The 403,727-nt window shown below is 36.0% G+C and carries 409 protein-coding genes, 13 pseudogenes, 6 riboswitches and 2 other annotated features; of the genes and pseudogenes, 327 read left to right on the top strand and 95 right to left on the bottom strand.

Going from position 1 to position 403,727, the window contains the following annotated elements; all coding sequences use genetic code 11:
- Nucleotides 1-105: 105 nt before the first annotated feature.
- Nucleotides 106-345, top strand: a complete 240-nt coding sequence (locus tag ACXY7N_RS09800; protein WP_016135324.1) for a DUF3894 domain-containing protein — start codon at nt 106-108, stop codon at nt 343-345.
- Nucleotides 346-422: 77 nt separating this feature from the next.
- On the opposite strand, the gene prli42 is transcribed toward ACXY7N_RS09800, so the two are convergent.
- Entirely contained in the window at nt 423-515 is a 93-nt protein-coding gene (gene prli42, locus ACXY7N_RS09795) for a stressosome-associated protein Prli42 (RefSeq protein ID WP_000549038.1), read from the bottom strand.
- Nucleotides 516-704: 189 nt separating this feature from the next.
- Here prli42 and ACXY7N_RS09790 point away from each other — a divergent pair, with 189 nt between their 5' ends.
- The 3 genes from ACXY7N_RS09790 to ACXY7N_RS09780 all read left to right on the top strand — a co-directional run bounded on the left by ACXY7N_RS09790 (nt 705) and on the right by ACXY7N_RS09780 (nt 3,927).
- Nucleotides 705-1,250 (top strand): GNAT family N-acetyltransferase, encoded by a 546-nt coding sequence (locus tag ACXY7N_RS09790; RefSeq protein WP_016086366.1) that lies wholly within the window; start codon nt 705-707, stop codon nt 1,248-1,250.
- A gap of 127 nt (nt 1,251-1,377) precedes the next feature.
- Nucleotides 1,378-2,496: a tripeptidase T gene (locus ACXY7N_RS09785; protein ID WP_016086367.1), complete on the top strand. Its 1,119-nt coding sequence runs from the start codon at nt 1,378-1,380 to the stop codon at nt 2,494-2,496.
- Nucleotides 2,497-2,688: 192 nt separating this feature from the next.
- Nucleotides 2,689-3,927, top strand: coding sequence for a DNA polymerase IV (locus tag ACXY7N_RS09780; protein ID WP_016135323.1), 1,239 nt, complete (start codon nt 2,689-2,691; stop codon nt 3,925-3,927).
- Between the two features lie 41 nt (nt 3,928-3,968).
- On the opposite strand, the gene ACXY7N_RS09775 is transcribed toward ACXY7N_RS09780, so the two are convergent.
- From ACXY7N_RS09775 to ACXY7N_RS09765, 3 genes are all read right to left on the bottom strand, one after another.
- A complete protein-coding gene (locus ACXY7N_RS09775; RefSeq protein ID WP_016086369.1) occupies nt 3,969-4,670 on the bottom strand; it encodes an MgtC/SapB family protein in 702 nt (233 codons plus the stop codon).
- Nucleotides 4,671-4,781: 111 nt separating this feature from the next.
- A complete protein-coding gene (gene mgtA / locus ACXY7N_RS09770; RefSeq protein ID WP_116349047.1) occupies nt 4,782-7,487 on the bottom strand; it encodes a magnesium-translocating P-type ATPase in 2,706 nt (901 codons plus the stop codon).
- A 334-nt stretch (nt 7,488-7,821) separates the two neighbouring features.
- A riboswitch (M-box (ykoK) riboswitch) is annotated at nt 7,822-7,989 on the bottom strand.
- Between the two features lie 167 nt (nt 7,990-8,156).
- Nucleotides 8,157-8,408 carry a DUF3932 family protein gene (locus ACXY7N_RS09765; protein WP_016086371.1) on the bottom strand — a complete coding sequence of 84 codons (252 nt, stop codon included), beginning with the start codon at nt 8,406-8,408 and terminating at the stop codon, nt 8,157-8,159.
- 189 nt (nt 8,409-8,597) lie between these two features.
- Here ACXY7N_RS09765 and rnz point away from each other — a divergent pair, with 189 nt between their 5' ends.
- The 4 genes from rnz to sdaAA all read left to right on the top strand — a co-directional run bounded on the left by rnz (nt 8,598) and on the right by sdaAA (nt 11,823).
- Nucleotides 8,598-9,521, top strand: a complete 924-nt coding sequence (gene rnz / locus ACXY7N_RS09760) for a ribonuclease Z (protein WP_016086372.1) — start codon at nt 8,598-8,600, stop codon at nt 9,519-9,521.
- A 562-nt stretch (nt 9,522-10,083) separates the two neighbouring features.
- Nucleotides 10,084-10,221, top strand: a complete 138-nt coding sequence (locus tag ACXY7N_RS09755; RefSeq protein ID WP_223261017.1) for a hypothetical protein — start codon at nt 10,084-10,086, stop codon at nt 10,219-10,221.
- Nucleotides 10,222-10,266: 45 nt separating this feature from the next.
- The gene (gene sdaAB / locus ACXY7N_RS09750; RefSeq protein ID WP_016086373.1) at nt 10,267-10,926 is read left to right on the top strand and encodes an L-serine ammonia-lyase, iron-sulfur-dependent subunit beta; all 660 of its coding nucleotides are present in this window, start codon (nt 10,267-10,269) and stop codon (nt 10,924-10,926) included.
- An 18-nt stretch (nt 10,927-10,944) separates the two neighbouring features.
- Nucleotides 10,945-11,823 carry an L-serine ammonia-lyase, iron-sulfur-dependent, subunit alpha gene (sdaAA, locus tag ACXY7N_RS09745; RefSeq protein WP_016086374.1) on the top strand — a complete coding sequence of 293 codons (879 nt, stop codon included), beginning with the start codon at nt 10,945-10,947 and terminating at the stop codon, nt 11,821-11,823.
- A 53-nt stretch (nt 11,824-11,876) separates the two neighbouring features.
- On the opposite strand, the gene proI is transcribed toward sdaAA, so the two are convergent.
- Nucleotides 11,877-12,716, bottom strand: coding sequence for a pyrroline-5-carboxylate reductase ProI (gene proI, locus ACXY7N_RS09740; protein ID WP_016086375.1), 840 nt, complete (start codon nt 12,714-12,716; stop codon nt 11,877-11,879).
- A 165-nt stretch (nt 12,717-12,881) separates the two neighbouring features.
- Here proI and ACXY7N_RS09735 point away from each other — a divergent pair, with 165 nt between their 5' ends.
- Complete coding sequence (locus ACXY7N_RS09735; protein ID WP_016086376.1) at nt 12,882-13,835, top strand: MBL fold metallo-hydrolase; 954 nt, start codon at nt 12,882-12,884, stop codon at nt 13,833-13,835.
- Between the two features lie 9 nt (nt 13,836-13,844).
- Nucleotides 13,845-14,639 (top strand): SDR family oxidoreductase, encoded by a 795-nt coding sequence (locus ACXY7N_RS09730; protein ID WP_488592373.1) that lies wholly within the window; start codon nt 13,845-13,847, stop codon nt 14,637-14,639.
- A 30-nt stretch (nt 14,640-14,669) separates the two neighbouring features.
- On the opposite strand, the gene ACXY7N_RS09725 is transcribed toward ACXY7N_RS09730, so the two are convergent.
- On the bottom strand, nt 14,670-14,855 hold the full coding sequence (locus tag ACXY7N_RS09725) for a YqzH family protein (protein ID WP_016086378.1): 186 nt from the start codon (nt 14,853-14,855) through the stop codon (nt 14,670-14,672).
- 375 nt (nt 14,856-15,230) lie between these two features.
- Between ACXY7N_RS09725 and argC the strand changes: the two genes are divergently transcribed.
- The 12 genes and pseudogenes from argC to ACXY7N_RS09665 all read left to right on the top strand — a co-directional run bounded on the left by argC (nt 15,231) and on the right by ACXY7N_RS09665 (nt 24,279).
- The gene (gene argC, locus ACXY7N_RS09720; protein WP_488592372.1) at nt 15,231-16,268 is read left to right on the top strand and encodes an N-acetyl-gamma-glutamyl-phosphate reductase; all 1,038 of its coding nucleotides are present in this window, start codon (nt 15,231-15,233) and stop codon (nt 16,266-16,268) included.
- 10 nt (nt 16,269-16,278) lie between these two features.
- A complete protein-coding gene (gene argJ, locus ACXY7N_RS09715; RefSeq protein WP_016086380.1) occupies nt 16,279-17,502 on the top strand; it encodes a bifunctional glutamate N-acetyltransferase/amino-acid acetyltransferase ArgJ in 1,224 nt (407 codons plus the stop codon).
- Between the two features lie 11 nt (nt 17,503-17,513).
- The gene (gene argB, locus ACXY7N_RS09710) at nt 17,514-18,281 is read left to right on the top strand and encodes an acetylglutamate kinase (protein WP_016086381.1); all 768 of its coding nucleotides are present in this window, start codon (nt 17,514-17,516) and stop codon (nt 18,279-18,281) included.
- Entirely contained in the window at nt 18,278-19,438 is a 1,161-nt protein-coding gene (argD, locus tag ACXY7N_RS09705) for an acetylornithine transaminase (protein WP_033660116.1), read from the top strand. The genes argB and argD overlap by 4 nt, the downstream gene beginning before the upstream one ends.
- A 12-nt stretch (nt 19,439-19,450) precedes the next feature.
- Nucleotides 19,451-20,401 carry an ornithine carbamoyltransferase gene (gene argF / locus ACXY7N_RS09700; RefSeq protein ID WP_016086383.1) on the top strand — a complete coding sequence of 317 codons (951 nt, stop codon included), beginning with the start codon at nt 19,451-19,453 and terminating at the stop codon, nt 20,399-20,401.
- 473 nt (nt 20,402-20,874) lie between these two features.
- Nucleotides 20,875-21,276 carry a PH domain-containing protein gene (locus tag ACXY7N_RS09695; protein WP_016086385.1) on the top strand — a complete coding sequence of 134 codons (402 nt, stop codon included), beginning with the start codon at nt 20,875-20,877 and terminating at the stop codon, nt 21,274-21,276.
- Nucleotides 21,277-21,597: 321 nt separating this feature from the next.
- Nucleotides 21,598-21,729, top strand: a complete 132-nt coding sequence (locus tag ACXY7N_RS09690; protein WP_016086386.1) for a hypothetical protein — start codon at nt 21,598-21,600, stop codon at nt 21,727-21,729.
- Between the two features lie 13 nt (nt 21,730-21,742).
- Complete coding sequence (locus ACXY7N_RS09685; RefSeq protein ID WP_016086387.1) at nt 21,743-22,156, top strand: hypothetical protein; 414 nt, start codon at nt 21,743-21,745, stop codon at nt 22,154-22,156.
- 169 nt (nt 22,157-22,325) lie between these two features.
- The gene (locus ACXY7N_RS09680; RefSeq protein ID WP_016086388.1) at nt 22,326-22,844 is read left to right on the top strand and encodes a hypothetical protein; all 519 of its coding nucleotides are present in this window, start codon (nt 22,326-22,328) and stop codon (nt 22,842-22,844) included.
- 99 nt (nt 22,845-22,943) lie between these two features.
- Nucleotides 22,944-23,147 (top strand): annotated as a pseudogene (locus ACXY7N_RS09675) (Imm30 family immunity protein); the annotation flags it as partial.
- Nucleotides 23,148-23,453: 306 nt separating this feature from the next.
- Nucleotides 23,454-24,014, top strand: a complete 561-nt coding sequence (locus ACXY7N_RS09670) for a DUF2062 domain-containing protein (RefSeq protein WP_080117867.1) — start codon at nt 23,454-23,456, stop codon at nt 24,012-24,014.
- 58 nt (nt 24,015-24,072) lie between these two features.
- Nucleotides 24,073-24,279, top strand: coding sequence for a hypothetical protein (locus tag ACXY7N_RS09665; protein ID WP_016086391.1), 207 nt, complete (start codon nt 24,073-24,075; stop codon nt 24,277-24,279).
- A gap of 24 nt (nt 24,280-24,303) precedes the next feature.
- Here ACXY7N_RS09665 and ACXY7N_RS09660 read toward each other — a convergent pair whose 3' ends face one another.
- The gene (locus tag ACXY7N_RS09660) at nt 24,304-24,750 is read right to left on the bottom strand and encodes a MarR family winged helix-turn-helix transcriptional regulator (protein ID WP_000445819.1); all 447 of its coding nucleotides are present in this window, start codon (nt 24,748-24,750) and stop codon (nt 24,304-24,306) included.
- A 72-nt stretch (nt 24,751-24,822) separates the two neighbouring features.
- Nucleotides 24,823-25,602, bottom strand: a complete 780-nt coding sequence (locus ACXY7N_RS09655; protein WP_016086392.1) for a GDSL-type esterase/lipase family protein — start codon at nt 25,600-25,602, stop codon at nt 24,823-24,825.
- Nucleotides 25,603-25,968: 366 nt separating this feature from the next.
- Here ACXY7N_RS09655 and cpdB point away from each other — a divergent pair, with 366 nt between their 5' ends.
- Nucleotides 25,969-28,269, top strand: coding sequence for a bifunctional 2',3'-cyclic-nucleotide 2'-phosphodiesterase/3'-nucleotidase (cpdB, locus tag ACXY7N_RS09650; protein ID WP_016086393.1), 2,301 nt, complete (start codon nt 25,969-25,971; stop codon nt 28,267-28,269).
- A gap of 49 nt (nt 28,270-28,318) precedes the next feature.
- On the opposite strand, the gene nhaC is transcribed toward cpdB, so the two are convergent.
- A complete protein-coding gene (gene nhaC / locus ACXY7N_RS09645) occupies nt 28,319-29,692 on the bottom strand; it encodes a Na+/H+ antiporter NhaC (protein ID WP_098986691.1) in 1,374 nt (457 codons plus the stop codon).
- Nucleotides 29,693-29,969: 277 nt separating this feature from the next.
- Nucleotides 29,970-30,190, bottom strand: a binding site (T-box leader).
- A gap of 142 nt (nt 30,191-30,332) precedes the next feature.
- Here nhaC and ACXY7N_RS09640 point away from each other — a divergent pair.
- The 8 genes from ACXY7N_RS09640 to ACXY7N_RS09605 all read left to right on the top strand — a co-directional run bounded on the left by ACXY7N_RS09640 (nt 30,333) and on the right by ACXY7N_RS09605 (nt 37,095).
- On the top strand, nt 30,333-30,689 hold the full coding sequence (locus ACXY7N_RS09640; RefSeq protein WP_116349046.1) for a hypothetical protein: 357 nt from the start codon (nt 30,333-30,335) through the stop codon (nt 30,687-30,689).
- Nucleotides 30,690-30,811: 122 nt separating this feature from the next.
- On the top strand, nt 30,812-32,200 hold the full coding sequence (bioA, locus tag ACXY7N_RS09635) for an adenosylmethionine--8-amino-7-oxononanoate transaminase (protein ID WP_016086396.1): 1,389 nt from the start codon (nt 30,812-30,814) through the stop codon (nt 32,198-32,200).
- Nucleotides 32,200-32,928, top strand: a complete 729-nt coding sequence (gene bioD, locus ACXY7N_RS09630; protein ID WP_016086397.1) for an ATP-dependent dethiobiotin synthetase BioD — start codon at nt 32,200-32,202, stop codon at nt 32,926-32,928. The genes bioA and bioD overlap by 1 nt, the downstream gene beginning before the upstream one ends.
- Nucleotides 32,894-34,081: an 8-amino-7-oxononanoate synthase gene (gene bioF, locus ACXY7N_RS09625; RefSeq protein WP_016135311.1), complete on the top strand. Its 1,188-nt coding sequence runs from the start codon at nt 32,894-32,896 to the stop codon at nt 34,079-34,081. Before bioD ends, bioF begins: the two co-directional genes overlap by 35 nt.
- Nucleotides 34,078-34,818 carry an alpha/beta fold hydrolase gene (locus ACXY7N_RS09620; RefSeq protein ID WP_088084328.1) on the top strand — a complete coding sequence of 247 codons (741 nt, stop codon included), beginning with the start codon at nt 34,078-34,080 and terminating at the stop codon, nt 34,816-34,818. Before bioF ends, ACXY7N_RS09620 begins: the two co-directional genes overlap by 4 nt.
- Nucleotides 34,784-35,593, top strand: a complete 810-nt coding sequence (gene bioC / locus ACXY7N_RS09615) for a malonyl-ACP O-methyltransferase BioC (protein WP_088084327.1) — start codon at nt 34,784-34,786, stop codon at nt 35,591-35,593. The genes ACXY7N_RS09620 and bioC overlap by 35 nt, the downstream gene beginning before the upstream one ends.
- Nucleotide 35,594: 1 nt before the next feature.
- Nucleotides 35,595-36,593 carry a biotin synthase gene (gene bioB / locus ACXY7N_RS09610; RefSeq protein WP_016086401.1) on the top strand — a complete coding sequence of 333 codons (999 nt, stop codon included), beginning with the start codon at nt 35,595-35,597 and terminating at the stop codon, nt 36,591-36,593.
- 181 nt (nt 36,594-36,774) lie between these two features.
- Nucleotides 36,775-37,095: a hypothetical protein gene (locus ACXY7N_RS09605; protein WP_000549786.1), complete on the top strand. Its 321-nt coding sequence runs from the start codon at nt 36,775-36,777 to the stop codon at nt 37,093-37,095.
- A gap of 29 nt (nt 37,096-37,124) precedes the next feature.
- Here ACXY7N_RS09605 and ribH read toward each other — a convergent pair whose 3' ends face one another.
- The 5 genes from ribH to ACXY7N_RS09580 all read right to left on the bottom strand — a co-directional run bounded on the left by ribH (nt 37,125) and on the right by ACXY7N_RS09580 (nt 41,397).
- Nucleotides 37,125-37,586, bottom strand: coding sequence for a 6,7-dimethyl-8-ribityllumazine synthase (gene ribH, locus ACXY7N_RS09600; protein WP_000230900.1), 462 nt, complete (start codon nt 37,584-37,586; stop codon nt 37,125-37,127).
- 18 nt (nt 37,587-37,604) lie between these two features.
- Nucleotides 37,605-38,798 carry a bifunctional 3,4-dihydroxy-2-butanone 4-phosphate synthase/GTP cyclohydrolase II gene (ribBA, locus tag ACXY7N_RS09595; RefSeq protein WP_016086404.1) on the bottom strand — a complete coding sequence of 398 codons (1,194 nt, stop codon included), beginning with the start codon at nt 38,796-38,798 and terminating at the stop codon, nt 37,605-37,607.
- A gap of 12 nt (nt 38,799-38,810) precedes the next feature.
- A complete protein-coding gene (ribE, locus tag ACXY7N_RS09590; RefSeq protein WP_016086405.1) occupies nt 38,811-39,455 on the bottom strand; it encodes a riboflavin synthase subunit alpha in 645 nt (214 codons plus the stop codon).
- Nucleotides 39,437-40,549, bottom strand: coding sequence for a bifunctional diaminohydroxyphosphoribosylaminopyrimidine deaminase/5-amino-6-(5-phosphoribosylamino)uracil reductase RibD (ribD, locus tag ACXY7N_RS09585; RefSeq protein WP_016086406.1), 1,113 nt, complete (start codon nt 40,547-40,549; stop codon nt 39,437-39,439). The genes ribE and ribD overlap by 19 nt, the downstream gene beginning before the upstream one ends.
- A gap of 307 nt (nt 40,550-40,856) precedes the next feature.
- Nucleotides 40,857-41,000, bottom strand: a riboswitch (FMN riboswitch).
- A 190-nt stretch (nt 41,001-41,190) separates the two neighbouring features.
- Nucleotides 41,191-41,397: a CDGSH iron-sulfur domain-containing protein gene (locus ACXY7N_RS09580; RefSeq protein WP_001151582.1), complete on the bottom strand. Its 207-nt coding sequence runs from the start codon at nt 41,395-41,397 to the stop codon at nt 41,191-41,193.
- A 288-nt stretch (nt 41,398-41,685) separates the two neighbouring features.
- Here ACXY7N_RS09580 and ACXY7N_RS09575 point away from each other — a divergent pair, with 288 nt between their 5' ends.
- Nucleotides 41,686-41,931 (top strand): DUF2552 family protein, encoded by a 246-nt coding sequence (locus tag ACXY7N_RS09575; protein WP_016086407.1) that lies wholly within the window; start codon nt 41,686-41,688, stop codon nt 41,929-41,931.
- Between the two features lie 11 nt (nt 41,932-41,942).
- Here the strand turns inward: ACXY7N_RS09575 and ACXY7N_RS09570 are convergent, their stop codons facing one another.
- Entirely contained in the window at nt 41,943-42,866 is a 924-nt protein-coding gene (locus tag ACXY7N_RS09570) for an alpha/beta hydrolase (protein ID WP_016086408.1), read from the bottom strand.
- Nucleotides 42,867-42,947: 81 nt separating this feature from the next.
- Here ACXY7N_RS09570 and ACXY7N_RS09565 point away from each other — a divergent pair, with 81 nt between their 5' ends.
- Together ACXY7N_RS09565 and ACXY7N_RS09560 are read left to right on the top strand one after the other, a co-directional pair.
- Nucleotides 42,948-43,430 carry a GNAT family N-acetyltransferase gene (locus ACXY7N_RS09565; RefSeq protein ID WP_016135305.1) on the top strand — a complete coding sequence of 161 codons (483 nt, stop codon included), beginning with the start codon at nt 42,948-42,950 and terminating at the stop codon, nt 43,428-43,430.
- Nucleotides 43,431-43,529: 99 nt separating this feature from the next.
- Entirely contained in the window at nt 43,530-44,393 is an 864-nt protein-coding gene (locus tag ACXY7N_RS09560; RefSeq protein ID WP_088084324.1) for a LacI family DNA-binding transcriptional regulator, read from the top strand.
- A gap of 23 nt (nt 44,394-44,416) precedes the next feature.
- Here the strand turns inward: ACXY7N_RS09560 and ACXY7N_RS09555 are convergent, their stop codons facing one another.
- Both ACXY7N_RS09555 and ACXY7N_RS09550 read right to left on the bottom strand, forming a co-directional pair.
- The gene (locus ACXY7N_RS09555) at nt 44,417-45,736 is read right to left on the bottom strand and encodes a Na+/H+ antiporter family protein (RefSeq protein ID WP_016086411.1); all 1,320 of its coding nucleotides are present in this window, start codon (nt 45,734-45,736) and stop codon (nt 44,417-44,419) included.
- A gap of 128 nt (nt 45,737-45,864) precedes the next feature.
- Nucleotides 45,865-46,866, bottom strand: a complete 1,002-nt coding sequence (locus ACXY7N_RS09550) for an alpha/beta fold hydrolase (RefSeq protein WP_016086412.1) — start codon at nt 46,864-46,866, stop codon at nt 45,865-45,867.
- 122 nt (nt 46,867-46,988) lie between these two features.
- Between ACXY7N_RS09550 and ACXY7N_RS09545 the strand changes: the two genes are divergently transcribed.
- Nucleotides 46,989-47,465, top strand: a complete 477-nt coding sequence (locus ACXY7N_RS09545; RefSeq protein ID WP_016086413.1) for a ribbon-helix-helix domain-containing protein — start codon at nt 46,989-46,991, stop codon at nt 47,463-47,465.
- 128 nt (nt 47,466-47,593) lie between these two features.
- On the opposite strand, the gene ACXY7N_RS09540 is transcribed toward ACXY7N_RS09545, so the two are convergent.
- Nucleotides 47,594-49,183, bottom strand: a complete 1,590-nt coding sequence (locus ACXY7N_RS09540) for a bifunctional metallophosphatase/5'-nucleotidase (protein WP_016086414.1) — start codon at nt 49,181-49,183, stop codon at nt 47,594-47,596.
- Nucleotides 49,184-49,386: 203 nt separating this feature from the next.
- Here ACXY7N_RS09540 and ACXY7N_RS09535 point away from each other — a divergent pair, with 203 nt between their 5' ends.
- From ACXY7N_RS09535 to ACXY7N_RS09525, 3 genes are all read left to right on the top strand, one after another.
- Complete coding sequence (locus tag ACXY7N_RS09535) at nt 49,387-49,650, top strand: YqkE family protein (protein ID WP_016086415.1); 264 nt, start codon at nt 49,387-49,389, stop codon at nt 49,648-49,650.
- Nucleotides 49,651-49,718: 68 nt separating this feature from the next.
- Nucleotides 49,719-50,243 (top strand): GrpB family protein, encoded by a 525-nt coding sequence (locus tag ACXY7N_RS09530; RefSeq protein WP_016135301.1) that lies wholly within the window; start codon nt 49,719-49,721, stop codon nt 50,241-50,243.
- Nucleotides 50,244-50,524: 281 nt separating this feature from the next.
- Nucleotides 50,525-51,352, top strand: coding sequence for an aldo/keto reductase (locus tag ACXY7N_RS09525; RefSeq protein WP_016135300.1), 828 nt, complete (start codon nt 50,525-50,527; stop codon nt 51,350-51,352).
- A gap of 29 nt (nt 51,353-51,381) precedes the next feature.
- Here the strand turns inward: ACXY7N_RS09525 and lolS are convergent, their stop codons facing one another.
- Complete coding sequence (lolS, locus tag ACXY7N_RS09520; RefSeq protein WP_088084322.1) at nt 51,382-52,296, bottom strand: aldo/keto reductase; 915 nt, start codon at nt 52,294-52,296, stop codon at nt 51,382-51,384.
- Nucleotides 52,297-52,429: 133 nt separating this feature from the next.
- Entirely contained in the window at nt 52,430-52,564 is a 135-nt protein-coding gene (mciZ, locus tag ACXY7N_RS09515) for a Z-ring formation inhibitor MciZ (protein ID WP_000870296.1), read from the bottom strand.
- 74 nt (nt 52,565-52,638) lie between these two features.
- On the opposite strand from mciZ, the gene ACXY7N_RS09510 reads away from it, so the two are divergent.
- A complete protein-coding gene (locus ACXY7N_RS09510) occupies nt 52,639-53,178 on the top strand; it encodes an NUDIX domain-containing protein (protein ID WP_016086419.1) in 540 nt (179 codons plus the stop codon).
- 24 nt (nt 53,179-53,202) lie between these two features.
- Here the strand turns inward: ACXY7N_RS09510 and ACXY7N_RS09505 are convergent, their stop codons facing one another.
- Nucleotides 53,203-53,754, bottom strand: coding sequence for a GNAT family N-acetyltransferase (locus ACXY7N_RS09505; RefSeq protein ID WP_000803488.1), 552 nt, complete (start codon nt 53,752-53,754; stop codon nt 53,203-53,205).
- A gap of 155 nt (nt 53,755-53,909) precedes the next feature.
- Here ACXY7N_RS09505 and spoIIM point away from each other — a divergent pair, with 155 nt between their 5' ends.
- From spoIIM to corA, 9 genes are all read left to right on the top strand, one after another.
- Nucleotides 53,910-54,527 (top strand): stage II sporulation protein M, encoded by a 618-nt coding sequence (gene spoIIM, locus ACXY7N_RS09500; RefSeq protein WP_223261012.1) that lies wholly within the window; start codon nt 53,910-53,912, stop codon nt 54,525-54,527.
- Nucleotides 54,528-54,633: 106 nt separating this feature from the next.
- On the top strand, nt 54,634-55,089 hold the full coding sequence (fur, locus tag ACXY7N_RS09495) for a ferric iron uptake transcriptional regulator (protein ID WP_000392657.1): 456 nt from the start codon (nt 54,634-54,636) through the stop codon (nt 55,087-55,089).
- Between the two features lie 103 nt (nt 55,090-55,192).
- A complete protein-coding gene (locus ACXY7N_RS09490) occupies nt 55,193-55,423 on the top strand; it encodes a YqzK family protein (protein WP_001250432.1) in 231 nt (76 codons plus the stop codon).
- 6 nt (nt 55,424-55,429) lie between these two features.
- Nucleotides 55,430-56,320 carry a site-specific tyrosine recombinase XerD gene (gene xerD, locus ACXY7N_RS09485; RefSeq protein WP_016086422.1) on the top strand — a complete coding sequence of 297 codons (891 nt, stop codon included), beginning with the start codon at nt 55,430-55,432 and terminating at the stop codon, nt 56,318-56,320.
- 146 nt (nt 56,321-56,466) lie between these two features.
- A complete protein-coding gene (locus ACXY7N_RS09480; protein WP_080117870.1) occupies nt 56,467-57,207 on the top strand; it encodes a FixH family protein in 741 nt (246 codons plus the stop codon).
- 400 nt (nt 57,208-57,607) lie between these two features.
- A complete protein-coding gene (gene deoB / locus ACXY7N_RS09475; RefSeq protein ID WP_016086424.1) occupies nt 57,608-58,792 on the top strand; it encodes a phosphopentomutase in 1,185 nt (394 codons plus the stop codon).
- A gap of 12 nt (nt 58,793-58,804) precedes the next feature.
- Complete coding sequence (locus ACXY7N_RS09470) at nt 58,805-59,626, top strand: purine-nucleoside phosphorylase (RefSeq protein ID WP_016086425.1); 822 nt, start codon at nt 58,805-58,807, stop codon at nt 59,624-59,626.
- A gap of 7 nt (nt 59,627-59,633) precedes the next feature.
- On the top strand, nt 59,634-60,938 hold the full coding sequence (locus ACXY7N_RS09465; RefSeq protein ID WP_016086426.1) for a pyrimidine-nucleoside phosphorylase: 1,305 nt from the start codon (nt 59,634-59,636) through the stop codon (nt 60,936-60,938).
- 62 nt (nt 60,939-61,000) lie between these two features.
- Nucleotides 61,001-61,963: a magnesium/cobalt transporter CorA gene (gene corA / locus ACXY7N_RS09460; protein ID WP_016086427.1), complete on the top strand. Its 963-nt coding sequence runs from the start codon at nt 61,001-61,003 to the stop codon at nt 61,961-61,963.
- A gap of 36 nt (nt 61,964-61,999) precedes the next feature.
- On the opposite strand, the gene ACXY7N_RS09455 is transcribed toward corA, so the two are convergent.
- Nucleotides 62,000-63,289 (bottom strand): NCS2 family permease, encoded by a 1,290-nt coding sequence (locus ACXY7N_RS09455; RefSeq protein ID WP_016086428.1) that lies wholly within the window; start codon nt 63,287-63,289, stop codon nt 62,000-62,002.
- A gap of 134 nt (nt 63,290-63,423) precedes the next feature.
- Nucleotides 63,424-64,095 carry an SIMPL domain-containing protein gene (locus ACXY7N_RS09450; RefSeq protein WP_016086429.1) on the bottom strand — a complete coding sequence of 224 codons (672 nt, stop codon included), beginning with the start codon at nt 64,093-64,095 and terminating at the stop codon, nt 63,424-63,426.
- Between the two features lie 159 nt (nt 64,096-64,254).
- Here ACXY7N_RS09450 and ACXY7N_RS09445 point away from each other — a divergent pair, with 159 nt between their 5' ends.
- Together ACXY7N_RS09445 and ACXY7N_RS09440 are read left to right on the top strand one after the other, a co-directional pair.
- Nucleotides 64,255-64,674: a MarR family winged helix-turn-helix transcriptional regulator gene (locus ACXY7N_RS09445; protein WP_016086430.1), complete on the top strand. Its 420-nt coding sequence runs from the start codon at nt 64,255-64,257 to the stop codon at nt 64,672-64,674.
- Between the two features lie 102 nt (nt 64,675-64,776).
- Nucleotides 64,777-65,322, top strand: coding sequence for a hypothetical protein (locus tag ACXY7N_RS09440; RefSeq protein WP_016086431.1), 546 nt, complete (start codon nt 64,777-64,779; stop codon nt 65,320-65,322).
- 24 nt (nt 65,323-65,346) lie between these two features.
- Here the strand turns inward: ACXY7N_RS09440 and ACXY7N_RS09435 are convergent, their stop codons facing one another.
- The 4 genes from ACXY7N_RS09435 to ACXY7N_RS09420 are packed head-to-tail and all read right to left on the bottom strand — an operon-like array spanning nt 65,347 to nt 68,744.
- Complete coding sequence (locus tag ACXY7N_RS09435; protein WP_016086432.1) at nt 65,347-66,411, bottom strand: ABC-2 transporter permease; 1,065 nt, start codon at nt 66,409-66,411, stop codon at nt 65,347-65,349.
- Between the two features lie 12 nt (nt 66,412-66,423).
- Complete coding sequence (locus ACXY7N_RS09430) at nt 66,424-67,488, bottom strand: ABC transporter permease subunit (protein ID WP_016086433.1); 1,065 nt, start codon at nt 67,486-67,488, stop codon at nt 66,424-66,426.
- Nucleotides 67,478-68,359, bottom strand: a complete 882-nt coding sequence (locus tag ACXY7N_RS09425; protein ID WP_488592371.1) for an ABC transporter ATP-binding protein — start codon at nt 68,357-68,359, stop codon at nt 67,478-67,480. The genes ACXY7N_RS09430 and ACXY7N_RS09425 overlap by 11 nt, the downstream gene beginning before the upstream one ends.
- Nucleotides 68,325-68,744: a GntR family transcriptional regulator gene (locus tag ACXY7N_RS09420; RefSeq protein WP_000548032.1), complete on the bottom strand. Its 420-nt coding sequence runs from the start codon at nt 68,742-68,744 to the stop codon at nt 68,325-68,327. Before ACXY7N_RS09420 ends, ACXY7N_RS09425 begins: the two co-directional genes overlap by 35 nt.
- Nucleotides 68,745-68,910: 166 nt before the next feature.
- Between ACXY7N_RS09420 and dacF the strand changes: the two genes are divergently transcribed.
- The 14 genes from dacF to ACXY7N_RS09350 all read left to right on the top strand — a co-directional run bounded on the left by dacF (nt 68,911) and on the right by ACXY7N_RS09350 (nt 79,535).
- Complete coding sequence (gene dacF / locus ACXY7N_RS09415; protein ID WP_016135297.1) at nt 68,911-70,101, top strand: serine-type D-Ala-D-Ala carboxypeptidase DacF; 1,191 nt, start codon at nt 68,911-68,913, stop codon at nt 70,099-70,101.
- Between the two features lie 170 nt (nt 70,102-70,271).
- Nucleotides 70,272-70,622: an anti-sigma F factor antagonist gene (gene spoIIAA, locus ACXY7N_RS09410; RefSeq protein ID WP_000059133.1), complete on the top strand. Its 351-nt coding sequence runs from the start codon at nt 70,272-70,274 to the stop codon at nt 70,620-70,622.
- A complete protein-coding gene (spoIIAB, locus tag ACXY7N_RS09405; protein ID WP_001243399.1) occupies nt 70,623-71,063 on the top strand; it encodes an anti-sigma F factor in 441 nt (146 codons plus the stop codon).
- Between the two features lie 12 nt (nt 71,064-71,075).
- Nucleotides 71,076-71,834: an RNA polymerase sporulation sigma factor SigF gene (sigF, locus tag ACXY7N_RS09400; protein ID WP_016086436.1), complete on the top strand. Its 759-nt coding sequence runs from the start codon at nt 71,076-71,078 to the stop codon at nt 71,832-71,834.
- Between the two features lie 136 nt (nt 71,835-71,970).
- On the top strand, nt 71,971-73,497 hold the full coding sequence (locus ACXY7N_RS09395; protein WP_016086437.1) for a sodium-dependent transporter: 1,527 nt from the start codon (nt 71,971-71,973) through the stop codon (nt 73,495-73,497).
- Nucleotides 73,497-73,595 (top strand): methionine/alanine import family NSS transporter small subunit, encoded by a 99-nt coding sequence (locus tag ACXY7N_RS09390; RefSeq protein WP_000016826.1) that lies wholly within the window; start codon nt 73,497-73,499, stop codon nt 73,593-73,595. The genes ACXY7N_RS09395 and ACXY7N_RS09390 overlap by 1 nt, the downstream gene beginning before the upstream one ends.
- Before the next feature lie 117 nt (nt 73,596-73,712).
- Complete coding sequence (gene spoVAA, locus ACXY7N_RS09385; RefSeq protein WP_488592370.1) at nt 73,713-74,333, top strand: stage V sporulation protein SpoVAA; 621 nt, start codon at nt 73,713-73,715, stop codon at nt 74,331-74,333.
- On the top strand, nt 74,326-74,742 hold the full coding sequence (gene spoVAB / locus ACXY7N_RS09380) for a stage V sporulation protein SpoVAB (RefSeq protein WP_033659766.1): 417 nt from the start codon (nt 74,326-74,328) through the stop codon (nt 74,740-74,742). Before spoVAA ends, spoVAB begins: the two co-directional genes overlap by 8 nt.
- Before the next feature lie 14 nt (nt 74,743-74,756).
- A complete protein-coding gene (gene spoVAC / locus ACXY7N_RS09375; protein ID WP_016135296.1) occupies nt 74,757-75,215 on the top strand; it encodes a stage V sporulation protein AC in 459 nt (152 codons plus the stop codon).
- 13 nt (nt 75,216-75,228) lie between these two features.
- Complete coding sequence (gene spoVAD / locus ACXY7N_RS09370) at nt 75,229-76,245, top strand: stage V sporulation protein AD (RefSeq protein ID WP_016086441.1); 1,017 nt, start codon at nt 75,229-75,231, stop codon at nt 76,243-76,245.
- A gap of 3 nt (nt 76,246-76,248) precedes the next feature.
- Nucleotides 76,249-76,599: a stage V sporulation protein AE gene (gene spoVAE / locus ACXY7N_RS09365; RefSeq protein ID WP_000345909.1), complete on the top strand. Its 351-nt coding sequence runs from the start codon at nt 76,249-76,251 to the stop codon at nt 76,597-76,599.
- Nucleotides 76,600-76,604: 5 nt separating this feature from the next.
- Complete coding sequence (gene spoVAEA, locus ACXY7N_RS09360; RefSeq protein ID WP_488592369.1) at nt 76,605-77,174, top strand: stage V sporulation protein SpoVABEA; 570 nt, start codon at nt 76,605-76,607, stop codon at nt 77,172-77,174.
- Nucleotides 77,161-78,633, top strand: coding sequence for a spore germination protein SpoVAF (gene spoVAF, locus ACXY7N_RS09355; protein WP_488592368.1), 1,473 nt, complete (start codon nt 77,161-77,163; stop codon nt 78,631-78,633). The genes spoVAEA and spoVAF overlap by 14 nt, the downstream gene beginning before the upstream one ends.
- A 98-nt stretch (nt 78,634-78,731) precedes the next feature.
- Nucleotides 78,732-79,535 carry a Cof-type HAD-IIB family hydrolase gene (locus tag ACXY7N_RS09350; RefSeq protein ID WP_016086443.1) on the top strand — a complete coding sequence of 268 codons (804 nt, stop codon included), beginning with the start codon at nt 78,732-78,734 and terminating at the stop codon, nt 79,533-79,535.
- A 33-nt stretch (nt 79,536-79,568) separates the two neighbouring features.
- Here the strand turns inward: ACXY7N_RS09350 and ACXY7N_RS09345 are convergent, their stop codons facing one another.
- A complete protein-coding gene (locus ACXY7N_RS09345) occupies nt 79,569-80,435 on the bottom strand; it encodes a DUF1002 domain-containing protein (protein ID WP_000850509.1) in 867 nt (288 codons plus the stop codon).
- A 187-nt stretch (nt 80,436-80,622) separates the two neighbouring features.
- Between ACXY7N_RS09345 and ACXY7N_RS09340 the strand changes: the two genes are divergently transcribed.
- Together ACXY7N_RS09340 and ribT are read left to right on the top strand one after the other, a co-directional pair.
- Nucleotides 80,623-81,060: a peptidylprolyl isomerase gene (locus ACXY7N_RS09340; RefSeq protein ID WP_000853785.1), complete on the top strand. Its 438-nt coding sequence runs from the start codon at nt 80,623-80,625 to the stop codon at nt 81,058-81,060.
- 469 nt (nt 81,061-81,529) lie between these two features.
- Entirely contained in the window at nt 81,530-81,898 is a 369-nt protein-coding gene (ribT, locus tag ACXY7N_RS09335) for a GNAT family N-acetyltransferase RibT (protein WP_000908397.1), read from the top strand.
- Nucleotides 81,899-81,918: 20 nt separating this feature from the next.
- Here ribT and ACXY7N_RS09330 read toward each other — a convergent pair whose 3' ends face one another.
- Both ACXY7N_RS09330 and ACXY7N_RS09325 read right to left on the bottom strand, forming a co-directional pair.
- Nucleotides 81,919-82,437 carry a DUF309 domain-containing protein gene (locus tag ACXY7N_RS09330; protein ID WP_016135295.1) on the bottom strand — a complete coding sequence of 173 codons (519 nt, stop codon included), beginning with the start codon at nt 82,435-82,437 and terminating at the stop codon, nt 81,919-81,921.
- Between the two features lie 97 nt (nt 82,438-82,534).
- Nucleotides 82,535-82,630: a YjcZ family sporulation protein gene (locus ACXY7N_RS09325; RefSeq protein ID WP_000510194.1), complete on the bottom strand. Its 96-nt coding sequence runs from the start codon at nt 82,628-82,630 to the stop codon at nt 82,535-82,537.
- Between the two features lie 169 nt (nt 82,631-82,799).
- Here ACXY7N_RS09325 and ACXY7N_RS09320 point away from each other — a divergent pair, with 169 nt between their 5' ends.
- The 6 genes from ACXY7N_RS09320 (at nt 82,800) to phnF (ending at nt 88,060) form a co-directional block, all read left to right on the top strand.
- Nucleotides 82,800-83,543: a segregation/condensation protein A gene (locus tag ACXY7N_RS09320; RefSeq protein ID WP_001199757.1), complete on the top strand. Its 744-nt coding sequence runs from the start codon at nt 82,800-82,802 to the stop codon at nt 83,541-83,543.
- A 158-nt stretch (nt 83,544-83,701) separates the two neighbouring features.
- Nucleotides 83,702-84,274, top strand: coding sequence for a segregation/condensation protein ScpB (gene scpB, locus ACXY7N_RS09315; RefSeq protein WP_016086446.1), 573 nt, complete (start codon nt 83,702-83,704; stop codon nt 84,272-84,274).
- Nucleotides 84,275-84,353: 79 nt separating this feature from the next.
- Nucleotides 84,354-85,256, top strand: coding sequence for a ComEC/Rec2 family competence protein (locus ACXY7N_RS09310; protein WP_016086447.1), 903 nt, complete (start codon nt 84,354-84,356; stop codon nt 85,254-85,256).
- A 207-nt stretch (nt 85,257-85,463) separates the two neighbouring features.
- On the top strand, nt 85,464-86,606 hold the full coding sequence (gene nagA, locus ACXY7N_RS09305) for an N-acetylglucosamine-6-phosphate deacetylase (RefSeq protein WP_016086448.1): 1,143 nt from the start codon (nt 85,464-85,466) through the stop codon (nt 86,604-86,606).
- Nucleotides 86,607-86,610: 4 nt separating this feature from the next.
- The gene (gene nagB / locus ACXY7N_RS09300; protein WP_001024205.1) at nt 86,611-87,399 is read left to right on the top strand and encodes a glucosamine-6-phosphate deaminase; all 789 of its coding nucleotides are present in this window, start codon (nt 86,611-86,613) and stop codon (nt 87,397-87,399) included.
- Nucleotides 87,329-88,060, top strand: coding sequence for a phosphonate metabolism transcriptional regulator PhnF (gene phnF / locus ACXY7N_RS09295; RefSeq protein ID WP_080117875.1), 732 nt, complete (start codon nt 87,329-87,331; stop codon nt 88,058-88,060). Before nagB ends, phnF begins: the two co-directional genes overlap by 71 nt.
- A gap of 70 nt (nt 88,061-88,130) precedes the next feature.
- Here the strand turns inward: phnF and ACXY7N_RS09290 are convergent, their stop codons facing one another.
- Nucleotides 88,131-88,937, bottom strand: coding sequence for a Cof-type HAD-IIB family hydrolase (locus tag ACXY7N_RS09290; protein ID WP_016135294.1), 807 nt, complete (start codon nt 88,935-88,937; stop codon nt 88,131-88,133).
- Nucleotides 88,938-89,102: 165 nt separating this feature from the next.
- Here ACXY7N_RS09290 and glcT point away from each other — a divergent pair, with 165 nt between their 5' ends.
- From glcT to ptsP, 4 genes are all read left to right on the top strand, one after another.
- Complete coding sequence (gene glcT / locus ACXY7N_RS09285) at nt 89,103-89,951, top strand: glucose PTS transporter transcription antiterminator GlcT (protein WP_000073864.1); 849 nt, start codon at nt 89,103-89,105, stop codon at nt 89,949-89,951.
- A 339-nt stretch (nt 89,952-90,290) separates the two neighbouring features.
- Nucleotides 90,291-92,354, top strand: coding sequence for a PTS glucose transporter subunit IIABC (gene ptsG, locus ACXY7N_RS09280; RefSeq protein WP_016086452.1), 2,064 nt, complete (start codon nt 90,291-90,293; stop codon nt 92,352-92,354).
- Between the two features lie 135 nt (nt 92,355-92,489).
- Nucleotides 92,490-92,753, top strand: coding sequence for a phosphocarrier protein HPr (ptsH, locus tag ACXY7N_RS09275; RefSeq protein ID WP_000411080.1), 264 nt, complete (start codon nt 92,490-92,492; stop codon nt 92,751-92,753).
- Entirely contained in the window at nt 92,753-94,465 is a 1,713-nt protein-coding gene (gene ptsP, locus ACXY7N_RS09270) for a phosphoenolpyruvate--protein phosphotransferase (protein WP_000174214.1), read from the top strand. Before ptsH ends, ptsP begins: the two co-directional genes overlap by 1 nt.
- Nucleotides 94,466-94,562: 97 nt before the next feature.
- Here the strand turns inward: ptsP and ACXY7N_RS09265 are convergent, their stop codons facing one another.
- The 3 genes from ACXY7N_RS09265 to ACXY7N_RS09255 form a co-directional block, all read right to left on the bottom strand.
- On the bottom strand, nt 94,563-94,922 hold the full coding sequence (locus tag ACXY7N_RS09265) for a DUF3915 domain-containing protein (RefSeq protein WP_000468028.1): 360 nt from the start codon (nt 94,920-94,922) through the stop codon (nt 94,563-94,565).
- Nucleotides 94,923-95,118: 196 nt separating this feature from the next.
- Nucleotides 95,119-95,337 (bottom strand): hypothetical protein, encoded by a 219-nt coding sequence (locus ACXY7N_RS09260; RefSeq protein WP_000100487.1) that lies wholly within the window; start codon nt 95,335-95,337, stop codon nt 95,119-95,121.
- Between the two features lie 315 nt (nt 95,338-95,652).
- Nucleotides 95,653-96,270: a nitroreductase family protein gene (locus ACXY7N_RS09255; RefSeq protein WP_000180385.1), complete on the bottom strand. Its 618-nt coding sequence runs from the start codon at nt 96,268-96,270 to the stop codon at nt 95,653-95,655.
- Between the two features lie 331 nt (nt 96,271-96,601).
- Here ACXY7N_RS09255 and ACXY7N_RS09250 point away from each other — a divergent pair, with 331 nt between their 5' ends.
- The 4 genes from ACXY7N_RS09250 (at nt 96,602) to ACXY7N_RS09235 (ending at nt 100,341) form a co-directional block, all read left to right on the top strand.
- The gene (locus tag ACXY7N_RS09250; RefSeq protein WP_016086455.1) at nt 96,602-97,894 is read left to right on the top strand and encodes a GGDEF domain-containing protein; all 1,293 of its coding nucleotides are present in this window, start codon (nt 96,602-96,604) and stop codon (nt 97,892-97,894) included.
- 77 nt (nt 97,895-97,971) lie between these two features.
- Nucleotides 97,972-99,120 (top strand): serine hydrolase domain-containing protein, encoded by a 1,149-nt coding sequence (locus tag ACXY7N_RS09245; protein WP_488592376.1) that lies wholly within the window; start codon nt 97,972-97,974, stop codon nt 99,118-99,120.
- 4 nt (nt 99,121-99,124) lie between these two features.
- Complete coding sequence (locus ACXY7N_RS09240) at nt 99,125-100,003, top strand: NAD(P)-dependent oxidoreductase (RefSeq protein ID WP_016086457.1); 879 nt, start codon at nt 99,125-99,127, stop codon at nt 100,001-100,003.
- A 5-nt stretch (nt 100,004-100,008) separates the two neighbouring features.
- Nucleotides 100,009-100,341, top strand: a complete 333-nt coding sequence (locus ACXY7N_RS09235; protein WP_016086458.1) for a DUF3909 family protein — start codon at nt 100,009-100,011, stop codon at nt 100,339-100,341.
- Between the two features lie 51 nt (nt 100,342-100,392).
- On the opposite strand, the gene ACXY7N_RS09230 is transcribed toward ACXY7N_RS09235, so the two are convergent.
- From ACXY7N_RS09230 to ACXY7N_RS09205, 6 genes are all read right to left on the bottom strand, one after another.
- The gene (locus tag ACXY7N_RS09230; protein WP_016086459.1) at nt 100,393-100,668 is read right to left on the bottom strand and encodes a hypothetical protein; all 276 of its coding nucleotides are present in this window, start codon (nt 100,666-100,668) and stop codon (nt 100,393-100,395) included.
- 307 nt (nt 100,669-100,975) lie between these two features.
- On the bottom strand, nt 100,976-101,488 hold the full coding sequence (locus ACXY7N_RS09225; RefSeq protein WP_016086460.1) for a 1,2-dihydroxy-3-keto-5-methylthiopentene dioxygenase: 513 nt from the start codon (nt 101,486-101,488) through the stop codon (nt 100,976-100,978).
- Complete coding sequence (locus ACXY7N_RS09220) at nt 101,466-102,104, bottom strand: methylthioribulose 1-phosphate dehydratase (protein WP_016086461.1); 639 nt, start codon at nt 102,102-102,104, stop codon at nt 101,466-101,468. Before ACXY7N_RS09220 ends, ACXY7N_RS09225 begins: the two co-directional genes overlap by 23 nt.
- Complete coding sequence (gene mtnX / locus ACXY7N_RS09215; RefSeq protein ID WP_016086462.1) at nt 102,101-102,760, bottom strand: 2-hydroxy-3-keto-5-methylthiopentenyl-1-phosphate phosphatase; 660 nt, start codon at nt 102,758-102,760, stop codon at nt 102,101-102,103. The genes ACXY7N_RS09220 and mtnX overlap by 4 nt, the downstream gene beginning before the upstream one ends.
- Nucleotides 102,757-104,001, bottom strand: coding sequence for a 2,3-diketo-5-methylthiopentyl-1-phosphate enolase (gene mtnW, locus ACXY7N_RS09210; RefSeq protein WP_116363316.1), 1,245 nt, complete (start codon nt 103,999-104,001; stop codon nt 102,757-102,759). Before mtnW ends, mtnX begins: the two co-directional genes overlap by 4 nt.
- A 64-nt stretch (nt 104,002-104,065) precedes the next feature.
- A riboswitch (SAM riboswitch) is annotated at nt 104,066-104,173 on the bottom strand.
- A 64-nt stretch (nt 104,174-104,237) separates the two neighbouring features.
- Nucleotides 104,238-105,416, bottom strand: a complete 1,179-nt coding sequence (locus ACXY7N_RS09205; RefSeq protein ID WP_016086464.1) for a pyridoxal phosphate-dependent aminotransferase — start codon at nt 105,414-105,416, stop codon at nt 104,238-104,240.
- A gap of 14 nt (nt 105,417-105,430) precedes the next feature.
- Here ACXY7N_RS09205 and ACXY7N_RS09200 point away from each other — a divergent pair, with 14 nt between their 5' ends.
- The 4 genes from ACXY7N_RS09200 to ACXY7N_RS09185 all read left to right on the top strand — a co-directional run bounded on the left by ACXY7N_RS09200 (nt 105,431) and on the right by ACXY7N_RS09185 (nt 109,066).
- A complete protein-coding gene (locus ACXY7N_RS09200; RefSeq protein ID WP_016086465.1) occupies nt 105,431-106,294 on the top strand; it encodes a carbon-nitrogen family hydrolase in 864 nt (287 codons plus the stop codon).
- Nucleotides 106,295-106,365: 71 nt separating this feature from the next.
- Nucleotides 106,366-106,507: riboswitch (SAM riboswitch) on the top strand.
- Nucleotides 106,508-106,596: 89 nt separating this feature from the next.
- The gene (mtnK, locus tag ACXY7N_RS09195; RefSeq protein WP_116363314.1) at nt 106,597-107,778 is read left to right on the top strand and encodes an S-methyl-5-thioribose kinase; all 1,182 of its coding nucleotides are present in this window, start codon (nt 106,597-106,599) and stop codon (nt 107,776-107,778) included.
- Nucleotides 107,775-108,830, top strand: coding sequence for an S-methyl-5-thioribose-1-phosphate isomerase (gene mtnA / locus ACXY7N_RS09190; RefSeq protein ID WP_488592367.1), 1,056 nt, complete (start codon nt 107,775-107,777; stop codon nt 108,828-108,830). The genes mtnK and mtnA overlap by 4 nt, the downstream gene beginning before the upstream one ends.
- Nucleotides 108,831-108,904: 74 nt before the next feature.
- On the top strand, nt 108,905-109,066 hold the full coding sequence (locus ACXY7N_RS09185; RefSeq protein WP_016135288.1) for a YvrJ family protein: 162 nt from the start codon (nt 108,905-108,907) through the stop codon (nt 109,064-109,066).
- Between the two features lie 132 nt (nt 109,067-109,198).
- Here the strand turns inward: ACXY7N_RS09185 and ACXY7N_RS09180 are convergent, their stop codons facing one another.
- A complete protein-coding gene (locus ACXY7N_RS09180; RefSeq protein WP_116363312.1) occupies nt 109,199-109,975 on the bottom strand; it encodes a 3-hydroxybutyrate dehydrogenase in 777 nt (258 codons plus the stop codon).
- A 195-nt stretch (nt 109,976-110,170) separates the two neighbouring features.
- On the opposite strand from ACXY7N_RS09180, the gene ACXY7N_RS09175 reads away from it, so the two are divergent.
- The 4 genes and pseudogenes from ACXY7N_RS09175 (at nt 110,171) to ACXY7N_RS09160 (ending at nt 112,395) form a co-directional block, all read left to right on the top strand.
- Nucleotides 110,171-110,503, top strand: coding sequence for a PadR family transcriptional regulator (locus ACXY7N_RS09175; RefSeq protein WP_116363311.1), 333 nt, complete (start codon nt 110,171-110,173; stop codon nt 110,501-110,503).
- Nucleotides 110,503-111,267, top strand: a complete 765-nt coding sequence (locus tag ACXY7N_RS09170; RefSeq protein WP_016086469.1) for a DUF1129 domain-containing protein — start codon at nt 110,503-110,505, stop codon at nt 111,265-111,267. Before ACXY7N_RS09175 ends, ACXY7N_RS09170 begins: the two co-directional genes overlap by 1 nt.
- A 16-nt stretch (nt 111,268-111,283) precedes the next feature.
- The gene (locus ACXY7N_RS09165) at nt 111,284-112,045 is read left to right on the top strand and encodes a DUF1129 domain-containing protein (protein WP_016135285.1); all 762 of its coding nucleotides are present in this window, start codon (nt 111,284-111,286) and stop codon (nt 112,043-112,045) included.
- A 51-nt stretch (nt 112,046-112,096) separates the two neighbouring features.
- Nucleotides 112,097-112,395, top strand: a pseudogene (locus ACXY7N_RS09160) (DNA-binding protein).
- 15 nt (nt 112,396-112,410) lie between these two features.
- On the opposite strand, the gene ACXY7N_RS09155 reads toward ACXY7N_RS09160, so the two are convergent.
- Entirely contained in the window at nt 112,411-113,028 is a 618-nt protein-coding gene (locus ACXY7N_RS09155) for an ImmA/IrrE family metallo-endopeptidase (RefSeq protein ID WP_016086471.1), read from the bottom strand.
- Nucleotides 113,029-113,205: 177 nt separating this feature from the next.
- Here ACXY7N_RS09155 and ACXY7N_RS09150 point away from each other — a divergent pair, with 177 nt between their 5' ends.
- From ACXY7N_RS09150 to ACXY7N_RS09140, 3 genes are all read left to right on the top strand, one after another.
- The gene (locus tag ACXY7N_RS09150; RefSeq protein ID WP_000288327.1) at nt 113,206-113,499 is read left to right on the top strand and encodes a DUF3928 family protein; all 294 of its coding nucleotides are present in this window, start codon (nt 113,206-113,208) and stop codon (nt 113,497-113,499) included.
- A gap of 108 nt (nt 113,500-113,607) precedes the next feature.
- Nucleotides 113,608-114,057 (top strand): NUDIX hydrolase, encoded by a 450-nt coding sequence (locus tag ACXY7N_RS09145; protein WP_033659765.1) that lies wholly within the window; start codon nt 113,608-113,610, stop codon nt 114,055-114,057.
- Nucleotides 114,058-114,196: 139 nt separating this feature from the next.
- Entirely contained in the window at nt 114,197-115,372 is a 1,176-nt protein-coding gene (locus ACXY7N_RS09140; protein WP_016086473.1) for an acetyl-CoA C-acetyltransferase, read from the top strand.
- A 29-nt stretch (nt 115,373-115,401) separates the two neighbouring features.
- On the opposite strand, the gene ACXY7N_RS09135 is transcribed toward ACXY7N_RS09140, so the two are convergent.
- Both ACXY7N_RS09135 and ACXY7N_RS09130 read right to left on the bottom strand, forming a co-directional pair.
- Nucleotides 115,402-116,127: an AAA family ATPase gene (locus ACXY7N_RS09135; protein WP_088084319.1), complete on the bottom strand. Its 726-nt coding sequence runs from the start codon at nt 116,125-116,127 to the stop codon at nt 115,402-115,404.
- A gap of 10 nt (nt 116,128-116,137) precedes the next feature.
- Complete coding sequence (locus ACXY7N_RS09130; RefSeq protein WP_116363359.1) at nt 116,138-116,407, bottom strand: hypothetical protein; 270 nt, start codon at nt 116,405-116,407, stop codon at nt 116,138-116,140.
- Between the two features lie 148 nt (nt 116,408-116,555).
- Between ACXY7N_RS09130 and ACXY7N_RS09125 the strand changes: the two genes are divergently transcribed.
- Nucleotides 116,556-117,284, top strand: coding sequence for a DUF4184 family protein (locus ACXY7N_RS09125; protein WP_016086476.1), 729 nt, complete (start codon nt 116,556-116,558; stop codon nt 117,282-117,284).
- Between the two features lie 36 nt (nt 117,285-117,320).
- Nucleotides 117,321-118,085 (top strand): hypothetical protein, encoded by a 765-nt coding sequence (locus ACXY7N_RS09120; protein ID WP_098986066.1) that lies wholly within the window; start codon nt 117,321-117,323, stop codon nt 118,083-118,085.
- A 46-nt stretch (nt 118,086-118,131) separates the two neighbouring features.
- On the opposite strand, the gene ACXY7N_RS09115 is transcribed toward ACXY7N_RS09120, so the two are convergent.
- Complete coding sequence (locus ACXY7N_RS09115; protein ID WP_016086478.1) at nt 118,132-118,563, bottom strand: DUF3997 domain-containing protein; 432 nt, start codon at nt 118,561-118,563, stop codon at nt 118,132-118,134.
- A gap of 131 nt (nt 118,564-118,694) precedes the next feature.
- On the opposite strand from ACXY7N_RS09115, the gene ACXY7N_RS09110 reads away from it, so the two are divergent.
- The 3 genes from ACXY7N_RS09110 to ACXY7N_RS09100 all read left to right on the top strand — a co-directional run bounded on the left by ACXY7N_RS09110 (nt 118,695) and on the right by ACXY7N_RS09100 (nt 120,072).
- Nucleotides 118,695-119,150, top strand: a complete 456-nt coding sequence (locus ACXY7N_RS09110) for an RDD family protein (protein WP_016086479.1) — start codon at nt 118,695-118,697, stop codon at nt 119,148-119,150.
- Between the two features lie 250 nt (nt 119,151-119,400).
- Nucleotides 119,401-119,499, top strand: a complete 99-nt coding sequence (locus ACXY7N_RS09105) for a hypothetical protein (RefSeq protein ID WP_000145657.1) — start codon at nt 119,401-119,403, stop codon at nt 119,497-119,499.
- Nucleotides 119,500-119,595: 96 nt separating this feature from the next.
- Nucleotides 119,596-120,072: an SDR family NAD(P)-dependent oxidoreductase gene (locus ACXY7N_RS09100; RefSeq protein ID WP_016086480.1), complete on the top strand. Its 477-nt coding sequence runs from the start codon at nt 119,596-119,598 to the stop codon at nt 120,070-120,072.
- A gap of 63 nt (nt 120,073-120,135) precedes the next feature.
- On the opposite strand, the gene ACXY7N_RS09095 is transcribed toward ACXY7N_RS09100, so the two are convergent.
- Nucleotides 120,136-121,236 carry an ABC transporter ATP-binding protein gene (locus tag ACXY7N_RS09095; protein WP_016086481.1) on the bottom strand — a complete coding sequence of 367 codons (1,101 nt, stop codon included), beginning with the start codon at nt 121,234-121,236 and terminating at the stop codon, nt 120,136-120,138.
- 261 nt (nt 121,237-121,497) lie between these two features.
- Between ACXY7N_RS09095 and malL the strand changes: the two genes are divergently transcribed.
- The gene (gene malL, locus ACXY7N_RS09090) at nt 121,498-123,174 is read left to right on the top strand and encodes an oligo-1,6-glucosidase (RefSeq protein ID WP_033659764.1); all 1,677 of its coding nucleotides are present in this window, start codon (nt 121,498-121,500) and stop codon (nt 123,172-123,174) included.
- Nucleotides 123,175-123,213: 39 nt separating this feature from the next.
- Here malL and ACXY7N_RS09085 read toward each other — a convergent pair whose 3' ends face one another.
- The gene (locus ACXY7N_RS09085) at nt 123,214-124,974 is read right to left on the bottom strand and encodes an alpha-glycosidase (RefSeq protein WP_016135283.1); all 1,761 of its coding nucleotides are present in this window, start codon (nt 124,972-124,974) and stop codon (nt 123,214-123,216) included.
- 323 nt (nt 124,975-125,297) lie between these two features.
- Here ACXY7N_RS09085 and ACXY7N_RS09080 point away from each other — a divergent pair, with 323 nt between their 5' ends.
- From ACXY7N_RS09080 to malR, 4 genes are all read left to right on the top strand, one after another.
- A complete protein-coding gene (locus ACXY7N_RS09080; RefSeq protein ID WP_016086484.1) occupies nt 125,298-126,557 on the top strand; it encodes an extracellular solute-binding protein in 1,260 nt (419 codons plus the stop codon).
- Nucleotides 126,558-126,621: 64 nt separating this feature from the next.
- Nucleotides 126,622-127,923 (top strand): maltosaccharide ABC transporter permease MalC, encoded by a 1,302-nt coding sequence (gene malC, locus ACXY7N_RS09075; RefSeq protein WP_016086485.1) that lies wholly within the window; start codon nt 126,622-126,624, stop codon nt 127,921-127,923.
- Nucleotides 127,924-128,766 (top strand): maltosaccharide ABC transporter permease MalD, encoded by an 843-nt coding sequence (gene malD, locus ACXY7N_RS09070; RefSeq protein ID WP_001022595.1) that lies wholly within the window; start codon nt 127,924-127,926, stop codon nt 128,764-128,766.
- Between the two features lie 280 nt (nt 128,767-129,046).
- Complete coding sequence (gene malR, locus ACXY7N_RS09065; RefSeq protein WP_016086486.1) at nt 129,047-130,069, top strand: maltose operon transcriptional repressor MalR; 1,023 nt, start codon at nt 129,047-129,049, stop codon at nt 130,067-130,069.
- Nucleotides 130,070-130,083: 14 nt separating this feature from the next.
- On the opposite strand, the gene ACXY7N_RS09060 is transcribed toward malR, so the two are convergent.
- Together ACXY7N_RS09060 and ACXY7N_RS09055 are read right to left on the bottom strand one after the other, a co-directional pair.
- On the bottom strand, nt 130,084-131,247 hold the full coding sequence (locus ACXY7N_RS09060; RefSeq protein ID WP_016086487.1) for an aminotransferase A: 1,164 nt from the start codon (nt 131,245-131,247) through the stop codon (nt 130,084-130,086).
- A 123-nt stretch (nt 131,248-131,370) separates the two neighbouring features.
- Nucleotides 131,371-131,571 (bottom strand): hypothetical protein, encoded by a 201-nt coding sequence (locus tag ACXY7N_RS09055; RefSeq protein WP_000929285.1) that lies wholly within the window; start codon nt 131,569-131,571, stop codon nt 131,371-131,373.
- A 309-nt stretch (nt 131,572-131,880) separates the two neighbouring features.
- On the opposite strand from ACXY7N_RS09055, the gene kinB reads away from it, so the two are divergent.
- Nucleotides 131,881-133,155 (top strand): sporulation sensor histidine kinase KinB, encoded by a 1,275-nt coding sequence (gene kinB / locus ACXY7N_RS09050; protein WP_016135282.1) that lies wholly within the window; start codon nt 131,881-131,883, stop codon nt 133,153-133,155.
- 38 nt (nt 133,156-133,193) lie between these two features.
- Here kinB and ACXY7N_RS09045 read toward each other — a convergent pair whose 3' ends face one another.
- Nucleotides 133,194-133,943, bottom strand: a complete 750-nt coding sequence (locus ACXY7N_RS09045; RefSeq protein WP_016086489.1) for a DUF3967 domain-containing protein — start codon at nt 133,941-133,943, stop codon at nt 133,194-133,196.
- Between the two features lie 237 nt (nt 133,944-134,180).
- Between ACXY7N_RS09045 and nucA the strand changes: the two genes are divergently transcribed.
- Nucleotides 134,181-134,615: a DNA-entry nuclease gene (nucA, locus tag ACXY7N_RS09040; protein WP_000811502.1), complete on the top strand. Its 435-nt coding sequence runs from the start codon at nt 134,181-134,183 to the stop codon at nt 134,613-134,615.
- Nucleotides 134,616-134,650: 35 nt separating this feature from the next.
- Nucleotides 134,651-135,040 (top strand): competence protein ComJ, encoded by a 390-nt coding sequence (gene comJ / locus ACXY7N_RS09035; protein ID WP_000424013.1) that lies wholly within the window; start codon nt 134,651-134,653, stop codon nt 135,038-135,040.
- 37 nt (nt 135,041-135,077) lie between these two features.
- On the opposite strand, the gene metE is transcribed toward comJ, so the two are convergent.
- The gene (metE, locus tag ACXY7N_RS09030) at nt 135,078-137,366 is read right to left on the bottom strand and encodes a 5-methyltetrahydropteroyltriglutamate--homocysteine S-methyltransferase (protein WP_016135281.1); all 2,289 of its coding nucleotides are present in this window, start codon (nt 137,364-137,366) and stop codon (nt 135,078-135,080) included.
- A gap of 128 nt (nt 137,367-137,494) precedes the next feature.
- Nucleotides 137,495-137,683: riboswitch (cobalamin riboswitch) on the bottom strand.
- A 332-nt stretch (nt 137,684-138,015) separates the two neighbouring features.
- Between metE and ACXY7N_RS09025 the strand changes: the two genes are divergently transcribed.
- Complete coding sequence (locus tag ACXY7N_RS09025; protein WP_016135280.1) at nt 138,016-138,447, top strand: NUDIX hydrolase; 432 nt, start codon at nt 138,016-138,018, stop codon at nt 138,445-138,447.
- A 180-nt stretch (nt 138,448-138,627) separates the two neighbouring features.
- Here ACXY7N_RS09025 and ACXY7N_RS09020 read toward each other — a convergent pair whose 3' ends face one another.
- Nucleotides 138,628-139,209 carry a PadR family transcriptional regulator gene (locus ACXY7N_RS09020; protein WP_016135279.1) on the bottom strand — a complete coding sequence of 194 codons (582 nt, stop codon included), beginning with the start codon at nt 139,207-139,209 and terminating at the stop codon, nt 138,628-138,630.
- A gap of 151 nt (nt 139,210-139,360) precedes the next feature.
- Nucleotides 139,361-140,902: an MDR family MFS transporter gene (locus ACXY7N_RS09015; RefSeq protein WP_098412999.1), complete on the bottom strand. Its 1,542-nt coding sequence runs from the start codon at nt 140,900-140,902 to the stop codon at nt 139,361-139,363.
- 427 nt (nt 140,903-141,329) lie between these two features.
- On the opposite strand from ACXY7N_RS09015, the gene ACXY7N_RS09010 reads away from it, so the two are divergent.
- Nucleotides 141,330-141,830, top strand: a complete 501-nt coding sequence (locus ACXY7N_RS09010) for a hypothetical protein (protein WP_016086493.1) — start codon at nt 141,330-141,332, stop codon at nt 141,828-141,830.
- Between the two features lie 31 nt (nt 141,831-141,861).
- Here ACXY7N_RS09010 and ACXY7N_RS09005 read toward each other — a convergent pair whose 3' ends face one another.
- A complete protein-coding gene (locus tag ACXY7N_RS09005) occupies nt 141,862-142,095 on the bottom strand; it encodes an SPP1 phage holin family protein (RefSeq protein ID WP_016135277.1) in 234 nt (77 codons plus the stop codon).
- 164 nt (nt 142,096-142,259) lie between these two features.
- Between ACXY7N_RS09005 and ACXY7N_RS09000 the strand changes: the two genes are divergently transcribed.
- Nucleotides 142,260-142,901, top strand: a complete 642-nt coding sequence (locus tag ACXY7N_RS09000; RefSeq protein WP_016135276.1) for a diguanylate cyclase domain-containing protein — start codon at nt 142,260-142,262, stop codon at nt 142,899-142,901.
- A gap of 653 nt (nt 142,902-143,554) precedes the next feature.
- Nucleotides 143,555-144,217: a YkyA family protein gene (locus ACXY7N_RS08995; RefSeq protein WP_016135275.1), complete on the top strand. Its 663-nt coding sequence runs from the start codon at nt 143,555-143,557 to the stop codon at nt 144,215-144,217.
- Nucleotides 144,218-144,248: 31 nt separating this feature from the next.
- Here the strand turns inward: ACXY7N_RS08995 and ACXY7N_RS08990 are convergent, their stop codons facing one another.
- Entirely contained in the window at nt 144,249-144,707 is a 459-nt protein-coding gene (locus ACXY7N_RS08990) for a YkyB family protein (RefSeq protein WP_000804864.1), read from the bottom strand.
- A gap of 177 nt (nt 144,708-144,884) precedes the next feature.
- Between ACXY7N_RS08990 and ppx the strand changes: the two genes are divergently transcribed.
- Both ppx and ACXY7N_RS08980 read left to right on the top strand, forming a co-directional pair.
- Nucleotides 144,885-146,423 (top strand): exopolyphosphatase, encoded by a 1,539-nt coding sequence (gene ppx / locus ACXY7N_RS08985; protein ID WP_033659762.1) that lies wholly within the window; start codon nt 144,885-144,887, stop codon nt 146,421-146,423.
- Between the two features lie 107 nt (nt 146,424-146,530).
- The gene (locus tag ACXY7N_RS08980) at nt 146,531-148,639 is read left to right on the top strand and encodes a polyphosphate kinase (protein ID WP_033659761.1); all 2,109 of its coding nucleotides are present in this window, start codon (nt 146,531-146,533) and stop codon (nt 148,637-148,639) included.
- Between the two features lie 174 nt (nt 148,640-148,813).
- Here ACXY7N_RS08980 and ACXY7N_RS08975 read toward each other — a convergent pair whose 3' ends face one another.
- Together ACXY7N_RS08975 and ACXY7N_RS08970 are read right to left on the bottom strand one after the other, a co-directional pair.
- Complete coding sequence (locus ACXY7N_RS08975; protein ID WP_016135272.1) at nt 148,814-149,041, bottom strand: hypothetical protein; 228 nt, start codon at nt 149,039-149,041, stop codon at nt 148,814-148,816.
- 97 nt (nt 149,042-149,138) lie between these two features.
- Entirely contained in the window at nt 149,139-149,996 is an 858-nt protein-coding gene (locus ACXY7N_RS08970) for a metallophosphoesterase (protein WP_016135271.1), read from the bottom strand.
- Between the two features lie 244 nt (nt 149,997-150,240).
- Here ACXY7N_RS08970 and fadH point away from each other — a divergent pair, with 244 nt between their 5' ends.
- The 3 genes from fadH to ACXY7N_RS08955 all read left to right on the top strand — a co-directional run bounded on the left by fadH (nt 150,241) and on the right by ACXY7N_RS08955 (nt 153,149).
- Nucleotides 150,241-151,005, top strand: a complete 765-nt coding sequence (gene fadH / locus ACXY7N_RS08965) for a 2,4-dienoyl-CoA reductase (RefSeq protein WP_016086502.1) — start codon at nt 150,241-150,243, stop codon at nt 151,003-151,005.
- A gap of 255 nt (nt 151,006-151,260) precedes the next feature.
- A complete protein-coding gene (locus tag ACXY7N_RS08960; RefSeq protein WP_000564300.1) occupies nt 151,261-152,478 on the top strand; it encodes an EAL domain-containing protein in 1,218 nt (405 codons plus the stop codon).
- Nucleotides 152,479-152,660: 182 nt separating this feature from the next.
- Nucleotides 152,661-153,149: a DUF3993 domain-containing protein gene (locus ACXY7N_RS08955; RefSeq protein ID WP_016135270.1), complete on the top strand. Its 489-nt coding sequence runs from the start codon at nt 152,661-152,663 to the stop codon at nt 153,147-153,149.
- A 93-nt stretch (nt 153,150-153,242) separates the two neighbouring features.
- Here ACXY7N_RS08955 and ACXY7N_RS08950 read toward each other — a convergent pair whose 3' ends face one another.
- The gene (locus tag ACXY7N_RS08950; protein ID WP_016135269.1) at nt 153,243-153,479 is read right to left on the bottom strand and encodes a glutaredoxin family protein; all 237 of its coding nucleotides are present in this window, start codon (nt 153,477-153,479) and stop codon (nt 153,243-153,245) included.
- 233 nt (nt 153,480-153,712) lie between these two features.
- On the opposite strand from ACXY7N_RS08950, the gene ACXY7N_RS08945 reads away from it, so the two are divergent.
- The 10 genes from ACXY7N_RS08945 to ACXY7N_RS08900 all read left to right on the top strand — a co-directional run bounded on the left by ACXY7N_RS08945 (nt 153,713) and on the right by ACXY7N_RS08900 (nt 160,704).
- A complete protein-coding gene (locus tag ACXY7N_RS08945) occupies nt 153,713-153,949 on the top strand; it encodes a YkuJ family protein (protein WP_000055151.1) in 237 nt (78 codons plus the stop codon).
- 215 nt (nt 153,950-154,164) lie between these two features.
- Nucleotides 154,165-154,314 (top strand): hypothetical protein, encoded by a 150-nt coding sequence (locus ACXY7N_RS08940; protein ID WP_016086506.1) that lies wholly within the window; start codon nt 154,165-154,167, stop codon nt 154,312-154,314.
- A 74-nt stretch (nt 154,315-154,388) separates the two neighbouring features.
- Entirely contained in the window at nt 154,389-154,907 is a 519-nt protein-coding gene (locus ACXY7N_RS08935; RefSeq protein WP_000896654.1) for a ribonuclease H-like YkuK family protein, read from the top strand.
- 108 nt (nt 154,908-155,015) lie between these two features.
- The gene (gene abbA, locus ACXY7N_RS08930; protein WP_016086508.1) at nt 155,016-155,207 is read left to right on the top strand and encodes an antirepressor AbbA; all 192 of its coding nucleotides are present in this window, start codon (nt 155,016-155,018) and stop codon (nt 155,205-155,207) included.
- A 170-nt stretch (nt 155,208-155,377) separates the two neighbouring features.
- Nucleotides 155,378-155,821 carry a cyclic-di-AMP-binding protein CbpB gene (cbpB, locus tag ACXY7N_RS08925; protein WP_016086509.1) on the top strand — a complete coding sequence of 148 codons (444 nt, stop codon included), beginning with the start codon at nt 155,378-155,380 and terminating at the stop codon, nt 155,819-155,821.
- 143 nt (nt 155,822-155,964) lie between these two features.
- The gene (gene ccpC, locus ACXY7N_RS08920) at nt 155,965-156,849 is read left to right on the top strand and encodes a transcriptional regulator CcpC (protein ID WP_016086510.1); all 885 of its coding nucleotides are present in this window, start codon (nt 155,965-155,967) and stop codon (nt 156,847-156,849) included.
- 71 nt (nt 156,850-156,920) lie between these two features.
- The gene (gene dapD / locus ACXY7N_RS08915; RefSeq protein WP_016086511.1) at nt 156,921-157,643 is read left to right on the top strand and encodes a 2,3,4,5-tetrahydropyridine-2,6-dicarboxylate N-acetyltransferase; all 723 of its coding nucleotides are present in this window, start codon (nt 156,921-156,923) and stop codon (nt 157,641-157,643) included.
- Nucleotides 157,644-157,703: 60 nt separating this feature from the next.
- Nucleotides 157,704-158,834, top strand: coding sequence for an N-acetyldiaminopimelate deacetylase (locus tag ACXY7N_RS08910; protein WP_016086512.1), 1,131 nt, complete (start codon nt 157,704-157,706; stop codon nt 158,832-158,834).
- Between the two features lie 254 nt (nt 158,835-159,088).
- The gene (locus tag ACXY7N_RS08905) at nt 159,089-159,955 is read left to right on the top strand and encodes a cytochrome d ubiquinol oxidase subunit II (RefSeq protein WP_016086513.1); all 867 of its coding nucleotides are present in this window, start codon (nt 159,089-159,091) and stop codon (nt 159,953-159,955) included.
- Between the two features lie 83 nt (nt 159,956-160,038).
- Nucleotides 160,039-160,704: a potassium channel family protein gene (locus ACXY7N_RS08900; RefSeq protein WP_000504032.1), complete on the top strand. Its 666-nt coding sequence runs from the start codon at nt 160,039-160,041 to the stop codon at nt 160,702-160,704.
- A 38-nt stretch (nt 160,705-160,742) separates the two neighbouring features.
- Here the strand turns inward: ACXY7N_RS08900 and rnjA are convergent, their stop codons facing one another.
- Together rnjA and ACXY7N_RS08890 are read right to left on the bottom strand one after the other, a co-directional pair.
- Nucleotides 160,743-162,410: a ribonuclease J1 gene (gene rnjA / locus ACXY7N_RS08895; RefSeq protein WP_000670370.1), complete on the bottom strand. Its 1,668-nt coding sequence runs from the start codon at nt 162,408-162,410 to the stop codon at nt 160,743-160,745.
- Nucleotides 162,411-162,414: 4 nt separating this feature from the next.
- Nucleotides 162,415-162,627: a DNA-dependent RNA polymerase subunit epsilon gene (locus ACXY7N_RS08890; protein ID WP_016086514.1), complete on the bottom strand. Its 213-nt coding sequence runs from the start codon at nt 162,625-162,627 to the stop codon at nt 162,415-162,417.
- 546 nt (nt 162,628-163,173) lie between these two features.
- Here ACXY7N_RS08890 and ACXY7N_RS08885 point away from each other — a divergent pair.
- Nucleotides 163,174-163,947 (top strand): Cof-type HAD-IIB family hydrolase, encoded by a 774-nt coding sequence (locus tag ACXY7N_RS08885; RefSeq protein WP_016086515.1) that lies wholly within the window; start codon nt 163,174-163,176, stop codon nt 163,945-163,947.
- A gap of 58 nt (nt 163,948-164,005) precedes the next feature.
- Here the strand turns inward: ACXY7N_RS08885 and def (ACXY7N_RS08880) are convergent, their stop codons facing one another.
- Nucleotides 164,006-164,560: a peptide deformylase gene (gene def, locus ACXY7N_RS08880; protein ID WP_016086516.1), complete on the bottom strand. Its 555-nt coding sequence runs from the start codon at nt 164,558-164,560 to the stop codon at nt 164,006-164,008.
- Between the two features lie 166 nt (nt 164,561-164,726).
- Nucleotides 164,727-164,873, bottom strand: a complete 147-nt coding sequence (locus tag ACXY7N_RS08875; RefSeq protein WP_000274562.1) for a YjcZ family sporulation protein — start codon at nt 164,871-164,873, stop codon at nt 164,727-164,729.
- A gap of 513 nt (nt 164,874-165,386) precedes the next feature.
- Between ACXY7N_RS08875 and pdhA the strand changes: the two genes are divergently transcribed.
- From pdhA to ACXY7N_RS08850, 5 genes are all read left to right on the top strand, one after another.
- Nucleotides 165,387-166,502 (top strand): pyruvate dehydrogenase E1 component subunit alpha, encoded by a 1,116-nt coding sequence (gene pdhA, locus ACXY7N_RS08870; protein WP_000536893.1) that lies wholly within the window; start codon nt 165,387-165,389, stop codon nt 166,500-166,502.
- Between the two features lie 3 nt (nt 166,503-166,505).
- Nucleotides 166,506-167,483 (top strand): pyruvate dehydrogenase complex E1 component subunit beta, encoded by a 978-nt coding sequence (pdhB, locus tag ACXY7N_RS08865; protein ID WP_000068162.1) that lies wholly within the window; start codon nt 166,506-166,508, stop codon nt 167,481-167,483.
- A 93-nt stretch (nt 167,484-167,576) separates the two neighbouring features.
- Nucleotides 167,577-168,866: a pyruvate dehydrogenase complex dihydrolipoyllysine-residue acetyltransferase gene (pdhC, locus tag ACXY7N_RS08860; RefSeq protein ID WP_016086517.1), complete on the top strand. Its 1,290-nt coding sequence runs from the start codon at nt 167,577-167,579 to the stop codon at nt 168,864-168,866.
- Nucleotides 168,867-168,871: 5 nt separating this feature from the next.
- Nucleotides 168,872-170,284 (top strand): dihydrolipoyl dehydrogenase, encoded by a 1,413-nt coding sequence (gene lpdA / locus ACXY7N_RS08855; RefSeq protein WP_000260106.1) that lies wholly within the window; start codon nt 168,872-168,874, stop codon nt 170,282-170,284.
- Nucleotides 170,285-170,519: 235 nt separating this feature from the next.
- Entirely contained in the window at nt 170,520-170,747 is a 228-nt protein-coding gene (locus tag ACXY7N_RS08850) for a hypothetical protein (protein ID WP_488592366.1), read from the top strand.
- Nucleotide 170,748: 1 nt separating this feature from the next.
- Here ACXY7N_RS08850 and ACXY7N_RS08845 read toward each other — a convergent pair whose 3' ends face one another.
- Complete coding sequence (locus ACXY7N_RS08845; RefSeq protein WP_016086519.1) at nt 170,749-171,141, bottom strand: DUF1885 family protein; 393 nt, start codon at nt 171,139-171,141, stop codon at nt 170,749-170,751.
- 127 nt (nt 171,142-171,268) lie between these two features.
- Between ACXY7N_RS08845 and ACXY7N_RS08840 the strand changes: the two genes are divergently transcribed.
- The 4 genes from ACXY7N_RS08840 to ACXY7N_RS08825 all read left to right on the top strand — a co-directional run bounded on the left by ACXY7N_RS08840 (nt 171,269) and on the right by ACXY7N_RS08825 (nt 172,250).
- Nucleotides 171,269-171,565, top strand: a complete 297-nt coding sequence (locus tag ACXY7N_RS08840; RefSeq protein WP_033659890.1) for a DUF3055 domain-containing protein — start codon at nt 171,269-171,271, stop codon at nt 171,563-171,565.
- Nucleotides 171,566-171,759: 194 nt separating this feature from the next.
- Complete coding sequence (locus ACXY7N_RS08835) at nt 171,760-171,888, top strand: GapA-binding peptide SR1P (RefSeq protein WP_000536778.1); 129 nt, start codon at nt 171,760-171,762, stop codon at nt 171,886-171,888.
- Between the two features lie 59 nt (nt 171,889-171,947).
- Nucleotides 171,948-172,076, top strand: a complete 129-nt coding sequence (locus tag ACXY7N_RS08830; protein WP_016086521.1) for a GapA-binding peptide SR1P — start codon at nt 171,948-171,950, stop codon at nt 172,074-172,076.
- Between the two features lie 45 nt (nt 172,077-172,121).
- The gene (locus ACXY7N_RS08825) at nt 172,122-172,250 is read left to right on the top strand and encodes a GapA-binding peptide SR1P (RefSeq protein ID WP_000536796.1); all 129 of its coding nucleotides are present in this window, start codon (nt 172,122-172,124) and stop codon (nt 172,248-172,250) included.
- A gap of 34 nt (nt 172,251-172,284) precedes the next feature.
- On the opposite strand, the gene ACXY7N_RS08820 is transcribed toward ACXY7N_RS08825, so the two are convergent.
- A complete protein-coding gene (locus tag ACXY7N_RS08820; RefSeq protein WP_016086523.1) occupies nt 172,285-173,115 on the bottom strand; it encodes a protein-glutamine gamma-glutamyltransferase in 831 nt (276 codons plus the stop codon).
- Nucleotides 173,116-173,190: 75 nt separating this feature from the next.
- Entirely contained in the window at nt 173,191-174,663 is a 1,473-nt protein-coding gene (speA, locus tag ACXY7N_RS08815) for an arginine decarboxylase (RefSeq protein ID WP_016086524.1), read from the bottom strand.
- A 366-nt stretch (nt 174,664-175,029) separates the two neighbouring features.
- On the opposite strand from speA, the gene ACXY7N_RS08810 reads away from it, so the two are divergent.
- A complete protein-coding gene (locus ACXY7N_RS08810) occupies nt 175,030-175,299 on the top strand; it encodes a UPF0223 family protein (protein WP_016086525.1) in 270 nt (89 codons plus the stop codon).
- Nucleotides 175,300-175,380: 81 nt separating this feature from the next.
- On the opposite strand, the gene ACXY7N_RS08805 is transcribed toward ACXY7N_RS08810, so the two are convergent.
- Nucleotides 175,381-176,007, bottom strand: coding sequence for a YktB family protein (locus ACXY7N_RS08805; RefSeq protein WP_000175087.1), 627 nt, complete (start codon nt 176,005-176,007; stop codon nt 175,381-175,383).
- Nucleotides 176,008-176,213: 206 nt separating this feature from the next.
- Here ACXY7N_RS08805 and ACXY7N_RS08800 point away from each other — a divergent pair, with 206 nt between their 5' ends.
- Together ACXY7N_RS08800 and ACXY7N_RS08795 are read left to right on the top strand one after the other, a co-directional pair.
- Nucleotides 176,214-176,402 carry a hypothetical protein gene (locus ACXY7N_RS08800; protein ID WP_001250166.1) on the top strand — a complete coding sequence of 63 codons (189 nt, stop codon included), beginning with the start codon at nt 176,214-176,216 and terminating at the stop codon, nt 176,400-176,402.
- An 88-nt stretch (nt 176,403-176,490) separates the two neighbouring features.
- The gene (locus ACXY7N_RS08795; RefSeq protein ID WP_488592364.1) at nt 176,491-177,282 is read left to right on the top strand and encodes an inositol monophosphatase family protein; all 792 of its coding nucleotides are present in this window, start codon (nt 176,491-176,493) and stop codon (nt 177,280-177,282) included.
- 44 nt (nt 177,283-177,326) lie between these two features.
- Here ACXY7N_RS08795 and ACXY7N_RS08790 read toward each other — a convergent pair whose 3' ends face one another.
- Nucleotides 177,327-177,506, bottom strand: coding sequence for a DUF5325 family protein (locus tag ACXY7N_RS08790; protein ID WP_000400129.1), 180 nt, complete (start codon nt 177,504-177,506; stop codon nt 177,327-177,329).
- A 140-nt stretch (nt 177,507-177,646) separates the two neighbouring features.
- On the opposite strand from ACXY7N_RS08790, the gene typA reads away from it, so the two are divergent.
- The 3 genes from typA (at nt 177,647) to ACXY7N_RS08775 (ending at nt 180,239) form a co-directional block, all read left to right on the top strand.
- Nucleotides 177,647-179,491: a translational GTPase TypA gene (gene typA / locus ACXY7N_RS08785; protein ID WP_000914755.1), complete on the top strand. Its 1,845-nt coding sequence runs from the start codon at nt 177,647-177,649 to the stop codon at nt 179,489-179,491.
- Nucleotides 179,492-179,647: 156 nt separating this feature from the next.
- Nucleotides 179,648-179,950 (top strand): YlaH-like family protein, encoded by a 303-nt coding sequence (locus ACXY7N_RS08780; protein ID WP_016135268.1) that lies wholly within the window; start codon nt 179,648-179,650, stop codon nt 179,948-179,950.
- A 13-nt stretch (nt 179,951-179,963) separates the two neighbouring features.
- Complete coding sequence (locus tag ACXY7N_RS08775; protein ID WP_001258133.1) at nt 179,964-180,239, top strand: hypothetical protein; 276 nt, start codon at nt 179,964-179,966, stop codon at nt 180,237-180,239.
- Between the two features lie 35 nt (nt 180,240-180,274).
- On the opposite strand, the gene ACXY7N_RS08770 is transcribed toward ACXY7N_RS08775, so the two are convergent.
- Nucleotides 180,275-180,475, bottom strand: coding sequence for a YlaI family protein (locus ACXY7N_RS08770; protein WP_001995040.1), 201 nt, complete (start codon nt 180,473-180,475; stop codon nt 180,275-180,277).
- Between the two features lie 145 nt (nt 180,476-180,620).
- Between ACXY7N_RS08770 and ACXY7N_RS08765 the strand changes: the two genes are divergently transcribed.
- Together ACXY7N_RS08765 and ACXY7N_RS08760 are read left to right on the top strand one after the other, a co-directional pair.
- A complete protein-coding gene (locus ACXY7N_RS08765; RefSeq protein ID WP_016086528.1) occupies nt 180,621-181,076 on the top strand; it encodes a pyridoxamine 5'-phosphate oxidase family protein in 456 nt (151 codons plus the stop codon).
- A gap of 246 nt (nt 181,077-181,322) precedes the next feature.
- A complete protein-coding gene (locus ACXY7N_RS08760) occupies nt 181,323-182,651 on the top strand; it encodes a PhoH family protein (protein ID WP_000358079.1) in 1,329 nt (442 codons plus the stop codon).
- Between the two features lie 45 nt (nt 182,652-182,696).
- On the opposite strand, the gene ACXY7N_RS08755 is transcribed toward ACXY7N_RS08760, so the two are convergent.
- The gene (locus ACXY7N_RS08755; RefSeq protein WP_016086529.1) at nt 182,697-183,194 is read right to left on the bottom strand and encodes a molybdopterin-binding protein; all 498 of its coding nucleotides are present in this window, start codon (nt 183,192-183,194) and stop codon (nt 182,697-182,699) included.
- A gap of 150 nt (nt 183,195-183,344) precedes the next feature.
- Between ACXY7N_RS08755 and ACXY7N_RS08750 the strand changes: the two genes are divergently transcribed.
- From ACXY7N_RS08750 to pyc, 3 genes are all read left to right on the top strand, one after another.
- A complete protein-coding gene (locus ACXY7N_RS08750; RefSeq protein WP_000135695.1) occupies nt 183,345-183,632 on the top strand; it encodes an Fpa/YlaN family protein in 288 nt (95 codons plus the stop codon).
- Between the two features lie 125 nt (nt 183,633-183,757).
- Entirely contained in the window at nt 183,758-184,939 is a 1,182-nt protein-coding gene (ftsW, locus tag ACXY7N_RS08745; RefSeq protein ID WP_016086530.1) for a putative lipid II flippase FtsW, read from the top strand.
- Nucleotides 184,940-185,262: 323 nt separating this feature from the next.
- Entirely contained in the window at nt 185,263-188,709 is a 3,447-nt protein-coding gene (pyc, locus tag ACXY7N_RS08740; RefSeq protein ID WP_016086531.1) for a pyruvate carboxylase, read from the top strand.
- Nucleotides 188,710-188,794: 85 nt separating this feature from the next.
- Here the strand turns inward: pyc and ctaA are convergent, their stop codons facing one another.
- A complete protein-coding gene (ctaA, locus tag ACXY7N_RS08735; RefSeq protein ID WP_016135266.1) occupies nt 188,795-189,730 on the bottom strand; it encodes a heme A synthase in 936 nt (311 codons plus the stop codon).
- A 497-nt stretch (nt 189,731-190,227) separates the two neighbouring features.
- Here ctaA and ctaB point away from each other — a divergent pair, with 497 nt between their 5' ends.
- The 6 genes from ctaB to ctaG all read left to right on the top strand — a co-directional run bounded on the left by ctaB (nt 190,228) and on the right by ctaG (nt 196,140).
- Nucleotides 190,228-191,151, top strand: coding sequence for a protoheme IX farnesyltransferase (gene ctaB / locus ACXY7N_RS08730; RefSeq protein WP_001015062.1), 924 nt, complete (start codon nt 190,228-190,230; stop codon nt 191,149-191,151).
- Nucleotides 191,152-191,244: 93 nt separating this feature from the next.
- Nucleotides 191,245-192,294 (top strand): cytochrome c oxidase subunit II, encoded by a 1,050-nt coding sequence (gene coxB, locus ACXY7N_RS08725; RefSeq protein ID WP_000745268.1) that lies wholly within the window; start codon nt 191,245-191,247, stop codon nt 192,292-192,294.
- Between the two features lie 60 nt (nt 192,295-192,354).
- The gene (gene ctaD, locus ACXY7N_RS08720; RefSeq protein ID WP_170959983.1) at nt 192,355-194,190 is read left to right on the top strand and encodes a cytochrome c oxidase subunit I; all 1,836 of its coding nucleotides are present in this window, start codon (nt 192,355-192,357) and stop codon (nt 194,188-194,190) included.
- Nucleotides 194,190-194,813 carry a cytochrome c oxidase subunit III gene (ctaE, locus tag ACXY7N_RS08715; RefSeq protein ID WP_000557861.1) on the top strand — a complete coding sequence of 208 codons (624 nt, stop codon included), beginning with the start codon at nt 194,190-194,192 and terminating at the stop codon, nt 194,811-194,813. Before ctaD ends, ctaE begins: the two co-directional genes overlap by 1 nt.
- 3 nt (nt 194,814-194,816) lie before the next feature.
- Nucleotides 194,817-195,149 carry a cytochrome c oxidase subunit IVB gene (ctaF, locus tag ACXY7N_RS08710; protein WP_000985703.1) on the top strand — a complete coding sequence of 111 codons (333 nt, stop codon included), beginning with the start codon at nt 194,817-194,819 and terminating at the stop codon, nt 195,147-195,149.
- 85 nt (nt 195,150-195,234) lie between these two features.
- A complete protein-coding gene (gene ctaG, locus ACXY7N_RS08705; protein WP_016086534.1) occupies nt 195,235-196,140 on the top strand; it encodes a cytochrome c oxidase assembly factor CtaG in 906 nt (301 codons plus the stop codon).
- Nucleotides 196,141-196,176: 36 nt separating this feature from the next.
- Here ctaG and ACXY7N_RS08700 read toward each other — a convergent pair whose 3' ends face one another.
- Nucleotides 196,177-196,542 carry a YugN family protein gene (locus ACXY7N_RS08700; protein ID WP_016086535.1) on the bottom strand — a complete coding sequence of 122 codons (366 nt, stop codon included), beginning with the start codon at nt 196,540-196,542 and terminating at the stop codon, nt 196,177-196,179.
- A gap of 206 nt (nt 196,543-196,748) precedes the next feature.
- Between ACXY7N_RS08700 and ACXY7N_RS08695 the strand changes: the two genes are divergently transcribed.
- The 6 genes from ACXY7N_RS08695 (at nt 196,749) to ACXY7N_RS08670 (ending at nt 200,284) form a co-directional block, all read left to right on the top strand.
- A complete protein-coding gene (locus ACXY7N_RS08695) occupies nt 196,749-197,783 on the top strand; it encodes a CAP domain-containing protein (protein WP_016086536.1) in 1,035 nt (344 codons plus the stop codon).
- Nucleotides 197,784-197,968: 185 nt separating this feature from the next.
- Nucleotides 197,969-198,412, top strand: a complete 444-nt coding sequence (gene ylbD / locus ACXY7N_RS08690; RefSeq protein WP_016135265.1) for a YlbD family protein — start codon at nt 197,969-197,971, stop codon at nt 198,410-198,412.
- A 12-nt stretch (nt 198,413-198,424) separates the two neighbouring features.
- Nucleotides 198,425-198,670, top strand: coding sequence for a YlbE-like family protein (locus tag ACXY7N_RS08685; protein ID WP_001200991.1), 246 nt, complete (start codon nt 198,425-198,427; stop codon nt 198,668-198,670).
- Between the two features lie 82 nt (nt 198,671-198,752).
- A complete protein-coding gene (locus ACXY7N_RS08680) occupies nt 198,753-199,325 on the top strand; it encodes a histidine phosphatase family protein (RefSeq protein WP_033657734.1) in 573 nt (190 codons plus the stop codon).
- Nucleotides 199,326-199,441: 116 nt separating this feature from the next.
- On the top strand, nt 199,442-199,891 hold the full coding sequence (locus tag ACXY7N_RS08675; RefSeq protein WP_000634355.1) for a YlbF/YmcA family competence regulator: 450 nt from the start codon (nt 199,442-199,444) through the stop codon (nt 199,889-199,891).
- Nucleotides 199,892-200,017: 126 nt separating this feature from the next.
- The gene (locus tag ACXY7N_RS08670) at nt 200,018-200,284 is read left to right on the top strand and encodes a YlbG family protein (RefSeq protein ID WP_002080814.1); all 267 of its coding nucleotides are present in this window, start codon (nt 200,018-200,020) and stop codon (nt 200,282-200,284) included.
- Nucleotides 200,285-200,339: 55 nt separating this feature from the next.
- Here the strand turns inward: ACXY7N_RS08670 and ACXY7N_RS08665 are convergent, their stop codons facing one another.
- Nucleotides 200,340-200,729, bottom strand: a complete 390-nt coding sequence (locus ACXY7N_RS08665) for a DUF7147 family protein (RefSeq protein WP_000616012.1) — start codon at nt 200,727-200,729, stop codon at nt 200,340-200,342.
- 600 nt (nt 200,730-201,329) lie between these two features.
- Between ACXY7N_RS08665 and rsmD the strand changes: the two genes are divergently transcribed.
- A complete protein-coding gene (gene rsmD / locus ACXY7N_RS08660) occupies nt 201,330-201,896 on the top strand; it encodes a 16S rRNA (guanine(966)-N(2))-methyltransferase RsmD (protein ID WP_016086538.1) in 567 nt (188 codons plus the stop codon).
- The gene (gene coaD / locus ACXY7N_RS08655) at nt 201,893-202,384 is read left to right on the top strand and encodes a pantetheine-phosphate adenylyltransferase (RefSeq protein ID WP_016086539.1); all 492 of its coding nucleotides are present in this window, start codon (nt 201,893-201,895) and stop codon (nt 202,382-202,384) included. Before rsmD ends, coaD begins: the two co-directional genes overlap by 4 nt.
- Here the strand turns inward: coaD and ylbJ are convergent.
- Nucleotides 202,376-203,605: a sporulation integral membrane protein YlbJ gene (gene ylbJ / locus ACXY7N_RS08650; RefSeq protein WP_016086540.1), complete on the bottom strand. Its 1,230-nt coding sequence runs from the start codon at nt 203,603-203,605 to the stop codon at nt 202,376-202,378. The genes coaD and ylbJ overlap by 9 nt on opposite strands.
- A gap of 112 nt (nt 203,606-203,717) precedes the next feature.
- Between ylbJ and ACXY7N_RS08645 the strand changes: the two genes are divergently transcribed.
- Nucleotides 203,718-204,509, top strand: a complete 792-nt coding sequence (locus tag ACXY7N_RS08645; RefSeq protein ID WP_016086541.1) for a patatin-like phospholipase family protein — start codon at nt 203,718-203,720, stop codon at nt 204,507-204,509.
- Nucleotides 204,502-205,527: a SepM family pheromone-processing serine protease gene (locus ACXY7N_RS08640; RefSeq protein WP_016086542.1), complete on the top strand. Its 1,026-nt coding sequence runs from the start codon at nt 204,502-204,504 to the stop codon at nt 205,525-205,527. Before ACXY7N_RS08645 ends, ACXY7N_RS08640 begins: the two co-directional genes overlap by 8 nt.
- A 24-nt stretch (nt 205,528-205,551) precedes the next feature.
- On the opposite strand, the gene ACXY7N_RS08635 is transcribed toward ACXY7N_RS08640, so the two are convergent.
- The gene (locus tag ACXY7N_RS08635) at nt 205,552-206,793 is read right to left on the bottom strand and encodes a nucleotidyltransferase (RefSeq protein ID WP_367888057.1); all 1,242 of its coding nucleotides are present in this window, start codon (nt 206,791-206,793) and stop codon (nt 205,552-205,554) included.
- 153 nt (nt 206,794-206,946) lie between these two features.
- Here ACXY7N_RS08635 and ACXY7N_RS08630 point away from each other — a divergent pair, with 153 nt between their 5' ends.
- The 3 genes from ACXY7N_RS08630 to ACXY7N_RS08620 all read left to right on the top strand — a co-directional run bounded on the left by ACXY7N_RS08630 (nt 206,947) and on the right by ACXY7N_RS08620 (nt 208,318).
- Entirely contained in the window at nt 206,947-207,447 is a 501-nt protein-coding gene (locus tag ACXY7N_RS08630; protein ID WP_000872144.1) for a YceD family protein, read from the top strand.
- Between the two features lie 61 nt (nt 207,448-207,508).
- Nucleotides 207,509-207,682: a 50S ribosomal protein L32 gene (gene rpmF / locus ACXY7N_RS08625; protein WP_001984764.1), complete on the top strand. Its 174-nt coding sequence runs from the start codon at nt 207,509-207,511 to the stop codon at nt 207,680-207,682.
- Between the two features lie 129 nt (nt 207,683-207,811).
- Nucleotides 207,812-208,318, top strand: a complete 507-nt coding sequence (locus tag ACXY7N_RS08620) for an RsfA family transcriptional regulator (protein ID WP_016086544.1) — start codon at nt 207,812-207,814, stop codon at nt 208,316-208,318.
- A gap of 35 nt (nt 208,319-208,353) precedes the next feature.
- Here ACXY7N_RS08620 and ACXY7N_RS08615 read toward each other — a convergent pair whose 3' ends face one another.
- Nucleotides 208,354-208,827 (bottom strand): N-acetyltransferase, encoded by a 474-nt coding sequence (locus ACXY7N_RS08615; RefSeq protein WP_016086545.1) that lies wholly within the window; start codon nt 208,825-208,827, stop codon nt 208,354-208,356.
- Nucleotides 208,828-209,190: 363 nt separating this feature from the next.
- Between ACXY7N_RS08615 and panE the strand changes: the two genes are divergently transcribed.
- The 39 genes from panE (at nt 209,191) to pyrE (ending at nt 252,844) form a co-directional block, all read left to right on the top strand.
- Nucleotides 209,191-210,081 carry a 2-dehydropantoate 2-reductase gene (gene panE, locus ACXY7N_RS08610; RefSeq protein WP_016086546.1) on the top strand — a complete coding sequence of 297 codons (891 nt, stop codon included), beginning with the start codon at nt 209,191-209,193 and terminating at the stop codon, nt 210,079-210,081.
- Nucleotides 210,082-210,160: 79 nt separating this feature from the next.
- On the top strand, nt 210,161-211,777 hold the full coding sequence (gene bshC, locus ACXY7N_RS08605) for a bacillithiol biosynthesis cysteine-adding enzyme BshC (RefSeq protein ID WP_016135263.1): 1,617 nt from the start codon (nt 210,161-210,163) through the stop codon (nt 211,775-211,777).
- 370 nt (nt 211,778-212,147) lie between these two features.
- On the top strand, nt 212,148-213,080 hold the full coding sequence (gene rsmH, locus ACXY7N_RS08600; protein WP_016086548.1) for a 16S rRNA (cytosine(1402)-N(4))-methyltransferase RsmH: 933 nt from the start codon (nt 212,148-212,150) through the stop codon (nt 213,078-213,080).
- Between the two features lie 15 nt (nt 213,081-213,095).
- Nucleotides 213,096-213,458, top strand: coding sequence for a cell division protein FtsL (gene ftsL / locus ACXY7N_RS08595; RefSeq protein WP_016086549.1), 363 nt, complete (start codon nt 213,096-213,098; stop codon nt 213,456-213,458).
- Between the two features lie 21 nt (nt 213,459-213,479).
- Nucleotides 213,480-215,630: a penicillin-binding protein gene (locus ACXY7N_RS08590; RefSeq protein WP_082181445.1), complete on the top strand. Its 2,151-nt coding sequence runs from the start codon at nt 213,480-213,482 to the stop codon at nt 215,628-215,630.
- Between the two features lie 81 nt (nt 215,631-215,711).
- The gene (locus ACXY7N_RS08585) at nt 215,712-217,628 is read left to right on the top strand and encodes a stage V sporulation protein D (RefSeq protein WP_016086551.1); all 1,917 of its coding nucleotides are present in this window, start codon (nt 215,712-215,714) and stop codon (nt 217,626-217,628) included.
- 207 nt (nt 217,629-217,835) lie between these two features.
- Nucleotides 217,836-219,311 carry a UDP-N-acetylmuramoyl-L-alanyl-D-glutamate--2,6-diaminopimelate ligase gene (gene murE / locus ACXY7N_RS08580; protein ID WP_016086552.1) on the top strand — a complete coding sequence of 492 codons (1,476 nt, stop codon included), beginning with the start codon at nt 217,836-217,838 and terminating at the stop codon, nt 219,309-219,311.
- A 22-nt stretch (nt 219,312-219,333) separates the two neighbouring features.
- Nucleotides 219,334-220,308 carry a phospho-N-acetylmuramoyl-pentapeptide-transferase gene (gene mraY / locus ACXY7N_RS08575; RefSeq protein WP_000893058.1) on the top strand — a complete coding sequence of 325 codons (975 nt, stop codon included), beginning with the start codon at nt 219,334-219,336 and terminating at the stop codon, nt 220,306-220,308.
- Nucleotides 220,309-221,661, top strand: a complete 1,353-nt coding sequence (murD, locus tag ACXY7N_RS08570) for a UDP-N-acetylmuramoyl-L-alanine--D-glutamate ligase (protein ID WP_016086553.1) — start codon at nt 220,309-220,311, stop codon at nt 221,659-221,661.
- A gap of 90 nt (nt 221,662-221,751) precedes the next feature.
- Nucleotides 221,752-222,843, top strand: coding sequence for a stage V sporulation protein E (spoVE, locus tag ACXY7N_RS08565; RefSeq protein WP_000753516.1), 1,092 nt, complete (start codon nt 221,752-221,754; stop codon nt 222,841-222,843).
- A 104-nt stretch (nt 222,844-222,947) separates the two neighbouring features.
- Nucleotides 222,948-224,042, top strand: coding sequence for an undecaprenyldiphospho-muramoylpentapeptide beta-N-acetylglucosaminyltransferase (murG, locus tag ACXY7N_RS08560; RefSeq protein ID WP_016086554.1), 1,095 nt, complete (start codon nt 222,948-222,950; stop codon nt 224,040-224,042).
- Nucleotides 224,043-224,103: 61 nt separating this feature from the next.
- Nucleotides 224,104-225,009, top strand: coding sequence for a UDP-N-acetylmuramate dehydrogenase (gene murB, locus ACXY7N_RS08555; RefSeq protein WP_016086555.1), 906 nt, complete (start codon nt 224,104-224,106; stop codon nt 225,007-225,009).
- A gap of 98 nt (nt 225,010-225,107) precedes the next feature.
- Nucleotides 225,108-225,878 carry a cell division protein DivIB gene (gene divIB, locus ACXY7N_RS08550; protein WP_016086556.1) on the top strand — a complete coding sequence of 257 codons (771 nt, stop codon included), beginning with the start codon at nt 225,108-225,110 and terminating at the stop codon, nt 225,876-225,878.
- Nucleotides 225,879-226,278: 400 nt separating this feature from the next.
- Nucleotides 226,279-227,586 (top strand): cell division protein FtsA, encoded by a 1,308-nt coding sequence (ftsA, locus tag ACXY7N_RS08545; RefSeq protein ID WP_016086557.1) that lies wholly within the window; start codon nt 226,279-226,281, stop codon nt 227,584-227,586.
- Between the two features lie 39 nt (nt 227,587-227,625).
- On the top strand, nt 227,626-228,780 hold the full coding sequence (gene ftsZ / locus ACXY7N_RS08540) for a cell division protein FtsZ (RefSeq protein WP_488592363.1): 1,155 nt from the start codon (nt 227,626-227,628) through the stop codon (nt 228,778-228,780).
- 337 nt (nt 228,781-229,117) lie between these two features.
- Nucleotides 229,118-230,035: a sigma-E processing peptidase SpoIIGA gene (gene spoIIGA / locus ACXY7N_RS08535; protein WP_016086558.1), complete on the top strand. Its 918-nt coding sequence runs from the start codon at nt 229,118-229,120 to the stop codon at nt 230,033-230,035.
- Nucleotides 230,036-230,054: 19 nt separating this feature from the next.
- On the top strand, nt 230,055-230,774 hold the full coding sequence (gene sigE, locus ACXY7N_RS08530) for an RNA polymerase sporulation sigma factor SigE (protein WP_000976948.1): 720 nt from the start codon (nt 230,055-230,057) through the stop codon (nt 230,772-230,774).
- A 157-nt stretch (nt 230,775-230,931) separates the two neighbouring features.
- Nucleotides 230,932-231,711 carry an RNA polymerase sporulation sigma factor SigG gene (gene sigG / locus ACXY7N_RS08525; RefSeq protein WP_000197753.1) on the top strand — a complete coding sequence of 260 codons (780 nt, stop codon included), beginning with the start codon at nt 230,932-230,934 and terminating at the stop codon, nt 231,709-231,711.
- A gap of 166 nt (nt 231,712-231,877) precedes the next feature.
- Nucleotides 231,878-232,162 (top strand): YlmC/YmxH family sporulation protein, encoded by a 285-nt coding sequence (locus ACXY7N_RS08520; RefSeq protein WP_033659759.1) that lies wholly within the window; start codon nt 231,878-231,880, stop codon nt 232,160-232,162.
- A gap of 120 nt (nt 232,163-232,282) precedes the next feature.
- Entirely contained in the window at nt 232,283-233,101 is an 819-nt protein-coding gene (gene pgeF, locus ACXY7N_RS08515) for a peptidoglycan editing factor PgeF (protein WP_016086560.1), read from the top strand.
- Nucleotides 233,098-233,772 carry a YggS family pyridoxal phosphate-dependent enzyme gene (locus tag ACXY7N_RS08510; protein WP_016086561.1) on the top strand — a complete coding sequence of 225 codons (675 nt, stop codon included), beginning with the start codon at nt 233,098-233,100 and terminating at the stop codon, nt 233,770-233,772. The genes pgeF and ACXY7N_RS08510 overlap by 4 nt, the downstream gene beginning before the upstream one ends.
- 19 nt (nt 233,773-233,791) lie before the next feature.
- Nucleotides 233,792-234,262, top strand: coding sequence for a cell division protein SepF (locus ACXY7N_RS08505; protein WP_016086562.1), 471 nt, complete (start codon nt 233,792-233,794; stop codon nt 234,260-234,262).
- Nucleotides 234,263-234,268: 6 nt separating this feature from the next.
- Nucleotides 234,269-234,532 (top strand): YggT family protein, encoded by a 264-nt coding sequence (locus tag ACXY7N_RS08500; RefSeq protein WP_016086563.1) that lies wholly within the window; start codon nt 234,269-234,271, stop codon nt 234,530-234,532.
- Nucleotides 234,533-234,547: 15 nt separating this feature from the next.
- Nucleotides 234,548-235,315, top strand: coding sequence for a YlmH family RNA-binding protein (locus ACXY7N_RS08495; protein WP_016135257.1), 768 nt, complete (start codon nt 234,548-234,550; stop codon nt 235,313-235,315).
- A gap of 89 nt (nt 235,316-235,404) precedes the next feature.
- On the top strand, nt 235,405-235,911 hold the full coding sequence (divIVA, locus tag ACXY7N_RS08490; protein WP_001131611.1) for a septum site-determining protein DivIVA: 507 nt from the start codon (nt 235,405-235,407) through the stop codon (nt 235,909-235,911).
- Between the two features lie 51 nt (nt 235,912-235,962).
- Nucleotides 235,963-236,186, top strand: a binding site (T-box leader).
- 71 nt (nt 236,187-236,257) lie between these two features.
- Nucleotides 236,258-239,023: an isoleucine--tRNA ligase gene (ileS2, locus tag ACXY7N_RS08485; RefSeq protein ID WP_016086565.1), complete on the top strand. Its 2,766-nt coding sequence runs from the start codon at nt 236,258-236,260 to the stop codon at nt 239,021-239,023.
- Nucleotides 239,024-239,180: 157 nt separating this feature from the next.
- Nucleotides 239,181-239,510 (top strand): TraR/DksA family transcriptional regulator, encoded by a 330-nt coding sequence (locus tag ACXY7N_RS08480; protein ID WP_016086566.1) that lies wholly within the window; start codon nt 239,181-239,183, stop codon nt 239,508-239,510.
- A 124-nt stretch (nt 239,511-239,634) separates the two neighbouring features.
- A complete protein-coding gene (gene lspA / locus ACXY7N_RS08475) occupies nt 239,635-240,093 on the top strand; it encodes a lipoprotein signal peptidase LspA (protein ID WP_000642186.1) in 459 nt (152 codons plus the stop codon).
- A gap of 4 nt (nt 240,094-240,097) precedes the next feature.
- Complete coding sequence (locus ACXY7N_RS08470) at nt 240,098-241,006, top strand: RluA family pseudouridine synthase (RefSeq protein WP_488592362.1); 909 nt, start codon at nt 240,098-240,100, stop codon at nt 241,004-241,006.
- Between the two features lie 203 nt (nt 241,007-241,209).
- Nucleotides 241,210-241,752: a bifunctional pyrimidine operon transcriptional regulator/uracil phosphoribosyltransferase gene (gene pyrR, locus ACXY7N_RS08465; protein ID WP_001156490.1), complete on the top strand. Its 543-nt coding sequence runs from the start codon at nt 241,210-241,212 to the stop codon at nt 241,750-241,752.
- A 146-nt stretch (nt 241,753-241,898) separates the two neighbouring features.
- The gene (uraA, locus tag ACXY7N_RS08460; protein WP_016086568.1) at nt 241,899-243,182 is read left to right on the top strand and encodes a uracil permease; all 1,284 of its coding nucleotides are present in this window, start codon (nt 241,899-241,901) and stop codon (nt 243,180-243,182) included.
- A 148-nt stretch (nt 243,183-243,330) separates the two neighbouring features.
- Nucleotides 243,331-244,245 (top strand): aspartate carbamoyltransferase, encoded by a 915-nt coding sequence (pyrB, locus tag ACXY7N_RS08455; RefSeq protein ID WP_016086569.1) that lies wholly within the window; start codon nt 243,331-243,333, stop codon nt 244,243-244,245.
- Nucleotides 244,229-245,515 (top strand): dihydroorotase, encoded by a 1,287-nt coding sequence (gene pyrC / locus ACXY7N_RS08450; protein WP_016086570.1) that lies wholly within the window; start codon nt 244,229-244,231, stop codon nt 245,513-245,515. The genes pyrB and pyrC overlap by 17 nt, the downstream gene beginning before the upstream one ends.
- Entirely contained in the window at nt 245,512-246,609 is a 1,098-nt protein-coding gene (locus ACXY7N_RS08445) for a carbamoyl phosphate synthase small subunit (RefSeq protein ID WP_000828669.1), read from the top strand. Before pyrC ends, ACXY7N_RS08445 begins: the two co-directional genes overlap by 4 nt.
- Nucleotides 246,594-249,812, top strand: a complete 3,219-nt coding sequence (gene carB, locus ACXY7N_RS08440) for a carbamoyl-phosphate synthase large subunit (protein ID WP_016086571.1) — start codon at nt 246,594-246,596, stop codon at nt 249,810-249,812. Before ACXY7N_RS08445 ends, carB begins: the two co-directional genes overlap by 16 nt.
- A complete protein-coding gene (gene pyrK / locus ACXY7N_RS08435; protein ID WP_016086572.1) occupies nt 249,809-250,588 on the top strand; it encodes a dihydroorotate oxidase B electron transfer subunit in 780 nt (259 codons plus the stop codon). The genes carB and pyrK overlap by 4 nt, the downstream gene beginning before the upstream one ends.
- Nucleotides 250,585-251,514, top strand: coding sequence for a dihydroorotate oxidase B catalytic subunit (gene pyrD, locus ACXY7N_RS08430; RefSeq protein WP_001081053.1), 930 nt, complete (start codon nt 250,585-250,587; stop codon nt 251,512-251,514). The genes pyrK and pyrD overlap by 4 nt, the downstream gene beginning before the upstream one ends.
- Nucleotides 251,499-252,215 carry an orotidine-5'-phosphate decarboxylase gene (pyrF, locus tag ACXY7N_RS08425; RefSeq protein ID WP_016135256.1) on the top strand — a complete coding sequence of 239 codons (717 nt, stop codon included), beginning with the start codon at nt 251,499-251,501 and terminating at the stop codon, nt 252,213-252,215. The genes pyrD and pyrF overlap by 16 nt, the downstream gene beginning before the upstream one ends.
- Nucleotides 252,212-252,844, top strand: a complete 633-nt coding sequence (gene pyrE, locus ACXY7N_RS08420; RefSeq protein WP_016086574.1) for an orotate phosphoribosyltransferase — start codon at nt 252,212-252,214, stop codon at nt 252,842-252,844. The genes pyrF and pyrE overlap by 4 nt, the downstream gene beginning before the upstream one ends.
- Before the next feature lie 38 nt (nt 252,845-252,882).
- Here pyrE and ACXY7N_RS08415 read toward each other — a convergent pair whose 3' ends face one another.
- From ACXY7N_RS08415 to ACXY7N_RS08405, 3 genes are all read right to left on the bottom strand, one after another.
- Nucleotides 252,883-253,560: an HAD family hydrolase gene (locus ACXY7N_RS08415; protein WP_488592361.1), complete on the bottom strand. Its 678-nt coding sequence runs from the start codon at nt 253,558-253,560 to the stop codon at nt 252,883-252,885.
- Between the two features lie 22 nt (nt 253,561-253,582).
- A complete protein-coding gene (locus tag ACXY7N_RS08410; RefSeq protein WP_016135255.1) occupies nt 253,583-253,837 on the bottom strand; it encodes a YbeF family protein in 255 nt (84 codons plus the stop codon).
- Nucleotides 253,838-254,004: 167 nt separating this feature from the next.
- Entirely contained in the window at nt 254,005-255,390 is a 1,386-nt protein-coding gene (locus ACXY7N_RS08405) for a hypothetical protein (protein ID WP_016135254.1), read from the bottom strand.
- Between the two features lie 167 nt (nt 255,391-255,557).
- Between ACXY7N_RS08405 and ACXY7N_RS08400 the strand changes: the two genes are divergently transcribed.
- Together ACXY7N_RS08400 and ACXY7N_RS08395 are read left to right on the top strand one after the other, a co-directional pair.
- Entirely contained in the window at nt 255,558-255,920 is a 363-nt protein-coding gene (locus tag ACXY7N_RS08400; protein ID WP_016086576.1) for a YoqO family protein, read from the top strand.
- A 16-nt stretch (nt 255,921-255,936) separates the two neighbouring features.
- Entirely contained in the window at nt 255,937-256,305 is a 369-nt protein-coding gene (locus ACXY7N_RS08395; RefSeq protein WP_016086577.1) for a YoqO family protein, read from the top strand.
- Between the two features lie 32 nt (nt 256,306-256,337).
- Here the strand turns inward: ACXY7N_RS08395 and ACXY7N_RS08390 are convergent, their stop codons facing one another.
- The 3 genes from ACXY7N_RS08390 to ACXY7N_RS08380 form a co-directional block, all read right to left on the bottom strand.
- The gene (locus tag ACXY7N_RS08390) at nt 256,338-256,862 is read right to left on the bottom strand and encodes a DinB family protein (protein ID WP_016086578.1); all 525 of its coding nucleotides are present in this window, start codon (nt 256,860-256,862) and stop codon (nt 256,338-256,340) included.
- Between the two features lie 83 nt (nt 256,863-256,945).
- Nucleotides 256,946-258,016, bottom strand: a complete 1,071-nt coding sequence (locus ACXY7N_RS08385) for a M24 family metallopeptidase (RefSeq protein WP_016086579.1) — start codon at nt 258,014-258,016, stop codon at nt 256,946-256,948.
- Nucleotides 258,017-258,345: 329 nt separating this feature from the next.
- Nucleotides 258,346-260,055 (bottom strand): Rqc2 family fibronectin-binding protein, encoded by a 1,710-nt coding sequence (locus ACXY7N_RS08380; protein WP_016086580.1) that lies wholly within the window; start codon nt 260,053-260,055, stop codon nt 258,346-258,348.
- A gap of 105 nt (nt 260,056-260,160) precedes the next feature.
- Between ACXY7N_RS08380 and ACXY7N_RS08375 the strand changes: the two genes are divergently transcribed.
- From ACXY7N_RS08375 to spoVM, 17 genes are all read left to right on the top strand, one after another.
- A complete protein-coding gene (locus ACXY7N_RS08375; protein ID WP_016086581.1) occupies nt 260,161-262,884 on the top strand; it encodes a calcium-translocating P-type ATPase, SERCA-type in 2,724 nt (907 codons plus the stop codon).
- A gap of 99 nt (nt 262,885-262,983) precedes the next feature.
- Nucleotides 262,984-263,859, top strand: a complete 876-nt coding sequence (locus ACXY7N_RS08370; RefSeq protein ID WP_016086582.1) for a YicC/YloC family endoribonuclease — start codon at nt 262,984-262,986, stop codon at nt 263,857-263,859.
- Nucleotides 263,860-263,926: 67 nt separating this feature from the next.
- The gene (remA, locus tag ACXY7N_RS08365) at nt 263,927-264,190 is read left to right on the top strand and encodes an extracellular matrix/biofilm regulator RemA (protein WP_001251456.1); all 264 of its coding nucleotides are present in this window, start codon (nt 263,927-263,929) and stop codon (nt 264,188-264,190) included.
- 13 nt (nt 264,191-264,203) lie between these two features.
- Entirely contained in the window at nt 264,204-264,821 is a 618-nt protein-coding gene (gmk, locus tag ACXY7N_RS08360) for a guanylate kinase (protein WP_001257740.1), read from the top strand.
- A 2-nt stretch (nt 264,822-264,823) separates the two neighbouring features.
- On the top strand, nt 264,824-265,036 hold the full coding sequence (gene rpoZ / locus ACXY7N_RS08355; RefSeq protein WP_000933964.1) for a DNA-directed RNA polymerase subunit omega: 213 nt from the start codon (nt 264,824-264,826) through the stop codon (nt 265,034-265,036).
- A gap of 172 nt (nt 265,037-265,208) precedes the next feature.
- Nucleotides 265,209-266,414 (top strand): bifunctional phosphopantothenoylcysteine decarboxylase/phosphopantothenate--cysteine ligase CoaBC, encoded by a 1,206-nt coding sequence (gene coaBC / locus ACXY7N_RS08350; protein WP_016086583.1) that lies wholly within the window; start codon nt 265,209-265,211, stop codon nt 266,412-266,414.
- Nucleotides 266,411-268,816 carry a primosomal protein N' gene (gene priA, locus ACXY7N_RS08345; protein WP_016135250.1) on the top strand — a complete coding sequence of 802 codons (2,406 nt, stop codon included), beginning with the start codon at nt 266,411-266,413 and terminating at the stop codon, nt 268,814-268,816. The genes coaBC and priA overlap by 4 nt, the downstream gene beginning before the upstream one ends.
- A gap of 11 nt (nt 268,817-268,827) precedes the next feature.
- A complete protein-coding gene (gene def / locus ACXY7N_RS08340; protein ID WP_000279468.1) occupies nt 268,828-269,298 on the top strand; it encodes a peptide deformylase in 471 nt (156 codons plus the stop codon).
- A gap of 23 nt (nt 269,299-269,321) precedes the next feature.
- Nucleotides 269,322-270,266: a methionyl-tRNA formyltransferase gene (fmt, locus tag ACXY7N_RS08335; protein WP_016086585.1), complete on the top strand. Its 945-nt coding sequence runs from the start codon at nt 269,322-269,324 to the stop codon at nt 270,264-270,266.
- The gene (gene rsmB / locus ACXY7N_RS08330; RefSeq protein WP_016086586.1) at nt 270,263-271,597 is read left to right on the top strand and encodes a 16S rRNA (cytosine(967)-C(5))-methyltransferase RsmB; all 1,335 of its coding nucleotides are present in this window, start codon (nt 270,263-270,265) and stop codon (nt 271,595-271,597) included. The genes fmt and rsmB overlap by 4 nt, the downstream gene beginning before the upstream one ends.
- Nucleotides 271,598-271,601: 4 nt before the next feature.
- Nucleotides 271,602-272,690 (top strand): dual-specificity RNA methyltransferase RlmN, encoded by a 1,089-nt coding sequence (gene rlmN / locus ACXY7N_RS08325; RefSeq protein ID WP_016086587.1) that lies wholly within the window; start codon nt 271,602-271,604, stop codon nt 272,688-272,690.
- A 4-nt stretch (nt 272,691-272,694) separates the two neighbouring features.
- Nucleotides 272,695-273,447 (top strand): Stp1/IreP family PP2C-type Ser/Thr phosphatase, encoded by a 753-nt coding sequence (locus ACXY7N_RS08320; RefSeq protein ID WP_016086588.1) that lies wholly within the window; start codon nt 272,695-272,697, stop codon nt 273,445-273,447.
- 8 nt (nt 273,448-273,455) lie between these two features.
- Nucleotides 273,456-275,429, top strand: a complete 1,974-nt coding sequence (gene prkC / locus ACXY7N_RS08315) for a serine/threonine protein kinase PrkC (RefSeq protein ID WP_016086589.1) — start codon at nt 273,456-273,458, stop codon at nt 275,427-275,429.
- A 268-nt stretch (nt 275,430-275,697) separates the two neighbouring features.
- On the top strand, nt 275,698-276,579 hold the full coding sequence (rsgA, locus tag ACXY7N_RS08310; RefSeq protein ID WP_016086590.1) for a ribosome small subunit-dependent GTPase A: 882 nt from the start codon (nt 275,698-275,700) through the stop codon (nt 276,577-276,579).
- Between the two features lie 2 nt (nt 276,580-276,581).
- A complete protein-coding gene (gene rpe / locus ACXY7N_RS08305; protein ID WP_016086591.1) occupies nt 276,582-277,226 on the top strand; it encodes a ribulose-phosphate 3-epimerase in 645 nt (214 codons plus the stop codon).
- A gap of 99 nt (nt 277,227-277,325) precedes the next feature.
- Nucleotides 277,326-278,006 (top strand): thiamine diphosphokinase, encoded by a 681-nt coding sequence (locus ACXY7N_RS08300; RefSeq protein ID WP_016086592.1) that lies wholly within the window; start codon nt 277,326-277,328, stop codon nt 278,004-278,006.
- A gap of 66 nt (nt 278,007-278,072) precedes the next feature.
- Nucleotides 278,073-278,153, top strand: a complete 81-nt coding sequence (spoVM, locus tag ACXY7N_RS08295; RefSeq protein WP_001213599.1) for a stage V sporulation protein SpoVM — start codon at nt 278,073-278,075, stop codon at nt 278,151-278,153.
- 73 nt (nt 278,154-278,226) lie between these two features.
- Here the strand turns inward: spoVM and rpmB are convergent, their stop codons facing one another.
- On the bottom strand, nt 278,227-278,415 hold the full coding sequence (gene rpmB, locus ACXY7N_RS08290; RefSeq protein ID WP_000124776.1) for a 50S ribosomal protein L28: 189 nt from the start codon (nt 278,413-278,415) through the stop codon (nt 278,227-278,229).
- A gap of 375 nt (nt 278,416-278,790) precedes the next feature.
- On the opposite strand from rpmB, the gene ACXY7N_RS08285 reads away from it, so the two are divergent.
- The 59 genes and pseudogenes from ACXY7N_RS08285 to dpaB form a co-directional block, all read left to right on the top strand.
- Nucleotides 278,791-279,153, top strand: coding sequence for an Asp23/Gls24 family envelope stress response protein (locus ACXY7N_RS08285; RefSeq protein WP_000021109.1), 363 nt, complete (start codon nt 278,791-278,793; stop codon nt 279,151-279,153).
- A gap of 22 nt (nt 279,154-279,175) precedes the next feature.
- Nucleotides 279,176-280,852: a DAK2 domain-containing protein gene (locus tag ACXY7N_RS08280; protein WP_016086593.1), complete on the top strand. Its 1,677-nt coding sequence runs from the start codon at nt 279,176-279,178 to the stop codon at nt 280,850-280,852.
- Nucleotides 280,853-281,142: 290 nt separating this feature from the next.
- Complete coding sequence (gene recG / locus ACXY7N_RS08275) at nt 281,143-283,191, top strand: ATP-dependent DNA helicase RecG (RefSeq protein ID WP_016086594.1); 2,049 nt, start codon at nt 281,143-281,145, stop codon at nt 283,189-283,191.
- Nucleotides 283,192-283,280: 89 nt separating this feature from the next.
- On the top strand, nt 283,281-283,874 hold the full coding sequence (gene fapR, locus ACXY7N_RS08270; protein WP_000747352.1) for a transcription factor FapR: 594 nt from the start codon (nt 283,281-283,283) through the stop codon (nt 283,872-283,874).
- Nucleotides 283,871-284,863, top strand: a complete 993-nt coding sequence (plsX, locus tag ACXY7N_RS08265; protein ID WP_016086595.1) for a phosphate acyltransferase PlsX — start codon at nt 283,871-283,873, stop codon at nt 284,861-284,863. Before fapR ends, plsX begins: the two co-directional genes overlap by 4 nt.
- 14 nt (nt 284,864-284,877) lie before the next feature.
- A complete protein-coding gene (fabD, locus tag ACXY7N_RS08260) occupies nt 284,878-285,822 on the top strand; it encodes an ACP S-malonyltransferase (RefSeq protein WP_016086596.1) in 945 nt (314 codons plus the stop codon).
- Nucleotides 285,822-286,562 (top strand): 3-oxoacyl-[acyl-carrier-protein] reductase, encoded by a 741-nt coding sequence (gene fabG, locus ACXY7N_RS08255; protein ID WP_016086597.1) that lies wholly within the window; start codon nt 285,822-285,824, stop codon nt 286,560-286,562. The genes fabD and fabG overlap by 1 nt, the downstream gene beginning before the upstream one ends.
- Nucleotides 286,563-286,631: 69 nt before the next feature.
- Nucleotides 286,632-286,865 (top strand): acyl carrier protein, encoded by a 234-nt coding sequence (acpP, locus tag ACXY7N_RS08250; protein WP_000786062.1) that lies wholly within the window; start codon nt 286,632-286,634, stop codon nt 286,863-286,865.
- A 58-nt stretch (nt 286,866-286,923) separates the two neighbouring features.
- Nucleotides 286,924-287,661, top strand: a complete 738-nt coding sequence (gene rncS, locus ACXY7N_RS08245) for a ribonuclease III (protein WP_016086598.1) — start codon at nt 286,924-286,926, stop codon at nt 287,659-287,661.
- 148 nt (nt 287,662-287,809) lie between these two features.
- A complete protein-coding gene (gene smc, locus ACXY7N_RS08240; RefSeq protein WP_488592360.1) occupies nt 287,810-291,379 on the top strand; it encodes a chromosome segregation protein SMC in 3,570 nt (1,189 codons plus the stop codon).
- A 15-nt stretch (nt 291,380-291,394) separates the two neighbouring features.
- Entirely contained in the window at nt 291,395-292,384 is a 990-nt protein-coding gene (gene ftsY / locus ACXY7N_RS08235; protein WP_016086600.1) for a signal recognition particle-docking protein FtsY, read from the top strand.
- Nucleotides 292,385-292,517: 133 nt separating this feature from the next.
- Nucleotides 292,518-292,850 (top strand): putative DNA-binding protein, encoded by a 333-nt coding sequence (locus tag ACXY7N_RS08230; protein ID WP_000891061.1) that lies wholly within the window; start codon nt 292,518-292,520, stop codon nt 292,848-292,850.
- Nucleotides 292,851-292,862: 12 nt separating this feature from the next.
- Nucleotides 292,863-294,212, top strand: a complete 1,350-nt coding sequence (gene ffh, locus ACXY7N_RS08225) for a signal recognition particle protein (RefSeq protein WP_000863460.1) — start codon at nt 292,863-292,865, stop codon at nt 294,210-294,212.
- Nucleotides 294,213-294,312: 100 nt separating this feature from the next.
- A complete protein-coding gene (gene rpsP / locus ACXY7N_RS08220; protein WP_000268750.1) occupies nt 294,313-294,585 on the top strand; it encodes a 30S ribosomal protein S16 in 273 nt (90 codons plus the stop codon).
- Nucleotides 294,586-294,599: 14 nt separating this feature from the next.
- A complete protein-coding gene (locus ACXY7N_RS08215; RefSeq protein ID WP_000737397.1) occupies nt 294,600-294,827 on the top strand; it encodes a KH domain-containing protein in 228 nt (75 codons plus the stop codon).
- Between the two features lie 121 nt (nt 294,828-294,948).
- Nucleotides 294,949-295,464, top strand: coding sequence for a ribosome maturation factor RimM (gene rimM / locus ACXY7N_RS08210; RefSeq protein WP_000170282.1), 516 nt, complete (start codon nt 294,949-294,951; stop codon nt 295,462-295,464).
- Nucleotides 295,464-296,198 carry a tRNA (guanosine(37)-N1)-methyltransferase TrmD gene (gene trmD, locus ACXY7N_RS08205; protein WP_016086601.1) on the top strand — a complete coding sequence of 245 codons (735 nt, stop codon included), beginning with the start codon at nt 295,464-295,466 and terminating at the stop codon, nt 296,196-296,198. Before rimM ends, trmD begins: the two co-directional genes overlap by 1 nt.
- Before the next feature lie 146 nt (nt 296,199-296,344).
- On the top strand, nt 296,345-296,689 hold the full coding sequence (rplS, locus tag ACXY7N_RS08200) for a 50S ribosomal protein L19 (RefSeq protein ID WP_001186516.1): 345 nt from the start codon (nt 296,345-296,347) through the stop codon (nt 296,687-296,689).
- 101 nt (nt 296,690-296,790) lie between these two features.
- A complete protein-coding gene (gene lepB, locus ACXY7N_RS08195; protein WP_000711857.1) occupies nt 296,791-297,342 on the top strand; it encodes a signal peptidase I in 552 nt (183 codons plus the stop codon).
- A 20-nt stretch (nt 297,343-297,362) separates the two neighbouring features.
- Nucleotides 297,363-298,253, top strand: a complete 891-nt coding sequence (gene ylqF / locus ACXY7N_RS08190) for a ribosome biogenesis GTPase YlqF (RefSeq protein ID WP_016135245.1) — start codon at nt 297,363-297,365, stop codon at nt 298,251-298,253.
- 51 nt (nt 298,254-298,304) lie between these two features.
- Nucleotides 298,305-299,078 (top strand): ribonuclease HII, encoded by a 774-nt coding sequence (rnhB, locus tag ACXY7N_RS08185; RefSeq protein WP_016086603.1) that lies wholly within the window; start codon nt 298,305-298,307, stop codon nt 299,076-299,078.
- A gap of 193 nt (nt 299,079-299,271) precedes the next feature.
- A complete protein-coding gene (gene sucC, locus ACXY7N_RS08180) occupies nt 299,272-300,432 on the top strand; it encodes an ADP-forming succinate--CoA ligase subunit beta (protein WP_016086604.1) in 1,161 nt (386 codons plus the stop codon).
- A gap of 19 nt (nt 300,433-300,451) precedes the next feature.
- Nucleotides 300,452-301,354, top strand: a complete 903-nt coding sequence (gene sucD, locus ACXY7N_RS08175; protein ID WP_000115178.1) for a succinate--CoA ligase subunit alpha — start codon at nt 300,452-300,454, stop codon at nt 301,352-301,354.
- Nucleotides 301,355-301,441: 87 nt separating this feature from the next.
- On the top strand, nt 301,442-302,311 hold the full coding sequence (dprA, locus tag ACXY7N_RS08170) for a DNA-processing protein DprA (protein WP_488592359.1): 870 nt from the start codon (nt 301,442-301,444) through the stop codon (nt 302,309-302,311).
- A 144-nt stretch (nt 302,312-302,455) separates the two neighbouring features.
- Nucleotides 302,456-304,534 (top strand): type I DNA topoisomerase, encoded by a 2,079-nt coding sequence (gene topA, locus ACXY7N_RS08165; protein ID WP_016086606.1) that lies wholly within the window; start codon nt 302,456-302,458, stop codon nt 304,532-304,534.
- Nucleotides 304,535-304,582: 48 nt separating this feature from the next.
- The gene (trmFO, locus tag ACXY7N_RS08160) at nt 304,583-305,887 is read left to right on the top strand and encodes an FADH(2)-oxidizing methylenetetrahydrofolate--tRNA-(uracil(54)-C(5))-methyltransferase TrmFO (RefSeq protein ID WP_000211997.1); all 1,305 of its coding nucleotides are present in this window, start codon (nt 304,583-304,585) and stop codon (nt 305,885-305,887) included.
- Nucleotides 305,888-305,952: 65 nt separating this feature from the next.
- A complete protein-coding gene (xerC, locus tag ACXY7N_RS08155; protein WP_001101238.1) occupies nt 305,953-306,852 on the top strand; it encodes a tyrosine recombinase XerC in 900 nt (299 codons plus the stop codon).
- Nucleotides 306,853-306,894: 42 nt separating this feature from the next.
- Entirely contained in the window at nt 306,895-307,437 is a 543-nt protein-coding gene (gene hslV, locus ACXY7N_RS08150; RefSeq protein ID WP_000526271.1) for an ATP-dependent protease proteolytic subunit HslV, read from the top strand.
- A gap of 22 nt (nt 307,438-307,459) precedes the next feature.
- The gene (hslU, locus tag ACXY7N_RS08145) at nt 307,460-308,851 is read left to right on the top strand and encodes an ATP-dependent protease ATPase subunit HslU (protein ID WP_016086607.1); all 1,392 of its coding nucleotides are present in this window, start codon (nt 307,460-307,462) and stop codon (nt 308,849-308,851) included.
- A gap of 77 nt (nt 308,852-308,928) precedes the next feature.
- Complete coding sequence (gene codY, locus ACXY7N_RS08140; RefSeq protein ID WP_000421290.1) at nt 308,929-309,708, top strand: GTP-sensing pleiotropic transcriptional regulator CodY; 780 nt, start codon at nt 308,929-308,931, stop codon at nt 309,706-309,708.
- A 352-nt stretch (nt 309,709-310,060) separates the two neighbouring features.
- Nucleotides 310,061-310,762 carry a 30S ribosomal protein S2 gene (rpsB, locus tag ACXY7N_RS08135; RefSeq protein ID WP_000111485.1) on the top strand — a complete coding sequence of 234 codons (702 nt, stop codon included), beginning with the start codon at nt 310,061-310,063 and terminating at the stop codon, nt 310,760-310,762.
- Nucleotides 310,763-310,866: 104 nt separating this feature from the next.
- Nucleotides 310,867-311,754 (top strand): translation elongation factor Ts, encoded by an 888-nt coding sequence (gene tsf, locus ACXY7N_RS08130; protein ID WP_001018584.1) that lies wholly within the window; start codon nt 310,867-310,869, stop codon nt 311,752-311,754.
- Between the two features lie 66 nt (nt 311,755-311,820).
- Entirely contained in the window at nt 311,821-312,543 is a 723-nt protein-coding gene (pyrH, locus tag ACXY7N_RS08125) for a UMP kinase (RefSeq protein WP_000042667.1), read from the top strand.
- A 2-nt stretch (nt 312,544-312,545) separates the two neighbouring features.
- On the top strand, nt 312,546-313,103 hold the full coding sequence (gene frr, locus ACXY7N_RS08120) for a ribosome recycling factor (protein ID WP_000531504.1): 558 nt from the start codon (nt 312,546-312,548) through the stop codon (nt 313,101-313,103).
- A gap of 85 nt (nt 313,104-313,188) precedes the next feature.
- Nucleotides 313,189-313,965 carry an undecaprenyl pyrophosphate synthase gene (gene uppS, locus ACXY7N_RS08115; protein WP_000971311.1) on the top strand — a complete coding sequence of 259 codons (777 nt, stop codon included), beginning with the start codon at nt 313,189-313,191 and terminating at the stop codon, nt 313,963-313,965.
- A 17-nt stretch (nt 313,966-313,982) separates the two neighbouring features.
- Complete coding sequence (gene cdsA, locus ACXY7N_RS08110; protein ID WP_016086608.1) at nt 313,983-314,774, top strand: phosphatidate cytidylyltransferase; 792 nt, start codon at nt 313,983-313,985, stop codon at nt 314,772-314,774.
- Nucleotides 314,775-314,797: 23 nt separating this feature from the next.
- Nucleotides 314,798-315,940, top strand: coding sequence for a 1-deoxy-D-xylulose-5-phosphate reductoisomerase (gene dxr / locus ACXY7N_RS08105; protein ID WP_016086609.1), 1,143 nt, complete (start codon nt 314,798-314,800; stop codon nt 315,938-315,940).
- 17 nt (nt 315,941-315,957) lie between these two features.
- Nucleotides 315,958-317,214 carry an RIP metalloprotease RseP gene (gene rseP / locus ACXY7N_RS08100; RefSeq protein ID WP_016086610.1) on the top strand — a complete coding sequence of 419 codons (1,257 nt, stop codon included), beginning with the start codon at nt 315,958-315,960 and terminating at the stop codon, nt 317,212-317,214.
- A gap of 109 nt (nt 317,215-317,323) precedes the next feature.
- Entirely contained in the window at nt 317,324-319,024 is a 1,701-nt protein-coding gene (locus ACXY7N_RS08095; protein WP_016086611.1) for a proline--tRNA ligase, read from the top strand.
- Between the two features lie 124 nt (nt 319,025-319,148).
- A pseudogene (locus ACXY7N_RS08090) lies at nt 319,149-322,046 on the top strand (PolC-type DNA polymerase III); the annotation flags it as partial.
- Between the two features lie 354 nt (nt 322,047-322,400).
- Nucleotides 322,401-322,613 carry a hypothetical protein gene (locus ACXY7N_RS08085; protein WP_223267285.1) on the top strand — a complete coding sequence of 71 codons (213 nt, stop codon included), beginning with the start codon at nt 322,401-322,403 and terminating at the stop codon, nt 322,611-322,613.
- Nucleotides 322,614-322,789: 176 nt separating this feature from the next.
- The gene (gene ltrA / locus ACXY7N_RS08080) at nt 322,790-324,604 is read left to right on the top strand and encodes a group II intron reverse transcriptase/maturase (protein ID WP_488592374.1); all 1,815 of its coding nucleotides are present in this window, start codon (nt 322,790-322,792) and stop codon (nt 324,602-324,604) included.
- Between the two features lie 97 nt (nt 324,605-324,701).
- A pseudogene (locus tag ACXY7N_RS08075) lies at nt 324,702-326,117 on the top strand (PolC-type DNA polymerase III); the annotation flags it as partial.
- A 333-nt stretch (nt 326,118-326,450) separates the two neighbouring features.
- Nucleotides 326,451-326,921 (top strand): ribosome maturation factor RimP, encoded by a 471-nt coding sequence (gene rimP / locus ACXY7N_RS08070; protein ID WP_000359095.1) that lies wholly within the window; start codon nt 326,451-326,453, stop codon nt 326,919-326,921.
- 17 nt (nt 326,922-326,938) lie between these two features.
- Complete coding sequence (gene nusA / locus ACXY7N_RS08065; protein ID WP_016086615.1) at nt 326,939-328,045, top strand: transcription termination factor NusA; 1,107 nt, start codon at nt 326,939-326,941, stop codon at nt 328,043-328,045.
- Between the two features lie 11 nt (nt 328,046-328,056).
- Complete coding sequence (rnpM, locus tag ACXY7N_RS08060; protein WP_000071127.1) at nt 328,057-328,329, top strand: RNase P modulator RnpM; 273 nt, start codon at nt 328,057-328,059, stop codon at nt 328,327-328,329.
- Nucleotides 328,330-328,641 (top strand): YlxQ family RNA-binding protein, encoded by a 312-nt coding sequence (locus ACXY7N_RS08055; protein WP_016086616.1) that lies wholly within the window; start codon nt 328,330-328,332, stop codon nt 328,639-328,641.
- A gap of 4 nt (nt 328,642-328,645) precedes the next feature.
- A complete protein-coding gene (gene infB / locus ACXY7N_RS08050) occupies nt 328,646-330,706 on the top strand; it encodes a translation initiation factor IF-2 (RefSeq protein ID WP_016086617.1) in 2,061 nt (686 codons plus the stop codon).
- Complete coding sequence (locus ACXY7N_RS08045) at nt 330,703-330,984, top strand: DUF503 domain-containing protein (RefSeq protein WP_000582364.1); 282 nt, start codon at nt 330,703-330,705, stop codon at nt 330,982-330,984. The genes infB and ACXY7N_RS08045 overlap by 4 nt, the downstream gene beginning before the upstream one ends.
- A gap of 15 nt (nt 330,985-330,999) precedes the next feature.
- The gene (gene rbfA / locus ACXY7N_RS08040) at nt 331,000-331,356 is read left to right on the top strand and encodes a 30S ribosome-binding factor RbfA (RefSeq protein ID WP_016086618.1); all 357 of its coding nucleotides are present in this window, start codon (nt 331,000-331,002) and stop codon (nt 331,354-331,356) included.
- An 86-nt stretch (nt 331,357-331,442) separates the two neighbouring features.
- Nucleotides 331,443-332,366 (top strand): tRNA pseudouridine(55) synthase TruB, encoded by a 924-nt coding sequence (gene truB / locus ACXY7N_RS08035; protein WP_488592358.1) that lies wholly within the window; start codon nt 331,443-331,445, stop codon nt 332,364-332,366.
- A 43-nt stretch (nt 332,367-332,409) separates the two neighbouring features.
- Nucleotides 332,410-333,381 (top strand): bifunctional riboflavin kinase/FAD synthetase, encoded by a 972-nt coding sequence (ribF, locus tag ACXY7N_RS08030; RefSeq protein ID WP_016086620.1) that lies wholly within the window; start codon nt 332,410-332,412, stop codon nt 333,379-333,381.
- Between the two features lie 100 nt (nt 333,382-333,481).
- Nucleotides 333,482-333,751 carry a 30S ribosomal protein S15 gene (rpsO, locus tag ACXY7N_RS08025; protein ID WP_001229392.1) on the top strand — a complete coding sequence of 90 codons (270 nt, stop codon included), beginning with the start codon at nt 333,482-333,484 and terminating at the stop codon, nt 333,749-333,751.
- A 160-nt stretch (nt 333,752-333,911) separates the two neighbouring features.
- Entirely contained in the window at nt 333,912-336,050 is a 2,139-nt protein-coding gene (gene pnp, locus ACXY7N_RS08020; RefSeq protein ID WP_016086621.1) for a polyribonucleotide nucleotidyltransferase, read from the top strand.
- A gap of 152 nt (nt 336,051-336,202) precedes the next feature.
- Nucleotides 336,203-337,102, top strand: a complete 900-nt coding sequence (locus ACXY7N_RS08015) for a polysaccharide deacetylase family protein (protein ID WP_016086622.1) — start codon at nt 336,203-336,205, stop codon at nt 337,100-337,102.
- Nucleotides 337,103-337,188: 86 nt separating this feature from the next.
- The gene (locus ACXY7N_RS08010; protein ID WP_000593006.1) at nt 337,189-338,430 is read left to right on the top strand and encodes a M16 family metallopeptidase; all 1,242 of its coding nucleotides are present in this window, start codon (nt 337,189-337,191) and stop codon (nt 338,428-338,430) included.
- A 130-nt stretch (nt 338,431-338,560) separates the two neighbouring features.
- Nucleotides 338,561-338,812, top strand: a complete 252-nt coding sequence (locus ACXY7N_RS08005; RefSeq protein ID WP_016086623.1) for a YlmC/YmxH family sporulation protein — start codon at nt 338,561-338,563, stop codon at nt 338,810-338,812.
- Between the two features lie 170 nt (nt 338,813-338,982).
- On the top strand, nt 338,983-339,885 hold the full coding sequence (dpaA, locus tag ACXY7N_RS08000) for a dipicolinic acid synthetase subunit A (RefSeq protein ID WP_000954736.1): 903 nt from the start codon (nt 338,983-338,985) through the stop codon (nt 339,883-339,885).
- Nucleotides 339,882-340,307: pseudogene (gene dpaB, locus ACXY7N_RS07995) on the top strand (dipicolinate synthase subunit B); the annotation flags it as partial. The gene dpaA and the pseudogene dpaB, both read left to right, overlap by 4 nt.
- 32 nt (nt 340,308-340,339) lie before the next feature.
- On the opposite strand, the gene ACXY7N_RS07990 reads toward dpaB, so the two are convergent.
- The gene (locus ACXY7N_RS07990) at nt 340,340-341,887 is read right to left on the bottom strand and encodes a recombinase family protein (protein ID WP_016086624.1); all 1,548 of its coding nucleotides are present in this window, start codon (nt 341,885-341,887) and stop codon (nt 340,340-340,342) included.
- A gap of 184 nt (nt 341,888-342,071) precedes the next feature.
- On the opposite strand from ACXY7N_RS07990, the gene ACXY7N_RS07985 reads away from it, so the two are divergent.
- Both ACXY7N_RS07985 and ACXY7N_RS07980 read left to right on the top strand, forming a co-directional pair.
- Nucleotides 342,072-342,305 (top strand): hypothetical protein, encoded by a 234-nt coding sequence (locus tag ACXY7N_RS07985; RefSeq protein WP_071742778.1) that lies wholly within the window; start codon nt 342,072-342,074, stop codon nt 342,303-342,305.
- Nucleotides 342,306-342,420: 115 nt separating this feature from the next.
- Nucleotides 342,421-342,656 (top strand): annotated as a pseudogene (locus tag ACXY7N_RS07980) (N-acetylmuramoyl-L-alanine amidase).
- 172 nt (nt 342,657-342,828) lie between these two features.
- On the opposite strand, the gene ACXY7N_RS07975 reads toward ACXY7N_RS07980, so the two are convergent.
- The 3 genes from ACXY7N_RS07975 to ACXY7N_RS07965 all read right to left on the bottom strand — a co-directional run bounded on the left by ACXY7N_RS07975 (nt 342,829) and on the right by ACXY7N_RS07965 (nt 344,794).
- Nucleotides 342,829-343,173, bottom strand: coding sequence for a hypothetical protein (locus ACXY7N_RS07975; protein ID WP_353811073.1), 345 nt, complete (start codon nt 343,171-343,173; stop codon nt 342,829-342,831).
- A gap of 192 nt (nt 343,174-343,365) precedes the next feature.
- Nucleotides 343,366-343,818, bottom strand: coding sequence for a YrhA family protein (locus ACXY7N_RS07970; protein ID WP_016086626.1), 453 nt, complete (start codon nt 343,816-343,818; stop codon nt 343,366-343,368).
- A gap of 487 nt (nt 343,819-344,305) precedes the next feature.
- Nucleotides 344,306-344,794 carry a hypothetical protein gene (locus ACXY7N_RS07965; RefSeq protein ID WP_016086627.1) on the bottom strand — a complete coding sequence of 163 codons (489 nt, stop codon included), beginning with the start codon at nt 344,792-344,794 and terminating at the stop codon, nt 344,306-344,308.
- A 13-nt stretch (nt 344,795-344,807) separates the two neighbouring features.
- On the opposite strand from ACXY7N_RS07965, the pseudogene ACXY7N_RS07960 reads away from it, so the two are divergent.
- Nucleotides 344,808-344,984, top strand: a pseudogene (locus ACXY7N_RS07960) (N-acetylmuramoyl-L-alanine amidase); the annotation flags it as partial.
- A 232-nt stretch (nt 344,985-345,216) separates the two neighbouring features.
- On the opposite strand, the gene ACXY7N_RS07955 reads toward ACXY7N_RS07960, so the two are convergent.
- Both ACXY7N_RS07955 and ACXY7N_RS07950 read right to left on the bottom strand, forming a co-directional pair.
- Nucleotides 345,217-345,627, bottom strand: coding sequence for a hypothetical protein (locus ACXY7N_RS07955; protein WP_000272777.1), 411 nt, complete (start codon nt 345,625-345,627; stop codon nt 345,217-345,219).
- 20 nt (nt 345,628-345,647) lie between these two features.
- Nucleotides 345,648-346,010, bottom strand: a pseudogene (locus ACXY7N_RS07950) (EndoU domain-containing protein); the annotation flags it as partial.
- A gap of 241 nt (nt 346,011-346,251) precedes the next feature.
- Here ACXY7N_RS07950 and ACXY7N_RS07945 point away from each other — a divergent pair.
- Nucleotides 346,252-346,581: pseudogene (locus tag ACXY7N_RS07945) on the top strand (N-acetylmuramoyl-L-alanine amidase); the annotation flags it as partial.
- 151 nt (nt 346,582-346,732) lie between these two features.
- Here ACXY7N_RS07945 and ACXY7N_RS07940 read toward each other — a convergent pair.
- Complete coding sequence (locus tag ACXY7N_RS07940; RefSeq protein WP_016135240.1) at nt 346,733-347,242, bottom strand: hypothetical protein; 510 nt, start codon at nt 347,240-347,242, stop codon at nt 346,733-346,735.
- 365 nt (nt 347,243-347,607) lie between these two features.
- Here ACXY7N_RS07940 and ACXY7N_RS07935 point away from each other — a divergent pair.
- Nucleotides 347,608-347,937: pseudogene (locus ACXY7N_RS07935) on the top strand (N-acetylmuramoyl-L-alanine amidase); the annotation flags it as partial.
- 215 nt (nt 347,938-348,152) lie between these two features.
- Here the strand turns inward: ACXY7N_RS07935 and ACXY7N_RS07930 are convergent.
- The 4 genes from ACXY7N_RS07930 to ACXY7N_RS07915 are packed head-to-tail and all read right to left on the bottom strand — an operon-like array spanning nt 348,153 to nt 350,761.
- Nucleotides 348,153-348,521: a hypothetical protein gene (locus tag ACXY7N_RS07930; protein WP_016135238.1), complete on the bottom strand. Its 369-nt coding sequence runs from the start codon at nt 348,519-348,521 to the stop codon at nt 348,153-348,155.
- A 10-nt stretch (nt 348,522-348,531) separates the two neighbouring features.
- Nucleotides 348,532-350,085, bottom strand: coding sequence for a T7SS effector LXG polymorphic toxin (locus ACXY7N_RS07925; RefSeq protein WP_088084174.1), 1,554 nt, complete (start codon nt 350,083-350,085; stop codon nt 348,532-348,534).
- A complete protein-coding gene (locus tag ACXY7N_RS07920; RefSeq protein ID WP_016135236.1) occupies nt 350,082-350,444 on the bottom strand; it encodes a DUF3958 family protein in 363 nt (120 codons plus the stop codon). The genes ACXY7N_RS07925 and ACXY7N_RS07920 overlap by 4 nt, the downstream gene beginning before the upstream one ends.
- 41 nt (nt 350,445-350,485) lie before the next feature.
- On the bottom strand, nt 350,486-350,761 hold the full coding sequence (locus tag ACXY7N_RS07915) for a TIGR04197 family type VII secretion effector (protein WP_016135235.1): 276 nt from the start codon (nt 350,759-350,761) through the stop codon (nt 350,486-350,488).
- Nucleotides 350,762-351,125: 364 nt separating this feature from the next.
- On the opposite strand from ACXY7N_RS07915, the pseudogene spoVFB reads away from it, so the two are divergent.
- The 41 genes and pseudogenes from spoVFB to ACXY7N_RS07710 all read left to right on the top strand — a co-directional run.
- Nucleotides 351,126-351,314, top strand: a pseudogene (spoVFB, locus tag ACXY7N_RS07910) (dipicolinate synthase subunit B); the annotation flags it as partial.
- Between the two features lie 150 nt (nt 351,315-351,464).
- Nucleotides 351,465-352,511, top strand: coding sequence for an aspartate-semialdehyde dehydrogenase (asd, locus tag ACXY7N_RS07905; protein ID WP_000414854.1), 1,047 nt, complete (start codon nt 351,465-351,467; stop codon nt 352,509-352,511).
- 23 nt (nt 352,512-352,534) lie between these two features.
- Nucleotides 352,535-353,767 carry an aspartate kinase gene (gene dapG, locus ACXY7N_RS07900; RefSeq protein ID WP_000692480.1) on the top strand — a complete coding sequence of 411 codons (1,233 nt, stop codon included), beginning with the start codon at nt 352,535-352,537 and terminating at the stop codon, nt 353,765-353,767.
- An 11-nt stretch (nt 353,768-353,778) separates the two neighbouring features.
- Nucleotides 353,779-354,657 carry a 4-hydroxy-tetrahydrodipicolinate synthase gene (gene dapA / locus ACXY7N_RS07895; protein ID WP_000564777.1) on the top strand — a complete coding sequence of 293 codons (879 nt, stop codon included), beginning with the start codon at nt 353,779-353,781 and terminating at the stop codon, nt 354,655-354,657.
- A 750-nt stretch (nt 354,658-355,407) separates the two neighbouring features.
- Nucleotides 355,408-357,078 (top strand): ribonuclease J, encoded by a 1,671-nt coding sequence (locus tag ACXY7N_RS07890; protein WP_000823084.1) that lies wholly within the window; start codon nt 355,408-355,410, stop codon nt 357,076-357,078.
- A 103-nt stretch (nt 357,079-357,181) separates the two neighbouring features.
- Nucleotides 357,182-357,931, top strand: a complete 750-nt coding sequence (gene tepA / locus ACXY7N_RS07885) for a translocation-enhancing protein TepA (protein ID WP_016135234.1) — start codon at nt 357,182-357,184, stop codon at nt 357,929-357,931.
- Entirely contained in the window at nt 357,928-358,131 is a 204-nt protein-coding gene (locus ACXY7N_RS07880; RefSeq protein WP_000605020.1) for a YlzJ-like family protein, read from the top strand. Before tepA ends, ACXY7N_RS07880 begins: the two co-directional genes overlap by 4 nt.
- A gap of 213 nt (nt 358,132-358,344) precedes the next feature.
- On the top strand, nt 358,345-360,729 hold the full coding sequence (locus ACXY7N_RS07875) for a DNA translocase FtsK (protein ID WP_016086637.1): 2,385 nt from the start codon (nt 358,345-358,347) through the stop codon (nt 360,727-360,729).
- A gap of 203 nt (nt 360,730-360,932) precedes the next feature.
- A riboswitch (purine riboswitch) is annotated at nt 360,933-361,034 on the top strand.
- Between the two features lie 232 nt (nt 361,035-361,266).
- A complete protein-coding gene (locus ACXY7N_RS07870; protein WP_000114176.1) occupies nt 361,267-361,992 on the top strand; it encodes a GntR family transcriptional regulator in 726 nt (241 codons plus the stop codon).
- Nucleotides 361,993-362,084: 92 nt separating this feature from the next.
- A complete protein-coding gene (locus tag ACXY7N_RS07865; protein ID WP_000725769.1) occupies nt 362,085-363,170 on the top strand; it encodes a BMP family lipoprotein in 1,086 nt (361 codons plus the stop codon).
- 118 nt (nt 363,171-363,288) lie between these two features.
- The gene (locus ACXY7N_RS07860; RefSeq protein WP_000456926.1) at nt 363,289-364,821 is read left to right on the top strand and encodes an ABC transporter ATP-binding protein; all 1,533 of its coding nucleotides are present in this window, start codon (nt 363,289-363,291) and stop codon (nt 364,819-364,821) included.
- Complete coding sequence (locus tag ACXY7N_RS07855; RefSeq protein WP_001085254.1) at nt 364,814-365,872, top strand: ABC transporter permease; 1,059 nt, start codon at nt 364,814-364,816, stop codon at nt 365,870-365,872. Before ACXY7N_RS07860 ends, ACXY7N_RS07855 begins: the two co-directional genes overlap by 8 nt.
- Nucleotides 365,873-366,832, top strand: coding sequence for an ABC transporter permease (locus tag ACXY7N_RS07850; protein WP_000008857.1), 960 nt, complete (start codon nt 365,873-365,875; stop codon nt 366,830-366,832).
- A gap of 198 nt (nt 366,833-367,030) precedes the next feature.
- Nucleotides 367,031-368,305 carry an EF-P 5-aminopentanol modification-associated protein YfmF gene (gene yfmF, locus ACXY7N_RS07845; RefSeq protein ID WP_016135232.1) on the top strand — a complete coding sequence of 425 codons (1,275 nt, stop codon included), beginning with the start codon at nt 367,031-367,033 and terminating at the stop codon, nt 368,303-368,305.
- Complete coding sequence (gene yfmH / locus ACXY7N_RS07840; protein ID WP_016135231.1) at nt 368,306-369,592, top strand: EF-P 5-aminopentanol modification-associated protein YfmH; 1,287 nt, start codon at nt 368,306-368,308, stop codon at nt 369,590-369,592.
- Nucleotides 369,593-369,695: 103 nt separating this feature from the next.
- On the top strand, nt 369,696-370,409 hold the full coding sequence (ymfI, locus tag ACXY7N_RS07835) for an elongation factor P 5-aminopentanone reductase (protein WP_016086640.1): 714 nt from the start codon (nt 369,696-369,698) through the stop codon (nt 370,407-370,409).
- A gap of 75 nt (nt 370,410-370,484) precedes the next feature.
- Nucleotides 370,485-370,733, top strand: a complete 249-nt coding sequence (locus ACXY7N_RS07830) for a DUF3243 domain-containing protein (protein ID WP_000114455.1) — start codon at nt 370,485-370,487, stop codon at nt 370,731-370,733.
- 140 nt (nt 370,734-370,873) lie between these two features.
- Entirely contained in the window at nt 370,874-371,659 is a 786-nt protein-coding gene (locus ACXY7N_RS07825) for a DUF3388 domain-containing protein (RefSeq protein ID WP_000574107.1), read from the top strand.
- A 21-nt stretch (nt 371,660-371,680) separates the two neighbouring features.
- Nucleotides 371,681-372,598 (top strand): helix-turn-helix domain-containing protein, encoded by a 918-nt coding sequence (locus tag ACXY7N_RS07820; protein ID WP_016086641.1) that lies wholly within the window; start codon nt 371,681-371,683, stop codon nt 372,596-372,598.
- 63 nt (nt 372,599-372,661) lie between these two features.
- Complete coding sequence (pgsA, locus tag ACXY7N_RS07815; protein WP_001052973.1) at nt 372,662-373,240, top strand: CDP-diacylglycerol--glycerol-3-phosphate 3-phosphatidyltransferase; 579 nt, start codon at nt 372,662-372,664, stop codon at nt 373,238-373,240.
- A gap of 20 nt (nt 373,241-373,260) precedes the next feature.
- On the top strand, nt 373,261-374,499 hold the full coding sequence (gene cinA / locus ACXY7N_RS07810; RefSeq protein ID WP_016135230.1) for a competence/damage-inducible protein CinA: 1,239 nt from the start codon (nt 373,261-373,263) through the stop codon (nt 374,497-374,499).
- A gap of 144 nt (nt 374,500-374,643) precedes the next feature.
- A pseudogene (recA, locus tag ACXY7N_RS07805) lies at nt 374,644-375,252 on the top strand (recombinase RecA); the annotation flags it as partial.
- A 97-nt stretch (nt 375,253-375,349) separates the two neighbouring features.
- On the top strand, nt 375,350-375,973 hold the full coding sequence (locus ACXY7N_RS07800; RefSeq protein WP_000301531.1) for a PDDEXK family nuclease: 624 nt from the start codon (nt 375,350-375,352) through the stop codon (nt 375,971-375,973).
- 268 nt (nt 375,974-376,241) lie between these two features.
- Nucleotides 376,242-376,664, top strand: a pseudogene (locus ACXY7N_RS07795) (recombinase RecA family protein); the annotation flags it as partial.
- Between the two features lie 482 nt (nt 376,665-377,146).
- Nucleotides 377,147-378,712 carry a ribonuclease Y gene (gene rny, locus ACXY7N_RS07790; protein WP_016086643.1) on the top strand — a complete coding sequence of 522 codons (1,566 nt, stop codon included), beginning with the start codon at nt 377,147-377,149 and terminating at the stop codon, nt 378,710-378,712.
- A gap of 154 nt (nt 378,713-378,866) precedes the next feature.
- Nucleotides 378,867-379,661, top strand: coding sequence for a TIGR00282 family metallophosphoesterase (locus ACXY7N_RS07785; protein ID WP_016086644.1), 795 nt, complete (start codon nt 378,867-378,869; stop codon nt 379,659-379,661).
- Between the two features lie 149 nt (nt 379,662-379,810).
- Nucleotides 379,811-380,071, top strand: a complete 261-nt coding sequence (spoVS, locus tag ACXY7N_RS07780) for a stage V sporulation protein SpoVS (protein ID WP_000404341.1) — start codon at nt 379,811-379,813, stop codon at nt 380,069-380,071.
- 58 nt (nt 380,072-380,129) lie between these two features.
- Entirely contained in the window at nt 380,130-381,053 is a 924-nt protein-coding gene (locus ACXY7N_RS07775) for a dipeptidase (RefSeq protein WP_088084172.1), read from the top strand.
- Nucleotides 381,054-381,280: 227 nt separating this feature from the next.
- Nucleotides 381,281-383,038 (top strand): 2-oxoacid:acceptor oxidoreductase subunit alpha, encoded by a 1,758-nt coding sequence (locus ACXY7N_RS07770; protein WP_000625413.1) that lies wholly within the window; start codon nt 381,281-381,283, stop codon nt 383,036-383,038.
- Nucleotides 383,025-383,891: a 2-oxoacid:ferredoxin oxidoreductase subunit beta gene (locus ACXY7N_RS07765; protein WP_000190154.1), complete on the top strand. Its 867-nt coding sequence runs from the start codon at nt 383,025-383,027 to the stop codon at nt 383,889-383,891. Before ACXY7N_RS07770 ends, ACXY7N_RS07765 begins: the two co-directional genes overlap by 14 nt.
- Before the next feature lie 433 nt (nt 383,892-384,324).
- Nucleotides 384,325-385,857 carry a tRNA (N6-isopentenyl adenosine(37)-C2)-methylthiotransferase MiaB gene (gene miaB, locus ACXY7N_RS07760; RefSeq protein ID WP_088084170.1) on the top strand — a complete coding sequence of 511 codons (1,533 nt, stop codon included), beginning with the start codon at nt 384,325-384,327 and terminating at the stop codon, nt 385,855-385,857.
- Nucleotides 385,858-386,289 carry a YlbF/YmcA family competence regulator gene (locus ACXY7N_RS07755; protein WP_016086647.1) on the top strand — a complete coding sequence of 144 codons (432 nt, stop codon included), beginning with the start codon at nt 385,858-385,860 and terminating at the stop codon, nt 386,287-386,289. It begins immediately after the preceding gene.
- A gap of 125 nt (nt 386,290-386,414) precedes the next feature.
- Nucleotides 386,415-386,957, top strand: coding sequence for an outer spore coat protein CotE (cotE, locus tag ACXY7N_RS07750; protein ID WP_001288800.1), 543 nt, complete (start codon nt 386,415-386,417; stop codon nt 386,955-386,957).
- Nucleotides 386,958-387,138: 181 nt separating this feature from the next.
- The gene (gene mutS / locus ACXY7N_RS07745; RefSeq protein WP_016135229.1) at nt 387,139-389,817 is read left to right on the top strand and encodes a DNA mismatch repair protein MutS; all 2,679 of its coding nucleotides are present in this window, start codon (nt 387,139-387,141) and stop codon (nt 389,815-389,817) included.
- Nucleotides 389,818-389,825: 8 nt separating this feature from the next.
- Nucleotides 389,826-391,769 carry a DNA mismatch repair endonuclease MutL gene (mutL, locus tag ACXY7N_RS07740; RefSeq protein ID WP_016135228.1) on the top strand — a complete coding sequence of 648 codons (1,944 nt, stop codon included), beginning with the start codon at nt 389,826-389,828 and terminating at the stop codon, nt 391,767-391,769.
- Between the two features lie 266 nt (nt 391,770-392,035).
- Nucleotides 392,036-392,740 carry a lantibiotic protection ABC transporter ATP-binding protein gene (locus ACXY7N_RS07735; protein WP_016135227.1) on the top strand — a complete coding sequence of 235 codons (705 nt, stop codon included), beginning with the start codon at nt 392,036-392,038 and terminating at the stop codon, nt 392,738-392,740.
- Between the two features lie 3 nt (nt 392,741-392,743).
- On the top strand, nt 392,744-393,496 hold the full coding sequence (locus ACXY7N_RS07730) for a lantibiotic immunity ABC transporter MutE/EpiE family permease subunit (RefSeq protein ID WP_016135226.1): 753 nt from the start codon (nt 392,744-392,746) through the stop codon (nt 393,494-393,496).
- Nucleotide 393,497: 1 nt separating this feature from the next.
- Nucleotides 393,498-394,256: a lantibiotic immunity ABC transporter MutG family permease subunit gene (locus tag ACXY7N_RS07725; protein WP_016135225.1), complete on the top strand. Its 759-nt coding sequence runs from the start codon at nt 393,498-393,500 to the stop codon at nt 394,254-394,256.
- A gap of 40 nt (nt 394,257-394,296) precedes the next feature.
- Nucleotides 394,297-394,959, top strand: a complete 663-nt coding sequence (locus ACXY7N_RS07720) for a response regulator transcription factor (protein WP_016135224.1) — start codon at nt 394,297-394,299, stop codon at nt 394,957-394,959.
- Nucleotides 394,947-396,308 carry a sensor histidine kinase gene (locus ACXY7N_RS07715; RefSeq protein ID WP_016135223.1) on the top strand — a complete coding sequence of 454 codons (1,362 nt, stop codon included), beginning with the start codon at nt 394,947-394,949 and terminating at the stop codon, nt 396,306-396,308. The genes ACXY7N_RS07720 and ACXY7N_RS07715 overlap by 13 nt, the downstream gene beginning before the upstream one ends.
- Before the next feature lie 188 nt (nt 396,309-396,496).
- A complete protein-coding gene (locus tag ACXY7N_RS07710) occupies nt 396,497-397,483 on the top strand; it encodes a choloylglycine hydrolase family protein (RefSeq protein ID WP_016135222.1) in 987 nt (328 codons plus the stop codon).
- Nucleotides 397,484-397,848: 365 nt separating this feature from the next.
- Here the strand turns inward: ACXY7N_RS07710 and ACXY7N_RS07705 are convergent, their stop codons facing one another.
- Nucleotides 397,849-398,034, bottom strand: a complete 186-nt coding sequence (locus ACXY7N_RS07705; protein ID WP_016086655.1) for a hypothetical protein — start codon at nt 398,032-398,034, stop codon at nt 397,849-397,851.
- Nucleotides 398,035-398,488: 454 nt separating this feature from the next.
- Here ACXY7N_RS07705 and ACXY7N_RS07700 point away from each other — a divergent pair, with 454 nt between their 5' ends.
- Nucleotides 398,489-401,302: a dynamin family protein gene (locus ACXY7N_RS07700; RefSeq protein WP_116349041.1), complete on the top strand. Its 2,814-nt coding sequence runs from the start codon at nt 398,489-398,491 to the stop codon at nt 401,300-401,302.
- A gap of 99 nt (nt 401,303-401,401) precedes the next feature.
- Here the strand turns inward: ACXY7N_RS07700 and ACXY7N_RS07695 are convergent, their stop codons facing one another.
- Nucleotides 401,402-403,321 carry an LTA synthase family protein gene (locus tag ACXY7N_RS07695; protein ID WP_016135220.1) on the bottom strand — a complete coding sequence of 640 codons (1,920 nt, stop codon included), beginning with the start codon at nt 403,319-403,321 and terminating at the stop codon, nt 401,402-401,404.
- Nucleotides 403,322-403,727 lie beyond the last annotated feature (406 nt).

Here is a 403,727-nt window from a genome sequence, read left to right as displayed (position 1 = left end):
GAAAAGGTTGGCTTTTTCATATGCAATAAGTTGTCTTGACATGTGTACATAACCATGAGTTAATGAGAGTATAGAAAGATAAAATTAGATAAAGGGGTTGCTCATATGTACTTGAATCCAAAAATTTCGTATATGCAGTTTTTTATGGGATTTCTATTTGTTATTACATTCATATTGGCAACTTTTAATATATGTTCTTATCTTGTAGCAATTGTATGTATGGCATTACTCAATCTTACTTTTGTTATTGGAGCATTTCAGCAGAAACAATATACAAGTTTTATAATAGCACTTGTAATGTCATTTTCCTTTAGTATTGTAGCGATTGTGCTTTATATAAAATAAACCATCTCGATATCGAGATGGTTTATTTTATTATGTTATGTGTAAAAAGTAAAAAAAGGACGAACACATCGTCCTTTTTACCAAAACATACTTGCGCCAGCAAGTAATGTTGTTACAAGCATAGAAATTAGCATTACATAAATCATAACTTTTTGAGCTTTTTTATGCATCGTTATACCTCCTTGCAAATCAGTACAATATCATTGTAACGAGAAATGATATTGTGGACAAGGGGAGAGAAATGACAAAATTCGAGAAGTGCGTGTAAAGTATAACAGGAAATTTATATGTATGTAGAGAATATATATAATGATAGAGTATAAGTTTTTTTGTTATGCAGGCTGAAGAATGGAGATACGATGATGAAAATATATGAAACAGATCGTTTACATTTAAGGGAAATTGATGAGTCGTATGCTGAAAAAGTTCTTCAATATTACGACAGAAATCGTGAATTTTTAAAGGCTTGGGAAGAGTATAGACCGGATGATTTTTTTACGTTAGATTATCAAAAGAAAAAGTTACAAAAGGATAGAAAAGAGTTCGCAGAAGGTAAAATCATCAGATTATGGATTTTTAAAAAGGGTGATGATACGAAAATAATTGGGTGTATTTCATTTAATTTAATTGTTCGTGGAATTTATCAATCTTGTGTACTCGGTTATAAATTAGATAAGAAAGAGTTAAACAAAGGTTATACGACAGAAGCGCTTAGAAAAGCTATTCAAGTAGCTTTTGGGGAATTTCAATTACACCGTATAGAAGCACCGATTATGCCACGAAATTTAGCATCTATACAAGTAGTGACGAAGATAGGCTTTCAATATGAGGGTGTGTCTAGAAAGATGTTAATGGTCAATGGAGTGTGGGAAGATCATATGCGCTGGGTATTGTTAAATGAGTAATAGAAAGCAGATGGTTATCTAGACATATAAACCGTCTGTTTTTTGTCTTGTATTTCGAAACTTTTGTGAAATTCTGTTATAATTAATAGTGTTACATACATAATGGTAGTGCAGGAGGCGCAGTCTTATGATTAATCAAGAACGTTTAGTAAATGAATTCATGGAATTAGTACAAGTAGATTCTGAAACTAAATTTGAAGCAGAGATTTGCAAAGTATTAACAAAGAAATTTAAAGATTTAGGTGTAGAAGTATTTGAAGATGACACAATGTCTGTTACTGGGCATGGTGCAGGTAACTTAATTTGTACATTACCAGCAACAAAAGATGGTGTTGATACAATTTACTTTACTTCTCATATGGATACAGTAGTTCCTGGTAATGGAATTAAGCCTTCTATTAAAGATGGATATATCGTATCAGATGGTACTACGATTTTAGGTGCGGATGATAAAGCAGGATTAGCATCAATGTTTGAAGCAATCCGTGTTTTAAAAGAAAAAAATATCCCTCATGGTACAATTGAATTTATTATTACAGTTGGAGAAGAATCTGGTCTTGTTGGTGCAAAAGCATTAGATCGTGAGCGCATTACAGCGAAATACGGTTACGCATTAGATAGCAATGGAAAAGTTGGTGAAATCGTTGTTGCAGCTCCAACACAAGCGAAGGTGAATGCGATTATTCGCGGGAAAACAGCTCACGCTGGTGTAGCACCAGAAAAAGGTGTATCTGCAATTACTATCGCAGCGAAAGCAATTGCGAAGATGCCACTTGGTCGTATTGATTCTGAAACAACTGCAAATATTGGACGTTTTGAAGGTGGTACACAAACGAATATCGTTTGCGATCATGTACAAATCTTTGCAGAAGCGCGTTCTTTAATTAATGAAAAAATGGAAGTACAAGTTGCTAAAATGAAAGAAGTATTTGAAACAACTGCAAAAGAAATGGGCGGTCAAGCAGACGTTGAAGTAAACGTTATGTATCCAGGATTTAAATTTGCTGATGGCGATCACGTTGTAGAAGTTGCAAAACGTGCAGCTGAAACAATTGGTCGTACACCTTCTCTTCACCAAAGTGGTGGCGGAAGTGATGCAAACGTAATTGCAGGACACGGTATTCCAACAGTTAACTTAGCAGTTGGTTATGAAGAAATTCATACAACAAATGAAAAGATACCTGTTGAAGAATTAGCGAAAACAGCAGAATTAGTTGTAGCAATTATTGAAGAAGTAGCGAAGTAATATAATAGAAAAAGCGTGTAAATCACAATTGATTTACACGCTTTTTATTTTGATTCGATTGCTTTTCCCTTTATGTATTTTATGTAAATTATATAAAATACATAAAGGGAAAAGAACAAGTTATTTATTATAAATATTGTCCGAAATTTGATATAATGAAGGAACAAATGTTCTTTGGAGGGAGTGAGTACTATGCGAGAAATGTATCCGAAAAATGGTCGTGTTATTTTGCATGTAGATATGAATTGTTTTTTCGCATCTGTTGAAATTGCTCACGACCCATCATTACAAGGGAAGCCGTTAGCAGTTGCTGGGAATGAAAAAGAAAGAAAAGGAATTATCATAACATGTAGTTATGAGGCAAGAGGCTATGGAATACGTACAACGATGCCTCTTTGGGAAGCAAAAAGGTTATGCCCGCAATTAGTTGTAATGCGTCCTAATTTTACATTATATCGTGAAGCTTCCTTTCAAATGTTTCAAATTCTTTCCCGTTTTACGGAAAAAATACAACCAGTCTCTATAGATGAGGGGTATTTAGATATTACAGATTGCTACGCGCTCGGTTCGCCTCTTGAAATAGCAAAGATGATTCAGCAGGCGTTATTAACAGAGTTACAACTTCCATGTAGCATCGGAATTGCTCCAAATCTTTTCCTAGCAAAAACAGCTTCTGATATGAAAAAGCCTCTCGGTATTACGGTGCTTCGAAAACGAGATATTCCAGAAATGATTTGGCCACTTCCGGTTGGAGCGATGCATGGAATTGGAGAAAAAACAGCAGAAAAATTAAATGATATTCATATACAAACCATTGAGCAGTTAGCAAAAGGAAACGAACATATCATTCGCGCTAAAATTGGAAAGCATGGTGTTGATTTACAACAACGGGCAAAAGGTATGGATGATAGGGAAGTTGATCCGAGTCAAATGGGACAACATAAAAGCGTTGGTAACTCGATGACTTTTTCAAAGGATATGGATGAAGAGAAAGAATTGCTTGATATGTTAGAACGCTTATCAAAATCAGTGAGTAAAAGATTACAAAAGCGAACTCTTGTCAGCTATAATATTCAAATTATGATTAAATATCATGATAGGCGGACAGTAACGCGGAGTAAGCAATTGAAAAATGCTATTTGGGAAGAACGAGATATTTTTCAGGCAGCATCTCGTTTATGGAAGCAACATTGGGACGGTGATTCCGTTCGTTTACTAGGTGTTACAGCTACTGAAATAGAGTGGAAGACAGAATCAGTGAAACAATTAGATTTGTTTTCATTTGAAGAAGATGCGAAAGAAGAGCCGCTACTTGCTGTCATTGATCAGATTAACGATAAGTATGGAATGCCACTTTTACAACGTGGTAGTCAATTATTGCGTAAGCAGGAAAAGTCTTTTCAGCAAAAATTAGAAAATAAGTTTATGTAGAAGGTGTCATGAAGCTATAAATATCATGACACCTTTTATTTTTAAATTGCTTCTAAATCTAATGAAGTTTTCCACCCTGCTGCAGTAACGCCAGCTTCTAATAGCATTCTACTCACTATTTTTTCAATTAAGACTGCTGCATTTGTACTGCAATGTAATGTAGCTTGTATACACACTTTTTGCTTAGAATCTACGTCTTCACTATACAATTCTTTTAAACCGATGCCTTCAGAACTTACCATATGCATAAGTAAAAAACGAATATGGGCTTCATGTTCTTCTGAACAAGTAAGAGAAAGGAAGTAGTTCGTTTGTTCAGGTGATTCTTCTTTTGATTTCTGATTCATAAAGAGAGCGATTGGGCGAAGTAGTATATTTGCTAGTAAAACGCCAGTTGCACCTAATATAGCTGCAACGAGGAAACCAGCGCCTGTAAGAGTACCGACAGCAGCTGCGCACCATAGAGTAGCCGCAGTATTAAGCCCTCTAATACTAAAACCATCGCGGATAATAACACCGCCGCCTAAAAAACCAATCCCACTAACGACTTGAGCGGCAATACGTGAGGGGCTAGCATCATGATCCAGCATGACGGATAATAAAACAAATATACAGGCACCAAGTGATACGAGAGCATTTGTCCGCAAGCCAGCCATCCTGTGTCTCCATTGCCGTTCCATTCCGATGCAAGCACCTACAATAATTGCGATAAATAATCTTAATACAATGTCATACCATACCATCATGGTCACCTCCATACATATAAGTCCATGTTATGTTTTTGAGAATGAGTGGGGAGTACCCGCTCATTCTCATTTTTATCCCGCTATTTGCAGGCTGGTTAAAGTTTCACTTTATAACCAGCTATGAAACTTTTTAATATAAACTTTTTTTAGGAACTGTGTTAAGAAAGCATAGCCTAATAGTATTCCTACTAACCAAGGGAAATAGCTAAGTGGTAATGCTTGTAATCCAACGGCTGCTCCGAGTGGTGAGAATGGAATATAAATTCCAATTGCCATAATACAAGCGGTTAATAAAAGAACCGGTGCTGATGCAGTACTTTGAATAAATGGAATCTTCTGTGTTCTTATCATGTGAACAATTAAAGTTTGTGTTAGTAATCCAACAACAAACCAACCAGATTGGAATAATGATTGTTCGCTAGCTGTATTTGCGCCGAAGACGTTCCACATGACTACATATGTGATGATATCAAATATGGAACTGATTGGACCGATGCAAATAATGAAGTTCCGTAAGTTGGCAGTATCCCATTTTCTTGGTTTTTCTAAAAACTCTTTATCCATTTTGTCCCATGGAATAGATAGTTGTGAAATATCATAAAGCAAGTTTTGAATTAAAAGGTGAATGGCAAGCATCGGCAAGAAGGGGATGAAAGCACTTGCTACTAACACACTAAATACATTTCCAAAGTTAGAACTTGCTGTCATTTTAATATATTTTAAAATATTACCAAATATAGTGCGTCCTTCTAGAATACCTGCTTCTAATATCGTTAAACTTTTTTCAAGTAGAATAATATCGGAAGACTCTTTTGCAATATCAGTTGCAGTATCAACAGATATGCCAACGTCAGCTTCACGTAACGCTACAGCATCGTTAATACCATCTCCCATATAGCCTACAGTGTGACCATTCCCTTGTAATACTCGTATAATGCGTGATTTTTGCATTGGATTTAGTTTAGCAAATACAGTTGTTTCTTCGGCTAATTTTGCTAATGCTTTATCAGGTAAAGCATCGATTTCGTAACCAAGGACAGGCTCACCGATGTTTAATCCAACTTCTTTGCAAACTTTTCTTGTCACGATTTCGTTATCGCCAGTTAAAATTTTCACTTGTACACCATGTTTCTGTAATGCTTGAATGGCAGTAGCTGCAGATGGTTTTGGTGGATCTAAAAAGCCAATATATCCAGCGAGAATCATATCATTCTCATCTTTTATCACGTACTCTTTATCATGTAATGGTCTATCTTTTTTATAAGCTACAGCAATAACACGCATACCTTCACTATTCAACGTCTCACTTAGTTGTTTTACATTTGAGCGCATATCATCAGTAAGAAAAACAACTTTGCTATCAACTTCAGTGTAGTTACAAATAGATAAAATTTCTTCTACGGCACCTTTACAAACCATTGTATGTTCCCCTGAGCTATCTTTCACGATGACAGACATACGCCGGCGAGCAAAATCAAATGGAATTTCATCTAGTTTTTGAAAAATGGATGGATCAAACTTCTGGTTTTCTTCTGTATGTTTCATAACAGCTTTATCTATTAAATTTTTCAATCCTGTTTGATAGAAGCTATTTAAATAGGCATAGTGTAATACACGATCACATGTATTACCGTTAGGATCTAAGTGCCGAACAAGTACAACTTCATCTTCTGTTAAAGTTCCCGTTTTATCGGTACAAAGAATGTTCATAGCACCTAAGTTTTGAATAGAATTCAGTTGTTTTACTATTACTTTCTGTTTAGACATGTTAACAGCACCTTTAGCTAAATTAGCAGTTACAATCATTGGTAACATTTCAGGTGTAAGACCAACAGCAATAGCGATAGCGAAGAAGAAAGCCTCTTGCCAATCACCTTTTGTGAATCCGTTAATGAGAAGAACGATAGGTGCCATAATAAGCATGAATGTAATTAAGAGCCAGCTTACTTTGTTTACACCTTTATCAAAGCTTGTTTCTACGCGCTTGCCAATTACCTTATTTGCTAAAGAGCCGAAATACGTATCGGTACTTGTGGAGATGACAACAGCTTTTGCGCTACCACTTACAATATTTGTACCCATAAAACAAAGGTTTTCCATATCGAGTGGATTGTAATTTTTTTTCATGTTTTTCGGTAAAATATGTTTATTCTCTGTATGGTAGCAGTTTTCGTACTTTTCCACAGGAAGTGCTTCCCCAGTTAAAGAAGACTGATTCACAAATAAATCTTTAGCTGATAAAATACGCACATCAGCCGGAACGATATCACCGGCCGAAAGTGAAATAATATCGCCAGGTACAAGTTCTTCAATTGGAATTTCCGTTGGATCATTTTGCTTTAAATTCATTACGTTTTTTGTTTCGTGTACAAATCCATCTATTCTAAAGACGCTTGCCGTTGTTCGAACCATAGCTTTTAACTGATCCGCAGCTTTTTGAGAACGAAACTCTTGTAAAAAGCGGATCGTTGCACTTAGCATTACCATTACAGATACGACAATGGTTCCTTGTATATCATCTGTGAAAAAAGAGAGTGCGCCGAGAGCTAATAAAACAAAAATAAATGGATTTTTAAATGCCAGTAGAAATTGAATGTACCACGGCGATGTTTTATTATGAGCTATTTCATTTGGGCCATATAAAGAAAATCTATGAGACGCTTCTATTTTAGAGAGGCCATTTTGTGTTGTTTCTAAAAGTCGTAACGCATTGTTTACATCTTGTATTGCGACTTCCACCAGTAATCCGTTATTTGTTTTCATATGATTTTGATCGTATGAATGCTTTGTTTCTTGTTTTTGTAAATTTAACATTGGTAGTTCCTCCTTTTTCATGAAGGAGGAAACAATCTGTTACTCAACTATTTAAAATTAGGAGGAACAGCTTCTTTCCTACCTACATGATGAAATATTAACGTAAAACATATTATGGGTATCTGGGCCGAATCATCAATTGCCAACTGTTCCTCACCTCCGTACAATTTAGTAGTTTCTGAATATGCTATGTTTGTTTCATAGTAAGGTGCGTATATACGTAAAAAGACCTTTACTCAAAACGAGTAAAGGTCTGAATTCGCAGTTAAAAGAGTCCACAACAAAGACTGTTAGTAAACATAGATAAAAACAGTTTTTGTGTATGACAAAATACATGCACCTCTCCCTCGTTGAGTTTTAGCACTGTATAGCATAGGTACTGAAACCAGCTACGTTAAGAAAGGCCTTCATTCCGACCTTTCCTGTTGACCCATTGGCGTCTCTCGACATTTTTGGGCAGCAGCGTTTCTCTATACAGGAGCCTCACCTAACAGAGACCATATTCAATTACATGTTGAATGTTAGCACTGTAATTTTGTAGTGTCAATACATTTTTTTGAAAACTCAAATAGATTTATGCTGGCTATATAGTAGGAAATAAGAGGGTTTTTTTGAAATAAGGTGGGGAAATAAATAAAAAGCACTGATTACAGTGCTTTTTATTACAGATTATGAGATTGTAGTATTTTCAAAAATAACAATTTCTGAACTATTTGTTGTTGAAACGCGTTGTGCGTAATATGTTAAAGCTGAAGAAATATATGTTGGTAACGAATCATTTGTATGTGTTGTTGTATATTCATGGATTAATTCTTTCAAAGTCGTCCATTCTAATTGTGCTGGGTGATCAGACACGAAAGAACTTACCCAGCGATCAAATGAAGATGAAAAATCAGTTTGTAAACGAAATGCTTCTTTCATAATAAAACGCTCCCTTAAAATGTAGTATAATCATTTTAACATAAAATACGAACGATTACTAAGTTTTTTAAGTATAATGTTCGTGTTATATAGTTGTCTAGATGATTGGTTATGTAAATTCGATTTGCCATTTGAAATAACATTCCGTAAGATGAAAGGTAGATTATATAAAGAGCTGGAGGAAAGAAAGTGGAATTTGTATTTTTAGGAACTGGTGCAGGTGTTCCTTCGAAAGGAAGGAATGTTTCGGCAATTGCTTTGCAATTGTTAGAAGAACGAGGGCAGACTTGGTTATTTGATTGTGGCGAGGCGACGCAACATCAAATATTACATACATCTGTACGCCCACGCCGCATTGAAAAAATATTTATTACGCATTTACATGGTGATCATATTTTTGGGTTGCCTGGTTTATTAGGAAGCCGTTCGTTTCAAGGAGGGACTACACCTTTAACAGTGTATGGACCAAAAGGAATTAAACAATTTATTGAAGTGGCATTGTCAGTAAGTACGACACATGTAAAATACCCACTTGAAATTGTTGAGATAACAGAAGAAGGTACTGTGTTTGAAGATAATGAATTTCGTGTGGAAACGAAAAGATTGTCACATGGTATTGAATGTTTTGGGTATCGTATTATAGAGAAAGATATACAAGGTGCTCTTTTAGTAGATAAATTACTGGAGATGGGTGTGAAACCCGGTCCACTTTTTAAACGTTTAAAAGATGGAGAAGTAGTTGAATTAGAAAATGGCACGATACTAAATGGAAAAGATTTTATCGGTCCACCTCAAAAAGGAAGAATTATTACCATTTTAGGTGATACAAGATATTGTGAAGCGAGTAGAGAGCTAGCACAAGACGCTGACGTACTTGTTCATGAAGCAACTTTTGCGGCAGAAGATGAACAACAAGCGTATGATTATTTTCATTCCACATCTAAGCAAGCTGCGAGTATTGCACTTCAGGCAAATGCAAAACGATTAATATTGACTCATATTAGTTCTCGTTATCAAGGGGATACATATAAGGAATTATGGAAAGAGGCAAGAGAGCTATTTTCTAATACAGAAATAGCTACGGATTTAAAATCATTTCCAGTGGAAAGATAATAATGTTGTGAAAAAATGGTGACGAAAGGTTGCCATTTTTTTTATTTCTAAAAAAATTTAAAATAAAACTGTTATCATTTTATGTTTATATTGGATGAAACAGAAATTTTTAATGATGTGAAGATATAGGATAAAAATACATAGTACTGATTATTTAGAAAAACTGTTATATAAGTCAGATGACATACGAGTGGTACAAATAGCAAAAATGGATCGTTATTCAGAACTTTTAAAATTCATTAAAAGTAAGCGTTTTATTAAAAACAAGCTATAATGAAGGCAGAATATAATTTATTGTAGGCCACATGCGTTTTAGCCATTTGTCGTAACAAGTGAAGTTGACTAAATCGTGAGAGAGGAATATGAAAATTATAAATACGAAGGATATTACTATTATTTGTACTAAGTCTTTTTTCACCTTTTAGCTTTAAAGCACCAAAAGGTATGAAAGCAATGGGAGTTTCACTTGTTTATGCTATCCTTGTAAGGGGTTCTGTGTTAAACTTTGGATTGCTACAAGACTTTATTGTGGAGTATCTTATATTATTAGTAAATGAAGGTAATGCTAAGTTTCGTATTTATTATGATAACTGGTATTATTTCAGGATATATTGTTTCACTGTTATTCAAAAGCGATCCAATTTGTATAGCAGAACAAATACGTCGTACAACTGGAAAAGTAACCGATTCGGTAGCTTAATAGAATAGTAAAAAATTTTTTCATAGAGGTTTAGGGGGAGTTATGATGAAGTATCGCTCAGTATTTGATATTATTGGCCCAGTTATGATTGGTCCATCAAGTTCACATACAGCAGGCGCAGCAAGAATGGGGCAAGTTGCTCGCCAGCTGTTTCGTCATGAACCAGAAAGAGTAAGCATTTCATTATATGGATCATTTGCAAAGACGTATCGAGGGCATGGTACGGATGTAGCATTGATCGGTGGAATATTAGGGTTTGAAACAGATGACTTACGTATTCCAGAGGCGCTAGACATAGCAAAAGAGCGCAAAATCGAAGTAGAATTCATTGAAGAAGATGCAAATGCACCTCATCCAAATACAGCGAGAATTCGTTTGTATAAAGGTGAAGAAGAAATTGAAGTTGTTGCTTGCTCAATTGGTGGCGGTAAAATTGAAGTTGTAGAATTAAATGGATTCGATCTTCAATTAACAGGCACGAGTCCAGCACTACTTATTGTAAATAACGATCGCTTCGGTGCTATTGCAGCAGTAGCTTCAATCCTTGCGAAACATGAAATTAACATTAGTACAATGAGTGTTTCTCGTAAAGAAAAAGGAAGAAGAGCGCTTATGGTTATCGAAACAGATGAATTATTAGCAGATGAAGTAATTGAAGAAATAAACGCGCAAGAAAATATTTGTCAAGTAACTATTATGGAATAATTGCAGGGGGGACACACCATGTTTCGGAACGCAGCGGAACTAGTGGCGCAAGCTAAAGAACAAAATGTAAAAATCGCAGAAATTATGATTCAATGTGAAATGAAAACTAGAAGTATTTCACGTGAAGAAGTAATTGCTGGTATGGAAAAGAACTTAGTCGTGATGGAGCAAGCAGTAGAACGTGGTATTCGCGGAGTGAAATCACCAACTGGTTTAACTGGCGGAGATGCTGTAAAAGTTCAGGCGTATATGAAGAGCGGAAAAGGCTTATCTGGAGATACGATTTTGGACGCAGTGAGTAAAGCAGTTGCAACAAATGAAGTAAACGCAGCGATGGGAATCATTTGTGCAACACCAACAGCAGGGTCTGCTGGAACAGTGCCAGGTGTACTTTTTGCACTGCAAGAAAAATTACAGCCGACACGCGAAGAAATGATTGAATTTTTATTTACAGCAGGAGCTTTCGGTATGGTTGTTGCGAATAATGCTTGTATTTCCGGCGCGGCAGGAGGTTGCCAAGCTGAAGTAGGTTCAGCAAGTGGAATGGCAGCAGCAGCTGCAGTTGAAATGGCTGGTGGAACACAAGATCAAGCGGCTACAGCGATGGCGATTTCATTAAAGAACATGCTTGGTTTAGTATGTGATCCTGTTGCAGGACTTGTAGAAGTACCGTGTGTAAAACGTAATGCAGCAGGAGCTGCAAATGCGATGATTTCAGCTGATTTAGCATTAGCTGGTGTAACGAGTACAATTCCATGTGATGAAGTAATTGAGGCAATGTTTAGAATCGGACAAACGATGCCAGTAGCACTTCGTGAAACAGCTGAAGGCGGACTTGCAGCAACACCGACTGGTCGCCGTCTGCAAGAAGAGATTTTTGGGAAGAATAATAAATAAAAAATATATGTTTATAAAAAATGGAGCTCAAGTAAGATTGAGCTCCATTTTTTTTATTTTTCTTTTGCTATTTTTTCTAATGTTTTTCCAAGATCGTGTGATCGTTTCGTTGCTTGTGTAATACAGGAAATTAACGCTTGTTGAAAATTATGCTCCTGTAATACTTCAATACCTGCCTCGGTCGTCCCGCCAGGAGAAGTAATTTCCTTTCGCAGAATAGAAGGGTGTTTTTCACTTGCTTTTAGCATTTCAGCAGCACCAATCATCGTCTGAAGAATAAGTGACTTTGCAACATCTTCTTTTAAACCAATTGTTTTTGCGGCTTCTTCCATCGCTTCCACTACGTAATAAATATAAGCAGGCCCACTTCCAGATAATGCAGTGACAGCATGCATATCTTCTTCCTCTACAACAGAGACGAGACCGATCGTTTCAAATAAAGCGATGGCAGTCTGAATATGATCCGCTGTTGCATGTTTTGAAGGCGAGATAGCGGTAGCTGATTTTAAAATAGCGGCGGATGTATTTGGCATCGCACGAATAATCGGAACATCTTTTTGAAGTAGGTTTCTAATCGAGTGAGTAGAAACACCTGCTAATAACGAAATAATAAGCAGGTTATTATGTATATATTCTTTAAAAGGAGTAAGCGCTTCTGCAACATCCTTTGGTTTCATTGCTAGAAAAAGAATATTTGTATCAGTAAGTAGCTCTTTTTTATTATGCGTACCTTTGACGCCGTATTTTTTATGTAGCTCCTGCAACCTTGTCTCGTTAGAACGATTACTTACGGTAATTTGTTCGCTTTTCACAACATTTGCATGTAACAAGCCACCAATAATAGCTTCAGCAATAGAGCCTGCACCGAGAAAGGAAATATTTTGAATAGACATGATGTTCCTCCTTTAAATTTGGTTAGAAATTCTTATAAATGTACATACATTCGTTTTTTTATAGGAAACACCTCTTTTTATCTGAAAATAATGACAAATATATGGAGAAGTTGTAAACTGAAGAAGTATTCATTTTTGAACCGGAAAGAGACAGGGGGGCTAAGCATGACGGCGATTCACCGAATGGAGATTCCTGTGCCATTTGCAGTTGAAACTGTAAATGTGTTTTTAGTTGAGGGGGAGACATTAACATTAATTGATACAGGGACGAATACAGAAGGGGCAAGAAATGCGTTAGAAAGTCAATTAGGTGCATTAGGATATGCGATAGAAGATATTGAAACAGTAGTCATTACGCATCATCATGCGGATCATTGTGGGCTTTTAAATATATTTTCTGAGAAAACGAACATTATTGGACATCCTTGGAATGAACCTTGGATCACGCAAAATCCAGAATTTTTAAAGCGGTATCATGAGTTTTTTAGAGAGACAGCTTTGCAATTTGGTGTTCCAGCAGCATTTTTGAAAGATGAAGCATTATTGACGACAAGAACACTTAAATATTCTTGTAATAGATCGTTAACACATACTGTGAGAGAGGGAGATTGCATTGATTCTTTACCTGGGTTTACAGTAATTGAAACACCGGGTCATGCCTCCACTCATATTTCATTATATAGAGAATCTGATGGAATATTAATTGGCGGGGATGCTCTCATTAGTCATATTTCTTCAAATCCCATATTAGAACCACCATATGAGGGACAAACAGAAAGGGCACGCCCGTTATTACAATATAATCAAACGTTAAAGCGTTTAAGTGAAATGAATATTTCGCGCATTTTATCAGGACATGGAGAAGATGTTCTAAATGTGAAACAACTTATTGAAACGAGATTACAAAAGCAAGAAACACGTGCGTTTAAAGTGCTTGAGTTATTAAAGGAAAAACCAATGACAGCATTTGAAGTATGTGTAAAACTATTTCCGGTATTATACAAAGAACAATTGCCACTTACTATTTCAGAAACTGTTGGACAATTAGACTTTTTAGCATATAATCAACAAGTGATGATTGATGAATCTTCGCAACAATCGATTTATTATGCAAAGTAGGTGACAGCAATGACGGGACGTTTACAAGATAAAGTAATCGTCATTACAGGTGCTTCTAGTGGAATTGGAGAGCAAGTTGCAATGCAAGTTGCAGAGCAGGGGGCGACTCCAGTATTAATGGCTAGAACAGAAGAGAAATTAAAAACGTTAGTAGACAAAATTAAAGAAACTTATAATACGCCTTGCTATTATTATGTATTAGATGTAAGTGAAGAGACGGAAGTACAATCTGTTTTTTCAAAGGTATTACAAGAAGTGGGACGTATTGATATATTAGTAAACAATGCGGGATTTGGTATTTTTAAAACATTTGAAGATGCGTCAATGGATGAAGTGAAAGATATGTTCCAAGTAAATGTGTTTGGATTAGTAGCTTGTACGAAAGCGGTAATACCCTATATGGTAAAAAGGAACGAAGGACATATTATTAATATTGCTTCACTTGCCGGGAAAATTGCAACTCCGAAATCGAGTGCGTATGCAGCGACGAAACATGCAGTATTAGGATTTACGAATAGTTTACGCATGGAGTTGTCTAGTACAAATGTTTTCGTAACAGCGATTAATCCAGGTCCGATAGATACGAACTTTTTTGAAATAGCTGATCAATCGGGTACATATGTAAAAAATATGGGACGGTACATGTTAAAGCCGACATATGTAGCAGAGCAAATCGTACAATCGATGCAAACGAAAAAGCGTGAAGTAAACTTACCGAAGTGGATGGGCATTGGTCCGAAACTTTATGCGTTATTCCCAGGTTTATTTGAGCGTGTTGCAGGCAAATCATTAAGTAAAAAATAGGAGATTTCCATATGGAAATCTCCTATTTTTTTATTTTCCAGTCACATAATCGTAAACGATATCCTCAACTGCCTCGTATACATCAATTTTAGTATTTGAATGAATTATCGTTTGAATATGTTTAATAAGCATTTCCTGATCCTCATTTGACATAGGATTACATTGATATTGCTGAAAACTTTTTATAATCATTTTCTCAATTAATTTTTCATTCATGTTTTCCCCGCCTGTATGTACGTATGTATTGTTTTATCCCGCTATTTGCGGGCAGTAAAACTCCCACCTTAAAATTCGGCTGGAGCAAAGAAGTTAGGTGGGAGATCAACTGCCCGTAAACGCCCGATTGGTGTGGGCTAATAATCAGTGGGGATGAACAAAACCCCACTGATTATAGTTTCACTTTATTGTACTTGAAGTGAAATAAAAAAACTACTATGCACTATTTATGTATGAAAATCCGATTGTGTATATTGTTTTTCTAATAAAATTAAGTTTTTTAAGTTTATAAAATTTATAAATATTTAATTGACTCTATAAATATACAATATTATAATCATACTTAATTTAAAGAATCGATATGAGGAGGAGCATATGAAAGTCGCGATTATTGGAGCAACTGGGTATGGAGGTATTGAGTTAATTCGGTTATTAGAGCAACATCCATATTTTTCGATAGCATCTCTCCATTCTTTTTCGCAAGTTGGCGAGTGTATAACAAATGTATATCCTCATTTTCAAAATGCTCTTGTTCATACGTTACAAGAAATTGATGCGGAGGAAATAAAGAAGAAAGCAGAAATTGTGTTTTTAGCAACCCCAGCAGGAGTATCAGCAGAGTTAACTCCAAAATTATTAGCAGTAGGTTTAAAAGTAATTGACCTATCTGGAGACTTTCGTATGAAAGACCCTTCGACATATGAACAGTGGTATAAAAGAGCAGCTGCAAAAGAAGAAGTTCTTAGGGAAGCTGTATATGGGTTAAGCGAATGGAAAAGGTCCGAGATTCAAAATGCAAATTTAATTGCAAACCCAGGATGTTTTGCTACAGCTGCATTATTAGCGATATTGCCGTTAGTCCGTAGCGGCATGATTGAAGAAGATTCGATTATTATTGATGCGAAATCAGGGGTATCTGGAGCGGGCAAAACGCCAACAACAATGACTCACTTTCCTGAGTTATACGATAATTTGCGTATTTATAAAGTAAATGAGCATCAACACGTTCCTGAGATTGAGCAAATGCTTGCAGAGTGGAATAGGGAAACGAAGCCAATCACGTTTAGTACACATTTAATACCGATATCACGAGGGATTATGATTACACTTTATGCGAAAGTAAAACGAGAAATGGAAATAGAACAACTTCAAAAATTATATGAAGAAACGTATGAACAATCGCCTTTCATTCGAATTCGCACGCAAGGAGAGTTTCCAAGTCCGAAAGAAGTGAGGGGCTCAAATTATTGTGATATGGGTATAGCTTACGATGAAAGAACAGGAAGAGTGACAGTCGTTTCTGTTATAGACAATATGATGAAAGGGGCGGCTGGGCAAGCAATTCAAAATGCAAATATAGTAGCGGGGCTAGAAGAAACAACAGGTTTACAGCATATGCCGCTTTATCTATAAGGGGGACATGATGATTAAAGTAGAGTCTATTATCAAACTAGAAAATGGTTCAATTGTAACGCCAAAAGGCTTTTCGGCAATCGGTACAGCAAATGGTTTGAAAAAAGAAAAAAAGGATTTAGGTGTAATCATTTGTGAAGTACCAGCATCATGCGCCGCCGTCTATACAACGAATCAAATACAAGCAGCCCCGCTGCAAGTAACGAAAGAAAGTATAACGGCTGAGGGGAAATTACAAGCTATTATCGTCAATAGTGGAAATGCAAATGCTTGTACAGGAATGAAAGGCTTACAAGATGCTTACGAGATGCGTACATTAGGTGCGGAACATTTTGGAGTGAAAGAAACTTATGTTGCAGTCGCTTCAACAGGTGTAATTGGTGTTCCTTTACCGATGGATATAATCCGAAAGGGAGTTGCAACTCTTATCCCGACGAAGGAAGTAAGTGAAGCACGTTCTTTTTCTGAAGCGATTTTAACGACGGATCTTATAACGAAAGAAACTTGCTATGAGATGATTATTGATGGGAAGAAAGTGGCGATTGCTGGTGTTGCTAAAGGTTCGGGGATGATTCATCCAAATATGGCAACAATGCTGAGCTTTATTACAACAGACGCTCATATAGAGCATGACGTATTGCAAACAGCATTATCACAAATAACGAATCATACATTTAATCAAATTACGGTGGATGGAGATACTTCTACGAATGATATGGTCATCGCTATGGCAAGTGGATTATCAGAAACGAAACCAATCAATATGGAACATACAGATTGGGAAACTTTCGTATTTGCTTTACAGAAGGTATGTGAAGATTTAGCCAAAAAAATTGCACAAGATGGTGAAGGTGCTACGAAGTTAATAGAAGTAAATGTACTAGGAGCTCGAACGAATGAAGAGGCAAAGAAAATCGCAAAGCAAATAGTCGGTTCGAGTCTTGTGAAAACAGCAATACATGGTGAAGACCCAAACTGGGGGCGAATTATTAGCAGTATTGGACAAAGTGAAGTAGCTATTAGTCCAAATACAATTGATATTACTCTTCAAACTATCACTGTGTTAAAAAATAGTGAACCTCAAATGTTTTCTGAAGAGGAAATGAAAATGAAATTAAAAGAACATGAAATTATGATTGATGTGTATTTACATTTAGGAGAAGAGACGGGATCAGCATGGGGCTGTGACTTAAGCTATGAATATGTGAAAATAAACGCTTGTTATCGTACATAAGGAGAGGGAAGATGAGCGATTATATTGTAGTGAAATGTGGCGGTAGTATGTTGGATCAATTAAATGATGTGTATTTTGATTGTATAAAGAAATTGCAGCAGAAGTATAAGATAGTGATTGTCCATGGTGGTGGTCCAGAAATTGATGCCAAATTAAAAGATTGTAACATCAACGTAGAAAAAAGAGATGGATTACGAGTAACACCAAAAGAGGTTATGGATGTTGTTCAAATGGTGCTATGCGGAAGTACGAATAAAAAACTCGTAATGAATTTACAAAAGCATAATTTACTTGCGGTAGGTTGTTCAGGGTGTGACGGAAATTTACTTCAAGTTCAACCTGTCAGCGAGGAGATAGGATATGTGGGAGAAGTAAGTTATGTCGAAACGGCCTTACTAAAAGGATTAATAAATATGAATTATATTCCTGTTATTGCTCCGGTCGGGATACATGATAATGAGATATATAACATAAATGCGGATACCGCTGCAGCTGGAATTGCGGCCGCATTATCTGCAAAAGAACTCATTTTCATTACAGATGTAGATGGAGTATTACATGAAGGGAAATTAGTAAAGAAAACTGACGAATTCGAGATTGTTACTTTTATAGAAAAAGGTGTTATTACAGGCGGGATGATTCCGAAAGTACAGGCAGCACTAGCATCATTAAAAATGGGAGTGCAAAAGGTTAGTATCGTAAATGGGACGAAGGATTTTACCGAGGTTACAGGTGAGTGTATCGGAACGACGGTAACGAGGGGCGTGAGTATTGTATGACAAGTCATCTTTTTCAAACGTATGGAAGAAGAACTATTGAGTTTGTAAAGGGAGAGGGCACGAAAGTTATTGATAATAACGGTAAGCAATATTTAGATTTCACATCAGGAATTGGCGTATGTAATTTAGGACATTGTCATCCTACTGTTATGAAAGGTGTACAAGAGCAACTTCATGATATATGGCATATATCTAACCTGTTTACAAACAGCTTACAAGAAGAAGTCGCGTCATTATTAACAGAAAATATAGCATTAGATTATGTGTTTTTCTGTAATAGCGGGGCAGAGGCGAATGAAGCTGCTTTGAAGTTAGCCCGTAAGCATACTGAAAAATCTCTCGTCGTAACATGTGAGCAGTCTTTTCACGGTAGAACATTTGGAACGATGAGTGCAACAGGGCAAGATAAAGTGAAAGAAGGATTTGGTCCGCTCCTTCCGTCTTTTTTACATATCCCTTTTAACGATATAAAGGCGTTAGAGAAAGTAATGAATGAAGAAGTTGCGGCAGTAATGGTAGAAGTTGTTCAAGGAGAGGGAGGAGTCATACCTGCTGATCTATCTTTTTTGAAAGCGATTGAAACAGTATGTAATAAGTTCGGTTCTTTATTTATTATAGACGAAGTACAAACAGGGATCGGAAGAACAGGGACACTATTCGCTTACGAACAAATGGGAATAGATCCTCATATCGTTACTACCGCTAAGGCTCTTGGAAATGGCATTCCTGTTGGAGCGATGATTGGCCGAAAAGAACTTGGAATATCGTTTACTGCAGGATCACACGGTTCAACTTTCGGCGGGAATTATATTGCGATGGCTGCAGCGAAAAAAGTATTGCAAGTAAGTAAGAAACCATCGTTTTTAAAAGAAGTACAGGAAAAGGGCGAGTACGTATTAGAGAAATTGCAAGAGGAATTACAACATGTCGAATGTATTCAAAATATTCGTGGTAAGGGGCTTATGATTGGAATTGAGTGTAAGCATGAAGTTGCAAGTTTTATAGAACAACTAGAAGAAGAGGGACTTCTCGTATTACAAGCAGGGCCTAATGTTATAAGACTGTTACCACCACTTATTGTGACGAATGAAGAGTTAGAACAGGCAGTATATATAATAAAAAAAGTAATTTGTACAAAAAACGTATCAATCATATAAGGGGGAAGTTTCATGTCAACTGTACAAGTACCGAAATTAAATACGAAAGATCTTTTAACACTAGAAGAATTGACGCAAGAAGAAATTATTTCTTTAATTGAGTTCGCTATATATTTAAAAAAGAAAAAGCAGGAGCCTTTATTACAAGGAAAAATATTAGGCCTTATCTTTGATAAACATTCAACTCGTACTCGCGTATCTTTTGAAGCAGGAATGGTACAGCTCGGAGGACATGGCATGTTTTTAAGTGGGAAAGAGATGCAGATTGGGAGAGGAGAAACTGTTTCAGATACTGCGAAAGTATTATCTCATTATATTGATGGGATCATGATACGTACATTTTCACATGCGGATGTAGAAGAGCTTGCAAAAGAATCGAGCATACCTGTAATTAACGGTTTAACGGATGATCATCATCCTTGTCAAGCATTGGCAGATTTAATGACGATATACGAAGAAGTGAATACATTTAAAGGAATTAAATTGGCTTACGTAGGTGACGGGAATAATGTATGTCACTCATTATTGTTAGCGAGTGCAAAAGTCGGAATGAATATGACTGTGGCAACGCCTGTAGGATATGAACCGAGTAAGGAAATTGTAAAAAAAGCGTTAGCGATTGCTGAAGAAACAGGAGCTGAAATTGAAATTTTGCATAATCCTGAATTAGCGGTAAATAAAGCAGATTTTATTTATACTGACGTTTGGATGAGCATGGGGCAAGAAGGAGAAGAAGAGAAATACACTTTATTTCAACCTTACCAAATTAATAAAGAACTTGTTAAGCATGCGAAGCAAACATATTGTTTCTTACACTGTTTACCTGCCCATCGTGAAGAAGAAGTAACAGGAGAAATTATAGATGGACCACAGTCTATCGTATTTGAGCAAGCTGGTAATCGATTGCATGCGCAAAAAGCATTATTAGTAAGTTTATTTAAAAATGTAGAAGAGCCTTCCTAAGTGATGTACATCTCCAGTTGTTAGACACGAATAACAATTGGAGGTGTATTTTTTTATGTCTAAATTCTTACTAGAAGAAAAGGTAAATGAAAAAAGGTACTCCCTTCAGTATAAACTAAAAGTGCTTAATTATATGGATAGAAGAGGGACATCTAATAGAGAAACAGCTATTTAATTTTTTGTTTAACCTTTTGTTTCAAGGGTTTTAAGTTGATTTTAAAAATAGAGAAATTCCGAAATTCTCTTATAAAATTTTTAGGGATTTTAGTTTGTTTTTAAAGTGTGGATTTGAAATAAAGTTTAGTCGTTTTGAAAGAAGATTAACTTTTTATAAAAAAGGTAAATTAAAATATTGGTTTATTATGGAAATGTGAGTTTGCAGATGATATGTTTATAATTGTGACAGAAAAGAAGGGTTCCTATGAAATACTTTTAATGTAATGGTTAGGCTCAAATAAGAGAGGGGGGATAAGATGTTAACAAACAAGTACTTAGACGATTTATTCGAAGAATTAAAAATAGAAGGTGAAACTTACTTTTACTATTTCTACTCCTATGTAACACCATCATCATCAGAGTATTTTAAATACGGTCTTGGAGCATTGGCAGACCTTGAGCATTTAATCATATGTTTTACTGATGAAAGACTTATGGTATTAGAAATATCAATGAGTGGTAAGTTCACTGGGAATATAAAGTGTATAGGCATGAAAGATATAGAAAGTGTGAAAGTTAAGAAAGGTTTGTTTAGAACTAAGATAACCGTCACTTCAACAGGTAACAGAGGGAATATTGTAATTAAAGCAAATAGTTTTACAATAGGTTTATCAAATCAGAAGAAAAACCTAATAAAATTGGAAAAGCAGTATAGTTAAAGATACGAGACAACTAGGTTTTTATTTGAAGAAGGATTACAAAGAAATCAATCTTCTTTATAAAAGAATAATTCGATTAAATACTAAAAGAGCATGTTTTGATTAATCCTTTTTTCAAAACATGCTCTTTTCTTTCGCTTTTTTATCACGGTTAATAGCATTAAATAGTACGAAAGATATCAACTATACGACTCAATTTCTTGATAGGAAATTGGCTAAAATAAAATAGTACAATATTTCCAGGAAGTTAGAATGATACAAAGATTTTAGGTAGTATAACTGATGTAGGTAACTCTTCCCAGTTAAGTATTAGAGGAAGAGATGGAGCGACTTTTCATAGGGGAATTTATTGACGGCGTAGAAATTGATGCAATAAAAATAGGTGACAGTGTGGTTAGTGGATATCCAACAGGTCAAATTAATACACGATTACCAGGTGGATTTACCAAATAGAGGAGGGACATAAATGTATGAAAAAGTAGATGCAGTATTAGCTGAAAATAGCTCAGATAACTACTTCTATGATGATGAATTTATGTATGTACAGAAGTTGATAAGTGAATTTACTGAAAATGATTGGGATAAATTATTTCAAAATTTAAAGGACAGAGATGATAAATATAAAATTAGATTAGTATATTGTATAGATGAAGATACTGGGATGAATGGATTCAATTTATTACTAGATTTACTCAATACGAATGATGAATTAGCTGAATATGTAATAGACTCTTTACGTTCTTTTAACAATAAAGAATATAAAAAAATAATCGCTTCCAACAAGCAAATAATGGATAAGGCAGAGAATCTACTGAAAAAATCGAGTCTGCCAGTTAAGAGAATTTTAGAAGCATTTTTACAACAAAATACACAGTCTTAGTATTTATATCTTTAGAAACAGAATTGTTTAAACTAAATAAAAACGAACTCTATTATTCGAATGGCGTCAAATAATAGTTGATTGACTAGTAAGAATCACCTGTCACCATTAGTTGGTAGAGTATGGCCAAAATGCTAAACTTATCAAGTAAGAGAGGAGAACTAATTAAATGATTAAGCCTTTATATGCAGAAAATATTATAGTAGGTGTAAAATATAAAAATAGGTTCAATTGGTATATAACTGAACCGGATTTATGGTATTTAGATTATAATCAAGCTGGATACGCTCCTAGTGAATATCCAGAAGAAAGAAAAGGCATTCTTATTTTAAATGAGACTACAATAGCTGATTTTTTAGAAAGAATAGAAAAATATGAAAGATTTACAGAAGATATTAGGTTAGAATTTTTAAGGGAACTAAGAACTAATAGAGAAGAAGCCTATTATAATTATAACCCATGTTTCTTGATAGATTTTGATCGTTTAATTTTTTATTCTAATTATCCGGAATCAATATCTTTTGAAGAATATATTCCGAATAACTGGGAAGGTTATTTACAGCGATTTGATGAACAAGTACTCTATGAGTATAGATACTGGGAAGATAAGAATAAAAACTATGTAGTTCGAGATGGTGTAATAGAGAACTTGATTCATTTTTTTCAAAAGAAGAAAAATCGCAAATAGAAAAGAAATTGGGTTAATTATTAGAAAAATTATATAATTCGTGGTATTCTCAATGACACTTAGATTTAACTTCTAAAGATAGCACAGGATGTTCAATAGATGATTAACTCAGCTAAAGAATGGGTAGAAATTTTACATTATAGAATTTTTAATCATCTTCAAGTAAGATTAGCATATGGAAAAGTACTTTCGGGATTTGATCAATCAATTATGATTAGTATTAAAGAATTATTGATTGATATAAAAAATGAAGACCCTGATATGTTTAGTGAATCTGTTAATGAGGTAAGTAGGGACATCTAACCATCTAATGTTTAAAGTTGAAACGATATAAAAGCACATAAAGCAAGTAAGTGCTTTTTTCGTCTTAATATAAAAATAAATGACATGGGACAAACATTAGGAGGATAAATAAGAAAAAAGCCGCCCAACTAAAGTGCACCTCAAATTGTTAGACATGAATAACAATTTGAGGTGCACTTTTTTATATTGAAATGTCATATGTATATTTAGTTAACCGTTTTGATATCATTTATAATAAAAGAGGAAATGAAATTTGTTTTTCAGAGTGTGTAAGGACATACTAGGTATAAAAATATAGTTAAAGAGATGATGAGGATGAAAACAACTAAGAAAACATATTCGTTTTTTCAGCGGATGTGGAGAATATTAAAGTTTCAATATTATAAGTTGCTTCGATCGCCAGAAGGAGCGAAGAAAGTATCATTAGGCTTTGCGATTGGTTTTGGTTTAGAGATGTTGGTCATATATACGGCATCGCTCGTATATATAATATTTTATCCGATTGTTCGAATAGTAAAGGGATCTTTTCCTGCTGCGGTTATTGGCAATATTATTGGAAAAATATCGTTTCTACCGGTATTTTTATTTCCGTTTGCTTATGCACTAGGAAAAATGATATATCCATTTCATGTACAAAAAATACATCATGAACCATTTACGATATCTGATTTGTTTTCGAGTCATATTTTTACGATATTAAAGGGTTTATTGCAGAGTGAAGTGTATGTATTAATTGGAATGACGATTTTAGGAGTTGTGTTTGGTGTAGTTTCATATTTCGTTGTGCATTATTTATATGAAAAGAACCGTAAGTTACGTTTAAAGAACAGAAAGAAACGAGTGAGAGAACCACTCGTGCAAATATAAAGAGTGTCACATTCATTTTCTCCTTTGAATATGTTTAAGAAAAAGGGGGAGAGAATGAATGTATTATTATTACGTACCTCAAGTATACCCATATGTAAATTATTATCCGGTTTATGATATGAGTAGACAATACGAATTATATCGACAACAACAATTACAGCAATTATCACAAATACCACAACAACAGCCTTCGCAAGAACAAAAACCATATTTAACGACATGGCCATATTCAAATGTGTACTATGGTAATTATTACGAATCATAAAGCTGCTTCTATTTAGAAGCAGCTTTATACGTTTGTTTTCAAAATTAAATTTTGAATGGTTTGAAGAGAGTGAATGAGCTTTTCGCGCTCTTCCTCAGATAATGTTTGGAAATTTTCTTTTAATTTGTCTAAAATGAATTGTTGATATTGATTTACTAACAATTTCCCTTCAGCTGTTAGGGAAATTAAAATGACCCGTCGATCTTTTTCGCTATAATGACGCTCTATTAGTTCTTCTTGAATCAGTTTGTTTAATAGAGGTGTCATGTTAGGCCGTGAAATCGCTAGCCGCTTGCCGATTTCGGAAACTGCTAATGTGCCGTTTTCATGCAACAGCAGCAATACTTGTGTATGTGATGGCGGCATATGTCTTTGAGAAGAAAATTCTCCAGGAAGCATAAATTTGCGATAAAAAAGAGGCACTAGCGAAAGAAGATGATCAACAATACGTTCCCACTCGCGTGATTCCATATAAAGGCCCCCTTCCACTCTCATTGTAACAAAAAAGACATGTTATAAAAATAGAATTGTTTCATGGAAACTTTAATATTTGTAGGCTAACACTTTTTTTGTAAATGAATCGGCAATAATCGTATAGCCTTTATCATTTGGGTGTACTTGGTCAAAGAGTAATTCTTTTTTATCATTCGATATTAATTTACGAATTGGTAAAACGATAGATGGTTGATTTGCTTTTGAAATGGAATAAACAGATTCATTCCAGCCATCTAAAAACATATCTGCATAACTTGCGATGGAATCATCAAGTTGTAACGGGTTATAGAGTTCAGAAAGAATGAGTAAAGCATCCGGATTTTGGTCTCGAACTGTCTTTACAATATTTTTTACATCCGCTTCAAAATGCGCTTTTTCTTTATTTAACATTTTAATACCATCTATAACACCGACATCACGATTTAAGCGAAATAAATTATTTCCCCCAATATTAATTGTAATGATATTTGCTGCTCTAATTTTTTGCTTTACATCTTCTGATTGAACTTTTTTAGCGAGACGATCTGTTGTAAGACCGTTTATCCCAAGGTTTTCTACAGTAATTGGTTTATGAATTTGCGCTTCTATTTGTCTGGAGGCTAATTCAGCAAATCCACCTTGTGTTGATCCATAACCTTTAGCGAGTGAATCGCCTAATACGAGATGATAAAAGGAATCGTTTGTTTGCTTATCAATCCAACTTGGAGTAGATGTTTTTTCTGTTTTTTCTTCGGGTTCATTTTGTTTTGTCTCATCGTTCTTTTCAAAATAAGAATAAGAAATGATTAGAAGGAGGAGACAAACAATTGTTAAGATGACTTTTTTCATAAATTCATCCTCCTTGTAATTGGTAATTGTATCATATTCAGCAGTATTAACAATGTAAGGGCATATTATATGTTTATGAAAAGTTTATAATAACTTTACAGAAAATTTGTAGAAGTATGTCAAAAAATATTGACGATATGAAAGAACATTATATATGATAATGTCAGATAAGGTAAAATTCTACATAGTGGGAGCTTTATCTCCCGTTAATTGCTAGTCTTCATCAATTGATCGTTTAAGGGGACTATTCGTTAGCGCAGGATGAAATGAAAATCGTGTATCTAATAGAAGAAAAAAGGTATGTGGTTAGAGACTGATAGAAATTCATTTCATTATTCTTTGGTAATTGTATAAGGGGGATTTTTTGTGAAAAAGTCAAAAAAAATGCTAGCTGGAGCAACTCTTGCTATAGGTGTAATAGCGCCGCAAGTATTGCCAACAACAGCTCATGCGGATGAGAACAACGGGGAGAGTACGGTTAACTTACGAATTCTAGAAACATCAGATATTCACGTTAACTTAATGAATTACGATTATTATCAAACGAAAACAGATAATAAAGTAGGTCTCGTGCAAACTGCAACACTTGTTAACAAAGCACGTGAAGAAGCGAAGAACTCTGTCCTATTTGATGATGGGGATGCATTACAAGGGACACCGCTTGGAGATTATGTAGCGAATAAAATAAATGATCCGAAGAAGCCTGTGGATCCTAGTTATACACATCCATTATATCGTTTAATGAATTTAATGAAGTATGACGTCATCTCTCTTGGGAATCATGAATTTAACTACGGTTTAGACTATTTAAACAAAGTGATTAGTAAAACAGAGTTCCCGGTTATTAACTCGAACGTCTATAAAGATGATAAAGATAATAATGAAGAGAATGACCAAAATTACTTTAAACCATATCATGTTTTTGAAAAAGAAGTAGAAGATGAATCAGGACAAAAACAGAAGGTGAAAATTGGAGTAATGGGATTTGTTCCACCTCAAGTTATGAACTGGGATAAAGCAAATTTAGAAGGAAAAGTTAAAGCAAAAGATATAGTTGAAACAGCGAAGAAAATGGTGCCAAAAATGAAAGCAGAAGGTGCAGATGTTATCGTTGCACTAGCGCATTCCGGTGTTGATAAGAGTGGATACAACGTTGGCATGGAAAACGCGTCGTATTATTTAACAGAAGTTCCTGGTGTAGATGCAGTATTAATGGGGCATTCACATACTGAAGTGAAAGATGTATTTAATGGTATTCCAGTTGTAATGCCTGGTGTCTTTGGAAGTAACCTAGGTATTATTGATATGCAATTGAAAAAGGTAAACGGAAAATGGGAAGTACAAAAAGAGCAATCGAAGCCGCAACTTCGTCCGATTGCTGATAGTAAAGGGAACCCACTAGTAAAATCCGATGAAAAATTAGTTAATGAAATTAAAGATGATCATCAAGCGACAATTGATTATGTGAATACAGCTGTAGGAAAAACGACAGCGCCAATTAATAGTTATTTCTCATTAGTACAAGATGATCCTTCTGTACAACTTGTGACAAATGCACAAAAATGGTATGTAGAAAAGTTATTTGCTGAAAATGGACAATATAGCAAATATAAAGGAATTCCAGTTTTATCTGCAGGTGCACCATTTAAAGCAGGTGGTCGAAACGGTGCTACATATTATACAGATATTCCAGCTGGAACGTTAGCAATTAAAAACGTTGCAGATTTATATGTATATCCAAATACGTTATATGCTGTAAAAGTAAATGGGGCACAAGTGAAAGAATGGCTTGAAATGTCTGCAGGTCAGTTTAATCAAATCGATCCAAAGAAAACAGAAGAACAGCCGTTAGTAAATATAGGCTATCCTACATATAACTTCGATATTTTAGATGGCTTAAAATACGAAATTGATGTAACACAACCGGCGAAATACGATAAAGATGGAAAAGTTGTAAATGCAAATACGAATCGTATTATAAATATGACATATGAAGGTAAGCCAGTAGCTGACAATCAAGAGTTTATCGTCGCTACAAATAACTATCGTGGAAGTAGCCAAACGTTCCCAGGTGTAAGTAAAGGGGAAGTTGTATACCAATCACAAGATGAAACACGTCAAATCATTGTGAAGTATATGCAAGAAACACCAGTTATTGATCCAGCAGCTGATAAAAATTGGACGTTTAAACCAATTGTTGCAGATAAATTAAATACAACATTCGATTCTTCACCAAACGCACAAAAGTATATAAAGAAAGATGGGAAAATATCGTACGTTGGACCATCTGAAAATGAATTTGCTAAATATGCAATTGATATAACGAAGAAGAACGATGATGATAAGGAAACTGGTGGAGAGAATCCAACAACACCGCCAACAGGTGAAGGAAATAATGGAGGAAATCCAACAACGCCACCAACAGGTGAAGGAAATAATGGAGAAAATCCAACGACACCATCAACAGATGAAGGTAAAAATGCAGGATCTGGACAAACTACAACGGATAATCAAAACTCAAAAGAAACAACAACTGTGAGTGAAAATAAAGAAGAACGTGATTTACCGAAAACAGGTACAAGTGTTGTTTCTACAATTGGAGCAGGTTTGGCGTTTGTTGGAGCGGGATTACTTCTGTTATTTAGAAGAAAGAAAGCGAATAGATAGCCGAGAAATATAAAAAGGATTACCGATTCAGGTAATCCTTTTTATTATATTATGAAATTGTTACTGCTTTTTCTTTCTTCCATGAAAGGCCAAATCCAGTAAAGCCGACGATAATGGTTACGACTGGACAAGCTAAACAGAAGATTGCGTATGGAAGGTAATCAAATGTTGGAACACTAAGGACGTTTGTTAAGAATACGCCACTTACACCCCATGGTACGAGCGGGTTAATCACTGTACCTGCATCTTCTAATACGCGTGATAAATTACGACGTTCTAAACCGACTTCATCGTATTTATTAGCGAATGCTTGTCCTGTTAAAACGATGGATAAGTACTGCTCACCGAGTAAGAAGTTTACACCAATTGCAGTTGAAGCAGTAGAAATAATTAAGCGTGTACTATTTTTTACGAAGCTAGAGATGATATTCATTAGCTGCGTGATAATACCCATTCCTTGTAATAATCCTCCCATACAAAGAGCTAGGAAAATAAGCGCAATCGACATCATCATACTTTGTAGACCACCGCGAGATAGTAAGCTATCAATGTCTTTAATACCAGTTTTAGAAACGTAGCCGTCTTGCATAATTTTCATTAAATCAGCTAAAGAAGTGCTAGGTTTGAAAATAAAGAGAATGATGATTCCTACTACGATTCCAGCAAGTAATGTTGGAACTGCTGGAACTTTTTTGAATGCGAATAGGAACAGTAATAAAATTGGAATAAGTGTAACGATAGAAATCGTTGCGTTTTTTTCTAATGTGCTAATAAAGTTTGTGAAGTCAACGTCTCCACTAGTGCCGCTTCCCAAAATGAAAAATGCGATAAAAGCAATAATGAAAGCTGGAACTGTTGTCCAAAGCATGTTACGGATATGCTCAAATAAATCTACACCCGTTACAGCAGGAGCTAAGTTTGTTGTATCAGATAAAGGAGACATTTTATCTCCAAAGAATGCACCAGAAATAATTGCACCAGCGATCAGAGCTGAATCGTATCCGAGAGCACTACCCATTCCCATAAAGGCAAGTCCTACAGTTGCGGCAGTTGTAAAGGCACTACCGATACTTGTTCCAACAATTGCACAAACAACAAAAACAGTTGGAACGAAAATTTTAGGAGATACAAGCTGGAAGCCGTATACCATTAAAGTTGGAATTGTTCCAGCAGCGATCCAAACACTAATTAATACGCCTACAAGTAAGAAAATAAAAATAGATGGAATACCAGCTGAAATACTACTGATCATCCCTTTTTCCATAGTAGACCAAGAGATTTTTTTCATAAATCCAAATGTTAATAAAAGAACGATACCAAATAAAATTGGGATGTGTGGTGAAACTTCTAATTGGATAACACTAAAGCCGATACAGAAAAAGATAAATAATGTTAAAAGAACAGATTCAATTTTTGAAACCATTGTTTTTCCCTCCTAAGTAATCTAAAATAGCTCTTTTTTATATAAAATTCGCCAATATTGTATATTTCCTTCTAAATTTTAGAATTTTGTGACAAATTACCGGTAATTGTTAATCCTTCAATATGATACGGAAATGATTGGATAAAAAAACGTCCCTGCATATAATTATGCAGGGACGAAGAAATCGCGGTACCACCCTAGCTTGTGAAATGAATGTATCACAAAATAAAGGATCGTATGATATGCGTTTATAAAATAAAAACGCCCCTGCAATATATGCAGGGACGAAAAATTCGCGGTACCACCCTAAATTGTGAAACAGTGTCGTTTCACCACTCTTTAGATATAACGGTCTATAACCGTCTTTCACTACTCCGTACGTTTCGCAAAAGAAGCTCCAGGGGGTAATTCATAATTCGCTCTGTACTGGTTCACACCGACCACCAGCTCTCTGAAATCAGAAATCGAAATACTACTAAATCCTATCAATGCCGATTCATATGATGTTAGTTAAATTTTTATCACATTTTCATCTAATATGTCAATAAAAATATTCGATATTTTTTTAGGGGGATAAAGATTAAATATTTTCAATGTTCTAAAATTGTGCGTTATAATGAATTTGAAAGGGGAGGAAAGAGTGAAGAAAAAAATAATTCTTTTTATCACCTTACTAGTCATTGGCGGAAGTGCTGGAATTTACACAGCTTTTGCAGCTGAATCAGAGCAGGCGAAGCAAAAGCAAATACAGCAATCAGAAGTGAAAAAAGTGAAAGAAGCTGAAGAGAAGAAGTCGATGGAAAAAGCAGCTACGAAACTAGGAGTTTCTACTGAAGGGAAAACAAAAGAAGAGGTTACGAAAGAAGTAGATAAAGCTAGGTTTGAGCAGCGCCATGATTTATTAATTGAGCATGCTAAGCAACTTGGAATTGATACAGAAGGAAAAAAAGATGAAGAGATTATTTTAGAAATCGGAAAGATACAACACGGAAAGTAGAACAACTTATCATACGATAAGTTGTTCTTTTTTAAGAACTATTTGATTTAAAAATAATTGACAGTCATTTAGATTTAATGTTAACTATATTTATAAACTAGTTAACATTAGGGGTGACAATTGTGACTGTTAATAGTAATACGACTGAAAAATCATCTTATACATATGAAGAACTATCGGCGAAAAATAAAGCTTATGTATGGCACCCATTTACACAAATGAAGGATTATTTAGAAGAAGATCCTGTCATTATTGAACGTGGAGAGGGAAGAAAGCTATATGATGTAAATGGAAATGAATATTGGGACGGTGTTTCGTCTATTTGGTTAAATGTTCATGGACATCAAGTACCAGAATTAGATGAGGCAATTCGTGAGCAATTAAATAAAATTGCTCATTCTACTATGCTAGGACTTGCTAACGTTCCATCTATTTTATTAGCAGAAAAAATAATTGAAGTTGTACCAGAAGGATTGAAGAAAGTATTCTATTCAGACTCCGGTTCTAGCGCCGTTGAAATTGCAATTAAGATGGCATTTCAATATTGGCAGCATAAAGGAAAACCGAAGAAACAAAGATTTGTTACATTAAAAGAAGCGTATCACGGTGATACAATTGGAGCTGTTTCAGTAGGAGCAATAGACTTGTTTCACCAAGTGTATAGTTCACTTTTATTTGAGGCAATTAAAATGCCTTATCCATATACATATCGTTCTCCTTATGGAAATAATAAGGAGGGAATTGTAAGAAAACATTTAGAAGAAATGGAAGAGCTGCTGAAAGACAAACATGAAGAAATTGCAGCTATTATTGTAGAACCTTTAATGCAAGGTGCTGGAGGCATGATTACAATGCCAAAAGGATACTTAAGAGGGCTACGGGATTTATGTACAAAATATAATGTGTTATTTATTACAGATGAGGTAGCGACTGGATTTGGGCGTACCGGGAAAATGTTTGCATGTGAACATGAAAATGTAACGCCGGATATTTTAACAGCTGGAAAAGGTTTAACGGGCGGATATTTACCAGTTGCAATCACCGTAACGACAGATGAAATTTATAATGCCTTTTTAGGCGAATATGAAGAACAAAAAACGTTTTTCCACGGTCATAGTTATACAGGGAATCCGTTAGGGTGTGCGGTAGCAATTGCGAATCTAGAACTATACGAGAAAACAAATTTAATAGAAGAAGTAGCACGTAAGACGGAATATGTGGCGACGCAATTGGAAGAGCTCTTTGCATATAAACATGTAGGGGATATTCGTCAGTGCGGGTTAATGGTTGGAATTGAACTTGTGAAGAATAAGGAAACGAAAGAAGCGTTTGAATGGACAGAGAGAGTCGGTGTTCAGGTGTGTAAACGCTCAAGAGAGCTGGGCATGATTATACGACCGCTCGGTAATACGATTGTATTTATGCCTCCTCTTGCTTCTACAATGGATGAGATTGATGATATGTTACGTATTTTGTATAAAGCAATCTCGGATGTTACGGAGGGAGAATAATGAGTGGTTTTTTCATAACAGCAACGGATACTGAAGTGGGGAAAACTGTAGTTGCAGGTGCATTAGCAGGTGTATTTAGAGAATTGGGATATAACGTAGGGGTATATAAACCGTTGCAAAGTGGACATGTTGCATCAAATCCAGAGGGAGATGCAGCAAGGTTAAAAGTATTATCAGGTGTACCGACAAAAGAAGATGAAATTTGCCCTTACTCTATTGAAGAACCGCTTGCTCCAAGACTTGCCATGAAGAGAGCTGGAAGAGTAGTACATTTAAAAGACATTATTGATCATTATAATGAACGATTGAAAGAGTGTAATAGTCTATTTGTAGAAGGTGCAGGTGGACTGGCTGTTCCATATACAGAAGACGCTTTAGTAATTGATTTCGCGAAAGAATTACAGCTTCCTCTTATTGTAGTAGCACGCCCTACATTAGGAACAGTAAATCATACAGTTTTAACGATTGCTTATGCAAAGGCACATGGCTTAACAGTAGCAGGTGTAATTTTATCCGGCTGCAAAGAATGTGAAATGGAAAGAGTACAAGAAAATAAAGAAATGATTGAAGAGCTAAGTGGAGTACCGGTTTTAGGTTTATTACCATTCTTTGAAGGTGCGTTTACAAAAGAAGAAGTCTTAGAATCTGCGAAAGAGTATATTATGATTTCAAAATTAGAGGAGTTCATCCGAAATGAATCAACCGTGGCGCACATATCTTCAAACTAAATTACAACAATTACATGAGCAAGGGCAGTATCGCAATTTGCATGTAACAGAACAGGCAGAAGAGACATGGCTTATTCGAGATGAGAAAAGGATGCTAAATTTAGCGTCAAATAATTACTTAGGGTTAGCTGGAGATGAAAGGTTAAAAGAAGCTGCTATTGCATGCACAAGAAAATATGGAACTGGGGCGACAGCATCAAGGCTCGTTGTAGGAAACTATTCACTGTATGAAGAGGTTGAGAAAAGTATATGCGATTGGAAAGGCACCGAAAAAGCCTTAGTTGTAAATAGCGGATATACCGCAAATGTTGGAGTGATTTCTTCATTAGCCTGTCGTCACGATATTGTGTTTAGTGACAAATTAAATCACGCAAGCATCGTTGATGGAATTATATTAAGCGGGGCAGAACATAAAAGGTATCGTCATAATGATTTGGATCATTTAGAGAAGCTGTTGAAAACAGCTTCTCCTGAAAAGCGGAAATTAATCGTAACTGATACTGTTTTTAGTATGGATGGTGATACTGCGTATTTGAGGGAGTTAGTGCAGCTGAAAGAGAAATACGGGGCAATCATTATAGTTGATGAAGCACATGCGAGTGGAATATATGGAATCGGCGGAGCTGGATTATCTCATATAGAAAAAGATCTTGCTCAAAAAATTGATATACATATGGGGACGTTTAGCAAGGCTTTAGGGTGTTATGGTGCGTATTTGACAGGTGATGCAATTTATATAGAATATTTACAAAATATGATGAGAAGCTTTATTTTTACTACAGCTTTACCACCGGGAACATTAGGAGCGGTACAAAAGGCAATTGAAATTGTAAAAAAAGATAATGAGAGAAGAGAGAGACTTATAGAGAATGGGGCATATTTTAGGACACATTTGCTAGAAGCTGGTTTTGATATTGGGAATAGCTCGACACATATAGTACCGATTGTAGTCGGCTCAAATGAAACAGCGTTATGGTTTAGTAAAAGGTTACAAGAGGTAGGTATTGCAGCAATTGCAATTCGTCCACCGACAGTGCCAGTTAATAGTTCACGGATCCGTTTTGCAGTTACGTCTCAACATACAATAGCTGATTTGAAATGGGCTATTCAGCATATTATACGCATTGGTAAAGAAGAGGGGTTTTTCGTATGAAAGAGCTAAAGATTATTTTTATTCCTGGGTGGGGAATGGAAGAAGGTGTTTGGACTTTAGTTCTGCCGTATTTTAAAGGATATTCTGTTCACTGTATCAATTGGCGTAATGTGAAAGAACAAAGTGAATTTGCGGGGCGAATAATAGATGTAGCAAAGGATGAAAATGTAATTTTAGTTGGATGGTCACTAGGGGCGTTAGCAGCAGTTCAAGCTCATAAAAAGATTAAGGCGAAAGGTATCGTTTTAATTGGTGGTACTGCTAAATTTACAAATACGAGCGACTATACAAGTGGATGGAATGCTTTGCATGTAGAACGGCTGAAAAAGAATGTAGCGAGAAAGAAAGAAGATACGCTCAAGCGGTTTTATGAAAATATGTTTACAAAAAATGAGCTGAAAGAGAATAAAAGGTTTGAAGATATGATAAAAGGCTTTAAAGGTGATTCTATTCAGTCTTTGCAAGTAGGTTTGGAGTATTTAATAGAAACAGATATGAGAGAAGAACTGAAAGAAATGAAAGTCCCTATACTACTAATTCATGGAGAGCAGGATGTAATATGCTCATTATCTGCAGCGCGTAGTATGGCGCAGAATGAGAATAGCATGCTCAAGGTAGTAAGGGAGGCTGGACACGCATTGTGTGTGACGAATTTCGAATATTGTGGAAATGAGATAATTCAATTTGTAGAGGGGATACGACATGATCAACAAAACGTTACTACAAAAACGGTTTAACATGGCAGCGGTATCCTACGATCAATATGCAAATGTACAAAAAAAGATGGCACATTCATTACTTTCTACATTGAATCGGCGATATAGTGCAAATTCATCGATACGTATTTTAGAACTTGGATGCGGGACAGGATATGTTACAGAACAATTATCAAACTTATTTCCGAAAGCACATATTACAGCTATTGATTTTGCTCAAAGTATGATTGCGGTTGCGGAAACTAGACGAAATGTGAAAAATGTAACATTTTACTGCGAGGATATTGAAAGATTACGACTAGAAGAAACATATGATGTCATTATTTCGAATGCCACATTTCAATGGCTAAATGATTTAAAACAAGTGATAAGAAATTTATTTCATCATTTGGCTATAGATGGGATATTACTTTTTTCAACGTTTGGGCATGAAACATTTCAAGAATTGCATGCTTCGTTCCAGCGGGCGAAAGAAGAAAAAAATATACAAAATGAAACATCAATTGGGCAACGTTTTTATTCGAAAGGTCAGTTGCGCCATATATGTGAGATAGAAACAGGGGATGTGCATGTTTCTGAAACATGTTACATAGAGAGATTTACAGAAGTTAGGGAGTTTCTGCACTCTATTCGAAAAGTAGGAGCGACCAATAGTAATGAAGAATCATATTGCCAAAGTCCCTCACTCTTTCGTGCGATGCTTCGCATATATGAAAGAGACTTCACGGAAAATGAAGGGATAATGGCGACGTATCACGCTTTATTTATGCATATAACAAAAGAGGGGAAGAGATGAAATGAAACAAGTACAAACAAAAAGGGATTGGAAAAAAATTGCATACGACGTAGTAGAAGAGAAAATGATTACGAAAGAGGATGCAATAGCGATATTAGAAGCTGATGATACAGAAGTTTTAGAAATTATGAATGCAGCTTACATCATTCGCCATCATCACTTTGGTAAGAAAGTAAAATTAAATATGATTATTAATACGAAATCTGGATTATGTCCTGAAGATTGCGGATATTGTTCACAGTCTATTATTTCAGAGGCACCGATTGATAAATATGCATGGCTAACGCAGGAAAAGATTGTAGAAGGAGCACACGAAGCAATTCGCCGTAAAGCGGGTACATATTGTATTGTAGCATCTGGCCGTCGTCCGACAGATAAAGAGGTGAATCACGTAATTGGAGCAGTTAAGGAGATTCGTGAAACGACAGATTTGAAGATTTGTTGTTGTTTAGGTTTCTTAAACGAAGATCAAGCCAGACGTTTAGCAGACGCGGGAGTGCATCGTTATAACCACAATTTAAATACACATGCAAATAATTACGAAAGCATTTGCTCCACTCATACGTATGACGATCGTGTTGATACAGTTCAAAAAGCGAAACAAGCGGGCATTTCACCATGCTCTGGGGCGATTTTTGGAATGGGAGAGACAATAGAAGAGCGTGCTGAAATTGCATTTGAATTACAACGTATAGATGCAGATTCAATTCCATGTAATTTCCTTGTTGCTGTAAAGGGTACGCCGCTTGAAGGACAAAAAGAGTTAACACCAGTAGAATGTTTAAAAGTGCTGGCGATGATGCGTTTTGTAAACCCAACGAAAGAAATTCGCATTTCAGGAGGACGTGAAATCAATTTACGTTCTGTACAGCCAATCGGTTTATTTGCAGCAAACTCTATTTTTGTTGGAGATTACTTAACGACAGCTGGACAAGAACCGACTGCAGACTGGGGTATGATTGAGGATTTAGGGTTTGAGATTGAAGAATGTGCATTATAAGATAGATAAAAAAGCAAACTTGTAAAAGAGTTTGCTTTTTTTGTAAATAAAATGTAATAAATAGTTGTGAACGTTTGATACTATTGGTTTTTGAGCGGAAAAAGAGTTTTGGTGGACGAATTTTCCAAGCCCCAATTGTACATAGTAAATATGTAATTTATATTGGGTTGGAGGATTTTACATGCACAAATATATATTAGCGATTATGACTTGTCTAATTTTACTAAAAGCAATAAGTGCTGATCCAGTTAAGGCCACCGAAAATCCTGAGCAAAAAGAGATGCAACAACGAATTGAACAACATTTTCGAACGAAAGCTGAACATTTTGGATTGAAAACAGAAGGGAAAGATTTAAAGGAAGTACGAAAAGAAATTACTATTATAGAAGAAGCGAAAAAAAGAGAGAATGTATGGAGAACAGCACAAACGCTTCGTATACAAACAGAAGGAAAAACAATGGATGAATTAATAAAAGATGTACGGAAAAAAGTAAAAAAATAAAAAAGAGGCCGCAGCCTCTTTTTATTTTTTTATGCCCATTGTTTTGATAAGTGAGCCATTTCAATCGCAGCAACTGCGGATTCATAGCCTTTATTACCAGCTTTCGTGCCCGCGCGTTCAATCGCTTGTTCAATTGTTTCTGTCGTTAATACACCGAAAATAACTGGTATGTCTGTTTGAAGTGATAAAGATGCAACACCTTTTGCTACTTCGTTACAAACGTAATCGTAATGTGTTGTAGCACCGCGAATTACAGTACCTAACGTAATAACAGCATCATACTTCCCGCTATTAGCCATTTTTTTAGCGATTAAAGGAATTTCAAATGCGCCAGGAACCCAAGCAACATCGATATCAGTTTCTTCTACACCGTGACGCTTTAATCCGTCTAAAGCGCCGCCAAGTAACTTACTTGTAATAAATTCATTAAAACGTCCAACAACAACCCCAACTTTTAATCCTGTACCAACTAAATGACCTTCGAATACCATAATAAATCTCTCCCTTAATTATAAGTTTAGTAAATGTCCTAATTTGTTTACTTTCGTTTGTAAATACGTTTTATTCTCTTCTTTTGTTGGCATTTGCAATGGTACACGCTCGATTACTTCTAAATCGTAACCTTGTAAGCCAGCAATTTTTCGCGGGTTATTCGTTAATAATCGTAAATGTTGTAAACCTAAATCTTTTAAAATTTGAGCGCCAATACCGTAATCACGCAAATCAGCTGGGAATCCAAGCTTTTCATTTGCTTCTACAGTATCGAAGCCTTCTTCTTGTAACTTATAAGCGCGAAGCTTATTAAGAAGCCCAATACCTCGTCCTTCTTGTCTCATATAAAGAAGAACGCCTTTGCCTTCACGCTCAATTTGAGCCAGTGCAGCATGGAGTTGTGGTCCGCAATCACAGCGGCACGAGCCAAATACATCTCCTGTTAAACATTCTGAATGAACGCGTACAAGTACAGGCTCTCCTGTTGAAATATCACCTTTTACGAGTGCGATATGCTCTTTCGAATCCAATGAATTAGAATAGCCAATTGCATGGAAAGTACCGAAATCTGTAGGTAATGTAATTTCCACTTCTCGCGTCACTAATGTTTCATGGTGGCGGCGATAAGCAATTAAATCTTCTATTGTAATCATTTTTATATCAAATTGTTTTGCGCACTGTATTAAATCAGGTACGCGTGCCATCGTACCGTCCTCATTAATAATTTCGCAAATAACTCCAGCTGGTTCTGCTCCGCAAAGCTGTGCTAAATCGACAGCAGCTTCTGTATGACCAGCACGGCGCAGGACACCGCCTTCTTTCGCAATTAATGGAAAGATATGTCCAGGACGATTGAAATCAGCACCTTTTGATGCAGGATTTAATAATTCTTGTATCGTAGTTGCACGTTCGTGGGCACTAATCCCTGTTGTTGTAGAAACATGATCAATACTCACTGTAAATGCAGTATGATGCGAATCTGTATTATGAGCTACCATTGGTTCTAATTGTAGACGTTCTGCGTACCCTTCCGTAATCGGTACACAAACGAGACCACGTCCATGTGTAATCATAAAGTTAATTGTTTCTGGCGTAATATACTCTGCTAAAGCGATAAAATCGCCTTCATTTTCACGGTTTTCATCATCACATACAATAACGACTTTTCCTTGTTTTAAATCTTCTAGAGCTTCTTCAATACGATGAAACATCATGCTTCCCCCTTATAGAAATCCGTTTTCTTGTAAAAAGCTTTCGCTCATTGAACCTGTTCGTTTTACAGGTTTAGAAATAAAGCGTTCGATGTATTTACCAATCATGTCACACTCAATGTTTACGATGTCACCGGCATTCTTTTCTCCGATAACAGATTCACTTACTGTGTGCGGGATGAGTGAAATTGTAATGGAAGATTCGTCTATATCAAATATTGTTAAACTCGTTCCATCAACAGCGACGGACCCTTTATGCAAACAATAGCGTAGCAATTCATCAGAAATAGCTATTTTGTAATAGAGGGCATTATAATGTTGTTTTTTGTTTAATATCGTTCCGATGCCATCGATATGTCCTGAAACGAAATGTCCACCGAATCGTCCGTTTGCAGCCATTGCTCGCTCTAAATTTACTTTACAGTGCGGTTTAAGCATGCGAAGGGATGTTGATTGCATCGTTTCGGGCATTGCATCCACTGTGAATGAAGTTGTTGTGAAACTCGTTACAGTTAAGCAAATACCGTTAACCGCGATACTGTCACCTAAGTGAACATCTGATAAAATTTTATTTGCATGGATCGTTAACTTCATCGATTCTCCGCTTTGTTGCATGTTTGCAATCGTTCCTAATTCTTCTACAATTCCTGTAAACATTCCGTCACCTCACTTCGGGCATTCGCAACGATTTTTATATCATCGCCAATTTGTTTCATCTCTTGAATTTCCAAGGAAAGTGCATCTTGTAATTTTGAAAAACCATTTCCGCCAAATAAAGTAGGAGCGTCTTGCCCGCCAATTAATTTTGGGCTTATATAAGTCACAATTTCATTGAAATACTTTGTTTGTAAGAAACTCGCATGAACTGTTTGACCACCTTCGACGAAAAGAGAAAGGATTTGTTTTTCGCCAAGTAAGTGTAAGAGATCTTGGATTTCAATTTGCTTCGTTTTCATTTGGAAAATAGCTATATTTTCAGATTCATAAGAAGCTATTTTCTCTTTATTTACATCCTTACCGACAATAATCCATGTCGGTGCTAAACCATCTGTTATGACATGAGAAGATGGTGGCGTTCGTAAATGGTTATCTAAAATAACGCGAATAGGATGTTTCCCCCCATTTGGAATTCTTGTCGTTAAATGTGGATTATCAGCGATAACCGTATTCACTCCAACGAGAATCGCATCATGTGTATGGCGATATTGGTGAACATCAGCTCGTGCTTCTTCCCCTGTAATCCACTTACTTTCACCAGTTACAGTTGCTGTTTTTCCATCTAAGCTCATCGCTGTTTTTATTGTTACAAATGGGCGTTTCGTTTTCATGTAGTGAAAAAAGTAACGATTTAATAAAACTGCTTCTGCTTCAAGAACACCGGTAGTTACTTCGATACCAGCTTCTTCTAATCTCCTTTTTCCATTACCAGAAACGAGAGGATTGCAATCAAGAGTAGCAATTACAACCCGTTTGACTCCTTTTTTGATGAGCAATTCACAGCAAGGTGGTGTTTTTCCAAAATGGCTACAAGGTTCAAGAGTTACATAAACGGTAGCTCCTTTTGCCTTCTCACCAGCCATATGAAGGGCGTGAACTTCTGCGTGTCCTTCACCAGCACGTAAATGGGCGCCCATACCGACGATGTTTCCATCTTTTATAACAACAGCACCAACCATAGGATTTGGGCTTGTTTGCCCAGATGTCCCTTCTGCTAACTGCAAGGCAATCCTCATATATTCTTGATCTGTCATTCTCTTCACCTCTCCTAAAAAAATCAAAAAACCCCAAGGATTTAATATCCTTGGGGTTTGGGAGACGTGATTTCTAGAAATATAGTTTGAATACGAAAGCATAGGAAAGAAACCTAACGATAATTGATATTTCTGCATAAGGAAAAAGCCTAGCAAAATATCGAATTTTTCAAACGCTAGTTGTCTCTTTTTATTTCAGTATAAAAAAATGAGTATAGAAAACTAAACATATATAAAGAATCAAAATGAACCTTTAAAAATATGCATACTGAAATAAAAGTGTATTCACTATATAAAAAACTAGAAACATATCCTTCTCCCATCCAGACTATACTGTCGGCCCTAGAGTTTCACTAGATCCACCGTTTTCAAGTTGAAAACGGGTCACGGACTTAGAAGTTTGCACTTCATCACCGCCGGTTGGGAATTTCACCCGACCCCGAAGGATGTTGTTTGCTCAAATTATAGCACAAAAAAAATAAAAGGCTAGAAAAAAATATTCGAATGTGAAGAATTGTGTGAAAATATATGTAGGCTGGAATGGAGACAAAAGTATTAGAAATGTTGTAAGGAGAAGGGATATAACGGAGTTACTAAAAAGAAAAAACATGCACAAAAAAATGTGCATGTCACATGTTAAATTATTCTGCCTCTGGTGCTCTAACAACAGACTCGAATTTACCTTTATGCGAAGCATCGCAATAAGGCATATTTTTTGATAAACCACAACGGCATAAAGAAAATGCCGGTTTTGCTGGGAATACATTCCCTTGTGAATCGACTAATTCCACGTCCCCTGTAACGCGAAAAGAGCCATTATCATTTACTTTAATTTGTACTTTTGCCAACGTTATCCCTCCTTCCCAAACGCTTAATTCCATCATATAATCAAGAGAAGTGCTTGACAATATAAAGTGAAACTTTAATCAATGGGGGAGGTATCCCCCGCTGATTATTAGTTGAACCAATCGGGCTTTTAGGGGCAGTTAATCTCCCACCTAACTTCTTTGTTTCAGCCGAATTTTGAGGTGGGAGTTTTACTGCCCGCAAATAGCGGGGCAAAAAGAGCACTTTGTTTGAAAGAGAAGACAGTGTTATAATGTTTTTTATAACTGACTAGAGTAAGGTGACGAGAGATGGATAAACAATTACATACATTACGAAACATTGCAAATGAGCGCACGTGGGCATCATTTTTGAATGATAATCATCCATATAGTTTGTTACATTGGTCCATTGCAGGTGTAGGGCAAGAGGCAAAGGATGTTTGGTTACTTCAAGATGAAGTAACATTTCAAACGACAGAATTTCCAACACTGGATGAAGCAGTGCAATGGATTTCTGAAAACATGGAACAAGTTACAGACGTTTTAGCGCAATAAAAAAAACAGGCTTATGCAAGCCTGTTTTTTGTTTCTTTTACATATGATTTTAAAAATTGATCAACGGCTGCTTCATACTCTTCTTTATTTTCGTTATAAGAGCAAGCGTGTGCGCCGCGTTCTGCAATATAAAGTTGTTTATTGTTTTCTTTTGCTTCATATAGTGCTTTCGTCATATCAGCTAAAATATAATCATCATCTTTACTATGAATAAAGAGGACGGGATTTTGAATGTTTTTTATACAATCGATTGGTGAAACTTCACGAATCGTATAACCGTCACGTACTTTTAAAAAAGCATTTGCTAAAGGTAATAAAGGCCATTTAGGTAAATGGAATTCAACCTTTAAACGGTGTTGTAACTGCCCGTAGAAATCAGAAAAAGGACAATCTGCAATATAGAAATCAGCACCATCTTCTACAAGTCCTGCATATTGAAGAAGTGTTGCAGCTCCCATAGATTCACCATGAATACCGAGTGTTATATTTGTTCCAAAACGACTTTTTAGCCAGTCAACTACAGATTTTAAATCATGTTTTTCATAGTATCCATAGCTTGTTGTTTTTCCACCAGTTTTACCATGACGACGATGATCATAAATAACGACATTATATCCTCTGTTTAAAAATAACCTTGCATATTTTACAGAGTTCATTTTATTTACAGTTACGCCGTGACAAAAAATCATAAACTTATTGGAATGACCAGCAGGAATGTAATATCCGTGAAGATCATATCCAAATTGCGAAGGAATATGAATTTCTTCTTTATGAAGAGCATCAAAATCCTCTATACGAAAATGTTTTTTCGTTTCTCTTTCGAGTACTTCTTCCTCTGTTTTTTTCTTTAAGTACATCACTTTATTTGTAAAGAAAATCCCAAGGGCAGTTATTGCACCTAGTATAGTAAACAATGCTGCAAAAAAACGTTTCATACTTTACCTCATCCTCCAAATACCGTTACATGTGATACACTTACATTGTATCACAATGATAGAAAAGGGGAGAAATAGGAAATGGTGTATATACAAAAAATTACGCCGGCGATGAAAGAAACAATCCGAATATTCATGTGTGAGAACTGGGGGAGTTCATTGATGGTTTCGCGTGGTAAGGGGCATCAGTTAGAAGAATTGCCAGGATTTGTTGCGTTATTAGATGACAGAATAATCGGAATTATAACGTATGAAGTGACCGGAAATATGTGCGAAATTGTATCGTTAGATAGCTTTGAAGAAAGAAAAGGAATAGGGACGAAACTTGTGGACTGTGTATTACAAGTTGCAAAAGAGAAACATTGCAAGGAGGTATGGCTCATTACAACAAATGATAATATGAACGCTTTACGCTTTTACCAAAAACGGAACTTTATGATGACCAATTTATATGTGAATGCAGTGGAAGAGGCGCGAAAAATAAAGAAAGAAATTCCACGTATCGGATATGATAATATTCCAATTGTACATGAAATTCAGTTGGGGTATCACTTAACGAATTGATGTAACAATTTTCAGAAATATAAGTTATTAATCTTGACGAAAATTGTAATTTAGGTTACCGTAAAATTGTAATCTATTACCATATTAAGGGGTGACGATGTGGCAACTATACGTGATGTTGCAAAATTGGCAGGTGTTTCAGTCGCAACCGTTTCACGAGTTATTAATGAAAAAGGATACGTTCATGAGGACACAGTAAAACAAGTAAAGGAAGCAATTGAGGAATTACGTTATAGGCCAAATAGTGCAACAAAGCCATTGTTTAAACAAAATTCAACGATAATTGCATTACTTGTAGATAATTTATATGACCTATCAAACATCACTTTGCTACATTGTATTGAGGAAATAGCGTATAAAGAAGGATATCAAATCATTGTTTGTAATATAGAGAATAAAGATAGATACATACATATGTTGAAAGAAAATAACGTTGCAGGTGTTATTGTGACAAGATCAGTCTTTAAAAGTATAGGAGAAATTTCACTTCCGTTTGTTGTGATTGATGAAAAAAAATCCTATGCAAATCATTATGAAAGTGGACAAAGGGCGGTTTCTGTATTAAAAGAGAAAGGCTGTCACTTTCTTGCTTATTTCGATGAGGGAGAAGATAGTGAAGAAATGGAAGAGCACATATCAGGATTTTTAGACGCTGTTTGGGAGGAAGGAATCTCTTATCGAGAAGTATGTGTACAAGGGTATACGAATAAACAGTTTATTACATTATTGCAAAACAATCCGTATATAGATGGAATTGTAGCCTCAAGTGATCAGATTGCTATTGAGTTAATTCGGTCAGCGAGATTTCTAAATATACATATACCAGATAAATTGAAAATTATTGGGCCGAATGGGAGTATGGAGTGTGAATGGATAGCTCCATCACTACCGGCAATTGAAAGCTATGTCGAAGATAATGGGAAAATAGCTTTTCAACAATTAAAAGGAAAAATAAAAAAGTAAAAGGTGCGTATAAAACGCACCTTTTATAATGTAATTGCGGCAATAAAGCCGAATATAAGTAACGGTATATTATAATGCAGAAAAGTCGGTACACATGTATCCCATATATGATGGTGTTGACCATCAGCATTTAAACCTGATGTTGGTCCAAGTGTACTATCTGACGCTGGAGATCCGGCATCACCTAGCGCTCCGGCTGTACCGATAATTGCAATTGTGGCCATTGGACTAAATCCAAGCTGCATGCAAAGAGGTACAAAAATTGTTGTTAAGATAGGAATGGTTGAAAAGGATGAACCAATTCCCATCGTAACGAGAAGTCCAATAATAAGCATAAGAAATGCAGCGAGTGGTTTGTTATTTCCGATTATATGAGCACTCGTTTGCACGAGAGATTCAACATGTCCTGTTTTTCGAAGAACAGCGCCAAATCCAGCGGCAGCAATCATAACAAAACCGATAAAGGACATCATACGCATTCCGCTTGTTAATATCGCATCTGCTTCTTTAAGTGGTAGACTACCACTTACTGATAAAACGATAATCCCCGCTAAAGCACCGAAAATCATTGATTCTGTTGCTAATTGAACAGTTAATGTGGCTATGATAGATAATAATCCGAAAGTAATGCTCCGTTTTGTATAGGGAACGATTTCATTTGCAGTAGTATGAATTTGTTCTGTTTCATACGTACGAGGTTTTCGGTACGTAATGAATACCGCTACACATAATCCGATAATCATACCGATTGCTGGAATAGTCATTGCTTTTGGAATAAGCGCGACATCAAATGTAAGACCGCTTTGCGCAGCATTTGTTTGCAATACGTCATGATAAATTTTTCCGAACCCTGCTGGAATCCACATATAAGGAGTAATCAATCCGAATGTAATAATACATGTAACAAGTCTGCGATCCACTTTCAGCTCATTTAATACTTTTAAAAGTGCTGGAATTAAGATGGGGATGAAAGCGATATGAACAGGAATCACATTTTGTGAGAAACAAGCCATCGTTAAAATGATGAATAAAATAAGTATTTTAGAATAAACTTGTTTTTTCGTGTCTTGTTCATTGCCAATCCATTTTAATGCAGTTTGAATCATGGCATCTGGAAGTCCTGTTTTGGAAAGGGAAATAGCGAAACCGCCAAGCATTGCATAACTTAAAGCGATTGGAGCACTGTTACCAAGACCAGTTGTAAAAGTATTAATAGTTTCTGAAATACCGAGTCCGCCGATAATTCCGCCTGTTAAAGCTCCAACAATGATGGCGACAATGACCTGGACACGTAACAAACTAAGCAATAGCATAACTGCTACTGCGACGAGTACAGCGTTCATAATAAATGTAATCTCCCTAAATTTTTATTGTGTTAAGGCAAGTAAATATGAAGCACTTTGCTATATTTATACATAGTTGCGACATATTATTATAAAATGTTTTCTATGAAATGTAAAAGAGCCTTTTGTTACGAATGCTGAAAAGCTAGCTCTTGTTTAATTGATTGTAAAGAATTAGCAAATAGTTCTGGTTCTTCTAAATCAGGAGAATGTGCTGAATTTGGGAACCAAATCATTTTTTTTATGGGTGCTTCCATAACATCACAATATTCTTGAACGAGTGCATAAGGAGTTTGATAATCATAACGACCAGAACAAAAATAAACTGGAATAGATAAACTTGAAATAGAAGAAAAGAAATCAATTGTCAGCATTTCTTCCCATAAAACACCAGATTTTAAGTTTCCTGCGAGAAATTTGAACCAATCTAATAGCGTATATTCAGGAGAAAAGAAGCCTTTTCGTATGAAAGAAAAGGAAGATCCATTTTGAATTGCACCCCCGAATGTGCCAAGCCACTTTCTTTGAATAATGAGACGTCTCGTATCTAAAAATGGTGGTTTACCTAATTTTAAAAGGGAAGCTAATGCTTTTTTATGATCATGTTTTTTGGCAGAGCTAATTAAATGTTGATATAGTAGTTCTTCATTTTGTTTCATATGTACAATTTGTCCAATACCAATGTAAGCTTCGATATACTTTGGATATCGATGTGCTATGTTAAGCCCAATAATACTCCCCCAAGAATGACCAGCAAGAAATAGTTTTTGTTTATTGAATTTTTTAAGTACATATTGAATAACTTCTTTTGCATCGGAAACGAATTGTTCGATTGTAAAATTTGCCCCGAAATCTTTCATTGAAAAGGATTTACCTGCCCCGCGCTGATCCCAATTAATAACGATAAAGTGTTTCTCCAATTCTTTTTGAAAATGACGAATAAATCCGATTTGTGCCATACCAGGTCCGCCGTGACAACATAATAAAATAGGCTGCTCTACGTTTTGACCGCGTATAAGGAGAGTTTGTTTTCGATTATTAATCATAACGCTTTCCATCGTAGCGACACTATTAGGAATGAGTTGTTTATTTTCATTATAGAACTGTGGGGTATAGCTACGAAAAAGCATATTGAAACCCTCCTTTTCTGAAATCGTATGAATCGCACAGGCTATTCGTTTTGCATATACTGTTAGAAAATCATTGTAACATACCATACTAGTGTCATTTCAATACGGGAGGAGGGGAGATTGTGACGATTGGAGAAATTATAGATTGTTTAAATAGACGTGAATCCATCGCTATTATAGCGAAACGCCTTGAAATAAGTCCATATACACTATCGAAGAAATTAAGATTAATTGGATATGAATATGACGGAGAGCAGAAGAAACGTATTTTTGTAGGAGATGGAGAAGAACCACGTCACTTACAACTCCAAGAAGCGACCGCCCTTCAACATGAGAAAACAGATTATCAATTATTAATTTATGAGCAATTACAAAGCATTTATGAATTATTAAGAAAAAGAGAAGAAGTAAGCGCGCCAATTATGAGTATAAGTACAGAAAAAAAGAAACGTACTTTTTCTATTAATAAAGAAATATTAGCAAAATTAGACGTTATATCAGAATCAAAAGGAATTCAAAAGTCTAAACTTGTAGAAGAGGCGTTACAACAATTTTTACAACAATATGATTTTAATAAAACATCACATTTTGATAACTAAAGAAAAGGATACTATGTTCATTGTAAGAACGAGTATCCTTTTTAGGTTTCACATATATTACGGATAAAATAAAAGGTCCGTGTGTATTTTTTAAGATGAAAAATTAAGATTGTTTATTCTGAGCGTACTTAATTTATTTTTTGAATTCTACCATCAATAATTGGCTGAATAGGTTCTTTTAATTGTTTTACGTAATCGACTAGCGCTTCAAAGTCGTTTGGACCAGTTTCTGCATTTTTACCATTTTTAAATGATACGAATCCATCACCGCCAGAAGCTAAGAAGGCATTTGCCACTACGCTATACGTTTTAGATGAAGATAACTCTTCGCCGTTTGTTAAACGTATATTTGTAACTTTTTCACCGTTTGGTTTATTTGCATCCCACGTATATTGAATACCTGAAATTTGAAGCATTCTCGTCGTTCCTTTTTGCCATTGCTGATTTAAAATGTCGCGAATATCTTGGCCTGTTAAATCTACCTTAATCAATTGGTTTCCGAAAGGTTGAATGCCGTATAATTCGCCCCATGTAATATCGCCAGCATCTAAGTCATTACGAATACCACCAGGATTCATAAGTGCGATTTGAGCTTGCATCGTTTGACGCTGTGCGTCGGCAATTACATTCCCAAGAGTAGATTCACCAGCATCATTTTGTTTACGGTCGATAGGTGCTGTAGATTTTCCTACAACTTCATTTACAAGTGGTGCGATTTTTTCTTTATATTGATCTAGTTTTTGTTTTACTTGTTTATCAGGCTCTACACCTTCATGATATGTTGTAATCACTTCAGCTTTTTTCTTTACAATATCTTTTGTTTTACGATCAATTGTCACATCTACGTCTGAGAAAGCTGTTCCATAAGAGTTCGCTTGGACGATTAGTTTATTATTTACAGTACCATTTACATATGTGTGACTATGCCCACCGAAAATAACATCAACTTCCGGATCTGTTTCATTTGCAATTCGAGTAAGGTCTCCATTTGTCACGCCAGAATCATCAGTTGTTCCGCCGACATGGGCAAGGACGACGATGGATTTAACACCGAGACGCTTTAATTGCTGCGCGGATTTATTAATTGCTTCTACTTCGTCAGTGATCTGTACATTTTTAAGCATGGTAGGCATAACGACATTTGGTGTATCAGTTGTAACAACTCCAATGAATCCTACAGGAACACCATCAACCATTTTTACAGTAAATGGTGGTAAAAATAAGCGACCAGTTGATTTGTTATAGAAATTTGCAGCGACATAAGGGAAGTTTGCGCCTTTGAAATTGCCTGTTTTTTCATGGTAACCACCATAAATAAGTCGGCGCATTTCATCAATACCTTCATCAAATTCATGGTTTCCGATTGTACCAACATCGAATTTTAAGTCATTTAAAAATTCAATCGTTGGTTCGTCTTGTAATAACGCTGAAACTGGTGGACTAGCTCCGACAATATCGCCAGCATGTACGAGAAGTGTATTAGGGTTTTGCTTTTTACGTTCTTTTAAATAAGTAGCTAAGTAATCAGCGCCACCAGCTTCTTTGTTATTAATTTTTTTAACAGTATCTAGTTGTCCATGAAAATCATTAATACCAAGCATTTGTACGTCTATGTAGCGGTTTTGTTCAGCTGGAGTCTGAGATGGGGGAGCGGCAAATACGCTTGAAAAAGTAATGGTGCTTAAAACGGCAACAGCAGGAATGATTTTTTTCCACATAATTCATTTCTCCTTTTTTTTTATAATCTGACATCATACGACATAATTTTAATAGATTCATAGGATTATATCCATATAAAAATTTAGTTTTTTCGAAAAATTAACATATTTACAAAAGATGAATAATAGAGTAAAGAGCCTTTTTTATTGTCGAGTTCATTGTGTATCTACTATAATGGAGAAAAAAGTAAAAGGTGAGTAGCATGAAGAAAAAGAAACAAAGACAAATGCAAAGACAATCGCAAGTGAATAAACTAGAGAAAGAGTCGCTTACATTAGGTGATCAATTAAATGATTCACTCATGCAGCAATTAAAGAATAAGAAGAAAGAATTGCAAGTGAGAGAAGAGGAAAAAGAGGCAGCTGAACTGGAAAGAAAGCGCCAAGAACAAAAAGAACGTGAAAAGAATAAATCATTTGAAGAACTGTTAAGTGAAAGTAGCCTTACTTGGAAAGACTTTAAATAATATAAAAAATGATCAGTGAATACCGCTGATCATTTTTTTGACGAGCTTGTAAGAAAAGGGGAGTTTAAATGAGGAAAATTGTAGTCGTTCCGCATGAAAATCATTGGAACGAAAAATTTCAAATAGAGGCCGAAAGATTAAAATCGGCGATGCCAGAAATGGTGAAAGTCCATCATATTGGAAGCACGTCAGTGCCAGGACTGGCAGCAAAACCAATTATAGATATGATTATGGAAGTAGAGAGTATCGACAGAGTAGATCATTGGAATGAACGTTTTAAAGAGCTTGGTTACATCGTAAAAGGGGAAAACGGTATTTCAAGACGTCGTTATTTTATTCATGGAACTGAGGAAAAACGCTCGTATCACTTACACGTGTTTGAAAAAGGAAATCCTGAGATAGTAAGGCATTTAGCATTTCGTGATTATATGATGGCTCATTGTGAAGAAGCTGAGGCATATGCAACTTTAAAGAAAGAATTAGCTGAAAAGTATACATATGATGGTACGTTATATACGGAAGGGAAAAATGAGTTTGTACGTAATGTTGATGAAAAAGCGAAGAAATGGATAGAAAATAACGTGAATGAATGAGTTCGCATTATTTTTTAAGGTGTATAAATTTATCCGACTTTAATGGGCAGTAAGACCCCCACCTCAAAATGCAGCGAAAGCAAAGAAGTTAGGTGGGGGATCAACTGCCCATAAAAGTCCGATTGGTTCAACTAATAATCAGTGGGGGATGAAGAAAACCCCCACTGATTAAAGTTTCACTTTATTATGTAAACTGTACATATGTTTTGACTTTTTGGTTGAATCTTGTTGAAATAAAGTGGTGGCTTATAAAAAAATGTAAGAATGAAAGGGAGACGACTGTGCACATTCCAACAACTACACTTCATAATGGCGTAAAAATGCCGATGATTGGTCTAGGCGTTTATAAAGCGAAAGAAGGCGACGAAGTAAAACAAGCAGTAAAAACAGCGTTAGAAGTTGGATACCGTTCGATTGATACAGCAACTGTATATGAAAATGAAAGCGGTGTCGGAGAAGCGGTTCGTGAATCAGGGATTCCGAGAGAAGACATATTTATTACAACAAAAGTTTGGAACGACGATCAAGGATACGAGGAAACACTTGAGGCGTTTGAAAAAAGCTTAAAGAAATTACAAATGGACTATGTAGATTTATATTTAATACATTGGCCAATAAGAGGGAAGTATGTCGATACGTACCGAGCGTTAGAAAAACTGTATGAAGAAGGTAAAGTGCGCGCGATTGGTGTTTCTAATTTTCATAAACATCATTTAGAACTGTTATTACCAAATTGTAAAGTGAAGCCGATGGTCAACCAAGTGGAACTTCATCCGATGTTAGCGCAATTTGAATTGCGTAATTTCTGTCAAGGTGAGCAAATTCAAATGGAAGCATGGAGCCCATTAATGAGAGGCGGGGAAGTATTTCAGCACCCGATTATTCAGGCCATTGCTACCAAATATGATAAAACACCTGCGCAAGTTATATTAAGATGGGATATTCAGAGCGGGGTAGTGACGATTCCTAAATCTGTTACACCATCCCGTATTAAAGAGAATTTTACTATCTTTGATTTTGCACTAACGGAAGAAGAGATGACTCAAATTAATACGTTAAATCGTAATTTACATGTAGGAACGAATCCTGATAAATATGATACGCTATAAAAAGACGCTACCATACTGGTAGCGTCTTTTTAACGATGTAAATCATAGGTATCACATTTAGCAATTTGCTGAAGTTGTATATATTCTGCTGTTGTTAACTGTGTTTGTTTACTAGCCTGTACATTTTCCTGCAATTGTTGAATAGAGCTTGCACCAGGTATAACAGCTGCAACAGTTTCGTTATGTAAGCAATATTGAATAACTGTTCCTGTTAAAGAGCTTTCTCCGATTATTTCTTTTACACTATCCAGTGTCGCATATAATTCATCGTAAGAATAAGAAAGGTAATCCTTTTCTTTTACTCTTTCTATCTTTCTTGCATTCTTGTCAGTTAGAATTCCTTTTGCAAGTGGTCCGCGAGCAATGACGCTAATTTGATGTTCATTAAGAAGCGGGAACCATTCTTCGGGGCGACGATTTAAAAGGCTATATTCCATTAGTACACTAACGATATTTGAACGTTTTGCATACTCACGGATGACATTTGGACGTATAGAAGAAATACCGTAATGGCGAATGATACCTTCTTTTTTTAATTCTTCAAAGGCTTCAATTGTTTCATCTATAGGATCTTCAATCGTCCCGCCGTGAAGTTGATAAAGATCAATATAATCAGTTTGAAGTCTACGTAAACTTTCTTTCACTTCAGCCTTTATGTAATTCTTAGAAGGATCCCAAGACCAGCCATTTTTTTCTTCTGTCCATCGATTTCCAACCTTCGTTGTAAGAACAATTTGGTCTCGTTTCCCTTTTAAGGCTTTTCCAACAAATTCTTCGTTTAATCCATAATCATATAAATCCGCTGTATCAAAAAAATTGATTCCTAAATCGATTGCTTCATCGATAATACGCATAGCTTCTGTTTCAGATGTACCGAGAGACATGCAGCCAAGGCCCATTTCTGTAACAAACAAATCTGAGTTTCCTAATTGACGTTTTTTCATAGGTCAACCTCCTTACCTTTATTGTACGAGAGGGAAAAGAGGTTGACAAACGTTTACTTTCAATCCCACATTTACTCCCCATAAAAGTTCGATTGATATGGCTAATAATTAGAGGGGGGACGGGCCAATCCGATTAATGTTTCACTTTATTTGCTGTAATCCACTCTTGTACAGTTGTATACTCTTTGCCATATTGTTTTAGCTTATGGCGAATTTGCCATGCTTTTCCGACTAAAGTGACGCGATTTGGTAAAATATAAACTTTCATTTCTATCACGCTCCTTTCAATGTGGTAAAATGTATGAGGAAAGAATAGGAAATAGAACAGGGAGATGAAGTAGTATGAGTAATCTTGCAGAGAGAACAGTAAAAACTGAGCCAATTTTTGATGGTAGAGTTATAAAAGTTCGTGTTGATGATGTAGTATTACCAAATGGAGCAATGAGTAAACGTGAAATTGTAAATCACCCTGGTGCAGTTGCTATTATTGCTATTACTGATGAGGGGAAAATTGTGCTTGTTGAGCAGTATCGTAAAGCGCTTGAAAAGGCGATTATAGAAATTCCGGCCGGCAAGTTAGAACCTGGTGAAAAACCTGAGGTGACAGCAGTTCGTGAATTAGAAGAGGAAACAGGATATGTATGTGAAAATATGGAGTTTATTACTTCTTTCTATACATCTCCAGGATTTGCAGATGAAATTTTATATGTATATAAAGCGACAGGTTTGACGAAAAAAGAAAATAAAGCCGAGTTAGATGAAGATGAGTTTGTGGAATTGATGGAGGTATCGTTAGAAGAAGCGACTACTCTTATGAAAGATCTTCGTATTCATGATGCGAAAACAATGTTTGCAGTACAATATTTACAACTACAAAAATAAACACTCGCCAAAGGCGAGTGTTTTTTAATTGATTTTTGCGTATACGCGTGCATCACGTAAGCTACCATCTGGTGCTATGAAATCATTTTCCATTGTACCTTCTAGAATAAATTCTAAACGTTCTGCTAGGTTACATGCATTTGTATTTGTTGCATCAATACGAATTTCAATTCTTCTAGCACTTAGCTTATCAAAGGCAAATTGAATGGCACCTTTAATTGCTTCAGTCATATAGCCTTGTTTTGTATAAGCGCTATGCAGCCAGAAGTGAAGTGAAAACTTTGGAATATCCCAATTTTCAGGCTTGAGCGTTATAGCTCCGATGAATGTACCAGATACTTTATCGTATAAGTGAAAATCAAGTGTTTCACGAAGTAAAAACTGTCCGTGAGCGTTACGAACGATTTCTTCAGCACTTTCTTCTGTTTCAGCGTTAATTGGCATCCACGGTACTAAGTCTTCTAGAGAAGCTTGGATTGCTTCATACACTTCTGCACCATCACCTGGAAATGGCTTACGAACTTGTAAGCGTTCAGTTTGAAATAATGTTGGAAAATCTAATAATAATGGTTTCAAGAGAAATCCCTCCTATTCTCTACTTTTTAGTTTAGCAAAGTAGAGCGGAATTTCAATGTTAATTCGTCATACTTTTTTCTTTCTTTCATACATTTTTAGTAAGAGTGTGAACGGAGGGAAGAAAAATGTGGCGAAAAACTTGGCAAGACCGCGTAATGTCTCACATACAGGAAAACTCTTCATTATATATATTTAACGCTGTTTTATTATTGATGGGAGTAATATTTGGGGCGATTCTTGTAAATAGTTTACAATTAAATCAAAAACAAGATTTATCATTTTATTTACAACGTTTTTTTGGACAAGTTTCTAAAGGAGAATTTGCTATTGCAGGCGAAATGTTTCGAGAAAGTTACTTTTCGCAATTAAAATACATTGGATTTATTTGGATTTTGGGGATTTCAATTATTGGATTGCCACTTATTTTTATTTTATTATTTGTAAAAGGAGTAGTTGTCGGATTTACAGTAGGTTTTTTAGTAAGTCAGCATGGATGGAATGGATTATTACTAGCATTCGTTTCTGTATTGCCACAAAATCTCATTATCATTCCAGTATTTCTCGTTATGACAACAATTGCCGCAAGCTTTTCCTTACGCATGATTAGGCATCAATTTATCCGGAAAATAACCGAGCCGCTATTACCATTATTAATTCGTTATACATGCTTCTTTCTTGTAATTGGAGCGGTGTTAGCTCTTGCTTCTAGTGTAGAAGCTTATGCATCACCAGTTTTAATGAAAGAAGTCGTTGAGGCTATTAATAAACAATAAATACTTTTTGAGAATGATTATCAATTTGTTTTTATTGTTTTTCTTTTGACAGAAGCCCTTCTTCTGATATAATGGTGTAAGAGTGGCGAGGAGGGAGTAGTACCGAATGGAAGAAAGAATTGAACGAATTAAGAAGCAATTACATGCAGCGAGCTACAAATTAACACCGCAACGTGAAGCAACAGTTCGTGTGCTGCTAGAAAATGAAGAAGATCATTTAAGCGCAGAAGATGTTTACCTCCTTGTAAAAGAAAAGTCGCCAGAGATCGGATTAGCAACCGTCTATCGAACTTTAGAACTATTATCTGAGTTAAAAGTTGTCGATAAGATTAACTTCGGAGACGGTGTTTCACGCTATGACTTACGCCAAGAAGGTGCGCAGCGTTTCCACCATCATTTGATTTGTACACAATGTGGTGCTGTACAAGAAATACAAGAAGATTTACTTGGTGAAGTGGAAAGGAAAGTAGAACGTGACTGGAGCTTTAAGGTGAAAGATCATCGTTTAACATTCCATGGGATTTGTAAAAATTGTCAAGAAAATGAAACGGATGAAAAATAACCTTTTCCTATTTATCTAGGAAGAGGTTTTTTATTTGAATAAGGTATAAATTGGTGAAAGCTTGGCATATGTTGTAATAACTTATATTTTGGAGGAATTTACAATGCGCCGAGCTTTAAAATTAACTTTTGATGGAATAAAAGTATTTTTATTATTTACAAGTTGTACGATTTTGTTTTATTTCGCTATACTATGGATAAATGAAGAATATGAAAGCTATCATCGTTATGAAAAGCCAAAAGAAGAGACTGTAGAAAAAGTATCAGGGAATGAAGAGCCGGCAAAGGATGCTTTCGTAAATAGAATGATGTTTTTCTATGAAAATGGGGAGTAGTGTAGATTGGAAGATCAATTAAAAGATTTTATTCATTATATGGTTGTCGAAAAAGGGCTAGCGAAAAATACAGTTATATCTTATGAACGTGATTTAAAAAGTTATGTAAAGTATTTGCAAAATGTAGAACAAGCGAAAAGTTTTCATGAAGTGACACGCTTGCACATTGTTAATTTTCTGCAGCACTTAAAAGAAAACGGAAAATCTTCGAAAACATTAGCGCGTCATATCGCATCGATTCGTTCGTTTCATCAATTTTTACTTCGTGAACGAGCGGTAGAGCACGATCCATCCGTACATATTGAAACGCCACAAGGAGAACGGAAATTACCGAAAGTATTATCAGTCGATGAAGTAGAGGCGTTACTTCAGACACCGAAAATGACGAGTGCTTTTGGGGTTCGTGATAAAGCGATGCTAGAGTTACTGTATGCAACGGGACTTCGTGTTTCAGAATTAATTGCCTTAAATTTAGAAGATGTACATTTAACGATGGGATTTGTTCGTTGCATAGGGAAAGGGAATAAAGAAAGAATTATTCCATTAGGAAGTTTAGCGACGGAAGCGATTCAAAAGTATATTGAAAAGGGAAGAAGAGAATTGATGGGTAAAAAAGTAGTAGATGCACTCTTTTTAAACCATCATGGGAATCGATTATCAAGACAAGGTTTTTGGAAAATTTTAAAACGATTGGCGAAAGAAGCAAATATTGAAAAAGAGCTTACACCTCATACGTTGCGCCATTCTTTTGCTACGCATTTATTAGAAAATGGAGCAGACTTGCGCGCTGTGCAAGAAATGCTTGGACATGCAGATATTTCAACGACGCAAATTTATACGCATGTTTCAAAAGCTAGATTAAAAGATGTATATAAACAGTTTCATCCGAGAGCATAGTCACTATGCTCTTTTTTCATAGATTCAAAAGGCTATAGTACTTCACAGAAACTTCACAAACATTTCGTACATTGTTTTCAGCAGAAGACTAGAATATTACAATGTATTTCCTCTATACTAAATAAAGTACAAAGGAGGAAATGATGATGAAAAAACTTATTATGACTTTATTTATCGCGATGCTAGCATTGGCTGGCTGTAATACAAACAAAGAAGAACCGAAAAAAGAACAGAAACTGGAAGCTGTAAAAGTAGCAGTTCAAACAAATCCGAAAGAAATTAAACCTGGTGAAAAAACAGAAGTACAAGCACTTGTTACACAAGGAAAAGAAAAGGTAACGGATGCTGATGATGTAAAGTTCGAAATTTGGAAAGCTGGCGAAGAAAAGCGCGAGATGTTAGATGGGAAGCATAAAGGAAAAGGTGTTTATGCTGTAGAGAAAACGTTTGAAACGGATGGAGTATATCATATTATCGCTCACACAAATGCGCGTGAAATGCATGTTATGCCAGAAGTGAAAGTCGCTGTAGGAAATGCGAAAGTAGAAGATGTGAAAAAAGAAAATAGTGATCACGGTGCAGGGCACGGCGATCATAAAAGCGATACAATGATCCACCTTATGGCTGGTGACATAAAAGCAAATGCAGAATCAACAATGAAAGTTCATTTAAAACAAAAAGAAGAAGCGTTAACTGGTGCTGAAGTACAACTTGAGATTTGGAAAGATGGTGTTGAAAAGCACGAATTTATTCCAGCGAAAGAAGGAAATAAAGGAGAGTATGAAACGAAACATACTTTCAAAGAAAACGGTTCTTACAAAGTGAAAGTTCATGTTAAAAAAGGTGAACTGCATGAACATAAAGAAGAAACAGTAGAAGTAAAATAAAAAGTAGCTCTTTAGAGCTGCTTTTTATTTTTATCTCGCTATTTGTGGGCTAATGAAAGTTTCATTTTATATGAAGAAATAAATCATAAAATAATTAGCACTTCTTTGCATAATGGATTACAATAGAAGTGTGAAGAAAATGAGAAATTCTACGAAAATGTATTAAAAAGAAAGCGTAAACATGTTATGATATCAGTATCAGATGTCTGACATCTGACTTAGAAAAAACTAGAAATGTTTTTGAGGCGTTTCAAAAGAAACGAAATAGGTTAGAGAGTCATTTAAAGAAGTACTGTTTGATAATGAGAACGAAAGATAATTCTTATGGAGAACAGTTTCACTTTATAGCGTTTTGAACATACTACAAGAAGTAGAACTGAACTTATAGGAGGTCGCAGTTATGAATAAATATAAACGTATATTCCTAGTCGTAATGGACTCAGTTGGAATCGGTGAAGCACCAGATGCTGAACAATTTGGTGATTTAGGATCGGACACAATTGGTCACATTGCTGAACATATGAATGGGTTACAAATGCCTAACATGGTGAAATTAGGTCTTGGTAACATTCGTGAAATGAAAGGCATCTCTAAAGTAGAAAAACCACTTGGATATTATACAAAAATGCAAGAAAAATCTACTGGTAAAGATACAATGACAGGTCACTGGGAAATTATGGGTCTTTACATTGATACACCATTTCAAGTGTTCCCAGAAGGATTCCCAAAAGAATTACTTGATGAATTAGAAGAAAAAACAGGCCGTAAAATCATCGGTAATAAACCAGCTTCTGGAACTGAGATTCTTGATGAACTTGGTCAAGAACAAATGGAAACAGGCTCTTTAATTGTTTACACTTCTGCTGATAGCGTTCTGCAAATCGCAGCACACGAAGAAGTGGTGCCGCTTGATGAGTTATATAAAATTTGTAAAATTGCACGTGAATTAACGTTAGATGAGAAGTACATGGTAGGTCGCGTTATCGCTCGTCCATTCGTTGGTGAGCCTGGAAACTTTACACGTACACCAAACCGTCATGATTATGCATTAAAACCATTTGGCCGTACGGTAATGAATGAATTAAAAGATAGTGACTACGATGTAATTGCTATCGGTAAAATCTCTGACATTTATGATGGTGAAGGGGTAACTGAATCGCTTCGTACGAAGTCTAACATGGATGGAATGGATAAACTTGTAGATACATTAAATATGGACTTTACAGGTCTTAGCTTCTTAAACTTAGTCGACTTTGATGCACTATTTGGGCACCGCCGTGATCCACAAGGATACGGAGAAGCTCTGCAAGAGTATGATGCTCGTCTTCCAGAAGTATTCGAAAAACTAAAAGAAGATGATTTATTATTAATTACAGCAGACCATGGTAATGATCCAGTTCACCACGGTACTGATCATACACGTGAATATGTACCGTTATTAGCATATAGCCCAAGCATGAAAGATGGCGGACAAGAATTATCACTTCGCCAAACATTTGCTGATATTGGTGCAACTGTAGCAGAAAACTTCGGTGTGAAAATGCCAGAATACGGAACAAGCTTCTTAAACGAGCTAAAGAAATAGGGGGATAAACAAATGAATCGTGAACTTATTACAAAATCAGCTTCATACTTAAAAGAGAAATTTCAAGAGACACCACAAGTAGGACTAATCCTTGGATCTGGACTAGGTGTATTAGCAGAAGAAATCGAGAACGCAGTAACAGTACCATACAGTGAAATCCCTGAATTCCCAGTATCAACTGTAGAAGGTCATGCAGGTCAACTAGTATTCGGTACACTTCAAGGTGTAACAGTAGTAGCAATGCAAGGACGTTTCCACTTCTATGAAGGATACGACATGCAAAAAGTAACATTCCCAGTTCGTGTTATGAAAGAACTAGGTGTAGAAACAGTTGTTGTAACAAATGCAGCTGGTGGTGTAAATACATCATTTGAGCCAGGCGATCTTATGTTAATTTCAGACCACATTAACTTCATGGGTACAAATCCATTAATCGGACCAAATGATTCTGAAATGGGTGTACGTTTCCCTGATATGTCTACATCATATACAGTAGAGCTTCGCGAAATGGCGAAACAAGTTGCAGCAGACTTAAATATTAAAGTACAAGAAGGTGTATACGTTGGAATGACAGGTCCTGTATATGAAACGCCTGCTGAAATTCGTATGCTTCGTACACTTGGCGGAGATGCAGTTGGTATGTCAACAGTACCTGAAGTAATTGTAGCTCGTCATGCTGGTATGAAAGTACTGGGTATTTCTTGTATTTCAAATATGGCAGCTGGTATTTTAGATCAGCCACTTCACCACGATGAAGTAATCGAAACGACAGAACGTGTTAAAGCTAACTTCTTAGCATTAGTAAAAGCAATCGTAAAACAAATGAAGGGGTGACCTCACAATGAGAATGGTGGACCTAATTGCAAAAAAACGTGACGGACATGCATTAACGACAGAAGAAATTAACTTTATTGTTGAAGGATATACGAATGGGAATATTCCTGATTATCAAGTAAGTTCACTTGCAATGGCAATTTTCTTCCAAGATATGAACGATCAAGAACGTGCTGATTTAACGATGGCAATGGTAAATAGTGGTGATACAATCGATTTATCAGCTATTGAAGGGGTAAAAGTAGATAAGCACTCAACAGGTGGTGTTGGTGATACAACGACACTTGTATTAGGTCCATTAGTAGCCGCTTTAGGTGTACCGGTTGCAAAAATGTCTGGACGTGGTTTAGGCCATACTGGTGGTACAATTGATAAATTAGAAGCAGTTCCAGGATTCCATGTTGAAATCGAAAATGATGAATTCATGCGTCTTGTAAATGAAAACAAAATCGCTGTTATCGGTCAAAGTGGAAACTTAACACCTGCGGATAAAAAGTTGTATGCACTTCGTGATGTAACGGCAACAGTAAACTCAATCCCGCTTATTGCAAGCTCGATTATGAGTAAAAAAATTGCTGCTGGTGCAGATGCAATTGTTCTTGATGTAAAAACTGGAGCAGGTGCATTTATGAAAACAGATGAAGATGCAAAACGTTTAGCAGAAGCAATGGTGCGCATTGGCAATAACGTTGGTCGTAATACGATGGCTGTTATTTCTGATATGAGTCAACCACTTGGTGAGGCTATTGGTAACGCGCTTGAAGTACAAGAAGCAATTGATACATTACAAGGTAAAGGACCGAAAGATTTAGAAGAGTTATGTTTAACACTTGGAAGTCAAATGGTATACCTTGCTGGACAAGCTTCCTCTTTAGAAGATGCGCGTGAAAAATTAATTGAAGTAATGAACAACGGTAAAGCGCTAGAATCATTTAAAACGTTCTTATCAGCGCAAGGCGGAGATGCATCTGTTGTTGATGATCCTTCTAAATTGCCACAAGCACAATTCAAAATTGAAGTGGAAGCGAAAGAAGACGGTTATGTATCAGAAATCGTTGCAGATGAAATCGGAACAGCAGCAATGCTTTTAGGAGCAGGACGTGCGACGAAGGAATCTGAAATTGATTTAGCAGTTGGCTTAATGCTTCGCAAAAAAGTAGGGGACAGCGTGAAAAAAGGTGAATCCCTTGTTACAATTTACGCAAACCGCGAAAATGTGGAAGATGTAAAAGCAAAAATTTATGAGAACATGAAGATTGCTAACGAACATGTAGATGCACCAACATTAGTGCACGGCATCGTTACTGAATAATAAAAAAGAGCCAGGGAGTATTTCTCCTTGGCTTTTTTTACTATTTTTTGTTTATAATAATAATGGGTGAAATTATGATTAGAATTTGTGCAATAACAAAAGCAGATGAAGTATTATATGATGTTTCGCTAGAAGAAACAAAGAAAGACCATATTGTATGGTATTGGCTAGATTTATATAAGCCAACGAAAGAAGAGTATACATACATTTTGCAAGATCATTTTAAGTTCCATCCCCTTGCAATTGAAGACTGTATAGAATATGTACAGAGGCCAAAAGTTGATTTTTATGATGGATATAACTTTTTAGTTCTTCATGCATTTGGTGAGGATGGATTAGAACCGCACGAGATCGATTTATTTATTAGTGACCGTTATATTGTTTCTTTCCATTTTTCTCATAACAATGCAATCGAGAGAGTATGGAAAACACTTGGAGAAAAGAAGCGTATTAAAAATAGTCCTTTACACGTAGCACATACAATTATCGACCAAATTGTAGATGACTATTTTGCGCCTGTCTATTACATTGAGGATCATTTAAATGCAATTGATGATAATTTAACGGGTGAGACAGCAGGAAGTGTACTAGAAGAAGTATTTGATATACGTGCAGATTTATCGAAGCTAAGGCGTACAATCATTCCGATGCGTGATTTATTGTATCGTATTTTAAATTCGACTCGTTTTTACGGTATAAGTGATCATGAGATTTATTTTAAAGATATACATGACCATTTGCTTAAACTGACAGAAATGATTGAGGCAAGCCGCGAGTTAACGGCAGATATTCGAGATAGCTATTTTTCATTAAACTCACATCATATGAATAACATTATGAAAACATTAACGGTCTTCTCAACTATTTTCATGCCACTAACATTTATCGCAGGAGTATATGGGATGAACTTTTCACATATGCCAGAGCTTGGTGGGAAGTATAGTTATTTTATTTGTCTATTGTTAATGGCGTTAATTGGTGGCGGAATGATGGCCTGGTTTTATAAAAAGGGCTGGTTTAAATAAAAAAACACCGAGGTATTCACCTCGGTGTTTTTTTATTTAACCAATAGCATGTAATACAAACATGGCTAAGAATAAGCATGTAATGATATACATAGACGGTGCGACTTCTTTACGCTTTCCAAGAGCAACTTTTAAGATAGGATAAGCAATAAATCCGAACGCAATGCCATCAGCGATACTATATGTGAGCGGGATCATGATGATAATTAAGAACGCTGGAAATCCTTCTGAAAAATCGTTCAGAGGAATTTGTTGAATGCTTGTAATCATCAGGCCGCCAATAATAATTAAGATTGGTGCAATGGCACTATCAGGAATTAGTTTGACAAACGGAAGTGCAAACAGTGATGCAAAGAATAACAAACCTGTAACGATAGACGTCAGACCTGTCTTTCCGCCTGCAGTAATACCTGCGGCACTCTCTACTGTTGATACGGTAGGGCTTGTGCCAAATAGACCACATGTCATTGCTGAAATTGCATTGGCTTGGTAAGCACGTGGGAATTTACGGTCATCTTCTAATAAACCGTGTAGAAGTCCCATGTTCTCAAAAATAAGCACCATGCTTAAGGAGAATGTTGCAATCCAAAACGGTAAGGAAGAAAGTTTGCCAAATGACATAGCTCCAAACACATCGCCGTAATTAGCGAATGAGAATGAACTATTTCCGATTTGACTTGTATCAACAAGACCAAATAGCCATGCAATACCAGTTCCTATTGCAATCGTCCATAAAAAGTTTCCACGTACGTTACGAATAAATAGTACAAGTGCAACGATAAGAGTAAGTAGTGTCGCAAGAACGACAGGGTTACTTAATTTACCCATTGCAACAGCAGTATTTGGATTCGAAACGACTAAACCACCTTTTTGCAATCCGATAAACGCTAAAAATAATCCGATGCCGACAGTAATAGCTTCCTTTAATGACTTTGGAATCGATACTGAGAGCACGCGAGCGATTGGTGTAAACGCAGCAATTGCAAAAATAATACCAGAGATGAAGACAGCTGCTAATGCTTCCTGCCAAGCTAATCCGAGCGTATGCACAGCAGTGTACGTGAAGAATGCATTTACACCCATACCAGGGACAAGAATAGCAGGTGCATTTGCCCAAAATGCCATGAGCAGACATCCGACAAATGAACTGAAAACAGTTGCTAAAATTCCAGCTTCAAGAGGAATGCCAGCATCTGATAAAATTGACGCATTTACAATCATAATATATACGATCGTGAAAAATGACGTAACTCCAGCTAAAACTTCTTGTTTTGGTGATGTTTCGTGTAAACCTAATTTAAATGTACTTTCAAGTATTCCTTTCATGTTAAACCTTCTTTTTCATATCCCTCTCCCACCCGTGATATCTCTTTTGTAAGAGCTCACCGTCCTTTATTATATCAGAACATCATGTTTTTACAACAAGGAAAATGATAACGTTTACTTATAAATAAAATTATTTATAAATACGTAAAAATCGCTCGTATTGTGGAAATGATCTCTAGTTCTCCCGATTGAATGGGCGGGGCTGCCTGTGCATGTAAAGTAGCATAGGATGTCACTTCCCTTGGTAACTGGGCAGATTCTTCAACGAATGAGAGTGGAACAGGATTAATGTTTAAATTGTATGTACTCGCAATAGCACGAGCTTTTTCTACCGCTTGTTGCAGAGCTTGAATGAGAGCTTGCTCATAATATTTATTTGGATGCGATATTCGAAAACGTAATCCCTTTGCTAAGTTTGCTCCATTTGAAACGGCTATATCATATACTTCCCCTGCTTTTTGTACATTTAAAACGGTAATTTCATACAAATGTTCCACACGGTATCCTTGTAGTAATGCTTTATCATTTACATACTCGTATTGAGGAGTGATTGTATAAGAAATCGTTTCTATGTCTTTATCAGCAATACCAAGCTGTTTAAGTGCATCCAGCAATTGTTTTGATTGCACTGCATTTTCTTCTTGTGCTTGTTTCACATTTTTACTATCAGTTCGAATGCCAAGTGTTAATATAACAACATTGGGTTTCGCTTTGACAACACCTTCACCTTGTACAGTAATAGTCGCTTCTTTACCAGTATTAGCTGTGCGTACGTTGTGTAAATAAGGATTCATTCCACCCTGCATTTTCCATCACCATCCTTTTTATATGTATATGTGTGAACAAAAAAGAAATTTATATGAAAAAAGTTACATAAATGAGAATGTAGAGGAAAGAAAGCATATACAACATAGGTATTTATAGATTATAATATGTGTAAATATGATAAAAAAGGGACGAGGCTAGTGAACGACAAAAGAGAAACACTGATTTTAGAGTTATCCGGATCATTTAGAAAGATGATACGTTTATTACAAAATGATATTAATACACGTTTTGCAGAACATATGCCATATAATGAATTTTCTGTATTACGTGCGTTATTTTTAAACAGTCCACAGATGGCTTCGCAAATTGCGAGTGAAGTAAACGTAACCTCCAGTCATATTACAGCTGTTACTGATCGTCTCGTACGAAAAGGGTTTGTAGAAAGAAAGCGTTCAAATTCAGACCGTCGTATCGTGTACTTAGAAATTACAGAACACGGAAGAGAAGTAACTGAAAAACTTGAAGCTGTGCGTAAAGAATATTATAAAGAGAGATTTAAAGGTTGGAGCGACCAAGAAATCGAAATGGTGTTAGAGCTATTTGGCCGCGTATTATAATAAATGAGGATAGGAAGCGGAAGCTTTCCTATCCTTTTTCTTTTGAATAAAAACATTTTGAAACTCCAATACTTTAATTAAAAAGAATCGGAGTGAAAAATTATGAAACGTATTTGTACGCTTTTCATTGTGATTGGAAGTTTTTTCTGCTTTCATCAATTCGCGAATGCCGCTACGCCTCTTCAAGTCGTTCAAAAAGAATTACAACATATTTCAAATAAGCAACCTGTTTTATATTCGAAACTATGGATTCGTTCTATGCAGAACGCTATTTTATTTCATCATAGTGACAACATTCGGCATGAAGATACGATCAGTAATGTAACAAAGTCTTCTCTTGTAAAAGTAAAACAACTTCCACTTCAGAAAGCATCGCAGTACATCCCGAGGTTATCGCAATATATTTCTAAGTTTGAGGCTGAGAATGTGCAAGTGTATTATGTTGCAGCTCGTTATGAAGTGAAAAAAGAAAATCCGTATCAATTAAATGGAATGAATTATTTTATGCAAGTGTTTATTCAACAAGGGGGAGAATGGAGAATTGCTGAAAGTATAGTTGCTCCAACAGATCAAATCGTGGCAAATGGTGATGGGTTTGGAACGAAGCAAGAAAAAGAGTATGGGAAAAGAAGAGAGAATGTGAAATAACCTCCTCGTCAAGAGGAGGTTATATTATTTGAAATTCCAAGAGACTTTCCATTTTAATATTTTAGGTAGGAAGAAATACGTAATGAAACTAGTCACCAAAAATCCGATGTAAAAGCTGGACAATGACTGCGCGCGACTTAGCATTAAACCTCCAACGATACCACCAAAGAAAATCGCACAAGCCAATACTACTTTTTGTAGTTTCGGATATAATAAGTAGTTACCATTTCGTTCATTGACTGAACGGGCATATAAATATATACCGAGTGGTAATAAAATAATGATATGTGCGATAGGTCCAATCAATGTTTTTACCGGTGGAATCTTTGTAAAGTTTGGTTCGTTATGACGTACTCCATCTTCATCAGTATAAGCGCTTTGAGGACTGTAATTAAAGCGAATGGCAAAATCTTCTGCTGGACTAGAAATACGTATGTTTTCCATCACATCATGTATAAGACCATTGTCCTCATGAAATTCAGTGTTTGAGTGAACTGCAATGACTCCTGAGATGAGTGATGGAAGTAAAGCTGGGAAGATTAATATAGCTGTAGTGAGAAATCCTTGCGATATAACATTCCCTGCAATTGTACCTATACATAAGGCAAGTGTATAAATAGCAATTAATACAATTAACATGTATATAAAGTAACTATGAAAGGGGGAGAATACTTGATATTTATTATGAAAAGTTAACTTTTTCATAATAGCAAATAGTCCCCAGTTTAAAACGACAACAGCGGCGATATTACAGATTCCAAACAACCACTTTGTTATATAGAGGTGTGAACGTTTAAAGGGCATAGACCATAGCAAGTCGCTAGAGTTATCTTGTCTTTCCCATCCAATTAACGTACAAGCTAGCACGATAAGTACACTACCTAACAGCATGACAGGATCTAGTAGTGTTAAATCAAAGGTGTAATGATATATATAGTTCCACTTTTTATTGTCATTTAGAAATTGTTCCTCTTGAATAGAAGTCATATAGTAGTAATATGACAAAGTATAGAAGCTGACGAGCCAAAATAACCAAACAACATACTTACTTTGGTGATACGTTCTTAGCCATAGAGCTTTTTGAAACATAGGATCTCTCCTTTAAAAAACTTTATAATTTGTTAGGCGTGATAATATAACATAAGTAATGATTCCAGTTAGAAACAAACCGATATAGTAGCTAGGTAAGAAATGAAAATGGTTTATTTTATAGCCGCCTAGTAATGCAAAGTAAATGGTTGTCCCCCATATCCATATTCGTAAATGCTTTTGGAAAATAAATATCTTCTGACCGTTTTCATTTGGCGATCGTGTATATAAATATGTCCCAAGTAGTAAATAAAATATCGTATAGAAAATAGGGACTAACATTGATTTGGCTGAATAATATATATGAGATGCTGGATCTCTTAAAGTAGTTGGATTGTTCTCGATCTTACGGGATTCCGGATCATAGTAATAATTGATAGAAAAGTGATTAGTTGGTGCAACTATATTTGTTTTTTGATTGATTTCATAAAGTTGTCGATATAAGTTTTCATTTTTAATATTTGCAGCGTCTAAATGGTTTATTGTAAAAGTGTATAGTAATGTAATAAATGTAACCCCTGCTAGTAACCACGGAACACAAAAAACAACCTGCGAAACAACGCTTCCAGTAAAAGTACCGATGCATAGTGCAGCTGTATATACTGCAACATAAGAAACAATCGCATAAAGAAAGTATCGATGAAATGGACTAAATGATTGATAATCAAAATGAATGGTTGTTCTATAAATCACATACATAAGAATCCAATTTACAAGTAAAGAGCTTACAATACAAAAGGAACCGAAAGTCCATTTAGATAAGAAAACGTCTTGTCTTTTAAAAGGCATCGTCATAAGTAGTGTATTAGATTGGTTGCTACGTTCCCATCCTATCAATAAGCAGGCTAAAGCAATGATAAGAACAGTTAACCAAAAACTATTACCTTCTCCTGAAGAAAAGGTATAAAAATAATAATACTGTTTCCCTTTTTCTTGTAATTCGTAATACGCATCAAGTTGTTGCTGAGCACTTCTATAGTAGCCAAAAGGTAACAAGTAAAGCGAACTAAAGAAGAATAGTAACACAGCATATTTCCCGCGCTTCCAATTCCACATCCACAACGCCTTATGAAACATACCCATCCTCCTCCAGTGTCGTAACGAAGACATCTTCAAGTGACATTGTTAATTCTTCAATGAGTATAGGTTGTTCTTTATAAAATTTCTCCAGTGTTGTAGCCACATTTCCCTCAATTAAGATTGTATATACTTTTCCTGTTTGATTTAATATTTTAATATTGCTTAAGTTTTCTAGTTTTTGAGGTAATGAACGTTCATAAGCTACTTGGATTTTAGCAAATCGTGATTTTGCATCGTCTAGTGATGTAATAGAAGATATAGTATGGCCTTTTAATATAATGATTGTATCTGCAATTTGTTCCACTTCATCTAAATGGTGAGTTGAGATGAAAATGGTAATCTCTTTTTCTGCAACTTCTCCAACGAGAAACTGTAAAATTTGTCTTTTCACGATAGGATCAAGTCCGTTTGTCGGTTCATCTAAAATGATATATTCTGCTTTTGCAGCAACGGCTAAAATGATGGCAAGCAGTGCTTTCATTCCTTTTGAGTAACTACGAATTCGTTTGTTTGGTAAGTTAAAACGTTCTAATAGCTCATAGAAATGTGTTTCATCAAATGCGGCATAAACTGCTTTATAAAACTTTACAATTTCTTTTATCGTATAGCCGTTCAGTATGTTAGTAGAATCCGGGACATATACGATTTTTTGTTTTGTCTCAGGATTTTTATGAATGTCGGTATCCTCATATGTAACAGTTCCCACATCGGGGTCTAAAATGCCGACCATCGTTCGCAATAAAGTTGTTTTCCCCGCACCGTTTCTTCCGAGTAATCCGACAATACTTCCTCTTTGTAATGTGAAAGAAACATCGTCTAAAATCGTTTGATTATCAATCGTTTTCTTCAAGTTTGTCACTTTCAGCATCCGCATTTCCTCCAATCTCTTTGTAATATGAATCTATCCAATCATGAATTTTATCTTTCGTAACACCAAGATAAGAGGCTTCTAATAGTAATTGATGAAATTGCTTTTCAACCATAGCGATTTTCCTTTCGTCTAATGTTGGGGTAATCGATTGGGATACAAATGTTCCTTTTCCTCGTAATGTTTCAATAATCCCTTGTCGCTCTAACTCTTGGTACGCCTTACTCACTGTATTTGGATTTATAACGAGTAAAGAAGCGAGTTCGCGTACAGAAGGTAGTTTGTCACTTGGAGCTAACATGTTCTTCAATACGAGTTCTTTTATATTTTGAACAATTTGTTCCCATATCGGAGTGTTGCTTCTTGGATCAAGTTGAATATGCAAGAGCAATGTCTCCTTTCTGACTTGTATTAAGTGTACTACTCGATGTAATACACTTAATACAATATAGGTGATGAATGTATTTGTCAACTGAAAATATTAGAAAAATATGGTATTAAAAAATAAAAAATTGGAAAAAATAGGTCTGATATAGAATGGAGGGTTAGTCATGAAGCGAGTTTTTGGAATACTTGTTTGTTTCATGTTATTGCTTTCTGGTACTTCAGTTAGTTTCGCACAATCTGAGAAAACGAAGCAGGAGAAAACAGAAGAAACAACGCCGAAGTTAGCGGAACAAGCGTCGTCAGCAATTGTAATTGAACAAGATACAGGTAAAGTTTTGTTTGATAAAAATCCAAATGAGAAGTTACCACCTGCTAGTATGACGAAGATTATGACAATGCTATTAATTATGGAACAAGTTGAAAAAGGAAAACTAAAACTGACCGATAAAGTTAGAGCAAGTGAGCATGCAGCTTCAATGGGTGGATCACAAATCTTTTTAGAGCCTGGAGAAGAGATGACTGTAAATGAAATGCTAAAAGGTATTGCCATTGCATCTGGAAATGATGCATCTGTTGCAGTAGCGGAGCATATCGCTGGTTCAGAAGAAGGTTTTGTAAATATGATGAACAAAAAAGCGAAAGATTTAGGACTGAAAAATACTCATTTTCAAAACCCAACAGGTCTTCCGGCTAAAGACCACTATTCCACAGCGAATGATATGGCTATAATGGCGAAAGAATTGATGAAGTACCCACTTATTCGCAAATATACCGGTAAATACGAAGACTATTTACGAGAAGATACGGATAAGAAGTTTTGGCTCGTTAATACGAATAAGCTAGTACGTTTTTATCCTGGAGTAGATGGTGTAAAAACGGGCTTTACGACAGAAGCAAAATATTGTTTAACAGCATCGGCTGAAAAAAATGGCATGCGTGTTATTTCAGTTGTTATGGGAGCACCTACATCGAAAGAACGGAACAACCAAGTAACGAAGCTTCTTGACTACGCATTTGGACAATATATGACAAAGAAATTGTATACGCGTGGAGAAAAAATTAAGACTGTTCAAGTAGGAAAAGGGAAAAAACAAAAGGTAGATTTAGTCGCGTCAGACAATGTGTCTCTTCTTATGAAGAAGGGCGACAATATGGACAAAGTTAAACAAGAAGTAATTGCTGAAAAGAAAGTGAAAGCGCCGATTAAAAAAGGTGACGCACTTGGTACACTTGTTATTAAAAAAGATAAAGATGTTTTATTAAAACAAACTATTGTAGCAAAAGAAGATGTTGCTGCAGCGAGCTGGTGGGAGTTATTTAAAAGAAGTTTTGGGATGTTTTCAACATCAAAATAGCGGCAAACATTTTGCCGCTTTTCTATTCTTATGAAAGTAAATAATTGTTGAATGGTTTCACTTTATGGCGAAATAGTTCTTCTTTTGTCAGTAGGAAGGATTCTTATGTTGTATCACGAAAATCTTTATGTATGTAAATGAGTAAAGTTTGAGCATAAGGAGGAAATCGTGTGAGTCTTTCCATGCAATTAGAAGTAAAACGTGACGTCCTATGTGTGAGACTAGCGGGTGAATTAGATCATCATACTGCTGAAGAGTTGCGAACGAAAGTAACAGATATGATTGAGACACATGGTGTTCATCATATTGTTTTGAGCCTAGAGAACTTATCGTTTATGGATAGTTCTGGTTTAGGTGTTATATTAGGCCGATATAAGCATGTAAAGGGATTAGGTGGGGAAATGGTTGTTTGTGCAATTTCACCGCCTGTTAAGCGTTTATTTGAAATGTCGGGCTTATTTAAAATTGTTCGCTTAGAAGAAAGTGAAGCGCATGCGCTCGCGACGTTGGGGGTGGCATAAATGAGAAATGAAATGAACCTTCAATTTTCAGCATTAAGTCAAAATGAATCATTCGCTCGCGTTACAGTAGCTGCTTTCATTGCCCAACTAGACCCAACGATGGAAGAACTTACGGAGATTAAAACGGTTGTGTCAGAAGCAGTTACGAATGCAATTATTCATGGGTACGAAGGAAATGCAGAAGGTGTTGTTTATATTTCTGTAATTTTGGAAGAAGCAATGGTGAAACTCACGATTCGAGATGAAGGGATTGGCATCTTTGATTTAGATGAAGCAAGACAACCCCTTTTTACAACTAAACCTGAATTAGAGCGTTCGGGAATGGGATTTACTATCATGGAAAATTTTATGGATGAAGTAGAAGTTATTTCAAACGAATCTTTCGGGACAACAATCCATTTGACAAAATACTTATCAAATAGTAACGCTCTATGCAATTAAGGAGAATAGCCAATGGACATAGAGGTCAGAAATGAGAAGAAGAAACCTCAGTTAAAGGACCACGAGCTAAAAGCGTTAATTCAAAAAAGTCAAGATGGAGATCAACAAGCAAGGGATACAATCGTTCAAAGTAATATGCGTCTCGTATGGTCGGTTGTGCAGCGTTTTCTTAATCGAGGATACGAACCAGACGATTTATTTCAAATTGGATGTATTGGACTCTTAAAATCGGTAGATAAATTTGATTTATCTTTCGACGTGAAATTTTCAACATATGCAGTTCCAATGATTATTGGCGAAATACAGCGATTTTTACGTGATGATGGATCGGTGAAAGTAAGCAGATCTTTAAAAGAAACCGGAAACAAAATTCGGAAGATGAGAGACGAGCTTTCGAAAGAATTCGGAAGGGCTCCAACGATTAATGAAGTAGCCGAGGCGTTAGAACTAACGCCGGAAGAAGTTGTTCTGGCGCAAGAAGCGAGTCGTGCTCCTTCATCCATACATGAAACGGTGTATGAAAACGATGGAGATCCGATTACTATTTTAGATCAAATTGCCGATCAATCTGAAACGAAATGGTTCGATAAAATTGCTTTAAAAGAAGCAATTAGAGAATTAGATGATCGAGAACGTTTAATTGTGTATTTACGCTATTATAAAGACCAAACGCAATCAGAAGTAGCGGAACGCATAGGCATTTCGCAAGTACAAGTTTCAAGACTTGAAAAGAAAATATTAAAACAGATGAAAGATCGAATAGATGAATAGCTATCTATTCGATTTTTTTTATGACTTTAATAGGAGGAGAATGTAAACTTTCGTAAAAATTAACAGAATTTATTGATAATTTAGTCAATTTAAAATATAATCCAAGTATGAACTTGTCACAAAGGGGGAAGGAAATATGGAAACGAGGCAACAATGGGGAACGAGGGCTGGATTTATTTTCGCAGCGGTCGGCTCTGCCGTTGGATTAGGAAATATATGGCGTTTTCCTTATACAGCGTATGAAAATGGGGGAGGCGCATTCTTTTTACCGTACTTATTCGCATTATTAACGACTGGTATTTCATTATTGGCGTTTGAATTTGCTCTTGGGCATCGTCATCGTGGTTCAGCACCACTTACATTCTTCCGTATTAATCCACGTGCTGAATTTATTGGATGGTGGCAAATGTGTGTAACGTTTATCGTTTCAACATATTATGCAGTAATTATTGCTTGGTCTATTTCGTATACGTACTTTGCAATTACTGGAGCATGGGGGAAAGACACGCAATCATTTTTATTTAAAGAATATCTACATGTTGCCGATAAGCCAGGACAGTTTGGGGGTCTTGTGCCGGAAGTATTAATTCCATTAGCTCTCGTTTGGATTATTGTGCTCGGTGTGGCATTCAAAGGCGTTAAAAAAGGAATCGAAGTTGTTAACCGTATTTTCATTCCTTTATTAGTTGTTATGTTCCTTATTATCGTAGTTCGTGCAGTGACGATGGAAGGTGCAATGCAAGGATTAGATGCATTCTTTAAACCGGATTGGAGTCGTATTTTCGATGGAAAGGTATGGCTTGCTGCTTACGGTCAAATTTTCTTTAGTTTATCTTTAGCATTTGGAATTATGATTACGTATTCTAGTTACTTACCGAAAAACTCAGATACAACAAATAATGCCTTTATTACTGGCTTTGCAAACTCAGGATTTGAATTATTAGCAGGGATTGGGGTCTTTGCAGCTCTTGGATTTATGGCAAACAATATGGGAGTACCGGTTGATAAAGTAGCAAGTGCTGGTGTAGGGCTTGCGTTCGTAGTATTCCCTCAAATTATTAATGAATTACCGATGTCACCGTTATTTGGCGTATTATTTTTCTTATCATTAACGGTTGCTGGAATTACATCCCTCATTTCGCTTGCGGAAGTATGTTTTGCTGCCGTATCTGAAAAGTTCAGTTTAAGCCGCCAAAAAACAATTGGAATTATGGGGACACTTCTCGTACTAGTTTCTCTTGTTTTTGCAACACGTGGCGGGCTTATGTTCCTAGATGTTGTTGATTATTTCGCTAATAATTTCGGATTAATTTCAATTGCATTAGCGGAAGTAGTTACGATAGGGCTCATTCTACGCCGTTTACCAGTTTATCAAAATCATGCAAACTTCGTATCTGATATTAAGTTAGGAACGTTTTGGAGAGTGAGTCTACTCGTTATTACTCCGCTTATGTTAGGGTACATGTTAATTGATGGCACAATCCAAAATATTAAAAAGAACTACGGAGATTATCCAACGGAGTTTGTTGTAACGTATGGTTGGTCGATAGCGGCAGCATTCCTTATTGTGGCACTAATTATTAGTCTGAAAAAATGGGATGCACAAATACATTCAGATTCTGCCAAGCTTGAAAAAGAATGGAAAGATCGAGGTGTTTCATAATGAGTGGATCAGCGATTATGATGATGGTTATTGGAATAGTAGTCATTTGGGGAGGGCTTGCATTAAGTATTGCAAATTTATTTAAGAAAAAGGCATAAACTAAAAAACATCTGTACCGAAACGGTACAGATGTTTTTTTTATGAAAAAATTGTATTAGAAAAAAATTCAATAACCATACTACAACTACGAGGAAGAGTGAAGAGGTGAATGGAAATTGGAAAGAACAATTTATATTAAAATGCGTAATCGATTAAAAGTTTCCCCTACATATGAAGTGAAGCTGGGTGATGTTGCTCAACTTGCTGGAGATGCTGTGGTAGTTAAGTCGTTACAGGATGAGGTAGTTTACAAAATAACAGCGCATGATAAGACGCATGTTGTCATTGATGTTATGAAAATTATTGAAATTATTCAACAAAAAGCGGCCCATATACAAATTAATTTACTCGGTTCTGGACAAACTCTTGTTGAAATTATATATGAAAAAAAGAAAGTACATCCGATTTTTTTCGGACTTGTATGGATGTTACTTTTCATTGGAGCGGCTCTTGCAATCATTTATTTCCATGAAGATGTAAGTATGCAACAAGTGCACCAACGGTTATATTACATGATTACGGGAGAATTTAAGGCACAACCACTTCTATTTCAAATTCCTTATTCATTAGGTCTTGGATTAGGTATGGTCTTATTTTTTAATCATGTATTTCAAAAGCGAATTAATGAAGAACCGAGTCCGTTAGAAGTGGAGATGTTCCAATACCAGCAGTCACTTGACCAATATGTAATTGTTCATGAAAACAAGGACAATATGAAACAACTTGCCGATGATTGAAGCTGGGCTCGTTATTGTAATTGGTTTAGCGGGAGGGATTGCAGTAGGTAGCGGATATGTCGCATTTTTAGCTGTACTTGGTATAATCCCTCGTTTAGCCCAATTAACGAGAAGTGGAAAGCATATTCAATATTTTGAGTGGGCGGTTATTGCAGGTACATTAACAGGGGCTTGGTGTAGTTTGAAAAATATTACATTTCAAACGTCGCAATATTGGCTTGTTATATTAGGAATATTTTGTGGCACATTCATTGGGATGCTCGCAGCCGCATTAACAGAAGTATTAAATGTTTTACCTATTTTAGCGAAACGAGTAGGGGTAGAGGGGAAAATCGTTATTTTACTTGTTGCTCTTGTACTTGGCAAAGTAATAGGCTCATTGTTTCACTGGATTTATTTCGTAAAGTAGGAGGCAATATATAAATGACAGGGCGAAAACTAAAGGATGATTACATAAATAAAGTGAAGGAGTACCATCCAAAACCAAACTATTTCCTAAATTGTGTCAAGGCATTTCTTGTAGGCGGATTCATTTGTACTGTCGGAGAAGTATTGATGAAATTTTATATACATTATTTTCATTTCAGTGAACAAGAGGCGGGAAATCCGACAGTTGCAACTCTTGTATTATTATCGGTGATTTTAACAGGTTGTGGTGTATATGATAAAATCGGTCAATTTGCTGGAGCAGGATCGGCGGTACCAGTTACGGGATTTGCAAATTCTATGGCGAGCGCTGCGCTAGAACATAAGAGTGAAGGAATTGTGCTTGGGGTTGCTACAAATATGTTTAAACTGGCGGGAAGTGTTATCGTTTTTGGGGTTGTTGGTGCATACGTTATTGGATTAATAAGATATACTTTTAAAATTTTTATGTCTTAAAGGAGGGGCTAGTATGAGGTTGACAGGAAAACAAACGTGGGTATTTCAAAATGATATTTATGTGAATGCAACTGGTACTGCTGTCGGTCCAAAAGAAGCTGAAGGCCCTCTAGGAAAGGATTTTGATATTTCATATGATGATTTACATTGCGGAGAGGAAAACTGGGAACTTGCGGAACGAAGATTAATGTCAGATTCCATTCAACAAGTCATGCAAAAAGGAAATGTAAAAACATCACAAATTGATTTCTTTTTAGCGGGTGATTTATTAAATCAAACAGTGACAGCAAATTATGTTGCGCGTAAGTGGGGGATTCCCTTTTTAGGGATGTTTAGTGCTTGTGCGACCTCGATGGAGACTTTAGCGGTTGGATCAGCCTTTATAGACGGTGGATTCGCAAATCGTGTTTTAGCGACGGTAAGTAGTCATAATGCAACGGCTGAAAGACAGTTTCGTTATCCAACAGAGTATGGAGGACAAAAACCAGGAACAGCAAATTCCACTGTTACAGGTGCGGGATCCATATTAATTAGTAAAGAAAAAAGTGCCATTAAAATTACGGCAGCTACGATTGGAAAAGTGCAAGACTTAGGAATTGCGAATCCTTTAGATATGGGGTCAGCGATGGCACCCGCTGCTGCTCATACAATTCAACAACATTTTGAAGATTTGAAGAGAAGTGCAGCAGATTATGATTTGATTGTTACGGGTGATTTATCAGCTATTGGGACACCAATCGCAAAACAACTGTTACTGGAAGAAGGTTATGATCTTGGGCATATATATAATGATTGCGGATTAATGATCTATGATTCCGGTCAAGAAGAAGTATTTGCCGGTGGTAGTGGCTGTGCTTGTTCAGCTGTTGTCACATATGGTCATTTATTAAGAGAGATGCAAAAAGGGAATTTACAACGGATTTTTGTCGTTGCTACTGGTGCGTTATTAAGCCCGATGATGATGCAGCAGAAAGAAACAATTCCAACCATTGCACATGGTGTCGTATTTGAGAGAGTGAAGGGAGAGTGAGTTGTGGATTTTATATATGCATTTCTTGTAGGAGGCGCCATTTGTGTAATTGGACAGGTATTGTTAGATTTCGCAAAGTTAACACCAGCACATTTAATGGCAACCTTTGTAGTTATAGGAGCAGTTTTAGATGGATTCGGATTGTACGATAAGCTTATAAAGTTTGCTGGTGCTGGTGCGACAGTTCCTATTACAAGTTTTGGACATTCACTATTACATGGGGCAATGCATGCGGCAGAAAAACACGGATATATAGGGATTGGTATGGGTATGTTTAGTTTAACGTCTGCAGGCATTTCTGCGGCGATATTATTTTCATTTTTTGTAGCACTTATATGTAAACCGAAAGGATAAATCAAATGAGACGAAGGGTTGTTTTGGTCACAGATGGAGATGAATATGCAAAGCGAACAATTGAGCTTTTAACGAAGGAATTTGGGGGAAGGTGTATTTCAGCATCACAAAGTAATCCAACCAAATTGACAGGGAAGAAAGTTGTTGAGCTTATTATGCAAACGCCATATGACCCTGTATTTGTCATGTTTGATGACAGCGGATTTATTGGAGAAGGATCTGGTGAAAAGGCTTTAAAATATGTAGCGACCCATAAACAAATTGATGTACTGGGAATTTTGGCAGTAGCGTCTAATACACATCATTGGGAATGGGCACGTGTAGATGTAAGTGTAGATCGGAACGGGAATTTAACCGAATATGGTGTTGATAAATTTGGACTTCCAGATGGTGAAATTGGCAGAATTAGCGGCGATACAATTTATTGTTTAGATGATTTGAATGTTCCTGTCATTGTGGGAGTTGGTGATATTGGTAAGATGTGTGGAAACGATGAATGGGAGAGAGGGTCACCAATTACTAAAAAAGCAATTCAGTTAATTTTGGAAAGGAGTGGATTTTATGGCGAAGCCTAAAAAAGTGGATATCCCTATTTCATCTTTCATAAGTGATAATGAAAATTACTTAAAGCAAACAGCTGGACTGGGTGTTACATACGATGTTGGCATTCGTAAATTTCAAATTTTAAATAAAGAAATTGGTGTGTTATTTGTAAACGGACTTTGTGATACAAATTATATTATCCCTATTTTAGAAGAAGCAGTGGATACAAATGAGATAAGGGATGTAGAAGAAGATACAGTGAAGCTTTTAGAGAATCGTTTAATCCATCAACAAGTAAGTAAAGTGAAAACGATGGACGAGGTAATGCTCCAAGTATTATCAGGACTCATCGTTATATTTGTGGAAGGTGAAACGGAAGCGTTTGCAATAGATGTTCGTAGCTATCCAGGACGAACACCGACAGAACCTGATACTGAAAAAGTAGTACGCGGTGCGAGGGATGGATTTGTTGAAAATATCGTTGTAAATACAGCGTTAATTCGTAGGAGAATTCGAGATCCACGTCTTCGAAATGAAATGATTCGAGTAGGAGATAGATCGCAAACGGATATTTGTATTACATACGTTCAAGATGTTGCAAATCCAGATTTAGTAAAGATTATAAAACAAGAATTAAATAACATAGATGTAGATGGAATTACGATGGCGGATAAAACAGTGGAAGAGTTTGTTGTAAAGCAAAGCTATAATCCATTCCCCCTTATTCGATATACAGAAAGACCGGATGTAGCGGCGAATCATTTATTAGAAGGACATGTGTTAGTACTCGTTGACACATCACCGAGTGCTATGATTACTCCAACAACATATTTCCACCATTTACAGCATGCAGAAGAGTTTAGACAAAATCCAGCTGTCGGTACATTTTTACGCTGGGTACGCTTTTTAGGTGTCTTATTCTCCTTGTTTTTACTACCATTTTGGTTAGTATTTGTATTTGATCCAACTCTTTTACCAGAAAATCTTGCTTTCATTGGGCCGAATAAGATGACGCATTTACCCATTTTATTACAAGTGTTGATGGCCGAAATCGGGCTTGAGTTTTTAAGGATGGCAGCTATTCATACTCCTACGCCGTTATCGTCTGCAGCAGGATTAATTTCCGCCATATTAATTGGTCAAATAGCAATCGACGTAGGTTTGTTTGTACCAGAAGTTATTTTGTATGTAGCAGTTTCTATGATCGGTGCATATGCAACACCGAGTTATGAATTAGGATTAGGAAATAAGGTTGGAAAATTATTTGTTATTATTTTGACAGGTCTCTTCCATGAGATGGGATTTGTAATTGGTATGACGATATTGATTTTATTTTTAACGTCTATAAAAAGTTTACAAACACCTTATTTATGGCCGTTTTTACCATTTGATTGGGGAGCATTAACAAAAATTCTACTCCGTCCGACGATGTCTAGTTTAAAAGTACGCCCAAGTATTGTAAGACCTCAAAATGTAAAAAGACAAAAATAAACGGGATTATACACCCGTTTATTTTTTTTTAGTAAAAATTTATTGTTTTTTAACAAAAATCAAACATTTTTTGTGTACACTTAGAGTAGATATTGTGTATGGAAGGGGAAGAGGACATGATTAAATTATTTGTAAGTGATTTAGATGACACGCTCGTTTACAATGTGAATCATATGCAAAAAGAAGATGAACGTGCACTTTGTTGGTTAGCTGAAAAAGGGACAAATATTTGTTTTGCCTCTGGCCGCTTTACTCATCGAATTGATGAAGTTGTAAATAGGTTTGCATTCCCGTATTACACAACTAGTTTAAATGGAGCGACGATGTTACTGCCGGATGGAAAAATATTTCATCAATCAAGTTTTGAAGATGGGATTGCCCAGGAAATATATCGATATATCCATAAAAAGGGACTAGCAGATATTGTTTGTGCAAATGAGCAACGGTATACAAAAAGAAAGAATGAACATCATCATACTTTTGAAACGTATATGGGTGTGCATATTGCTGAGATAGAAGCATTAGAAGAGGAATTTGGTAAGACTGTACATCCTGCGAAATTGTTTGTTTTTGGGGAAGAAGAGACAATTGCAGCATTAGATCAAGAGTTACGAGATACATTTCAGAGCGAAGCGGAAGTTTTTATGTCTGGTAAACGTTATGTTGACATTATGCCAAGGGGAGTAAGTAAAGGGAGTGCTTTAAGGCAACTAATGGAACATTTGCAAATTGAAGCAAATGAAGTTGCGTGTATTGGAGATTCTTTCAATGATATTTCTATGTTTGAAGTAACCCCGCATTCATTTACTCTACATCATGCTCATCCATACGTGAAGGAGAAGGCAAATCATGTTGTTCGGTCGGTAGAAGAAGCTATTATGAAATTGCCGTTACTCGTATAAAAAAAGAAGCTCGTCAGCGACGAGCTTCTTTTTTTACTTGAATAATGATTTAACAAAATCAATGATACTTGAGAAGAAATCTTTCACTTTATCTAGGAAACCTTGCCCTTCTTCAGATCCTAAAAAGGCAGAAACGTGTTCTTTTGCTTTATTTAACTGACTGCCAACTTGATTCCAATCGATATTAAGATTTTTCATTTTATCAAATAGCGCAACTAAGTTATCTAACTGTTCATCCGTTAATGTAATACCAAGTTGATCCGCAATTTTTTTAATTAATGAACGTAAATCTTCAGTCGTTTTTGGTTGTTCTTTGGCAATTTCTTCTTTAATTTTTGCAACAAGTTGAACTGCTTTTTCTTCACCAATTTTATCGCCGAGCTGAGCTGTTTGCACCATTTCTTCATTGGCTACTTTTTTTACTTCCTCAGGAATTGCTTTGTTCGATGTTGTTTCATAGGCTTTCATTAAACCGGTTAAAGCAGCAGTTCCTGAAACTTTAAATGGTGCAGTAATTTGAATTTCTGCATCTTTCACACCTGCTGTAATAAGTGCGTTTGTGTACATTGCATCTGTTATCGAATTAATGTTTTTTGAACGTACAATGAGACCAGACCCTGGCTTTGTGTATGTAATCATAGAAGAGGAAATTGCTCTCGTCCCAATTTGCGCTTTTGGAACAATCCCTTCTAGAAATTTATGTTCTTCCGCATTAGACACAGTAATGATTGTAGCATCTTTTGGTGCTTTCATTTCTTTTAACAGATCTTGTTTTTGTTGTTCAGACAAGTTTTCTCCTAGTGTAACAATTGATTCTCCTTCGATGATGTCTGCAAACGAAGCTGTCGGCATCATAAATACCGTTACAGCTAATAGCAGAGCTAGTAATTTCGTTTTCACGAAAAATCGCTCCCTTTCTCTTTCTAAAATTTTCGGGCAACACAGTTATTATAGTATATATTTCTTATTTGTCACCTAGCTTTTTCCACATTTCAAAAAAGAAGTATGTAGATTGTCGGATTCTTTTTGTTTCTAGTCATGAATGTGGTAATATAGTGCTGAGATAGTTGAAAGGAGACATATACGTATGAAAACTTTAGGATACATATTAATGGAAAATGGTGAAAAAATCGATTTAGAATTTTTCCCAGAAGAGGCACCAAAAACAGTAGAAAACTTTAAAAAACTAGCAGAGCAAGGATTTTATGATGGTGTGACATTCCACCGCGTTATTCCTGGCTTCGTAAGCCAAGGTGGAGATCCAACAGGAACAGGTGCAGGTGGCCCAGGTTACTCTATCCCATGTGAAACTGATGGAAATCCTCATAGACACCTTGTAGGATCACTTTCTATGGCTCATGCTGGCCGTAACACAGGCGGTAGCCAATTCTTTGTTGTTCATGAGCCACAACCGCATTTAGATGGTGTACATACTGTATTCGGTAAAGCAACAAGCGGTATTGAAACAGTATTAAACATGCGTCAAGGCGATGTAATGAAAGAAGTTAAAGTTTGGGAAGAATAAGTTAATGGGAAAAGAGAGCTATTGCTCTCTTTTTTTGTTTTTTAATAGGAATGGGTATTTCGTTTACAGTACATGATACAAGTAGTACTGTTATTGTAGTGAAAATATGTCGCTTATAAGAACAAAATTTTAACAAATTACATAGAATACATTAGATTACATGTTTCAATAAATATTTTTATTAAATTAATTTTGCTAGAATTCATTTGCTCTAAAGTGCTGAATATTAAAGTGATAATGAGCAGTGGATGTTTCTTTTAACTTTCATATAACAGCGTTTCTTGTGTTATCTACTTAGAAAAAATAGTACTGAAACATATATTTGACTTTCTTCTTTTCGCTTTGTATGATTATCAAGTTGTTTTAAGCCCTTCTCACTCTGTTGAAAATATTGTAAAATGAATGTGATATGAAAAGAGTGGTTGAGGGGATTAATAGTTTGTAACTTTTGTAAGAAGGGATAAGGGTTATGTTAATTCGTTTTAAAAAAAGTTATGAAAAGATTGCAATGGGGCTTCTTTCATTTATGCCAACTGAAAAAGATGTGAAAACATTACAATTGACTATGAAGGATTATGAAGCAAAGGATGATTGGCAATTGTATTTGTGGAAACAAAACGAAGATTTTGTTGGAATAATGGGGATTGTAAAAAAAGAGAATCAAGTTTTGGAAATTCAGCATTTGAGTGTGAACCCATCTCACCGTCATATGGGTATTGGGACGAAGATGGTTCAAGAGTTAAAGAGTAAATTTCTTGAGTTTACAATTTGCGGAAATGAGCAAACAGCAAGTTTTTGCAAAAAGTGTAAAGGGCTAGAACAAAATATACATTCTTAAAAGCAGAGATAAGTAGTTTATTATCTCTGCTTTCTTTTTTGTAATTGTTCATTTCGTTCAGCAATAACTTCTGTTCGATCACGTAATGTGTGCTTATGTATTATAAATTCATTAGAAGTAGCATTCACATCTTTCCAAGGGAGGTTTTGTTTCTGACATAATTCCAAGCAGCGCTTTTCTAATGCTGTATCCGATAATGGTAAAAATAGCGGTGTAAAACCTTCTTCTTTCTGTATAGATTGCAATCTATCCTTGAGTAAGAATAGAAGTTGTGTCTGATTAATTCCTAAACGTAGTAAAGGGCCACTGTTTTTTTCTAAAATCGTTATGGCGCTTTTCATCATCTTCTCTGCGCCATTCCAGTTAGAGCGTCTTTGATGGTATAAAGAAACTGCAATTTGAATAAGACCGACTAAGTAATTATCACGATCTCCTCTTGGTTTTGTTTTCCAATATTCTTCTAGTATTTCGTGGCATTCAAAATAATCATAATCTCCGTGAAAATGAATTAAAAATTGTATGTATTCGGTAGGATACATTTTCTTCACCCCTGTTTAACGGTTATAAATACAAGTGTATCACAGAAATATGAACAATAAACGACTAGGGAATTTTCCCTAGTCGTTATTGTTCATATTAGCAGAAGCAAGCTGCCCCTACAATAATTAGTAAAATAAACAATACAACAAGTAATGCGAACCCACCGCTAAAACCACAATCAACGTGACCCATAGTTTTTTGACCTCCTACATTGTTCTTACTACACTGTTATCATATGAAGCGGTGGGCATGATGATATAGGCATAGGTCTATTTTTAATTAAATTTCTTAAAAAGGTTGGATAGAACATGAGTATGCTCTATACTTATGTTGTTATAGAAAAAATGTGGTGGGATGCTTTGTGCAGTATAATTTTAAAGTAGAGGCTTTTGAAGGGCCTTTAGATTTATTGTTACATTTAATACATCGTTATGAAATTGACATATATAATATTCCTGTAGCGGAAATTACAGAGCAATATTTATCTTATGTTCATACGATGAAAGAACTACAATTAGATGTTGCAAGTGAGTATTTAGTAATGGCTGCAACGTTATTACAAATTAAAAGTAAAATGTTGTTGCCGAAACATGAAGAAGATGTACTTGATAACGGTGATGACTTTATAGATGATCCTCGTCAAGAATTGATGGAGAGGTTAATTGAATATAAGAAATATAAGCAAGTTGCTACTGAGCTAAAAGAAAGAGAACAAGAAAGAGCACAGCTATATACACGTCCGCCAATTGATTTTACATCGTTACAACAAGAAGAGGAGACAAACTTGCCTCTTGATGTTACGTTATATGATATGCTAGCGGCATTTCAAAAATTAATGCGCCGTAAAAAAGCAAAGAAACCTGTAACAACACGTATTACTCGTCAAGAAATACCAATTGAAAAGCGCATGATTGATATTTTAAAACAGTTAGAAATACAAGGTGGTCGTCAAAGTTTTTATGATTTGTTTGTTGATGATGAACGGGAAATAATGGTTGTAACATTTTTAGCGGTTCTTGAGCTTATGAAAAATCAACAAATCATAATTGAACAAGAACATAATTTTGATGAAATTTTCGTATCAAGCTCTACTAAATCTGCATAGATTTAGTATGGAAAATGGGATGGAAATAATATATCTCATGCTAGGTTTGAATGTATCGTTTGGAACAAGAGAAAAAATATTGAACCGAACGCATTGATTGTGATTCGGTTTTTTGATGTGTATTTTTATGGAGAAAATTGGAGGAAGGAGCTCGTAAAATGGATAGAAAAGAACAGAAATCAATCATTGAAGGGCTTTTATTTGTTTCTGGTGATGAAGGGATTTATCCAGAACAAATAGCGAAAGTGCTTGAAATTGAAGGAAATGAAGTAATCGATATTTTAGAAGAAATGCAAAAAGAATGTGAAGGTGCACACCGCGGTTTGCAAATTGTACAGTATGCAAAAGTATATCGTTTTGCTACAAAGAAAGAACATGCTTCGTACTATCAAAAATTAATAGATATCCCAACAGCTGCTTCACTTTCTCAGGCTGCTTTAGAAACGTTAGCGATTGTTGCATATCGTCAACCAATCACAAGAACTGAGATGGAAGAGATTAGAGGGGTAAAAACCGATAAGGCGTTACAAACGTTAGTTTCACACTTACTTATAAAAGAAATGGGAAGAGCAGAAGGTCCTGGGCGTCCTATTTTATATGGAACAACGAAAGAATTTTTAGACACGTTTGGACTGAAAACATTAGATGATTTACCTCCGCTTTCTGAAGAAAACGAACAAATGAATGAAGCAGATTTATTCTTCGGTTCTTTACAAGAGATATCGAAGTAAAAGCTTAGCATTTTGCTAAGCTTTTTTTTGTATATCAATTATATACCGTGCCATACTAATTGAAAAAAGGAGACGAGTTATGAAAGGTATGCGAAGTATTTTATTAGTAGTTTCTGTTTTGTTATGCTTTTCTTTAAATAGTTCATCGGCAAAAAGATATATGATGTCTATTCATACCACGTCTCCTTTACATATGCAGCGGCAACATTTTGGTAAAATGAAAGTGAGTTTTTTAAAAGTTGGACAAGGTGATGCAACACTTATTACATTACCAAATGGACAAACGATGTTAATTGATGGGGGACCTTACGAAGCGGGAGAGGTTATCATTCAAAAACTAATCGAAAAAGGGATTAATCATTTAGATGCTATCGTCAGTACCCATCCTGATATGGATCACATAGGAGGACTCATTCCGATTGTAGAGCAAATGCCGGTATCACTTATATTAGATAGTGGAAAAACATATAGTTCTTTTACTTATCATACGTATCGGAATCATATTAAAAAAAGAGGAATTCCTTTCGTTTCAGTAAAAGAAGGACAATACATACCGCTAGATCCGCATGTTTCCATACAAGTATTAAACAATGGGAAATCAAAAGATGAAAATAATGAATCTTCAATTGTGTTAAAGGTACGATACGGAAAAGCGGATTTTTTACTAATGGGTGATGCTGATGTGCGGACGGAAACTGAAATATTAAAGCAATTTGATGTACATGCAGATGTGTTAAAGGTGGGACATCATGGCTCATATACTTCAACGAGTGAAACGTTTATAAAGAAGGTAGAACCACAGTTCGCGATTCTTTCATATGGGAGCAGAAATCCGTATGGACATCCGCACCAAAGTGTAGTGAGACGATTAAAACGACATGGTATAATGATATATGGAACCAATAAACGTACAGTAGAAATGGAAACAGACGGCGAGCATATTACAATAGGCTCTAGTGGATTAATGCCTTTACTTAAATGAGGAATAGGATAGGGGATATTCTCCCTTTTTGGAAAAGTGAATAACATATATTATAATTGCGAGAGATGTACTAAGTTTCCTTTTTATTAAACAAAGAGGAAATTTCATTCGAATGTATAGACAACTACTCGTGCATATATTAAGATGGAATTAGGCGAATAAGGTAATAATAACAAGTAGGTATTTCATGGGAAAGGATCGATGAAAATGAAAACGCAAGTTGTCATCAATGCCAAAATTTATACAGGTCAAGAAGTAGTGGAAAACGGATTTATTCGTTACGCAGAAACAATTAAAGAAATTGGTTTGATGGCTCAATATGTATCACAAGAAAATGAAGCAGTTTTAGATGCGGCAGGGAAGATTGTGATTCCAGGTATGATTGATGTTCATATTCATGGTGGATACGATATTGATGCGATGGATGCAAATAGCGATGGGTTAGTAACTCTAGGTAAAGAAATGTTAAAAGAAGGAGTTACAACTTACTTCCCAACAACAATGACACAAGCTCCAGAAGCAATCGAAGCAGCACTACATGCTGCGAAGGAAGCGAAAGAAAAAGGAGCACATTTCGAATATATTCACTTAGAAGGACCGTATGTTTCAAAAAAACGTGCAGGTGCACAACCACTTGAACATATTGTTCCTGCGAATATTGAACAATTTAAACAATGGCAGGAAGCAAGCGGAAATCTAATTAAATTAGTAACATATGCACCTGAAGAAGAAGGTGCATTAGAGTTTGAGCAGTATCTTGCTGAAACTGGTGTTGTTGGCACAATGGGGCATACAGATGCAATTGATGCGCAACTAAAAAATAGAAACATTACACATGCAACGCATTTATACAATCAAATGCGTGGATTACATCACCGTGAACCAGGAGTTGTTGGTCATGTGTTATTAAATCCAGATGTAATGGTTGAAGTAATTACAGATGGTATTCACATTCACCCTGATATGGTGAAATTAGCATATAAATTAAAAGGACCGAAAAAAGTAAGTGTTATTACTGACGCAATGCGTGCAAAGGGTCTTGAAGATGGATTATATGAGCTTGGCGGACAGCCAGTACATGTAAAAGATGGTAGTGCTCGATTAGAAGATGGAACGTTAGCTGGTAGTATTTTAAAAATGGATCAAGCTTTCCGAAATGTAATTGAATTTACAGGTTGTTCAATCGAAGATGCAGTACTGATGACATCAGTTAACCAAGCAGAAGAGTTTGGATTAAATAATAAAGGTGCATTAGCGGTAGGAAAAGATGCAGACTTTGTTGTGATGAATGAAGATTTACATGTATATGATACGGTTCGTTTAGGAATTCATATGAAGGAAGGGAAGTAATTAAATGAATATTCTTGTTGTAAAAACTCCAGAAGAATTAGCAGAAGCAGGTTATAAATTAATTGAAGAAGTCGTAAAAACAAAAGAAAATCCAACATTAGGAATGGCTACAGGAAGCTCTCCATTAGGTATTTATGCAGAAATGCGAAAAAATAAACTTGATACAAGCCGTGTAACCACTGTAAACTTAGATGAGTACGTAAATTTACCACATGAAGATAAAAACAGCTATCACTATTTCATGCAAGAACAGTTGTTTGATCATCTTCCATTTAAACAAACTTATGTACCAAACGGGATGGCAAGTGATTTAGAAGAAGAGTGCAAACGTTATGAGGGCATTCTAGCTGCTAACCCAGTTGACCTACAGATTCTTGGAATCGGTGAAAACGGTCACATCGGATTTAACGAGCCAGGAACACTGTTTAATTCTCCAACAAACATTGTTGAATTAACAGAATCTACACGCCAAGCAAACCTTCGCTTCTTCGAAAAAGAAGAAGATGTGCCAACTCATGCGATTACAATGGGAATCGGAAGCATTATGAAAGCGAAACAAATTCTACTTGTTGCTATGGGTTCTAAAAAGGCAGAAGCTGTGAAAGAATTATTGCAAGGTGAATATAGTGAAGCGTGTCCTGCTACAGTTTTACAACGTCATCCGAATGTAACCGTAATCGCTGATCAAGAAGCTCTATCTTTATGCAGTGAGGCGATTGCTGATGAACATCGACAAGTATTCACCATTTCCGATCTATTATCAGATTCAAGAGTGGGTGAAACAGCTAATTGAGGACGGCGAATGGAAGCCGGGAGATAAAATCCCATCTGAGAATGAACTTTGCGATAAGTTCGAAGTGAGTCGTATGACAATCAGACAGGCGATTAATAATTTAGTGGAACAAGGCTATTTATATCGGAAACGTGGAATCGGTACGTTTGTCCAACTTCCGAAAGTGGAACAAAAATTGCAAGGAATGACGGGATTCACAGAAGATATGATTTCTCGTGGGATGAACCCAAGTAGTCAATTACTTAGTTTCCGCCTAGTTCCAGCTACTGCGAAAATAGCAGACCGGTTAAGAATACAGGAGGGAGAGTCGGTTTATGAGGTGAGGCGTATTCGCTTAGCTGATGATGAACCGATTGCTTTTGAGACGACATATTTGTCGCCAGCTCTTGTAAAAGATATTAACGAAGAAATATTGCAACAATCTTTATATGAACATTTAGAGAAAAAACTGGGCTTTAAACTTGTTAGCGCTACTCAATCAATTGAAGCTTCAATTGCAACGGATAGTGAAGCGGAACATCTGCATATTCCTAAAAAGGCGCCAGTACTTGTAATGCGTCAATGGTCATATTCAGAAGGTGAAGTACCGTTAGAGTATGTGAAATGTATTTATCGTGGGGATCGTTATAAGTTTATTACAAACATCGCACGTAACAAATAATATATTTCAGTTTGTGAAGTACAGTTAATGTCAAATTGTTTAACATGTAAAGAAAAAATACGACTCATCCTTACAAGGAGTGAGTCGTATTTTTATTATGAGCAATTACGTGATTAACAGCATCCTTAACCGTATTTACTACATAGTGAGCGTGTTCTTTTACTGCGTCATCTGCTTGAGACATAGCAAAACTATGAGGAGTTAAAGAAAACATAGGAATATCATTATAAGAATCCCCTATGCAAGCAACTTCCTCTGGTTGTATTTGAAACTCTTTTAATAAAACAGAAATAGCAGAACCTTTACTAATATTAGGTGGCATTACATCTAAACATTGTTCTGCTGAAATAAAGGTACTAACTTTTCCGTGGAATTTTTCATCAATTTTTTTCTGAAGGAGTTGTAAGCTTTCCTTCGTTCCACCGACAGAGATTTTATTTGGGAAAATTGTATCATCAATTTTTTGTAATAGATGCGGTTCTTCAACAGAAGTCATAGTTACTTGTTGTTCAAGCTCATGAATAAACGGTGTTTTCTCTTCAATGTAATAATTATGCTCATCACTAACATAACGGAAATAAGGCTCTTCATTTGTCATTGCCAATAAATCAGGTAAAATACTAGAGTCAAATGTAGCAGATAGTAGTTGTTTATTATCGTTTGTATATACAAATACACCATTCACACTAATGCGGTGGAAATTTGTATTAACTGCTTTCATTAAATCTGCAATTTCATTATCAAGTCTTCCGGAAGCGAAACAAAGAATTACATTTTGTTCAGCTAGGCTGCGTAGAGCGAGAACATCTTGTTCATCGACAACACCTCCGTGATGCATCATTGTACCATCGATATCACTCACAAACATTTTAATCATATTGCGGTCTCCTTTCTATGTACAGTTGCCCTTACATTATACGCATCATATATAAACATGTCTAAAAAATGAATTTTTATGAAATGGTAGATGTTTTACATTGACGACAAAGAAGAATGTTCTGTAACATAAAAGCAGGCTATTTAAGTACGAGGGTGGTGTTATATGAGTAATTATCTAGAAATTAAAAAAGTTTTAAATAATAATGTCATCATTGCTAGCCATCCTGAACACGAGGAAGTAGTAGTGATTGGTAAAGGAATTGGATTTGGGAAAAAAGCGAAAGATGTATTGGAGCAAGAACAAATTGAAAAAATGTTCGTTTTAAAAAATGAACGTGATCGTGAACAATACAAACTGTTAGTGCCACATGTGAGTGAAAAATTAATTGAATTAATGAATGATATTATGTTCTATATTCAAGAAAAAGCAAAATCACCATTGAATGAACATATTCATATCGCTCTAACAGATCATATTTCTTTTGCAATTAAGCGATTAAAACAAGGACTTACAATTGATAATCCTTTTTTAGTTGAAACGAAAATGCTCTATCCAGAAGAATATGAAATTGCTGAAGGTGTTGTAGACCTTTTAAATTCTCGTTTGCAAATTACATTGCCAGAAGGAGAAATTGGTTTTATTGCACTCCATATTTACAGTTCGCTTACAAATTCAGATTTATCTTCAGTTAATCAAAACTCCCGTCTCATTGCACAGCTTGTATCTTTAATTGAGACAAACTTACAAATTACATTAGACCAAGAAAGTATCCACTATTTACGCCTTATTCGTCATTTGCAATATGCGATTGAACGGGTGAAAAAAGGAGAGAAAGTAGAGGAATCACAAAGTTTTGCTGAGTTATTAAAGGCGGAATATCCTGTCTGTTATAATTTAGCTTGGAAGCTAGTTAAGGTCATGCAAAAAGAATTGCAACTTCCTGTGTATGAAGCAGAGAGTATATATTTAACGATGCACCTGCAACGCTTAGTGAAAGCAGAGCATGTGTAAAAAGACATATATTTTTGTCTAAAATGAAAACGTTAAAAAAAATCATTGAATCGCTTACAATAGTTATGTATAATAACTATTGCAAAGTTATACAAATTTCGACAAACACATTAAGGTAAGTAACGAAAACGTTTGCCTTAATTATAGTGAACTTATACGTAAACCTATTTTTGACACGTGTTACTGATTCGATCAGGCATGAGTGGAGAAAAGTAAGGAATGTAAGCTAGAGAAAGGGATATACTACCTTTTGTATAGCTATCGTTCTATCTTTTTTTCCTCATGTCTTTTTGGCGTTTGTCGGAAGGTATCAATATAGATAAGAGAGGAAGGGTTTCCATGTTTAAGAAGATCTTTGGTGTTCTTCAAAAAGTCGGAAAAGCGTTAATGCTTCCAGTAGCGATTTTACCGGCAGCAGGTATTTTACTTGGATTTGGTAACGCATTTCAAAATCCACAGTTAACAAATGTTATTCCTGCATTAAAAGCAGATTGGTTCGTAATGGTAGCAAAAATTATGGAACAATCTGGTGATATTATTTTCGCTAACCTTGCATTATTATTCGCAGTTGGGGTAGCAATTGGTTTAGCTGGTGGAGACGGAGTAGCTGGTTTAGCGGCATTCGTCGGCTACTTAATTATGAACAAAACGATGAGTGTGTTCTTAGAAGTAGATAAGCTAGTGAAAGTAACGAGTTCTGGAGCAGATCCAGTAAAAATTGGATTTTCAGATCCAGCATATGCAAATGTATTAGGAATTCCAACGCTACAAACGGGAGTGTTTGGTGGTATTATCGTCGGTATAGTAGCGGCATATTGCTACAATAAATACTTCAACATTGAATTACCATCATACTTAGGTTTCTTCGCAGGTAAGCGTTTCGTACCGATCGCAACTGCAACATTCTCTTTAGTAGTAGGTATTATCATGTGTTTCGTTTGGCCATACATTCAAGGTGGCTTAAATACGTTCTCACATCAAATGATTGATGCAAATAGAACATTAGCAGCATTCATATTCGGTTTAATTGAACGTTCATTAATTCCATTTGGATTACATCACATTTTCTATTCACCATTCTGGTTCGAATTCGGTCAGTACACAAATGCAGCTGGCGAATTAATCCGTGGTGACCAAAAAATCTTTATGGCACAGTTAAAAGACGGTGTAGAATTAACAGCAGGTACATTTACAACTGGTAAGTATCCGTTCATGATGTTCGGTCTTCCAGCAGCAGCTTTAGCAATGTACCATGAAGCACGTCCAGAAAATAAAAAATTAGCAGCTGGTATTTTAGGCTCTGCTGCATTAACATCTTTCTTAACAGGTATTACAGAGCCACTTGAATTTTCATTCTTATTCGTAGCACCAGTACTATTCGGAATTCACGCAGTATTCGCTGGTCTATCATTTATGACAATGCAAATTTTAGGTGTTAAAATTGGTATGACATTCTCTGGTGGTTTAATTGACTTTATGTTATTCGGTGTACTACCAGGCCGTACAGCATGGTGGTGGGTAATTATTGTTGGTCTTGTACTAGCAGTTATTTACTACTTCGGATTCCGCTTTGCAATTCGTAAATGGGATTTAAAAACACCTGGTCGTGAAGTAGCAAATGCGAATGACGGTGCAGGAAAAGCAGAAGCTGGTGAACTTCCTCGTGAAGTATTAGTGGCACTTGGTGGTAAAGAAAACATTGCTTCTTTAGACGCTTGTATTACTCGTTTACGTGTGCAAGTTAACGAACAAAAGAATGTAAACAAAGATCGTTTAAAAGAGCTTGGAGCAGCTGGTGTACTTGAAGTTGGAAATAACATTCAAGCTATTTTTGGACCGAAATCTGACACATTAAAATCACAAATTCATGATATTATGTCAGGTCGTACACCTCATGTTGAAAAAGAAGAGCCTGTAAAAGTAGAAGAAGCTCCTCAAAAGGTTGATGAAAACGAAACAATCGTTTCACCAATTGAAGGAAAAATCTTATCGATTACAGAAGTACCTGATCAAGTATTCTCAGGAAAAATGATGGGAGACGGATTTGCAATCGAGCCAACAGAAGGAACAGTAGTTTCTCCAGTTAATGGTGAGATCGTTAACGTATTCCCTACAAAGCATGCGATTGGCATTCAATCTGAAGGCGGAAAAGAAATTTTAATCCACTTCGGTATTGATACTGTAAAATTAAATGGTGAAGGTTTTGAAGCACTTGTAGCACAAGGCGACAAAGTGAAACAAGGACAACCATTATTAAAAGTAGATCTTGCATTTGTAAAAGAAAATGCACCATCTATCATTACACCAATCGTATTTACGAATTTACAACAAGGGCAACAAGTCGAATTGAAAAAAGATGGAAATGTTAAGAAGGGCGAAAACGCTATTATTGACATTCAGTAGGAATTTGACGCAAAATGTTTATAATTATAATAGGCGATGTGGTTGACCGAACATCGCCTATTATATACAATAGATGATGTAGTACTCACGTCTATACAACTAAAAAATACTGTAATTTAAAGGAGATAAATTATCATGGAAAAAATCTTTAAAGTAACTAGCGACTCAGGAATTCATGCTCGTCCAGCAACTCTACTTGTAAACACTGCAAGCAAATTTGGTTCTGACATTAACTTAGAGTATAACGGAAAGAACGTTAACTTAAAATCAATCATGGGCGTTATGTCTTTAGGCATTCAACAAAACGCAGAAATTAAAATCACTGCAAATGGTGATGATGCAGCTCAAGCACTAGCAGCTATCGAAGAAACTATGAAAAACGAAGGATTAGGAGAATAATGACTCTTAACATTCAAGGGATCGCTGCATCAAGTGGGATTGCTATTGCAAAGGCTTTCAGACTTGAGAATCCTGAATTTAACATCGAAAAGAAATCAATTACAAACGAAGCTGCTGAAATTGCACGCTTAGACGCTGCGCTTGAGAAAGCAAAAACTGAATTAGAAGCAATTAAGGACCATGCTTTTGCTGAGCTGGGTGCTGATAAAGCTGCGATCTTTGAAGCACATTTATTAGTGTTAAATGATCCAGAACTAGTAAACCCAGTAAAAGATAAAGTAAATAGTGAAAAAGTAAATGCTGAATTTGCAATGGATGAAGTTGCATCAATGTTTATTTCTATGTTTGAAAACATGGATAACGAATATATGAAAGAACGTGCTGCGGACATTCGTGACGTAACAAAACGCGTTCTTGCACATTTACTAGGAATTAACTTCTCAAACCCTGGTACAATTTCTGAAGAAGTAATCATCATTGCTGAAGATTTAACACCATCTGATACAGCTCAGTTAAACCGTAAGTATGCAAAAGGTTTTACAACTGATATCGGTGGACGTACATCTCACTCTGCAATTATGGCTCGTTCTATGGAAATTCCTGCAGTTGTTGGTACGAAAGTTGTTATGGAGAAAATCCAAAACGGCGATATCGTAATCATCGACGGTTTAGATGGAGAAGTAATTGTAAATCCATCAGAAGAAACTCTTCGTTCTTTTGAAGAAAAGAAAGCGAAATTTGAAGAGCAAAAAACTGAATGGGCAAAATTAAAAGACCAAGCTACTGTAACAAGTGATGGACATCACGTTGAGCTTGTTGCAAATATCGGAACACCAAATGATGTACAAGGTATTATCGATAATGGCGGAGAAGGCGTTGGTTTATACCGTACAGAATTCTTATACATGGGCCGTGACAATCTTCCAACAGAAGAAGAGCAGTTCGAAGCGTATAAAGCAGTTCTTGAAGGTGTAAAAGAAGGTCAACCTGTTGTTGTTCGTACACTTGACATCGGTGGAGATAAAGAGCTTCCATACTTACATTTACCAAAAGAAATGAACCCATTCTTAGGATACCGTGCAATTCGCTTATGTCTTGATGAGCAAGATGTGTTCCGTACACAACTTCGTGCATTACTTCGTGCTAGCGTATACGGTAACTTAAAAATTATGTTCCCAATGATTGCAACTCTTGATGAGTTCCGTCAAGCGAAAGCAATCTTATTAGAAGAGAAAGCGAAACTTGTAGAAGCGGGTACAACTGTTTCTGATTCTATTGAAGTGGGTATGATGGTTGAAATCCCAGCTTCAGCAGTATTAGCAGATCAATTCGCAAAAGAAGTTGATTTCTTCTCTATCGGAACAAATGACTTAATCCAATACACAATGGCTGCAGACCGTATGAACGAACAAGTAGCTTACTTATACCAACCATATAACCCATCTATTTTACGTCTTGTAAAAATGGTTATCGATGCGGCTCATAAAGAAGGCAAATGGGCTGGTATGTGTGGTGAGATGGCGGGAGATTCACTTGCTATCCCATTATTATTAGGATTAGGTTTAGATGAGTTCAGTATGAGTGCAACATCTATTCTTCCTGCAAGAACACAGCTAAGCAAGTTGTCAAAAGCAGAAATGGAAACATTAGCAGAAAAAGCATTAATGATGTCAACTGCTGAAGAAGTTGTTGAACTAGTTAAAAGCATATAATCAATAAAAAAACCTGAGTCGATTTGAAATCGGTCTCAGGTTTTTTCTATGAGAAAAGTAAATCTTATTTTCTTACTATAGAGGATAAGGAACGGAATTAGATAGCGATAGCAACGATATCAGTTGGGCATACACGTAAAATGCCAGTAAAAGTATTTTGATTTTGATTGTTCTTATCGTCTTTATTGTTATCTTTGTTGTTATTAGCTAAAGCAGAGAAAAGAGCAACTCCGTTAGCAAATCCTTCAAAAATTACGTTGCGGAATGTTCCGTTGCCTCTAATGCTTAAAAGAGAAAGCTCTGTTCCAACTGAAATGCTAGCAAGTACGTTACATACAGCAGGTCGTTGTTGTTTAACTTCTTCTCTCTCTTTCTCGCGATGGTCGCGATGGTCACACTCTCTTTCACGATGATGACAGTCTCTAAAGTTATCACAGCATCCAAATGATCCAAACATAATCCTCATCACCCCCTTCACACTTATAATCTATGTAAGTTTGGTAATGAGTGACTGGACAGAGAGTGGAATTTTTTCTGGGGGATTTTCTCATTTTAAAAGACTAGCTGGGTGTTTAGTACGGAATGATGTTTAAAATAGGGGAAATATCACAAAAAAATGTAAAGACCACCGAAATGAATGAACTAGGTAGCCTTTACACTTTTTTGCTTTTATATAAAACGATGATATATACAGGAAGAGCTAAGAGTAGTGGTACGATGGATCGTGCAGTATGTTTTTCTGATTCTAATTGGAATGCTTCTTCTTTTGGAAATTGTAATACTGAAATGTTTGCAGCATCGCCAATAAAATATAGAAGCAGTACAGTTACTATGTAACATAAAAGTGCAATAAAGCTTCCGTATGAACTCAATGAAAATCCCTCTTTTGTTATCTATTTGTTATCATTGTATCATAATTGTAACAAAAACACACGGTTATATTTCTATACTTTAACAAAATTCGACACGAAACGCCATTTCTGTGTGTGGAAATAGCATGGAATTTACTGTTTCTTTATATATAGATGCCGAATAATACATTGTAATATTACGGATGTGTGACAGAATAAAAAGAAACGAAGGTAATGAAATTACCTTCGTTTCTTTTTATTCCGTAAAAACCCGATCGGTGTGAGCTAATAATCAGTGGGGGATGAAGAATCCCTACTGATTAAAGTTTCACTTTATTATTTTGCCCATTCACTCACTTGTTCTACGCTCATTCGTGGTGCAGGATGGCCTTTTAAAGTTGATTCACCAATTGTAATAAGCATAATTGGTACGTAGCGAGATGAAACATTGAATTCTTCTGTAAGTGCTTGTGGGTTGAAACCACCAATAGCACAAGTATCCCAGCCAGTTGCTTTAGCTGCAAGCATAAGTTGCATTGCTGCTAATGATGCATTTGAAAAGGCTGCATCTCTTGGGAATTGCTCACGAGCATATGCAGACTCAATATTTTTAGCTAAGCGCTCTTTCGCTTCTTCTTTCATAAATCCTTGTTCTACAATTGGACCATAAACTGGTTCAACGTTTTTATAAGCTTCTAAATCACCTAAAATAGCGACTACAGCAGAAGCATCAAGAATTTGTTGCTGGTTATAAGCAATTGGATGTAATCGTTTTTGTACATCTTCACCTTGGAATACAAGGAATTTCCAGTGCTGTAAGTTCCAAGCAGAAGGTGCTTGAGCAGCGCCCTTTAAAATCTCGTGTAACTCTGTAGATGAAATTTCTTTCTCTGGGTTGAATGCACGTGTAGATGTGCGTTCATATAGCACATTAAAAAAGTTGTCGTTTGTCATTATTTATCCTCCAAATTACATATCAAATTATGAAAAAATAAATGTAATATATTCTACTTACATTTTGTAAGTTGTCGAATTTAAGAATATAATATCTTTATTTTAATTGTCAAGTTTTAAAGAGGAATCTAGGGCATTCGTACAAACGATACAATTCCTATAATCATACACTAAAAAAGGAATTTATAGAGTGAAAAAGCGAAGATAACATTCTCAATTAGCTTGTTAATATGTATCCCTCACTCATTAAAGTTTTTAGAGAACAGTTTTTTATAAAATGTTTGTGAGGAATTCAGTAGAACAAGATATATGAAGTGAGTGAAGACTAGTGATGAACATACTACATTTTTTATTAGAGAATACGGTTTTCCAAGATGTATTACAAGATCTTCAGTTAAATGTCCTTTATATAGAAAATGGATGCACACATCAGCAAACGATAGAAAATATCCATCCAAAATGTATGTTTATAGCAAATAGTTTTGAAGAAGGAGAAGTATTGTTTCAGAGGACTAAACCACATATTGTAATTATGTATGTAACAGATGTTTCTCAAATAAAATATATAAAGAATATGTATAATCCACAAAGTACATTTATTGTCATTTGGGATCAACAGATAACAAGCGAGTTTGCAGAGGTACTTACGTTAGGAATACGTAATATTGTGATAGCCCCTGTGACTCCACAAATGGTGTTAGAGGAAGTGAATAAGAGTTTGTATCAACTTTCTTTAGTGAGGCAAGTAGGTTTGCAACAAGAACTACTTCAAACGATGTTTGATTTTCAAAATGACCTATTATTTATAGTAGAAGACGATGAGATTGTTGATTGTAATACAAATTTTTTAGAGTTTTTCGGATATGAAAATTTGTTTACCTATCGTGAGCAACATTTAGTATTTGCTGAACATTTGATTAGAGAAACTGGATACTATTCAACAACTCATGATATAACATGGTTAGATGATACATTATCCTATGATAGAAGAATTAAGATGTCCAATTATGAAGGGGAAGTGTCAACTTTTTTATTGCGTGCGACACCACTGCCAGAAGATTTATCAAGATTTATTGTGAAGTGTACAGAGATTACAGAATTAGATGAAATCTATCGAGAACAAGAAAGGCTTGCTATGATAGATTCATTAACAGAGATTTATAATCGTTTGAAGTTCCAACAAATACTAGAGGCAGAATGGGATAATGCAATGCGTAACGATGAAAAAATAGCACTTATTTTATTTGATATAGATAATTTTAAAACAGTAAATGACACGTATGGTCATGATTTTGGTGACTTAGCATTAATTCAGCTTGCAGAGCTTATGAAATCTAAAGTGGAGCAGCAACATGTATTTGCAAGGTGGGGAGGAGAAGAATTTATTATATTAGTAACGAATACAGTAGAAAAAGAAGCATTTCAGGTTGCGGAATCATTACGATTTTTCATTGAAACAAAGCAATTCTCAGGAATTTCGAAATTAACAGCGAGTTTTGGAGTCGCGTTATATGAACAAGGGATTACAAGAGAAGAATTAATGCAACGAGCGGATATTGCATTATATGAAGCAAAAAAAAATGGAAAAAATCAAGTGTGTGTATATAGAAAAGAAAAAAAGTGATTTTTCGCAACAAATTGTTGCGATTTTTTTTTATTGTTTGATAATAGAGTGTGGGGGGGATTTTGAACGAAGGAATTATGGAGGAACAACATGATAAAAAAATAATGACGATGGCTTCGCTGTCTGCTGTATTTTGTGGTGGAGTATACTATTTTCTCTATAATCCCAATATAAAGGAAAGCACTCTATTAACAACTAAAGTGAATCCTACTATTGAATCAGAAGTACAAGAGAATATAGACGAAAAAGAAGAACAACAAATTGATTATGCTAGTATATCTCAAAAATTAGATCAATATTTAATAGGAAAGCAATTTAATGGAACAGTTTTAGTAACAGATAAAGAGCATGTTGTATTGAATAAAGGCTATGGATATGCTGACGTTCAAAATAAGATAGAGAACACGCCTCAAACAAAATATCGTATCGGTTCTATTACGAAAACAGTCGTGGCCACATCTATTTTACAGCTACAGGAACAAGGGAAGCTAAATATTCAAGACAATGTAAATAAATATATTCCCTCTTTTCCAGTAGATAAAAATATCACCTTATATCATTTGTTAACACACACATCAGGTTTACCAGAAAGTGGAAAAGGGAAAGTGAATGCGGCTTCCCGTAAAAATTTAGTAAATTGGATTGGAAGTCAAAAATTAGAATTTCCACCAGGATCAGGTTGGAGATATACAGATTATAATTATATGGTGCTTGCTTATATTATAGAAAGTATATCAAAAAAACCTTTAGGAGATTACATAAAAGAAAATATATTTGCTAAAGCAGAAATGCATGAATCTGGTATGGGAAATATGGCTCAGGGAGATCAGCATTTTACTAAAGGATATGTAAAGAAAGAGAATGTACTTGAACCTGCACAAAAATTGTTAATGGATTGGTTATACGGATGCGGTGAGATGTATACGACAGTTGGCGATATGAAGAAGTTAGACGAAGCGATTATAAATGGGAAACTTCTTTCTGAACAAAGTATACAAGCGATGTTTTCACCTTCAGCAGAACGAGAATATGCATTTAGTTTTTATATATATCCGGATTATTTTCATAATCATGGTGTACTATCTGGTTGGAACACTTTCAATAATTTTAATAAAGAAAAAGGAACTTTTGTTATTTTATTTTCAAATGTGAAAAATAGTATGGATGATGAGTTTAATAAAGAGTTCCGAAAGACGGTAAGTGATTTATTAGAACAAAGGGGATGAGAAAATGGAACGTAAAAATGTATCAATAGGTTTCATCGGTATTGGTGTAATGGGAAAAAGTATGGTGCGTCATTTAATGCAAGACGGTCATAAAGTATATGTATATAATAGAACGAAAACGAAGACAGATTCTTTAGTACAAGATGGTGCGAATTGGTGTGATACACCGAAAGAGTTAGTGAAGCAAGTTGATGTTGTAATGACTATGGTTGGATATCCACATGATGTAGAAGAAGTGTACTTTGGGATAGATGGAATTTTGGAGAATGCAAATGAAGGCACGATAGCAATTGACTTCACGACATCTACACCAACATTGGCAAAACGTATTAATGAAACAGGTAAAAGTAAGAATGTATATACGTTAGATGCGCCTGTATCTGGAGGAGACGTTGGTGCGAAAGAAGCAAGACTCGCAATTATGGTGGGTGGCGAGAAAGAAATATATGAAAAATGTTTACCGTTATTTGAAAAACTAGGAACAAATATTCAGTTGCAAGGACCAGCTGGAAGTGGACAACATACAAAAATGTGCAATCAAATTGCGATTGCTTCTAATATGATTGGAGTATGTGAAGCTGTTGCTTATGCAAAAAAAGCTGGACTAGACCCAGATAAAGTATTAGAGAGTATTTCAACGGGGGCAGCAGGTAGCTGGTCATTGAGTAATTTAGCTCCTCGAATGTTAAAGGGAGATTTTGAACCAGGGTTTTATGTAAAGCATTTTATGAAAGATATGAAGATTGCTTTAGATGAGGCTGAAAAATTGCAATTACCAGTACCAGGTTTAAGTTTGGCGAAGGAATTGTATGAAGAGTTAATGAAAGATGGGGAAGAGAATAGCGGAACACAAGTGTTATACAAAAAGTACATAAGGGGGTAATTGAGATGGATCTTCAAAAATTTGATGAGATGATTGATGCTGTACAACGAGCAACTTGTATACAAATTAGTGAAAAACAAAAAGAAGCTTTTAAACAAAAATATGATTTTGAACCGAAATTCGAATATGGACGAGATGAGAAAGGGCATTACGTCATTCGAACTTCAAAAAAGATGCTAGAAGAAATGGAATTTTATTTGGCATTGAAATATGATCGTGATGGAGTTGATCTTTATATGCAAGCAGAGATTGACGGTATATGTCACGTATCTGTTAGCTATAATGAAGATGTCCTACATTTACAAGAATTGTTTCAATTTCTAGAAGAAAATAAATAAAAGTCCTCATTTGAGGGCTTTTATTTATTTAGGTATATTTAATTTTTATAATTATAAGCTAGAAGCCCGGCGGCACCGTTCAATTGGGAATGGAATAACTTGCGCGATGTGATTAGGACCAAATTGTTTTGTACGAGCATGGCGTACTATATAAAATGCACACAGAATTGAAACAGGAATAGCACCGAACAAACCAAAAAATAAAGCGCTTACACAAGATGCGACAAAACCTAAAACACCAACTTCTAACTCTTCCATAATAGCTCCTAGAATAACAGGAAGTGCTCCACACGTAACCCCCAGTATAAGTGCGATAAGTAAACTCATGATTATCCCCCTCTGTTTGCGATATTCTTTTCCTTTTTAGTTAATTGTAGTATATCATATACAAAACAGAATTTTCAGAAAAAATTCAAAAAAAGTTCAATAAATGTTCAAAAAGTATTAAGAAATACACTTGAAAACTAGAAGGAGAAGATTGTTTTTGAACGGATGGATTCATACGTTTGAGAAAAATAAAAAATCAGGCTTATTTCATTTTTGAAATAAGCCTGTTCCATAGGAGGATGTATATATGTAGAGTGAATAAAAGGTTGGAAAAGGGGGTCCAAGTCCTTTTATTCAACTAACTACCTTAATAGATTGGAACCCAGCCTTCAGTTGTAACAAAAATACGAATAGCTACAACTTGGCGATCATCTTGCAAGGTAAAATAATGTCTTGCATTTTCAGGAACAGATATGAGATCGCCTGGCTCAAGTTCAACGTCAAAGAACTTCCCATCTTTTCCTTCAATAGCAAAGATGCCATGCCCACTAACAATAAAGCGAACTTCATCATCAGTATGATGGTGTTCTTTTTGGAAATTAATTAACAATTCATCAAGGTTAGGTGTGCTATCAGAAAGTGAAATGACATCATGTGCTTTATAACCTCGGCGCGCTGAAACATCAGCGATTTCTTTTGAAAACACAGCTAATATTTCAGCCTTGTTTTCATCTGTTAACGAATAATTTTCATTTAAATGAGTAGGAAGCTTAGAGATGTTCCATTTCTCATATAAAACGCCTTCCTCTTGTAGAAATTTAGATACTTCCACCTCATTTTCAATGCGAGTATTTATTTCATGAATACGAATTTGCGCCATTAGAAACGCCTCCTTGAATTGATAATAGTTTTATATGAAATTGGAATAAAAACTCGTAAGCCTCTAATCTTTTCTTTGCATCAAAGCTATCTCGTCCCCATACGGTAATACCATGGTTACGGATTAATACTGCTCCCGAGTCACCTTGTATATGCTTTCGGAAGTTTTCTCCAAGCGTTGGGATATGGGCATGGTTTTCAATAATAGGAATGTGAATTGTTGCATCTTCTTCCCAAATATCGAGAGCTTTAATAATTTCTTGATTTTGAAGGGTGACTACATCACCATATAAATTTGTGATGACATTGTTATCAGTTGTATGAACATGAAGTACGCACCCGGCATTCGTATTGTTATAAATATGTGTATGCAAGATTGTTTCTGCTGAAGGACGTAATTCAGTCTCTAATACGGGAACCCCTAGATAATCTACTAATAGAAAATCATCTGGAGTAGTTTTTGTTTTATCTTTACCACTTGCTGTAATGAGAAAAGTAAGTGGTTCATGACTAACCTTTATAGAAATATTACCACTCGTTGCTGGAAACCAATTTCGTGTTGTTAATTCTTTTTTTATCTCGCTTAAGTCATACCATTGACGAAACAGTTGTTTCATAATTTCACCTCCAACAAATGTTTTAATGCAGCTTGAACATCGTGAAATGTTTCAAAAGGTGTATAAGAAATATGATTTTCTTCACACTTTTTAATAAGGAAATCACGAGCGAACACTTTATCCGCTTGTTTCGCAGCTTGTAAATCAGTAATTGAATCTCCAATCACAATATGGAAGTCATTCGTATCACTTAATTTACGGATTAGTGATGATTTACATAATCCGCAATGATTTTGACAATGATGATCACAAGGATGAGGCCACTTAACGGTAATGTATTCACTTGAAAAATCTGTTTCATTACAGTAAATTCGCTCTTTTGGAATGAGTCCTTGTAAGAGTGGATAGACGAAGAAATCCATTCCACCTGATATAACGTAAAAAGAAATATTCTTTTCATTTACAAATTGTATAAATTCATGAAAACCACTACGGATTTCAGCAGTTTCTATTAAAAACTGAATCATATCATCGTGCAGATTAGTAGGTATTAATTGAAATAATTGAGAAACACCTTCTTGAATAGACAGCTCTTGTGATAAAATTCTATTCTTTACTTCTTCGGCTTCTGGTGGTGCGAATTTTTCCATAATGGACATAATGTTATCATTATTTGTAATCGTTCCATCGAAATCACAAAATACTTGAATACTCATAATTTCACCCCATGAGAAGGATTTCCCCATATTTGTAGTGCACTATGCAAATTTATGTCATTTACTTCATGGAGTGGTTTATTTTGCAAAGTAGCATCAATTGCAGTACGGAAAGCTTTACCGCCGCCCTGTGCTCCATTTGGATGTCCGTGTATTCCTCCGCCAGCATTAATAACAACATCTTTACCGAAATCTCGTAGAATAAAGGGAACGAAACCAGGGTGAATACCAGCAGACGGAACAGAAAAACTCTTCTTGAAAAATGCATCGTCTTCAGTTAAATGTTTTGAGATAGCAAGAACTTCCTCTTTTTCTAACGCAACACTTCCGTATGGAGATGGGAATAATGAAAAGTCAGCGCCAGCATAACGTAATAGCTTTCCGAGTAATAATGGAGATGAAATTCCATATAACTTTGATGCTGAGTAAGCACCACTTACAGCAGGGTGTGCCATAATAGGGACTGGGATTTCATCATCTTCTGCAAGTGATTGTAGTACATCTAGTCCGTAAGCAAATACGTTAAATAATAGAATATCAGCCCCAGCTTGCACTGCGCGTTTCGCATTTTCTTTTAAATCAAAAGTTCGTCCTGTTAAATTTACGGCATATAACGTTTTATGTCCGTATGTTTCATATACGGATCGTAAAACTTCTTTTCCAGATACAATGCGTTTCGTAAGAGGTGTTAATGTATTCTCAAATAATATTTCATCATCTTTTACTATATCTACACCACCAATTGCTTGATCGCGTAATTGCGTTTTTAAATACCCAATATTTCGTCCAATCATTCCTTTAAAAATACTCATTAAAAGGGGACGATCATGCACTTGTAAAAGGTTTCGAATACCATCTATGCCGAACTTTGGACCAGGAAAATGTTTTTTTAACTCGTCTGAAAAAGTTAAGTCAATTAATTTCACTTCGCCATCAAGTGATAGTTTTCCGAATGTAGTTGTTAAAATTGCTGGTAAGTCTGGACTGAAGTTTAATAACGGATATTCGATTTTAATAATCCCGCGTTTTACTTTTTTACGTAAATACGAATTGGTATGTTCTTGTTCAGCTAATTCCTCAACATGGATGACGTTACCTTTATGCTGTTTTAGTTGCTCTTGCAATAAGTGTGGCAAATGAGTCCAAGAGCCAATTGTTAAACCGAGTGCAATTTGCTCGGCCTTTTTTTCTAAGTTATGTGAATCATCATGGATTAAATACGTCGCTATAATTCCGCTCATTGTTATACCCTCCTAGTTAAATAAAAAAACCTCTCAGCTAAGGAGAGGTTTTTTTACAACCAGCTCCTTATCTGTCAGCGTAATGCTGCGAGAATTAGCACCGTGTCTACAATTATGTAGATCGGTTGCCGGGCTTCGTCGGGCTCGTCCCTCCACCTGCTCTTGATAAGAAGTATTTAGAAATGTTTAAATTTTTAAGATAACTGAATTTTGTCAGATATTTTTCATGTTGTCAATTATTTTTTGAAAAAATTTAATTTATCAATTCGATTAATGGCTTCTCGTAATCTATCTTCTGTATGCAAGAGACCAACGCGGACATAGCCTTCGCCGTGCTCACCAAATCCAACACCAGGAGCAACTGCAACGTGTGCTTTTTCTAGTAAAATATCAGAGAATTGCTCAGATGTATATCCTTCTGGTACAGGAAGCCATGCAAAGAATGATCCTGTTGGAATGTCTACATTCCAACCAATTGAGTGACAAGCTGAAATAAGAGCATTTCTGCGAGATTCGTAACTATTTACAAGATCTACGACGCAAGATTGTGAACTTAAAAGTGCTTCACGGGCAGCATCTTGAACTGCACCAAAAATACTAACATACATATGATCTTGTAATAAGTTAATTGTTTCAATGACACTTTCATTCCCTACGGCAAAAGCAATACGCCATCCAGCCATATTGAAAGTTTTCGATAAAGTGTAAATTTCAATTCCTGTATCTTTGGCACCGTCTGCTTGTAAGAAACTAACGGGCTTTTGACCATCAAACCCAATAGCACCGTAAGCAAAATCGTGAACAACTAATATATTATGTTTATTTGCAAAATGAATGGTCTCATCAAAGAAATCTTTTGATGCAGTAGCACCGGTAGGATTATTTGGATAGTTTAAAAACATTAATTTCGCACGCTCGGCAATAGAGTTATCAATTTTTGTATAATCTGGTAAAAAATTATTTTCTGCAATAAGCGGCATTGTTTCAAATTGTGCTTTTGCTAAAGCAACTCCTGATAAATAATCTGGATAGCCTGGATCTGGAACAAGAATAGTATCACCAGGGTTTGTAAAACAAACTGGTAACTCTACTAATCCAGCCTTTCCGCCAAACAAAATAGCAACTTCTGTTTTTGGATTTACTACTACATCATATTCACGTTGATAGAATGTTGCCACGGCTTCTTTTAAGCTTTCGTGTCCGCGAAATGGTGGATATTTATGATGAACGGTCTTTTCAGCAGCATTTTGTAAAGCTTTTACGATATGCTGCGGTGTTGGTTGATCTGGATTACCTTGACCTAGATTAATAACATCGTGACCAGCTGCAACGACTTTGTTAACTTTTGCAACAAGTGAAGCGAAAAATTGTGTTGGCAATGATGTTACTATCTCAGAAGGTTGAAATAATTTCATACTTTCCACCTCTTTTGAAAGTTGTTACAATTCTAGTGACAAATGATATAATCTTTCCAGTATTTTGTAAAGAAAAAATTATGAATGGGGCTGACAAAATGAAAGTCGCATGTATTCAAATGGATATTGTCTTTGGAGATGTAGAAAAAAATATTGAGAACGCTAAAAGTAAAATAAGCGAAGCGATGAAGGAAAGACCAGATGTTATCGTCTTACCAGAACTATGGACAACAGGATATGATTTAACAAGACTTTCTGAAATTGCAGATAGGGATGGATTGCAAACGAAAGAAAAGCTGAAAGAATGGTCGAAGCAATATGGTGTACATATTGTCGGTGGGTCTATAGCGAAGCAAGCAGAGCAAGGTGTTACAAATACAATGTATGTAGTAAACAAGGAAGGAGAACTAGTCAATGAATATAGTAAAGTTCATTTATTTCAGCTTATGGATGAACATAAATATTTAATCGCTGGAAATAGTACAGGTGAATTTAAGCTAGATGATGTTGAGTGCGCCGGCACAATTTGTTATGACATTCGTTTCCCAGAGTGGATGCGTGTTCATACTGCTAAAGGTGCAAAGGTTTTATTTGTTGTAGCAGAATGGCCATTAGTTCGTTTAGCACATTGGCGTTTGTTATTGCAAGCAAGAGCAGTCGAAAATCAGTGTTATGTTGTTGCATGTAATAGGGCAGGAAAGGATCCGAATAATGAGTTTGCCGGTCATTCTTTAATTGTCGATCCTTGGGGCGAAGTTGTTGTGGAAGCGAATGAAGAAGAATCAATTTTATTTGGAGAGCTTACATTCGAGAAAATTAAAGAAGTACGCAAAGGAATTCCGGTTTTTGCAGATCGTCGTCCAGAATTATACAAATAAAATGTTGACAAGTGATTTTTATTCTTGGTATAGTCTTCAACATAAAGTTAAAAATTTAAAAAATTATACAACTCTTATCAAGAGCAGGTGGAGGGATTTGGCCCGATGAAGCCCAGCAACCGACCGTAATACCATTGTGAAATGGGGCGTTTATTTACGCCAAAAGGCACGGTGCTAATTCCAGCAGAAAGTTTACTTTCTGGCAGATAAGAGGGGAGAAGATAAACTTCAAACCTCTTTCTTAGTGGAAAGAGGTTTTTCTGTGTTAGAAAAACCTCTGAATTTAAAAGGGGGAGAAGACGATGGGATATTATTCATTAACTGAAAAAACAGCTATACAATATGCAAAAGAACACGGTTATTTTGAAAAGAAAGCAAATGTAGTTTGTCATGAAATTGGAGATGGAAATTTAAATTACGTGTTCAAATTAGATAATGGAGAGAAGTCTATTATATTAAAACAAGCATTGCCATATGCGAAAGTAGTTGGTGAGAGCTGGCCATTGTCTATAAAAAGAGCAACGATTGAAAGCAAGGCACTGCAAATCTTTGCGAAGTATGTACCAGATTATGTTCCGGTAGTGTACAGTCATGATGAAGAGTTAGCGGTAACAGTCATAGAAGACTTATCAAGGTTAACAATTACAAGAAGGGGATTGATAGGCGGAGAAGAGTACCCACTTTTATCTCAGCATATCGGTCGTTTTCTAGCACATGTTTTATTTTACACCTCAGATTTCGGTTTGCAGTCAGAAGAGAAAAGGGTACTAGAAGGTACATTTGTAAACCCAGACCTTTGTAAGATTACAGAAGATTTAGTGTTTACAGATCCGTTCGGTCATTACGATACGAATGATTATGAGCCGGAGTTACAACTAGCGGTTGATGAATTGTGGAGTGACAAAACTTTAAAGTTAAAAGTCGCGCAATATAAATATAAATTTTTAACGAGAAAAGAAGCGCTTATTCACGGTGATTTACATACTGGTAGTATTTTTTCATCACCTTCTGAAACGAAAGTGATTGATCCGGAATTTGCAACATATGGCCCATTTGGATTTGATCTTGGTCAATTTATTGCAAATCTATTATTAAATGCTCTATCTAGAGAAGAAGAACAGAGAAATTTGCTATTTTTCCATATAGAGAAGACGTGGAGTTATTTTGTAGAAACTTTTACGAGGTTATGGATTGGAGAAGGTGTAGAGGCATATACGAAAGAAAAGCAATGGCTACCAATTATTTTGCAAAATATTTTTACGGATGCTGTCGGATTTGCCGGATGTGAGCTTATCCGTAGAACAATTGGCTTAGCACATGTAGCTGATTTAGATGAAATAGCAAATAAAGAAGCGAGAATTCAAGCTAAGAAACAAGCGCTATCCTTAGGTAAAGAACTAATAAAATATGAATCTAAGAGTGCTGATATTCAACTGTTCCGAACATTATTTCAACAGACGGTTTCTGGAGGGATAAAAGCATGAGTACAATTGTTACTATTCCGAGGTCTGTCAGTTGGAAAGGGGATGCTATTGCAGTATTAAATCAAACAAAGTTGCCGCATAGCACAGAATATAACACATTAACGACGATTGAAGAGGTATGGAAGAGTATTGTCATGTTAGAAGTGCGAGGAGCACCTGCAATTGGAATTGTAGCTGCATTTGGCTTGGCGCTTGCATCCAAAAAATATAACACTGTACATATGGAAGAATTTCAAAAGAAGTTTAATAGAGATTGTAATTATTTAGGAACATCACGTCCGACAGCAGTCAATTTATTTTGGGCAATCGATCGTATGAGAGAATCTATTCAAGATATTACTACAATAAAAGAAGCACAAAAAATATTAGAAGAAGAAGCGCTTCTCATTCAGCAAGAAGATGAAGCGGTATGCCGGAGTATTGGAGAACATGCATTAACATGCTTTAAAGACGGGAATAATATTTTAACAATTTGTAACGCTGGCAGTATTGCAACTGCTAGATATGGTACTGCATTAGCACCGTTTTATATTGGGAAAGAAAAAGGTGTACATTTACATGCGTATGCGTGTGAAACGAGACCTGTTTTACAAGGCGGACGTTTAACGACCTGGGAATTAAAACAGGCAGCTATTGATGTAACACTTATTACAGATAATACGGCAGCGCATGCTATTCAAACGAAAGAAATAAACGCGATTATTGTAGGAGCGGACCGAATTGTTGCAAATGGAGATACAGCAAATAAAATCGGAACAATGAATTTAGCGATATTAGCAAAGTATTTCGATATCCCGTTCTACGTTGCAGCTCCGTTATCTACGTTTGATATTACGAAACAAACAGGTACAGAAATTGTTATTGAAGAAAGAGATGAAACAGAAGTTACGAAAATTTTGGGGAAACAAGTGGCGCCAATTGGAACTGATGTTTATAATCCTGCATTTGACGTAACACCGAATGAATTAATTACAGGTATTATTACTGAAAAAGGAATTATACGTGGGGATTATAAGCGAGAAATTGCATCATTGTTTGAAAAAACAAGCTAATACATAATAGCTTGTTTTTTTATGCCTAAATATGTTCTTTTCTCTTATTTATATAATGAAAGGAGGCGAAAAAGATGGAAGAGTGGATCAAAATGATAGGTAATGTAGGGTTTCCCATTGTTGTAACATTATATTTACTCCATCGAATTGAAAGTAAATTAGATGGGGTAATTGTTGCAATAGAAAAGTTGCCGCGGGAATTACTACAGTATGACGATCCTCGGGATAAAAAATAAGGTTTGCTCTTCGTGAGCAAACCTTATTTTTTATCCCGCATTAATGGGCAGTAAGACCCCACCTTAAACTTCAGTGAAAGCAAAGAAGTTAGGTGGGGGATAAAGAAAACCCCCACTCAATAAAGTTTCACTTTATTGAGCAGTATAACCACCATCGATAACGACAGCTTGTCCAGTTATCCCTTTAGCTTTTTCACTTGCTAAAAACATAGCATAATCCGCGATTTCTTGTACTTGTAATAAGCGTTTTTGTGGTACAAGTGGATAAATGACATCTTCTAAAACATTTTCAAGTGGTACATTTCGTGTAGTAGCTAAATCTTGTAGTTGATTACGCACAAGAGGGGTATCGACGTAACCAGGACAAAGAGCATTTACAGTAATACCGTGAGTAGCGCCTTCTAAAGCGGCAACTTTTGTTAATCCAATTACGCCATGTTTCGCGCTATTGTAGGCAGCTTTTCCAGCGAATCCAACGAGGCCATTAATGGAAGCTACATTAATAATACGACCATATTTTTGCTTTTTCATAATCGGGAAAGCATGCTTAATTGCGATAAAAGGGGCGATTTGCATAATTTTAATAAGTAGTTCGAACTTTTCGGTTGGAAAATCTTCAATTGGTGACACGTGTTGCATTCCTGCGTTGTTAATTAATATATCTAATGAACCGAAATGATTAATTGTTTGAGAAATTGCAGCTGTAACTACTTCTTCAGATGTAACATCACATTTTAAACCGATAGCTTGATAGCCTTCTTTTTGTAATTGGTTAGCAGCTTCTATTGCACGTTCTTCAAGACGATCGGTAATAACAACTTTTGCACCTTCTTTTGCAAAAGCGTTTCCCATTTCATAACCAATACCACTTGCAGCACCTGTTAAAAAAACAACTCGATTCGTAACCATGGTGAAAAACATCCTTTCGTAATAAAGTTCTCATATTGCTCTATTTAGAGAGTGGATAATAAAAATCCTGCAAAGATTTGGAAAAATATCGCTAGCTATCTTGCTTTACAAAATAGTCCTTGCTATACTATTTTGTAAAGCAAGATACTTACGCTTGTCTATCTTGTAAAACAAGATAGTGGGAGGATTTGAGTTATGTCGACAAGTCAAATGCTGAAAGGGATTTTAGAAGGATGCTTACTTGCTATTATTTCTGAAGGTGAAATATACGGTTATGAAATGAGTGAAAAGCTAGCGAAGTATGGCTTTACCATGGCAAGTGAAGGAAGTATTTATCCGTTATTAATACGAATGCAAAAGGAAGGATTAATAACAAGTGTAATGAAGGAATCTCCATCTGGACCAAAGCGAAAATACTATACATTAACAGAAAAAGGCGAGGAAGCACTTAATGAATTTATGGATCGCTGGGAAGCGATGCAAAGTAGTGTAGAGCGTCTACTTGAGGGGAAGGGGAGAGAAAAATAATGCTATCCAGTGAAGCACGAAAGTTTTTATTAGATATGAGATTATTTTTAGCGGCAAAGAGTGTGAAAGAAAGTGACATCGAAAGCTTTATCGAAGACGCAGAACTTCATTTAATAGAAGGTGAGAGTGATGGGAAAAGCGTAGAAGAAATTTTCGGAAGCTCACCGAAAGAATATGCAAATGAACTTGTAAAAGTAATGGAAAGGGATAGACAGGAAACGTGGAAGCAAATTGGATTTACGGTAATGAATATCGTGTCGTTTTGGATTATTGCTTCCATCTTAATAGTGAATAACGGAGTTTTACAAATTTCACTTATTCAGTGCATTGGCTATAGTTTTACATTGATCGTAGCTGTAATGGGTCCTAATTTTCTACTTCGGAAAATGACCTTCGTAACAAGATTTACAAAAACATGGTTTTCTATGTGGTCTTTAGTCATGATTGCGCCAATGTTTTTAATAGGAGCTGTTAGTATATTAGATGTGATATATCCTACAAAAATGCTCACATTCACCGAAATGCAAAGTTATATATTAGCTGGAGGTATTTTTATTATCACAGTAGCGATAAATATGTATGTTGAAGGATGGTTTAAAAACTTATATTTAATTATTCCACTTTCTATTATGTTAGTGTTTAAAACATTTACATCTGAAGATCTCGTGCCAATGTTATTTCAAATTATATGTTTATATGGAAGTTTATTTATTTTAATTTTCCTTGAAATTATGATGAAGACGAATAGAAGAGAAACTGTTTAATAAGGGAGGGATTATTATGAAGATTTCTAAAGAAGGGGAAAAGTTTTTAATTGATACGAAAGTGTATTTAATAACAAAGGGAATGAAAGAAGAAGATGTGGATGCCTTTATAGAAGATGCAGAGCTTCATTTAATAGAAGGAGAGCAAGAAGGAAAGACGGTAAGTGATATATTTGGTGATTCACCAAAAGAGTATGCGGAAGAATTAGCGAAAGAGATGGAGAAGGATAAAGGCGGGAGTATAAAGACTATTTTAGGAATGATAATTGGGATAGGTGGATATTGGTTACTTACAAATATTTTATTTGAAAGTCCGAATCATGAATTTACATTAACGAATGTACAATTGATTGGGTACCCGATTGTTTTAATGATTACTATTGTGGGTATTATCTTTGCTTTTAAGATGTCATCATTTAAGAGTAAAATAAAAGAATTTAGCATTATTTATGTAGCAGCATTGCTACCAATTTTATTACTAGTATTATTAATGTTTATGAATAAATGGTATGGGACACCTGTATTACAATTAACTACTATGCAAAGTTATATACTAGCGGGAATGGTTTTATTAGTGCTGTTAATAGGTGAAGCGTATATACTTGGATGGATTGGAATACTAGCTGTTATCGTACCACTATTCATTATGTTTGTATTTAAAGAATTAGGGAAGAACAACTCATATTGGGGAATGCTAGAGCCTTTATTTCTGTACGGAAGTATATATGTATTAATGAGATGGTCTTTGAAAAATGAGGAGAAAAAAACTGTAAGCTAGCTTTATATTAATAGTGCACGAACTGAATCTTTTATTAAGGGGGGAACAAATATGCAAAGTATATTTCTAGGTATATTGTCTATTATATTTTAGGTTTAACGATTTTGGGGCTATATACTACCTTTTCGAAAAAGGTACATGATGACTATTTCAATACTTTATTAGATGACACATCGGGTTATGTTTTGTTCTTCGGTTTAATAGGAAAGTGGCTGCTTTGGATATGCAAAAAATTATTTCCAAAGAAATATTATATAGGGATTTTTAGAGGTGTTACGTTTATGTTTAGTTACCTATTTTTATTTCTAGCAGCCGGGATTTGGTTTGTGGATTGGAATAAGTTGTTTTAAACAGTAACAAGGTCGTTACTGTTTTTTTCTTTGTAATAAAGAGCTTTGTAAAGAGAGTGCTTTTTGTTCGTTTGTTATTAGGGACTGAATATGAACATTTTCTGGGCGCGGGACTATCGGATACATAAGGTTTGTTGGAGAGGGGTGGTGCTCCGAACCAGTTGGGGAATGAGGATCTGCGTGAGTAAGTTTTCCGTGAACACGTCTTGTAAATAAAATATGACCAATTTCATGAGCGAGCGTATATATGTTTTTTATGGGAGCAGCTGAATTTGTTAAAACGATATAACCAGTAAGTTGCTGCTGTTTTGCTAAAGAGTAAGCACAGGCAATTACTGCTGTTTCTTTGAAATAATCACTGCCAATATAACAAATATAAAGGTCGCATGCAGGAGCTTCATTTACACATGTTTGGAAAAAGGATGCTAATTTTTCCTGACTTTGAATAGAATCTTTATAACTAATTTCACGGTCAGAAAAACGGAAAATTTCATTTAAAACAATTACTTCTTGAATTTGAAATGTAATGGGGTGCCAAATTGACTCTGCAACTGCTAAATCTTTTGCAATACGGTCATCAGAAATATCAGCGCCTGGAGTAATGCAAATACATATATTGACGTATGGATCCATAAGGAACACCTCAACTGAAGAAATTCTTCCTATAATATATGTGGAAAAAAGGTACTATGTATGGATAAACGCCTTGTTTATTACGCGAATATGTAGATTAGAAGTCAAAAAAATTTCATAGTTCTATAACGTAGTGTGATCGTCTTTTTGATATAGTAAAGGAAAGGGGGAGAATATATGTATACATTAAAAATCGTTTCAGACAGAGAAGCTCTTTATCAATTTGCAAGTTATGTAAGAGTTGTGCAAGGGGTGGAAGATGTATATGTAGAGGTGGGAGAACCTTTATATGAACATCCATTAATGAAGTTTTATGTACATATTAAGCTGGAGGAAACATATGAGCAACATAAAGCGTTACAAGAAATAGCAAGATTAGTAGAATTAGGTCGTTTTACATATGTCCATTATCGTAATGATGAAATAGAAGAAGCTTTTGAAGCTGTAAAATATGAAAGTTTTAAGAAATAAAGGTGAAAAAAGGAGGCGAAAGCTTCCTTTTTTTCTTTAAAATTACATCAACAAAAGGAGAAAAATTTTGTTATGATAAGGGAGGGTGAGGAAAGGAGAGTTTACATATTGGGGTATATTGAAGAGTTACGCAAAGTCGTTGGTACAAGGCCGCTTATTCTAGTAGGGTCAGCAGTTATTATCTTAAATGATAATCAAGAAGTATTGCTTCAATATCGTTCAGATACATATGATTGGGGTGTACCTGGTGGCGCGATGGAGCTAGGAGAAACGACAGAAGAAACTGCTCGCAGAGAACTATTTGAAGAGACGGGACTCAATGCGAAAATTATGCAATTTATCGGGGTTCTTTCGGGAAAAGAAGTGTACTTCCAATATCCAAATGGAGATGAAATTTTTAATGTCATTCATCTGTATCAGGGGCATCATGTGAGTGGGGAAGTTAAACTTGATCATGAAGGATTACAGCTTCAATATTTTCCGGTAGATAAGTTACCGAATTTGAATAAAACAACAGAGAAGATTTTACAAAAATTCCTATACGCATTAACAGAATAGAAGGTTAATTCCTTCTATTTTTATTATATTAAATATTTTGATTTTTTAGTATGTTTATAGTATGATAGTTGTAGACATACATCTTATGGAATTTCACCTAAAAACTGACTAGGGTACATAAGAGAGGGGCAAGTGCAAAATGCATAATGTTGTTATTACAGCTGCAGTTCGTTCGCCAATTGGAACTTTTGGAGGAGCGCTAAAAAATGTAACGCCAGTAGAATTAGCTGTTCCTGTACTTCAGGAAGCTGTAAAACGAGGCGGGGTAGAACCACACGAAGTTGATGAAGTGATTTTAGGTCATTGCATTCAAAGAACTGATGAAGCAAATACGGCGAGAACGGCTGCATTAGCGGCAGGATTTCCTGACACAGTTACGGGTTATACAATCCAACGCCAATGTTCTTCAGGTATGCAAGCAATTATGTCAGCTGCAATGCAAATTCAATTAGGTGTAAGTGATGTTGTGGTTGCAGGTGGAGTAGAAGCAATGAGTTCAAGCCCTTATGCATTAAAACAGCACCGCTGGGGACAACGTCTACAGCACGGAGAAATTCGTGATACAGTGTGGGAAGTGTTAGAAGATCCAATCCATCATATTATGATGGGGGAAACAGCGGAAAACTTAGTTGACCAATATGAAATTACAAGAGAGGAACAAGATGAAGTTGCACTTCGTAGTCATACATTGGCACTAAATGCAATCGAGTCTGGATACTTTGACGATCAAATTGTTCCTATTACGATAAAAGAACGTAGAAAAGAAGTAGTATTTTCGAAGGATGAACATCCACGTGCAGATATTACAGCGGAAAAATTAGCAGGATTAAAACCAGCTTTCCGTAAAGATGGATCTGTAACGGCAGGGAATGCATCTGGCCTTAATGATGGAAGTGCTGTTCTTGTATTAATGAGCGAAGAAAAAGCGAAAGAAAAAGGCTTACAACCGTTAGCTAGAATTGTTGGATATTCAGTAGCTGGAGTAGATCCGAAAATTATGGGTATTGGACCAGCACCAGCGATTCGAAAAGGATTAGAAAAAGTAGATTGGTCATTAGAAGATGCTGATTTACTTGAAATTAATGAAGCTTTCGCGGCTCAATATTTAGCTGTAGAGAAAGAATTAGGTTTAGACCGTGAAAAAGTGAATGTAAACGGTAGTGGTGTAGGACTTGGGCACCCAATCGGTTGTACGGGAGCTCGTATTACGGTAAGTTTAATTCATGAATTAAAACGACGTGGCTTGGAAAAAGGAATTGCTTCTCTATGCGTCGGTGGCGGTATTGGGGTAGCATTATTTATAGAAGCACTATAAAAAAGAAGCAGCTATTGCTGCTTCTTTTTTTACGATTCAAATAAATGATGGAATAATCGATCGCGATTTTCAAAGAAAAGTTTCGTCGTTTGGTAATGCTCGGTTTCTTCTAATGTGGATTCGTGAATTCCTTCTTGTGTTAAAGAATAAATAGTGGATTCAGGATAAGCCATTAAAATAGGAGAGTGAGTTGCGATAACAAATTGTGAACCTTGTTCCGCTAGTTCGTGCATTCGAATGAGCATGGAAAGTTGTCTCATTGGTGATAGAGCGGCCTCAGGCTCATCTAAAATGTATAAACCTTGTCCTGAAAAACGATTCATAAATAAGGAGAAAAATGATTCACCATGGGATTGCTCATGAAGTGAAACACCTCCATAAGATTTTATAGCATCTATTTCATCAATATAAGAAGCAACGTTATAAAATGATTCAGCGCGAAGAAAGAAACCGTCGTTTGGTGTATTGAAACTTTTGGAAATTCGAAGGTATTCATGTAAAGTTGAATGTGAATCGTTTGTGCTAAAGCGGAAGTTTTTCGTTCCACCTTCTGCATTAAATCCTAAAGCAATTGCAATTGCTTCGAGTAATGTTGATTTACCCGTTCCGTTTTCTCCAATAATGAATGTTACATTTGGATGAAAAGCTAATGATTGTAATGTTCGGATAGCGGGTAGACAGTAAGGATATACGGAAAAACTAGGGATATTTTCTTTTTTTAATGTGACATTTTTTAAAAAGGGTACGTCAATCAATATATAAACCTCAATTCATAACGGATTTTGATTCTAAAAAGGCAGCAAATATAAGTGTAAGACAGCTTGCGGCTAGAATTGTATACTGAAGTGCGCCAAAACCGAGACCTTCCCAGCCGAAAGTCATCCTCTTCCATATAAAAATGAAAAGAACGCTCATAAAGCCAACGAGAGCAGGTGTGTATTTTATAATTTTTAAATGCTTCCATAGAAAAAATCCAATGTATGTACTTAAAAACAAGGTAAACAGAACAAGAAAGAAGACTAGTGTTAATGACACGTGAACCCCTTCTTATTTTCTAAATATTCCATGTGGATTATAACATGGAAACTATCATATTCCAATGTGAAAATAAATATTGCATCAAGATCAATTCTCTCGTTATGATAGATGGTATTCTATTGAAGATATGAAAAGGAGTTAACATATGCCGTTTACATTCGCACATCCAGCAGCAGTTCTTCCTTTTGTGAAAAAGCAGTCCAAATATATTTCAGTAACGGCTCTTATATTAGGGAGTATGGCACCTGATTTTGAATATTTTTTACACTTTAGACCGTATGGTGTTATTGGGCATACATGGCTTGGGTTCTTATATTTAAATTTACCACTTGTATTTCTGTTAGCATACATATATCATTACATTTTAAAAAAGCCGTTTATAACACATTTACCTAAACCATTTGCTGGCTATTATACATATGCAGTAGATAAGAGGTGGGGGCTTCATACATGGAAGGATTTCTTTGTATTTTGCTATTCTGCTTTATTTGGTATGCTAACGCATGTCGTTTGGGATGCGTTTACTCATAATACAGGCTATTTCGTTAGGGTAATACCATTTTTACAAAGAGAATTATATAGTATTCCAGTGTATAAATATATGCAACACGGTAGTACATGTGTTGGTTTATTATTACTATTATACGCACTATGGAAGTGTAGAGATGAAACAGGGAAAGATATTATGATAGCTGCAGAAAAAAGGAAGTATTGGGTTTCGGCAATCATTGTGACAGCTCTTATATGTATCGTTCACGCGTTCGTAAATCCCTATTTTCATATTTTCCAAATAGGAGGTATAATAGTATCTGGACTGACAAGTTCGTTTTGTGGACTTCTCATTGTTTCTATAGTTTACAAGGCTAGGGACTAATTTATATTAATGAATCATAGTGTTAGGAGAAATTATATGATGAAAGCATGGAAAAGTATTTTTGTTTTATGTAGTTTTCTTCTTATGTTAAGTGGTTGCTTCCATCAAGAAGAAAAGAAAGTTGAACCGAAGAAGAAAGAATCTATTCCTGAAACAAAAGAATATGGCGGGCGTGAGCTGAAAAAAGTAGGACAAAAAGTGAAAGAAACAGGGTGGGGTACTTTTAAGTTAGAACAGATTCAATCTGTGAATCAAACATTTGAAGCAGCACCAATGAAAATTCATGTACAAGAGGTGAAAGTAATCTCTTTATCACAGATGAGTGAAAAGGCAAAAAATACATTAAAAATATATACGGCATTAACTCCTGAAGAAGTAAAGCGTAGATTAGGAGATAAAGTAAGTCAAGAGGATGCAGAATTATATGCATCGCTAAGTGGAACAGAGATTAGTGATACGATTCGTTACGTTGAAATTACATATAAGGTGGAAAATAGCGGGAATAAAAATATGCAATTTTTCTCTATGAATGATGTTGCGATTAACGATAAGCAACATTTTAAAGTAGCGACTCAAAACTTTTTATATGATGAGGACACGCTAGTTGGTACAAAAAATGTATCAAGAGAAGACTATAAGCCTGGTGAAACAAGAGATGGTATTATCGGTTTAATACTTGATGATGGAAAAGAGAAGGTAAAGGATATTAGGTTTACAACAGATAACGTAGTGGCAGGAGATACAGAAACGCAAGACGTTGTAAAAGAGCCACAAACTTTTACTATCTCACTTTCTGAGTAAGATGTTTTTAAAAACATGTAAGAAAAAACAGTCAGCACTTAAAATATTATGCTGACTGTTTTTTCTGTTCTTTTATGTATGAATCTACATTTTGAAAAGGTACCTTAATTTTAAACGCATCTTTTTGTTCATTAAATTGCTTTTCATTATAGGGACCGAAACGTTTATTATGCTTTACGTCAATAATCCAATAATGTTCACTTTTTTTATTTGCAATTGCTGCGTCAGGGTTATTCGGATCCGACTTATCCTCAGTTTGTTTTGCAATAATGTATTTATCATCCCAACCAATGTCTGTAATTTTTGCAGGGATGTATTGTGTGGCATATACAGCATCTTGCGTGGGGAAAAGTTCAAATGCATTCCCAGAAGTACGTATGAGTTCGTATTCATCGTTAATCGTATAAGCTATATGATTTGTATTTCCTGCACAACCGGTTAATAGGAAGGTGATAAATAGGATTATCCATTTTTTCAATATGGGAACCTCCTTTACAATGCTGTTGTAACACATTGTACAAGAAAAGTAAGAGAAACGCTAGTTTACAATGTTTTTTAGAAGTGGTACGATGAGACGGGTAAAGAAGGATATGAAGGAGTCGACATAAAATGAAGTTAAAGATGCATCGTCCAGCGCTTGTAATGAATCGCATAGGTGCTTCCCTAATTGATATGTTTTTAATCTCGGTTATGTATGGTGCAGTAGTAGCTGTTATGACCGGAAATTATAGTGCTATTTTTAATCGCTTTAATATTAGTTTTGGTGATTATAGATATGATCTTGCAGTAGTTTTTATATTAATGGCGATATATTTTATTTTGGTACCCTTTATTTGGAACGGTGTTACACTTGGTAAAAAGATAACGAGAATAAAATTAATTTCATTGAAGAGTGAAAAGTTAACATTGCAAACATTAATTATAAGATTTTTTGTATTGTTATTACCGAACATATTACTACTTGGAATTCCGATATTATGTAACGTATATATGATGTTATTCCGCAAAGATAATTGTGGTTTTCAGGATTTAATTACAAAAACGAAAGTGATAAGTCTTGTATAATACACAGAGCCCTTTTTATTTCTAAATAAAAAGGGCTTTTTTATCCCGCTATTTGCGTAGCCCGATTGGCAGGGGCTACTAGTCAGTGTGAGGATGGCCCTCCTCACGGATGAAAGTTTCACCAATATATTTTGAGAGTGATAAACTAAGTAAAAAGTAAGCTACATCATTTTAATTTCAATAGATTGAAAATTAAGAAAATGTTATAATAATTAAAATAATATCTTTATATAATAAGGGGGAAATTGAAATGACTGGAGGTAGCGTAATCTTTTGGGGGATTTTAATTTTCATCGGTTTAGTTTTCGATCAGCGTAATAGTAAGAAAAAAGAAGGAGTAAAAAAGTAATCGCTTACAAATAAAAGAGCAACTTTTCTTGCTTGCAGACTAATCTCATAAAGCAGTATACTGAATGCGGTAAGACTTAAAGAAGGGGTAATGAAAATGAAGCTTGCAGGAAAAGTTGCTATCGTAACTGGTGGTGGCATCGGTATTGGACGTAATACAGCTCTTTTGTTGGCTAAACAAGGCGCAAAAGTGATTGTGACGGACATTGATCAAGAAAGTGGACAAGCAACAGTGGAGGAAATTACGAATCTAGGCGGAGAAGCCCTTTTTGTATCCTATGATATGGAAAAACAAGGAGATTGGCAACGCGTAATCAGTATTGCTTTGAATGCATTCAGTCGCATTGATATGCTTTTTCAAAATGCTGGTTTATATAAAATAGATTCTATTTTTTCTCGCCAACAAGAGAACGATTCCAATGTACTTTGTATTAATGACGTTTGGATAGAGATAAAACAATTAACGTCATCTTTTATGAAACAGCAAGAAGAAGTGGTGCTGAGTGACTTACCGATTTTCGGTATTATTGGCACGAAAGGACAATCATTTCATACAGTAGAAGCCCTCGTATAATAATGAAAACCGCCCTCGATATATGTGGACGGTTTTTTTGTATGTTATATAGAAAAATATTTTTTAACGAATACGTTGTTCAGTTTGACTATCAAAGAAATGCGCTTTATTCATATCAAACGCTAGTTTAATTTGATCTCCAGGTGAAAATGTATGTCTTGCATCAACACGTGCTGCAAAATCTTGACTTCCAAGTTTCATATATAAAATGGATTCAGCACCTAACAACTCAGCAACTTCGATTTTTGTTGTGAAATTAGTAGATTGTGAAGCTTCTAAGAATAATAGTTCATCATGAATGTCCTCAGGACGAATACCTAAAACAATTTCCTTATTTACATAGCCTTGTTCACGTAGCATCTTCATTTTTCCTTCAGATACTTTGATTTTTATTACATTATCTATAACGAAATCGGTTTCAGTTAATTTACCACGGAAGAAATTCATTGCTGGAGAACCGATAAATCCACCAACGAAAATGTTTTCAGGTGTTTCATATACTTCTTTTGGAGTGCCGATTTGTTGAATCTTTCCGTCTTTCATAACAACGAGACGTGAAGCCATTGTCATTGCCTCTGTTTGATCATGTGTTACATAAATTGTTGTCGTTCCAAGGCGGTGGTGTAATTTAGAAATTTCTGAGCGCATTGCAACACGTAATTTAGCGTCTAAGTTGGATAAAGGTTCGTCCATTAAGAAAACTTTCGCGTCTCGAACGATTGCTCTACCTAACGCGACACGTTGACGTTGTCCACCAGATAACGCTTTCGGTTTTCTATCTAAATATTGTTCCAGTCCTAAAATTTTTGCTGCATCTTTCACACGACGATCGATTTCATCTTTTGGTATTTTTCTAAGTTTTAATCCAAATGCCATATTATCATACACACTCATATGTGGATATAAAGCATAGTTTTGGAAGACCATTGCGATATCGCGATCTTTTGGAGGGACATCATTCATTAGCTTACCATCAATTGAAAACTCTCCTTTTGAAATATCTTCAAGTCCAGCCACCATTCGTAATGTTGTAGATTTTCCGCATCCAGAAGGACCGACAAAGACGATAAACTCTTTATCTTGAATGTGTAAATTAAAATCGGTTACAGCTGTTACGTTATTATCATATATTTTATAAATGTTTTCTAATTTCAATTCTGCCATGGTATTGCCCCCTAGAAAAATTATGCAAACGTTTTCTTTGAGTTCATTATAAACTAATAGATTCAAAAAATAAACAAAAATATAAAACGTTTTCATTTATTAGAGGAATATTAGTAATTTTCGTATGTTTTCTTAGAAAAATAAGAACAAAAGTTGTAAGCGCTATTTTAAATTAAGATAGAATCTGTTATCATTCATTAATGAAAACGTTTGCGCCTTAAAAAAGAGAAAATCGAATTATTAATGAAATGGGGTAGCATAATGGAAAAACAGTGGTGGAAAGAAAGTATAGTATATCAAATTTATCCTCGTAGCTTTATGGATAGTAACGGTGATGGTATTGGGGATCTTCGTGGTATTATTTCAAGGCTAGACTACTTAAAAGAATTAGGGATTAATGTCATTTGGTTATCCCCAGTCTATGAATCTCCAAATGATGATAATGGTTATGATATAAGTGATTATTGTAAAATTATGAACGAGTTCGGAACAATGGAAGATTGGGACGAGCTATTACATGAAATGCATGAACGTAATATGAAACTTATGATGGACTTAGTTGTTAATCATACTTCTGATGAACATAATTGGTTTATTGAATCACGTAAATCAAAAGATAATACATATAGAGATTACTATATATGGCGTCCTGGAAAAGAGGGAAAAGAGCCGAATAACTGGGGAGCGGCTTTTAGTGGATCTGCATGGCAGTATGATGAAATAACAGATGAATATTATTTACATCTGTTTTCTAAAAAACAGCCAGATTTAAATTGGGATAATGAAAAGGTAAGACAAGATGTTTATGAAATGATGAAGTTTTGGTTAGAAAAAGGAATTGATGGATTCCGTATGGATGTAATCAATTTTATTTCTAAAGAAGAAGGTTTACCAACTGTTGAAACAGAGGAAGAGGGATATGTTTCAGGTCATAAGCATTTTATGAACGGCCCAAATATTCATAAATACTTGCATGAAATGAATGAGGAAGTATTGTCTCATTATGATATTATGACAGTTGGTGAAATGCCTGGTGTAACGACAGAAGAAGCGAGATTGTATACTGGGGAAGAACGAAAAGAATTGCAGATGGTATTCCAATTTGAACATATGGATTTAGATTCGGGAGAAGGCGGAAAATGGGATGTAAAACCATGTTCACTCCTTACTTTAAAAGAGAATTTAACAAAGTGGCAAAAAGCATTAGAGAATAAAGGATGGAATAGTCTGTATTGGAATAACCATGATCAGCCTCGCGTTGTATCTCGTTTTGGTAATGATGGAATGTATCGCACTGAATCTGCGAAAATGTTAGCGACGGTGCTTCATATGATGAAAGGAACACCGTATATTTATCAAGGAGAAGAAATCGGAATGACGAACGTTCGATTCCAATCGATTGATGAATATCGAGATATTGAAACATTAAATATGTATAAGGAAAAAGTTATAGAGCGCGGTGAAGATATAGAGAAAGTGATGCAGTCTATTTATATAAAAGGCCGAGATAATGCTAGAACACCGATGCAGTGGGATGATGAGAATCATGCTGGATTTACAACAGGTGAGCCGTGGATCTCGGTAAATCCTAATTATAAAGAAATTAATGTGAAGAGTGCAATCCAAGATGAAAACTCAATTTTTTATTACTATAAAAAATTAATTGAGTTACGCAAAAATAATGAAATAGTTGTGTATGGATCGTATGATTTAATATTAGATAATAATCCTTCTATTTTTGCATACGTAAGAACATATGGAGAAGAAAAACTTCTTGTTATTGCAAACTTTACGGCGGATGATAGTGTATTTGAAATGCCTGAGGATATTAGTTATAGTGAATCAGAGTTATTCATACACAATTACGACGTAGAGAGTGGATCAATAGATAACATTACATTACGTCCATATGAAGCGATGGTATTTAAATTAAAATAAAAAAATCCTTATGCCACACCTTGGCATAAGGATTTTTTATTACCATTTTAAGATTGAAAATCCATATGGAGGAAGTGTAACTTGTAATGCACTTGCTTCCGCTGAAAATTCTTCGTTTGTATAAATGTTAATGATTTTCTTTCCAGTAACATGGAGAGGCAGTGAAGCTGTAACATCACTATTAGTCGGATTTAAAACGAAAAAGATAGTTTCATCTTTATATGTTTTCGTATAAGAAATATAATTATGTTCATCATTTGCTTCGATGAATTGGAAAGTACCATGTCCTCCAAATGCTTTATATTGTTTCCGTAATGAAATTAATGTTTGTACATGTGTAAATAATAGATGATCTTGTTCTTTCGTATCCCAAATCATACATTTGCGGCAATCTGGGTCCATACCGCCGTCCATACCAATTTCGTCTCCATAATAAATACAAGGAGAGCCGATGAAAGAAAGATGGAATACATAAAGTAGCTTTAACTTATTTTTATCTCCGTTACATGTTGTCAATATTCTTGGTGTATCATGGCTGTCTAATAAATGAAACGCTGCTTCATTTACATTCATAGAATAGGAATGTAGAGATTCTGTAATTTGTTTCATAAATTCATTTGCCTTAATGGAATCGTTAGCAAAGTAAGATAGTAGAGCATTTGTAACAGGATAGCTCATTACAGCATCAAATTGATCTCCTTGTAGCCATGGAAGTGCATCGTGCCAAATTTCGCCTAAAATATATACTTCAGGATTTAATGCCTTTATCTCACTTCGGAATTCTCTCCAAAAGCTGTGGTCGACTTCATTTGCTACATCAAGGCGCCAACCGTCTATATTGAATTCTCTTACCCAATAACGCCCTACTTCAAGTAAGTATTCTTTTACATCTGGGTGTGCTGTATTTAATTTAGGCATATACGGTGTAAACGCAAAAGTATCATAATTCGGAAGGGGCTCAGTTCTAATTGGGAACTCATGAATATGGAACCACTCTTTATAAGCTGATTTCTCACCATTTTCTAGTACGTCTTGAAATTTATCGAAAAAGTATCCGCTATGATTAAACACGGCATCGAGCATTACTTTTATACCGTGTGTATGACATGCCTGAACGAGCTCTTTGAAAGTTTCTTTTGTGCCAAATTGCGGATCGATTTCCATGTAGTCAATCGTGTCATATTTATGATTTGAATGTGCTTTGAAAATAGGTGTGAAATATATTCCCGAAATTCCAAGCTTCACAAGGTAATCAAGGTTTTGAATAATACCAGCAAAATCTCCCCCGAAAAAATTAGTTGGAGTTGGCTCAGCGCTGCCCCAAGGAAGGGTGTTTTCTGGATTTAATGCACGATCCCCATTCGCGAACCGTTCTGGGAAAATTTGATACCAAACGGTGTCTTTAATCCAAGAAGGTGCTTTGAATACATCGTTTGCATGAATAAATGGGAAACAGAAAAAGTTACCAACATCATCATTTGGAATATTGGAAAAAAATCCTCGCTCTGCATAAATAAGAGTTTCTGTATCATTTTTTAATTCGAATCCATAACGTAAGCGCTTAAATTTTGGTTCGATGGAAATAGACCAATAATCAAACAATGCAGTAGAACCAGTTTTTTTCATCAGTGTACTTGATGAAATCCATTTCCCATCTTTCCATTCGTATGGATCACCGTAAATAAGAGTTGTACTGTGAACATCGTCTTTCTTTGTGCGCATACGAATGTGAATTGTTTTTTCATCGTAAGCGTATGCATAATTATCTTTTGGCCTATGATAAATGGCTTCTTTAAGCATATAGAAAATCCCCCTTTAATATCTCCATGCATATTATTCCCTTAAGTATAATAATAAAGCGTATGTTGCAAACGATTGCTTTTTACATGGCTTTAATATTGCTTATAAGAGTAGTATTCATTTCATATAAAGTCAATGTATAAAGAGTATAGTAATAATATTTTAAAATTAATATTTGCAAAATGAATAAAAGAATGTATAATGATAGACAAATAGCGCAAACGTTTTCATAGATTGATATATTGTTTGCGCTTCTATTAAACTATTCAATGCAAACGTTTTCAATTAGTGAGGTACATATACAATTTTGGGAGGTTTTTGGGATGAAGAAAGCATTATCATTATTAACGGTTTCAGCATTATCAATTGGTATGTTATCTGCATGTGGACCGAAAGATTCAGGGAAAAAAGAAGAAAGTAAAGCAAAGAAAGATTATGATCTTCTCGTTTGGGAAGATGATAAAAAAGGTGTTGGTTTAGAACCAGCAGTGAAAAGCTTTGAGGAAAAATATAAAGTAAAAGTAAAAGTTGTTGAAATGCAAATGACAGATCAAGTGAAGAAGTTACGCCTTGATGGACCAGCGGGGACGGGACCAGATGTTGTAACATTGCCACATGACCAAATAGGAAACGCAGTAACAGAAGGTTTACTTTCTGAAGTGAAAGCTGATGATGCTGTAAAGAGTAAATTTACTGATTTATCAATAGAAGCACAGACATATAATGGGAAATTATATGGTTTACCAAAAGCGATTGAGACACCAATCTTTATTTACAATAAAAAATTAATGCCAAAAGCACCAGAAACGATGGACGAGCTGTTTAACTTCTCAAAAGAATTTACGAAGGATGGCAAGTACGGATTCTTAACATTAGGAGATAACTTCTACTTTGCTAATGCATTCATGGCAGGTATGGGTGGTTATGTGTTTGGTGAAAAAGATGGAAAGCCAAATGCAAGTGATGTTGGATTAAATAATAGCGGAGCAGTACAAGGTGCTGAATATCTTCAAAAATGGTACAAAGAAAAGTTATTCCCGAAAGGTATTATCGGTGAATCTGGTGGACCTGCTGCTGATGGACTATTTAACGAAGGAAAAGCAGCATCTATCATGAACGGCCCATGGGCGTTCCAAGCAATGGAAAAGAACGGAATTGATTATGGTGTGGCTCCAATGCCGAAATTACCAAATGGTCAACCGATGAAAACATTTGTTGGGGTTAAAGGATGGCATGTAACAAGTTTCTCTAAACAAAATGATTTAGCTACAAAGTTCACTGAATGGGTAACGAATGAAGAAAACGCAAAAATTCGATTTGAGAAAACAAAAGAAATTCCTCCAGTAAAATCAGTAATGGAAGATCCAATTATTAAAGAAAATGAAGCTGCAAAAGCAGTTGCAACGCAATCAGAAAATGGCATTCCAATGCCAAACATTCCAGAAATGCAAGAAGTATGGAAACCAGCTGGGGATGCACTTCAATTAGTTGTTACAGATAAAGAGGCACCAAAAGCAGCACTTGATAATGCTGTGAAGCAAATTAAAGGTAATATTGAGGCAAATCATAGTAAGAAAAAATAAGGTGAAATTCGTGCCTCTAGTATGAGAGGCACGAATTCTCTCCCAGAAAAAAGGGGGAAGGAACATGCAAACATCTATGGAACCAGCAAACGTCATAAATGGTTCAAAACATAGGAAAATGGCAACCATGTTATCAATCATTCCAGGCATGGGCCAAATGTATAATAAACAATTTGTAAAAGGTCTTATTTTTCTAGTATTAACAGGTTCATTTATTGTAGCCTTTGCTGATTTATTAAATATGGGATTATGGGGAATTGTAACGCTTGGTACAGAAGTTCCACGTGATCATTCTGTCTTTCTATTAGTGGAAGGGATCTTGGCACTTATCGTCATCGTGTTTGGACTCGGAATATATGGATTTAATTTATATGATGCATACCAAAACGGGAAGAAACGTGATATAGGAACCCCATTAAACTCTGTAAAAGAGCAATACCGTAATTTACTAGATCAAGGTTTTCCATATTTAATGGTTTCGCCAGGTTTTCTATTACTTATCTTTGTAGTTGTATTCCCAATCATCTTCGTAATTTTAATTGGATTTACGAATTATGATTTATATCATTCTCCTCCAGCTAAATTAGTAGATTGGGTCGGATTTAAAAACTTTATTGATATCTTTACATTACCGATGTGGAGAGAGACATTTTTAAGTGTATTCTCTTGGACTGTCATTTGGACATTCGTTGCAACGACATTACAAGTTGCGCTTGGTATTTTCTTAGCGATTATCGTAAATCAGCCTGGTATTAAAGGGAAGGCAATTATTCGAACAATCTTCATTTTACCGTGGGCGGTCCCAGCATTCGTATCTATTCTTGTTTTCTCTGGTATGTTTAATGAAACATTTGGAGCAATTAACAATCAAGTATTGGCTTTATTCGGAATTGAAAAGATTGCTTGGATGACAGATCCATTTTGGGCGAAGATTGCTTTAATTATGATTCAAACGTGGCTTGGATTCCCGTTCGTCTTTGCAATGACGACAGGTATATTGCAATCGATTCCAGGAGAATTATATGAAGCAGCTACAGTAGATGGAGCTACAGCGTGGCAACAGTTTCGTAAAATTACATTGCCACTCGTTCTATATGCAACAGCACCAATATTAATTACGCAATATACGTTTAACTTTAATAACTTTAGTATCATCTATCTATTTAACGGCGGAGGTCCTGCTGTAGCTGGACAAGACGCAGGTGGAACAGATATTTTAATTTCATGGATTTATAAGTTAACGATGACTTCGGCGCAGTACGGGAAAGCAGCAGCTCTTACAATGATCTTATCGTTAATCGTTATTACAGTTGCGTTATGGCAATTTAAGAGAACAAAATCATTCCAAGAAGAGGATATGATGTAAATGAATATTAAAAGACAAAAGATGTTACGTCTCTCATTAAGTTATTTCGTTATTTTCGTAATGTGTGCCATCATTTTCTATCCATTATTATGGATTATTGGCTCATCATTTAATCCGGGTGATAGTTTATCTGGATCAAGTATTATTCCGCAAAATGCAACGTTAGATCATTATCGTAAGTTATTAGATTTAGAGAATAGTAATTATTTACTATGGTATAAAAACACATTAAAAGTAAGTGTTTTAACGATGATTTTCTCAGTATTAGCAATTAGTTTTACTGCTTATGCATTTTCGAGATACCGTTTTGTTGGAAGAAAAAATGGTTTATTAACATTTTTAATTCTGCAAATGATTCCAAACTTTGCAGCGTTAATCGCTCTATACGTATTAGCGCAGTTAACAGGATTAATTGATACGCACCTTGCATTAATTTTAATTTATGTAGGCGGGGCAATCCCAATGAATACATGGCTTATGAAAGGGTATTTTGATACGATTCCGAAAGAATTGGATGAGTCAGCTCGTATGGATGGGGCAGGACATTTCCGTATTTTTTGGCAAATCATTATGCCGCTTGCAAAGCCAATCGTAGCAGTTGTAGCGTTATTCACTTTCATCGGTCCATTTACAGATTTCATTTTAGCGAGTATTATTTTGCGCACACCAGAAAATTATACTTTAGCAGTTGGCTTATATGAAATGGTAGCGAAGAAATTTGGTAATGAATTTACAACGTTTGCAGCGGGTTCAGTATTGATTGCGATTCCAATTTCAATTTTATTCCTATCACTACAAAAATACTTTATCTCTGGTTTAACTGCTGGAGGTACGAAAGGATGAAAAATGGGACATTACGTCCCATTTTTCTTTTCATCTCCCTATAAAAAACTTTATAGGGAGATGAAAAGAGATTTGACATCACATATGAAAAGAAGTGAAATAAATAGTATATTATAGTATAGGAAAAAAGAGCTATATCCCTTACAATACATGGAGAGGGAGAATATGATAGGTTTTGCAAGATAGTATCAATGAAAGTTTATGACTTCTCCTATTACTTGCAATGGGTGCAAGATGAAAATATATATAATGGCAGAGAAGTGAAAGGAGGGGGATTTTTATGACAGTTACAATTAAAGATGTGGCGAAGAAGGCAAACGTAGCACCATCTACCGTTTCTCGTGTAATTGCTGATAATCCAAGTATAAGTGAAAAAACAAAGCGTCGTGTTCGGAAAGTAATGAGTGAACTAGGGTATCATCCCAATTTAAACGCAAGAAACCTAGCTAACCAAACAACAAAAACACTTGGACTTGTTATGCCGAGTTCTGCAAGTAAAGCTTTTCAAAATCCGTTTTTCCCAGAAGTTATAAGAGGGATTAGTTCATTTGCACATGTGGAAGGATACGCGCTTTATATGTCGACAGGTGAAACGGAAGATGAAATTTTTAATGGTGTTGTAAAGATGGTACAGGGGCGCCAAATTGGTGGCATTATTCTTTTATATTCAAGAGAGAATGATCGGATTATTCAATATTTGCATGAACAAAATTTCCCGTTTGTTTTAATTGGGAAACCATATGATCGAAAAGATGAAATTACATATGTAGATAATGACAATTATACAGCTGCAAGAGAAGTAGCAGAATATTTGATTTCATTAGGTCATAAACAAATCGCGTTCATCGGCGGTGGATCAGATTTACTTGTAACGAGAGATCGTTTGGCTGGTATGAGTGATGCTTTAAAATTAGCAGACATTGTATTACCGAAAGAGTATATTTTACATTTTGATTTTTCAAGAGAAAGTGGTCAACAAGCTGTTGAGGAATTAATGGGGCTGAAGCAACCACCCACAGCAATTATGGCAACGGATGATTTAATTGGACTTGGTGTGCTAAGTGCACTTTCTAAAAAAGGATTTGTTGTACCGAAGGATGTTTCCATTGTAAGCTTTAACAATGCGTTATTATCAGAAATTGCGAGTCCGCCACTTTCGACAGTTGATGTGAATATATATCAGCTAGGATATGAAGCTGCAAAAGCTTTAGTTGATAAAGTAGAGAATGCTGAGTCGACTGCAAAGTGTATTATTATTCCGCATAAATTACTGAAGCGTCAAACCTGTGATCATTATGCATAAAAAAAGCTAAGAGTTTAACTCTTAGCTTTTTGTTGTAGAAAGGCTTCTAAACGGTCACAGCCTTCTTTTAAAGTTTCGATACTATACGCATAGGATAAGCGAAGGTAGCCTTCACCATATTCAGAGAATGCTGTTCCAGGAACGACGGCTAGTCCAGCTTCTTTGACGAGATCAAGTGCAAAATCAAATGATGAAGATGTTAAATGGCCAACATATGGGAATAAGTAAAATGCACCTGTTGGCTTTTCAACTGTTAAGCCCATTTGAATGAGTCTATTATATACGTAATCACGGCGTTTTTTGTATTGGTGGCGCATCATTTTTGGTGCATCTTTAGCAGCTGTTAATGCTTCAATTGCAGCATATTGAGCGATTGAAGTAGCGCACGTTACGTTGTATTGATGAACTTTTAATATATGTCCTGCTAAATAGCTTGGTGCGAATAATAGACCGATACGCCAGCCAGTCATAGAATGAGATTTTGATAAACCGTTAATGACGATCGTCTTTTCACGCATTTCTGGGAAATGAGCGATAGATGTATGCGTTTGTTCATATACAAGTTCGCTATAAATTTCATCAGAAAGGACGAAAATGTTTTTATCTTTTAAAACATCTACAATAGCTTGTAGTTCTTCTTTTGATAAAGTTACACCAGTTGGATTAGAAGGATACGGCAGTACGACGCATCTCGTTTTTTCTGTAATGGCATTTTCTAGTGCTTCGGCTGTTAAACGGAACCCAGTTTCACGAACATCGATAAAAATAGGTGTAGCGCCGCATAATCGAATAATCGGTTCGTATCCTGGATAAATAGGAGCAGGTAAAATGACTTCTGTTCCTGGCTCTAAAATCGTTCGAAATGCAACATCAATTGCTTCACTGGCACCGATTGTAACGATGGTTTCGTTTTCAGGTGAATAAAGTAAATCGTAGTTATTTTTTACAAAGTTACAAGCTGCCTTGCGTAATTCTAGTAAACCGGCGTTATGTGTATAGCTTGTATAATTTTCTGTAATAGCCCGTTTTGCCGCTTCTTTTACAAGAGAAGGTGTAGGGAAATCGGGTTGTCCAATTGTTAAAGAGATAAGATTATCATAGCTTTGAATCATGTTAGAGAATTGACGGATTCCAGAAATTTGGATATCCTTCACTCTAGGATTAATGAATTGTTCCATTGTATCTCCCTTTCTTCCGTTTGAAAATTAAGTTCATTTTAACATATTTTCTATGATTTCGCTTGCGTATATGTTATGTAAAAAGAGAGGGATAATAGAAAAAAAGCCGCTGTAAGCGACTTTTTAATATCCGTACTCCCAATCTATTTCATCTTCATTCCAAAGTACAGAGGATACTTTGCCAAGGTGAACAACTGATTCATTCACAGCACATGTGCAATTTTCTTCTCCTGTTTTATGCTGTAACTCTTCATATACTGATTTTTCAACATTTTCTAGAACGACCAAATTTTCTTCTTTTAAAACAAGCGTAGTACCCGCCATATTTATCTTCCTCCTACTAAAATAATGATCACTTATTTGTAAACATAGATAGTATGGATTATATGCTGTATTTTGCTATAGTTGTCCGTCTCATGAAGTATTTTTTATTTTCTTTGTAATCCGTATTCATTGTATACTGCCCGACGTAAATTTGGTACAGGGTTTACATTCATTTCGAAAATCTGTAACAATTATTATGTGTTGTTAACAAAGAATTAACAAATATGTTAAGAAAAATCAAAATTTTAAAACAAATAAACCCGTAAAATGATATAATCATATCAAAATACATATAGGGGATGAGAGGCTATGGAGCTGATCCGTGATTTAATGATCCAAATTGCCATCATTATTTTGCCATTATTTTTATATGAAGCGATTCGTTTAAATCGTTATCAAGAAATGCCTCCGAAGCCGAACCGCTACTTTATTATGTTTTTATCCAGCATTACACTTGTTCTCTCCATGACATACTCTATTTGTTTTGGTGACGTTTGTGGGTATAACTTTCACCCAATCCCGATTGTTAGTGGTTTTCTATACGGTGGGATTGTTGGTTTAATCCCGGCCGTTATTTTTGTTGCATCTGAATGGGCGCTCAAGGGAATGAGCCTTCTTCCAGTCATAGAAGTACTATTTTTATTGATAGTTCCATTATTTTTATCAAAGAAATGGTCTCTATTTTCAAGGGACAAGAAGCTAATTTTAGCATTTATGATTTCATCATTGTACGTACTTGTTTCTTTAGTGATTGGCATGATTAACGTTCTGTTAGAAACGGGGTTTACACCGTATATTTCGAACCTATATAGCGGATATATATTTGCTTCGCTTACTATGGTTATGACAATGGTATTTCAGGTGTACTTAACGGAATATTTAAATGAAAATGCAATACTACGTACAGAGATGCAAAAATCAGAAAAGCTTAATATTGTAAGTGAGTTAGCAGCAAGTGTTGCACATGAGGTTCGAAACCCGCTCACTGTTGTTCGTGGTTTTATTCAATTGCTAGAAAGTACAGAAGATGTGAAGAATAAGGATTATATGCGTCTCGTATTAGCTGAATTGGACCGGGCAGAACAAATTATTTCAGATTATTTGAATTTAGCAAGGCCACAAATTGAGAAAAAAGAACACATTTGCTTATCAGCTCAATTAATAGAAATGACAACTCTTATGTCATCATTTGCAGCGATGCAAGGTGTATATTTACAAGTTGAGATTTCTGAAAGTCTTTATACGATCGGTGATAAGACGAAATTGAAGCAAGCAATTATGAATGTTGTTAAAAATGGTATTGAAGCAATTCAAGGAAATAAAGGATACTTAAAAGTAACCGCTATGCAAAAAGATGAAACGATTGTAATAAGAGTTAAAGATAGTGGTGTTGGAATGACGAACGAACAGTTAGGAAGGCTGGGACAACCATATTATTCTTTAAAAGAAAAAGGGACAGGATTAGGGCTTATGGTAACTTTTAGTATTTTACAAGCACATAATGGTACACTGGAATATAAAAGCGAAAGTGGGAAAGGAACTGAAGCAATTATTATATTACCAGCTGTAAAAAATAAGGAATAAAAGTTACCGGTGGAAGGTAACTTTTTATTTTATATTGTTTATTCATTTGTTTTTTCTTGTTTTGTTCGACTAAATAAACTTTTAAATGATTGCAAGAATCCTTGCTCTTTTGAGGCAGCAACCATTCTTTTTGTTTCTTGAATTTCACGAATAACTTGCATAAGTTGTGCATCACGATTACTGTCTTTATTATAAATTTGATTAACGAGTTTATTCATTTTTTCTTCCTGCTTAGATTCTCGTTTATACATATGATTCATTAATAAGTCCATCTTTTCTTTTTGCAGGGCATCTGTTTGAGCTGCATGATCTACTAACTCTTGTAGCATTTTTTCTTGAGAGCCTTCTTTTACATAAACTTGTTGCATCAATTCATCTAGCTTTTCATCTTTTAAACGATTTTGGGTAATAAGGGTAGAATTTTGATGAATAATTGCTTCATTTAATTGAGCGAGCATTTCAAGTTTTAACATGAACTCCTCAAAGTTACGCCCATCTTCTTTTTCTTTCGTTTGTATTTCTTGCTTATCTTGTATAGCGGGTACAGGCGGGGCCTCTTTTTCTTTTAAAATAATAGGTATCGTTTCTGAAATATCTTCTTGTAGTGTAGCAGCTCTTTCATGTATAGATTTCAATAGTTTTAAATCATCCAGTTTATAAATACGAGCGTCAGCTGTTTTGGAAATGATGTAACCATGATCCTCTAACAGTTGACTATATTTGCGAACTATATGTTTTGGGATGCCTGTTTTATTCGTGACATCTTTCGTTTTATAGGTAGCTTCCATAATATTTCCTCCCCAAAAAGTATCGTATATATCATTTCAATCTTTTATGAGGACTTCCTTTGAAAAAGAATGTCGGAAGGTTATTAGTTTTCTACAGCATTAGTGAAAAGATGAAGGAAAATGAGAGTTTTTTGGCGGAATGGCGAAGAAGAGCTAAAATAATGTCTGAAAACATATACAGGAGAAGTTTGTTATAATAACTGAGGAAAAGAAACTGGTAGAATCATGGAGGTATACATGAAGCAATTAAAAGGTATTATCATTTCAATTATTGCAATTCTTTCTATTGTAGTAGCGGTGTATGAAGTACTTGTTCCAGAAGAAACAAGTATCAAAAAAACAAATGCGTATGATCAAGTTCTAGAATTTCCGAAAGAGCGATATCCAGAGACAGGGAAACATATTACGGATGCTATAAAAGAAGGGCATTCAGAAGTTTGTACAATCGACCGTGGTGGCGCTGCGGATAGAAGAAAATTATCGTTAGCTCCATACCCATCAAAAAAAGGGTATGATCGTGATGAATGGCCAATGGCGATGTGTAAAGAAGGCGGAAAAGGAGCACATATTGAATATATAAGTCCAGCCGATAATCGCGGGGCAGGGTCTTGGGTAGGAAATAAGTTAGATAAATACCCAGATGGTACACGTGTGAAATTTGACGTAAAGTAGTAGTTGCATATTTCATAATGAAGGAGAAGTGACCTATGGAGTTAACAATTTCGTATTCGCAATTAATGTTGATGAACTATGACGGTGATCAGCCTTACGTTGACTGGACGGATGAAGATTTTGAAAGAGGTTATGCGAAGGCGGATGGAACTGTTATTTTTGAAGCACTCTCTGATTATACTTGTGAAGTAAAAGTGACTTGCGGGAAGCATATTGAGAAAGAAGAAGTGATTAGAACGGTTACAGTTCCTTTTACAATTGAAAATGAATGTATCGTTGTAACAAGTATTCTTTCAAATAAATTTCAAATCCCTATTCCGAATGGTGAGTATACAGTTGTATTACAGGCAACTCCTCTTGAAGAACCAACGGATGATGAATTATATAAAATACAATACGAATTCTTTTTTGAAAGTAAAGAATAAAAAATGGGTTATCCTCAAAAAGGATAACCCATTTTTGTTATGCGTTTGTTTTTAGTAGGGAACGAGCATCTTTTGCTGCTTGCACCATGTGTTCTAAAGCCGGGATAACTTCTTCCGTTCTTCTCGTTTTTAAACCACAATCAGGATTAATCCAGAAATATTTAGGATCGCATACTTCTAAAGATTGTTCCACGATTTTATACATTTCATCTTTACTCGGTACACGTGGACTATGAATATCATATACACCTAGACCGATGCCTTTTTCATATGTTGTATGTTTTAATGTATCAATAAATTCTCCGTGGCTTCTTGATGTTTCGATAGAAATCACATCTGCATCTAATGCGCGAATCGCGTCAACAATATCTTCGAAATTACTGTAACACATATGCGTATGAATTTGTGTTTCATTTGCTACAGAAGAAGTTGCTAAAAGGAAGGATTGTACTGCCCATGTAATATAAGCGTCCCAATCTTTTTCTTTTAGTGGCATTCCTTCACGAAGTGCTGGCTCATCGACTTGGATTACTCGAATTCCGGAAGATTCAAGTAGTTCAATTTCGTGACGAAGAGCTAATGCAATTTGATACGAAACTTCTTTTCTTGGAATGTCATTTCGAACGAAAGACCAATTTAAAATCGTAACAGGTCCAGTTAACATTCCTTTTACAACTTTCTCTGTTAAGCTTTGTGCATAAACTGTTTCCTTAATAGTCATTCCGTTAATAAAGGCAACATCACCATAAATAACAGGTGGTTTTACGCAGCGAGAACCGTATGATTGTACCCAACCGTTTTTAGTGAATGAGAAACCAGCAAGGCGCTCACCGAAATATTCGACCATGTCAGTTCTTTCGAATTCACCATGTACAAGGACATCAAGACCAATTTCTTCTTGGTAACGAATCCATTTTTCTGTCTCTTTTTCAATAAATTGCTCATATTGTTCATTTGAAATAACACCGTTACGCCATTCTTTTCGCGTTTGACGAACTTCAGTTGTTTGCGGGAAGCTACCAATAGTCGTTGTTGGTAATAACGGTAACTCTAGGGCAACTTGTTGTAATTCGTATCGTTTTTCAAATGGAAGAGGACGTGAAAAATCTTCTTCTTTTAGTGCTGTTCGTGCTGCTTTGACATCTTCACGGTTACGTACAGCAGATGAACGAATTGTATGATGTACATTTCGATATGTTTCTAGCTCATTACTAATACTTTCTGTACCTTTAGTGAGAGCAGAGTGAATGAGAACTAACTCTTCTAATTTTTGATTTGCAAATGCTAATGCATCGAATAGTTCAGTCGATAAGTGAGTTTCTTCTGTTTTATCGATTGGTGTATGCAATAAGCTACAAGAAGGCTGAACGATGAAATCTTTCGTTTGGACTTGTTTTTGTAACGTTGTAAATAGCGTAAGAACTTCATCAAGGTCAGCTCTCCAAATGTTACGGCCATCTATACAACCGACAGCTAAAGTTTTATCAGCTGGGAATCCATATTTTGAAATAGCATGTAGATTACCTTCTTTACCATGAACGAAATCTAATCCAATACCGGATACAGGGAATGTAATAATTTCTTCATAGTTTTCTTCTACACTATCAAAATATGTTTGTAAAAGAAGATTCACATTTGGAACTTCTTTACGAATAGCTTCATAAATTTCTTTTGCTTGTTGAACTTCTTCTTTCGTTAAAGAAGCGAAAATCGGTTCATCAACTTGAATGACTTGTGCACCAGCTGCATGCAATTCTGAAAGCAGTTGTACGTAAGGTGCAACTAATTGTTTTAAAATGGTAGTAAATTGCTCTTGTGTATAGCCTTTAGCTAATTTTAAGAAAGTATATGGTCCTAAAATAACAGGCTTTCCATCTACTCCTAATTCTTGTTTTGCCTCTTCGTATAAGCGAAGTGGACGATTATCTTTTAAAGAGATTTGTAATCCCTCTTCATATTCAGGAACGATATAATGATAGTTTGTGTTAAACCATTTTGTCATTTCGGAAGCTACGTGATCTTTAGAGCCACGCGCCATTGCGAAATATACATCAAGGTAAGATGTAAACTCAGAAAAACGTGATGGGATAAATCCTAGCATATAAGCAGTATCCAAAACGTGATCATAATATGTAAAGTCGCCAATTGGAATGAGTTCAATCCCTTTTTCTTGCTGTACTTTTACGTGTTGAAGGCGAATTTCTTTCATTGTTGTTAAAAATTGTTCTTCATCGATTTTATTGGACCAAAAAGCTTCTAATGTTTTTTTCCACTCTCTTTGTAGTCCGATACGTGGATAACCTAAGTTACTCGTTTGAATTGCCATTTTAAATTCCTCCCTAATTGAAAGTAAGCATTTCCGTTTACTAGGAAATACCTATAACAAAAAGTACAAAGGCATAGAAAATAAGCCTTCCTTTTTGTTTTAACACCTCATCATCATCCGTGAATCTATCAGTGTTGTTAAAACAGGCAGGTCTCCTGACTTATGCTTCATATAATTTCTTTCACCTTCCCGTTTTCACAGTGGCACTAAAAAAGAAATCTCAGCATTTACAGTGGCGGGACCGTGCTGGAGTTTCACCAAGCTTCCCTATTAAACACGAAACGAAATGTTCGTGTACCTATTTTCCTTTTGAAAGGAAGTTAACAAGCGATATGATATTGAAACAAATTCTAACACAATTTTTGGAATTTTGTCTACTGTTTTGAAATAAGAAAATTCTAAAGTTTTTTATTTTTTATTATTCTTATTTTTCTGACTAATAAAGAGGGGTGAATTGGATTAAACTTATAAAGAAGTGTGTACTTGTACAGAGATAAGACGCTAGTTATGTTGTTTAACAATCGGTCCATATTCTGGAATAAGGAAGGGGATTGGGGGGTTCATTTCGAAATAGTAAGTTATCACAAAAAAGAACAAGATTGCTGTATAAAGATGAATATACTAAGTTTATAGAAATGGGGAATTTCACTTGGAACAAAGCACACAAAATGTTTATTTACCGCCAAAACATATAGTTTCAGCAGCGACAATTGTAATGAATGAACAAAAAGAAATTCTATTAATTAAGGGACCTAGAAGAGGGTGGGAAATGCCAGGTGGACAAGTCGAAGAAGGAGAGTCTTTGAAAGATGCTGCAATAAGGGAAACTAAAGAGGAAACAGGTATTGATATTGAGGTTTTAAAGTTTTGTGGAGTATTCCAAAATGTGAATCATTCAATATGTAATACGTTGTTTTTAGCTAGGCCAGTTGGCGGTAAATTAACGACTACATCAGAAAGTTTGGAAGTAGGGTTCTATCCTATTGAGCAGGCGTTAGAAATGGTGAATTTTATGAATTTCAGACAAAGGATTGAATACAGTTTGGATGAAAACCAACATCCTTTTTATATAGAGTTTTAAGAAACAACCTTCCATTATGGGACGTTAGTGATGAATAAATCTTAGATTTTTAAACGACTGTATTGTTATATTTTTGAGCGCAGTGAAGTATCTTATATCGAAAATTAAACAGCTATATGATACCCCTGTCCTAAATTAGAACGGGGGTATGCTTATTTTAGGGTTTAAAAGTAAATAACTTTATTGTCTTTTTACAGTTTCTTCTTTATCTTCATCTATATCAATTTCTGAAAGTCGCCCTGCAACTGCATCTGTAAGAAGGGTGTTTAACCATTGCAATTCAACTGTAATATGTTCAATAACGCTTTGCAAAATATATAGTTGTGCACGTGGAATTTGGCCTTTGCTACAATCATAAATAGTTTGCATATTATGTAAATATTGAATGGTATCATTTTTCTTCTTTTCTAAAATAGGAACTAACTCTTGATCATTACCAAACTGAGCGAAAGAGAGTGCTGAATAAATTGGTTTATATATTTGGTTTTTTGCTTCGAATTGCTTTAATAGTAACGTGTGAAATAACCGTTTACCTTCTTCTGTTATATGAAAGATTGTTTTATCTGGTCTATTCGTGTCTCGAACAATCGTGGTAATACGAATTGCACCTTGCTTTTCTAATTGTTCGAAGGCGTAGTAAAGTGATCCTTTTGCATATTTAATATAACAATCCATTTGTCTTTCTTTCATGATGTGTTGCACTTCATATGGATGTTTATCCCCTTCGAGTAGCAAGCCGAGAATGACTAATTTCATGCTCATTCTGTTTCAACTCCTGTATATAGAAACTTTATCCCTCACCAATCGGGATAATAATCAGTGGGAATGGTTCCTTACTGATTAAAGATTTACTTTATATATTATAAACGGCATACCCTTTTTCATAAAGGGTATGCCGTTTCTTTTTTCTATACTAACTTACCTGCTTTTGTTTTTGTTTCGTTTTTGGACCTGTAAAGAGGCGTTCATTTCCCATAAGTAAAATACAAATAATGCTTAGTACAGCCGGGATAAGTGCCCAGAAGAATGTACTGGCAATAGAGGTAGCGAGAGCTTCTTTAATACCAGTTAATATTTCAGCTGGTATTTTATCAGTAGCACCGGGTGATAATAAGAAACTTGTGTCTCCGCCCTTTGGAGCTAATTTAGCTAGTTCCGCAGGGAACAAAGTGTTTAGTTTATCTGTAAAAATATGATTTTGAATTGTACCGAAAATCGTTACACCAAGAGTCATACCGAGTGAACGGAAGAATGAGTTTGTTGATGTAGCAGAACCACGGTCTCTCATTTCTAATTTGTGGATAGAAGACATACTTAAAACTGAGAATGAGAAACCAACTCCAAGTCCAGCGAGAACCATAAATAGCGTTACGAGTAGACGTGGTGTGTCCATTGTTAAAGTACTTAGTAAATAAATACCAAGAACGAAGAAAACGCCAGATGCCATCATGATGTTACGATAACTTGTTCGAGAAGCTAACTGTCCACCTGTTTGACTTCCAATTACAGAGCCAACCATCATAGGTGTTAAAATTAATCCAGCATTGGAGGCTGAACCGCCGAGAACACCTTGAACGAAGATTGGTATATACACTGTACAGATGATAAAGGCAGCACCATAGAAAAAGGCAACTCCTTGGCTAGCTGCAAATAAAGGTTTTTTAAATAGATGAAAAGAAATGATAGGCTCAGTTGCTTTTCGTTCTACGAAGAAGAAAATAATAAGCATAATAACAACTGTTGTAAATAAACCGATAATAACAGTGGAATTCCATGCGTATTCTTTACCACCAAGTTCTAAGGCGAACATTAAGCAAACGATACTAATAACAAGTGTAATAGCGCCAGCCCAATCAATTTTTTGTTTTCTAAATTCTAGTGATTCACTGTAGTATTTCGTAATGAAGAAGAAGGAGATAAGTCCTAATGGAATATTAATATAGAAGACCCAATGCCAACTTATATAGTCTGTAATATAAGCACCTAATAAAGGGCCGAATACACTAGATGTTCCAAAAACCGCACCGAATAGCCCTGTCATTTTTCCACGTTTTTCTGGTGGGAATATATCGTACATAATTGTGAAGGCGATAGGCATAAGAGCGCCGCCGCCGATTCCTTGAATTGCTCTATAAATACTTAGCTGCTCAATACTAGATGCTGTTCCGCAAAGTGCAGAACCGAATAAGAAAAGAATAAGACCACCAATATAAAAGCGTTTCCGTCCGTACATATCAGAAAGTTTTCCGAAGATCGGCATCCCTGCCATTGTTGCTACCATATATGCAGACGTGACCCAAACGAATTTGTCAAATCCTCCTAGGTCTCCAACAATCGTTGCCATTGCGGTTGCAACAATTGTATTATCCATTGCTGCCATTAAAATACCAAGTAGTAAACCAGCAACAACAAATTTTGTCTTGTTGGAGTCTTTTTTTGATAATTGAGATTCCAAATATAACCCTCCTTTAATAATAAGTAAACTATATTAAGTTTTGAGTGCGACGCATAAAAATTTAAAGTATAGTTCTTTCAAATTAATTTACACAAGTACACTGACAAAGCCATAAAGATTATTATAGTCAAATTTGACTAAAAGGCAAACTTTTTCTTCCGTCAAAATCTTCTGTTGTATGGACAGCGAAAGAGTGAGCGATACTTAATATTGGTATAAAGTCAATGAAGGAAATTGTAAAAAAATATTTCAGGAAGAATACCGTCTGTTAACAGAGGAAAAATGGTTTTTTCTTTATATTGTCGAATAGGATAAAAGGAAGAGTAATAACTATATATTGTTTGTAACAAGCATTATTAATATTGGTGGGTAGAGAGGCAGAATAAAGTCGTATGGATGATGCATCTGAAATGGGGTGAATATTATTATGAAAATATGGAAACGAATTTCGGATCAAGGAAGGCGTTCAATACCGCTACAACCGGTATTATGGATTGATGGCTCAAAAAAGGAAAACGAATGTCCTAATGTAGCAGTTACATTGCAAATCCGTAGTATGTATAAAGAAAAATTTTCATATGAACTGACCTATGATGTAAACGACATACTTATTATTCGAATTGAAGTTGAAAATAAAGGAATGGAAATGATTTCACGAGTTGTAGTAAGTCATATGATTCGAGATTATTTTGCATATATCCCAAATTCATTAAAAACGGATAAAGGGATAAGCGAGTTTTTGTTCCAGCTTGTAAGGTGGCGCATCGATAATTTATTGCCGAATGAGAAGGTTGAATTAATTTGTAAAATAAAAGCAAATAAAGATAAAGCACTCAAAAACGCATTATTTCAGGCTACATATACATTTCAATATAAAGGAGTATCATATGGTCCGCTCCAAACAAATGAAGTTGTTGTGCGGCAATGATAAAAAGGAACCTGCATGAAAGGTTCCTTTTTTAGTGAAGGTTATGCTTTTTGAGTACTTTTTTTTGCTCGATTCCTTTTTTTCCTACATAATTATTTTTATAACCAAAATATAGAATAAAAAGAAAGGAAGCAACATTTACAATAGCGTCAATTTGATCGTTTGTAATAAAGTTCACTCCGAAAGAATTAAATAATAATTTTAAAGATAACAGAAAACCTGCTAGTAAACGTACAATATCTGATAGATTTTCTTTTTTTAGCATATAGGTCACCTCTTTCTAAAACGATATATAGTATATATATGAAATAGAATAGAAATGGGAGACAAGCTTAAGCGGAAATGTACATTGCATATGTACATTTTTTATTTTGTAGAAAAACATAATTGTTATAGAAACATATATTGGTATAGAAGGGGGGGGAAAGTATGAAACATAAAGGGAAAATTAGTGGATTATTACTTGGGAATACAGTGGCAGTTACAGAATGGATTGCGCTTCAGGATGTAATTACAAAACTGGATTCGCGATCATTTTATACCGTCTTTATTATTTATATATTGCAAATGATACTCAGCTATTATTTTGGACATTGGTATGATAGAAGAGCGAGTGAGCGTATGGATACGGAAGTAGGGGGAATGGCAAGTAATGATTTTGTAGTTGATTTCTTTGAGAAAGTAGCTGCTTTATCAGAACGGGATTCTCATAATATTACAGTGTACATTCTTTCTGTGAAAGAATGGAAAGAACTAAAAGAAACAGTGCAAGAAAAAAAATTGGAGGTGTTAGTACAAAAATTGGAGAGTACGATTGTGAAGACAATTCGTAAAGGGGATGTTGTTACGAGGTGGGATGAAAATAAGTATGTTATTGTGGCGATTGATAACGGACATGAAAAGTCGACAATAACAAACCGATTAATGAAAAATATTGAAAGTGAAATAGAAAATGGCTTGTTAAGTATGACTCTATTATTTGGAGCTGCTAGTTATCCAATAGAAGGAAAAACTTTTGAAGAATTGTTAAGAAAGGCACAAAATCAATTGTACCAGCGTAGAAATTTGTAAGGCAATAAGCGAAACTTTGATTTAAAGAAATATGAAATGAAGAAGTTTTGATTGTAACATTTTTTTGACTTTTATTACAAAAAGAACTTTTTTTGTAATAAAAGTCTTTAAAAATATATGGAATAAGCATATAATTATGATGGATGTGTCAATGCATTTTGCACAATGTGTTTCATTTTAAAAGTGTAGAGGAAAGCATGCTCTACACTTTTCCTTTTTAGGGAATGACAAGAATAATTGTAAGTTGTTGCAAGATAGCATTTATACTGTGTAAAATGAACAAATAGATTATTTGATAGAAAGCCGGAAAGGGAATGATAGAATGATAGACGTGAGAGAACAACGATCATCTTTTATCAGGTGAATTATTATTACTGTTGTTCTTCAAATTAGTATGGCTGTGATGAATTCCGTTGTAATTTTATGTAATACATAGTATGAACAGGTTTTAAAAAGTGCCAAGTAAAAGATGGATATGAAACTACTATTTGGTTCAAAAAAGTAAAATGTGATTTTAAGTAATACAATTTGTACAAGCATTATAAACAATATCAATGATTTTCGTAAAAAAGGTGCGAGTATGGAGTTTATAGAAGGATATGTAATTTTCATAGCTTTTTACACGATGATCGTATATAAGTAGGAGGAAGAAGATGTTGAAATATAGTAAATTAGCAATTGTAACTGCATTATCAATGACTTTACTAGCTGGTTGTTTCGGACCGAAACCAGAAGAGGAATTATATGTTGCATTTGAAAATGCTGCAAAGCAAGAAAAAACAATGTTTGAAGATGCAAAGAAACTTGAAACTTTAGAAAAAGAGGGACAAGAATTATATAACCAGATTGTTCAAGAAGGAAAAGATAATAATCAAACTGTTAAGGAAAAACTGACCCAAGCAGTGAAAAATACAGATGAACGAGACAAAGTACTTAAAAAAGAAAAAGAATCTTTAAATAAGGCACAAGAAGAAGTGAAGTCAGCAGATAAATATGTGAAGAAAATTGAAGATAAGAAATTGAAAGATCAAGCGGATAAAGTGAAAAGCACATATGAGAAACGACACGATTCATTTAACAAGATGTATGATAGCTATAATAAATCGTTAAAACAAGAAAAAGAATTATATACAATGTTACAAGATAAAGGTACAAAATTAAAAGATATTAGTGAAAAAGTAAAAGTAGTAAATCAATCTTATAAGGATATCGAATCAGAGAAAGACAAGTTTAATGAATTTACGAAATCTTATAATACAGAAAAAATAGCTTTTTATAAACAAGCAAATATTAAAATTAAAGAAGAGAAAAAATAAAACAGTTTGGCCTACAATTGGCCAAACTGTTTTATTTTTTTGTATAAGTACGACTATACCATGGGACAGGTTCACTTAATTTTTTTTCTTGTTTCAGTGCTTCAGGACCAATATAATCTTGAAGTGTCTTTTTTGCTACTGTTAAAGATAAGGTTGTTTTCGGATTTCGATAGGAGGATTCAAGATGACCAAGATGTGGTAGGATTCGAAAATCTTCTTTTGTAGGAGGAATATGGAAAAAATAATCACCTAAACGTATAAGAACATCGGATTGTTGTTGGCTAAAACGTGGATTTCTAGAAAAATGTAATCCTTCTTTAATAGCTTTTTTTTCAGCAATTAAGCGTTCTAAAGCCGTCTTTTTTAACCAGTATAAATACTTCGGATTAGTTGCAGCTTTAGCATGACGATTCACAACGAAAATAGATTGAGCTAGTCGATTAATAGAATGTTGGTTTTGTAATTGAGATTGTGGTTGTGAAGGTTTCATATTGAATCTCCTTTCAATTTTTCATTATTATACCATAAATAAAAGAGGTTTTTATTATATGCAAAAAGTGATTGTATATATTTTCAATATTAAAGCAATATTGTTACAAAAAACAACTATTTTGTATAATAGTAATAGAATGTGTTTTAGAAATTTGATAATGAAAGAGTGAGAAGTTTGAAAGAAATATTAAAACAGCAATATGCCATTATAGATATTGGATCTAATACAATGCGTTTAGTTATTTATGAAAAGCAAAACGGAGGGTTTTATAAGGAGATTGAAAATACGAAAGTGGTTGCTCGGTTAAGGAATTACTTAGTTGATGGTGTGTTGATTGAAGAAGGAATAGAGGTATTGTTACAAACCTTATTTCAATTTCAAGAAAGTACACGATTCCACCAGTTGCATCATGTACTTTGTGTTGCAACAGCAACAATTAGACAGGCTGAGAATCAAGAGGCAATTAAAAAACTTGTTGAAGGACAAACAGACTTTACTCTTAGAGTATTATCAGAATATGAAGAAGCACGTTACGGCTATTTAGCAGTTATGAATTCAACTTCGTTCTCTGAAGGAATTACAGTAGATATTGGGGGAGGAAGTACGGAAGTTACATACTTTCGAAATAGAGAGATTTTAGAGTATTATAGCTTTCCTTTTGGAGCACTTTCTTTAAAGCAACAATTTATTAAAGAGGATATACCTACTGAAGAAGAGTTGGAAAAGATTCAAACGTACTTAGAGTATCAATTTCGAACATTACCATGGTTAATTGATAAGAAATTGCCTCTTATTGCAATTGGTGGTAGTGCGAGGAACTTAGTGAAAATTCATCAAAATTTAATTTGTTATCCTATAGCAGGGGTACATTTATACAAAATGAAAGAAGCAGATATTAAAAATGTGAAAGAAGAATTGGAAGCATTGTCGTTCATAGAACTTCAAAAATTGGAAGGATTGGCAAAAGATCGAGCAGATACAATTGTTCCAGCAGTCGAAGTATTTCATACGCTTGTTAACGTTATAGAGGCACCAGCATTTGTATTAAGTAGAAAGGGATTACGAGAAGGTGTTTTCTATGAAGAGTTGACAAAAGATTTGGGGATTTCATATTATCCGAACGTAGTCGAAGAAAGTTTGTATTTATTATCACATGAATATGAAATGGATATGGAATTTGTAATGCAGCTTATTAAACATGGAAGATTGATTTGTCAACAGCTTGAAGAAACAGGGCTGATTTCTATGTCAGCAAAAGATTGGGAAATATTCCATCAAGCAGCGAAAGTATTTAATATAGGCAAATATATAGACGAAGAAGGGAGTCGTTTACATACGTTTTATTTATTAGCGAATAAAACAATTGATGGTATGATGCACAAAGAGCGAGTTAGATTAGCGCTTATTGCGTCTTATAAATCAAAAATGTTATTCAAACAACATTTGTCCCCATTTGAAGGATGGTTTGATAAAAACGAACAAAAAAAAATTCGCCTATTAGGGGCTGTTTTACAATTTTCAGCAGCTCTAAATATAAGACAAAGATCGCTTGTTGAATCGATATCTATTACAGAAAGTAAAGAAGGATTAACATTTAAAATAGAATGTGAGCAATCGGCATTAGCGGAAAAAGTGCAAGCTGAAAAGCAAAAAAAGCAGCTGGAAAGAGTATTGAAAACGTCTATTAATTTATCCTTTGAATCAAAACATTAGGTTGTACGGATGTCTTTACAAAAAATTAACACTTTGGAATATTGTAATTTGCTAAAATGAAGGTAACTAAATTATAGTAAAAAAGTTTCAAGGGAAGTGTGAAGAGGATGGAAATGTTGAAGGGGAATATAGTAAATTTAAATGATACAGCTCATTACAATAATCGAGAATTAAGTTGGTTAGCATTTAATGAACGTGTACTACAAGAAGCACAGGATGAAATGAATCCGCTCTTGGAAAGATTAAAGTTTATTAGCATTTTCAGCTCAAATTTAGATGAATTCTTTATGGTACGCGTGGCAGGATTGAAGGATCAAGTGAGTGCTGGATTTAACCAGCCAGAAAATAAGGCTGGCTTAACACCAAAAAAGCAATTAAATAAAATTGCGATAAAAGCCCATGAATTAATGACTGTACAATATGATACGTTTAAAAATTATGTGTTGCCAGCGCTGGAGTTAGAGGGAATTGAGCGTTTAACATTCCACGATTTGACGAAAGAACAGAGAGAGTTTATAGAAGAGTATTTTGATGAGCAAATTTTCCCGGTCTTAACACCTGTAGCTATTGATGCATATCGTCCATTTCCGATGTTATTAAATAAAAGTTTGAATTTAGCTACTCTTTTATATGATGAGAAACAAGTGGAGGAAGAAAACCGCACGAAGTTAGGAATTGTACAAGTTCCTTCATTACTTGAACGATTCATATTTTTGCCGAGTGAAGGGCAAAAGCATAAATTTATTTTATTAGAAGATGTAATTAGTGGTTTTACTCATAAATTATTTACAGGATATAAAGTATCGTCTGTTACCCGTTTCCGTATTACACGAAATGCGGATTTAACAATTCATGAAGAAGGTGCGAGGGATTTATTAAAGGTAATTGAAAAAGAATTAAAAAAGCGTAAGTGGGGAGCTGCTGTACGTTTAGAAGTTGGCAAAGAGCATATTGATGAAAGAGTATTAGCATTATTATATGAGGTGTTGGAAGTAAAAGATGAAGATGTGTATATAATGGATGGACCGCTAGATTTAACATGTCTATTTTCTTTATATAAAAAACTAGCTCCTTTATATGAACATCTTGTATATTCGGCTCTTATTCCGCAACGGCCTCAAGATTTAGGGGATGCGGAAGATGTATTTGAAAAAGCAATTGAGCATGATATTTTATTACATCATCCCTTTGAATCGTTTCAGCCAGTAGTTGATTTTGTCCGTGATGCGGCAGACGATCCGAATGTACTTGCGATCAAACAAACATTATATCGAGTAAGTGGGGATTCGCCGATTATTCAGGCGCTAAAGGTAGCGGCTGAAAAAGGAAAACAAGTGACGGTATTAGTTGAATTAAAGGCCAGATTTGATGAAGAAAATAATGTGCATTGGGCTAAAGAATTAGAAAAGGCAGGATGTCACGTTATTTACGGTGTAAGTCATTTGAAAACACATAGTAAAATTACGCTAGTTGTAAGGAGAAAAAACGGAAAAATTGAAAGGTTCGTACATCTTGGGACTGGAAATTATAATGACGCAACAGCAAAGTTATATACTGATTTCGGGTATATTACATCACGAAAAGACTTTGGGGTCGATGCAACAAATTTCTTTAATTATTTGAGTGGTTATACAACAAAACCGCATTTTCATCATTTATCGGTTGCACCATTTGATATAAGAAAGCAATTTATGGATTTAATAGATGAAGAAATCCGTTATCATAGGCAATATGGAAATGGATATATTATCGCTAAGATGAATTCATTAACAGATAAACCATTAATAAAAAAAATGTATGAAGCTTCACAAGCTGGAGTAAAGGTAGAGCTCATTGTTCGAGGAACATGTTGTTTAAGGCCTGGTATTCCAAATGTAAGTGAAAATATTCGGGTAGTTAGTGTTGTCGGGAGATATTTAGAGCATAGTCGAATTTATTATTTCCATCATAATGGAGAGGAGAAGATATATTTATCTTCAGCTGATTGGATGACGCGAAATATGGAAAAGCGAGTAGAAATATCTTTCCCGATATTAGATATTGAAATGAAGGCGAGAATTAAGGCGATTTTACAGCTTACTTTAGCTGATAATGTAAAAACGCGTGAACAAAATAAAGACGGTGACTATTATTATGTTATTAATGGTAGTACAGAAGAAATTGATAGCCAAGTGAAGTTGTTTAAGATGGCGTATCAAAACACGGATGCTGAATAATGAGAACAAAGTAAAAAAACCTCTTAAAAAAGAGGTTTTTTTACTTTGTTCTCTACTTATTATACGTTCTCTAATAGAAGGATGCGTAGAGAGAATAGTTTTTATTGTAAGCATGTTAATAGATTATGGATCAGTTAAGAGAGGGAATAACATTGGTAGAATTGTTGCAGTACATTAATAATAGTATGGTTGTTGACAAGGTCCACCATAACAAGGATAAGGTGTTGGCGGTGGGAAAGGTGGTGGATAATACGGTCTAGGACCGAAAGCTAATGCTCCGCCGAGCAGTCCACCAGCAATGCCAGCTAGAAATGGGACGCCAAAAAACGGAAAGAAGCGTGAGTCGCCTACTGGACCAATAGGTGCTGAACGGACTGGGATTGGTTGATAATATGGATACATGAACAAACCTCCTTTATTGGACTCACTTTTATCATATGGTAAATGAAACGTGGATGAGCGCGTACAAGAAAGGATATGCAAGAAAATAGGCAAATGATTACGAATGTTGGAGCGTGAAAATCGTGATTTCAGGTTTTGACATAAATCGGAATGGGACACGTGTTCTTCCAAGGCCTCGATTGACATAGAGAGCTAAATCTTGAATTGTATAGAAACCTTCAACATAGTTTTTAGCAAGTGATGGGGTAATAATAGCGCCTAAAAAAGGAATTTGTACTTGTCCGCCATGGCTATGACCAGAAAGTTGTAAGTTAACTGGATATGTAGCAATTTTAGGTGCAATATCTGGCTCGTGGACAAGAACAATGTTATAAGTGTTTTGCCTCGCGTGCTGTAATGTCTCCGCTATTTTTGGTTTGCCTAGTAGTATATCATCGAGACCGAAAATTGAAATTTCACTATTATCCAGTAGACGAATTCTTTTTTCGCTATTTAGTAATAGTTCAAATCCAGATTCACGCATGATGTGTTCGTAGTATTCCGTTCCATATCCGCCGTGATCATGGTTACCATAAATAGAAAATTTACCGAAGGGTGCTTGTATATTTTTTAAAATGGATGCAACGAAAGGAGTGTCAGTATATGTTTGATAATTATCAATAAGATCACCAGTAAAAAGAACAATGTCGGGTTTTACAGCATTAATTTTTGAAACGATTTGAGCTAAATGTTGAAGAGAGAAATAGTATCCGAGATGTAAATCGCTAAATTGAAGAATTTTCATACCATGAAAACTTTTGGGTATAAGTTGTGACTTAAGTGTATGCTCTGTCATAGAGAGTAAATGAGGCTCAATATATTTAGCATAATAGTATCCGATGCTAGTGGTTATAAATGAATATAGACAAGTACGCATTCCAGCTTTTAAAAAATCTCTTCTTGTAATATTCTTCATAAAAATATGAGTATACCTATTTGACTTATATCATATGTGTTCGTTATATTTACAGGTTACTCAAATCTCCTTTCAGTTTATTTAAAATATATTTTAAATAATAAAAAAGTAGTATAGATTACGAAAAAAATGAATAAAAAGAAACCTCTTTACGTTAAAATATCAGAAAAGTTTAAAAATATAAAGATTTCTATTAAATAAAATGATAAAATGAATGTGTATTCATTTTTGGGAGGGGATGTATGTGAAAGAAAAGGTAGTTATTATAACAGGTGGATCAAGCGGAATGGGAAAAGGAATGGCGACTCGTTTTGCAAAAGAAGGGGCACGAGTTGTTATTACAGGACGTACAATGGAAAAACTAGAGGAAACAAAATTGGAAATTGAACAATTTCCAGGACAAATATTACCTGTACAAATGGATGTAAGAAATACGGATGATATTCAGAAAATGATTGAGCAGATTGATGAGAAGTTTGGGCGAATTGATATTTTAATAAATAATGCAGCTGGAAACTTTATTTGTCCAGCAGAAGATTTATCCGTGAATGGCTGGAATTCGGTCATTAATATTGTGTTAAATGGTACATTTTACTGTAGCCAGGCTGTCGGAAAATATTGGATTGAAAAAGGTATAAAAGGGAATATCATTAACATGGTAGCAACATATGCATGGGATGCAGGTCCAGGAGTTATTCATTCGGCTGCAGCGAAGGCTGGAGTATTAGCGATGACGAAGACGCTTGCTGTTGAGTGGGGCCGTAAATATGGAATACGAGTTAATGCTATTGCGCCAGGACCAATTGAACGTACGGGTGGTGCTGATAAATTATGGATTTCAGAAGAAATGGCTAAGCGTACGATACAAAGTGTTCCACTTGGAAGGTTGGGTACGCCAGAAGAAATCGCAGGTCTAGCTTATTATTTATGTTCAGATGAAGCTGCATACATAAATGGAACTTGCATGACAATGGATGGAGGACAACATTTACATCAATATCCATTTTAAAAAGGATGAGAAAATGAATGTTTGATTCATTTTTCTATGGGTAAATGTGACGGAATTGTGACAAATGAAAGAAAAGTGTTTACAAGAGGTCATATATACGTTATATTTAAGACCTCTTTTTTCTTCATAGTAGAATTGCTAATTCCCCTTAGCATTTTACCCCTCTAATCCCTTCAGGAGAACTGAAGGGATTTTTTATTATTTTTCCGTAAATATCATGTTATAATTTTTGAAAAGTAAAGGGAGGGAAGCACGTTGATAGATGCATTAGATGTAATGAGTAACTTGGATAAAGTCCTTCCTTATTATCAAGCTATTTTTAGTGCTGATGAGCATACTGTAATTGGATATGAAGTAGTAGGGCGTATTCAAACAGAAGAGGGCATACAAAGTTTAGCTTCTTTCTTTCATGATGATTCCATTCCAAGTGAGTTTCAACTGGAAGCGGATAACATTATAGTAGAAAAAGCTTTAAATCGTTATTTAGAAAGTGATCAAAAACTATTATTATTTATACATCGGAATGCGAACGTATTAATGAACGATGATGATGAAAGTTTACTTCAACTTTTATTGATGTATGAAGAGCAAGGTTTAAATTTGAAACACATTGTTTTAGAGATTACAGAACATGAATGTAAAGAAGATATAGAGCAATTTAATCATTTGCTTATGTATTATCGTACATATGGTATTCAAATTTCGATTAATAAAGTCGGAACAGGTACAAGTAATTTAGAACGTATTAGCGTGTTAGCACCGGATATTTTAAAGGTAGATTTAACAAACTTAAGGCAAACTGCACTTTTACAATCTTATCAAGATATTTTATATTCTTTATCATTACTTGCTAGAAGAATTGGTGCGACATTGTTATATGAAGAAATAGATGCTTTTTATCAACTACAATATGCTTGGAAAAACGGTGGTAGATACTATCAAGGGAATTATTTGAAAGAATGCTTACCTGATTTTATTGAAACGAATGTTTTGAAAGAACGACTTGGTAATGAGTGTCATCAATTTATTCAACATGAAAAGAAAAAGTTACAAAAGATTTATAATTTAACAGAAATGTTACGTGATCGAATCGGTGATGTTCTAGCGAAACAAAAAAAGAATGAAGATATAAATGATTGGTTATTACAATTTAGCCAAAGTGTATCACAATGTAGTTTTCGCATATTTATTTGTAACGAAGATGGTTTCCAACAATCAGGAAACGTTATGAAAAAAGATGGGGAATGGATTGTGATGCCTGAGTATTATATGAAAAACTGGAGTTGGCGCCCGTATTTTCTAGAAAATATTATGAAAATGCGCTTTGAGAATAAGGCAAGACTTTCAGATTTATATGCTGATATCGAAACAGGTGAAATGGTACGAACATTCTCTTTCCCAATTGATGATGAAAACTTTTTATTTATAGATTTATCGTATGAATATTTATATGAAGAAGATGTTTTATTTTAATGCACGAAGAAATTCGTGCATTTTTTGTTTGTTTTTATCATAAATTGGTAATAGTGAAAATGGTGCTGAAAATGCTGTCTATCGTTGTAAAGATTTTACGAACGAAACCAACCCATTCTTTGCATAATCATTGTTACAATGAATACTACAAAGACAAGTTTTCTTAAAAGGAAGGTGAAAAAATGAGGAAATATGGAATATGGTTAGTTCTATTTGTATGCGTTGCCTTTCTAGTTGGTTATAGTGTTACAACTGTTTTAGGAAAAGAGGAAGTGAAAGTCGATCGGAAAGAAGTGTTTACAACGATACAAAAGGGCTATGAAACCCAATTTTCAATTCGTGGGAAGCATTTGCCGATGAATAAGATGATAGAAACGTTATCACCATATTTTACAGAGAATTTCCTTCAAGTATTTACAGATGAAAATAGTAGAAGTGATAAACAAAGTGGTGAATATTTGCTTCCAGCAAAAGAAGCGCCGTTTTCTTTTCATTCAGAAACGAAAATGTCATATGATGAAGAGCATAAAATTTTATATGTATATGAGCGGGCGAAAAGTGGAGAATATCAAATTGTAACATTACAAAGAGATCAAGGGAAATGGAAATTGGCCGGATATCATGAAAGCCAAGAACTTTTAACTGAAATAAAAAGATTACAACAATTATAAAGTGAAACTTTAATCAGTGGGGGATGTTCGTCTCGCGCTACTTAATAGACCGCAAATAGCAGGATAAAAATAGGAATAGGTTTTTACCTATTCCTATTCTATATTGAGTAGCTGTTGTAATTTTTCAATTTGAAAACCAGCAACAACCTCTCCATCAATTACAACTGTTGGAGTTGAATAAGAATCATAGTCATATAAAAGACGATCGCGTGCAGCAGCGTCTTTTTTTACGTCAAATTCTTCATATACAACGTTATTATGCTTTAAAAATTCTTTCACAATGACACATGGCGGACAATCAGGTTGTGTGTAAACCTCAATTTTTTTCATTGTAATTCCTCCTTTTTTCTGTTTTTTATTATATTCTTCCAGTATAAAAATCGCAATAAAGAAGGAAAAAGATGTTTTTTCTGTTTTTTCCTTCGCATTTCGACAAATTTTTAGTTGAGTTTCTGGCCAATAACCTTTATCCTAGAGTGTGGAACATTTTTTCTGTTATGACGGATAGAATGAGTATAGCTGTAAAACCTATTGGTAGGAAGATCAGAGAAAGGAGAGATTTCATGTCTCTACTCCAAGGAATTTTAACTCGACTTGTTAGTCTACAAGAACAAGCTGAAAGCGGTGAAGTAGCACAACGCTATTTTGAAGTGAACGGTGAGCGCAAATGTAGCGTGAAATTTTTCGATAAAAGTGAAATGTATGAGTTAGAAGTGTATCAACAAGGTGAAAAACCTCAAGTGTATCAATTCGATAATATCGACATGGTTGCAATTGAGATTTACGATATCATTTCTTGATACATATAAAAAAGGTGTTGCCATATGGCAACACCTTTTTTAGTTCTATTACTTTTTAGCATATATGTATAGGGATTTTTCATTTTTCCTACAATGGTAATAAAGTGAAATTGTAATCAGTGGGGCTTCTTCGTCCTATACTGATTATTAGCCATCACCTATTGGGTGTTTATGGGTAGCAAATAGCGGGAAAAAATAACGAGGGGGTGTGTTGTATGGAACGTTTACCAGTTGTGATTTGTCCTAAATGTCACAATTCTGCTGAGATTATTCATGTATTAACGGCTCAATCAAATCAAAATGTAATTTATACGTGCCAAGTTTGCCATTTTGTAATTCGAAATATTGAAACGAATAAAGGGTAGGAAGTTATAATTTTTATTTTTGTCCCATACAATGAGAATACGAAGAGTCTGTCTAATTGAAAGGACGTGACTATGTGGCCGGTGAACATACATTTTATAATGTTTCAGAGAGACATTTAAATTTTGATATGGTCTTTAGCCGTATTTGTAGTTTCATTGAAAAGGATCCACGAAATTTATATCGCTTATCCATTGGGACAGACTCACAAGCACATCAAAAGGATACGAGGTTTATTACGGCAATTCATATTCATCGCGTTGGAAAAGGTGCCTGGGGCTGTTTACACCATAAATCAGTAAAAGATAAGCCAGCAACTTTACGTGAGAAAATATATTTAGAAACGCAGTTTAGCCAAGAAATCGCATGCCTATTTACTCCAAACCATATACAAACAATATGGGATTTATTGCATCCATATGCTCAAGATGGGGCTGGATTTATAATGGAAATTCACTTGGATATCGGAAATGATGGTTTAACAAAAGAATTTATTCTAGATATGACAGCGAAAATTCAAGCGATGGGATTAACTGCAAAAATTAAGCCAGATGCTTATGCAGCGTTTAGTTATGCAAATCGATATACGAAATAAAAAATAATTTTTATATATCTTTCACTAAAAACTGAATATTACATCTATTAAATGAGTTGGAAATTTTATATAATAAGAGTAACGATGCGAGTATAAGGAGAGGGGTATATGAAAAAGGAATTTGTTTTAACGGAAGAAGAAGAGAGTTTGTTACTAGATATTCTATTTCAGCAAAATTATGCGAGTGAAATTTTAGCTGTGGAACTTACAGATATTGAGAATGGTTTAAAACGCACAGATGTGACGCAATATAAAAAAATCACAAGGTTATTTTACAGATTAAAAAATAAGGGGTATTAAGCGCTACCGGAATGGTAGTCTTTTTTTTGTGTTGTATGCTAAAATAACTGTGTAATTTTGTTTTTATTGAAATAAAGTAAGGACAAAATAATAATATGAAAACGCTGTCATAAAATGTGAATAGAGTCGGTGATTAAAAGTAGTAAAAAGGGAAGATGGGGGGATGTAACATGATTAGTATTCCGAAAGACGAGTTTCAACAAATTTTTGTGAAAGATTTAATGATTTCATCAGAAAAAGTAGCGCATGTCCAAATGGGGAATGGTTTAGAGCATGCTTTACTCGTTCTTGTGAAATCTGGATATTCGGCGATACCTGTTTTGGACCCGATGTATAAATTACATGGGTTAATTAGTACTGCTATGATTTTAGACGGTATGTTAGGGTTAGAACGCATTGAGTTTGAAAGACTTGACGAAATGAAAGTAGAACAGGTGATGAAGGAAGACATTCCAGTTCTTAAGTTAGAAGATTCATTTGCAAAAGCTTTAGAAATGACAATTGATCATCCTTTTATTTGCGCTGTCAATGAAGAGGGGTATTTTGAGGGGATTTTAACACGTCGAGCTATTTTAAAATTGTTAAATAAAAAAGTAAGGCAACATAATCGATAATGTGAGAAAAGTGACTTCATAGAAGCGGAGAAGTCACTTTTTTTTCGTGCATATCAGTTGTGTATGTATTATATTTAAAAAGATAAAAAATATAAGAGTATTGAAGTTAAATTAAGGATGAAAAGCTTATTGAGATAAGGTGTATGGAAGCTAAGGAAAGAGGGAGAAAGTTGCAAATTGATGATTTTCAAATGATGGTTGTGTTAGCTCAGGAATCAAATATGAGAAAAGCGGCGGAACGTTTATTTGTTTCACAACCTGCGCTTAGTCAGCGATTACAATCTATGGAGAAACAATGGGGAATGAAGTTTTTTATTCGTTCACAAAAAGGATTGACAATTACACCTGAAGGGGAAAAAGTCGCAAATTATGCAAAAGAAATGCTACAAAGGGAAGAGGATATTAAAAGTGAGCTAGCTGTTTTTAGAACAGAAACACATGGAACGTTAAAAATAGCTGTTGCATCAGTTATTGGTCAATATTGGCTTCCTCCTGTTTTGAAGAAGTTTGTGCATAAATATCCTTCTGTGAAAATATCGCTGTTTACTGGCTGGAGTAGTGAAGTACAAAAGCAATTTTATGAAGGAGACGTTCATGTTGCTATATTGAGAGGAACACAAGAATATAAAGGTCAGAAGCAACAATTATTTGAAGATGAACTTTATTTAGTGGATAAAGAAATAAAAGATATTACGATGTTAAAAGAGACAAATAGGCCGTTTATTCAATTTAAAAGTGACTCGACTTATTATGGACAAATACAAAATTGGTGGTATGGTTTATTTTCTAATCCACCTAAGAGAACAATTGTGGTTGATCAAATTGAGACTTGTAAACAACTCGTTTTAAATGGTATAGGTTATGCTCTTTTACCTTCTACTGTTTTAAAAGAAGTACAGGAAAATATGTATAAAACACCTGTTCAATTAACGAGAGAAACATGGTTATTGACGAGTGAGTCGGCTAGACAATTGAAGCAAGTACAAGCATTTTTAGAAATTATCGAAGAAATTCAAATGGAAAAATAGGATTATTATCTTGCTACTCGCTCTATCGTTTGGTAGAGTAACATTATAAATGGATTTAGGAGGCAACAAGAATGAAAATGATGGACGCTAACGAAATTATTTCGTTTATTCAAAAAAGTGAAAAGAAAACTCCTGTAAAGGTATACATAAAAGGGGATTTAAAAGAAGTAACATTCCCTGAAACGGTACAAGCATTTGTAAATAAAAAGTCTGGTGTATTATTTGGAGAATGGTCTGAAATTAAGACAATTCTTGATGAAAATAGCAAGCACATTGTTGATTACGTTGTTGAAAATGACCGTCGTAATTCTGCAATTCCAATGCTTGATTTAAAAGGTATTAAAGCTCGTATTGAGCCGGGCGCGATTATTCGTGACCACGTTGAAATCGGCGACAACGCTGTTATTATGATGAATGCAACAATTAATATCGGTGCTGTAATTGGTGAAGGTTCTATGATCGACATGAACGCAGTACTTGGTGGACGTGCAACTGTTGGTAAGAACTGTCACGTAGGTGCGGGTGCCGTACTTGCAGGTGTTATTGAGCCGCCTTCAGCAAAACCAGTTATCGTTGAAGATGATGTTGTAATTGGTGCTAACGTAGTTGTGTTAGAGGGAGTTACAGTAGGTAAGGGTGCAGTTGTAGCAGCAGGAGCTGTTGTAACAGAAGATGTACCTCCATATACAGTTGTTGCGGGTACGCCAGCACGTGTAATTAAAGAGATTGATGAGAAGACAAAAGCAAAAACTGAAATTAAACAAGAGCTTCGTCAATTAAACCCAGAGAAATAAAAACAAAAAAGCGTAAGAGCATAACCGGCTCTTACGCTTTTTATAGATAGAGGTGCAAAAATGGCAGTAAGCAAATTCGTTCAAATTCGTAGAGATTTACATAAAATACCGGAAATTGGATTTAAAGAGTGGAAAACACAACAGTATATTTTAGATTACATAGGAACGCTTTCGAATGAGCATGTGGAAGTGAAAGTATGGAAAACGGGTGTCATTGTTAAAGTAAATGGGAAAAATCCAGAAAAAATTATCGGTTATCGCGCAGATATAGACGGTTTACCAATTACAGAAGAAACTGGATATGAGTTTGCTTCTATTCATGAAGGAATGATGCATGCATGTGGACATGATTTGCATACAACAATCGGTTTAGGCCTTCTAACAGCAGCTGTAACAGAAAGAATAGATGATGACCTTGTGTTTCTATTCCAACCAGCTGAAGAAGGGCCTGGAGGGGCTCTTCCTATGTTAGAGAGTGAAGAGTTAAAAGAATGGAAGCCGAATATAATTCTTGGTCTGCATATTGCACCTGAATACGCTGTAGGAACAATTGCTACAAAAGAAGGGCTATTATTTGCAAATACATCAGAGTTATATGTTGATTTAAAAGGAAAAGGTGGACATGCAGCCTACCCGCATACTGCAAATGATATGATTGTTGCAGCAAGTCACCTTGTTACACAACTTCAATCCGTTATTAGTCGTAATGTGAATCCTCTTGATAGTGCAGTAATTACCATCGGAAAAATAACCGGTGGTACAGTTCAAAATATCATAGCAGAAAAGTCTCGGTTAGAAGGAACGATCCGAACGTTATCAGTGGAATCAATGAGTCGTGTTAAAAGTAGGATTGAGGCAATTGTTGCAGGTATAGAAGCTTCCTTCCAATGTGAAGCGGTTATTGACTACGGAGCGATGTATCATCAAGTATATAACCATGAAGCATTAACGAGAGAGTTTATGCAGTTTGTAAGTGAACAAACTGATATGAATGTAATTACATGTACTGAGGCAATGACAGGTGAAGATTTTGGTTATATGCTTCAAGAGATTCCAGGATTTATGTTTTGGCTTGGGGTAAATTCAGAATATGGTTTACACCACGCAAAATTAAAACCAGATGAAGAGGCTATTGAGAAAGCTATTGTATTTTTAGATCAATATGTGAAGTGGAAAGGAACTAGAAAGTAAACTTGCTCGCCAACTTTGCAAAAACTTACAGTGGGCACTTCTTAGTTCCAAGATGAAAATATCGTTCATATTTGCTTTGGATAGTCATCTGCATACAAATGGATAAAATAATGAGCAGTGGTTTTGAGCCGCTGCTCATTATTCATTATCGCTTATTGAGAAGATGATTAGTGAACTAGCTTATATATGTTTACATTTCGTGTGAAAAGTGTGTAAAATCAATGTGAAACATAGAAAAAAGGGTGGGGAATTACGTGCAAATTAGCAGTGCGATGTTGTGTTTCGTCTTATATGCGTATGTTATTATTGCGGCGGTTTATTTTGGGATAAGTTTTTATGCCTACCGTTTAGTAGATAATCATGAATATGACGAAACATATAAATGGGTGAAGAGATATTTATCACCTGTATTAGAAATTATGAATGGGTTTGTACTCTTTTTATTTATTGGATTAATTGCTTTCTCAACGAGTTTGGTAGGGAATAAAACGACATTATTTGTACTAGGTATCATTATTTTTATGTTGCTAGGAATACGGATTGGTAACACGGTGTTTTGGAATGAAAGAAAAGTAGATGGCTGGACTGGAATGTTAATCCCGTGTATGTTAGCGGCTATCGTGACAAACATAGAACATGAGTATTATCAATTACATTTTTGGCTCATTATCGTTTTAACAATTCTTTCGGTTTTGTATATAAGTACCGTAGTACTAACATACATTGCACATGAAAAAGGTGATGTTAAAGGAACTCGCTATTTTAGAGGGCGAGCACTATTCTGGAGTGTGCCAACCATGGCGGTTATAGGAATTATTGCGATATTAGTAAATGGATATCAATTTACTAATTGGCAACTGTTTTTAGAAAGTTGGTGGATTTTCATCATTTCGTTTATCGCTTTTTTAGGTGCAACGCATTATTTATTCCATCAACATCATTATATATTGGCATTGCTATTCGCATTTATACAACTATTATTTGCTTTCTTCGGACAAGAAACGTTATTATTCGTTTTTGAAACATTTAGTTCATTTGGAAATATATTTGTATTTGGTATGTTAATTTTCAGTATCGCATTTTATTTACAACAGTATTTTTATATGCAAAAACAAAAATAAGAATGATATACAGATTTTTGTAGCAAATCTAAAGTATGTTACAATAAAAATACATAGTATTCGATGTTATTGGAGGAATTCCTGTGGGTGAAAAAGAGAAAGAATTTGCTGTCATTGGGCTTGGACGTTTTGGTGGAAGTATTTGCCGGGAACTCGCTCAATTAGGTATGGAAGTAATGGCAATTGATTCAGATGAGGATAAAATTAATGAGTTTGCAAATATAGCTTCACATGCTGTAATTGCAGATTCAACAGATGAGATGGTATTAAAAAGTCTTGGTATTCGTAATTTTGATCATGTAGTCGTTGCTATTGGAGACAATTTAAATTCAAGTATTTTAACAACATTAATTCTGAAAGAGTTAGGTGTAAAAAATATTACTGTAAAAGCTCAAAATGATTACCATGAAAAAGTGTTAAGTAAAATAGGGGCAGATCACATTGTGCACCCAGAGCGTGATATGGGAAAAAGGATTGCTAATAATATTGCATCAAGTAATGTATTAGACTATCTTGAGCTTTCAGATGAGCATAGTATTGTAGAGATTATAGCAAATAAAAAAATTGATGGTCATTCTTTAATCGAATTAGATATTCGTGCGAAGTTTGGATTGAATATTGTAGCGATTAAACGTGGTAAAGAAGTCATTGTATCTCCTCGAGCTACGGAAAATATTCAAGCGGGAGATATATTAATTGTAATTGGTCATGACGATGAAGTAGATCGTTTTAAACACTTTTTAAGATAAGAGAAAAGGACAATACCTTCACGGTATTGTCCTTTTTCTTATATCTCCATAATGATTGGTAAAATCATTGGACGACGTTTCGTTTTCTCATACAGGAATGGTGCTAATGTGTCTGTAATTTCATTTTTAATTTCAGACCATTGTGTTGTTTTGCGTTCCATTACTTTTTCTAAATGAGTTGTAATCAATGTTTGAGCATCATTAATTAAATCACTACTTTCCCGCATATAAACGAAACCACGTGAGATAATATCAGGTCCTGCTGCAACTTTAAATTCTTTCATATCAATGCTTACAACTACAATAACAAGTCCTTCTTCAGAAAGGATACGACGATCGCGTAATACGATATTACCGATATCTCCAATACCATTTCCGTCAATATAGACAGAGCCAGATGGTATTTTACCAGCTACGCTTGCTTCATCAGAACGTAAGGCAAGAACATCTCCATTATCCATGATGAAACAGTTTTCTTCTGGAATACCACAATCATTTGCTAATTTCATATGCATACGTTGCATACGATATTCACCATGAATTGGCATGAAATACTTCGGTTTAATTAGACGAAGCATTAGTTTTTGTTCTTCTTGTCCGCCATGTCCACTCGTATGAATGTTTGACAGTTTTCCGTGGATTACATCAGCACCAGCACGATACAACATGTTAATTGTACGGCTTACGCTAATTGTATTACCAGGGATTGGTGAAGAAGAGAAAACAACTGTGTCGCCAGGAATGATTTGAATTTGACGATGAGTACCATTAGCAATACGTGAAAGTGCTGCCATTGGCTCACCTTGACTACCTGTACATAAAATAACAACCTTATTCGCTGGTAGGCGGTTTAGTTGAGCTGTATCTATGAATGTATCCTTTGGACAGCGAATATAACCAAGGTTTTGTCCGATTTCAATCGCTGCTTCCATACTTCGACCGAACACAGCAACTTTACGATTGTTTTCAACAGCTGCTTCAACAACTTGTTGTAGACGATGGATATTTGATGCAAAGGTTGCGAAGATAATACGACCTTCTACTTTGCGGAAAATATCTTGAATACTATCACCAACACGGCGCTCAGACATTGTAAAGTTTGGAACTTCACTGTTTGTACTGTCAGATAAGAGACAAAGTACACCGTCTTTTCCGATTTCAGCCATTTTTGTTAAGTCCGCTGGTTCACCGACTGGTGTAAAATCAAATTTGAAATCACCAGTATGAACAACTTGTCCTTGAGGTGTTTTCACAACAACTCCGTATGAATCCGGAATACTGTGAGTTGTACGGAAGAAGGAAACAGACGTCTTTTTAAATTTAATAACATCATCTTCTTGAATTTCATAAAGTTTTGCTTTACGAAGTAATCCGTGCTCTTCTAATTTGTTTTTGATTAGTGCAATTGCTAATTTCCCACCATAAATCGGAATGTTTACTTGACGTAATAAGTAAGGAATTCCACCGATATGATCTTCGTGACCATGTGTAATGAATAATCCTTTAATTTTATCTTCGTTTCGCACAAAATAAGTGTAATCTGGTATTACATAATCGATTCCGAGGAGTTCGTCTTCTGGAAATTTAATTCCAGCATCAATAATAATAATTTCATCTTGAAATTGAACAGCATATGTATTTTTACCGATTTCTCCAAGTCCACCTAAAGCGAAAACGGCAGCCTGATCATTCTTTAGAAATTTCATATGACTATACGATTTCCGCTAATGTTAAATCAGCGTTTTGTTTTTCATATTCAAGATGAGCACCAGTAACAGATTGAACGAACTCGATATTATATGCGAACTTATTTAATTTTTTACGAACATCCTTTTCAGACGTAGCCTCTAAATATAAAACTTTTGTATTTTCACGTACTGGAACCTCAGTCGTTTTTTCTTGATAAAATACTTTAAAAATCATTTGGAAAACCTCTCCTTGTCTATGTTTTGCATTATCTGTTACTTATTATAAAGCAAACAGTCACGATTTTCATGTTTTTTCGAATGAGAATGAAGAAAAAGCCCGAAATGGGCACAATTTAAGCGATTGTCTTTTTACGGACTAGATCTTTTAAATAACGCTTGAGCTTTTTCTTCAGCTTCTTCAGCATGATTACTCCTTCCTTTCCTTATTTTAAACATGCATATTACTAGTGAAAACTCCGTCTCTGATAAAGAAAGAGGACAAAAGTGAATGTTGAATCTTGTCCTTTCGCATACAGGGAAAGTTATTCTATAGTAACGATTAGTAGCCGTTAGTTATAGGTATAGTATGAGAAAGAATAGAGAAGAAAATTCATACGAACAAGTATCCACATTTTTTACTAATATATATATGCAGATTTCATAAATAAGGTCAGAAAGTGAACGCTTTCTTCACAGATGTTTAATATGTTATACTTTTTTTTAGCATTTGAAAAGCGATAATCAAAATAGGAATATAGAGTAACAGAAAGGATTTTGACAAATGAATGATAAAATTGTCTTTTTTGATATTGATGGAACATTATTAGATCATGATAAAAAAATTCCGCAATCTACACGAGATGCAGTAAAGCAGTTACAAGAAAAAGGTGTGCATGTAGCAATTGCAACTGGACGTGCGCCGTTTATGTTTGAAGATATTCGTAAGGAACTCAATATACATAATTATGTTAGTTTTAATGGACAGTACGTTGTATTTGAAGATGAGGTAATATTTAATAACCCGTTACATCCGGCTGCCTTGCATAAGTTTACTCAGTTTGCAAAACAAGAAGGATATCCACTTGTATATCTTGATCATCAAGACATGAGAGCATCAGTAGAATATCATGATTATGTGAAAGAAGGTTTTGGGAGTTTAAACTTTGAACATCCGGCATATGAACCTGATTTTTATGAGAAACGTAATATTTATCAAACACTTCTTTTCTGTGAAGTGAATGAGGAGGAAAAGTTTATTAATCAGTACCCAGACTTTCATTTCATTCGCTGGCATGCGTATTCAATGGATATCATTCCAAATGGTGGTTCTAAGGCAAAAGGGATTGAAAAATTCATTGAGAAATTAGGATTTAACCGTGAACAAGTGTATGCATTTGGAGATGGCTTAAATGATTTAGAAATGATTGAAGCGGTTGGGACAGGTATTGTGATGGGAAATGGTCATGAAGACTTGAAAAAACTTGCAAATCACGTGACAAAGGATGTTAGTGAAGACGGCATATATCATGGATTAAAATGGGCGGGATTGCTATAAGTGAATATGAAACCCATTTCATATAAAAAAGGCGGAAGATTAACTCCCGCCTTTTTTATTATCGCTCTAGAGGTTTTGAATCGTCAGGAGCAGCAAATGGATTTTCTTTATTAATGTGGTCATAGAACATAACACCATTTAAATGGTCAATTTCATGCTGAAATACGATTGCTGGTAAACCTTTTAAACGTAATTTTACTTCTTCACCGTTGATAGATGTTGCTTTCACTGTAATTCTTGTGTAACGGGGGACATAACCAGGTACTTCGCGGTCTACAGAGAGACAGCCTTCCCCGCTTTGTAAATATGTACGTTCAACAGAATGACTAATGATTTTTGGATTGAATAATGCATGACTATATAACGTACCGTCCGTATCAGTTACATGAACCGCTATCATTTTCTTTGAAATACCGATTTGCGGAGCCGCTAATCCGATTCCAGGGCGTAAACTATATTTTTCAGCCATTTCAGGATCTTGGCTATTTATTACGAATTCAATCATTTCTTTAAGGGTAGTTGTATCTTCTTCGCTCGCCGGCATTGATACCTCTTCTGCAACGTTTCGCAAAATAGGATCTCCTTCGCGAATTACATCTTTCATTGTAAGCATATGTAATCTCTCCTTTCTTTTTTAGTCTACCAAAGGAGAGGGGAAAAGTCATCGACAAGTAGTGTAAGCGCTTTGGAAAGCGTTCTACTATAGAATATTTATGTATGTAATAAAAAGAAAAGACGGCAAAGCCGTCTGTTTCTTTCCATAGTTGTTTCATTTTACATTAGCGAATGCAAGCAGCACCAACGATAATTAAAAGAATAAACAACACAACGATTAAGGCGAAGCCGCGTCCAGATCCGCCACAAGAACCGCCATAACCGTAGGAAGGATATGAACAAGTTGGATAGCAATATGAGTATCCGTACATGAGATGACCTCCTTTATCATTTCCCGCTAATACTGCGGTTACTATAATGTATGGAGGGGAGAGTAGAAATGTATGGGTAATTACCTATAAAAGGAAGAAGAGTTTGTATATTTTTGTTAAGAAGAGAGAAAAACTAAAGAGAATTAAATCGTTTACATATTATTCTAAGAGAAAAAACAAGTTAAAAAGGGAATAATATAACAGTAGGTCAATGCTTACTAATACAGATGTGAAAAATAAAAACACGTTTGTGTAGAAGAAACCTGCAGATTATTTATAAAAAAACGTATTCAAAGTAATTGACATCGTAATTAGAATAGTTGTAAACTAAAAAACGTGATCAAGATTGTATTAATATGTTTCTGAAAAAACATTAGTACAGATTGTTAGGTACACAAAATTATTCTCAACCGACAGATAAATTTGTTGGTTTACATTGTTGCGTTTTCAGTCTAGCTAATAGATAGTGAAAGCGTTTCAGAATATGGTTCAAGAGAGGAAGAGGTGAACGGAATGGGTACTAAAACAAAAAAGACCCTATTTAATGTTGATGAGCAAATGAAAGCTATCGCAGCTCAATTTGAAACATTACAAATTTTAAATGAAAAAGGCGAAGTTGTGAATGAAGCAGCTATGCCTGAATTATCTGATGATCAATTAAAAGAATTAATGCGCCGTATGGTGTATACTCGCGTACTAGATCAACGTTCTATTTCTTTAAACCGTCAAGGACGTTTAGGTTTCTACGCACCAACAGCTGGACAAGAGGCTTCTCAATTAGCAAGTCATTTCGCACTTGAAGCAGAAGATTTCATCTTACCAGGATATCGTGATGTGCCACAATTAGTATGGCACGGTTTACCATTATACCAAGCATTCTTATTCTCTCGTGGACATTTCATGGGTAACCAAATGCCTGAGAATGTAAATGCACTTGCTCCACAAATCATCATCGGTGCGCAAATCATCCAAACTGCTGGTGTTGCGTTAGGTATGAAACTACGTGGTAAAAAATCTGTTGCAATTACTTACACTGGTGACGGTGGTGCTTCACAAGGTGACTTCTACGAAGGTATGAACTTTGCGGGTGCATTCAAAGCTCCAGCAATCTTCGTTGTACAAAACAACCGTTATGCAATCTCTACTCCAGTAGAAAAGCAATCTGCAGCTAAAACTGTAGCGCAAAAAGCAGTAGCAGCAGGTATTTACGGAATTCAAGTAGACGGTATGGACCCATTAGCTGTATACGCAGCAACTGCTTTCGCTCGTGAGCGTGCAGTAAACGGCGAAGGCCCTACTTTAATCGAGACTTTAACATTCCGTTACGGTCCACATACAATGGCTGGTGATGACCCAACTCGTTACCGTACAAAAGATATCGAGAACGAATGGGAACAAAAAGATCCAATCGTACGCTTCCGTGCATTCTTAGAAAACAAAGGCCTATGGTCTCAAGAAGTTGAAGAGAAAGTAATCGAAGAAGCAAAAGAAGATATCAAACAAGCAATTGCTAAGGCTGACCAAGCTCCAAAACAAAAAGTTACTGATTTAATGGAAATCATGTACGAAAAAATGCCTTACAACTTAGCTGAACAATATGAAATTTACAAAGAAAAGGAGTCGAAGTAAGCCATGGCTCAAATGACAATGATTCAAGCAATCACTGATGCTTTACGCGTTGAAATGAAAAATGACCCTAACGTACTTGTGTTTGGTGAAGACGTTGGTGTAAACGGCGGTGTATTCCGTGCTACTGAAGGTTTACAAGCTGAATTCGGTGAAGATCGTGTAATGGATACTCCACTTGCAGAGTCTGGTATTGGTGGACTTGCAGTTGGACTTGCATTAGAAGGCTTCCGTCCAGTTCCAGAAATCCAATTCTTCGGTTTCATTTATGAAGTAATGGATTCAGTTTCTGGTCAATTAGCTCGTATGCGTTACCGTTCTGGTGGACGTTGGACTGCTCCAGTAACAATTCGTTCTCCATTCGGTGGCGGTGTTCATACTCCTGAACTACATGCTGATAGCTTAGAAGGATTAGTGGCTCAACAACCTGGTCTAAAAGTTGTTATTCCATCTACTCCATACGATGCAAAAGGTCTTTTAATCTCTGCGATTCGTGACAACGATCCAGTTATCTACTTAGAGCATATGAAATTGTACCGTTCATTCCGTCAAGATGTACCAGAAGGCGATTACACAATTGATTTAGGTAAAGCTGATATCAAACGTGAAGGTACAGATGTATCTGTTATCGCTTACGGTGCTATGGTTCATGCTGCATTAAAAGCTGCTGAAGAACTTGAAAAAGAAGGTATCTCTTTAGAGGTAGTTGACTTACGTACAGTTCAACCATTAGATATCGAAACAATCATCGCTTCTGTTGAAAAAACAGGCCGCGTAGTTGTAGTTCAAGAAGCACAAAAACAAGCTGGTATTGCAGCTAACGTTGTAGCGGAAATTAACGACCGTGCAATCTTAAACTTAGAAGCTCCAGTTGTACGTGTTGCAGCTGCTGATACAGTATTCCCATTCTCTCAAGCTGAGAGCGTATGGTTACCAAACCATAAAGATATTGTTGAAGCTGTTAACAAAGTAATGAACTTCTAATTTTTAGCTTTTCATGTGCAAAAGAAATCAGCACATGCTGGTTTCTTTTGTACATATTCCATAATAATGAAATGAATCAGGGGGCTGAATTCCGTGGCATTTGAATTTAAACTACCAGATATCGGTGAAGGTATCCACGAAGGTGAAATCGTAAAATGGTTTATTAAACCAGGCGATGAAGTAAACGAAGACGATGTACTTCTTGAAGTACAAAATGATAAAGCAGTAGTAGAAATCCCTTCTCCTGTTAAAGGTAAAGTACTTGAAGTACTTGTAGAAGAAGGAACAGTTGCAATTGTAGGAGATACATTAATTAAATTTGATGCTCCTGGATACGAAAACCTTAAATTTAAAGGTGACGATCATGATGCAGCTCCAAAAGCTGAAGAAGCAGCAGTAGAAGCTCCAGCAGCGGAAGCTACTCCAGCAGCAACTGCAGAAGTAGTAAATGAGCGCGTAATCGCTATGCCATCTGTTCGTAAATATGCTCGTGAAAACGGCGTAGACATTCATAAAGTAGCTGGTTCTGGTAAGAACGGCCGTATCGTAAAAGCTGACATCGATGCATTTGCAAATGGTGGACAAGCAGTAGCAGCAACTGAGGCTCCAGCAGCAGTAGAAGCTACTCCAGCAGCAGCGAAAGAAGAAGCACCAAAAGCACAACCAATCCCAGCTGGTGAATATCCAGAAACTCGTGAGAAAATGAGTGGTATCCGTAAAGCGATTGCAAAAGCAATGGTTAACTCTAAGCATACAGCTCCTCACGTAACATTAATGGATGAAATTGATGTAACTGAGCTTGTTGCTCACCGTAAGAAGTTCAAAGCTGTTGCAGCTGACAAAGGTATTAAATTAACTTACCTTCCATACGTTGTTAAAGCTTTAACATCTGCATTACGTGAATACCCAATGTTAAACACTTCTTTAGATGATGCTTCTCAAGAAGTAGTTCATAAACATTACTTCAACATCGGTATCGCAGCTGATACAGACAAAGGTCTATTAGTACCAGTTGTTAAAGATACAGATCGCAAGTCTATCTTCACTATTTCTAACGAGATCAATGATCTTGCTGGTAAAGCACGTGATGGTCGTTTAGCTCCGGCTGAAATGAAAGGTGCTTCTTGCACAATTACAAACATTGGTTCTGCAGGTGGACAATGGTTCACTCCAGTTATCAACCACCCAGAAGTAGCAATCCTTGGTATCGGCCGTATCGCTGAGAAGCCAGTTGTGAAAAACGGTGAAATCGTTGCAGCTCCAGTATTAGCATTATCTCTAAGCTTTGACCATCGTTTAATTGACGGCGCAACTGCTCAAAAAGCATTAAACCAAATTAAACGTCTATTGAATGACCCACAATTATTAGTAATGGAGGCGTAATAACAATGGTAGTAGGAGATTTCCCAATTGAATTAGATACAGTCGTTGTTGGTGCAGGTCCTGGTGGATACGTTGCGGCAATTCGTGCAGCACAATTAGGTCAAAAGGTAGCAATTATCGAAAAAGCTAACCTTGGTGGCGTATGCTTAAACGTTGGATGTATTCCTTCAAAAGCGTTAATCAATGCAGGTCATCGTTATGAGAATGCAATGCATTCTGATGACATGGGTATCACTGCAGAGAACGTAAAAGTTGACTTTACAAAAGTTCAAGAATGGAAAAACGGCGTAGTTAAGAAATTAACTGGCGGTGTTGAAGGCCTTCTTAAAGGTAACAAAGTTGAAATCATTCGCGGTGAAGCTTACTTCGTAGATGCTAATACATTACGCGTAATGACTGAAGATGCAGCACAAACGTATACGTTTAAAAATGCTGTTCTTGCAACTGGTTCTACACCAATCGAAATTCCAGGATTCAAATACTCTAAACGTGTTATCAACTCTACAGGCGCTTTAAGCTTACCTGAAATTCCTAAAAAACTTGTTGTAATCGGCGGCGGTTACATCGGTATGGAATTAGGAACTGCATATGCTAACTTCGGTACAGAAGTTACTGTAGTAGAAGCTGGCGACGAAATCTTAGCTGGTTTCGAAAAAGCTATGAGCTCTGTTGTTAAACGTGCTCTTCAAAAAAAAGGTAACGTAAATATCCATACAAAAGCTATGGCTAAAGGCGTTGAAGAAACAGAAACTGGCGTAAAAGTTAGCTTTGAAGTTAAAGGTGAAATCCAAACTGTAGAAGCAGATTACGTATTAGTAACTGTAGGTCGTCGTCCAAACACTCAAGAAATCGGTCTTGAGCAAGTTGGAGTTAAAATGACTGACCGCGGCATCATCGAAATCGATGAGCAATGTCGTACAAACGTATCAAACATCTATGCAATCGGTGATATCGTTCCTGGACCACCATTAGCTCACAAAGCTTCTTACGAAGGTAAAGTAGCTGTTGAAGCAATTAGTGGCCATGCATCAGCAATCGATTACATCGGAATTCCTGCAGTATGCTTCACTGATCCAGAATTAGCATCTGTTGGTTACACTAAGAAACAAGCTGAAGAAGCAGGAATGACAGTAGCTGTATCTAAGTTCCCATTCGCTGCAAACGGTCGTGCGTTATCATTAAACAGCACTGACGGTTTCCTACAACTTGTAACACGTAAAGAAGATGGTCTTCTTGTAGGTGCTCAAGTTGCAGGTGCAGGCGCTTCTGATATTATCTCTGAGATTGGTTTAGCTATCGAAGCTGGAATGACAGCAGAAGATATCGCTCAAACAATCCACGCTCACCCAACATTAGGTGAAATCACAATGGAAGCAGCTGAAGTTGCTCTTGGAATGCCAATTCACATTGTAAAATAATTTAAGTAATGAAAATAACCCATCTCTTATTGAAAGAGATGGGTTATTTTTATTTTAATAAAATGGCTTGCAAGGTCTTTATATGTACTTGTCGAATGAATATATAATACTTTAAATGAACCGTTAGAACATATGTTAATTCAAAAGTAGTATATATGCTTTCCTATATTATGTAATTGATTCAAACTTAATCCCATATATTAATAAAATAGAGCATGTCAAAGGAGAAGGTTCCATGAGAATATTACATGTTATATTTTATCATTTTTTATTATGGAGTGGTTTTTCCGTTGTATTATCATTGTCAAATGGTGATAAGTTGCATTACAAGGTAATGCTATTTTTTGTATTTCTTTATTTAGCATATGTGATCGCATATTTTGTATTGCATACCAGAAAGCAGGCTTTATTCCTTACGTGTTCAAATTGCATACTATTTTTAATTATATTTTCTATTACTTAAATTAACGTTTATAGAAATACATTGTTCTTCCATTAAATAATTGTAATTCTCCTTCTAATTTCTTCGCTAGAAAACGGCAAAATTCATTTGCTTTTCCTTTATCACCAAATGTTGCATTAGGTGGTAAAGAAATCTGAATAAAAGATTGTTCCTTTTCTATACCGACACCAACATAAATGGAGTCATATCGATCGTGAGTAGATTGTAGTTTTAATGTTGTTGCTGATGTGTCTAAAATTTCATAGGGAAAAGCGGTATTTGTATAAGCGTAATTAATTTGAACACCAGTTTTGGAAGTAACTGTTTGATAGTAAAGAAAAAGTTGTTTTATATCATCTATTGAAACAGAGTGTTGATTGGATTTAGGTACAAGCGTAATAAATGCATGTTGCATATAAGTTCCCCCTAACTTAGTAGAATACTATCATTCTACATCCTACTGAATTTTTTGACAATTAAAAGGAGTATTCCTTTTTTTGTTTAATATACTAGTGAAAGGTGATGTAGAAAGGTGGAAACCGATGTTTGAAAAATTGTATGATGAGCATGAAAGTGTGAAGGTACGATTTTTGGGGTTTATGACACATGATACTCGTTATGATTTTGGTGTTATTTATACAAATATGTTTTTTGGAAAGCCACTCATTGTTTGCATGCAAACAGGAAGGTCTACTTTACTTGGACGAGATGATGTAGAGAATGTTCAACATATACAGGAAATTTTTAAATTAGGGTCAGAAGAGGAAGCGGCAGAGTTAGCTCAGTTTTTCAAATTTTTAGTCCCATCTACTTCTTTGCATGCGGAATATGAAGAATAGTTAATGTAAAACAGTCGTATGTATAAATATGGCTGTTTTTTTGTTTGAATATCGCATACTAATTTAAATTAAAAATATTTAATGTGTTATACTAAAAACCTATTGACGTAAAAAGTATAACATATTAAAATAAAGACAGAAAGTTAAGCGGTTACAAAAGTTTTTGGGATTATAAACTTAGGGGGAAATGAAAAATGGGAACGATCGTATGTCAAGATTGTGAAGGTACAATTGCACACTTCGAGGATGAAAAAGTAACGGTACTTTACGGGAAATGTGGATCTTGCGGATGTGATCACACAGAGCATACAAAAGCCCAATAATTAATAGGAAATGGACAACTAAAAGTTTTTAGGACCATAAACTTAGGGGGAAATGAAAAATGGGAACAATCGTATGCCAAGTATGTGAAGGAACAATCGGTCATTTTGAAGATGAAAAAACGACAGTGCTTTACGGGAAATGTGGTACAAATTGTGAATGTGCTAAAAGAGACAAGGCGAAAGCTTAATTATAGATAAGTAGATTATTATTAAAACTCAGGGGGAAATGAAAAATGGGAACAATCGTATGCCAAGTATGTGAAGGAACAATCGGACATTTTGAAGATGAAAAATCAACAGTACTATACGGGAAATGTGGATCTCATTGCGAATGTGACCATAAAGAACATACAAAAGCTTAAATAAGAAAAAGCGCCTACATATGTAGGCGCTTTTTTAATAAATTGTAGTTGTATTGCCAACAGTTGCAACGATTGCATCATCTCTAATTGGAATAAATCCTATCGATGTCTGTGGAGTGCTAGGAGAGGCGTAGTGGCTCATGAGACGGCTATCAATACGGGTAATAGTATCGGTCAAGAAAGCTGAAATAAAAGCGTAAGGGACTCGTCGTTCATTTAGTGAGTATATAATTTCCTCTTTTGTTTTCACACCTACGCCATGTCCGTAAAAAAAGAAATTTCCTAAATAGATTGTATTTTCTCCTTGCCACTCGATTGTAGCTGGATTCACTTGTGGATTTTTAAAATAAACGAGGTCACCTGGAACAAGATCGCCACCCGTTTTTGTTATGAGCTTTAAATCTTGATCGTAGTCCCACGTATATAGTAAAAGGTTTGCAAAGAGACGGTTGAAAGTTTCTTCCTCATACAATGATAGTAAAGCTTTGTAAAAAATAATAATCATAGCGGTGGCACATTCAGTTCCATATAGTTTTCCGTTTTTGAAAATATCTTGTATGGCAATGGAAGGGGGTATGTTTGGAAGGAGCTCGAACCCTCCAAGTGACGTTCTTTTCCAATACTGAGGGTTGCAAAAGGATTGTTGAAATGTGCGAAACTGAAATCCACTTTGAAAAAGTTCTAATGCAGAAGTAATAATATTAACGCGCAAATTTAGATCAAAGCTGAGTTCATCAGATGTTCGGAAGGAATAAATTTCTTGATTTCCTGCCATTATCGATAAAATTTGTTGTTTCTCAGCTGCAAATGGCTCATATTCATTTGTGATATAAGGATGTACAATAGAACGGCCTATTACAATCATAATAGTATCCCCACCTATACGTTACATTACTTAATATCGTATGAGAAAAGGGAAAAAGGGTGAAAGAAAAGCCTATCAACTGATAGGCTTGTACTCTTTAATCACACGTAAAGTTTGTAATGTCATATCTTCAGGACCTTGTACAGGTAAACCTGCTTCTAAGTTTTTACGAATATACTCTAAGTTATCTTGTGTAATAATTTCCCCCGGAGTAAAGATTGGAATCCCTGGCGGATAAACCATAACGAAATCAGCTATAATACGACCTGCTGCATTTTCAAATGGAATGACTTCTGTTTCCGAATAAAAAGCATCTCGAGGAGAAAGTGCTAGCACTGGTATTTCTGGAATTTCTACTTGTATTTGAACACCTTTATCGGCTTGATTTCTAAATGTTGCTGCTAAATCTTGTAATGCTGCAATAAGTGTATTTGTCTCACTTTCTGTATCTCCGAAAGTGACAAGACATAGTATGTTGTATAAATCTGAGAGTTCTACTTCAATGTTATATTGCTCTCTAAGCCATACTTCAGCCTGATGGCCTGTAATACCTAAATCTTTTACAGATACAATTATCTTTGTAGGATCATAGTTAAAAGTAGCATCCGTACCTAACATTTCTTTCCCAGGACAGTAAAGATGCTCAATATCATTTATAGCATCACGAACTTGTTCTGCTAATTGTATTGTTTGTTCTATGAGTGCTGTTCCTTCTGTAGCAAGACGTTTTCTAGCAACATCTAGGGATGCTAACAAGATGTAAGAAGTTGATGTAGTCGTAAGCATGCTAATAATAGATTGAACATGTTTTACGTTCACAAGCCCTTCCTTCACATTAAGAATAGAACTTTGCGTTAAAGATCCTCCTAATTTGTGAACACTTGTTGCTGCCATATCTGCACCGGCTTGCATCGCTGACATCGGCAATTCATCGTGAAAATGAATATGAACACCATGAGCCTCATCAACTAGTACAGGGATATCATAAGAATGTGATAATTGTACAATTTGTTCTAAGTCTGCAGCAAAGCCAAAGTATGTTGGGTTAATAACAAGTAAGCCTTTCGCATCTGAATGCTCTTCAAGTGCCTTTTTGACAGATTGAATTGTAATTCCATGTGAAATACCCAGTTTTGGATCGATTTCAGGATGCATGAAAATCGGTTTTGCACCTGAGAAAATAATAGCTGACATTACTGATTTATGCACGTTTCGTGGCACTAGGATTTTGTCACCAGGACCGCAAACGCTCATCACCATTGTCATTATTGCACCACTTGTACCTTGAATAGAAAAGAAAGTATGATCTGCACCAAATGCAGCTGCTGCTAAATCTTGTGCTTCTTTAATCATACCTTTTGGATGATGTAAATCATCGAGTGGCGCAATATTAATTAAATCAATTGCTAATGCATTATGCCCAATAAATTCGCGAAATGTAGGATCCATGCCCTGTCCTTTTTTATGACCAGGAATATGGAATTGAATTGGATTTCGCTTACTGTGCTCAACTAAAGCGGTAAACAATGGTGTTTCGTATTGGGACAATCTATACACCCCTTCTTTTTCATAATATTTATTAGAGTTTGTTTTATATAATCTTGTTCTAAAAAAGTTAAGTGCTTTTTAGAATGAGACTTGTTTTTCTGCCAATCACAAAAGCGTTTTTGAGATGGTAGGTTCACTTTATTTTCTATAAAACAAAAGCATTATATCACCAATAATTATAGATGTATAGAAAAAAATATTTTTACAGTAAGTATGTTAAATAGTTATTTCCAATTAACTTATAGAGGAAGACAATTCCATCATAAGGAATAAATAGTGTATAATGCAAAGTGGCTATAGTAAAGAAGAAAAAATTTCTTTAAGATAGCATATTGAAATAAGAAGAAATGATAAATGAGGTGCAAAATGGAATATCAATATCCGCTAGATTATGATTGGTCAAATGAGGAAATGGTAGCAATTGTGAAGTTTTATGAAGCAATTGAGAAAGCATATGAAAAAGGAATTATAAGAGAAGAATTAATGGGATTATATCGTCGTTTTAAAGAGATTGTTCCATCGAAAGCAGAAGAGAAGAAAATTGATAAAGAGTTTCAAGAAATAAGTGGGTATTCTATATATCGTGCGATTCAGAGGGCTAAAGAAGTCGAAGAACAAAAGCTTGTGAAAATGTAAAAAATATTTTGAAAAATAAAAACTGAAGTGATATAATGTGATAACAACTAAAAACGGACAATATAAATTGTCCGTTTTCTACTATCGATTACAAAGTGCATATAAAGGAAGGAGTGATTGCATCGTAGATTCAATCTTAGCAAGGAATTGTTCGTTGGTCATTGCTGAAAACTCCTCTGGTGATATATGAATACCAACTAATAATTCTGCTTTTTTCACAGTAGCTAGACGTTCAATCATCTTTTGTAAGTCTTCTGTTTCAAGTGTTTTATGTAATTTTACACTTGGTTTAGTATGGTCAATGGACCAAACGAAGTCATTTGGAATATTTGTTTTTAAATCATTTAAATGTTCTAAGAAGGCGTGAGCCGTCTCCACTTTTTGTGGACACTCATAGATTAAACCAAAGTATATGAAGGCATGAGTACCCCATAACCCAATTTGGAAATGTGGCAGCATTTTATATCCGCGTTTATTTGTTGAAAAAGCAACCCAAGTATCGTTTGGTGGATTGACTTTGCGACGTGCATGTTTTGCTACATGATAAAAAAAGTTCTCATCAGTTTGTTTGGATAAATAAGTTGCAAACTGTTCCCCTAAAGCTTCCAGCTTAGGATGAATGTTCGTTTTAATTGCACTCATTCGTTCTTCGAGACCATCAACTGTAAAGACCTCAAAATCAGTTGACTTGAATGTTTGTAGTGTCATGATTGTTCCTCCAACTCCTATTTTGCTTTTATTTTAGCACAGCTTGTACTATTCATAAAAAAAACAGCACAAAAAAATTTAAATAAAAAAATATAATTTTGTTGCATAGATGATTTATCCAACATAGTATAGTATAAAACAAAAAATCAGAAAATTGAATTAATTCTAGTCCGAGGGCAGACGAATATTGGGAGGAGGCAAATAATATGAGACAGGTGATTAATGCGTTAAAGAGAACAGATGCTGAAAAGAGAATACCGGTGCTACGTTTGGAGCTAGATTATGAATTAGCAACTTTATATGATGCGATGATGGAAAATGATAAACTGAAAAAAGAAGAGTGTGTACAAAAGTTAGAAGTGTTAAGACTTGAAATGATTCGTTTAGAAGCGTAATAATAGTATATGTATAAAAAATTAGTTGGTGCGAACCTTATAAAGGGTTCGTTTTTTCTGTGAACAGTATAGATCGGAGTGTTTAAACATGCAAGAAGTATGGAAAGACATCGATGCACACGCCAAACAGTGGATTCGAGATGCAGGAGAGTTTTTAATGGCATCAATGGAAAAAGCACTTATTATAGAAACGAAATCCAATGCAGCTGATTTAGTAACAAATATGGACCGAGAAATAGAACAGTTTTTAATTGGGAAAATTAAAGAAACATTCCCGAACCATAATATTTTAGGAGAAGAAGGTTATGGAGATGAGGTAAGTTCTTCTGATGGGGTTGTTTGGTTAATTGATCCAATTGATGGCACGATGAACTTTGTTCATCAAAAAAGAAATTTCGCAATTTCAATTGGAATTTATGAGAACGGTATCGGAAAGGTTGGACTTATTTATGATCCAGTTCATGATGAATTATACCATGCGGTAAAGGGAGCTGGAGCATTTTGTAATGAAGTACCAATACCTTTATTGGAAAAAGGAACTGTAGAGCAAGGTATTGTAGCTTTAAATACGATATGGCTTACCGACAATTCATTGCTTAATAAGGAAAGTATGATGGCACTGGTTAAGAAAGCGAGAGGCACGAGATCATATGGCTGTGCAGCGTTAGAGATGGTATACGTTGCAACAGGAAGAATAGATGCATATGTAACGCCGAGATTATCACCATGGGATTTTGGTGGGGGACAGATAATTGTAGAGGAAGTTGGAGGCAAGGTGACAACATTTTCTGGAGCCCCGCTTTCTATCGTAGAGAAGAGCAGTGTATTAGTTGCAAAACCAGGAGTGTACGAAGAGGTGTTACGATTTATAGCGGAGTAACAAAAAAAGTAAGAGGCTATATAAGCGCTTCTTACTTTTTGACGTTATTGCGATTTACGCATTTTTCTTTTTGTTACAAAACCGTATCCAACTGTAACAAATGTGCCGATAATGCAAATAATAATACCGATGGGACTATTTTCAGCAACCATAATACCAATACCGATTAAGAAAATAACACCGATAATTGCAGTTAATAAAAAGCGATATTGAATGTGTTCCATTTCTTCACCCTCCAATCTCATTTTACTTTCACAAAAGTAAGAATACAACTATATTTTCATTCTTGATTTTATTTTGATTGCCATTGTATCCCCTTCGCTCTTATAATAGAGAAGGATTAAAAAGACATTAGGAGTTGGACATGTTGAAAAAACGACAAGATTTACGAAATATAGCAATTATTGCCCACGTTGACCATGGTAAAACAACACTTGTTGACCAGTTATTACGTCAAGCGGGGACGTTCCGTGCGAATGAACATATTGAAGAACGCGCAATGGACTCAAACGATCTAGAAAGAGAACGTGGTATTACAATTTTAGCGAAGAATACTGCGATTCACTATGAAGATAAAAGAATTAACATTTTAGATACACCTGGTCACGCTGACTTTGGTGGAGAAGTAGAACGTATTATGAAAATGGTTGATGGTGTTCTACTTGTTGTTGATGCATATGAAGGTTGTATGCCACAAACACGATTTGTTTTAAAGAAAGCTCTTGAGCAAAACTTAACTCCAATCGTTGTTGTAAACAAAATTGACCGTGACTTCGCTCGCCCTGATGAAGTAGTTGATGAAGTAGTTGACTTATTCATCGAACTTGGTGCAAACGAAGATCAATTAGAGTTCCCAGTTGTATTTGCATCAGCAATGAACGGAACAGCAAGCTTAGATTCAAATCCAGCAAATCAAGAAGAGAATATGAAATCATTGTTTGACACAATTATTGAACATATTCCAGCACCAGTTGATAACAGCGAAGAGCCACTTCAATTCCAAGTAGCACTTCTTGATTACAATGACTATGTTGGTCGTATCGGGGTTGGTCGCGTATTCCGTGGTACAATGAAAGTAGGACAACAAGTTGCATTAATGAAAGTTGATGGAACTGTAAAACAATTCCGTGTAACGAAATTATTTGGTTACATTGGATTAAAACGTCAAGAAATTGAAGAAGCAAAAGCTGGAGATTTAGTAGCTGTTTCAGGTATGGAAGACATTAACGTAGGTGAAACAGTATGTCCGGTTGAGCATGAAGAGGCTTTACCATTATTACGTATTGATGAGCCAACACTACAAATGACATTCCTTGTAAATAACAGCCCATTTGCAGGTCGTGAAGGTAAATTCATTACATCTCGTAAAATTGAAGAGCGTCTTCGTTCACAATTAGAAACAGATGTAAGTTTACGTGTAGATAATACAGATTCTCCTGATGCGTGGATCGTATCTGGACGTGGAGAATTACATTTATCTATCCTAATTGAAAACATGCGTCGTGAAGGTTATGAACTACAAGTATCTAAGCCTGAAGTAATTATTAAAGAAGTTGATGGCGTAAGATGTGAGCCTGTAGAGCGCGTGCAAATTGATGTACCTGAAGAATACACTGGTTCTATTATGGAATCTATGGGTGCACGTAAAGGTGAAATGTTAGATATGGTGAATAACGGAAACGGTCAAGTTCGCCTTACTTTCATGGTTCCAGCACGTGGTTTAATTGGTTACACAACAGAATTCTTAACATTAACTCGTGGTTACGGTATTTTAAACCATACATTCGATTGCTACCAACCAGTACACGCTGGACAAGTTGGTGGACGTCGCCAAGGTGTTCTAGTTTCACTTGAAACAGGAAAAGCATCACAATACGGTATTATGCAAGTTGAAGACCGTGGTGTAATCTTCGTTGAACCAGGTACAGAAGTATATGCTGGTATGATTGTCGGAGAACACACTCGTGAGAATGACTTAACAGTTAACGTTGTAAAAATGAAACAACAAACTAACATTCGTTCTGCGACGAAAGATCAAACTTCAACAATGAAAAAACCACGCTTGATGACTTTAGAAGAGTCATTAGAGTACTTAAACGATGATGAGTTCTGTGAAGTAACTCCAGAATCAATTCGTCTACGTAAAAAGATTCTTGATAAGAGCGAGCGCGAAAGAGCTGCTAAGAAGAAGAAATCTGTAGAAGCGTAAAATAATAGAACAGCTGCCTTTGAAGGGTAGCTGTTTTTTTTATTGTATATATTTTTGGAATATTTACTCTTTTTTGTGGACAGTATTTTTTTTGCGGGTTACTCTTGTATTAAGTACATAAATAAAATTTGTTTTTGTGAGAAAGGGGGATGAATGATGTTAGAAAGAATGTCGTTTTTTGCGAAATTATGTAAAGTTGATGAAAATCCAGAACTAGGGATGTGGTTGCTGTATGGCATCATTGTTATATTAAGTGCACTTGTGTATAATTTAGGTTTTGCAAGAAAACTATCAATAATAAAAAATATAGTGATATATATATCGTTAGCGATTGGGTGTACAGTTTTAACTTTCTTTGCAGTTTTTTTACCTGTTGGAGAGGGGCTTGTTGTAGCGGCAATTGTACTTGGGATTTATAGGTTGCGTTTACGTCAAGCAAGACAACAAAAAGCAGGGTGAGGGGGGGAGTTTTATGCGCTCAGTACAAGATGCATTATATAATTGGTTAACAATTAAAACAGTTGCCGAAGCACGTCCAGATGATCGTGCTGCAAAAGAAACGTATTTGTTATTTCAGAATATGATATATGAGGAACATAAATTAAAGAATGTGGAAGTTAAAAAGAATGAAGAAATGTATTTGATTACATATGAAATGAATGGAGAAAGAAAATCTGCAAGGTTTCCATTAGAAGCTATTGATTGTTTTTTGGATCAAATGAATCGTGAACCTGAAAAATATAAATAAGTCCTTATCTATATGATTAAGGACTTATTTACATTTTACCAATCGTCTTCGACTTTTTTATCACGATATAATCGAAAATTACCACTTGCATGACGTTCCATCGTACGTTCTGCAATTCGTTCCGAACATTCCATGCACATATATGTATGAATAGGGCGATTACGCAGTTTTTTTGCCATAGGATTTTCATCATCTAACATATCTTTTTTATCACAAATCATACATTTGACTCTCATTTCGTCACCTCAATACGAATTCTATCAGTATAAGTATATCATGGAAGTGTAATGTTTTTGAATAATAGCGGGAAAAAATAATATTTTCGCAATTCGAAAAATAAGTTATGATAAGGATATATTAAGTATATTTGGAGGTGGAAATATGGCGAATGTAGTAGAGCCTACATTAACAGATGATTTAGTACAAACGTTACGTAAAGAATGTATTGTTATGGTAGCAACAACAGATTTCGAAAAACAAGTTCCTAACGTAAGTGCTATTTCTTGGGTGTATGCAGTAAGTAAAACTAGTATTCGATTTGCAGTAGATCAACGTTCACGTATTGTGGAAAATATACGGCATAGTACTGGGGTAGTATTGACTATAATGGCGAATGAATCCGTATTTTCCATAAGTGGTGCAGGTGAAATTTTGACTGATAGAATGGAAGGCATTTCTCTAAAATTAACTGTAATAGAAGTAAAGGTACAAGAAGTACGTGATGTTATGTTTTATGGTGCAAAACTTGCAACTGAACCAACATATGAAAAAACATATGATCTTCGGGCAGCAAAAAAGCTTGATAACCAAGTGTTAGTAGGAATGAAAGAATTATAAATGTGATAAATAAGAGAGTCAGTTATGAACTTTTGTAATCAGTTATTGTGATTTTATGTTAATAATTATAATTAAAAGTAATATATTGAATAGAAATGAATAAAAAATAAATAAAAGGTTTAATGGCTATAAATTTCGATTCTACCTCGTTTATACGGTACATATAATTATAACAATGGTTCGTCCATATTTTATGGATGAAACCCTTGTTCTACAAATTTAAAAGTGGAGTCAGGGGGTAACAGGTTGGATAAAATTTATGTGTTAGATACGAATGTACTTTTGCAGGATCCTTTATCTATTTTTTCATTTGAAACCAATGAAGTAGTGATTCCAGCAGTTGTATTAGAAGAGGTTGATTCGAAAAAACGTTATATGGATGAAGTAGGACGAAACGCTCGTTATGTCTCTAAGTTAATAGACAAATTTCGTGAAATAGGAAAGCTGCATGAAAGTATTCCGCTAGAAAACGGCGGTACATTTCGTATTGAGTTAAATCATCGTTCATTTGTTCAATTACAAGATATTTTTGTAGAAAAAACAAATGATAATCGAATTTTAGCAGTAGCAAAAAATCTATCTTTAGAAGAACAAGAAAAAGAGGACGGGAAATCTGTTATTTTAGTAAGTAAAGACGTGCTCGTAAGGGTAAAAGCTGATGCAATTGGTTTGAAGGCGGAAGATTATTTAAGTGATCGTGTAATTGAAGTAGACAATATATATTCAGGATTTTTAGAAGGGTATATATCAAAAGAGCAATTGGATTATTTTTATGAAAAAGGCGAATTGCCTTTATCCGAAATTGCAAATCATCCTTTTTATCCAAATCAGTTTGTAGTAATGAAAGATGCATTAGGGGGATCAAGTTCAGCACTTGGCATTGTGGATCACTTAGGTAAGAAGGTAAAGAAACTTATTTTTCACAATGAACAAGTATGGGGGATACGCCCACGAAATGTGCAGCAAATTATGGGATTAGAATTGTTGCTTCGTGAAGATATTCCGCTTGTAACATTAACGGGGAAAGCTGGTACAGGAAAAACATTACTAGCGTTAGCTTCGGGGCTCATGCAAACGGAAGATTTAGGGCTATATAAAAAACTACTCGTTGCAAGGCCAATTGTTCCAGTCGGAAAAGATATCGGTTATTTACCAGGAGAAAAAGAAGAAAAGTTAAGACCGTGGATGCAACCGATTTTTGATAATCTAGAGTATTTATTTAATACGAAAAAGCCAGGAGAGTTAGATGCTATTTTAGCTGGAATGGGTTCGATTGAAGTAGAAGCTCTTACCTATATACGTGGGAGAAGTATTCCAGATCAGTTCATTATAATTGACGAAGCGCAAAATTTAACGAAGCATGAAGTGAAAACGATATTAACGAGGGTAGGAGAAAAAAGTAAAATCGTATTGATGGGAGATCCTCAGCAAATTGATCATCCGTATTTGGATGAATATAATAACGGTTTAACATATGTTGTAGAGAAGTTTAAAGAGCAACGTATTAGTGGTCATGTAAAGTTTGTTAAAGGGGAGCGATCTAATTTAGCTCAACTAGCAGCAGATTTATTATAAAAGGAGTGAGCCTTGGCTCACTCCTTTTTCTTCCAAGTATACATTTTAAATCATTGTAAATTTACGGATGTTACGGATTGGATTTTGTCTATTAGATCCATCATTGTAATATAGATGAACAGGTCCATCCTCTTTTAATGGTTTTCCTTCTTTTGAAAAACCAAGAATAGCATTTTTGACAGTTTCTAATGGAAGCGTTATTGTATCGTCTACTGTTTCGATCTCGACTTGCGTAGCGTCCTCTAAAATTTCGGCGTTAGCAAGAAATGGATGAAATGGTATACCAAATGTCCCGGTAATCAGTTGTTCTTTTTTATATTTCTTTACACTTTGTTGTATTGGCGGGAAGGCAGCACCATCACGGATTTCACGATCCCAATGTTCTGAAGTGTTTTTTAAGTAAGCTTCTAGTTCAGACGTGTTTTCTCTCGTTTCATCAAAGTAAGTTGTCAAATCTACTTTTCGATCATCAAAGATCCAAACGGTTGGATCGATAGTGATTGGAAAACGAACTTTTCCATTAATAAATAAAATTTCGCTCATTGTTGTTCCCCCATTTGTGTTATACTCCCACTTTTCAGTATAATAGTATTAGACACGGTTGTCACAAAAAATGTTTCTATTGCAATTTATTAAAACTATCGCTAATATTAATAGATATGAGAGAGTAGGACGGAAACGGAGGGAATCAATTTGGCGTCTGAGACAGTATCAAATCATCAGGAAAAGGCACTAGCCCTTCTACAAGCGGATGCGGAGAAGATTTTAAGACTTATTAAGGTGCAAATGGACCATCTTACAATGCCGCAATGTCCATTATATGAAGAAGTGTTAGACACGCAAATGTTTGGACTATCCCGCGAGGTCGATTTTGCAGTTCGCCTTGGTCTTATTGCAGAAGAACAAGGGAAGGCAATGTTAGGAGAGCTTGAACGTGAGTTATCTGCACTTCATGAAGCATTTACAAACAAACAACAATAACGGGTTCAAATAAGGGGGCTCAAACTGAAAAAGTTTGGGCTTTTTATTTGTATAATAAAGCAGGAAGAATCAATGTACATATGGAATACAACAATAATTAAATTGGAACAGAGAGAGGAAATGAAATGAAAAGAGTATGGAAATCAATGGATTATTCATTATTACTTCCTCTTGTTATCTTATGTGTGTTGGGAGTTATAATGGTATATAGTTCTAGTTCCATTGTCGCGATTTCATCGAAATATAACTGGCCAGCAGATTACTTTTTTAAAAAACAATTAGTTGCTCTTGCTATTGGAACGGTAATGCTTGTGATTGTCGTTATAATCCCTTACAAATTTTGGAAGAAAAAAATAGTTCTTACAGCGATGGGGTTAGGGAGTATTGGCTTACTAACAGCAGCTTTCCTTTTCGGTAAGGTAATCAATGGTGCAAAAGGGTGGATACTAGGTATACAACCAGCTGAGTTTGTAAAAATAGCAGTTATTATTACGCTAGCAAGTTTTTTTGCTAAGAAACAAGAGAGGCAAACCCCTTTTTTCCAAGGGATAATACCTCCCCTATTTGTTGTCGGTGGATCGATGGTATTAATTTTATTACAAAATGACTTAGGGACTGACATATTAATAGGTGGAACAGTGTTAATTATGTTCTTCTGTTCAGGAGTTAATGTTAACTTATGGATAAAAAGATTTTTATTAACATCTGTCGTGTGGATTCCGGCGTTGTATTTTATCGGAACCTATAAATTAAGTGACTACCAAAAAGCTCGATTTTCAGTTTTTCTTGATCCATTTAGTGATCCGCAAAAGGATGGATTTCAATTAATAAATTCGTTTATTGGAATTGCTTCAGGTGGGTTAAATGGTAGAGGATTAGGAAATAGTATACAAAAGTATGGCTACTTACCAGAGCCACAAACGGATTTTATTATGGCAATTATATCTGAAGAACTAGGTTTTGTAGGTGTAGCTATCATTTTAATCTGTTTATTACTTATTATCATTCGCTCGTTTAGAGTGGCACAAAAATGTAAAGATCCATTTGGAAGTTTAATTGCGATCGGAATCGCAAGTTTAATTGGAATACAAACTTTTGTTAATGTTGGTGGTATGTCTGGATTAATACCGCTTACAGGAGTACCTTTACCGTTTATTAGTTATGGTGGTAGTTCCTTATTGGCTAATCTAATCGCGATGGGTATATTATTAAATATTGCTAGTCATGTAAAACGACAAGAGAAACAACAAAATGAGATAACGAAAGAAAGAGAGCAAGATGGACCACGTCTTGTAGTTGTAAAATAAAAAACACATTGTGCTTTAGAGCATGATGTGTTTTTTATTTTTAAATATGATGTATTAATTTCTCTTTTAGTTAAAAGATATATCACATTAAGTTTAATGTGATATACAATTAAGTTGTTAGAAAAGGAAGAGGTATGCTATACTATTTTTGTGAAACAAATTGATCAGAAAACTTATCATTTGTTAAAAAATAAGGTATGATGGATAAAAATAAAGTGAAGCTTTCTAAGTATAATATAATATGGAAAGTGAAGAACTTCACGCTCTTTATGGTGTGTATATATTTTATCTCTAGAGTGGTAGGAAAGTAGAGGGGGAAAATCATGACAAAGCTGCAACGTATTCAAAAAGTATTGGTAGCTAACCGTGGAGAGATTGCAATTCGTGTGTTTCGAGCTTGTTCGGAACTTGGATTAAAAACAGTTGCAATCTATTCTAAAGAGGATAGTGGTTCTTATCATCGTTATAAAGCCGATGAGTCCTATTTAGTTGGCGAAGGAAAAAAACCAATTGATGCTTATCTAGATATTGAAGGCATTATTGAGATTGCAAAAAGTAATCATGTAGATGCAATTCACCCTGGATATGGTTTCTTGTCAGAAAATATTCAATTCGCAAAACGTTGTGAAGAAGAAGGGATTATCTTTATCGGTCCAAAAAGTAAGCATTTAGATATGTTTGGAGATAAAGTGAAAGCAAGAACACAAGCGCAGCTAGCACAAATTCCAGTTATTCCTGGTAGTGATGGGCCAGTAAATTCAATAGAAGAAGTCGAAGAATTTGCTGAAAAGTTTGATTACCCGATTATTATTAAAGCGTCCCTTGGTGGTGGCGGTCGTGGTATGCGTATTGTACGTGCTAGTGAAGAATTAAGAGAATCGTATAATCGAGCGAAGTCAGAAGCGAAAGCAGCCTTTGGTAATGATGAAGTGTACGTTGAAAAATTCGTTGAAAAACCTAAACATATAGAAGTTCAAATTTTAGCAGATGAAGAGGGAAATGTTGTTCATTTATACGAGCGTGACTGTTCTGTACAACGTCGTCACCAAAAAGTCGTAGAAATTGCACCTAGTGTGTCACTTTCAGATGATTTGCGTCAGCGTATTTGTGATGCTGCTGTTAAGTTAACGAAAAATGTAAATTATTTAAACGCAGGAACAGTAGAATTCCTTGTAAAAGGTGATGAGTTTTATTTCATTGAAGTAAATCCGCGTGTTCAAGTTGAACATACGATTACAGAAATGATCACAGGAGTGGACATCGTTCAATCGCAAATTTTAATAGCTGATGGACATGCATTACATAGCAAAATGGTAGGTGTTCCGAAGCAAGAGGAAGTCGTTGTACATGGATTTGCGATTCAATCTCGTGTAACAACTGAAGATCCGTTAAATAATTTTATGCCGGATACAGGAAAAATTATGGCATATCGATCAGGCGGTGGTTTTGGTGTTCGTCTTGATACAGGAAATAGCTTCCAAGGTGCAGTTATTACACCGTACTACGATTCTTTACTTGTAAAAGTTACAACATGGGCGCTTACTTTTGAACAAGCTGCTGCGAAAATGGAACGTAACTTAAAAGAATTCCGTATTCGTGGTATTAAAACAAATATTCCATTCCTAGAGAATGTAGTAAAACATAAAAACTTCTTATCGGGAGAATATGACACGTCATTTATTGATGCGTCACCTGAACTATTCGTGTTCCCGAAACGTAAAGACCGCGGAACGAAAATGCTAAATTATATTGGTACAGTAACAGTAAATGGTTTCCCAGGAGTAGGGAAAAAGGAGAAACCAATTTTCCCAGATGCTCGTATACCGAATGTATTACACTCAGAGCCGATCCAAAATGGAACGAAACAAATTTTGGATGAGCGTGGAGCGGACGGATTAGTAAAATGGGTACAAGATCAAAAACGTGTACTTTTAACGGATACAACATTCCGTGATGCACATCAGTCATTACTTGCAACTCGTATTCGTACAAAAGATTTACATCAAATTGCAGAGCCGACAGCGAGAATGTTACCGAACCTATTCTCTGCGGAAATGTGGGGCGGTGCAACGTTTGATGTTGCATATCGTTTCTTAAAAGAAGATCCATGGGAACGATTACTAGATCTTCGTGAAAAAATGCCAAATGTTTTATTCCAAATGTTACTTCGTTCTTCAAACGCGGTTGGCTACAAAAACTATCCGGATAATTTAATTCAAAAGTTTGTGGAATGTTCTGCTCAAGCTGGAATTGATGTGTTCCGTATTTTTGATAGCTTAAACTGGGTAGAAGGTATGAGAGTTGCGATTGATGCTGTACGAGATACTGGTAAAATTGCAGAAGCAACAATGTGCTACACAGGAGATATTCATGATCCGTTACGTAGTAAATATGATTTAAATTACTATAAAAATTTAGCAAAAGAATTGGAAGCATCAGGAGCTCATATTTTAGGTATTAAAGATATGGCGGGCTTACTAAAACCAAATGCAGCATATGATTTAGTTTCTGCATTAAAAGAGACAGTGTCGATTCCAATTCATCTGCACACGCACGATACGAGTGGAAATGGTATATTAACGTATACGAAGGCAATTGAAGCAGGTGTTGATATCGTAGATGTAGCAGTGAGTTCTATGGCTGGTCAAACGTCACAACCAAGTGCGAACACGCTATATTATGCGTTAGGTGGAAATGAAAGACAGCCAGACGTTAATATAGATTCATTAGAAAAATTATCTCATTATTGGGAAGATGTACGCAAATACTACGCACCGTTTGAAAGTGGTATGAATGCTCCTCATACAGAGGTATATATGCACGAAATGCCAGGCGGACAGTATAGTAATCTACAACAACAAGCGAAAGCGGTTGGCTTAGGAGATCGCTTCGATGAAGTGAAAGTAATGTACCGTCGTGTGAATGACATGTTTGGCGATATTGTTAAAGTAACGCCATCATCTAAAGTTGTCGGTGATATGGCATTATTTATGGTTCAAAATCACTTAACAGAACAAGATGTTTTAGAGCGTGGGCATTCTATGGACTTTCCAGGATCTGTTGTTGAAATGTTCTCAGGAGATTTAGGACAACCGTATGGTGGTTTCCCGAAAAAGTTACAAGAAATTATTTTAAAAGGGAAAGAGCCATTAACAGTAAGACCAGGTGAATTATTAGAACCAGTAGATTTCGACGCGTTAAAAGAAGAGCTATTCCATAAACTTGGACGCGAAGTGACGATTTTTGATGTAGTTGCATATGCATTATATCCAAAAGTATTTATGGATTACGAAAAAGTTGCTGAGCTTTATGGAAGTGTATCTGTGCTTGATACACCGACATTCTTCTATGGTATGAGACTTGGTGAAGAAATCAATGTGGAAATCGAACAAGGTAAAACATTGATGGTTAAACTAGTATCAATCGGAGAGCCACAGCCAGATGGAACTCGTGTTCTTTACTTGGAGTTTAACGGTCAACCACGTGAGATTGTTGTGAAAGACGAAAGTGTGAAAGCAACAGTGGCACAACGTGTGAAAGGAAACCGTGAAAATCCAAACCACATTAGCGCAACAATGCCAGGAACGGTTATTAAAGTAGTTGTCAAAGAAGGCGATGAAGTGAAAAAAGGTGATTCTATGGCAATTACAGAAGCGATGAAAATGGAAACGACAGTTCAAGCGCCGTTCAATGGTAAAGTGAAGAAAGTATATGTTAACGATGGAGATGCAATTCAGACGGGTGACTTACTTATTGAATTAGATCACTAAAATAGAAAAGAGCTGTGTACATGCAGCTCTTTTTCTTTATTGCAAAAAATACCTTGCCGAATCGGCAAGGTATTTTAATTTAACTTTATTTTGTTTGTTTAGAAGTTGTTTCAGCTTCTTTTGCATTGACTTTACTTCTTGTACCTAACATAACTAAATAGCATAGTACAGCAAACAAGCAAGAAATGAATAGCGAATGTAATAATGCCATTGCTAAACTAGCATTTGTAAATACGACTAAAATTCCTACTATAGCTTGAAGTGTAACAAGGATAAATGAAATGATCCATCCCCAGTATACGACAGGCTGCTGCTTGTAATGGCGAATAGCGAGAATCATCGCGTATAGTATCCAAGCGAAAATTAACATTGCTGCAACTCTATGTCCCATTTGAACCCACTCATGTAGTTGAGTTGGCATAGGTCTATTTTTGCTACATAAAGGAAAGTCAGGACAGGCTAAGCTAGCTCGTTCGTGACGTACTAAAGCTCCTGTATAGACAACGATATAACAGTAAATTGTTACACCATAAATATGAAATTTCATTTTTTTGTCCATAATGAGTGAACGTGCATCAAATTTCTGGTCAATTTCAAAAATAAGACACGTTAATAAAATGACAGAAGCAAATGAAATTAAGGAAATACCAAAATGGATAGCAAGTACAGCTGGCATTTGTCCCCAAACAACTGCTGCGGCTCCCATTAATGCTTGTGCAACTAAAAATACGAAGGATAAAATTGCTAACGTTTTTGTTTCACGCACATGTTTATAATATTTCCAGGACAAAATACAAAGGAGAGTGACAAGAATTCCTGCTGATCCTGATGTAAGGCGGTGACTTAGTTCAATAATAGTTTCCATTGATAAATTAGATGGAACCAATTCACCGTTACAAAGTGGCCATGATTTACCGCAACCTTGGCCGGAACCTGTTTTTGTAACTAAAGCGCCTCCTAATAAAACTATTAATAAATCAAGACTCGTAATGACTGCTAACCATTTAATAAAGCGTTGCAATCTCTTTCACCATCTTTCTGCTATGAAGTTATTGCGAAATATTTTCATTCCATTATGTATAGAATAAAACGCGCTAGTTCCTATGATATATAAAAAATAATAAAATAGCAAAGAAATGGCGGGGGAAGACAGGGGAGAGAAAATGGGTCTGGAAATAGGATTTACAAGGGAAATTTTAGGTGGAAAATAGGCTATTTTGAAAAGAAATGGGGAGAATACGTGTTAAATGTGACAAAAAAGTTTATTATAGAAGGTAACATCATGTTATGATAAGGATAAGTAAGAATTAGGTTTTTTATATTCGACACAAAAAGTTCATGTTTTCTTCACAAAATGTTCGGGAAATATGATTTAATATATTGGAGTATGGGCGTAGATTAGTAGTAGAATGGGTTAACAGTATCTCTACTGTAATAATATTGCTATATAGAAGCGAATTATTTCATTCAAAATAGGCGCACAAAGAAAGAGGAAAGTTTTAAGAGGGGGTTAAAGTGATGAACCATGCAACAAGTGAGCTGCATGATGAGTCAGCTGTAACAAGTGTACCGGAAACAACTCGGCTACAAGATTTATCAGCGCTCGTTAAAATGGGGATTGTAAACTCAAATACACTTACTGTATTTACAGGATTTTGGTTGGCGTTACACTTTAATGGATTAAGTGTGATGGACAATCTGGATAAGTTATTCTTTACAATCGTTGGTTCTGGATTAATTATGGCAGGGGTATGTTGTTTAAATAATTATATTGATCGAGACATCGATCCGTTAATGGAAAGAACAAAAACCCGTCCAACGGTTACTGGAAAGTATAAACCAGGATTTGCACTTACATTTGGACTAGTTATATTACTTCTTGGATTTGTATTCTTATTATTAACAACACCGATGGCAGTATTAATGGGATTTATTGGTGCTTTCACATATGTTGTCTTATATACTTTATGGACAAAGAGAAAGTATACACTAAATACTGTTGTAGGTAGTATATCTGGAGCAGTTCCACCTTTAATTGGATGGGCAGCAATTGATCCATCTTTAGGCCATCCAATTGCTTGGATGTTATTTTTAATTATGTTTATTTGGCAAATCCCACATTTCCTCGCATTAGCGATGAAACGTGTTGATGAATATCGAAATGCAGGAATTCCAATGCTTCCTGTAGTTCATGGATTTGAAATTACGAAACGCCAAATTATGATTTGGACAGTATGTTTATTACCACTACCATTTTATATGAGTGGACTAGGGATAACATTTATGGTAATCGCAACATTGCTTAACATCGGATGGATCGTTTTAGGATTTTATGGCTTCCGTAAGCAAGATGACATCAAATGGTCCGTACAAATGTTTGTTTATTCCCTAAATTATTTAACAATCTTATTTGTATCAATGATTGTAGTTACATTCTTCTAAGACAACGACATAATTGGATTTCTTTACGTTGAGATTTACTTTACTTAACTATAAAGTACAATCTAATTCACAAGGAAAGTGGGGGTTGTTTGTATGAAGAAACAGTGGCGACTGCTTTCGTTCGTTTCACTGCTGGCTTTACTGTTAGGGGGATGCGGTAAAGCCTTTCAATCTACTTTAATTCCGCAAGGAGAAGTAGCAAAAATGCAATATGATCTGCTCTTACTAGCAAGTGCGATCATGGTAGGAGTAGTACTAGTAGTTACTATTATTTTCTTATATGTAATTGTGCGTTTCCGACAAAAGAAAGGTCAGGAAGATTATATTCCGGAGCAAGTTGAAGGGAATCACAAACTAGAAATTATATGGACAGTTATTCCGATTATTCTTTTGCTAATCTTAGCTGTTCCGACGGTTACATATACATTCAAACTTGCTGATGTAAGTGCGATGGAGAAAAAGAATATTGATAAAGATACTATCGTTGTTGATGTAACAGCGAATCTTTATTGGTGGGAATTTTCTTATAAATCAGAAAAAATAGTAACTTCTCAAGATTTAGTCATCCCCACAGGTAAGAAAGTGTATTTGAATTTGAAGGGTGCCGATATTAAACACTCGTTTTGGGTTCCATCTTTAGCTGGGAAAATGGATACAAATACAGATAATGTGAACAAAATGTGGTTAAAGGCAGATAAATCGGGCACTTATAATGGTTTTTGTACAGAATTTTGCGGCCCATCACATTCTTTAATGCAATTCAAAGTGAAAGCTTTAGATGAAAGCGAGTACAAAAAGTGGCTTGCTGATATGAAGAAGATTGATGGGAAGAAAGAAGTAGCTTCAACAAAGGCGCAAGAGGGCCAAGAAATATTTAATAAAAGCTGTATTGGTTGTCACGCAGTTGGATCTAATGATAGTAGACCACCTTCCGCTCGTATCGCACCGAACTTAGCAAACTTTGCTGATCGCGATATGGTTGCCGGTATTGCCGAAAATAATGAAGAAAACTTAAAAAAATGGCTGAAAGATCCTGAAAATATGAAACCAGGAAATAAAATGACTGGTAAATATGGCAACTTAACGGATGATCAAATTGATGCATTAAATGCATACTTACAAACGTTAAAAGTTGAAAAGTAAAGAGGGATTATTCGCGAAGGGGAGGTTGAAAACGTGAGTTCTGTAGCAAAAAAACAGGGGATGGGTGCTGTCATATGGGATTATTTAACGACAGTAGACCATAAAAAGATTGCCATTCTCTATTTAATTGCAGGTGGATTGTTTTTTATAATAGGCGGAATAGAAGCACTATTTATTCGCCTTCAATTAGCGATTCCTAACAACGCTTTTCTTGTTGGGGATGCTTATAATCAAGTATTAACGATGCACGGTACAACAATGATTTTCCTCGCAGCTATGCCACTCGTGTTTGCATTTATGAACGCCGCTGTACCACTTCAAATTGGTGCACGTGATGTAGCGTTCCCGTTTTTGAATTCACTCGGATTTTGGTTATTTTTCTTTGGTGGAGTATTTTTAAATTTAAGTTGGTTTCTAGGTGGAGCACCTGATGCAGGATGGACATCTTATGCATCTTTAGCTTTAGCTTCTAAAGGCCATGGTGTTGATTTTTATGTACTTGGCTTGCAAATCTCTGGTATTGGTACATTAATTGGAGGTATTAACTTCCTTGTCACCATTATAAATATGCGTGCGCCAGGGATGACGTATATGCGTATGCCGATGTTTACATGGACGACATTTGTAACATCTTCGCTAATATTATTCGCTTTTCCGCCGTTAACTGTAGGATTAGGACTTTTAATGTTAGATCGTTTATTTGGAACAAGTTTCTTTAATCCAGCATTGGGCGGGAATACAATTATATGGGAGCATTTATTCTGGATTTTCGGTCATCCAGAAGTATACATTCTTATACTCCCAGCTTTCGGAATATTCTCAGAAATCTTCGCAACATTTTCGAAAAAACGATTATTTGGTTATTCGTCGATGGTGTTTGCGACAGTATTAATTGGATTCTTAGGATTTATGGTATGGGCGCATCATATGTTTACTGTTGGGCTTGGTCCAGTTGCAAATGCTATTTTCTCAGTTGCAACAATGGCGATTGCGGTTCCGACCGGTATTAAAATATTCAATTGGCTCTTTACAATGTGGGGCGGAAGTATTCGTTTTACGACACCGATGATGTGGGCGGTAGCTTTCATTCCATCATTCGTAATGGGGGGAGTTACAGGTGTTATGCTAGCATCTGCACCAGCTGATTATCAATTTCATGATAACTATTTCGTAGTAGCGCACTTTCATTATGTAATCGTCGGTGGTGTTGTATTTGGTTTACTTGCAGGAGCTCATTATTATTGGCCACTGATGTTTAATAAAGTATTGAATGAAACGTTAGGAAAGATAACATTTTGGCTATTCTTTATCGGTTTCCATTTAACATTCTTCATTCAGCATTTCCTTGGGTTGATTGGTATGCCGCGTCGTTACTACACATATCTTGAAGGTCAAGGATTGGAAATGGGGAATATGATTAGTTCTATTGGAGCGGTGTTTATGGCTCTTGGAACGATTGTTCTTCTATTTAATGTAATTAAAACAACAGTATCAAAAGAAAAGGCTGGTCGTGATCCATGGGATGCACGAACGTTAGAATGGACAATGCCAGCACCTACACCTGAATATAACTTTAAACAATTACCGTTTGTTCGCGGGCTAGATCCGTTTTGGATTGAAAAACGTGAAGGGAATAAAGAGATGACAGCGGCGGAACCAGTTGGTGATATTCATATGCCAAATCCATCATTTTCACCATTTATCATTTCTTTAGGATTGTTTATAGCGGCATTCGGTGCAATGTATATGCAAGGTGGAAAAGATAAGTTTTGGTTATTAGTAGCAATTATTGGTTTAATCATTACATTTGGCACAATGCTCCTACGTTCAGTAATCGATGATCATGGATATCATATTCATAAGGAAGATTTAGAAGATAAGGGGGGCAAGGCATAATGCATGTAGATGAAAAATTAACGAATGAAACATTTCCAGCAGAGCCTGAAAAAGCAACCCTTGAGGGGAAAAATAAGTTTGTCGGTTTTTGGTTATTTCTTGGAGGCGAAACAGTATTGTTCGCTTCCTTATTTGGCACATACTTAGCGTTAAAGAATTCTACAAATGGTGGACCAACATCTCAAGAGATGTTCCAAATGCCACTCGTTTTTATTATGACGATGCTTTTATTAACGAGTAGCTTAACGAGCGTATATGCGATGTATCATATGAAAAACTTTAACTTTAAAAAAATGCAACTTTGGCTACTGGTAACAGTGTTGCTAGGTTTAGGGTTTTTAGGATTTGAGATATATGAGTTTTATCATTATACGCATGAATTTAAGCATACTATGAGAAGTAGTGCATTTGGTTCCGCGTTTTATGCTCTTGTTGGTACACATGGACTCCACGTATTGTTTGGGTTATGTTGGATTTTAACATTAATCTTTAGAAATGCGAAGAGAGGTCTAAATTTATACAATGCACCGAAGTTTTATGTTGCATCGATTTATTGGCACTTTATTGACGTAGTTTGGGTGTTTATTTTCACTGTAGTATATTTAATGGGAATGGTGGGATAAACAATGGCGATAAAGCAAACGAATAATCCTAAAGTTGATCTTGTTTATCGGAAGAGAAAAAGTGCGGAGGAAATGAAGCATCAAGTTATTACGTTTGCATTAATGATTTTTTTAACATTAGTTGCATTTGTAGCAGTAGCATATCCAAAAACTTTTAGTCCGACTTTCTCAGTACCATTTATTTTACTATTAGCAGTGGTACAAGTAATTTTTCAATTGTATTATTTTATGCATATGAGTCATAAAGGACATGAAGCGGCTAGTTTCTTTCTTTATTCTGGTCTGTTAATCGGGTTAATTACAATTTTAGCTTTTATGACAATTGTGTGGATTTGAAAAGTGAAAAATAAGGGAGCTTGTGTTGTCACAGCTCCCTCTTCATATTATGTGAAAGGATAACCTTAAGAAGGTAGGTGTGACAATGAGTAACTTGTGGATATTTGGTTTTCAAGCTCTATGGAGTCCAATCTTTTTATTATTTATGCTTTCGATCCTTATTGGGTACTTTTTAATTATTGGGCCATATAGAATGCGATTTGAACATGCGACGAAGGTAAGTAAGAAGCAAATTTTTTATTTTACGACCGGGATTGTTCTTTTGTATTTTGTAAAGGGAGGGCCTATTGATTTAATTGGTCATATTATATTTAGTGCACATATGTTTGAAATGGCAGTCATGTATATTGCAGTTCCACCGTTATTGTTACTTGGTATACCAGTTTGGTTATATCGTTATATTACTTCTTTTAAGTTCGTTCAAATTATATTGAAGGTATTTGCTAAGCCACTTATTGCATTGTTTGTATTTAATGGCCTGTTTTCTTTTTATCATTTACCAGTTGTTTTTGATACAGTAAAACAAAGTCAAATTGCTCATCCTATTTGTCTCGCTATATTGTTCTTTACGGCAATCATGATGTGGTGGCCGATGCTAAATCCATTACCAGAATATCAAACGTTAAGTGATATAAAGAAACTTGGTTATATGTTTGCTAATGGTATATTATTAACGCCAGCTTGTGCGTTAATAATTTTTGCAACTGCACCGTTATTTGCAACGTATACAGATCCGGCTGCTTGGATGAAGGCGATGGAACTATGTGTACCAGCGGGAACTTTATCAGATTTAAATATAACTGGACCAGAATTTTTACACTGGATGCCAGTCGTACAAGACCAACAAACAGGCGGCATCATTATGAAAATTGTCCAGGAAATAGTGTATGGTACAATTATCGGGTATGTATTCTTTCGATGGGCGCGTCGAGAGCGTGAAAAGGATAAAGAGCAGTTGCAACAATTGCCGCCTTATTTGCAGACGAAATAAAAAACGAGTGCATCAGTATGATGCACTCGTTTTTGGTTACTCGATAATTTGGAACTCTTTTAACTCTTTTTCGATATTTTGTAAGAGTTGTTCACTTTTTTGAAGTACATTCGTTGGGAAAGTTTCACCATCACCGTATTCAACGCCGTGAGGATAATAATGCTTACCTAATAAGGGAGTAAGTAGCTTTATTTCAGCGTGTCTGCTACCAATGTCACCTTCAACAGCTAAACCTTGTACACGCAAATAATAAATATCGTTTAATATTTCAAATTTATAATCGTATGTAACCCGTTCATAATCCCACTGTCCAGCAAGTACAAAATGGTTCTTTTCCATAATCTCTGTTAATAGTGCTAAATCAACGACTGCCCCATTAAATTTCGTATTTGTAAATTGCATATAATACCTCCTCTTTTAATGTTACACCATTATTTTTATAATAGTATGAATAATAAGAAAGTGCAATTCGTATTGAGAGAAAAGGGATAATCCAGACTTTTTTTACGAAAATATGATATAGTGAAAAGAGTACGGTACACACAAAAAAGGAAAGAAAAGGATTTGTGTATATCTCAATTTTATGTTTTATGCAGGAGGTATATCGATTGAAGAAATTATTGCGTATCGTAATGATTACATTTTTAATTTTAGCTGTTGATTTATACGGGAAATTACTCGTTTCACAATATATATTAACCCCATCTGAATCAAAACAAGAAAATAAAATTGTGAAAAAGAAAAAACAAGTAAATGAAGACCCTTCCGATACTGTTTTAAATATGATTGGTGGGGACTCTGAAAATTTATTAGCAAAATGGGGAGAACCTTCTCGAATAGAGCCATCTGCTTACGGATATGAATGGTGGGTATACAATCAAGATTTAGCTCAGTATGTTCAATTTGGGGTTGCTGAACGAAAAGTTGTAACGGCGTATGTTGCTGGTGAGCAAGTTAAGGTGCCGCCTTATTATATAAATGAAAAGTATGAAGATGTTTATAAAAAGAATCCACTCTCTCATGAGATTTCGTTAAAAAGAGGGAAGAATAGTTATCAATTTGAGTTATCTGATACCGAAGTAATGGAACAACCATTAATACCTGTAGAAGATGGCTGGGCACAATTATATTTTGATCATTTTACACATGAGCTTGTTGGTGTTCGTTATATGGATGACGAAACGTTATTACGCCAAAGACCATATCAGCTTGTTTATTCAGGTGAATTACTAGCAGAACAACCATTGACTCCAGATAAATTGAAACAAATAGAGAATGGGAATATGCAACAAATTTTTGATTTAACAAATATTATTCGAAGTCGTCATAAGTTACCGTTGTTAGCATGGGATCAACAAACAGCAGATGTGGCTATCGGTCATAGTAAAGACATGAAGGATAATAATTACTTTTCGCACGATTCACCTGCTTTAGGTACGTTAGGAGATCGTTTACAGCGTGGGAAAGTAGGATTTCAACTTGCTGGTGAGAATATAGCTGCGCAACATAGCGATGGAATTGCGGCGGTGCAAGGTTGGTTAAATAGTGAAGGTCATAGAAAGAATTTATTAAATGAACAATTTACAGGATTAGGTGTTGGGGTATACGATAAATTTTATACACAAAACTTTATTCGAAAATAAAGTTTTGTGTAAGTAGAGGGATGTACATCTCCCGGTTATTTACTCCGTATCCACTGAATTGTAGGTTGGAATCTTACCCTATGCAAATAGCAGGATAAAAAGGTGCATGAATCGTCTAAAAATAGGCGAACCATGCGCCTTTTTTTTCTTACTATATAGTAGATATACATGAAGAGGTGAGGATTATGCCAACAACAAAAGGACCGTTACATCCATCGGTTCAACAGTTTAAAGAGTTTGTAAACCATCACCCTAAAATGGTCCATGAGGTTAGAAGTGGTCACAAAACTTGGCAACAGTTTTATGAGGAATGGTACTTACTTGGTGAAGAAGATCCGATATGGGCAACTTTTAGACCAGATGGAGCGCCTGCTTTTTCTTCGGTAAAAGAAAATAAAAAAGAAAAAGAAAAGGATAATCGAACTGAAGAGGAAAAAACTGCTGATGTGATGGGACAAATGCTTTCTTTCTTTAAAAAGCTAGATGTAGAACAAATGCAACACCATTTAGCCAATGTGACGAGTGCTATTGGTAGTGTGCAACAAGTTATTCAACAATTTCAAGGGAAGCCCGCGCGGCAAGAAGAGAGTACTTCCGAAAATAATCCATTTTTCTTTCAGAAGGATTAGGGGGGGAAGAGGATGAGAGCAGAAATTATGGAGTTTATAAAGGCTGATGAGGATTTATCTCGCTACATTAGAGAGCAACCGTACTGGTATAGAAAACTAACGCGAAACCCTGAAGAAAAAGAGGCATTTGAGTTAGCGGCTATGCAGCATTTCAAAAAAACGATACCAGATAAAGTTGAGAAATTTCAAAACCAATTGGCAGTTGCCTCCATTATGATCGATATGTTTCAGTATATGAAGCAGCAAAATACAACATAATTGGAAGGGAAAACTATGTCCGTCATGCAGAACTTTTGATACAATAGAAGCGGATTATTTAAAAAGGAGTTGCAGCATGAGCATGACGGAAATTTGTTTAGTACGACATGGACAAACTGATTGGAATTTTCAAGAGATTATTCAGGGACGTGAAGATATTCCACTTAATGAAGTGGGAAAGAAGCAAGCAAGTCAAAGTGCAGTTGCTTTGCAAGCGGAAGCATGGGATGTAATTATAAGTAGCCCATTAATTAGAGCGCACGAAACAGCTAAGGAAATTGCAGGAGCTGCAGGATTGCAATCGATTTTATTAGATGAGCGATTTGTTGAACGTAATTTTGGCGAAGCTTCTGGGAAGCCGGTTGCGACTGTTAGGGAGCTAATTGCAGAAGGTAAAGTAGAAGGTATGGAGCAAGATGAAGAGATTGTAACTCGTTGCTTTGCTGCTATAAAAGATGTTGCAGAAACTCATTCTGGCAAACGTATTATCATTGTAGCTCATTCACATGCGATAAAAGCAATTTTACATGCAATTGCACCGGAAGATATTTCGTTTAAGACACCATTAAAGAATGCATGTATTAGTTATGTGAAAGAAAATAGTGGGAAATGGGATGTTCTGAAATATAATATTGCCGAACATATTAATGTATAAGTATGTGCTGGGATTGTACGGAAAATAGTTAGAGTGATATCTTTCTGTTTAGTGAGACACTTCAATTAGTAGTTCTATTCTAAATGTGGTATGATGAATACTCGGAGGTGTCTCTCATGATTGTAGCGACGCTGGAAAGCGTATTGATATTAGATAAGGCAGAGCAGCTTGCAAAAGCGATTATCTGTTCAGATATAGCAGAAGACTATCGTAAGTGTTATAAAGAATTGCATGAAGATATGGAAGTTCAGACGTTAATTCAGCAATTTACAGCGATGAAAGAACGATATGAAGAAGTGCAACGTTTCGGTAAATACCATCCTGATTATACTTTCGTTTCGACGAAAATGAGGGAGTTAAAGCGTTCTGTAGACTTACATGATAAGGTTGCAGCTTTTAAACGAGTAGAAACAGCTTTGCAAAAGTTGTTAGATGAAGTTAGTGTAGCAATCGGTTCTGAGGTGTCTTCTTCCATCAAAGTTCCAACAGGAAATCCATTTTTTGATGCTGGTGGCTGTGGTGGCGGTTGTGGTACCGGCGGAGGTTGTGGCTGTAAAACGGGGTAATTTACCCCGTTTTTTAGAAGATAGAAGAAAACGTATACAGAGTTTGTCCTGTAATGTCATAAATTTCTGATTGGTTTTCATAAAATATAAAATATATGTTTTTAAAAGGAGAAGATGGAGAAGATTATGTTCGGGCAACGACAAAGTATGATTGTTTATTTACATTCATTGAAACATGCCAAGATTTTAAGGAAATATGGTAACATACATTACATATCAAAACGCTTAAAATACGCAGTAGTATATTGTGATATGGAACAAATTGAGCATATGATGCAAAAGTTGAACAAACTTCCTTTTGTGAAGAAGATAGAACAGTCGTACCGCCCATATTTAAAAACGGAATTTGAAAATTCACGTCCTGATCGGGCAAAAGAATACGATTATAGTTAATAGAAAAAATCCCCTGCTAATTTTAGCGGGGGATTTTTTCACTTGAAATAACAATTTATTTCATTGGAGGAATGAAATTATTCATTCGTAAAATACCAATTAAATGATTGAAAAACAGTTCTTTTTCTGGGAAAGTTGTGGATGGTTTTACCGTAAAGGTAGTCACTTTTCTTCCTAGTTGTTCTGCCGTTTCTTCAAATAAAATGACGCGTTTACTTTTTTTATTTTCAAGTACAGGAATGCCTTCACGACATATGTATAATGGTTGGAAATCACCAGTAGTAGTTGGTTTTAATATTACAACAAGTGAGCACACTTTTTTTTCATTTTTAATCGTTTCAAATTGTAACATATGTGTTATACGTTCTTGATTTGCTTTGGCAATTTCAAGTAATTCATATAAATCAGAGTAGCCTTCTCCGAGTTCTATAAAGCGTTGAATCATATTTTTTCCTCCTCTTTCTTTTACTGTACCACCTCACTTTTTAAATGAAAAGTAGACAAAGAAAAAAAACCCTGCAAAGCAGGGCCCTTCTTATACTAGCATGTACTAGTAAGAAGGCAAAGGGAGAGGAGAAACCGGAGGAAGAACTTATGGGGAAACGTAAGTCTTCTCCGCGGTTGGCAACAACATCGAAGGTGATGTTGTTATAATTATTTATGTCCAATCTAAATGAAGATATACATCATGAAATTAAATTTTATGTTGGGCTTTTTATTTTTCTTTTTTTTATTTTATGATAGGATAAAAAAAGATAAAGTGAAACTTTAATCGGTGGGGCATTCCCTGCTGATTATTAGCCTTCACCAATCGGGCGTTAACGCGGGATAAAGTGAGACAAATATACATAATGGGTTCGTGTTAGCGAATGGTGAGATGAATACATAAAAATGCAGAGCGGTTATTTTAAGCCAAAGTTCTCTTAGTGTTAGTTGAAAGATGAATGGGAAACTTCATGGAATAGTATAGTTTGGTAGCGGTTACCGAATGGAGAATGGTTTTCTATACTTGCTCGATAGATTGAAATAAAGGTAGTGACAACAGATGAGAGTAGTTTCAGGAAAATGTAAAGGGCATCCACTTAAAGCGGTGCCAGGTAATACAACACGTCCAACGACAGATAAAGTAAAAGAATCAATTTTTAATATGATAGGCCCTTATTTTGATGGCGGTATCGCTCTTGATTTATTTGGTGGTAGTGGTGGTCTTGGAATCGAGGCTATAAGTAGAGGGATTGATAAAGCAATTTTTGTTGATCGAGATAATAAAGCAATAAAGGTGATCCATCAAAATTTAGAAAGTTGTCGAATACAGGAACAAGCTGAAGTATATCGAAATGATGCAGAACGTGCGGTAAAGGCTCTTATAAAACGTGAAATATCATTCGATCTTATATTGATTGATCCTCCATATAAAGATCAAAAAATTGTATCTTTAATTAGTGTGATGGATCAACATGGATTGCTACATAAAGATGGATTAATTATGTCAGAGCATGGTAATGATGTGGTTTTACCTGATTCTATAGGGAGCCTTGTAAAAGTAAGAGCTGAAAATTATGGGATTACAGCAATATCGATTTATAAGTATGAAGGTGAGGGGACGGAATGACTAGTATAGCTATTTCTTCGGGAAGTTTTGATCCAATTACCCTTGGGCATCTGGATATTATTAAAAGGGGAGCAAAAGTATTTGATGAGGTATACGTAGTAGTTTTAAACAACTCGTCAAAAAAACCGTTCTTTTCAGTTGAAGAGCGCTTAGATTTAATTCGAGAAGCAACAAAGGATATCCCGAATGTAAAAGTAGATTCACATAGTGGACTACTAGTTGAGTATGCGAAAATGCGTAATGCAAACGCGATTTTACGTGGGTTACGAGCGGTTTCTGATTTTGAATATGAGATGCAAATTACTTCTATGAATCGAAAATTAGATGAGAGCATTGAAACCTTTTTTATTATGACAAACAACCAATATTCATTTTTAAGCTCGAGCATTGTGAAAGAAGTTGCGAGATATGGAGGAAGCGTAGTAGATCTTGTACCTCCTGTTGTAGAACGTGCTTTAAAAGAAAAGTTTCAAACCCCGTTAAAGTGAACGGGGTTTTTCTTTGTTGCTACGAAAAAATAATAAGATAACATATACATATAAACAAAATAAAGTAAATATCGGTCCATAGTGTACAAAAGATGTCCAAATCTCATGCAGTGTAGAAGAAGAATTCGATAAAAATACGGGGATATCTTTTTGCATAGGTGAAAAAGAGCTTACTTTTTCATAAAATGGTTTCCAAAATATAAAAGTAAAGATAGGTGCAAGAATACTTTGGATAATTCGTGCGAAAAAATAGGGCTTAAATCGGATGTCTGTTTCAGCTAATATGCTAGCAACTTGTGCCTGAATAGAAAGGCCGCTAAATGCTAAAATAAAGCTTGTTACCATAGCTTGCTGCAGGAGGGGTGTTTCATTTATTTGACTAATCATTTGGCTTCCGAGTGTCATTTCAAAAATGCCTGATAATATCGGAATACTAAATTCGGTAGTTAATTGGAAGAATGATAAAATATGTTGCATAATAAAAGAAAGGGCTGCTGTAATATGAAATACAGTAATCATTTTATTTAAAACAGAGAATAAAATAATAAATCCACCAATCATAAGTAACGTTTGAATAGAAGAAACGATAGCGTCCCCAAGTAATTTTCCTATTGGTCTTTTTTCTTGCATGCGTGTCTCGTGTAGGATTGAAAAAGGGTTTTGAAAAGGACGTTTTTTAGTAGTATGTTTATCATTCATGGAAATGTTGTTATTGCCGTAAAAACGCATCAGTAACCCGACGGCAAAGTTACTTAAATAATGTGCAGCAGCTAATACGATTCCTAATTTCGGATTATTGAAAAAACCGATAGAAACAGCTCCGAAAATAAAAAGTGGATTAGATGAGTTTGTAAAAGATACGAGGCGCTCTGCTTCGATTTGTGTTAGCTGATTACTTTTACGCAGTCTAGCGCTTAATTTGGCGCCAGCAGGGAATCCTGAAGCCATTCCCATTGCCCAAACAAATCCGCCTATCCCTGGGACGCGAAAAAGTGGTCGCATGAGTGGTTCTAATATAACGCCTATAAATTTTACAACACCAATACTAATTAGAAGTTCCGCAATGATGAAAAACGGTAAAAGTGAAGGGAATACAACTTCCCACCATATATTTAACCCTCGAATGGAAGCTTGCAAAGCAGCTTGGGGGTGGAGTACAAGAGAAAAGGTTAAAAACAATGTTGATATGGTAAGGAAAGCCGTTTTCCATTTTTCATACATGTAAGTAAATCCCCCTTTGTCCCAAAAACGTTCATTTCAGTATACGTGGATACGTGGTGAATTTAGACCATAAGTATGAAAAAGGAATGAAAAAAATTAAAGGGTGAGAAAAATGAAAGAACCGAAAATTGGTTTAGCTCTTGGATCTGGGGGCGCAAAAGGGTTTGCTCATATTGGTGTTATAAAAGTTTTAAGGGAAAATGGTATACCGATTCATATGATTGCAGGAAGTAGTATGGGGGCGTTAGTAGGTACATTTTATGCAGCTAGCTCTAACGTTGAAAGACTGTATAAACTGGCAAATGTATTTAAGAGGAAATATTATTTAGATTTTACGGTTCCGAAAATGGGATTTATTGCTGGAAAACGTGTCAAAGATATGATTAAAATGTTTACATATAATAAAAATTTAGAAGAGTTAGATATCCCGACGGCTGTTGTGGCTACTGACATCTTGAAGGGGGAAAAAGTAGTTTTTACAAGTGGTCCTGTTGCAGAGGCGGTAAGAGCTAGCATATCTGTACCTGGAGTGTTTGTACCAGAGAAAATAGATGGAAGATTATTGGTGGATGGCGGAGTGATTGATCGTATTCCAGTATCGGTTGTGAAAGAGTTAGGTGCTGATATTGTCATTGCTGTTGATGTATCCCCAATTAAAGTAAATGGAGAGGTTACGTCTATTTATGATGTAATTATGCAGAGTATTGAAATTATGCAACATGAGCTTGTGATGAATAGACAAATTGCATCGGATTTAATGATGCGACCAGCTGTAGAACAATTTAGTTCACGTGCTTTTACAAACATTGAAGACATTATTCGAGTTGGTGAGATAGAAGCGGAAAAACATGTTGCAAATATTTATTTATTAATTGAGCAGTGGAAGGAGAAATATAATGTTTAAGCGTTTTCGGTTTATATATGCAATTTTAATAGGGGTTATATTGGCGATGTTACTTGTTTACGTACGTTTACCGTATTATGTAACAAAACCAGGAATGGCTGCCAAATTAGAGCCTTACGTTCAAGTTGAGGGGGGGACAAAAGAATCTGGTGATTTTATGCTTGTTACGGTTTCAATGGGGCCGGCAAACGTGGTGAATTTAATAGCAGCGCAGTTTAATAAGTATACACATATTTCGAAAGCGGAAGAAATATTGCAAAGAGGTGAGAGTGATGAAGAATATCAATTTCGCCAAAATTATGCAATGAAAGATTCGCAAAATGCAGCAATCTATAATGCTTATAAACGTGCAAATCGTACTGTTTCTTTTGAAAATAAAGGAGTATTGGTTGCCGGTGTAGCGAAAGGGATGCCGTCAGAAGGAAAGCTTAAACTTGGGGATGTTATCATAGGTGTAGACGGAAAATCATTCGAAAAAACGGAGCAATTTATTGAATATATGACAGGGAAAAAAGAAGGAGATACAGTAAATATTGAGTACAAGAGGAATGGAAAACAGTTAAAAGAAAATTTAAATGTAAAGACCATTCCGAATGGAAATGGGCGTGTAGGTATAGGTGTTTCTATCGTTACGGAAAGAGACTTAGTGGTAGATCCGAAAGTGAAAATTGATTCTCATGAAATAGGCGGACCATCGGCAGGCCTAATGTTTACACTAGAAATATATAATCAACTTGTGGAAGAGGATTTAACAAAAGGGCATGAAATAGCTGGAACAGGTACGATTAATGAAAAGGGAGAAATTGGCCCGATTGGTGGTATTCAGCAAAAAGTGGTCGCTGCAAGTGATGCTGGTGCCGAAGTGTTCTTTGCACCAAATGAAAAAGGTGCGGAGAAATCGAATTATAAAGATGCGCTTGAGGCTGCGAAAGATATTAAAACAAAAATGAAAGTTGTGCCAGTTGATACACTGGAAGATGCATTAATGTATTTGGAGAAAATGGGCGAGAAAAAATAAACCTCTCTGAAAAAGAGAGGTTTTTTATAGGAATTTTGCAGTTGTTTCATCATAACGAATTGGATGATGTGTTGCATCTTGTTTTAGTAGTTGTGTTCGTAATGGTTCTTGCATGATGGAGAAATATACAGAATTGGCTTTTCGCTCTATATGTAAAGTAGGATGGTCAAATGTTTTTGTATGGGTAAGGATGGGAAGCTCTATTTTTTTCTTGTTTTTTGAAAGGTAAGTTTGTCCTTTTTGTGACATGCCTAGTAGACGAATATACGGTGCATGCTGCTCTATATTTGCGCTATGTATTTCTTCTTTTGTTGTATTTGTTAAAATATGTGTACAAGCTCTTTGTAATCTAGTCCACGTATAACGCTTCGTTTTTAATGCTTCCATGAATGAATGGAAGGAGAAACTGGTTTGGATTTTTGATAAAATACGATGCTCTAAACCTTCTTCTATTTCATATATATGTCGTAAGTTCTCTGGAGACATCGTCATGAGTTTGTATTTGAAAAATGAAAAGTATTGTTCCCAATTATGCAATATCCCGTAGTTTTGCTTGTAACTTGCTAAAAGAGAAGCAGTCGCTTCTGGGATAAAAGGCTCAATTGCTGCAAAGGAACTATTTTCGCTAAAAAGTTGTTTGCGAATACTTGTTGCGCTTGCAATATGTTGGTCGTTAAATGTTTCATCATGATAATGAGATGCGAATCTTTTTATCGTTTGTGCTTGTATAGAACTATTTTGTGAGAGGATTGCTTTCATGTATTGGAAACCTAAAATATTATTTGGTTGTGACATGTCTATGTTTTTTTCAGAAGGTAAAATGTGTAGGAAAGCTTCAGATGTAGCTTTTGCGTAACTATTACCTGCGTTCATAAATTGCTTTACAAGACGATTAAAAGTCTCTTCTTCATTTTTTTGCACAGAGATGGTGTTATAAAAATTTTCGATTTGTCCATCTTCACTACCGAAACAAATTTCAGAAACGTGTAAGGCGTTTAAAATAGAAATAGCGCCATTTGCAAAGGTTTCAGCCTTTTGTGTTGAAAAGGCATATGGAAGCTCTACAACGAGGTCTACACCGCATGATAAGGCCATTTTGGTGCGATACCATTTGGATATGAGTGCCGGCTCACCACGCTGTAAAAAAGGGCCACTCATAACAGCGATTGTAATATCAGAGTGTGTTAACTTTTTTGTTTGTTGCACATGATAATCATGACCGTTATGAAAAGGGTTATATTCAACAACAATACCACTGGCTTTTATGGTAATCTCTCCTTTCGATGTAGCATCTTTTTGAAAAACGTGATACTCTATATAATATTTACTATGATGACTTCATTATAGTGTAAAGAAAAAACATTGACAAATATAAAATGGCTAGCTATAATTTTGTTTGTTGCCTTGAGGTGATATGATATGAAATGGTCCATCCATCAATTGAATAAATTGAGAAATAAAGGATTGACATTGGATGAGATGGTAGATGTAAGTGAGCTAAAAGAGGTCGAGAAAGATATTCGTGAAATTAATCCTGTTCATGTAACAGGAAGAGTTGATTTTGGCTCCGGTAAGTTTACGTTCCATCTACATATAACTGGAAGCATGGTTTTACCATGTTCTCGCTCTTTAGTAGATGTGACATTACCATTTGACATTAAAACAACTGAGGTGTTCCAAACTTCACAAGAAGAATTTGAAACTGAAGCTGAAATTCATTGTTTAGAAGGAGAAGTACTTGACTTACTGCCCGTAATCAAGGAAAATATACTTTTGGAGATTCCAATGCAAATTTTCAGTGATGATGTTTCTGGTGGAGCACCGATGCAAGGTCAAGACTGGCAAGTGATTTCGGAAGAAAACAAAGAAAAGACTGTTGATCCAAGATTAGCAGGACTTGCAAAGTTTTTTGACAAATAATCGGAAGACTGGTTCAGGCCTTCATATGAAAATAACTATTTCTTTTAAGGAGGTGGGAAGAATGGCTGTACCTTTTAGAAGAACTTCTAAAACAGTAAAAAGAAAGCGTCGTACGCATTTCAAATTATCAGTACCTGGTATGGTAGAGTGCCCAAGCTGTGGTGAAGCGAAATTAGCTCACCGTGTATGTAAAGCATGCGGTACTTACAAAGGTAAAGAAGTAATCAGCAAGTAATTGCGGGAAAATAAACGTAGAAGATATCTTCTGCGTTTATTTTTTTTGTCTTATTCTTTATTTGTTGTATTCTATCTTTTCTAGTAACTGCATATGCTTAATAAAAAATGCATAGGGAGGACTAGAGAGATGGCGACAACAAGACAAGATGCTTGGACTGATGATGAAGATTTGCTTCTGGCAGAAGTAGTACTCCGGCATATTCGAGAAGGTGGAACGCAATTATCTGCCTTTAAAGAAGTGGGAAGACATTTATCTCGTACACCAGCAGCATGTGGCTTTAGATGGAATTCTTACGTTAGAAAGCAATACAAAGAACGTATTGAAGAAGCGAAGCAACTACGTAAAGTAGAAAATTATGAAGTGAAAGAGACAAAGGTATTAGAGCCTACGTCAATTACATTGAATGATGTTATTGATTTCTTACAAAATTATAAAGATGAAAATTCTTTAATGGTGTTGCAACAGCAAATTGAATCGTTACAAACAGAGAGAGAGAGTCTTTTGGAGCGGTTATCAGTATATGAGGAAGAATATAGAACATTGCTTGATTATATCGATCAAAAAAGAAGTGTAATGGTAGCAGAAAGAAATAGCGCTCGTTCGAATGGGAAATTGGAGAAGTTAAAGAAATAAAAAAACAGCTGCTATGTAGCTGTTTTTTTTATTTCTTATGCAGACTCTTCGTTTGTAACCGTATTCAAATTTGTTTCTGGGTTCCAAACATAAAAATCACCATCAGGTACTGATACAGGATGGAAATTTAATTTATCCCAAAAACCAGCTGAATGGATACGTGCGATCGTTTTAATTGGGAACTGCAGCCCCTTCGCATAATTTACAAGCATTTCTCCGAATCCTTGTTTTTGGAATGTTGGTAACACTTCAAGTTTATAGAGTTCTAGGTAAGTACCTGTAATTTCGAATGGTTCTCCGCCGTTCCTTTTCATGTATAGACTCATACGTGCAATTAGTGATCCGCCATAATAAATACCGTAAAATGGAGATTCACTATCGTTTTCAATAATGTTTGCTTGTAATTCTTCTAACATGGATAGTTCTTGAGCTCCGCAACCTTTAAATTTTTTAAATTCGTCTAATGTTTTATAATTGATGAGCAAGCGCTCAACTTTTGGGAATCCCATAACATCACATCCTTTTCTTGTCTCGTTGAATGCAGAAAAGTAAAAATATTTATAATAATATTATAACTCATTTTTTTATATTTATGAAGAAGATAGTATATTTCTTTTATTATTTTTTTGAGGATTTGCTAAACTAAGAGTAGAAGCACATTGATAGGTAGTATATACATATTGAAAGAAGGGGCTGCATTTGGTAATGAAATTGTCGACTGTGTTAATGTAATTGAGGAAGATAAAGTGAAACTTTAATCGGTGGGATTGGTTCACCTTTAATTAATTATTATTCCGCACCAATCTGGCGTTTGCGGGATAAAAAGGGGAGGGAAAAGGGACTTATGTTTCTTGTTCATATGAGTTCCTTGTGTGAAAATGAAAATCGGAGTTGTGGGACCAGGAGCAATCGGTCTATTGTATGCATTTTATTTACAAAAAAGTAAGCAAGATGTTACGTTGTTTACAAGGACAGCTAAACAGGCTGAGGAATTGAATGTAACGGGTGTAACTTGTATGAGGGAGGGAAAACGTGAAACGGTATTCCCGTCTGTTTTGCCAATAGAAAATATGCGAGACCAGAAGCTAGACTATATATTTATTGCTGTTAAGCAATATCATATAACTGACATACTACCTTTTGTGCGAGGGGAATCCTCATTAATCTTTTTGCAAAACGGAATGTCGCACCTTCATGCTATGCAGAAAATAGGGAATGAAAATATTGCAGTGGGGATTGTAGAGCATGGTGCAAAAAAAGAAGAAAGACATACCGTCTATCATACGGGGATAGGTGTGACGAAGTTTGGAATCGTGCACGGCCGGTCTATACATTTTGAAAAAATATTTAATTGCTTTCCTTTTCCTCATTTTCCGATTCAAATAGAAGATGATTGGAAGGATGTCATGCACAAAAAATTAGTAGTTAATGTATGTATCAATCCATTGACAGCATTATTACAAGTCCAGAACGGAGAGTTGATTACGAACCCGTTTTTTTATCGATTGATGGAGCAAGTATTTCAGGAAGTCGCTTTTCTTGTTAAAGAAGAAAAAGAAATGGTATGGAAAATGGTACGCCACGTATGTGAAAGAACGTCGCATAATACATCATCTATGCTGGCAGATGTAAGAGCGAATAGACAAACGGAAATTGGTGCGATTGTTGGATATGTATTAGAAGAAGCTAAGAAACAGCAACGATCCGTTCCGACACTTCAATTTTTGTTCGATGCAATAAAAGGATTAGAAGTAAAAGTATAAGTGTAATTCTTTGCTTTTACGTGAAACATTGACTACAATGTGGATTGGTGAGAGAACAGGATACGAAAGGAAGAATTATATGGAGATAAAAGAAATCTCTGTTCCGCAACAAGGTGTTGTAGCGGACTATATGAACGGTAAAAAAGAGATACAGTCGTGTTTTGACTATATGTTAACAGAAGATGCTTTTAAACAGCGTGTACATGATTTGCGTGAGAGGGAGTTTTTCCGCCAAGATTTAGTAGCGCATTTATTAGAATATAATACAAAATTACAAGCGGGAGAAGCTACGATTCAAAATGTAAAAGCGCTTGGAGATGAAAATACATATGTTGTTATAGCTGGACAACAAGCTGGGTTATTAACTGGACCACTTTATACAATTCATAAAATCATTTCAGTTTTACAGCTTGCGAGGGAAAAGGAAGAAAGTTTAGGTGTTAAAGTTGTTCCTGTTTTCTGGATTGCTGGTGAAGACCATGATATGGATGAAATTAATCATACTTTTGTAACGAAGAATAAAAAAATAAAAAAGACTATTTTTCATGATCGTAATCCGAAAAAGGCGAGTGCTTCAGAGTCCGAGCTTTCTTTGGAAGACTGTAGAAAGTGGATTGAAGAAATTTTTAAAACATACCCTGAAACGAATTTTACAAAGGATGTACTGCAATTTATTGATGATTCTTTGGGGAAATCGAATACGTATGTAGATTTCTTTGGCCATCTTATTATGAAAATGTTCGTTAATTCTGGTTTAATTCTTGTCGATTCGCATCACCCTGAATTAAGAAGATTAGAAGTGCCGTTTTTCAAGCAACTTATAGGTAAATATAAAGAAGTGCAAGAGGGGCTTCATAATCAACAGGAAGTAATTAAAGAATTAGGATATAAACCGATTATTGAAACAAAGTCTAATGCAGTACATATATTCATGGAAATTGATAATGAGCGAATATTACTTGAAGACGATCAAGGGAAGTTTGTTGGAAAGGATGGGGCGTACTCCTTTTCATATGAGGAATTGATGGAAGAGATGGAAAGAAGTCCGGAACGCTTTAGTAATAATGTTGTAACGCGCCCTCTTATGCAAGAGTATGTATTTCCTACGCTCGCGTTTATTGGAGGACCAGGGGAATTAGCTTACTGGAGTGAATTGCAACAAGTTTTCCATACGATCGGTTTCCAAATGCCGCCTGTCGTTCCGCGTATTACGATCACTTATATAGAGAGGGATGTAGCGACAGATTTATACGATTTACAATTGCAAGTTAGTGATCCGTTTTTTAATAACGTAGATAATTTGCGTGAAAACTGGTTATCTAATCAAATAGAGGAACCGATAGATGATCGATTTGTAGAGGCGAAAAAAGAAATAATTGATATTCATACGTCATTACAACAGTTTGTAAAGAAAATAGATCCTGGATTAAGTGCGTTTGCAGGGAAAAATGAATTCAAAATTAATGAACAAATTGAACTGTTGGAAAGAATGTTGAAAAAAAATGTTGAGAAAAAATATGAAGTGCAGCTAAATAAGTTCCGTCGCATACAATTTGCGCTTCGTCCATTAGGAGCGCCGCAAGAGCGTGTGTGGAATATATGTTACTATTTAAATCAGTTCGGTTTGGATTTCGTTGATCGTGTAATGGAAAACCCGTTTTCTTGGGACGGAAAACATCATGTTATAAAACTATAGAATCTTGCTCTTAGGAGCAGGATTTTATTTTTATTCTGTTGAATTTACTGTGAAGTGAAATTTTTCTGAATTATCAATCTGAAAAAACGCTGAATGACGTAATTATGCAGGATACTTAAATATATGACAAAATAGCACAAAATGTAAACGTATTATTATCTTTTTCGACAGTTTTTTATTTAAATTCCCGCAAAAGATGATAAAATTTAGTATATAATAAAAGAAAATAGCGATTTGTATAGTATGCTGCCTTTGTAGGCAAGTTAAATGAGTCGTTCTTTCATAGTATTTCGTTCTCTAATCGTGAAATATGCGTTTAGGGGAGGAGATGCATTCAACATAATTAATTGGAAAAAGAGTAGGTGCAACAATGTTTAAACACGTAACAGTGCTTTTGAAGGAAACAGTAGACGGCTTAGATATAAAGCCAGGTGGTACATATGTAGATTGTACACTGGGGGGAGGAGGACATAGTTCTTATTTATTATCCCAATTAACTGACGGCGGAAAATTAATCGCATTTGATCAAGATGAGATAGCAATTCAAAATGCGAAAGAAAAATTCTCTTCATACGGTGAGCAGTTCATAACAGTAAAGAGTAATTTCCGTTATTTATCTGAAAAATTACAGGAATTAGGTATAACAGAAGTAGATGGTATTTTATTTGATCTAGGTGTCTCATCCCCACAATTAGATACACCAGAGCGTGGCTTTAGTTATCATCATGATGCACCGTTAGATATGCGGATGGATCAAGATGCCCCATTAACAGCATATGATGTTGTAAATAGCTGGTCATATGAACAGCTTGTAAGAATTTTCTTCCAGTATGGTGAAGAGAAATTTTCAAAACAAATAGCAAGAAAAATTGAAGCGTATCGTGAGAATAAAGCTATTGAAACGACAGGAGAATTAGTAGAACTAATTAAAGAGGGTATTCCAGCTCCTGCTCGTAGAACAGGGGGGCATCCTGCGAAGCGAGTGTTCCAAGCAATCCGTATTGCTGTAAATGATGAGTTGAAAGTATTTGAAGAAGCGTTGGAATCTGCAATTGAGATGGTCAAGCCAGGTGGAAGGGTTAGTGTTATAACATTCCATTCTTTAGAAGACCGTATTTGTAAAACGACGTTTAAGCGAAATAGTACAACGCCACAATTACCACCAGGATTACCAATTATTCCTGATGAATTTAAGCCCAAATTAAAGCTTATTACAAGAAAACCGATTTTACCTTCTGATATAGAGTTAGAAGAAAATAATCGAGCGCGTTCTGCGAAATTGAGAATCGCTGAAAAACGATAAAAAGGGGAGAGAGGTATGAGTAACTTAGCTGTAAAGTACAAACAACAAGCGCAAGAGGAGATACAGATTCAAACACCCCCACAGCAGATGGTTCAGCCAAAAGCTAAAGCGAAGATTACAAGAATCGAAAAACTGTTGTATGTAGCATTTATTGGCTTTTTATTGTATGCCTGTGTAGCGTTTATTGGAAATAAAGCAGGCCTTTACCAAGTTAATGTAGAAGCTGCGACGATAGAACAAAATATTGTACAGCAGCAAAAAGAAAATCAAGAGTTACAGGCTGAAGTAGAGAAGTTAAGTCGCTATGAACGAATCGCTGAAGTTGCAAAAAAACATGGCCTAGAAATTAATGCGAATAATGTGAAGGGCCTCAAATAAGGCAATAGGTGTGAAGGGAAAATGAAGAGAACTATGACTAAATTTCATACCAATAAGGGAGCAGGGTACTTTATGATTTTATTCCTCCTGCTCTTTTTGCTATTGTTAGCCCGATTTTTTTACATACAAGCAACAGGATCTGTTCATAATCATGATTTGGATGAACTTGCTAAGCAAAAGCATAGTAAAACAGGAGTTCTAGAAGCGAATCGCGGGACGATTTATGATCAAAACGGTCATGTATTAGCGCAAGATGCAAACTCTTATAAACTTGTAGCGGAATTAAAAGGTGCGAATCCGGTTAAGGATAAAGAGGATACTGCAAAGAAAATTGCGGGAGTACTTGGAAAAGATGAAGAGAAGATTTTAGATACGTTAAATAAAGAAGGTAGAAGTCAAGTGGAATTTGGGAAATTAGGCAAGGGCTTGACGAAAGAACAGAAGGAACAAATAGAAGCATTAAAATTGCCCGGCATATCCTTTATTACTGAAAATGCAAGAGTGTATCCAAACGGTGATTTCGCATCTTATGTCGTAGGTCATGCAAGACCTGATGATAAGGGGATTGCTATAGGGCAATTTGGTTTAGAAAAGAGTTTGGATAAGTATTTAGGAGCTTCTAACGGAAAAGTAGCTTATACAGGCGATCGTAAAGGTGTGTCTCTTGACGGCGGGAAAGTGAATGTAGAGGCACCTAAAAATGGAGATAATGTATATTTAACGCTTGACCAGCGTATTCAAAGTTATTTAGAAGACGCAATGAAAGAAGCGAGTAAACATTATGAACCAGAAAGTTTAATAGGGATTGTTGCGGATCCAAAAACAGGGAAAATACTAGGGATGTCTAGTAAGCCTAGTTATGATCCGAACCAAGAGAATAATAAGTACTTTTATAATGACGCAATTGCAAATGCATTTGAACCTGGATCAACAATGAAAATTTTCACACTAGCAGCAGCCATTAATGAAGGTGTGTACAAGGGACAAGATTATTATCAGTCTGGTACATATCAAGTCGGAAACCGGAAAATAAAAGACCATAACGGTGGTGCTGGATGGGGATCTATCACGTTTGATGAAGGGGTAGAGCGTTCTTCCAACGTAGCGTTTGCAATTTTAGGGGATCAAAAACTTGGTCCAGAACGTTTCCGAAAATATATTCATAGCTTTGGATTAGATGAAAAAACGAATATTGATTTACCTGGTGAAGGTTCAAATACCATTGTATTCGATCAGCAAATACAGCAAGTAACAACAGCTTTTGGACAAGGTTCTACTGTAACACCAATTCAGCTTGTGCAAGCTGCAACTGCTATTGCAAATGATGGGAAAATGATGAAGCCCTATACAATTGATAAAATTGTAGATCCAATAACAGGGGAAGTAAAATTAGAACATAAGCCAGAGGAAGTGGGAAAACCTGTTACAAAAGAAACAGCAGCGCAAGTAAGACAGTTATTAGAACGCGTTGTTACATCTCCGAAAGGAACAGGAACTGCTTATAAAGTCGATGGATATTCAGTTGGTGGTAAAACAGGAACAGCGCAAATTCCGGATGGAAAAGGTGGATATATGACGGGAAGAGAGAATTATATATTCTCATTCTTAGGGATGGCACCTATGGACGATCCGCAACTTGTTGTGTATGTAGCTGTTAAACAGCCGAAATTGAAAGATGATGAGAATGGTGCACAGCCTTTAGCTGATATTTTTAAATATGTAACCAAAAATAGTTTAGAGTATTTAAAGATTAAGCCGAATGAAGTGAAAGATCCGAAGAAATATGTGAAAGAGCAGCAAACTGCTGTTCCAGAAGTAACCGGAAAAACGATGGAAGAAGCGAAAAAAGCAATTGATAAAGCAAAACTTCGTCCAATTGTATTAGGTGAAGGGAAAGTACAGCAACAAGTGCCGAAAGCGACTGAGCAAACATTGAAGGGTGACCGAGTCTTCTTAGTAGGAGATAAACCTACAATGCCAAATATACAAGGTTGGGCACTGCGTGATGTTATGAATTTAGCGAAAACATTAAAGCTTAACCTAAAACCTACTGGTACCGGATACGTAACTGAACAAAGTGTGGCAGAAGGAACATTGTTGCAACCTGGCACAGAGTTAGGTGTAACACTTGTACCGCCACTTGAACCACAACAAGAAGCAGAAAAACAGTAATGGTAAAAGAGAAGAAGTTCTAATTAAATAAGTACAAGCATATATTGGAACAAGCTAGGCGTAAGGGAGGCTTGTTCCAATATGCGTGTATCAAATGTAACAGTTAGAAAACGACTTATTTTTATACTCATATCAGGTATACTTATTTTCACTATCATCGATATTCGTCTTGGATATGTACAATTTTTTCTTGGGAATATGTTAACGGATCGTGCGAAGGATTCGTGGAGTCGTAATATTACTTTTGAACCTGAACGTGGGAAGATTTTAGACCGAAATGGTGTGGAACTTGCTACGAATAAAAGTGCCCCAACTGTCTTTGTTGTACCGAGGCAAATTGAAAAACCAGCAGAGACTGCAGAGAAGTTAGCTGCAGTATTAGGTGTGGAAAAAGATGAGATTTATAAGAGGATTACAAAAAAAGAATCGATTGTAAGGTTAGATAAAGGCGGAAGAAAAATATCACATGATAAAGCGAAAGAGGTACGAGGATTAAGTTTGAAAGGTGTTTATATCGCAGAGGACTCTATCCGGTACTATCCATTTGGTAACTTTTTATCACACGTATTAGGGTTTGCAGGTAGTGATAACCAAGGTCTTATGGGGCTTGAAAAATATTATGATAAAGAGCTAAATGGTGATGAAGGTCATGTGCGTTTTTTTGCAGATGCAAAAGGACAAAGGATGCCTAATGTTGGCGATGATTTCAAAAAACCAGAAGCTGGTTTGAATTTAGGCTTAACAATTGATGCGCGTATTAATAGAATTATGGAAAGAGAAATGAATATTGCAGAGTCGACATATAATCCAGATGGTATGATTGCGATTGCAATGAATCCGAAAAATGGTGAAATTTTAGGTATGTCGAGTCGGCCGAGTTTTGATCCAGCAGATTTTCAAAGTGTATCTCCAGAAGTGTATAATAGAAATTTACCAGTATGGAGTACGTATGAGCCTGGTTCAACATTTAAGATCATTACGTTAGCGGCAGCTTTAAATGAAAATTTAGTAGACTTAGAGAAAGATACGTTTTATGATGATGGAGCAGCTGAAGTGGGTGGAGCGAGATTGAAATGCTGGAAAGCAGGAGGCCATGGTAGCCAAACGTTTTTAGAAGTAGTTCAAAACTCATGTAACCCAGGATTTATTGAACTTGGTGATCGTCTTGGTAAAGACCGATTGTTTAAATACATTCGTAATTTCGGCTTTGGACAGAAAACCGGAATTGATTTGCAAGGTGAAGGTAGTGGGATTTTATTTAATTTAGATAAAGTTGGTCCAGTCGAGCAAGCAACTACTTCATTTGGTCAAGGAGTTTCTGTAACACCAATTCAACAAGTAGCAGCAGTAGCAGCGGCTGTAAATGGTGGGACATTGTATCAACCGTATATAGCTAAGGAATTTATTGATCCGAAAAATAATCAAGTTGTAAGTAAAAAGACACCTGTGAAAAAAAGAAAAGTTATTTCCAAGGAAACTTCAGAAAAAGTTCGGTATGCATTAGAGAATGTTGTAGCAAAGGGATCTGGTAAAGGTGCTTTCATTGATGGGTATCGTGTAGGTGGAAAAACAGGTACGGCTCAAAAGGTGAAAGATGGTAAATATTTAGAGAATAATTATATAGTATCTTTTATCGGTTTTGCTCCAGCGGATGATCCGGAGATTGTTGTCTATGTTGCTGTTGATAATCCGAAAGGTGTAACGCAATTTGGTGGAGTAGTAGCAGCTCCAATTGTTGGGAATATTCTTCGGGATGCACTTCCTGTTATGGGAGTGAAACCGAGAAAAGAACAAGTTGAGAGAGAATATAAATGGGGCGATACACCAACTGTGGAAGTTCCGAATTTAATTGGTATGAAAAAGAAAGACTTACAGACACAACTCGTCGATTTGAAGCTTGATATAAGTGGAGACGGGGAGAAAGTAATTAAACAATCCCCAGAAGCAGGAGCTAAAGTGAAAGAAGGCTCAAAAATTAGAATTTACTTCGGGAATTAAAGGTAACCTAGTACGTTTTATGGTACAATTGGTGGAAGTGAGTTCTTTATAGAAGAGTTACTTAATTTGAGGCTGTAAGAGCCCTAATTATAAATAAGTCTATTTATTAGACACCGTAGCACTTACCTCCTATTTTACATATTTAGGAGGTAACGTGTTGCTTATTAAAAAAGAGATAAATACACAATGTAGAGAGGGTTTAGTGAAATGAAGTTGCATACACTTTTATCATGTTTGCATGATTTTCCAGTTGTTCCAAAAGAAAATCCAGAAATCACATCTATAGAAGCTGATTCACGTAAAGTGAAAGAGGGAAGCTTATTTGTATGTATGAAAGGATATACGGTTGATAGCCATGATTTTGCTAAGCAAGCAGCGGCACAAGGAGCGGCTGCTATTGTTGCGGAAAGACCAATTGATGTTGACGTTCCAGTTGTACTTGTGAAAAATACTTTTCGTTCGTTAGCGGTTTTAGCTGATTATTTTTATGGTCAACCAACACACAAGTTACATTTAATCGGAATTACAGGTACAAATGGAAAGACAACAACATCGCATATTATGGATGAGATTATGCGCGCACATGGTCATAAAACGGGGCTAATTGGAACGATTAATATGAAAATCGGTGATGAAACATTTGAGGTGAAAAATACAACACCAGATGCACTAACACTTCAACAGACATTTTCAAAAATGGTTGAGCACGGTGTAGATAGTACAGTAATGGAAGTTTCGTCACATGCTTTAGATCTTGGTCGTGTACACGGATGTGATTACGATGTAGCAGTGTTTACAAATTTAACACAAGACCATTTAGACTATCATAAAACGATGGAAGAATATAAACATGCAAAAGGGTTGCTATTTGCACAACTTGGCAATAGTTATAATCATAATCGTGAAAAATACGCGGTACTGAATAACGATGATGCTGTAACAGCGGAATATATGAGAAGTACTGCAGCAACTGTTGTAACGTATGGAATTGATACAGAAAGTGATATTATGGCTAAAGATATCGTTATGACGAGTGGTGGAACTACATTTACGCTTGTAACACCGTATGAAAGTGTAAATGTTACGATGAAATTGATAGGTAAATTTAATGTATATAACGTACTAGCGGCAACAGCGGCAGGACTTGTTTCTGGTGTAAGTTTAGAAACGGTTATTGATGTAATAAAGCAACTAGCTGGAGTTCCAGGACGCTTTGAAGTGGTTGATGGTGGACAAAATTATACAGTTATTGTTGATTATGCACATACACCAGATAGCTTAGAGAATGTATTAAAAACAGCAAAACAGTTTGCAAAAGGCGATGTATATTGTATCGTCGGTTGTGGCGGAGATAGAGATCGAACAAAGAGACCAATCATGGCAAGTGTTGCAACTAAATATGCAACTCATGCAATTTACACTTCGGATAATCCAAGAAGTGAAGAGCCAGGGGCTATTTTAGATGATATGGTACAGGGTGCAAATGGGAATAATTATGAAGTAATTATTGATAGAAAAGAAGCGATAAACCATGCAATTGCTAACGCGAAAGCTGAAGATATAATCATTATTGCTGGTAAGGGTCATGAAACGTATCAAATTATTGGTAAAGACGTTCATCATTTTGACGATCGTGAAGTCGCTAAAGAGGCAATTACAGAGCGTTTAAACAACGAAGAGTAACAACATGAGAGGAGGACTACATGTGCTTGAGCAAGGTTTATTAGTAACGGCTGGGGTAGCATTCTTAATTTCTGTTGCCCTTTCGCCGTTGTTTATTCCATTTTTAAGGAAATTAAAGTTCGGACAGAGTATTCGTGATGAGGGACCAAAGTCACATCAAAAAAAATCAGGGACACCGACAATGGGTGGTATTGTCATATATGTATCTATGATGGTAACTTCACTTATTATGGCGATTAAGTTTAATCATTTAGGTGCAGAGGTTTCATTATTATTATTAGTGACGTTTGGTTACGGATTGATTGGATTTTTAGATGACTACATAAAGGTAGTTAAGAAGAGAAATCTTGGTTTAACATCAAAACAAAAATTAGTAGGTCAGCTTGTTATTGCTATTGCGTTCTTTTTAATTGGAAAAGGGCAAGCGTTCCACACATACATCATGATTCCGGGAACAGATGTTAAGTTTGAATTAGGTTGGGCTTATTTTGTACTTGTACTATTTATGCTTATTGGTGGATCAAATGCAGTTAACTTAACTGACGGTTTAGATGGTTTATTATCAGGAACAGCTGCTATTGCATTTGGAGCGTTTAGTATTATTGCAGTAGCACAAGAGCAATTTGGAGTAGCGATATTCTGTATGGCAGTTGTAGGAGCAGTACTTGGATTTTTAGTATTCAATGCGAATCCAGCGAAAGTGTTTATGGGAGATACAGGTTCTTTAGCTTTAGGTGGAGCCATTGCAGCTGTAGCGATTTTATTAAAACAAGAATTGCTACTTGTAATCATTGGTGGCGTATTCGTAATGGAAACTTTATCTGTTATTATTCAGGTCATTTCGTTTAAAACAACAGGAAAACGTGTCTTCAAAATGAGTCCATTACACCATCATTACGAATTATGTGGTTGGTCAGAGTGGCGTGTTGTTGTGACGTTTTGGTCTGTAGGATTTTTATTAGCTGTGTTAGGAATTTATATCGGGGTGTGGATGTAATTGAAAACTGTAACTGAATTTCAAAATAAAAATATTCTTGTATTAGGCATTGCAAAAAGTGGTTATGCAGCAGCTACGCTGTTACAAAAATTAGGGGCAAATGTTATTGTAAATGACGGAAAGCCTTTAGCGGATAATGTACTTGCTGCAGAATTACAAGCAAAAGGAATGGACGTTGTATGCGGTGGTCATCCTTTAGAATTGTTAGAGAGAAATATTTCTCTTGTTGTAAAGAATCCAGGAATCCCGTATTCTAATCCAATATTAATTGCTGCGAAAGAAAAGCAAATTCCAATTGTTACGGAAGTTGAATTAGCATATCGTATTTCAGAAGCGCCATTTGTTGGGATTACGGGGTCTAACGGGAAAACGACGACGACAATGCTTGCATTTGAAATGCTAAAAGAAGGACAAAAGCATCCTGTAATTGCAGGAAACATAGGAACTGTAGCGTGTGAAGTAGCACAGGATGCAAAAGAAAATGAAGTTGTAGTTACAGAACTTTCATCGTTCCAACTGATGGGAGTAGAATTGTTCCAACCTAAAATTGCTGCGTTTTTAAATTTATTTGAGGCACACTTAGATTATCACGGGACGAAGAAAGAATATGGTTTAGCAAAAGCAAATATTTTTAAAAACCAAACAGAAAATGATTATAGTGTAATAAATGCAGATGATGCAGATGTGATGGCTCTATCTGCTTATAGTAAAGGTCAAAAGGTACTATTCTCGACAACGAAAGAAATTGAAGATGGTGCGTGTATAAAAGAGAATGCTCTTTATTTTAAAGGTGAAAAAGTTGTTGAAGTAGACGATATCGTTTTACCTGGTCAGCATAATTTAGAAAATATTTTAGCAGCAATGAGTATCGCAAAATTATTGGGTGTTTCTAATGAAGCGATTACGGCGGTGTTAAAACGTTTTACAGGTGTAAAACATCGGTTAGAATATGTAACAACTATTAACAATCGTAAGGTTTATAATGACTCAAAAGCAACGAATATGTTAGCGACTGAGAAAGCTTTATCTGCGTTTACACAACCGATTGTGTTATTAGCAGGTGGGCTTGATCGTGGAAATGAATTCGATGATTTAATTCCGTATTTCAAAAATGTAAAAGCAATTGTGACATTTGGACAAACAGCTCCAAAATTAGTAAGAGCTGCAGAAAAAGCGGGATTAGATACAATTGAAAGTGTCGATACTTTAGATGAAGCGGTAGTGAAAGCTTATGCTCATTCTACAGATGGCGATGTAATTCTTCTTTCTCCAGCATGTGCAAGCTGGGATCAATTTAAAACATTTGAAGAAAGAGGAGACATTTTTATACAAGCTGTGCATAAACTTATATAAAGTAAATCAAAACATCAGTAGGCTAACACCTACTGATGTTTTGTTACATAGGGCAAAAGTTTCTGCCTAAAGAGGTGGTGTTTATGGGTAATGAAGAAAACGCCTGATTTTATTCTCATCATCGTTACACTTGCGTTGTTAACAATCGGAATGGTTATGGTGTATAGTGCGAGTGCGGTTTGGGCCTCTTATAAAATGGGGGACTCATTCTTTTTTGCAAAAAGGCAATTGCTATTTGCAAGTATTGGTGTAGTGGCTATGTTTTTAATTATGAAAATTGATTATTGGGTGTGGCGTACGTATTCAAAAGTAATTTTGCTAGTTTGTTTCATTCTTCTTATTCTTGTTCTTATTCCTGGGGTAGGGCTTGTTCGAGGAGGAGCGCGAAGTTGGATTGGAATCGGGGCATTTTCCATTCAACCGTCAGAATTTATGAAGTTTGCGATGATTATTTTCTTAGCAAAATTTTTAGCGGAACGACAAAAATTAATTACCTCTTTTAAACGTGGTTTACTACCAGCTCTTAGTTTTGTATTCCTTGCTTTTGGGATGATTATGTTACAGCCAGATCTTGGCACAGGAACGGTAATGGTTGGGACATGTATTATTATGATATTTATCTCGGGAGCAAGGGTCTTTCACTTTGCAATGTTTGGTTTGCTTGGTGTAGCAGGATTTGTAGGGCTGATTGCATCAGCACCGTATCGAATGAAACGTATTACATCATATTTAGATCCGTGGTCAGATCCGCTTGGAAGTGGATTTCAAATTATTCAATCGTTACTCGCAATTGGACCAGGTGGATTATTCGGGCTCGGACTTGGACAAAGTAGACAAAAGTTTCTTTATTTACCTGAACCACAAACAGACTTTATATTTGCAATCTTATCTGAGGAATTAGGTTTTATTGGTGGTTCATTTGTGTTATTATTATTTAGTCTATTATTATGGCGTGGGATTCGTATAGCTTTAGGAGCGCCTGATTTATATGGTACGTTTTTAGCAGTAGGTATTGTGGCGATGATTGCGATTCAAGTAATGATTAATGTTGGTGTTGTAACAGGATTGATGCCTGTTACGGGTATTACTTTGCCGTTTTTAAGTTATGGTGGATCAAGTTTGACATTAATGTTAATGGCAGTAGGTGTATTATTAAATATAAGTCGCCATTCTCGCTACTAAACCCTGTTTTATAAGACAGGGTTTTTCGTATGTGTGCGAAGAAACATTATGTATATAGAAATAAATACGACTGAAATAAGAACAGAGAAGCGGAGGAGTTAGTAGTGCGAGTATTAGTAAGTGGTGGGGGCACTGGAGGTCATATTTATCCGGCTCTTGCTTTAATAAGAGAAATAAAAAAGTTAAATCCGGAAGCAAGGTTTTTATATATTGGTACGGAGAATGGATTAGAGAGCACAATCGTTCCAAAAGCAGGTATACCGTTTCAATCTATTGTTATAAGTGGATTTAAGCGTAAAATATCGTTAGATAACGTGAAAACGGTGATGCGTTTCCTAAAAGGTGTACAAGATAGTAAACGATATATCCGTCGTTTTAATCCAGATATTGTAATTGGAACGGGTGGATATGTATGCGGACCAGTTGTATATGCTGCGGCGAAATTAGGTATTCCAACTATTGTACATGAACAAAATAGTGTACCTGGTGTAACGAATAAATTTTTAAGCCGCTATGTTGATAAAGTTGCGGTTTGTTTTGAAGCGGCTGCAGAACATTTTCCGCAGTCAAAAGTTGTCATGACAGGAAATCCACGAGCATCAGAAGTAATGGATCAGAATGGAATGAAAGGGAAACGTTCAGTAGGTTTATCTCTTCCTAAAAAATCCGTACTTATTTTTGGTGGAAGCCGTGGGGCTAGACCGATTAACGATGCTTTCGTAGAAGCAATTGAACAGTTTGGAAATAAAAGTTACGAAATATTGTATGTAACAGGTGAAGTTCATTATGACAAAGTAATGGAAGCAGTGAAGCAAAAAGGGAATCCGAATAATGTTATTATTAAACCTTTCATTCATAATATGCCAGAGGTACTTACAGGGGTAGATCTTGTTGTTTCAAGAGCGGGGGCAACAACACTTGCAGAATTAACGGCATTAGGAAAGCCAAGTGTGTTAATTCCGAGTCCGTATGTAACAAATAACCATCAGGAAAAAAATGCACGTTCTGTTGTCGATAAAGGAGCAGCAAAAATGTTGCTTGAAAAAGATTTAACAGCTGAAACGCTTATTCGTGATATTGATGAGATTTTATTAGATGCACAAACATTACAAAATATGAAGCTAGCTGCTACACAATTAGGTATTCCAGATGCAGCAAATAAGCTGTATGAAGTAATGAATAAGCTTGTAAAAAAATAACGTTAGGTGAACGCCCTGCATACTACTGTAATAAGGATACTTAGTATGGGGGAGATTGTTTATGGAGCAATTAGTAAATGAGCTTATAGAAGCAAATGTTGGTCGCGTGTTAGTGAATGAACCGTTAGCGCGTTATACCACTATGAAAATAGGTGGACCAGCTGATATTTTAATTGTGCCAAAGCATGTTGCCGGTATTGAAAAAACGTTGCAGTTAGTAAAAAAATATAAAACAAAGTGGACTGTAATTGGTCGTGGTTCGAACCTTCTTGTATCTGATCTAGGTATAGAAGGTGTCGTTATTCGTTTAGGAGAAGGATTAGACCATTTAGAAGTCGAAAAACATAGAGTAAGAGTTGGTGGTGGGTATCCCCTTATTAAATTGTCAACTTTACTTAGTCGTCAAGGGTTAGCTGGTCTGGAATTTGCAAGTGGTATTCCAGGAAGTGTTGGTGGTGCAGTGTATATGAATGCAGGAGCACATAAATCGGATATATCAAACATATTATCAAGAGCTCTGATTTTGTTTGAAAACGGAACAATTGACTGGTTAACGCATGGAGAAATGGAGTTTTCCTATCGTACATCTGTATTACAAACGAAACGTCCTGGTATTGTTTTGGAAGCTGAGTTTCAATTACAGATAGGAGAGCGTGAGGGAATCGTAAGTGTCATGCAAAAGAATAAAGATTACCGCCGTGAAACACAGCCATGGAATCATCCTTGTGCAGGAAGTGTATTTCGGAATCCAACTCCATACTTTGCAGGAGATTTAATAGAAAAGGCGGGGCTTCGTGGTTATCAAATAGGTGGAGCTCAAATTTCTGAAATGCATGGGAATTTTATTATTAATACTGGGGGAGCCAGCGCGCAAGATGTCTTATCTTTAATTGCAGTAATAAAACAAACAATCAAGGATAAATTTAGCGTAGAAATGCATACAGAAGTAGAAATCATTGGAAGATAACGGTTATTCGTTCCGCTCATTATCATTTATGTTATAATAAGAAGATAAGAACGGCATGAGGAACATGCCGTTCTTTATGTTACGTAGGGGGATCGTACATGAAAAATAGTAAAGTGATTAAACTACAGGATCGTGTACCAAAGTTAAAAAATCAGCAGAAAAAAAACAAAAAAAATGTTAATCATCGGTTGATTTTATACATATCAATTTTATTTTTATTAGTGCTCTTTTTAATTTATTTTCGGTCTCCGCTTAGCAATATTAAAAAGATAAGTGTGTTTGGAAATCATTATATGACAGATGAGCAAGTGATGAAGGAATCAGGTGTGACGTATGATACAAGTTATTTCCGAGTGACAGCACATAAAGCAGAAGAAAACCTAACGAAACGAAAAGAAATTAAAGCAGTAAATGTAAAAAAACGTTTTCCAAATAAAATTGATGTTCATATTGAAGAATATGTAACGATTGGTTATATAAACAAAGATGGGAAATTACAACCGCTATTAGAGAACGGGAAAACACTTGATGTACTCCCGAACGGAAAACTTCCTGTTGCAGCGCCAATTTTTGAACCTTTTAAAGAGGAGAAGATGAAGGAGTTAATTGCTGAGCTTGAAAAATTAACACCAACAATTTTAAGATCTATTTCTGAAATTCGTTATTCACCGACGAATGCGAATGAAGACCATCTTACTTTATATATGAATGAAGGGTATGAAGTGAGCACTACGATTCAAAATTTCGCAAAGCGTATGGAAGCTTATCCACTTATCCTAAAAACAATTGAGCCGGGTAAAAAGGTATTAATTGACTTAGAAGTAGGGGCATATACGAAAGAATTAGGAGCGGAAGAAAAAAAAGAATAGAGTGATAGTTTTCACTACGTTACTGTAGAAAAAACGAAACGAACGTTCTGCTTAATGCATCTGAATTTACAAGAATGGTTCATTTGATGAAAAAGATGTAAAAATTCTTAGATTCATACTAGGATTGGTACAAGTTTCACTTTTCTATGAGTACATCTTAGTGTAGACTTATACTTGGCGGTAATCTTTACACTTGAAATGGAATTATTTCAAGATAAGCAGTTATTCACAGTTTACTGCGATATTCTTAAATGAATGTTAAATAAAAATAAGAAAAATATAGGGTTAAAAAAGGGAAACGTATAAAGACGTTGAATATTTTTCTTATAAATAGTAAAGTTGCGATTGTTGTTCCATATATTGAGTTGTATGGTATAAATAAAGAAGGAGGTGCCAAAGAATGAACAGCAATGAAATATATGTTAGTCTTGACATCGGTACATCCAATGTTAAAGTCATCATTGGCGAAATGGTTAATGACAGCTTAAACATTATTGGTGTTGGAAATGTAAAATCAAATGGTTTAAAGAAGGGATCGATAGTTGATATAGACGAGACTGTTCGATCAATTAAAAAAGCAATTGAACAAGCTGAGCGCATGGTGGGAATCCACATTGAGCAAGTTGTAGTAGGTGTCAATGCAAACCAGGTACAACTACTTCCTTGTCACGGAGTAGTCGCTGTTTCAAATGAAGATCGTGAAATCGGGAATGAAGATGTCTTACGCGTTCTAGATGCAGCACAAGTTGTGTCAATTGCTCCAGAACGTGAGTTTATTGATGTGGTACCTCGACAGTTCATTGTAGACGGTCTTGACGAGATTAACGATCCACGCGGGATGATCGGTGTAAGGTTAGAAATGGAAGGTACACTTATTACAGGCTCGAGAACTTTACTACATAACCTACTTCGTTGTGTAGAAAAAGCAGGTCTTGAAATTGTTGATATTTGTCTTCAACCTTTAGCGGCTGCAACAGTTGCTATATCTTCAGATGAAAAAAATAGAGGAGTAGCCCTTGTTGATATGGGGGGAGGATCTACAACTTTATCTATTTTTAAAGATGGAGAGTTACAAGCGACGAGCGTATTACCATTAGGTGGAGACCATATAACGAAGGATATTGCGATTGGGTTGAAAACTTCAACAGAAAATGCAGATCAAATTAAGTTGAAATATGGACATGCTTTTTATGATACAGCATCTGAAGAAGAGATGTTTACGGTTCCTATTATGGGAAGCGATCAAACAGAACAATATTCTCAGTTGGAATTATCGGATATAATAGAGGCTCGTGTAGAGGAAATTTTAATGTTTGTTCAAGATGAAGTGCGTAAGTTAGGAGTAAAGCAAGTAGCTTCTGGTTATGTGCTAACTGGTGGAATTGCTTCTATGCCAGGTGTTCTTGATCTTGCATATGATATTTTACATGAAAATGTTCGTATAGCAACTCCTGATTATATTGGTGTGCGTGAGCCCCAATATACAAGTGGAGTGGGATTAATTAAACATTCTTATCAAAAAGCTAAATTACGTGGGAAAAATGTGCAGGAAAAGCAAGAGCATTTTGAACCAGTACCAGCACCAGCAACAACGCCGGTACAACAGCAACCTGCGAAACAAAAAACTCGTAATCAAAACAATAATAATCAAAATGATGACCGTATGATGTCAAAAGTAAAACGTGTATTCCGTTATTTATGGGATTAAAATTGGACACGAAAAATGAGGTTCTAGGGGGATTTCGACATGTTAGAGTTTGATACTACTCAAGATCAATTAGCGAATATAAAAGTTATCGGTGTCGGCGGTGGCGGAAACAATGCTGTAAACCGTATGATTGAACACGGTGTACAAGGTGTAGACTTTATCGCTGTGAATACTGATGCACAAGCATTAAATCTATCAAAAGCTGAAACAAAAATGCAAATTGGTGGAAAATTAACACGTGGACTTGGTGCAGGTGCAAACCCTGAAGTAGGGAAAAAAGCTGCAGAAGAAAGTAAAGAACAGATCCAAGAAGCACTTCGTGGTGCAGATATGGTCTTCGTAACTGCTGGTATGGGCGGCGGAACTGGAACTGGTGCAGCTCCAGTTGTTGCTCAAGTTGCAAAAGAATTAGGTGCATTAACAGTTGGTGTTGTAACACGTCCATTTACATTTGAAGGACGTAAGCGTGCAACACAAGCAGCATCTGGTATTGCGGCATTTAAAGAAAATGTAGATACACTTATTGTAATTCCAAACGATCGCTTATTAGAGATTGTTGATAAAAATACGCCGATGTTAGAAGCATTCCGTGAAGCAGATAACGTATTACGCCAAGGTGTTCAAGGTATTTCTGATTTAATTGCAACACCAGGTTTAATTAACTTAGACTTCGCAGACGTAAAAACAATTATGTCTAATAGAGGTTCTGCTTTAATGGGTATTGGTTCTGGTAATGGAGAAAATCGTGCTGCTGAAGCTGCGAAAAAAGCGATTTCTAGTCCATTATTAGAAACATCTATCGATGGAGCTCAAGGTGTTATCATGAACATTACGGGTGGAGCTAACTTAAGCTTATATGAAGTACAAGAAGCGGCAGACATTGTAGCTTCAGCTTCAGATCCAGAAGTAAATATGATCTTCGGTTCTGTTATTAATGAAGGATTAAAAGATGATATCGTTGTAACTGTAATTGCAACTGGTTTTGATGATAGTGCTGCGACGCAGCCACCAAAACCAATTATCCGTCCGAATGCGAATCACACGCAACAACAGCAACAGCCAGTAGCTCAACCTTCAAAACAACGTGAAGTAAAACGTGAAATGAAGCGTGAAGAGCCGGTTGTACATGAGCGTCATTCAGATTCAGATGATATCGATATTCCAGCATTTTTACGTAATCGTCGTAGACGATAAAAGAAAAGGAGCTTTCATGCTCCTTTTTTGTTTTATACAGGGAAAAGATCTGCTAAGCAGGTCTTTTTTTATTTTATATATTTTAATTTATCCCGCAAAAGCCCAATTGGTGAGGGCTGATAATCGATGGAGATGAACACCCCCCACGCTGATTAAAGTTTCACTTTATATGTAAGTAAAAAAAGTATAGTATTCTATGAAACATATACTTTTATTTTTTACCGACAGATTATGTCTAGAAAGCACAAAATAACAAAAAAACACCTCCGCAAATTGACACACTTTCCTATTGGATATGCATTATACTAGTCTCAACTTAAAAAAAGAGGTGAATTGTTTGGTTGTTTACGCCGACGTTGTTTGGTTGTTAAACGCCTGCATTGATTTTCTTTTACTTTTATTAACAGCCACCGTGTTAAAAAAGAAGATCAAAAGATGGAGGCTTGTATTAGGGGCATTTATAGGTTCAACCATTGTTATTTTTGCCTTTACTCCTTTTGCTTCTATGATGACACATCCGGTTATGAAACTACTGTACTCGTTACTTATTGTGTATACGGCATTTGGATTTACAACGTTTAGAAATTATGCACAAACTGTTTTTACTTTTTACTTTGTAACCTTTATGGTTGGTGGAGGGTTAATTGGCACTCATTTCTTTTTGCAAACGAATGAAATGGTAAATGGATTGGTTCAATCTCAATCAATTTCTTACGGTGACCCAATTAGCTGGTTGTTTGTTGTTTTTGGTTTTCCAGTAATCTATTATTTTTCTAAAAAGCGTATTGAAAGTGTAGAGGTTACAAAAATACACTATGATCAAATTGTGAAATTGAAAATTCAATTAGCTGAAGAGGAACTAGAACTCGCAGGTTTAATTGATAGTGGGAACCAACTTTACGACCCGTTAACAAAAACACCCGTTATGATTATGCATATCTCATCATTAGAACATTGCTTGCCAGCTTGGTTAACAGAACAAATTTATTCCAAAACAGAGATTCCTCAAATACCAGAAAATGATTCTGGGTGGGCGACAAAATTACGCTTAATTCCTTTTCGAGCAGTAGGAGTAGAGAATCAATTTTTATGGGCAATTAAGCCAGACGGTGTGCAAATTTATCATGAAGGTAGTTCTATTGTAGTCAGCAAGGTATTGATTGGATTAAATACACAACAGTTGTCAACCAATGGAGAGTATCAATGTATTGTGCATCCGAAAATGTTAATTTCGCAAAAAATGGTAATTGCTTAATAATGGGAGGCGGGATAATATGATGAAATTAAAATTTTATTTAGTATACCTTTGGTATAAAGTATTGCTGAAATTAGGAATTAAGACCGACGAAATTTATTACATTGGTGGAAGTGAAGCGTTGCCACCGCCGTTAACGAAAGAAGAAGAGGAAGTTCTTTTGAATAAATTGCCAAAAGGAGATCAGGCGGCAAGATCGTTGCTGATTGAACGCAATTTACGGCTAGTTGTATATATAGCAAGAAAGTTTGAAAATACCGGGATAAATATTGAAGATTTGATTAGTATAGGAACAATCGGCCTTATTAAAGCAGTGAATACATTTAATCCAGAAAAGAAAATAAAATTAGCAACATATGCCTCACGTTGTATAGAAAATGAAATTTTAATGCATTTGCGCCGGAATAATAAAAATCGTTCAGAAGTTTCTTTTGATGAACCACTTAACATCGATTGGGATGGGAATGAACTTTTGTTATCAGATGTATTAGGTACAGACGATGATATTATTACAAAAGATTTAGAAGCTACTGTAGATCGTCATCTTCTAATGAAAGCATTGCATCAATTAAATGATCGTGAAAAACAAATTATGGAACTTCGGTTTGGGCTTGCTGGAGGAGAGGAAAAGACGCAAAAAGATGTGGCGGATATGCTTGGGATTTCACAGTCATACATTTCGCGTTTAGAAAAAAGAATCATAAAAAGATTACGAAAAGAATTTAATAAAATGGTGTAAAGAATAAGACCAGCCGTTATCTAGGCTGGTCTTATTCTCTTTCGTTGTATGAAGAGAGACAACGAAAATGAAAAATGAAGAGAAAACCGCATGCATAAAATCCCCTTCAAAGGAAATACTTTACACTGTACAGCAACTCCCGATAGGAGGGAACACTTTGACGAGAAACAAAGTAGAAATTTGCGGTGTTGATACAGCTAAACTTCCCGTACTAAAAAATGATGAAATGCGTAAATTATTTCGTGAAATGCAAAGTGGAGAGATAAGCGCAAGAGAGAAATTAGTGAATGGAAACTTACGTCTTGTACTGAGCGTCATCCAAAGATTTAATAACAGAGGAGAATATGTTGACGATTTATTTCAAGTTGGTTGCATCGGACTTATGAAATCCATTGATAACTTTGATTTAGGCCAAAATGTAAAATTTTCAACGTATGCTGTGCCGATGATTATTGGGGAAATACGCAGATATTTGCGTGATAACAATCCGATTCGCGTATCTCGCTCATTACGAGATATTGCGTATAAAGCATTACAAGTAAGAGAAAAATTAATTGCAGAAAATTCAAAAGAACCAACAGCAATGGATATTGCAAAAGTGCTTGAAGTGACTCATGAAGAAATTGTTTTTGCTTTGGATGCGATTCAAGATCCAGTTTCATTATTTGAACCGATTTATAACGATGGAGGAGATCCTATCTTTGTTATGGATCAGTTAAGTGATGAAAAACAAAAGGACGAGCAGTGGGTTGAAGAATTAGCACTGAAAGAAGGGATGAAGCGTTTAAATGATCGTGAGAAAATGATTATTCGAAAACGTTTCTTTCAAGGAAAGACACAAATGGAAGTTGCAGAAGAAATTGGGATTTCTCAAGCGCAAGTGTCACGTTTAGAGAAATCAGCTATTAAACAAATGAATAAGACGATACAAGGATAAGGTTTCACCATTTATGGTGAGACCTTTTTATATGTCATATAGTTTGTTTGCGCTCATAGTAGGGCAGCTGTGTTCATATAATGAAAATAATATGTGGTTAGTAGAGGGTGCTTCCTGTTAATTTGAGAAATAGCGTTTTTTCAATCCGTCATATATAAGGGAGAGGATGAAAGTGATAAGAATTTCGGAGTTGCAAATGAAAGAGATAATAAATGTTTCAGATGGAAAAAGGCTTGGGAATATTGGAGATATTGAAATTGATATGAACACAGGGCAGATTCAATCTATTGTTATTTCCAAACAGTCACGTATGTTAGGGATTTTTGGGAAAGATGTAGAAATTGTAATTCCTTGGGAGGAAATTATGAAAATTGGGGAAGATGTCATACTTGTTAGAGTAAATCCTGTTAATTCTGTAACAGAATCAATACAAACACCGACAATTTCATAAAGAATATTACAAATTCCTCTTTTTTTTCTGTTGTCATTATGAAAAAATAAAAGTATGGTAAAATAGACAGGAAGTACCATGCTTTTTTATGTTATTTTAATTAAAAGGAGCCGCTTTGTTATGAGAGAACCATTTAAATATGTGGACGGTATACTGTATTTACAAGCGTGGAAAGAACTTGGAAACATTACTGCTGGATTTACGACAAAAGATGGTGGGGTAAGTACGGGCTCCTTTCATGCGATGAATTTAGGATTACATGTGAATGATATCGTGGAGAACGTTCATGAAAATAGACGCATTTTAGCAAATAAGTTACAAAAACCATTAGAAAACTGGATTTGCTCTGAACAAGTTCATGATCATCATGTTGAAAAAGTAGGACAACAGGAAAAAGGAAGTGGCGTCTATTCATATGAAGACGGCATTTCAAAAACAGATGGCATTTATACGAGTAATAATGATGTTCTTCTAACATCATGTTACGCGGATTGTGTTCCACTCTATTTTTATGCACCATCACATGGTATGATAGGACTTGCGCATGCTGGATGGAAAGGGACTGTAAAAGAGATTGCAAAGGAAATGATTCAAAAATGGAATGCAGAAGGGATTTCAAGTGATGAAATTCATGTTGCAATTGGACCAGCAATTGGATCTTGTTGTTACGTTGTTGATGATCGAGTGTTAACAGCAGCAGAGCAAGTAGTAAATGGCTCTGTCCCTTATAAAAAAATTTCTGATGGGCAGTACGCAATTAATTTAAAAGAAATTAATCGTATATTATGTGTACAAGCAGGCATAAAAGAAGAGAATATTGTAATGTCATCTCTTTGTACAAGCTGTGAAGAACAACTATTTTTCTCTCATCGTCGTGATCAAGGTAAGACAGGGAGAATGTTGAGTTTCATAGGTTTTAAGGAGGAAGAAAGCAAGTGACAGTACAAAAAAATTTAACAACTGTAAACGAAGCAATTAAACAATCTTGCGTACGAGCTGGACGTTCGTTGAAAGATATTAAACTCGTTGCGGTTACAAAAACGGTAGGAATTGAAAAAACAAACGAAGTAATTGAAGCTGGAATTATCGATTTAGGTGAAAATAGAAATGAAGGTTTCTTACAGAAGTACGAACATTTCGGTTCAAAAGTGAATTGGCATTTTATTGGATCATTACAAACGAGAAAAGTAAAAGAAATCATTAATGAAATTGATTATTTACATTCGTTAGATCGTCTTTCACTTGCAAAAGAAATTCAAAAACGTGCGGATAAGAAAGTGAAATGTTTTATTCAAGTGAAAACATCATCTGAAGAATCCAAGCAAGGATTGGCAATAGAAGAAACCATTTCTTTTATTCAAAGTTTGCAAGAATTGGATAAGATTGAAGTGGTGGGACTAATGACAATGGCTCCGTTTACAGAAGAAGAGGAAGAAATCAGACGCTGTTTTAAGGAGTTGCGTATGCTACAAACAGAGGTGCAGGAGCTAGAATTATTACATGCGCCATGTAAAGAATTATCAATGGGAATGTCTAATGATTACACGATTGCAATTGAAGAAGGTGCTACATATATTCGTTTGGGGACGATTTTAGTAGGAAAAGCGTAAAAGGAAGGAGAATCTTATTATGAGTTGGTCAAAAGTAAAATACTTCTTTTTTGATACACCGGAAGAAAAAGAAGCAGCTCAATATGGTTATGAAAAGGAGCAAACAGACATGAAGAAGCAGCAAGATCCGCCAGAACAACAAGATGTTACGTTTCCAAAAGCGCAACCGAAACAAAATGTTGTGAGCATTGAAACGGCAAAGCAATCTTCAAAAGTTGTTTTATTAGAACCGCGCACATATTCGGAAGCGCAAGGGATTTCGGACCATTTAAAAGGTAGACGAGCTGTTGTGATTAATTTACAACGAATGTCTACTGATCAAGCTGTACGTATCGTTGACTTTTTAAGTGGTACTGTATACGCTATAGGCGGGGATATTCAAAAAATAGGACCGAAAACATTTATGTGTACACCTGAAAATGTAGATATTGTTGGCGCAATTTCAGAGTTATTCGGTGAAGAAGAAGACACAAATATAAAGAGGTGGTAATACGCCATGGAAACAGTTTTAAGGCTTTTAGTTTATGCTATCGAGATTTACTCGTGGGCACTTATTGTTTACATTCTCCTATCATGGTTCCCAGGTGCAAAGGAATCAACTTTTGGAGAAATTCTTGCGCGTATTTGTGAACCGTATTTAGAACCATTTCGCAGATTTATTCCGCCGCTTGGTATGATTGATATCTCTCCACTCGTTGCGATTTTTGCGTTAAAGCTTGCTACGAATGGTTTAATAAGTATATTCGGCTATTTCTTATAGTAAGAGGTTATATGCATGAGCATCTACGAGCATTTTAGACCTGATGAAGTGGTCTTTGTGGATAAAGTATTAGAGTGGAAACAGGCGGCTGAGTACCATCAAGTGAAGTTAACAGATTTTCTTGATCCAAGACAGCAACAAATTGTCACTATGGTAATTGGACAAGGAGATGTTGCTGTACAATTTGATGGTGCAACGCCTCATGCAGAGCGCAAAAGAGCACTCATTTATCCGGACTATCTAGTAGTAAATGAAGAGGAATTTCAAGTAGAAGTATTGGAAATTGACTATCCTTCCAAGTTTTATACGCTAGAACATAGGCAAATATTAGGTACATTTATGTCTCTCGGTTTAACGAGAGAAAAATGTGGTGATATTTTGCTTCAAGAAGATCGTGCCCAAATTGTAGTCGCGAAAGAAGTTGTATCTTATATTGAGATGAACTTACAATCGATAGGGAAAGTGAAAATCTCCTTATCACCAGTGCAAGGAGAAAAAATTCTACAGATACAAGAGACGTGGGGAGAGAAATCCGGAACGGTTTCTTCACTTCGTTTAGATGTGATGTTAGCTGAAATGTTACATATATCCAGACAAAAAGTACAACCTTTCATAAAAAATGGTTTAGTAAAAGTGAATTGGAAAACAGTCGAGCAAACCTCTTATGAATGTTATCCAGGAGATGTTTTTTCAGTGAGAGGATATGGACGAAGTAAATTGTTTTCTGTAGAAGGTAGAACAAAGCGCGACAAATGGAGAATTTTGTATGGTATACTAAAATGATTGGTTTTTTAGAAGGAAATCCTCCTATTTTGTCGAAGAAAAGATATAATTGAAAGAGGAAATTTAGATAACTACTTGGAGGTGGCGTTGTGCCGTTAACACCATTAGATATTCATAACAAAGAATTTGGTCGCGGATTCCGTGGCTATGATGAAGATCAAGTAAATGAGTTTCTTGATCAAATTATCAAAGATTATGAATTAGTCATTCGTGAGAAAAAAGCTTTAGAAGAAAAAGTTGCGCAATTAGAAGGAAAGTTAGATCATTTCTCTAATATTGAAGATACGTTAAACAAATCTATTGTCGTTGCACAAGAAGCAGCGGAAGAAGTAAAACGTAATGCGCAAAAAGAAGCAAAATTAATCGTACGTGAAGCGGAAAAGAATGCAGACCGTATTATTAACGAAGCGTTAGTAAAATCAAGAAAAGTTGCTTTTGATATTGAAGAGCTAAAGAAACAAGCAAAAGTATTCCGCACTCGTTTCCGTATGTTATTAGAAACACAGCTTGAAATGTTAAACAACGATGATTGGGATAAACTAATTGAGTTAGAAGACGAAGTGGATGAACTGTTGAAAAAAGAAGAAACAGTGTAAGCTTGACGTTTTTCTCATTATTACATATAATTTTAAACAACATATTTATTAAGAAAAACGAAGATAGGGATAAGTACCTTTTCATACCTTATATAGCGAACTGAGGATGGTGTAAGCTCAGGATAAGGAGATAATGGGAATATCACCCTGGAGTTCCTCGCTGAACAAATAGAGTAAGCGTAGGCGTATATTCGCGTTAAGAATATAAAGAGGATTGTATACATACGTATAGGATCTACTAGGGTGGTACCGCGGGAGACTTTCTCGTCCCTTTTTGGGATGAGAAGGTCTCTTTTTTATTCCGTTTTTTAAGTGTTTCTTTTATACATGTAAGGAGGAATTGAGCATGGAGTACAAAAATACATTACTAATGCCAAAAACAGAGTTCCCAATGCGTGGGAATTTACCAAAACGTGAGCCTGCGATGCAAGAAAACTGGGCTGAAATGAATATTTATGAAAAGGTACAAGAACATACGAAAGGTCGTCCTTTATTTGTACTGCATGATGGACCTCCATATGCGAATGGTGACATTCATATGGGGCATGCATTAAATAAAGTGTTAAAAGACTTTATTGTTCGTTATAAATCAATGACTGGTTACTGTGCACCATATGTACCAGGTTGGGATACACATGGTTTACCAATTGAGCAAGCTTTAACAAATAAAGGTGTAAAGCGTAAAGAAATGACAGTTGCTGAGTTCCGTAAGCTATGTGCAGAGTATGCATATGAACAAGTAGAACGTCAACGTGAACAATTTAAGCGTTTAGGTGTACGTGCTGATTGGGATAACCCATATATTACTTTAGAGCCAGCTTATGAAGCACAACAAATTAAAGTATTTGGTGATATGGCGAAAAAAGGTTATATCTATAAAGGGCAAAAACCAGTTTACTGGTCTCCAACAAGTGAATCAGCTTTAGCAGAAGCTGAAATTGAATATCAAGATAAAAAATCAGCATCTATTTACGTAGCATTCCCTGTAAAAGACGGAAAGAACGTATTAGAAGGTGATGAGAAATACATTATCTGGACAACAACACCTTGGACGTTACCTGCAAACTTAGGTATTTCTGTTCACCCAGAACTTGAATACTCTATTATAAAAGTAAATGGTGAAAAATATATTATTGCTTCTGAACTATTTGAGACAGTTGCAAAAACGTTAGAGTGGGAAAATGCTGAAGTTGTGAAAACGGTAAAAGGTAGCGAACTTGAGTATACAGTTGCAAAACATCCATTCTACGATCGTGATTCATTAGTTATGCTAGGAGATCACGTAACAACAGATGCAGGTACAGGTTGTGTTCATACAGCACCAGGACACGGGGAAGATGACTTCGTTGTTGGTAAAAAGTATGGATTAGAAGTACTTTGCCCAGTTGATGATAAAGGTGTATTAACAGAGGAAGCGCCTGGATTTGAAGGCTTATTCTATGATAAAGCTAACAAGCCAATTACAGAAAAATTAGAAGAAGTAGGCGCGTTACTGAAACTAACATTCATTACGCATTCATACCCACATGATTGGAGAACAAAAAAACCAATTATTTTCCGTGCGACAGCACAGTGGTTTGCATCTATTGAAGCATTCCGTAAAGAGTTATTAGAAGCTGTTGCGGAAACAAAATGGGTACCAGCATGGGGAGAAACTCGTCTTCATAATATGGTTCGTGACCGTGGTGACTGGTGTATTTCTCGTCAGCGTGCATGGGGTGTGCCAATTCCTGTATTCTATGCAGAGAATGGTGATCCAATTATTACGGATGAAACAATTAATCATGTAGCAGATTTATTCCGTGAGCACGGTTCTAACGTATGGTTCGAGCGTGAAGCGAAAGATCTATTACCAGAAGGATTTACACATCCAGGTAGCCCAAATGGTGAATTCCGTAAAGAAACAGACATCATGGATGTATGGTTCGATTCAGGTTCTTCTCACCAAGCGGTATTAGAAGAGCGCGAAGATTTACAACGTCCAGCTGATTTATATTTAGAAGGATCTGACCAGTATCGTGGTTGGTTTAACTCTTCATTATCAACAGCGGTTGCTGTAACAGGTAAAGCTCCATATAAAGGCGTACTAAGCCATGGTTTCGTATTAGATGGTGAAGGACGTAAAATGAGTAAGTCGATTGGAAACATCGTCGTACCGAAGAAAATTATGGATCAATTAGGTGGAGATATTTTACGCTTATGGGTATCTTCTGTTGACTATCAATCTGATGTACGTATTTCAGATGATATTTTAAAACAAGTAGCAGAAGTATATCGTAAAATCCGTAACACATTCCGTTTCTTATTAGGAAACTTAGATGACTTTAAACCAAGTGAAAATACAGTAGCTGTAGCTGAACTTCGTGAAGTAGATCGTTACATGTTAGTGAAATTAAATGACTTAATTACAAAAGTAAAAGAAGCATATGAAACATACGACTTCGCTGCTGTGTATCATGCAATTCATAACTTCTGTACAATTGATTTAAGTTCATTCTACTTAGACTTTGCAAAAGACATTTTATACATTGAAGGTGCAAACCATGAAGATCGTCGTGCAATTCAAACTGTATTATATGATGTTCTTGTTGCATTGACGAAACTTGTAACTCCAATCTTACCGCATACAGCTGATGAAGTATGGCCATATATTCCAGGTGTAACAGAAGAAAGTGTACAATTAACTAATATGCCAGAAGCTGTAGAATTAGATGGTGCGGAAGCATTAAAAACAAAATGGGATGCATTTATGACATTGCGTGATGACGTATTAAAAGCGTTAGAAGTAGCTCGTAATGAAAAAGTAATCGGTAAGTCATTAAATGCAAGTATTACGCTATATCCAACTGCAGAAATGAAAGCTATGTTAGAGTCTATTAGCGAAGACTTGAAGCAATTATTCATCGTTTCTGAGTATAAACTTGGTGGCATGATGGAAGAAGCGCCAGCAGATGCGCCGAAGTATGAGCATACAGCGGTCGTTGTTACTCAAGCAACTGGTGAAACATGTGAACGTTGTTGGGTAGTTTCAGAAACAATTGGTAAAGATGCTGAACATGAAACATTATGTGAGCGTTGTGCAACAGTTGTTAAAGAAAACTATGTAAAATAATAAAAAAACTGACTGTGCGTAAGTGCAGTCAGTTTTTTTATTGATGATATATTAAAATGACTTTCACTCTCTTTCCTATGAAGGAAAAATGTGTGTGAGGTAAGCATAGAAATTTCGGACACACTAATCGTACATTGCAGCTGGGAGGAATGTACACGTGAATGAAATGTATATGGAAATAAAAGAAGAATTGCAATTGATGCGAAAAGAGTTACAAGAGAGGCTAGCTAAAGAGGTCATGCACAAATATGATACAGAGTTTAGCGAAGAGCTTGGATATGAAATGAAGGAAGAGATAAAGAAAAAACTCCTATTACATGATATAAAAGAGGACTTAAAAGATGTAGAACGTGCATTATTTAAAATGGAAATAGATATGTATGGTATTTGTGAAGAAACAGGGAGAGTAATTTCGGTAAAACAAATGAAAACGATGCCGACTGCCCGTACCATTCATGAATTTTTTTATGAAAAAGTAAATGTATGAATGTGCACAACGATATTATATTACCTTTTTTTAATTTATTTTATTCTTCTATAAAGGTTCATTGTGAAAAGGTTGCAGCTATGCTAAAATTTTGAGGTACACTGTCTTTGTGGGGGAAATGAAAATGATATATTATGTAATAGCGTTATTTGTCATTGCCATCGATCAAATATCGAAATGGCTAATTGTAAAGAACATGGAATTGGGTACGAGCATTCCGATTATCGATAATGTATTATACATAACATCACATCGAAATAGAGGAGCTGCCTGGGGGATTTTAGAAAATAAAATGTGGTTCTTCTACATTATTACAGTCGTTTTTGTAGTATTTATCGTAATTTATATGCAAAAATATGCGAAAACAGACAAACTTCTAGGGATTTCATTAGGTCTAATATTAGGCGGAGCAATTGGTAATTTCATTGATCGTGTATTTAGACAAGAAGTAGTGGATTTCATTCACGTGTATATTTTCTCGTACAACTATCCAGTATTTAATATAGCTGATTCAGCATTATGTATTGGTGTTGTATTAATTATTATTCAAACATTATTAGAAGGCAAGAAAACGAAGGAGTAATTGAATGAGTGAAGTAGTACAAGTAACAGTTGCAGAAGAACAAAAAAGCGAGCGAATTGATAAATTCGTTGCAGAAATAAACAGTGAATGGTCACGTTCACAAGTACAGCAATGGATTAAAGATGGTGTCGTTACAGTTAATGGAAAGTCGGTAAAAGTGAATTATAAAGTTAAAGAAAACGATGAAATTACAGTAACGATTCCTGATCCAGAAGAGTTAGATATCCAAGCAGAAGATATGAGCTTAGAAATTTATTATGAAGATGAAGATGTACTCGTTGTTAATAAGCCACGTGGTATGGTTGTACATCCAGCTCCAGGGCATACAGGCGGTACGCTTGTAAACGGTCTTATGCATCATTGTACGGATTTATCAGGCATTAACGGTGTAATGCGTCCTGGCATCGTGCATCGTATTGATAAAGATACATCGGGACTATTAATGGTTGCTAAAAATGATATGGCGCATGAATCACTTGTAAATCAACTTGTAGCAAAAACAGTAACAAGACGTTACAAAGCGATTGTACACGGTGTGATTCCGCACGATAAGGGAACAATTGATGCTCCAATTGGTCGCGATAAGAAAGAACGTCAAAGCATGACAGTTGATGAAAATGGTAAGAATGCTGTTACGCACTTCCAAGTGTTAGAACGCTTTAAAGATTTTACACTTGTAGAATGTCGCTTAGAAACGGGACGTACGCACCAAATTCGTGTTCATATGAAATATATTGGCTATCCACTTGCAGGAGATCCGAAGTATGGTCCGAAGAAAACATTAGACATGAATGGACAAGCACTTCACGCAGGTATTTTAGGGTTTGACCATCCTCGTACTGGTGAATATATTCAGTTTGAGGCACCGATTCCAGAAGTGTTTGAAGATGCATTAAATATTTTACGGAAATAGTATTGACAAATCATAAAAAAACTGAGATACTGACAACAGTTAAATAATGATCCTTTAACACAGCCCCGTGAGGTTGAGAAGGTAACGGTTTGAAATACATAGGGTATGCTGTACCCTTTTTCAAAAGTCCTCTCGCACACGCTGAGAGGACTTTTTTTATACCATTACTCTCACGCAAGAAAAAAAGCTTGGAGGTGTAGAGCATGCAAGAGAAAGCTGTTGTTTTAGATGACCAAATGATTCGCCGCGCTTTAACACGAATTAGTCATGAAATCGTGGAACGAAATAAAGGTGTCGATAATTGTGTTCTTGTCGGAATTAAAACGCGTGGAATTTTTATTGCACAACGTTTGGCAGAACGAATTGGTCAAATTGAAGGAAAAGAAATGGAAGTTGGAGAGCTAGATATTACGTTATATCGTGATGATCTAACACTACAATCGAAAAATGAAGAACCACTTGTAAAAGGTTCTGATATCCCTGTAGATATTACGAAGAAAAAAGTTATCCTTGTGGATGATGTATTATACACAGGAAGAACAGTTCGAGCAGCAATGGATGCTCTTATGGATTTAGGTAGACCATCACAAATCCAATTAGCGGTTCTTGTTGATAGAGGTCATCGTGAACTACCAATTCGCGCTGATTATGTAGGAAAGAACATTCCAACATCAAGTGAAGAGCGTATCGAAGTTGATTTGCAAGAGACAGATCAACAAGATCGAGTAAGCATATACGATAAGTAAAGCCCTTTTAAATGTAGTCCTGTGAGGCTGCCAAAGGGTCTTGGCTTTCATATGTCAAATTTGGCATACGAAAGTGTAGGACTCTTTGTGCACAGGCACAAAGAGTTTTTTTATTGCAAAGATTTAAACTGAAGGAGGATGTAACAATGGAACAAAAGCCAGTGTTAGACGTTAATGAAGTACCGAAACCGGGAAAATGGTTATTTTTAAGTATACAACATTTGTTCGCGATGTTTGGATCAACAGTGCTTGTTCCGTTTTTAACAGGATTGAATCCGTCAGTAGCATTAATATCAAGTGGATTAGGAACGTTAGCGTTTCTTCTTATAACGAAAGGTCAAGTACCTGCTTATCTAGGATCATCATTCGCCTTTATCGCACCGATTATAACAGCGAAAACCGCAGGTGGACCGGGAGCAGCAATGCTTGGTGGTTTACTTGCAGGACTTGTGTACATCTTAATCTCACTCGGAATTAAGAAATCAGGATCAGAGTGGATTATGAAATTACTTCCGCCAATCGTAGTTGGTCCAGTAGTAATGGTAATCGGTCTAGCTTTAGCACATACAGCGGTGAACATGGCGATGAACGGTGCGGATGGCAAATATAGCTTTACACACTTTTCGGTAGCATTAGTAACATTAGCAATTACAATTATATGCTCTATATTCGGAAGAGGATTTTTCAGTATCATACCAGTGCTACTTGGCATTATCGGCGGATATATCTTCGCTTACTTCCAAGGGCTAGTAGACTTAAAGCCGGTAGCTGAGGCAAAATGGTTTGTTGTACCAGATTTCACAGTACCATTTGTAACATATACTCCGGAGTTTTCATGGAAGATTGTACTCTTGATGGTACCAGTAGCATTAGTAACAATTTCAGAACATATCGGACATCAAATTGTACTTGGAAATGTTATTAAAAGAGATTTAATTGAAAAACCAGGTTTACATCGCTCAATCTTCGGTGATGGAATAGCAACATTGATTGCATCACTTATAGGTGGACCACCGAATACAACGTATGGTGAAAACATCGGTGTGCTAGCAATTACGAGAGCATACAGTGTATACTTATTCATCGGCTCAGCAGTGTTTGCAATCGTATTCGGATTTATCGGTAAGATTTCTGCACTGATTCATTCGATCCCAACACCGGTTATGGGTGGTGTATCAATCTTACTCTTCGGTGTAATCGCATCAAGCGGATTACGCATGATGGTAGATGATAAAACGGACTTAAGTGACAAACGAAACTTAATGATTGCATCAGTAATACTAGTAATCGGTATTGGTGGAGCAGTACTCCATGTAGGAGAATCGTTCCAAGTAGAAGGAATGGCACTAGCAGCAATTGTAGGTGTACTATTAAATCTACTACTACCGGAAACGAAACAAATAAAACAATCTAAGCAGATTGCTTCATAATAATAACCTTTTAATTCAGTCCTGTGAGACCGGAAAGGGTGGCTTCTTTCATGCACCCTAGTCTCATATGACTAGGGTATTTTTATACAAATGTTGTTATAAAAATACAAAAGTGGTAACATAAAAATCAGAAAGATGAGGGATGACGATGAGCCATTTGTTAACGATGAGTGAATTATCGGAAGTAGAAATTTCAGAAATCCTAAAAGACGCAGAAGATTTCGCGAATGGAAAAGAGAGCAAAACGACAGAGCAAACTTTTGTTGCGAACTTGTTCTTTGAGAATAGTACGAGAACGAGATTTAGCTTTGAAGTTGCTGAGAAGAGATTAGGACTTGATGTTTTAAACTTTTCAGCTGATGCATCTAGCGTACAAAAAGGAGAAACTTTATACGATACGATAAGAACACTAGAATCAATCGGAACAAAAGCAGTGGTCATCCGCCATGAGCAAGATCGCTACTTCGATGAACTAAAAGATCAGGTGAATATCCCAATCTTAAACGCTGGAGATGGATGTGGAAACCACCCAACGCAGTGCCTACTCGACCTTCTTACAATTAAACAAGAGTTTGGAAGATTTGAAGGATTGAAGATTGCAATAGTAGGAGATGTTCGTCATAGCCGAGTAGCACGTTCTAATGCAGAAGCATTAACGAAACTGGGTGCAACAATTTACTTTGCAAGTCCAGAAGAGTGGAAAGATGAAGACAGCACATTTGGAACATACAAACCATTAGATGAACTTGTTTCAGAAGTGGATGTAATGATGTTACTTCGTGTACAACATGAGCGTCATGATCATTATGAAACAGACATTATGAAAGAGTATCATGAGAAACACGGATTAACAGTGGAAAGAGAAAAGCGTATGAAAGAAGGAAGCATTATTATGCATCCAGCTCCTGTAAACCGTGATGTTGAAATTGCAAGTGAACTTGTTGAGTGTGAGCGTTCACGCATATTTAAACAAATGGAAAATGGAGTTTACGTAAGAATGGCTGTACTAAAACGCGCCTTACCAAATGTATTAGGAGGAATGAAACATGAATTACTTGTTTAAAAATGGTCGTTATATGAATGAAGAAGGAAAAATCGTAGCAACAGATCTTCTCGTACAAGACGGTAAAATCGCTAAGGTAGCAGAAAATATTACGGCAGATAATGCTGAAGTAATCGATGTGAACGGAAAGTTAATCGCACCTGGATTAGTAGATGTACACGTACATCTTCGTGAACCAGGTGGTGAACATAAAGAAACAATTGAAACAGGTACACTAGCAGCGGCAAAAGGTGGATTCACTACAATTTGTGCAATGCCAAATACACGCCCAGTACCAGATTGCAGAGAACATATGGAAGACTTGCAAAATCGTATTAAAGAAAAAGCGCATGTTAACGTACTACCATACGGAGCAATTACAGTACGCCAAGCGGGTTCTGAAATGACAGATTTCGAAACATTAAAAGAACTTGGAGCATTTGCTTTCACTGATGACGGTGTAGGCGTACAAGATGCTAGCATGATGTTAGCTGCTATGAAGCGTGCAGCGAAATTAAATATGGCAGTAGTTGCGCACTGTGAAGAGAATACTCTTATTAATAAAGGTTGTGTACATGAAGGGAAGTTTTCTGAGAAACACGGATTAAACGGTATCCCATCAGTATGTGAATCTGTACATATTGCAAGGGATATACTGCTTGCTGAAGCGGCAGATTGTCACTATCACGTATGTCACGTAAGTACGAAAGGCTCTGTACGCGTAATTCGTGATGCGAAACGAGCTGGAATTAAAGTAACAGCAGAGGTAACACCTCATCACCTAGTGTTATGTGAAGATGATATCCCATCGGCTGATCCTAACTTTAAAATGAACCCACCGCTTCGTGGAAAAGACGATCATGCAGCATTAATTGAAGGATTACTAGATGGAACAATCGATATGATTGCAACTGACCATGCACCGCATACAGCGGAAGAGAAAGCACAAGGAATTGAAAGAGCACCATTCGGAATTACTGGTTTTGAAACAGCATTCCCGCTTCTATACACAAACCTTGTGAAAAAAGGGATTATTACACTAGAGCAGTTAATTCAATTCTTAACAGAAAAGCCAGCTGATACATTCGGCTTAGAAGCAGGTCGCCTGAAAGAAGGTAGAACAGCTGATATTACAATCATTGATTTAGAACAAGAAGAAGAGATTGACCCAACAACATTCGTATCAAAAGGAAAAAATACACCATTCGCAGGTTGGAAATGCCAAGGATGGCCGGTAATGACAATCGTTGGTGGTAAGATCGCATGGCAAAAGGAGAGTGCATTAGTATGAAAAGACAACTTATCTTAGAAGATGGAACAGTATTAATTGGAAAAGGTTTCGGAGGAGAAATTGAAAAGTCAGGTGAGGTTGTATTCACAACAGGAATGACTGGATATCAAGAAACATTATCTGATCCATCATATTGCGGTCAAATCGTAACATTCACGTACCCATTAATTGGAAACTACGGCATCAACCGTGACGATTTTGAATCGATTCACCCATCTGTAAATGGTTTAATCGTAAACGAAATTTGTGATCACCCATCAAACTTCCGTAATGAAATTTCGTTAAATGATTACTTAAAAGAAAGAAACATCCCAGGCTTAGCAGGAATTGATACAAGAAAATTAACGAGAAAAATTCGTCAATACGGTACATTACGTGGACGTCTATGTAACATGGATGCAGATGTAGAATACATCGTGAGCCAATTAAAAGCGACAGTATTTACAGATCACGTGAAACGCGTATCAACGAAAGATCCATACCCAAGCCCAGGCCGTGGACACCGAGTTGTACTTGTAGACTTCGGAATGAAACATGGTATTTTACGAGAATTAAATAAACGTGACTGTGATGTAATTGTAGTACCTTACAATACAACAGCAGAAGAAATTTTACGCCTTAGCCCAGATGGAATTATGTTAAGTAACGGACCTGGAGATCCAAAAGATGTACCAGAAGCAATTGAAATGTTAAAAGACATTATCGGTAAAGTTCCTTTATTCGGAATTTGCTTAGGACATCAACTATTCGCTCTAGCATCTGGTGCGAATACAAGTAAGTTAAAATTCGGTCACCGTGGTTTAAACCATCCAGTAAAACATCTTGCAACTGGAAAAGTAGCAATTACATCTCAAAACCATGGTTATGCAGTAGAAGAAGAATCAGTTAAAAATACAGAACTTGAAATTACACATGTTGCTTTAAATGATGGAACAGTAGAAGGTCTTCGTCATACGAAGTTCCCAGCATTTACAGTACAATATCATCCAGAAGCTTCAGCAGGACCAGAAGATGCAAATGATTTATTCGAAGATTTCTTAGAAATGATTGAAAACTTCAAGAAAGAAGGGGAAGAGTTATGCCAAAACGCCTAGACATTAACACAATTTTAGTAATCGGATCAGGACCAATTGTAATTGGGCAAGCAGCAGAGTTTGATTACTCTGGTACACAAGCTTGTCAATCTCTTAGAGAAGAAGGTTACAAAGTAATCCTTGTTAACTCTAACCCAGCAACAATTATGACAGATACTGCAACAGCAGATAAAGTATATATAGAACCATTAACACTAGAATTCGTAAGCCGTATCATTCGTAAAGAACGCCCAGACGCAATCCTGCCAACATTAGGTGGTCAAACAGGTTTAAATATGGCTGTTGAACTTGCGAAATCAGGCATACTTGAAGAATGTGGAGTTGAAATTTTAGGAACAAAATTATCAGCAATCGAGCAAGCGGAAGATCGTGATTTATTCCGTACATTAATGCAGGAATTAAATGAACCAATTCCATCTAGTACCATTATTCATACGCTAGAAGAAGCACATGAATTTGTAAAAGAAATTGGTTATCCAGTTATTGTTCGCCCAGCATTTACAATGGGTGGAACAGGTGGTGGAATCTGTAGTAATGAAGAAGAATTAATTGAAATTGTATCAGGTGGTTTAAAACATAGTCCAGTGACACAATGTTTATTAGAAAAGAGCATTGCTGGTTGTAAGGAAATTGAATATGAAGTAATGCGTGACTCGAATGATAACGCGATTGTAGTATGTAATATGGAAAATATCGATCCAGTTGGGGTTCATACAGGTGATTCTATCGTTGTAGCGCCGAGCCAAACATTAAGTGACCGTGAGTATCAAATGTTACGAAACACTTCATTACGAATTATTCGTGCATTAGGAATTGAAGGCGGATGTAACGTTCAGCTTGCACTTGATCCACATAGCTTCCAATACTATGTAATCGAAGTAAACCCACGTGTAAGTCGTTCATCTGCACTAGCATCTAAAGCAACTGGGTATCCAATTGCAAAGCTAGCGGCAAAAATTGCAGTCGGTTTAACATTAGATGAAATTATAAACCCAGTAACACAAAAAACATACGCTTGCTTCGAGCCAGCATTAGACTATGTTGTTTCCAAAATACCACGCTGGCCATTTGATAAGTTTGAATCAGCAAACAGAACACTTGGTACGCAAATGAAGGCAACTGGTGAAGTTATGTCAATCGGACGTAACTTAGAGCAATCATTATTAAAAGCGGTTCGTTCTTTAGAACTTGGCGTTTATCACTTAGAATTAGAACATTTAAAAGAACTTGATAAAGAAACAATGAAAAAACGCATTATAAAAGCTGATGATGAGCGACTGTTTATTGTAGCAGAAGCAATTCGTCAAGGTGTAACGAAAGAAGAAATCAACGATTGGTGTGAAATGGACTTCTTCTTCTTACAAAAAGTTGAAAACATCGTAAATATGGAACGTGAAGTAAAAGCGAATGTAGGAAATATGGAAGTACTACAAACTGCGAAAGAAATGGGCTTCAGCGATCACTACATTGCAGCAGCTTGGAACAAAACAGAGCGTGAAATTTACGATATGCGTAAAGAAAGCAATATAACTCCTGTTTATAAAATGGTAGATACTTGTGCGGCAGAGTTTGAATCTGCAACACCATACTACTACAGCACATATGGTGACGAGAATGAATCGGTTAGAACAGATCGTAAGAGTGTAGTAGTTCTAGGATCTGGTCCAATCCGTATCGGTCAAGGTGTTGAGTTTGACTATGCAACAGTTCACTCAGTATGGGCAATTAAAGAAGCTGGATATGAGGCAATTATTGTTAATAACAACCCAGAAACAGTTTCAACAGACTTCAGTATTTCTGACAAATTATACTTTGAACCATTAACGATTGAAGATGTAATGCACATCATCGATTTAGAAAAACCAGAAGGTGTTATCGTTCAGTTCGGTGGACAAACGGCAATTAACTTAGCGGCGAAATTAGAAGCACACGGTGTGAAGATTTTAGGAACATCACTTGAAGACTTAGATCGTGCAGAAGATCGTGATAAGTTTGAAGCGGCTCTAACACAGCTTGGTATCCCGCAACCAGTTGGTAAAACAGCAACGACTGTAGAGCAAGCAGTAGCAATCGCTGACAAAATTGGTTACCCAGTATTAGTAAGACCATCTTACGTACTAGGTGGACGTGCGATGGAAATCGTATATCGTCAAGAAGAACTGCTGCACTACATGAAAAATGCGGTTAAAGTTCACGCTGATCACCCAGTATTAATCGACCGTTACATGGTTGGTAAAGAAATTGAAGTAGATGCAATTTCAGACGGTGAGAATGTGTTCATTCCAGGTATTATGGAACATATTGAACGCGCTGGAGTTCACTCTGGTGACTCAATTGGAGTATATCCACCACAAAGCTTATCTGAAAAATTAAAAGAACAAATTATTGAACATACAATTGCACTTGGAAAAGGATTAAACATTGTTGGATTACTAAATATCCAGTTTGTAGTATTCGAAGATCAAGTGTATGTAATTGAAGTAAATCCACGTGCGAGCCGTACAGTACCATTCTTAAGTAAAATTACAGGTGTACCGATGGCGAACGTTGCAACGAAAGTTATTTTAGGGCAAGACCTAGTAGAGCAAGGATACGGAACGGGCTATCACCCAGAAGAGAAAGAAGTATATGTAAAAGCTCCGGTATTCTCATTTGCGAAACTACGCTCAGTTGATACAACATTAGGACCTGAAATGAAATCAACAGGGGAAGTAATGGGTAAAGACTTAACGCTTGAAAAAGCATTATACAAAGGATTAGTTGCTTCTGGAATTAATATCCCAACGCACGGATCAGTAATCATTACTGTAGCTGATAAAGATAAAGAAGAGGCGATGGAAATTGCAAAACGTTTCCACGAAATCGGCTATAACTTATTAGCAACAGCTGGAACAGCACAATCGTTAGAAGAGCAAAATATCCCAGTACAAGTTGTAAACAAAATTGATTCTGAAGACTACAACTTACTAGATATTATCCGTCAAGGAAAAGCACAGTTTGTAATCAATACATTAACAAAAGGCAAACAACCAGCGCGTGATGGTTTCCGCATTCGCCGTGAATCAGTAGAAAATGGCGTGGCTTGCTTAACATCACTTGATACAACGAGAGCAATCTTACGAGTATTAGAATCTATGACATTCTCAGCTCATTCAATGAAAGAAATTACGCAAACAAAGCGTCACGAGGTGGTACATGCATGATGCAAAAGCAAAATATGATCGTCGTTAATCAAAAAGAAATCGCAAAAAACATTTACGAATTAGTGCTTCAAGGAACTTTAGTACAGCAAATGAACGAACCAGGGCAGTTTGTACACATTAAGGTAGCAGAGGGCATTGCGCCCCTTCTGCGCCGCCCAATTAGTATTTGTAATGTAGATCAAGAGAAGAACGAATTTACAATGCTATATCGTGCGGAAGGACAAGGGACAAAAACATTATCAACTAGAAAACAAGGTGAAATGGTAGACGTACTAGGACCACTAGGACACGGTTTTCCTGTAGAAGAAGCAAAAGCTGGTCAAACAGCTTTACTTGTAGGCGGGGGAATTGGTGTACCACCACTTTATGAACTATCACAGCGCCTCGTTGCAAAAGGTGTACGTGTGATTCACATCTTAGGTTTTCAAACGAAAGATGTTGTTTTCTATGAAGAAAAATTTGCAGAACTTGGTGATACGTACGTTGCGACAGTAGACGGTACACACGGTACAAAAGGATTTGTCACAGATGTAATTGATCATTACGGAATAGACTTTGATATTCTTTATTCATGTGGTCCGTTAGCGATGCTTCGTGCATTAGAAGGACGTTACAAAGAGAAAAAAGCCTATATTTCATTAGAAGAACGTATGGGCTGTGGTATTGGAGCTTGTTTCGCATGTGTATGCCACTTACAAGAAGATCCAAGTGGACATTCTTACAAGAAGGTGTGTAGCGACGGACCAGTATTTCCAATCGGGGAGGTTGTACTATGAACAGATTGCAAGTTGAATTACCAGGATTATCATTAAAAAATCCAATTATACCGGCATCTGGATGCTTTGGATTTGGTCGTGAATATGCACAGTTTTACGATTTAAGTGTACTAGGATCAATCATGATTAAAGCGACGACAGAACAACCACGCTATGGAAATCCGACGCCTCGTGTTGCTGAAACACCAGGCGGCATGTTAAATGCAATCGGACTTCAAAACCCAGGATTAGAAAAAGTAATGAATTCTGAATTACCTTTTCTCGAACAATTTGACCTTCCAATCATTGCGAACGTTGCGGGCTCACAAGCTGAGGATTACGTAGCGGTTGCAAAGGAAATTTCTAAAGCGCCTAATGTCCATGCGCTAGAATTAAACATTTCTTGTCCGAACGTAAAAACAGGTGGTATCGCCTTTGGTACAAATCCTGAAATTGCTGCTGATTTAACGAAGCGAGTAAAAGAGGTTTCTGAAGTACCTGTATACGTGAAGTTGTCACCGAACGTGGCAAACATTGTAGAAATTGCAAAAGCGATTGAAAATGCAGGTGCAGATGGTTTAACGATGATTAATACATTGCTTGGTATGCGTCTAGATTTAAAAACAGCTAAACCAATTTTAGCAAACCGTACAGGCGGACTATCAGGACCTGCGATTAAGCCAGTAGCAATTCGTATGGTACATGAAGTAAGTCAAGCGGTTAACATTCCAATTATCGGAATGGGTGGTATTGAAACAGCTGAAGATGTAATTGAATTCTTCTACGCTGGCGCAAGCGCAGTTGCAGTAGGTACAGCGAACTTCATAGATCCGTTCGTATGTCCGACAATTATTGAAGAGTTACCAGCACTATTAGATGAACTAGGATTTGATCACATTTCGGAATGTCAAGGAAGGAGCTGGAAGCAAACATGTCACAGTCGTTAATCGTTGCACTAGATTTTCCAGGGAAACGAGAAGTAGAGAAATTCTTACACCACTTTGAAGGGGAAGAGTTATTTGTCAAAGTAGGTATGGAGTTATTCTACAAAGAAGGCCCTGCGATTATTACGTACTTAAAAGAAAAGGGACATAAGATCTTCCTAGATTTAAAACTTCATGATATTCCGAATACAGTAAAAAGCGCTATGCGTAGCCTAGCTAGTCTAGATGTTGATATGGTAAATGTTCATGCTGCTGGGGGAAGTAGTATGATGAAAGCTGCGATTGAGGGATTAGAGGAAGGTAAGCAAGAAGGAAAAGAGAGACCGATTTGTATTGCAGTTACACAACTAACAAGCACTTCGGAAGCTATGATGAAAAAAGAGATCGGCATTGAGAAAACGTTAGAAGAAGCGGTTGCTCATTATGCAAAATTAACGAAAGAAAGTGGACTTGATGGCGTTGTTTGTTCAACACTTGAAGTTCCAAAATTACGTGAAGTATGCGGAAATGAATTTGTAACAGTAACACCGGGGATTCGTCTTGCAAGTGATGATGTAAATGACCAGGTGCGCGTAGCAACACCGAAACGTGCGAGGGAACTTGGCTCAAGCTACATCGTAGTTGGACGTAGTATTACAAAAGCAGAAAATCCGCTTGAAGCGTATAAAACAGTAAAACAACAGTGGGAAGGTGTAACAGTATGAAAAAAGAAATCGCATCGCATTTATTAGAAATTGGAGCAGTATTTTTACAACCGAATGATCCATTTACTTGGTCTTCAGGTATGAAATCACCAATTTATTGTGATAACCGTTTAACTTTATCTTATCCAAAAGTACGTCAAGCGATTGCAGCTGGATTAGAAGAGTTAATTAAAGAGCACTTCCCAACTGTAGAAGTTATTGCAGGAACAGCAACTGCTGGTATTGCGCACGCTGCATGGGTAAGCGATCGTATGGATTTACCAATGTGCTACGTACGTAGTAAAGCAAAAGGTCACGGTAAAGGGAACCAAATCGAAGGAAAAGCTGAAAAAGGTCAAAAAGTAGTAGTAGTAGAAGACTTAATTTCAACTGGCGGTAGTGCAATTACATGTGTAGAAGCACTTCGCGAAGCTGGTTGTGAAGTGTTAGGAATCGTATCAATCTTCACATACGAGCTTGAGTCAGGAAAAGAAAAATTAGAAGCAGCAAACGTAGCATCATATTCTTTAAGTGATTACAGTGCATTAACTGAAGTTGCAGCAGAAAAAGGTATGATCGGACAAGCTGAAACGAAAAAATTACAAGAGTGGCGTAAAAATCCAGCTAACGAGGCTTGGGTTACAGCGTAATATGAAAAAAGACGACTGCGGGGGAACGCGGTCGTTTTTTATATTATTGTTAAAACTTCATGTAAAGAACAGATAGTAGGAATATCGTACTTGAGTTGTGAGTTATCCCGATTTAACCATATCCCTTGCATCCCAGCTGCTGTACTACTAATCGCATCAGTCTCTAATCGATCGCCAATATGATAGCAATCTTTCATTTCAAGATTCGATTGTAATACGGTTCTGTGAAAAATTTCAGGATCTGGTTTCGATATACCAAGTTCACTAGAAGTAAATATATATTTGAAATGTTTTAAAATGTTTAGGGCAGTTAATTTTTCGACTTGTTGTTCATAGTCACCATTACTAATGATACCTAATGAGTGCCCTTCTTGCTTTAAGGTCTGTAATGTATAGTGTACATCTTCAAACGCGGCCCAGTTGTTCTTATAAAGTTCTATATATTGATTGAATCTGTGCTGAGATTCCTCGGGTGATAAGTTTAATCCATATGTTTTAAATAAATGATACATTCGCATCCTTTGTTGTTCTTGAAAAGATAATTCCTTGGATAAAAATTTGTTGAAATATTCTTCGGATAATTCATGCCAGACTTTTGTGGCCTCTAATTCATTACCTGAAAAAATAGTACTATATACTTGAAAGAAATCTATAATACCATTTCTTTCAGCGGCCTCATAATCAAATAAAGTTCCATCGACATCAAAGAAAATCATATGACAAACTCCTCGTTAATAACTATTTAGCGTTTTCCGCAACTTCATACCCTCTCACAAACAATAGTGTCATATAAGAAACTATAAACGAGAAGATGCTGTACATGCCAACCCAAAAGAAAAATTTTGGAGTAAAGGCGATAACACCTATTATTAAAAAACTAGCAAACGTTACAATCGGCATGACGTAATACGTTTTCGTTCTACGTGTTCCAATAACAGAAACGATAAAGATAAGTAATGGACAAATTAAAAAGACGAAAATCAATTCATTCATAGTTATGTCCCCTTTTCGAATTGCAGTAATCTGTTTCTCGTAAACGTTTTGAAATAATTACTCTCCTAATATAATTTCGCTAAGTAATAACGAATCCCTCTTGAAAACGAGTAATTCATGATGAATTTCACAAGAAAAAAACGTAAGCAAGAGAACACTTGCTTACGTTATAAAATAAACATCGCAACGATTGTGGTGACAATTAAGCCAATCACAACCGGTAAAAAGTTTCGGCGTGCAAGTTCAAATGGATCCACCTTACAAATTGCAGCAGCAGGAATAAGCGCCCAAGGAATTAACGTCCCGCCCCCGGTCCATATAGCTGCAATTTGTCCGAGAGCTGTTAATGTAGCGGTCCCATGCCCAAGCGCTGTTCCGAAAAGATTGGCAATTGAACCAGCAAGTGAAATGCCGGAAAATCCAGATCCATCTAATCCTGTTATGGCACCAACGATAGTTAATGTTCCAGCTGATACATATTGGTTTAAAGGAACAGTTTGTGATAAAGCGATTCCTAAGTCGTTAATGATTCCGTGTGAACCTTTCGGTAAATAATTCCCGATAATTTTTACAAAGCCGCTATCTCCTAAATAAAAGAGTGCAGCAATTGGGATAACTGGACCAAAGATTTTAAATCCAAATTGGAGCCCTTCTATAAAATAATCGGTCGTTTTATTTAGTCCATGTCCTTTGTAGGCGATAAGGGAAATGATGATAATCATAATAACAGTCGTCCCGCCGATAAGTGCAGTTGCGTCGCTTCCTTGTAGTTTATATTGAATCATGCAAAGGATGTCAATGATATATACGATAGGGATACATATAGCGAGCCATTTCTTTATGCGAGGAGATAATAAAATGGTAGTTTTAGATGGTTCAGTTGATGAAGAGGTGTCTTGCAATGATAGTCCTGTATGAAATTCTTTTCGTAAGAAGAAAAATGCGACGGAAGTTGTAACAATGCCCATAACGATAACGAGCGGAACACTGGCAGAAACAACGCTGGAAACAGGGAGACCAGCAGCGTCTGCGGTTAATTTTGGTGCGCCCTGTATAACGAAGTCGCCGGATAAAGCAATCCCATGACCGAATAAGTTCATAGCAATGGCAACTCCAATTGGCGGAAGACCGACGCGTACAGCGACTGGTAATAAAATAGCTCCCATTAAAGCAACAGCTGGAGAAGGCCAAAAGAAGAAAGAAATAGTCATCATCAAAAGACCGATAATCCAGTAGGCGAGTGTAGGTGTACGAATCATCTTTGTAAATGGTGAAATCATCGTATCATTTATGCCGGTATGAACGAGTAGATTGCTCATTGATACGATAATGGAGATGATTAATATAGTTGGTAATAGCTCAGTAATAGCATAAATGAAACTTTGAAAAATACCGCTAATGGCAAGAGGGATAGAACTTGTAGCGGTTAATGCTAATAAAAAGATAAAAACGATACAAATAATCGTCGTATCTTTCCGGAGAATAAAAAAGGTAATAATAGTGAGTAAACAAAGAATATAGAGAGCGTGTAACAGCGTTAATTCAACTCCCATAACATTCACATCCTTTAGGCATTCGTGTAGTTTATTGTATGAAAGCAGTGAAAGTATGTGAGTATAGGAAAAAGAAAAAGTGAAATTTCATGTACTGTAATGGTAAGTTTTTAAAATGGATGTTACAATACAATTAATCCTAAAAATGGAATTTAAGGAGGGGTTATGTGCAAAAAATTGGATTTTGGGGATTCATCATAACTTGTATTCTAGTAATCATTTTAAATCTATTTACAAATACCGAATGGATAAGTATCATACCTGTTTTCGGGTTTGTTTTTATACTGTTATACCGCTGGGATGACATGAAACAATATAGTAAGAAAAGTATCAGAATTATAATAGGTATCACTGTTGTTTGCTCATTTTTCGTAGGGGTTATTTTAATAGAAGGGCAGAAACAAATGGAGAAAATGTCTATTTTTCAAGAGTGGATGTCTTCTGCAAAAGGTCTTTATATTGTAATTGTAGTTGTTATTTTTCTAAGAATTGTTATAAGTATAGCAAGTTACATATTAAAGGAGAGGTAGAGTGGAGGGAGTACGAATGAGAGAGAGAATAGGTTATTATGGTGTGCTCGTTTGTTTACTATTATCAGTTATTTCAGGGCAATTTCTTAAAAGTGAATGGGTACCAGTTATATTATGTATAGGAGTATTGATTTTTGCTCCCATGTATCGCTGGGATGAATGGAAAGCATATAGTCGAAAAAAGAAAATTGTTTTCAGTATTGAGTTTGTCATTATAATTAGTACAATTCCGTTTTTGTTATTGAAAGGATATGAGATAATAGGTGAAATTGTAATGTTTCAAGGGTGGTTATTTATCGCAAAATTGCTATATTTAATTTGCATTCTAATAGCGATAGTAGTGATTGCTAAAAAAGTAAATGAAATAATATTTGCTAATGAATAGAAGAAAGTGCCACCGAATAAGGTGGCACTTTCTTACTTTACTGAATGGGCTTTTTGCATTTTCTTAATTAAACGAATTTGTCCGCGATGATTGATTTCATCTTCAAATACGTGAAACCATTTAAAGTAGTTATTTGCTGGTTTATCATACCAAAAGTCTGTCGTTTTAAATAACCATTCATCAGGTAAAGATTGAAAAGTCTCGATCGTTTTGGAACGTACTTCTTGCAATGTACGTATGTAAAATTCTATAGAGTTGCCTTTTATTTTCTCGCGTCCAAGATCGCCTAACTCAATAGCAGGTAACCACCGTTCTAACTCAGCCTCCGTTGGTTCACGGTCTTCAAAAGTATGAATCTGGTAGTAAAATTCAATAGCGGCCATATGGTACAATAACATGCCAATTGAATTTGCCTCCTCATCATATAAATAATCAAGTTCTTCAATTGTTAAGCCTTCTACCGCTTGCATTGTTGTATAACGAGCGTAATTCATCATAGAAACAAGTTTTGAAAATTCAACTTGTAAACCATCTATTTTATCAATTACAAAGTTCAATTTAAATTCCCCCTCTTTAAACGATGACTCCAGAGAAAGAATTCTATGTGCAGCGAAAAACTCCTTTTAAAAAGCCCATGATTTTAACAAGGAATAATAATTAGTTCCCGATTTGATTTTGTAATAACTTCATATCCGTCTTTTGTGATGACAATATCATCTTCAATTCTGCAACCGCCCCAGTCTGGTATATAAATGCCTGGTTCCACTGTAACAACCATACCTTCTTCTAAAGTAGCTTTACTTTCTTGGGATAAGCGGAGAGGTTCATGAATTTCTAACCCAAGACCATGACCAGTAGAGTGTCCAAAATATTGGCCGTATCCATGTTCAGTAATGTAATCTCTCGTTATATCATCGATACTTTTCGCAGTTTCCCCAGGTTTAATTGCTTCCGTCCCACGTTTTAACGCTTCTCGTACAACATTGTATATCTTTTTGAATTCTTCTGATGGTTCCCCAATTGCTACAGTACGTGTAATATCGGAACAATATCCGTCGTAAAGTGCGCCGAAATCTAATGTAACGATGTCACCTCGTTCGATTATTTTATTTGATGCAACTCCATGAGGAAGTGAAGAACGGACGCCAGAAGCTACAATAATTTGGAATGAAGAGGATGTAGCTCCTTTTTTCCGCATGAAAAATTCTAACTCATCTCGTACATCATTTTCACTTATTCCTGGTTTTAGAAACGTAAGGATGTGGTGAAATGCTTCATCAGCAATATTAGCTGCGATTTTCATTGTTTCTATTTCAGGCATGTCTTTAATAATGCGAATATTTTCAATGATTTCGCAGACCTGAACCATTTCCACATGTACGTATTTTTGTAAGTTTTTATATTGTTGCAATGTCATGTTATTTTCTTCAATTCCAAGTTTTTGAATGTTTAATTTCGATACTTGATTTGCAATTTCTTTTTCTAAATTTCCTTTATGCATAATAATTTCAGCAGCATCTATTTGTGATTTCGCTTGATCTACATAGCGAAAATCAGTTATAAAAACAGCTGTATCCGCAGAAATCAAGACGACGCCAGCGCTACCTGTAAAGCCTGTTGCATATTGGCGATTTTCTTTTTTTGTAATGAGTAATCCATCAATTTCATAGTTTTGTAGTTGATTTTGGATTTTATTAATTTTTAAAGTCATGTTAATTCCCCCTATTCACAGTATTAAATAAAGCAAATAGCGTGCCAAAGTATTATTGTATTGAAAATAAAAATAGCCAGTTATTTGTAGGAAGCGGGCCACTTATGAAATCCAGATTGCTTTAAATGAATAAGAGATAAAAAATATTAATTTGAGATGTATTGTATTTACATACTGTAAAAAAATTTATACAGATGTGGAATGAAACTGTCAATTTTTTAAAAAATATATAAAATGACAAAAGAAAGATGTTATGAATTAGTGAATGGGTATATGAACTAGTGTGAACGAATATAAAAATGCGTTGCTTATAAGCAACGCATTTTTATTTACGCTTTTAATTTCATTACAGTATCAGCATCTGGTGTTACATATACGGTTTGCTGATTGTCGTACGTAACAAAACCAAGTTTTGCACCACTCGGTTTTTTGACATGGCGTATTTTGGTGAAATCTACAGGAACAGAACTAGAATCTTTTGCTTTACTGAAATAGGCAGCGATTTTAGCGGCTTCTAACACAGTTTCTTCGGTAGGTTCAAGAGAACGAATGACAACATGAGACCCAGGGATATCTTTCGTATGTAACCAAATTTCATCACGACGGGCAAACTTCGTTGTTAAATAATCATTTTGTTTATTGTTTTTACCAACGAAAATCTCTGTACCATCACTTGCAAAATATTTGTCCAATACTGGTTTAGTAGGCTTTTTCTTTGCGTTTTTCGTTTTACGATTGCGCATATAACCTTCTTCAGCTAATTCCTCACGAATTTCTTCAATATCTTTTGAAGAAGCAGCTTCCATTTGTTGAAGTAAGCTATCAAAATAAAGAATTTCTTCATTTGTTTTTTCGATTTGTTCTTCTACAACAACAACTGAATTTTTCGCTTTTTGGTACTTTTGGAAATAGCGTTGCGCATTGTCAGATGGTGTTTTTAAAGGATCTAATGTAATTTTTACAGTTCCGCCATTTTCGTCGTAATAGTTAACGACTTCAATATCTTTATCACCTTTTTTCAAAGCGTACATATTGGCTGTAAGTAGTTCTCCAAATAGTTGATATTTATCTGCTTTTCCGGCATCTTGTAATGTTTTTTCTAGTTTAATGAGTTTCTTCTCATTTTTATTTTTTTCGTTTTGCATAAAGCGCTCTAAATCATAAGCTTGTTGTTTTACACGGTCGCGCTCTGCTTTTCCGAAAAAGAAACGGTCTAGCAATTCACTAACAGATGAGAATGTCTTGTCTTCTCCTTGCAAGTGTGCAAGAGGGAAAAGATAAAAGAATTCTTTCCCATTTGAAGTAGTCATTGTTGGTGAATATGTATGAGTTAGTAATGGTTTTTGTATGGAGAAAAATGCGTCAGCTAATGCTTTTTCATTTACCATACCTGCTTTTTTCACTACTTCTTTTGCGAATAACGGTGATATTCCCGTAAAGGTGCCGACAAGCTGTTTATCCATATTTCCAGATAGAAAGTCTAGCGGTCTAATAAATTCATCATTTGTTTCAATCTGAAGTGGGTTAATTTTATGTTGTGCTGGTGGTGCAACATATTCCGCCCCAGCATATACAGTTCGATGTCGGTTTACTGCTAAAGAAACGTGTTTTAAGCTATCTAGAATATTGTTTGTTTTTGTGTCTACTAAAATGATGTTACTATGTCGTCCCATGATTTCAATTACTAATGTTTTTAGCGATTCGTCACCAATTTCATTTCTGCTGCGAACGGTAATTTGAATAATGCGCTCTAAATCAATTTGTTCAATTTTTTCAATGAAACCACCTTCTAGATGCTTGCGGAGAAGCATACAAAACATTGGCGGAAGTGCAGGTGAATCGTAATTTTGATTTGTTAAGTGTAAACGTGCATATGTCGGATGAGCGGAAAGAATCAGTTTTTGATTTTTTCCGTTTGCTCGAATATGTAATAAAATCTCGTATTTTGAAGGTTGGTATATCTTAGAAATTCTTCCTGTGTAAAGAGAATTTGCAATTTCATGTGTAATTGCTCTTGTAAATAATCCATCGAATGCCATAAATGAACACTCCTTTCTAACTAAAAGTTAATTATAGCATTTTTTTGGACGAGGCTGAATAAGCTTTCAATAGAGTATGTCTGGAATCAGGAGGTCGATAGCGGGATGAACTGGTATGGAATGCGCGCACATGAAGTGGAAGAAAGAACGAATACGAATGTGAAGGTTGGACTTACAGAGAAGGAAGCAGAAGGGCGGATAAAAAAATTTGGTACAAATGAATTAGATGAAGCAAAAAGGCCTTCTGCACTGATGGTATTTTTGGCGCAATTTAAAGATTTTATGGTACTTGTTTTGTTTGGTGCAACAATAGTTTCGGCTTTTTTAGGTGAATACATTGATTCTATTGCGATTGTTGCAATTGTTATTATCAATGGTATTCTTGGCTTTTTTCAAGAAAGAAAGGCTGAAAAGTCATTGGAAGCTTTAAAAGAGCTAGCCGCCCCGCAAGTTACTGTACTGCGGAATGGAAAGTGGGTAAAGGCACCGTCTAAAGCACTCGTTTTAGGTGATGTTATTAAATTTTCTAGTGGCGATCGTATTGGGGCGGATGTACGTCTTGTTGAGGCATCGAGTTTATATATCGAAGAATCAGCATTGACAGGAGAGTCAGTACCGGTGCAGAAGAAGGTAGAAGCTTTGCAGGGGCAAGATGTTTCAATTGGTGATCAAAAAAATATGGCTTTTATGGGTACGATGATTACACGAGGAGCTGGCACAGGAGTCGTTGTAGCAACTGGTATGAATACAGCGATGGGTCAAATTGCAAATATGTTACAAAATGCAGAGCAAATGGAAACACCACTGCAAAGAAGATTAGAGCAACTCGGAAAAATATTAATTATTGTGGCTCTTATTTTGACAGCGCTTGTCGTATTAGCGGGTGTGTATCAAGGGAATGAAGTATATCATATGTTTTTAGCAGGCGTGTCTCTAGCTGTTGCTGCTATTCCTGAAGGATTACCAGCAATTGTTACAGTAGCTTTATCGCTTGGTGTACAGCGTATGATTAAAAAGAGAGCAATTGTAAGGAAGTTACCAGCTGTAGAAACGTTAGGATGTGCGTCCGTTATATGCTCTGATAAAACAGGAACAATGACGCAAAACAAAATGATGGTAACGCATATGTGGTCAGGTGGAGAGTTATGGAAAGTGACGGGTCAAGGATATGAACCTAATGGCTCTTTTTTGAAAGGTGAAAAAGAATTTGATCCAGCTAAAACAAAAGCACTTTATCAACTACTCACATTTGGCTCACTATGTAATAACGCAAATATTATTCAAAAGAAAAAGGCGTATGTATTAGATGGAGATCCAACTGAGGGAGCACTTGTAGCTGCAGCAATGAAAGCGGGAATAACGCGTGAGGCACTGAAAGGGAAATTTGAAATTATTCGTGAATTTCCATTTGATTCAACTCGAAAAATGATGAGTGTTATTGTGCGAGATAGAGAGGGGAAAAAGTTTCTTGTTACGAAGGGAGCACCAGATGTCCTCCTACAAATGAGTCAAACGATTTTATGGGGGGATAAGCAACAACCGTTAAGTGAGTTGTATAGAAAAGAAGTACAGGCGGCTATTCATAGCTTAGGTAGTCAAGCGCTTCGAACAATTGCAGTTGCATTTAAGCCATTAAAAGTAACAGATTCTATTGAACATGAACGAGACGTTGAAAAAGATTTTATGTTGGTCGGGATACAGGGAATGATTGATCCGCCAAGACCAGAGGTGGAACAGGCTGTAAAAGAGTGCAGAGAAGCTGGTATTCGAACAGTGATGATTACGGGAGATCATAAAGTGACAGCAATGGCAATTGCGGAACAATTAGGCGTTTTACCACCTGGTGGACGTGTTGTTGAAGGAGTAGAACTCGCAAGTATGGATGTAGAGGAACTAGAAAGTGTTGTAGAAGATACGTATGTATTTGCTCGCGTATCACCTGAACATAAATTAAAAATTGTTAAGGCGTTGCAAAATAAAGGGCATATAGTGGCGATGACAGGTGATGGGGTAAACGATGCTCCCGCTATAAAAACAGCGGATATTGGGATAGCGATGGGAATTACAGGGACAGATGTTGCGAAAGAAGCTTCTTCTCTTGTTTTGCTAGATGATAATTTTGCTACGATTAAATCAGCAATTAAAGAAGGTAGAAATATATACGAGAATATACGTAAGTTTATTCGTTACTTATTAGCATCGAACGTAGGAGAAATTTTAGTCATGTTATTTGCAATGTTACTTGCATTACCGCTGCCGATGGTTCCCATCCAAATTTTATGGGTGAACTTAGTTACTGACGGTTTACCGGCGATGGCATTAGGATTGGATAAGGCGGAAGGAGACGTGATGAAGAGAACGCCGCGTCATCCGAAAGAAGGGGTATTTGCTAGAGGGCTTGCCTGGAAAATTATAAGCCGTGGCTTTCTAATCGGAGCAGTGACGTTAGTGGCGTTTATTATTGCATATAATCAACATCCAAATGAACTGAAATATGCACAAACTGTGGCGTTTGCGACGTTGGTACTTGCACAACTTATTCATGTATTTGATTGCCGAAGTGAACATTCTATCTTCCATCGTAATCCGTTTGGGAACGTGTATTTAGTGGGAGCGGTTATCATTTCTTTACTGTTAATGTTAGTGGTTATATATTACCCACCGCTACAACCGATCTTTAGTACAATGCCAATACAAGCGAGAGATTGGTTGTTAATTGGAGGTTTGTCATCAATTCCGACCTTCTTACTAGTAGGTTCTTTATTAACAGGGAAAAAGGGGAAGAAGGAAAAGCCAGTATTATATAAGAAGGGATTAAACTTGAAATAGTCAATGATATGAAAATATGATATAATTTACAGAAGGTAGTAGAGCCTTGTCTCTATTACCTTTTTCATTGAGTTATTTCATGGCTTGGATGTGATAAAAATGATTTGTAGTATGACAGGATTTGGAAGGTCGAAAGTAGAAAATGATACTTTTCAAATTACAGTAGAAATGAAATCGGTGAACCACCGTTTTCTAGAGATGAGTATTCGACTTCCGAAGCAAATGATGGTATTTGAAGACAAAATTCGTAAAATAATCGCACAGCAAGTTCGACGTGGACGCATAGAAGTGTCTATTAGTATAACGGGTGAAGGGCTTGTTGAAAGAAAATTAAGTGTGAATTGGTCGCTTCTTGAGCAGTACCAATCGATTATGGAAGATATAAAAGGAAAATTTCAATTACAAGATTCTATTACACTCGCGCAATTAATGGCAATGCCAGAAGTAACAGCGATTGAAGAAGCAGAAAATGTAAATGAACAATTTGAGAACAGTTTATATGAGGCTGTTCGCCAAGCTGCTCATATGTTAAAAACGATGAGAGATGGCGAAGGAGAACGATTACATAAAGATATAGCGTATCGTTTACAAGAGATTCACAATTGTGTAAATGCAGTTATTCCGCATGCACCGATTGTTACACAAAAATATCGTGAACGATTAGAAAATCGCTTAAAAGAATTACATAATCAAGATCTAGATGAACAAAGATTGTTAACAGAAGTCGCAATCTTTGCAGAGCGTTGTGATATTCACGAAGAGTTAGTTCGTTTGCAAAGTCATTTAGAGCAATTTTGTGAAACACTGCAGATTGAAGAGCCTGTTGGAAGGAAAATGGATTTCATCGTGCAAGAGATGCATAGAGAAATTAATACGATTGGTTCTAAGGCAAATGACTTAACAATTTCAAAATATGTTGTAGAAATGAAAAATAACCTTGAAAAAATTCGTGAACAAGTACAAAATATTGAGTAGCTTTCAAAAAATATATAAAGTTATACGTGGTGGAGAAATCGGATAGACTTACTAGGAGGCGCAAACTATGGCCATGCGGTTTTTAAATATTGGATACGGAAATATTGTATCTGCTCATCGAATTATTGCTATTGTAAGTCCGGAGTCAGCTCCTATTAAACGAACAGTACAGGAAGCACGCGAACATAATGCTTTGCTTGATGCTACGTATGGGAGAAAAACAAGGGCGGTTATTGTTATGGATGATGGGCATGTTGTATTAAGTCCAATTCAGCCAGAGACGATTGCACATCGTTTGAATAATAAAGAAGATTTAAGTGAGGAAGGGTAGGTTTTACATATTTATGAGAAGTAGAAGAGGATTGCTCATCGTTCTTTCAGGACCTTCTGGGGTTGGTAAAGGAACGGTTCGAAAAGAGCTGTTTAGTCATGAGGATACACGTTTTCAGTACTCCATTTCAGTAACGACACGTAAGCCGCGTGAAGGTGAAGTGGATGGTGTGGATTATTTCTTTAAAGAGAGAGAAGAATTTGAGGAAATGATTCGTAATGAAAAATTACTTGAGTGGGCTGAGTTCGTAGGTAATTATTACGGAACACCGATTGACTATGTTGAAAAAACATTACAAGAAGGAAAAGATGTATTCTTAGAAATTGAAGTGCAAGGAGCAATTCAAGTTAAGAAAGCTTTCCCAGAAGGTGTATTTATTTTCTTAGCACCTCCAAGTTTATCTGAACTAAAGAACCGTATTGTCGGCCGTGGTACAGAAACTGAAGATGTTATTGAAAATCGTTTAACGGTAGCGAAAGAAGAAATCGAAATGATGGACGCTTACGACTATGTTGTAGAAAACGATCAAGTTGAATTAGCTTGTGAAAGAATTAAAGCAATTGTGGTTGGTGAACATTGCCGCCGCGAAAGAGTAGCAAAATACTATAAAGAAATGACGGAGGGTCTATAATTATGTTAAATCCATCAATTGATTCATTATTAACAAAAATCGATTCTAAATACACACTTGTAACAGTAGCTGCAAAACGTGCGCGTGAAATGCAACTTGCTGATAACTGTGTTATCGAGCAACCTGTTTCTCATAAATGTGTGGGTAAATCATTAGAAGAAATCGATGCAGAAGTATTAAAATATGTACCAAGCGAAGACAAGATCATCGATTAAGACATTCTTTTCGACAAATTAAAACATAGACTTTATAATTTTCTATGTAACGGTAACAACCTATTTACAAGTAGGTTGTTATTTTTTTACGATAGGGAAGAGATATTGGTACTGACGAGCTGGGAATTCTGTTTCAGTATTATAAGTTTGAAAAAGAAAGAGGACGAGCCATATGCTAAAAGGAAAAAAGATACTTCTATGTGTAACAGGAGGCATTGCGGTCTTTAAAGCGGCTGCGTTAACTAGTAAATTGACACAAACTGGTGCAATTGTAAAAGTAATGATGAGTGAGTCGGCAATGAAGTTTGTTACGCCTCTTACATTTCAAGCACTTTCTCGCCATGATGTATATACAGATACATTCGATGAGAAAGACTCAGCTGTTATTGCACATATCGATTTAGCAGATTGGGCAGATGTAGTACTTGTTGCACCTGCTACTGCCAATTGTATTGGGAAGTTAGCTAGCGGTATTGCAGACGATATGATTACAACTACTTTGTTAGCGACTACAGCCCCAGTGTGGATTGCACCTGCTATGAATGTGCATATGTATGAAAACAAAATTGTTCAAAAAAATATGATGACGTTAAAAACGTTAGGATATACATTTATTGAGCCTGGAGAAGGTTTTTTAGCGTGTGGTTATGTAGCGAAGGGAAGACTAGAAGAACCTGAAGCAATTATTGCACGGTTAGAAGAGGCTTTTTCAGAGCAAAAACCATTACAAGGAAAAAAAATATTAATAACTGCTGGCCCAACTCGTGAAAAGATTGATCCAGTGCGTTTTATGACCAATTTTTCTTCTGGGAAAATGGGATATGCAATTGCGGAAGTGGCAGCGAACTTAGGTGCTGATGTCATACTTGTTTCGGGACCGACAGTATTAAACCCACCATTACATGTAAATACGGTACAAGTGGAATCTGCACAAGATATGTTAGAAATAGTTCTGCAACATTATCAAAACGTAGATGTTGTCATTAAAACAGCGGCAGTTGCAGATTACCGTCCGAAATATGTTCATGATAATAAAATGAAAAAGAAAAATGGTGATGCTGTAATCGAACTCGAGAGAACAGTAGATATTTTAAAAACGTTAGGTGAGATGAAGGACAAACAGTTACTTATCGGTTTTGCGGCTGAAACGACAAACATAGAGGAATACGCAACGAAAAAATTACGTGAGAAAAATGCGAATATGATTGTTGCGAACGATGTAAAGGCGCAAGGAGCTGGATTTGGTACAGATACGAACATTGTAACAATGTATAGGAAAGATGGAGAAGTTATAGAGTTGCCACTTTTAACGAAGAAAGAGGTTGCTCGTGAAATATTAAAGCAAATTGAAATGATGTTAGAAGATGATCGTCTATGATATTTGCAAGTGTAATTGTTGATGTACCTGCACGTCAGACAGATCGACCATTTGATTATATTATCCCTAAAAAATGGGAAGATATTGTCCAGACGGGCATGCGTGTAGTAGTTCCGTTTGGCCCAAGGAAATTGCAAGGTTTTATTATTGGGATCAAAGATTCGGTTGAAGTAGAAAGTAAGAAGTTAAAGACAATCCATGAAATATTAGATGTAACACCGGTTTTAAACGAGGAATTATTAAAGCTTGGATATTGGCTTACAAGTGAAACGTTATGTTATATGATTTCAGCTTTTCAAGTCATGCTTCCAACGGCGATAAAAGCAACGTATAAAAAGCGTCTACAAATTCGTAAACAAGAAGATGTAGCACCTGAACTACTGTTTTTATTTCAAGACAAAGAAGCGATAGATTGGGAAGCAATTGAGACGCAGCCACACCTATACCGCACGATTCAACAAGAAATTAAAAATGGCACGATTGAAGTTGTTTATCAGGTAAAAGATAAAGTACAAAAGAAGAAACAAAGAGTCGTTCAACCGGAATTGTCAGAAGATAAATTAGAATTAGCAGCATTTGAACTGAAAAGTAAAAAACAACAAGATGTACTCTATTATTTTGTGGAAAATTATAAAAGTGTGCCGTTGAAAGTGATAACAGAAGAGTTGCAAATAACAGATGCTCCGATTAAAGCACTTGTTAAAAAGGGGCTAATCTCAGAAAAGTATGTGGAAGTATATCGGAATCCATATGACGATGATGATTTTGAACAAACGAAACCATTCCCACTTACGGAGGAACAAAAGCAAGTTATTGCACCGATTTTATCATCAATTACAAATGAAACTTACAATCCATTTTTACTATATGGTGTTACAGGAAGCGGAAAAACAGAAGTATATTTACAATCTATAGCAGCGGTGCTCGAGAAAGGAAAAGAAGCTATTGTGCTTGTTCCTGAAATTGCACTAACGCCTCAGATGGTAGATCGTTTTAAAGGTAGATTTGGCTCGCAAGTTGCGGTTCTTCATAGTGCGCTGTCTGTTGGAGAAAAATATGATGAATGGCGTAAGATTTTAAGAAAAGAAGTGAAAGTTGTAGTTGGTGCACGTTCAGCTGTATTTGCTCCTTTTGAAAATTTAGGGATTATTATTATTGATGAGGAGCATGAATCGAGCTATAAGCAAGAAGATAATCCGAGGTATCATGCAAGGGATGTAGCTGTGTGGAGAGGACAATATCATAAATGTCCTATCGTTCTTGGTAGTGCAACACCGACACTTGAATCGTTTGCAAGAGCGAAAAAAGGTGTGTATGAATTACTAACGATGGAAAAGCGTATGAACGAACAAGCCTTACCGACAGTAGAGATTGTTGATATGCGTGAGGAACTTCGTGACGGGAATCGTTCCATGTTTTCGAAAGCGCTGCATGAAAAAATAGCAGATCGATTAGAAAAGAAAGAACAAATGGTGCTCTTTTTAAATAGAAGAGGTCATTCTACATTTGTTATGTGCCGTGATTGCGGGTATGTTGTACAATGTCCGCATTGTGATATCTCGCTGACATATCATAAAATGAACCATCGTTTAAAATGTCATTATTGCAGTTACGAAGAGAATATGCCGAATGCATGTCCTGCGTGTCAAAGTACATATATTCGTTTCTTTGGTACAGGTACACAAAAGGTAGAAGAAGAAATTACAAAATTATTTCCAGAGGCACGAGTCATTCGAATGGATGTAGATACGACAAGTCGCAAAGGAATGCATGAAAAATTATTAAAGGCGTTCGGGGAAGAAAAAGCAGATATATTACTTGGAACACAAATGATTGCGAAAGGATTAGATTTTCCTAAAGTAACGCTTGTCGGGGTTTTAACTGCAGATACGATGCTTCACTTACCTGATTTTCGAGCGAGTGAAAAGACCTATCAGTTATTGACGCAAGTAAGTGGACGAGCAGGCAGACATGAATTACCAGGGGAAGTTATAATTCAAACCTATACGCCAGAACATTACAGTATAGAGTTAGCAAAGAACCAACAATATGATGTGTTTTTTGACCAAGAAATGCAAATGAGACGAACAAGACAATATCCACCTTATTACTATGTTGTACTTGTAACAGTATCTCATCCGGAATTATTAAAGGCCGTGCAAGTGACGGAAAAAATTGCCATGTATTTACGGTCGCACTGCACAGAGCAAACGATGGTGTTAGGACCGGTTGCTTCAGCAATTCCAAGGATAAAAGATAGATATCGTTATCAATGCATGATAAAATACAAACGGGAACCAAACTTAAAGAACGTGCTCAAAATGGTAAATGAACATTATCAAGCAGAAATGCAAAAAGAGCTACAAATCTCAATTGATTTTAATCCAACAATGTTAATGTAGCGGAGGGAAATATGGCAGTTTTAGAAATAGTAAAGCATCCAAATGAAGTGTTAGAAACACCATGTGAAAGAGTAATTAACTTTGATAAAAAGTTAGTGAAATTGTTGAAAGATATGCATGAAACAATGTTAATTGCGGACGGAGTCGGTTTAGCTGCGCCTCAAGTAGGTGTAAGCTTGCAAGTTGCGGTAGTTGATATCGGTGATGATACGGGGAAAATCGAGTTAATCAATCCATCGATACTAGAAAAACGTGGTGAACAAGTAGGTCCCGAAGGTTGTCTAAGCTTCCCGGGACTTTATGGTGAAGTAGAACGTGCGGATTATATTAAAGTACGTGCGCAAAATCGCCGAGGTAAAGTATTTTTACTAGAAGCAGAAGGATTTTTAGCACGTGCAATTCAACATGAAATCGATCATTTACACGGTGTGTTATTTACATCGAAAGTGACAAGATATTATGAGGAAAACGAATTAGAATAGGTATTAAAAGGAGCGGTTTTTAAATGATAAAAGTAGTATTTATGGGAACACCGGACTTTTCAGTGCCGGTGCTTCGTCGTCTTATCGAGGATGGATATGACGTAGTGGGTGTTGTAACACAACCTGATCGTCCGGTAGGTAGAAAAAAGGTTTTAACGCCTACTCCAGTTAAAGTTGAAGCGGAGAAACATGGTATTCCGGTGCTACAGCCACTGAAAATTCGTGAAAAAGACGAATATGAAAAAGTATTAGCACTAAAGGCGGATTTAATTGTAACAGCTGCGTTTGGTCAGATTGTACCAAACGAAATTTTAGAAGCACCAAAGTACGGATGTATTAATGTCCATGCATCATTACTTCCAGAGCTTCGCGGTGGTGCACCGATTCATTATGCGATCATGGAAGGAAAAGCGAAAACAGGCATTACAATTATGTATATGGTAGAAAAATTAGATGCTGGTGATATCTTAACGCAAGTAGAAGTGGAAATTGACGAGCGTGAAACGACGGGCTTGTTATTCGATAAGTTAAGTGAAGCAGGAGCACATCTTCTATCTAAAACAGTACCTTTATTAATTCAAGGTAAGCTAGAACCAATTAAACAAAATGAAGATGAAGTAACGTTCGCATATAATATAAAACGTGAGCAAGAGAAAATTGATTGGACAAAAACAGGTGAAGAAGTATACAATCACATTCGCGGATTGAATCCATGGCCAGTTGCTTATACAACTTTAGCAGGACAAGTTGTTAAAGTATGGTGGGGAGAAAAAGTACCTGTAACGAAATCAGCTGAAGCGGGTACAATAGTAGCTCTTGAAGAAGATGGATTTGTTGTTGCAACAGGGAATGAGACAGGTGTTAAAATCACTGAATTGCAACCTTCTGGTAAAAAACGTATGAGTTGTTCGCAATTTTTACGTGGCACAAAACCTGAAATTGGAACGAAGTTAGGAGAAAATGCATGAGACCAAATGTTCGTGAGTTAGCTCTTGATGGCTTAATCCAAGTAGAAAAAAGTGGTGCATACAGTAACTTACTTTTAAATAATCTAATTGAAAAAAATGCAATTGATAGAAAAGATATTGGTTTGTTAACTGAAATTGTATATGGAACGATTCAACGTCGTGACACATTAGATTATTATTTACAGCCTTTTTTAAAAAAGAAGGTTGAGGCGTGGGTAAGAGTATTACTTCGCTTATCTTTATATCAAATGATTTATTTAGACCGAGTGCCCGAAAGAGCGGCTATTCATGAAGCAGTTGAAATTGCAAAGCGTCGCGGGCATAAAGGGATTGCTGGTATGGTGAACGGTGTATTACGTTCGATTCAGAGAGAAGGGGTACCTTCTGTAGATGAAATCAAGGATCCAGTAGAACGTTTGGCAATTGCAACAAGTCATCCAGTTTGGCTTGTTCAAGACTGGGCTTCTGAATATGGTTTAGAGACAGCAGAGAAAATGTGTGAAGTGAACATGTTACCCCCAGTACCAACAGCGCGTGTAAATGTTGATAAAATAACAGTAGAAGAAGCAATTGAGTTGTTGGCTAGTGAAGGTATAGAAGCGAAGCGCGGCGATTTATCAGAGGATGCAATTCAAATTGAAAGAGGGAATGTAGCGCATACAGATGCGTTCAAAAAAGGGTTTCTTTCTATTCAAGATGAAAGTTCTATGCTTGTAGCACGCGTTTTAGAACCGAATGAGGGAGATGTAGTTCTTGATAGTTGTGCTGCTCCGGGCGGAAAAACAACGCACATTGCAGAGCGATTAAAAGGAACTGGTCAAGTCATGTCTCTGGATTTACATGCACACAAAGTACGTTTAATTAAACAACAAGCAGAGCGACTTGGTCTAGAGAATGTCGAAACAAAAGCACTAGATGCTAGAAAAGCACAAGAACAATTTGCGAATGAAACGTTCGATAAAATATTAGTAGATGCACCATGTTCTGGATTTGGTGTAATTAGACGTAAACCTGATATTAAGTTAGGTAAAGATAAAGGCGATAGTGAAAGATTATCGACGATTCAACTTGCAATACTAGAAAAAATAGCACCATTGTTAAAACAAGGTGGTCGCCTTGTTTATAGTACGTGCACAATTGAAAAAATAGAAAATGAACAAGTAATAAAGCAATTTTTAAAAGAGCATCCTGAATTTGAATGGGATACTACGATAAAAGATCGCATGCCAGAAAAGTTAAATCCGTATATTGATGAAGGTCAAGTACGAATTTTACCGCATTATTTTGCAACAGATGGCTTTTATATTGCTTGTTTAAGGAAGAAGGTGTAGCATCGTGGAAACGACTGTGAGAAAACAAAAGAAAAATCTAGAAACGAAAAAACCATCAATTTATTCTTTACAACTTCATGAAATGCAAGATTGGTTAAAGGAACAAGGAGAACCAAAATTCCGTGCAGGACAAATCTTTGATTGGCTATATAAAAAACGTGTAAAAAATTATGAGGATATGTCGAATCTTTCTAAAGGATTACGCGATAAATTGTCGAATTCCTTTGATATTACTACTTTAAATACATTGGTAAAACAAACATCTTCTGATGGAACTATTAAATTCTTATTCCAATTATATGATGGTTATTCTATTGAAACAGTGTTAATGCGACATGAATATGGAAATTCTATTTGTGTAACAACACAGGTTGGATGCCGTATTGGTTGTACGTTCTGTGCATCTACACTTGGTGGGTTAAAACGAAACTTAGAGGCTGGAGAGATTGTAGCGCAAGTAGTAGAAGTGCAACGTGCACTTGATGAAACAGAAGAACGTGTAAGTTCGCTTGTTGTTATGGGAATTGGAGAGCCGTTTGATAATTACGACAACTTAATGTCATTCTTACGCATTGTAAACCATGAAAAAGGAATTCATATTGGTGCAAGACATATGACAGTTTCAACAAGTGGAATTGTTCCAAAAATTTACAAGTTCGCTGAAGAAGATATGCAAATTAATTTTGCGATTTCATTGCATTCTGCAAATACAGAGTTACGTTCAAAATTAATGCCGATTAACCGTGCTTATAAGCTACCAGACTTAATGGAAGCTGTTAAATACTATGTAAATAGAACAGGGCGTCGTATTACGTTTGAATATGGCTTATTTGGAGGGGAAAATGACCAAGTTGAGCAAGCTGAAGAACTTGCTGCGCTTTTAAAAGGTGTAAAATGTCATGTAAACTTAATTCCGGTAAACTACGTACCTGAACGTGATTATGTACGTACGCCACGTGAACAAATTTTCTTATTTGAAAAAACGTTAAAAGATCGTGGAGTGAATGTAACGATTCGCCGTGAACAAGGTCATGATATTGATGCAGCCTGCGGTCAGTTGCGTGCGAAGGAGCGTAAAGAAGAGACGAGGTGACGAGATGAAAGCCGTGTTTCTATCGGATAAAGGAAAAGTTCGTCAACATAATGAAGATAGTGCAGGAGTTTTTCACAATTTAGATGGAAATATTTTAGCGGTAGTAGCAGATGGAATGGGAGGTCATCGAGCTGGTGATGTAGCTAGCTCGATGACCATTCAATTATTCCATGATTATTGGAAGCAAACGCATAATATGAATGAACCAAAAAAAGTAGAAGAGTGGTTACATACGAGTGTTGGGATTATTAATGAGCGTATATATGAGTACTCTAAGCAACATGTAGAATGTAATGGTATGGGAACAACACTTATAATAGCGATTTGTACGCCAAACTTTGTGACAATAGGTCATATAGGAGATAGTCGTTGTTATATGGTATCAGAGGGAGAAATCTCGCTTGTAACGGAAGATCACTCACTTGTAAATGAACTTGTGAGACATGGTGAAATTTCAAAAGAAGACGCAGAATATCACCCGAAAAAGAATGTTTTGTTAAGAGCATTAGGAACAGAAGAAAAAGTCGGATTAGATGTTAAAACATTGGTGCTTGAGGAAGATGATCAGTTACTCCTTTGCTCTGATGGATTATCTAACAAAGTTTCTATTGTGGATATGCAACAAATTTTACAGTTAAATGAACAGCTTGAAACTAAGGGACAATGTCTCATTCAATTGGCGAATGATCGTGGCGGAGAAGATAATATCACCCTTGTTCTTATTGATTATGCGGGTTCGACAAACGAAAGTAGGTGAAGTGCAACGTGCTGATTGGAAAACGCTTAAATGACCGTTATAAGCTGCTGAAAATGATTGGTGGCGGTGGAATGGCCAATGTGTATTTAGCTCATGATGATATACTGGGCCGGGATGTAGCGGTAAAAATATTAAGACTCGACTACTCAAATAACGAAGAGTTTATTAAACGTTTCCATCGAGAAGCGCAGTCTGTTACAACGTTGTCGCATCCAAATATTGTGAATATGTATGATGTCGGAGAAGAAGATGGTATATATTATCTTGTAATGGAGTACGTACCAGGACAAACATTGAAGCAATACATAATTGAGCGAGGAATGTTACCTATAGGAGAAGCTCTTGATATTATGGAGCAATTAACATCCGCCATGGCACACGCCCATCATTTTGAAATTGTGCACCGTGATATTAAACCGCACAATATTTTAATTCGAGCTGATGGAGTAATAAAAGTAACAGATTTTGGAATTGCGACAGCTACAAGTGCAACAACAATTACACATACAAATTCGGTACTTGGTTCGGTACATTACTTATCACCAGAACAAGCGCGTGGCGGGATAGCAAATAAACAATCAGATATTTATTCCCTGGGGATCGTTATGTTTGAGTTGTTAACAGGAAGACAACCGTTTTCTGGCGAATCTGCTGTTGCTATAGCTTTAAAACATTTACAAAGTGAAATTCCGTCTCCAAAAAGATGGAATGAAAATATTCCGCAAAGTGTCGAAAATATTATATTAAAGGCAACTGCGAAAGATCCGTTTCATAGATATCAATCTGCCAATGCGATGAAACGAGATATTGAAACTGCGCTATATCCAGAGAGGATAAATGAGCAGCCATTTTACATACCGGAAGATATGGAAGCGACAAAAGCGATTCCCATTATTCAACAAGAACAATTATTCGAAAATGTAACTGATGAAACGATTGTTTTAAAAGTAAGTAAAATGGATGAACAGGTAAGAAAAGAAGAAACGGAATTAAATAAGAAGAAAAAACGAAGTAATAAATGGCTCAAAGTTTTAATTACGACATTTTTACTTTTAGCGATTGGAATAACGTTAGCGCTTACTGTTATTCCGGGATTCTTCATTCCAAAAGATGTAAAAGTCCCTGATGTGGCTGGTATGAAATATACGACAGCAGTAAATACACTAGTTGAAAAAGGTTTTGAGATTACGGAACCTAATATTGTATATACAGACGATGTTGAAGCCGGTGATGTGATAAAAACAGATCCTGTGGCAGGAAGAGTCGTGAAAGAAAACTCTAAAATTACTATCTATCAATCAGGTGGAAAAAAGAAAAATAAGATGAGTGATCTCACAGGAAAAGATTTTGAGAGTATAAGGAATGAATTAGAAGAAAAATATAAACAAGTTACAATAAATTATATTGAAAATGATAGGCCAAAAGGTGAAATCGTAGAGCAAATTCCAACGCCTGATCAAATGGTAGTAGAGGCGGAACAAGAACTGAAAATTTGGGTAAGTAAAGGTCCTTATCAAATTAGACCAGGTGATTTTTCGGGATGGACTGAAAATAGCGTAAATGGTTATTTGAATGAGAGAAAACTAACTCCAGATATAAAACGAGAGTATTCCGATACTGTTGATAAAGGACTTGTAATTTCGCAATCTCCAAAACCAGGAACGCCGTTAAAAGAAGGAGATAAAGTGACGATTATCATCTCAGAAGGTCTTAAGCCGAAAGTAACGAAAACAGTGAAAGTGGATAATATTTCTATTCCGTATGAGTCTTCTATAATAGGTGAGAAAAAACCGCAAACAATAGAAATTTATAAAGAAGATATGCAACAAAAAATGGATAGACCAATTGAAACTAGAACAATTTCAGAGTCGGCAACTATTTCATTAGAATTTGTAATTCAAGAAGGTACAAAAGGACACTATAAAATTGTACGAGATGGTGTAACGATTATCGACAAAGAAGTACCATACCCAACTCAATAATAATGAATTCCATTTTCTTTCTAGAGAGGATGGAATGTATTACTCTTGCCTGTTATGCTTTCTACATATAGTGGACTGTATAACAGGCAAAAATATATGATTCAAAAAGCTATAAAAGTGATACTGTTATAAATAATATTTTACATTTGATGGTAGATTAAATATATTAACTTGTATATATGACAGGTTTTGAAATAAGTATTTAAAGAATTTTAATCCATTCAATATTAATTACAGCCTCACTTTATACAAAATAAAGGAGAATTATATGCCAGAAGGAAAAATTGTAAAAGCTCTAAGTGGGTTTTATTATGTGCAGCATGAAGAAGGGATTACACAATGTCGCGGGCGTGGTGTGTTCAGAAAAAATAAAATTACACCACTGGTAGGAGACCAAGTTGTTTTTCAAGCAGATAATCCAAGCGAAGGATACGTGCTTGAAGTATTTGATCGAAAAAATGAACTTGTTAGGCCTCCTATTGCTAATGTTGATCAAGCAATTCTCGTTTTCTCTGCAGTAGAACCGGATTTTAATCCGGGACTGTTAGATCGATTTTTAGTGCTGATTGAATATCATAACATTAAGCCGATTATTTGCATTAGTAAGATGGATTTAGTGGATGAAAAAATGAGAGATGCTGTTGAATCTTATGCGAATGACTATCGTGAGATGGGATATGATGTATTATTTACATCTATAAATACCTCGGAAAGTATTGATATTTTAAAACCATTCTTAGAAGGCTGTGTTTCTGTTGTTGCAGGGCAATCTGGTGTTGGAAAATCTTCTATGCTTAACGTTTTACGTCCAGATTTAGAACTGAAAACGAATGATATTTCCTCACATTTAGGACGCGGGAAACATACGACAAGACACGTGGAATTAATTGCGGTTGGAAGCGGACTAGTTGCAGATACACCTGGTTTTAGTTCACTTGATTTCATAGATATAGAGGTAGAAGATCTTACATATTGTTTTCCAGAGTTGAAAGAAGCGAGCCAATACTGTAAATTTAGAGGGTGTACACATCTTTCTGAACCGAAATGTGCTGTAAAGGCTGCGGTTGAAGAAGGGAAAATTACAGAATATCGTTATAAGAATTATAAACAATTCGTAGAAGAAATTAGAGAGAGAAAGCCGAGGTATTAGTTATGATTAAAATTGCACCATCGATCTTATCAGCAGATTTTTCAAAATTAGGGGAAGAGATTAAAGATGTAGAAAAAGGCGGAGCGGATTACATTCACGTCGATGTAATGGATGGACATTTCGTACCAAATATTACGATTGGACCATTAATTGTAGAGGCTATCCGTCCGATTACATCGTTACCATTAGATGTACATTTAATGATTGAAAATCCAGATAACTATATCCCGACTTTCGCAAAAGCGGGAGCGGATATTATTACTGTTCATGTAGAGGCGTGCCCTCATCTGCATCGTACAATTCAGTTAATTAAATCTCATGGCATTAAAGCGGGAGTTGTGTTAAATCCGCATACGCCAGTTTCAACGATTGAGCATGTATTAGAAGATATAGATATGGTATTACTTATGACAGTAAACCCTGGATTTGGTGGACAGAAATTTATCCATTCTGTATTACCGAAAATTAAACAAGTTGCAGAAATGGTTAAAGAGCGCAATCTAGAAGTGGAAATTGAAGTTGATGGTGGTGTAAACGCTGAAACAGCAAGACTTTGTGTTGAATCAGGAGCAAATGTACTTGTAGCTGGATCAGCAGTATACAATCAAAAAGACCGCGGTGAAGCAATTCGTGTCATTCGTGGATAATGAATGAACGAGTCTTTATCCCAGTGAATCTTCTAGTGTAGTAAGTGTTCACTATTTACAAAGGATAGAGAAAAAATATGTAAAAAGGCAATCTACCGAATGGCAGATTGCCTTTTTACAATAGAAGGGGAAGGAAACATGATTATTCATATTTTAGCGGGCGGACCTGCGGAATATTGTGCAGATTTTTCTCGATATGAAAATGAGAAAGTAGTGTGGGCGGCAGTTGATAGAGGAGTATATCGTTTATTAAAAGGAGGAATTACTCCAGCTGTTGCGTTTGGGGATTACGATTCGGTCACGGAAGAGGAATTAGTATGGATGGACCAGCAAACAAATGACTTACATATTGTTCCTCGTGAAAAAGATCAAACAGATTTAGAAATTGCGATTAACTGGGCGTTAGAACAAAATCCGACATTGATTCGTATTTTTGGTGCCACCGGTGGAAGGCTGGATCATGGTTTAGCAAATATACAGATGCTTTTAAGAGGGTTAGAAGTAGAGATAGAAATGTGTATTGTAGACAATAAAAATGAAATAAGCGTGAAAAAAGTGGGTACACATATAATTGAAGACAATAAAAATTTCCCTTATGTATCTTTTGTGCCAGTTACTGAAATAGTGGAAGGGATTACATTACTTGGTTTTAAATATCCTCTAACTAATAAAACAATAGAATGGGGATCAACACTTTGTATTAGTAATGAACTCGTTGAGGAAAAAGGTACTTTTTCATTTACTTCTGGCATATTAATGGTGATAAGAAGCACTGATTAAAGAAACAATTTTGCTCCTTACATCATATAGTGAACAAGTGGAGTAATGGGGATTAGGAGGGAAACCATGAGATTTTATACAATTAAGTTACCTAAATTTCTTGGTGGAATTGTTCGTGCCATGTTAAATACCTTCAAAAAAGATTAAAAAAAGCACCTATTACCGGTGCTTTTTCCATTGTCATAGTAAAAAAAGAGCCTAGCGGCTCTTTTTTTTATTATTAAACACGTTCGATTTTGCCAGATTTTAATGCTCTAGCAGAAACGTAAACACGTTGAACTTTTCCGTCGATGCGTACGCGAACTTTTTGAAGGTTAGCGCCCCATTTACGTTTTGTAGCGTTCATTGCGTGAGAACGAGAGTTACCAGAACGAGCTTTTCTTCCAGTGATAGCACAAACACGAGCCATTTATATTTCCCTCCCTTGATACCTTACCATACGTAATTTTTCAATGTTAGTCTTTTTTGCGATGCTAAAAACACTACTATAATTTAACACAACTAAAAAGAGAATGCAACACCGTAGAAAAAAGAAATCAAGAAAAATTACTTGACACCATATGTCGATGATGAAAAGTTGAAATCAAGAAAAATTACTTGACATATTATAGTGGTACATGTTGTATAATAACAATGGACTATTTTGCTCATCATAAAAAATGTGATTTAAAACATAAAATATGAGAGTGAAAAGAAAGAACGATGGAATTTTCTTTAAAAAGATTATATGATAGTAACTAAAGTAGTCTAGCTCACTTTCACCATTTATGAAGGGGGAAACGAGATGTCAATTGAAATTAAAACGAAGTATGGTCAAATTGATATTAGTACAGATGTAATTGCAACAATTGCTGGAGGTGCCGCAGTAGATTGCTACGGTATCGTAGGTATGGCATCAAAAAATCAATTAAAAGATGGTTTAACAGACATTTTACGAAAAGAAAATTTCACTAGAGGTGTTATTGTTCGTAAAGATGAAGATGAAGTACATATTGATATGTATATTATTGTGAGCTATGGTACGAAAATTTCAGAAGTAGCACATAACGTGCAGACGAAAGTGAAATATACATTAGATCAAACTGTAGGACTAGCAGTAGATTCTGTAAACATCTACGTACAAGGAGTTAAAGTAATAAACTTGTAATGTGCATTAAGGAGGAAAATCTGTGTCAATTCAAAAAATTGATGGGAAACGTTTATCACAAATGATCATGCAAGGAGCGAATAATTTAACAAATAATGTTCAGCTTGTTGATGCATTAAACGTATTTCCAGTTCCAGATGGCGATACCGGTACAAACATGAACTTATCGATGACTTCAGGCGCACGTGAAGTGAAAGAAAACCCTTCACAGCACGCTGGTAAAGTCGGTGTAAGTTTAGCCAAAGGATTATTAATGGGAGCTCGTGGTAACTCTGGTGTTATTTTATCTCAGTTATTCCGTGGTTTCTCTAAATCCATTGAACAAAAAGAAGAATTAACAACAGTTGATTTTGCTGCAGCTTTAGATGCTGGGGTAGAAGCGGCTTACAAAGCGGTTATGAAACCGATTGAAGGAACGATTTTAACGGTTGCAAGAGAAACGGGTAAATATGCAGTGACAGTTGCGAAAAAACAGCGCGACTTTGTTTTGTTTATGGAAGATGTTGTGAAAGAAGCGAATGCATCGTTAAATCGTACGCCAGATTTATTACCTGTATTAAAACAAGTTGGCGTTGTAGATAGCGGTGGTAAAGGTCTTGTTGTTGTATATGAAGGATTTTTAGCTGACTTAAAAGGAGAAACGATTTCTTCTAATGTATCTGCCCAACCATCTATGAATGACATGGTACGCGCAGAACATCACCGTAGTGTACAAAGCCAATTGAGTACAGAAGATATAAAGTATGGATATTGTACGGAATTCATGGTGAAATTAGAGCCTGAAAAAATGAAGGAACATAATTTCTCTGAACAAAAATTCCGTGAAGATATTAGTGTATACGGAGATTCACTACTTGTTGTATCAGATGATGAGGTTGTTAAGGTTCATATTCATGCGGAACATCCTGGAGATCCTATGAATTATGGACAACGCTATGGTAGTTTAATTAAGATTAAAGTAGAAAATATGCGTGAACAGCATACAGCTTTATTAGATGAGCCTGCTATGATGCCTGAGCCGACTAGCCAGTCTAAAGAGAAACAACCGTATGGTATCGTAACTGTAGCTATGGGATCTGGTATCAAAACTTTATTTGAGAGCATTGGCGCGACGAAAGTAATCGAAGGTGGCCAAACGATGAATCCAAGTACGGAGGATATTGTGAAGGCGATTGAAGAAGCGAACGCTGAAAAAATCATTATTTTACCGAACAACGGAAATATCGTGATGGCAGCAGAACAAGCAGCGTCAGTTGTTGATCAAGAAGTGATTGTTATTCGTTCAAAAACAGTTCCTCAAGGTATGGCTGCAATGTTAGCATTTAATCCAGTTGGAACGTTAGAAGAGAATGAAGAAAACATGAAAGAAGCTTTATCTCATGTGAAAACCGGTCAAATTACGTATGCTGTACGTGATACGGAAATTGATGGTGTAGCAATTCAAAAAGATGATTTCATGTGTATTGCAGATGGAAAAATCGTATCAACAAATGCTGCAAAAGTAGGAGCTGCGAAGCAATTACTAGAAGCACTTATTGATGAAGATTCTGAAATTGTAACGATTCTACAAGGTGAAGATGCAACTGACGAAGAAGTAGCTGAGTTAGTTGAATTTGTAGAAGAGAATTTTGAAGATGCAGAAGTAGAAGTACATGCTGGAAACCAACCGGTGTATTCGTTCATCTTCTCTGTAGAATAAGCAAAAATTCATTTTGAAGATAAATGGATTACTTACTTGCTAATGGATAAGAAGTAATAATATGAAGTTTATTACTAGTTTTTATTCAAAAGGCTAGCATATTGAAGATAAAAAAGAGCCTTGCTGCTAATAGTGAGGCTCTTTTCTTTCGTGTTGCTTATGAGGGATTTGAGTAGTTTCTCTTAGAATGCCTATGATAGAATATATAGGGTGAAAGAGAGCGATTACAGATGTCCATCATGTTAATGGATAATGAATCAAAGAAAATAATGTGACGGAGCGTGAGAATCTTGAATGAAGTTGTACAAGTTCCTGTTACGGATGTAAAGGGAATCGGAGGAGAAACATCTGAATTACTACACGAGATGGGAATTTATACAGTTTCTCATCTATTAGAACATTTTCCGTACCGTTATGAAGATTATGCGATGAAAGATCTTGCTGAAGTAAAGCATGATGAACGTGTAACAGTTGAGGGGAAAGTTCATAGTGCTCCTTTGCTGCAATATTATGGGAAGAAGAAGTCTCGTCTTACGGTTCGTGTCCTCGTCGGTCGTTATTTAATTACAGCTGTATGTTTTAATAGGCCGTACTATAAGCAGAAGTTAAGTTTGGATGAAACGGTAACGATTACTGGTAAATGGGATCAGCACCGTCAAACGATTGCGGTATCAGAGCTTCATTTTGGACCGGTTGTACGTCAACAAGAAGTAGAGCCTGTATACTCAGTAAAAGGGAAACTTACAGTAAAACAGATGCGCCGTTTTATTGCACAAGCGTTAAAGGAGTATGGAGATTCTATAGTCGAAGTGTTACCAGATGGATTGCTAAGTCGATATAAATTATTGCCGCGTTATGAAGCGCTTCGGGCATTGCATTTTCCAGCAGGGCAGGAAGATTTAAAACAAGCACGTCGCCGTTTTGTATATGAGGAGTTTTTCTTATTTCAGCTGAAAATGCAAACGTTACGAAAAATGGAGAGGGAAAATTCGAAAGGGACGAAAAAAGAAATTCCTTTAGCAGAATTGCAAGAGTTTATCGATGCACTTCCGTTTCCGTTAACTGGCGCGCAACGCCGGGTTGTAGATGAAATTATGAAAGATATGACATCTCCATATCGGATGAATCGTCTGTTGCAAGGTGATGTAGGTTCTGGGAAAACAGTCGTTGCAGCGATTGGCCTTTATGCAGCGAAATTAGCACATTATCAAGGTGCTTTAATGGTTCCTACAGAAATTTTAGCAGAACAACATTATCAATCGCTCGCAGAGACGTTCTCGCACTTTGGTATGCAGGTTGAATTGTTAACAAGTTCTGTTAAAGGTGTAAGACGTCGAGAGATTTTGGCGAAATTAGAACAAGGGGAAATAGATATCCTTGTCGGAACACATGCTTTAATTCAAGATGAAGTTATCTTTCATAGGTTAGGTCTCGTTATTACTGATGAACAACATCGATTTGGTGTAGCGCAGCGACGAGTTTTAAGGGAGAAAGGTGAAAGTCCAGACGTATTATTTATGACGGCGACCCCAATTCCACGTACGTTAGCAATTACTGCATTTGGAGAGATGGATGTCTCTATAATCGATGAGATGCCAGCTGGTAGAAAGGTAATTGAAACATACTGGGCAAAACATGATATGTTAGACCGGGTTCTCGGTTTTGTGGAGAAGGAGATAAAAAAAGGAAGACAAGCATATGTAATTTGTCCCCTTATTGAAGAATCTGAGAAACTTGATGTACAAAATGCTATCGACTTACATAGTATGCTGACTCATCATTATCAAGGGAAATGCCAAGTCGGATTAATGCATGGAAGACTATCATCTCAAGAAAAAGAAGAGATAATGGGACAATTTAGTGAAAATAAAGTGCAAATTCTTGTGTCGACAACAGTTGTTGAAGTAGGTGTGAACGTACCGAATGCGACTGTAATGGTTATTTATGACGCGGAGCGTTTCGGTTTATCACAGCTCCATCAGCTTAGGGGGCGTGTTGGACGTGGTAGTGAACAATCATATTGTTTATTAATCGCGGATCCGAAATCGGAAACAGGAAAAGAGCGAATGCGTATTATGACCGAAACGAATGATGGATTTGTATTGTCAGAAAAAGATTTAGAGTTAAGAGGTCCTGGAGATTTCTTTGGAAGTAAGCAAAGTGGTTTACCAGAATTCAAGGTTGCTGATATGGTACATGATTATCGAGCGTTAGAAACAGCGAGACAAGACGCGGCGTTACTAGTAGATTCAGAAGCGTTTTGGCATAATGATCAGTATGCTGCGCTACGTACGTATCTTGACGGGACAGGTGTGTTCCAGGGAGAGAAGCTCGATTAAAGAGAGGCAACAAAAGTTTTTGTTGCATTCTACTTTTAATGATTATATACTACTGTTAGTACCTAGTCATAAAAAACGGATGGTGCGGTATGAAAAAAAGAAGAAGTAAAAAAGAAAGACAAGAATTATTACAACAAACAATAGAAACGAATCCTTTTATTACGGATGAAGATTTAGCAGAAAAATTTCAAGTGAGTATACAAACCGTACGTCTTGATCGTATGGAATTATCTATTCCTGAATTAAGAGAAAGAATTAAACATGTAGCTACAAAGCAACATGAAGAAGATGTGAAATCTTTACCGTTAGAAGAGGTTGTCGGCGAAATTATCGATATAGAATTAGATAGACATGCGATTTCTATCTTTGAAGTGAAGGTAGAACACGTATTTAAAAGAAATCAAATTGCCCGTGGGCATCATTTGTTTGCACAAGCAAACTCACTAGCTGTTGCGGTTATTGATGAAGAATTAGCTTTAACTGCAAAGTCTACCATTCGATACATTCGTCCTGTAAAATTAGGGGAGCGTGTTGTTGCAAAAGCGCGCGTTGAAGATGTAGAGAATGATAAAGGACGGACCGTTGTCAAAGTGCGTAGCTTTGTTGGAGAAGAACTTGTTTTTACAGGCACTTTTGAAATGTATCGATCTAGTAATTATAGTGAGGAAGGTAACAACTTATGAAAATCGCAATAGATGCAATGGGCGGCGATCATGCTCCGAAGGCTGTCGTATTAGGAGCAATGAAAGCTATTAAAGAATATTCTGATTTACATATTACGTTAGTAGGGAAAGAAGAGGAAATTCGTCAATACTTAACGAATGAAGAACGAATTACTATACTTCATACAGATGAAAAAATCGAATCGACAGATGAACCAGTAAGAGCGGTTCGTCGAAAAAAACAAGCTTCAATGGTACTCGCAGCGCAGCAAGTGAAAGACGGCGTTGCGGATGCTTGTATATCAGCTGGTAGTACAGGAGCTTTAATGGCGGCTGGATTGTTTATTGTAGGTCGTATGGAAGGAATTGAGCGACCGGCTTTATCCCCTACAATGCCAACTGTTGATGGAGAAGGTTTTGTTATGTTAGATGTTGGAGCGAACGTTGATGCAAAACCAATTCATTTATATCAATATGCAGTAATGGGATCTGTATACGCTGAGAAAGTAAGAGGAATTAAAAATCCTCGCGTTGGACTTTTAAATGTTGGAACAGAGGATGGTAAAGGAAACGAGCTTTCAAAACAAGTCTTTGCAATGCTTAAGGATGCCCCAATTCATTTCGTTGGGAACGTTGAATCAAGAGATTTATTGCAAGGTGTAGCAGATGTTGTTGTATGTGATGGTTTTACAGGGAATGTAGCGCTGAAATCATTAGAAGGAACAGCACTTGCATTATTCTCTATGTTAAAAGAGCAGTTAATGAGTTCGTTTACGAGCAAATTAGCAGCAGCGGTATTAAAGCCAAAACTTATGGTATTAAAAGATAAAATGGACTATTCGGAGTATGGGGGAGCGGCATTATTTGGATTGAAAGCTCCTGTCATTAAGGCTCACGGTTCTTCTAATGACCAATCAATATTTAGTGCGATTCGTCAAACGAGAGAAATGGTAGCGAAAGAAGTTATTCCTACTATTTCAAGCGTAATGGAGAAAGAGCCACTCCAATAAGAGGAGGATTTGAAATGGGAAAACTAGCATTTCTTTTTCCGGGCCAAGGTTCACAGGCAGTTGGAATGGGTAAACAGTTAGCAGAGAATAATAAAGAGGTTGCAAATGTGTTTGCAAAAGCAGATGAGGTGTTGCAAGATTCACTTTCAGAAGTGATTTTTGAAGGGCCGCAGGAAAAGCTTACGTTAACGACAAATGCGCAGCCTGCTTTATTAACAACGAGTTTTGCTCTTTTGACAGCTTTAAAAGAGTATGATATTACACCAGACTTTGTTGCAGGGCATAGTTTAGGTGAATATAGCGCTCTTGTAGCAGCGGGTGCATTAACTTTTGAAGACGCTGTATATGCTGTAAGGAAACGTGGGGAATATATGGAAGAAGCTGTTCCTGGCGGAGAAGGAGCAATGGCGGCTATTTTAGGTGCTGATCCACATATGCTGAAACAAGTTACAGAAGAAGTAACAAGTGAAGGATATGCAGTACAAATTGCTAATATGAATAGTGTGAAGCAAATTGTGATTTCTGGAACAAAGCAAGGAGTAGAGATTGCCTCTCAAAGAGCGAAAGAAAATGGTGCAAAGAGAGCAATTCCGCTTAAGGTAAGTGGACCGTTCCACTCTTCGCTTATGAAGCCAGCAGCGGAGAAATTCCAAAGTGTCCTAAATGAAATTACAATTCAAGATACGAATATTCCTGTTATCGCAAATGTAACAGCAGACGTTATTACAAGTGGTGCAGATATTCAAGAAAAGCTAATCGAACAGCTCTATTCGCCTGTCTTATGGTACCCATCCATTGAATACATGGTGAGTCAAGGGGTAGATACATTTATTGAGATTGGACCTGGGAAAGTACTTGCTGGACTTATGAAGTCGATTGATTCATCAGTGAAAGCATATGCGATATACGATGAAGAGACGTTAAAAGATACCATTTCAAATTTGAGAGGAGAAAACTGATGTTAAAAGGGAAAGTAGCATTAGTAACTGGCGCTTCACGTGGGATTGGTCGTGCGATTGCGATTGATTTAGCGAAACAAGGGGCAAGTGTTGTAGTAAATTATGCTGGTAATGAGCAAAAGGCAAATGAAGTAGTTGATGAAATAAAGAAATTAGGCTCGGATGCAATTGCAGTAAGAGCAGATGTTGCAAATGCTGAAGACGTTACAAATATGGTGAAACAAACTGTAGATGCATTTGGACAAGTTGATATTCTTGTGAATAATGCAGGTGTAACAAAAGATAATTTATTAATGCGTATGAAAGAAGAAGAATGGGATACAGTTATTAATACAAACTTAAAAGGTGTATTCTTATGTACGAAGGCAGTATCTCGATATATGATGCGTCAACGTCATGGACGTATTATTAATATCGCTTCTGTTGTGGGAGTAACAGGTAATCCAGGACAAGCAAACTATGTTGCTGCTAAAGCGGGTGTAATTGGATTAACAAAAACATCAGCAAAAGAGTTAGCAAGCCGTAACATTACTGTAAATGCAATTGCCCCTGGGTTTATTGCGACAGATATGACTGACGTATTAGATGAAAATATAAAAGCTGAAATGTTAAAATTAATTCCTGCAGCACAGTTTGGTGAAGCGCAAGATATCGCAAATGCTGTAACGTTTTTTGCTTCTGATCAAAGCAAATATGTTACAGGTCAAACGTTAAATGTTGATGGCGGTATGGTAATGTAATAAAAGAATCGATTTCAACTAGTTTTTTTGGACAATATTTAATATAATATTTGAGGGGAGGTGAATGGAATGGCAGATGTTTTAGAGCGTGTAACAAAAATCATCGTTGATCGTTTAGGAGTAGAAGAAACTGAAGTAGTACCAGCTGCAAGCTTCAAGGAAGATTTAGGAGCAGACTCCCTAGATGTAGTAGAACTTGTAATGCAATTAGAAGACGAATTCGAAATGGAAATTTCTGATGAAGATGCTGAAAAGATTGCTACTGTTGGCGATGCTGTGACTTACATAGAGAGTCATCTATAATGCTTGAGCGAAGTCCCGTTTTTTAGCGGGGCTTCTCGGCTTATATCTGGAGGGACCTATGCCGTACCGAAAATATAGAGAAAAAAAATACGAAACAAAATATCGTGAAGCATTTAAAGTATTTCAAGAAAAGATAGGTATTACGTTTACAGATGAAAAATTATTGATTCAAGCATTTACGCATTCATCGTATGTGAATGAGCATCGAAAAAAACCACATGAAGATAATGAGCGTCTCGAATTTCTTGGAGATGCAGTATTGGAACTTACTGTATCACAGTATCTGTTTCAAAAATATCCGACAATGAGCGAAGGAGAGTTAACAAAACTACGTGCAGCTATTGTATGTGAACCATCTCTTGTTCGTTTTGCAAACGAGTTGTCATTTGGTAACCTTGTTTTATTAGGAAAAGGTGAGGAAATGACAGGTGGACGTGAACGACCAGCTTTATTAGCGGATGTCTTTGAAGCGTTTATTGGTGCCCTTTATCTTGATCAAGGGCTAGAGACAGTATGGGAATTCTTAAAAGAAATTGTATACCCTAAAATTAATGAAGGTGCTTTTTCTCATGTGATGGATTATAAGAGTCAATTACAAGAATTGATTCAGCGTGATGGTAGTGGCAATATTGAGTATCAAATTTTGCAAGAAAAAGGCCCAGCTCACAATCGAGAATTTGTGTCACGTGTTACGTTAAATAACGTGGCTTTAGGTCTTGGTAGTGGCAAGTCGAAAAAAGAAGCAGAGCAACAAGCTGCTGCAGAAGCGTTGAAAAAGTTAAAAGAACAACTATAAGGAATCCCCCTTTGAATGAGGGGGATTCCTTGTGCATAGAATGAAACTTTCCTTTCGCTTGTAAATGAAAGGAAAGGAAATCCGTATAATAGCTTGTTTTTGTATAAACAAGCTATTATAGCAACGGAGAATAGGAGGAAGGCCTTTCGTGTTTTTAAAAAGATTAGAAATAGCGGGATTTAAGTCTTTTGCTGAGCGTGTATCTGTTGACTTTGTCCCAGGTGTAACGTCTGTAGTAGGACCTAATGGAAGCGGGAAAAGTAATATTACTGATGCCATTCGCTGGGTACTGGGTGAACAATCTGCAAAATCATTACGTGGTGCAAAGATGGAAGATATTATTTTTGCAGGCAGTGATACGAGAAGAGCAGTTAATGTTGCTGAAGTAACAATAACTTTAAATAATGAGGATCAACGTTTACCGATTGAATATAATGAGGTGTGTGTAACGCGTCGTGTATCTCGTTCTGGTGATAGTGATTTTTATATTAATAAACAATCATGTAGATTGAAAGATATTATTGATTTATTTATGGACTCTGGTATGGGAAGAGAAGCTTTTTCGATTATTAGCCAAGGGAAAGTTGAAGAGATTTTAAGTAGTAAATCAGAAGAACGTCGTGGTGTATTTGAAGAAGCTGCGGGAGTGCTGAAATACAAACTTCGTAAAAAGAAAGCTGAAGGAAAATTAGCAGACACACAAGAAAACTTAAATCGTGTACAAGATATCATTCACGAATTAAGTAGTCAAGTAGAACCTTTGGAAAGACAAGCTTCTATTGCGAAAGATTATCTCGAGAAAAAAGAAGAATTAGAAAAAGTAGAAGCGGCGCTTATTGTACATGAAATTGAAGAATTACATGAGAAATGGGAAGCGCTTCGAAATCAGTTTGGGCATAATAAAAACGAAGAAGCAAAAATGTCAACGCATTTACAAAAAGGTGAAGAAGAGCTAGAGGAATTACGAGGACAATTACAAGCAGTAGATGAGTCTGTAGATTCCTTACAAGAAGTACTTCTTCTCTCTAGTAAAGAGCTAGAAAAGTTAGAAGGACAGCGTGAGTTATTAAAAGAGAGAAAACAAAATGCAACGACGCATTGTGCACAACTCGAACAGTTAATTGTTGAATTAACAGAGAAAGCTACAAGTTATGATGGCGAAATTGAATCAGGTACAGAAGTGTTGATGCAATTTGTAAATCAAGTAAAAGAGTTGGAGACAAAATTGCATGATAATGAGCAATTGCTTGCAACTTTTGCTGACAATTTAGAGGAACAAATTGAGAATTTAAAAGGTGACTATATTGAACTTTTAAATCAACAAGCTAGTCATCGCAATGAGTTATCTATGATTGAAGAACAATCTAAACAACAAAGCTCTAAAAATGAACGCCTTGATGAAGAAAATGCGAAATATGTAGAAATTCGTATGGAAATTACAGCGAAAAAGACGAAGCTTGTGGAAAGTTATGAACAAGTGAAAGAAAAAGTAGCTGGTATCCTTTCGAATATACAAAAGACCGAAATGGCACTTGGGAAATGCAAGACGCAGTATAGCGAAAATGAAACAAAACTGTATCAAGCGTATCAATTTGTACAACAGGCACGTTCTCGAAAAGAAATGCTAGAAGAGATGCAAGAAGATTACTCTGGTTTCTATCAAGGAGTACGTGAAGTATTAAAAGCTAGAGAAAATAGTTTGCAAGGTATTGAGGGTGCTGTTGCAGAACTGCTAACGGTACCGAAAGAATATGAAATTGCAATGGAAATTGCTCTAGGTGCAGCGATGCAGCATATTGTCGTACAAAAAGAAGAACATGCTCGTAATGCAATTGCGTTTTTAAAACAAAATAAACATGGACGAGCAACGTTTTTACCGCAAGCTGTAATTAAAAGTAGATCGTTATCATTTGAACAATTACGTATTGTAAATCAACATCCATCGTTTGTAGGTGTGGCGGCAGAACTTGTACAATATAACAATAAATATGAAAATGTAGTTTCGAATTTATTAGGTACTGTTATTGTCGCGAAAGATTTACGCGGGGCGAATGAGTTGGCGAAACAACTGCAATACCGTTATCGCATTGTAACAATCGAAGGTGATGTAGTGAACCCTGGCGGTTCTATGACAGGTGGAGCGGTAAAACAGGCGAAATCTTCTTTATTAGGACGTCAACGTGAACTAGAAGAGTGGACGAACAAGTTAACTGATATGGAAGAAAAAACAACGAAGTTGGAAAACTTTGTTAAAGCAGTAAAGCAAGAGATTCAAGAAAAAGAAGTGCAAATACGTGAACTAAGGCAAAGTGTAGAAACAGAGCGTGTAGATGAACAGAAATTAAGAGAAGAAATTAATCGCTTAGAATTAGAGGAACATCGTATTAATGATCGATTATCTATTTACGATTTAGAGATTGAAGGATTCTTACAAGATCAAGTGAAGATACAAGGGCGTAAAGAAGAGCTAGAAAAGATTTTAGCAAATCTTCAAGCGGAGATTACGGAATTAGATAATAAAATTGTCGCTTTAACAAAACAAAAAAGTGAGCAACATTCTTCGAAAGAAAAAGTTCAAAAAGAAATGACTGAGTTAAAAGTGTTGGCAGCTGAAAAGCAACAACGCTTATCTAATCAAAAAGAAAAAGTTGAACGATTGACGAAGGAAAAAGAAGAAACGGATGCAACGCTTGTCAAAACGAAAGAGGATTTAGCATTCTTAAAACAAGAAATGACATCGAATTCAAGTGGTGAAGAACAAATTACAAATATGATTGAGAAGAAAGCATATGATCGTAATCAAACTTCAGAGTTAATCCGCTCTCGTCGTGAACAACGAGTATCGTTACAAGAGAGAGTAGAACATTTAGAGCGTAATCTGAAAGAAACAACAGGTAAACATAAATACATTCTTGAGATGTTGAAAGATCAAGAAGTAAAAATAAACCGACTTGATGTAGAGTTGGAAAATAGATTACAACAATTACGTGAAACATATACGATTTCATTTGAAGCAGCAAAACTGAAGTATACAATGATGATGCCTGCCGAGGATGCGCGTAAAAAGGTGAAACTAATTAAACTATCCATTGAAGAGCTAGGCACAGTGAATTTAGGAGCAATTGATGAGTATGAGCGTGTAGCAGAGCGTCATACATTCTTACTAGAGCAAAAGGATGATCTAGAAGAAGCGAAAACGACATTGCACCAACTTATTACCGAAATGGATGAAGAAATGAAAAAACGCTTCTCTACTACGTTTGAAGGAATTCGAATGGAGTTTCAATCGGTATTCTCTGAATTATTTGGAGGCGGTAGAGCGGATTTAGTCATGACGAATCCAGAGGACTTATTAAATACGGGTATTGATATTGTAGCGCAACCGCCAGGGAAGAAACTGCAAAACTTAGGTTTACTTTCAGGTGGAGAGCGTGCTTTAACAGCGATTGCGCTGTTATTTGGTATTTTAAAAGTGCGCCCAGTCCCATTCTGTGTACTAGATGAGGTAGAGGCAGCTCTTGATGAGGCGAATGTTGCCCGCTTTGCGCAGTATTTAAAGAAATTTAGTGATGAGACACAGTTTATTGTAATTACACATAGAAAAGGTACAATGGAAGAGTCTGACGTATTGTACGGTGTAACAATGCAAGAGTCAGGGGTATCTAAACTTGTTTCTGTTCGTTTAGATGATGGAGAAGAACTAGTTGCAAGTAAATAGGAAGGATGGGACAGTATGAGCTTTTTTAAAAAATTAAAAGAAAAAATTTCTAAACAAACAGATACGGTAACAGAGAAATTTAAAAACGGGTTAGAAAAAACGAGAAATTCGTTTGCAGATAAAGTAAATGATTTAGTTTATCGTTATCGTAAAGTAGATGAAGATTTCTTTGAGGAATTAGAAGAAATTTTAATTGGTGCAGATGTCGGCGTTTCGACGGTAATGGAATTAATTGATCAATTGAAAGAAGAAGTCCAACGTCGTAATATCCAAGATCCAAGAGAAGTACAGGCTGTTATTTCAGAAAAATTAGTAGGGATTTACAAAGGTGACAGCGAGTTTAGCAACGAAATTAATATGCAAGAGGATCAATTAACAGTTGTTTTATTTGTCGGTGTTAACGGAGTAGGGAAAACGACGACAATTGGTAAACTAGCACATAAATTCAAATCAGAAGGTAAGTCTGTCCTATTGGCGGCAGGAGACACATTCCGTGCTGGAGCGATTGAACAATTAGAAGTATGGGGCGATCGCGTTGGTGTAGAAGTGATTAAACAAGGATCAGGATCTGATCCAGCGGCGGTTATGTATGACGCTGTACAAGCTGCGAAAGCACGTAAAGTAGATGTATTACTATGTGATACAGCAGGACGTTTGCAAAATAAAGTGAACTTAATGAAAGAGTTAGAGAAAGTGAAGCGTGTAATTGAGCGCGAAGTACCAGGAGCTCCTCATGAAGTATTACTTGTTATTGATGCAACAACAGGACAAAACGGTCTAAGTCAAGCAAAAACATTCCGCGAAGCAACGAATGTTACTGGTATTGTTTTAACGAAGTTAGATGGTACTGCTAAAGGTGGTATTGTATTAGCGATTCGAAATGAAATGGATGTACCGGTGAAATTCGTTGGATTAGGGGAGCAAATGGATGATCTGCAACAGTTTGATCCAGAACAGTATGTGTATGGTTTATTTGCGAACTTAGTAGAAACAGAAGAAGTATAAGTGAAAGAAGCGGTATTTTCCGCTTCTTTTTCTATAAAAATATGTGATGTTAAGAAAAAAACTTGACACTCTTTTGTACTCCATGTAAACTAATTCATGTAAAGGGAAATCACTTAACAAAGGATGATCCAACATGCTCGAAAAAACAACGAGAATGAACTATTTATTTGATTTTTATCAATCGTTGTTAACGCAAAAACAAAGAAGTTATATGTCGCTTTATTATCTAGATGATTTATCTCTTGGTGAAATTGCGGAAGAATTTGATGTAAGTCGCCAAGCCGTGTATGATAACATTAAACGGACTGAAGCGATGCTTGAAGAATATGAAGATAAATTAGTATTACTTCAAAAGTTTCAAGAGCGACAGCGACTTGTTGCAAAGCTAAAACAGCTAATCAGCGAAGAAGAGCATGTGAATGAAGAAATGAAACAAGTTGTTGAAGCTATCGAAAAATTAGATTAGGAGGGCGGCAATATGGCATTTGAAGGATTAGCCGACCGACTTCAACAGACAATGCAAAAAATCCGCGGCAAAGGAAAAGTTTCTGAAGCCGATGTGAAAGAAATGATGAGAGAAGTTCGTCTAGCTCTTTTAGAAGCGGACGTTAACTTTAAAGTAGTAAAAGATTTTGTAAAGCGTGTGTCTGAACGTGCTGTCGGACAAGATGTAATGAAAAGTTTGACACCTGGACAACAAGTAATTAAAGTTGTACAGGAAGAACTTACAGAACTTATGGGCGGAGAGCAAAGCAAAATTGCTGTTGCTAATAAGCCACCGACTGTTATTATGATGGTTGGTCTGCAAGGTGCAGGTAAAACAACGACGACAGGTAAGCTTGCGAATTTGCTTCGTAAAAAGCATAATCGTAAACCGATGCTTGTTGCAGCGGATATTTACCGTCCAGCAGCGATTAAACAGCTTGAAACATTAGGGAAGCAATTGGACATGCCTGTATTCTCTTTAGGAGATCAAGTAAGTCCTGTTGAAATTGCGAAACAAGCGATTGCAAAAGCAAAAGAAGATCATCACGATTATGTTTTAATCGATACAGCAGGTCGCCTGCATATTGATGAAGAACTAATGGATGAATTAGCGAAAGTGAAAGAAGTTGCGAAACCGGATGAAATTTTCCTTGTTGTCGATGCGATGACGGGGCAAGACGCGGTAAATGTTGCGCAAAGTTTCCATGAACAGTTAGGTTTAACAGGTGTTGTGTTAACGAAATTAGATGGTGATACGCGCGGTGGTGCTGCATTATCTATTAAGGCTGTAACAAATACACCGATTAAATTTGCTGGTATGGGTGAAAAACTAGATGCAATTGAAGCGTTTCATCCAGAGCGTATGGCATCCCGTATTTTAGGGATGGGAGACGTCTTAACATTAATTGAAAAAGCACAAGCTACAGTTGATGAAGAGAAAGCAAAAGAACTTGAGCAAAAAATGCGTACGCTTTCGTTTACGCTTGACGATTTCCTAGAACAACTTGGACAAGTGCGTCAACTTGGACCGCTTGATGAATTGTTAGGAATGCTTCCTGGTGCAAATAAAATTAAAGGGCTAAAAAATGCGCAAGTTGATGAAAAACAAATTGGGCATATTGAGGCAATTATTCGTTCTATGACTAAATTAGAGCGAGAACAACCGGAAATAATCAATGCTAGTCGCAAAAAACGCATTGCCAAAGGTAGCGGTACAACGGTACAAGAAATCAATCGTTTAATCAAGCAATTTGATGATATGAAAAAGATGATGAAAACGATGACTGGAATGCAAAAAGGTAAGAAAAAAGGACTAGGTGGATTGAAGTTTCCATTCATGTAAGGAAAAAAGATGGCTCTGTTAAGAAAAAATACTTTACAAAGCAATAGTCTTTTTGCTAATATAATTATCTGTGTGAAATAAATTCGGAGGTGCTTTATAAATGGCAGTTAAAATTCGTTTAAAACGTATGGGAGCTAAAAAAACTCCTTTCTATCGTGTAGTTGTTGCAGATTCTCGTTCTCCTCGTGACGGACGTTTCATTGAGGAAATCGGTACTTACAATCCGGTTGCTCAACCAGCTGAAGTTAAGATCAACGAAGAAGCAGCATTAAAATGGTTAGGAAATGGTGCTAAACCATCTGATACAGTTCGTAACTTATTCTCTAACCAAGGTATCATGGAGAAATTCCACTTATCTAAACAAGGTAAGTAATTGAGGCAATGACTATGAAGAAGTTAGTCGAGACGATTGTCAAGCCTCTTGTCGATCATCCTGAAGATGTAAAAGTTACACAGGAACTTTACAACGGAGAGATAAAGTATCGATTAACTGTACATCCTGAGGATGTTGGAAAAGTCATTGGAAAGCAAGGGAAAGTTGCGAAAGCAATTCGAATGCTCTTGTATTCAGTGGGACATCATAACGATGAAAAAGTAACACTGGAAATTCAATAAACGTAAAAAGGGCGAGGAGTTATTTCCTCTCCCTTTTTTAACATTTAAAGAGAAGTTGCATGTTCCATATGTGAAATGGAGATGCTTAATTTATATAGAAACCAGGGGTGACATACTGTTTATGACAAAATGGTTTAATGTAGGGAAAATTGTAAATACTCATGGCGTAAGAGGAGAAATTCGTGTTATTTCTCGTACTGATTTTCCAGAAGAGCGATATAAAGTAGGAAACACTTTATACATATCGAATGAGAAAAGTACAGACTACCTTCCGGTGAAAGTAACTTCTCATCGTCAACATAAGACATTTGATTTATTAACATTTGAAGGATACAACAATGTTGATGAAGCAGAGAAATTTAAAGGTTCTTTAATAAAAGTACCAGAAGAGCAGTTAGGCGAACTAGCTGAAGGCGAATACTATTACCATGAAATTATTGGTTGTAGCGTTGTAACGGAAGAAGGAGAAGCGTTAGGAACAATAAAAGAAATTTTATCTCCTGGTGCAAATGATGTTTGGGTAATTAAACGTCCAAAAGGTCAAGATCTGTTAATTCCTTATATTGATGATGTTGTACTTCAAGTTAACATTGAGAATAAATTAGTAACCATTCATGTAATGGAAGGGCTGCTATAATGAAAATTGACATTTTAACATTGTTTCCAGATATGTTTACGGGTGTGTTTGGATCTTCAATTTTAAAGAAAGCACAAGAAAAAGAAGCAGTAGAGCTTCGTGTTGTCAATTTCCGTGATTATACAACAAGTAAGCATAATAGCGTAGATGATTATCCATATGGTGGTGGCGCTGGGATGGTATTAACCCCTCAGCCTATCTTTGATGCAGTGGAAGAGTTAACGAAGGAAACAGCCCGTAAACCGAGAGTTGTCTTAATGTGTCCACAAGGAGAACGTTTTACGCAGAAGAAGGCAGAAGAGCTTGCTGAAGAAGAGCATGTTATTTTTGTATGTGGTCATTATGAAGGGTACGATGAACGAATTCGTGAGCATCTCGTAACAGATGAAATTTCTATTGGTGACTACGTATTAACGGGCGGAGAGTTAGCCTCTATGGTTATAACTGATAGTGTCGTACGTCTCCTGCCAGGAGTACTAGGAAATCATGCTTCACAAGTCGAGGATTCGTTTAGTACAGGTTTATTAGAGCATCCTCATTATACACGTCCAGCTGATTTTCGTGGTATGAAGGTACCGGATGTACTAATGTCAGGAAATCATAAAAATATTGATGAATGGCGACACAAAGAATCACTACGTCGTACGTACACGCGTAGACCGGATTTACTGGAAGAACGAGAATTGTCTAAGCAAGAAGAGAAATGGCTAGAACAGATTAAAGAAGACAAGTAAGGGCTTGATATATTTTCTATTGCAACAGTCCTAGCAATATGCTATTATAACACTTGTGCTACTGAAATCAGTGGCCGTATTAACGATGTTCCGCTGTAATTTATTAAGACTTTATAAGAGCATCTGTTTAAAGGAGAGAATTTAATATGCAACAATTAATCGCAGAAATTACAAAAGGCCAATTAAAAACTGACCTTCCTTCATTCCGTCCTGGAGACACTTTACGTGTACACGTAAAAGTAGTTGAGGGAACTCGTGAAAGAATTCAGCTTTTCGAAGGTGTTGTAATTAAACGTCGTGGTGGCGGAATCAGTGAAACATTCACAGTTCGTAAGATTTCTTACGGTGTAGGTGTTGAGCGTACATTCCCAGTTCACACGCCAAGAATCGCGAAAATCGAAGTACTTCGCCGTGGTAAAGTACGTCGTGCTAAGTTATACTACTTACGTAACCTTCGCGGTAAAAAAGCACGTATTAAAGAAATTCGATAAGACATGTATGGGAGCTTGTAAATACACAAGCTCCCTTTTTCCAATCTATATAAAATTTTGATATAATACGAGCAGCTTACATAATCGTGGAGGGGAAATGCATGAAGAAAGAAAAGAGTTCACTTTGGGAATGGATCAAAGCAATTTTGATTGCTGTTGTATTAGCGGGTGTTATTAGACAGTTTTTCTTTGCGCCAATTCTCGTAGATGGAGTATCGATGGCATCTACTTTACATGATCGCGATCGAATGATTGTCAATAAAATTGGTTATCACATAGGAGATCCGAAACGATTTGATATTATCGTATTCCGAGCAACGGAAGATAAAGATTATATTAAGCGTATTATCGGCCTACCAGGCGATGAAATAGAGTACCGTAATGATAAGCTATATGTTAACGGAAAGGCTTATGAGGAGCCGTATTTAGACAAGCAGAAAAAACAAATTGCTGACGGACCGCTTACATATGATTTTACTCTTGAAGAAATGACAGGGAAGAAAACTGTTCCAGAAGGTCAATTATTTGTTTTAGGCGATAATCGTCGTTTTAGTAAAGATAGCCGTTCGATTGGTACCATTTCAATGGACCAAGTGATTGGAAAAGCAAATATACTATATTGGCCGTTAAAAGATGCTCGTATTGTGAAATAAAAGAAAAAGAAGGTGGCAACATGGTAATTCAGTGGTTCCCGGGACATATGGCAAAGGCTAGACGCCAAGTAACAGAAAAATTAAAGTTAATTGATGTTGTAATTGAGCTTGTAGATGCTCGATTACCTTTATCTTCTCGAAATCCAATGATCGATGAGATTATTACACATAAACCGAGGCTTGTTGTTTTAAATAAAGCGGATATGGCAGATGATCGTTTAACAAAGCAATGGATCGCATATTTTAAAGAAAAAGGCCATATGGCAATTTCAATTAACGCACAAGCTGGCCAAGGTATGAAGGAAATTGCAGCCGCTTGTAAAGTGTTGGTGAAAGAGAAATTTGATAAAATGGTTGCGAAAGGTATTAGACCGAGGGCGATTCGTGCATTAATTGTAGGTATACCGAATGTTGGTAAATCTACGTTAATTAATAAGTTGGCGAAGAAAAATATTGCTAAAACAGGAGATCGTCCTGGTGTGACAACAGCCCAACAATGGATTAAAGTTGGAAAAGAAATGGAACTGTTAGATACACCTGGTATTTTATGGCCTAAATTTGAAGATCAACTAGTGGGTCTTCGTTTAGCAACAACGGGCGCAATTAAAGATTCAATTTTAAATTTACAAGATGTTGCTGTTTACGCTTTACGTTTTATGGAGAAACATTATCCAGAACGTTTGAAAGAGCGATATAATTTAAATGAGATTCCAGAAGATATTGTGGAGTTATTTGATGCAATTGGAAAAAATAGAGGCTGTTTAATGGGCGGCGGAATGATTGATTATGATAAAACATCTGAGCTTGTCCTTCGTGAGCTTCGTGGTGGAAAACTTGGGAAAATGACGTTTGAAACACCAGAAGAGTTTGCAGAGCAGACAGAAGATGTAGAAAAAGTAGAAGAAGTATAAGACGTGCGTTTGTACGTCTTTTCTTTTTTGTATATAAAGGGAGTGGCATGAATGCAAAAAGTGACTATTCAAGAAGCGGAACGTTTACTGCAAGAAATTATGAGTGAAGAAGATGACCGCTTTCAAATATTAATGAAAGATGAGCGAAAAGGGGTACAAAAGCTTATTTTGAAGTGGCATAAACAAAAAGAGTTAGCGCAGAAAGAAAAAGAAAAGTTTTTCGAAATGTCCAAGTACGAGATTGCATTACGTGAAAAAGGGCTCACATATATTGCAGGTATAGATGAAGTAGGGCGTGGGCCGCTAGCTGGGCCTGTCGTGACGGCGGCTGTTGTCCTTCCGGAAGATTGTTATATTCCAGGGTTAAATGACTCGAAAAAGCTGAGTGAGGCGAAGCGAGAGCGTTTTTATGATGAAATCAAAGCACAAGCAATTGCAATTGGAGTTGGAATTGTATCACCACAAGTTATTGATGAAATAAATATTTATCAAGCGACGAAACAAGCAATGTTAGATGCTGTTGCGAATTTATCTTGTGCACCAGAATATTTATTAATTGATGCGATGAAACTTCCTACACCAATTCCACAAACATCCATTATTAAAGGTGATGCGAAAAGTATTTCTATTTCAGCTGCATCCATTGTTGCGAAAGTAACGAGAGATCGTATGATGAAAGAGCTTGGAGAAAAGTATCCTGCATATGGATTTGAACAACATATGGGATATGGAACAAAACAACATTTAGAAGCGATTGAAGCGCATGGAGTATTAGAAGAACATCGGAAATCGTTTGCGCCAATTAAAGATATGATTCAAAAATAAGCTGTGTTTTCATAGCTTATTTTTTATTTTGACATATAAACATTACTATTTTCCAAAAAGAATAAAGCGATTTCAGTTTTCTGACACTTTATTGTAGACAGCGTGCCAATCATCTTATACAATGGCAATGTAATGTTTTTTAAACATTAAAAAACTTTTCGAGTAAAACAGGAAAACAGGGGAGGATGGGACCATGAATATCCATGAGTACCAAGGTAAGGCAGTCCTTAGAAGCTATGGGGTTAGCGTTCCGAACGGGAAGGTTGCATTTACGGTAGAAGAAGCTGTAGAAGCAGCGAAAGAATTAGGAACGGATGTATGTGTAGTAAAAGCACAAATTCACGCTGGTGGACGCGGCAAAGCTGGCGGAGTAAAAGTTGCAAAAAATTTAGATGAAGTTCGTACATATGCAGAAAGCATTTTAGGAACTACACTTGTGACACATCAAACAGGTCCTGAAGGTAAGGAAGTAAAACGCTTACTTATCGAAGAAGGTTGCGATATTAAAAAAGAATATTATGTAGGTCTTGTTTTAGATCGTGCAACTTCTCAAGTTGTTTTAATGGCATCTGAAGAAGGTGGAACAGAAATTGAAGAAGTAGCAGAGCAAACACCTGAAAAGATCTTTAAAGAATATATTGATCCAGCAGTAGGCTTACAAGGCTTCCAAGCGCGCCGAATCGCATTTAACATCAATATTCCAAAAGAGCTTGTAGGACAAGCTGTGAAGTTTATGATGGGCTTATACCGTGCGTTTATTGAAAAAGATTGCTCTATCGCGGAGATTAACCCACTTGTTACAACAGGTGACGGTAAAGTTATGGCATTAGATGCGAAATTAAACTTTGATTCTAATGCTTTATATCGCCATAAAGACATTTTAGAACTTCGTGATCTTGATGAAGAAGATGCAAAAGAAATTGAAGCTTCTAAATATGACTTAAACTACATTCCTTTAGATGGAAATATCGGTTGTATGGTTAATGGTGCAGGTTTAGCGATGGCTACAATGGATATCATTAAACATTACCATGGCGATCCAGCTAACTTCTTAGATGTTGGTGGCGGTGCGACTGCTGAAAAAGTTACAGAAGCATTCAAAATTATCCTTTCTGACAAAAATGTAAAAGGTATTTTCGTTAACATTTTTGGTGGCATTATGAAGTGTGATGTTATCGCAGAAGGTGTTATTGAAGCAACGAAACAAGTAGGTCTTGAATTACCTTTAGTTGTACGTCTTGAAGGTACAAACGTAGAGTTAGGTAAGAAAATTTTAAATGAGTCTGGCTTAAATATTGTTGCAGCAGAATCTATGGCAGACGGTGCACAAAAAATTGTTTCACTAGTGGGCTAATAGAAAGCGGGGGAGAAAAATGAGCGTATTAGTTAATAAAGATACAAAAGTTATTGTTCAAGGTATTACAGGTTCTCAAGGGTTATTCCACACAAAACAAATGATTGAATACGGTACGAAAATTGTCGGTGGTGTAACGCCAGGTAAAGGTGGCACTGATATTGAAGGTGTACCAGTATTTGATACTGTAGAAGATGCAGTGAAAGCAACAGGCGCAAACGCTTCAGTTGTATACGTTCCACCCGCTTTTGCGGCTGATGCAATTATGGAAGCAGTTGATGCAGAAATTGACTTAGTAGTATGTATTACTGAAGGAATTCCTGTATTAGATATGGTAAATGTAAAGAGATATATGGCTGGTAAACATACACGTTTACTTGGACCAAACTGTCCAGGTGTTATCACGCCTGATGAATGTAAAATCGGTATTATGCCAGGATACATTCATAAAAAAGGTCATGTAGGTATCGTATCCCGCTCTGGTACATTAACGTATGAGGCTGTACATCAGTTAACACAAGAAGGTATTGGCCAATCTACTGCTGTAGGTATCGGCGGGGACCCAGTTAACGGTACAGACTTTATTGATGCGTTAAAAGCATTTAATGAAGATGAAGAAACACATGCTGTAATTATGATTGGTGAAATCGGTGGTACAGCGGAAGAAGAGGCAGCTGAATGGGTGAAAGCTAATATGACAAAACCTGTTGTAGGCTTCATTGGTGGCCAAACAGCGCCTGCTGGCAAACGTATGGGCCATGCTGGTGCAATCATTTCTGGTGGTAAAGGAACTGCTGCTGAAAAGATTAAAACGATGGAAGCTTGTGGTATTAAAGTAGCGGAAACTCCAGCGGTTATGGGTGAAACGCTAATCTCTGTCTTAAAAGAAAAAGGTCTATTTGAGACTTGTAAAAACTACTAATCTGTTGAAAGACACCTTCTTGCTTGAAGGTGTCTTTTTACACACTTCTTGTTTACATAATAAAAATTATGGGTAAGGAGAATTAGGATGAAAAGAGAACGATTATTACATCTTCATTATTTTTTAGCAGATCATTGGAAGGCGATGGAAAGACTACTATATGTCGATCCAGAATTGAAGGGAATATACACTTTTAATGCAAAACAAATGGAATACTACACTGGAATATCCTCGAAAAAATCTTCAGAATTAGTAAATTTTCTTCAAAGTTCAAATCTCTTGCAATATATATCTTATTTAGAGAAAAATCGAATCTTTTATATGACTATATGGGATGAAGATTATCCACAATTATTACGTGAAATACAGGATCCACCCTTTGTGTTATATGGAAAAGGAGAGAAGGATTTTCTCAATAGAGTGAATAAATTAGCGGTTATTGGAACGAGGGAACCGACTTTATATGGACATGAGAGTTTAAAATTTATTTTACACCCCTTATTAGAAAGGGAATGGCTTATTGTCAGTGGGTTTGCAAGAGGGATAGATACAATGTCTCATGAAATAACAGTAAGACAGCATTGCCCGACTATAGCAATACTAGGACATGGATTATTGTATATGTATCCAAAAGAGAATAGACATTTATATGGAACGTGGAATGAATATATATTGTTATTAACAGAGTATCCGCCGCACTATGCACCGAAAAAATGGTATTTTCCAAAAAGGAACCGGATTATTAGTGGTATAAGTAAGGGTGTTTTAGTTGTAGAAGCGAAATCAAGAAGTGGAACACTTATTACTGCGGACCTTGCTTTAGAGCAAAATAGAGAGGTATTTGCACTTCCTGGACCTATATTTATAGATAGTGCATCAGGAACGAATTATCTGATTCAACAAGGAGCAAAACTAGTAAGAAATGCAGAAGATATCTTGGAAGAGATTATAAATTAACCTTATATTTTTATGTTTTTATTAAACAATTATTGACAAATGGTAGATAGGCGCTGTATGGTATATTCATTCTTGATTGACAAAAACAAGAGAAATCAATAAGATTGATGAAGACTTGAATCCACCTCTTAAGGAGGCACTAGCATGTCAGATTACCTCGTAATCGTGGAGTCGCCTTCTAAGGCGAAGACCATTGAGAAATATTTAGGGAAAAAATACAAAGTTGTCGCGTCTATGGGACACGTTCGCGATTTACCTAAAAGTCAAATGGGGATAGAAGTAAAGAACAACTTCACCCCGAAGTATATTACCATTCGTGGTAAAGGTCCCGTCTTAAAAGACTTAAAATCAGCGGCAAAAAAAGCAAAGAAAGTCTATCTCGCGGCCGATCCAGACCGCGAAGGGGAAGCGATTGCTTGGCATTTAGCTAATACGTTAAATGTGGACGTTGAATCAGATTGCCGAGTTGTGTTTAATGAGATTACAAAAGATGCAATCAAAGAGTCATTTAAACATCCTCGTGCGATTAATATGGATTTAGTGGATGCACAACAAGCAAGGCGTATACTAGATCGTCTTGTTGGTTACAATATTAGTCCTTTATTATGGAAGAAAGTAAAAAAAGGATTAAGTGCAGGACGCGTACAATCTGTAGCAGTTCGTTTAATTATTGAACGTGAAAGAGAAATTCAAAGCTTTGAGCCTGAAGAATTCTGGACAATTAAGACGGAATTTGTGAAAGGGAAAGACACATTTGAAGCAAGCTTTTACGGTGTAGATGGTGAAAAAGTTCAATTAACGAATGAAACGCAAGTGAATGAAATAATTGAACAGATGAAAGATAATGCGTTTTCAGTTGAAAATGTAACGCGAAAAGAGCGAAAACGTAATCCTGCATTACCGTTTACAACATCTTCCTTGCAACAAGAGGCAGCGCGTAAGTTAAACATGCGAGCAAAGAAAACAATGATGCTCGCGCAGCAATTGTATGAAGGGATAGATCTTGGAAAGCAAGGGACTGTAGGTCTTATTACGTATATGAGAACTGACTCAACACGTATCTCAGAAACAGCTCAAACAGAGGCGCGTACTTACATTACTGAGTCGTTTGGTGCGGAATACATAGGAACAGAAAAGAAGAAAGAAACGAAAAAGTCGAACGCGCAAGATGCGCATGAGGCAATTCGTCCTACTTCGGTAATGAGAAGGCCAGAGGAACTAAAGAGTTTCTTAAGTCGTGATCAACTTCGGTTGTATAAACTGATTTGGGAGCGATTTGTTGCAAGTCAAATGGCGTCTGCTATAATGGATACTGTGACAGCTAGACTCATTAATAACAATGTTCAGTTCCGTGCAAGTGGATCGGTTGTAAAGTTTCCAGGATTTATGAAAGTGTATGTAGAGTCGAAAGATGACGGGGCTGAAGAAAAGGATAAAATGTTGCCACCTTTAGAAGTAGGGGAAACGGTATTTTCCAAGGATTTAGAACCGAAGCAACACTTTACACAACCTCCGCCGCGCTATACAGAGGCTCGTCTAGTAAGAACACTTGAAGAGCTTGGAATTGGAAGACCGTCGACTTACGTACCGACACTTGAAACGATTCAAAAACGTGGATACGTAGGTTTGGATAATAAACGCTTCGTTCCAACTGAACTTGGTGAAATAGTAATTGAACTTATTTTAGAGTTTTTCCCAGAAATTATTAACATTGAATTTACTGCTAACATGGAGCAAAGTCTTGATGAAGTAGAAGAAGGAAATGCGAATTGGGTAAAAATTGTTGATGATTTCTACGTAGGCTTTGAACCGCGTTTAGAAAAAGCGGAAAAAGAAATGCGTGAAGTAGAAATTAAAGATGAACCAGCTGGGGAAGACTGTGAATTGTGTGAGCACCCAATGGTCTTTAAAATGGGTAAATACGGGAAATTTATGGCTTGTTCGAATTTCCCAGATTGTCGTAATACAAAACCGATTGTGAAAGAAATCGGTGTTACTTGTCCGAAGTGTGATAAAGGTCAAATTATTGAACGTCGTAGTAATAAAAAGAAACGTCTTTTCTATGGGTGCGGTACGTATCCAGAGTGTGACTTTGTATCTTGGGATAAACCAATTGGTCGTAAATGTCCGAAGTGCGAAGGTATGCTTGTAGAGAAGAAGTTGAAAAAAGGCGTGCAAGTACAATGTATTTCGTGTGATTATGAAGAAGAACAACAAATGTGAGCGTAACTGCTCACATTTTTTTCGGGAAGAAAAGGAAAGGTGATATATATGACAACACAAGTAGTAAACGTCATTGGCGCAGGTCTTGCAGGAAGTGAAGCAGCTTACCAAATTGCAAAACGAGGTGTCCAAGTAAAATTATATGAAATGAGACCAGTAAGGCAAACGCCGGCTCATCACACAGATAAATTTGCAGAGTTAGTATGCAGTAACTCGCTTCGCGCAAACACATTAACAAACGCTGTTGGTGTTATTAAAGAAGAAATGCGTTTAATGGACTCTGTTATTATTCGTGCAGCTGATGAGTGCTCTGTACCAGCAGGAGGGGCTTTAGCTGTAGATCGTCATGAATTTGCGGCAAAGGTAACAGAGTATGTGAAAAACCATCCGAACGTAACTGTGATGAATGAAGAAATTACTGAAATTCCAGAAGGACCTACTGTTATCGCGACAGGTCCACTTACGTCTCCTGATCTTGCTGCACAATTAAAAGAATTAACAGGTGAAGATTATTTTTATTTCTATGATGCTGCAGCACCGATTGTTGAGAAAGACAGCATTGATATGAATAAAGTATATTTAAAGTCTCGTTACGATAAAGGTGAAGCTGCATATTTAAACTGCCCAATGACGGAAGAGGAATTTGACCGTTTTTACGAGGCTTTAATTGCTGCTGAAACAGTACCTTTAAAAGAATTTGAAAAAGAAATTTTCTTTGAAGGTTGTATGCCGGTAGAAGTTATGGCAAGTAGAGGAAGACAGACGCTAGTATTTGGACCGATGAAACCTGTTGGATTAGAAGATCCGAAAACAGGAAAAACGCCATATGCTGTTGTTCAGTTACGTCAAGATGATGCAGCAGGAACGTTATACAATATCGTAGGTTTCCAAACGCATTTAAAGTGGGGACCACAAAAAGAAGTGTTACAGTTGATTCCAGGACTGGAAAACGCAGAGATTGTACGTTATGGTGTAATGCATCGTAATACTTTTATTAATTCACCTAACTTGCTTCGTCCAACATATCAATATAAACAACGTGATGATTTATTCTTCGCTGGTCAAATGACTGGAGTAGAGGGATATGTTGAATCAGCGGCGTCAGGATTACTAGCGGGTATTAACGCTGCTCGACTTGTGAAAGGTGAAGAACCGGTTGTATTACCGCCTGTAACTGCAATGGGAAGTATGGCGAATTATATTACTGCGACAAACGCGAAAAACTTCCAGCCAATGAATGCAAACTTCGGTTTGTTTGCACCGTTAGAGAAGAAAGTTAAGAGGAAAGCAGAACGAAATGAAGCATATGCAACACGCGCTTTAGAAACAATTCAAAATTTTGTAAATATTTAGTTAAATTTCTTGCAAAGGCTACTAAGTTGTGATACGATTTAGTAGCCTTTATTGAGGTGAATTGTGTGAATGTGAAGAAATTGTTACAATTATTCGTTGGATATTTACAAATTGAAAGAAATTATTCAAAATATACAATTGCAAGTTATCAAAATGATTTAGAACATTTTGTGCAATTTATGGAGCGAGAAGGCATATCCTCTTTTTTAGATGTTACATACGCGGATGTTCGTTTGTACTTAACGACGTTGCACGATGAAAAGTTAGCCCGTAAATCTGTCGCAAGAAAAGTATCAAGCTTACGAAGTTTATATCGTTTTTTGATGCGTGAAGGTTATCGGAAAGATAATCCTTTTGCACTTGCGTCACTCCCCAAAAAAGAATTGTCAATCCCAAAGTTTTTATATGCTGAAGAATTAGAGGAATTATTTGAAGTTTCTGATACGGAAACGCCGCTAGGTCAAAGGAATCAAGCTTTATTAGAGTTGATGTATGCGACTGGGATCCGTGTGAGTGAATGTGTCAATTTACAACTTACCGATATTGACTTCGCGGTGGGAACAATTTTAGTAATGGGAAAAGGAAAAAAACAAAGGTATATTCCGTTCGGAAGCTATGCGCAAGATGCTTTAATTACTTATATAGAGAACGGGAGAAAACAGTTAGCTCACAAAACTGAAGAACACTCTCATATGGTATTTTTAAATGCGAAAGGCACGCCGCTAACAAGTCGAGGGGTACGCTATGTATTAAACGAACTCATTAAGAAGGCTTCACTGACAATGCGGATAAGTCCCCATATGTTAAGGCATACATTTGCTACACACATGTTAGATGAAGGGGCGGATTTACGTACTGTACAGGAACTACTCGGTCATGAGAATTTGTCGACGACACAAATTTATACGCATGTCTCTAAAGAAAGATTGCGTTCTGTCTACATGAAGCATCACCCGCGGGCATAAATTGCTTTTAAAGCTATAAAAACATATAAAGGAGTTTTTTCTATGGGAAATTTCCACGCTACAACGATATTTGCAGTTCATCATAATGGAGAATGTGCAATGGCTGGAGATGGTCAGGTGACAATGGGAAATGCAGTTGTAATGAAACATACAGCTCGTAAAGTCCGTAAACTTTTCCAAGGGAAAGTTTTAGCTGGCTTTGCAGGTTCCGTTGCTGACGCATTTACTCTTTTTGAAATGTTTGAAGGGAAATTAGAAGAGTACAATGGGAACTTGCAGCGTGCTGCAGTTGAAATGGCAAAACAATGGCGTGGCGACAAAATGTTACGTCAGCTAGAAGCGATGCTCATTGTCATGGATAAAACAACTATGCTTCTTGTTTCAGGTACAGGAGAAGTGATTGAACCGGATGATGGTATTTTAGCGATTGGATCTGGTGGGAATTATGCGCTTTCTGCAGGTCGTGCTTTAAAGCAATATGCAAGTGAACATTTAACAGCGAAGCAAATTGCGAAAGCGAGTTTAGACATTGCTGGCGATATTTGTGTTTATACAAACCACAATATAATTGTGGAAGAATTGTAGAATCGTAAGGGAGGCATTTTATATGCATTTACATTTTACTCCGCGTCAAATTGTGGAAAAATTAGATCAATACATTATCGGTCAAAAAGATGCGAAGAAAGCGGTTGCTGTAGCTTTAAGAAATCGATACCGTCGAAGTAAATTAGCTGAAAATCTACGTGATGAAATTGCACCTAAAAATATTTTAATGATTGGACCGACAGGTGTTGGTAAAACAGAGGTAGCACGACGAATGGCGAAACTCGTTGGAGCACCTTTTATTAAGGTTGAAGCTACGAAATTTACAGAAGTTGGATATGTAGGTAGAGATGTAGAATCGATGGTACGTGACCTTGTGGAAGCGTCGGTCCGTATCGTAAAAGAAGAAATGGTAGTGAAAGTTCAAGACAAAGCAGAAGAACAAGCGAACCAACGTCTTGTTGAAATTTTAGTGCCGAGTCCGGAGAAACAATCTGGATTTAAAAACCCATTAGAAATGCTATTTGGCGGTGCTCAAAATTCGAATCAAACATCTGATGCACAGGAAGATGTTGAAATCGAAAAGAAACGTCAAGATGTAGAAAGAAAGCTTGCTGCAGGACTTCTTGAAGATGAAATTGTATCGATTGAAGTGACTGAGCAACAGTCTTCCATGTTTGATATGTTACAAGGAACTGGCATGGAACAAATGGGAATGAATTTCCAAGATGCATTAGGAAGTTTTATGCCGAAAAAAACAAAAAAACGTAAACTTTCTGTGAAAGAAGCAAGAAAACTCTTGACAAATGAGGAAGCACAGCGCTTAATTGATATGGATGAAGTTACACAAGAGGCTGTTTATCGTGCTGAACAGCTCGGGATTATTTTTATCGATGAAATTGACAAAATTGCTGGTAAGCAGTCGAATAGCGTAGATGTATCACGTGAAGGTGTGCAACGTGACATTTTACCAATTGTAGAAGGATCGAATGTTGCGACAAAATACGGATCAGTAAAAACGGATTATATTTTATTCGTTGCAGCTGGAGCGTTTCATATGTCTAAACCGTCAGATTTAATTCCGGAACTGCAAGGGAGATTTCCGATTCGAGTAGAATTAACAAAATTATCGACAGATGATTTTGTTAAAATATTAATCGAGCCTGACAATGCGTTAATTAAACAATATATGGCTTTATTAGCGACTGAAGGTATAGAAATTGAATTTTCAGACGAAGCTATTCGTAGGATTGCTGAGATTGCTTATCAAGTTAATCAGGATACAGATAATATTGGAGCAAGAAGACTTCATACGATTATGGAGAAGCTCCTTGAAGATTTATCGTTTGAGGCATCTGAAATTACGTTAGAGAAAATAACGATAACACCTCAATACGTTGAGGAGAAATTAGCAACGATTGCTAAAAATAAAGATGTGAGCCAGTTTATTTTGTAATTGTGTCATCAGGTGACTCGCCCTAGTTTCCAAGTGATGAAAAAATATGTGAGTAACATGTAGGAGGAACTTTTGAAATGGAATTATTAGCAAAAACAAGAAAATTAAATGCGTTATTACAGAGCGCAGCAGGAAAGCCTGTAAACTTTAGAGAAATGTCTGACACAATGTGTGAAGTAATCGAAGCGAACGTATTCGTAGTAAGCCGTCGTGGTAAATTACTAGGTTATGCAATTCACCAACAAATTGAGAATGAGCGTATGAAACAAATGCTTGCAGAGCGTCAATTCCCGGAAGAATACACACAAAGCTTATTCAACATTACAGAAACATCTTCTAACTTAGATGTAAACAGTGCTTACACAGCATTCCCAGTAGAAAATAGAGAATTATTCGGTCAAGGTTTAACTACAATCGTACCAATCGTTGGTGGCGGTGAGCGTCTAGGTACATTAGTGTTAGCTCGTCTTGGTCAAGAGTTCTTAGATGATGATTTAATCCTTGCTGAATACAGTTCAACTGTAGTAGGTATGGAAATCTTACGTGAAAAAGCGGAAGAAATCGAAGAGGAAGCACGTAGTAAAGCTGTTGTTCAAATGGCGATCAGCTCATTATCTTACAGTGAGTTAGAAGCAATTGAGCATATCTTCGAAGAATTAAATGGAACAGAAGGTTTACTTGTTGCAAGTAAAATTGCTGATCGCGTAGGAATTACTCGTTCTGTAATCGTAAATGCACTACGTAAATTAGAAAGTGCTGGTGTTATTGAATCTCGCTCTTTAGGTATGAAAGGAACATACATTAAAGTGCTAAACGACAAGTTTCTACAGGAACTTGCTAAATTAAAAACAAACTAATTTATATAAAAACTCTCCTCGGTTGAGGAGAGTTTTTTGTTTTTTTAAGAGAATGATTTTGCTTACGTAAGGCGTCGTGACAACGTTCATTAGAAAACTATTAATTAACCTTCACCGCCTTGCTTAAAGGAAGTGAAGGTTGGGAATACTAGAATTCGAGCGTGAAAAAAAGAAAGTTTTACATTGTTCGCATTTTCGACTTGATTGTAATATTTCAGTATGATATAGTAAGCAGTGGTGTCAGTACAAAGTACACACGTTTACTGATTTAAGTGTTGGTGCTACGTTTGTAGTTTCGCTTAGAGATGAAGTAAACGGAGGATATCAAAAACCATTTAGGAGGAACTAAATTATGTCAGTAATTTCTATGAAGCAATTGCTTGAAGCTGGTGTTCATTTCGGACATCAAACTCGTCGTTGGAACCCAAAAATGAAGCGTTACATTTTCACAGAGCGTAACGGTATCTACATCATCGACTTACAAAAAACTGTGAAAAAAGTTGAGGAAGCTTACAGAACGATGCGTGACATCGCTGCTGAAGGTGGAGACATCTTATTCGTAGGTACTAAAAAACAAGCACAAGAAGCTATTAAAGAAGAAGCAACTCGTGCTGGTATGTACTTCGTTAACCAACGTTGGTTAGGTGGAACTTTAACAAACTTCCAAACAATCCAAAAGCGTATCAAGCGTCTTAAAGACATCGAAAGAATGCAAGAAGATGGTACTTTCGAAGTACTACCTAAGAAAGAAGTTGTTCAACTTAAAAAAGAGTTAGAGCGTCTTGAGAAATTCTTAGGCGGTATTAAAGATATGAAAGGTCTTCCAAGTGCATTATTCGTAGTAGACCCTCGTAAAGAGCGTATTGCAGTTGCTGAAGCGCGCAAATTACACATTCCAATCATCGGTATCGTTGATACAAACTGTGATCCAGACGAAATCGATCACGTTATCCCAGCAAACGATGATGCAATTCGTGCTGTAAAACTTCTTACATCTAAAATGGCAGACGCGATCCTTGAAGCAAAACAAGGTGAAGAAACTGTTACTGCGTAACAAATTTGGAAAGGTGATAAGGGGTTCGGCCTTTTATCACCTTTTTTAAGGTATAAACACCTTTTTAAAAAGGTATAAATACATATTTTAGGAGGATGAAAAATATGGCAATCACTGCACAAATGGTAAAAGAACTTCGTGAAAAAACAGGCGCAGGTATGATGGACTGCAAAAAAGCTTTAACTGAAACTAATGGCGACATGGAGAAAGCAATTGACTTCTTACGTGAAAAAGGTATTGCAAAAGCTGCTAAAAAAGCAGACCGCATCGCTGCTGAAGGTTTAACTTTCATCGAAACAAACGGTAACGAAGGTTTAATCTTAGAATTAAACTCTGAAACTGATTTCGTTGCGAAAAACGAAGGTTTCCAAGCGTTAATTAAAGAATTAGCTGCTCACTTATTAGCTAACAAACCAGCTAACATTGAAGAAGCTATGGCTCAAACAATCGAAGGCGGCAAAACAGTAGAAGAGCACATCAACGAAGCAATCGCTAAAATTGGTGAAAAACTTACACTTCGTCGTTTCGAAATCGTATCAAAAACTGATGCAGATGCATTCGGCGCTTACCTACACATGGGTGGACGTATTGGTGTATTAACAGTTCTTGAAGGTTCTACTGATGAAGCTGCTGCTAAAGATGTTGCAATGCACATCGCTGCAGTTAACCCTAAATACATCGACCGCGATGCTGTAACAGCTGAAGAAGTTGAGCATGAGCGTCAAGTATTAACACAACAAGCATTAAACGAAGGCAAGCCTGAAAAAATCGTTGCAAAAATGGTTGAAGGCCGTCTAGGCAAATTCTTCGAAGAAATTTGCTTACTTGACCAAGCATTCGTTAAAAACCCTGATATGAAAGTTCGTCAGTTCGTTGAGTCTAAAGGCGGAACATTAAAAGGATTCGTTCGCTACGCTGTTGGTGAAGGTATCGAAAAACGCGAAGACAACTTTGCTGAAGAAGTAATGAACCAAGTAAAAGGTAGCAACTAATAAAGATTAGGGAACACATTGTGTTCCCTTTTTTAAAATAAAGATGTAAGCAATTGGAGGTTCATTATGAGTAAACCGAAATATAATCGTGTCGTATTAAAGCTAAGCGGAGAAGCGTTAGCTGGCGAACAAGGATTTGGAATTAACCCATCTGTTATTAAATCAGTTGCGGAACAAGTGAAAGAAATTGCAGAACTTGATGTAGAAGTTGCTGTTGTTGTTGGTGGCGGAAACATTTGGCGTGGGAAAATCGGAAGTGAAATGGGAATGGATCGTGCTGGAGCAGATTACATGGGTATGTTAGCAACAGTTATGAACTCATTAGCTCTTCAAGATAGCCTAGAGAACATTGGAATTCAAACTCGTGTTCAAACTTCAATCGAGATGCGTCAAGTAGCAGAGCCTTACATTCGTCGTAAAGCAGTTCGTCATCTAGAGAAAAAACGTGTTGTGATCTTTGCAGCAGGTACAGGTAACCCATATTTCTCTACAGATACAACGGCAGCACTTCGTGCAGCGGAAATCGAAGCAGACGTTATCTTAATGGCGAAAAACAATGTAGATGGCGTATATAATGCAGATCCATCTCTTGACCCAACAGCTACGAAATACGAAACACTTACTTACTTAGATGTATTAAAAGAAGGTTTAGGTGTAATGGATTCAACAGCTTCTTCTTTATGTATGGACAATGATATTCCATTAATTGTATTCTCGGTTATGGAAAAAGGTAATATTAAACGTGCCGTTTTAGGCGAAAATATTGGAACAGTTGTAAGGGGGAAATAAATATGGGACAACAAGTATTGAAGTCTTCAAATGAAAAAATGGAAAAAGCAGTTGCTGCTTACTCTCGTGAATTAGCAACAGTTCGTGCAGGTCGTGCAAGCTCGTCTGTATTAGATAAGGTACAAGTTGATTACTATGGTGCACCAACACCTGTTGTGCAATTAGCGAACATTACAGTTCCAGAAGCACGTTTACTTGTAATTCAACCTTATGATAAAACTTCTATCGGTGATATTGAAAAAGCAATCTTAAAAGCAGATTTAGGCTTAAATCCTTCTAATGATGGAACTGTAATTCGTATTGCATTCCCTGCATTAACAGAAGAGCGTCGTCGTGATCTTGTAAAAGTTGTGAAAAAATATGCTGAAGAAGCAAAAGTTGCTGTTCGTAACGTACGTCGTGACGGTAACGATGATCTTAAGAAGCTTGAAAAAGCTGGCGATATTACAGAAGATGATTTAAGAGGATATACTGAAGATATCCAAAAAGAAACAGATAAATATATTGCAAAAGTTGACGAAATCGCAAAAAACAAAGAAAAAGAAATCATGGAAGTGTAATAGCGATACCTTCGCAAATATGACCCTCTTCTTAAGGGGGTCTTTTTACACTTTTAGGCATACGTCTGCTTGCTGGAGGGTATGAATGATGTTTAAAAACTTTCCTTTTTTTAAAAGTAAAAAGGTCGCATCGTTTGATCATCTCGTTGAAAAAGTGAAAAAAGGATACATCCCAGAACATATTGCTATCATTATGGATGGTAATGGAAGATGGGCAAAGAGGAGAGCGATGCCTCGTATTGCGGGACATCATGAAGGCATGCAAGTTGTAAAGAAAATCACAAAATTTGCAAGCAAACTTAATGTGAAAGTATTAACTCTTTATGCTTTTTCAACTGAGAACTGGAAAAGACCGAAAAAGGAAGTTGACTATTTAATGAGGCTTCCAGAAGAATTTCTAGGTACATTTTTACCAGAATTGATTGAAGAGAACGTTCAAGTTCGAGTAATAGGACAACAAGATCGTCTTCCTACGCATACACGCAGAGCGATGGAAAAGGCCATGGAAGATACGAAAGAGAATACGGGATTAATTCTTAATTTCGCGTTAAACTATGGAAGTCGAGATGAAATCGTTTCTGCTGTGCAACATATGGTGAAAGATAGTGAGGAAGGAAAAATTCGTGTTGAAGATGTAAGTGAAGAAATGCTTTCTTCCTATTTAATGACGAGTTCTTTACCTGACCCAGAGTTGTTAATCCGTACGAGCGGAGAGCTACGGATTAGTAATTTCATGTTATGGCAAATTGCATATTCGGAATTTTGGTTTACAGATGTGTATTGGCCAGATTTTACCGAGGAACATTTGCTAAATGCAATTACAGACTTTCAGCATAGAGGGCGCAGATTCGGAGGCGTGTAGAAAGAGAGGGTTTGGTAGTGAAACAGAGAATTATTACTGGAGTGGTTGCTGCCGCGCTATTCATTCCCATCGTAATTTACGGTGGCGTGCCTTTTACGGTTTTAGTGTATGCACTTGCTTCTATAGGTTTATATGAATTAATTCGTATGAATAAGCTTACGCTTATTTCAGTACCAACAGTTTTAGCTGCAGTATTATTATGGATTATTTTAATTCCAAGCAGTGCATCAGAACTGTTTACGCAGATTGGATTAGGTAAATTAGAAATCACATTTGTGATTGTTTTATTACTTTTATCATATACAGTCCTTTCTAAGAATACATTTACTTTTGACAATGCTTCATTTTTACTAATGGCAACAACATATGTTGGAATGGGATTCCTATATTTGAATGAAACGAGAATATTAGGAATTAAATATGTGTTTTGTGCATTATTTGTTATATGGGCTACTGATTCAGGCGCATATTTCGTAGGAAAGGCATTAGGAAAGAGGAAATTGTGGCCAGAAATTAGTCCAAATAAAACGATTGAAGGTTCATTAGGCGGCATCGTTTGTGGAATTGTTGTGGCACTCGTTTACAATATGTTCTTCCCAGTTGAGGCTAATGTAGGGATTTTAATTGTGTTGACAATTATCATTTCTATTTTTGGACAAATTGGTGATTTAGTACAGTCTGCATTTAAACGTCATTATGGCGTAAAGGATTCAGGTACAATTTTACCTGGACATGGTGGTATATTAGATCGAACAGATAGTTGGTTATTCGTTTTACCAATTCTCTACTTCTTATTACAATACAATTAATAAATGAACGAGGGGTTGGAGTCATGAAAAACATTAGTTTATTAGGTGCAAGCGGATCAATTGGTACACAAACTTTAGATGTATTACGCTCGCACCCAGACCAATTCCGTCTCGTTGCTTTTTCTGTAGGGAAAAATATTGACTACGCAGTAAAGGTAATTCAAGAATTTTCTCCGCAAATCGTCTCTGTGCAAAGAGAGGAAGATGTTTTAAAATTACAAGCTGTCTCTGGTAATACAAAAATTGTATATGGTAGTGAAGGGCTCTTAGAAGTAGCATTACATCCAGATGCGGAGATTGTAGTAAATGCTGTTGTAGGTAGCGTAGGGTTGTTACCAACACTTCGTGCAATTGAGGCGAAAAAAACAATTGGAATTGCAAACAAAGAAACGTTAGTAACTGCAGGGCATCTTGTAATGGAAGCGGCACGAAAACATAATGTTTCGTTACTTCCAGTAGATAGTGAACATTCAGCTATTTTTCAATGTTTGAATGGTGAAAATGAAAAAAGAATTTCTCGACTAATTATTACGGCTTCTGGTGGAAGTTTCCGTGATAAAACGAGAGATGAATTGCATCATGTGACCGTAGAAGATGCGCTTAGACATCCAAACTGGTCAATGGGTTCGAAAATTACAATTGATTCTGCTACAATGATGAATAAGGGACTAGAAGTAATTGAAGCACATTGGCTTTTTGGTATCCCTTATGAGCAAATCGATGTTGTTTTACATAAAGAAAGTATTATCCATTCTATGGTTGAATTTGAAGATCGTAGTGTAATGGCACAGCTTGGCTCACCTGATATGCGAGTACCAATTCAATACGCACTTACATATCCTGATCGATTACCTCTTTCAGACACAAAGCAGTTGAATTTATGGGAAATGGGTACATTGCATTTTGAGAAAATGAACCAAGAACGTTTCCGTTGCTTGCGTTTTGCGTATGAAGCTGGAAAAGCAGGTGGAAGTATGCCAGCTGTAATGAATGCAGCGAATGAAGTAGCTGTTGAAGCTTTTTTACAAAAGAGAATTGGTTTCTTAACAGTGGAAGACCTCATTGAAAAAGCAATGAACCATCACAATGTCATTGCACGTCCGAGCTTAGAGGAAATTCTGGAAATTGATGCAGCCACAAGACGGTTTGTGATGGAACAAATTTAGCAAAGGTGGTTATGGAATTGAATACAGCGATTGCCTTTATATTAATTTTCGGTGCACTCGTATTTTTCCATGAGCTAGGGCATCTATATTTCGCAAAAAGAGCAGGTATTTTATGCCGTGAGTTTGCGATTGGTTTTGGTCCGAAAATATTCTCATTTGAAAAGAATGAAACGGTGTATACGATTCGATTACTGCCTCTTGGTGGCTATGTAAGAATGGCTGGCGAGGATGCAGATACAGTTGAATTAAAGCCTGGGAAAAAGGTTGGCCTCGTATTAAATGAAAAAGACGAAGTTGCGAAATTAGTTTTTGATGGATATGAAAAGTATCCAAATGTTCGCGTTATTGAAGTGGAACAAGCTGATTTAGAGCATAATCTAACAATTTCGGGCTATGAAGAGTACGAGGAAGAGCTTCAAACATTCCGAGTGAATGAAAAGGCTCGTATTATTACTGCTGGTGAAGAAATTCAAATTGCTCCGTATAATAGGCAGTTTGGCTCTAAGAAATTGGGACAACGTGCTTTAACAATCTTTGCAGGTCCTGCAATGAATTTCATTTTAGCATTTGTTATTTTTGTGATTCTTGGATTTGTACAAGGTGTTCCTGTTGACAAGCCAATGGTCGGAAAAGTGATGGAGAATAGTGCAGCTGAGCAAGCTGGATTAAAAGAAAATGATGCAATTCAAGCGATCGATGGGAAAAACACCAGTACATGGAAAGATGTTGTTACCATTGTACGTGAAAACCCAAATAAAGAAATTACGTTACAAGTAAAGCGTGATAATGAACAGTTTAATGTAAAAGTAACGCCGACGCTCGATAAAGAAGGAAAAGACGAAGTAGGTAGAATTGGTGTTTACTCTCCTGTAGAGAAAACAGTGATGGGTTCTATTAAATCAGGTTTTGAACAAACATACCAATGGACGAAACTAATTTTTGAGTCTCTTGTGAAATTAGTAACTGGTCAATTCTCTATTAATGAGTTGTCAGGTCCAGTAGGAATTTATAATCTAACAGATCAAGTTGTAGATTATGGATTTACGCGTGTATTAAGTTTAGCGGCAGTGTTAAGTATTAACCTTGGTTTATTTAATTTACTACCAGTCCCTGCTTTAGACGGTGGACGTTTGTTCTTCTTCTTAATTGAAGCGTTACGCGGGAAACCGATTGACCGTCAAAAAGAAGGAATGGTTCACTTTATTGGTTTTGCATTATTAATGTTACTTATGTTAGTTGTAACTTGGAATGACATTCGTAAGTTTTTCTTGTAAAATAAAGTGAAACTTATAATGAAATAGAGCTCGTAGAATAAAATCCCTCACCTAACTCGAGGTGAGGGGTTTTACTGCGTGTAAGAGTAAAATGAAGAGGTGCGAATAAATGAAACAAAGTATGGTATTCAGTCCTACATTACGTGAAGTTCCAGCTGATGCGGAGATTAAGAGTCATCAGTTATTACTTCGTGCAGGTTTTATGCGTCAAAATGCTTCTGGTATTTATAGTTTTCTACCATTTGGATTAAAAGTACTACACAAAGTAGAACGTATCGTTCGAGAAGAAATGGAGCGCGCAGGTGCTGTAGAATTATTAATGCCAGCGATGCAAGCTGCAGAATTATGGCAAGAATCAGGCCGTTGGTATTCTTACGGATCTGAATTAATGCGTATGAAAGATCGTAATGCTCGTGAATTCGCATTAGGAGCGACACATGAAGAAGTAATTACGGATCTTGTACGTGATGAAGTGAAATCGTATAAAAAATTACCGTTAACATTATACCAAATTCAAACAAAATTCCGTGATGAACAAAGACCTCGTTTTGGTTTATTACGTGGAAGAGAGTTTCTAATGAAAGATGCATACTCTTTCCATGCTACACAAGAGAGCTTAGATGAAGTGTACGATCGCTTATACAAAGCATACTCTAACATTTTTGCTCGTTGTGGCTTGAATTTCCGTGCAGTTATTGCTGACTCTGGAGCGATGGGCGGAAAAGATACGCATGAATTTATGGTATTATCTGAAGTTGGTGAAGATACAATTGCATACTCTGATACATCTGATTATGCAGCGAACATCGAAATGGCTCCTGTTGTAGCTACGTATACGAAGAGTGACGAAGCAGAAAAAGCACTTGAAAAGGTAGCAACACCAGACCAAAAAGCAATTGAAGAAGTATCTGCATTCTTAAACATTGAAGCTGACAAGTGTATTAAGTCTATGGTATTTAAAGTAGATGAGAAATTAGTAGTTGTACTTGTTCGTGGTGATCATGAAGTAAACGATGTAAAAGTGAAAAATGTATACGGCGCTTCAGTTGTTGAGCTTGCTTCTCATGAAGAAGTGAAAGAATTATTAAATTGTGAAGTTGGTTCATTAGGACCGATTGGTGTAACAGGTGACATCGAAATTATCGCTGACCATGCTGTAGCATCAATTGTCAACGGATGTTCAGGAGCAAACGAAGAAGGATTCCATTATGTAAATGTAAATCCAGAACGTGACTTTAAAGTGAGTCAATATACAGATTTACGCTTCATTCAAGAAGGAGACCAATCTCCAGATGGAAACGGAACAATTCTTTTCGCACGCGGAATTGAAGTTGGTCATGTATTCAAATTAGGAACTCGTTATAGTGAAGCAATGAACGCAACATTCCTAGATGAAAACGGAAAAACACAACCACTTATTATGGGTTGTTACGGTATCGGTGTGTCTCGTACAGTGGCAGCAATCGCAGAGCAGTTTAATGATGAGAACGGTTTAGTTTGGCCAAAAGCTGTTGCACCGTTCCATGTACATGTAATTCCAGTAAATATGAAATCTGATGCACAACGTGAAATGGGTGAGAGCATCTACAACTCATTACAAGAGCAAGGATATGAAGTATTACTAGATGATCGTGCAGAACGTGCGGGTGTTAAATTTGCAGATGCAGATTTATTCGGCCTTCCAGTTCGCGTGACAGTTGGTAAAAAAGCAGACGAAGGTATTGTAGAAGTGAAAGTACGTGCTACAGGCGAGTCTGAAGAAGTGAAAGTAGAAGAACTTCAAACATATATTGCAAATATTTTAAAATAAGAAGAGGTACCTCGTAATGAGGTACCTTCTCTTTCTTTGTAAACGTATTTTGTAAAAGAAGAAGGGAGAAATCTTTCTTTGTAGTACGTTTCACTTTATAATAGCAAATGGAAGGAGAGTGCTTATGTCTTTAACAAATGAACAACAAGAGCGATTTCAAATTTTACTCCAGCAGTTGCAAATACCAGATGACCTTATAAATCAATATTTACAAGGCGGTGGTATTGAAAGGCTCGTTATTGATAAAGCGAATAAAAGTTGGCATTTTGATTTACAAGTGCCACGTATTTTGCCTACAGAAGTATATGAATTGCTAGAAACAAAGCTTAAGCAATCATTTTCTCATATTGCAAGAACAACATTTGCATTAGAAACAGAGAATAAACAATTTACAGAAGAAGAGGTAAGAGCGTATTGGCCGCTTTGTACGGAACGAATTACATTTTCACCTATGTTTGCTTACTTAAAGAAGCAGCTTCCGCAGGTGAATGGCGTGAAGTTGCTAATAAATGTGAATAATGAGCTGGAATCTACTGCTTTAAAGAAAAACGTTGCGAAACCAGTAGGTGATCAATATGAAACTTTTGGATTCCCGCGTTTTCAGTTAGACACACATATACAGCAAAATACAGAAGAAATGCAAAAGTTTCGTGAGCAAACGCAGCAAGAAGACCGCGAGCGTGTTATACAAGCTATGGAAGAAATGGCGAAGAAGCAAGCTGAAGAAAGCAGCGTTGTGCATGAAGGGCCGATCACACTCGGGTATCTTATTAAGCCAGATGAAGAGATTACACCGATGCGAGAAATTCAAGATGAAGAAAGAAGAAAAACGGTTCAAGGATATGTCTTCCATGTGGAAACAAAAGAGCTTCGTAGTGGACGTACGTTATTAACTTTAAAAATAACGGATTATACAGATTCTATTATGATCAAAATGTTCTCACGTGATAAAGAAGATATTCCAATGCTACAATCCTTGAAAAAAGGAATGTGGGTGAAGGCTCGTGGTTCTGTCCAAAATGATACATTTGTTCGAGATTTAGTAATGATTGCAAATGACATTAATGAAATAACAGGACCGTCTCGTAAAGATAAAGCGCCAGAAGGCGAAAAACGTGTAGAGCTTCACCTTCATACGCCAATGAGCCAAATGGATGCTGTTACTCCTGTTTCTAGACTTGTTGCCCAAGCAGGTAAATGGGGACATGAGGCTATTGCGGTTACAGACCATGCTGTGGCTCAGTCGTTCCCGGAAGCATATTCTGCGGGGAAAAAGGCTGGAGTTAAAGTTATATACGGTGTAGAAGCGAATTTAGTTAATGACGGTGTACCAATAGCGTATAACGAAGCGCATCGTTTACTTGCAGAGGAAACGTATGTTGTCTTTGACGTTGAGACGACAGGGTTATCAGCTGTATACGATACAGTCATTGAGTTGGCTGCTGTAAAAGTAAAAGGTGGCGAAATTATTGATCGCTTCGAATCGTTCGCAAATCCGCATCAACCATTATCGGCGACGATTATTGAATTAACAGGTATTACAGATGATATGTTAACGGATGCGCCAGAAGTGGACGAAGTGTTTAAAAAGTTTGAGGAATGGATGGGCGACCATACACTTGTTGCTCATAACGCAAGCTTCGATATGGGCTTTATTAACGTAGGTTTTAAAAAGGCTGGACTAGAAAAAACGAATAACCCAGTTATTGATACGTTAGAACTTGCAAGATTCTTATTCCCGGAAATGAAAAACCATCGATTGAATACGATGTGTAAAAAGCTTGATATTGAATTAACGCAACATCACCGTGCGATTTATGATACAGAAGCAACAGGATACTTACTTGTGAAAATGTTAAAAGATGTGATTGAAAAGGGATTTGAATATCACGATCAATTAAATGATAGTATGGGGCAAGGGGATGCGTATAAGCGTGGACGTCCAAGTCATATGACGTTACTTGCCACATCAGATGTAGGATTGAAAAATTTATATAAACTTGTTTCCTATTCTCACCTAAATTACTTTTACCGTGTACCACGTGTACCAAGGTCACTATTAAAAAAATACCGTGAAGGGATTTTAGTAGGAACGGCTTGCGATAAAGGTGAAGTGTTTGAGGCAATGATGCAAAAAGCTCCTGAAGAGGTAGAAGAAATTGCGCAGTTCTATGATTACATTGAAGTAATGCCTCCAGAGGTGTTACGTCATTTAGTAGAGCGTGAACTTGTTCGAGATGAGGGGCAATTAAAAACAATTATTTCTAATTTAGTAAAACTAGGTGAGACGTTAGATAAACCAGTTGTTGCTACAGGAAACGTGCATTATTTAGACCCAGAGGATGCGATGTATCGCAAAATTTTAGTCAGTTCGCAAGGCGGAGCCAATCCGTTAAACCGACATTCATTACCGCCTGTACATTTCCGTACAACGGATGAAATGTTAGAGTGTTTTTCATTCTTAGGTGAAGACACAGCGAAAGAAATTGTTGTCACGAATACACAAAAGGTTGCATCGTTAATTGGTGACGTTCATCCAGTAAAAGATGATCTATATACACCGAAAATTGAAGGTGCAGATGATGAAACGCGTGACATGAGTTATAAAATGGCGCGTAGCATTTATGGTGAAGAGTTACCTGAAATTGTAGAAGCACGTTTAGAAAAAGAGTTAAAAAGTATTATTGGGCATGGATTCGCCGTAATTTATTTAATTTCACATAAGCTTGTGAAAAAATCGTTAGTAGACGGATATCTAGTAGGTTCGCGTGGATCGGTAGGTTCATCATTCGTTGCGACGATGATGGAAATTACAGAAGTAAATCCATTACCACCGCATTATGTATGTCCGAATTGTAAGCAATCAGAATTCTTTAATGACGGTTCGGTAGGTTCTGGTTTCGACTTACCAGATAAAGAGTGTCCGGTATGCAATATTCCATATGTAAAAGATGGACATGATATTCCGTTCGAAACGTTCCTTGGATTTAAAGGAGATAAGGTACCCGATATTGATTTGAGTGTGACACGTTCTTAACTGAAAAGGTTAAGCACTAGCATCTGCTAGTAGAACTGCTATTCCAAAGTATGGAATGATGGAGTAACGTCCTGAAACATACTCACTGAAGCTACGGCAAGCGATAGCGATATTGCAAACATCAACATCGTTTGAAGCCCGTTAAAGTAGGCTGAAGTTCATCCTAACGTAAAAGACGAGGAAAGGGAGATATAAATCTTCTGTGAATGATAGGTCTGGTGTCTATAAAATTCCTATGGTTAGAATCAGTAGAATGACTGGGACGAACCCTCGACTGACTTTTCGTGAATGTCACGTTATAGAAATATAACGGGGTCCAAAGAGGACTTCCAAGTGTGGATGAGTAAGCGTTTGGTTATGAAAATCCATACTGTGTTACAGGCACAGTCAAGCTTGGCGGAATTTAGGGGGAACCTAAGGGGATTATGTACAGATAAGAATAGTGGAACGTGTGAAGCTTTCGACATAAGAGAAGATTGCACTTCGATGACGATGGTATGTGGAAAGGCAGATGCTATAACACATTTTACGAAAGTGGCAGTAGTGCCGTAGTACCGCTTAATGAAATGCCGAAGATGACTGAATAACCAATAAGTCGGAGGATAAAAACATTTCAGAGGGAAGGGCACAAGTCGTTAACGTCGAAAACAAAACCTACAAAAGTCAGATTGGTGTATGACCAAAGAGAAACGAAAACTTCATAAGGAAGTGATTAGTTGGCTGACTTGATGATTCAAAAGTTAAGAAACAATGAATATTTTGGCTTGCAATCAATTTTTGATCATCTTTATGAAGAAAGCAAAAAGGGTCGATATTTCAAAAATATTTATGAGTTGATTATTTCTGAAGAAAATATTCGATTAGCCTTTCGTAATTTAAAAAGCAATACAGGTAGTAAAACGAAAGGTACAAATGGACACACAATAAAACATCTTAATAAAATAGATGCCGACAAGCTAATTAGATTAACGAAGAAGAGATTGGAAAACTACATGCCACATGCAGTAAGACGTGTGTTTATACCAAAGCCAAACGGAAAAATGCGACCTCTAGGGATTCCAACGATTGAAGACCGATTAATTCAGCAAATGTTCCTGCAAATTTTGGAACCGATTGTTGAAGCGAAGTTTCATCCGCAAAGCTATGGTTTTCGACCAAAACGAAGCACTCATGACGCTTTAGCTAGGTGCTATCACATGGTCAATCACAGTCATCAACATTTTGTAGTGGACATAGATATTAAAGGTTTCTTTGATAACGTTAATCATAAAAAGCTAATGAGGCAACTATGGAAAATTGGAATACAGGATAAAAAAGTTTTATACATCATCAAAAAGATGCTGAAGGCGGAAGTTACAGGTGAAGGCATTCCTGTTAAAGGGACTCCTCAAGGTGGTATTTTATCTCCATTGCTAGCCAACGTTGTATTAAATGAACTTGACTGGTGGGTATCAAACCAATGGGAAACAAAACCAACAAGAGTACCTTATAAATTAAAACGTAATAAAACGGATGCACTTAAAAAGACAAGGTTAAAACCAATGTATCTAGTAAGGTATGCAGATGATTTTAAAATCTTCACAAATTCCTACGAAAACGCTAGAAAGATTAAAATAGCGGTTGAAAAATGGCTCAAGGAAAGATTGGGGCTTGAGATAAGTGAAGAAAAAAGTAAAATCACAAACTTACGGAAAAACGGTACCGATTTTTTAGGAATTCGATTTAGAGCAGTTCAGAAGGGAAATGCTAAAACTGGTTATATTGTAAATTCTAAAATGGACCCGAAAGCAAAAGGCAAAGTATTGGGTGTCATTAGGCATCAATTAGTGAAACTAAGAAAAAGTCCTACTCCAGAAAAAGTAATGAACTTTAACTCGAACATTCTCGGTTTGCATAATTACTACAAAATTGCGACCAGAATTTCTCAAGATTTTAATGAAATAAGACATAAAGTTCATCCAAATATAAAATCATTGATGTTTAGAAACATCTTTGTTTATACAAAGGAAACGAATAATATCATTGATAAGTTTTATGGAGATTATAATTGTCCAAGGTTTAAAAGTAATGGATTACTGGTCTATCCTATTGAAGCAATTCGACATGATATACGAGGTCAAAGAGACCCTAACTTCTCTGTTTATAATAAAAAGGATAGGGCATCAATTCATAAAGAAATAAAACGTGTGTCTGTGCGGGAAATCGAAATGTTTCGTAAAGGAATATATAAAACAAAAAGTGTTCTGTATGAAAATAATCGCTTAAGTAAATATGTCGCGCAAAAAGGATGTTGTGGCATAACGGGAGAACGATTGACTCCTCATAATGCTATATGTCATCACATCAAGCCAACAGGGCAAGGTGGTAGTGATGAATGTCACAACTTGATTATTATTAATAGGAAATATCATATGTTAATTCACAATAAAGACCCTCTTGCAAATGAAGATTATAAAAAAATGCTAGGCAAATTCGATAAGAAAGCATTAAGTAAATTAAATAAGCTGAGAACGGAAGTAGGAAATCCAAAACTCAGCTTATAAATTTCGAAAAAGTTAACGATGGAACGCCGTGTGAGTGTGAAAGCCTCATGCACGGTGTGGAGTGGGGGAAAAGTTGGAGATAATATCAAATGCTTACCTATCACTATACTTCTCCGGAGAATACCAACCACGTGCCCATAATTATACGAAAATACTGTTCGGTGAAGATTATGTATACCGTGCGGGTACAATAGGTACAGTTGCGGAAAAAACCGCGTATGGGTATGTAAAAGGTTATGCAAATGATCATAATTTAACGATTCGAAATGCAGAGATTGATCGCTTAGTAGCAGGATGTACCGGCGTAAAACGTACGACTGGACAGCATCCAGGTGGTATTATCGTTGTGCCAGATTACATGGACATCTTTGATTTCTCACCAATTCAGTTTCCGGCGGATTCAATAGGGGCTGAGTGGAGAACGACACACTTTGATTTCCACTCGATCCATGATAATTTATTGAAACTTGATATACTAGGACACGATGATCCGACTGTTATTCGTATGTTACAAGATTTAAGTGGTATTGATCCGAAAACAATCCCAACGGACGATCCAGAAGTAATGAAAATCTTCTCAGGCCCGGAATCGTTAGGGGTAACGGAAGAACAAATTAACTGTAAAACAGGTACACTTGGTATACCAGAGTTTGGTACGAAATTCGTAAGGCAGATGTTAGAAGAGACGAAACCTACGACATTCTCTGAGTTAGTCCAAATTTCTGGACTATCACATGGTACGGACGTATGGCTTGGTAATGCAAACGAGTTAATTTATAACGGTACATGTACGCTGAGTGAAGTTATCGGTTGTCGTGATGACATCATGGTATATTTAATCTATCAAGGTTTAGACCCATCATTAGCCTTCAAAATCATGGAGTCAGTTCGTAAAGGTAAAGGTGTACCAGAAGAATGGGAAGAGGACATGAAAAGTAATAATGTACCAGGTTGGTATATTGATTCATGTAAGAAAATTAAGTACATGTTCCCTAAAGCCCATGCGGCTGCTTACGTACTTATGGCTGTACGTATTGCATACTTTAAAGTACATTTCGCGCTTCTATTCTATGCGGCATACTTTACAGTTCGTGCAGATGACTTTGACGTAGAGGCGATGGCGAAAGGTTCAGCAGCTATACGTGTAAGAATTGACGAAATTGCGCAAAAAGGTTTGGATGCAGCGCCGAAAGAGAAAAGTTTATTAACAGTACTAGAAATGACACTTGAAATGTGTGAGCGTGGATACTCATTCCAAAAGGTTGATTTATACCGTTCGCATGCAACAGATTTTATTATTGATGGGGATACTTTAATTCCTCCATTTAATGCAGTGCCTGGACTTGGTACAAACGCAGCTTTAAGTATTGTAGAAGCACGAAAAAATGGAGATTTCTTATCAAAAGAAGATTTACAGCAGCGCAGTAAGGTTTCGAAAACAATTATTGAGTATTTAGATAGTCAAGGTTGCTTAGGCGATCTACCTGATCAAAACCAGTTATCACTGTTCTAATAGGCAGGAAAAGTCTTTGCAAATCAACATTTGCTATGGTATACTATTAACCGAGATAACCATGTCATGTATATTGTGTGAAAAGAAGAGTGGGGAAACCCACTCTTTCGTGTTACTATCTACGTTTTATTGATGTAGAGAGGTAAGAAATTTCTGTCGTATATACATATTTTGTTACAAGTTTTACTTCTTAAATTTGGTAATACTAAGACAGATATTCCCTGCTAAACGGCAGGGGCTTTTGTTAGCTAACGAGAAAGAATAAGATGGACCGTTTTTATGAACGGGGTCTTTTCTTGTAAATGGTACATGGCGGCAGGAAGGAGGCTGTTTATGGATAAGAAAGTCACAGAAGTTGTAGAAGCATTTGCGCAGCCGATCGTTGAAGAGTTAAATCTTGAACTTGTAGATGTAGAGTATGTGAAAGAAGGACAAGACTGGTTCTTACGCGTATTCATCGATTCTGAAAAGGGAGTCGACATTGAAGAATGCGGTGCGGTAAGTGAACGTTTAAGCGAAGCTTTAGATAAAGAGGATCCAATTCCTCATCTTTACTTTTTGGATGTATCATCTCCTGGAGCAGAACGCCCATTAAAGAAAGAGAAAGACTTCCAGCAAGCGGTAGGAAAGCAAGTGGCAATAAAAACATATGAGCCGATTGATGGTGAAAAGATGTTTGAAGGGAAGCTACTTTCTTACGATGGTACTACAATTACACTATTATTAACAATTAAAACACGTAAAAAAGAAATCCAAATTCCAATGGATAAAGTTGCAAATGCGCGACTTGCTGTTACGTTTTAGTTAGAAGGGGGATCTTCATGAGCACTGAGTTGTTAGATGCCTTGCTCGTATTAGAGTCAGAAAAAGGAATTAGCAAAGATATTATTATTGATGCGATTGAAGCAGCGTTAATCTCTGCTTATAAACGCAATTTTAACCAAGCACAAAACGTTCGTGTGAGCTTTAACCCAGAAGTGGGAACAATTCAAGTTTTAGCACGTAAAGACGTTGTTGATAACGTGTTTGATCCACGTCTTGAAATTTCTGTTGAGGAAGCAAGACAAATTAATCCAAACTATCAAGATGGTGACGTACTAGAAATTGAAGTAACACCAAAAGATTTCGGTCGCATTGCAGCACAAACTGCAAAACAAGTTGTAACACAACGAGTGCGTGAAGCAGAGCGTGGTGTTATTTACTCTGAGTTTAGTGACCGTGAAGAAGATATCATGGTGGGTATTGTACAACGTCAAGATGCTCGTTTCATCTATGTAAGCTTAGGGAAAGTAGAAGCTTTATTACCTGTAAGTGAGCAAATGCCAAACGAACAGTATAAACCACATGATCGCATTCGTGTATTCATTACGAAAGTAGAAAAAACAACGAAGGGACCACAAATTTACGTATCACGTACACATCCTGGTCTTTTAAAACGTTTATTCGAAATGGAAGTTCCTGAAATTTATGATGGAACTGTTGAAATTCGTTCTGTAGCACGTGAAGCAGGAGATCGTTCTAAAATTTCTGTACATGCAGAGAACATTGATGTTGATCCAGTAGGTTCTTGTGTAGGACCGAAAGGACAACGTGTACAACGCATTGTAGATGAACTAAAAGGTGAAAAGATTGACATCGTTCGCTGGTCAAATGATCCAGTAGAATATGTTGCAAATGCTTTAAGCCCATCACAAGTTGTTAAAGTGCTTGTAGATGAAGAAGAAAAAGCAACAACTGTTGTTGTTCCAGACCACCAGCTTTCATTAGCTATCGGTAAGCGTGGACAAAATGCACGTCTTGCAGCTAAATTAACAGGCTGGAAAATTGATATTAAGAGTGAGTCTGATGCGAAACAACTTGGTATTGTAACAGAAGAAGATAGCGTAATCGCATTCGGATTCGATTCAGCTGAAGACGAAATCGAATAGAGGTGATGAGTGTGAGCAATCGAAAAGTTCCGTTACGAAAATGTGTTGCAACGCAAGAAATGAAATCAAAACGAGAGCTCGTTCGCATTGTTCGTTCCAAAGAGGGAGAAGTGTCCATTGATTTAACTGGAAAGAAATCAGGACGAGGTGCTTATTTATCAAAAGATAAAGAAAGTATTCTTCAAGCCCAAAAGAAAAATGTTTTGGAACATCATCTAAAAGCGAAAATCGACGGTTCTCTATACGAAGAGCTTCTTGAGCTTGTTGAGAAGGAGTCGAAATAAGTGTCCGATTGGAAATCGTTTTTAGGACTAGCAAACCGGGCTCGGAAAATTATTTCGGGTGAAGAACTTGTTTTAAAAGAAGTACGAAGTGGCAAAGCAAAGCTTGTATTGCTATCTGAAGATGCGTCAGCAAATACAACAAAACGTATCACGGATAAAACAACGTATTACAACGTACCAATGAGAAAGGTCGAAAATCGACAACAATTAGGGCATGCGATTGGGAGAGATGAGCGAGTCGTTGTAGCTGTGTTAGATGAAGGCTTTGCGAAAAAGCTGCGTAGCATGCTCGATACAAATTACCGGGGGTGAAGGTATGAGTAAAATTCGAGTGCATGAATATGCAAAACAACATAATATCTCAAGTAAAGATCTTATGACAAAACTAAAAGAAATGAATATCGAGGTTTCGAATCATATGACAATGTTAGACGATGAAGTAGTAAACAAATTAGATAATGAATATCAAGCAGAAAAACCTTCTGTTGCAGATGAGTTTGAAGTAGAAGAAAAAGTTGTTCGTAGCAAAAAGAACAGCAATAAGAAGAAGAAAAAAGGCAAAGGGAACGAAGACAAACGTCAAGATAACTTTGCTGGAAGACAACAAACGCAAACTGTAGAAACACCAGATAAAATCACTTTTTCTGGAAGCCTTACAGTAGGTGAGCTTGCTAAAAAGTTAAGCAAAGAGCCGTCTGAAATTATTAAGAAGCTCTTCATGATTGGAATTATGGCAACAATTAACCAAGACTTAGATAAAGATACAATTGAGTTAATTGCTACTGATTACGGTATTGAAGTAGAAGAAGAAGTAGTTGTAAGTGAAACTGAATTTGAGACATTCATCGATGAGCAAGATGATGAAGAAAACTTAAAAGAGCGTCCAGCTGTAGTTACAATTATGGGACACGTTGACCATGGTAAAACAACTTTACTTGACTCTATTCGTAATTCAAAAGTAACTGCAGGCGAAGCAGGTGGAATTACTCAACATATTGGTGCATACCAAGTTGAAGTAAATGATAAGAAGATTACATTCTTAGATACACCTGGTCACGCGGCATTTACAACGATGCGTGCTCGTGGTGCGCAAGTAACGGATATTACAATCCTTGTTGTTGCAGCTGATGACGGTGTTATGCCACAAACAGTTGAAGCAATTAGCCATGCGAAAGCAGCTGGAGTACCAATTATTGTAGCTGTGAATAAAATGGATAAACCAGCGGCAAATCCTGATCGTGTAATGCAAGAATTAACAGAATACGAATTAGTTCCAGAAGCTTGGGGCGGAGACACAATTTTCGTACCAATTTCTGCAATTCAAGGCGAGGGAATTGACAACTTGCTAGAAATGATTCTTCTTGTAAGTGAAGTAGAAGAATATAAAGCAAATCCAAATCGTTATGCAACTGGTACTGTAATCGAAGCACAGCTTGATAAAGGTAAAGGAACTATCGCGACATTACTTGTTCAAAACGGTACGCTTCGAGTTGGAGATCCAATCGTTGTTGGTACTTCATTCGGACGTGTTCGTGCAATGGTAAGTGATATTGGTCGTCGTGTAAAAGTTGCTGGTCCATCAACTCCTGTTGAAATTACAGGTTTAAATGAAGTACCACAAGCGGGAGATCGTTTCATGGCATTCGCTGATGAGAAGAAAGCTCGTCAAATCGGTGAATCACGTGCACAAGAAGCGTTACTTGCTCAACGTGGTGAGAAATCTAAATTAAGCCTTGAAGATTTATTCCAACAAATCCAAGAGGGCGATGTAAAAGAAATTAACTTAATTGTGAAAGCAGACGTACAAGGTTCTGTAGAAGCAATGGCAGCATCACTTCGTAAAATTGATGTTGAAGGCGTAAAAGTAAAAATTATCCATACAGGCGTAGGTGCGATTACAGAATCTGATGTTATTTTAGCTTCTGCATCTAATGCAATTGTAATTGGATTTAACGTACGCCCTGATGTGAATGCGAAGCGTACAGCTGAATTAGAGAATGTTGATGTTCGTTTACACCGTATTATCTATAAAGTAATCGAAGAAATCGAATCAGCAATGCAAGGTATGCTGGATCCAGAATTCGAAGAAAAAGTAATCGGTCAAGCGGAAGTACGCCAAACATTCAAAGTAACGAAAGTTGGAACAATCGCAGGTTGTTACGTAATTGACGGTAAAATTACACGTGATAGTGGCGTGCGTATTATCCGTGATGGCGTAGTAATTTTCGAAGGACAACTTGATACGTTAAAACGTTTCAAAGACGACGTAAAAGAAGTTGCACAAAACTATGAGTGTGGTATCACAATTGAGAGATATAATGATCTTAAAGAAGGGGACATCATTGAAGCGTACATTATGGAAGAAGTGAAGCGATGATTATCGCTTCACTCTCATTCGAGTGTATGATTTACGATGTGCATTCTTTAAAAGAGAAACGAGCAATTTTGCAACGAGTGCTAACACGTGTGAAGCAGCGTTATAACGTAGCTGTTTCAGAAGTAGGGCATCAAGATGTATGGCAACGTACAGAAATTGCAATTGTTTCCGTATCCTCAAATCGTGTTATTTGTGAAAAAGAAATGAATCGTGTACTTGAGTACATCGATTCATTTCCTGAAATTGAACGTACGATAACACAATTGGAATGGTACTGAATGAGGTGAAGAGTTATGAAATTACGTGCAAACCGTGTAGGCGAGCAAATGAAAAAAGAATTAGGCGACATCATCAGTCGTAAAATTAAAGACCCACGTGTCGGTTTTGTTACAGTAACAGATGTACAAGTGAGTGGAGATTTACAAATTGCTACTGTGTATATTTCTGTTTTAGGTGATGAAGAACAGAAAGAAAGTACATTAAAAGGTTTAGCGAAGGCAAAAGGCTTCATTCGTTCAGAAATTGGCCAGCGTATTCGTCTTCGTAAAACACCGGAAATTTCCTTTGAGTTTGATGAGTCTATCGGATATGGTCATCGAATTGATACACTTTTACATGAAATTAATAAAGACGGTAAACGTGAAGAATAATGGATAGACATTTGTCTATCCATTTTTTCAATGCAAAATAAATTTTGGGTAATTACTATGAAAGAATTATGATGAGGTGAACATATATGGAAGGTGTAGTATTATTACATAAGCCAAAAGGCATGACATCACATGATTGTGTATTTAAATTAAGAAAGATATTGCGTGAGAAACGAATTGGGCATACAGGAACATTAGATCCAGATGTAACAGGGGTATTACCCATTTGTGTTGGACGCGCAACAAAGATTGCACAATTTTTAACAAGTGAAGCGAAAACATATGAAGGTGAAGTAACACTTGGATTTTCAACGACAACTGAAGATGCTTCTGGTGAAGTTGTTGAAACGAAAAATGTAGATCGTGTGATTACTCGTAAGGAAGTGGAAGGGGTTCTTGCGGCATTAACAGGTACGATTGAGCAAATGCCTCCGATGTTTTCAGCTGTAAAGGTTAACGGAAAAAAACTATATGAATATGCAAGAGCAGGACAAGAAGTTGAACGTCCAGTTCGTACAATAACAATTCATGAGTTTGCATTACTTGATGACCGTGAAGTGTTTGAAGGGGAAAATGTTTCATTTCGTTTCCGTGTAACGTGTAGTAAAGGAACATATGTAAGAACATTAGCAGTAATGATTGGTGAAAAACTTGGTTTTCCATCACATATGTCTCACCTTGTAAGAACGGCTTCTGGGGAATTTTTATTAGAAGACTGCATATCATTTGAAGAAATTGAAGAAAACGTGCAAAATGGAACAGTAGAGTCTATCTTCATTTCAATTGATGAAGCATTAAGTAAGTTCCCGAAAATGGTTGTAGATGAAAAGCAAGCAGAGAAAATAAAAAATGGTATGTTCTTAAAGAACGAATTAGAAACAACAGCACCATTTATTACAGTATTTGATCAAAATGATCGTTGCTTAGCAATTTATGAGCATCATCCAAAACACCCTGGCATGCTAAAGCCGATGAAAGTACTTGTGAATAATCAAGAACTAAAGCTATAATGAATTATTGGAAGGATTATTACAGAAAAAGGTGAATTCAAGCGTGAAACTTATTCATTTAACTCATCCACATGAACAAAATAAATTAGAATTACCACCTACTGTAATGGCATTAGGATTTTTTGATGGCATTCATTTAGGACATCAATGTGTAATTCGAACTGCGAAAAAAATAGCGGATGAACGGGGATATAAAAGTGCAGTTATGACATTTTATCCTCACCCATCTGTTGTTTTAGGGAAAAAGGATGCGCATGTGGAGTATATTACACCGATGCGTGATAAAGAGAAAATAGTCGAAAGTTTAGGAATCGATATATTATATGTTATTAAATTTGATGAATCATTTGCGGGTTTATTGCCACAACAATTTGTAGATGATTATATTATTGGTTTAAATGTAAAGCATGTAGTAGCAGGATTTGATTATTCATATGGACGTTTAGGAAAAGGGAAGATGGAGACTTTACCATTTCATGCAAGAGGGGAGTTTACACAGACTGTGATTGAAAAAGTTGAATTTCAAGAAGAGAAAGTAAGTTCTACAGCATTACGAAAGTTAATTCGAAATGGCGAAATGGAACAAATTCCATCTATTTTAGGTAGAGCGTATACAGTCGGAGGAACAGTTGTACACGGTGATAAACGTGGACGTCAAATTGGTTTTCCAACAGCTAATGTAGGTTTAAGTGATGAGTATCTATTACCACCTGTAGGTGTTTATGCCGTGAGATTAAAAGTTCACGATGAATGGTACGATGGTGTATGTAATATTGGATATAAACCAACGTTTAAGGATGATGAGCGTCAATTATCTATTGAAGTGCATTTATTTGAATTTAACAACGACATATATGATCAAAGTGTTACGGTAGAGTGGCATATGCATATAAGAGAAGAGAAGAAATTCAATGGCATCGATGAGTTAGTTGAACAAATTGCAAAAGATAAGAAAACAGCACAAGAATATTTTGCGAACGGAAAGAATATACTTGCTTTTTCAAATGAAAAGTAGTATTCTATGTTATGTACTTTATGACAACCATTGCTTGGCATTGCGACTCACCGACGCTTGCTAGGTAATTGGGGGTTTAATTAATAGGAGGTGAAATAGGATGGCTTTAACACAAGAGCGTAAAAATGAAATCATTGCACAATTTAGAACTCATGAGACTGATACTGGTTCTCCAGAGGTTCAAATTGCTGTCCTAACGGAGCAAATTAACACTCTAAACGAGCACTTACGTACTCACAAGAAAGATCATCATTCACGTCGTGGTCTATTAAAGATGGTTGGTAAACGTCGTAACTTACTAACTTACCTTCGTAATAGCGATATCACACGTTACCGTGAATTAATCACAAAGCTTGGCTTACGTCGATAGTCAAAGAAGCGGGAATATTCCCGCTTTTTTGTTAGGTAAAAATATATCTTCTACCCTTTATAGCTTACTTCATTTTCGGTAATACTAGAGGTAGAATATTGTGATATACTATCCATTTACATAGAAGAATTGAATACTTTAAATTGAGAGGGGTACTTAAATGAGTCAAGAAAAGCAAGTCTTCTCGATAGATTTAGCTGGTCGTCAGCTAACAGTTGAAACAAGTCAGCTTGCGAAGCAAGCGAACGGAGCAGTATTAGTAAGATATGGCGATACAGCGGTTCTATCTACAGCAACTGCATCAAAAGAACCAAAAAATGTAGATTTCTTCCCACTTACAGTAAACTATGAAGAGCGTTTATATGCAGTCGGAAAAATTCCTGGCGGTTTCATTAAACGTGAAGGTCGTCCGAGTGAAAAAGCAATTTTGGCAAGTCGTTTAATCGACCGCCCAATTCGTCCACTTTTCGCAGATGGTTTCCGTAACGAAGTACAAGTTGTCAGCATAGTAATGAGTGTTGATCAAGATTGTTCTTCTGAAATGGCAGCTATGCTTGGTTCTTCATTAGCGTTATCGATTTCAGATATTCCATTTGAAGGCCCAATCGCGGGTGCGACAGTTGGTCGTATTAACGGCGAATTCGTTATTAATCCAACAGTAGAACAGCAAGAACAAAGTGATATTCACCTTGTTGTGGCTGGTACGAAAGATGCAATTAACATGGTTGAAGCAGGAGCAGATCAAGTGCCTGAAGAAACAATGTTAGAAGCAATTATGTTTGGACATGACGAAATTAAACGTCTAATTGCATTCCAAGAAGAGATTGTACAAGCTGTAGGTAAAGAGAAATCAGAAGTGAAACTTTATGAAGTTGATGCTGATCTTAATCAAGCTGTACGTGAAATGTCTGAGAAGGATATGCATGCTGCAATTCAAGTACATGAGAAACATGCACGTGAAGATGCAATTAACGAAGTGAAAAAGCGTGTAATTGAGCATTACGAAGCGCAGGAAGCTGACGCTGATACATTAGGACAAGTAAGTGAGATTTTATATAAAATTGTAAAAGAAGAAGTACGTCGTCTTATTACAGTTGAAAAAATCCGCCCAGATGGCCGTAAAGGTGACGAAATTCGTCCATTAGCATCAGAGGTTGGCATTTTATCTCGTACACACGGTTCTGGTTTATTCACACGTGGACAAACACAAGCATTAAGTATTTGTACATTAGGCGCATTAGGCGATGTGCAAATTTTAGATGGTCTTGGTGTAGAGGAATCAAAACGCTTTATGCACCATTACAATTTCCCATCATTTAGTGTTGGTGAAACAAGACCGATGCGTGGACCAGGTCGTCGTGAAATTGGTCACGGTGCACTAGGAGAACGTGCTCTTGAGCCTGTAATTCCATCTGAAAAAGATTTCCCATATACAGTACGTCTTGTATCTGAAGTTTTAGAATCAAATGGTTCTACTTCACAAGCAAGTATTTGTGGTAGTACTTTAGCAATGATGGATGCTGGTGTTCCACTTAAAGCTCCAGTTGCAGGTATTGCAATGGGTCTAGTTAAAACTGGTGAGCATTACACAATTTTATCTGATATTCAAGGTATGGAAGATCATTTAGGTGATATGGACTTTAAAGTAGCAGGTACAGCAAAAGGTGTAACTGCACTGCAAATGGACATTAAAATCGATGGTTTATCTCGTGAAATTTTAGAAGAGGCATTACAACAAGCGAAAGTTGGTCGTGTGCACATTCTAAATCATATGTTATCTGTTATTGCAGAGCCACGTACTGAATTATCAGCTTACGCTCCAAAAATTATTACAATGACAATTAACCCAGATAAAATCCGTGACGTTATTGGGCCGAGCGGTAAACAAATCAATAAAATTATTGAAGAAACTGGCGTTAAAATTGACATCGAGCAAGATGGTACAGTATTCATTTCTTCAATCAATCAAGAAATGAATGACAAAGCTAAGAAAATTATCGAAGATATCGTTCGCGAAGTACAAGTAGGTGAAATCTACGAAGGAAAAGTGAAACGTGTTGAGAAATTCGGTGCTTTCGTTGAATTATTCAGCGGTAAAGATGGATTAGTTCACATTTCAGAACTTGCACTTGAGCGTGTAGGTAAAGTAGAAGACGTTGTGAAGATCGGTGATGTAATTACAGTTAAAGTTATCGAGATTGACAAGCAAGGTCGTGTGAATCTATCTAGAAAAGTATTGCTAAAAGAAGAGCAAGAAAAAGAAGCTGCTAAAGAAGAAAACAAACAAGAGCAGCAATAAGTAAAAGCCAGTTTATCTGGCTTTTTTTGTTATGTAAAAAATATGATTTACATATATTTTTATGTCAGTATAGGTATAGTTTTCATTATAACGCTCAAATTAACAAAGATAAGAAGAAAAATGGTTTTTATATAGTTAATGGGAGGGTTTATATGAAAGCTCGTATATTGGCATACATATGTATATTATTTTTATATGTCAGTGTAGGCTCTTATTCCGTTTTTGCACAGGATAACTTATATGAAGAAATTCAAAAACATGCAAAACAATATGAGATTGCACCTCAAAATGCGATGATTGATAAGATATGGAAAGCAACACCGGGATATAATGGAAGACAAGTTGATATTGAAGCATCATATAGTAATATGAAGAAACTAAAGAAATTTGATCAAAAACATCTTGAATTCAAGGAAGTATCACCGAGTGTCCACTTAGAAGATTTACCATCAGCCCCAATTTATAGGGGACATCCAAATAAAAAGATGGTGGGGTTAACAATAAATGTGGCATGGGGAAACGAGTATTTACCTCGTATATTAGAGGTATTGAAAAAACATGATGTGAAGGCGACTTTCTTTTTAGAAGGACGCTGGGTGAAAGAAAATTTGCGATTTGCAAAAATGATTGTCGATGCAAATCAAGAAGTCGGAAATCATTCTTACACACACCCTAATATGAAAACGCTATCGTCTGATGAAATACGAGATCAGTTACAAAAAACAAATCGAATGATCGAAGCAGCTACGAATCAAAAGGTGAGATGGTTTGCTCCGCCGAGTGGAAGTTTTCGGGATGAAGTCGTGAAAATTGCAGATGATTTCCAAATGGGAACGATTATGTGGACTGTAGATACAATTGATTGGAAGCGACCTGATCCAGATGTACTATTGCAGAGAGTGATGAGAAAAATACATCCAGGTGCTATCGTATTAATGCATCCAACTTCATCTACAGCAGAAGCATTAGATACAATGATTACAAAATTAAAGGAACAAGGATATAAAGTAGGGAATATAACAGAATTACTGGATGAAAAACGTGTGGATTAAATACATTTGCATGACATTCATCCTTAAACTTGTTATCATTAAATAATAGCACTTATTTAGAGAAACTGGCAGTAGGAGGAAAGTTTTTGATTAAAAAATATACTTGTAAAAATGGTGTAAGAATCGTTATGGAGAATATACCAACCGTAAGATCGGTTGCGATTGGCATTTGGATCCATGCGGGATCAAGAAATGAAAATGAAAAAAATAACGGGGTTTCCCACTTTTTAGAGCATATGTTCTTTAAAGGAACAGAAACACGTAGTGCACGCGAAATTGCAGAATCATTTGATAGCATTGGTGGGCAAGTGAATGCTTTTACTTCAAAAGAATACACTTGTTACTATGCAAAAGTGCTAGATGAGCATGCTAAATATGCTTTAGATGTATTAGCAGATATGTTCTTTAATTCAACATTTGATGAAGAGGAACTGAAAAAAGAGAAGAATGTCGTATGTGAAGAAATTAAAATGTACGAAGATGCTCCAGATGATATTGTGCATGATATGTTAACGAAAGCAACATATGAAACGCATCCGCTTGGATATCCTATTTTAGGAACAGAAGAAACGCTGGATACGTTTACAGGTGATACGCTACGCCAATATATCAAGGATCATTATACACCTGAAAATGTAGTTGTTTCAGTTGCAGGAAATATTGATGAAGCCTTCTTACAAACGGTAGAGCAATATTTCGGTAGTTATGAAGGAACAACAAACCGTGAACAAGTACATAGCCCAATTTTCCATTTTAATAAGGTAGCACGTAAAAAGGAAACAGAACAAGCTCATTTATGTTTAGGATATAAAGGCTTACAAATGGGACATGAAGATATTTATAACTTAATTGTATTAAATAATGTTTTAGGCGGTAGTATGAGTAGCCGTTTATTCCAAGAAGTACGTGAGCAACGTGGGTTAGCCTACTCAGTATTTTCTTACCATTCTTCTTATGAAGATACAGGAATGTTAACACTGTATGGTGGAACAGGTAGCCAACAACTAGATACACTGTATGAAACAATGCAAGAAACATTAGAAACATTGAAAAATACAGGTATTACTGAAAAAGAGCTTATTAATAGTAAAGAGCAATTAAAAGGAAACTTAATGTTAAGTTTAGAAAGTACGAATAGTCGTATGAGCCGTAATGGTAAAAATGAATTGCTTCTTCGTAAGCACCGTTCACTTGATGAAATCATTGAAAGTGTAAACACTGTAACAAAAGAAAATGTTGATGAGTTAATTCGTAACATGTTTACAGATGAATTCTCTGCAGCATTAATTAGTCCAGATGGAAAACTTCCAAAAGGAATAAAACTATAATTGCTTTATATGAAGTATGTAAAAATAACCGTATCTCTTTTAAAAGAGATACGGTTATTTTTTTGGGATGTACAGAATAGGTAGTAATTATGGATAACTTAAATTAATAATTTCGGTAGGGGGAGAGTATATGCGTCTAAGTGAATTAAGTGGTAAAGAAATCGTGAATTTAGAAAGAGCAGAAAAAATGGGGGTTTTAGGTTATGTGGATTTAGAGATTAATGAGAAGGATGGCCAAATACAGGCTCTTATCATACCTGCTGGGAAATGGGGAGGTTTTAAAAAGGAACCACAAGAAGTAAGAGTAGCGTGGAGTCAAATTAAGAAAGTTGGGCATGATATGATCCTTTGTGATATTACGGATCGTTCAAATTCGAAGTGAAAGATGGCCATTTTGGTCATCTTTTTTTGTATGTATATATAAAGCTGATAAATCATATGTGCTTTTTGTTTTTCAATCACCTCAAACTCGTACATTACATAAGATGTGGAGGAAAAAGAAAAAGTAGGCACTTTTCTTATAAATGACAGAAAAAGAAGGTGAATTAGGGAATGTTGACTGAGATGCATATTGCTGTCATAGGAGGAGATGCAAGACAGCTAGAAGTAATTCGCAAGCTAGTTGAATTGGATGCGAAACTTTCATTGATAGGGTTTGATCAGTTAGATCATGGTTTCACAGGGGCAGCAAAAGAAAGTATACAAAATTTAGATTTCACTTCTGTAGATGCAATTATTTTGCCAGTTGCAGGTACAAATGCCAAGGGAGAAGTAGATACTATTTTTTCAAACGAAAAAGTTTCTATAACGAAAGAACAAATTGAAAATACACCAGAACATTTTACTATATATTCAGGTATTGGCACGCCTTACTTGGAAAATCTCGTATCTACTACAAACCGCAAACTTGTTAAATTATTTGATCGTGATGATGTGGCAATCTACAATTCTATTCCAACTGTAGAAGGTACATTAATGATGGTAATTCAACATACCGACTATACAATTCATGGTTCCAATGTAATGGTTTTAGGATTTGGTAGAACAGGGATGAGTGTTGCCAGAGCATTTCAATCATTAGGAGCCCATGTCAAAGTTGGAGCAAGACGATCGGAACATATTGCACGTATTACAGAAATGATGTTTTCTCCTTTTCATATGCAGGACATTGAGAAAGAAGTAGGGAATATCGATATTGTCATTAATACAATTCCGCATCTCGTTGTGACAGCGAATGTCATTTCAAAAATGCCAGCTCATACGTTAGTAATTGATTTAGCTTCTAAACCAGGTGGTACCGACTTTAGATATGCGGAAAAAAGAGGGGTCAAAGCGCTATTAGCACCTGGGTTACCGGGTATTGTTGCTCCAAAAACAGCAGGACAAATTTTAGCGAACGTTCTTTCTCAGTTACTGGCAGAAGATGTAATCGCAAGAAAGGAGAATGGGGAATGAATTTAAAAGGGAAAAGAATAGGGTTTGGTTTTACTGGATCACATTGTACGTACGAAGAAGTTATGCCTCATTTAGAAAAATTAATTGCTGAGGGAGCAGAAGTACGTCCTGTTGTTTCTTATACTGTTCAATCAACAAATACGAGATTTGGCGAAGGAGCAGAGTGGATTAAAAAGATTGAAGAAGTAACAGGCTTTAAAGCGATTAATTCAATCGTTGGCGCAGAACCACTAGGACCTAAAATTCCACTAGATTGCATGGTAATTGCACCACTAACAGGAAATTCAATGAGTAAATTTGCAAATGCAATGACAGACTCTCCAGTATTAATGGCAGCGAAAGCGACGCTAAGAAATGGCAAGCCTGTCGTATTGGCTGTTTCGACGAATGATGCTTTAGGGCTTAATGGGGTAAATCTAATTACACCAACAAGGTGACGACAAAGCATAAACGCTTATATGTCGCCATCTTGAGGGAGCTTAGGGTAAAGCACAAGTTCGAAATCATCGAGCCTTTGCCACTTTTCCTTTTTATAAACAGCCTTTTCTAAAACTGACTTTAGGAGGCTGTTTTTCTTTTTGGGATCATCTGTTTTAAAGTAAAGATCAAGAACATGCTCCACTTGAGGTATTGTATCTTTCTTCACTTTTTCCTTCTTAATTTCAGTTTTAATTTCTTTCTTTAAGTTTTCCACCGTGGAAGTAATTTCAGTAATGCGATCAGAAATTACATTCGAACGTTCTAAAAACATATCGACTGTGTAAACACCACGCTCTAATAAATCATGTAAATTATTTTTTTGTTTTTGGACATCCACTAATTCTTTATCAAGCTTGCGTAATGCAGCTACATTCATTTGAATAACTTGTGTCTCTTTTAATTTGTCATCTTGCTTATGTTTTTCAAAATCAGCTTTATAATTGATGTACCATTCTTTTAATGCCTCAAGTAAACGCTTCTCAATTAATTCCGTATAGCTTGATTTGTTTTCGCAACCGCGATGCTTACAATCCATCGTTTCTTTTCGGTTCTTCGGATAACGTTGGACCATACTATAACCACATTTACTACATTTAATAATACCAGCTAGTGGATTTTTAATTCCATTCGTATTGTAAGGAACGTGATACCTTGAATTTAATTTTTCTTGTACTTGTTCAAACAAGCTTTCGGGTATGATAGGCTCATGTTTTCCATCAGCAATAATCCAATCTGATTTATCTTGTCTTGCACAGCTACGTTTTACAGCATCAGGCCGTTTTACTTCTTTTCGCTTTTGCCATGTTACTTTTCCGATGTACACATTGTTTTTTAATATATCCAAGATGCTATAAGGATTCCATTCATTACCTAACTTACTTTTGTAGCCAAGATCATTTAACTTGCTTCTAATTGCATTCGCACCCATATCCTCATTTGCGTACCAATCAAATATCATTCTTACAACAGAGGCTTCTTCTGAATTAATTGTTAAAGTACGCTCTCGTTTATTTAAACGGTGTATATCATATCCGAATGGTGCATGTGTACCAAGGTAATTACCAGCCTCTACACTAGCAACACGGCCTCGTTGCATACGACGTGTAATAATCTTTAATTCCTTACGTGCCATAAATGCTTCAAATTCGCTATATTCTTCGTCCCACTCATCATTAAGGTCATAAGTCTTCCTAGGGGTCATAATCTTCGTATTCGAGCGTTTAAACGTCTCTAAAATGATTCCTTGCTCTTTCATACCACCACGTCCTAAACGGTCCATATCCATGCAAAGAACGGCATCATATTTGTTATCTTCAATTTCTTCAAGCAGAGCTAGCATTTCAGGACGTTTCACTAAGCTCTCACCAGAAACGATTTCCTCACGTACAGATAAAACATTTAAGTTCATTTCCTTGGCAATTTTCAGCAGGGTAGTGCGGTGCTTTGCTAAAGTTTCACCTTCACCACGTGCCTCGGCTTCGAGATCGGCACGGGATTTTCTTAGGTAGATTGCGGTTTTCATGATTAGACCTCCTTATATAGTTAATTCATATACGAGAAATGTATATATAAGAAGTAGAAATGGCTATTTAAAGTAGCGAAAGTAATGACATGTTTGATTTAAGAAAGCATTTAAGATTCTTCGTCGTTTTCCGATACTTTAATATTTCGATGATTGTTCTGCTTTGAAATGGTTAGCAACTAATATGGCAGTACTAACAAATCAGCAGCATACAAATATAGAAAGCACTTCAAGAGGTGACACCATGAGCCAACAAGAAAAATATGCCGCGTCTTATAAATTTGGGAAAACGAAAGTTTATATTGTGGCTCCAGAGCCGAAAACCAAAAAGGATATTGATAAAATCCTTCGAGCATATTACAAGGCTAGTTGGGCCATCATTGATGAATTGCAAACGAAAGAAAATATTGAGGAGTAATTCCTCTTTTTTTGTATAGAAAATAGACAGGTTATGTGTACTAATAATTTTGACGTTTATTTAATTTGATGTGGAGAAGAAAGATACAGTAATAAAGAAATATTGTGATTAGTTTATTATAGGAAAGTGTTTTGTTTCTAGAGTGGACAATCTGCATTTCTATGAATCTCCATCTTGGCATGATAAAGATGTGGCTGGTTCTGTGGGGGAGTATTAGGATTTACGATTGATGCGAAGATAAGTGTAAATGGTTCGTATCAATGTAAAGTGCATAATAGTTATTGGCGAGTGTTCTATATTACGGCTAGTGATGCGTATGTGAATGTGCGGTCTTTTTCGTGCTGTATGTAACATTATTTACTTGTTATTTTTTTCGGTTGTCAATTTTGTGTGCTCATTTATTCAAATGTGTATTAGATTTCGTAATGTAATAGTTTCTATTTCAAGAGAGATTTCATCTTCATCATAATTATTAACTATGAAAGTTTTATATTTTTGAATATCTGCCCAAAAATATTCGAACTTATTTTTTTTCTTTTTCTTTTTCTTTTTCTTTTTCTTTAACCCATACTAAAATTAATTCTTGTAGTTCATCGGTTTCGATGTTGCAAGAGTAGTTTTCATCTTCTATATATCGATGGATAATTTTTGTGAAGTCATTACGTATTTCTAAATCACAACTATTTCCACCTAATTCTAGAGAATCAACTTCGCAGTTCAATACTTTATTTATACGAGATAGCCAAAACACACCGTCACTATTTTGAATATCATTTTCTAAAAATTCCCCTACCAACGATATATTTTCAGGAAGTTTAATTATCAAAAGATTAAAAGGTCCTTGATAAAATTCATATGTGTATTTCATATATTAAAGATCATCCTTTCAATGGTTAACGTAATGGAAAGGCCGAAATAACGCGATTCCTTGAATCAATGAACATCATAATTTCTATACCATGTGGCGTTCTACCAATGTATCTATTACCTCGTCCCGGATATTCCTTATTAGTAAAATGATATTCCGTCGTGTAAATTACCTTGTCATTAATACCCCCTATTAAAGCAAGGCTGTTTTCAATGCTTCCTCAAGCATTGTATTGAAATCATTATATGTTTCCATCACTGTACCAGATGGTTTATCAAGTTCTAAGTAAGTACCATCAGATAGTTTTTTACAAAACCATGCAATATCTGAATCTCCAAGGAAAAGGTACTCTTTTTGAAATTCATTTTCATACCAAATCTCATTGGTTTCTATAAGCCCGCAAATTGATTCGTCCCTTTCTATATCTAACAAATAAGAGTCAACTCCATAAAGTACTAGCCCGTTAAAATCTAATCCATTTACAGTTTTGAGAAATTCCTCATATTCACTCGGTAAGTCAATATTAAAATTCTCTTTCATATGTTCTTTTAATTTCTGAACTTCACTATCTGTTGCTGGTGTATTCAGTTTATCATTAAAACTTTTCTCTATTTTTTCAATATCTACAATCAGATTTTTCCACATATAAAAATCCCTTTCTAAGTTTATTTTATTTTTCCTTAGGGTAGATGTTGTATTTTTGGATAGGCCAGCTTACGTCTACACTATCTCCATCTTGTAAGTATCTAGTTAATATACGTTGTGTATTAGTTATAGCTTTATGATAGGAATGATTTTGTATTAAAGTTAAATCTTTAAATGCATTTGTTCCTCCTAGATGATATTAATAACTGTATCATTATATCAAAAACTGGAGATGTAGAAATTTTTTCTTCCATTGTGAAATAGTAGAGTAGTGTTGTGAGGACATAGAAAAACTGTCTGTTAAGGGGCTGTCTTCTTTTACGCTTCTATATTTGTTCCTTCTGCTACCACTGTTTGCTCTAACTATTTATCTTGTTCTTTTAAATTCATCTTTCTCCGCCCTTAGAATCTAGCAAAATAGGATAAGAACTAATTAAAAAAGACAATAATTCTATTTATAAAACTATCCACTAAGTTATTACCTTAATTAACCTTTAGAATCCTCATCGTCCATAATATATTCGATATCTTCATCTGTAAATTCATTGCCTTTAAATACTGGATGCCCATTTGGATCGAGCATACCCATCACTTTTTTATCCTTATCAGACACAATTAGTGTATAGTCCTCCATAAGAAAAGGGTTTTTTGGTAAATCCACTAATATTCTCCAAGCTGGTCTTATATCATCGTTGTTTCTATTTTCTTTCTCAATTTTAAATGTATAAGCCTCATCAAAGAAAAGATGGTTGATATCTTCATTAACTACTCCATCTAATTTGTTTTTCTTATGATAATGTTTAGCAATTTCTATTGCTTCCTGAGGTTTTAACATCACATCTACATTAATTTCATTTATTTTCCTATAATGTCTTGAAAAATCTTCTTGCTTTAATCTTATATAATTTTGAAATTCTTCAGTAGACAATTGTTTAAACTCTTCATCAGACATATTTTTATACTTATCTAAAGACATATAATATTCTCCTTTCTATGAATCTCCTTTTTGGCAGGGGAAAGATGTTGCTGGTTCTGTAGATATGGGATTAGACTTTACTCTTGGTGCAAAGGTAAGTGTAAATGGTTCGCCACAATACAAAATACACAATGGCAAGGGCAAAACATACTATGTATCAGCAATTGAAGCCTATGTGTATGTAAAGTAAGAGTTACAAAAGAGACCTCAAATGTGAGGCCTCTTTTGTTGATTATTCTCCATATGTAACTTCTCTTCACTTAATCCAAGCTAGATAACATGCTTCATTGAAATATTCAATCTTAAAGAAAACTTTTTCTTCGAAAAGTTCTCTACTTTACTTGTGCTCAGAATCTACCAAAATAGCTAGTCAAATTCAATTACTTTCACCCATGCTACTTCTTCTTCATATTCCGAAAAAATTAATTTTTAATATCTTTCAAAAAATCTTCTAGAACTTTTTTGACGGGTAAGCTAGCCTTTTCCAATAATTTTTGTGCTGTATCAATTACTCGACTATTGGATACTATCATCTTTTTATGTTCTTCAGAATTGAAAGACCTTAAAGAATCTATCGTAGTCTCAACAACTTCATCACTTTCATCAAGCATATTCAATAGTAATTCTAATCCATTTATCCCTAAATCATCATCAATGCAATAAGCCAGCCTAATTTTCCACTTATCATTTTTATCATTAATACTTTGAAATAATTTTCCCCAATCTTTGTCAGTAAAATCATTCAGCAGTTCTTGAGCATACATAAATCCATCATCATACCAAGAATCTTCTGAACTATTTTCGGATAATATTTCATTTAATTCTTCATACATTTCTTATTCCTCCTTTATTTCTAAAATCCAGATGGTGGTAATGCATTAGCTTTACCTGTCGGATAGGCACTAATAACACTATCTCCTTTCTTTATCACACCTATTTCTACACCATCAATAGTACCTCGATGCCAAGTTGCTCCGTCCCTAGCTCTAGTACTTATAAATTTAGAATTCCCGATATTCTCAACGCAATTTATTATTTTTGTGTCACGCCACCCATCTGGAAATACTGTACTACTTTTTATTTTAGATAATTTACCATCTGGAAACTGAGTAGTATACTTAATGTTCTTTGTTCCATCTGGATTAATTTTAATTTCCTCTACAACATAGTTATGATGATTATTATTTATTCCAGAAGAATGTCCCCCAATAATTTCATTCTTATTAGGATTTTTTCTTGGTCCCTACAGAATTTTTCTTCCATATCCTATTGTTCTTTATAGGAACTCCTTTGGGAAAATATTGCAGATATAATTATAACAATAAACGGTTAAAGTATCCTCAAAAAAATGTATTTTACAACATATGTGTTTGTTATAGTTCTAAATAGGTAATGTAGTATAACGTAGAGGTAAAATACTAATGGGAAAGTAATAAATTGATGCTAATGATTTATATTATGCTGTATGGGTTGAAAAGGATGGTTGGTTAAATCTTAGTGGAGAACAATGGATTAAGAACGATCCATCTTATGTGAAGTTTAACAAGAAAAGTACAGTAGATTCCTCTATTGTAGGGAAGCGAGTTGTTTCGAAAGTTAACAATCTACGTTTTTATGATTCTCCTTCTTGGCAGGATAAAGATGTTGCTGGTACATTAGATGTAGGCTTAGGATTTGCAATTGATAAAAAAGTAATGGTGAATGGTTTTCCACAATATCGTGTACATAATTCTAAAGGGAAGACATTTTATATTACTGCTAGTGAGAAGTATGTGAGTGTGAAGTAATAGTAAAAGCCGACTCAAATTGATATGAGTCGGCTTTGTTAATTGCAACTTTATTCTTTACTGTTTATAGATTCTTTTAGTGTTCAAGTGTCTACTTTAACCATACTATAGGTGTTAAATTTAAACAGTGTATTTAATAATATGTTCTCATTTAAATGTTCAATTTATTTAATAATTTTTCTATTCTCTTTAATTCATTATTACTCTGTTCTACAAGATATTCATCAGGACATTCTTTCAATATATCAAAAAAGTTTTCTGCTCCTTTTAATAAAGCTAATAATAATTCATCTTTATTAAAACATGTTTTTTCTCCTGCAATAGATAATAAAATTTGCTCTTGCGAAATAACCTGCATTTTTACCTCTAAAGGTTGGTCTGGAAAATAAAAACTTACATCGTTTTGATTTTCAAACAATTCTTCAATTGCATTTATGAAATATGACCATAACTGATCAATCATATCCCATTCTTTAAATCCTAAAATAGTATTTCCGTAATAGTTTATTATTATTGCACCTTCCATATAATCAAAATCAATAACTAGTTCTAAACATTTCGTGTTATCAAAATCTATGAAATATTCAAGAAAGTTACTTTCAATATTATCTAATGAAGTTATTATTTTATCATTTTTTATATATGATTTTACACTAATCATATTAACGTCTCCTCGGGTTTCTATTTAGGATATAATTGTCCTATTCTGCCATTTTTAAATCCAACAATATATGTTATTCCATCTACTTTTCCCTCAATTTGATACATACCTTTTGTTCTTATTTCTATGAATGTATTAAGGAAGGGGAGTGCCTAGTATGTATGTCCATTATCTTACTGTTCTTCATAGGGCCTCTCCTGGGAAAATATTGCAGATATAATTATAACAATAAATAGTTAAAGTTTCCTTGGAAAAAATGTATTTTACAACATATGTGTTTGTTATAGTTCTAAATAGGTAATGTAGTATAACGTAGAGGTGAAATACAAATGGGAAAGTAATAAATTGATGCTAATGATTTATATTATGCTGTATGGGCTGAAAAGGATGGTTGGTTAAATCTTAGTGGAGAACAATGGATTAAGAACGATCCATCTTATGTGAAGTTTAACAAGAAAAGTACAGTGGATTCTTCTATTGTAGGGAAGTACGTTGTTTCAAAAGTTAACAATCTACGTTTCTATGATGCTCCTTCTTGGCAGGATAAAGATGTTGTTGGTACTTTAGATGCAGGATTAGGATTTACCATTGATGTAAAGGTAACTGTGAATGGAGCGCCACAATACAAAGTACATAACAGCGAGGGTAAAACATATCATGTATCAGTAATTGAAGCATATGTGTATGTAAAGTAAGAGTTACAAAAGAGCATCCACTTAAATAATAATTTTTAATTTAAATCAACAAAAGAGACCCCGAATGTGAGGTCTCTTTTGTTGATTATTCTCCATATGTAACTTTCTCTTCACTTACTCCAAGCTAGATAACATGGTTCATTGAAATATCCAATCTTAAAGAAGGCTTGTTCTTCAAAAAGTTTCTTTCTTGCCCTCAGAATCTAGAAAAGTAGCTAGTCAAAAGATACTTGTAGTCTGTCAACTTGTAAACAGACATATTGACCTTCTAAATATTTGTAGTCTTCAAATAAGTCACTAGTTATAAAGAATCCAACGTCTAAAATATTATCTTTAAGCAATTTACCAAAAAGAATATAACCTCCATTGGTGGTATTTTCTATTTTTTTAAATTTATCTTCTATTTGCTCTTCTATTGTCAAAGCGTCATTCACAAATATATCTATCTCAGCTTCATATTCTTTATTTACAATAACTTCTTGAGGTGAAGTATTAAAACCTGTTACTTTTTGCTTATTTATCAAAAAATCTATTTCTTCTTCAATAATTGGATCAATTCTACATATCAATATCTTATTTTTCATTTTATAACCTCTATTCTACTGGATTGATAACAGGAATATTGTTACCATTATTCATCATTTTCCAGAAAGTTTTCCCACTTTCTACATGGTATGTTGTAATTTCCCCCAAATTATTAGTTCCTACAAACTCAAATTTAGCATAACTTTTTATTGGAACACCCTTAGGATTAGTTAAACTACTGTTTTTCATAAACTTTACATAGCCAGTTCTCAATTCTATTGTTCCATCTTTTAATTTGTAATTATATTGTACCTTGGTTCCATTCTTAATCACATCATTAGCACCAGCCAGATATTCATTCATATTAGAATATGCACCTCCAAATTCTCCACCATGCTTTCCAAAATGGCCGTCTAATTTTTCTGTGCTACCAAAATTAAGTTCGCTGGCTTTCTTGCTAGTATTATCCATCCCCTTAGTAGTATTTCCTTCTTTATCAGGCTTACCATTCTCTTTAGCTTTATTAACAGGTCCACCAGAAGACGGAGAAGACTGGAATTTTTGAAGAGTATCCTTACCATTTTGAATTGCATTACGCCCAACAAATACACCATGTCCAACAAGACTAACTCCAGCCGCTGTAGCAGCTGCATCAAATGTAATAGCAATTGGTGATGCTAATCCACCAGTTCCTACTGTTGCGACTAGAGTTAAAAAATTAGAGCCGCCTATGACGGTAAGACCTTCTAGAATTTCTATAATGGATGCCGCTCCTGCTATAACATTTCCCGTGAACCTTCCCGCTTGATAAGTTAACTTGCTTTCTAATTCATCATTATCAGGTGATTCGATTCCAATAACGCTTTCGAAAGCTGCACTGCCAGCGCCTTGAAAAAATTCTTTCATAAATTCCCAAGTACTGATAGCTGTTTTTTCATACCATGGTCTATTGGCTTCTTGTTCTCGTAAAGCAATTGCTTTTTCAATTTGTGCTTTACGAGCTTTACTTTCTGTAATTGCTTGAATAGGCCCCGACCATTCCATATTTAATCCTTGTGTACTAAATGTACCACTTGCAGGACTAAATCCTTTTCCACTTTGAACTTCGGTAAGACCAGTAGCAATACTAGCTGCTAGTTGAAGGGCTGTGCTGTAGTTATTACTGGATGTATAATTGAATTCATATAGATGCTCTAGTTTTTCTTCAAGTTTTTTTCTCATCGCAAATAAAACAGCCACAATTGCGTCTATTCCAGGCATTGGTATAGCTACATTTATTGCTTCTATACTTGCAATCGATTGATTGATTTCCTGTATTTGTTCTCTTATTTCTTGTTCGATAACATCTGTCGAAGCGACTTTTGATTGAAAATCATTTGGGAATGCATCATTTTGACGAATTAATTCTTCACATAAATAAATGATACCTTGTGCTAAAGGACGAAAGGTTTGTGCAAAGAATGCTTTTGCACTGCTATATGTTTGTCCTTGTAGAACAGTATCAATTGCAAAAGCGTCAATCGACTGAATGGCTTGTTCCATACCTTGAATGGTAGCGGTACATATAGCGTTCATGCTTTGAGTCTGATTCTGTACTTCTCCCAAATACATATTTAAACTCATGCATTGACCTCCCTTGCTAATTGTTGTTGCTGATAGGAAAGGTCGTTTTCTAAATTACTAAGGTCTCGTCTTTCTTTAAGCAATGTTTCTTTTTGATTTTCCAATTCGAATGTAAGTTTTCGCTCAATGTGTTGTGCTTCTTGACGGATATTCATAAAAAAATGAGATAATTCCCTATCGTTGTGCCAAGTTTCTAAAATACGGTTAAATAAGCGATTACTTCGACCTTTCCACTCGTGAAAATCTGCTTCCCCTTGTTCCTGAGTTTGAATCGCGGATTGATTTCGGTCCTGTTCTTCAAATACATTTCGTAACTTTTGATTTAACTGTTTGATTTGGTTTTCGATATCTCGATCCATCTTTTTCCTCCTACCGTTTTATCTTTACGAAGGTGGTCACATTAGCGAAAAGTGTTGTGAAGCTCGTGATCCATTCTCTCAAACTCTTTGGCTACCGAATGAATATTATCGACCGCTTGTTGAAAGGCCGCGGAAAATTGTTTCGTTAAATCTAAAGCTTGTTGGTTCGCCTGTTGTGCTTTGGAATTAACAGATAGCGTAGTACGCGTCGCTTTTGTTATAGAACGATTTGTTGCACTTTGGATGGTATCCGACGCTGCTCTCATCTGCGTAGCGATTTGTTGTGCCGATTGAAAATTACTTTGAAATTGTCCCATCGTATAAACCCTTTCTATATTTCTATGAACGTATTAAAGAAGGGGAGTGTCTAGTATGTATGTCCATTATCCTATTGTTCTTTATAGGAACCCTCCTGGGAAAATATTGCAGATATGATTATAACAATAAATGGTTAAAGTTTCCTCAAAAAAAATGTATTTTACAACATATGTGTTTGTTATAGTTCTCAATAGGTAATGTAGTATAACGTAGAGGTAAAACACTAATGGGAAAGTAATAAATTGATGCTAATGATTTATGTATACAATTTAGATAATTAAACAAATTTAATTTCTCATGTTGTTTACATATATAATAGAAGGTAATGAAAAAACTACACATTTTCATTGTTGCTACCATGTTGGCGTCAACCTCATGCGCCTAATGGCAACAAAAAACATCTACTTCGTCCCATTCGGTCAAGATGCACCAGAAAAAAAACCGAACTCAATGGTAGCTCGCATGGAATTGCTGGAAGATACAGTATTAGAAGCGCTACAAGGAAAGCAATTGCAACCGGTTGTCGTAGAAAAATTCAGATATATGAATTAAAAAACGAAAAAAAACGGACAATTTTTGATGAAACCATCATTCTTACTGTAGAATATGATAAAATTAACGTTATTAAGATTAGAAGGGGTATTGTATACTCCTTCTAATTCTAAGTTATAGAAGGATTGGTATCTAGAAAGGGGCATAGTGATGGAAAAGCAAAAAACTTTTCATGTCGCTGTAGTTGGAGCAACCGGCGCAGTTGGTGAACAAATGTTAAATACTTTAGAGAAACGAGAATTTCCAATCGGGAAGTTAACGTTACTTTCATCTAAACGATCTGCAGGTAAGAAACTTGTATTTAAAGGCGAAGAATTTACAGTTCAAGAGGCAACTCCTGAAAGTTTTGAAGGAGTAGATATCGCACTATTTAGTGCTGGTGGATCTGTATCAAAACAATTAGCGCCAGAAGCAGCAAAACGCGGTGCGATTGTTGTTGATAATACAAGTGCATTCCGTATGACAGAAAACGTGCCACTTGTTGTACCTGAAGTAAATGAAAACGACTTAAAAGAACATAATGGTATTATTGCAAATCCAAACTGTTCTACAATTCAAATGGTAGTAGCTCTTGAGCCAGTTCGTCAGCAATATGGTTTAAAACGAGTAATCGTTTCCACATATCAAGCTGTATCAGGTGCTGGTGCGGCAGCGATTGAAGAACTTCATGAACAATCACAAGCAATTTTAAATGGTGAAGAAGTAAAGGCGAATGTTTTACCTGTATCAGGTGATAAGAAACATTTCCAAATTGCTTTCAACGCGATTCCACAGATTGATAAATTCCAAGATAATGGATTTACGTTTGAAGAAATGAAAATGATTAATGAAACGAAAAAAATTATGCATATGCCTGAATTAGAAGTAGCGGCAACATGTGTACGTTTACCAGTTGTATCAGGTCACTCTGAGTCTGTTTACATCGAAGTAGAAAAAGAAGGTGTAACAGTAGAAGAATTCAAGAGCTTACTTGCAAATGCGGAAGGTATCGTTCTGCAAGATAATCCAGAAGAGCAGTTATATCCAATGCCAGCTACTGCAGTAGGTAAAAACGAAGTATTCGTTGGAAGAATCCGTAAAGATTTAAATAACGATAAAGGATTCCATCTTTGGGTCGTATCTGATAACTTATTAAAAGGCGCTGCATGGAATTCTGTTCAAATTGCAGAGCGCTTAGTAAAATTACAATTAGTGTAAACGGCTAAGAGAAGGTGCAAAATATGAAAATTATTGTTCAAAAATTTGGTGGCACATCCGTACGTGATGAAAATGGACGTAAGCATGCGCTTCATCATATAAAAAAATCGCTAGATGCGGGTTATAAAGTAGTTACTGTCGTATCTGCTATGGGCCGTAAAGGTGAACCATATGCAACTGATACTTTGTTAAGTCTTGTAAATCAAGAGGAATCTCGCATTTCTAATCGTGAGCAAGATTTATTATTATCATGCGGAGAATTAATCTCAGCAATCGTCTTCTCTAACATGTTAAATGAGAACGGTATAAAAGCAGCGGCATTAAATGGTGCACAAGCTGGTTTTGTAACAAATGAGGATTTTACGAATGCTAAGATTATTGAAATGAATTGCGATCGTGTACATGAAGAATTAGAAAATGTAGATGTAATCGTAGTTACAGGATTCCAAGGACAAACGAAAAAAGGTGATACGACAACACTTGGACGCGGAGGTAGCGATACTTCAGCTTCAGCGTTAGGTGTTGCGCTTCATGCTGAATACATCGATATCTTCACAGATGTAGAAGGTGTTATGACTGCGGATCCTCGCATTGTAAAAGATGCACGTCATCTTCAAACGGTAACGTACAATGAAATTTGTAACATGGCATATCAAGGTGCAAAAGTTGTTCATCCACGTGCAGTGGAAATTGCGATGCATGCAAAAGTACCACTTCGTGTACGTTCTACGTATTCTGATAGTGAAGGTACGCTTATTTCAGCATCGGACGGTGCTACAAAAGGCCGTGATGTAGAAGAACGGCCTGTTACAGGTATCGCTCATGTGTCAAATGTGACGCAAATTAAAGTGCTTGCAAAAGAAACAGCATATGATTTGCAACAGCATGTGTTTAAAGAAATGGCGAATGAAGGAATCAGTGTCGATTTAATTAATATTTCACCTACCGGGGTAGCTTATACGGTGAGTGATAGTGTATCAAGTCGTGCAGTTGAATTATTAAAAAACCTTGGATATGAGCCAATTGTGACAGAACATTGTGCAAAAGTATCTATTGTAGGAGCTGGAATGGCAGGATACCCAGGGGTTACTGCGAAAATCGTTACAGCTTTAGCGGAAAAAGGTATTCAAATTCTGCAATCGGCAGATAGCCATACAACAATTTGGGTTCTTGTAAAAGAAACGGATTTAGTGGAGGCTGTAAATGCATTACATAGTGCGTTTGAGCTTTCAAAAGAAAAGCAACTGGAACAATAAGGAGTGAGACCATGATAGATTTTGGGACAATTGCAACCGCGATGGTAACTCCGTTTGATAAAAACGGAAATATCGATTTTGCGAAGACAACGAAATTGGTAAATTATTTAATAGATAACGGTACAACAGCAATCGTGGTAGGAGGAACGACAGGAGAATCTCCTACATTAACTTCAGAAGAAAAAGTAGCGTTATATCGCCATGTCGTATCTGTTGTCGATAAAAGGGTGCCCGTAATCGCTGGAACAGGTAGTAATAATACGCATGCTTCTATTGACTTAACTAAAAAGGCAACAGAGGTTGGTGTTGATGCAGTAATGCTAGTAGCACCGTATTATAACAAACCGAGTCAAGAAGGAATGTATCAGCATTTTAAAGCAATTGCTGAAAGCACGCCGCTTCCGGTTATGCTATATAACGTTCCAGGACGATCTATTGTACAAATCTCCGTTGATACAGTTGTTCGTTTATCAGAAATAGAAAACATTGTTGCGATTAAAGATGCAGGCGGCGATGTGTTAACAATGACAGAAATCATTGAAAAAACAGCGGACGACTTTGCGGTATACAGCGGTGATGATGGTTTAACGTTACCAGCTATGGCAGTTGGAGCGAAAGGTATCGTTTCTGTAGCATCTCATGTTATCGGAAATGAAATGCAAGAAATGATTGCAGCATTCCAAGCAGGAGAATTTAAAAAGGCGCAAAAATTACATCAATTACTTGTAAGAGTAACGGATTCATTATTTATGGCGCCAAGCCCAACGCCAGTAAAAACAGCGTTACAAATGGTTGGATTAGATGTAGGCTCTGTACGTTTACCACTTCTTCCATTAACAGAAGAAGAAAGAGTAACGTTACAATCTGTTATGCAATCTATCCCTCGTTAATAAAAAATGACCTAGTGTAGAACTAGGTCATTTTTTTATGGTAAGAAAATCTTTCCGCTCTTTTCTTACCTATATGTGTTCTTATAGGATCATTTAACCGCTTCTTCAGTATGAATTGCAACATGTATAAGAAAATAATCGTACCCCTTTAAATGAATCAAAAAATCATAGTTATTATAGAATGAACATTTGTATAAACGTAGTAAACTACCGATTCTGTTTTTTAGAGAAATTCCCTCAAATATGACGTAATTCATAAAAAAACTCCAGTTTGTAAGTGTTTTTATTCGATTCTAGAAAAATAAGTCTTGAAAATCCATATTATGAAATTAATTTAGCCTATTTATGGCTATTTCTTCAAACTAATATGGAGTATAAAATCGAAGTAAATAAGTTCGATACTTTTGGTGATATTCCATTCTTTTACCTATTCTTTCGCACGATTTAACTTGTGTTCTATTTCTTGTATCAGGTATAATATGGCTAAGTAGCTTAGTACGGGTATGCTTAGCAAAATTGGTAAAAATTATAATTTGATTACATTTTCATATCATATCGAATAAGATATTTGATTTATATAATGAAAGAGAGGTGAAACCTGGTTTAAAAAATAAACAAGGACATGATATCGCATAACGGTAAGGACATTCGTCTTGGACGGTGAATATATGGTGGTTGTAGAGTTTCCCCTGGTGTCTCTACAATTTTAGTGAAATCAGTGTTTGAAAGATTTTTAAACCAGGCAACAACATGAAGAGAAAAGAGAATGAGTCTGTTAAAGTATTTGCTCTTGGTGGAGTAGGTGAAATCGGGAAAAACATGTACTGTGTTGAAATTGATTCTGAAATCTTTATTGTAGATGCAGGGTTAATGTTCCCAGGAGATGAAATGTTTGGAATTGATATCGTTATTCCTGATATTACATATTTAGTGGAAAACCAAGAGCGAGTAAAAGGTTTATTTATTACTCACGGTCATGAAGATCATATTGGTGGTATTGTTTACGTACTTCGTAAATTATCTATTCCAGTGTATGCAACGAAATTAACAGTAGGACTTATACAAGAAAAACTTGGCGAAGCGGGTATGTTAGGCCGTGTAGACTTAAAAACAATCGACTCAAATTCAACAGTAGAGTTTAATACTACAACAGTGTCATTCTTTGGAACGACACATAGTATTCCAGATTCTGTTGGTGTTTGTTTCCATACATCAAAAGGTGCTATCGTATATACAGGAGACTTTAAATTCGATCAAACTCCAATTGGAAATAGTGGAGCAGACCTTGGGAAAATGGCACAAATCGGAAATGAAGGCGTACTATGCTTATTATCTGATAGTACAAATGCTGAGCGTCCAGGCTATACAGGTTCTGAAAAAGAAGTTGGTGTAGAAATTTCTAAAGTGTTCTACGGCGCAGAAGGACGTATTATTGTTGCTTCATTTGCATCGAATGTACATCGTATTCAACAAGTATTTGATGCAGCTGCTGAAACAGGGCGAAAAGTAGCGGTTGTAGGACGTAGTATGGTGAAAGTAGTAGATATCGCAAGACGTCTTGGTTATTTAGATGTTCCAGAAGGTATGGTTATTTCACTACAAGAAGTAGATAATTTCCCAGAGAAAAAGGTAGCTATTTTAACGACAGGTAGCCAAGGTGAACCGATGGCAGCCCTTTCTAGAATGGCGAAGCAAGCTCATAAACAAATTTCAATTCGTAAAGGTGATACGGTTATTATTGCGGCTTCTCCAATACCGGGTAATGAAATATCTGTATCGAAAATTATTGACTTGTTATTTAGAGCTGGAGCTGAGGTTGTTTATTATGGTGAAAGAAAAGTTCACGTTTCAGGTCACGGTAGCCAAGAAGAATTAAAATTAATGTTAAATTTAATGAAACCGAAATATTTTGTACCCGTACATGGTGAGTTTCGTATGCAAAAAGCACATGCATATTTAGCTGAAGATGTAGGTATTGCAAGAGAGAATATCTTTATCGTAGAAAAAGGCGATGTGATTGCTTTTGGTGACGATGAAGCAAACTTAGTTGGCAAAGTACAGGCTGGTAATGTGTTAATTGATGGATTAGGTGTAGGTGACGTTGGTAATATCGTTCTTCGAGATAGAAAAATGTTATCTCAAGATGGAATATTAGTAGTTGTTGTAACACTTGGTAAAGATGAAAAGAAAATTATCTCTGGTCCAGAAATCATTTCACGTGGTTTTGTGTATGTTCGTGAATCAGAAGCGTTAATTGACCGCTCTACAGAGATTGTACGTATGATTGTTGAGCAATCGATTAAAGAGTATTCAATTGAATGGTCTATGTTAAAACAAAATATTCGTGAATTATTAGGACAGTTCTTGTACGAAGAGACAAAGAGAAAACCTATGATTTTACCGATTATTATGGAAGTATAAAAAAGATCACCTTTACGGGTGATCTTTTTTCTTTTTTAACTCTATCGAATGAAATTTATAACTTAAGAAATAATAGTTATATACGAGTGAAAGGGGATGCGATATGACAGAACGTGATCGTTATACAAATGAAGGGAAAGAGGCTGAGCCGAAAGAAACTGGGAAAGAAGCTTCAATAGTGGAAAAAATTCAACAACTTGGACAAACGAATGTACCGCAAATGAATGAATCGCGTATTCATTGTTTAACAATCATTGGGCAGGTGGAAGGTCATGTTCAGTTGCCACCGCAAAATAAAACAACAAAATATGAGCATATTATTCCGCAAATTGTTGCGATAGAACAAAATCCGAAAATTGAAGGTTTGCTTTTAATATTAAACACAGTTGGAGGTGACGTTGAAGCAGGGCTAGCAATTTCTGAGATGGTAGCTTCGCTTTCGAAGCCAACGGTATCTCTTGTTCTGGGTGGGGGACATTCTATCGGTGTACCAATTGCCGTCTCTACGGATTATTCATTTATTGCGGAAACTGCGACGATGACAATTCATCCCATTCGTCTAACAGGTCTTGTAATCGGTGTGCCGCAAACATTTGAGTATTTAGATAAAATGCAAGAAAGAGTCATACGATTTGTGACGAAGCATTCAAAAGTAACGGAAGATCGTTTTAAAGAGCTTATGTTTGCGAAAGGGAATTTGACGCGAGATATTGGGACGAATGTAATTGGTGGAGATGCAGTGAAGTATGGTCTTATAGATGATGTCGGTGGTATTGGAAATGCGATCCGAAAATTAAACGAATTAATAGATGCTCACGGAGATGATAGTACAGAAGGGACAATGTTACAATGATTTTATATACAATTATGCCAGAGCAACTTGTATATCCAGCCGATTATTCGCAATGTGAAAGCCAAAAAGTTGTAAATATAAACGGTGTTGAATTAATGGTTTCTGAAGAAGAACATGGGTGTTATTCTATTGTACGTGTGTTAAGTACGGATCCGCTTCACTACTTAGAATTTGAGCCTGGCCAGAAAATAACCTTTTAGCAAAAAGAAGGATTTTGTTTAGAAGCTATGGTATAATATAAAAAACAAGACGGTTGAGCAGCCATGAGAGGGCTGCTTTCTTCTGTTTATTTAACAATTTACAAGAAGTGTAAAAATAGAAGAGATAAGACCTGAAAAAATAGAGAAAACAGACATATAAGTATAGTTTTTTTTAGGAAGTTCCTACTTATATGTAGAACACGGGGTGAAGAAATGGCAAAACAAAAGCAAAGAGGGACGAAGGCAAAAGCAAGACGCACGATAAAGCCAACTTTGTATTATGAAATCGTCGGTTTAACTCTTTTTGCACTTTCAATCATTACGATTTTACAGCTAGGCGTTGTAGGGAAATCGTTTGTGTTATTTTTTCGCTTCTTCTTTGGTGAGTGGTACATAATTGGTGTGTTAGGTGTAATAGCTTTATCGGTTTCGTTCGTTATCAAACGTGGATGGCCGAACCTTTTAAATAAACGGTTAATCGGTTTTTATTTAATAGTATTGGCGATATTAATGTTTAGTCATATTACATTATTTAACCTTCTTACGAAAGATGGAGCAGTGCAAAATACGTCTGTTATTGTGAGTACGAAAGATAACTTCTTTCTTGAAATGAAAAAGGGTCCAGATAGCGTTCATTTAGGCGGTGGTATGTTTGGGGCGCTTATGTTCGCGACATGTTACTTCTTATTTGATGAAGTAGGTGCTTATATTATTGGCATTATTTTAGTGATTCTCGGCATACTTTGTATAACAAATAAGCATATTGGGGAAGTACTTGCCCCTGTAGGAAGAATTCTTAGAAGTCAACTTGAAGTAATGCAAGGGGATTATAAAGATTGGAGATCCAAAAGGACGGCTGAACAAACAGAAAAGAAAAAAACAACAAGAAGCACAAGGAGCAAACGTGCTGCAGAACAAGAAGAAATTATTGAGCCGATGGAAGAAATCTCAATTGACCCTCCAATAATTTCGAATTTCACTGAGAATTATCCAGTAAATGAAGAAGAGGATAAACGAATTCGTGAAGAACAGGAAGCAGAGTTGATAACTTCACCGTCTATTGAAGAGGCTCCGCCTGTTGAAGAATCTAAGAAAAAGCGTGGAGAAAAGATTGTAGAATCTTTAGAGGCGGAAACAAGTGCCCCGCCAATGCAATTTTCAAATGTAGAAAATAAAGATTACAAGCTTCCTGCAATTGATATATTAAAATTTCCTAAGAATAAGCAAGTTACAAATGAAAATGCAGAAATTTATGAGAATGCTCGTAAATTAGAACGTACATTCCAAAGTTTTGGAGTGAAAGCGAAAGTAACAAAAGTACATAGAGGTCCTGCAGTTACAAAATATGAAGTGTATCCTGATATGGGAGTAAAGGTAAGCAAAATCGTCGGTTTAAGTGATGATTTAGCACTTGCTTTAGCTGCGAAAGACATTCGTATTGAAGCACCTATTCCCGGGAAATCAGCTGTAGGGATTGAAGTTCCGAACTCAGAAGTTTCTATGGTAACGCTTAGAGAGGTTCTTGATTCTAAGGCTAATAATCATCCGGAAGAGAAGTTGTTAATTGGTCTTGGACGAGATATTACAGGTGAAGCTGTATTAGCCCGTTTAAATAAAATGCCCCATTTACTAGTAGCTGGTGCGACAGGTAGCGGGAAAAGTGTATGTATTAACGGTATTATTGTTAGTATTTTAATGCGTGCAAAACCACATGAAGTAAAATTAATGATGATTGATCCGAAAATGGTAGAGTTAAATGTATATAACGGTGTGCCTCACTTATTAACACCAGTTGTAACTGATCCAAAAAAAGCATCACAAGCTTTGAAAAAAGTCGTGAGTGAAATGGAACGTCGTTATGAGTTATTTGCTCATAGTGGCACGCGTAATATTGAAGGATACAATGATCATATTAAAGAACATAATAGTCAATCGGAAGCGAAACAACCGGAATTACCTTATATTGTAGTAATTGTGGACGAGTTAGCAGATTTAATGATGGTTGCTTCATCGGATGTAGAGGATGCAATTATGCGCTTAGCACAAATGGCCCGTGCGGCTGGTATTCATTTAATTATTGCAACGCAGCGTCCATCAGTTGATGTTATTACGGGAGTTATTAAAGCGAATATCCCATCACGTATTGCATTCGCGGTATCTTCTCAAACAGATTCTCGTACAATTCTTGACGGTGGTGGTGCAGAGAAACTACTAGGTCGAGGAGATATGCTGTTTATACCAATTGGTGCATCCAAGCCTGTACGTGTACAAGGTGCATTTTTATCAGATGATGAAGTTGAGAGAGTTGTAGAATATGTTATTGGTCAGCAAAAAGCGCAATATCAAGAAGATATGATTCCGCAAGACGTTCCTGATACGAAGCAGGAAGTAGAAGATGAACTATATGATGAAGCAGTTCAGCTCGTAGTAGAAATGCAAACAGCATCTGTTTCTATGTTGCAACGTAGGTTTAGAGTTGGTTATACGCGAGCTGCCCGTTTAATTGATGCAATGGAAATGAATGGTGTAGTAGGTCCGTATGAAGGTAGTAAACCACGAGAAGTGCTCATTAATGATGTGCAAGAAAAAAGTTCATAAAAAAAGCCTAATTGTTTTTACAATTAGGCTTTTTTATATACTGGTTTTGTTATATACTATATTCAGCGATAAAGAAAGGGCTTACATTTAAAGTGATTCTTTAGAATACGAATACTTTGGTGTGGTTTTTTGTGAACGTTCGATATTTAATGTAGAAAAATGTTAAATTTTGTTGACACGTATGGGAGCAAGTGGTAAGATTACTTCGAAAAGAATCACTGCCTCATATAATCTTGGAGATAAGGTCCATAAGTTTCTACCTGGCAACCATGAATTGCTGGACTATGAGGGGAAAAGTGTGTAACAAAGGATGTAAGAGATCTTTGTGCCGAACTTTTTCTCGAAATGAGGAATGTTTATGGTGCAAAGTTTTTTTTATGCGGTAAAGAGTGAAAATTTCATCTTAAAAAATTATTAATATTTATTCGACAATTATGCTTATTTTTAGTATTTAGTGATTTTATTATGTTGTAAGTTGAAAAAAGAGAAAAGAAGTCTTACATCAGAGGTCGAATAATTGAAATGCGGGGGAGTCTTATGTCAGTAAAATCCGATAGTCGTCACCTATATTTACGGGTGATTGATCACATCAAAGAAAAAATTAAAGATGGAGCTTACAAAGAAAGACAGAAGCTACCATCAGAGTTTGATTTAGCGAAAGAACTTGGCGTAAGTAGAGCGACTTTAAGGGAAGCACTGCGTATTTTAGAAGAAGAAAATGTTGTCATTCGTAGACATGGTGTAGGAACATTTGTAAATGCCAAGCCGTTATTTTCTTCAGGGATTGAACAACTTTCTAGTATTACAGATATGATTTCTAGTGTGGGGAAAACACCAGGAACTATCTTTTTATCATCATCTACAACAAGTTTAACAGAAGAAGAAAAAGAGAAGTTTAATAGTGAAGATGGTTTTAATGCAGTGATGATTGAGCGTGTACGTACAGCAGATGGGGAACCTGTTGTATATTGTATCGATAAACTTGCAAAAGAAATATTGCCAGATTTATCGGGTTACAATGAAGAATCGTTACTAACGGTGATACATAATAACACGCATAAGCGCATAACATATGCGGTTGCTCATATCGAGCCAATTGGTTATCATCCGAAAATCTCACCGATTTTAGAATGTGAGCCAGAAACAGCACTGCTAGTATTGAAACAAATGCACTATGATCAAAATGATGAGCCAATCTTATATTCTATCAATTACTTTAGAGCTGATAAATTTAGCTTCCACGTATTAAGAAAGCGTATGTAGGAAAATTCCTTTTTAGGGAGGTGACAGCAAGAAGTAAGGGACAGCAGCGTAAGAATAAATAAACATATATCATTTTTGGAGGGGTTTCTAGTATGAAGAAAAAAGCAGGCCTTTTATTATCATTAACATTAGCAGCAAGTACAGTTTTAGGTGCATGTGGTAACTCGGATAAGGCGAGCAGTGATAAGAAAGACACGAAAGACAATAAAGACTTCAAGGTTGGTCTCGTAACGGATGTTGGGGGCGTTGATGATAAGTCATTTAATCAATCTTCTTGGGAAGGGTTACAAAAGTTTGGTAAAGATAATGGTTTAAAAGAAAAGACAAATTATCGTTACCTTCAGTCTGAAAAAGAAGCTGATTATATTCCGAATTTAAAAAAATTCTCAAAAGATAAATATGATTTAACATTCGGAATTGGTTATAAATTAGAGGGTGCAATTAAAGAAGTAGCAAAAGAATCTTCAAAACAACAATTTGCAATCGTAGATACTGTTGTAGATGCACCGAACGTAACGAGCATTACATTTAAAGATCATGAGGGATCATTCCTTGTAGGTGCGGTAGCAGCTATGTCAACAAAATCGAATAAAGTAGGATTTGTTGGTGGAATGAAAAGTGATTTAATTAGTAAATTTGAAAATGGATTTAAAGCTGGTGCAAAGGCAGTAAACCCAAACATTGAAATCGTATCTGAATATGCAGAAGCATTTGATAAACCTGAAAAAGGTACAGTTCTTGCTTCAGCAATGTACGGTCAAGGTGTAGATGTAATTTATCATGCTGCTGGTGGTACAGGTAACGGTGTGTTCACTGAAGCGAAAAACCGTAAGAAAAAAGGTGAAAATGTTTGGGTAATCGGTGTTGACCGTGACCAACATCAAGAAGGTATGCCTGAAAATGTAACATTAACTTCAATGATAAAACGCGTTGATGTAGCTGTAGAAAAAGTAGCTAAAGAAGCAAAAGATGGAAAGTTAAAAGGTGGAAAAATTGAAGCGTTTGGCTTAAAAGATGACGGTATTGGTATTTCAAAAACAACTGATAACGTGAAAAAAGTTAACCCTGAAATTTTAACAAAAGTAGAAGAATTTGAAAAGAAAATTACAGACGGTGAAATTAAAGTACCGGCTACAGATAAAGAGTATAAAGAATATGAAGCTTCTCTAAAAAAATAAATAGAGAAATAGCAAAGGTTAGTTCATAGAACTAACCTTTGTATGTATAAAACTTCCGAATTGCTTAATAAGTTAATAGTGTAATAGGGGAATGTTCCCTGTTAAAAGGAGGAACACAATGGAATACGTAATTGAAATGAATAATATTACGAAAGTATTCCCAGGCATTGTAGCGAATGATGATATTACGCTGCAAGTAAAACAGGGTGAGATACATGCTTTACTTGGAGAAAATGGTGCAGGGAAATCCACATTGATGAATGTACTATTTGGTTTGTACCAACCAGAACAAGGTGAAATTAAAATTAAAGGAAAGTCTGTAAACATTACCAATCCGAATGTGGCAAATGACCTTGGTATTGGAATGGTTCATCAGCACTTTATGCTTGTTCATAATTTTACAGTTACAGAGAATATTATTCTCGGAAATGAACCGAAGAAAAAAGGGAAAATTGCTGTTGAGGAAGCTGCGAAGGAAATTCAAAAACTGTCTGAACAATACGGCTTAGCTGTAGATCCATATGCGAAAATACAGGATATTTCAGTTGGTATGCAACAGCGTGTTGAGATTTTGAAAACTCTTTACCGCGGTGCAGAAATTTTAATATTTGATGAACCGACAGCTGTGTTAACACCACAAGAAATTCATGAGCTAATTCAAATTATGAAAAAGCTTGTGCAAGAAGGAAAATCTATTGTTCTAATTACACATAAGTTGAAAGAAATTATGGAAGTTTGCGATCGTTGTACGATTATTCGTAAAGGAAAAGGGATTGGAACGGTTGACGTTGCAAATACGGATGAAAATAAACTTGCAGAATTAATGGTCGGACGTCAAGTGAATTTTAAAACAGAAAAAATAGACGCGAAGCCAAAAGAAGAGGTACTTTCAATTGCAAACCTTGTTGTTCACGATGCACGTCAACTACCTGCTGTAAAAGGCCTTGACTTAACTGTTCGTGCGGGGGAAATTGTTGGGATTGCAGGAATTGATGGAAACGGACAAAGTGAATTAATAGAAGCAATTACTGGTTTACGAAAAGTTGAGTCAGGTTCTATTGCAATTAGAGGAAAAGAAATAACAAATTGGCCTGTTAGAAGAATAACAGAAGAGGGAATTGGTCATATTCCAGAAGATCGTCATAAACACGGACTCGTTCTTGATTTTTCTGTTAGAGATAATATAGTTCTGCAAACGTACTATAAAAATCCGTTTTCAAAGAAAGGGATTTTAAATTTCAGCAAAATTACAGAAAAAGCAAAGGCTCTTATTGAACAGTTTGATGTACGTACACCTAGTGAGCAAACGTTAGCACGAGCTCTATCTGGGGGGAATCAACAAAAAGCAATTATTGCACGTGAAGTAGACCGTGATCCAGATTTATTAATCGCGGCACAGCCAACACGTGGTTTAGATGTAGGAGCAATTGAATTTATTCATAAGAGATTAATAGAGCAAAGGGATAAAGGAAAAGGTGTATTACTTTTATCACTAGAGTTAGATGAAATCTTAAATGTTAGCGATCGAATTGCTGTTATTTATGAAGGGAAAATTGTAGCAATAGTTGATGCGAAAGAAACGAATGAACAACAGCTTGGATTGTTAATGGCTGGAGGAACAAAGAAGGAGCAGGTGGGTACCAATGGCTAAAAAACTTTTAACAGAGCGAACGATAAATATTTTAGTCCCAGTACTATCCGTTATTTTCGGCTTACTTGTAGGAGCAATTGTAATGCTAGTTAGTGGCTATGACCCAATTGTTGGTTATAGTGCACTTTGGACAGGTATGTTCGGTAGCGCAAGTGCGATTGGTGAAACGCTTCGTACAATGATACCGCTTATTCTTGCTGGTTTATCGGTGGCGTTTGCATTTCGTACAGGTTTATTTAATATCGGGGTAGAGGGTCAATTGTTAGTTGGTTGGCTTGCGGCGGTTTGGTTCGGTTATGCAGTCTCACTACCAGCTTTCCTTCATATTCCATTATCTATTTTATTCGCAGCATTGGTAGGCGGAATTTGGGGCTTCATTCCGGGATATTTAAAAGGGAAGTTTCAAGTGAATGAAGTTATTGTAACCATTATGATGAACTATATCGCGTTGTATGTAACATATGACATTATTAAGCGTTTCTTACATGCGGGTAATGACAAAACGTATGATATTAAAGAGAGTGCGTCACTATCTTCAGACTGGCTTGCTTCTATTACTGATGGTTCACGTCTACACTGGGGAATTATTGTAGCAATTTTAATCGCTATTTTAATGTGGTTCTTATTAGATAGAACAACTTTAGGTTACGAATTAAAGTCGGTAGGATTTAATCAGCATGCTTCTCAATATGCAGGTATGAAAGTTTCTCGTAATGTAGTATTCTCCATGACAATTGCTGGTGCATTTGCGGGGATTGGTGGAGCGATGGAAGGATTAGGAACATTCCAGAGTATGACAGCGATGTCTTCGTTTACAGGAGTAGGATTTGACGGGATTGCTGTAGCATTACTTGGAGGGAATAATCCGTTTGGTATAATCCTTTCAGCTTTATTATTTGGTGGTTTGAAAAGTGCTTCCCCTCAAATGAACTTTGAGGCAGATGTACCATCAGAGCTTATTAATGTAATTATTGCATGTATCATCTTCTTTGTTGCATGTAGTTATGTGTTAAGATGGGCGCTTACACGCATGAGCAAGGAGGGGAAATAAATGAGCTTTTTAGATATATTAGCCATTCTTGTGACGGGTACGTTATATACATCAGCACCTATAATTTTCACAGCATTAGGTGGTGTATTTAGTGAACGATCGGGTGTTGTAAATATCGGATTGGAAGGACTAATGCTATTTGGTGCATTTATTGGAGTAGTTACAAATTTATTAATGGGTGATACTTGGGGAACGATGACTCCATGGATTGCGTTATTATTTGCGGCAATTGGTAGTGGATTATTTGCATTACTTCATGCGGTAGCCTCTATTACATTCCGAGCGGATCAAGTTGTAAGTGGTGTAGCGATTAACTTTTTATCTCTTGGTTTAACAGTATTTGCAATTAAGAAGATTTTTGATAAAGGACAGACTGACTTTATTCAGTATCGTATTGAAAAGATTGATATTCCAGGCCTTTCGGATATTCCAGTTTTAGGGAAAATATTTTTCTCGAACGTACCAATAACGTCGTATATTGCCATTATTTTAGCATTCGTTGTTTGGTATGTTATTTATAAAACACCGTTTGGTCTTCGTCTACGTGCTGTTGGTGAACACCCAATGGCAGCGGATACGATGGGGATTAACGTATATAAAATGCGCTATATTGGAGTCTGTATATCAGGAGTGTTTGCTGGAATTGGTGGAGCGATTTTTGCAATGTCAATTTCTAATAACTTCTCAGGGGCAACGATTACAGGACAAGGTTTCTTAGCTTTAGCTGCTATGATTTTTGGAAAGTGGAATCCACTAGGCGCACTAGGTGCAGCTCTATTCTTTGGTTTTGCGCAATCTCTTAGTGTAACAGGTGGAACAATTCCTGTATTAGATCAAATCCCAAGTGTTTTATTAACGATATTACCATATGTATTCACAATATTAGCGCTTGTTGGTTTTGTAGGTCGTTCTGAAGCTCCGAAAGCATTAGGAACTCCTTATGAAAAAGGAAAACGATAAGTATAAAAAAGCTCGCACATTAGTGCGGGCTTTTTTACATAGAATATATGTAATACGGAATTTTACTATGTTCCTTACATATTACAGTTTTTAGAAAGAGTCGAATGTAAGTATAGTGAGGAAGAAAAGTTGATTTTTCATTTCTAAAAACTGTATATTGAAGAGGAATATTCCTATATACGTAAAGGAGGGCTATAAATGAAACTGATGGAACAACAGTTACATGAGTTAGGTGGTTTACGAGTACATATTATTCCAACTGATAAATATAAAACAAATACTTTTGTATTTCGTTTGAAAGCACCTTTAAATGAGGAGACGGTGACAGAGCGTGCCCTATTGCCATACGTATTGCAAAGTGCGACAGAAAAGCTTCCTTCTGTAATTCGTCTTCGTCAATATTTAGAAGAATTATACGGATCTTCTTTGGCAGTAGATGTAAGTAAAAAGGGAGAAGACCATATCATCTCTATTTATGTAGACATTGCAAATGAAGTATATTTACGTGATGCACCACCGTTATTTGAAAAAGCGCTTTCTATGTTATCGGATATCGTTTTACATCCAGCAACAGAGGGGAACAGTTTTTTACCTTCTATCGTAGAAAGTGAAAAGAGAGCGCTCTTGCAACGAATTGAAGCTACGTATGATGATAAAATGCGCTATGCAAACGAGCGTTTAATTGAAGAAATGTGCAAAGTAGAACCGTATCGATTAAGTGCAAATGGAAAAAAAGAGAGTGTTGCATCTATTACAAATGAAAGTTTGTATCAATATTATCAAAAAGTGTTAGCGGAAGACGAAATGGATCTATACATTATTGGTGATATTTCAGAAAATGCAGTTGATCTTGTAAGTAAGTATTTTTCTATTTCAGCACGTCCTGTGAGAGAGCGAAATGTACTTCTTCATAAGAGAAATAATGAAGAAAAAGAAGTTGTTGAAAAACAAGAATTAAAACAAAGTAAATTACACATCGGTTATCGTACGTTTATTACGTATAAAGACGAAGATTATTTTGCACTGCAATTGTTCAATGGATTGTTTGGAGGATTTTCTCATTCAAAGTTATTCGTTAATGTTCGCGAAAAAAATAGTTTAGCGTACTATGCAGCATCCCGCTTTGAAAGTCATAAAGGCTTATTGTTTGTCATGTCAGGAATCGAAGCGAAAAATTATGAAAAAGCAGTTGAGATTATTAAAGAACAACTGTTGGCGATGCAAAATGGTGATTTTTCTGAAGAAGAGATGCATCAAACAAAAAGTGTTATTCAAAATCAAATATTAGAGGCGATTGATACGCCGCGCGGATTTGTGGAAATGCTGTATCATGGTATTATTTCAGACCGTACGCGTCCTGTTGAAGAATGGCTTACAGGTATTGAAAGTGTGACGAAAGAAGAGATTGTGAAAGTTGCTAAAAATATTGAATTAGATACAATTTACTTTTTACATGGAACGGAGGGAGAATAAATGGAGAAAATTGTTTATGAGCAATTAAAAGAGACACTCTATTATGAAAAACTTCCTAATGGATTAGATGTATATATTTTACCGAAGCGAGGATTTAATAAAACATTTGCAACGTTTACGACAAAATATGGTTCTATGGATAATACATTCGTACCACTAGATAAAGAAGAAATGATTCGTGTGCCTGATGGAATTGCTCATTTTCTTGAGCATAAATTATTTGAAAAAGAAGATCACGATGCTTTCCAATTGTTTAGTAAACAAGGGGCATCAGCAAATGCTTTCACATCTTTCACAAGAACAGCTTACCTGTTTTCGTGTACATCAAATGTAGAACAAAATTTAAATACACTGTTAAACTTCGTACAAGAGCCTTACTTCTCTGAAAAAACAGTTGAAAAAGAGAAGGGGATTATTGGGCAAGAAATTCAAATGTATCAAGATAATCCAGATTGGCGCTTATACTTTGGATTAATTGATAGCTTGTTTGTAAAGCACCCAATTAAAATTGACATTGCAGGGACAATTGAGTCTATTAGTAAAATTACGAAAGACCTATTATATGAATGTTATGAAACATTTTATCACCCGAGCAATATGTTATTATTTGTTGTGGGGGCAATTGATCCAGAGAAAACAATGGATTTAGTACGTGAAAATCAAGCGAAAAAAGATTATAAAAACCAGCCAGAAATTGTACGTTCGTTTGAGGAAGAACCAAATGAGGTAAATGAAAAGAAGAAAATTATTTCAATGCCTGTACAAACACCGAAATGTTTAGTTGGTATTAAAGCCACAAATTTAAAAGAAAAAGGGAAAGCCCTTTTAAAACAAGAAATTGCGCTTACGTTACTTTTAGATTATTTATTTGGGAAAAGCTCCGTTCATTACGAATCTTTATATAATGAAGGACTTATTGATGATTCGTTCTCGTATGATTATACGGAAGAGAATAACTTCGGTTTTGCAATGGTTGGCGGTGATACAAAGAAACCTGATGAGCTGGAAGAGCGTTTGAAAGGTATTTTATTAAACACAAATTATGATCAATTAGATGAGGCGGCATTAGAACGAGTAAAGAAAAAGAAAATAGGTGGCTTTTTACGCTCCCTGAATTCACCGGAATATATTGCAAATCAATTTACACGATATGCGTTTAATGAATCGAGTCTGTTTGAGGCATTGACTGTATTAGAAAGTCTAACTGTTCAAGATTTACAAGAAGTAGCTAAATTATTACTATCAGAAGAGAAAATGAGTGTTTGTCAAGTTTTACCGAAAAAATAAAAGGTTTCATAATAATACCCTCATCTTATCATTGATAAATTGTAAGATGAGGGTATTATTTATTTGTAGGATAAAGATTTTGATGGGATAAGAGAGGAATTATATGAAAAAGTATGCATTAGTAACTGGAGGAAGCGGAGGGATTGGCTCTGCTATTTCAAAACAATTAATTCAAGATGGATATACAGTATATGTTCATTATAATAACAGTGAAGAGAAAGTGAATGAGTTGCAGAAAGAATGGGGTGAAGTGATTCCTGTTCAAGCGAATTTGGCTTCTAGTGATGGGGCAGAGCAATTGTGGGGACAAATTGAACATCCTCTTGATGTTATCGTATATGCAGCTGGGAAGAGTATCTTTGGACTAGTAACAGATGTAACGAACGATGAATTGAATTATATGGTAGAACTTCAAGTGAAGAGCATCTATAAACTATTATCAATGGCGCTGCCATCTATGATTCAGCGGAGAAGCGGTAATATTGTACTTATTTCGTCTATATGGGGACAAATTGGCGCATCATGTGAAGTGCTTTACTCGATGGTAAAAGGTGCACAAAATTCATATGTGAAAGCTTTAGCAAAAGAAGTTTCATTAAGTGGATTAAGGGTTAACGCGGTGGCACCAGGTGCAATTGAAACGGAAATGTTACATGTATTTTCAGAAGAGGATAAGAATGAAATTGCTGAAGAGATTCCGCTAGGGCGATTAGGATTACCAGAAGAGGTAGCGAAAACAGTGTCATTCCTCGTATCACCAGGAGCATCTTACATAACTGGACAAATTATCGGAGTGAATGGCGGTTGGCATTGCTAAAAAATTCTTACATAAAAAATGAAAAACTGCACAAATTAAGCATGATTCTATTACTAAGTAGTGAGGTGCTTACACATGTCAGTTTTAGATAATTTTGATCAATGGAAGAGCTTTTTAGGAGAACGTTTAGAACAAGCATCAGGAAAAGGTCTTGATGGTGGTGCTGTATCAGATATGGCATTCCGTGTTGGTGATTATTTAGCAAATGAAGTAGAAGCGCGAAACGATCAAGAGAAATTATTGTCTGAGCTATGGAAAGTTGCTGATGAACAAGAGCAACATACAATTGCAAACTTAATGGTGAAGTTTGTACAACATAAGTAAAAAAATAGAGAGGAGAATCTCCTCTCTATTTTTTTTGTATAATAATAACGCGGGATAGATTATACATTTAGCTTCCCTATTAAGGTGAAATCATATAATATAGTACGTAGGTGTAAAGTAAGCAAGGGGAGTGATCTTGGATGATTGAATGGTATTTTGAATATGAAATACATAAAAACCGACCTGGCTTGCTTGGTGACGTTTCTTCGTTAATCGGTATGCTCGGCATTAATATTGTCACAATTAATGGTGTAGATAATGCACGACGTGGATTACTCCTTATGTGTGATAATCAAGAGCAAATCTCTAGACTTGAATCAATTTTAAATACGATGGATAACATAACGGTAACGAAATATCGTCCGCCAAAGCTAAGAGATAAGCTAGCAGTTAGACATGGTAGGTACATACAACGAGATGCAGATGATAAAAAGACATTTCGTTTTGTACGTGATGAATTAGGGTTACTTGTAGATTTTATGGCTGAAATCATGAAAAAAGAAGGCCATAAACTAATCGGGATACGAGGAATGCCTCGTGTCGGAAAAACAGAATCCATTGTTGCCGCAAGTGTTTGTGCAAATAAAAGATGGCTATTTGTATCATCTACTCTTATTAAGCAAACTGTTCGTAGTCAATTGATTGAAGATGAGTATAGCGACGACAATATTTTCATCTTAGATGGAATCGTGTCAACAAAGCGTGCTAACGAAAGGCATTGGCAGCTTGTTCGTGAAATTATGAGATTACCTGCAACGAAAGTTGTGGAACATCCTGACGTATTTGTGAGTCAGTCAGAATACACATTGGATGATTTTGATTATATTATCGAGTTGCGTAACGATTATGATGAAGAAATTCAATATAATTTAGTAGATGAAATTGAGCAAGGTACGCAAAATAATTTCTCTATGTTTGACTTTTAAAGAAATATTGAGGTGTTAGTAGTGACGGAATTAGGACAAAAGCTGAAAGAAGCAAGAGGAACGAAAGGCTTGTCTATTGATCAGCTGCATGAGAGTACAAAAATTCAAAAACGCCATTTAGTAGCGATTGAGGAAGGCAATTATGATGTATTGCCAGGAGCTTTTTATGCGCGTGCATTCATTAAACAATACGCAGAGGCGGTTGGGTTAAATGGAGAGGAACTGCTTGTAGAATATCAGAGTACGATACCACAATCTGAAAAACGCGATGTTCCACAAGTATCAACTGGACAAAAAACACAAGAAACAATGCAAAAAACTTCATCATGGCCAATTGCAGATCATATGCCGAAAGTTTTAGTTGCGCTATTAGTAATTGCATTTGGAGTGGTAATTTGGTTTGTTTTCCAAGCGTTAACTGGAAAAGGTGATGAGAAAGTTCCGAATGCTCAAAGTGAGAAAATTGAAGTTAAAAAAGCAGAAAACTCTCCGCTAGATACGAAGAAAGATGAAGTGAAAGCAGAAGAGCCGAAAAAAGAGGAACCAAAAAAAGAAGAGCCTAAGAAAGAAGAACCAAAGAAAGAGGAACAGCCAACTGGACAACAAGAAGTGAAAGTAGTTGGAACAACTGGTAAAGTATCTACTTTGGAAATTCATAATAATAAAACATTAGAACTGGAAATATCGGGTAAAGGTGCGAGTTATGTAGATGTTAAAGATGATGCTGGGAATGTGATTCTAAACACTACAGTACAAGAGGGCCAAATAGAAAAACATAATGTATCAACAGTAAAAGAAGTGCGACTTAATATTGGAAATGCAACGAATGTTGAAGTTAAACTGAATGGCCAAGTGGTCGCTTATCCATTGGATCCAGAAAAAGAACTTCACCAAAGATTGGTGATAAAAAACCAAGGGATAGAGCAACCTGCACAATAACAGTCATCGCTTCGATGACTTTTTTCAATGAACAAATGTTTTTGATATGATGGAGGAATAGCTGTGAATTTACCAAACAAAATTACAATATCTAGAATCTTCTTAATTCCAATTTTTATGGTAATTATGTTAGCACCCTTTGATTGGGGTTCATACACAATTGGTGATGTTGATTTGCCAATTCAACATTTAGTAGGAGCACTTATCTTTATTGTTGCTTCGGCTACAGATTGGATTGATGGACATTACGCAAGAAAGTATAATCTTGTAACGAATTTAGGGAAATTTCTTGACCCGTTAGCGGATAAATTACTTGTTTCGGCAGCACTTATTACATTAGTTGAGATGCAATACGTACCTGCTTGGATTGTTATTATAATTATAAGTCGAGAGTTTGCAGTAACAGGTTTACGCCTTGTACTTGCTGGAACAGGGGAAGTAGTTGCGGCAAATCAGCTAGGGAAAATTAAGACATGGACACAAATTATCGCGATTGCAGCATATTTATTACACGATGTACCTTTAAATTTAATCCATATTCCGGTGGCTGATATCTTTATATGGATTGCATTAATCTTTACTGTTATTTCAGGGTGGGATTATTTCTGGAAAAATAGAGCTGCTTTTGTAAACTCAAAATAGAAGTTTATGGGGGAATTGGGATGAATGCTGAAATTATTGCGGTTGGAACTGAATTATTACTTGGACAAATTGCAAATACAAATGCCCAGTTTTTATCTGAAAAGTTAGCTTCAATTGGAATTAATGTGTACTACCATACTGTAGTTGGAGATAATAACAAGCGATTACAGCGGGCGATTGAAGTTGCGGAAGAACGTGCTGACATGCTTATTTTCACAGGTGGATTAGGCCCGACAAAAGATGATTTGACGAAAGAAACGATATCTTCTAGTTTGGGTGAAGAGCTTGTGTATGATGAAAAGGCATTAGCCTCGATAAGCGATTACTTTAAGCGTACAGGTCGCGAGTTCACAGAGAATAATAAAAAGCAGGCGCTCGTTTTGAATGGAGCAACTGTATTTGCGAATGATCACGGCATGGCACCTGGTATGGGGTTAAATAAGAACGGGAAAGTTTATATTTTATTACCAGGACCACCGAAAGAGATGAAGCCGATGTATATAAGTTATGTAGAGCCTTTTTTACGTAATTTTACAACAGGAGAAAACATTTATTCTCGTGTGCTTCGCTTTTTTGGGATTGGGGAATCTCAATTAGAGGTGAAAGTTCAAGATTTAATTGATGGACAAATGAACCCGACAATCGCCCCACTTGCGAATGATGGAGAAGTGACACTACGTTTAACTGCCAAACATCAAAATGCTGATGAAGCGGCGAAACTCATTCAGCATATGGAAGATTTGATTTTAGAAAGAGTAGGAGAATTTTTCTACGGGTACGATCAAGAATTTCTGCATGATAAGGCGATAAAGTTATTGAAGAAAAAAGGATTAACTTTAGCGTGTGCAGAAAGTTTAACCGGTGGTCTCTTCGGCAATCAAGTAACAGAAAGTGCTGGTGTGTCTTCAGTATTTAAAGGCGGTGTCATTTGTTATCATAATGATGTGAAGCAACATGTTTTACATGTACCTGAGGAAGTATTGTCTACTGATGGTGCAGTTAGTAAAGAATGTGCTCGTTATCTTGCTGAAAATGTTAAGGGCCTATTAAAAGCGGATATCGGAATTAGTTTCACTGGGGTAGCAGGACCAGATGCTTCAGAACATAAAGAGCCGGGAACAGTATTTGTTGGATTGGCGATTAAGGATGAGTCAACTGTAGTCTTTCCTCTTCATTTAAGTGGAAGTCGTCAACAAATTAGGGAACGTTCGGCGAAATATGGATTTTATCATTTGTATAAAAAGCTAGAAGAGATGTGAGTCTCTTCTAGCTTTTTTTAATGCTTAAATGCAGTTTTATTAATTGGAAAATAAAAAAATCGAATAAATGTTCGATTTTTGTTGGCAAATTGAATTGAAAATAGGTATAATAAGATTAGCAATTCAGTTAAGGAGGAATTTTGAATGAGTGATCGTCAAGCGGCGTTAGATATGGCGTTAAAACAAATAGAGAAGCAATTCGGTAAAGGTTCAATTATGAAATTAGGAGAACAAGCGGAGCGTAGAATTTCTACAATTTCAAGTGGTTCTTTAGCACTTGATGTGGCACTAGGGGTAGGCGGATACCCACGTGGCCGTATTATCGAAATTTATGGACCAGAAAGTTCAGGTAAAACAACAGTTTCATTACACGCAATCGCTGAAGTACAGCGTCAAGGTGGACAAGCAGCGTTTATTGATGCGGAGCATGCAATGGATCCTGTATATGCACAAAAATTAGGCGTTAACATAGATGAATTACTATTATCACAACCTGATACAGGGGAGCAAGGACTAGAAATCGCAGAAGCACTTGTACGAAGTGGCGCGGTTGATATTATCGTAATTGACTCTGTAGCAGCTCTTGTACCGAAAGCTGAGATTGAAGGAGACATGGGTGACTCACACGTAGGTCTACAAGCTCGTTTAATGTCTCAAGCACTTCGTAAGCTGTCAGGTGCAATCAATAAATCAAAAACAATCGCAATCTTTATTAACCAAATTCGTGAAAAAGTTGGGGTTATGTTCGGAAATCAACCACAAGTTGCTTAATCAGAGCGTAGTACTTGAATCTTTATTTGTCTTCTTCATTTAAGTCTTTATAAGGGATTTCTTATAAGGAGAGATTAAGGTGGCAGTGACAATCGGAAATAGAACTTATCGAAACATAGAACAATGGCAAGTGGATTTTATCGCGACACATGCGGAGAGAAAATTAAAAGATATAGGTAAAGAAATTAATCTGGATGAAAGGCGAGTAGGTGAAATATTAAAGTTACTCGGAATTAAAAGAACCAGACATAGGAAGATTTATTTACCTAAAACCGCAGAAGTTGAACAGGAGTTAAAAAATCCATATTTATCACATGTTGAAATTGCCGTTAAGTATGGCGTATCCGATACATGTGTTGCTAAAAGGAGAAAAGAGCTTAATGTAAAGGTCAGAAAGAAAAATTATGATACTTTACTGGAACAACAGGTCGAACAGATATTATTAAGCTTAGATCTGGCGTTCATTAAGCAAAAAAGAATCGATAAGTGGTCCATTGATTTCTACTTAGGTAGAAAATATTGTTTAGATGTCCATGGGAAATGGGCACACTCACTCAACAAAATAAAAGAACGAGATAAAAGAAAACTTTTATTTATGGAAGAGAGCTGCTATAAATATCTTGTTATACATGAAGAAGAGTTAGTAAATAAAGAAAAAGTCGCACAAAAGATTAAGGAGTTTACCATGGGTTTCCCTTGCTAGTGATAGCATGTTAAAAAACCTTGTGAACCTTATTGCCTAAGGGTGTAACTATTTATATAGTTGCTAACGGTGAAGCCCACCATTATTTAGGGTAATACCGTGCCAAGCTTCATATTTATATGGGGAAGGTGTAGAGACTACCGAAAAGGACTTTTAGTTAACTGAGTAGGGTACGGCAGATGATAGGCTACTGCTGGAAGTGCAAGGCTCTCTGTAAAGAGATGAAGAGATAGTCCGGACTATAGAGATGGAAAATCTATAGATAGTGCCAGAAACAACTCCAGGTGGTCGTGCGTTGAAATTCTATTCAACAGTTCGTCTTGAAGTACGTCGTGCGGAGCAATTAAAGCAAGGTAACGACATCGTTGGTAATAAAACAAAAGTAAAAGTAGTTAAAAATAAAGTGGCACCACCATTCCGTGTTGCTGAAGTTGATATTATGTATGGAGAAGGTATTTCAAGAGAAGGTGAAATCTTAGATATGGCTTCTGAACTTGATATCGTTCAAAAGAGTGGTGCTTGGTACTCTTATAATGAAGAGCGTTTAGGGCAAGGTCGTGAAAATTCGAAGCAATTCTTAAAAGAGAATACGGATTTAAGAGAGGAAATTGCCTTCTTTGTTCGTGACCATCACGGAATTGGTGAAGACTCTGGTGTGGAAGACACGGAAGATTCAAATCTTCAAGATTAAAAAATAAAAGACACGGAACCGTGTCTTTTATTTTTTAATCTTTATGAAAGCGTTGTATATCGTTGGAAATAAAATATTTAATTTAACTAAAAGGCTATGCATAAAGAGGGATATATGCATTTTTTATATGAATAAACTGGAATTTACTAAGGTTTTCCAGGATAATATGCTGTCTGCTTTTTAAATTCATATATGAATTAGGGCTGAAGGTAAAGAAAGTAAAAGTAGACAACGCTTGACAATGAAAATTGCGATAGATACAATGAGAATGTATATTTTTTCTTATATACGAAACACTCTTCTCAAGAAGAGAAGTAATATTCGGAGTAAGACTTAAATCTTGCCGAAATAATAATATGACATTTTAATTGTGAAATGAAGAAAGTCCCTTAAAAAAGTGGGACGACGGTCTTTGCTGTATGTTGGTATTCAATGTACATGCCGACAGTCTTTTTTCATTCATAGCAAGGGGAGGTGAAATCATGAGTAGTACTACAGTTTGGATACTCATCTCCATTTTGCTTGCAACAGTCGGTGCAGTTGTTGGCTTTTTTGTTCGAAAGTCTATTGCCGAAGCGAAGATTAATGGTGCAGCTAATGAAGCGAAACGTATTATAGACGAAGCGAATCGTGAGGCTGAAGCACTTAAGAAAGAAGCGCTTTTAGAAGCAAAGGATGAAATTCATACACTTCGTACAGAAGCTGAATTAGAAATTCGTGACCGTAGAAGCGAATTACAAAAACAAGAAAATCGTTTAATGCAAAAAGAAGAGAACCTTGATCGTAAAGACGAAACGCTCGATAAACGCGAGCTACAGTTAGAAAAGAAAGAGGATTCTCTTGTAGCGAGACAACAACAGATTGAAGAGTTGGAAAGCAAAGTGGGAGAGTTAGTTCAAAAGCAACAAACAGAATTAGAGCGCATTTCCAATCTGACACGCGAACAAGCGAAAGCAATTATTCTTGGTAAAGTAGAAAGTGAAGTTTCTCATGAAATTGCCGTAATGGTAAAAGAAAGTGAAGTTCGTGCGAAAGAAGAAGCGGATAAGAAAGCAAAAGAAATCTTATCTCTTGCAATGCAAAGATGTGCAGCTGATCATGTTGCTGAAACAACCGTTTCGGTTGTAAATCTTCCAAATGACGAAATGAAGGGACGTATTATCGGACGTGAAGGTCGAAATATTCGTACGTTAGAAACGTTAACAGGTATTGACCTTATTATCGATGATACACCAGAAGCGGTTATCCTTTCTGGATTCGACCCAATTCGTCGTGAAACAGCTCGTATCGCTCTTGATAAACTAGTACAGGATGGACGTATTCACCCAGCGCGTATTGAAGAGATGGTCGAAAAGTCAAGACGTGAAGTGGACGAGTATATTCGCGAAGTCGGAGAGCAAACAACGTTTGAAGTGGGTGTTCACGGATTACATCCAGATTTAATTAAGATTTTAGGTCGTTTAAAATACCGTACAAGTTACGGACAAAACGTCTTAAAACACTCTATGGAAGTTGCGTATTTAACTGGACTTATGGCAGCAGAGCTTGGTGAGGATGAAAAGCTAGCAAGACGTGCGGGTCTATTACATGATATCGGTAAAGCGATTGACCATGAAGTAGAAGGTAGCCACGTTGAAATTGGTGTTGAACTCGCAACGAAATATAAAGAGCATCCTGTAGTTATAAACAGTATTGCATCTCACCATGGTGACACAGAACCAACTTCTATCATTGCAGTTTTAGTTGCAGCAGCAGATGCATTATCAGCTGCAAGACCTGGAGCTCGTAGTGAAACACTTGAGAACTATATTCGTCGTCTTGAAAAGTTAGAAGAGATTTCAGAGTCTTATGAAGGCGTAGAAAAATCTTTCGCAATTCAAGCAGGGCGAGAAGTTCGTATTCTGGTAAAACCAGATACAATTGATGATTTAGAAGCTCATCGTTTAGCTCGTGATATTCGAAAACGTATTGAAAATGAACTGGATTACCCAGGACATATTAAAGTAACTGTTATTCGTGAGACACGTGCAGTGGAATACGCAAAATAAAGTGGTGAAACACCACTTTATTTTTTTGTGTTGGAATTGGTTAAAATAAAGGGAATTAGTATACAAGTGCAACAAACTTATAATAAATATATTGTAAGGAAATCACTTGAAGCTATAGTAATAAAAAATGTAGTACATAGGAAGGGTAAGACATATGAGAATATTATTTGTTGGGGATGTAGTAGGATCTCCTGGTAGAGGTATGATTCAACAATACGTACCGGCATTAAAGAAAAAATATACACCTACAGTAACCATTATTAATGGAGAAAATGCAGCAGGTGGACGTGGAATTACGGAAAAAATATATCGAAACTTTTTAGAATGCGGGGCACAAGCGGTTACACTTGGAAACCACGCGTGGGATAACCGTGAAGTATTTGAATTTATTGATGACGCAAAATATCTTGCAAGACCAGCTAACTTCCCAGAAGGAACTCCAGGAAAAGGACTTATCTTTGTGAACTGTAATGGAACAGAAGTTGCAGTCATTAACTTACAAGGACGTACATTCCTTCCTCCGATTGATTGCCCATTCCGTAAAGTGGATGAATTAATTAACATTGCAAAAAAACGTACGAATATTATCTTTATTGATTTTCATGCGGAAACTACAAGTGAAAAACAAGCGTTAGGTTGGTATGTAGATGGTCGTGCTACAGCGGTAGTAGGTACGCATACACATGTTCCTACAGCAGATAATCGTATTTTACCAAGCGGAACGGCATATATCACAGATGTTGGTATGACAGGACCGTACGATGGGATTTTAGGTATGGATCGAGAAGCGGTATTGAAGAAGTTTTTAACAAACTTACCAGTACGATTTGAAGTGACAAGTGGTAGAACACAATTAAGTGCAGTGCTAATTGATGTGGATCCTAATACAGGGAAAGCTAAGAAAATTCAGCGTATCTTAATTAATGATGATCAACCATTTTTTGAGTAATTCCTGGATAAAATTTAGATAATTTATTATTTTTTAATTTTTTAGAAAAATTACGGAAATTTAGCAGGAATACGCGTCATTCCTCGTGAATATAAGTTAAAGTGAAATAATTGCTAATACTTTTTATAGAAACGAGGAGGAAACGCGGAATGGAAATATTAAAAGTTAAAGCAACGTCGGTCCCTAATTCTGTAGCTGGTGCACTTGCAGGTGTTATTCGCGAACGCGGAACAGCAGAAATTCAAGCCATTGGTGCAGGTGCATTGAACCAAGCGGTAAAGGCAGTAGCAATTGCAAGAGGATTTGTAGCGCCTAGTGGTTTGGACCTGATTTGTATCCCAGCGTTTACAGATATTATGATTGATGGGGAAGAGCGTACAGCAATAAAATTAATTGTAGAACCTCGTTAAGTTTAAACAACCTGTTTGCAGTATGCAAACAGGTTGTTTTTATAATGGAGGAATGGAAATGAAAATTTTTGATGCTCATTGTGATGTACTCTTTCAGTTATGGAGTGCACAGGGGAAAAAGAATTTTAAAAACGATTCACAATTACATATTACTTTTGAACAGTTAAAGAGAAGAAAAGGAAGTATACAATGTTTTGCTATATATGTGCCAGAAACGGTGCTATATGAAAAACGATTTGAAGCGGCATTACAAATGGCAGATATTTTTTATAATGAAATTTTATCACTGCCGGGTGTGAAGTTTATTCAGACAAAAAATGATATTAGCATGTTAAAACAGGACGAGATTGGAGCGATATTAACATTAGAAGGATGCGAAGCAATTGGAAAAGATGCAATGAAATTACGGTTGTTTTATCGCCTAGGAGTACGTTCTTTTGGACTGACATGGAATTATGCCAATTTATTAGCTGATGGTGCGCTAGAGACACGTGGGGCGGGTTTAACGACATTTGGTAAACATGTTGTACAAGAACTTAATACGTTGCATGTATGGACCGATGTGTCTCATCTGAATGAAAGAAGTTTTTGGGATGTTATAGAAATTGCAAAAAATCCTATTGCCTCCCATTCAAATTGTACGAAACTTTGTCAGCACCCACGTAATTTAAACGATGAACAACTTAGAGCCCTTATAAAGCGAAATAGCATGATCGGTGTCACTTTCGTACCACAGTTTCTAACAAGTGAAAAAAAAGCGCATATAGCAGATATAGTAAGACATATCGAATATATTTGTTCATTAGGTGGAGAGAACAATATAGGATTTGGTTCCGATTTTGATGGGGTATTAGAAACAGTTGTAAATGTATCAGCGTATAGAGAGTATGAAAATGTAATGAATGAGCTTTGTAAACACTATGCTGCATCTACTGTAGAGCGATTTTTATATGATAATTTTGTTGAACATATAAGCTTTTAAGATTTTTGTTTTGAAAATACAAAAAAATCAGAATTAATTCATTTGATATTATTGCTTTTTTTAAGACCTAATACTAGAATGAAAAACAAAATAGTTTTATACTAAAGATTCAGGGAAATCAGAAGAGGCATAATTTGCGTCCGTTGTAGTTTATTTGTATAAAAAATGCTAAACTATTACTGTAAAAAAATACACTACAATGAATGCAGCCAAAAGGGGTGTAGGAGATGATTAGTCAACTTTCATGGAAAGTTGGAGGCCAACAAGGTGAAGGAATTGAAAGTACAGGAGAAATCTTCTGTATTGCATTAAACCGATTAGGATATTACCTATACGGTTACCGCCACTTCTCATCACGTATTAAAGGCGGCCATACAAATAATAAAATTCGTGTAAGTACAACAGAAGTACGCGCGATCTCAGATGATTTAGATATTTTAATTGCTTTTGATCAAGAAACAATTGATTTTAACTTCCACGAACTACGTCCAGGTGGAATTGTAGTTGCGGATGCGAAATTTAATCCAACAATACCTGACAATACAGATGTAAATCTATATGTCATACCGTTTACAGATATTGCTTCAGAATTAGGTACATCATTAATGAAAAACATGGTTGCTGTTGGGGCATCAAGTGCGGTATTAGGGCTAGACGAGACAGCTTATTTAGATGTTGTTGAAGAGATCTTTGGTCGTAAAGGAGAGCAAGTCGTTCAAAAGAATATGGATGCAATTAAACGTGGCTCTCAATATATGAAAGAATTGCTAGGTGAGAAAGTGAACATGATGCAGCTTGAAAAAGCTGATGGTAAGAAACGCATGTTTATGATTGGAAACGATGCAATCGCATTTGGTGCGGTAGCTGGTGGTGCTCGCTTTATGTCTGCATATCCAATTACACCTGCATCTGAAATCATGGAATACTTAATTAAAAAATTGCCAAAAGTTGGCGGGACAGTAATCCAAACTGAGGATGAAATCGCAGCTTGTACAATGGCAATCGGTGCAAACTATGCTGGTGTTCGTACATTAACTGCATCTGCTGGTCCAGGTCTATCTTTAATGATGGAAGCGATTGGTTTAGCGGGTATTACAGAAACACCATTAGTAATTGTTGATACACAACGTGGTGGTCCAAGTACAGGATTACCAACGAAACAAGAGCAGTCTGATTTAATGGCGATGATTTACGGTACGCATGGTGAGATTCCAAAAATCGTAATGGCACCAAGTACAGTTGAAGAAGCTTTCTATGATATTGTAGAAGCATTTAACCTTGCTGAAGAATATCAAGTTCCTGTTATTTTCTTAACAGATTTACAGCTTTCTTTAGGGAAACAAACGGTAGAACCGCTTACGTTAGATAAAGTGGAAATTCGTCGCGGTAAGCTTGATTTAGAGGCGGAATTACCAGAACGTGAAAATAAAGCATATTTCAAGCGTTATGAAGTAACTGAAGATGGCGTTTCACCACGTGTTTTACCTGGTATGAAAAATGGTGTTCACCATGTTACAGGTGTAGAACATGATGAAACTGGTAAACCATCTGAATCAGCAATAAACCGTAAAGATCAAATGGACAAACGTTTCCGTAAAATGGAGAACTTGAAGTTTAATACCCCTGTTTATAAAAATGTTAAGCATGAAGAAGCAGACGTATTGCTTGTTGGATTTAACTCAACTCGTGGTGCGATCGAAGAAGCAATGGAGCGCTTAGAACAAGAGGGTATGAAAGTAAACCATGCTCATGTGCGTTTAATTCACCCGTTCCCAACAGCTGAAATCGATCCACTTGTAAAAAATGCGAAGCGTGTTGTAGTGGTAGAAAACAATGCAACAGGTCAGCTTGCTAACATTATGAAAATGAATCTTGGTAACGGTGAGAAAATTTCTAGTCTTTTAAAATATGATGGAAACCCATTCTTGCCAAAAGAGATTTACAACGAATGCAAAAAAGGGGTTGTATTAAATGGCAACATTTAAGGACTTTCGTAACAGTGTAAAACCAAACTGGTGCCCAGGTTGCGGAGACTTCTCGGTGCAAGCTGCAATTCAACGTGCGGCAGCTAACGTTGGCTTAAATCCAGATGAACTTGCTGTTATTTCTGGTATCGGCTGTTCAGGTCGTATTTCAGGGTATATTAATTCATATGGTGTGCATAGTATTCACGGACGTGCCCTTCCGATTGCACAAGGTGTGAAAATGGCAAATCGTGATTTAACAGTTATCGCATCAGGTGGTGACGGTGATGGATTTGCAATTGGTATGGGACATACAATCCATTCTATTCGTCGTAACATCGACATTACGTACATCGTAATGGATAACCAAATCTATGGATTAACAAAAGGGCAAACTTCACCACGTAGTGAAGCTGGATTTAAAACGAAAAGTACACCACAAGGTTCAATTGAACCGTCACTAAATGTTATGGAAATGGCTTTAACAGCTGGTGCAACATTTGTGGCGCAAAGCTTTTCAAGTGATTTAAAAGAATTAACACAAATTATTGAAGCTGGTATTAACCATAAAGGATTTTCATTAATTAACGTGTTCAGCCCATGTGTTACTTACAATAAAGTAAATACTTATGATTGGTTTAAAGAGAATTTAACAAAACTAAGTACAGTAGAGGGATATGATCCATCTAATCGCATGATGGCTATGCAAACATTAATGGAAAATAACGGATTAGTAACAGGTTTAATTTATCAAAATACAGCACAGCCTTCATACCAAGAACTTGTAAAAGGCTATAGTGAGAAGCCTTTAGTGCAATCTGATTTAAATATGGATCAGAAAATGTTTGATGAACTTGTTGCTGAATTTATGTAATGTAATGTAAGAAAAAAAGGTTGCCGCTTGGCAACCTTTTTTTAATGAGGAAAAATAAAAGGTAGTTATATTTACTTAGAAAATTCAGAATGGTAAAATAATATATAAATCGTTGTATGAAAATAGCGAGTTCATTGCTAATGAAAAGTAAGATAAGACAGATCCTATTTCTTGTTAAAATTGGCGAAACGCTTCATACTATGGTAATGTTTATAGGGATAAAGCAATATGCTTTTGGTAGGACAAAAAGAAATACGAAAAGGGAATGTCTATTTGTGTGGGGAAGACTTCATTCTTATAGATGATTAGATTGGTTACTCAAGTTTCAAAGGACAAGTTATCTCTCAAGCTATCTAACCATTTTTGAGGTGAGTTTAAGCGCATTAAAATGGACTATAGAGTGTGTATAGTTAAGGGTGAAAGGAGATTACCGATGAACGAGCAACAACGATTAGCAAGTCAACAAGCAAATTCCTCTACGAAAAAAGAAGAGAAAGATTATAGTAAATACTTTGAAAATGTATACCAACCACCTTCCTTAAAAGATGCAAAAAAGCGAGGGAAAGAAGAAGTTAAAATTGAACGGGATTTTGGCTTACCTGAAGAGTTTCGCAATTTTGGTACAGGAAGAAAGTTCTATATTCGTACATATGGTTGTCAAATGAATGAGCATGATACGGAAGTAATGGCGGGTATTTTCACCGCGCTTGGATATGAACCAACTTTTTCAACTGAAGATGCAGATGTAGTATTATTAAATACTTGTGCCATTCGTGAAAATGCTGAAAATAAAGTGTTCGGTGAACTAGGTCATTTAAAGTCATTAAAACGAAGAAATCCGGACCTTTTAATTGGTGTATGTGGTTGTATGTCTCAAGAGGAATCTGTTGTAAATAAAATTATGCAAAAAAATCAGCATGTAGATATGGTTTTTGGAACGCATAATATTCATAGATTACCGTACATTCTAAAAGATGCAATGTTTTCTAAGGAGACGGTAGTTGAAGTTTGGTCAAAAGAAGGGGACGTAATTGAAAACCTTCCGAAAGTACGCCGTGGTGATATTAAAGCCTGGGTAAATATTATGTATGGCTGCGATAAGTTCTGTACATATTGTATCGTACCGTATACACGCGGAAAAGAGCGAAGCAGACGTCCAGAAGATATCATCCAAGAGATTCGTCATTTAGCTGCAAATGGTTATAAAGAAATTACGTTACTTGGACAGAACGTAAATGCATATGGTAAAGACTTTGAAGATTTTGAATACGGTCTAGGCGATTTAATGGAGGAACTCCGTAAAGTGGATATTGCCCGTATTCGTTTTACAACGAGCCATCCACGTGATTTCGATGATCATTTAATTGAAGTGCTTGGAAAAGGTGGAAACTTAGTAGAACATATTCACTTACCAGTTCAATCTGGAAGCACAGATATGTTAAAAATTATGGCGCGTAAATATTCACGTGAGCATTATTTAGAACTTGTAAGAAAAATTAAGGAAGCCATTCCAAATGTAGTATTAACAACTGATATTATCGTCGGTTTCCCAAATGAAACAGATGAGCAATTTGAAGAAACGATGTCGTTATATCGTGAAGTAGGATTTGATACTGCCTTTACCTTTATTTATTCTCCGCGCGAAGGTACACCAGCTGCAAAAATGAAAGATAATGTACCGATGGAAGTGAAAAAAGAACGTCTTCAACGCTTAAATACACTAGTAAATACGTTGGCAATTGAAAAGAATAATCGTTACAAAGGTCAAATTGTAGAAGTGTTAGTTGATGGGGAAAGTAAAAATAATCCAGAAGTACTTGCAGGTTATACTCGTACGAATAAACTTGTAAACTTCGTCGCTTCAAAATCTTTAATTGGTCAGCTTGTAAAAGTAAAAGTAACGGAAGCAAAAACTTGGTCTCTTAACGGGGAATTAGTTGAAGAGCCGATTGAGGTGGAATTATAGATGAAAGCATATTCGAAAGATGAAATTGTTGAACAAGCGAAAGAATTAGCAAAAATGATTTCTGAAACAGAAGAAGTTGATTTCTTTAAGAAAGCAGAGGCGCAAATTCATAAAAATGAAAATGTAAAGCGCGCAATTGATGAAATTAAAGCGCTGCAAAAGCAAGCAGTAAACTTGCAACATTACGGGAAATGGGAAGCTTTGAAAAAAGTAGAAGCTGAAATTGATGCCCTGCAAGATAAGTTAGATAGTATCCCAGTAGTACAAGAATTTAAATCTTCACAAACATACGTAAATGACTTACTACAGTTAGTTGCAAGTACGATTTCTAACAACGTAACAGATGAAATATTAATTTCAACTAATGGCGATGTATTGAAAGGTGAAACGGGCGCAGCGGTAGAAAGTAAAAAAGGAAATTGTGGTTGTTAAAGAGATGTCATACTGACATCTCTTTTTTTTAGTGGGTTAACGTAAGTTCTTCTCGAAAAAAGAATGACACATTCCGCTATTGTCACGCATATGATTAAGTGAATAGTGATTGAGGAGGGTTACGAATGTCCGAATTTAGAGAGATTATTACAAAAGCAGTGGTTGGAAAAGGACGTAAGTATACAAAGTCAACGCATACATGTGAATCGAATAATGAGCCAACAAGTATTTTAGGGTGCTGGGTAATTAACCACTCGTACGAAGCAAGAAAGAATGGAAAGCATGTGGAAATTGAAGGTTTCTATGATGTGAACACTTGGTATTCATTTGATGGTAATACAAAGACAGAAGTTGTAACAGAACGTGTGAACTACACTGATGAAGTAAGTATTGGGTATCGTGATAAAAACTTTTCTGGTGATGATTTAGAAATTATTGCTCGTGTCATTCAGCCACCAAATTGTTTAGAAGCTCTTGTATCACCAAATGGTAATAAAATTGTTGTAACTGTAGAACGTGAATTTGTAACAGAAGTAGTTGGCGAAACAAAAATTTGTGTAAGTGTAAACCCTGAAGGTTGTGTAGAATCAGACGAAGATTTCCAAATCGATGATGATGAGTTTGAAGAGTTAGATCCGAACTTTATTGTTGATGCAGAAGAAGAGTAATAGAAAGCTAGGGAGAAGTTCTTCCTAGCTTTTTACTTTACATAAGTAGTGCTTGAATGAACATGATTCCTTATGAAATGTGCTATAATGAAGAAAGACTCCTGAAATAGGAGATATGAGTGTCCGTGAAATGTGACATATATGAATATAGATTATTATGTAAGAATTATGGAGGAAAAGTATGACGCAATATACGCCTATGATACAGCAATATTTAAAGGTTAAGGCAGACTATCAAGATGCCTTTTTATTTTTCCGCTTAGGTGATTTTTATGAAATGTTCTTTGAAGATGCGGTTAAAGCAGCTCATGAACTTGAAATTACATTAACGAGCCGAGATGGTGGTAGTAGTGATCGTATACCGATGTGCGGTGTACCACATCATGCAGCTAAAAATTATATTGAACAACTTGTTGAAAAAGGATATAAAGTAGCTGTTTGTGAGCAAGTGGAAGATCCAAAAACAGCTAAAGGTGTAGTGCGCCGTGAAGTCGTACAACTAATTACGCCAGGAACGATGATGGAAGGGCGTACGATTGATGAGAAAGAAAATAACTTCTTAGCAGCATTAACACATTTTGAAGATGGATCATATGCTTTAGCTTGTAATGATTTAACGACTGGACAAAATACAGTAACGTTGTTAACAGGTTCAGTAGAAGATATTTTATTAGAAGTGTATGCAACTGGTTCAAAAGAAATTGTTGTAGATTCTACATTTTCAAAAGATGAATTAAATAAATTAACTGAAACATTAAAAATGACGATTTCGTATGAAGATGCAACAACTATTCCGGAAGGATTAGAACATCTTGTGAAAAATGTTTCACAAGCAAAGTTAATTAAAGCAATTGGACGCTTATTTAACTATGTAATAAGAACACAGAAACGTTCGTTAGATCACTTGCAACCAGTGGAAATTTATTATACGAACCAGTTTATGAAAATTGATGTGCATTCAAAGCGAAATTTAGAACTGACAGAAACACTTCGAACAAAAGAAAAAACAGGATCATTATTATGGCTATTAGATAAAACGAAAACAGCTATGGGTGGTCGTATGTTAAAACAGTGGATGGAACGTCCACTTATTCAAAAAGAAAAAGTTGAAGAGCGTTTAGAAATGGTTGAAACGTTTGTAAATGATTACTTCTTACGTGAAGATTTAAAGGAAAAGTTAAAAGAAGTATATGATTTAGAACGTTTAGCAGGGAAAGTTGCATTTGGTAATGTGAATGCACGGGACTTATTACAGTTAAGACGATCTTTACTTCAAGTACCAGCTATTTTAGAAGCGATTAGTCTGTTAGATAATGCGTATGCAGCAAGGTTAATTCAAGGTGCAGATCCATGTGAGAGCTTAACTGAATTACTAGGAAGAAGTATTCAAGAAAACCCACCGCTTTCTATTAAAGATGGAGATATTATTAAAGACGGTTATAATGACAAGCTTGATCAATATCGTTACGTTAGTAAAAACGGGAAAACGTGGATCGCTGAGCTTGAAAAACGAGAGCGCGATATTACAGGAGTTAAATCGTTAAAAATCGGGTACAACCGTATTTTTGGCTACTACATTGAAGTGACGAAGGCGAATCTTGGAGCATTACCAGAAGGTCGCTATGAGCGTAAACAAACGCTTGCTAATGCTGAACGTTTCATTACAGATGAACTGAAAGAAAAAGAAACATTAATCTTAGAAGCAGAAGAAAAAATTGTACAACTAGAATATGATCTATTTACAGCGCTGCGTGAAGAAGTAAAAGTATTTATTCCGAAATTACAGCATTTAGCGAAAGTAATTAGTGAATTAGATGTACTGCAAAGTTTTGCGACAGTTAGTGAAGAAGAACAGTTTGTAAAACCTGTACTAACAACGAAGCGTGAAATCTTTATTAAAGATGGTCGCCATCCTGTCGTTGAAAAAGTATTGAACGGGAAATTGTATGTACCGAATGATTGTATTATGCCAGAGAAAATGGATGTCTTTTTAATTACAGGACCGAACATGTCTGGTAAAAGTACGTATATGAGACAATTAGCACTTGTAACTGTTATGTCACAGATTGGTTGTTTCGTACCAGCGACAGAAGCAGTATTACCTGTATTTGATCAAATCTTTACGAGAATTGGTGCAGCGGATGATTTAATTTCCGGTCAAAGTACATTTATGGTCGAAATGTTAGAAGCGAAAAATGCCATTGCAAACGCATCAGAAAGAAGTTTAATTTTATTCGATGAAATTGGACGCGGTACATCTACGTATGATGGTATGGCACTTGCACAAGCAATCATTGAGCATATTCATGACCAAATTGGTGCAAAAACATTATTCTCTACGCATTATCATGAATTGACGGTGCTAGAAGAAAGTTTAGATCAACTGAAGAATGTACATGTTTCAGCTATTGAAGAGAACGGAAAAGTAGTATTCCTTCATAAAATTCAAGATGGAGCGGCTGATAAAAGTTACGGAATTCACGTTGCACAACTTGCGGAGCTTCCAGATAGTTTAATTGCTCGCGCGAAAGAAGTGTTAGCGCAACTAGAAGGACAAGAAGAAATTGTTATTCCAAAGCGTGTAGAAGTGAAAGAGCAAGAGCAAGAAGTTATTCCAGAACCTGTAGTTGTAAAAGAAGCGCCAGTAGAAATACAAGAGACGAAAGTAGAGACTGAAGAAGAATCACAACTATCATTCTTTGGTGGAGAACAGTCTTCGAAAAAACAAGACAGGCCAGTTCTAGATGCAAAAGAAACGGCAGTACTTGCGCAAATTAAAAAAATTGATTTACTTGATATGACACCTTTAGAAGCGATGAATGAATTGTATCGCTTACAGAAAAAGTTAAAGAAAGGATGAGTAAGTAGATGGGGAAAATTCGCAAACTCGATGACCAACTCTCTAACTTAATTGCGGCAGGGGAAGTAGTAGAGCGCCCTGCCTCAGTCGTAAAAGAACTTGTGGAAAATTCTATCGATGCGAATAGTACATCTATTGAAATCCACTTAGAAGAAGCTGGTTTATCAAAAATTCGCATCATTGATAATGGGGATGGCATTGCAGAAGAAGATTGTATCGTCGCTTTTGAACGACATGCGACGAGCAAAATTAAAGATGAAAACGATCTGTTTCGCATTAGAACACTCGGTTTCCGTGGTGAGGCATTGCCGAGTATTGCCTCAGTTAGTGAATTAGAATTAATCACTAGCACAGGTGATGCACCTGGTACGCACCTTATGATTAAAGGTGGAGACATTATAAAGCAAGAGAAAACAGCGAGCCGAAAAGGAACAGATATTACAGTACAAAACTTATTCTTTAATACACCAGCGCGTCTTAAATATATGAAAACCATTCATACAGAGCTTGGGAATATTACAGATATCGTGTATCGTATTGCAATGTCACATCCAGAAGTATCATTAAAGTTGTTTCATAATGAAAAGAAATTGCTTCACACATCAGGAAATGGTGATGTAAGACAAGTACTTGCATCAATTTACAGTATTCAAGTTGCGAAGAAGCTTATTCCAATTGAAGCGGAATCTTTAGATTTCACAATTAAAGGTTATGTAACATTACCAGAAGTAACGAGAGCATCTCGAAATTATATGTCAACGATCGTAAATGGTCGCTATGTTCGAAATTTCGTATTAATGAAAGCCATTCAGCAAGGATACCATACATTACTGCCAGTCGGACGATATCCAATCGGCTTCTTATCGATTGAAATGGATCCAATGCTTGTTGACGTTAACGTACATCCAGCGAAATTAGAAGTTCGTTTTAGTAAAGAACAAGAATTGCTAAAGCTTATCGAAGAAACATTGCAATCGGCATTCAAAAAAATACAGCTCATTCCAGATGCAGGTGTAACAACGAAGAAAAAAGAAAAAGATGAAAGTGTGCAAGAACAGTTTCAGTTTGAGCATGCGAAGCCGAAAGAACCATCTATGCCGGACATCGTTTTACCGACTGGCATGGATGAAAAACGAGAAGAACCACTGGCTGTGAAACAGCCAGCACAACTGTGGCAACCACCGAAGCGAGAATGGCAGCCACCACAGTCGCTCGTAAGAGAAGAACAAAGTTGGCAGCCATCTATTAAACCGATAATGGAAGAACCAATTCGAGAAGAGAAACCGTGGAACAGTAACGATGAAGACTTTGAATTAGAGGAATTGGAAGAAGAAGTTCAGGAAATAGAAGAGATTGAAATGAACGGTAATGACTTACCACCGCTTTATCCAATTGGACAAATGCATGGAACATATATTTTCGCTCAAAATGATAAAGGTTTATATATGATTGACCAACATGCCGCGCAGGAACGTATTAATTATGAATACTTCCGTGATAAAGTAGGAAGAGTAGCGCAAGAAGTACAAGAGCTACTTGTACCATACCGTATTGACTTATCTCTTACTGAATTTTTACGTGTCGAAGAGCAACTAGAAGAACTGAAAAAAGTTGGACTGTTCTTAGAGCAATTCGGTCATCAATCCTTTATCGTCCGTTCACATCCAACGTGGTTCCCAAAAGGACAAGAAACAGACATTATCGACGAAATGATGGAACAAGTCGTCAAACTAAAAAAAGTTGATATTAAAAAGTTACGTGAAGAAGCAGCCATCATGATGAGCTGTAAAGCATCGATTAAAGCAAATCAATATTTAACGAACGATCAAATATTTGCTTTACTGGAAGAACTACGTACAACAACAAACCCATACACATGCCCGCACGGAAGACCGATTCTTGTACATCATTCTACTTATGAGTTGGAGAAGATGTTTAAGAGGGTTATGTAGGGATACTGTGATTTTAGATATGATTTAATAAAAAAGAAGCGATGAAATAAATCGCTTCTTTTTTTATTTGTATTTATTTTAAAATCTATTTTTTGTTTAATAAATTATTCATCCGTAACCAAGTATAGAAAAATCATATGAATTCATAGTTTTATGCAGGTTGCATGTGAAAACTTCTTTTTCTCTCTATGTTTTTTCTTTTCCTTATAGAATCCTTATAATTGTCGTTTACTCTAGAATTACAATATACGAGGAGGAAGTTTAGGATGAATGAGATTATGTTAGAAACAAAAAATCTTTGTAAAACATTTAGAAAGCAAAGTGTAGTACAAAATATTTCGCTTTCTGTACCGAAATATGCAATTTATGGATTGTTAGGTCCTAATGGGGCAGGGAAATCGACAACTTTAAAAATGATAACAGGTATGCTTATACCTACTTCTGGTGAGATTTATTTTGATGGTCATAAATGGACGCGGCAAGATTTACATTCTATTGGTGCTTTAATTGAGTCTCCGCCACTTTATGAAAATTTAACAGCAAGAGAAAATCTGCAGGTTCGTACGACTGTTTTAGGTTTGCCTAAATCAAGGATTGATGAAGTATTGCATGTTGTGGAGCTAGAGAATACAGATAGGAAAAAAGCGAGGGAATTTTCTATGGGGATGAAGCAAAGATTGGGAATTGCAATTGCATTGCTGAATCATCCGAAGTTTTTAATATTAGATGAACCGATGAATGGACTAGATCCTTTTGGGATTCAGGAATTAAGAAAACTAATCCTTTCCTTTCCCGCAAAAGGAATTACTGTCATTTTATCCAGTCATATTTTAAGCGAAGTAAGTCAAATTGCAGATCATGTTGGGATTATCTCAGGCGGTGTATTGGGGTATCAGGGGAAACTGAATAAGGATGATGACCTAGAAGATTTATTTGTACAAGTGGCTGGAAAGTACAGAAGGGAGGCATAAGAAATGAATCTATATATTGCATCTGAAAAAATTAAAATTAAACATACTTTTTTGAACAAACTTATATGGCTAGTTCCATTTGCTACAATACTAATTGCTTTTTTATTATCGGCGGATTATTTTCAATTATCTAGTTACAACTGGTGGTACATTACGATGCTTCCAGGAATGATTTCTTTAAGTTGTGTACTTCTTGCGGAGAAAGATAATAAAATGAATAATCGTTCTATCTTATCGTTACCAGTTTCATTAAAACGAGTATGGATTTCTAAAGTATTACTAATTTTAGGGATTTTGAGCTTTTCATGCATACTTTTTTTCTGTGGAATCCAGTTATCTAGTTTACTATTAAATAAGGAGAATTTCCGAATCATTCCTACAGTAAATGCGCTAGTAGGAAGTGTTCTTTTAATCGTTACTTTTATGTGGCAAATTCCGATATGTTTGTTTTTAGGTAATAAATTAGGTCTATTTCCGACACTTTTATTGAATATAGGGGCAAATGGACTTTTTGGGGTTGTATTAGCAACAGAAAATATTTGGATGATTAGTCCATACACATATCCAAGTAGACTTATGGTTCCTATTTTAAAAATACTACCAAATGGTTTATATGCAGAAACCGGAAGTGTAACGTTCAAACCAGAACTCCTTTCCTACGATGCAATTCTGCCAGGCGTGGCAATTTCTGTCGTGTTGTTCATTTTGTTCACTTATATGACGGCAAAATGGTTTGAAAAGCAGGAGGCAAAATAAAATGACAGTCTGGTCGAGAATATTAAGAGCCGATTTTATAAAAATGAAACATACGTTTTTTTTCTGGATACATATAGCGATGCCAATCATCGGTATTGCTCTTTTTTTAAGTTATTCTTCCATTTCAAAAGTTGATTCTATAAACAAGGTTTCAGGATATATTCAAGTATTATCGATATCTTTTCCGTTGCTAATTAGCATTGTGTGTTCTTCTGTTGTGGAACAAGAGGCTGTGGCAGCGAATTTTAAAGAACTTTTATCAACGGAATACGGAAGGCGTAAAGCATTTATTAGTAAAGTATGTTTACTTTTAATATGTGGGTTTTGTTCAACTATGTTGGCAGTCGTTGGGTTTGCGGTAGGGTGTCATTTTCTGTTAGGACAAAATGACTTTCCATTTGCTTTGTATGTTGAAATTTCCTTCATTCTTTTTGGTTGTCAAATCTTTATGTATATATGGCATCTGTTCTTAAATTTTCGTTTTAGTAAAGGTACTTCCATTGGGATTGGAATTATAGAAATCTTGCTGGCAGCTTTAATGCTTACAGGGATGGGAGATGTGATTTGGAAATACACGCCATGTGCGTGGAGTGTGAGATTATGCAATTATTTTTTGGAACACAAATTGAGTCCCGATTCTATTCATGTCTTACAAGTAGAGGCAAAAATGGGAGCGGTGATTTGCGTTTGTTTCACGATCATTGCATTTGTTATTTCCCTTATGTGGTTTTCCTTTTATGAAGGACGCAAAGAAATGTAAATGCATTTGTATTATAATGGAAACGAGGGGGAGATTCTATATGGCAAGAATATTAGCAATTGATGATGAGGACGGTATCCTTTATATTATTAAAAGTGCTTTAGAGAAAGAAGGTCATGAGGTAACGGCCGTTAGTAATCCTCTTACAATATCAAAGGATAAATTTTGTCATTATGATTTAATTCTATTAGATGTCATGATGCCAGAAATAGATGGATTTGCACTGTGTAAGGAAATACGAGATTTGGTCGATAGTCCAATTGTGTTTCTAACTGCCAAAACAATGGAGAAGGATCTGATTACAGGGCTTAGCCTTGGCGGAGATGACTATATTACAAAACCTTTTGGAATTGGAGAACTGCGTGCGAGGGTGTCTGCACATGTAAGGCGTGAGCATAGAGAAAAGCAAAATGCATTTTTTCTATCAGGTCTTACATTTCATCTATCATGTAAAGAAATATGGCATGAAGATACATCTATCGCATTTACGAAAAGTGAGTACGGAATTTGTGAATATTTAGCTTTGAATCATGGGCAAGTATTTTCAAGAGAAAAGATTTACGAAAATGTTTTCGGATATGAGGGAGAAAGTGATAACCAAGTAATTGTAGAACATATTAAAAATATTCGTCAAAAATTATGTAAGCATGACATGAATCCAATAGAAACAGTATGGGGAATTGGTTATAAATGGAGAAAGTAAAAAAACAAGTCAACCTTAGCAAAATATTAATCCGGTATATCTTTGCATTTTCAATAGGGACGATTGCATTAGTTACTTTTTTTATGATTCTATTCCAAATTGGAGTTAACACAGAGATAATCCTTCCAGCAAATTATTATGAGAAACAGATTGAGTCGCAAAGAGACGCCATAGTTAAAGCTGAACAGGACGATGATCAAATTTTAAAACAATATAAATATGCAGTGTATGATTTTTCAGGAAACGCTATTCAAGGGAGTATAAATAAAGATTATGCGGAGCAAATATGGAATAACATGCAGAATGATGAAAAAGGCGATAGTAAGTACTACTATGCAATTATAGAACGCGATAAAGATGTTTGTGTCATTCTATATACTTTACATGCAAATTTTAAAAACCCTTTTTTGCAGAAGTATTTACCGAGTCCGGAAGTTTGTGAAATTGTCCTTTTTATTCTATTATTTGTTGCTGAAGTGATATTTCTATCTCGCTATTTTGGTAAATCATTGTCAAAGGAAATGCTGATTTTGAGAAATGTAACGGATAAAATTCAAAAGGAAGATTTAGATTTTCGAGTAGAACAATCTAAAATAATAGAAGTGAATGAAGTATTAAATTCTTTAGTAAAAATGAAAGATGAATTGAATAGTTCCTTACGTACACAGTGGGATATGGAAACGAATAGAAGAGAGCAAATTGCTGCTTTGGCACATGATATTAAGACACCATTAACGATACTGAGAGGGAATGCCGAGCTACTAAATGAATCAACGCTAGATTCAAATCAGAAGAAATGTAATGAGCATATTTTGAAAAGTGTTGATGAGATGGAACTGTATATGAAAACTTTACTCGACATTACGAAATGTGAAGAAGGCACTTCACTTCAATTTAAGCAAATAGATCTACATAAATTTATTAGTAATATTATAGAAGAAAGTGCAATTTGTGTTTTGGACAAACAGTTAAATCTAATTAAAAATGTTCAGGATATACCAAATTTGATTCATGTTGATGAGACTGCTTTGAAAAGGGCTATTATGAATATAATGATGAATGCAATTGAATATTCTCCAACAAATGGTGACTTGATGTTTTCAGTGGAAATGATTAGTGAAAAACTGCAATTTATTGTAGAGGACTCGGGAAGAGGATTTACAGAAGAGGAAATAAATTCAGCTACAGAGCAGTTTTATAGAGGAGATAAAAGTAGAAACTCTAAAAATCATCATGGAATGGGTTTATACATTGCTAAAAACTTTGCAAAGCAGCACGGTGGAAACCTTTACTTAAGTAATTCGGAAAAGCTGCGCGGTGCAAAAGTTGTTTTGGAAATATCAGTGTAGTAGAGAGGGTACAGATTATAACAAGTCGCTCCTTTTTAATATAATTCATTTATCAACTAGAGATAACCTCAACCTATTTGTAATGTATATGTGCTTTACCAATTTTTTGTAAGGAAAGAGGTTTTTAATTTACAGATTTATCGGAATTATGTAAAGTGTAGATAAAACCATAAAACGGGGTGTTCTTTATGTGTACTAGTTTGACATTACAGACAAAAAACGGTCAGCATCTTTTTGCAAGAACGATGGACTTCACATTAGATATGAATCAAGAAGTAATAATCATTCCTCGACATTACCAGTGGAATAATATAACTGGTGAAATTATTAATACGAAACATGCTACGGTCGGAATGGGGATTAATCATCACGGAAGGGTCATTATGGCGGACGGAGTAAATGAAGCTGGTATGACATGTGCAACACTCTATTTTCCAGGATTCGCTGCTTATAGTCAAAGCATAGATGACAACAAAACGAATTTGGCTCCATTTGATTTTGTGACTTGGAGTCTCACGCAATTCAATTCTGTCAAAGAGTTAAAGAAATCTGTAGATAGCCTTACCTTTTTGGATATACCATTACCGGATTTAGGACTTACGCCACCACTACATTGGATTTTAGCGGATAAATGGGGAGATTGTATTGTACTGGAGCCGACAAATGAAGGATTAAAAATGTATGATAACCCACTAGGAGTGATGACGAATAGTCCGGAGTTTAATTGGCATTTGCAAAATTTAAGGCAATATATAGGCCTTAAATCGCAGCCATTCGCACCAACTGAGTGGAGTAATGTACCATTAAGTGCTTTTGGTCAGGGCTCAGGTTCAATGGGACTTCCAGGGGACTTCACTCCGCCATCAAGGTTTGTGCGAGCAGCATATGGTAAACAAAACATTCAAGGTATAGATAGTGAAGAAGAGGGAGTATCGGCCCTATTTCATATCTTATCAAATTGCGAGGTTCCTAAAGGCGGAGTAATAACAGAAGAAGGTGCATTAGATAATACCATTTATACAAGCGTAATGTGTATGGAGTCCGGAACATATTATTATCATACTTACGATTGTAGACAAATTATAGCCATTCATTTATTTCATGAAAATTTAGATGCAGATGAGATTAAAGTCTATCCGTTCCAACGGAAACAAAAAATATTTTATGAAAACTAAGTTGCTTTGAAACTGCGTTTGGTAAATTTAAAAAAATATATAATAGAGCAATAACGGCCTATAAAAAGTAGGGATTGGAAGGGATATAAATTCAATCCAATAACTTCTAGAAGGCCTATTAAAGTACCATTAAGTAAAATAAACATGGAAGTACTTTATTTATAAATAGTAAAGAACAAAAAGGTATGGAAAATATCCATACCTTTTTTGTTCTTCCATTATCTATGTATAAAAAAGCGCCGTATATCAGCACTTTTTAAAGGTACGTAAATTGTATAATAAAGATTTCTACATTATGAAACACATAACTATGCATGGCCAAATATTGATTCTTATTTGGCTAATTGTTATAAGGATCAATATGATTATTTATTTTTATTATTATTAATTTTTTCAGTATATAGCACCTGTTCTTTATAGTGCTTCTTAATGGGGAAGTTATGTGTGCCTGAGCCGTTTTTGTATGTTTTATTGATGGGGTTCTTTAGAGGAACTGTTGTAGTTTCAGTAAATTCATATGGGTAATTTATTTTAGATTTATCTTCAAACATGAAAATGCCTCCTTCTTAGGATTTCCTGAATTCTTTACTATAACATGATATGCATATAGATTTTTTTGGGACTAGTTATTTATATAGCTTAATGGAATTTAATTACGAAACTACTGAAATATTTCAAAGGAAAATAATTTGAGAAATATATGATAAAGATTTCTTTTATTTGTTAGGGAAGATAATTTTGCATATATATTCGTTATAAATTGTTTTTATAATATGGTATATATAGGTTTTTCTTGATGATATAATGCAGGAGATTATAGTGTTATTAGGTTATTAGGAACATTTAATGCTGTTTCATAACTGAAAGGAAATTGAAAAAAAACTGAAATTTTTCTCATAAAAATTCAATCTAACTTGAAAAATGAAAGGAAAATGAAATTTTCCAGAAGATATTCTTTGTTAAGATAAAAAGCATACATACAAAAAGTATTGACATATCTTAAAAATGTATTTTCAAGATATAGTGGGGGAAAAGATGAGAGTAGAAAAACAATTAATAAAAAAGATGTATTATGAAACATTCCTAATGGAGAATGAAACAAAACAACCTCTTGACGTACTTGGAGAAGTTTATGTAAACGAAGAAAAAAATGAGATTTCGGATGGATCTTACATTCGTTTTGCACAAGGTGAATTTTACTATCGTCATCAAGATTTTGAAGCAGCTATTTTTAAATGGGAGAAGGTTCGTAATGAATTAGAACCATGGGCACAAAAAAATATTGCGGATGCTTATTTCGAACTGAATCAATTATCAGTTGCTGAAAATGTTTATACTTCCATTACTACTGATAATAAAATATTGATGACTGAAATTGGACTGCAATTACTTTCTCTTTATATCGAGCAAAATAATTTTGACTCAGCTTTCGCTGTTATTAAAGAAGCAGTTACTTTAAATCCCGATTATCCGAATGTCACAAAAATTGCCCGTTCCTTTTATGAGGAACAACAAGATTTTGATAGTGCTGTAGAGCTTGCTGTGAATGAGTTAATTCGAACAGAATCTTATCCATGGTTTGAGGTGTTAAAAGGATATATCGATAAAGGGTTTACTAAACATATTTCACCAGATTATTTTTATGATGCATTAGTTACATTAAATAATATAGATCAAGTACAATTTACACAAATGGTTTCATCACTTTGGAACAGTTACAGAAATGAACAAAATTACTTATTGTGGCTTAACACAATAAATGAATTTTTCTTACATATTGAAATACATTCGTCCGATATATGGGACAAAATTTCTTCTCTTTACGAAGAAACATACTTTGTATTAATTCAAGGGAAATATATGCTTAGACAATTACACGATATCATTCCAAATCTTTTAACAAATTGGTTAAAAGTAGTTAATCCGTCTTATGCTGTATTTCCATCAGCAGCTGTATTGGCATGGGATGAGAGTTTTCCTTCCCAAATAGATTCAGCAAATATAAAACATGCGGAAAACCTGCTGTCATATTCTATTAATCATGTGAATGGTTTAGAGTACAGTTTACATCTTTTTGAATCTATTACACAGTGGGCACAAAAGCACAATATAGAAATAGGTCACCGATTTAGATGGTTAGTTGACGAACTCGCAGATTTAAGAACAAATCGTATTTTAGTAACGGGAACTTCAGGGAACGGAAAAACTACATTTATCAACTCTATATTAGGAGAAAATATATTAGAAAAATCAATTTCAAATGTAGTAGTTTTAAAAAATGATGCTCATACAGAAATTAACGCCATAACAGACGCTGCAATTACAACAACGGAAGATATCTCTGATTACCATAATATGATGTCTCAGCACCATCAAACATATAGAGATAGAGCATGTGTTGAATTTAAATTACCATGCAGATTTTTAAGTGAAAATAAACTTACATTTGTAGTTACACCTGGCTTTAATAGGAATAACGACACTAGGGATGAGGTATTTGAATATCTGAATTCTGTGGATGAATTATTATTTGTATTGAATGCGGATTCACCTTTTACTGATAAAGAGCGTGATATTCTATTAAGCATTCAAGAACATACACCAAATTTACAAGTGCATTTCTTATTAAATAAAATCGATAACATTTATAGTGAAGCAGAAGTGAAAAGAGTATTACATGATACAGCAGCGAGAATAAACACATATTTCCCGCATGCGAGGATTTTCCCTTACTCTTCGTTATATACAAGTAGTCAACAATTGAATGAATTAACAGAGTTTGTTCACTTTAACTTTAAACATAAAAATATCGATGCAGAACGTACTGAAAAGCTATTGTTTTTCATTCGAAAAACAATTACATATCTTTTGGATAAACGCGTTGAGAAAGAAAATAATCTAGTGGATACTATGAATTGGAATGAAGATATGCTAGTGAAACTAAACGGTAGCATTAATAACCTTACTGCATTTGAGAGGGAAAAAATTCATTTCATTACACAATCATATCGTACAATGAAAACTGAAATTGCGAATGATCTTACTGAAAATATTCCGAAGATATTACAGGGTTGTTCAGATTTAATGAGTGAAGAAAGCGATTTCGGTCATATGGATATGGAACTAAATAAAGCAATGAATGAAAGAGTGCATAAATATTTAGAACAAACTGTATTACCTAATCTTGCTCTTTCTATGCAAAATTGGATTGCAACTTCTAATAATGAGCTCCTTCAAAGTCAATCGTACTTAGAAGAACTTAGTGAAGGACTTAATTCTTTATTTGGAGAAAATCGAGTACAGTTAGAATGTGATTTTAAAGTGCTAGATGACTGGCGCAGAGATACTGACAGAATGACGACTAGAATACAAATGGATGAAGTAAATATTTTACGTCGATTTACGCCAGCACAATTTTTACTGAAAAGTGCCGGTAAATTATTTGGAGTTCTTCCTAAAAACAAAGCTATGCTATATAACAAATACAAACAGTATGTAGAAAATGAAGATTATACCGAGGTAACGGATTCTATTATGAAGAAATTTTTCTTGCAATTTGAGCTATTTGAAAACACACAAGAGCGAGATATTCATATATTCTTTAGGAATCCATTTAACTCCTTGAAACAAGCTGTAGAAAATACACAATTAGAAATACAAGAAAAACAGGAGATGTTACATAAAATGAAATCAAATCCTGAAGTTTATCATGATTCTATCATGCTCTTTGAATTGAGATTACGTCAATGTGAAGTGATTTTAAATATAGGTGATGATTATACTTATACAGATGTAACTTTAGAAACAAGTGTAGAATAAAAGTAAAATATATAAGATTGTTTATTTGAAATTGCATCGCATGTTATAAGAGAGTAAAAGGGAGCAACTGCAATGAGTTGCTCCCTTTTCATATTAAGATTATTTTTTAGTCTCTTTAATTTTAGTTTGTACTTCGCCAGTTTTAATTTTATTACTTTCTGAGAAACGTAATAAATCGCCTTCAATAATTTTGTCAGACATTCTTAATTCATTTTGTGCACGGTTAATGAGTGCTTGTGCTTCTTTTTTTGGTAAATCTACAATTTCACCTGTTATGCGGTCATAGAAAGTGTTGTTTTTGTAGGCATACTTGTCTGTAATAAAGCTACCATCACGTAAAACAACAAAACCGGTATATTCATCTGAAAACATATCATGGCCAAAACGGATATCGTTCGTAGTATCAATCCCTAATAAATTTAGAATAGTAGGTTTCATATCGATTTGTCCCGTAGGCTTTGAAATCGTTTGACCTTCTGTTTGTCCAGGGACATGAATATATAAAGGTGTGCGTTGTAAATTTAAAGTATCAAATTCGGTTATTTGATCTTTTTCTAAAAACTGTGCCATTGCACGATTATGTTTTTCAGAAATGCCATAATGATCACCGTATAACACAATAATAGAATCATCATACATTCCCTCGGCTTTTAAACGCTCAATAAATTTTTTAATGGATTCGTCTAAGTAACGTGCTGTTACGATATAACGATCAAATACACCATTACCAGAGTTATATGGTTCAATGAATTTTGTATCTTCATCATACGTAAATGGATAATGGTTCGTTAAAGTAAGGAAACGAGCGTAAAATGGTTGATCAACAGTTTTTAATATATCTACTGATTGATCAAAGTATTCGATATCTTTTAATCCCCAATTTAAATTTGTTTCGGGCGTAATTTTGTAATCAAGTTCATTATAGTAACGATCATAACCGAGAGCAGAGTACATGATATTACGATTCCAAAATGTGGCGTTATTCGCATGGAATACAGAAGTGAAATAACCTTGCTGACGTAAAATTTCTGGAGTCGCAGTATAATCATTGTTACCGTGTGTGAAAAATACAGCTCCTCGATTTAATGGATACAACGACGTATCGATTAGAAATTCAGAATCGGATGTTTTTCCTTGTCCAGTTTGATGGAAAAAGTTATCAAAGTAATAGCTTTCATTTATGAATTCATTCAAGAATGGCGTAACTTCTTGGCCGTTAACTGATGCGCCTATTAAAAAGGTTTGCAGGGATTCAAGAGTAACGACAATTACGTTTTTTCCTTTCGCTGCACCAAACATATTAGGGTTTGGCTCACTTTGGTTTGCCTTTACGTAGTTTTCAGTTTCTTGTAATTTACTACTATCAGCAAGTGCCTTTTGTGACCCTGCTTTTACTTGCAGTGTTAAATCATAAACTTGATGCGTGTATAGTCCTAAGTTTTTAACAAGCATGACTCGGTCGAATGATCTCGTTAATAGTTCCGGTCGCTCTTTTTCTGCAAGATGTAGATTTACAAAAAATACACCAATCGTTAAGAGAAAATATAACAAGCGTGCGGAATGAGTTACGCGTCCTGTTTGGAAGACTAATGACTTCTTCTTTAATAAAATAAAGAAGAAAATAATGTCTACGAATGCGAGAATAATTTTGTAGTTCAATATTTCTATAATACTGCCGCCTAATTGACCAAAGTTTGATGTTTGTCCAAGTACTGGTAACGTAACAAAATCACTATAAAAATCATAGAACATTACATTTCCAACGAGTACGATTGTTAATAAGAAGTTAATACATAGCGCGATATAATTTCGCTTTTCACCGGTTGTAAATAATGCTAATCCGACAAAAGCTAATGATGCAGCGAGAGGGCTAATAAACAAAATAAGCTCTTGTGTAGAAGACTCAATTTTTAAATCAAAACTGAACCTTGTAATAAGATATGTTTTTAACCATACTGCTAAAGCAATTATTAAAACAAAGCTTATATTTTGCATTTGTAAATTGATTTTATTTTTCATTTTTACTCCTTCTTTATACAATTTATTTAACTTGTGTTATATATTATATTTTTATAACTATTAGAGTGTAATGAACCATTTAGCTAATGGTTTCTAAAGGTAATAATATAAAGTATTCATATACATACAATAGGGAATTTTAAAGCATAAATCTGTTTTTTTAGAACAGAGCAGAAAAAGTCATAGTTGTAGTAAAAAATACTTATAGACATCCTAACATATTAAACACTATGGTGATGTTACAAAATATCGAACAAATGAAGGTGGAAATGAATAGAGGCTTTTAAAACTGTTGACATTCAATTTGTTAGAATTGAATGTCAATAGTTTTACATACACGGTTATATTAGATATGTATCTCGTAAAATCCCGATTCTTTGCGGGATAATCGTTAGCGGGGGGACGA

This window comes from Bacillus sp. 5w2, assembly GCF_054353775.1.
Note: the sequence above shows the minus strand (reverse complement) of the source record. Positions and strands in the feature narration are given on the sequence as shown.

What these genes read in the sequence shown, in the direction of transcription:
- ACXY7N_RS09800 (WP_016135324.1), top strand. Translation starts at nt 106, where the DNA reads ATGTACTTGAATCCAAAAATTTCGTATATGCAGTTTTTTATGGGATTT.
- prli42 (WP_000549038.1), bottom strand. Translation starts at nt 515, where the DNA reads ATGCATAAAAAAGCTCAAAAAGTTATGATTTATGTAATGCTAATTTCT.
- ACXY7N_RS09790 (WP_016086366.1), top strand. Translation starts at nt 705, where the DNA reads ATGATGAAAATATATGAAACAGATCGTTTACATTTAAGGGAAATTGAT.
- ACXY7N_RS09785 (WP_016086367.1), top strand. Translation starts at nt 1,378, where the DNA reads ATGATTAATCAAGAACGTTTAGTAAATGAATTCATGGAATTAGTACAA.
- ACXY7N_RS09780 (WP_016135323.1), top strand. Translation starts at nt 2,689, where the DNA reads ATGCGAGAAATGTATCCGAAAAATGGTCGTGTTATTTTGCATGTAGAT.
- ACXY7N_RS09775 (WP_016086369.1), bottom strand. Translation starts at nt 4,670, where the DNA reads ATGGTATGGTATGACATTGTATTAAGATTATTTATCGCAATTATTGTA.
- mgtA (WP_116349047.1), bottom strand. Translation starts at nt 7,487, where the DNA reads ATGTTAAATTTACAAAAACAAGAAACAAAGCATTCATACGATCAAAAT.
- ACXY7N_RS09765 (WP_016086371.1), bottom strand. Translation starts at nt 8,408, where the DNA reads ATGAAAGAAGCATTTCGTTTACAAACTGATTTTTCATCTTCATTTGAT.
- ACXY7N_RS09755 (WP_223261017.1), top strand. Translation starts at nt 10,084, where the DNA reads ATGCTAAGTTTCGTATTTATTATGATAACTGGTATTATTTCAGGATAT.
- sdaAB (WP_016086373.1), top strand. Translation starts at nt 10,267, where the DNA reads ATGAAGTATCGCTCAGTATTTGATATTATTGGCCCAGTTATGATTGGT.
- sdaAA (WP_016086374.1), top strand. Translation starts at nt 10,945, where the DNA reads ATGTTTCGGAACGCAGCGGAACTAGTGGCGCAAGCTAAAGAACAAAAT.
- proI (WP_016086375.1), bottom strand. Translation starts at nt 12,716, where the DNA reads ATGTCTATTCAAAATATTTCCTTTCTCGGTGCAGGCTCTATTGCTGAA.
- ACXY7N_RS09735 (WP_016086376.1), top strand. Translation starts at nt 12,882, where the DNA reads ATGACGGCGATTCACCGAATGGAGATTCCTGTGCCATTTGCAGTTGAA.
- ACXY7N_RS09730 (WP_488592373.1), top strand. Translation starts at nt 13,845, where the DNA reads ATGACGGGACGTTTACAAGATAAAGTAATCGTCATTACAGGTGCTTCT.
- ACXY7N_RS09725 (WP_016086378.1), bottom strand. Translation starts at nt 14,855, where the DNA reads ATGAATGAAAAATTAATTGAGAAAATGATTATAAAAAGTTTTCAGCAA.
- argC (WP_488592372.1), top strand. Translation starts at nt 15,231, where the DNA reads ATGAAAGTCGCGATTATTGGAGCAACTGGGTATGGAGGTATTGAGTTA.
- argJ (WP_016086380.1), top strand. Translation starts at nt 16,279, where the DNA reads ATGATTAAAGTAGAGTCTATTATCAAACTAGAAAATGGTTCAATTGTA.
- argB (WP_016086381.1), top strand. Translation starts at nt 17,514, where the DNA reads ATGAGCGATTATATTGTAGTGAAATGTGGCGGTAGTATGTTGGATCAA.
- argD (WP_033660116.1), top strand. Translation starts at nt 18,278, where the DNA reads ATGACAAGTCATCTTTTTCAAACGTATGGAAGAAGAACTATTGAGTTT.
- argF (WP_016086383.1), top strand. Translation starts at nt 19,451, where the DNA reads ATGTCAACTGTACAAGTACCGAAATTAAATACGAAAGATCTTTTAACA.
- ACXY7N_RS09695 (WP_016086385.1), top strand. Translation starts at nt 20,875, where the DNA reads ATGTTAACAAACAAGTACTTAGACGATTTATTCGAAGAATTAAAAATA.
- ACXY7N_RS09690 (WP_016086386.1), top strand. Translation starts at nt 21,598, where the DNA reads ATGGAGCGACTTTTCATAGGGGAATTTATTGACGGCGTAGAAATTGAT.
- ACXY7N_RS09685 (WP_016086387.1), top strand. Translation starts at nt 21,743, where the DNA reads ATGTATGAAAAAGTAGATGCAGTATTAGCTGAAAATAGCTCAGATAAC.
- ACXY7N_RS09680 (WP_016086388.1), top strand. Translation starts at nt 22,326, where the DNA reads ATGATTAAGCCTTTATATGCAGAAAATATTATAGTAGGTGTAAAATAT.
- ACXY7N_RS09670 (WP_080117867.1), top strand. Translation starts at nt 23,454, where the DNA reads ATGATGAGGATGAAAACAACTAAGAAAACATATTCGTTTTTTCAGCGG.
- ACXY7N_RS09665 (WP_016086391.1), top strand. Translation starts at nt 24,073, where the DNA reads ATGTATTATTATTACGTACCTCAAGTATACCCATATGTAAATTATTAT.
- ACXY7N_RS09660 (WP_000445819.1), bottom strand. Translation starts at nt 24,750, where the DNA reads ATGGAATCACGCGAGTGGGAACGTATTGTTGATCATCTTCTTTCGCTA.
- ACXY7N_RS09655 (WP_016086392.1), bottom strand. Translation starts at nt 25,602, where the DNA reads ATGAAAAAAGTCATCTTAACAATTGTTTGTCTCCTCCTTCTAATCATT.
- nhaC (WP_098986691.1), bottom strand. Translation starts at nt 29,692, where the DNA reads ATGGTTTCAAAAATTGAATCTGTTCTTTTAACATTATTTATCTTTTTC.
- bioD (WP_016086397.1), top strand. Translation starts at nt 32,200, where the DNA reads ATGAGTGGTTTTTTCATAACAGCAACGGATACTGAAGTGGGGAAAACT.
- bioF (WP_016135311.1), top strand. Translation starts at nt 32,894, where the DNA reads ATGAATCAACCGTGGCGCACATATCTTCAAACTAAATTACAACAATTA.
- ACXY7N_RS09620 (WP_088084328.1), top strand. Translation starts at nt 34,078, where the DNA reads ATGAAAGAGCTAAAGATTATTTTTATTCCTGGGTGGGGAATGGAAGAA.
- bioC (WP_088084327.1), top strand. Translation starts at nt 34,784, where the DNA reads ATGATCAACAAAACGTTACTACAAAAACGGTTTAACATGGCAGCGGTA.
- bioB (WP_016086401.1), top strand. Translation starts at nt 35,595, where the DNA reads ATGAAACAAGTACAAACAAAAAGGGATTGGAAAAAAATTGCATACGAC.
- ACXY7N_RS09605 (WP_000549786.1), top strand. Translation starts at nt 36,775, where the DNA reads ATGCACAAATATATATTAGCGATTATGACTTGTCTAATTTTACTAAAA.
- ribH (WP_000230900.1), bottom strand. Translation starts at nt 37,586, where the DNA reads ATGGTATTCGAAGGTCATTTAGTTGGTACAGGATTAAAAGTTGGGGTT.
- ribBA (WP_016086404.1), bottom strand. Translation starts at nt 38,798, where the DNA reads ATGTTTCATCGTATTGAAGAAGCTCTAGAAGATTTAAAACAAGGAAAA.
- ribE (WP_016086405.1), bottom strand. Translation starts at nt 39,455, where the DNA reads ATGTTTACAGGAATTGTAGAAGAATTAGGAACGATTGCAAACATGCAA.
- ribD (WP_016086406.1), bottom strand. Translation starts at nt 40,549, where the DNA reads ATGACAGATCAAGAATATATGAGGATTGCCTTGCAGTTAGCAGAAGGG.
- ACXY7N_RS09575 (WP_016086407.1), top strand. Translation starts at nt 41,686, where the DNA reads ATGGATAAACAATTACATACATTACGAAACATTGCAAATGAGCGCACG.
- ACXY7N_RS09570 (WP_016086408.1), bottom strand. Translation starts at nt 42,866, where the DNA reads ATGAAACGTTTTTTTGCAGCATTGTTTACTATACTAGGTGCAATAACT.
- ACXY7N_RS09565 (WP_016135305.1), top strand. Translation starts at nt 42,948, where the DNA reads ATGGTGTATATACAAAAAATTACGCCGGCGATGAAAGAAACAATCCGA.
- ACXY7N_RS09555 (WP_016086411.1), bottom strand. Translation starts at nt 45,736, where the DNA reads ATGAACGCTGTACTCGTCGCAGTAGCAGTTATGCTATTGCTTAGTTTG.
- ACXY7N_RS09550 (WP_016086412.1), bottom strand. Translation starts at nt 46,866, where the DNA reads ATGCTTTTTCGTAGCTATACCCCACAGTTCTATAATGAAAATAAACAA.
- ACXY7N_RS09540 (WP_016086414.1), bottom strand. Translation starts at nt 49,183, where the DNA reads ATGTGGAAAAAAATCATTCCTGCTGTTGCCGTTTTAAGCACCATTACT.
- ACXY7N_RS09535 (WP_016086415.1), top strand. Translation starts at nt 49,387, where the DNA reads ATGAAGAAAAAGAAACAAAGACAAATGCAAAGACAATCGCAAGTGAAT.
- ACXY7N_RS09530 (WP_016135301.1), top strand. Translation starts at nt 49,719, where the DNA reads ATGAGGAAAATTGTAGTCGTTCCGCATGAAAATCATTGGAACGAAAAA.
- lolS (WP_088084322.1), bottom strand. Translation starts at nt 52,296, where the DNA reads ATGAAAAAACGTCAATTAGGAAACTCAGATTTGTTTGTTACAGAAATG.
- mciZ (WP_000870296.1), bottom strand. Translation starts at nt 52,564, where the DNA reads ATGAAAGTTTATATTTTACCAAATCGCGTCACTTTAGTCGGAAAAGCA.
- ACXY7N_RS09510 (WP_016086419.1), top strand. Translation starts at nt 52,639, where the DNA reads ATGAGTAATCTTGCAGAGAGAACAGTAAAAACTGAGCCAATTTTTGAT.
- spoIIM (WP_223261012.1), top strand. Translation starts at nt 53,910, where the DNA reads ATGTCTCACATACAGGAAAACTCTTCATTATATATATTTAACGCTGTT.
- fur (WP_000392657.1), top strand. Translation starts at nt 54,634, where the DNA reads ATGGAAGAAAGAATTGAACGAATTAAGAAGCAATTACATGCAGCGAGC.
- ACXY7N_RS09490 (WP_001250432.1), top strand. Translation starts at nt 55,193, where the DNA reads ATGCGCCGAGCTTTAAAATTAACTTTTGATGGAATAAAAGTATTTTTA.
- ACXY7N_RS09480 (WP_080117870.1), top strand. Translation starts at nt 56,467, where the DNA reads ATGAAAAAACTTATTATGACTTTATTTATCGCGATGCTAGCATTGGCT.
- deoB (WP_016086424.1), top strand. Translation starts at nt 57,608, where the DNA reads ATGAATAAATATAAACGTATATTCCTAGTCGTAATGGACTCAGTTGGA.
- ACXY7N_RS09470 (WP_016086425.1), top strand. Translation starts at nt 58,805, where the DNA reads ATGAATCGTGAACTTATTACAAAATCAGCTTCATACTTAAAAGAGAAA.
- ACXY7N_RS09465 (WP_016086426.1), top strand. Translation starts at nt 59,634, where the DNA reads ATGAGAATGGTGGACCTAATTGCAAAAAAACGTGACGGACATGCATTA.
- corA (WP_016086427.1), top strand. Translation starts at nt 61,001, where the DNA reads ATGGGTGAAATTATGATTAGAATTTGTGCAATAACAAAAGCAGATGAA.
- ACXY7N_RS09455 (WP_016086428.1), bottom strand. Translation starts at nt 63,289, where the DNA reads ATGAAAGGAATACTTGAAAGTACATTTAAATTAGGTTTACACGAAACA.
- ACXY7N_RS09450 (WP_016086429.1), bottom strand. Translation starts at nt 64,095, where the DNA reads ATGCAGGGTGGAATGAATCCTTATTTACACAACGTACGCACAGCTAAT.
- ACXY7N_RS09440 (WP_016086431.1), top strand. Translation starts at nt 64,777, where the DNA reads ATGAAACGTATTTGTACGCTTTTCATTGTGATTGGAAGTTTTTTCTGC.
- ACXY7N_RS09435 (WP_016086432.1), bottom strand. Translation starts at nt 66,411, where the DNA reads ATGTTTCAAAAAGCTCTATGGCTAAGAACGTATCACCAAAGTAAGTAT.
- ACXY7N_RS09430 (WP_016086433.1), bottom strand. Translation starts at nt 67,488, where the DNA reads ATGTTTCATAAGGCGTTGTGGATGTGGAATTGGAAGCGCGGGAAATAT.
- ACXY7N_RS09425 (WP_488592371.1), bottom strand. Translation starts at nt 68,359, where the DNA reads ATGCTGAAAGTGACAAACTTGAAGAAAACGATTGATAATCAAACGATT.
- dacF (WP_016135297.1), top strand. Translation starts at nt 68,911, where the DNA reads ATGAAGCGAGTTTTTGGAATACTTGTTTGTTTCATGTTATTGCTTTCT.
- spoIIAB (WP_001243399.1), top strand. Translation starts at nt 70,623, where the DNA reads ATGAGAAATGAAATGAACCTTCAATTTTCAGCATTAAGTCAAAATGAA.
- sigF (WP_016086436.1), top strand. Translation starts at nt 71,076, where the DNA reads ATGGACATAGAGGTCAGAAATGAGAAGAAGAAACCTCAGTTAAAGGAC.
- ACXY7N_RS09395 (WP_016086437.1), top strand. Translation starts at nt 71,971, where the DNA reads ATGGAAACGAGGCAACAATGGGGAACGAGGGCTGGATTTATTTTCGCA.
- ACXY7N_RS09390 (WP_000016826.1), top strand. Translation starts at nt 73,497, where the DNA reads ATGAGTGGATCAGCGATTATGATGATGGTTATTGGAATAGTAGTCATT.
- spoVAB (WP_033659766.1), top strand. Translation starts at nt 74,326, where the DNA reads ATGATTGAAGCTGGGCTCGTTATTGTAATTGGTTTAGCGGGAGGGATT.
- spoVAC (WP_016135296.1), top strand. Translation starts at nt 74,757, where the DNA reads ATGACAGGGCGAAAACTAAAGGATGATTACATAAATAAAGTGAAGGAG.
- spoVAD (WP_016086441.1), top strand. Translation starts at nt 75,229, where the DNA reads ATGAGGTTGACAGGAAAACAAACGTGGGTATTTCAAAATGATATTTAT.
- spoVAEA (WP_488592369.1), top strand. Translation starts at nt 76,605, where the DNA reads ATGAGACGAAGGGTTGTTTTGGTCACAGATGGAGATGAATATGCAAAG.
- spoVAF (WP_488592368.1), top strand. Translation starts at nt 77,161, where the DNA reads ATGGCGAAGCCTAAAAAAGTGGATATCCCTATTTCATCTTTCATAAGT.
- ACXY7N_RS09350 (WP_016086443.1), top strand. Translation starts at nt 78,732, where the DNA reads ATGGAAGGGGAAGAGGACATGATTAAATTATTTGTAAGTGATTTAGAT.
- ACXY7N_RS09340 (WP_000853785.1), top strand. Translation starts at nt 80,623, where the DNA reads ATGAAAACTTTAGGATACATATTAATGGAAAATGGTGAAAAAATCGAT.
- ribT (WP_000908397.1), top strand. Translation starts at nt 81,530, where the DNA reads ATGTTAATTCGTTTTAAAAAAAGTTATGAAAAGATTGCAATGGGGCTT.
- ACXY7N_RS09330 (WP_016135295.1), bottom strand. Translation starts at nt 82,437, where the DNA reads ATGTATCCTACCGAATACATACAATTTTTAATTCATTTTCACGGAGAT.
- ACXY7N_RS09325 (WP_000510194.1), bottom strand. Translation starts at nt 82,630, where the DNA reads ATGGGTCACGTTGATTGTGGTTTTAGCGGTGGGTTCGCATTACTTGTT.
- scpB (WP_016086446.1), top strand. Translation starts at nt 83,702, where the DNA reads ATGGATAGAAAAGAACAGAAATCAATCATTGAAGGGCTTTTATTTGTT.
- ACXY7N_RS09310 (WP_016086447.1), top strand. Translation starts at nt 84,354, where the DNA reads ATGAAAGGTATGCGAAGTATTTTATTAGTAGTTTCTGTTTTGTTATGC.
- nagA (WP_016086448.1), top strand. Translation starts at nt 85,464, where the DNA reads ATGAAAACGCAAGTTGTCATCAATGCCAAAATTTATACAGGTCAAGAA.
- nagB (WP_001024205.1), top strand. Translation starts at nt 86,611, where the DNA reads ATGAATATTCTTGTTGTAAAAACTCCAGAAGAATTAGCAGAAGCAGGT.
- phnF (WP_080117875.1), top strand. Translation starts at nt 87,329, where the DNA reads ATGAACATCGACAAGTATTCACCATTTCCGATCTATTATCAGATTCAA.
- ACXY7N_RS09290 (WP_016135294.1), bottom strand. Translation starts at nt 88,937, where the DNA reads ATGATTAAAATGTTTGTGAGTGATATCGATGGTACAATGATGCATCAC.
- glcT (WP_000073864.1), top strand. Translation starts at nt 89,103, where the DNA reads ATGAGTAATTATCTAGAAATTAAAAAAGTTTTAAATAATAATGTCATC.
- ptsG (WP_016086452.1), top strand. Translation starts at nt 90,291, where the DNA reads ATGTTTAAGAAGATCTTTGGTGTTCTTCAAAAAGTCGGAAAAGCGTTA.
- ptsH (WP_000411080.1), top strand. Translation starts at nt 92,490, where the DNA reads ATGGAAAAAATCTTTAAAGTAACTAGCGACTCAGGAATTCATGCTCGT.
- ptsP (WP_000174214.1), top strand. Translation starts at nt 92,753, where the DNA reads ATGACTCTTAACATTCAAGGGATCGCTGCATCAAGTGGGATTGCTATT.
- ACXY7N_RS09265 (WP_000468028.1), bottom strand. Translation starts at nt 94,922, where the DNA reads ATGTTTGGATCATTTGGATGCTGTGATAACTTTAGAGACTGTCATCAT.
- ACXY7N_RS09255 (WP_000180385.1), bottom strand. Translation starts at nt 96,270, where the DNA reads ATGACAAACGACAACTTTTTTAATGTGCTATATGAACGCACATCTACA.
- ACXY7N_RS09250 (WP_016086455.1), top strand. Translation starts at nt 96,602, where the DNA reads ATGAACATACTACATTTTTTATTAGAGAATACGGTTTTCCAAGATGTA.
- ACXY7N_RS09245 (WP_488592376.1), top strand. Translation starts at nt 97,972, where the DNA reads ATGGAGGAACAACATGATAAAAAAATAATGACGATGGCTTCGCTGTCT.
- ACXY7N_RS09240 (WP_016086457.1), top strand. Translation starts at nt 99,125, where the DNA reads ATGGAACGTAAAAATGTATCAATAGGTTTCATCGGTATTGGTGTAATG.
- ACXY7N_RS09235 (WP_016086458.1), top strand. Translation starts at nt 100,009, where the DNA reads ATGGATCTTCAAAAATTTGATGAGATGATTGATGCTGTACAACGAGCA.
- ACXY7N_RS09230 (WP_016086459.1), bottom strand. Translation starts at nt 100,668, where the DNA reads ATGAGTTTACTTATCGCACTTATACTGGGGGTTACGTGTGGAGCACTT.
- ACXY7N_RS09225 (WP_016086460.1), bottom strand. Translation starts at nt 101,488, where the DNA reads ATGGCGCAAATTCGTATTCATGAAATAAATACTCGCATTGAAAATGAG.
- ACXY7N_RS09220 (WP_016086461.1), bottom strand. Translation starts at nt 102,104, where the DNA reads ATGAAACAACTGTTTCGTCAATGGTATGACTTAAGCGAGATAAAAAAA.
- mtnX (WP_016086462.1), bottom strand. Translation starts at nt 102,760, where the DNA reads ATGAGTATTCAAGTATTTTGTGATTTCGATGGAACGATTACAAATAAT.
- mtnW (WP_116363316.1), bottom strand. Translation starts at nt 104,001, where the DNA reads ATGAGCGGAATTATAGCGACGTATTTAATCCATGATGATTCACATAAC.
- ACXY7N_RS09205 (WP_016086464.1), bottom strand. Translation starts at nt 105,416, where the DNA reads ATGAAATTATTTCAACCTTCTGAGATAGTAACATCATTGCCAACACAA.
- mtnK (WP_116363314.1), top strand. Translation starts at nt 106,597, where the DNA reads ATGGGATATTATTCATTAACTGAAAAAACAGCTATACAATATGCAAAA.
- mtnA (WP_488592367.1), top strand. Translation starts at nt 107,775, where the DNA reads ATGAGTACAATTGTTACTATTCCGAGGTCTGTCAGTTGGAAAGGGGAT.
- ACXY7N_RS09185 (WP_016135288.1), top strand. Translation starts at nt 108,905, where the DNA reads ATGGAAGAGTGGATCAAAATGATAGGTAATGTAGGGTTTCCCATTGTT.
- ACXY7N_RS09180 (WP_116363312.1), bottom strand. Translation starts at nt 109,975, where the DNA reads ATGGTTACGAATCGAGTTGTTTTTTTAACAGGTGCTGCAAGTGGTATT.
- ACXY7N_RS09175 (WP_116363311.1), top strand. Translation starts at nt 110,171, where the DNA reads ATGTCGACAAGTCAAATGCTGAAAGGGATTTTAGAAGGATGCTTACTT.
- ACXY7N_RS09170 (WP_016086469.1), top strand. Translation starts at nt 110,503, where the DNA reads ATGCTATCCAGTGAAGCACGAAAGTTTTTATTAGATATGAGATTATTT.
- ACXY7N_RS09165 (WP_016135285.1), top strand. Translation starts at nt 111,284, where the DNA reads ATGAAGATTTCTAAAGAAGGGGAAAAGTTTTTAATTGATACGAAAGTG.
- ACXY7N_RS09155 (WP_016086471.1), bottom strand. Translation starts at nt 113,028, where the DNA reads ATGGATCCATACGTCAATATATGTATTTGCATTACTCCAGGCGCTGAT.
- ACXY7N_RS09150 (WP_000288327.1), top strand. Translation starts at nt 113,206, where the DNA reads ATGTATACATTAAAAATCGTTTCAGACAGAGAAGCTCTTTATCAATTT.
- ACXY7N_RS09140 (WP_016086473.1), top strand. Translation starts at nt 114,197, where the DNA reads ATGCATAATGTTGTTATTACAGCTGCAGTTCGTTCGCCAATTGGAACT.
- ACXY7N_RS09125 (WP_016086476.1), top strand. Translation starts at nt 116,556, where the DNA reads ATGCCGTTTACATTCGCACATCCAGCAGCAGTTCTTCCTTTTGTGAAA.
- ACXY7N_RS09120 (WP_098986066.1), top strand. Translation starts at nt 117,321, where the DNA reads ATGATGAAAGCATGGAAAAGTATTTTTGTTTTATGTAGTTTTCTTCTT.
- ACXY7N_RS09110 (WP_016086479.1), top strand. Translation starts at nt 118,695, where the DNA reads ATGAAGTTAAAGATGCATCGTCCAGCGCTTGTAATGAATCGCATAGGT.
- ACXY7N_RS09105 (WP_000145657.1), top strand. Translation starts at nt 119,401, where the DNA reads ATGACTGGAGGTAGCGTAATCTTTTGGGGGATTTTAATTTTCATCGGT.
- ACXY7N_RS09100 (WP_016086480.1), top strand. Translation starts at nt 119,596, where the DNA reads ATGAAGCTTGCAGGAAAAGTTGCTATCGTAACTGGTGGTGGCATCGGT.
- ACXY7N_RS09095 (WP_016086481.1), bottom strand. Translation starts at nt 121,236, where the DNA reads ATGGCAGAATTGAAATTAGAAAACATTTATAAAATATATGATAATAAC.
- malL (WP_033659764.1), top strand. Translation starts at nt 121,498, where the DNA reads ATGGAAAAACAGTGGTGGAAAGAAAGTATAGTATATCAAATTTATCCT.
- ACXY7N_RS09085 (WP_016135283.1), bottom strand. Translation starts at nt 124,974, where the DNA reads ATGCTTAAAGAAGCCATTTATCATAGGCCAAAAGATAATTATGCATAC.
- ACXY7N_RS09080 (WP_016086484.1), top strand. Translation starts at nt 125,298, where the DNA reads ATGAAGAAAGCATTATCATTATTAACGGTTTCAGCATTATCAATTGGT.
- malC (WP_016086485.1), top strand. Translation starts at nt 126,622, where the DNA reads ATGCAAACATCTATGGAACCAGCAAACGTCATAAATGGTTCAAAACAT.
- malD (WP_001022595.1), top strand. Translation starts at nt 127,924, where the DNA reads ATGAATATTAAAAGACAAAAGATGTTACGTCTCTCATTAAGTTATTTC.
- malR (WP_016086486.1), top strand. Translation starts at nt 129,047, where the DNA reads ATGACAGTTACAATTAAAGATGTGGCGAAGAAGGCAAACGTAGCACCA.
- ACXY7N_RS09060 (WP_016086487.1), bottom strand. Translation starts at nt 131,247, where the DNA reads ATGGAACAATTCATTAATCCTAGAGTGAAGGATATCCAAATTTCTGGA.
- ACXY7N_RS09055 (WP_000929285.1), bottom strand. Translation starts at nt 131,571, where the DNA reads ATGGCGGGTACTACGCTTGTTTTAAAAGAAGAAAATTTGGTCGTTCTA.
- kinB (WP_016135282.1), top strand. Translation starts at nt 131,881, where the DNA reads ATGGAGCTGATCCGTGATTTAATGATCCAAATTGCCATCATTATTTTG.
- ACXY7N_RS09045 (WP_016086489.1), bottom strand. Translation starts at nt 133,943, where the DNA reads ATGGAAGCTACCTATAAAACGAAAGATGTCACGAATAAAACAGGCATC.
- nucA (WP_000811502.1), top strand. Translation starts at nt 134,181, where the DNA reads ATGAAGCAATTAAAAGGTATTATCATTTCAATTATTGCAATTCTTTCT.
- comJ (WP_000424013.1), top strand. Translation starts at nt 134,651, where the DNA reads ATGGAGTTAACAATTTCGTATTCGCAATTAATGTTGATGAACTATGAC.
- metE (WP_016135281.1), bottom strand. Translation starts at nt 137,366, where the DNA reads ATGGCAATTCAAACGAGTAACTTAGGTTATCCACGTATCGGACTACAA.
- ACXY7N_RS09020 (WP_016135279.1), bottom strand. Translation starts at nt 139,209, where the DNA reads ATGAGCATGAAATTAGTCATTCTCGGCTTGCTACTCGAAGGGGATAAA.
- ACXY7N_RS09010 (WP_016086493.1), top strand. Translation starts at nt 141,330, where the DNA reads ATGAAAATATGGAAACGAATTTCGGATCAAGGAAGGCGTTCAATACCG.
- ACXY7N_RS09005 (WP_016135277.1), bottom strand. Translation starts at nt 142,095, where the DNA reads ATGCTAAAAAAAGAAAATCTATCAGATATTGTACGTTTACTAGCAGGT.
- ACXY7N_RS09000 (WP_016135276.1), top strand. Translation starts at nt 142,260, where the DNA reads ATGAAACATAAAGGGAAAATTAGTGGATTATTACTTGGGAATACAGTG.
- ACXY7N_RS08995 (WP_016135275.1), top strand. Translation starts at nt 143,555, where the DNA reads ATGTTGAAATATAGTAAATTAGCAATTGTAACTGCATTATCAATGACT.
- ACXY7N_RS08990 (WP_000804864.1), bottom strand. Translation starts at nt 144,707, where the DNA reads ATGAAACCTTCACAACCACAATCTCAATTACAAAACCAACATTCTATT.
- ACXY7N_RS08980 (WP_033659761.1), top strand. Translation starts at nt 146,531, where the DNA reads ATGGAAATGTTGAAGGGGAATATAGTAAATTTAAATGATACAGCTCAT.
- ACXY7N_RS08975 (WP_016135272.1), bottom strand. Translation starts at nt 149,041, where the DNA reads ATGTATCCATATTATCAACCAATCCCAGTCCGTTCAGCACCTATTGGT.
- ACXY7N_RS08970 (WP_016135271.1), bottom strand. Translation starts at nt 149,996, where the DNA reads ATGAAGAATATTACAAGAAGAGATTTTTTAAAAGCTGGAATGCGTACT.
- ACXY7N_RS08955 (WP_016135270.1), top strand. Translation starts at nt 152,661, where the DNA reads ATGAGGAAATATGGAATATGGTTAGTTCTATTTGTATGCGTTGCCTTT.
- ACXY7N_RS08950 (WP_016135269.1), bottom strand. Translation starts at nt 153,479, where the DNA reads ATGAAAAAAATTGAGGTTTACACACAACCTGATTGTCCGCCATGTGTC.
- ACXY7N_RS08945 (WP_000055151.1), top strand. Translation starts at nt 153,713, where the DNA reads ATGTCTCTACTCCAAGGAATTTTAACTCGACTTGTTAGTCTACAAGAA.
- ACXY7N_RS08940 (WP_016086506.1), top strand. Translation starts at nt 154,165, where the DNA reads ATGGAACGTTTACCAGTTGTGATTTGTCCTAAATGTCACAATTCTGCT.
- abbA (WP_016086508.1), top strand. Translation starts at nt 155,016, where the DNA reads ATGAAAAAGGAATTTGTTTTAACGGAAGAAGAAGAGAGTTTGTTACTA.
- cbpB (WP_016086509.1), top strand. Translation starts at nt 155,378, where the DNA reads ATGATTAGTATTCCGAAAGACGAGTTTCAACAAATTTTTGTGAAAGAT.
- ccpC (WP_016086510.1), top strand. Translation starts at nt 155,965, where the DNA reads ATGGAAGCTAAGGAAAGAGGGAGAAAGTTGCAAATTGATGATTTTCAA.
- dapD (WP_016086511.1), top strand. Translation starts at nt 156,921, where the DNA reads ATGAAAATGATGGACGCTAACGAAATTATTTCGTTTATTCAAAAAAGT.
- ACXY7N_RS08910 (WP_016086512.1), top strand. Translation starts at nt 157,704, where the DNA reads ATGGCAGTAAGCAAATTCGTTCAAATTCGTAGAGATTTACATAAAATA.
- rnjA (WP_000670370.1), bottom strand. Translation starts at nt 162,410, where the DNA reads ATGAAATTTCTAAAGAATGATCAGGCTGCCGTTTTCGCTTTAGGTGGA.
- ACXY7N_RS08890 (WP_016086514.1), bottom strand. Translation starts at nt 162,627, where the DNA reads ATGATTTTTAAAGTATTTTATCAAGAAAAAACGACTGAGGTTCCAGTA.
- ACXY7N_RS08885 (WP_016086515.1), top strand. Translation starts at nt 163,174, where the DNA reads ATGAATGATAAAATTGTCTTTTTTGATATTGATGGAACATTATTAGAT.
- def (WP_016086516.1), bottom strand. Translation starts at nt 164,560, where the DNA reads ATGCTTACAATGAAAGATGTAATTCGCGAAGGAGATCCTATTTTGCGA.
- ACXY7N_RS08875 (WP_000274562.1), bottom strand. Translation starts at nt 164,873, where the DNA reads ATGTACGGATACTCATATTGCTATCCAACTTGTTCATATCCTTCCTAC.
- pdhA (WP_000536893.1), top strand. Translation starts at nt 165,387, where the DNA reads ATGGGTACTAAAACAAAAAAGACCCTATTTAATGTTGATGAGCAAATG.
- pdhB (WP_000068162.1), top strand. Translation starts at nt 166,506, where the DNA reads ATGGCTCAAATGACAATGATTCAAGCAATCACTGATGCTTTACGCGTT.
- lpdA (WP_000260106.1), top strand. Translation starts at nt 168,872, where the DNA reads ATGGTAGTAGGAGATTTCCCAATTGAATTAGATACAGTCGTTGTTGGT.
- ACXY7N_RS08850 (WP_488592366.1), top strand. Translation starts at nt 170,520, where the DNA reads ATGAGAATATTACATGTTATATTTTATCATTTTTTATTATGGAGTGGT.
- ACXY7N_RS08845 (WP_016086519.1), bottom strand. Translation starts at nt 171,141, where the DNA reads ATGCAACATGCATTTATTACGCTTGTACCTAAATCCAATCAACACTCT.
- ACXY7N_RS08840 (WP_033659890.1), top strand. Translation starts at nt 171,269, where the DNA reads ATGTTTGAAAAATTGTATGATGAGCATGAAAGTGTGAAGGTACGATTT.
- ACXY7N_RS08835 (WP_000536778.1), top strand. Translation starts at nt 171,760, where the DNA reads ATGGGAACGATCGTATGTCAAGATTGTGAAGGTACAATTGCACACTTC.
- ACXY7N_RS08830 (WP_016086521.1), top strand. Translation starts at nt 171,948, where the DNA reads ATGGGAACAATCGTATGCCAAGTATGTGAAGGAACAATCGGTCATTTT.
- ACXY7N_RS08825 (WP_000536796.1), top strand. Translation starts at nt 172,122, where the DNA reads ATGGGAACAATCGTATGCCAAGTATGTGAAGGAACAATCGGACATTTT.
- ACXY7N_RS08820 (WP_016086523.1), bottom strand. Translation starts at nt 173,115, where the DNA reads ATGATTGTAATAGGCCGTTCTATTGTACATCCTTATATCACAAATGAA.
- ACXY7N_RS08810 (WP_016086525.1), top strand. Translation starts at nt 175,030, where the DNA reads ATGGAATATCAATATCCGCTAGATTATGATTGGTCAAATGAGGAAATG.
- ACXY7N_RS08805 (WP_000175087.1), bottom strand. Translation starts at nt 176,007, where the DNA reads ATGACACTACAAACATTCAAGTCAACTGATTTTGAGGTCTTTACAGTT.
- ACXY7N_RS08800 (WP_001250166.1), top strand. Translation starts at nt 176,214, where the DNA reads ATGAGACAGGTGATTAATGCGTTAAAGAGAACAGATGCTGAAAAGAGA.
- ACXY7N_RS08795 (WP_488592364.1), top strand. Translation starts at nt 176,491, where the DNA reads ATGCAAGAAGTATGGAAAGACATCGATGCACACGCCAAACAGTGGATT.
- ACXY7N_RS08790 (WP_000400129.1), bottom strand. Translation starts at nt 177,506, where the DNA reads ATGGAACACATTCAATATCGCTTTTTATTAACTGCAATTATCGGTGTT.
- typA (WP_000914755.1), top strand. Translation starts at nt 177,647, where the DNA reads ATGTTGAAAAAACGACAAGATTTACGAAATATAGCAATTATTGCCCAC.
- ACXY7N_RS08780 (WP_016135268.1), top strand. Translation starts at nt 179,648, where the DNA reads ATGTTAGAAAGAATGTCGTTTTTTGCGAAATTATGTAAAGTTGATGAA.
- ACXY7N_RS08775 (WP_001258133.1), top strand. Translation starts at nt 179,964, where the DNA reads ATGCGCTCAGTACAAGATGCATTATATAATTGGTTAACAATTAAAACA.
- ACXY7N_RS08770 (WP_001995040.1), bottom strand. Translation starts at nt 180,475, where the DNA reads ATGAGAGTCAAATGTATGATTTGTGATAAAAAAGATATGTTAGATGAT.
- ACXY7N_RS08765 (WP_016086528.1), top strand. Translation starts at nt 180,621, where the DNA reads ATGGCGAATGTAGTAGAGCCTACATTAACAGATGATTTAGTACAAACG.
- ACXY7N_RS08755 (WP_016086529.1), bottom strand. Translation starts at nt 183,194, where the DNA reads ATGAGCGAAATTTTATTTATTAATGGAAAAGTTCGTTTTCCAATCACT.
- ftsW (WP_016086530.1), top strand. Translation starts at nt 183,758, where the DNA reads ATGAAAAGAGTATGGAAATCAATGGATTATTCATTATTACTTCCTCTT.
- pyc (WP_016086531.1), top strand. Translation starts at nt 185,263, where the DNA reads ATGACAAAGCTGCAACGTATTCAAAAAGTATTGGTAGCTAACCGTGGA.
- ctaB (WP_001015062.1), top strand. Translation starts at nt 190,228, where the DNA reads ATGAACCATGCAACAAGTGAGCTGCATGATGAGTCAGCTGTAACAAGT.
- coxB (WP_000745268.1), top strand. Translation starts at nt 191,245, where the DNA reads ATGAAGAAACAGTGGCGACTGCTTTCGTTCGTTTCACTGCTGGCTTTA.
- ctaD (WP_170959983.1), top strand. Translation starts at nt 192,355, where the DNA reads ATGGGTGCTGTCATATGGGATTATTTAACGACAGTAGACCATAAAAAG.
- ctaE (WP_000557861.1), top strand. Translation starts at nt 194,190, where the DNA reads ATGCATGTAGATGAAAAATTAACGAATGAAACATTTCCAGCAGAGCCT.
- ctaF (WP_000985703.1), top strand. Translation starts at nt 194,817, where the DNA reads ATGGCGATAAAGCAAACGAATAATCCTAAAGTTGATCTTGTTTATCGG.
- ctaG (WP_016086534.1), top strand. Translation starts at nt 195,235, where the DNA reads ATGAGTAACTTGTGGATATTTGGTTTTCAAGCTCTATGGAGTCCAATC.
- ACXY7N_RS08700 (WP_016086535.1), bottom strand. Translation starts at nt 196,542, where the DNA reads ATGCAATTTACAAATACGAAATTTAATGGGGCAGTCGTTGATTTAGCA.
- ylbD (WP_016135265.1), top strand. Translation starts at nt 197,969, where the DNA reads ATGCCAACAACAAAAGGACCGTTACATCCATCGGTTCAACAGTTTAAA.
- ACXY7N_RS08685 (WP_001200991.1), top strand. Translation starts at nt 198,425, where the DNA reads ATGAGAGCAGAAATTATGGAGTTTATAAAGGCTGATGAGGATTTATCT.
- ACXY7N_RS08680 (WP_033657734.1), top strand. Translation starts at nt 198,753, where the DNA reads ATGACGGAAATTTGTTTAGTACGACATGGACAAACTGATTGGAATTTT.
- ACXY7N_RS08675 (WP_000634355.1), top strand. Translation starts at nt 199,442, where the DNA reads ATGATTGTAGCGACGCTGGAAAGCGTATTGATATTAGATAAGGCAGAG.
- ACXY7N_RS08670 (WP_002080814.1), top strand. Translation starts at nt 200,018, where the DNA reads ATGTTCGGGCAACGACAAAGTATGATTGTTTATTTACATTCATTGAAA.
- ACXY7N_RS08665 (WP_000616012.1), bottom strand. Translation starts at nt 200,729, where the DNA reads ATGATTCAACGCTTTATAGAACTCGGAGAAGGCTACTCTGATTTATAT.
- rsmD (WP_016086538.1), top strand. Translation starts at nt 201,330, where the DNA reads ATGAGAGTAGTTTCAGGAAAATGTAAAGGGCATCCACTTAAAGCGGTG.
- coaD (WP_016086539.1), top strand. Translation starts at nt 201,893, where the DNA reads ATGACTAGTATAGCTATTTCTTCGGGAAGTTTTGATCCAATTACCCTT.
- ylbJ (WP_016086540.1), bottom strand. Translation starts at nt 203,605, where the DNA reads ATGTATGAAAAATGGAAAACGGCTTTCCTTACCATATCAACATTGTTT.
- ACXY7N_RS08645 (WP_016086541.1), top strand. Translation starts at nt 203,718, where the DNA reads ATGAAAGAACCGAAAATTGGTTTAGCTCTTGGATCTGGGGGCGCAAAA.
- ACXY7N_RS08640 (WP_016086542.1), top strand. Translation starts at nt 204,502, where the DNA reads ATGTTTAAGCGTTTTCGGTTTATATATGCAATTTTAATAGGGGTTATA.
- ACXY7N_RS08630 (WP_000872144.1), top strand. Translation starts at nt 206,947, where the DNA reads ATGAAATGGTCCATCCATCAATTGAATAAATTGAGAAATAAAGGATTG.
- rpmF (WP_001984764.1), top strand. Translation starts at nt 207,509, where the DNA reads ATGGCTGTACCTTTTAGAAGAACTTCTAAAACAGTAAAAAGAAAGCGT.
- ACXY7N_RS08620 (WP_016086544.1), top strand. Translation starts at nt 207,812, where the DNA reads ATGGCGACAACAAGACAAGATGCTTGGACTGATGATGAAGATTTGCTT.
- ACXY7N_RS08615 (WP_016086545.1), bottom strand. Translation starts at nt 208,827, where the DNA reads ATGGGATTCCCAAAAGTTGAGCGCTTGCTCATCAATTATAAAACATTA.
- bshC (WP_016135263.1), top strand. Translation starts at nt 210,161, where the DNA reads ATGGAGATAAAAGAAATCTCTGTTCCGCAACAAGGTGTTGTAGCGGAC.
- rsmH (WP_016086548.1), top strand. Translation starts at nt 212,148, where the DNA reads ATGTTTAAACACGTAACAGTGCTTTTGAAGGAAACAGTAGACGGCTTA.
- ftsL (WP_016086549.1), top strand. Translation starts at nt 213,096, where the DNA reads ATGAGTAACTTAGCTGTAAAGTACAAACAACAAGCGCAAGAGGAGATA.
- ACXY7N_RS08590 (WP_082181445.1), top strand. Translation starts at nt 213,480, where the DNA reads ATGAAGAGAACTATGACTAAATTTCATACCAATAAGGGAGCAGGGTAC.
- ACXY7N_RS08585 (WP_016086551.1), top strand. Translation starts at nt 215,712, where the DNA reads ATGCGTGTATCAAATGTAACAGTTAGAAAACGACTTATTTTTATACTC.
- murE (WP_016086552.1), top strand. Translation starts at nt 217,836, where the DNA reads ATGAAGTTGCATACACTTTTATCATGTTTGCATGATTTTCCAGTTGTT.
- spoVE (WP_000753516.1), top strand. Translation starts at nt 221,752, where the DNA reads ATGAAGAAAACGCCTGATTTTATTCTCATCATCGTTACACTTGCGTTG.
- murB (WP_016086555.1), top strand. Translation starts at nt 224,104, where the DNA reads ATGGAGCAATTAGTAAATGAGCTTATAGAAGCAAATGTTGGTCGCGTG.
- divIB (WP_016086556.1), top strand. Translation starts at nt 225,108, where the DNA reads ATGAAAAATAGTAAAGTGATTAAACTACAGGATCGTGTACCAAAGTTA.
- ftsA (WP_016086557.1), top strand. Translation starts at nt 226,279, where the DNA reads ATGAACAGCAATGAAATATATGTTAGTCTTGACATCGGTACATCCAAT.
- ftsZ (WP_488592363.1), top strand. Translation starts at nt 227,626, where the DNA reads ATGTTAGAGTTTGATACTACTCAAGATCAATTAGCGAATATAAAAGTT.
- sigE (WP_000976948.1), top strand. Translation starts at nt 230,055, where the DNA reads ATGATGAAATTAAAATTTTATTTAGTATACCTTTGGTATAAAGTATTG.
- ACXY7N_RS08520 (WP_033659759.1), top strand. Translation starts at nt 231,878, where the DNA reads ATGAAAGTGATAAGAATTTCGGAGTTGCAAATGAAAGAGATAATAAAT.
- pgeF (WP_016086560.1), top strand. Translation starts at nt 232,283, where the DNA reads ATGAGAGAACCATTTAAATATGTGGACGGTATACTGTATTTACAAGCG.
- ACXY7N_RS08505 (WP_016086562.1), top strand. Translation starts at nt 233,792, where the DNA reads ATGAGTTGGTCAAAAGTAAAATACTTCTTTTTTGATACACCGGAAGAA.
- ACXY7N_RS08500 (WP_016086563.1), top strand. Translation starts at nt 234,269, where the DNA reads ATGGAAACAGTTTTAAGGCTTTTAGTTTATGCTATCGAGATTTACTCG.
- ACXY7N_RS08495 (WP_016135257.1), top strand. Translation starts at nt 234,548, where the DNA reads ATGAGCATCTACGAGCATTTTAGACCTGATGAAGTGGTCTTTGTGGAT.
- ileS2 (WP_016086565.1), top strand. Translation starts at nt 236,258, where the DNA reads ATGGAGTACAAAAATACATTACTAATGCCAAAAACAGAGTTCCCAATG.
- lspA (WP_000642186.1), top strand. Translation starts at nt 239,635, where the DNA reads ATGATATATTATGTAATAGCGTTATTTGTCATTGCCATCGATCAAATA.
- ACXY7N_RS08470 (WP_488592362.1), top strand. Translation starts at nt 240,098, where the DNA reads ATGAGTGAAGTAGTACAAGTAACAGTTGCAGAAGAACAAAAAAGCGAG.
- pyrR (WP_001156490.1), top strand. Translation starts at nt 241,210, where the DNA reads ATGCAAGAGAAAGCTGTTGTTTTAGATGACCAAATGATTCGCCGCGCT.
- uraA (WP_016086568.1), top strand. Translation starts at nt 241,899, where the DNA reads ATGGAACAAAAGCCAGTGTTAGACGTTAATGAAGTACCGAAACCGGGA.
- pyrB (WP_016086569.1), top strand. Translation starts at nt 243,331, where the DNA reads ATGAGCCATTTGTTAACGATGAGTGAATTATCGGAAGTAGAAATTTCA.
- pyrC (WP_016086570.1), top strand. Translation starts at nt 244,229, where the DNA reads ATGAATTACTTGTTTAAAAATGGTCGTTATATGAATGAAGAAGGAAAA.
- ACXY7N_RS08445 (WP_000828669.1), top strand. Translation starts at nt 245,512, where the DNA reads ATGAAAAGACAACTTATCTTAGAAGATGGAACAGTATTAATTGGAAAA.
- carB (WP_016086571.1), top strand. Translation starts at nt 246,594, where the DNA reads ATGCCAAAACGCCTAGACATTAACACAATTTTAGTAATCGGATCAGGA.
- pyrK (WP_016086572.1), top strand. Translation starts at nt 249,809, where the DNA reads ATGATGCAAAAGCAAAATATGATCGTCGTTAATCAAAAAGAAATCGCA.
- pyrD (WP_001081053.1), top strand. Translation starts at nt 250,585, where the DNA reads ATGAACAGATTGCAAGTTGAATTACCAGGATTATCATTAAAAAATCCA.
- pyrF (WP_016135256.1), top strand. Translation starts at nt 251,499, where the DNA reads ATGTCACAGTCGTTAATCGTTGCACTAGATTTTCCAGGGAAACGAGAA.
- pyrE (WP_016086574.1), top strand. Translation starts at nt 252,212, where the DNA reads ATGAAAAAAGAAATCGCATCGCATTTATTAGAAATTGGAGCAGTATTT.
- ACXY7N_RS08415 (WP_488592361.1), bottom strand. Translation starts at nt 253,560, where the DNA reads ATGATTTTCTTTGATGTCGATGGAACTTTATTTGATTATGAGGCCGCT.
- ACXY7N_RS08410 (WP_016135255.1), bottom strand. Translation starts at nt 253,837, where the DNA reads ATGAATGAATTGATTTTCGTCTTTTTAATTTGTCCATTACTTATCTTT.
- ACXY7N_RS08405 (WP_016135254.1), bottom strand. Translation starts at nt 255,390, where the DNA reads ATGGGAGTTGAATTAACGCTGTTACACGCTCTCTATATTCTTTGTTTA.
- ACXY7N_RS08395 (WP_016086577.1), top strand. Translation starts at nt 255,937, where the DNA reads ATGAGAGAGAGAATAGGTTATTATGGTGTGCTCGTTTGTTTACTATTA.
- ACXY7N_RS08385 (WP_016086579.1), bottom strand. Translation starts at nt 258,016, where the DNA reads ATGACTTTAAAAATTAATAAAATCCAAAATCAACTACAAAACTATGAA.
- ACXY7N_RS08380 (WP_016086580.1), bottom strand. Translation starts at nt 260,055, where the DNA reads ATGGCATTCGATGGATTATTTACAAGAGCAATTACACATGAAATTGCA.
- ACXY7N_RS08375 (WP_016086581.1), top strand. Translation starts at nt 260,161, where the DNA reads ATGAACTGGTATGGAATGCGCGCACATGAAGTGGAAGAAAGAACGAAT.
- ACXY7N_RS08370 (WP_016086582.1), top strand. Translation starts at nt 262,984, where the DNA reads ATGATTTGTAGTATGACAGGATTTGGAAGGTCGAAAGTAGAAAATGAT.
- remA (WP_001251456.1), top strand. Translation starts at nt 263,927, where the DNA reads ATGGCCATGCGGTTTTTAAATATTGGATACGGAAATATTGTATCTGCT.
- gmk (WP_001257740.1), top strand. Translation starts at nt 264,204, where the DNA reads ATGAGAAGTAGAAGAGGATTGCTCATCGTTCTTTCAGGACCTTCTGGG.
- rpoZ (WP_000933964.1), top strand. Translation starts at nt 264,824, where the DNA reads ATGTTAAATCCATCAATTGATTCATTATTAACAAAAATCGATTCTAAA.
- coaBC (WP_016086583.1), top strand. Translation starts at nt 265,209, where the DNA reads ATGCTAAAAGGAAAAAAGATACTTCTATGTGTAACAGGAGGCATTGCG.
- priA (WP_016135250.1), top strand. Translation starts at nt 266,411, where the DNA reads ATGATATTTGCAAGTGTAATTGTTGATGTACCTGCACGTCAGACAGAT.
- def (WP_000279468.1), top strand. Translation starts at nt 268,828, where the DNA reads ATGGCAGTTTTAGAAATAGTAAAGCATCCAAATGAAGTGTTAGAAACA.
- fmt (WP_016086585.1), top strand. Translation starts at nt 269,322, where the DNA reads ATGATAAAAGTAGTATTTATGGGAACACCGGACTTTTCAGTGCCGGTG.
- rsmB (WP_016086586.1), top strand. Translation starts at nt 270,263, where the DNA reads ATGAGACCAAATGTTCGTGAGTTAGCTCTTGATGGCTTAATCCAAGTA.
- ACXY7N_RS08320 (WP_016086588.1), top strand. Translation starts at nt 272,695, where the DNA reads ATGAAAGCCGTGTTTCTATCGGATAAAGGAAAAGTTCGTCAACATAAT.
- rsgA (WP_016086590.1), top strand. Translation starts at nt 275,698, where the DNA reads ATGCCAGAAGGAAAAATTGTAAAAGCTCTAAGTGGGTTTTATTATGTG.
- rpe (WP_016086591.1), top strand. Translation starts at nt 276,582, where the DNA reads ATGATTAAAATTGCACCATCGATCTTATCAGCAGATTTTTCAAAATTA.
- ACXY7N_RS08300 (WP_016086592.1), top strand. Translation starts at nt 277,326, where the DNA reads ATGGCAGATTGCCTTTTTACAATAGAAGGGGAAGGAAACATGATTATT.
- spoVM (WP_001213599.1), top strand. Translation starts at nt 278,073, where the DNA reads ATGAGATTTTATACAATTAAGTTACCTAAATTTCTTGGTGGAATTGTT.
- rpmB (WP_000124776.1), bottom strand. Translation starts at nt 278,415, where the DNA reads ATGGCTCGTGTTTGTGCTATCACTGGAAGAAAAGCTCGTTCTGGTAAC.
- ACXY7N_RS08285 (WP_000021109.1), top strand. Translation starts at nt 278,791, where the DNA reads ATGTCAATTGAAATTAAAACGAAGTATGGTCAAATTGATATTAGTACA.
- fapR (WP_000747352.1), top strand. Translation starts at nt 283,281, where the DNA reads ATGAAAAAAAGAAGAAGTAAAAAAGAAAGACAAGAATTATTACAACAA.
- plsX (WP_016086595.1), top strand. Translation starts at nt 283,871, where the DNA reads ATGAAAATCGCAATAGATGCAATGGGCGGCGATCATGCTCCGAAGGCT.
- fabD (WP_016086596.1), top strand. Translation starts at nt 284,878, where the DNA reads ATGGGAAAACTAGCATTTCTTTTTCCGGGCCAAGGTTCACAGGCAGTT.
- fabG (WP_016086597.1), top strand. Translation starts at nt 285,822, where the DNA reads ATGTTAAAAGGGAAAGTAGCATTAGTAACTGGCGCTTCACGTGGGATT.
- acpP (WP_000786062.1), top strand. Translation starts at nt 286,632, where the DNA reads ATGGCAGATGTTTTAGAGCGTGTAACAAAAATCATCGTTGATCGTTTA.
- rncS (WP_016086598.1), top strand. Translation starts at nt 286,924, where the DNA reads ATGCCGTACCGAAAATATAGAGAAAAAAAATACGAAACAAAATATCGT.
- ftsY (WP_016086600.1), top strand. Translation starts at nt 291,395, where the DNA reads ATGAGCTTTTTTAAAAAATTAAAAGAAAAAATTTCTAAACAAACAGAT.
- ACXY7N_RS08230 (WP_000891061.1), top strand. Translation starts at nt 292,518, where the DNA reads ATGCTCGAAAAAACAACGAGAATGAACTATTTATTTGATTTTTATCAA.
- ffh (WP_000863460.1), top strand. Translation starts at nt 292,863, where the DNA reads ATGGCATTTGAAGGATTAGCCGACCGACTTCAACAGACAATGCAAAAA.
- rpsP (WP_000268750.1), top strand. Translation starts at nt 294,313, where the DNA reads ATGGCAGTTAAAATTCGTTTAAAACGTATGGGAGCTAAAAAAACTCCT.
- ACXY7N_RS08215 (WP_000737397.1), top strand. Translation starts at nt 294,600, where the DNA reads ATGAAGAAGTTAGTCGAGACGATTGTCAAGCCTCTTGTCGATCATCCT.
- rimM (WP_000170282.1), top strand. Translation starts at nt 294,949, where the DNA reads ATGACAAAATGGTTTAATGTAGGGAAAATTGTAAATACTCATGGCGTA.
- trmD (WP_016086601.1), top strand. Translation starts at nt 295,464, where the DNA reads ATGAAAATTGACATTTTAACATTGTTTCCAGATATGTTTACGGGTGTG.
- rplS (WP_001186516.1), top strand. Translation starts at nt 296,345, where the DNA reads ATGCAACAATTAATCGCAGAAATTACAAAAGGCCAATTAAAAACTGAC.
- lepB (WP_000711857.1), top strand. Translation starts at nt 296,791, where the DNA reads ATGAAGAAAGAAAAGAGTTCACTTTGGGAATGGATCAAAGCAATTTTG.
- ylqF (WP_016135245.1), top strand. Translation starts at nt 297,363, where the DNA reads ATGGTAATTCAGTGGTTCCCGGGACATATGGCAAAGGCTAGACGCCAA.
- rnhB (WP_016086603.1), top strand. Translation starts at nt 298,305, where the DNA reads ATGCAAAAAGTGACTATTCAAGAAGCGGAACGTTTACTGCAAGAAATT.
- sucC (WP_016086604.1), top strand. Translation starts at nt 299,272, where the DNA reads ATGAATATCCATGAGTACCAAGGTAAGGCAGTCCTTAGAAGCTATGGG.
- sucD (WP_000115178.1), top strand. Translation starts at nt 300,452, where the DNA reads ATGAGCGTATTAGTTAATAAAGATACAAAAGTTATTGTTCAAGGTATT.
- dprA (WP_488592359.1), top strand. Translation starts at nt 301,442, where the DNA reads ATGAAAAGAGAACGATTATTACATCTTCATTATTTTTTAGCAGATCAT.
- topA (WP_016086606.1), top strand. Translation starts at nt 302,456, where the DNA reads ATGTCAGATTACCTCGTAATCGTGGAGTCGCCTTCTAAGGCGAAGACC.
- trmFO (WP_000211997.1), top strand. Translation starts at nt 304,583, where the DNA reads ATGACAACACAAGTAGTAAACGTCATTGGCGCAGGTCTTGCAGGAAGT.
- hslV (WP_000526271.1), top strand. Translation starts at nt 306,895, where the DNA reads ATGGGAAATTTCCACGCTACAACGATATTTGCAGTTCATCATAATGGA.
- hslU (WP_016086607.1), top strand. Translation starts at nt 307,460, where the DNA reads ATGCATTTACATTTTACTCCGCGTCAAATTGTGGAAAAATTAGATCAA.
- codY (WP_000421290.1), top strand. Translation starts at nt 308,929, where the DNA reads ATGGAATTATTAGCAAAAACAAGAAAATTAAATGCGTTATTACAGAGC.
- rpsB (WP_000111485.1), top strand. Translation starts at nt 310,061, where the DNA reads ATGTCAGTAATTTCTATGAAGCAATTGCTTGAAGCTGGTGTTCATTTC.
- tsf (WP_001018584.1), top strand. Translation starts at nt 310,867, where the DNA reads ATGGCAATCACTGCACAAATGGTAAAAGAACTTCGTGAAAAAACAGGC.
- pyrH (WP_000042667.1), top strand. Translation starts at nt 311,821, where the DNA reads ATGAGTAAACCGAAATATAATCGTGTCGTATTAAAGCTAAGCGGAGAA.
- frr (WP_000531504.1), top strand. Translation starts at nt 312,546, where the DNA reads ATGGGACAACAAGTATTGAAGTCTTCAAATGAAAAAATGGAAAAAGCA.
- uppS (WP_000971311.1), top strand. Translation starts at nt 313,189, where the DNA reads ATGATGTTTAAAAACTTTCCTTTTTTTAAAAGTAAAAAGGTCGCATCG.
- dxr (WP_016086609.1), top strand. Translation starts at nt 314,798, where the DNA reads ATGAAAAACATTAGTTTATTAGGTGCAAGCGGATCAATTGGTACACAA.
- ACXY7N_RS08095 (WP_016086611.1), top strand. Translation starts at nt 317,324, where the DNA reads ATGAAACAAAGTATGGTATTCAGTCCTACATTACGTGAAGTTCCAGCT.
- ACXY7N_RS08085 (WP_223267285.1), top strand. Translation starts at nt 322,401, where the DNA reads ATGAGTAAGCGTTTGGTTATGAAAATCCATACTGTGTTACAGGCACAG.
- ltrA (WP_488592374.1), top strand. Translation starts at nt 322,790, where the DNA reads ATGATTCAAAAGTTAAGAAACAATGAATATTTTGGCTTGCAATCAATT.
- rimP (WP_000359095.1), top strand. Translation starts at nt 326,451, where the DNA reads ATGGATAAGAAAGTCACAGAAGTTGTAGAAGCATTTGCGCAGCCGATC.
- nusA (WP_016086615.1), top strand. Translation starts at nt 326,939, where the DNA reads ATGAGCACTGAGTTGTTAGATGCCTTGCTCGTATTAGAGTCAGAAAAA.
- infB (WP_016086617.1), top strand. Translation starts at nt 328,646, where the DNA reads ATGAGTAAAATTCGAGTGCATGAATATGCAAAACAACATAATATCTCA.
- ACXY7N_RS08045 (WP_000582364.1), top strand. Translation starts at nt 330,703, where the DNA reads ATGATTATCGCTTCACTCTCATTCGAGTGTATGATTTACGATGTGCAT.
- rbfA (WP_016086618.1), top strand. Translation starts at nt 331,000, where the DNA reads ATGAAATTACGTGCAAACCGTGTAGGCGAGCAAATGAAAAAAGAATTA.
- truB (WP_488592358.1), top strand. Translation starts at nt 331,443, where the DNA reads ATGGAAGGTGTAGTATTATTACATAAGCCAAAAGGCATGACATCACAT.
- rpsO (WP_001229392.1), top strand. Translation starts at nt 333,482, where the DNA reads ATGGCTTTAACACAAGAGCGTAAAAATGAAATCATTGCACAATTTAGA.
- pnp (WP_016086621.1), top strand. Translation starts at nt 333,912, where the DNA reads ATGAGTCAAGAAAAGCAAGTCTTCTCGATAGATTTAGCTGGTCGTCAG.
- ACXY7N_RS08015 (WP_016086622.1), top strand. Translation starts at nt 336,203, where the DNA reads ATGAAAGCTCGTATATTGGCATACATATGTATATTATTTTTATATGTC.
- ACXY7N_RS08005 (WP_016086623.1), top strand. Translation starts at nt 338,561, where the DNA reads ATGCGTCTAAGTGAATTAAGTGGTAAAGAAATCGTGAATTTAGAAAGA.
- dpaA (WP_000954736.1), top strand. Translation starts at nt 338,983, where the DNA reads ATGTTGACTGAGATGCATATTGCTGTCATAGGAGGAGATGCAAGACAG.
- ACXY7N_RS07990 (WP_016086624.1), bottom strand. Translation starts at nt 341,887, where the DNA reads ATGAAAACCGCAATCTACCTAAGAAAATCCCGTGCCGATCTCGAAGCC.
- ACXY7N_RS07985 (WP_071742778.1), top strand. Translation starts at nt 342,072, where the DNA reads ATGGCAGTACTAACAAATCAGCAGCATACAAATATAGAAAGCACTTCA.
- ACXY7N_RS07975 (WP_353811073.1), bottom strand. Translation starts at nt 343,173, where the DNA reads ATGAAATACACATATGAATTTTATCAAGGACCTTTTAATCTTTTGATA.
- ACXY7N_RS07970 (WP_016086626.1), bottom strand. Translation starts at nt 343,818, where the DNA reads ATGTGGAAAAATCTGATTGTAGATATTGAAAAAATAGAGAAAAGTTTT.
- ACXY7N_RS07965 (WP_016086627.1), bottom strand. Translation starts at nt 344,794, where the DNA reads ATGTCTTTAGATAAGTATAAAAATATGTCTGATGAAGAGTTTAAACAA.
- ACXY7N_RS07955 (WP_000272777.1), bottom strand. Translation starts at nt 345,627, where the DNA reads ATGTATGAAGAATTAAATGAAATATTATCCGAAAATAGTTCAGAAGAT.
- ACXY7N_RS07940 (WP_016135240.1), bottom strand. Translation starts at nt 347,242, where the DNA reads ATGATTAGTGTAAAATCATATATAAAAAATGATAAAATAATAACTTCA.
- ACXY7N_RS07930 (WP_016135238.1), bottom strand. Translation starts at nt 348,521, where the DNA reads ATGAAAAATAAGATATTGATATGTAGAATTGATCCAATTATTGAAGAA.
- ACXY7N_RS07925 (WP_088084174.1), bottom strand. Translation starts at nt 350,085, where the DNA reads ATGAGTTTAAATATGTATTTGGGAGAAGTACAGAATCAGACTCAAAGC.
- ACXY7N_RS07920 (WP_016135236.1), bottom strand. Translation starts at nt 350,444, where the DNA reads ATGGATCGAGATATCGAAAACCAAATCAAACAGTTAAATCAAAAGTTA.
- ACXY7N_RS07915 (WP_016135235.1), bottom strand. Translation starts at nt 350,761, where the DNA reads ATGGGACAATTTCAAAGTAATTTTCAATCGGCACAACAAATCGCTACG.
- asd (WP_000414854.1), top strand. Translation starts at nt 351,465, where the DNA reads ATGGAAAAGCAAAAAACTTTTCATGTCGCTGTAGTTGGAGCAACCGGC.
- dapG (WP_000692480.1), top strand. Translation starts at nt 352,535, where the DNA reads ATGAAAATTATTGTTCAAAAATTTGGTGGCACATCCGTACGTGATGAA.
- dapA (WP_000564777.1), top strand. Translation starts at nt 353,779, where the DNA reads ATGATAGATTTTGGGACAATTGCAACCGCGATGGTAACTCCGTTTGAT.
- ACXY7N_RS07890 (WP_000823084.1), top strand. Translation starts at nt 355,408, where the DNA reads ATGAAGAGAAAAGAGAATGAGTCTGTTAAAGTATTTGCTCTTGGTGGA.
- tepA (WP_016135234.1), top strand. Translation starts at nt 357,182, where the DNA reads ATGACAGAACGTGATCGTTATACAAATGAAGGGAAAGAGGCTGAGCCG.
- ACXY7N_RS07880 (WP_000605020.1), top strand. Translation starts at nt 357,928, where the DNA reads ATGATTTTATATACAATTATGCCAGAGCAACTTGTATATCCAGCCGAT.
- ACXY7N_RS07875 (WP_016086637.1), top strand. Translation starts at nt 358,345, where the DNA reads ATGGCAAAACAAAAGCAAAGAGGGACGAAGGCAAAAGCAAGACGCACG.
- ACXY7N_RS07870 (WP_000114176.1), top strand. Translation starts at nt 361,267, where the DNA reads ATGTCAGTAAAATCCGATAGTCGTCACCTATATTTACGGGTGATTGAT.
- ACXY7N_RS07865 (WP_000725769.1), top strand. Translation starts at nt 362,085, where the DNA reads ATGAAGAAAAAAGCAGGCCTTTTATTATCATTAACATTAGCAGCAAGT.
- ACXY7N_RS07860 (WP_000456926.1), top strand. Translation starts at nt 363,289, where the DNA reads ATGGAATACGTAATTGAAATGAATAATATTACGAAAGTATTCCCAGGC.
- ACXY7N_RS07855 (WP_001085254.1), top strand. Translation starts at nt 364,814, where the DNA reads ATGGCTAAAAAACTTTTAACAGAGCGAACGATAAATATTTTAGTCCCA.
- ACXY7N_RS07850 (WP_000008857.1), top strand. Translation starts at nt 365,873, where the DNA reads ATGAGCTTTTTAGATATATTAGCCATTCTTGTGACGGGTACGTTATAT.
- yfmF (WP_016135232.1), top strand. Translation starts at nt 367,031, where the DNA reads ATGAAACTGATGGAACAACAGTTACATGAGTTAGGTGGTTTACGAGTA.
- yfmH (WP_016135231.1), top strand. Translation starts at nt 368,306, where the DNA reads ATGGAGAAAATTGTTTATGAGCAATTAAAAGAGACACTCTATTATGAA.
- ymfI (WP_016086640.1), top strand. Translation starts at nt 369,696, where the DNA reads ATGAAAAAGTATGCATTAGTAACTGGAGGAAGCGGAGGGATTGGCTCT.
- ACXY7N_RS07830 (WP_000114455.1), top strand. Translation starts at nt 370,485, where the DNA reads ATGTCAGTTTTAGATAATTTTGATCAATGGAAGAGCTTTTTAGGAGAA.
- ACXY7N_RS07825 (WP_000574107.1), top strand. Translation starts at nt 370,874, where the DNA reads ATGATTGAATGGTATTTTGAATATGAAATACATAAAAACCGACCTGGC.
- cinA (WP_016135230.1), top strand. Translation starts at nt 373,261, where the DNA reads ATGAATGCTGAAATTATTGCGGTTGGAACTGAATTATTACTTGGACAA.
- rny (WP_016086643.1), top strand. Translation starts at nt 377,147, where the DNA reads ATGAGTAGTACTACAGTTTGGATACTCATCTCCATTTTGCTTGCAACA.
- ACXY7N_RS07785 (WP_016086644.1), top strand. Translation starts at nt 378,867, where the DNA reads ATGAGAATATTATTTGTTGGGGATGTAGTAGGATCTCCTGGTAGAGGT.
- spoVS (WP_000404341.1), top strand. Translation starts at nt 379,811, where the DNA reads ATGGAAATATTAAAAGTTAAAGCAACGTCGGTCCCTAATTCTGTAGCT.
- ACXY7N_RS07775 (WP_088084172.1), top strand. Translation starts at nt 380,130, where the DNA reads ATGAAAATTTTTGATGCTCATTGTGATGTACTCTTTCAGTTATGGAGT.
- ACXY7N_RS07770 (WP_000625413.1), top strand. Translation starts at nt 381,281, where the DNA reads ATGATTAGTCAACTTTCATGGAAAGTTGGAGGCCAACAAGGTGAAGGA.
- ACXY7N_RS07765 (WP_000190154.1), top strand. Translation starts at nt 383,025, where the DNA reads ATGGCAACATTTAAGGACTTTCGTAACAGTGTAAAACCAAACTGGTGC.
- miaB (WP_088084170.1), top strand. Translation starts at nt 384,325, where the DNA reads ATGAACGAGCAACAACGATTAGCAAGTCAACAAGCAAATTCCTCTACG.
- ACXY7N_RS07755 (WP_016086647.1), top strand. Translation starts at nt 385,858, where the DNA reads ATGAAAGCATATTCGAAAGATGAAATTGTTGAACAAGCGAAAGAATTA.
- cotE (WP_001288800.1), top strand. Translation starts at nt 386,415, where the DNA reads ATGTCCGAATTTAGAGAGATTATTACAAAAGCAGTGGTTGGAAAAGGA.
- mutS (WP_016135229.1), top strand. Translation starts at nt 387,139, where the DNA reads ATGACGCAATATACGCCTATGATACAGCAATATTTAAAGGTTAAGGCA.
- mutL (WP_016135228.1), top strand. Translation starts at nt 389,826, where the DNA reads ATGGGGAAAATTCGCAAACTCGATGACCAACTCTCTAACTTAATTGCG.
- ACXY7N_RS07735 (WP_016135227.1), top strand. Translation starts at nt 392,036, where the DNA reads ATGAATGAGATTATGTTAGAAACAAAAAATCTTTGTAAAACATTTAGA.
- ACXY7N_RS07730 (WP_016135226.1), top strand. Translation starts at nt 392,744, where the DNA reads ATGAATCTATATATTGCATCTGAAAAAATTAAAATTAAACATACTTTT.
- ACXY7N_RS07725 (WP_016135225.1), top strand. Translation starts at nt 393,498, where the DNA reads ATGACAGTCTGGTCGAGAATATTAAGAGCCGATTTTATAAAAATGAAA.
- ACXY7N_RS07720 (WP_016135224.1), top strand. Translation starts at nt 394,297, where the DNA reads ATGGCAAGAATATTAGCAATTGATGATGAGGACGGTATCCTTTATATT.
- ACXY7N_RS07715 (WP_016135223.1), top strand. Translation starts at nt 394,947, where the DNA reads ATGGAGAAAGTAAAAAAACAAGTCAACCTTAGCAAAATATTAATCCGG.
- ACXY7N_RS07710 (WP_016135222.1), top strand. Translation starts at nt 396,497, where the DNA reads ATGTGTACTAGTTTGACATTACAGACAAAAAACGGTCAGCATCTTTTT.
- ACXY7N_RS07705 (WP_016086655.1), bottom strand. Translation starts at nt 398,034, where the DNA reads ATGTTTGAAGATAAATCTAAAATAAATTACCCATATGAATTTACTGAA.
- ACXY7N_RS07700 (WP_116349041.1), top strand. Translation starts at nt 398,489, where the DNA reads ATGTATTTTCAAGATATAGTGGGGGAAAAGATGAGAGTAGAAAAACAA.
- ACXY7N_RS07695 (WP_016135220.1), bottom strand. Translation starts at nt 403,321, where the DNA reads ATGAAAAATAAAATCAATTTACAAATGCAAAATATAAGCTTTGTTTTA.